Origin of the sequence: Chromohalobacter canadensis (genome assembly GCF_034479555.1) — a bacterium.
Taxonomy (GTDB): domain Bacteria; phylum Pseudomonadota; class Gammaproteobacteria; order Pseudomonadales; family Halomonadaceae; genus Chromohalobacter; species Chromohalobacter canadensis.
The window spans coordinates 2561877-3023249 of record NZ_CP140151.1 but is presented as its reverse complement, the minus strand read 5'-3'; the positions used below and the strand labels follow the sequence as shown (position 1 = coordinate 3023249).

Sequence of the window (461373 nt, the reverse complement as noted above, 5' to 3'; positions counted from 1 at the left end):
AGGTCGTTAAAGTGGGGAAGATCTTCGGCTGGATCATGGCCATTGCCGCCATGGTCATCGCACCGCTTCTCGCGGGTCAGGAAAGTTTGTTCAGCTACTTGCAGACGATGAACGCTATTTACTTCATTCCCATCCTGGCCGTGGTCCTGGTGGGGCTTCTCACTAAGCGCGTCCCCGCCATTGCCGCCAAGGTGGGCTTGGTCGCGGGTTGCTTGTTGATAGCAGCGGGATATTTCATACCGCCCTTCAACAAGATTCTCGACGTCACTAGTCAGTACCATTTCGTAGCAGGCGTCTTCGTGCTGCTGATCGCCATCATGCTGATTATCGGCAAGGTCTACCCGCGCGAAACCAAGTGGGTTCATCAGGATGCGGGTGAAGTCGACCTGACTCCCTGGAAAGGTGCTTGGCCCGTAGGCTTGGTGCTAGTCCTGTGCGTCATCGCCATCTACGCTGCGTTCGCCGGCTAGACGCCCCTGCGACAACACGCATGACACAAAAGGCCCGCGCCGTGATGGCGCGGGCCTTTTCATTGTCGAGGAGCAAAAGCATCGCCCTTGCAAGCCGGGCCTCGTCATGAAAACGCCCGATCGGCAATGCAGCCGACCGGGCGTCGCTCAAGTGAAGCGGGCAAACGTTCAGGGTCTAGTCAAAGAACGGGTTGCGCAGCACGATGGTCTCGTTGCGATCAGGCCCCGTGGAGATGATGTCGATCGGCACCCCCGTCTGCTCCTCGAGAAAACTGATATAGGCCCGTGCGTTCTTGGGCAGGTCTTCGATGCGCTTGACTCCCAGCGTCGACTCGCTCCAGCCAGGCAAGTCCTGATAAAGCGGTTCGATGACTGCATAGCCTTCGGAATCGACCGGGTTATCGATAGTGGCGCCATCCTTGCTGCGATATCCCACGCAAACCCGAATGTTTTCCAGGCCATCGAGCACGTCCAACTTGGTCAGGCATAACCCCGATACCGAATTGATCTGCACCGCGTGGCGCAGCGCCACGGCATCGAACCAGCCACAGCGCCGCGCGCGCCCCGTCGTGGCACCGAACTCATGGCCTTTCTCTGCCAAGTGCCGGCCGAACTCATCGAAAATCTCGGTGGGAAACGGCCCTGACCCGACACGCGTGGTGTAGGCCTTGGTAATCCCCAGCACGTAATCAAGATATAGCGGCCCCACGCCCGAGCCCGTTGCCGTGCCCCCTGCCGTGGTATTGGAGCTCGTCACATACGGATAAGTGCCGTGATCGATATCCAGCAACGAGCCCTGCGCCCCTTCAAACAGGATATTATCGCCGGCCTTGCGCATCTCATGTACCAACGACACGGTATCGCAGACCATCGGGCGAAGCTCCTCGGCCATTTCCATCGCCTGGTCGAGTACCTGCTGAAAGTCCACCGGTGGCTCGTTGTGGTACTGCGTCAACACAAAATTGTGGTAATCGAGCACCTCGCCCAGCTTCGACGCGAAACGTTCGCGATGCAGGATATCGCCCAGGCGCAGCCCACGCCGCGCGACCTTGTCCTCGTAAGCCGGTCCGATTCCTCGGCCGGTGGTGCCGATCTTGGCAACGCCACGCGCCTTTTCGCGCGCCTGATCGAGGCGCACGTGGTACGGCAGAATCAGAGGACAGGCCGGGGACAAGCGAAGCCGTTCACGCACAGGCACGTCTTTCGCTTCCAGCTCGCGGATTTCTTCCATCAACGCTTCCGGCGAGAGCACGACCCCATTACCGATCACACACGTCTTGTCGGCGCGCAGCACGCCGGACGGGATCAAATGCAGGACAGTTTTCTCACCATCGATGACCAGCGTATGGCCGGCGTTGTGGCCACCCTGAAAGCGGACCACCGTGGCGGCGGATTCCGTCAGCAGGTCGACGACCTTGCCCTTGCCTTCGTCACCCCACTGGGTGCCCAATACGACTACGTTCTTGCCCATTGCTTTCGTCTCTCGATCAAAGGATCCGCCGATTTACGCGAGCGGTTCGACCCGCCATTCGCCGTTGGTTTCCACTAGCTGTCGATCACAACGCTGTTCGCGAGGCCCCACACGCTGCCCTGGCAACGCCTGAATGACGCGCTCACCGGCAGCACGCAGATGCGCAATGGCCTGGGTAAGCGTGGCGCGATCGTCGGCAGGCGCCCAGATACCATCGCCGCGCGGACCGCTCTCGATGAGCGAAGCCAACAGCTTGAGATCCATGGAAAATCCCGTCGCCGGGCGCGCCCGACCGAAGGCGCGTCCGGTGTCGTCGTAGCGCCCTCCCTTGGCCAAGGCCTGACCGTAACCAGGCACATAAGCCGCAAACACCATACCCGTGTGATATTGATACCCGCGCAATTCGGCCAGGTCGATATACACCTCGGCCTGTAGATGATTGGCCGTGACGGCCCGGCACAACGCCTGAAGTTCATCCAGCGCCGCCGCGACGGCGGGAGGCGCGCCCGCAAAGACCTCGCGGGCCTGGTCGAGCACCTCTTGGCCGCCGTAAAGACGCGGCAACGTTTGCAGCATCTCGGCCAACGCGGGGTCACGCACGTCCCGCGCGACCAGGGCATCGACGTCGTTGAAGGCCTTGCGCTCGATGGCTTCGAAAAGCGCATACTCGCTTTCCGCATTCAATGCCGCCGCGTGCACCAAAGCACGATAGATGCCGATATGGCTGAGCGCCAGGTGAGTTTCGCCGGCCCCGGCGACTTCCAGCCCCGTGAGTGCCAGCCGCAACACCTCGATGTCCGCATCCAACCCCGCATGGCCGAAAAGCTCCACACCAACCTGAGTCGGGCTGCGCCCTCCCTGGTGTTGGTCGGCCTTGGCACGCAACACGGTCGTGCAATAGCAAAGTCGTGCCGGCCCACTGCGCTTCAATGAATGCGCATCCATACGCGCCACCTGCGGCGTCACATCCGCGCTGGCGCCCATCATCCGACCGGAAAGCTGGTCGGTCAGCTTGAACGTCTGCAGATCGAGATCGGTCCCCGTGCCGGTCAACAGCGAATCGAGAAACTCGACCGTCGGAGGAATCACCAAATCATATCCCCAGCGATCATACAGATCGAGCAACGCACGACGCAGTTGCTCCATGCGCGTCGCCTGAGGCGGAAGTACTTCATCCATTCCGTCGGGAAGCAGCCAGCGGTCAGCGATGGTCATTTTTTGGTCCTGCCAGAAATGAGTGGCGTATTGGCATCGTCGGTTGCGGGCGAGACGACACGAACGCTGACACGTCATGTCGGAGTCGCATACCGAGCCCGTCGCGAATCGCCGTAGAGGCATCCATATCCGCTGACAGGCCACAAAAAAACCGGGCGACGCCCGGTGTCAAGAGTCTATCACGTTTGGCCTCCGGATGTACCCCGGACGGAGGTACCCCGGAGGCCAGATCGTGACTTATTCGTCGTTGCTACTCGCCTCGCCGGTCGGCGACCGGAAATAGCGGAAGAACTCGCTATCCGGACTCAACAACAGCATATCGTCGCCCTTGTCGAAGCTGTTCCGGTACGCTTGCAGGGAGCGATAGAAATTGAAGAAGTCTTGATCCTGCGTATAAGCGCTGGCATAGATCTCCGCAGCCTTGGCATCACCTTCACCACGCAGCGTCTCGGCCTTCTTGCGCGCATCCGCCAACGTCACCTGACGCTCACGATCGGCCCGGGCGCGAATACGCTCGGCCTGTTCCTCACCTTGGGCGCGATACTGACGCGCTTCGGCATTACGCTCGGTACGCATGCGCTGGAAAACCGCCTGCTGAACTTCTTGAGGGAGTTCGACACGCTTGAGGCGAATATCCAGTATCGCGACACCCACCTCTTCACGCAGTCGTTTATCCAGCTGTTCTTGAGGCTCCTCGAGCATCTCGTTGCGTTCTTCGCTAATGATCTTGTCCACTTCACGGCTACCGAAGGCATTACGCAGGCTTTCATCAACGCGCGGCGCGATGAGGTCCTCAGCACGCGATACCTCTCCTCGTGTGGACTGATAGTACAAGCTGGGATCGACGACCTGCCACTTGACGTAAGAGTCGACGATCAAGGCATTGCGACGCGCTGTCAGGAAGCGGCTTTCGGTGCTTTCCAGCATCTGCACGCGCGCATCGAAGAAGCGCACGGTGTTGAGCACCGGCCATTTTACATGCAAGCCAGGCTCGATATCGGCCTGTACCACCTCACCGAAGCGTAACTTGATGGCACGCTGCTTCTCTGTCACCACATACAAGCTGGAACTGGCGATCCAGGCCCCCACAGCCAGCAATGCGACGATACCCAAGGCACGATTGTTGACCATGATTAACGACCCTCCCGCGAAATTCCGCTCGACTGGCGCTGACCACTGCTGTTGTCGCTACCAGAAAGTGGTTCGTTTTGAACCTGCTGGAAGACCGACTCAAGTTCACGTATATCTTGCGAGTCAACACCGCTACCACCGGCGCGAGGCTTACCTAGCTGATCAAGCGGTAGATAGATCATCGAGTTATTCTGAGAACCAACATCGATCAATGCCTTGCGGTTGTTACCCAACACCTCACTCACCGTATCCAAGTAGAGACGTTGGCGTGTCACTTCCGGCGCCTGCTGGTATTCGCCCAACACGGCCAGGAAGCGGCTGGTTTGACCTTCGGCATCCGACACCACGGTATTACGATAACCGGTGGCTTCCTCGATAAAGCGCTGCGCTTCCCCTTCGGTGCGGGGCTGCAGGGCATTCTCGTAGGCCCGTGCTTCGTTGATCAAGCGCTGACGATCCTCGCGTGAGCGAATCACGTCGTCCACGGCATCTTGAACCTGGTCCGGCGCCTGGGTGCTTTCCAGGTTGACGGTCTGCAAACGCAGCCCCAATCCATAAGCATCCAGCGACTCCTGGAGCCGCTTGGCGACCTCGGGGCCAAGCTCCTCACGGCCACTGAGCAACGAATCCGGGACCGGCGGCGTCATGGTGACCACCGGCAATTCGCTGGGATCTTCCACGGTTTCCGGCATATCCGGTACCTTGCCACCTTCATCGATCTGTTTGACTTCTTCGACCTCAGTGGTACTGGTCAGCACGTTCTGCATGCCACTCGCACCCACGACATGACGCAACGTGGAGTCCAGTGCGTTGCGCAGGCTCTGCTCGGGATCACGCACATTAAGCACATAGTCGCGAGGATTGGCGACCTGATACTGGGCGGAGAGGCGTACCGTCACGATGTTGGTATCGCTCGTCAGCATGGAAGCATTCTGACGGAACGAGCGCACCTCGGTGACGTTCACCCTCGTCACTTGATCGACAAAGGTCGGGCTCCAATGCAGACCGGGATTCACCGTATCGTAATACTTGCCGAAGCGCAGCACTACGCCACGTTCAGACTGATCGACCACGTAGAAACCGGACCCGGCCCAGATGGCCAATACAATGATCACTAGCACACCCGGCAGGATGAAGGGATTCCCCTTGCCTCCCGATCCGCCGCCGTTGCTATCGCCACCACGCTTGCCGCGCTTACCCATCAAACGACTAAGCTTGTCCTGAAACTTCTTCAGCGCCTCGTCGAGATCGGGTGGGCCTTGGTTGTTGCCACCATTGCCCCCACCGCTACCATTACCGCTGCCGCGGCGACCGCCGCCGCTCCACGGGTCCTGCTGATTGCCACCACCAGGCTCGTTCCAAGCCATACGTTTTCTCCACTGCATTGATTGCGATGCATCTCGCCAGGGGCGCCAGTGACAGGCACTGTCAGTCGCGCTCCCACTCCGGGCGATCGAGGGCTCCCGGCGGCAAATAATGTGCTGCCTTCTCGCCGAGACGGGCCATCAACTGAAAGAAATCGCGTCTAGGCAGACGGATATCCAGCAGGATTCGGCCCTGCTCGTCAAATTGTTCTTGCTGCACGGCATTCAACTCATGCAGCGATGCCCGCAATCTTCCCTGCTCGGGCTCCAGCGTCAAACTCGTCTCGAGCAGCTCTTCAGCCAGCAGCTCGCCGAGTGCTTGATGCAGCAATTCAAAGCCGCGTGCATCACGCGCCGATAGCCACACGATCTGCGGGCGACCGTGTCCGTCACGCTCAAGACGTGGAGCGCTGTCCAAGAGGTCGATTTTATTCATGACCAGCAGCCGCGGCACCTCAGCGGCACCGATTTCCTCGAGCACTGCATCGACCTGCGCCACATTGAAATCGCGATCCGGGTCCGCCGCATCGATGACATGCACCAATAACGAGGCCTCAGTCGCTTCCTGCAAGGTGGCACGAAACGCCTCCACCAGCTTGTGTGGCAGATGGCGGATGAACCCCACCGTATCAGCCATGACCACCGGTCCGACATCTTCCACCTCGATGCGACGCAACGTCGGGTCGAGCGTGGCGAACAGCTGATCAGCGGTGTACACATCTGACTGGGTCAAAGCATTGAACAGCGTTGACTTACCAGCATTGGTATAGCCCACCAGGGACACGCTGGGAATCTCGGCACGCGCCCGCGCACGGCGATTCTGATCGCGCTGTGTGCGGACCTTCTCCAACCGCTTGTGAATCGCCTTGATACGACCATTCAACAAGCGGCGGTCGGTCTCGAGCTGGGTTTCCCCTGGGCCGCGCAAGCCGATCCCGCCTTTCTGGCGCTCCAGGTGGGTCCATCCACGCACCAGGCGCGTCGACATGTACTCTAGCTGTGCCAGCTCGACCTGCAGCTTGCCTTCGTGCGTACGCGCACGTTGCGCGAATATATCCAGTATCAAACCCGTGCGATCCAGCACGCGACTTTTCAGGGCGCGTTCCAGATTGCGCTCCTGCGAAGGCGACAAGGCATGATTGAAAATGACGACTTCGGCGCCGTGAAGTTCGCGTACCTCGCGAATCTCCTCCAGCTTACCGCTGCCGATAAATGTCTTGGGATCGGGACGACGCCGACTGCCCTCGATGAGAGTCGCCGGCGTCACACCCGAGGAACGCACCAACTCCAGGAATTCTCCCGGGTCTTCACGTTCCTGTTCGTCGTGGAAATCCACATGGACGAGAACCGCCGTTTCACCGGCGTCGGGACGTTCGAAAAACAATCAGCGCCTCTCGATCAAACGTCTTCTTCCGCCGGAGCATTCGGGTCCTGGACGGGAAGACGCACGTTGCGGGATGGCACGACAGTGGAAATGGCGTGCTTGTACACCATCTGGCTGACGGTATTGCGCAGCAGGATGACGAACTGATCGAAAGACTCGACCTGTCCCTGCAATTTAATACCGTTCACCAAAAAGATGGAGACCGGAATGCGCTCCTTGCGCAGAATGTTCAAGTACGGATCTTGAAGGGACTGTCCTTTGGACATTTTGCTCTCCCTAACTTCTCGCTGTGGTTTATGGTCGTTTTCGAAGGGTCACAGCCGCCATTCGCGTCGCCACCGCCGTTCGCGGCGCTACTCGCCAGGCGTTGTCGTGACCGGACATCTTACGCTAAGTGCCGCTTCCGCGCACGATTTTCAATACCTGCTCGTGCATATCGCTCGCCTCGCTATCGACCCACTGCACGCCTTGCCAATTGCGCAGCCAGGTCAACTGACGCTTGGCGAGTTGCCGCGTCGCCGCTATGCCACGCTCGCGCATCGTCGCCTCATCAGTCTCGCCATCCATATGCTCCCACATCTGACGATAGCCGACACAGCGAATCGCGGGGAACCCACGATGCAAATCGCCACGCGCTCTGAGAGCGGCGACTTCCTCGCGGAAGCCTCCTGCCAGCATGTCTTCGAAGCGCTGCGCGATACGCGCATGCAGCACCCGACGCTCGGTAGGCGCCAGCGCTATGGACACGAGGCGCCAAGGAAAGGTTTCACGGGGCTGCTCGGCCCATAGCTCGCCTAATGCTCGGCCGGTGAGGCGATACACTTCCAGCGCCCGCAACAGGCGCTGACGATTATGCGGATGGATGGTCTTCGCAGCGACCGGATCGACCTGCGCGAGCTCTGCATGCAGCGCTTCCAACCCCTCGCGCTTGGCGCGCAGGGCCAGCTCATCGCGCAATGCGGCATCGCGAGCGGGCAGTTCCGCGACGCCATCGATCAAACGCTTGATATACATCATGGTGCCACCCACGAGTATCGGGATACGCCCCTGCGACGAGATGTCGCGCATCTCGGCCAGGGCGTCCTCGCGGAATTCAGCGGCGGAGTACGTGTCGGCGGGGTCGCGAATGTCGATCAGGCGATGCGGCGCTCGCGCCAACTCTTCCGCCGAAGGTTTCGCGGTGCCGATGTCCATGCCGCGATAGATCATCGCCGAGTCGACGCTGACCAGTTCGCCGCCCAAGCGCTCGCGCAAGGCGATAGCCAAATCGGTTTTGCCGGCCGCCGTCGGGCCCATCAAGAGGATGGCCAGTGGCCGCGTATCGTTCATCGAGAATCCTGAAAACAGTCAATGACCAGCTTTACTGGCCACGGAGAAACAGCTTATCCAACTCGTGCATCGACATCTCGGTCCAGGTCGGCCGCCCGTGATTGCATTGCCCGCTGCGTTCAGTGCGCTCCATATCACGCAGCAAGGCATTCATCTCGGGCACTGTCAGCCGACGATTGGCCCGCACACTGCCATGGCACGACATGCTGGAAAGCAATTCATTGATATGCGCTTCGACCCTGTCCGACCGCCCGAAACGTTCAAGATCGGCCAGCATGCCATGAATCAGCGATTCGACATCGGCATTGTCGAGCAACACCGGCACCCGGCGCACGAGTAGCGTCTCCGGACCCGCGACGTCCAACTCGACTCCCAAGCGCTCGAAGGTCTCGCGCTCGCGCTCGGCGGTTTCAACCTCGCGCGTGCTGACCGCCAGCGACATCGGCACCAGCAGCGGCTGTGTCTGCAACCGTCCCAGGGCTTGTCCGTCGCCATGCACTTGCTGCTTCATGCGCTCATAGGTAATGCGCTCGTGCGCGGCATGCATGTCGACCACGACCAGCCCGCGTGCGGTCTGCGAGAGAATATAGACACCATGCAGCTGCGCCACCGCATAGCCTAGTGGCGGCGCCTGGGTCGCATCGGCCTCGGGCATCGCCTTCGCTTGGACATCGGGCTCAGCTGCCACCGGCGCCTCGGGTGCGGTGCGCTGCGGCTGCGGCGTCAACAGCTGCTCTTCATGCTCTGGATGCAGTGCCTGGTAACCGGCCATGAATTCGCGCACGCGATGGGCCGCAGGACGCTCCTGATCGGCGCCCAAGGCCATGCCCTGCTGTTGCCAGCGTGGTTGCTCATTGGCCGCAGTCGTCGGCGCCCCCGGTGTCGACACCTCGTCACCTGCACTTGCAGGTGCCGCGTCTGGCGAGGTGGGCTCGTTGGGGCGGACATCGGCCAGCGCACGGTGCAGGCTCGAGAACAGGAAGTCGTGCACCAGGCGCCCATCGCGAAAGCGGACTTCATGCTTGGTGGGATGCACGTTGACATCGACCACGTGCGGATCGAGCTCCAGATAGAGCACAAAAACCGGGTGGCGGCCGTGAAACAGCACATCGCGATAGGCTTGACGCACGGCATGGGCAACCAGACGATCACGCACGACGCGGCCATTGACGAAGAAATACTGCTGGTCTGCCTGTGCACGGGAATGCGTCGGCAGCCCGACCCACCCCCACAGGCGCAAACCGGTCGCTTCTATATCCACATGCAGGGCATTCTCGAGGAACTTGCGTCCCAGCAGCGCGCCAACACGCCGCTCCATCGCCGCCGGCTCATCGCCCGCTCGCAGCTGATGCACGACCTTCTGATTGTGACGCAGCACCCAAGCGATGTCGTAGCGCGATAGCACCAGCCGCCGAAACGTCTCTTCAACATGGCCGAATTCGGTCTTCTCGGTACGCAGAAACTTGCGTCGCGCCGGGGTATTGAAGAACAGGTCGCGGACCACGACCGAGCTGCCACGTGGATGTGGCGCGGGACTCACTCGAGGCTCCATCTGACGCCCTTCGGCGACCACACGCCAGCCCGCGCTCGGCTCATCCTGCGTATTGGAAACGAGCTCGAGTCGCGAGACGGAACTGATCGAGGCCAGCGCCTCGCCGCGAAAACCGAGGCTATCTACGCCTTCGAGATCGTCCAGCGAGGCGATCTTGCTCGTCGCATGCCGTGACAGTGCCAGCGGCAGATCGTCTTCGGCGATACCCCGCCCATCGTCACGCACACGAATCAAGCGGGCGCCACCGGCTTCGAGATCGATCTCGATGCGCTGGCTGCCGGCATCGATGGCGTTCTCGGCCAGTTCCTTCAATACCGAAGCCGGTCGCTCGACGACCTCGCCGGCCGCGATCTGGTTGGCGAGCCTGGGATCAAGGATGTGGATGCGTCGGGATTCAGTCATAGCCGCCATTGTGCCTCGCGCATAGGGCTTACGTCATGTCCATGCTCACGAATGAGGGATCTTCAGCACCTGGCCCACGCGCAGGATATCGCCGCTAAGATCGTTGGCCTGCTTGAGCGCCAGCATCGTCACATCATGCCGCGCCGCGACCTGAGACAAGGTATCACCCTTTTGCACACGATATTCGCCGGGCCCTTCGCCACGCCCTTGGTCGCGTTGCCAGGCTAACAGGCTGCTAGGCGGTGGGTGGCGGCGAAAATGCGCGATGATCCCATCACCGATGGCGTCCGCAATCTTCTCCTGAAACGCAGACGAGAGCAGCTTCTTTTCTTCGCCAGGATTGGAGATGAACCCGGTTTCGACCAGCAACGACGGGATGTCAGGTGATTTCAGCACCACGAAGCCCGCCTGCTCGACTTGTGAACGATGCAGACGATTGACGCGTCCCAGCTTATCGAGCACCTGACCGCCGACGCTTAGTGAGTCATTCATCGTCGCGGTCATGGTCAGGTCAAGCAAGACACCGCGCAGCACCTCGTCCTTGTCGGACAGGTCGAGGTTGCCATCGACACCACCAATCAGGTCGGAACGGTTTTCCGACTCGGCCAGCCAACGCGCGCTCTCCGAGGTAGCCCCGTTCTTGGACAGCGCATAGACGGAGCTACCGGTGGGGCCCCGGCTCTTGACCGCATCGGCATGCACCGAGACGAAGAAATCGGCTTTCTGCTCGCGTGCCAGCAATGTCCTTTTGCGCAGGCCCACGTAGTAATCACTATCTCGCGTCAGGAAGGCCTTGAACCCCGAGGTGCCACTAATATAGGCCTGGACCTTGCGTGCAATGGCCAATACGACGTCCTTTTCATACGTACCGCTAGGTCCGGTTGCCCCCGGATCTTCGCCCCCGTGGCCGGGGTCGACGGCAACGATGATATCGCGCTTGGGGTGAGGTTTCGCCTGGCTGTCGCGCTTGGCCAACGCCGCGCTTGGCGACGTCCCTTCGGCCTCGGCCTGCCTCAGATCTCGCTCGGCTTCCATTTCCTGGTCGCGAATCATGGCCGCGATGGGATCGACAGGCTCGTCCAGCGCGCCCTCGCCCGGATAGTCGAGATCGACCACAAGGCGATAGCCATACTGATCGGTGGGCGGCAACAAGAAGTGGTGGGGCTCTATCTTCCTGTTGAGATCGAAGACCACGCGTAGATCATCACCGTTGCGCCGCCCGGTTCGCAACGTCTCTATCGCGCTGTCGCCCGTGTCGATATCGTCCGGATCGAAGGCCAGTTTCGCGTCCTTCAAGTCGACCACCAGGCGGCGCGGGTCGTCGAGCTTGAACACGGAACTATCCACCTCGTCGGAGAGGTCGAAGACCACGCGCACATGGTCAGGAGCCGCCCAGAGACGGATATTGTCGACGTCGGCGGCCTGCGCAGGCGCCACATGACTCATCGCAAGCATCATCAGTACGGCAAGGCTAATGAGATGCCGGACGGCACTCACGTGGCATCGCGCCTGCCAGGGCTTATCATGAAACGGCTTCAAACGTCGATTTCCTTGTCCTGACGAGTGGCGTGCAATGCAGCGATCACGGCCTGGCCGTGCGGGCTGAGTCCTTCGAGCGTGACGTGGCGACCCTCGCCCTCCAGGGCCAGATGTACCACGAGATCGGCCCGGGGCAGCCAACCAGCACCTCGAGAAGGCCATTCGATCAGGCTCAAGCCGTCCTCGCCAAGCATGTCGCGGGCGCCCATGAATTCGAGTTCTTCGGGGTCGCCCAATCGGTAGAGATCGAAATGATAGAGGCAAAGCCCACCCAGCATGTACGGCTCCACCAATGTATAAGTGGGGCTCTTGACGGCCCCCTCATGACCATAGGCACGCAAGATGCCGCGCGTCAGCGTCGTCTTGCCGGCACCCAGTTCACCCTCCAGATGTACTTGGCCGTGGCCATCCAGGGCATGCCCCAGCGCTTCACCGAAAGCGACATGGGCGGTTTCATTGGGCAAAAAGCGTTGCATCTCTCGTGGCATCTCGCGTTATCGCATGGCATCAAAGGGACGCGGGTTGGCAATCGCGCGCACATAGGATGCCAGATCCGTGGCAACCAGACCACGCTCGCCCCCGTCTTGCGCCGCCGCATCACCGGCCAGGGCATGCAGAAGAACCCCATGCCGCGCTGCTTCGCCCGGCGTTTGGCCCTGGGCCAACAATGCCCCGACGATCCCGGAGAGCACATCGCCCATCCCGCCACTCGCCATGCCGGGATTACCATACGGACACACGGTGACGCCGTCCGCATCGGCGATCAGGGTGCCCGCCCCCTTGAGCACCACACTGCCCCCATAACGCTCATGCAACGCCAGTGCCGCCGCGCGCCGGTCAGCCTGAATCTCGGCGCCGGACACTCCCAGCAAACGTGCGGCTTCGCCCGGATGCGGGGTCAGCACCCAGTCATCGCGGCGGTTAGTCGCTTCCTCGGACAACCAGTTGAGCGCATCGGCGTCGAGCACACTAGGAACTCCTGCGGCGAGTGCCGCCTGCCACAGTTCGTGTCCCCAAGGCTGACGTCCGAGCCCCGGTCCGACCACCAGGGCATTGGCTTGATCGAGCAGCGCGTGGATATCCTCGGCCTTCCCTACACCGCGCGCCATGACCTCCGGGCTACGCACCAGGCTTGCCGCCACATGCGCGGCATCAGTAGCCAAACTGACCTTGCCCGCTCCGCTACGCAGCGCGGCCTCACTGGCCATCAACGCCGCGCCTCCGAAACCGGCGCCACCGCCAATCACCAACACATGCCCGAAGTCGCCCTTATGGCTCCCCCGTGACCGAGGCGGGAAAGCCTTTTGCAGCATGTCGGCCGCCTGCAGCTCACCCAGTGGCACGAGATCATCATGCCCATGAGGCGTCATCCCAAGCGTCTCGACACGCAGCTCACCGACATGATCCGCGCTGGCGCCGGTATGCAAGCCAAATTTATCGGCGATGAAAGTGACAGTCAGGCTGGCCTGTACCGCTACACCGCCGATACTGCCAGTCTGTGCCGAAAGCCCCGAGGGCATATCCACCGCCAGCACCGGACGCGGCGTCGCATTGAGCGTCTCGATGACACTACGCAGTGGTTCGCGCACCTCCCCCGTCGCGCCGGTGCCCAACAGCGCGTCGATCACGACATCGCCGTTGATCACCGTCTCAGGGCGCCATTCGATGACATCCAGTCCCGCCTGCCAGGCCATTTCGTAAGCCCGCGCCGCGTCGCCGCTCAGCGTCGCGGGGTCGCGCAACGCGACAAGCTGCACGTCGAGACCATCGCCCGCCGCCAGTGCCGCCATCACATAGCCATCGCCGGCGTTATTGCCACCGCCACACAAGATGCTCAAACGATGCGCTTCCGGCCAGCGCGAGCGAAGAGCCGCATAAGCCGCCTGCGCGGCACGCTGCATCAATTCGAACCCTGCCATTCCCTCGGCCATGAGTCGCCGATCCAGCGCCTGGACCTGATCAGCACCATACAAGGGATGCGGCGCTCTGCATGTCGTTGTCATGACTGTCTCCTTTCTCCGGCTCGCCGACGACAAGCATTTATTCCACGTGACGATTGCGCTAGGGTGGCGCCCTCGCTTCACGGGGGTCTCGTCATGTCCTCATCTTCGCCTATCGATTACGCCGCGCTGGCCGATCGCATCCATACTTGGGGACGCGAACTCGGCTTCCAGCAGGTTGGCATCACCGACACCGACCTCGAAGCGCATGAGCGCTACCTCGAGCGTTGGCTCGCGGCCGGCTACCACGGCGAAATGCACTTCATGGCCAAACATGGTCACAAGCGCACGCGACCCGAGGAACTCATACCCGGCACCTTGCGCGTCATCAGCGTGCGCATGGACTACCTGCCCCCCGAGGTGGAAACCACCAAGGTGCTCGGACAACCCGAGCGCGCCTATGTTTCACGCTATGCCCTCGGGCGCGATTACCACAAGTTGATCCGCAAGCGTCTCGCCACCCTGGCCAAACGCATCGAGGACGAAGTCGGCGCTTACGGCTACCGTGCCTTCGTCGATTCAGCCCCGGTCATGGAGCGCGCCCTGGCGCAGAAAGCCGGCCTCGGCTGGTTCGGCAAGAATGCCATGCTGCTCAACCCCCAGGCCGGTTCGCTGTTCTTCCTCGGCGAGCTTTACACCGATCTGCCACTACCGGTAGACGCGCCCTTCGAGAGCGAGCATTGCGGTAAGTGCTCGAACTGTCAGACGGCTTGCCCCACAGGCGCCATTGTCGACGACAAGGTCATCGACTCGCGGCGCTGCATCTCGTATCTGACCATCGAACTCGCCGGTTCGATCCCCGAAGAATATCGCAAGGCGATGGGTAACCGCGTATACGGCTGCGACGATTGCCAACTGGTGTGTCCTTTTACGCGCTTCACGCGTGCGTCACAGGAAGAAGACTTCGCGCCACGCCACGACCTCGACCGAGCCTCGCTCATCCGCCTTTTCGCCTGGAGCGAGGAAGAGTTCCTGATGCGCACCGAAGGCAGCGCGATTCGTCGCATCGGCTACGAGCGCTGGCTGCGCAACCTGGCCATCGGCCTGGGCAACGCCCCCTGGAGCGAACGCGTCGAAGGCGCCTTGCGCGCGCGCCTGGCCTACCCCTCGGACCTGGTCCGCGAACACGTGCGCTGGGGGCTCGAGCAACAACGCCACAAACGCGAGCAGTTGATTACCAGTCACGTCAGCGCCTAGGCCTTTTCAGCCGCCCCAGGCCGACTAGACGCGCAGGAATGTCTTGCGATAATGCGCCAGCTCGGCCAGCGACTCACGAATGTCGTCCAACGCCTGGTGCGTATTGCGCTTCTCAAAACCTGCCAGAGCCTGCGGGTTCCAGCGCTTGGCCAGCTCCTTGATCGTCGAGACATCGAGATTGCGATAGTGGAAGAATTCGGCCAGTTCGGGCATTTCCCGCAGCATGAAACGACGATCCTGATGCACGCTGTTGCCGCACATCGGCGAGCTGTTCGGTGTCACATATGCCTTGAGAAACGCCAGCGTCTGGCGCTCGGCCTCGGCGGTATCGATGCGACTCTCGCGGACGCGTTGCGTCAGCCCCGAGGCGCCATGCGTGCGCGTATTCCACTCGTCCATCGCCTCGAGCAAGGCGTCCGGCTGATGCACCGCCAGCACCGGCCCTTCGGCGATCAGATTCAGGTCGCCATCGGTGATCAACGTCGCGACCTCGATGATGCGTTCGCGGGCGGGGTCGAGCCCGGTCATTTCCAGGTCGATCCAGATCAGCAGGTCGTTACGCGGGGCTTGCGGGGTGTCACTTGCCATGGGGCTCTCCATCGGGGCGCCATACCTAGGGACAGCATGGCGCAATGAACGCTACAATGGCTGACATTGTACCCTGTCCCGAGAGCGCATGAGCAAACGCAAACTCAGCCGCCAGCAACGTTGGCGGGTCGAAAAGATTCAAGCCCAGCGCGCCGAACGTGCCGAACGCCGCACCCAGCGCGACGATACCGCGCTTGAGGCCGGTGATTACGGCCCCGAACGTCTGGGACGTGTCACCGCGCATTTCGGACGCACGCTGGAGGTGGAAGCTGAGGATGAACACGGCGACCTCCAACGCCACCGTTGCCATCTGCGCGCCAATCTCGAGGGCCTGGTCACTGGCGACGACGTGGTATGGCGCACGGCGAGCGACGGAAGTGGAGTGGTCGTGGCGCGCCAGCCGCGACGCAGCGTGCTCGAGCGTCCCGACGCGCGTGGCCAGCTCAAGCCCGTGGCCGCCAACATCGCACAGATCCTGATCGTCTTCGCCGTGGAGCCCGTGCCCCACCCCAATCTCATCGACCGCTATCTCGTCGCCGCCGAAGCCACCGGCATTGCCCCGGTGCTGGTGCTCAACAAGACCGACCTGCTGCCCGACGAAGGCGGCGAGTTGCGCACTCTACTCGCGCGCTATCGTGAGCTGGGATACCAAGTGGTCAGCGCCTCCACCCAGTGTGCAAACGGTCTCGATGCCCTGCATGCCTGCCTTACCGAGCGCACCTCGGTGTTCGTGGGCCAGAGCGGGGTTGGCAAGTCCTCCTTGATCGACCGCCTGCTGCCCGATAGGCAACTGCGGGTCGGCGCGCTCTCGGTGGACTCGCGCAAGGGCACGCACACCACCACCACGGCCACGCTCTATCACCTGCCGGCAGGCGGTGAACTGATCGACTCGCCGGGCATTCGCGAATTCGGCCTGGGCCATCTCGAGGAGCACGAGGTAGCGCGGGGCTTCATCGAATTCCAACCGTATCTCGGCCATTGCAAGTTCCGGGATTGTCACCATCGCCAGGAACCGGGATGCGCCTTGCGTGAGGCCGTGGAACGCGGCGACATTCTCGCCTCACGGTTCAATAGCTACCGGCACATCGTCGATAGCCTGGAACCCGACCGCACCCCATGAAAAACGCCTCGCCCCCAGAGGGAGCGAGGCGTCATTCGAACGAACCGACAAACCGGGATGCGGCTCAACCAAGCGTATCGAGCCCACGACGGATATCGCGCTTGAGATCATCCAGCGCTTCCAGCCCCACGGCGATGCGCACCAAGCCTTCACTGATCCCCGCGGCGGCCTTCTGCTCGTCGCTCAAGCGCGCATGCGTCGTCGTCGCCGGGTGCGTGACGGTGGTTTTCACATCACCCAAGTTGCCGGTGATCGACATCAAGCGTGAATGATCGATAAGCGCCCAGGCACCGTCGCGGCCGCCTTTCACTTCCACGCCCAGCACTGCGCCGAAGCCGTTTTGCTGCTGCTTGGCCAGCGTATGCTGTGGATGGCTTTCCAGGCCGCTGTAATGCACGCGGGCAATCTCCGGCTGCGCCTCCAGCCACTGCGCCAAGGCCAGAGTATTCTCGCAATGCGCCTTCATGCGCAGCCCCAGCGTTTCCAGCCCTTTGAGGAAGATCCACGCATTGAAAGGGCTCATGCAGGGACCACAGGTGCGCACGACGCCCACCAGTTCCTTGAGCATCTCCTCGGGCCCCACCACGGCACCGCCGATGGCACGCCCCTGGCCGTCCAGATATTTGGTCGCCGAATGAATCACCAGATCGGCGCCCAAGTCGAGCGGGCGCTGCAACACCGGGGTCAAAAAGCAATTGTCGATGGCGAGCCAAGCGTCATGGCGATGCGCCAACTCAGCCAAGGCGGTGATATCCACCACCTCGGAAAGCGGATTGGAGGGCGTCTCGGCAAACAGCAAGCGCGTCTTCGGCGTGATCGCTGCCTGCCAGGCATCCAGATCGCCCAGTTCCACGTAACGGGTCACGATGCCCAGCTTACCGAGATACTTGTCGAACAGGCTGACCGTGGAACCGAACAACGAACGCGAGGCGACGATTTCGTCGCCGGCCTGCAGGAACGCCAGCGCCGTGGCGAGGATCGCCGCCATGCCGGAGCTGGTAGCCACGCACTGCTCGCCCCCTTCGAGCGCCGCCAGGCGTTGCTCGAAGGTGCGCACCGTGGGATTGGTGAAGCGCGAATAGATGTTACCCGGCTCTTCGCCGGAGAACTTGCGTGCCGCCTCAGCGGCACTGCCATAGACGAAGCTCGACGTGGGGAAAATCGGCTCGCCATGTTCCTGTTCGTGCGTGCGGTCGTGGCCGGCACGGATCGCTAGCGTGTCGAGCGCGAAGGTGTCGTCATGATCGTCATGCATGTCCCACCTCCTCAGTCGTCTTCTTCGACATCGTTATGCAAATCGACCACAGCATGCACTGAGTTTTCCTGGCGCTTGGCTACATCGTTACGCGCGGCCTCGAGATCGGCCAGATAGGCGGCATCGATATCACCGGTCACGTACTCGCCATCGAAAACCGAGCAGTCGAACTCCTCGAGCGAGGGATTGACGTCGCGACATGCCGCTTTGAGGTCCTCGAGTTTCTGATAGACGATGCGATCAGCACCGATGAGCTCCCCGACTTCCTCTTCGCTACGCCCATGCGCGATCAATTCCGATGCCACCGGCATGTCGATGCCATAGACGTTGGGATAACGCACCGGCGGCGCAGCGGACGCGAAATAGACCTTGCGCGCGCCAGCCTCGCGAGCCATCTGGATGATCTGCTTACAGGTGGTACCGCGCACGATGGAGTCGTCGACCAGCAGCACGTTCTTGCCGGCGAACTCGACGTCGATGGCATTGAGCTTCTGACGCACCGATTTCTTGCGCTGCGTCTGCCCCGGCATGATGAAGGTCCGCCCGATATAGCGATTCTTCATGAAGCCTTCGCGGTAAGTCACGCCCAGATGCTGCGCCAGTTCCAGCGCCGAGGTACGCGAGGTATCGGGGATCGGAATCACCACGTCGATGTCATGCTCCGGCCAGTCACGCTGGATACGATCGCCCAGCTTGCGCCCCATCTCCATGCGCGTGCCGTAGACATAGGCGCCATCGAGGATCGAATCGGGACGCGCCAGGTAGACGTGCTCGAAGATGCACGGCGTCAACTGTGGGCGGTCAGCGCACTGCTGGGTATGCACCCGATTGCCCTCGGTCTCGATGAAGATCGCCTCACCGGGCGCCAGATCGCGACACAGCTCGAAGCCGCCGACATCCAGCGCCACCGACTCAGAGGCGATCATCACGTCCTGGCCATCGTCGCTGTCGCGGGTGCCATAGACCACCGGGCGAATCCCGTGCGGATCACGGAACGCGACCATGCCAAAGCCATTGATGAACGCAACCGCAGCATAACCGCCCTGACAACGGCGATGGACGCGACGAACGGCATCGAAGATGTCATCTGGGGAAAGGTCGTGCCCTTGCTTGCCCAGCTCGTGCGCGAACACATTGAGCAGGACTTCGGAATCGGAGCTGGTATTGATGTGGCGCAGATCGGAAAAGAACAACTCGCGCTTGAGCTGTTCGGAATTGGTTAGATTGCCGTTGTGCGCCAGCGAGATACCATAGGGCGAGTTGACATAAAATGGCTGCGATTCAGCTTCGCTCGACGAGCCGGCCGTCGGGTAACGAATATGCCCAATCCCCATATTGCCGCGCAGACGCGTCATGTGGCGCGTATGAAACACATCACGCACCAGGCCATTGCTCTTGCGCAGCAGGAAGCGTCCCTCATGCCATGTCATCATCCCGGCGGCATCCTGGCCACGGTGTTGGAGCACTGTCAGCGCGTCATACAGCGACTGATTGACCGCCTGATTGGCCATGAGGCCCACGATACCGCACATTGTGCCTTTCCTCGCTTGCCTTGAGAGTAGCGAACGGCTGCGATGAAAGCCGTTCGCGATTGAAGCCTGTCATGCATCAAGGCGCCTTTAGGGCGCCGTCTTATCCGATGATGCGTTCGGTGCAGGTGCCTCGGGCGACGTTTCCAGCACTTGGTCAGCCGCCTCGCGGCCCGTGTCGCGCAGGGCACGTTCGGCACCCGAAGTGTCGATTTCCCATTTCTCCAGGCGATCCACCGACCAATCACGCAATTGTTCGAAGGCCGGGCGCAGCTGCGCATTCTGCCATGCGGCGATCCCTGACAAGGGCGTCAACGTCAAGATGACCGTCGCCAGTACCAGGATCAAGGCACCTCGCGCAGCACCGAACGTCGCGCCGGCGACACGGTTGAAAAATCCCATGCCGACCCATTCGATAGCGGCGTTGATCATGCGGATCAAAAACCCGCAAAGCATGATGATGACGAAGATGACCAGCACGAAGCCCAGCACCAGACGAATTTCGGGATGGTCGATATAGGGCGCCATCATCTCGGCTACCGCCGGGGCGAACATCCGCGCGCCCAATAGCGCCGCCACCCAGGCGGCCAGTCCCAAAGCTTCGCGCACCAGACCCCGCATGAAACCGGCCAACATGGAGACGGCCAATACCGCCAGGAAAGCCCAGTCGAGCCAGGTCAGCGTCATCATTCCTCCTGCACGCGAATCAAGAGCCCCTGGATATTGGCGTCTTCCTTGAGTTCGGTGCGCACACGCTCACCTTCATCGGAGGTTCCGAACGGACCGACGTACACCGTCGTCAGATCATTCTCTCGCGGGCGCTGATAGGCATCGAACCCTTGTGATGAGAGCTTTTCGACGAGCCGTGTCGCATTGTCCGCCTGCCCGAAGCTGCCTACCTGGACTGCCCAACCGTCTTGTGGCGCGGGCGAATCGGACGTCGAAGACGCCTCGTTGTCACCGGTATCTCGTTGCGCTTCCGACGATGCAGACTGCTCGGCAATGGCGGCAATGGGATCGTCGTTCGCGACCTCCGCCTCGCCGGATGCCTCGCCGTCATCGGATGCTTCTGGCTGCGAAGCCCCGGGCTGTGAAGAAGCATCGGCCTCGGATTGACCGAGCTGGGCCCCGGTCGCCGGCTCGACAACCCTGTCATCGCCCGTGTCATTCTCAAGGTTGGCGGGCGGCTCGGGAGATTCGACATCACGCTGATCAACGGGAATCGGCTGCTCGATGGTCAGTACCGGCTCGGGGCGCTCGCTCCGCGGAGTCGGCTCATCGAGCAGCATGGGCAGGAAAATCACTGCCAATGCGACGAGGATGATCGCGCCACTGATGCGCTCACGCATTCCATATTTCATGACACACTCCTTGGGCTCGCCACGACCCCGAGTGACTCAAGGGTGGTCGAAGCCTCGGCGACGGTCCAGAACGAGCCGCACACCAGCACCTCGTCGCCATTGTCCATATTGGCGTGCAACCAGCGTACGCCAGCGTCCGGCGACGCGGCGCAATGCAGCACCTGAGCGTCGCAAGCCTCCAGGAAGGCGGCCAACTGTGAGGAACCGCGCGCGCGATCGCCGCTCAACGATACCGGCACCCAGGCATCGATCTGAGGCGCCAGCGCCTCGATCACGCCCTTGGCATCCTTGTCCGCCAGCATGCCCAGAAGACAAAAGCGGCGCCCGCGCGGCGGGCGCCGCGCCAAGGAGGTAGCGACATAGGCAGCAGCATGCGGATTATGACCGACATCCAGACACCAGGGACCCTGCCATTGCAGCCGCCCGGCCAGTACCGCTCGGCCAAAAGCCCGCTGACATGCCACTCCCTCCAGGGAAATTCCGGCTAGCGTCAGTGCCTGCAATGCCGTCGCAGCATTGTCCAATGGCAGGTAAGGGTCGGGGAGCGAACGCAGCGTCAGGGCCTCACCAGTGGCGGTTTCGCCCTGCCACTGCCAGCCATCGGCTATGGCTTGCCAGTCAAAACGTTCGCCAAGCGCGAATACCGGTGCCGCCAGGCTCTCGGCATGCTGGCGCACACTCGCCGGCAAGGCGGTGCTACCCAGTACCGCCGGGCGACCCGGACGCATGATGCCGGCCTTTTCTTCGCCGATGGTCTCTAGATGATTGCCCAGAAAGGCTGCGTGATCTTGAGCCACAGTGGTAACCACAGCCACGTCCGGATCGATGACGTTGACCGCGTCCAAGCGACCGCCCAGCCCTACTTCGAGCAACGCGACATCGGGTTGCTGGCGCATAATCAGCCACAACGCGGCCAAAGTGCCGACTTCGAAGTAGGTAAGGCTGATCTCTTCATCCGCAAGTCGCGCCGCTTCGACGGCCTCGAAGGCCTCTACCAAAGCGGCATCATCGATCTCTTGGCCATCGAAGCACAGGCGTTCGTTGTAACGCTGGAGATGCGGTGATGTATAAGCGGCACTGCGCCAGCCATGCTCGCGTGCCAGCGCATCGAGCATGGCCACGGTCGAGCCTTTGCCGTTGGTGCCGGCCACGGTGATCACACACCCCGCCAGTGCTCTGGAGGTGAGCCCCAGGCGCACGGCGACTGTGGTGACCCGCTCGAGCCCCAGATCGATGGCCACGGGATGCTGGCGCTCGAGATGCGCCAGCCAAGCTTCCAGAGTGGTCGTATCAGCCATTCAGTGATCGGCCTGGGAGAACTCGTCCAGTGTGCTCTGAGCAGGCTCTTCGTCGGTCTCGCTGTCCTGGCCGAGACGCGACTGATGCGTCAGCTTGCGCATGACACCGCCCAGACGCTCACGCATATCATGACGATGCACGATCATGTCCACGGTGCCGTGCTCGAGCAGAAACTCGCTACGCTGGAAGCCTTCCGGCAATTGTTCGCGCACGGTCTGCTCGATGACGCGCGGCCCAGCGAACCCGATCAAGGCGTTCGGCTCGGCGATATTGAGATCGCCCAGCATCGCCAACGATGCGGACACTCCGCCAAAGACAGGGTCGGTCAACACTGATATGTAAGGCACGCCTGCCTGCTTGAGCTTTTCCAAGGCCGCAGATGTCTTGGCCATCTGCATCAGCGAGAAAAGCGCTTCCTGCATGCGAGCGCCGCCGGATGCGGCAAAGCAGACCAGCGGTACGCCTTCTTCCAGCGCCTGGGTCGCGGCACGCACGAATTTCTCGCCCACCACAGCCCCCATGGAACCGCCCATGAAGCTGAACTCGAACGCCACCGCGACTACCGGCAGGCCATCGAGCTTGCCGCGCATGGCGATCAAGGCATCGTTTTCGTCAGTAGATTTCTGGGCCGCCGCCAAGCGATCCTTGTACTTCTTGGAATCGCGAAACTTGAGCCGGTCACTAGGCTGCAGGTCGGCGGCGATCTCCTCGCGACCTTCCGTATCCAGGAACCAGTTGAGTCGTTTGCGTGCTGTCAGGCGCAGATGATGATCGCACTTGGGGCACACGCTCTGATGGCGCTCCAACTCGGGGAGATAGAGCACCGCCTCGCAGTTGGGGCACTTACGCCACAGGCCATCCGGCACGCTTTTCCGGCGATCGGTTCGCTGGATACGGCTCATCGACGGCACAATTTTGTCTAGCCAGCTCATGGTTCTGAGACGCTTCCGTGTTGCTTGTCTGACGCATCGAGCCACGTCCGTGGCCCAATACAGCGAATAATAGAGGATCGCATGACCACCTCAGCGATCCAGCGCATCGCGCATGTCGCCAAGTACAGCCTTGAGCGCCGCCGGTATGGCCTCGGGGCGTTCGGCGTTTTCGGCGATACGCGACACCAGTGCACTGCCGACGATGACACCATCGGCTACCTGGCCGACCGCCGCAGCGGTCTCACCATCACGAATGCCGAAGCCGACACATAACGGCAAATCGGTCATCTCGCGTAGCGGCGCCAACTGCCGCGCCACAGCCTCGACATCGAGCGATGCGGCGCCAGTTACACCCTTGAGTGATACATAGTACAAATAACCCTCACCGTGCGCACATATTGTAGCGGCCCGGGAGGGCGAGGTGGTAGGGGCCAACAGGAAGATCGACTGTAGACCGTGCTCGGCAAACAGTGGCGCCACCGCAGTCGCTTCCTCAGGAGGCATGTCGACCATCAGCACGCCGTCGACTCCCGCATCCCGTGCACGCCGTACGAATGCCTCGTAGCCCATGCGCTCGATGGGGTTGAGATAGCCCATCAACACGACCGGCGTTGCCTGGTCGGTCTCGCGAAACGACGCGACCATATCGAGCACGTCGGCCAAGCGCGTCCCATGCTTGAGCGCGCGCTCGCAAGCTTTCTGGATCACCGGCCCATCGGCCATGGGGTCGGAAAACGGCACGCCCAATTCCAGTACATCGGCGCCCGCCTCGACGCAGGCGTGCATGAAACCGACGGTATATTGCGGCGCGGGATCACCGGCGGTGATATACGGAATCAAGGCGCGGCGCGACTGGGTCTTGAGCGCCGCAAAGCGTTGATCGATACGATTCATAGTCATGCTCAAAATTCCAGACCGTCGAGCTTGGCCACCGTGTGAATGTCCTTGTCACCGCGCCCGGAAAGATTGACGACGATGTGCTGATCGGGACGCATGGAGGCTGCCATCACCTTGGCATGGGCCAACGCATGAGCCGATTCCAGGGCGGGCATGATGCCCTCGATGCGAGTCAGCTCGCGAAACGCCTCGAGCACCGCATCGTCGTTGGCGGCCACGTAGCTGACGCGACCGACATCCTTCCACAGTGCATGCTCGGGGCCGACGCCAGGATAGTCGAGGCCCGCGGAGATCGAGTGCGTATCTGACACTTGGCCACTCTCATCGGACATCAGATAGGTCCGATTGCCATGCAGCACACCGCTGGGCGCATTGGCAGTCAACGGTGCGGCGTGACGCCCGGTTTCGACGCCATCACCACCGGCCTCGACGCCCACCATGGCCACCTCTTCATCCTCGATGAAGGGATAGAACAAACCGATGGCGTTGGATCCGCCTCCCACACAGGCCACCAGGGCATCGGGCAGGCGACCTATCTGCGCCAGGCTCTGCTCGCGCGCCTCGCGACCGATCACCGCGGTGAAGTCGCGCACCATGGCGGGATAGGGATGCGGCCCGGCAACGGTTCCGATGATATAGAAGGTATCGTCGACATTGGTCACCCAGTCGCGTAGCGCTTCATTCATGGCGTCCTTGAGGGTGCGCGATCCGGACTCGACCGGATGTACCTCGGCTCCCAACAGACGCATGCGATAGACGTTGAGCTTCTGGCGCTCGACGTCCTCGGCGCCCATGTAGATCTCGCACTTGAGACCTAGCCGCGCAGCCACGGTAGCGGTAGCCACGCCATGCTGACCAGCACCGGTCTCGGCGATGACACGTGGCTTGCCGCTCTTCTTGGCGAGCAGCGCCTGACCGATGGTGTTATTCACCTTGTGGGCGCCGGTATGGTTGAGATCTTCGCGCTTGAGCCAGATCTGCGCACCACCGAGCATCTCGGACCATCGTTCAGCGTGGTATAGCGGAGACGGGCGGCCCACGTAATGGGCCAGATCACGGTCGAATTCGGCCTGGAAGTCAGCATCGTCGCGAAGGCTCATGTAGGCCTTCTCCAGCTCTTCCAGGGCGAAGCTCAGAGTCTCCGAGACGAACCGGCCACCGTACGGACCGAAATGGCCTTGGGCGTCCGGCAGTCGGGTCAGGTCGCTGAACTTGGACACGAATGACACCTCTATGGGGCTTGGGTATGGGACACTTGGGACAAAAATGCCCGGATGCTCGCGGGGTCCTTGACACCCTTGGCCGCCTCGACGCCTCCCGAGACGTCAACGGCGTAGGGCCGCACCCGCTGAATGGCTTCGGCGACATTGGTTGCCGTCAAGCCTCCTGCGAGAATAACAGGTTTTGCCAGGTTTGCGGGGATTCGCGACCAGTCGAAGGTCTCGCCCGTTCCGCCCGGTATTCCGGGACGATAGGCATCCAGTAACAAGGCACGCGCGCCAGCATAACGCGCGGCCTCGGCATGCAAGTCGAGCCCGTCGCGCATGCGCAAGGCCTTGATCCAGGAGACATTCAGATGCGCACAGGCCTCGGCAGTCTCGTCGCCGTGCAACTGCACCAAATCCAGATACCGCGCGCAACGCCGAATCTCGTCCTCCGACTGGTCGACGAACAACCCCACTCGCGTGACGAAGGGCGGCACGCACGCCGATAGCCGCGCCAAGCGCGCTTCGTCGATGGCCCGCGCGCTGCCTGGCCACATCACGAAGCCCAGCGCATCGGCCCCCGCCGCCACGGCCGCTTCGATATCTTCCTCACGGGTCAGGCCGCAGATCTTGACACGGGTTCTTTGCAGCGGCGCCTTCATGACGACACCTCCCGACGCGGTGGATAAACGCGGCGCTGGCGACGCGCACGCGCCCACTCACTATCCGGCAATGTGCGCTCACCGCTCCACTCGCCGACAAACGCCAGCAAGTTTGGGCCCAGCGGCTCTTGTGGCAATTCGAAGCGTTCGTCGTAGTACACATCGACGAAGTGCAGCCCGCACCCCGGCGCCGTGACATTGCCCTGCGTTCGGTCACGCAGCAACAACAGCTCGCCAAGATAGGTCGTCGGATGATCGCCGCGTCCGACAGCCACCAGCGCGCCGGCGATATTGCGGATCATGTGGTGCAAGAACGCGTTGGCCTGAATGTCGATGACGATCAGCGGCCCATAACGTCGTACTTCGATGAAGTGCACATGACGATGGGAACTTTTCGACTGGCAGCCCGCAGCACGGAAACTCGAAAAATCGTGCTCGCCGATCAACGCTTGGGCGGCAGCATGCATGCGCTCGGCATCCAGCGGCTCACGGCACCAGGTAGCATTGGCGCGTTCCAGCACCGGTCGCGATGGCTGATTGAGGATCACGTAACGGTAGCGCCGCGCCAAGGCCGAGAGTCGCGCATGAAAATCGTCGGCGACCGGCACCACCCAACGCACCGCAACATCGCGCGGCAATTTGGCGTTGGCGCCAAACAGCCAGGCTTTTTGCGTGCGAGGCACCGGCGCATCGAAGTGCACTACCTGACGCGTCGCATGCACGCCGGTATCGGTGCGCCCGCTGCACAGTGCTTGCACCGGCGTATTGGCAATCTTCGAAAGCGCAGTTTCCAGCGCTGCCTGCACCGAAGGCGCTTGCGTGAGGCGCTGCCAACCACAATACGCACTGCCATCGTACTCGACACCGAGTGCAATGCGTCCTTCCAGCGGCTGGCGGTCATCCTGGAATTCGAAGAAGGCCATCAATATCCGTCACGTTGAGTCTTGGGTATGTCGTGCAAACGTCTGCGTATAGCCCTCAGACGCTGTCATATTCACGCATCAGCGCCTTGGCTTCACGCGCGACGCCATCATCCTCGGCTCGCGCAGCGACTTGCAGCAACGCCTTGACCTGCGTGGTGTCGCCTTCGGTGGCCAGCAAGCCCCGCGCCTTTTCCAGCGCGTCGGCTGGCGCCTCGGCGGCGCGCCCATTATCCAGATGCGAGGGTGCGAACGCCACTTCCTCGACCTCCCAACGCGCGACATCATGTGATGACTCGCGTGACTCAGCGTACGGCTCGGTCCCCGCCGAGGGCTCCACCTCAGGCAATTGGTAGTCCAGACGCGTAGGCGCTTCGGGCACCTCGGGAGGGTCGAACTCGAGCGGCGCTGCCTCCTCGTCGGGGCGTGCGGCCGGCGTCACGCTCCCCTCGTCCGGATCATCATACGGCGTCTCGGACTTGGCATTGTCAGCAGCCCCTGAGGCACCTTCGAACAGAGAGTCCACCTCGGGGGAAGACGCCACCGACTCATGCGGCGCGTTGGCGGCTTGTTTGGCGCCGACTTGACGATAATGCGTCACCAAGGCCTCGGCCTCGCGATGCGTTTCATCACTGACTGCCGACGCGAAACACTCAGCCTCCCGCTCCAACGCGGTGAGCTCGCCCAGTTCGCCCAACACCGACAGCAATTTGAGGCGTAACTCGGCATTTTCCTGTACCGCCAGTCGCGCCTGCAGCCAGTCGCGCGCTTGGGTATAACGTCCATAGGCGATATAAATATCGGCCTCGTCGATGGTGGCCGTCTCGGGTACATCATCGTCGCTGAGGATCGGACGAGCCTTAGCGGAGGACTGCGTCGTCCCCAACCGCGCCGCCATATCCTGGTAGGTCGCTTCACGCCCGGTACGCCAACGTTGCCACCCCCAGAGCGCCAGCAGTGCTGCAAGCACGATCAACAATCCTACCTGCCATGGTCCCAGCCAAGATGACGATGCTTCATTACCCTCGGCAGTGCTCGGCGGCGCCTCTTCACTGGACGATGCTGCCCGCTCGCCGGACGCTGCCGACGAGGTATCGGACGCCGTCTGTGCCAGCAAGGCCGCCACACCGGTCACGTCGACCGGCGGCAGTGCCGAGAGCGCTTCGAGACGCTCGGCCAAGGCATCACGTTCCTGCTCGACGTAGGCCACGCGTAAGCGTAGGGCTTGCAGTGCCGCCTCCAGCTCGCCTGCACGTCGAGCATCGGCCTCCCCTGCGCGCTGCACCGATGAAGTGTCGGCCGATGCGGGAGGCGAGGGCTCGGCACTCTCGCGAACGGTCCCGACAACGCCCTGCGGTGTCTCAGACTGGGACTGAGAGGTCGCGGGAGAAGACAGCGATACATTAGCTTGCCGCGTCGACGTGCCTTGCGCTGTCTGCGACGCAGTGGAAGAGCTCGCCAGGGCGTAGCCAGGCGGATCAAACAGCAATGTCACCGGCTGCTGGATACGCCCTTGTGGCCATGATACCTCCAGCAATAATTCGAGATATGCGCGCCCCACCGGCGCCTGACTGCTGATCGTGACGCGTGGCGGTGTGGTATCACTCGATAGATCGACATTCAACGGCATATCAAGTGCCCTTTTATCCAACCCTACCGCCTCAAAGGCAGCATCGTCCGCTAGACGCACTTTGAGTCGCTGGGGATCGACATCGCCGACACCCGACAGCGTCAGTTCGGCGCGCAAGGGCTGGTTGATATAAGAGGTGACCTGCGGCGCTCCCACGCTCACCCCAAGTGCTACGGGGCTCATCACGGCTAGGCATAATGCCAGGGCAATCTTGCGCGGCATGGAATCCTCAAGAAAGACGTCAACGATGGCTTACGTTTTATCATATCTTTTAACCAGCCACCTCATACTAAGCCCTACCAAAGTACGCTCTACCAAAACAAGACGAGCCCGCCTAGGCGGGCTCGTTGCTCAGATGACACTCAGCCATGGCCGCCATCTCGGCGGCGCCACATCTGTTGTCACCGCGTGGCGATGATCCAGACGGCGTGAATGATGCCGGGGATATACCCCAACAACGTCAGCAGAATGTTGAGCCAGAAATGCAGACCGAAACCGACCTGCAGGAAAACCCCCAGGGGCGGCAGCAAAATAGCCAGAATTATGCGGATAATGTCCATACATCCTCTCCTTGTGAATGCGTCCTTTCAGAGTCTTTCAAAGTAGTGTGGGGCGCCCCCACTGGTGGTATTCACCGCCTCGCATGATACGCATTGGCATGACGCCTCGATAGCCTGGCTATTGCTTGCCGCGAGGGTCGCAATATTCGACGCCCGGCGCATGCGAATGCGCATCGGGGTCGATCTTCTGGCGCACTTCGTCGGCGCCGGAGGCCAGCGTGTCGTGGTGGCGCTCCCAATCTTCCCAATCATGGGGGGTACCACTGCGCGGACGATGACTTGCCGCGCCCCGGGCGCGTGCCCAGGCCTGCTCTTCGAGGGTGGTGGGCTTGTCCTCTTCCTTGTCGAGACCGATGCCCTGCTTGGCCAAGTAATCGCGTGCGTTCATGTTGCCTCCCGAAGAGCCGAACCTTGTGTATTACGCCTCATGCCAATGGTTTGCGCTATTTCTGCGCGACGTCATTTCCTCACAAAGACACTATAGCCTATGCAATTTAAATGAAGGCATGAGAGCGACTTTCAAGTAACCGCCCCTTGATCGTTTAGACAACCGCCACGCACTGCAATGCCAACGTGAGAATAAGCTACCCTCGACTAGAGGGCTAGTTCCTCGATCCTGCCCGTCGTCCTCAGGAGGCCTGCCATGACGCGCTCATCCCCCGCCGTCGTCGGCGATATCATGATCGGCGATGGCTACCGAGTCACCGCCGACACCTCGATTTCGGCGCTCGCCGACGGCCTGGCGCGCCACCGATTGCCAGGTGCGCCAGTCGTCGATACGCACGGCCATCTGATCGGCTTCATCTCGGAGCAGGATGTGTTAGGCCAGTTGCTGGATAGTGCCTATCACTGCGGCCAGCCCTCATTGGTCGGCGAGTTGATGCGAGGCGAGGTACTGACGGTGACGCCCGACAAGAGCATCGTCGACCTGGCCGAGTCCATGCGTGGCGAACGCCCAAAGGTATATCCCGTCGTCGATGATGGGCACGTCATCGGCTTAGTGACCCGCCGCGAGGTTCTCGCCGCCCTGTTGGTAATGCGCAACCGCTGCTGAGGCCGACACCCGCCCATAAAAAACCGCCGTGCAAAGGCACGGCGGTCAATCGAGAACAGTAAGCTCAAAACGCATTTCCTAGCGACTGCCTGAATTACGTTTCTTGCACTAACTCAGACCGTTTTGCAGGCAAAAGTTCCCTCGCCTCGCGCATTTTTATCGAGCGCTGCCATGATCAGGCTTGCCAAGCCCTGGCCGGCGTGATTAACATCCCTGCGTCGAGCGGGCATAGCTCAGTTGGTAGAGCATCAGCTTCCCAAGCTGAGGGTCGCGAGTTCGAGCCTCGTTGCCCGCTCCATCCCTGCCTTGCGATTTCATCGCGCTGGGAGAGTCACTGCGTCGTGGCGCAATCACATGCTAGACTCGAAACTTCGCATTCGTTTCGGCCTCTCACCGCATCATGCTACTTTTTTTACTGGTTTTCGCCGTCTGCCTGACGATCCTGGTCGGTACCGTGGCGATGCTGATGCTCAGCCGTACGCCCCGTTACCGGACCGAGCCCGAGCATCTGCTCACGCTGTTCGACAAAACGCTGGACAAGCGCGTCAGCGTGGCCGAGTGGCATACCCTGGTCGATTATCCGATTCGCCACGATGCCTATCTCGAAAGTATTCGCCGCCGCGCGCAGCATGTGATGGAGGAGCACGGTCGACCTTGGCAAGTCGTGCAGGGAGGCTGCCTGCTATCGCGTGCCGGGCGTGACGAACTCGAGGCGATACGCGACCATTTGCGTGCACGCCTGGCACTGCCGAAGCCTGAACTAGAGGCCTGAGAATTGCACCTCAAGTGCTCTGGGCGTGTATGGTAAGCTCACTGCGAAGCTCAGGAGGGTCGCCATGAGCAGCAGCATTCGTCTGACACCGCTCGACAACACCGTCAAGCATCATGGTCATGCTTTCCATCAGATCGTCATCGGCCTGGCCGGCCATGCCGAATTCGAGATAGAGGGGCTGGGCGGCTCCATTGCTCCTCTGTCCGGCTGTATCGTCCCGATCAATCATGTCCACTATTACGAAGGTATCGGTGATAACCGCCAGCTGATCCTCGACCTCCCGGATGACTCACCCTCGCTGACCGGAGGCCATCGCGAACTGGCCAGCCTGTTCGATGCGCCACGCTACTTCACGCTCGACGATCCGCTGCGCAACTATCTCAACTTCGTGGTGCAAGAAATGTCGCAGCCACGCCATGCCGACGGCGAACTGCTCGCCACCACTTTCTTGAGCTGCCTGCATGCCCGCCTGGCCGCGCCGACGACGCTCGATAACGGACGCGCACTGGATCTCGATACCATTGATCGTTATATCGACATCCACCTCGCCGAGCGCGTGACGGTCAAGGATCTGGCACGCCTGGCCTGTCTGAGCGAGGCACATTTCGGCGAGCGCTTTCGACGCCATACGGGGCTGACGCCGTACCAGTACTTGTTGCGTCGCCGTCTCGAGCGCGCAAGTACATTGCTGCGAACTGCCAGCGCACCGCTCAGCGAAATCGCGGCACGCACAGGATTCGCCAATCAAAGCGCCTTGTCACATGCCTTCCGGCGCCACCATGGCCAGTCGCCCTCACAATGGCGCCGAGGTGCCACCGCCTCCGTCATGACCACGCCATCCATCATAGACTAAGGTCTAACATTCAACCCCACCCACTCACCTGCCGTGGTTTTTGACACAAACACCCGAGAAATTGGCAAGACCGTGCACGCTGACCCACTCTAAAGTCGACGCTCTACAACATAACAAGGACGCCGATACTGGCGCCGACTCCGCACGCCTACCTTCATTATTGCGTCGCCGATCATCACGGGGTCATGACATGCAAAATGCCAACACCATGCTGGAAACTGCCACCTGGACGGACGATCTCGACACGCTGTTCGCCCGTGTCAGCGATTATTACAGCGTCGAGGAAGACGCCTATGTCGCCGAGTTGGTTACGTTCTTGCGTACCGAAGAGGAAGACTTCAAGCGTATCGCCACGCAAACCGCTGAGCTGGTGCGCGACGTCCGCGAAATGGATACGGCAGTCGACTCCATCGACGAGTTGCTTCAGGAATACAGCCTCGATACTCATGAAGGCTTGATGTTGATGTGCTTGGCCGAGGCCATGCTGCGCATTCCCGACAAGGCCACCGCCGATGCCCTGATCGAAGACAAGCTGGGACCTGCCGACTGGAAGGCGCACGTGGGCCAGAGCGAGTCATGGTTCGTCAACGCCTCCACCTGGGGGCTTTTGATGACCGGCCGCGTCCTCCAGCTCGACCAGCCCCGCGAAGGCAAGCCCGCCACCTTCATCAACAAGATGGTCAATCGCATGGGCGAGCCGGTGATTCGCCGCGCCATGTATCAGGCGATGAAGATCATGGGCAAGCAGTTCGTGCTGGGGCGCACCATCGACGAGGCCTTGAAACGCTCTCAGCCGCTGTTCGACAAGGGCTACACCTACTCGTATGACATGCTCGGCGAAGCGGCGCGAACGCGGCCCGATGCCGACCGTTATTTCGATGATTACGCCCAGGCCATCGAGCGCGTCGGTGCTACCAGCCGCAAGCTGGACGCCAAGACGCCAGCGCCCTCGGTGTCGATCAAACTATCGGCCTTGCATCCGCGTTACGAATTCGGACGCCGCCGCCAGATCCTCGAGGAGCTCACCGACAGCGTCCGCCGGCTCGCCTCGCTGGCACGCGAGAACAACGTCGCCATCACCATCGACGCCGAGGAAGCCGACCGCCTGGAGTTGTCGCTTGAAGTCTTCCGCGACGTGTTCGAAAGCGATGCCTGCCGGGGCTGGGGACACTTCGGGCTGGTAGTGCAGGCCTATTCCAAGCGTGCCTTACCCGTTCTGCACTACATAAACCGCCTCGCCGATCAGTGTGGCGACGAGATTCCTCTTCGCCTGGTCAAGGGCGCCTACTGGGATACCGAAATCAAAGAAGCCCAACAGCAAGGGCTCGACGGCTACCCGGTCTTTACCCGCAAGGCGTGCACCGATGTCACCTACCTTGCCTGCGTGCATTTCCTGCTCTCCGAGAACACCCGGGGGCGCATCTTCCCGCAGTTCGCGACGCACAATGCCCACACCATCAGCACCATCCTTGAACTCGCTAACGCAGGCGATCGCCATTTCGAATTCCAACGCCTGCATGGCATGGGCGAGGCGCTCTACGAAGCCGCGCTCAAGCGCGCGCCACAGGGCACTTACTGCCGTATCTATGCCCCGGTAGGTGCGCATAAGGATTTGCTGCCCTACCTCGTGCGGCGCTTGCTGGAAAACGGTGCCAATTCGTCTTTCGTGCACCAGTTGGTCGATCCTCGCGTGCCCGTGGAAAGCCTCTGCGAGCACCCGGTAGAGACCTTGTCGCAATACGACACCTATGCCAATCCACGGATTCCGCTGCCACGCGACATCTATGGGGAAAAACGCAAGAATTCCAAGGGCGTCAACTTGAACATCAACAGCCAATACCAACCGCTGATCGACGCCATGGCGGCGTTCATGGATAGCGAGCATCACGTCAAGCCGCTGCTGGCCTTCGACGTGGAAGACGATACCGCACAGCGTCACGACGTACCCAGCCCTTACGATACCCGCCAGCGCGTGGGCAGTGTGCAGTGGACCACGAGTGAGCAGGCCCAGCGCGCCGTGGATGCCGCCTGGGCGGCTTTCCCTCGCTGGAGCGATACGCCGGTCGAGGAGCGTGCGCAGATTCTCGAGCGCTTCGCCGACTTGATGGAGGAACACCTCGCTGAACTGATGACGCTGTGCTCCCGCGAAGGCGGCAAGCTGCTCACCGATGGCGTCGACGAGATCCGCGAAGCGGTGGACTTCTGCCGCTACTATGCGATGCGTGCTCGCGAGATGTTCGACGCGCCGATCCCGCTGCCCGGCCCGACCGGCGAGTCCAACGAGCTGATCTTGTCCGGCAAGGGCGTTTTCGCCGCCATCAGCCCGTGGAATTTCCCGGTGGCGATTTTCTGCGGCCAAATGGTCGCCGCCGCCGTCGCCGGTAACCCGGTGCTCGCCAAGCCTGCTGAACAGACCTCGCTGATCGCACACCGCGTCGTGGAACTGCTCCATGAAGCCGGCATGCCGCGCGACGTGGTGCAGTTGCTGCCCGGCGATGGCCCCACCGTGGGCAGCGTACTGACCGGTGACGCCCGTATCACCGGCGTCGTTTTCACCGGAGGTACGGACACCGCACAAATCATCAACCGTGCCCTCGCCGATCGCAAAGGTGCCGCGCTGCCGACCTTGATCGCCGAAACCGGTGGCCTGAACGCCATGATCGTCGATTCCACCGCGCTTCCCGAGCAGGTCGTCGCCGACGTGGTGGCCTCGGCGTTCCAGAGCGCCGGCCAGCGCTGTAGCGCCTTGCGCGTGCTCTACATCCAGGAAGATGTCGCCGACCACGTTATCGAGCTACTCAAGGGCGCCATGGCGGAGCTACACATCGGCGACCCACGCGATCTGGGTACCGATGTCGGCCCGGTCATCGACGAAGACGCTCATCGTCAGCTCAGCGATTACATCGAGCGGCTCAAGGCGGAAGGCCGTCTGGTGGCTGAAGCAACCCCCGATGCCGACGCCACAGCGCACGGTCACTTCATTGCACCGACCGCGTTCGAGATCGAAGGCATCGATGCACTGGAGAGCGAGCAATTCGGGCCGATATTACATATTGCTCGGTATCGCAGCGCGGAGATCGACCATGTCATCGATACCATCAATGCCAAGGGGTATGGCCTGACGTTCGGCATTCACAGTCGCAACGAATCCTTCGCCGCTGAAATAGCGCAGAAAATTCGAGTGGGCAATGTGTACGTCAATCGTAATATCATCGGCGCTGTCGTGGGCGTTCAACCTTTCGGTGGTCAAGGCCTGTCGGGCACTGGCCCCAAAGCGGGCGGACCGCATTATCTGCAGCGGTTCGCCACGGAGAAGACTCGCACCATCAATACCGCTGCCTTGGGCGGCAATGCGTCTCTACTCGCGCTGGGAGACGAGTGATCTTCACTCGTCATCAAACAACAAACGAAGGGAATCCCCTCATGGTCAAGACAACGCCACTATCGGCTTCACCTCCGCGCTCTGCCTGTTCATGGTGCCCGCCATCAATGTTCTGGCCCGTATGCGTACCAACAACCTGCCGGATCTACATCCGGCCTAATAACTAAGATAATTAAGAACAGGAGACGTTTTTATGGCTATTGGTGTTTGGATCAGCCTTTTTGCTTATTTTGTGCTCATGATCGGCATAGGCCTTTATGCCATGCGCACATCCACATCCACGTCTGAAGATTACATGTTGGGGGGCCGCACCCTCAGCCCTAAAGTGGCGGCCCTGTCGGCCGGTGCTTCTGACATGAGTGGCTGGTTGCTATTGGGCTTGCCTGGGGCGATGTTCGCCTCTGGCCTGGGCTCGGCCTGGATCGGTATCGGCCTATTCGTCGGGGCATTCTTCAACTGGGTGCTGGTCGCACCACGCCTTCGTGAACAGACGGTTCACTATGGCAATGCGATCACCATTCCAGCCTTCCTGGCAAACCGATTCCCGACTAGGGCAATGTCGCTGAGGACGGTATCCGCCATCGTCATCGTCGTCTTCTTCGCGGTTTACACGGCATCCGGCCTAGTGGCAGGCGGCAAGCTGTTCGAAAGCGCGTTTTCCGGCGTTATCAACATTGGTGGTCTGAGCGATTACGCTGTCGGTGTCGTCATCACTCTGGGTGTGGTGCTTGTCTATACGGTTGTCGGCGGCTTTTTGGCCGTGAGCATGACGGACTTCGTGCAAGGCTGCATCATGATGCTGGCTCTGATCATCATGCCAGCGGTCGTGATCTTCGGCGAAGGTGGCGGCGGTTTTACCCAAGCCTCGCAGACCCTGAATGACGTCGATCCCACGCTGCTATCGTGGACGGATGGACTGACCTTCATCGGTTGGCTGTCAGCAGTGGCCTGGGGGCTGGGTTATTTCGGGCAACCGCACATCATCGTGCGCTTCATGGCCATTCGAACGCTGAAGGATGTGCCTATTGCTCGAAACATCGGCATGAGCTGGATGCTCATCTCCCTGGTCGGCGCGGTCTCTCTGGGGATATTCGGCCGGGCCTATGCAATCCGCAATGGTATGGACATCGAGGATCCGGAAACGATCTTCATCATTCTAGCGGACCTGCTGTTCCATCCGCTGATCACCGGCTTCCTCTATGCGGCACTGCTCGCGGCGATCATGAGCACCGTGTCCAGCCAGCTTCTGGTGGCATCTTCATCACTGACCGAGGACTTCTACCGCCTGTTCCTGCGTAAGCAGGCAACGGAAAAGGAGACCGTCACAATAGGTCGAGCTAGTGTTGTATTGGTTGGCTTGGTGGCAGCCTTCATTGCATCTGACCCGAACTCTCAGGTTCTGGGGCTGGTCAGTAACGCCTGGGCAGGCTTCGGTGCGGCATTCGGCCCATTGATCATCTTGTCGCTGATGTGGTCGCGCACAAACGGCGCTGGCGCCATCGCAGGCATGGTCGTGGGTGCCGTCACCGTCATGATCTGGATTTCATTGGGCTGGAACGCGTCGTTCATGGGAGGTTCCGGTGTATACGAGATCATTCCTGGCTTCATCGCTTCCTTCATTGCCATCCTCGTGGTGAGCAGCATGACCAACGATGCCGGGGAATATAAGCAAATCTCTCGCTAAAAGAGCGCGTATAGCGCACTCCGAGTAGTGAAAGGGCTCCTGCGGGAGCCCTTTTTGATGGTCAGTCACGGTGGCTCGCCGAAGGCCCAGAAGCGCGATGCCAGGTAAGTGAGCACCGGCACCATCAATGTCGCGATCGCCACGGCGATAAAGCCGCTTAGCGGGGTTACGGCCAACAAGGCGGCCAATACCCCGTTATTAAGAGCGAATCCCAACGCCGCCACCAGGAAAAAACGCGTTGCCCGGCCACGCCGACGAAAGGTAACCCGTCGATGCCCGATCAACGACACCTGAAAAGCCGCCAAAAATGCCACGAGATTCGCCACGAATTCGGACATCCCCGGCCAGAGCCCGAGCAGCACGCCCGCCACCAGCAAATGGCTCCCTGTGGCAATGACCCCGACGAGCCCGAAGCGCGCAGCGGTTCCGGCCTCTCCCGCCAGCCGACTCATGGCTCGTTATCTCCTCGACGGCGCGATGATCGTGGCGTATCGCTATCTTCGGCAACCAGGTAGAGCGGCCGATGCTTGGCCTCGATGAAGAGGCGTCCCACGTATTCCCCCAGCACGCCGATCGACAACAATTGCATGCCGCCGAAAAACAGGATCGCCGTCATCAGCGACGCATAGCCGGGCACGTCGCTGCCAAATAGCACTACACGCCCCACCAGCAACACGATGTACAAGAAAGCGATCAAGGCGATCACTGCACCGAAGTAGGACCAGATCCGCAACGGCCAGGTGGAAAAACTCACCACGCCATCCAGGGCGAAGTTCCACAGTTTCCAGTAGTTGAATTTACTCTGCCCCGTCTCGCGGGAAGGGCGTGCGTAGTAAACCCCGGTGGTGCGATACCCCGGCCAGGAGAATAACCCCTTCATGAACCGACTGCGTTCCGGCAAGCGGTTGATGGCGTCGACCACGCACCGATCCATGAGCCGGAAATCTCCCGCGTTACGCGGAATCGGCGTCTCTGCCATACGGTTGAAGAAGCGATAGAACAAGCCGGCGGTGGCACGTTTGGTATGCGTGTCCTCGTCACGGGTGCCGCGTACGCCATAGACCATGTCATAGTCTTCCTCACGCCACAGGCGTACGAATTCGATAATCACCTCTGGCGGGTCCTGGAGGTCGACATCCATGGGTACGATGGCATCGCCACGCGCATGCGCTAGCCCCGCCGACAGCGCCGCCTCCTTGCCGAAGTTACGGGTCAACGAAAGATAGCGTACGCGAGCGTCCCGCTCATATGCGTGGCGCAAGCTTGTCAGGGTCGCATCCTGCGACCCATCATCGATGAAGAGCACTTCCCACTGCGCAATATGGCCATCAAGCGCGTCACAGATCGCCTGCATGAACCCCGGAATGGCGGCCTCTTCGTTCATGACAGGCACCACGATGGACAACAACCAACCAGTACCGGGCTCTTCTCTCTGTCCCTCCTCGCCCGTCGACGATGATAATTCCATCTCTCCCTCCGCTTTTAGCTTGCCACGATCAACCTCGACTCAACGTCGCCATCTCCAACCCGCACCAGGACCGGCCCAACCACACCGGTCCGTGAGCCTCTTCCCATCAACGTGCACCTTCGTAATGGGTCACTTGGTAGTTAAGAGCTTTTTCACCCGCTTGGCGAATTCGAACATTTCGATGGTACGACAGCCGCATAATGCCGAACTCTCCCATCATGGTGGATTAGACTCGCACAACGGAAGAAAACAGTGTTTGAAAATTCTGCTGGACTTAAAAAACACTGTTTCCTATACTGCAAGCGTTGATACGGAAACGCCGTTCGATACGGCGCTGTAACCCAAAGGAGTGTCCCATGACCAAGACCAAACTTTTTTCCGCTCTCGTACTGGCCGGCACCTGCGCTTTCGGTACCCAAGCCGCTCTCGCCTATGACGCAGGCGACTTCTTCGTACGCGGCGATATCGCCAAGAGCGATATGGATGACAGCCATGTCGACGACGAGAGTGGTTTCATGGGTAGCATCGGCTACCTCTTCCACGACAAGATGGGTGTCGCTCTAAGCTCCAGCGAAAAGTTCGAGCACGACTTCTCGGCCAATGGGGTCGACGGCGACTTCGAGCAGCGCCCGATCAATCTGACGCTGCAATACTATCCGCTGGGTGGCACTGACTCGCGCGTTCAGCCCTATGCCGGCGCCGGTGTCAACTACACCAAGTTCTCCAGCGAAAACCTCGCCAACGGTCAGAGCGCCGATATGGACGAATCCTGGGGTGCTGTCGGTGAACTAGGCGTCGACCTGTTCGTGACCGAGAACCTGGCCTTCAATGGCTTCGCCAGCTACACCGATGTGGACTCCGACATCGACATCAATGGCAGCTCAGCCGGCTCGGTCGATCTGGACCCGGTCACCGTGGGTGGCGGTCTCAGCTATCGCTTCTAAGTAAGACGCGTGAGTACGTTGATATAACGCCGGGCTCTCGCCCGGCGTTTTAGTGTCTGGCCATGTACATCACGCCTCGGTGACGACCCGATCCACCTCGGCCACGGCTTCGGTGACCACGCGACGCACGCTGGGCGAGGCGTCCTTCAGCCAGGTATCCACAGCGGGCGCTACATCGCAGGACGCCGGTAACGGTGACTCGGCTTCGGCCAGCGTTTCAAGCCGCGCCACGAAGACATAGCGCAGCCACTGCGGCATCGCCATGGTATCGACGCAAAATGGCTGCTGACTGGCGAAAGCCGCTGCGGATGGCTCCTCCACTCGCCACATATCGACACTGCGCAATGTCGCGACCAAGTTTTCCAATGCCTTCATCAAGGCGTCATGAGCCGTCATCTCGTCTCCTGGAAGGGGTAAATACAGGCCCATTATCGCGTTCCCCCTGGGCGATTGACCACCTCGTCGACGTTTTATCCTCAAGACGTCGTTTACCCACAGTTCATTGGGACGGGATTGTGGATAAACGTGGGACAACCTTCGTTTGGCCTTGGGTGACGCCGCCTGGCAGAAAGCGTTTATTTTTTGACCAATCTGGGCTGGTCAGCGCCATCCTTGAACGCTACAGTGCCGGCCTCGATCCCGGAGGCAGCATGCAGTCGATCACCACGCTCAGTGAATTTTTCCAACGTACCGGTGCGGAAGTACGCCTTTTCGACATGGGGCGCCGCATCGCGCCTTTCGAATTCTCTCGGCTCACCGAATTCGAAGCCGGCGCCACCCCCTGGCCTTTGCCCTGGAACGGCCAAGCGCGCCTGGCATGCGCTTTCCGCCTGGGCAACGATACCGCAAGCGAGCCCTTGATCTGGTTCTTGGCTTTGCCCTTGGATGAGCAAGGCATGCTGGTCCCCGGACCACGCGACGCCTTCCTCGAACGCTTGGTCGAGACCCTGGGGCGCACGGTGGAAAGCGTCGGGCGCGACGATGCACCGCACATCGACAACTTGATGCGCGACAATCCCTTGGTCTTTAATCCCGAGCTCACGCAACAGGCCGTGTTGCATGCCCAGGCCGCCCGCGACTTTGCCCAACCGGCCAGCAAGCACCACGCGCTCGTCTACGCCTACCTGATCGATGCCGACACCAGCGTCAACTGGCAAATGCTCGGCCTGCAGGGAATTGCCGATCTCGTGGCCCGCCTCGAAAGTGGTGAAGAGGCTCGCTTGGCTGAGCGCATCCCCGCGCTACCGGTCGAGGTCCTGCAACCGCTTTGCTACTGTATGGAACATCAAGACTTGGCTTCGGCATGCGTGGAGCCGCTTCGCGAACGCGCCGAACAAGCAGCGCGCTCAGGGGATCTCGAAACCGTATGCGCAGTAATTCGCGCTCTGGGCGGCAGTCGCGATTCACGGGTCGGTGCCTGGTACGATACGCTACTCGACGACCCAGCGGCCTGTGGCCCCGATGTACTCGCCGCCATCGCCGCGCGCGGCTGGGTGCATCTTGAGGATGAGCAACGCTTGCCGCGGTTTCTCACACGACTAGCGGAAACGCCACAAGCAAACTTTACCGCACTGGTACGTGACCTGGCGCTTGTGCCACGCTTGCGCCTACCGGTATTAATGACGCTGCGCCAAGCGAGTGCCGACTCTCCTATCGGCTTGCGCTTGGCCGAACTGGATCGTTGATGCATGAAAGCACTGCCCTATCAAGCCAAGGCTGTCATCGGTCGGCGCGAAATGGTCACCCTGCCGGAGCTGGGGCTGACGCTGTGCGCTAAAATCGATACGGGGGCGCGCACCTCGGCATTGCACGCCGAAAACATCGAGACATTCGAGCGGCAAGAGCATCTTTGGGTTCGTTTCATCACGCGCAGCGGCGGGCCCGACGCCCCAGTGCATACGCTGGAACTACCGCTTTACGACCACCGCAAGGTCAAGAACTCCAACGGGTTCGAGCAATGGCGCTACGTCATCCGAACGCAAATGCAACTCGGGGGGCTCGACTATCCTATCGAGCTGACCTTGACCGACCGGCGTAGCATGCGCCACCCCATGCTGCTTGGACGGCGCGCATTGCGCCGCCTTTTGGTCGCGCCCGGCGCGGCCTTCCTGCACGGCGAACCCTGATCCCGCCGGCATCGCTATCGAGTGGAGACGACCATGCACATCGGCATTCTTTCACGTAATCGCAGACTGTACTCCACACGGCGTCTGATCGAGGCTGCCGAAGCGCGCGGGCACACTGCCCGGGTGGTCGATACGCTACGCTGCTATATGAACATCGCTTCACATCGGCCGTCGATTCACTACAAAGGCGAGGAAATCGAACCGTTTGACGCTATCGTGCCGCGCATCGGCGCGTCCGTCACCTTCTACGGCTGCGCCGTGTTGCGTCAGTTCGAGATGATGAGTACCTATGTGCTCAACGACTCGGTCTCGATCACGCGTTCGCGCGACAAGCTACGCTCACTGCAATTGCTGTCACGCAAGGGGCTGGGGCTACCGGTCACTGGGTTCGCCCATTCACCGGACGATATTCCTGACCTCATCACCATGGTCAAGGGCGCACCGCTGGTCATCAAACTGCTCGAGGGGACTCAGGGCATCGGCGTGGTTCTGGCGGAAACCAACCAGGCCGCCGAATCGGTCATCCAGGCCTTCATGGGCATGAAAGCCAACATCATGGTCCAGGAGTACATCAAGGAGGCCAAGGGCGCCGATGTGCGCTGCCTGGTGATTGGCGACAAGGTTGTCGCCGCCATGAAGCGTCAGGCGCTCGAAGGTGAGTTCCGTTCCAACCTTCACCGTGGCGGCACCGCCAGCGTCATACGTATCACCCCGGAAGAACGCTCCACGGCCATCCGCGCCGCCAAGGCGATGGGCCTGCGCGTCGCCGGTGTGGATCTACTACGCTCCAATCACGGCCCCGTGATCATGGAGGTCAATTCCTCACCGGGCTTGCAAGGTATCGAAACCGCCACAGGCAAGGATATTGCCGGACAGATCATCGACTACATCGCGAAAAATGGTGTCACCCCGCGCAAGGCGCCTCCCAAACCCAAGGGCTGAGCGCGGCATTCGTCGTGCGCCGTGCCACAGGGGAAATTTTCTTTCCGCCGGGGTAGCAAAACGCTGTTTCCACCCGCACAATTTGCGTCACCGGAGGAGGTGACCGCCCATGTTTCTCGATAATCGCCAAGTGGCGATGGACAGCGTGCTGGAAGCGCTGGCCGATAGTCTCGATTATTTCCAGGACAATTTCGAGCGCCTGCGCCCTGCGCTGCGCGATCGTCTGAAGCCGCACTATGAAGAGCGCGGCCAGGCCATGCGCGAGCTGCAAAAACTTGCCAAGGAACATCTCGATATCCTGCCACGCGATGCCGACGTGGAGCGCGATGACTACCTCTGGCTGTGGAGTCGCATCAAGAGTTTCGTGGGCAATGACAGTCAGGTGCTGCTAGGCGAGCTACTCGAGCAAGAGCGCGTGTTGATGCAGGCGATGGGCACGGCATTCACCCATCCCCTCCCGGATGACGTAGAGCCGGCGCTGGAGCGCTGCTGGAAGAACTGTCGGGCGTTGATCCGCGAGCTCAACGCACAGCATAAGCGCTGATCCCGGTCTCGAGCACCTTCACTACTCCTCCTTCTTGCGGATAGGCAACGTTTCAGGCGGCCCGAGAAAGTAAGGCACCCTTCCCCACAGATAGATATCACCGACGGTCGCTGCGCGTGCCAGCCATTCGCGCAGCCAAAGCTGCCACTCGCCCCCGACCCGACCATCTGGCACGGCGCATCCCTCCGCCTTCAAGCCGACCGCATCGGCGATGAACAGGGCACGCGGCAAGTGCCATGCCTGCGATATCAACAATACGTGCTCGGCCCCGAAGACACGGCGGGCCCGCACCACGCTGTCGAAGGTGCTGAAACCAGCATAGTCGAGGGTCATATCGTCACTACCGACGTTACGAGTACGCAATGAGCGCCACATCGAAACAGGCTCGTTGTAGTAGCGCGTGCGGTTGTCACCAGACAACAAGAGGTGCTGGACACGCCCCAGACGCAGCAATTGCGCCGCGGCTTCCATGCGTGCAGAGAAATAGGGGTTGTGGCCGCCGCCACGAAGTCCTTCGGCGGTCCCGAAGACCAACCCGACCGGCTCAGCGTCGCATACAAGCGTGTCGTGATGAATACGGCCAGTCGTCTTGGCGAACACCCAGATGTTGAGCACCACCACCACGACGAACATGAAGATCACGCCGACAAGACACCACTTGAGCAGTCGCCATCCCCACCGGATCAGCCCCCGGCGACCGTTTTCTCGCGGCATGCGGATCTCCAACGAATAAGGGGCGTGAGCCACGCCCCACCATGAGAAAGAGAGCGATGAAGGCTTTGTCCTAGAACATGCCCAGTTCCAGCCTCGCCTCCTCCGTCATCATCTCACGGCTCCAGGGAGGGTCGAAAACGATCTCGACATGCACCTTGGACACTTGCGCAGCGCCCTGGAGCTTGCGTCGGGCATCTTCGGCGATCACCTCACCCATGCCACAGCCCGGCGCCGTCAATGTCATGCGAATGGTCACCATGGTCTCGCCACTCAGAAGATGCTCGATACGGCATCCGTAGACCAGTCCCAGATCGACGATATTGACTGGAATTTCCGGGTCGAAACAGGTGCGCAGCTGCGCCCATATGAAGGCCTCGAGCTGCTCGTCGCTGGCCCCTTCGGGGAGAGACGCACGCGACACTGCCTCGAGCCCCAAGGCATCGAGGTCGTGCCCCTCGATCAGGAACATGCGTCCCTCGAAACCGACACTGACGGTTCCGCCCTTGGCCTGCATCACCGAGACGATACTGTCCTCGGTCAAGGTCACGCTCTTGCCGAAGGGAATCGAGATCGCCTCGACATCGCGCTGCAAGGGCATTTCCTGCCCCTTGTAGAGGCTTCGCAGTTGATCCATGCCGTCTCCGTTAGCGCACCATAGCGATGACTTTCTGTAAGGCCTCGACGAACGCATCGACCTCTTCTGGCGTGTTGTATGCTGCCAGAGAGGCGCGGCAAGTCGCGTCGAGCCCCATGCTGGCAAGCATCGGCTGGGCACAATGATGCCCGGTACGGATCGCCACGCCAAGCTGATCGATCAGCAGACCGATATCCTGGGAATGCGCGCCGTCGACCACGAACGACAGCACGCTCACCTTGTCCGGCGCCGTGCCGATCATGCGCAGGCCATCGACCTCCTGCAGCTTGTCGGTGGCACGCTCGAGCAAGTGATGCTCCCACGCCGCCATCAGGTCGATGCCGGTATCCGCTATCCAGTCGAGCGCCGCCCCCAGGGCGATCACTTCCGCAATAGCCGGTGTGCCGGCTTCGAACTTATGTGGAATCTCGCTGTAAACCGTGCCCTTCTCGAAGGACACGCGGCTGATCATCTCGCCCCCGCCCTGCCAAGGCGGCATCGCCTCGAGCAAGGCCTCACGACCATAGAGCGCACCCACGCCGGTGGGGCCATACGCCTTGTGTCCCGAGAACGCATAGAAGTCGACGTCCAGTGCCTGAACATCGACGCGTTGATGCGGCACCGCCTGGGCACCGTCGACCAGGATCAGGGCGCCATGCTCATGCGCCGCACGCGCCATTTCCGCCACTGGATTGACGGTGCCCAGCGCATTCGAGACGTGATTGACGCACACCAGACGTGTGCGCTCGCCCAGCATGTCCCGATAAGCCGCTTGATCGAGAACGCCGCGCTCGTCGACCGGAATCACCTTGAGCGTGACGTCCAGCGCCTCGGACAGCATCTGCCAAGGCACGATATTCGAATGATGCTCCATCAACGAGACGATGATCTCGTCACCCGGCTGCAGATTGGCCCGCCCCCAGCTATTGGCAACCAGATTGATCGCCTCAGTGGTGCCACGCGTGAAGACGATCTCGCGATGCGACGCCGCCCCTAGCCAGGCACGCACCTTCTCGCGTGTGCCCTCGTAAGCCGCCGTGGCCTCGTCAGCCAGGGTATGCAGCCCGCGATGGATGTTGGCGTTATAGCGCCGATAGTAATCGTCCAACGTGTCGATGACCGCCGTTGGCGTCTGACTGGTCGCCGCGTTGTCCAGATAGATCAACGGCTTGCCGTGGACTTCCCGTTCGAGGATCGGGAAGTCGCTACGCACACGCGCCACATCCAGCATCGTCTCGGCAAAGGCATTCATGTGCTCAGGCCTCCTCAAGCGCGTCGGAAACCTCGACCAAATCCGCGAGATTGAAGCGCTCGGGCAATTTCCCTGCCACGGCACGCTCGACACGCTCGGCAATGCCCGGCAGACGCACCTGATCCATCACCTCGCCAGCGAATGCCAACGTCAAGAGACCGCGCGCCATTTGCTCGTCAATGCCGCGCGTACGCAATGCGAAGACGGCCTCTTCGTCGAGCTGGCCGGTCGTCGCACCGTGCGAGCACTTGACGTCGTCGGCATAGATTTCCAACTCCGGCTTGGTATCGATCTCGGCGCGGTCGGACAACAGCAGGTTGGCGTTGTTCTGATACGCCTCGATCTGCTGGCTATCGCGCTTGACGACCACCTTGCCGTTGAAAACGCCCCGGGCACGGTCGTTGAGAATGCCCTTGTAGTTTTCGTTGGAGAATGTGTTCGGCGCGTTGTGGTTGACCAGAGTGTGATTGTCGACGTGCTGACGACCCTGGACGAAGAACAACCCGTTGTAATTGGTCTCCGCACCTTGCGCGTTGAGGTCGGTGACCAAGTCGGTGCGCACCAGCGCGCCGCCCAGGTTCAGGTTGAACGACGTAAAGCGCGAATCGCGGCCCTGCTCGACATGGATGCTCGCCACGTGCAGGTCCTCACTCGAGGCTTCCTGCAGCTTGTAGTGATCGACGATGGCGCCACGTTCAAGCATGACTTCGCTGACCACGTTGGTGAAGTTGGCCGCACCCGCCTCGCCGGCGTAATGCTCGATCACCGTGGCCTGGCTACGCGCTCCGGCCATCACCAATACACGCGGATGACTCATCCGCGCCGATTCATTGGCGCGCGAGGCGAAGACCACATAGATCGGTTTGTCGACCACGACGCCCTGACCGATGCGCACGACCGCGCCTTCCTCGGAAAGCGCCACATTGAGCGCGGTGAACGGCGAGAAGTCGACCCCCGCCAGGCGTCCGATGGCGCCGCCGATTGCCTCGTGGTTAGTGCGCATCGCCGTGGTCAACGGCTCGACGGAAACGCCGTCGGGCAGCCCCGTCAGATCTGACAAGGCCGACGAGAAGACGCCATCGACGAATACCAGGCGATGTGCGTCCAGCGGCATGCCGAGTGCCGCGAAACGCGCCTCATCGAGCTCGGCGTCATCGGCCAGCGTGAATTCGCCTTCGGCGATGCGCCGAACGTCGGTATATTTCCAGGCCTCGTCACGCTTGGTAGGAAATCCCAAGGCTTCGAAGCGTGCCGCCCCGGCCTGGCGGCGTGCCGCCACCCAGGTCGGCTCGTCATCGGCTCGCTCGCCGAGCCGCTGTAGAAAAGCGTGTGCTGCACTCATGCCGCAGACTCCTCCAGCACCCATTCATACCCACGAGCCTCAAGCTCGTTGGCAAGATCCTTATCGCCGGACTTGACGATACGGCCGTCCACCAGGACATGGACGCGATCCGGCACGATATGCTCAAGCAGACGCTGATAGTGCGTCACCATGAGAATCGCGCGATCGGCATTGCGCAGCGAATTGATGCCCTCAGCGACCACCTTCATGGCGTCGATATCAAGCCCCGAGTCGATCTCGTCAAGCATCGCCAGCTTGGGCTGCAACACCAGCATCTGCAGGATCTCGTTGCGCTTCTTCTCGCCGCCCGAGAATCCCTCGTTGACCGCACGCTGCAAGAAGCTGCCGTCCATCTTCATGAAGCTCAACTGTTCGCGTACCAGCTTCATGAATTCCGGCGCCGGAATTTCCTCTTCACCATGCGCGACGCGCTGAGCGTTGAGCGCCGCCTTGAGCAGATAGATGTTCTTGACGCCCGGAATTTCCACGGGGTACTGGAAACCCAGCAGAATGCCGGCCAACGCGCGCTCTTCGATTTCCATTTCCAGCAGGTTCTTGCCTTCGAACAGTATCTCCCCGCTGGTTACCTCGTAACCATCCTTACCTGCGATCACCGCCGAGAGCGTCGACTTACCCGCCCCGTTGGGACCCATCAAGGCATGAACCTCGCCGGGATTGACGGTCAAGTTCAGCCCCTTGAGGATTTCCGAACCTTCCACCGTGACATACAGATCTTTGACTTCGAGCATCTTGATACCTTGCTTGCGTTCGAGTCGCCCGGCGACTTCGATACATGGATTGAGACCTTGACTGTGCGCCTGATGGCATATCGGGCGCGTTACCCGACTGCCCCTTCCAGCGTCACATTGAGAAGCGCCTCGGCTTCCACTGCGAATTCCATCGGTAGCTCCTGGAAGACGTCCTTGCAGAAGCCATTGACGATCATGTTGACGGCATCTTCTTCGGAAATACCGCGCGCCTGGCAGTAAAACAATTGATCCTCGCCGATCTTCGAAGTGGTCGCCTCATGCTCCACGGTCGCCGTGCTGTTGCCGATTTCCTGATACGGGAAGGTATGCGCGCCACAGCGATCACCGATCAACAGCGAATCGCACTGCGTGAAGTTACGCGCGCCCTTGGCCCGCGGCCCGACTTTGACCAGGCCACGATACGCCTGATCACTGCGACCGGCGGCAATCCCCTTGGAGATGATGGTGGAGCGCGTCCCTTCGCCGATATGAATCATCTTGGTGCCGGTGTCGGCCTGCTGGCGACCGTTGGTCACCGCCACGGAATAGAACTCACCGACACTGTCCTTGCCGCGCAGCATGCAGGACGGATACTTCCAGGTGATCGCCGAACCGGTCTCGACCTGCGTCCAGCTGATCTTGGAGCGATCGCCCCGGCAATCGCCGCGCTTGGTGACAAAGTTGTAGATGCCACCCTTGCCATCTTCATCACCGGGATACCAGTTCTGCACCGTCGAATACTTGATGTTGGCGTCTTCCAGCGCCACCAGCTCGACCACCGCCGCGTGCAGCTGGTTCTCGTCGCGCTGCGGCGCGGTGCAACCTTCCAGATAGGACACCTGGGCGCGCTTGTCGCAGACGATCAGCGTGCGCTCGAACTGGCCGGTATTCGCCGCGTTGATGCGGAAATAGGTGGACAGCTCCATGGGGCACTCGACGCCTTCAGGCACATAGACGAAGGAACCGTCGGTGAACACCGCCGAGTTGAGTGCGGCGAAGTAGTTATCGCCCTGAGGCACGACACTGCCCAAGTACTGGCGCACCAACTCCGGGTACTCGCGAATCGCCTCGGAGATCGAGCAGAAGATGACACCCGCTTCCGCCAGCTTCTCCTTGAAGGTGGTCGTCACGGAGACGGAGTCGAACACCGCATCCACCGCGACCCCGGCCAGCGCCGCACGCTCGTGCAGCGGAATCCCCAACTTCTCATAGGTTTCCAGGAGCTTGGGATCGACCTCGTCGAGGCTCTGCGGCTTGTCTTCCTGCTTTTTGGGCGCGCTGTAATAGGAGATCGCTTGATAATCGATGGGCGGATAGTCGAGATGCGCCCAGGAAGGCGTGGTCATCGTCAACCATTGGCGATAAGCCTCCAGGCGCCATTCCAGCATCCATTCGGGCTCGCCTTTCTTGTTCGAGATGAAGGCGATGGTGCTTTCATCCAGCCCAGGCGGTACGGTATCGCTTTCGATGTCGGTCACGAACCCTTGGGTATATTCGCGCTGAACAAGCTCTTCCATTTCCTGACTTGCCATGGTGTCTCTCCTCCCGAGCGGTATGCTCTCGGCTCGTGGCCATCGCCACGGCCCCGATATCGTATGATCAAACCTCGGCACGACTCGCCAAGGTCACGCTCTGTATGGGCAATTGAACGGGCAGTTTCAGCGGTGCTTCCTGGGCTAGATGCGCCAAGGTCACGCTGTCGAGCAAGGTGCGAATCGCCAGCGAGACACGCTGCCAGTTATCGGCGACGCCGCAGGTAGCGACCAGATCACAGTCGCCATCGGCATGGCTGCACTCGGTCATCGCCACCGGCCCTTCAATGGCGCCGATGATATCGGAGGCAGTAATGGACGCTGCCGGTCGCGCCAACCGATAACCGCCCAACGAACCGCGCCGCGATTCCAGAAGCCCGGCTCTCACCAGCATCTTCAACGTCTTGCTGACAGTGGGGTGTGGCAACTGCACCGCATCAGCCAGTTCGGTGGCAGCGTGTGCCTGCTCCGGATAACGCGCGATCTGCGCCATTACCACGGCGGCATAGTCGGTTAGCTTGGAAAGCTTCAACATGCCCTCACTCCACGGGTTCTCTATTGAGGACCATTTTAGTCCTCTATGGATTCGATGTGAAGAGAGCCGACGAGTTCGCGGCTTCGAGCGCTATGTTAGCGTCAAGATAGCGACCATTCGCATCAATAATGACAATTATTCCTATTTGAAGAGACTATCGCCTCTTGCCTTGGGCACGATTCACCCGCACATTCGACGCAGAACTTCAGTCGGATACCGTAATGCGACGTCACCTGACCCAGGAACTGCACAATTTCATCGAGCGCGGCCGCGACCGCCAACTGCGTCTCGCCGTCACCGGCCTTTCCCGAGCCGGCAAGACGGCTTTTCTGACCTCGCTGGTGCATCAGTTGCGTCATGCAGGCCTGGAAGCACGTCTCGATTTGTTGCGTGCCGCCCGCGAGGGTCGCCTGCTTGGTGCCCAGCGCGTCGCTCAGCCCGACCTCGGCGTGCCGCGTTTCCCCTATGACGCTGCCATGGCCTCCCTCGACGGCACACCACCTCACTGGCCAGCTCCCACCCGGGGCATCAGTGAGCTGCGCCTGACCATCAAGCATCGCACGCGGCGAGCCCGGGGCCTGCTGGGCGATACGGCAACGCTCACCCTCGACTTGATCGACTATCCCGGTGAATGGTTGCTCGACCTGCCCCTGCTCGAGCACGACTTCCTCAGTTGGAGCGAGGCGCAGAAGACCGCCATGGGCAGAGAGCGCCAACGCCTCGCCGCGACCTGGTTGAGTGCCGCCGAGGCCCTGGCCCCGGACGACGAAGCCGACGAAGACCAACTCGCCGAAATCGCCAGCCATTACGCCGAGGCATTGCGCGCCTCGCGCGAGGCCGGCTTCGCCGACCTGCAGCCGGGGCGCTTTCTACTCCCGGGCGACCTGGAAGATGCGCCGGTACTGCAATTTTTTCCACTTCCCGGCGTGAACGAAGCCAACCGCGCCGAGCTCGATGCTCTGCCCGAGACGAGCGTCTACAAGACCCTCGCACGGCGGTTCGATCATTACCGCCGTCACGTAGTGAAACCGTTCTACCGTGACCATTTCCGGCGCTTTGACCGCCAGATCGTGCTGGTCGATGTGCTGGGCGCGCTCAATGCCGGTCCGGAACGCTTCGAGGATCTTTCCCGAGCGTTGAGCACCCTGATGCGGAGTTTCGACTACGGCAAGCGCAGCCTGATGAGCCGACTGTTCTCGCCGCGCATCGACCGTCTTGCCATCGCCGCGACCAAGGCCGACCACGTCACGCCCGAACAGCATCCCAACGTCGTCGCGCTGCTCGAATCCCTGCTTGCCGAGCCACTCAAGGATCTGCGCTATGCCGATGTGCCGGTGAAGGCACTGTCCTTGGCGTCGGTGCGTGCCACCGAGCCACGCGAAGTGGATAATGATGGCCAACGTCGCGCCGCCCTACGTGGCATCACTCTGGAAGGCGAAGACGTACTGCTGTTCCCCGGCGACGTGCCACCTCGCTTGCCTGAGCACGACTTCTGGGAACGACAGGGATTCGACTTCACGGCGTTTCGGCCCCCGCATCGCGACACACCCGAATTGCCGCATGTACGCATGGATGCAGCGCTCGACTGGCTGATTGGAGATAAATTGAAATGAGCGAGCCGCGCCCCGGACAACGTTTTCGCGTCGACCCTGAGTCCCCGCCCCACTTTACGGCCGCCCCCGAGCCGGGGGAACACTTTCACCCGGACAGCGTTTCTCATCCGCTGACCACACAGGACACCGCACCGGACGTGCCACTCGAGGCCAGCCTGGGCAAACCCCGCAAGCGACGCTGGGGGCTCGTGACCCTACTCGGCGGCGCCCTGGCACTAGGCGGCTTGGAAGTGGCACGCCAGCTATATACCGCCACCCTCGGCGGCGATTGGCTGGCAGGCGCCTGGAGCGCGCTGGGCCTCTTGGGGCTGGGCTTGGGTGCCGCGGCGCTATTACGCGAGCTATGGCGTCTGCGGCGTCTGCAAAGGCACACCCAATTGCGTGACCAACTCGATGCCCCGGAAGAGACCACGCCCCAGGACATGCAGGCGCTCGCCGAACGCTTGCGACGCCAGATGCAACTCGGCGACGACGATCCTCACTGGCGCGCTTTTCAAGCCGCACATCAGCCGCATCACGACGCACAGGAAACACGCACCCTGCTGGCGCATCACCTCCTGGCCCCGCGCGATCGCCAGGCACGCCGGTTGATCGCGCGCATGTCCAGTGAAACCGCCGTCATGGTCGCCGTTAGCCCGGTGACATTTTTCGACATGGCCTTGATGGCGTGGCGCAACATCGCCCTGATCGACCGTCTCGCCGCGCTCTACGGCCTGGAACTGGGTTACGCCAGCCGCCTGCGTCTGTTTCGTGCAGTGCTCTACAACATGGCTTTCGCCGGCGCCAGCGAGATCGCTACGGATGCCGGGATGGATCTGCTCTCGATGAACGTGGCTGGCAAGCTTTCCACTCGCGCCGGCCAAGGGCTCGGCACGGGCCTTCTCACCGCGCGGCTCGGCTTGCGCACCCTGCGCATGACACGCCCGATTCCCTTCGACGAGGGCGAAGCTCCGCGCCTCGCCGACCTGCGCCGCGAACTCTGGCAACGCCTGCGCCGGCTGGAGACGCAGAGCGATAATCAACAATCCACGTCATCTTGATCCAGATCACGATTCGGTACGTACTTGGCAACTAGGCTAGATTGAGTGCACACGCGATCGCCTCTAAGCGCTTCGCGAATGCCACCTTTCATGCCAGCACATACGGAGGTTGCCATGTTCTCGACCATCGTGGTTCCCGTCGACGGATCGGAAACGGCCAGCACGGCACTCGATATCGCCTGCAAGCTGGCCAGCACCGACGGTGCGCGCCTACATATCCTGCATATTCCCGAATCGCTGGCCCACGATACTCTCCTCGTCTGGGGCGTGGGCGCGGTGTCAATGGAGGCCAGCACCGAGCAACTCGAGCGCGCCGGCCGGCAACTGCTCGATGCCGCTACTCAGGCCGCCGGCGCACGCGGCATCACCGATGTCGAAGGCTCGCTGCACCAGGGCGATCCGGCACGGGTGATCACCGAACAGGCCAAGACGTTAGACGCCGACGCCATCGTCATGGGCAGCCGTGGCTTGAGCGACATCGCCGGACTCGTCGTCGGCAGCGTCTCGCACAAGGTCGCGCATACCGCCCCCTGCCACGTGATCAGCGTGCATTAACCCGCCTGCTATCCGCCAACCACTGCGAATCAATGCCGGCCACCCCTATTTGTCGGTGGCTGGCTTGGGTGTTCGCTCAAGTGCATGTCCTCTCTGCTCCAGCCAGCCTTTCACATACAAGCGATGGATAAGCACCATACCCAGCACGACCAGTGGTTCGGCGACCAACACGCCTATCAAACCAGCGACCAACCCCAGCCATACTTGCATCACCAACAAAAGCCCAGGTGGAATACTGACCGCCTCGCGCTGGATGAGCGGCGTGATCAGATAACTTTCCAGCGCCTGGACGCCGACATAAAGCACGCCAACATGCAACATCGCCGTGGAATCGATCGAGAACGCCACCAGCAAGGCAGGAATCGCCGAGAAAAGCGGCCCCAAATAAGGAATGAGCGAGAACAATGCCGCCAGCAGGCCGAGTGACAACGCCATGGGAATGCCCAACATCCAAAGGCCAGTGCCGACCAGTAACCCCACGACGGACATAGATGTGAGCCGCCCTAATAGCCACCAAGCAAGCTTACGCTTGATGACATCCAGTAGATCGGCGGCGCCCTCGCGCCGAGAAGGGGTAATGAGCCGCAATACGCCTGCTTTATAAATCGCCGGATCGAACGCAATGAACAGCCCGATGAACACCACCACCACAACGTTGAGCAATGCGCCCAACGTGGTCGAGAAAACGGTGGAAGCCCGTGCGGACCAGTTCCCCAATCCCCCCTCAGACGCCGAATTCTCGCTTATCCGCTCGATAAGCTGCGATCCCAGCGGCCACTGACTTATCGTTTGTTTCAAATCGGCCAGCGAGCTGGGCAGTGTCTCGGCGAGCTGCTCGAATTGCTGGCTGATACTGAAGGCGAAGTTCACGCTGAAGGCGGCAAACAAGCCAGAAACGACGAACAATACGACCAGTAATGCCCAACGCTGAGAAAGAAAGCTGTGACGGCACAACCAGCCTGCCGGCAGCGAAAAAGCCAATGCCAGCAACAGTCCGACGAAGACCATCAGCAGGATTCTGAAACCGAACCAGAGCGCGGCTAATATCGCCATGGTGGCAGCGACGATGCCGGCAGCGATCCAGACTTTACGCGCATATTCGCTCATGTAGTGGTGCGTCGGTTCTCCCACGATGACACTCCTTGTCATGGGAACATGAATGAAACTCGGCTTACCTGGCGGTGACCTTCAGCTCGAAGAACTCCCGCAACCGCTGTGCAACACCGAACGGGTGATGATGACCGATCCATTTGGCGTCAGGAACGCGCCGCACCAATTCGGGGTGGGCATTTTCCACGATGAAGCCGTGGCCGGCCAACGCCAGCATCTCGGCGTCATTGAGGTTATCGCCGAACGCCAGGCAGCGCGTCGCGGGTAGCTCGAGATGCGCCAACAGACGCTCCAGCGTGGCCCCCTTATTGACGCCTTCCGCCATGATCTCCAGTGAATGGGCCATCGAATAGGTCACGTGCACCCGCGTGCCTAGCGCCTCATTGATGCTCCGTTCCAACGACGCCAGCGCGACGGGATCGCCGATACACAACACCTTGCCCACCCCGTTGCCATCGTGGGCTTCCAGATCGGCGACCCGGTAATGGAAACCGGTGTGTGCGTGCAAGGCTTTCAACTCAGGGGCCGACGCATCGATCAACCACTCGTCGCCGGTATACAGGTTGAGCCGGATGTCGGCATCGCGCGGCAGCTCTATCAACGCCCGCACCAACTCGGCCGGCACCCACTGCTCGGCGATCAGGTGATCGTCAGGTGCGTAGAGATGTGCGCCGTTGGTACTCAAGATATAGGCCGGCACGCCCAACCGCTGGCGGAACGCGGTGATATCGTGAAAGTGACGCCCCGACGCCAGCGCCAGATGATGGCCCTCGGCGGCCAGGGCCTGAAAGGTCTCGATGGTCAACTCATCGAGATCGTGCTCGGCGTTGAGCAGAGTGTTGTCCAGATCCGTGACTATTAGATGAGGCTGCATGCGGTTTCCCGGTTGGTTCTCGACACCCCAAGGTTACCGCATATCGGCGTGCGTCGCGTCGCCTGGAAAAGATGGTGCATACTCAGCGAAATCAACGCGGCCTGTACTAACAGGGCCCGTTGTGCCAACTATTGCCTTCTAAATCTGCGCTGTCCGCTCACCGTAAGCGGGCAGCTCTTCCAAGGAGAATCCATGTCTACCTTCGACCCCCGGCTCGATATGGACGATGCCATGCGGCATGCCCTCGCCCTTTATCACCAGCGTATCGAAGAGGAAAAGCAAGGAAAGGGTGGCCCGCATCGCCATATGGCCGTGGGCCCGGCAACTGGACGCCTCATCAACTTGCTGGCCAGTAGTCTCGACGCACCGCATATCCTCGAACTGGGCACCTCCCTGGGCTACTCGACACTCTGGCTCGCCGATGCCGCCCGCGCCACGGGCGGACGTGTGACCACGATCGAGCTGGAAGCGGAAAAATCCACGATTGCCAAGGAAATGGCCGCAGGCGCGGGGCTCACCGAGTGGGCCGATTACCAAGTGGGGGACGCCCTGGCATTGCTCGACGACCTCGACGGGCCTTTCGACTTCGTGCTCGTCGATCACTGGAAAGATCTTTACCTGCCGAGTTTCGAGGCCTTTCGCGACAAGCTCGCCCCCGGCGCCATCCTGGTGGCCGACAACATGATCCGTGGCGGCGGTGGTGATAGCAGCGGCCAAGCAGAATACGCTGCCGCCGTCCGCGCCATGCCGGGCATGACCAGCGTGCTATTGCCGGTAGGATCGGGGCTGGAAGTCAGCCGCTACGAGCCTGCCCAGTGATGGACACCGGCCGACTTCCTGGCATCAGAAACGTCCAGTCAATCGCTTCAGGCGGGATCAATCCGCGTTCACCGGCGGCGTGCCATGGGTATGGAATGTCTCGATGGTCTTCATCCCCCAGGCTTGGCCTTTCTTACGCTCGGCTTCAGTCCAGACGATAGGCTGCCAATCCGGCGCAAGGATCAGGCGAGCGCCGGCATTGGCCAGTTCCACACGGTTGCCCGCAGGCTCCCACACATAGAGAAAGAAGGTGCCTTGAACCGCATGCTTGTGGGGGCCGGTCTCGATATGCACCCCGTTTTGCAGGAAGATATCGGCAGCGCGCAGGATATCCTCGCGCTGGTCGGTGGCGTAGGTGACATGGTGCAAGCGCCCCTGACCTCGACCATGCTCTTCGGTGCAGGCAAGGTCGTAGCTCTTGTCGTTGATCGTGAACCAGCATCCGCCGAGGCGACCATTGTCGAGCTGGATCAGCTCCGTCACGCGGCTGCCTAGGCATGTTTCCATGAAGCGCCGAAATGCACTCACGTCTTCAGCGAGCAGGTTGACATGATCGATCCTTCGAGGCGCGGCGCCGGTGAAAGCCGAGGCGGTATTCTTCAGGGCGGGGCGTTCAGCATCTCCCTGCGGCGCATACCACACCGTGTCGTAGTAGATCTCGAATACGTGCCCGAACGGATCCTCGAAACGAAACGCCTTGCCATGGCTCTGATCGCCGTCGATCCAGCCGTGGGTCGTATAGCCTGAAGCCTCGATCGCCTTGACTCGTCGCTCCAGGGCCTCCGGAGATGCGGCGCGATAGGCAATGTGCCCAACTCCGGTAGCCCCAGCCCGGGTCAGTTTCAGGGAAGCATACTCGTAGTCGTCCCAGGCACGCAGGTAGGCGCTGGTCGCGTCCTGCCCGGATAGTTTCAGCCCATAAACGCGGGTGAAGAAATCCAGACTCTCCTCAAAACGATCTGTCAGCATCTCGACGTGGGCAAGATGCGCGATATCGTTGCAATGCTCCATTAGTGTTCCTCAACGTTTGACTAGCAGCGAACTGACGACGCAAGCGATCCTCCAGGTGCTCTCAAGTGGCGCTGGCACCAGGTGCATGTACTTGAAAGCGTGTCATTTCCGCTCGTCGTCCGAATAATGCATTTCACTGCAAGTCTTATACGTTTTATTTATCTGGAGCTGCGGATGAACATCGCAGCGGGAAAGACACGGGCTCGTCAACCGAGCCTGTCTCCGGTTAGATTCGTCTCTAGTGACATTCGCCTCTGATGGCATCAATTAATTCGCCATCGACAATACGGAGCTCAGCCATGTCTCGTGCTATCGAAGTCCCCACCGCCGACGGCACCATCGACGCGCACGTCTTCACGCCCGAGAACGCCGATGGCCCCCTTCCGGCCGTAGTGCTGTTCACCGATATCGGTGGCCTGCGTCCCTGCTACCACGAGAAAGCCCAGCAAATCGCCAATAACGGCTATGCCGTATTGATGCCCAACGTCTACTACCGCGATGCGAGCGGTCACATCGTGCCGGAGGGAAAGTCCTTCCGCGACCCGGACGTGCGGCCAACGCTGCTCGAATATGCCGGCCACCTCACGCCCGAGGCACAATCCCGCGACTTCGTCGCCCTGCTAGCCTGCATCGACAACGAGCCCGAGTTCGCGGACGGCAAGATCGGCGTGGTCGGTTATTGCATGACAGGTGCCTTCGCGCTGCGCATGGCGGCCGAACACGCTGACCGCGTGGCAGCTGCGGCCGGTTTTCATTCGGCGCGACTGGCCGAGGCAGACGACCCGAACAGCACCGTGAACGTCGTCGGCACCATCGAAGGGCGCGTCTATTTCGGCCACGCCGACCAAGACGAACTGCTGCCCCCGGAACAGATCGCCCGTCTGGACGAAGCCCTCGCCGCCGCTGGCGTGCACTTCACCACCGAGCTCTACAAGGGCGCGGCCCATGGTTTCACGGCCAAGGACGCCCCCTCCTACGATGCAGCCGCCGACGCCCTGCACCACAAGCGACTGTCCCAGCTCCTGGAAGAAACTCTGTAACGGGGTCCCCATTGGCCGGCCAGCAGCGGATATTTAAGTGAGCCGAAGGTCATCAGTAGAAGGCGACAAAATCAGTGTGAAACGGCGATTTGGGCATCCCACAAGGCACAAAAAAGCCGGGCATTTCGGCCCGGCCCAAGATATTTAACATCCACGCGGGGTGAGTTCAGCGATCCCCAAGGCTCGCCGCCACGCCGGGGGCGCGTTCGCCGAGCAACACGTGGACCAGACCGCCGTCGAGGCGTTGGATGCCTTGCGCGCCCAGTGTCTTGAGCGTTGCTTCGTCGAGACTTGCGACATCGCCGAGGCGTAGCCTTAGGCGGGTCATGGCCACGGTAGTGGCTTCCTGAACGTTGCCGCTCCCGCCCAGAGCTGTCAGCCAGTGATCGCGCTGTTCGGCACTCAGTCGCACCACGCTAGCCGCATCCGCCCCATTGCCCTCGCTGGCCGCTGGCGCCTCACTCGGCGCGGCGCCTTGGGCATTCATCGCGGCGCGAATCTCGTCGGCGACGCCGTCGGCTATCGGCCCGAGGATCACTTGCAAGCCGCCGCCGCGAAGGTGCAGCACACCGCGCGCGCCGAGCTGCTTGAGTGCCGGTTCGTCGATGGCCTTGTCGTCGACGAGCACCAGCCGCAGACGCGTGGTGCAGGCGCCCACGCTAGTCATATTGGCCGCCCCGCCCAGAGCGTGCACGAACGCTGGACCGCGTTCGCCGAGATCGGCTGGCGCGGCGCTGGTACCTGCAGTTTCCGGTTCACGTCCCGGCGTGGGCAGGTCGAAGCGTACAATCGCCCAGCGGAACACCCCGTAATACAGCGCGAAGTAACAAAGCCCGACCGGGATCATCAGCCAGCCGTTGGTCGATAGCCCGTAGGAAAGTGCATAGTCGAAGGCCCCGGCCGAGAAGGTGAAGCCCAATTTGACGTCTAGCAGGTTCATGAGCACCAGCGAGAGCCCGGTGAACAGCGCATGCAACACGTACAAAAACGGCGCCAGGAACATGAAGGTGAACTCGATCGGCTCGGTGACGCCGGTCAGGAAGGCGGTCAGCGCCAGCGACAGCAACAAGCCGCCAACCTGGGCACGCCGCCCTTTGGGCGCGGCGTGATACATCGCCAGCGCTGCTGCCGGAAGGCCGAACATCATCACCGGGAAAAAGCCCGCCATGAAACTGCCCGCGCTGGGGTCGCCAGCGAAGAAGCGGTTAAGATCGCCGGTCGCGCCATCGAAGCTGCCGAACACGAACCACACGAAGCTGTTGAGTACGTGGTGCAGCCCAGTGACGATCAGCAAGCGATTGAGCACACCGTAGACGAAGAGCCCCAGGTCGCCGGCATCGATCAGCCACTGGCCGAGGGTATCGATGCCGGTCTGCACCGTCGGCCAGATCACCCCGAAGATCATCCCCAAGATGACCGCGGCAAGCCCGGTAACGATCGGGATGAAGCGCCGCCCACCGAAGAACGCTAGATAGTCGGGTAGATTGATGTCCTTGAAGCGGTTATAGAGCAGGCCCGCCACGGTGCCGATGATGATGCCCGACAGCACGCCCATGTTGATGTCTTCGTTGAGCGTATGCAGTACCGCATCAAGCACCAGGTAACCGACGACACCCGCCAATCCCGCAGCGCCGTTGCTATCATTGGCGAAACCCACCGCTAGGCCAATGGCGAAGATCAACGCCAGATTGGCGAAGATCGCATCCCCGGCATTGGCGATGAAAGCGATGTCGAGCAGGTCCGGCTGTCCCAGACGCAGCAGTAGGCCGGCGACCGGCAGCACCGCGATGGGCAACATCAGCGAGCGCCCCAGCTTTTGTAGGCCACCCATGATATCGAGTCGCATGATCGATTCCTCCAGTTTTGTTGTTGTCACGAATGGTGTGGCGGTGTCAGGCAACGACCGGTGCTTCCAGCCAGGACTTGAGCCGCTCGCGCACCGTGGCGCCGTCGTCCAGATCCAACCAGGCCGACAGCTGCTCGGCGAGTGCGCCAGCGTCTAGCTCACGCAATGAAGCCTTGACCGCCGGCACGCGGCTTGGCTCCACCGAGAGTTCGTCGACACCCAGAGCCACCAGCACGGCCAATGCCAACGGATCGCTGGCAGCGGCGCCGCACACGCCTACGGGGCAACGTCCGGCAGCGCCTTCGACGGTTGTCTTGATCAGCCGCAATACCGCCGGATGCAGCACATCGAGTTGTGCTGCGAGGCCGGGGTCTTCGCGGTCCATGGCCAGCGTGTACTGCGTCAGATCGTTGGTGCCGACCGATAGGAAATCGGCTTCGGCGGCGAGGCTGGCAGCACACAGTGCGGCCGAAGGCACCTCGATCATCACTCCGAGCTGCGGCAGTCGACTCACGCCCAGTTCCCCGGCCAGCGTTTCCAGCCGTTGGCGCAACGCCCGTAACTCTCCGACGCCACTGACCATCGGCAGCATGATGCGCAGTGCATCGAGGGGCTGGAGCGCGAGTAAAGCGCGTAATTGACTCTCCAGCAGTTCGGCGTGGCTAGCCCACAAGCGAATGCCGCGCACGCCCAGGGCTGGATTGGCAACGCTGGGCAGCGGTAGGTAGCTAAGTTGCTTGTCGGCGCCAATATCCAGCGTACGTACGACCACCGGCTTGCCGCCCAATGCATCGAGCGCGGCCTGATATTCACCGCGCTGCTCGTCGACGCTCGGCGCGCTTTCACGATCGAGGAACAGGAATTCGCTGCGCAGCAGGCCGATACCGTCGGCTCCGTCCTGCGCGGCAAGAGTCGCCTCGGCACCGCCGGCGACGTTGGCGCAGACCTCGATAGTGCGTCCATCACGGGTCGTCGCAGGCTGCTTTGCCGATTCGCGGTCTGCATCTCGGGCCCGCTCGCTTTCAGCGATGCGTTTACGCATGGTCTCGAGACTGGCGCTATCCGGCTGTGGTTCGAGCAGGCCGCGTTCGGCATCGAGAATCGCCATGTCGCCTTCGGCCGATTCCAGCACCGTGCCCATCGCCACCAAGCACGGCAGCCCCCGGGCACGGGCGAGAATCGCCACGTGCGACGTGGTACCCCCCGCCACCAGACAGATGCCCGCCAGACGCTGAGCGGCCAATGCCGTCAGTTCCGAGGGCGTCAGATCGTCGGCGATGACGATGGCGCCAGCCGGCACCTGCGGCATGCTCGACGCCGTACCCAAGCACGCCATTACCTGGCGCTGCAGGTCACGCAGGTCGGCAACCCGCGCCGCCAGCAGTTTATTGCCGGTCGCCTGCAGACGCGCCGCTTCGTCATCGAGGGCCTCCTTCCAGGCCTGCCCGGCGCTGCGCCCGCTGTCGATGTAACCTTCGGCGGCCTCGCGTAGCGCCGGATCGTCGAGCCAGGCCAAGTGCGCCTCGAGGATCTCAGCCTCGCTACTTCGCGCGCCGCGCTTGGCCTGCGCCAACGCTGTTTTGAGCGAATGACCGACTTTTTCCAACGCCTCGCCCAGCGCCGCGCGCTCATGTGCCGGATCGTCGCCCGCTTGCGGCACCGTGGGCAATGCCGCCACATAATGATGCAGCGGCCCGACCACGAGCCCCTGGCTGGCGACGAGCCCAGCCAACTGCCCTGCCCCGGCCTCGGCGGTAGGCACTTCGGCGGCACTGGCCACGGGCTCATCGGCCTCGGCTTCGCTCAGCAACCGTTCGGCAGCATCCAGCGCCGTTGTGGCACATTCGCCTCGCGCGATCAGTGTCACACGGTCACCTTCCACCAGCCCCATGTTCATCAACCGGCTCAGGCTACGCGCATCGACGTGCGTCTCGTCGTGGACGAGTTCGAGATCGACATCCTGTTCGTGGGCGATGGCGCGTAGCCGAGCCGCAGGCCGCGCGTGCAGTCCGGCCGCCAGGGCCAGGATAACGTCGCGGGTCACTTCCTGCGTTTGCCGGGGCGATGCCTCGTCCGACTCCGGCGCGACGTTCGGGGAGGCGGCAGGCGCCTCGAGACGCATGATCACCTCGCCCTGGCGCACCGTTTCGCCGCTTTTCTGTGTGTCGAGAGACGTCAGACGCCAACCGGACGGTTCGGCGATAATCAATGGCGTGATCAGGCTCATCGCCTGCTGGGCGACCTGGTCGGCATCGAAACGTAGCAACGGCTCTCCGGCCTCGACCCACTGTCCGGCTTCGACCAGTAGTTCGATGCCCGCACCGTCGAGATTGACGGTATCCAGCCCCAGATGTACCAGCAGCTCGACGCCGCCCGTACTGCGAAGCGTCACCGCGTGGGCGGTACGCGCGCAGTGTACGATCTCGCCGTCGCAAGGCGCATGCAGCGTGTTGCCTAGCGGATCGATGGCCAAGCCCTCGCCGAGTGTACCGCCTGCAAAGACCGGATCGGGCACCGCGTCGAGGGCGACGAGGACACCGTCCACCGGTGCCTTTATATCGAGTGATGAAGCCATGTTGCCTCCGGCGTTGTTGTTGTAAGGAACGTCGTTATAGAAAAGTGGTTATGCATCGTTTGCCTGAGACCGATGGACGACGCTCAGCGGGTACGGGTCACCTTCTTGAGATGGCGCGGTTGGTCCGGGTCGCGACCTCGCGCCACCGCCAGTTGGGCGGTCATGATGTAGAAACTTTGGATGACCGACAGCGGCTGAAGCGCCGCATGGCCGGCATCGGTGACTGTCAGCTCACGCTGGGCAACACCCTCGTCGGCGGCCAGCAGCACACGTGCACCAACGCTTTTAAGCCACTCAGCGAGCTCGAGCAGGCCGGCCTGCTCGGATCCCGGCGGGGCGAATACCAGCACCGGATAGCCGGGGCCGATCAACGCCATAGGGCCGTGCTTGACCTCGGCGCCGCTGAACGGCTCAGCCTGGAGGGCGCAGGTCTCCTTGAACTTGAGCGCCGCTTCCTGAGCGACGGCCAATCCAGCGCCGCGCCCTACCACCATCAGCTTGTCGGCATCGCGCAGTGCCTCTATGGCCGGCGACCAGTCCTGCTTGGCCGCCGCACGCAGCCGTGCGGGTAGCGCCTCGAGTGCGACGAGCAATTCGCGGTCCCGGTTCCAGTGGCCAAGCAACTGAGCGCAGGCCGATAGCGTGGCCAAGTAGCTCTTGGTCGCGGCGACACTGCGCTCCTCGCCGGCATGCAGCGCAATCTCGCGATCGCTGACCTCGCCCAACGGCGACTGGGGCGTATTGACTAACGCCAGCGTCTGGGCACCGCCGGCAGCCAGCGATTTTTGGGTCTCGATCAGGTCGGGGCTCTGGCCGGACTGCGAGATCGCCAGCGCCAACTGGCCGTCAAGCTTCCACGGCGCCCGCGCCAGGGTGGTGAGCGACGGCGGCAGCGAGGCCACCGGGATCCCTCGGCTCTGCATGCATGAATAGGCGAAGTAATTGGCGGCATGGTCGGAGCTACCGCGCGCCACGGTGACCACACCATGCGGGTCGCATTGCCGCAGCCACTCGCCGAGTTCGGCCAGCGGTTCGGCGTTGTGGGTCAATTGAGCGGCGACGCGTTCGGGAGCATCACGCGCTTCATTGAGCATCATCGAACTCATGCTTCGTCTCCTGGGCGGGTCGTTGAAGCGTCTTGGGGATGATCGCCAGCCACGCACTGGCCCTCGACGTAGACACAGTCGACGGCCAGATCGCGATCGAGCACCACCAGGTCGGCGTAACAGCCATCAGCCAGTCGGCCGCGCTCAGGCAGGCCGAGAAAATCGGCGGGATGGCGCGAAACGCGTTCACTGGCCTCGGCCAGCGACAGGCCGATCTCGACCAGATTGCGCAGCGCCTGATCCATGGTCAGGGTACTCCCGGCGAGCGTGCCGTCGGCGAGGCGCACCCCGCCCAGGCATTTGGTCACCGCCTGCTCGCCGAGCCGGTACTCGCCATCGGGCATGCCGGCGGCAGCGGTCGAGTCGGTGACCGCATAGAGGCGTGGAATACTTCTCAGCGCGACGCGAATCGCTCCGGGATGGACGTGCAACAAGTCGGGGATTAGCTCGGCGAAATCGGCGTGCGCCAAGGCGGCACCCGCCATACCGGGATGGCGATGATGCAGGCCGGTCATGGCGTTGTAGAGATGGGTGAAACCGCAGGCGCCATGTTCCATCGCCGCCACGCCCTGTTCGTAGGTGCCCAGGGTATGACCAAGTTGCACGCGCACGCCGCGCTCACTCAGGTGGCGAATCAGCGCATAGTGACCAGAGAGTTCCGGCGCCAGAGTCACTAGCCGAATCGGCGCCAACTCACAAAGCGCATCGATCTCGGCGATTTCACCAGGCCGGGCGTAAGGCGGCTGGGCACCGAGCTTGCCGGGATTGATATAGGGCCCTTCAAGATGCACGCCAAGAATGCGTGCGCCCTTTCCGGATGGCTGTTCCATCAAAGCACCGATTTCACCAAGTACTTGGCGTACCTCAGCGTCGGTGGCGGTCATGGTCGTCGCCAGTAGACTGGTGGTGCCGAAGCGCGCATGCGTACGCGCCAGCGTGGTCACCGCCTCGCCGCCTTCCATGGTGTCGGCGCCACCGCCGCCATGCACGTGCAGGTCGATGAAGCCGGGCATTATATAGGGCGCATCGTTCGTCGCGGGATCGGCCAGTGCACCATCGATGCGCGCGATACGTCCGTCGTGCCAGTGGATCTCGCCCAAGCGCCAGCCCTCGGGGGTGAGGATGTTGCCGTAATGCATTGGCTTGCCTTTTTAACGCGCCCAAAACTACGCGATGCTTTATCGCGCCCGATGAAGTTCTGCTTTCTAGCGAGCCCGATGAAGCTCGACCATGAAGTCGTAGTAGTCGGTACGACAGTAAGTGATGGTTAATTCCGCCGGGGTGCCGTCGGCGAGGTAGCCAAGGCGGGTGACCTTGAGCAACGCCTCCCCTTTGGGCACTTCGGCCAACGCGGCCAGTTCGGCGTCGGCATTGACGGCAGTCAGATGTTGCAGAGCGCGTTCCACCGTCTTGCCTCGCGCTTCCAGCGTCGCGTAGAGCGACTGCTCGACACCTTCCGGCTCGGGCAGTATCGATTCGGGCAGGCAACTTTCCTCGACGGCCATCACCACATCGTCGGCCAGGCGCAGACGCTTGAGACGCGCCACCTGAGTGCCGCCACGCAGCCCGAGACGCAAGGCTTCTTCGGTACTCGGCATGCCCAACTGGCGAGACAGCCAGCGCGAACGGGGCGTGAAGCCACGTTGAGTCAGTAGCTCCGAAAAGCTCGTCAGTCGCGTCAGTGGCTGATTGAAGCGTGGCGCGATGAACGTGCCTGAACCGTGCGTACGTCTAATCAGCCCCTGCTCGGCGAGTCGTTCCAGCGCCTTGCGCGCGGTGATGCGCGAAACCTCCAGCGTTTCGGCCAAAGCGCGCTCGGAGGGTAAGGCCTCACCGGCCTGCCAGGCCCCCGCCTCGATGGCATCGCCCAGTTGCCGCGCTAACTGATGATAGAGCGGCGTCGCCAGGTCGGGGTCGAGGGTCATCTGAGCAAAACGGGGATCCATGAAGACGGCCTCTCAAGTCGGGTTCTAAATAACCAACATAGATCCTCTTTAATACCAGTCAAATACCAATTGGTCTTATAGTGGTACCTATCAAGTTACAAACCCGATAAAAACCTCTGCTGAGGAACGTGACGAGAGGAGTGAAAAGAAATGAGAGCAAGGCTGGCATATAAAAGCGTCTTGCGGGCTTGATTACCGACGCCGCGAACCGCATGCAATAGTCATCGGCACAGCCTGCAGCAATGTAGCCACACGGAAACGACAGCACTGAGGAGAACCCCATGAAGACGCTAGTGATCGGCGCCAACGGTCAGATCGGCCGCCAATTCTGTGAACTCGCGCATGAAGCCGACGTGCCGATTCGCGCGATGATCCGCGATACGTCGCAGCAGGCGTGGTTCCAGGAACGCGGTATCGAGACGGTGCTTGCCGATCTGGAAGGTGACTTCCGCAAGGCGTTCTATGGCTGCGATCAAGTGGTTTTCGCGGCGGGATCGGGTCCGCATACCGGCCCCGACAAGACACTGATGATTGATCTCTATGGCGCGCTGAGCGCGATCGATCTTGCCGCGTCACTGGGTATCGGGCGTTTCATCATGGTCAGCGCGATGCGCGCCGACCAAGTGCTTGAGGCACCGGCCAAGCTACGCCCTTACATGGCCGCCAAGCATGCCGCCGATGCTCATCTGCGTGCATCCCGCGTGCCTTATGTGATTCTCAAGCCGGGCCGACTGACCGACGAGGCCGCGACGCAACGCGTCACGACCAACATCGCCAACACCGATGACAACCGCATTTCACGCGCCAACGTCGCGCATGCGTTGCTCGAGGTAGTGCGCAACCGCGAACTGCGCCAGCGCGAGTTTTCCCTGCTCGATGGCGATACGGCGATTGATGGAGCGCTGCGCTGATCCAGCGCTTGGCAGGACATCGCGTGCATCCCCCGCTTTCCCCGCCAGGCGTCGGTTGGCGGGGGATACACGAACCCGTATAGTATCGCCTACTCCCCCCAACCGAATGTGTCTCGATGCTGCAGAACAACTCCGCGCTTGCCCAGCTCAAGCAACAGATTCGTGAAACCACCCCGCGTGTTCAAGGGGTGATCAAGGCCACCGATCGCGGCTTCGGCTTTCTCGAAGCCGAGGACGGCACCTCCTATTTCGTTCCACCGCCCGCCATGAAGCAGGTACTACATGGCGACCGCGTCGATTCGCTGATCAAGCAGGAGGGAGACAAGACCTCCGTCGAGCCCGATACGCTCCTCGAAGCGGGGCTCGACCGTTTCGTGGCGCGACTGGTCAAGCGCGAGGGGCGCCTTAGCGTCGTTCCCGACCATCCTTTGATCAACAACCAGTTGCGCGCACGCCTCAAGAACTCACTCGATGAGAGCACCCTGGAAGACGGCGACTGGGTCGTAGCGCGCTTGGTGCGCCACCCGCTCAAGCCCGACGACCGCGGATTCTTCGCTCAGGTCGACGAGCTCGTGGTCAAGGCCGATAACCCCGCCGTGCCATGGCGCGTGACTCTGGCGCGCCATGCGCTGGAACAGGCATCACCGCAATTCGGCGAGCAGTGGCCGCTGCACGATGAAGGTCTCGAGCGCGAGGACTGGACCGCGACGCCCTTTTTCACCATCGACGGTGAAAAGACCCGCGATATGGACGACGCTCTGCACATCGAGACACGCGAAGATGGCTGGCGTCTCAGCGTGGCGATCGCCGATCCCACGGCCTACGTCCGCGAGGGCGATCCGGTCGACCTGGAAGCGCAGACACGTGCCTTCACGGTGTATCTACCGGGCCAGAACGTCACCATGCTGCCGGAAACGCTGGCCAACGAGCTGTGCTCACTGAAGGAAGGCGAAGAGCGCCCGACCTTGGTCTGCACATTGGATATCCAGCGCGACGGCACCCTCGGCGACTATCGATTCTTCGCCGCCAATGTCCGTTCGCATGCGCGTCTGGTGTACGACCAGGTCTCCGACTGGCTGGAAGGCCAAGGCGATTGGGCCCCTGCCGACGAGACCATGGCCACCCAGCTCAAGGCCCTGGCCGCGATGACTCAGGCCCGCAACGCATGGCGCGAGGAACACACACTGGTGTTCAAGGACCGTCCCGATTATGCCTTCGACGTCGATGACGCGGGCAATGTGCTGGCGGTACGTATCGAGGAACGCCGCACCGCTCAGCGCATGATCGAGGAGTCGATGATCGCGGCCAACGCCTGCTGTGCCGATCTGCTGGCCTCACGCGTGGGCCATGGCATCTTCAACGTCCACCAGGCATTCGAGCCCGAGAAGGCCGATCAGGCGATCGAGTTCCTGGCCGCCCAGGACATCAGCGTGGAACGCGAACAGTTGCTGGAGCTCTCGCGTTATCGCGAGCTGCGCCGCGCCCTGGAAGCACGCGAAGACGCCTGGCTCGACGCACGTCTGCGCCGTTTCCAGGGCTATACCAACATGTCCGCTCAGCCTGGCCCGCACTTCGGCCTGGGGCTTCCGGCATATGCCACCTGGACATCGCCCATCCGCAAGTACGGCGACATGGTCAATCACCGTTTGATCAAGCGAGTACTCAAGGGTGAGGACGCGCCCGCCGAGGCCAGCCAAGCATTGACCGAGCAGCTTACCGAGCGACGGCGTCTCAACCGCATGGCGGAACGTGACGTCAAGGATTGGCTCTACGTGCGCTATCTCGGCTCCTCAGCCGAAAACGGCGAAGTCTTCGATGCCGAAATCATCGCCATCAACCGTGGGGGCATGCGGGTTCGTCTCTCCGCCAATGGTGCCACCGCGTTCGTCCCGGCTCCGTTCATGCATAGTGAACGCGACAAGGTTGTCATTGACGACAAGGAAGGCCGCATCCAGATCGAGGGCCAACCGCGTTACAAGCTCGGCGACAGCGTTCAGGTTGCACTGGCCGAGGCCGTCGAGGCGACACGCTCATTGGTCGCACGTCCCGCCGTCTGAAGCCGACCATGCCTTGCGTCACAAGAATTGGACGCAAGGCATGGCATGTGCCAGCGTAATCTCATGACAGCGCGGTGACATTCCTACGACAAGCCCGTCAGGGCCCGAGCGGTCACTCCGTAACCAACCGGGAAGGTTTCAAGGAGTCACGCTTTGCATATCGCCGACATCACGATGTTCTACGCCCCTGCCAGCGGTGGGGTGCGTACCTATCTCGAGGCCAAACGCAACCGCTTGGCGACACTGCCTGGCGTGACGTCCAGCCTGGTGATTCCCGGCGCCCACCATGCGTTTAGTGAGTCCATTCATGAAGTCCCAGCGCCACCACTACCCTTCAGCCAAGGTTATCGTTTTCCTCTGAAACGCGAGGGCTGGCGACGCAAATTGATCCAATTGGCGCCGGATATCATCGAAGCCGGCGATCCTTACGTCACCGCCTGGGCCGCGCTTGATGCCGGCCGAGCCTTGGACGTGCCCGTGGTAGGATTTTATCATTCCGACCTACCTCGCCTGATCGGCAACCGTCTCGGCAATTGGACGCGCATGGCCCTTGAGCGCTATGTCGAAAACCTCTATCGGCATTGCAATCGTGTCCTCGCGCCTAGCCGCGTCATCGCCGATAAATTGCATGGCCTCGGCCTCGACAATGTCGCCCTGCAGCCGCTGGGGGTCGACTTGAAAACCTTCTCGCCCCAGCGCCGCCAAGAGGCCTACCGCCAGAGTTTGGGACTCGACGACAATACGCGCCTGCTGATCTTCGTGGGACGCGGCTCCCGCGAGAAGAACCTGCCGGTCCTGCTGGAAACGGCACGGCGCCTTGGCAAAGGTTACCACCTGTTGTTGATCGGGCCGCAGATGCCGCAACGCGTTCCCGACAACGTCAGCGTCATCGGCCGCTACACGGCCACCGTCGATGTCGCCGAGTGGCTGGCCAGCAGCGACATGCTGCTTCATGCCGGCACTCAGGAAACGTTCGGCCTGGTCGCCCTGGAAGCCATGGCAAGTGGCATTCCAGTCGTCGCGGCACGCGCAGGCGCCCTGGCCGAGAACGTTCCCCTAGGCTGCGGACTGCTATGTGAACCCCACTCGGCGAACGACATGGCGCGCGCCGTGCGCGAACTCTGCGCCAATGCGCCCGAAGAACAAGGACGCCGTGCCCGCCTGCATGTCGAACGCCATCACGACTGGGATATCGTGGTCTCCAGCCTGATGCATCATTATCGTGAATTGACCGGACAACGCGTCAACACGGAGAGTCTTCAGCATGGCTGATCGTCACCTTTCCCTCGTCCTCCACGATATCGCGCCGGAGACCTGGCCCGACTACATCGACTTCGTGGCCAAGGTCGACGCCCTGGCACGTCGACATGGCCCGATTCCTATCACCTGGTTGGTTGTGCCCGACTTTCATCATCGCAGTGATTGTCGCCGCGATGGCGCTTTCCTCGAAAACTTGCAGCGCCGTCGAGCCATGGGCGATGAACTGGCATTGCACGGCTATTACCATTGCGACGATGCACCCTCACCGCGCACGCCTCGCGACTGGTTCATGCGGCGCTTTTATACCTGGGAAGGCGAGTTCTACGCCCTTGACGAAAACGAGGCAGCACAGCGGCTGGATAAGGGCATAGAGCTCTTCCGATCACAGGGCTGGCCACTCACCGGCTTCGTGGCACCGGCCTGGCTGATGAGCCAGGGAGCGCGACGCGCGCTGGCCCAGCGCGACTTCTGCTACACCAGCGATCCGCAACATCTGTATACGCTGCCCGACTACACGCGCCTCGAGGCGCCGGGGCTGGTGTGGAGCGCCCGTAGCGCCTGGCGTCGTGGCTTGTCACGCCTGGCCAGCGAAACGCAGCGCTGGCGTAGCCGCGAGGCGCCGCTGCTACGCCTGGGACTACATCCCGTGGACATGCGCCATGCCCGCGTTCAGGCATACTGGCTCGCTGTTCTGGAGCGACTGATCCACGAAGGCCGCCGTCCCATCACCAAGTACGATTGGGTGACGGGGCAACGCCGGAGGGAGCAGCACGCCGCATGAAGCGCCTGGTGATCTTGCTAGTTATCGGGTTGGTGGCGGCCATCAGCATCCCGTTGTTGTTCGGTGGGCGCGCGCTTTTCGGCGAGCTCGCAGCATTTCCCTTGCAGCAACTGGCGTTTATGCTGCTGCTGATCGTCATCTGCTGGAACATCAATGCCTTACGGCTTCGCCTGCTGCTGGCGGGGCGCGCCGGACGCCTCGGCCAGACACGTGCGGTAGGCATCGTGATGTCCACCGAGTTTGCTATCTGCGCCACGCCCGGCGGCACCGGGGGCTTGTTGACGCTCCTGAGCTTGCTGGCCCGGCGCGGAGTTCGTCCCGTGCAAGCCTCGGCGATCTTTGCCGTCGACCAGCTGACCGACCTGCTCTTCTTTCTTTCCGCATTGATCGGCGTCGCGCTCTATGTCGTCATAGAGGCCATCGATCTCAATCTCGGCTGGCTGGTGGGCCTGCCGTCGTTGCTGCTGGTGTGCGGCTTCATACTGCTGTGGTTGGTCATACGCCACTATGGGCGCCTGCTCCAGGTCACCGGCGGCTGGCTCGAGCGGCTCAAGGTACGCCGCAAGGCACGCTTCGGATTCGCCCGCCGCTTGCTGCATTTCCGTAATGCCCTGATCGAGACGCTACGCCTGCCTCGCCTGACCTTGTTGTCGGTCTTCGCCCTGTGCTGTGCCCACTGGATGCTGCGTTACAGCATCCTGTATCTGGCAGTAAAAGGACTGGGTGCACACGTCGACTGGGCCTGGACCTTCCTGGTACAGATGCTCTCCATGGCAGCAGGCCAGTTGAGTTTTCTACCCGGCGGAGCAGGCGGCGCCGAGCTGACCTCCACCGCCTTGCTGGCGCCCTTGATCGGCAAGCAAAGTGCTGCCGCTGCCGTGCTCATCTGGCGCTTCGTGACCTACTACTTCTATCTCATCGCCGGCGCACCAATCTTTCTGGCGCTGGCAGGGCCTGCCTTCGCCAAACTGCTGTCTCGTCGTCGGTAACCACTTTCCCGTTTTCCGGCGAACGCAGGCCGTTTGCGTACAGCACCTAAAACGACGAAGGGCATCCCCGTGGGGATGCCCTTCGTCATGCTCGCGGTCCAGCGGCCCATGGGCCGCTGGAGCGGGAGGCAACTTACCAGCCAGTCGCTGCCTTCAGCGCATCGCCGATCTCGGCGAGCGAACGCACCGTCTTGACACCCGCAGATTCGAGCGCCGCAAACTTCTCGTCCGCAGTGCCCTTGCCGCCGGCGATGATGGCGCCAGCATGGCCCATGCGCTTGCCGGGAGGCGCTGTCACGCCCGCGATATAGGAAACCACCGGCTTGGAGACGTGCTCCTTGATGTACGCTGCGGCTTCTTCTTCCGCTGTGCCGCCGATCTCGCCGATCATCACGATCGCTTCGGTCTGCGGATCCTGCTCGAACTTCTCGAGGATATCGATGAAGGTGGAGCCCGGGATCGGGTCGCCGCCGATGCCCACGCACGTGGACTGGCCGAAGCCATGATCGGTGGTCTGCTTGACCGCTTCATAGGTCAAGGTGCCCGAACGCGAGACGATACCGACCTTGCCCGGCTTATGGATATGGCCCGGCATGATGCCGATCTTGGTCTCACCCGGCGTGATCACGCCTGGGCAGTTCGGGCCGATCAGTTGTACGCCCAGCTCGTCGCACTTGACCTTGACGTCGAGCATGTCGAGAGTCGGAATACCCTCGGTGATGCATACGATCAGTTTGATGCCAGCATTGGCAGCCTCAAGGATGGAGTCCTTGCAGAACGGTGCGGGCACATAGATCACAGAGGCTTCGGCGCCGGTCGTGTCGACGGCTTCCTTGACGGTGTTGAACACCGGCAGACCGAGGTGCGTCTGGCCGCCCTTGCCCGGCGTCACGCCACCCACCATCTGGGTGCCGTAGGCGATCGCCTGCTCGGAGTGGAAGGTCCCCTGGCCACCGGTGAAGCCTTGGCAGATGACCTTGGTGCTTTTATCGATCAGGATACTCATTACTTGCCCTCCGCTGCTTTGACGACCTGCTGGGCCGCGTCGGTCAAGCTGGTAGCAGCGATGATATTCAGTCCGCTGGAGGCTAATTTCTCGGCACCCAGCTCGGCGTTGTTGCCTTCGAGACGCACCACGACCGGCACGTTGACACCGACCTGCTCAACGGCACCGATGATGCCCTCGGCGATCATGTCGCAACGCACGATGCCGCCGAAGATGTTGACCAGAACGGCCTTCACGGAATCGTCAGAGAGGATGATCTTGAAGGCTTCGCCCACACGCTCTTCGGTGGCACCGCCGCCAACGTCCAGGAAGTTGGCCGGCTGCCCGCCGTTGAGCTTGATGATGTCCATGGTGCCCATGGCCAGACCAGCGCCATTGACCATGCAGCCAATGTTGCCTTCCAGAGCGACGTAGTTGAGTTCCCACGCCTGGGCGTGCGCCTCACGCTCGTCTTCCTGAGACGGGTCACGCATGGCTTGCAAATCGGGATGACGATACAGCGCATTGCCATCGAGACCGATCTTGGCATCCAAGCAGTGCAGGTCGCCACTTTCGTTGATCACCAGCGGGTTGATCTCGAGCAGCGCGAGGTCTTTTTCCTCGAACAGCTTGGCCAGGCCCAGGAAGATCTTGGTGAACTGCTTGATCTGTGCGCCTTCCAGGCCCAGAGAGAAAGCCAGTTCACGCGCCTGGTAGGGCTGAGCACCCACCAGTGGATCGACTTCAGCCTTGAGAATCTTCTCTGGCGTCTCTTCGGCAACCTTCTCGATTTCAACGCCACCTTCAGTAGAGGCCATGAAAACGATACGGCGCGTGCCGCGATCGACGACGGCGCCCAGATAAAGCTCGTTGGCGATATCGGTGCAGTTTTCGACCAGGATCTTGGTGACCGGTTGGCCCTTCTCATCAGTCTGGAAGGTCACCAGGTTCTCGCCCAGCCATTTTTCGGCGAACGCCTTGGCATCCGCGGCACTTTCGACCAGCTTGACGCCGCCGGCCTTGCCACGGCCACCTGCGTGAACCTGGGCCTTGACGACCCATTTGTCACCGCCGATCTTCTTGCACGCATCGGCAGCTTCTTCGGGGGTATCCACGGCGAAACCCTTGGACACCGGTAGACCATAATCGGCAAACAGCTGTTTGCTCTGATACTCGTGAAGGTTCATCGTGTCATGCCATTGGTTGCATGTGACTCGAATGGTAACGAGGGCCTCGACCTTTTACAGCCTCAGGCCACCGCTACCCCTGTTCGCTCCCGCCTGGGCGGGAGCGACGCGTCTCTACACTGAAACGCTCGTCGAAGCGCTTATTTGCGCTTCTTGCGGTTGGCCATGTGAATGGCATGGCCATCCACCGCCAACGCCGCTTCGTGCACGGCTTCCGAGGTGCTCGGATGCGCATAGCAGGTCAGGGCCAAGTCTTCGGCACTGGAGCCGAATTCCATGGCGATGACGCCTTGCGCGATGAGCTCCCCGGCATGCTGACTGATGATGTGCAGCCCCAGAATGCGGTCGGTCTCGGCATCGGCAATGACCTTGGCCATACCTTCCGACGCATTATTGGCCAGCGCACGTCCGTTGGCGGAGAACGGGAAGGAGCCGGTCTTGACCTCGATACCGGCCTCTTTCGCGTCCTGCTCGTTCATGCCGACCCAGGCGACTTCCGGCGAGGTATAAATCACGCTGGGGATGGCGTCGTAGTTCATCTCGGCTTTGTGGCCGGCGATGATGTCGGCCACCATCACACCTTCTTCGGAGGCCTTGTGCGCCAGCATCGGGCCGCGCACCACGTCACCGATGGCGTAGACACCCGACACGTTGGTGCGGCACTGATCGTCGACGAACACGAAGCCGCGCTCATCGAGCTTGATGCCGACATCATCGCTAAGGATGCCTTCGGTGTAGGGACGACGTCCCACACACACGATCAGCTTGTCGAAGGTCTGTTCCTGCTCGCCGTTGGCGTCGGAATACTTGACCACGACTTCTTTGTCCTTGATCTCGGAGCCCGTCACGCGAGCCCCCATCTTGATGTCCATGCCCTGCTTCTTGAACAGCTTCTGGCCTTCCTTGGCAATGTCCTTGTCGACCATCGGCAGGAAGGCGTCCATCGCCTCGAGGACCGTGACTTCACTGCCCAGGCGATTCCAGACACTGCCCAACTCGAGGCCGATGACACCGGCACCGATCACACCGAGACGCTTGGGAACTTCATCGAACTCGAGCGCGCCGCTGGAATCGACGATCAAGCCCTCGGTCAACGGCGTCGGCGGGATATCGACCGGCACGGAGCCGGAAGCAATCACGATGTTCTCGGCATCGTAGGTGGTCGTCTCGCCATCTTGACCAGTGACTTCGACCTGCTTGTCGGAGACGACCTTACCGCTGCCTTCCAGCGCCGTGACGCTGTTGGCCTTGAACAGCGCACTGATGCCGCCCACGTTCTTGGCGATAACGCCTTCCTTGAACTCCTGCATCTTGGCGATGTTGGGAGTCGGCTCACCCACGTCGATGCCGATCTCCGCGTAATGATCGCGGGCTTCGACAAACTTGTGAGAGGTTTCCAGCAAGGCCTTCGAAGGGATGCACCCCACGTTCAGGCAGGTACCGCCGTGGACGGTCTTGCCTTCCTTGTTGACCCACTTCTCGACGCACGCGGTCTTCAGGCCCATTTGAGCAGAGCGAATGGCCGCCACGTACCCGCCAGGCCCGGCACCAATCACGATCACATCGAATTTATCGGCCATGAAATCATCCTGTTCGAATTCAGTTAATTAGTCGCAACGCATTGTTCGGCGACAGCCATCACACGTCGAGCAAGAAGCGTGCGGGATCCTCGAGCAGTTCCTTGATCGTCACCAGGAACTGCACTGCGTCCTTGCCATCAATCATGCGGTGGTCATAGGAAATGGCGAGATACATCATCGGACGAATCTCGACCTTGCCGTCGACGGCCATCGGACGCTCCTGGATCTTGTGCATACCCAGGATTGCGGTCTGCGGCGGATTGATAATCGGTGTCGACAGCAGCGACCCGAAAATACCGCCGTTGGTGATGGTGAAGGTACCGCCCTGCATGTCCTCGATGCCGAGCTTGCCGTCTCGACCGCGTTTGCCGAAGTCGACGATGCTCTTCTCGACATCGGCGAGCTTCATGCTGTCGGTATCACGCAGCACCGGCACGACCAACCCACGCGGCGTGGACACGGCAACACCGATGTCCTGATAGCCGTGGTAGACGATATCGCTGCCATCGATCGACGCGTTCACGTCGGGGAAGCGCTTGAGGGCCTCGGTGCACGCCTTGACGAAGAAGCCCATGAAACCGAGCTTGGTATCGTGCGCCTTGAGGAAGGTTTCCTTGTACTGACTGCGCAGGTTCATCACCGCGCTCATGTCCACCTCATTATAGGTGGTCAGCATGGCGGCGGTCTGTTGCGCCTGCACCAGACGCTTGGCGATGGTCTGACGCAGACGGCTCATCGGGACACGCTGCTCGGGGCGTTCGCCCTCGATAGCCGGCGCGGGCGCGGCAGCCGCTTTGACGTCCCCACCAGCGGGCTCGGCACCCTTCTTGGCGGAGCCGTCCTTGACGGCTTTTTGCACGTCTTCTTTCAGAACACGGCCGCCCTTGCCGGTGCCTTCGATCTTGCTGGCGTCCAGATCGTGCTCAGCGACCAGCTTACGCGCCGCCGGGGCCAGGATCTTGTCGCCGACTTTTTCGTCACTGCCACCACCGGTGTCTTTCGACTCACTCGCCGTGTCGCCGGATGCGGCAGCCTCGCTCCCCCCCGCATCACCGCCGGCGCCTTCGGCAAACAACGCGAGAACCGCTTCGGACTCGACCTGCTCGCCTTCCTGCACCTTGATCTCGCTGAGGGCGCCATCGGCCGGGGCGACGACTTCCAGCACTACCTTGTCGGTTTCGATATCCGCGAGGATATCGTCACGCTTCACCGCTTCACCGACCTGCTTGTGCCAGGTCGCCACGGTGCCTTCCTGAACGGATTCCGGGAAGCTCGGCGCCTTGACGTCATGCTGTTTGCCGGACGCCGCCGGCTTGGCATCGTCGGACTTGGCGGCTGACGTGTCCTGCTTCTCGCTGGCCTCTTCCTTTTTCGAGTCTTGGGCGGGCTTTTCGCCGCCGCCTTCACTCGCGGCACCCAGCATCCCAAGCACCTGCTCAGAGTCGCACGTATCGCCTTCTTCTACCTTGATTTCGGTCACGGTGCCGGCGTCCGGCGCCACGACTTCGAGAACGACCTTATCCGTCTCGATCTCGACAATCAGCTCATCACGTTCAACGCTGTCGCCGACCTTCTTGTGCCAAGTAGCGATGGTGCCCTCGGCAACGGATTCCGGAAAATTCGGCGCTTTGATCTCAGTAGCCATGTCGTTTCCTTAGTGTTTTCTCTCGATCCCGATGGAACGCCTCAGCCAGTAATGGCGTCTTCCACCAGCTGACGCTGCTGTTCAACATGGACGGACATGTAGCCGGATGCCGGCGCGGCGGATGCCGGACGCCCTGCGAACTTCAGATCGCGCCCCAAGCCTTCCTGAACCATATCGGCCACCAGACGCATGTGATGCTGGCTTTGATACCAGGCGCCCTGATTGAGCGGCTCTTCCTGACACCAAACGACCTGCTCGAGATTCGGATAAGTCTTGAAGACCTCGTACAGCTCTTCTTTGGGGAAAGGATAGACCTGCTCCAAACGCACGATCGCAACATCGTTGCTGCCATTTTCAGCACGATAGCTCGCCAAGTCGTAGTAGACCTTGCCCGAGCACAACACCACGCGTTTGACACTCTCTGCGTCGAGCTTACCTTGATCCGGCAGCACCATTTCGAAGCGGCCGTTGGAAAGATCTTCCAGCGTCGAGGTTGCTTCCTTGTGACGCAGCAGGCTCTTAGGTGACATGATCACCAGCGGCTTGCGCAGCGGACGAATCACCTGACGCCGCAAGAGATGGAAGATCTGGGCCGGTGTGGTCGGCATGCAGACCTGCATGTTGTGCTCGGCACACAGTTGCAGGAAGCGTTCGAGACGCGCCGAGGAGTGCTCGGGGCCCTGCCCTTCATAACCGTGTGGCAGCAGCATGGTGAGACCGCATAGCCGCCCCCACTTGGTCTCGCCGGAGGAGATGAACTGGTCGATCACCACCTGCGCCCCGTTAGTGAAGTCGCCAAACTGGGCTTCCCAAATGATCAAGGCCTTGGGCGTGGTCGTGGAGTACCCATACTCGAAAGCCAGCGCCGCTTCCTCGGACAGGAGAGAATCGCGAATAGTGAAATTCGGCTGGTCTTCCTTGATGTACTCCAGCGGCACATAGGTCGAACCGTCTTTCTGGTTATGCACGACGGCATGGCGATGCGAGAAGGTGCCACGTCCCGTGTCCTGACCCGTCAGGCGAATCGGATGGCCCTCATCCAGCAAGGTGGCATACGCCAGTGTCTCGCCAAAGCCCCAGTTGATGGCTAGCTCGCCAGCGGCCATCTTGCGGCGATCCTCGTAGATCTTGGCCACCTGGCGCTGTACCTGAACATCCTCGGGGACCTCGCACATCTTGGCGGCAAGCGCCTGCATGCGCGTCATGTCGATCGATGTATCGGCGTCGCCCGTCCACGTATGCCCGAGATAAGGCGTCCAGTCGACGAATAGCTCGGTATTGGGCTCCTTGACCAGCGCATTGGCGACGTGGTTGCCCGCCACCAGGTCATCGCGATACTTCTCGACCATAGCGGTCGCATCGTCCTCGCTGATCATGCCCTCTTCCACCAAGCGCGCCACGTAGAGCTCACGCGAACTCTTGTGCGACTTGATCTTCTGGTACATCAGCGGCTGAGTCCCGGAGGGCTCGTCGGCCTCGTTGTGACCGCGCTTGCGGTAGCAGACGAGATCGATCACCACGTCCTTGTTGAACTGGTAACGATAATCGACGGCCACCTGGGTGGCATGCACCACCGCCTCGGGGTCATCGCCGTTCACATGGAAGATCGGCGCCTGGACCATCTTGGCGATATCGGTGCAATACTCGGTGGAGCGTGCGTCATCGGGCCGTGATGTGGTGAAACCGACCTGGTTGTTGATGACGATATGCACGGTGCCGCCGGTCTTGTAGCCGCGAGTCTGGGACATCTGAAATGTCTCCATGACCACACCCTGACCGGCAAAGGCCGCATCGCCATGCACCACCACCGGCAGCACCTTGTCGCCCTCGCCGTCTTCACGACGATCTTGGCGGGCACGCACGGACCCTTCAACCACCGGCGTGACGATCTCGAGGTGCGAGGGGTTGAACGCCAATGCCAAGTGAACTTCGCCACCTTCGGTCATGACATTGGAACTGAAGCCCTGATGGTACTTCACGTCCCCCGAGCCTTGCTGGATAACTTTCTTGCCATCGAACTCGTCGATCAGTTCCGACGGGCTCTTACCCAGCAAGTTGACCAGCAGGTTGAGGCGACCCCGGTGCGCCATACCGATGACGACTTCCTTGGTGCCATAATTGCCAGTGCGCTGGATGATTTCGTCGACCATCGGAATGAAGGTCTCGCCGCCTTCCAGACCGAAGCGCTTGGTGCCTGGATACTTGGACGCGAGATAGTTTTCCAACCCTTCCGCCGCCGTCAAACGCTCGAGGATGTGCTTGCGCACATCGACGCTGTAATCCGGCTTGGAGCGTACCGATTCGAAGCGCTGCTGCAGCCAACGCTTCTCGTCGGTATTGACGATATGCATGAACTCGCAGCCAATGCTGCGGCAATACGTCTTCTCCAGGACGTCGACGATTTCCTTGAGCGGCGCCTGATCCTTGCCCAGGAACAGCGAGCCAGTCTGGAAGGACGTCTCCATGTCAGCGTCGGTCAGCTGATGGAAGGAAAGATCCAGATCAGGGATCGGGGTCGGGCTGCGAAGCCCCAGCGGGTCGATATCGGCACGCTGATGGCCGCGGAAGCGGTATGCGTTGATCAGCTGGAGAACCTTAACCTGCTTCTTGTTCTCGCTGCTGTCGGCGACACCGGCGGCGGGTGTGCCACGACGGTTTTGTGCCAACTGATAGAACTGATCGCGAATCGGACTGAGAGGAACGTCGTGAGAGGGGGCGCCTTCTGGACGAGGTAACTGATCGAAATAGTTACGCCATTCGTCGGGAACCTCAGAGGGTTCGACGAGGTATTGCTCGTAGAGCGCTTCCACGTAGTGGGCGTTGCCGCCGCTGACATGGGAAGTGCGCCACATCAACTCCATTATGCCTTCTTGCATCTCTTGGTCACCCTATGCACTGATGGGTGTTCTTGGCGCTGGCACGCCCGGACGTGCCGGCGTCACTTGGGACCTGCAGGAGCAGGTTGGCGTCACACGGACGCTAGGGTCCACTTATCGTCAAAAGCCGGTGCGCAGGGCACCGGCTAACGGCGGTCGCGGGACCGGCCTCCTGCGACGCCATGTCGCAGGAAAAGGCTTGTTGCCAATGATAACAAGCCACGCGGCGCGATTTAAGTGGCATTAGACAGTAACATCTCACGAATCTTGCCAATCGCACGCGTCGGGTTGAGCCCTTTAGGGCAAACCGCCACGCAATTCATGATGCCACGACACCGGAACAGGCTGAACGGATCTTCGAGCCGCTCCAGGCGCTCACGCGTTGCGGTATCACGTGAATCGGCGAGGAAGCGATAAGCTTGCAGCAAGCCAGCCGGCCCCACGAACTTGTCCGGATTCCACCAGAATGAGGGGCAGGCCGTAGAGCAGCAGGCACACAGGATGCACTCGTAAAGCCCATCGAGTTTTTCGCGCTCTTCCGGCGACTGCAGCCGCTCCATCGTCGGCTCGGTAGTATCGTTCTGCAGATAGGGCTGGATGCTCTCGTACTGCTTGTAGAACACCCCCATATCGACCACCAGGTCACGGATAACCGGCAAACCAGGCAGCGGACGCAGCACCAGCTTGTTGTCCTTGACCACCTCGGACAGCGGCGTGACACAAGCCAAGCCATTCTTGCCGTTCATGTTCATGCCATCGGAACCGCAAACCCCTTCGCGGCAGCTACGCCGGTACGCCATGGAACTGTCCTGCTGCTTGATCATTTCAAGCGCATTGAGAACCATGATGTCGCGGCCCTGCGTGTCCAGCTGAAACTCCTGCATGTAGGGCACGGAGTCGGTTTCCGGGTTGTAGCGATAAATGGATATCTGAAGCGTAGACATCTTGGACAACCCCTTAGTAGGTGCGGATTTTCGGCTCGAAGGTCTCGACGGTCTTCGGCGCAAAGTTCACGTCACGCTGCCCAAGCCGCTTCTCGGCTGGGAAGTACATGGAGTGCTTGAGCCAATTGGCGTCGTCGCGATCCGGATAGTCATAGCGCGAATGTGCGCCGCGGCTTTCCTTACGATCCAAAGCGGAGATTGCCGTGGCTTCCGCCACCTCGAGCAGATTGTCGAGCTCCAACGCTTCGACACGCGCGGTGTTGAAGGCATTGGACTTATCGGCCAGATGCGCATTACCGATACGCTCACGGAGGTCGGCCAGTTTCTTGACGCCCTCCTGCATGGTGTCTTCCTGACGGAAAACACCGAAATCATTCTGCATCACTTCCTGCAGCTCGGCACGCAGCTCAGGAATTGCCTCGCCACCGCTGGATTCGTCCCAACGGTTGAGGCGGGCCATGGCGCTATCGATATCGGACTGAGCCGCCTCGAGGTAATCGACCCCTTCATTGAGCGCTTCTTCGATGAACATGCCTGCGGCACGCCCGAAGACCACCAAGTCGAGCAGTGAGTTGCCGCCCAGGCGGTTGGCGCCGTGTACGGACACACACGCCGCTTCGCCACAGGCAAACAGCCCGTTGACGATCTGATCATTGCCATCGGCGTCCTGCATGATCGCCTGACCGTGGACGTTGGTTGGCACGCCGCCCATCATGTAGTGGCACGTCGGCACGACCGGAATCGGGTCCTTGGCGGGATCAACGTGGGCAAAGGTCTTGGATAGCTCGACGATGCCCGGCAGACGCTTGCCCAGCACCTCTTCACCCAGGTGATCGAGCTTCAGCATGACGTGATCACCGTTTTCGCCGCAGCCACGCCCTTCAAGGATTTCCATGACCATGGCGCGAGCCACGACATCGCGGCCGGCCAGGTCCTTGGCGTTCGGCGCATAACGCTCCATGAAGCGTTCGCCGTCCTTGTTGATCAGGTAGCCACCCTCGCCACGACAACCTTCGGTGACCAGGACCCCGGCCCCGTAAATGCCGGTGGGGTGGAACTGCCACATCTCCATGTCCTGCATGGGGAAGCCAGCGCGAAGTGCCATGCCGATACCGTCACCGGTATTGATCAACGCATTGGTCGTGGACGAGTAGATGCGGCCCGAGCCGCCGGTCGCCAATACCGTCGCTTTGGACTTGATATGCACGACTTCGCCCGTCTCGATGCACATGGCGATACAGCCCACCACATCGCCATCGGCATTCTTGACCAGATCCACCGCGTACCATTCATTCAAGAACACGGTGTTATTTTTCAGGTTATTCTGATACAGCGTATGTAGCAGCGCATGGCCGGTACGGTCAGCAGCAGCGCATGTGCGCGCGGCCTGGCCGCCCTTGCCGAAGTCCTTGGACTGACCACCGAAGGGGCGCTGATAGATGCGACCGTTATCGAAACGCGAGAACGGCAGCCCCATGTGTTCCAGTTCGAAAACCGCCTTGGGGCCTTCGGAACACAAATACTCAGCGGCATCCTGGTCGGCGATATAGTCACCGCCCTTGACGGTGTCGTACATGTGCCAACGCCAATCGTCGTTGGGATCGGCAGAAGCGATGGCGCAGGTAATACCGCCTTGGGCGGAGACGGTGTGCGAACGTGTCGGAAAGACCTTGGAAAGCACCGCAGTCTTCTTGCCGGACTTGGCCAGCTCGAGCGCGGTACGCAGGCCGGAGCCACCGCCACCGATGATGATTGCGTCGAATGTCAGGCTACGCATATTGGACATGGATTAGGCTCCCCAAAGGACTTGAACGCCCCACACCAGAAAAACGAAGATGGCCAGCATGACGACCGCTTGAAATGCAAAGCGTACACCCGCCTGCTTGAGATAGTCGGTGGACACCGTCCACAAACCGACCCACGCGTGCGCCGCGATGGAAATAAAGGCCAGCAGGGAGAAGATGCGCATCCAGGTCTGCGAGAAGAGACCGCTCCACGTGGCGTAATCGAGCCCCGGATGGAACAGTAGATACAGGACCATGAACACGGCATAGACCGCCAGGATGAGGGCCGAGACTCGCTGGATCAGCCAATCGGACAGGCCACTACGACCGAGGTTCGTGATGTTGGTTACCATACCCAGACTCCTGCCAGAACCACCAAGATGGCACTGATCACGACCGTGATCTGCGCCTTGCGATGTCCACCCTCGAGATCCACGCCAATCCCTGCATCCATCAGCAGGTGCTTGATGCCGGCCACAAAGTGGAAGCCCAACGCCGAGAGCAATCCCCAGGCGATCAGTTTGGCGAGTACGTTATTGGCGAGGGTGTCACGCACTGCTTCGAATCCTTCGGGAGACGACAGTGACGCGTCGAGGGCCCAAAAACCGAAGATCAACCCCACGAAGAGGATGACACCGGTAATGCGGTGGGCAATGGAGGTCAGTGCGGGAAGTGGAAATTTTATCGTCGTCAGGTCTAAGTTTACGGGTCTTTTGCTATTCACGGCTCATCACACTCTCTTGGCCCGCCAGCGGCTAGGGCTGTACCCGGTGCGGGCGGTGGTTTGAGGGGGAGGCCTTGGTCGAGGGCTTACATGACCAAGCCATGCTCCTGCCAGTCGCGCGGGATAAGATTATAGGGACCGGGGGATGTCATGACAAATGAGATAGCCCTTGCAGCCATCCCCATGGACGCGTCAAATAGGGTGGCATTTCCGGGTAGGGAACCTTGTTCGCCCCTTTCTATCGCCACGCCGGAACACGCCATGCGCGGCGGCGCCATGGTCACAGGCGCCCTAGGCCCAATTGACAATCCACCGCGTGGTTCTATAGTAGGCGAATTATTTTCGCTGGCATGGCAAGCAAGACAAAGACTTAGGTAAAAGAGGAGGCCATAATGGCTGACAGGAAAGCGCAGTTGACGGTAGAAGGGTTGGACAAGACGATCGAGTTCCCTGTCTACTCCGGCACCGTCGGGCCTGATGTGATCGACGTCCGCGGCCTGACCAGCGAAGGTCTGTTCACATACGACCCGGGCTTCGTCGCCACCGCCTCCTGCGAATCAAGCATCACCTACATCGATGGTGCTGCGGGCGTTCTTCTCCACCGCGGTTACCCTATCGGCCAACTGGCCGAGCACTCCAATTACGTCGAGCTCTGTTATCTACTGTTGTTCGGAGAGCTCCCCAGCAAGGCACAATACGACGACTTCGCGGCCACCGTGAGAAATCACACCATGGTCCACGAACAACTCGTCAACTTCTTCAAGGGCTTCCGCCGCGACGCCCACCCGATGGCGATCCTGTGCGGCGTCGTCGGAGGCCTGGCCGCCTTCTACCACGACAATCTGGACATCACCAAGGAAGAAGAGCGCCGCGTCAGTGCGATTCGCCTGATCGCCAAGATGCCGACCCTCGCCGCGATGTGCCACAAGTACAACATCGGCCAACCATTCAATTATCCGCGCAACGATCTCGATTACGCGGAGAACTTCCTCTACATGATGTTCGGCAACCCGTGTGAAAGCTACGAGGTCAACCCGGTTTTCGCCAAGGCCATGGATCGGATCTTCATGCTGCACGCCGACCATGAACAGAACGCCTCCACCTCCACGGTGCGCCTGGCAGGCTCGACGGGCGCCAACCCCTTCGCCTGCATCAGCGCCGGCATCGCAGCGCTGTGGGGGCCAGCCCACGGTGGCGCCAACGAAGCCGTGCTCAACATGCTCGACGAGATCGGGGATGACTCCGAGGAGAACATCCAACGTTTCATCGACCGCGCCAAGGATAAGGATGACCCGTTCAAGCTGATGGGCTTTGGCCACCGCGTCTATCGCAATTTCGACCCGCGCGCCAAGGTCATGAAGGAAACCTGCGATGAAGTGCTGGGCGAGCTCGGCAAGGCCGACGACGTGCAACTCAAGATCGCCAAGCGGCTCGAGCAGATCGCATTGGAAGACGACTACTTCATCGAGCGCAAGCTCTACCCGAACGTCGACTTCTATTCCGGCATTATCCTCAAGGCGATCGGCATTCCGACCAACATGTTTACCGTCATCTTCGCCATGGCCCGCACGATTGGCTGGACGTCTCACTGGAACGAAATGATCAGCGGCAGCTATCGCATCAGCCGCCCGCGTCAGCTCTATATCGGCCATTCCCAGCGGGACTACCCCACCAAGTAACTTGTAGCCAACACTTGGCCGCCCCACTCCTGGCCACAGGTTACTGGCACACAAGCATCATGGACCGCCTGCAGGGCGGTCCATTGCGTTGGACCTCCCCTACTTCCCCCTCCTGAAGACCTTCATTCCCACAGCCTGGTTTTTCTGTACTGACGTCGTTGAGCGTTTTCCACACTTTCTGTGGATAAACCTGTTCAAAACCTTTAGGTAGTTCGCCAGAAACACCATGACAAGGCGGTTACGCTCAAATCGGTCAATTTTTGACCTATTATAAGTGGTTGAAAAATAGTATTTTTTTCAATAACGCGCAATATGACGGGCCTTAGCCGGTGTTATACACAACACGAAGACCAAGACGAAACGGCAGTGGACAAAGTCCCAGAGGTGTCAAGGGGGAAAACGTATAAAAACGTCTAATAGCTAAGGCAGGCAGAGACAAAAAAAGACGCTTGCGCGTCTCTGGTATCGCCATTATTGCTGGCAAGAAAAAGTGGCGTCCCATAGGGGGTTTGAACCCCTGTTACCGCCGTGAAAGGGCGGTGTCCTGGACCACTAGACGAATGGGACGCATTGTCTTGATGCTTGGTGGAGCCTAGCGGGATCGAACCGCTGACCTCAACACTGCCAGTGTTGCGCTCTCCCATCTGAGCTAAGGCCCCGCGCCTCAAGACGGTGCGTAGAATACTGATTCTACCTGGCTTCGTCAATATCTTTCGATACGTAAGAAGGAAGAAGGAAGAAGGAAGAAGGAAGGCAGTAGTATCTAGGGTTTCTGCCCTCTTCAAGCTGCGTTGCAGCGTTCTTCCTTCTTCCAGGCACGCAGCGCCGCTCTGCGAGATTACAGCTCCCGATATTCTTTCTCGAAGCGTTTGGCCTGCTTCTTGGAAACGCCACCCAACACCTGGGTGGCATGGCGCAGGCGCGCCCGTGTCATATCCGAACCGAGAATCGCCATGGCATCAAGCACCGAGGTGGAAGTCGCACTCCCCGTGACGGCGATGAAGACCGGCGCCAGGAACGCTTTCATCTTCATATTGAACGCCTCGGCCAGGAACTTGACCTCGTCGAGCAAGGCTTCCTTGTGCCAACTGGGAACGCTTTCCAGACGCCAGGTCAAAAACTGCAGAAGTTTGAGCAGGTCTTCATTCTCGAGCTTAATGCTCTCAAAACTGGAGGCCTCGAGCGGCGGCACCCCCGAAAAGAAATGCCCGGCCAGCGGCATGACATCGGAGAGTGTCGAGATCCGCGGACGTACCTGCGGCAGGATCTGGTTGACGTAATCCTCGTTGAAGGCCCACTCTCTCAGAGCCTTCAACAAGGCGGCATCGTCCAAGTCCTCGCGAATATAGACTCCGTTGAGCCAAGTGAGCTTCTCCAGGTCGAACACCGGGCCACCCAGCGACACGCGCTGAATATCGAAGTTCGCCATCATCTCCTCTAGGGTGAACTTCTCGCGGTCATCGGGCATCGACCAGCCCATGCGGCCTAGATAGTTAGTCACCGCCTGCGGCAAAAAGCCCATGCGTCGATAATAATTGATCGAGGTCGGATTCTTGCGCTTGGACAACTTCGACTTGTCCGGGTTGCGCAGCAACGGCATATGGCACAGCGTCGGCATCGGCCAATCGAAGTACTCATACAACAGCTTGTGCTTGGGTGCCGAGTTAATCCACTCCTCACCGCGCATGACATGAGTGATGCCCATCAGATGGTCGTCGACGACATTGGCCAAGTGATAGGTCGGCATGCCGTCTGATTTGAGCAGGATTTGGGCATCGACCTGCGCCCAGTCGACTTCAATCTCGCCACGCAGCATGTCACTGACAACGCAACTGCCTTCACCCGGTACTTTCATGCGCACCACGTAAGGCCACTGTTCCCGCTCGCGACGCGCCACTTCTTCGTCGACAAGCGCGAGATCGGCCGGCTTGAGCGCCAAGTGCAGCCCCGCCGCCTTGCGCGTCTCACGCAGCTCATCGAGTTCTTCGCTGGTCCGATAGCACTTGAACGCATGCCCGGCGTCGAGCAACTGCTGCGCATATTGCGTATAGATGTCGCCACGCTCGCTCTGCCGGTACGGGCCATGCGGGCCACCGATATCGGGGCCTTCATCCCACTCGAGCCCCAGCCAGCGCAGCGAGTCGAGGATCATCTGCTCCGACTCGGCCGTCGAACGCACCCGATCTGTATCCTCGATGCGGAGGATGAACTGCCCGCCATGCTGCCGCGCAAAGCATAGATTGAACAGCGCGATATAGGCCGTGCCGACATGAGGATCGCCGGTCGGCGACGGCGCAATACGTGTACGTACGGTCATGAAGTTCCCGATCATTGGTGACTGACGATGGCATCATTATACGCATGCACCTACCCGGCATCAGCACCGCCGAGACAAACGCATCGGATAGGCCCTATGGCACTCGTCCAGCACGTTCTTCACAAGGCCAGATGCTCGCGAAACCACTCGGTGATGAAATCGAGGTAAGCCCGGGTCTTGTCGGGCAGATATTTGCGCGAGCGGAACAACACCAACATGCTGCCGTGCTCGTTCCAATACGGTTGCAAGAGGGGTGTCAGCTGCCCTTCCTCCACCGCCGCGCGCGCCGCGAATGTCGGCAGGTAAGCCAAGCCGAACCCTGCCTTTGCCGCTTCGACCACCCCCAGCAGATTATTGATCACTAGACGTGAGTTGGGCTCGATATCCAGCGGCTGTCCATTGAGCGAAAAGCGCCAGTGAGCGCCGAGATCGTAATTGCCGTAGAACACTGTATCGAACTCGGCGATGTCCTTGGGATGCAGCGGTCGCCCGACACGAGCGAGATAATCCGGCGCGGCGTACAGGCCATACACCACTTTGCACAGCGGACGCGACACCAGGCTCGAAGGCGGCATCGGCCCCATGCGAATGGCCAGATCCACCGACTCGTCGATGGGCTCGAAGCGCTGATCCTCAAGCAGGATTTCCACCGACATCTCGGGATAGCGGCGCATGAAGGCCGTCGTCGGCGCCGCCAAGTACATGAAGCCGAAGCTCACCTGGGCACTGACCTTGAGTTGCCCCCGAGGTTGCGACGTCACCGACTGCACCTGCGCCTCCGCCGTCTGCAACTCTTCGATGACCCGCAACCCATGCTCGTAATAGATCTGTCCAGCTTCCGTGAGGCGCAGCGAACGCGTCGAACGATTTAATAGACTGACGCTCAACTCATCCTCGAGTGCAGCCACACGCTTGGAAGCCAACGACTTGGAAATACTCAGACGCCGCGCCGCTGAGGTAAAACTGCCCGCACGAACGACCTCGACGAAGACACGCAATGCATCCAGTGTCGTCATGTTGAAGATACTCCGACATACTAGTTTCCAAATTAGAAACACTAGTTTTCGATTGTACCCTCTTATTACGCAAAGGCCGACTGCCTATACTGGGCGCGCTCGGGCAAGCGATGTATCGCTCCCGACATGCGTGGCCTTTTCTAGCGAAGTTGCCACGCGCACGCTAACGGTGCTCGACGGCTTCGGCTTTCCTGCGCCGTGTGGCGTCTTCAGTGAAACGAGCTTTTCTTTGCGCCACCAGGCTGTTCTCCGGGACGGCCGGCGCTCTTTTCTTCCTCATTCTCTCCTTCCCTCATTGCCGTCCGAATACGGCATACGCAATACGTGCTGTTCATAACCCTCAACCCGAAACATACTTTGCCATTGGCTGGATATGCTAACGCGTTCACCTCATGGCGAGATGTCTACATGGACGCACTGGGACCCCGGATCAAGCAGCTAAGGATAGACGCCGGCTTGAGCAAGGCTGCATTAGCCAGACGTGTCGGCGTATCGGACGTCACGATTTCCTATTGGGAATCCGGCACGATTAGACAAGTCGGACACGAGCGGCTCATCGCGCTGGCCGAGGCGCTGCATTGCCCGCTCGAGCGACTACTCGAAGATGGCACTGCCGTCTCCACATCCACGGCTTCACAACGTATCACCGAGGACGTGGCCGGTAATGCACGCCTCTTGGCACTACACACCATGCCCCCGGTGCCGTGGGAAGCTCACACGCTCGCTGCCCCTCTTCCCAGTTCGGGTACCTCAATCGACGCCCTCGTTCGGGGGTGTTACCTAGTGACGCCAGGCACCGGTGAGACATTATCCTATCTTGAGGAAGGCGATATCGCCGCCATTCTTCCTACCTCGCACTTCCGACAGGAAGGGCTTTACCTGCTCGAATGGCGGCATGCACTCACAATCCAGCACCTGAGCCAGCCTGATCCGGAGACGTTGCATATCGTCGACCCTTCGCATCGCACTACCGTCGACCCAAACCAGCCATTCCCTTTTCGAATCGCGGGGCGCCTTCAGGCTCGCTGGCAACAGCGTAACGACAGCGATTGACGCTCACCAGCAGGCTTTCCGACCGTCTCAGGAATTCCATGGCGTACGTCTTGGTCCATACTGTGCAGACCTCATCGACGGGAGGCATAATGATGAAAGCCATTTTGCTGGTGACACTGTTCGCCCTGGCATGGCCGGTGCTGGCGGATGACGATGGTCAGCGCGACTCGCTCAACGACAGTCGACAGCGCAATCAACTGCAGCGTGAAGTCAGCAGCGATCGCGCCACCACGATCGAGCGTCGCCAGTCGCTGAACCGCAGCGAACACCGCAATGAACGTTTCGATGAGCGTCAGCGTCAAGAGCGTCAACTCAAGCGCTCTCAACGCCGTCTAGAAGACTCACAACGCTCGCTCAGAGACCAGCGCAATCAGTCGCCCTGACACAAAAAAACCCGACCAAGACGGTCGGGCTTTTATGCAAACCTGCATTTCCTTGCAGCTTTCACGGACATCCTGTCCGCGCCTCCTTGCTGTGCTAGGCGTCCTTGCTGCCTATCTTCCTTGCTTCCCGCCTTTCCTTGGCGGGCATGATCACCATGGCAGAAGAAGCGCAATAGTAAAAATAACCTGCATTAAACAATGCCAATTTAATGTCCCAGAATGTAACGTAGGCCACAGTAGCGCCATTAACTCGCACAGGAGCCGACAGACTCGACCCCAGCGATATTGCCGAGCTACCCGTATGACGTACAATACACGGCCGCTGCACCCGCTATCGTTCTTACCCCTTCACCGGAGACCGTAAATGGTTGAAAAATCAGCGAAAGACTCGCTAGCGCGGGCCCGCCGATTTTCTGTGGCCCCGATGATGGATTGGACATAAAGCCCTAAACGGCGGGACTTTCAGACATTCTGTAGCGAATCCGTAGCAACGCCACACAGAAAATGGCTTGATCCACTTTCCCTCCGAGTCTCGGGCAGCGCCTGCACGGTTGTTCTAAACGTCGCTGGTAGCCTTCACCACAAAACCTCTCGAACAGCTGGCACGCCGGAATCTGGGCAGAGGCCGCGCCGGCTTGACAATAGGATTTAACCTATATAGCCTTAATCCTATAAGTGAAGGGTGAAGCAATGTGGCCGATAGAGCAGACCGAGACGTTTGAAGAGTGGTACTTCTCACTGGACGACATCAACCGGGAGAACGTACTTGCAGCGCTCTTGATGCTGCAGGAAAGAGGGCCGATGTTGCCTCGTCCTCATGCTGACACCGTGAACGGCTCGCAATATCGCAACATGAAGGAGCTGAGGATTCAGAGCCAGGGCCAGCCTCTAAGGGCCTTCTTCGCCTTCGATCCTCAGCGGACAGGTGTACTGCTCTGCGCCGGGAACAAGAGCGGCAATAAGCGTTTCTATGATGACATGATCCCAGTGGCAGACCGGGAGTACGCTGCCCACCTGGAGTCACTGAAGTGAGGTGAAAGCTATGGCTCGTACACTGAACCAACTCGTCGCCAACGAGAATCCGGAGCTCGTCAATCGCGCCAAGGCGAAAGCTGATGCAATGCTCCTGGAACTCCGCCTATCGGAAATTCGCCAGTTGGTCGAAATGACGCAAGCGGATATGGCTGAGGCTCTAGGCGTCAAACAGCCGACCATTGCAGGTATGGAGAAAAGTGGTCAGGATCTCCGATTGAGCTCCCTCAAGCGTTACGTTGAGGCCATTGGAGGGAAAGTCCGCCTGGATGTAGAGATGCCTGACGGTACACACCGCGGCTTCCACGTGTAACCCTCTCCATCATCAGGGCCGCTGGCGAGCCCGAGTCGCGACCAAGCCATTGACCACATCAATCGTGTGAACAAGATAGCGCCCCGCCGGCCGTCGTCGGCGGGGCGCTCGCGTTTCTAGACGTCGGTAGCTTCCGTGGCGGCTTCCAAACGGCTGGACTTCGTGACCCGCTCCAACGAGACCTTCAGATGTCCACCCCAGCCACAGAACGAGTTGGCACACTGTGCGAGCACCGTCGTCGCCTCATAGATCGGAGCCGGGTCTAGCTTCTCCGGCTGGGTCTTGAGTCCTTCATCGCAGTGTGGGCATCTGACACTCATCGCGCTTACTCCTGGTTAAGGTCGGCACCGGCCAGCCTACCGGCAATGACAGCCTCAGGCACGAGCCCAAACAAAAGCGCCGCCCAGATGGGCGGCGCTTTGCTATGTGCGGGATGGGCTTTTCCCTAAGACTTAGAGCCGGAGTCATCCTCATCCGGGCCCGTTTTTATCTCCACATAGCCAGGGTCCAGGTGAGGGAAGCCTGGTTCGGCAGTGCCATCCTTGATTTGCTCCATCAGCTGATAACGGAAGCCTTCCAATAACTTCAGCATCAGCTTGGGCGGCACATCATCGTACATAGCCTCGCGATGCTCTACCTCGAAGCTCTGCTGAAGACGCGCAACGATTTCCGCGTTCATAGATCGGTTATTCGCTTTCGAGGCTTCTTTGAGAGAGTCCCGCAACTCCGCTGGCATGCGAAGTTTGTACTGAGGGTCGGTCTGCTGTGTCGTCATGATGTGAATAATGGACCACATAGGTGTTGACGGCAATAAACCTAGTAGGTACCTTTTAAGGACCTACTAGGTGCACTAAGGACCTGACGATGAAACGAACAGACCCACAGATGAAGATCCGGCTAGAGCCCGCGGTGAAAGCCTGGATCGAGACAAAAGCGAAAGCAGATGATCGACCCCAAACCTGGTTGATCAATCAGCTACTGAAGGAAGTCATGCAACACAGCACACAGCGTGCCGGTTAGAAACGACGAGACCCCAGGTGCGCCAACACCCAGGGCCTCAATGTCCGAACACTATTGGGATGGAACAGACATCATGGATATTATCAACTCTTGCCCGGAATGCAATTCTGGTGCCCACCGCTATTACCGTCAGGTCTCCGCGCATCAGCGTGCCGTCCACGCCATTGGTGCCCGCCTGGTGGCCTACCGAATCAATCGCCGACCCGAGCAACGTGAAGAGATACTGGGCATGGCTCGCATGGCACTAGTACTCGGCGCAATCGACCCAGCCACGCACACCGAGCTACTGCGGCTGCTCTACCCGCTCGACGACTCCCACCCTGTAATAACTCCCAATCAAACCACCGCTCCAACGGCCTCGATAGCCGAGGAGGTGCATTGATGAATGCACACCTGAAAGCCGCCAAGACACGGCTACGCCATCAGCTCCACGCCGAGTTGAGGACCAGCCAGCTCGCCCTTCGCCATCTGGCCCACACCTTAGAGGAAGAGTGTCGAATCGGCCGTCACATCGACATCGCTGCAACACGAGGCCACATCGAACTCATTCAGGAAATCGCCGACAACCTCGATAACGTTGGCCACTCACTCAGCGAAAAGGGGGGGTAAGTGATGGGACCTACCTACTTTGGCTTGCTCGCCGAATTCGACGGTCGCGCCGAAATCCCTCTCGAGGAGGTCGCGCCGCGCTATTTTGGCGTCAACGCGCGCACGGCCAGTGCCCGCGCTGCCGCCCAGGCTCTGCCAGTGCCAGCCTATCGCGCCGTCGATTCGCAAAAGTCCCCGTGGCTGGTCAGTGCCGGCGATCTCGCCGGGTACCTGGATCAGCGCAAAGCCGAGGCTCGCCAGTGGTGGGCCGCCGTAAATGAGTGAGGCAGCCGATATGATTCACAAATCTCTGCGTTCCTATGCCCTGTGTGACTGGTGGGCACTCGATGAAACCGCGCTGACTCAACTTCAGCGCGCCCGTCGCTCACTGGCCCTGGTGCATGAACTGGTCGAGTACCAACCGCACGGCGCGATCCCGACAGTAGAAGTCAATCAGGACGATCTTGCCGCCCTGCTAGCCCTAGTGGTCGAGAATCTCGAAGCCGTTGAGGAACAGGCGGTCGGCATGCACCGGTATGTTGCCGAGAATGCCGAAGCCGTGCGCCGGGAGGTAGCCGCATGACCCAGCTAACCCCCCTGACCTACCAACTCGGCCACGAGCCCGCGCTTGTAGTCGATGAAACATGCAGTGCCGAAACCCTGTACGACAACGCCGAGGCACGACTGGAGGCGGCTCGCGGCATGTTGGAGACGGTCGCCAGCCTTGAGGTCGCCACGCATCTACATCGTCACGACCTGGCCAACGTCGCTCAAGCCGCCCAGATTCTGGCGGCCGATGCATCGGACCTCTACCGCGCATCCCATCACGGGAGATTCCGTCCCAGATAAGCATCCAATTGCCAATTCTCGACTAGGGACAGAAGCGATGTGCCGACATGACGTACTCAACTGCGACGACCTGAAAGCAATTACGGGATATCAACGACCCGGCGATGTCGAGCGTTGCCTTCGGCAGCAGGGAGTGCACGTCTTTTACGGTAAGTCTGGGCCCTGGACGACGGTAGCCCTCATCAACAAGGCCGGCGGCCTGGTCCAAGGCGTTCCCTCACCGAGTGAAGACCTGGATCCGCATTCCATCATATAGATTCGGATGCGAGAGACGGGGCCGGTAAAGCTGCGTTGTAAAAACGCCATTTACAACAGCGACGGCTCGCCATCGGGCCCCACAGTGGTGAACCTATCGCCAAGGTGCCTAAAAGCAGGGAAAGCCGAGCAAAAGGCCGCCAAGGCATCGCTTACTTGTGCGGTGACGTTCGCACAAATCGCCCTGATCGCACTAGTGGCCTCTTGCGGCGACCCTTGTCACCAGGGCGTCCCAAGGCGACCAAGAGCCTACAAGCAAGTGGTAAATCCTGGCCACGCAGCCGCGTCAGGACGATGCGGAGGCATGGGGCGGGAAATAGCAAAGTCGGTGAGCGACCAGAGGTGTTGAGGCAATGAACGAGAACGAGCGAGTTGAGGAGCAAGCAACGGTGCGCCTGATGCGCTGGCCGGAGGTCGAGGAGATTACCGGCTTGTCACGCAGCACGTTGGCCAACATGGCGGCCAACGGCCGGTTTCCTGAACCGGTCCAAGTGTCAGCACATATTACGGCCTTTCTGAGCACAGAAGTAGCGGCGTGGTTTCAGGAGTTAAAAGCGCGCCGCGTCCACTACCAGGGCGCTGGAACCTGGAAGCGTCATGGCACCTCCGCGCAGCAAAGTGCCACCCCCATCTGACTAGGAGCCACTATGCGAACTATCCATGTAGACGTCGCCGGCGTCGACCACGAATGCGATGAGAACGAAGCCGTCGAGATGTTCCTTTCTCTCAAGGAAGGACTGGAAGATGCCGGTGTGAAGACCGAGAAGCTGTCGACGATCCCACGCCCGAATGGCAGCCAGGTCTTCCACCGACATCCGTTGGGCGTGGCCATTGCAATGACCCATCTCACCGATTGCTGAGGAGATAGTAATGACCACCACGACCCACAAGACGCTGACTCTGAGCCGCCCGGGCGGCGGCAGTCTCGAGATCCATCCCAACGAGTGGGCGGCGCTCAGCCAGGCGGTGACCAGCGCCCTGCAACTAAATGCCGATCCTACCGTGTCCCTGGAGGATCTTCCCCTGGGCGAGCAACGAGAGGCGTCACCGTTGGGCGGTGGTCGGGCGTTGATCGCTCGGCTCGATCGCCGCGCGGTTGCCCGTCCGATGGAGGGGCACTACGACCAGAATATAAACCCAGTTGAAAGCTAACGATGCCGGAAGGCAAGGAGCCAGCATGGCGAAGCGCGTCATCACCCTGAGCATTCTCAACGAGCGAATAACCTTCTACGCCAGCGACTGGCCAGCGATACAGAAGGCGGTCAACACGGCCATCAAAACTGAAGGATATTGGCAGCGCACCAAAGGCGAGCATAGCACGCCGGCGGCAAAGGGTTTCAGCGTGGCCGACAAAAGCCGGTTGGCCAAGGGGAAGGAGGTTTAGCAGTGGCCAGAAACGCAAAAGGCCCCGGGGATCGCCACAATCCCATGGGGGCCCACACCGCATTTGATTCCGTTCCCAAGATTAGCATAGCCCCAAGGTTGCGCAACCTTTCGCAACGCTCGACCCGCCTCGATACGCCTTGGGAGGGTCGCCCATGACTACCATGAAGTGGCCGTTGATGGTCAGCGCCGCCCGTGAGGTCGAACGGGCCATGGGGACACCTCAATGCCGGAAGTTCCGCCGGCAGATCTTCGAACGCTTCGAGGCCGTCGCAGACGATCTTGTTTGCGGTGCTGTGGCAGTGGCCACCACCCACGGTTACAGCAAACCGGGCAATCGCGGTAACGCCGAAGCGAATATTTGGCTTCGCATTATGCAGAAGCAACTTATGCTCGGCCCCTTCAACGTGACCCACGAGGATGAGGCTCTAGAGGACTACGCGCGTGCCAAGGCAGACGCTATCGTCGCGACCCAAGAACGCCATTACCGAACAGTTCGAGCCGGCTATGCGGAGGCTCGTCGCCGACATTTCTGGCGACCCGCACTGCCGGCAGACACCAGGCTCGCCGGATTAACCTTCCGCCGCCATGTATGGCCAACCAGCCGGGATGCCGAGATCGAGAGCCTTCGCGAAGGACTAGAGATCGCCCACAAGCACAGCCTGGACGTAGCCCCTGTGGTCGAGCTCAAGCGCCTGAGCGGTTCCCAGCGGCGCGTCATACTAAGCAAGTTGGGATCGGCACCATGGTGGCGGCGTAAGCTGCGCACGCTGGCGAACCAACGCCTCGATCAGTTCATGCGAATGGTGCGCCGAGTGCACAAGCGTGCCGGGATCTATGTCAGCGACATGGTGTTCAAGCGCTGGCAGCGCCGGCAGAACGAGAACCTGGAGATGCTCGAGGGCACCACGGCGATCAACCAGTTCGAACAGGAATACACCCTAGCCGAGCTGTCCGCAAAGAGCGTGGGCAACCGCGACATCCGTTTCAAGGAAACGATGATGCGGATCCGCGAGACCGAGGCCTTCGCCCATCGCCATGGGCATCGTGCAGTGTTCGTCACCTGGACCTTACCTAGTGCTTGGCATGCAGTACTTCAGGAAAGCGGGCAGTCCAACCCTAAATACAACGGTTCGACCCCGCGTGATGCTCACGCCCAGCTGCAAAAGCTATGGACTCGGGCCCGGGCCAAGTTGAAGCGCGACGGTATCGCCTATTACGGCATTCGTACCGTCGAACCCCATCACGACGGATGCCCGCACTGGCACATGCTGTTGTGGGTCGCCGAGGACCAGATCAAGCCACTGGAGGCTTCCCTTCGCCGCTATGCCCTGTCGATCGACCCCGAGGAGGTCGCCGGCAAGGAGCATGTTCGTATCAGGTTCGAGCACATCGACCCCACCAAGGGTAGCGCCGCCGGCTACGTCATCAAGTATGTCGCCAAGAACATCAATTGCACCCAGCGTAGCGACGAGGTCGACCAGTATGGTCGCCCAATGGATGTCGCAGCGCCGCGGATCGCCGCCTGGGCATCGGTCCACGGCATCCGTCAGTTTCAGTTCTTTGGCTTGCCGAGCGTGACGGTGTGGCGCGAGCTGCGCCGCCTGCGCGATCCCGATGACGATTCCTTCGCCGCCTCCTGTTTCGAAGACTGGATCGCGGCTACCAAGCCCGACCCAGAGGCGCTGGCCATCCTCCACGACCTACGACGCGCCGCGAACGGCAGCCGCTGGGACAATTTCCTGGAGCTGTGTGGCGGGCCTTGCGTTCCCATGACCGAGCGTCCAGCTCGCCCGTGGCGAATGACTCGCCTCGACCCGAAGGGTGAGCACGTCGACCCAAATAGCGGCGAGATTCGTGTCGATCTGGAGAAGCTCGGAATTTACGGCGAGCCCGTCGAGGCAACCATTGGCATCACTGTCACTAGCGATACCGGAGAGGCATCTTTTATGACCCGTGTCTATCGCTGGGAAATCAAGCCAACGGAGGCTGGAGGACAGCGGAGCGACGCAGTCGCGGAGCCTTGGACTCGTGTGAATAACTGTACGGGGCCTGATATCGAGCCCCGACAGCCAGGCCCGCAGGAGGCCCATGACCAAGAAAAGCGATACAAAGCATGGCGGGCCAGCACCGAAGTCAGGGCTGAGATGGAAGGCCTCGAGGAGTATGAACACCAGCTCCGAGCCGCCCTCCACCAGAAGTTCGCTCCGCAGCCAGAATGGGGCGCACCTGAGTACTTTCCTCCGGAGTTGGAAAGCTTCGAGGAAGCCACTGGGCCGGTCGAAGACCAGGGGCCGGCACCTCAAAACCCCGTCACCGCCGAGTCGCAGGCCCTGTGGCAACTGCTGATCTCGAGCGCCGAGGCTGAGCAGCGCCGCAGACTCGGCATCGACGACGAGACTACCCTTCGCCTGGCCGCGATGTTCTTCGAGCCCCCCGCCGAACGTCAGGAACGCTCAAATTGGTCAAGCCTAATGCTTGGTATCAACCGCAAGCGTACGCGTAGCCCGCGGGGCGGCCAGATGAGCGCCGAGGAGGCGCGATTGATCGCAGCGGGGCTGTGGGAGGCCCCGGCCCCTACTACACCTTTTTCCACGCAGCATGCATGACCACCACTACCATCACTGGAGAAGAGACCATGAGTATCGTCCCCGCCCCATATCGCACCGCAGCCACGGCCGGAATCCGACTTGAGACGGCTCGTGCTGAGTACCTGAAGCAACGCGAAGAGCTTCAAGACGCCGCCAAGACGCTCGACCGGTTGAGCAAGCTGGAACAGGCATCTCAGGCGGAAGCCAAGTCCGCTGCCGCCGGATGGCGGGACGCCATGCGCGCCGCCAAGGGCGAGCCCACCAAAGAGGTTCGCGAGTTTCAGGAAAAGGAGCGCTCCCTGGCTGAGCAGACTAGATACCAGCGTGACATGATCGAGGAACAGGCACCGTTGGTGGAATACCATCAAATCCTGACCCACGGCGCCCGAACCGCCTATCACCGAGCTGCCGAGGAACTCCACTACGCCACAGCGCACGAACAGCTTACCAAAGCCGCTGAAGCGGTATTTGCCTCCGGACAAGGCAAGGAGCTGCTAGGCGCGTTACCAACCATCTTCGAGCGCCTGGAGAAGGATGTTTATAACGATGTGGGGTTCATGGCCACTCACGGCCTCGACGTGTCTTCCTTCCCCGGAAAAGCCATCCGGGGACACTTAACCGAAACTTCACGGCCCGCCGTCGATAAAGAAATCCACCGTCGCCAGGCTATCGCCGTTGGCGAAATAGCTATGAAACACCTCCAACAGATTCAAGGCGAGGGCATCTCGGCTGGCGACGCCCCGGAGAAGATTGACCCACTTCCCTGCGAGGCTCCGGTATCTGAGATGGGCAACGGCATCAGAATCGGCCGCCGCAAAGCCGAGCTGGAATGCATTCTGAAGAAACAGGCCGCCTGACGGAACTGCTGGGGCCGCACGGTCCCAGCATCGCCACACCACGAAAAGAGAGCATGATGCCATGAGCCGGAAGAATTACATGCAGTGCCGCCGTCGTTGCAAGCGGCTGCGCAAGGCACAGCTCAAAATTGAGCGCTCCCTAGTTGCACTGGACCACGCTGGCGAGACCGACCAGGAAGAAGCCCGCGAGAAGCTCATCGGCTTGCGCGAGAAATCCTCAACGCTGATGGAACTGCTTCAGTTGGATGCCTGGGAAGCCCGTCAGCAATGTATGGCGAACAGCATCTCGCTACCGCCGCCGAAAAAAAGCGAAGGTCACGGCTTCCACACCCTCGCCGCCGAGGATCGGCAGCGCCTGCGACGCGACCTGGAAGCTATGACCGATACAGATGCCGAGGCGCTGGTCGCCCAAGGAGGCGGCTGATATGGCGAAGGATCTGAGCCTTCAAGTTAGGCTTCAAGCGATCGACAAGATCACCAGCCCCCTCAAGAAGATCACTAAGGGCAGCGGCAAAACCGCCGAGGCTATAAGGGCCAGCAAAGACCAACTGCGCGATCTCAACAAGCAACAGAAGGATGTCAGCGCTTATCGTCAGACCCGCTGGGCCATGCGCGGCAACCAGCGCACCATCGATGAGATGACTGAGAAGCAAAAGGAGTATTCCAAAGCCCTGGAAGGGCAACGTGAGCGCCATGTCAATATCAAAGCCAGCCTGACATCCACGCGAAGGCAATATGACAAGCTCGCTAAGCAAGTTGCCCAAGCTACCGAGCCAAATAAGAAGCTCAGTGGAGAGTTAGAAAAGGCACGTATCGCCCTAACGTCACAACAGCAAGCCTTTGACAAATCCAGCCGCGCAATCAAGACATATCGTGATCGCTCGCGTCATGCCGAGGACCAGGTTAAAAATCTGAACCGTGCCCAGCAGGGGCACCAAGACCGCCTCTCAGGTATAAAACGCAGCCTCGACGAAGCTGGTGTCAGTACCGAGGACATGACCCGCGCGGCGCGAGATCTTCGCACTCAGGAAGAACGCCTCAACGAGACCTTGGAGCGCCAGAAAAAACGCCTTGAGCGCATCAAGGACGTGCGTGAGCGGCTATCCGGCATTCGTTCCCGTGGGGGCGCCGTGTTGAATAACGGGCGCAGCCTAGCCGCCGGCGCCGGAATCGCCGGCGGCGTAGCTACCGCCGCCGTTGGCGGCCTCGGTCACAACTTCGCGTCAAGTGGCGAAGAGGTGCGCCAATGGTCGGCCCGACTTGGGATAGCTACTGAACAGCTATCGCGACTGCAATATGCAGGGAGTCAGTTCGGCGTACAGAACGACGCTATGACCGATGCTCTAAAGGAGCTTTCTCTCAGAACGGATGAATTTACTTCGACCGGCAAAGGTCCCGGTGCGGAAGCCTTCACACGCTTAGGACTAAGCCCCGAACAGCTTGAAGCCGCCTCCAACGACACTGGGGAGCTATTCAGCATGGTGCTGGGTCAGCTCCGCGAGGTGGAAAACGTCGCCGCGCGCCAACGTATCGTTGATGAACTATTCGGCGGACAAGGCGGCGAACAACTAGCCGAATTCGCCGGGGCGAGTGCCGATGAAATACGGCGTCTTGTCAACGAAGCCGATGAGCTGGGCGTGACGCTCGGTGCCCAAGACACCAAAGCTGCTCAGGAATACATGCGCGCCTGGCGTGGGGCCACTGGCGCCTTGAAAGGCGTCCGCAACATTCTGGGCCGCGAGCTGGCTCCAGAGCTCGCTGGCCTGTTCAAAAAATTCAGTAGCTGGGTGAAAACCAATCGCGACCAGGTCCAGCAGTTCGCGAAAGATTTCCGCTCAGGCCTACGCGATGTACTGCCATTAATCGTCGAGAGTGCCAAGGGTCTCGCCGAATTCGCGCGCACGTCAGCGATCATCGTTCAACGCGTGGCAGAAATGGTCGGCGGGTTCGATAACCTAGCGATCATCATGTCCGCCCTCTTCGCCAGCAAGACTATCGGCTCGGTCCTGTCACTAGTCACCGCCATCGGCGGCCTAGCCGGCGGCGGAAAAGCGATGGAAGGGCTAGGAAAGTCGATGAAGTGGACCGGTCGTCAAGCAAAAGGGCCACTAATTAGTGCGCTTAAAGGCGTCTGGAAAACGGTCAGCGGGGTAACGCTTGGACTACGCGCCTTCGGGGATATCCTGTGGGCCGTAGGGAAAGGTATGACGCAAAGCATGGCCGGTGCGCTGAAAAAACTTACCAAAGGAGGTTTTCGCGCGATTGGGCAAGCCGCGAACTGGATGGGAAGCGCTTTCCGCACCGTTAGTATTCATGCTCACGCGTTAGCGACGCGGGCGCTGCCGATGCTCGGCAATGCACTGGTGAGCCTGGGTAAGGGATTCGTCACGTTGGCCAGCGCCATCGGCCGGGCCGGGGTCGCTCTTCTAGCAAACCCAATGACGTGGATCATCCTCGGCATCGTCGCCGCCGTGGCCGCCCTCGCCGGCGCTGCCTACCTGATCTACAAGAACTGGGGCTCCATCAGCGGCTGGTTTGCCCAGCGCTGGGCCGACATCAAAGCCGCGTTCTCCGGCGGCATCGGCAGCGTCATGCGACTACTGGCCGACTGGTCGCCCATTGGCCTGCTCTACCGAGGCATCACCGCCGCACTCGAAAAGCTAGGGGTCGACATTCCCGACAAATTCAAATCTCTAGGCGGGTTCATCGTCGATGGCCTGATCGGCGGGCTCACCAGCAAGCTCGCCGCGCTGAAAGACAAAGTCACCGGAATCGCCAGCAGCGTAAAAGGTTGGTTCGCTGGCGTGCTCGATATGCATTCACCCAGTCGCGTATTCGCCCAGTTCGGCGGCTACACCATCGACGGACTCAACCAGGGTCTGGATGCCCAGCGCAACGAGCCCGCCCGGCGCATCGCGCAGATTGCCAAGAGCGTCACCCGCGCCGGCGCCGGCATGGCCCTGGGCGCGGTCACACTGCCCGCTGCCGCCGCGATGCCCGATGCCGCCGCAATGCCTGCTGCCGCCGCGATGCCCATCGCCAACGATGTCCCCATCGACACACGCGCCCCACTTCAATCGCCCGGCGGTGGGGGCGGCGTCAACATTCAAGGGGGCATCAATATCGAGGTCAATGCCAGCCCCGGCATGGACGAACAGGCCCTCGCCCGCTACGTGCGCGCCGAGGTCGAGCGCGCCCTGGCCGACGCCAGCCGCGACGCCGCCGCGCGTAAGCGCTCAGCGTTCCACGATATCGACTGAGCCATAGCCGACAGCACCAAGCGCGATCGATGCTTCGCCCCGCGACTTCGCGGGGCTTTTTTCGTGACTGCCCCTGACCACCCCCTCCACCCTCGCCGCGCCCCGCCGCGCGCCGTCGACACCCCGCCCCGCCTGCGCGCTAAACGTGTCGATTTTTATGCACTCATGCACTACGGCGCCAGGCCGCGCCGTTGCTGGGCTCGACATGGGTTTTGAGGCTGCAAGGATTTATGCGGATTTATGCACTTTTTCGGTACTCAGGGAAGAATCTCGAGCAGGCTGGCGTGCGCGATGGCTATCTAGAGCCCATTCATGTGAGTTCGAGAGCAAAAAACATGGCCAGGGCGAGCAAGAAGGCGGAAACGCGTGCAATTTACGGACTCTCTATGCCTTGCTTTCGGCCGCCGGCACCATGTCGGCACCCTCACCCTTCAACTGAAGGTTTTCGGGACGAAGGTGTGTGTAGCGCTTCAACACATCCCAGCTTTCGTGAAGCGTGAATTGCTGAACCTCGACGATTTCATAGCCTGCCTCGAACAGGCGCGACGTTGCCTCATGCCGAAGGTCATGGAAGCGTAGATCTTCGATGCCACAGGCAGCCGTTGCCGCTCTCCACCGAGTCCCTATAGATTTTCCATTGAAGGGGAAAATCCGCTCCTCACCTGCGATCCGAGGCTGCCTTTTGATGAGGGCCATCGCTTCCCGAGTCAGCTTGAAGCGCTTGTGGTTGCCCCATTTCTGCCGAGGATGCTTGGCATCACGTACCCAGCAGGTCATCGCCTGTTCGTCGAGATCCTCCCAGGTGAGACGGGTGATCTCCTCCTGACGCCTCGAGGAGGCGATGGCGAAGTCCATGATGTCTTCCATGGGGATGATCGCGCTCGGCCGAATCAACTGCGAGCGACGGAAGTAGGTTCGGATCAGCTCGACTTCCTCAGCAGTAGGCCGCCGATCACGAGATCCAGAGCGAGAAATCAGCCCTTTGCTACGTAGTAGCACCTTTGCCGACTCGAACTCATTGAGCTCCACCGGCATCTTCCATGCTGCTGCTGCCGTCTTGAGGATTATGCCCAGCCACGTGATGTCCTGGTTGATCGTCGAGGGCCTGATGCCGCTATTACGGCGCATGACGGCATGCTCTACGATCTGCTCACTCGTCAGGTCGGTAACTTGAGCTCGCGCAAGGGGAAAGCGCTGCAACTGCTGTATGGTGGCTCGCTTCGAGCGGCCAGCGTCTCGGGCAAACTCGTGTAGGTAGCGCTCAATGGCATCCTCCAGCTTCACTCCTCGCCACTTCGCGGTGAGAAGGCCACCGGGGCTCATCAGCTCAAGCTCGCGGCGCTTAGCCCACTCTTCCGCCATGGCTTTCTTGGGAAAGGTTCTCCCCTCGGAGTGAGCCTTTTGGCCCTTCCGCATAATGCGAATCTGGGCAGTGTATGCGACACTCCCATCCTTTCGTTTACGCTTACTAATAGTGGCCATCGAGATCGCTTCCGTGTAGCAAATTTACTGGAAGCATCGTAGCAGATTCGTAGCAAACCACGCTGCAAAACGTAGCAAAAAGTATGTATAAATCGGCATATCTGGAAAGGCCTAGTGCCCAGGAAAGCCCATGAACACTAGGAAAAAGCGCAACACGCTAGATAGAACCTTCTCCGTCGCTCCTATGATGGATTGGACGACCCGCGACTACCGCGCGTTCGCCCGTACGCTGACCCGCGAGGCGCTGCTATACACCGAGATGGTCACGACTGGAGCGATCCTGCATGGCTCGCCCCGCGAGCGCTTTTTAGGGTTTAGCGACGTGGAGCATCCGGTGGCGCTACAACTAGGCGGCAGCGACCCTGCTGCACTGGCGGAATGCGCGGCGATCGCTGCAGCCTGGGGCTACGATGAAGTCAACTTGAACGTGGGGTGCCCGAGCGATCGGGTACAGAACAACCTGATCGGCGCCTGCCTGATGGAGCATCCCGCCAAGGTGGCGGCAGCGGTACGCGCCATGCAGGCCGTGGTATCGATCCCTGTCACGGTCAAGTGCCGCATCGGTGTCGATGAACAAGACGAGGACGCCGATCTGGCACGTTTCATCGGCACGGTGGCAGATGCCGGCTGCGAGGTCTTCATTGTGCATGCTCGTAAAGCCTGGCTAGAAGGGCTCTCGCCCAAGGAAAATCGCGACGTTCCCCCGCTCAATTACCCTCGCGTGCATCGCCTCAAGACGCAGCATCCCGATCTGCATATCGGTATCAATGGCGGGATCAAAACGCTGGATGACTGCCAGGCGCAGCTTGAAAAGGTCGATAGCGTGATGATCGGGCGCGAGGCGTACCAGAACCCTTGGCTGCTGGCCGGCGTGGATGCCGCGCTCTATGGCACGCCTTCTACCGTCAAAAGCCGGCATGATGCAGCGCGCGCCATGCGATCCTATATCGACAAACGCCTGACTGACGGTGCCAAGCTCAATCACGTCACCCGCCACCTGATGGGCCTGTTTCAGGGTTGCCCAGGGGGACGCCAATTTCGACGTCACTTGTCGGAAAACGCCCACCGCGACGGCGCCGGGCTCGAGGTGTTCGATGAAGCACTGGCCAAGGTACGCGAGCTCGACACTGCAAGCGCCGTCGCCTGAACCGACGCTATAGCTCTTGGCGTGTCTCGAAATCGGAGTGGAAGGTTTCAACGGCGTTCTCGGCCTCTTCGATTTCATCGAAGCGCGCCACATGAAATAGCGCCTCGCCTTCATTGGCGAGCGGTAGATTGCTCATACCGATGACGATGCCATCGGCGTTGGCGAGCACTTCCTGCTCGGCATTACCGAACGGATCGGCAACGCGCCCTAGAATATCGCCTCGTGCGACACGCGCGCCCAACCGCGCTCGAGGCCGTAGGATGCCATCGATGGGCGAGCGAGCCCAACTCGAGCCATTGGCGACCTCCGCAACGGCAGGTTTATGCCGACGCCGGTCGGTGGGCAGCATGCCCAGCAAGCGCATCACGCGCTGCACACCTCTTACCCCCGGCGCGATCGCCCACTCGTCGAAACGCAACGCCTCTCCGGCCTCATAGGTCAGCACCGGCACGTTACGCGATTGTGCGTATTCCCGAAGACTTCCCTCGCGCAGCTCGGCATTGAGAATCACCGGCACGCCGAACGCCTCTGCCATGGCTTGTGTTGCGGGCCGATCCTTCATCTGCGCGCGCACCTGGGGAAGGTTGGTGCGATGGATCGCCCCGGTATGCAGGTCGACGATATGCGTGGCCAAATCGACAATTTGCTCACGGAACAGCGCCGCGATACGCGAGCCAAGCGAGCCAATCTCACTGCCCGGAAAGCAGCGATTCAAGTCACGCCGATCGGGCAGGTAACGCGTCTGCTGCACGAAGCCGAAGACATTGACGATGGGCACCGCGATCAGCGTGCCCCTCAAGCGCGATAGCGAGGCCAGCCTTAGCATCCGGCGCACGATCTCGACGCCGTTGAGCTCATCGCCATGAATGGCACCACACACCAGCAAGACCGGTCCCGGCTGGCGTCCATGGACGACCTCGACGGGAATATGCAGCGGCGCGTGGGTATACAGCTTGGCCACCGGCACATCGATTTGTGCCCGGCTGCCGGGCGGAATACGCGTACCGGCGAGTTCGAAGGGAGCGCGAGCCATGAGTGTTCCTATACCGAAGATGGCGGAGTCTTTATACCTGCCATGGCGCCTCATGGCACCCCATTCATGCAAGCGATTCTTTGTTTAGCCGTCAACGAAGAGCGCGACGAAGGTCAGCAGCGCAAGCTTTCACGCACTGCCATGACGCACAAAATGGACTCCTGAGAGCCGCGCGGGGCCTTCTGGAACGGCTTGCTCTTAAAATATACCCGAGGGGGTATATCGCAGGGTTGCCCCCCCTTCGTAACGTTATCCCCAAGCTAAGACACAAATGACCAACATTTAACGAAGGCTGGTCGAGATACAACGATGGTTCGGGAGCAAACCGTGCTGGCAACGTCTCACCCTCATTCTTATTACGCGGCGTCTGCGAATGACAAGCGCGTGCGCCCGACCCTGAAGGGTCACGTGAAAGCAGACATCTGCATCGTAGGCGCCGGTTTTACCGGTGTGTCTACGGCCCTTCACATGGCCGAAAATGGCTACAAGGTGGTTGTGCTGGAAGGTAACCGCGTCGGATTCGGTGCTTCCGGCCGCAACGGCGGGCAGATCGTCAATAGCTACAGCCGCGATATCGACTTCATCGAGCACCATTACGGACAGAAGGTCGGCGCAGAGATGGGCAGGATGGCCTTCGAGGGCGGCCGCATCCTACATCGTTTCGTCAAAGACTACGACATTCAATGTGACTTGAAGGAAGGCGGTATTTTCGCCGCGTGCAACCGTAAGCAGTTCGATGAATTGGTCGCCAAAAAGAAGCTCTGGGAAGCCCACGGCCACGAGCAATTGGAGCTGCTCGACGAACATGCCATCCAGCAATACGTTGGGAGCAAACGCTACACTGGCGGCCTGATCGATCACAGCGGTGGGCATTTCCACCCACTGAACCTGGTACTCGGTGAAGCCGCCGCCGTAGAATCCTTGGGCGGGACCATCTACGAGAACTCCCCCGCATTGCGGATTCATGAAGGCGACAAGCCGATCATCCATACCGAGGAAGGCGACGTTGAAGCAGACTACGTACTAGTCGCCGGTAACGCCTACCTCAATGGCCTGCTGCCAAAACTGGAATCCAAGGCCATCCCCTGCGGTACCCAGATCATCACCACCGAACCACTACCGGAAAGCGTGCAGCAGCGCTTGCTCCCGAAAGATAACTGCGTCGAGGACTGCAACTACCTCCTTGACTATTTCCGCCTGTCCGGCGACGGCCGGCTGATCTACGGCGGCGGCGTTACCTACGGTGCCCGCGAGCCAGAACAAGTCGAAGCCCTCATCATGCCGAATATGCTCAAGACCTTCCCTGAGTTGAAAGACATAAAAGTGGACTTCGCCTGGACCGGCAACTTCCTGCTAACGCTGTCCCGATTGCCTCAATTCGGCCGCATCGGAAAAAACATCTACTACGCACAAGGGTATAGCGGCCATGGCATCACCTGCACCCACTTGGCAGGCAAAGTGATCAGTGACGCGATTCAGGGCCAGGCAGAACGCTTCGATATTTTCGCCAGCCTGCCCCAGCACTCGTTCCCTGGCGGACGGGCCATGCAGATTCCGCTAACCGCCATGGGCGCCTGGTACTACAACTTGCGCGACAAGCTTGGAATTTGATTTTTGAGAATCAACAACCGCCGAGCCGACATGAACATCACAACTTGAGCAGGCACCTAAGCCATGAGCAGGGCTATCAGCTGGATAAGTGAAAGGTAACTGACTCGCAAGCCTTTCCGAGGAGAACTTTCCCTCCTTGGCGTGAGACTTTTGTCGTATTCTCGTAAATTATTCCACAACAATAACAGGATGGAATTTATGCGCAGTACCGTCTCCGATACCCCCGTTTCTTGGTACCGGGCCTCCATCGCCGTCGAGCTCGAACCCGCCATGCCCCTTGAAGGCGAAACAAGGAGTGATGTGTGCGTGATCGGTGGCGGGGTGACAGGCTGCTCAACGGCCTTGCACCTGGCCGAGCGTGGCTACTCGGTGACATTGCTCGAAGCCGGCGATATCGGCCATGGTGCCTCCGGACGCAGCGGCGGACAGATCCTGCCAGGGCTGGGCACCGACATCATCACCGTCCAGCAGGCCCTAGGGCTACCTCGCGCCCGCGAGGTGTGGGAGATGAGCCGCGAGGCGGTGCGCCTCACCGCCGAGTTAATCGAGCGCCATGCCATTCCCTGCGATCTGGCCTGGGGCTACCTGCACGCAGCGGTCAAGCCGCGTCATGTCAAGGAACTCACGGCCTTCCGCGAACAGATGGCCCGTGACTACGGCTACGAAGCTCTCGAGTGGCTGGAGGGCGATGCCCTGCACGAGCACGTCGTCACCGATGCCTATCCAGCGGCCCTATACGACCGGGAAGGCGGCCACCTTCATCCCCTCAACTACACCCTAGGCCTGGCCCGGGCAGCACAGCGCGCCGGGGTTCGCGTGCATGCCCATAGCGCCGCGCGCACGATCCGCCGCGGTAAGCCGGCCACGGTCACCACTGAGCACGGCAGCGTGACCGCCGATTTCGTAGTGCTGGCGACTAATGCCTATCACGGCGACCTCGTTCCGGAGCTCTCCGGTCGCGTCATGCAGGCCGCCAACTACATGATCGCCACCGCGCCACTGAGCGAGGCACAAGCGGCAAAGGTGCTACCGAAAAACGACGCCCTGGCCGATGCCAACTTCGTACTTGACTATTACCGACTCAGCGCCGATCGACGTCTGATTTACGGCGGCGAGGTCAGTTACGACGGCCGGGAGCCCCCGCGCCTTCAGGCGCGCATGGACGCCAAGATTGCCCGGCTGTTCCCGGTACTCGAGGGGGTACCCATCGAGTACCGCTGGGGCGGCGATGTCGCGATCACCCTCAATCGAGCGCCCGATTTCGGTCGTCTGGGCGATAATCTCTACTATGCCCAAGGCTACTCTGGCCATGGCATGGCCATGGCCGGGCTGGCCGGCAAGCTGATGGCCGAGGCCATCGCCGGCCAAAGCGAGCGTTTCGATGTCTTTTCCGCCATGCCACATCGACAGTTCCCAGGCGGCCACGCTCTGCGCAAGCCACTGCTGGTACTGGCAACCAATTTCTACAAACTGCGCGACCGACTCTGAATAAGGCCAACTACAAGCGAAGAGGGTACCTCCATGAGCGAGACCATGACGGCGGAGATTGCCGACCATCCGGACGCTCGTCCGGCCGCCAATGAACGCGACCGGGCGAACCACAAGGCGTCTTCGATCGAGATGCAGGGCCTGCACAAACGCTTCGGGCGCGATACCGTCGCCTTGGACGGCGTCGACCTGAACATCCAGGCCGGCGAGTTCTTCACCCTGCTGGGGCCGTCCGGCTGCGGCAAGACCACTCTTCTACGCATCCTCGCCGGCCTCGAGGAGCCGGATGCCGGCTCGCTGGTGGTAGGCGGCAAGAACATCACCGAGATGCCCCCTCACCAACGCAGCGTCAATACCGTATTCCAGTCCTATGCACTCTTCCCGCATCTTTCGGTACGCGAAAACCTGGCTTTCGGGCTAAAAATGCGCGGCATGCCAGCGGCTGAGCGCCACAGCAAGGTCGACGAGATCGCTGACTTCATCAAGCTCGGCGACCTGGTCGATCGCCACGTCGATCAGCTTTCCGGCGGCCAGCGCCAGCGCATCGCGCTGGCTCGGGCGCTGATTTGCGAGCCCGATGTACTGCTGCTCGACGAGCCACTCTCGGCACTGGATGCCGGGCTGCGCAGCCAATTGCAGGTGGAGCTACTGCGGGTGCAGAAGCGACTCGGCATGACCTTCGTGTTCGTGACCCACGACCAGCAGGAGGCGATGGTCATGTCCGACCGTATCGCCGTGCTCAATGGCGGCACCATCCAGCAGGTGGGCGCGCCGCGAGAGGTCTACGAGCGCCCCGTGAATGCCTTCGTAGCGCACTTCATGGGCCACGACAATCTCTATCCGATCAGCGCCCGTAAGGGCGACCGTTTGATCACGGCACTGGGTGAACTGACCGCCGAGGACGCCGGTGACGGCGAGCTACTGCTGATTCGCCCCGAGACGCTGGACCTGCTGCCCGGCGCCGTCGAGGGTCACAATCATCTGACAGCGACCGTGGCCGAGAGGCTCTATCGTGGTAGCCATGCCGAATTCCGCCTGGCCATCGCCGATACCACCCTGCAGGCCACGGTCAACAACCGCGGCCGTCACCTGCCCGAGGTCGGCGAAACGGTGACGGTGGCGGTAGCGCCGGAAGACCTGGTCACCCTGAGCGAATGAGGAGGCGAACATGTCCTTTCCTGGAGCAGTACCCACTGCCCGCAGCCGGGCCATGGTCCGCGAGACCCGCCACCTGCTGTTCACGGTGACCCCAGGGGCATTCTGGATCTTCACCTTCCTGGTGTTGCCCAGTGCATACCTGATGGGTGTGGCCTTCATGACCAACGGGCCCTATGGCCTGCCGCAGATGCCGCTGTCGCTGGACTCTTTCGAGCGCCTGGCCGGCGTCGGCTTTCTAGGCTGGAGCCCAGGCAATCTCTACACGCTGCTGCGCTCGCTGTGGCAAACCCTGGTATCCACGGTGCTGGTAGTAATCATCGCCTACCCAGTGGCCTATTACATCACGACCTGCCGTGAGAAGTGGCGGCCGATCCTGCTGCTGCTGGTCGTCGTGCCGTCGTGGACCAATCAGGTGATTCGCGCTTTCGGTTGGATGAACCTGCTGGCACCGGGCACACCGCTGTCCAACCTGGCCGAGAGCCTCGGGCTGGTGGCACCCAACATGGGGCTCTACCCCTCCAACTTCGCGGTCACCCTGGGGCTGGTCTACAACTTCCTGCCATTCATGGTGCTCCCGCTGTATGCCGCCTTCGAGAAGCTCGATACGGCGCAGGTGCAAGCCGCGCAAGATCTCTATGCCAGCCCGGTGCGAGCTTTTTGGCACGCTGTCTTCCCACAGACGCTTCCAGGACTACTGGCCGGCACGGTACTGGTGGCGATTCCCGCCTTCGGCATGTACGTGATTCCCGAGCTGCTCGGCGGCGGTAAGGGCATGATGCTCGGCAACCTGGTCGCCAACCAGTTCTCTGGAAGCTCCAATTGGCCGCTGGGAGCTGCAGGGGCAATTTTAATGTTGATCGCGACATTCATCGGCCTGTTCGCCATGCGGCGTATCGGAAAGCGCCTGGGTGGCGGTGAGGAGGTAGTGATATGAGAAAGCGAACGCTTGCACGCGGCCTCGCCGGCATCTGGTGGGGGACGCTATTCTTCCTCTACATCCCCTTGTTCGTGATCGTGCTGTTCTCGTTCAATTCAGCCAACAGCACAGCCATTTTCGAGAGCTTCTCGCTGGCCTGGTATCGCAGACTGTTCGACAACGAACAGATCATCGACGCCTTCGGTAACAGCCTGGTACTGGCGGTGAGCTCCTCGATCATAGCGCTGGTGATTGGATGCTTGATCGGCTACGGCATGTATCGTCATCGCCACCGCAAGCTGGGCTGGCTAATCGCTCTGATCTACCTGCCGATCGTGCTGCCGGATATCGTCTTCGGCATCTCCGAGATGGCTTTCTTCGTGCAGATCCATGACTGGACCGGCCTACTGAAGCCAGGACTCGGCACCATGATCATCGCGCATGTGACGTTCCAGATCCCTTTCGTGGCGCTGATCGTCTACTCGCGCTTCGTCGGCCTGGACCCGACGCTGTTCGAGGCCGCCAAGGACCTCTATGCGTCGCCGCTCAAGCGCGTGGTGCACTTCATGGTGCCGACCATCAAACCGGCGTTGATTTCCGCCTTTTTCCTGTCGTTTACGCTGTCGATCGACGACTTCGTGATCAGTTTCTTCACGGCAGGTCCGGAAAGCGCCACCTTGCCGATCTATATCTGGAGCGCCATCAAGAAGGGGGTGACGCCGGAGATCAATGCGATCGCCACCTTGATGATAAGCGCTGTGGCCATAGCCGCGATATTCAGCATGCTGTTCAACCGGCAGGGACGCCGCTAGGCGCTTCCTGTCAAAACGATGTAGCACCAACAAAACGTAGCACCGAAGGAGAGCGAAACGATGAAAACAATGACCACAAGAATCGCCGCTACACTCGGAGGTCTGCTGCTGGCCAGCGGCGTCCAGGCCCAAGACGACAACAAGCTGTATCTGTTCAACTGGACCCAGTACATGGACCCGGCGATCATCAAGGCCTTCGAGGAGAAGTACGACGCCGAGGTGGTGCAGAACTACTACAACTCGCTACCCGAGATGTTTGCCAAACTCAATGCAGGCGGAGTGTCGCAGTACGACATCATCGTACCGTCCAACTACTACGTGCCGCGGCTCATCGAGACCGGCATGGTACAGAAGCTCGACAAGTCCAAGATTCCCAACTTGGACAACGTCATGGAGCAGTTCGAAAGCCCCAGCTACGATCCGCAGAGCACCTATTCGGCACCTTACCAGTGGGGGGTGACCGGCCTGGTGTACAACGCCGAGACGTTCCCCGACGCCCCCAAGAGCTGGTCGCTGATGTTCGACTCCGAGGTCAATCCGGGGCACCCTTTCGCGCTGATGGGCGATGGACAGGTCACCATGGGCGGTGCCTGCGCTTATCTCGGCCACGGCTATGACTGCACCGACAACGAGGCCTGGAAGGAGGCCGCAAGGCTGCTGATCGAGACCAAGAATCGCGACAACTTCAGCGGCTTCGTCGACGGCACGCCGAGCCTGCAACAACTGGCGCGTGGCGTAACGCACGTCGCCTTGAGCTACAACGGTGACTATCTCTTCTACAGCGAGGATAACCCGGATTCTTTCGAGAACATCAAGTTCATGATTCCCGACGAAGGCACCGAGATGTGGGTCGACACCATGCTGATCCCTTCCAAGGCGCCCCATCCCGAGTTGGCCCACAAGTTCATCAACTTCATCCTCGACGCCAAGATCGGCGCTCAGCTCTCCAACTACAACTACTACGCCAGCCCCAATGCGGCGGCTCAGCCCTACCTCGACGAAATACTGACCCAGCCTCCGATCCAGCCGTCGGAGGAAGACATGCAACGGCTGTACTTCACACCCAGTCTCGAGGGCGAACAACTGCAGGTCTTCCAGCAGTTTTGGTCAGAGGTCCAGTCACGCTGAAACGACAGGCCCCGGCCATCCGGCCGGGGAGCCATCTGCAGAGCAAGGAACCCCCATGAGTAACCGTCAGGAACATCCCCACTTCAACGACTGGTTTCAGACTCGCGGCATCACCGAGGTGGAATGCCTGGTCACCGACCTCACCGGCATTCTCAAAGGCAAGATCATGCCCGCCGGCAAGTACCTGGGCGGCGGCCGTCCGCGACTACCGGATTCGATCTTCATCCAGACCGTCACCGGCGGCTATCCCGATGACGATGATATTCACTTCTGGAACCCTGCCGAGCGGGACATGGAGTTGGTGCCCGATCCCAACGCCATCTTCCTGGTGCCCTGGGCCGATGATGCCACCGCTCAGATCATCCACGATTGCCACTACCTGACCGGCGAGCCGGTGGAACTTTCCCCCCGCCACGTGCTCAAGCGGGTATTATCCTTCTACGAGGCGCGCGGCTGGAAGCCAATCGTCGCGCCCGAGGTCGAGTTCTTTCTGGTCAAGACCAACACCGACTCAGACTATCCTCTCGAGCCACCGATCGGCCGCAACGGCCGTCAGGAAAGCAGCCGTCAGTCGTTCTCCATCGATGCGGTCAACGAGTTCGATCCGCTCTTCGAGGAGATGTACGACTACTGCGATGCTATGGACCTCGACCTGGATACTCTGATTCACGAAGAAGGCGCCGGGCAGATGGAGGTCAACTTCCAGCACGGCGATCCCCTGCGGCTGGCCGATCAGGTAGTGATGTTCAAGCGCGCCCTGCGCGAAACGGCGCTCCGTCATGGCATGTATGCCACCTTCATGGCCAAGCCGATGGCCAATGAGCCCGGCAGTTCGATGCATCTCCATCAGAGCCTATTGGACGCCGAATCCGGTGATAACCTGTTCGCTGGCGAAAATGGCAAGTCCAGCCGGTTGTTCCAGCAGTTCATCGGCGGGCTGCAGCACTACCTACCCTCGGCCATGCCGCTGCTGGCGCCCAACGTCAACTCCTACCGTCGGCTGATGCGCACTGAAACCAGCGGCTCGGCGCCGACCAACGTCGAGTGGGGTACCGATAACCGCACCGTAGGTTTGCGAGTGCCAGTCTCGACACCCGAGGCGACGCGGGTCGAAAACCGTCTGGCAGGGGCCGATGCCAATCCTTATCTGGTCATGGCAGCTTCGCTGGCCTGCGGCTATCTCGGCATGCTCGGCCAGCTCGAGCCACGTCCGCCGATGATTGGATCGGCCTGGTCCGGCGGCCACACACTGCCTGACGATATCCGTCCAGCGCTGGATATGTTGCGCGATTGTCAGCCACTGGCCGAGGTTCTCGGCGAGCGTTTCACTAACAGCTACTTGGCTGTCAAGCGCGCCGAGCACCGCGAGTACTTCCAGGTGATCAGCTCCTGGGAGCGCGAGCACCTTTTGCTCAGGGTCTAGGCTATGCCCGAAAAGTCGGCGAGCGCAGGCAGTTTTCGTACAAAGGCTAATTTTTCGTGACACCGACCGATCACCTCGCCAATGCGGCCAGCCTGGCTTGGCACCATCATCTGGCCCGCCTGTTCCAGGCCGCCACCGGCAGCGGCTTTCCGCTCCTGTTGGAACAGACACTGCGCGAGCTGGTCGGTTTCGACACCATCCTGGTCAATACCTATAAAGGACAACGACGACCGCTGCTGATACACGACAACTATCCACCGACACGGCGCGAACAGGGTATCGAACGCTATTTGAACCAGGCCTTTCTGCTGGATCCTTTCTTCAAGGCCGTCTATGACGGGCTAGAGAATGGCGCGCACCGGCTGCGCGAGCTAGCCCCAGATCGTTTCGAGAGCAGCGACTACTATCATCACTATTATCGAGCCTTGGGGCTCACCGACGAGATCGGCTTGTTCGCCAGGGTCGATACGGACGTCGTTATGGTGGTGTCACTGGGCTTCCGTGACGATGCCCCACGGATCACCCGCCGGGATATGCTGGCGTTACGCCATATCTCGCCGGTACTGGAAGTTCTGCTCGGAGAATACTGGAAGTGGCAGGAACATCGCTTCCACCAATGCCTGGCTGAGCGAGAACCCGTGGAAGAAGCCTTCGATAGCTTCGGGCGGGAGCGCCTGACGGCACGCGAACGAGAGATCGTGCGCCTGCTGCTGGCGGGCCACTCCACCAAATCAGCGGCCCGCGAACTGGGCATCAGCGACGGCACCGTCAAGGTCCACCGCAAGCACCTCTATCAACGCCTCGAGGTTTCCAGCCAGTCACAGCTCTTTCGGCTTTTCCTCGACCACGTGGCGCTGGTCTCGCGGCGCCACGTGGAGCAGTAGACCTCGGCGCCCTCTTGAGTCGTGGAACATCACTGACCTCGTGACGTCGTTCAAGTCGAAGGCGTCAGCGATATCCAAACGGTCTTGAGATCGGAATATTCCTCCAGCGAATGGTGGGACTTGTCACGGCCGTTGCCGGACTGCTTGACCCCACCGAAGGGCACCGTCTGGTCCATGTCCGCCCAGTTGTTGACGAAGACCTGCCCCGAGCGCAGCCGACGGGTGACGCGCATGATGCGATCGACGTCCTGACTCCACAGGCCCGCCGCCAGGCCGTAGTCGCTGTCGTTGGCCAGCCGCACGGCCTCCTCCTCGGTATCGAAGCCGAACACCGCCAATACCGGGCCGAAGATTTCCTCCCGGCCGATGGCCATGGATTCGGTGACGCCATCGAACACCGTCGGCCCGATGAAGAGACCCTGGCCATTCGCCCCGCCGACGTTCAGCGCCTGACCGCCGGTACGTAGCTTCGCGCCTTCTTCCACGCCCTGGCGGATATAATCGAGTACGCGTTGATACTGGGTCTGATCGACCATTGCGCCCATGAAGCTCGCCGGATCCAACGGATCGCCGGGCTGCATGCGTTCGGCGGCTGCCAGCACCTTGTCGACGAAGACCTCACGGATCGTGTTCTCGACCAGAAGCCGCGAGCCGGCGATGCACACCTCGCCCTGGTTGTGGAAGATCGCCCCCGCGGCATGCTCTGCCACAAGATCTAGATCCTTGCAGTCGGCGAAGACGAGATTCGGACTCTTGCCGCCACACTCCAGAAAGACCTTCTTGAGATTCGATTGACCGGCGTACTGCATCAACTGTTTGCCGACCCCAGTGGAGCCAGTAAAGGCCAAGCAGTCGACCCCCATGGACAGTGCCAAGGCCTTGCCCACGGTATGACCGAAGCCGGGCAGTACCTGAAAAACGCCGCGCGGAAAGCCGGCTTCCTGAGTCAGCTGGGCGAGGCGCAACGCCGAAAGCGGTGATTTTTCCGAGGGCTTGAGGATGACACTATTGCCCGCCGCCAGTGCTGGGCCGATCTTCCAGGCCGTCATCATCAACGGAAAGTTCCAGGGCACGATCGACGCCACCACACCCAGCGGCTCGCGCATCACCAATCCCAGGCTGTCCTCGCCGGTAGGCGCGATTTCGCCGTAGAGCTTGTCGATGGACTCGGCATGATGACGAATACAGCCGATGGCCCCGGCCATGTCGCCAAGCGAGCTATTCACCGGCTTGCCCATGTCCAGGGTATCGAGCAGCGCCAGCTCGTGCTTGTTGGCCTCCATCAGCTCGGCCAGACGCAGCAGCACGGCCTTGCGCTCGCCCGGTGCCCGCCGTGACCACTCGCCACCTTCGAAGGCGCGCCGGGCCACGGCCACCGCAGCCTCGGCATCGGTGGCGTCGCAGCTGGCCACTTCGGCGAGTGTCTCGCCGGTGGCCGGATTGAGCGTCGTGAAGGTCTCGCTACTGGCAGCGTCAACGAAGACATCATCGATGTAGGCACGCGCCTCGAGGCCCTTTTCGACACTCAGGCGCTCGGCCAGCGCCCGCCAATCGGCATGAGTTTCGGGAATCGATGTTATGGATTGAGTCATGTTGTTCTCCTTATGTCAGTACACGCGGTTGGCGCGTTCAAGGATCGCATCGCAAAGCACTTGCGTGCCTGCGGCACAGTCTTCCGGCGTGGCGTATTCAGCCTCGTTGTGGCTGATGCCGTCGCGGCAGGGCACGAAGATCATGGCCGTCGGCGCCACCCGCGACACATAGACGGCGTCGTGGCCGGCACCGCTCATCATGCGACGGTATTTCAGCCCCTGCTCGCGAGCGCCGCGTTCCACCGCCGCGACGCACTCGGAGGCGAACTCGACCACCGGCGAGGCCCAGATCCGCTCCTGGGACACCGTGACGCCGCAGGTCTCGCCCACTTCGTTGAGCAGTCCCTCGAAATACGCCTGCAATGCGTCGAGTTCGTTCTCTACCACATGGCGCAGGTCGATGGTGAGCTTGACGTCGCCTGGCACCACATTGCGAGACGCGGACACGATCTCCAGGCAGCCGCAAGTCACCTTGGTGTCACCGCTTTCGTCGCCCAGGGCATGGGCCTGCAGCCGGTCGATCAGGCGCGCCGCCGCGGCCAGGGCATCGCGTCGGTAGCGCATGGGGGTAGGGCCGGCATGGGCCGATTGGCCTGCAAGCGTCACATCGAACCAGCGCATACCCTGGACACCGGTCACCACGCCGATGGTCTCGCCTTCTTCCTCGAGCACCGGGCCCTGTTCGATGTGCAACTCGAAGAAGCTGTCCAGACGCGGTTCGCCGACCGGCGATTCGCCGGCATAACCGCAGGCCTCGAGAGCCTCGCCGAACGTCACGCCATCGCGGTCCTCACGGGCCAAAGTCGACTCGACGCTGAACGCACCGGCGTAGGTACCGGAAGCGACCATGGCTGGCGCGAAGCGGCTGCCTTCCTCGTTGGTCCAGACCACCAGTACCAGCGGCCGCTCGGTGACGATGTCGCGGTCCGCGAGTGTGCGCAACACTTCGAGCCCGGCCAGGACGCCAAGAATGCCGTCGAAGCGACCGCCCTTGGGCTGGGTGTCCAGATGACTCCCCATGGCCACCGGCTCGAGGTCGTCGCGCTGGCCGGCGCGGCGAATGAAGAGGTTGCCGACGCGATCGACCCGCCAGGTACAGCCCAACGACTCGCACCAGTCGAGCAGTAAGCGTCGTCCGGCGGCATCTTCCGGCGTCAAGGCCAGGCGACAACTGCCACCGTGCTCGGTGGGGCCTATCTCGGCCATCGCCATCAGGCTGTCCCATAACCGTTGGCCATCAATGGAAACCGCCATGAGGTACCCCCTTTGTGCTTGTTAGGTATTTGCATCATTGAACACATTAGGCGGCTCCCCGGTCGCCGCGATATACCCCTATCAGGATATATTCCCACCCTCCCTTTCCTCGCTAGGCTCTTTGCGAAGGCAACGACGCATCATATCGACGCATCGCGGCCACCCATTACGGCAATGACCGCTTTTAACTGGCGAGACGACACCATGAACACCGAGACCCGTATCCACGATGCCCAAGCGCTGTGGCAGAAAGACAAGGATCACTTCATCCACCCATTCACCGACTTCAGCACCTTTCATGAGGAAGGCTGCGACCTGATCACCGACAGCGACGGCATCTACGTCCAGGATGCCCATGGCAACCGCTTCATCGACGGCATCGCCGGGCTGTGGTGCGTCAACGTCGGCCATGGCCGTCGCGAGATCGGCGAGGCGATGGCCGACCAGGCCACCCGCATGGCCTACTTCTCGACCTTCAACAACCTGTCCAACGCCCCGGCTGCCGAGCTTTCCGCCAAGCTGGCCGAGCTCGCCCCCTCGCACCTCAACCACGTCTTCTACAGCTGCGGCGGCTCGACGGCCAACGATGCCACCATTCGTTTGGTGCATTACTACTTCAACCGCTTGGGCAAGCCGGCCAAGAAGCGCATCATTTCACGCAACAATGCCTATCACGGCACCACCTACCTCGCCTCCACCCTGACCGGTATCGCCAGCAACAATTGGGACTTCGACACCCTCGATCATCTGGTCACCCATCTGAGCGAGGCCAACTGCTACCGGCGCCCCGAGGGGATGAGCGAGGCCGACTACTGCGATCACCTGGTTCGGGAGTTCGAGGACACCGTCGCCGAGATCGGCGCCGACAACATCGCCGCCTTCATCGCCGAGCCGATCATGGGCGCCGGCGGCGTGCTGGTGGCACCGAAGGACTATCACAGGCGCATGCAGGCAGTGTGTCGCGCCAACGACATCCTTTACATCGCCGACGAGGTCGTGACCGGTTTCGGTCGCCTGGGGCACTTCTTCGCCTCCGAGGCGGTGTACGAGACCCAACCCGATATCATCAACTGCGCCAAGGGGCTGTCGTCCGGCTATGCACCGCTGGGCGCGACGCTGATCTCCGACGAGCTCTACGACGTGCTGTCCACCCCGCAGGGACCGGGCGGCGTGCTGAGCACCGGCTTCACCTATTCCGGGCATCCGGTGAGCTGCGCGGCGGCGCTCAAGAACATCGAGATCATCACGCGCGAGGGGATCTGCGAAAACGTCCGCGAGGTGGGTCCCTATCTCGAGGAACGCCTGGCCTCGTTGTCGCATCACGCCACGGTGGGCGACGTGCGCGGTAGCCATTTCATGATGTGTCTCGAGAACGTCGCCGACAAAAACACCAAGGCGCTCTTTCCAATAGAGGCGCGGGTTGGCGATCGTATCGCCTTCGAGGCCCAGCAGCGTGGCCTGATCATCCGTCCGGTTGGGCACCTCAACATCGTCTCGCCGCCGCTGATCTGGACCCGCGAAGTGGTCGACGAGGTGGTGGCGATCCTCGACGCCGCGCTGACCGCCACGACAGCAACGCTGCAGGCCGACGGCTACCTGTAAAAGCGCCTTCTCGATCTGCCCAATGGAAGCATCCGAGGTCCATCCACGGGCCCAACCCCCGAGACCACAATCACAAAAGAGTACTACATGGACACTTACGGACTCTGGAGCCTGTTTCCCACCCTGATTGTGCTGATCATGGCCATCGTCACCCGCCGCACCATCGAATCACTGATGACCGGCGCGCTGGTTGGCATGTTGATGATCGATCCGACAAGCGTGGTGAACCAGGCTTCCGACACGTTGCTCACGGTGCTCGGCAACGACACCGTGACCTGGATCATCCTGGTCTGTGGGTTATTCGGCAGCCTGATCGCGCTACTGGTGCGTACCGGCGGCGTGCTAGCCTTCGGCGACGTCATGACCCGCCGCATCCATGGCCGGCGTCAGGGGCTGCTGACCACCTGGCTCCTCGGCCTGGCCATCTTCGTCGACGACTACCTCAACGCCCTGGCGATCAGCGCCTCGATGAAGAAAATCACCGACCGCTTCAAGGTTTCGCGAGAGATGCTCGCCTACATCGTCGACTCGACCGCCGCGCCGATCTGCATCCTGGTCCCCTTCTCGACCTGGGCCGTGTTCTTCGCCGGACTGCTCGAGGAAAACGATGTGACCGGCAGTGGCATGGGACTTTATATCGAGGCGATTCCCTACATGTTCTACGCCTGGATTGCCGCCGCGGTGGTCCCCCTGGTAGCGATGGGGTGGATTCCCGCCATCGGCCCCATGAAGAAAGCCGAACTGCGCGCCAGCGGCGGTCAGGTGATGCCAGACGGGGCCGAGGAAAACGCCTTGGAGGTCGAGGACAAAGGCCAGCGCCGCCCTCACCTGCTCAACTTCCTGTTGCCCATCGCCAGCCTGATCTTCTTCACCTGGTATTTCGACATCGACATCCTGCGCGGGGTGATCGTCGCCCTGGCCGTGACACTGGTCCTGATCTTCAGTCAGCGCCTGATGAGCTTTCACGCCACTTTCGATACCGCGCTCGAGGGCTTCAAATCGATGCTGATGCCGCTGGGAACACTGGTCGCCGGCTTCACGCTCAAGGAAGTCAACGACGGTCTGGGACTCACCGAATACGTGATCCAGACCCTGCAGCCGCTGATGACTGCCCAACTGCTGCCGGCGGTGAGCTTCGTCACCATGGCTTTGCTGGCCTTTGCCACCGGCTCGTTCTGGGGACTGTTCGCCGTCGCGATGCCCATCGTTCTGCCGCTGGCGAGTAGCGTCCACGCCGAGATGCCACTGGTGATCGGCGCATTGATCTCAGCCAGCGCCTTCGGCAGCCACGCCTGCTTCTACGGCGACTCCACCGTGCTCTCGGCTCAGGGTAGCGGCTGCACGCCGATGGCCCATGCCCTGACTCAGCTTCCCTATGCGCTTATTGCCGCCTTCCTGGCAACGCTGGTATTTCTGGCGGTAGGCTATCTTTGAGGTTTTCATGAACGACACATCTATCGCCACAGCGCGTCGCACTGCCACTCCCGCCGAGCTGGGCTTTTCCATGCCCGCCGAGTTCGCCGCGCATGACGCCTGCTGGATGCTCTGGCCACAACGTCCCGACAACTGGCGCTACGGTGCCAAGCCGGCTCAGGCGGCATTCGTCGCTGTCGCCGAAGCGGTCGCCGTGAGCGAGACGGTATTCGTCGGCGTCAACGATGATCAGTACGAGAACGCCCGTAACCAGTTGCCGAGCCACATCCGAGTGATCGAGCTTTCCAGCAACGACGCCTGGATGCGCGATGTCGGGCCGACCTTCCTGACCCATCCAGATGGTCGCCTGGCAATGGTCGACTGGGAGTTCAACGCCTGGGGAGGACTCAACGGAGGACTCTACTTTCCCTGGGACAAGGACCGCCGCATCCGCCAGAAGATCGCCGAAGTGCTTGGCATCGAACGCTTCATCACCCCGCTGGTGGTCGAGGGTGGCGCGATCCACGTCGACGGCGAGGGCACCCTGATCACCACGGAGGAGTGCCTGCTCAACCCCAACCGCAACCCCGACCTCGACAGGGCCGAGATCGAACGGCTGCTGTGTGTCTATCTGGGGGTCGAAAAGGTCATCTGGCTACCGCGGGGCTGTTTCCAGGACGAGACCGACGGCCACGTCGACAACCTGTGCTGTTTCGTCGCTCCCGGCGAGGTGGCGCTAACCTGGACCGACGACGACAGCGATCCGCAGCACGCCATCTCACATGAAGCCCTGGAGATTCTCCAAGCTGCCACCGACGCCAAGGGACGGCGGCTTACCGTGCACAAGCTACCGATGCCCGGCCCGCTGACCATCGCCGAGACCGAGGCCAGCGGCGTCGACCGGTTGAGCAGTTCGCGCCCACGACAACCCGGCGACCGCATGGCCGGCTCCTATGTCAATTTCTATATAGGCAACTCGGTGGTGGTGATGCCCAAGCTCGACTCTACCTACGACGACGAGGCACGAATCATTCTCGAGAGATTGTTTCCAGATCGCCGGGTGGTCGCCGTCGATGCCCGCGAGATACTGCTTGGCGGCGGCAACATCCACTGCATCACCCAACAGCAGCCCCGTGCCTGACCCTTTCATGGGGCTATCGGGATCACCGGGCTATCGCGACATAGCCCGGTGCTACCGAATGGCCATGTCAGAGACGCTCAATGACGCCGACCCTGCTGCAGAAAAGCGGCCATCCAGTGGGCGACCTGCAATGAATCCGTATGCGCAGACGCCTCATTGAGTTCGACCAGCGCCGGGTCGGTCGCTGTCGACGGAATCGGGGCATCACGACGTGACTGAAGCAACCGCGTTTCGAACGCCACGTTGAATTCCGGATGCGCCTGGAGGGTCAGGATCCGGTTGTCGTACTGGAGCGCCGCAAACGGACAGAACGACGAAGAGGCGATGACTTCAGCCTGGTCCGGTTTGCTCAGCACCTGATCCTGATGCACTGCATTCAGCGTGAATCGGCCATCCAGAGCACTCAGTTCCGACACGCTTTTTTCCAGCTGATAGGTGTGCAGCCCCACGCCCCAACCTTGCGGGTACTGGTTAACGTCGGCCCCAAAAGCTTCCGCCACGATCTGGTGCCCAAAGCAAATGCCCACGATTGGACGACCGGTGTCGTAGATTTCAAGAATCAGGTCTTTCAACCGTGCCATCCAGGACGTCTTGTCGCAGACACTGGATTTTGAGCCGGTGATGATCCAGGCATCACAGGCATCGGCTGATTCGGGAAAGATATCGTCCCGGACATCGAAGGTAATAAAGGTAAAGTCATAGCCGGCTTGCCCAAACAAGTTAACGAACATGTCGGCGTAGGAGCCATGTGTTTCGATCAGATTGTCCGGCGTGGTCCCGGTGGCCAGTATGCCGATTTTCAGCGTCATGACTGCTTCCTCACTCACGGTCGCGCCGTGCATGTTTTCAGGGCCTGGCCAGGATCAGAGCAACCCCAGATAGGCCTCGTATTCAACATCGGAGATACGCTCGTTAAGACGGCGGCGCTCCTGGCGTTTGGCCTGCGCGTATACGCGCACGAACTCTTCGCCCAGGTATTCCCGCAGTCTCTCACTCTGTTCGAAGCGTCTGATGGCATCCTGCCATTCGCAAGGCAACGGGTATTGGGGGTTCTCCTCGGCGTAGGCATCACCTTCCACCGGGGCATCTGGCTCGAGGGTGTTGTCCATACCATGCAGCGCACCGGCAAGGACGGACGCCAGCACCAGATACGGATTGGCATCGGCACCGGCCACCCGATGCTCGATCCGCCGCGCCAGGTTGGGACTTTCCGGCACACGCAGGGCCACCGTCCGGTTCTCGTAGCCCCAGCTAGCATGCGTCGGTGCATGAGCGCCCGACATGAAGCGACGATAGGAATTCAGATGCGGCGCGAACACCAGCATGCTCTCCGGCATCAACTGCATCAGCCCGGCGATGGCGTGGCGCAATAGGTCACTGCCCTGCTCGGTACCATCATCGAACACATTGTGACCGTCGCGGTCGAGCAGGCTGAAATGCGTGTGAAAGCCGTTGCCGCTTTCCTCGACGTAAGGCTTGGCCATGAAGGTCGCCGAATAGCCGTGACGACGGGAGACGCCGCGTACGAGGCGCTTGAACAGGATCGCCTGATCGCCCGCACTCAGCGGATCGGCCACATGGTTGAGGTTAACCTCGAACTGCCCCGGCCCCATCTCGGCAATGATGGTATCGGCACCGATACCCTGCGCCTGGCAAGCCTCACGGACATCGGCAAAAAACGCCTCGAAGCCATCCATTTCCTCAACGGAATAACCTTCATTATTGGCCAGTCGGCGCCCTTTTCCATCTGCCAGTGCCGGCGGAATCGGGCGCTGAGTCTTTTCTGACTCGGCATCCATCAGATAAAACTCAAGCTCGGTAGCCATCACTGGCGTCAACCCCTTCTCGGCAAAGCGATCCACCATGCGCTTAAGAACCTGGCGTGGATCTGCCTCGAAAGGCGTGCCATCAGGATTGAACATCATCGCCAGCATCTGGTCACGCGGCGCTTCCGACCAGGGCACCGGGATCGGCTCTTCGGTGACAGGCATGCAGGTACCATCACTGTCGCCGGTCTCGAATACCAGGCCATTGGCCAAAACATCGGCGCCCCAGAAATCAAAGCCCATCACCGAACGCGGCAGCTTGAGCCCTTCCTTGCGGACCTTGCTCAACCCACTGGCAGGCAGGCGCTTGCCGCGTAAATTCCCGTTCAAATCCGTGATGAAGAGATCCAGATCGCGGTTCTTATCCTGTTTTTTATTCGTCGCCATACGCATGACTCTTGAATGCTTTTCGAAAAATCAGAACATCAAGATATCCCATCCAGATAGTGGTGTATCTATCACCCTAGGGGTATCCGATCGGCGGAGGAGGTCATGTATCGGTACCTTCGAGCAGCCTGGGGCATGACCCCGAAACGAGCCGGGCTGGTGCCAGCCCGGCATCTGGCTTAGCCTTGGTGGAATTCCTGATAGCACCTGTCGGTCGCGTACAAGAAGCAAGGACAAGCGATGAGAGACCGCGTCAACCAGATACAAACCCATGAGAGTTGGCAGAAAAATCTGGCCGTACTCATCGAGCATCAGCGGCTGCGCAGTTTTCCGGCGATGCTGGAGGCCTTCCTGTCGACCCTGTGTTTCTTCGACACAATTCTGCTACTGACCTACAAGAAGTCGCTGCGACCGATTCTCGTCCATCCTTCCGATCCGGCAGAGCAGAGCGAAACCCTACGTCAGTACATCAATCATGCCTATGTACTCGACCCGCTTTTCCACGCCATCAAGAACATCGCATCGCCCGGCATCGTGCGGCTGGCCGATATCATGCCGGATTCATTCAAGAACACCGAGTACTATCAAACCTGCTACCAGAACTTCGGGCTAGTGGATGAGATCAACCTCTTGATCCGTCTCGATGATGAAGTGACCTGCGCCATCACACTCGGACGCAAAGCCTCTCTGGAAAGCATTTCGCGCACCGAGCTGAATGCCCTACAAGAGTTTTATCCGGTCATCAGCGCGCTCATGCGCCAGTTCTGGCAGACCCAGTCCGACGAGTTCTTGCAATACGGCCGCTCCGACGGCCCCATGAAGCGCGCGCTGCGCACCTTTGCCAGTGGCGTGCTGACTCAGCGTGAACGAGAGATTACCGACCTCATCCTGCGGGGCTTTTCTTCCCAGGCGATTGCCGACCACCTGACAATCAGCGTCGGCACGGTAAAGGTGCATCGCAAGAACATTCATACGCGACTGAACACCTCCACTCAGGCGGAAATTTTCACGCAGTTCATCAACCACCTGAATCACTTGGAAGAACATCACTAGGCGGGCCGCTCAGGCGCACAAGCTGAATAACTGCGTTTCGCCGTCAACGAAGATCACTCCCCCTCCGAGGGCGTGAGGCCCATTCAGATACGCATATGTCGGTGGCGATAAAGCCATGCGACATCGCGTGCGAAGGAAAAGACCAGCAGCGCCAGCGCCAGGCCAACACACAGCGCCGCCCAAAAAGCCGACACCCAAGGCAGCAACGCCACCAACAGGCTGGCCACCTGGCATACGCAGACCGCCTTGCGGCGCAAGCTCGGCGGCAAAGGCCGCCGCAGCCATGTCCATGCATGCCCTGCCGCCACGAAGGTGTAGCGCATGGCTCCCACCACCAGCACCCACCCGCCGAGCTTGTCGAGCACGATGAGCGCGCAGCACAGCACCATGATGAAAAATGCGTCCAGCTCCATGTCGAAACGCGCGCCGAAGTCGCTGGCGGAATGCGTGTGACGCGCCACCCAACCGTCGATGCCGTCCAGGCACAGCGCCAACAATGCCACCCATGTCATCTCGAAAACGTGGCGCTCCATGAATGCCGGAAACGCCATGCTGCCAGCGAGCAAGGCGATCAACACGGCACGCAGCAGGGTGACGCGGTTAGCCCATCCCAGCCAGCGCCGCGCCGCCGGCCATGCCCAAAGGATGATCAACGCCATGCCCAGGTAGACGCCCCCCACCGACCAGCCAAGCCCTCGCGGTGCCGCCAGCCGCCATTGCACGGCCTCCACCAGCAGCCCCACCAAGCCCAGTCCGACCAGCAATTCCACGATCGCGGGCAAGCCCGGCGCCCACGCAAGCCGGCGAGCCTGGGGAGGACGCGATAAGTCACGCATGCGATGCCTCCTGGTGAAGAATTTTCTTCATTCACTATGGCAGATAAACCCGCCAGCGAGCGCTATCTTCACTACGCTGACGGAATATGACAATTATAAAAATGGTACATAAAAATCTATATGTACAATAGCTGTACATGACAGGGTTTCATGGACGATACTCAAGACAATCAAGGAGGTTGCCTATGCACGCAGCGAATGCCGACGCCTTTTGGACGCTGTCACCGAGGCACGGCGAGGTCAGACAGCACGCCTTGCCCAACCGCCAGGCGCATGAGCTGTTGATCAGAACACGCTACAGCGCCGTCAGTCGCGGCACCGAAAGCCTGGTGTTTCAAGGCAAGATTCCTGAGAGCGAATACTCCCGCATGCGCGCCCCCTTCCAGGAAGGCGACTTCCCCGGCCCGGTCAAGTACGGCTATGCCAATGTCGGGGTGGTCGAGGAGGGACCGGAGGCTTGGTGCGGCCGCGAGGTCTTCTGTCTCTATCCTCACCAGACACGCTACATTGTTCCCATTGAGGCCATCGTACCCCTCCCCGAGGATCTGCCGGCCGCGAGGGCGATCCTCGGTGCCAACATGGAAACCGCCATCAACGCCCTGTGGGACGCCGCGCCACGCATCGGCGACCGTATCACCGTGATCGGCGCCGGCGTGGTGGGCGGTCTGGTTGCCTGGTTGTGTCGGCAGATCGCCGGCGTGCGCGTACAACTGCTGGATATCGATGCCGACAAGGCGGAACTGGCCGCCGCGCTGGGCGTGGCGTTTCGACATCCCCACGACGCCGAAGGCGCCCAGGACCTGATCATTCATGCCAGCGGCAACCCAGCCGGCCTGCGCAGCGCACTCCCCCTGGCGGGGTACGAGGCGGAGATCATCGAACTGAGCTGGTTTGGGCAAGACGAAGTCACGCTGCCACTCGGCGAGGCCTTCCACTCCCAACGCTTGACGCTGCGTGCCAGCCAGGTCGGCGGCGTGTCGCCCTCACGGCGTGCCCGGCGCAGCCACTCGCAACGTCTGCAATTAGCCTTGACGCTACTGCGTGACGCGCGCCTCGATGCACTCATCGACGGGGAAAGCGACTTCGCGGACCTGCCCGCAACACTGGCACGACTCAGCACCGCGCATCGTCCGGGGCTCTGCCATCGCATACGTTATCCCTGAAGCGCATGCGCCGCCCCGAAACATGCGCTTGTTCGGCATGAAAAGCGCGACACGTCGCCAACGCGCCCCACATCACGAACGCAAAGGCACAAGGAGACACACGGATGTTCAGCTTGACCGTCAGAGATCACTTCATGATCGCGCACAGTTTCAACGGCGAGATCTTCGGCCCCGCGCAGCGCCTCCATGGCGCCACCTATGTGGTAGATGTCGCGTTCAAGCGTCCGGAGCTCGACCGTGACGATTTGATCGTCGACATCGGTCTGGCCAGCCAGACGCTGTCGCATGTCCTCGGCGAGCTCAACTTCAACAACCTCGACGAAGTGCCCGAGTTTCAAGGCCGCAACACGACCACCGAATTCATGGCCAAGGTGATCTTCGAACGCCTCGCGCACGCCATTCGCAACGGCGAACTCGGCGAGACGGGCCATGGGCTGACGGGACTCGGCGTCACGCTGCATGAATCGCATATCGCCTGGGCCAGCTACGAGGGGGCGCTATGAGCGAGGCGCTGACATTGATCGTGGCCGGCGACCCCGCTCAGTTGACCGGTGGCTACGTCTACGATGCGCGTATCGTTGCGGCCCTGCGCCAACGTGGCTGGCAGGTGCAGGTCATCGGCCTCGATGGACGCTTCCCCGAGCCCGACGGCATTGCCCGCCAAGCCCTGAACGACACCCTGGCGGCCCTGCCCAATGGGACTCGTGTCGTCATCGATGGCTTGGCGATGGGCGGCTTGCCGGAGGTCGTCGACGCGCACGCCGGCCGCCTGACGATCACCGCCTTGGTGCATCATCCACTCGCCGACGAGACCGGACTCGGCGATGCCGAACGCGAGCGCTTCACGATCAGCGAAACCCGTGCGCTATCGGCCGTGCGCGATGTCATCGTCACCAGTGCGTTCACAGCGCGCCGCCTCGCCAATTTCGGCGTGACGGCCGAGCGCCTGCATGTGGTCGAACCCGGTGTGGAACGTGCCCCGGTAGCGCGTGGCAATGGCGACGTACCGCGTCTGCTGTGCGTGGCCACGGTCACCCCGCGTAAGGGGCATGACCTTCTCGTCGAGGCCCTGGCCACCCTCACCGACCTGCCCTGGGTATGCGATTGCATCGGCGGCCTGGACCGAGCACCGGCGCATGTCGAGCACGTCAAGGCGCGCATCGCCGCTCATGGCCTGGAGACACGTTTCAACCTGCTTGGCGAACGTCCCGCCGAGGCGCTCGGCGCGGCCTACCACGGCAGCGACATCTTCGTGCTGCCCTCGCATTACGAAGGCTACGGCATGGTCGTCAGCGAGGCCCTGGCGCATGCCCTGCCCGTGATCACCACCACCGGCGGCGCACTGGCGCACACCCTGCCCGACGACGCCGGCATCAAGGTGCCGCCCGGCGATGCCGAGGCCCTGGCACGTGCCCTGCGCGACATGCTTACCGATCCGGCACGCCGCCGACACTGGCGGGAAGGTGCCGGACGCCAGCGCGCCGCGCTGCGCGACTGGTCCCAGGTGGGTGACGCCTTCGCCGCCGCGCTTGAGAGAGGCACGACATGAACACGGCTGCCACCTTCAGCGACAGCTGGCTTGCGCGCCGCGAACATGCCGATCAAGAAGCGCGTGCCACGTCGCCGACGCAAGCCGCCGGCACCTGGCTCGCCACGCGCTGCCAAGCACGCGAGGCACGACTCGTCGACCTGGGCAGCGGCAGCGGCGCCAACCTGCGCTATCTCGCACCGCGTCTTCCCGGACCCCAGGCATGGCGGCTCGTCGATCATGACGCCGGCCTGCTGGGGCATGCCGTGGGACGCTGCCAACCGCTTTGCGACATGGACGGCACCCCGATTCGCCTGACCACCCAGCAACACGACCTGAATGCCTTCACGACCGACTGGCTGACAGACGTCGACCTGGTCACCGCCTCGGCGCTGTGCGATCTGGTCAGCGCCGCCTGGGTCGAGGCCCTGGCGGCGGCCTGCGCGCAGCATCGCTGCGCGGCCCTGATCACCCTGAGCGTGGATGGCGACACGCGCTTTTGCGTCGACGGCGCCGATGCCACCGATCGCGACGACGCCTGGTTGTTCGCCACACTGGCCGCGCATCAGCACCGCGACAAGGGCTTCGGCCCCGCCCTGGGAACGGCCGCGCCCCAGGCGCTCTCCACCGCCTTCAGCGACCGGGAGTTTCGGCTCGTCGACGCCCCAAGCCCGTGGCGACTGGGCCCTGCCCAACGCCCCCTGGCCCTGAGCTTGCTCGACGGCTGGGCCGACGCCGCACGCGAACAAGCCCCGGAAGCTCGCGCGCGTATCGACCGCTGGTGGCAACGTCGCCGCGAGGCGCTGGATCAGAGACGAGTCGACCTGTACGTGGGTCACCGCGACGTGTTCGCCGCACCGGAGCCGGACCATGGCCCGCGCTAACGCCCTGCTACTGCGCCTGGGCGTCAGCGGTGCCTTGATCGGCCTGCTCGCCTGGCGACTGGATGCCCAGGCACTGCGCGACGCCTTCGTCGCCCCCGCGCCGGGCTGGCTGTGGCTGGCGCTGCTGATCAGCATTCCCCAGGTCGTGCTTTCCGCCTGGCGCTGGCGCCTGACGGCCCGGCGCATGGGCTTGACGCTCTCGCTGCGTCGCGCGGTCGCGGAATACTACGCGGCCACCTTCCTCAATCAAGTCCTTCCCGGTGGCGTCATGGGCGATGCCACGCGTGCCTGGCGACACGCCCAATCGAGTCTCGACCGCGCGCGCGCCTGGCGTGCCGTGGTCATCGAAAGATTGTCCGGTCAAGTCATGCTGCTGCTCATCGCACTGGCGGGCCTGGCCGCCGCACCGTCGCTGCGCGACAGCCTGACCGAGGTCCTCTCTCGGCTGGGCGATTCCTCGTGGGCCGGACTCGCGGTGGGGGCTGCGGGGCTCGCCACGCTGGCACTCTGGATCTGCCGACGCCCGCCCGCCTGGCTGCGTCATACGCTGCATGATCTTGAGGTCGCCCTGGTGGCCTCGAGCGTCTGGCTCTGGCAATCCCTGGGCTCGCTCGGCGTGGTGGCGAGCTACATCGCGATTTACGCCATTGCCGCCCGAGCCATCGGCGCGGATCTCGCCCTGGGCACCCTGTTGCCCTTGATCCCACCGGTGCTGATGGTCATGGCGATTCCGCTTTCCGTCGCCGGGTGGGGGCTACGCGAGGGCGCCGCGGCACTGGTGTGGATGGGCGCAGGCCTGGACCCCGCGCAAGGCGTGGCTATCTCGCTGGTGTATGGCGCGATCGTACTGGTCTCGAGCTTACCGGGGGCGTGGCTGTTGTGCCGACGGCGTCCGCCGCGTCGCGACCGGCACGCCCCAACGCAAAGCGACCCGTTACCGAGCGAGAGCTGAGGAGGAAGCCATGCGCGATGGCATATCACGCCGCGTCGACGGAACGCAGCGCCAGGTCGAACAAGGTATCGTCCCCCATCGCGAACGTGCGGCACGGTGGGCGCAGCGCGGTATCGAGCGTCTCGATCTCGGCAAGGCTCACCGCCGGCCGCCCCGAGCCGATCAACAGGGGTGCCACCACGACATGCAGACGATCGAGTTCGCCGTCGGCCAAGAAGCGCGACACGGTCTGGCCACCGCCTTCGACGAGCACACGCCGCAAGCCACGCGCCAACAGGGTGCTGCGCAAGGCGGCCGGTGTCAGTTCGGCGTCATCCTCGACGACGCAGGTATCGACATGCGACCCCAACGCCTCGCGGGGCAATGGATGCCGCGTGATGTGCAGGGTCGGCGCCTCGGCGTTCTGGAACACGCCCTGGGTGGCGGGAACGCGCCCATTGGGGTCGAGAATCACGCGAACCGGGTTGTACCCCGGGATATGCCGCACGCTGAGCCGTGGATCGTCGGCACACGCCGTGCCCGCGCCGATCACCACGGCATCTACCAGCGCGCGCAATCGATGCAGATGCACGCGACTCGCCTCGCCGGTGACGTAATGCGATGCACCGCTGACCGTGGCGATACGCCCATCGAGACTCTGCCCAAGCTGGCCGATGACGAAGCCGTCCGGCGTCGCACAGCATGGCAACAAGATGTCGAGCAACGCCGAGGCCTCCACCGTTACGTCGCCCTCGGCCTGCCAAGCTCCGCCCCGTTGGACCCGCAGGGCACACGCCTGCGAATGCAACGTCAGCGTGGCCTGCGTGTGCCAGTCCTGTTCGCGTACTTGGCGAATCCATTGCCAGGCCAGCGCTGCATCGAGTGTCGAAGGGCTCATACGGTCTCCCGTGCCGTGTGCCGGCGAAAACGCCATCCCGCCTGCCGTCTCGCCACATCGCGAGACAGGACGCCGCAAGCGGACCAGACGTCATCGAAGCATTACGACGCGAAAAAACCAAGGAGAGGCTCATGAGACAGGTAGAACGTGCGATCTTCGACGTGCGCCGCGGCTTGCCGGTCGTGCTGCGCACCCCGCAAGACGACGTCGTGATTCAGCCACTGGAAGGCATCGACGACAATACCCTGACATCGCTCGCCACGCTGACCGGCCACACCCCGGGGTTGGTGATCACCGAGCATCGGCTCGCCTGCCTTGGTACACCGATGCCCGAAGCGTCCCACGCCGTGCATCTGCCACTCAGCGCGGACCACCGTGCCGGTGATGTCGTCGCCTGGGCCATGGCAGCCGAGGCCGACACACCCGAGGCGTCGCAGCCCGCCACACCGGCGGAGACGGCGGCACTGGGCCTGATGCGGCGTGGACTGCTGGTGCCCGCCGCCTTGAGCGCCACGGTGGCCCCGTCACGCCGCGCGGCGGTAGAAGCCCTCATCGCCGATGGCACCTTGCTGGTCGTGGCGCTCGAGGACGTACAACGCTACGACGAAGGCGACATGACCTCGCTCAAGCGCATCAGCGAGGCGGAGATCCCACTGGCCGAGGCCGAGCGCACGCGATTCGTGCTGTTCCGCGAAAGCGACGGCCTGCGCGAGCACCTAGCGGTACTGGTCGACGATCCAGCCCAGTGGGCGGACGCCGTACCGACGCGCCTGCACTCGGCTTGCCTCACCGGCGACCTGTTCGGCAGCCTGCGCTGCGACTGCGGCGAGCAATTGCGCGGCAGCGTGGCCGCCATCGCCGAGCGCGGCGGCGGCATCCTGCTGTACCTCGCCCAGGAGGGGCGCGGCATCGGCCTGGCCAACAAGCTGCGGGCCTACCACCTACAGGACGACGGCCTGGATACCGTCGACGCCGACCAGGTGCTTGGCTTCGGCGACGATGAGCGCCGTTATCATGTGGCGCTGCAAATGCTCGAGGCACTCTCCGTCACGCGCATCGAGCTCTTGACCAACAACCCCGGCAAGATCGACGCCATGAGCCGAGGCGGCGTCGAGGTGGTCGGCCGCCAGGCCTGCTATGGCAAGCTCAACGAACACAACCGACGCTACCTGAGTGCCAAGGCCGAACGTGCCGGGCACTGGCTGGACGATGTGCTGGAGCGTGACGACGAACACGCCACGCGACGCGATACCAGCTCGCTCAAGTAACGTCGGGGCGACACGCTCATTCGCGAGATCGCGAGCCGAGCTGGGTCAGATCGAAACACGCCGCCGCCTCGACGACGGCGGCCAGGCGCGCGGCGAAATGCGTTACCAGACGCTCCCCGAGCGCCGGCGTGGCCAGTCGCGCATCGCCCACCACGCCGCTGGGATGCAGGTCCTGCGCCAGCCACGCGAAACCGGCATCGCCTTCGGGCAACAACCCATGCCCGCCTTGCTCCTGCCGTGCGCCCAGCGATACCGCCTCGCCGAGATGCGCGTGGCGCACCTTGTGCGGTGCCAGGTGCATCATCATGGCGGTTTCCAGTGCCCCGCCATGCAAACCATGGCGAAGCTCTTCGGCAGGCAACGCGTCGTCGGGCGGGGCGAAGCGAAAGTAATTCGCCTTGACCACCAGCAATCCATGACGCTCGCGCAACGTGAGCGCCGCAAGATCGACCACTGCCTTGTTGCCGCCATGGCTGTTGAACAGCACCAGGCGACGAATGCCGGCACGTGCCACGCTGGCGCCGACCTCCACCAGATGCGCGATGGCTGTCTCCGGCGTCAGGCTCAGGGTGCCCGCGAAATCGCCATGCTCGAGGCTCGACCCCACCGTCACCGTCGGCAACACCAAAAACTCGATATCGCGCGTCATGCGGGCTCGAGCCGCCGCCACCAGGCCGTCGGCGATATCCACATCGGTCGACAGCGGCAGATGCGCACCATGCTGCTCGATAGCGCCCAGCGGCAATAGCGCGACGCTTTGCGGCGTCACCCGCGCGGCCAGCTCGGGACTACTCAGTGACGCCCAGTCGGTGCCGCCGGGCGCGCTGCCGCCAGATGTTGATGCGTCCATGTCTAAATCCTCTCGATCGGAACGGTCGAATCACGGCCCTCAATCCCTCGGCCAAGCCAAGGCCGCCACCCACTCGGCGAACCCGCTGTCGCGCACCACGCGCCGCGTCAGAGCACTCTCGACGACGCTCGCGCCGCCTCCGGCCAGCGTCAAACGCTGCCTGGCCCGGGTAATGCCGGTATACACCAACTCGCGGGTAAGAATCGGATTGGCGCGTTCAGGCAGCACGAACATCACATGTGTGAACTCGGAGCCTTGCGACTTGTGCACCGTCATCGCGAATACCGTCTCGCAGGCGTCGAGCCGCGATGGCAGCACGGCCCGAACGCCACCGGCAGTCGCGAAGAACACACGCAGGCGCTGCCCCGCCTCGGCATCCGGCAAGGCGATGCCGATATCGCCATTGTAGAGCCCCAGTTGCGGGTCATTGCGCGTCACCATCACCGGCCGCCCGGCATACCAGCCCTGCGGATCCTCGATCCAACCCTCGCGCCATAGACCCGCCGCGATACGGGCATTGAGCCCCTCGACACCCCACGGGCCGCGCTTGAGCGCGCACAGCACCTGAAAGTCGTTCAACCGCGCGAGGACGTCGGCGGGGGATGCCCCGTCGCGCAAGCGACGATAAAAATCGCGATATCCCGCCAAGGCGGCGCGCTCGACATCACGCTGGGCGTTCGACGACGCCAACCATTGGATGTCCGCATACCCCGCGTGCCAAGCCTGGCGGAAGGCCACAACATCCCCGTCGTTGGTGGCCGCCGCCAGGGCGCCGATACCGCTATGCGCGTCGAAGCGGAAACTCTTGCGCAGCATCACCACATGATCGGCCAGCGGGGAACATGCCGGATCGGGCGCCATCTCGGTATCCGCCAATTGCGACAACACCTCGCAGGCAGCCGGCGAATAGCCCTGATCCAGCGCATTGGCGCAGAGATCGCCCAACACCGAGCCGGCCTCCACCGAGGCGAGCTGATCCTTGTCGCCGAGCAGGATCAGGCGCGCCTCGTCGGGCAGGGCCTCGAGCAGCGCCGCCATCAATTCCAGATCGACCATCGAGGCCTCGTCCACTACCAGCAGGTCGAGGCTCAACGGATGCCCTGCGTGATGACGAAATTGCCGCGTGTCGGGACGTGCGCCCAGCAGGCGATGCAGCGTCAGCGCCTCGCGCGGTAATGTTGCCGCCACGCCGGCCTCGACATCCAAGCCGCTCATGGCGCCGGCGATGGACTCGGACAATCGCGCCGCCGCCTTGCCGGTGGGCGCCGCCAGTTGGATACGCAAGGCGCGATCGCCCTGGGAGGCCGCCAGCGCCTGCGTCTGGAGCAATGCCAGCAAGCGCGTCACCGTCGTCGTCTTGCCGGTTCCGGGGCCGCCGGAGATGATCGTCAACCGGTTGCGCAGCGCCAGCGTACAGGCCACCTTCTGCCAATCCGGCGCGTCATCCGACGCGGCGTTGGCCGCGAACAGCCGCGCCAACGGCTCGGCAAGCGCGCTTTCCACCGGCAACGGGCGTCCCAGACGCGCGCCGAGATGCGTGGCCACGGCCTGCTCGGCGCGCCAGTAACGCCGCAGGTACAGGCGTTCGCCAACGAGCACCAGGGGCGTGGTGCCCGGCCCGGACGATGCCACCAGTGGCGACTCGGCCAGGCGCGCGGCCCAGGTCGCGCTGTCCAGCCCGCGCAGGAAGTCGTCCGGCAACGGTACCGTCTCGTGCGGAGCGTCCTCTTCCAGGGGGGGCAACGACAGCACGTCGCGCGGGGCAGCGAGTGCGCGTGGCAGGGTCAGGCAGACATGTCCGCGCCCCAGTTGATGGCTAGCCAGGGCCGCCGCCAGCAATACTTCGGCCGGCGCGTGGGCATCGTGTTCGGCCAGAAAGCGCGCGAAATGCGCATCCAGAGGACGCAGCCAGCCCAGTGCCTCCCACCAGGCCAGGCTCTCGAAGAGCGCCTCGCGGCTCATGGCAGGCGAGGCATCCAGCGCCAGCGTGTGTTGTTCTCCGCTCATGGACTGCTCCTCGTTCATGACGTCACTCCCTGTGAGGCCGAGGCTATCCCATGAGCGTCGCGCAAGGCCTCGACGGGGCCCGTGTCGCCATCCAGCCAAGCATCCAGCGCTTCGATCAGGCGGCGCTCGGGACGGCGTTGGAACACGCCCTGCCCCGGGGTGCCATCCACGCCGCGCAGAAACAGGTAACAGGCGCCCCCCATGTGGGTGTCGTAATCGTAATCGTCGAGACGCGCCACCAGCAGGCGATGCAACGCCAGCACGTACAGTACGTACTGCAGGTCATAACGATGCTCGACCATCGCCTCGGCCAACGTCTCGGGATGATAATCCGCCGGCGCGTCGCCCAGGTGGTTGGATTTCCAATCGAGGACGTACCAGCGACCGTCCTCGGCTTCGAACACCAGGTCGATGAACCCCTTGAGCATGCCGTTGAGCTTGCGTGGTGCCAGCCGGGGACGCGGCTCGGGCAAGGGCTCGAAGGCACACACCAAGGCGTCGAGCGGCGCGCTCCACGCCTGATGGGCAGGCAGCCAGAACTCCAACTCGGGGCGCCAGGCCGCCAAGCCGTCGAGACGAATCTCGGCCCCTGCATGGCCCGGAAAAGGCGTCGGCAATGCCGTGCACAACCAGTCGAGCAGCAGCGGCGCCCATTCGGACTCGAATCCCCCCAGATGCAAGCGCGTGCTGACCAGACGTTGCAGCTCGTCACGATAGGCCGGCTCGCGCAGGCGGTCGAGATCCACCGCTTCCAGCAAGCCGTGCAAGAAGGTGCCGGGACGCGGACCACGGGGGAAGTCGCGCAGTGTGCGCGCCGCGGGGCGTGGCACTGGATCGCGCTCGCGGCTGACCTCAACATCCAGGGTCGCCGAGGCGTCCCACGTCATCGAGGCCTCCTCGCCCGCCGGCTCGAGACGGGCGTCGACGATCAGCGCCGAGTACGAGGCGATCCACCAATCGTCGTCAATACCGCCGCTGAAGCGGCGCGCCGGCGCCACGGGCGGCAAGGCGTGGCGGACACGCAAGCGATGCGCAGGCGGCACGGGGATCGCCTCGACGCTCAACGCCGCCGTGAGACGTTCGTGCAGATCATGACCCTGGTCATCGGCCTGGCAGCCGAGCAGTCGACCCAGTGCCGTCTCGTGCAGGCAGCCACTGGTGCCGCGCCCTCGTCCCAGGTGGGCCACCCCCAGGCGGCAGGCGTGCGCGGCTCGCGTCAACGCCACGTAGAGAAGCCGCACGTCTTCATCCAGCCGGGCACGCTCGACGGCGGCCAACTGCTCATCATCGGCGCCATGCACCATCGCGCGGCCATGCTGAGGGTCGCGCCATTCGAGCAGCCCGGAGCCTCGCTCCGGCTCCGCCGGGCGGTAATCGCACACGAACGGCAACAGCACGATGGGGTACTCGAGCCCCTTGGCCTTGTGGATGGTGACCACCTTGACCAGGTCCTCGTCGCTTTCCAGGCGCTGGCTGACCGCCTCGGCATCGAGTTGCTGGGTGCCTTCGACGAGCGCACGATGCCACCAGCGCAGCAACGCATGCTCGCCGTCGAGACGCGCCGACACCGTCTGCGCCAGCTCCCCGAGATGCAGCAGGTCGGTAAGCGCTCGCTCGCCGTCGTCGCGCGCCCCCATGCGCTCGGCCACGCGAAAATCACGCATCACCGCGCGTAGCATGGGCAGCACGCCGCGCCGCTGCCACTGGCGGTGATAGTCGGCGAAACGCTCGACCTCGCGCTCCCAGGCCAGTTCGTCGGCGAGCAAGGCCTCCAGCGCCGCCGGCGTGTCGTTGAGCAACCGCGTCGCCAAGGCAGCCTTCAGGCGTGCGTCCTGGCGCGGTTGCGCCACCGCCTCGAAGAGCTGTAAAAGTTCGAAGGCCAGCGCGGTATCGAAGACACTGGCGCGTTCGCTGAGATACACGCTGCGAATGCCGCCCTCGGCCAGCGCGCGGCGCACGGCCAGCGCTTCGCTCCCCTTGCGTACCAGGATCGCGATATCCGCGGGGCGTACGTCGCGTTGCGTGCCATCGTCATCGGCGAAATGCCAGCCACCCTCGAGCGCCCGTTGCACCTCGGCCCGCGCGGCACTGGCCATGCTCGCTTGATAGTCGGCCTTGGTATGGCGTTCGTCCCCCGGCCACCAGGCGCCCAGCGCCGCCACGTCCTGTCCATCGGCGTCGCAAAGACGCGTCTTCTGCCCCTTGGCCGCGACCTCGACGAAGGGAATTTCGTCACTGCCAAACGGCGAGGGATGACGCGCGAACAGGCGATTGACCGCCTCGACCATGGCCACGCTGGAGCGGAAGTTGCGCTTCAGGGTGAAACGACTGGGCGTCTCGCGGCGCGCCGCCAGATAGGTATCGATGTCGGCGCCGCGAAAGGCATAAATCGCCTGCTTGGGATCGCCGATCATCAATAATGTGGTGGTGTCGGCATCAGCCTGGGGCGCGCGATAAATACGCGAGAAGATGCGGTACTGCAGCGGGTCGGTATCCTGGAATTCGTCGATCAGCGCCACCGGCAGGGCCTGGCGAATGCGCCCCGCCAGCCGCCAGGCCGCCTCCGGCGCCGTTTCGGGGTCAAGCGCGGTATCCAGGTCACGCAACAGGTCGCCGAACTCCCATAATCCCTGGCGACGCTTCTCGGCGGCGAACATCGCCGCCACAGTATCGCGTGCATGGGCCAGCAATCGAGGCGCCAAGACATCGAAGGGTGTCGCAGTCTCCGCCAGTTCGTCCAACCGGGCGAAGAACGGGTGCGAGGGCACGTCATGGCCTTTCTTGGTACCCTTCTCGAGCTTGGCCTGACTCAACCAGAAGCGGCCCTGACTGTCGGTCGTGCCGTCATCGGCCTCGAAGGTCGCCAACCATTGCTCGAACGCCGCCAGACGCGTATCGAGTTCGTCCGGCTTGTAGCTATTCTTGTTGAGCGCGCCGCGCGAGAAGGCATCGTTCAGGCAACTGGCGATGGCCTCGCGATCCCAGGCTTGGCGCAACGCGTCCTCCAGCGCCTGGCGTGCCGCCAGCGCGCGCTCGGCGTCGCCCAGCAATGCCGTCAACGACGCGGGCGCCTCGACACGCTCGCCGTCCCACCACAGGGGTTGCGGCCGTGCGTCCTTGAGCAGTGGCTGCAATGCCTGGCTGAGCGCTTCCGGGCCTTCCCAACGGCGGCGAATCTCGCGCTGCCAATGCGCGGCGAGCGGATAGAAATGACAACGCCAGTAATCCTCCACCACCCGCGTCAGCAAGGTCGAGCCATCTTGCAGCAGCTCGGCACCGAAGCGCGCGCCGGCATCGAAGGCATGACGGGTCAGCATCCGCTGACAGAAACCGTGAATGGTGAAGATGGCCGCTTCATCCATCAGCCGGGCCGCTTGGTCGAGGCGCTTGGCGGCGCTTGCCACGGCGGTCTGCCCGGCCTCGATCAATGGCGCGAGCAAGGCATCGAGCACGTCGTCGTGGCGTGCCCCGGGCGTGGCCAGCAACCAGTCGCGAGCATCCTTGAGACGCGCGCGAATGCGCCCGCGCAATTCGGCGGTGGCGGCTTCGGTGAACGTCACCACGAGGATTTCCGGCGGCAACAGCGGACGCGGATAGTCACACGCCTCGCGGCCCGGCAACGGACCGAGCACCAGACGCACGTAGAGCGCCGCCAGGGTAAAGGTCTTGCCGGTCCCCGCACTCGCCTCGATCAGGTGGTGACCGGCCAACGGCAGATGCTCGAGCACCAGCGGCTGGGGCTGGGGCTGCGCCACCGGGGCGTCATCGAACGTCGTCATGCGCGTCCTCCATGTACTCGCTGGGTTACCTGCGCCAGCATGTCAAGCAATGGCGCATAGAGCGTCAGCGAGGCCGCCACGCCTCCCGCCGCTTCGAAGGCGGCGAAATCGGGCCACAACTGCCCCAAAGCGCCGTCGCGCGCCCTCAGCGCCGCCGGTCCGGCATAGGCATCGGTTTCGTAACGTGCAATCAGCGCCTCACGCAGACCGCTCTCCAGTGGCTCCCCAGCCTGCAGGGCCTCGCAGGTCTCGCGCGGGGCGCGTTTCCAGATCTCTTGTGCGATCTCGCCGATCGCCGGCCAGGGCATGCGGTAGGCACGCGCCCAGGCGTCCAGCCAGGTCGCGAGCTGCTGTCGCGCCGTGCCGGCGGCCATTCCCGGCAAGCTCAGGCAACGGTCCTCGAAGACCGCCGTCCAACTGCAGGGCGCCTCCAGCGTGGCATTGGCGAGCAGCCAGCGCAGATACCCGCCGTAGAGTCGGTGCACCTTGCCAACGTGGCGATGCGGCCCGGTGCCCTCGACCTTCAAGTGGCCGTAATGCCCGGGCTCCAGCGTCATTAGACACCAGGGCGCGGCGGCCTCTTCCGGCGCGGCGAACACGTCGTCGAGACGCGCTTCCAGCGTCAGTCCCTCCGCGCCTCCCTGAAAGCGAGCGAGGAACGGCGACGTGGCGGTACAGGCAGCCACATCGCGACGCCAACTCTCCACCTGGCGCGACAAACGTGCCAGACGCGGTTCGATCAAGGCCTCGCCGAAGCCCGCCGTCGGCAGACGGCCAGCCAGGCGCAGCCGCTCGGCGACGCTGGCGAGCGCCACGCCTCCACGCGCGCCGTCGAGCAACTCGCGCTTGAGCCCATGATCCTCCAGGCCGTCCAGCGCGAAGGGTTCGTTGTCTTCGTCGGGAACGTGGGGGTCGACGTAATGAATGCCCAGGCGTCCCAGATAGACCGTCCACGGTCGTCGCAGCACGCGCTGCAGGTCGACCAGCGACAAGGGCTCGTCGGGCAGGGCCGCCTCCGGCACCGGTTCGTCGTCCGCCGTCGCCGCGGCGGGGGTATCGTCAGACGCCGCGTACAAGGCTTCCCAGCTCGCCTCGTAGGTGAAGCGTGGATCGTCGCGTTCGAAGTAGCGACGCGAGAAGGGCTGCAACGGATGCGTCTCGATCAGGCGGCGTGCCAGCCGCGTGTCGCGAGCGCCGGCGCCGTCTGCGGGTACATCCCAGCCCTGCTCGAGGGTATCGAGCAACTCGCCGATCAACACCGATGGCGGACGCGACGTGTTATCGCGCACATCGTGCCCCACCCAGGAAAGCGTCAGCTTGGCGCGCGCCGACAGCATGGCCTCGAGCATCAGATAGCGGTCGTCGTCGCGCCGCGAGCGGTCGCCGGGACGCGGCCGCGTGGCCATCAGGTCGAAGTCCTGGGGCTGACGTACACGCGGATAATCGCCGTCGTTCATGCCCAGCAGGTACACCTCGCGGAATGGAATGGCCCGCATCGGCATCAAGGTGGCGAAATTGACCTTGCCCGCCAGAAAGCGTTGCGCCAGGCCTCCTTCGTCCAGTTCGGCACGCAAGGCATCGCGGACCACGCCGAGCCCCACCAGCTCCTCGAAATCGGCATGCCGACATTGCTGGGCCCAACGCGCCAGGGCCGCGTCGAGACGCGCCATGACATCGTGTTCATCCGCCGTGGTGGGGTGCAGGCAGGCCGCGAACAGCGTCTGCAAACGGCCCAGCCATGTCGTCGGCGTCAAGCGCTCGCCCAGCGCCGCACACTGCTGTTCCAGGGTGCTCAGCAACGTCGCCACGCGCCCTGCCAGATCGGCCTCCAGGCCGCCGACCTCGGCATACGGCACGATGCCTTGGAAATCACCCGACGGCGCCCGCCCCAGTGAGTCTTCACTATCGCCTTGTGCCCCGCTGATCGAGGGATCGCCCACGGCGTAGCCCAGCAACATGCGCGACAGTCCGAAACGCCAGCTGTTCTCGCCCAGCGCCGGGAACCCCAGAGAAGCACGATGTTCGGCGCTGAGCCCCCAGCGCACGCCGCTGCCCGCCAGCCATTGGCGGAGCCGCTCGAGCTCGGCCTCGTCGATGGCGAAGGCAGTGCGGAAGGCGGGCACTTCCAGGGCATCGAGCACCTCGCTGACCGTCAGGCGGCGCTCGGGTAGCTCGAGCAGCAGCAGCGCCAGGACCATGAGCGGGTGTGCCTCGCTGGCCACCTGGTCGGCGATGGTGAAGGGGATGTGCCGGGGATGCGACGCCGGCAACTGGCCGAAGACCGCCTCGATACAGGGCGCGTAGCGGTCGATGTCCGGCACCATGACAATGATGTCGCGGGGACGCAGCGGCTCGCCCGCCGCCTCGGCACGCTCGAAGGCCGCCAATAGGCGGTCGTGCAGGATCTCCACTTCGCGCAGCGGTGAGTGAGCGCTGACCAGGGACAGCGAATCGTCATCCTCGGCGATCATTCGTGGGCCACCTTCCTGGCGGGCGCGTTCGCCGGGATGCACCAGATCGAGCACGTCCTGCTGCAATTGCTGAAGGAGCGTCGGCGATTGCTCGGGCGCCATGTCGCGGAAGACGTCGGTCTCGAGATCGAACCCACGGTCGCTTTCGAATTCGTACAGACCCACGATGAAGTCACGTCCCTGCGTGCCCCACCCTGCCAGCAACGGATTGGCATGCAGGTGCAGAGTTTCCTCGTCGAGCTCGGCCAGCCACGGCGCCTCGGGGTGGCGTTTCTCCTGCTCGCGGCGGGCTTGCGACGACAGCCGTCCGGTTCGTTTGATGGCGTCACGGTCGGAGACGATGTCACCCCAGTAATGACGGCAGGGGTTGGCGATCATCAAGAACACATCGACCACGCCGGAGAGTGCGTGCAAGGCTTCCAGCGTCTGCGCGGGCAGCGCCGAGATCCCAAACACGAAGAGCCGGGGCGGCACGTCGCGAGGCCGCTCGCGCAAGGCCCGGGCGGCCTCGAGAAAGCGCCGATGCAGGCGAGCGCGGTGGTGCTCGCGCGCGACGGCCGGGGCGTCCTCGATCAGCGCCCGCCAGAGCGCCGGCTGCCAGCGTTGATCATCGGGCAGATCCGTGGGCGCGTTTTCTCCCCTCTCCCAGGCCTCGATCCATTCGGGACGGTAGATCAGGTATTGATCGAAGAGATCGGCGAGGCGCACCGCCAGGTGCCAGCGACGCCGTTCGCGTGCCTCCTCTGCGGCACCCGGCAACGGACTCGCCTCGAGCGCCTCGCCCTGGAGATAATCGCGCAGCGGCGCGTAACACGTCGGGTCACCGGGAGACGCCTCGGGATCGAGGCAACGCTCCAGCAACTCCATCAGCCGCCAGGCCAGGGGTGTCTTGTCGAACGGGGACTGCTCGGGAATATCGTCACCCAGTACCGCACGATAGGCGCGCCAGACGAAGCTCGAAGGCAGCGGAAAGTCCACCGAGGCGGCGATGCCGTCGGCCTCGGCCAGGGTCAAGCGCAACCACTGCGCCATGCCGTTGGATTGCACGAGAAAGGTTTCCGGCACCAGCGGCGGTTGACGATGGCGACGAACGACATCAAGCGCGAGCGTCCCCAGGTCCTCGAGGTGATTGGCGTGTATGACGCTGAACATGCAGGCTCCCGGCGATCAAGGTGGCGTCCAGCGGCATCTTACACCATCGCGAGGGCAGCCCCGAGTCCGGGGCGGGCGGAAGAAAACCGGCGCGTCCGGCGGACAGTGCTTTAGACACCACGACCCACCGATCAGTTAACCTTTAAAAAACCCGTGGTTGACATATCGACACAGCCTCGTACCCTCTTGGTCAACTTTTCAATCACCAAAAGTTGACCAAAAAGAGAGAGCCTCATGCCTGCCCAGTCCCACGACCATGCTTGGGCCGAGTCGTCGTCGGTCTCCCAACCGACGATGCGCCACGACTGGTCCCTGGAGGAGATCGAAGCGCTGTTCGCGCTGCCCTTCAACGACCTGCTTTTCCGGGCCCAGCAGATGCACCGTATGCATTTCGATCCCAACGCCGTGCAGGTCTCGACCCTGCTGTCGATCAAGACCGGTGCCTGCCCCGAGGACTGCAAGTACTGCCCGCAATCCGGGCACTACAACACCGGGCTCGGCAAGGAAAAGCTGCTCGAGATCGAGAAGGTAGTGGAGCAGGCCAAGGCCGCCAAAGAAGCCGGCGCCAGCCGCTTCTGCATGGGCGCCGCCTGGCGCAGCCCGCAGGAGAAGGACCTGCGAGTGGTGATGGAGATGGTCGGCCGGGTCAAGGAACTGGGGCTGGAGACCTGCATGACTCTGGGCATGGTCGACGTCGATCAGGCCAAACGACTCGCCGAGGCCGGGCTCGACTATTACAACCACAACCTGGACACCTCGCCGGAATACTACGGCGAGATCATCACGACCCGCTCCTATGCCGACCGCCTGGATACTCTGGCCAACGTGCGCGAAGCGGGCATGAAGGTCTGCTCCGGCGGCATCCTCGGCATGGGCGAGGCGCCTCGCGATCGCGCCGCCCTGCTCCAGCAGCTTGTGCGCCTGGACCCGCATCCCGAGTCGGTGCCGATCAACATGCTGGTCAAGGTGCCGGGCACTCCGATGGAAAACGTCGAGGACATGGACCCGCTGGAGTTCATCCGCGCCATCGCCGTGGCCCGCATCCTGATGCCCAAAAGCCACGTGCGCCTGTCCGCCGGCCGCGAGCAGATGGACGAGTCGACCCAGGCCATGGCCTTCCTGGCCGGCGCCAACTCGATCTTCTACGGCGACACCCTGCTGACCACCGGCAACCCCCAGGTGGAACGCGACCGAGCGCTATTCGACAAGCTCGGCCTGCATCCCGAACCTATCGATCCGAATGCGCATGACGCCCGCAGCGACGATGAACAGGCCGAAACCGCGCTGGCCCATGCCATTCAACGCCAACGCGACGATGCCCTCTTCTACGACGCCGCCCGGGGCTGAGCCATGCACTCGCGTACGGATCTCTGGTCGAAGCGGCTGGCGAGGGCCGCGGAACAGCGCCGCTCTCACGATGGTTGGCGGCAACGCCCCACCCTGAGCGATGTCGCGCCTTTCATCGATTTCGCCGGCAACGATTATCTGGGCCTGGCCGACGACCCGCGCCTGGCCCAGGCCCAAGCCCAGGCTGCGAGACGCCTGGGTGCCGGCGCCAAGGCATCACACCTGGTATCCGGACACCTCGAGATCCACGAACGTCTCGAGCGACGCCTGGCCGAGCTGACCGGACGCCCTCGCGCCCTGCTGTTATCCACCGGCTACATGGCCAACCTCGGCGTCCTGCAGGCGCTGTGCGACCGCCATACGCGCGTGTTTCAGGATCGCTTGAACCACGCCTCGCTCATCGATGGCGCAAGGCTGGCCGAAGCCCCCTCGCGGCGTTTCCATCATCGTGACCTCGATGATCTCGAGCGCCTGCTGGCCCGCGCCCCGGACGATACGCCGACACTGGTGGTCAGCGATGGCGTGTTCAGCATGGACGGCGACGTGGCCGACGTGGGAGGGCTTGCCGCGACCGCCCGTCGCCACGACGCCTGGCTGATGATCGACGATGCCCATGGCCTCGGCGTGCTCGGCGAGCATGGCGATGGTTGCGTTGGGCGTGCCCACGACCACCATCAGGTGCCCATTCTGGTCGGCACGCTCGGCAAGGCACTGGGCAGTGCCGGGGCCTTCGTGGCCGGCGACGAGATGCTGATCGATCACCTGATCCAGTTCGCCCGCCCCTACGTCTACACCACCGCCCAGCCACCCGGCGTAGCAGCGGCCACCCTGGCCGCCCTGGACCTCCTCGAGCGGGAGCCCGAGCGCCGCGCCCGGCTGCATGAACGCATCGCCGATTTCCGTCGCGAAGCCTTGAGGCTCGGCTTGCCGCTGGCCGACTCCCGGACCCCCATCCAGCCCATCGTGCTGGGTGACAACGCCCGCGTCATGCGGTGGGCTCAAAGCCTGGCCCGGGCGGGATTACGTGTCGGCGCCATCCGCGCTCCGACCGTGCCGAAAGGCAAGGCGCGGCTGCGTATCACCCTCTCCGCCGCCCACGATGACGACGCCCTGGACGCCCTGCTCGAGGCACTGGCCGACTGCCAGCGGGAGGAACGCGCATGACTGCCACGCCCGAAAAACGCCTGGTACTGCTCTCCGGCTGGGGCTGCGACGCGCGTCTATGGCAGGCGCTCGATAAGCACTGGCCAGACAACCTCGAGATCATGTCCCCAGACTGGCCCGGTTACGGCGAGCGCACCGCGCTCGACGACCCCGCCTCGCTGGACGCGCTGGCCGAGGCAATGAGCGACGATCTCCCGAGTGACGCCGTCTGGGTCGGTTGGTCGCTCGGCGGCCTGCTGGCCGGGGCCCTGCTCGACCGACTGCCTCCACCCCGCACCCTGGTGCTGCTCGGAATGGGCGAGCGCTTCCCGCATCCCGAGGGCGTCAGCGAGGCCGCCCTGGCCCAGTTTCGCAAGGCCTTCCGGCGCGATCCGGTGGCCACTCACGCCCACTTCATGCGTTGGCAGCTCGGCGGCGAGCCGTCGCCCAGGAATGCACATCGACGCCTACGCAGCCTGCTCGGCGACGAAGCGAACGCCGATACTGCCACTCTGGCCGCGGGCCTCGCGCAGCTCGCGGAGATCGACAATACCCAGCGCCTTTGCACGCCGCCCTGCCCGGTGCATCGGCTGGCCGGCGAGGCCGACCCACTGCTGGCCCCGGCGGCGCGCGAGCAGGCCGATTACCGTCTACCCGAGGCCGGCCACTGCCCGCTTATCAGTCAACCAGCACGGCTCACCCGGGCACTGGCCGCCATCGCCAAGGCGCCCGAACGCTCCCTGGCCGAGGTCGCCCTGGAGTCGATGCCATGACCGCTCTGCCATGCCACGGCCTCGACGCGCGCACCGATGCCCGAGATCGCGACTGGTGCGCCCGGGTCGCGCATGCCTTTTCCCGTGCCGCGCCGCATTACGCTCGCCGCGCCACCGCCCAGCACGCCATGGGCAAGCGCCTGCTGGAGCGACTGCCCGGTCACGCTTGCGATGTGCTGGATCTGGGCTGTGGCCCCGGCGACCTGACCGCCGAACTGGCAACGCACTATGGCACCGACTGTACGGTCAGCGGCCTGGACCTGGCCCCGGGCATGCTCGCCGAAGCGCGTCGACGCCATCCCGGCACGATCCGCTGGATATGCGGCGACGCCGCCGACCTGCCGCTGCCGAGTGCGAGCCTCGACCTCGTCATCTCCAATCTGGCAATCCAGTGGTGTCCGGACCTGGACTCAGTGCTCACCGAGACCTACCGAGTGTTGAGGCCGGGCGGCCGTGCGCTGCTCAACACCCTGGCGCCGGGCACGCTGGCCGAGGTGGGCCAGGCCTGGGCACGCCCCGCGCTGCTCGAGTTTCGCGACGCGGCCCGCCACCGCCGCGCCGCCCACGGGGCCGGCTTCCACCGGGTCGAGGTCACGGCACGCCTCGAGCGCTTCCATTACCCCGACCTCTCCGCGGTGATGGCTTCCATCAAGGGCGTGGGCGCCCAGGTGGCGCGCGACGGGGCGCGGCTCTCCCGCGCCGACGTGGCCCGCGCCGCCCAGCGCTTCGAGACGCTTCGTACCGAGGACGGCCTGCCCGTCTCCTATCACCTCCTGACGCTCGATCTGGAACGCTGAAATGACCGCCTACTTCGTGACCGGCACCGATACCGACGCCGGCAAGACCCTCGTGGCCAGCGGTCTGCTGGCGCTGGCCCGCCGTCGCGGCCTTAGCACCCTGGGGCTAAAGCCCGTGGCCTCCGGCTGCGAGCCCACTGTCGATGGGCTGCGCAACGTCGACGCCCTTACTCTCCAGGCTCAGAGCATGCCGACCACGCCCTACGCCACCATCAACCCCTATACCTATGAACCGGCCATCGCGCCTCATCTGGCCGCCCGTCGGGCCGGCGAGATACCGACCCTTGACGCCCTGGCCGCGCACGTCGCCGGACCGCTGTCCGAGAAACGAGACCTGACGCTGATCGAGGGCGCCGGCGGCTGGCGGGTACCGCTCAACGACGACGAGGATCTCGCCGGACTAGCGGTCCGCCTCGAACTGCCGGTGATCCTGGTCGTCGGGCTCGAGCTCGGCTGCCTGAACCATGCCCGGCTCAGCGCTGAGGCGATCCGCGCCGACGGCCTGCGCCTGGCCGGCTGGGTGGGCAACCTAATCAACCCGGGCCTGTCCTTCGACGAGGCCGCCGACGAGACCTGCTACCGCGACAACCTGGCGACGCTCGAGCGCACCCTGGAAGCGCCCTGCCTCGGCATCGTGCCGCGTCTGGCCGCCGATACGCCGGACGCGCGCGCCCGTGCCGCCGCCGATCACCTTACGCTGCCCACATGCGAGGAATCCCTATGACATCTCCCGTCTGGCACCCTTACGCTCATCTCAAGACTCAGTCTCCCGCCCCCAAGGTGGTCGGCGGCGACGGTCCGCGCTTCACCCTGGACACCGGCGAGTCGCTGCTCGACGCCACCTGCTCCTGGTGGTGCATGATCCATGGCTATCGACATCCGCGGCTGGTCGAGGCCATCCAGCGCCAGGCCGACGCGCTGTGCCATGTGATGCTCGGCGGCCTGACACACGAGCCGGCCGACCGCCTGGCCCGCGAGCTGGTGCGCGTCACGCCCACCGGCTTGAACCATGTGTTCTTCTCGGACAGCGGCTCGGTGGGCATGGAAGTGGCCATGAAGATGGCCGTGCAGTACCACCATCTGCGCGGCAAGCCGGCCAAGCACCGCATGCTGACGCTGATGAAGGCCTATCACGGCGACACCGCCGGCTGCATGGCGGTGTGCGACCCCGAGGAAGGCATGCACTCGCTGTTCGCGGGCTTCCTGCCGCAGCATCACTTCGCGCCGGCGCCCACCGCCGGTTTCGAGGCCGGCAAGGATGAGGTCCAGGCCGACCTCGATGCCCTGCGCGCCGTGCTCGAGGCCCATCATGAGGAAATCGGTGCCCTGCTAATGGAGCCGCTGCTGCAGGCGGCCGGCGGGCTCAACATGACCTCGCCCCACTACCTGCGTGGCGCACGCAAGCTGTGCGACGAGTTCGACGTGCTGCTGGTTTTCGACGAGGTGGCTACCGGCTTCGGTCGCACCGGCAAGATGTTCGCCGCCGACCACGCCGACGTGACGCCGGACATCATGGTGCTCTCCAAGGGCCTCACCGGCGGCTACCTGGGCCATGCCGCGACGCTCGCCACCGACCGGGTGCACGACGCCTTCATCGGCGACAGCGAGCTTCACGCCTTCATGCATGGCCCGACCTTCATGGGCAATCCGCTGGCCTGCCGCGTCGCGCTGGAGAGCCTGGCAGTGTTCGAGGAGGACGATTACCTGGGCCGCATTCAGGCGCTCAACACCGTGTTGCGCGAGGAACTTATGGATGACGCGGCGCTGCGCGCCCACCCGGACGTGTCCGACGTACGCGTGCTAGGCGCCACCGCAGTGATCGAGGTCCACGATGCCGAGGCACTCAAAGGCGTGGCCGATTTCGCTCGATCCCGGGGCGTGTGGCTGCGTCCCTTCGGTCGCTGGCTGTACACCATGCCGGCCTACATCACCTCAGGGGACGAGTTACGACGCATCACCGGTGCCATGAAACGTTGGTTTTTCGAGCGCAAAACTGCCTCATAAGCGCATGAGGCCGTTGTCCGTCCCAATATCCGCATGTTCCCGGCGAGACGCCGGGTTACGTTTTCGCCCGGCGGCGATGTTAACCTATCGGGCTCATGTGCCCTTTCATTCACCGGCACCGCGAATTCCGCGAGGAGTCATCCGTGCAGCCATTGCCGCCTCCCTACCCGAATACCGCCGAGGGACGCCCACGGCGGGTCGGCGTGGAAATCGAGTTCGCCGGCCTCATGCCCGACACCGCCGCGCGGCTGGTCGCCGACTGCTTCGGTGGCGACATTGTACGCAAGAGCCCTCATCGCATGAGTGTCGAAGGCACGCCCTGGGGAAAATTCACCATCGAGCTGGACAGCAAGTACGTCCACCCCGACGATGCGGTCATGAAAGCCAACGGCATGGCACCCGGCAAGGCAGCGTCAGCAGGACGCGAATGGCGCGTGGAGTTCCATCAACGCTCCCGCGAATGGCTCGGCGAGATGGTCGCGGGGCTGGTGCCGACTGAAATCGTCTCGCCGCCGATCCCCTGGTCAGAGCTCGGCGAGTTCGACCGGCTTTTCGACGCCTTGCGCCGGCATGGCGCCGAAGGCACCGATGCCAGCGTCTTCTATGGCTTCGGGCTGCATCTCAACCCCGAAGTCCCTGCGACCGATACGTCGAGCGTCCTCGCGCACCTGCAGGCCTATATTATCCTCGCCGCCTGGCTCCGCGATCAGATCCGGGTCGATATCACGCGCGAGATACTGCCGCATACCAATCCCTTCTCCAAGGCCTATGCCTTGAAGGTTCTCGACCCCGATTACCAGCCGACGCAGGCGCAGTTGATCAGCGACTACCTGCGCGACAACCCGACGCGCAACCGTGAACTCGACATGTGCCCCTTGTTCGCCCATCTCGCGCCCGAGGCCGCGCATCCCTTGCTTCAGGAAAGCCTGGTCAAGCCACGCCCTACCTTTCACTTTCGCCTGCCCAACGCCCAGCTCGACACACTCGACTGGGGCAGCGTCACGGAGTGGAATCGCTGGGTAACGGTCGAACGCCTGGCCGCCGATCCGCACAGTTTACGCACCCAGATGCAGGCCTATCGTGCCCACCATACGCAATCGACGATGGGGCAATGGCGGGACAAACTGAAACGCTGGGTCGAGAAATGAGTTCACGCCCCCTGATCGGCATTACCACGTCGGATCACAAGAGCTTTCTGGCGTGGGCATGCGACCGCCTTGCCGTGTGGCGTGCCGGCGGCCAGCCGGTGCGGCTCTCGCCCTCGCGCGAGATTCCCGAAGGGCTGGCGGGATTGATGATCGGCGGCGGCGACGACATCGGCGCCCAGCTCTATGGCGGAGAAATGCGACTCGACGTACGCGTCGACCCGGCGCGGGACCGCCTTGAACTCGCTCTACTCGAGCGCTTTCTGCCCCAGCAGTTGCCCGTGTTGGGCATCTGCCGAGGCGCGCAGATCATCAACGTGCACTGCGGCGGCACCTTGATCGGCGATATTTACACCACCTACGATCACGTGCGCCGTCAGCGCACCGTGCTGCCTCGCAAGCAGGTCGACATCGCTACCGGAAGCCGCTTGCACACCCTACTCGGCGTCTCGCGCTGTCGCGTCAATAGCCTTCATCACCAGGCGGTGGATCGACTGGGCGATACCCTTCACGTGGTGGCACGCGACCGTAACGGCCTGATCCAGGCCATCGAGGCGCCCGAATGTCCGTATCTGGTCGGCGTGCAATGGCATCCCGAATTCCTCGTTTTCAATCGCCCCCAGCAGCGCCTGATTCGAGGCCTCGTCGACGCCGCACGCGAGCGTTGATCTCTTTACACGCGCTGACCTTCCCACACGAAGATGCCCCGCATGATGGCGGGGCGTCGTGGTCTGCGTGTGACTTTGGTTGAGTACTTCTCAGCGGCTCATGAAGCCATGACCGCCAACCGCCGACCACTCGGCGCACGCATCAGATAGAGCCCAATGACGATGCCCAACCCGCCAAGCGCGGCGACATAGACCGCCGGGAACATGGGATGCACGGTCATCAATACCGACACTACGATGGGCGTGAAGCCGCCGAAGATCGCGTAAGCGACATTGTACGAGAACGACAACCCCGTGAAGCGCACCATGGCCGGGAACGATTTGACGGCAATCGTCGGTACCACGCCAACGATACCCACCGCAAAGCCGCACAGGATATAAAGCGGCGTCAGCCACTCGGGATGCGTGCCAACGGTGGTCATCATCGCCCAGTAGCTGATCGCCAACAGCAAGCCCCAGAGCATGATGGTGGGGCCGCTACCAAAGCGGTCCGCGCTCCAGCCCGAAGCCAGGCACCCGACCACCACGCCGAGGATGGCGTAGACATTGGCCAGCGAGGCATCCAACGCGTAACGCGTCTCGAGTAGGCTCGGCGTCATCAGGATCACCACCACGATGGCGGCGGTCAGAATCCAGGTAACGGCCATCGACAGCACCACGCTCGGCAAGTTGTTGCGCAAGACGCTTTTGACCGGCAGTTCCTCGGCAAGCGCCTTCTTCTCCTGCATCTCGGCGAACACCGGCGTCTCGTGTAACCAGCGCCGCAAGTACACCGCCAGCAGCCCGAACACCCCACCGATCAGAAACGGAATCCGCCAGGCATACGCGGCCAGCTCCGCATCGCTGTAGGTGGTCTTGATGAACGCCGACATCAGCGAGCCGATGAGAATGCCCGACACCAGGCCAGCGGACAGCGTGCCGCAGGCAAAACCCACGTGACGACGCTTGACGTGCTCGGTGACGAACACCCAGGCACCGGGGACTTCACCGCCCACGGCGGCACCTTGCAGGATGCGCAGTGCCACCAGCAGCAGGGGCGCCGCATAGCCCAAGGTATCGTAGGTCGGCATCAAACCGATCAACAGCGTCGGCACCGACATCAGGAAGATCGACAGGGTGAACATCTTCTTGCGCCCCAGCAGGTCACCGAAGTGCGCCATGATGATGCCGCCCAGCGGGCGTGCCAGATAGCCGGCAGCGAAGATTCCAAAAGTCTGAATCTGACGCAGCCATTCGGGCATTTCAGGGGGAAAGAACAACTGCCCCACCACCGTCGCGAAATACACGAAGATGATGAAGTCGTAAAACTCCAGCGCGCCGCCCAGAGCGGACAGCGACAGCACCTTGACGTCGCGGCGATTGAGCGGGCGCGACGAGGCCGTATCGGTCTCTTGCGAAGTAGCCATGATGAATGAGGTCTTCCGTCGAATGATCGTTGGTTGTTTTATACGATGAATAACTGCGTCCAGCGTCGCGATACCTAAGTAGGCGGGAGGTACCGACCGACGAGCGTGTAGGAGGCTAACAGATTCGCGGAGAGACTGCATTAGCGACGTTGTCAAGCACCAACGACACTAAGGGAAGATACCTATAAACCTATAATATAAAAGGGCCGGCGCAATGCCGGCCCCAGAGAAGCGATGCCGATCAGCTTTCGAGCTTTGCATCCAGCGTGATTTCGGCATTCAGCACGCGCGAGATCGGGCAACCTTCTTTGGCCTTGTTGGCCGATTCGTCGAAACCTGCCTGGTCGATTCCCGGCACTTTGGCACGGGTGACGAGGTGCACCTTGGTGATCTTGAAGCCGCTGTCATCCTGATCCAGCGTCACGGTCGCCTCGGTACGCACATCGTCGGGGTCGTGTCCGGCTTCTCCCAGGATCATCGACAGCGCCATCGAATAGCAACTGGCGTGGGACGCTGCGATCAATTCCTCGGGATTGGTCCCCGGCTCACCTTCGAAGCGCGTGTTGAAACCATAGGGATTGTCCTTGAGCGCACCGCTCTGAGTGGAGACCGTCCCCTTGCCGCGCTTGAGACTGCCTTGCCAATGGGCGGAACCGGTTTTCTCGATACTCATTCGTGCCTCCTTTCGTGAGTGGGCGTCATGCCCCTACACCATAGTCCATATGGGTGATGTCGTGGACTTCAAGGGGCAAGGGATCAATCGCTCGCCCGCACGCGACGACACGCCGCCCACTGCTCGGCCAACGCGGCGCTGCCGATTTCACGCAAGGTAGCGACATTATCCTCGGGGATCGACTCCGGCGCGGAATGATTCGCCACGGCGGCCTCGACACTGCGCTCGCGCAGGAGGTGCCACATCGGCCAGGGTGAACGGTTGGTGTAATTGGCGGGATCGCTCGCCGCGACGCCTTCGAAAACATAGTCAGGGTGAAAGCTCGCCAACTGGTAAATCCCCGCGTACCCCTCCGCCTCGAGCAATGCTTCGGCGACGCCTAACAGATCCAGGTAGTCGTCGAAGTCGGCCAGCCCCTCCGGCAGGATCATCAGTGTGGTCTCGATGGCTGGCTCGGCATCCAGACGATGACATTCCTCGATCAAGGTATGCAGAAGATGTTCGGGTTCATCATCGTTCGCCACGACATAACGCAGGCTGTTGCGGCGTACCTCGCGACCGGCGAAGGGACAAACGTCATGCGCCACGACGAAGTTCGCCACCCAGGCGCGGGTCATGGCGATGATATCGGCATCCAGGGGACGCTCGGACATTTGAATCGATCCTGAAACGAGAGAGGGCCGCCAGTATAACGGACTTGTCGTGCTCTCCGTGTCGGCGCACCCTGAATGCACCCTCATTCACCCATACCATCCCCATGTCAGGGAGCAGTCATATGGTCAAGTCCCTTTCCCCCGACACGCCTAGCGTCACCCTCTCTGCCACCGCGCGCGAGCCCACCGTCGCGCTGCCCGCCATCGGCCAGGGCAGCTGGCACATGGGCGAGAACCGTGCGCCACGCCGCGACGAGGTGCATGCACTTCAGCACGGCCTCGACCTGGGGATGACACTGATCGACACCGCCGAGATGTACGCCGACGGTGGTGCCGAGGAAATCGTCGGCGAGGCCCTGCGCGGTCGTCGCGACGAGGCCTTCTTGGTCTCCAAGGTCTACCCGTGGAACGCCGGCCGCCAGGACGCCATCGCCGCCTGCGAGCGCAGCCTGCAACGCCTGGGCACCGACTATCTGGATCTGTATCTGCTGCATTGGCCTGGCAGCGTGCCTTTGGAAGAAACGCTGGAAGCCTTCGAGTACCTGCAAGCCCAGGGCAAGATTCGCCGCTACGGCGTCTCCAACTTCGACGTCGACGACATGCAATCCCTGCATGCCGTCCCCGGCGGCGATGCCTGCAGCGTGAACCAAGTGCTCTACCACCTCGGCTCGCGCGGCATCGAACACAGCCTGCTGCCCTGGCAGAGAGATCACGGCCTGCCGACCATGGCCTACTGCCCCTTGGCCCAGGGCGGTCGAGAGCTCAAACATCCCGAGGTCCGCGCCATCGCCGACGCGTTCGGAGTCAGCCCTGCCCAGGTGCTCCTGGCATGGGCGACCCGCCCCACTTCCGACGGCCAGCGCGATGTCATCGCCATCCCCAAGGCCGTGCAGCCCGCGCACGTCGAAGCCAACGCCGCCGCCATGCGACTCACGCTGGACGACGCCAGTCTCGCCCGACTGGAAGCCGCCTTCCCCGCGCCGGCGCGCAAACCGCCGCTAGATATCGTATGAATATCGGCTAACCTGATGATTCACCAAGATTTCATTCAGCTATCCATATTCGGGAGCTCACGTTGGCTATGACCACATCGCCCCCTACCCTCGTTCGACCTTACTGGCTGTCGGCTATGGGGCTGGCGCTGAGCGCTGGCTTGTTTGCGACACCTCTCGCTGCCGAAACCCAAGAGCAAGCCCAAGAGGGCACGCCAACATACGGTGCCGAGTTGGAAGGCTTCGATTACCCCTACCCGGTCGAGCGATTCCAGTTCGCCTCGCAACGTCAGGACCTGCAAATGGCTTATCTTGACGTACCCGCCGAGGATCCCAATGGCCGCACGGTCGTCCTCATGCACGGGAAGAACTTCTGCGCGGCAACCTGGGAAGATTCCATCCAACGCTTGACCGATGCCGGCTACCGAGTGATTGCCCCGGATCAAATCGGCTTCTGCAAGTCGAGCAAGCCCGAAGCCTATCAGTTCAGCTTTCACCAGCTCGCCGCCAACACCCACGCCTTGCTCGACAATCTAGAGCTCGACGAGGTCACCGTCATGGGGCACTCCATGGGCGGAATGCTAGCGAGCCGCTACGCCTTGATGTACCCCAAGGAGACCGAGCAACTGGTACTGGTCAATCCCATCGGGCTGGAAGACTGGAAGGCCAAGGGCGTGCCCTATCAGACGATCGACGAGACCTACCAGGCTGAACAGCAGAAAAACGCCAAAGGTATTCGCGAGTATCAACGGTCCACGTACTACGTGGGCGAGTGGGAGCCTCGCTACGACCGTTGGGTCGAGATGCTAGCCGGTATGTACGCTGGCGAAGACGGCGACCTTGTGGCATGGAACCAGACGTTGACGTCCGACATGGTCTTTACCCAGCCCGTGATTCACGAGTTCGGCGAGCTGCAGGTACCCACACTGTTACTGATCGGCGAGCAAGATAATACGGCCATCGGCAAGGGACGTGCGTCTGACGCGGTCCAGCAGAAACTGGGCGACTACGAAGTGCTAGGCGAGCAGGCCGCCGAGCGCATCCCGAATGCCAAACTGGTCGAATTTCCCGACCTCGGTCACTCGCCGCATATTCAAGAACCGGAACGCTTCCATAAAGCGTTATTCAAAGGGCTGGGGGCGCTTGACAATAGACAAGCTCAGCAAGAGTAACAAAAGCCGCTAAATTGTCGTCTGTACCACTAAGCTAAGGCAGTCGCTCTCCAACTGGCCGATTCCGCGAAAAGTCCTGACGCCGAATTCCCGGCGCCAGGCTGGGTGCAGACGGCCAAGAACTGCCAGGTACCGCCTAGGTCTCGTCGAGCATTATGCCGCTGAGGCAAGCGGCATAATGCTCCCCGTAGCCATATTCATCTTGCAACCCCTGATGAATGGCGCGGCGTTCGTCTAGCGGCTTGTGCTGGCTCGCCTTGCGCTTGCCCTCGAGGCGTTCGGCGGTGATCTCGATCCCGACGATGGCGCGGCACATCGCGGCGATGTAATCGTCGGGGGCATCCTCGACCTGCCAGGGCCTCTCCCGCTCGCTTTCGAAGCGCTCGGTGAGAGTGGTCACCATCTCGCGCAGCCAATGTGGATCGTCGATCAGGCGCAGCCGGCCATGCACGTGCACTACCTGATAGTTCCAGGTCGGCACCACCTTGCCGTGCTCTTGCTTGGCCGGGTACCAGCTCGGAGTGATATAGGCCTGAGGCCCATGAAAGATCGCCAGTGCCTCGATGCCGTCCAAGGGACTTTCGAGCTCCCTGACGAGTGGGTTGGCACGCGCGATATGGCCAATCAGGGTATCCGACGAGCTCGCGTCCCCCGCCGGTGCCAGCAACAGTGGCAAGTGATCGGCGCTTAGCTCGCCGGATGCATCATGGGTCACCAGCGTGGCGAAGGGTGCGACCTCAATGACCCGATGGCATTCGGCACGACTGTCGAGGCGAAACTGGGGCGGCTGATACATGACGCGACTCTCAGGATTGGGAAAAATCGTGCCGCAAGGCGGCCGTCATCGACGCGAGCGAACGATTCTGGCGGCCCGCGGCATCGAAGTTCTCGGGTGCTAGCCAACGGCGGTGGCACTCGTGAATCGCCGGCCACTCGACGTCCAGAACTGAGAACCAGGCCGTGTCCCGGTTACGCCCGGCCACGACTCGGTGCTGGCGGAAGACGCCCTCGAAGCGGAAACCGAGCCGCTCGGCGGCGCGACGCGACGGAACGTTCAGGGCATCGCACTTCCATTCGAGACGCCGATACCCCTTGTCGAAGGCGTGAGCCATCATCAACATCAATGCCTCGCTGGACATCGACGTGCGTGCCATGCGGGGCGAGAAACTGAGATGGCCGATCTCGATTCGCCCTTCCTCCGGCACGATATTGAGATACGTCGCCATGCCCACCGCCTGCCCATCAGTGAAATCGATCACGGCGTAACACAGCAGATCCTGGTCCGCATTCATACCCGCCAGCCAAGCTCGGCAGCCGGTCTCGTCGTCGAAGGGGCGGCCACCCAGATAGGTCCAGCGGGCGTGTCCTTCGGCGTCGTTGTCGATCTCCGGATCCGGTTCCCGCCACGCCAGCCACAGGGCCTCGGAATGGCGGGCGGCCTCCAGCGGCTCCAGCCGGCAGAAACGTCCTTCCAAGCATTCGGGATCGAGTTTTGACGGCGGTTGCCAGCAGTCGATATCGGGACCGACCGGCTGGCCGTAATCGTTATAGATGTGGGTCATGAAGACTCACCTTTGGTGTGACGAATCGCCAGTCTGGCGCCATAATGGTTCCTCAAGAAGAACCAATCCTGCCGATATATGGGGAACCAGTGACCGACCCGAACGCCCACTGGCTCTGGATTCAGGAAGCGCTGAACCTCCAACTGGCCGAGCCGGACGCACGCACCCTCAGCCAGCGCCTCTACGACGCCCTGCGTAGCGGCATCCAGCAGGGTCAACTACCCCATGGGAGCGCCCTGCCTTCGTCCCGGCAACTGGCCGCCAGCCTGGGCGTGGGACGCAACACCGTGCTGAGCGCGGTCGACCGCCTCGTCGCCGAGGGATTTCTGGTATCGCGTCCGGGCGCCGGGGTTTTCGTTGCCGATTGGCAGTGGGGAACACAGAGATGCCTCGAGGCTCCATCACCGCTACCCGTGGCGCTCTCACAACGCGGCGAACGCCTTCTCGATTTCACGACGCCCCCGAGCGCGCGTCATGCTGCTTTCGCACCGGGCGTACCGGCGCTGGATCGCTTCCCCCGCGAACGCTGGCAACGCTTGCTCCGTCGTCATCAGCAGCGAGCCCCCATCGACTGGTTCGATTACCGGAATGAAGGCGGCGTGGACGCACTGCGCGAAGCACTGTGCGACTACCTGCGGTTATCGCGCTCGGTGCGCTGTCAGCCGGAACAGATTCTGATTACCCAGGGCGCTCAGCAGGGCTTCGAGCTGATCGCACGACTGCTCGCCGATGTCGGGGACAGCGTCTGGATGGAGGAGCCCGGCTATGGCGGTGCACAGGCCTGCTTCGCCTCGGCGGGGCTGACCCTGCAGCCGGTCCCGGTCGACGACGAAGGGCTGAACGTCGCGTCGCTTCCCCCCGAGACGCCATCCCCCAAGCTGATCTACATGACGCCATCGCACCAGTATCCCAGTGGCGCGACCTTATCGTTGTCACGCCGCACGGCGCTGCTGGGGCTCGCCCAGCAGCATGGCGCCTGGATCATCGAGGACGACTACGACAGCGAGTTCCGCTATACCAGCGCGCCGATTGCCTCACTTCAAGGGCTGATGGATAACGCCCCAGTGATCTATGTCGGCACCTTCAGCAAGGTCCTCTATCCGGGGCTGCGGCTAGGCTACCTGGTATTGCCGCCATCGCTGGTGGCGGCCTTCCAGAACATCAACACCCGCCTGCACCGAGAAGGGCAATATGTCGCCCAGGCAGCGCTGGCCGACTTCATCAGCGAAGGCCATTTCGCACGCCACGTAGCGCGCATGCGCAAGTGCTACCGGCACCGCCAGGCCATGCTTCGTCAGGCGCTGGCGCCGGCGGTTTCCGGCGGGCTCGAACTCTCGTCTGGCCACGCGGGAATGCACCTGGTCGCGTATCTACAAAGCCATGAACTGGAACGCGAGCTGGTCCACCGGGGCAAACAGGCAGGCCTGCGGCTATCCCCGCTTTCCGGCTTTTATCTGCAAACGCCCAGCCAGCCGGGGCTGGTCCTCGGCTATGCCGGCGCGACAGAGGCCGAGATAGAGCGTGCCGGACGTTGGCTCAGCGAGAGTTGGTTGGCGTTGACGACCTAACCTTTCCACGACGCCAGCCGATCCGCCAGTCGCGTCGGCTCGGGTAGCTTGGTCTTGCCCAGGCAGGCAATCGCCCATTCCAGCGCCGTGGCCTGATCCAGCCGATGTCCCGGCGAGACGATCACCGGTTTGACGTTCACGCGCGAGCGCAGCATCGCGCCGATGACCACGCGACCTTCGGCATCGGTCTCGATGTCAGCAGGGGCCTCGGCGCGGCGCCGGTCGGTGAGCGGCGCCCATTCACCCCGAGTCGCGGGTACTTCACCGTGACGACCGCAAAGCACCTTCTTGGCCACGCCGATAGTCGGAAGGTCGAGCCAAAGCCCTAGGTGCGAAGCCACGCCGAGACGCCGTGGATGCGCGATGCCCTGGCCATCGACCATGACCAGGTCAGGGCACGACTCAAGTCGCGCAAAAGCAGCCAGGGCGGCGGGAATCTCGCGAAACGACAACAGCCCCGGAATATACGGCATTCGTGTCGGCTCGCGGTGGACCACCGACTGCCGCAACGTCAGCGACGGCCAGTCGAGCACCACGACCGCCGCCCGCGTCGTCTCGCCGCCATCCTCGAAGCCGATATCCACGCCCGCGATGCAGGTCACTGCGTCCGGCTTTCCGTGCCGGATAACCCGCGGCGCCAGGCGACGCTGCAGTGCCACGGCCTCTTCGGGGGTCAGCGTCCAGGCATGCAGGTCTTCATGATGTGTCATACCGTCTCCTTGTCGTTCCTTCTTCCTTGTTACTGGCCCCATTGGGCCGCCCTCCTGCAACCGGTAAACTGACACTCCGGTATAGGAGATCTGCGTGAAACTCATCCACACAGCGGACTGGCATCTCGGCCAGACCTTCCACGGGCAAGAGCGCCACGCCGAGCAACGCGCGTTTCTCGACTGGCTGTTGGCGACCCTCGAAGCGCGTCGCCCAGATGCCCTGCTAATCGCAGGTGATATCTTCGATGTCGTCAATCCATCGTTGCGCGCCCAAGAGATGCTCTACGACTTTATCGTCGAGGCGCATCAACGTTTGCCGCAACTGACCATCGTCATGATCGCCGGCAACCACGACAGCGGCAACCGCATTGAATTGCCCGCGCCACTGATGCAGCGCCTCAACACCCACGCCCTGGGCCGGGTAAGTTGGCTCGACGACGGCTGGCTCGACGCCGAGCGTCTGCTGGTACCGCTGACCGATGCCGACGGCGAGGTTCGCGCCTGGTGCCTGGCGCTGCCCTTCCTGCGGCCCGCCGAGGTCACCGGCGGCACAGCGCCGAGCGGCGACGAAACCGACGACGCCTCGCGCAATACCTATGTCACGGGCATCACGCGCGTTCACCAACAGCTCATCGACGCCGCGCGCGAACGTCGCGCTCCCGGTCAGGCGCTCATCGCCATGAGTCACGCCCATCTGCACGGTGCCGCGGTCTCCGAAGCCAGCGAGCGACCCATCGTCATCGGCGGCGAGGAGTCGATCCCGGCCTCGTTGTTCCCCGATGACATCGCCTATGTCGCCCTGGGCCACCTGCATCGGGCCCAGCAGGTCGGCGAAGAACGCATCCGCTACAGCGGCAGCCCCCTGCCGCTGGATTTCAGCGAGGTGGCCTATCCCCATCAGGTCGTCGAAGTCACACTCGACGGCGAAGCCTTGCGCGATGTCGAGAGCCTGCCCGTGCCACGCCCGGTGGCCATGCATCGTCTTGGCCCGGCGCCACTGGATGACGTACTCGCTGAGCTGGACGCCCTGGAAGATACGCCCGACCTGCCACGCGAGCGCTGGCCCTGGCTGGAGGTACGCGTCGAGCTCGAGGCGCCGATGCCCGACCTGCGTGCCCGAGTGGACGCGGCGCTCGACGGCAGGACACTGCGCCTGCTGCGTCTGGAACGTCGCCTGCCGAGAGTCGCTGCCGAGGACGCGCCCACGCGTATCGACCTGGCGGCGCTCGGCCCGCGCAAGCTGTTCGAGCGCACCTGGCAAGCGCGCTGGGGCGAGCCGCCCGCCGCCGACGTGCTCGCTGACTTCGACCGGCTACGTCAGGACGTCCTCGACAACGAGGAGACACCATGAAGATCCTCGCCCTGCGCCTGGCCAACCTGGCCTCGATCCCCGGCCCCTTGGAACTCGACTTCACCGCCGCGCCGCTCGCGGAGGCTGGCCTGTTCGCCATCACCGGTCCCACCGGCGCCGGCAAGAGCACCTTACTCGACGCCTTGTGTCTGGCGCTCTACGGCAGCACGCCCCGGCTACGCCAAGCGCCCGGCCAGAACGCCCCGCTGCCCGACGTGGGCGACGCCACCCTCAATACCGCCGACCCGCGTACCCTACTGCGCCGAGGTACCGCCAGCGGCCATGCCGAGGTCGATTTCCTGGGCCGCGACGGCCGTCGCTATCGCGCCCGCTGGGCCGTGCGCCGCGCCCGCGAGAAAGCCGATGGCAAACTGCAAAAGATCGAGCAGTCGCTCACCGACCTGGACAGCGACCGCCTGTTGACCACGCAGAAACGCGAGTTCGACCGCCTGCTGCCCGAGCGCCTGGGACTCAGCTTCGAGCAGTTCACCCGCGCCGTGCTGCTGGCCCAGAGTGAGTTCGCCGCCTTCCTCAAGGCCGACGACAACGAGCGTAGCGACCTGCTCGAGCGCCTCACCGGTACCGCCGAGTACTCCGAGATCTCGGTCGCCGCCTATCGCCGCGCCAACCAGGCGAAGCACGCCGTCGATGCGCTGAACGCCAAGCTCGCCGACGACCTGCCCGCCGAGGCCGATGCCCGCGCCGCGCTCGAAAAGACCACCGAGACCGCTCAAGCCGAGCTCGACACCGTGCAACGCCATGCAAAGCGCCTGGAGACACAGGCGCAGTGGCACGCCACGGATGCCAAACTTCGCGATGCTCACGCCCAAGGGCAACGCGAGCACCACGATGCCGAGACGCATTGGCAGACGCTGGCCCCAGCCCGCGCCGATCGTGACTGGCATCGTCTGATCGCACCTCAACGTCATCATCTGGCGCGCCAAGCTGAACTGCCCGGCGAGATCTCTCGCTTCGAAACGGCCCATGCCGACACGTGCAAGGCCCTGGCACAGGCCGAGACCACACAGCAACAGGCCAAACAGACACATGCCACGGCCGAACGGGCCCTTCAGGACGCCGACACGGCACGCCGCATGGCCGAGCCTCAGTTGCACCGCGCCCGCGAGCAGGCACAGCAACTGGCTACCCGCGAGCATCAGTTGGCCGAGCTCGACAAGACGCACGCCGCACATCACCGCGAAGCGCAAGCGCTGACCACGCGTCACCAGGAAGCTCACGAGACACAGCAACGACAGCGCCGCCAGCGCGATGACTGGCAGGCGACCCTGCGCCAGTTGATGGGTGAGCATGCCCGCGTGGAGGACGCCCGTCAGGCCGTTCAGGGCGCGCATGATCACGCCGCCCGACGTCACCTGGCACTCGGTGAGCTACAGAGCCGCTGGCAGACCGCCTGTCGTGCAGATCATACCCAGCGTACGCTCAATGAGCGCCTGACTCAGGACGCAGCGCGGCTCGAGGCGTTAATCACCCAAGGCCAGGCCGCGCGCCAGCACCTCGATGACCGCGAGCGCCACTATCGCAGCGTGCTGGAATTCGTCGAACGCGGCCGCGCAGTGCGCAGCGAGAGTGTCACGCACCTGCGCGACGCCCTCGAGGAAGGCCAGCCCTGCCCGGTGTGCGGGGGGCTCGAGCATCCCTGGCGCCACCAACCGCCACAGACGCCCGAAGCCGCCCAGCTTGCCGCACAGCAAGCGGAAGAAGACCGCCAACTGGCGGACGCCCAGCAACAACGCGACCACGCCCAGCAACAACGTGACGAGCTGCTGGGCCAATACCGCGCGTTGGAGGCCTCGCTCACGCAACAACGCCAGGACGGTGCGGATGCCGATAAGCGCCACCAAGAGGCGCACCAGGCGCTCGACGAACATCCGCTACACGCCGAACTTGCCGGCATCGATCACGACCGGCGCGACGCCTGGCTGACCGAGCAACGCCAGACAAGCGACGCCCAGCGCGCGCAACACGAGGAGACGCTTCAGGCCCTTGCTCGCGCCGAGGCCGAGCTTGCACCGCTCGACGAGGCATTGCGCCAAAGCGAGCTGACACTGGCACAACTCGATACCCAGCGCATCCGCCTCGACAAGGAACTCACAGAACTCGATGCGCGTCTGCCACCGTTACGCCGCGAGCGCGACGACATCGCCGCCCGGCTCAAGGCCCTGCTCGGCGAGCACGCCTCTCCGGATGTCTGGCAGCAGCAGCTCGATACGCGGCAGGCCACCGCACGACAGGCTCGGGATACGGCGCTTGCCCAATGCCATGACAGTGAGAGGAAACATCAGCGACTTGCCCAGCAGTCGCACTACGAGGCCGAGCAGCTTGCCAGGCTCAAGCAGGAACTCGACACCCTAGCCCACGAGCTGGATGCCTGGCGCCAAGCGCATCCTGAGCTGGACGACGCCACCCTGCAGCGACTACTCGACGAAACCGACGATACTGCCAAGCATCGAGAACGGGAGCTGACCCAGGCCGAGCAGGCCCGCCAGCAAACCAGCGCCACCCTTGCCGAGCGCCGACAGGCCTTCATCGCGCATCGCCACGACCAGGCTTTGACCGAGCACGATGCCAGCGCAGACGCTCTATTGAGCGAGGCAGTCGAAGCCCGGATCGATCAGCGCCAGGAGGCGCTCGACACCAAGCGTGACGCTCTGGCGCCCCAACACGATGCCGCCCAGACACGTCGCGACGACGCCCTACACGCCCTGCGCGATGATGATCGCAAGCGTCAGCGCCAACGCGAGGGGCAAGCCGAGCTCGACGCCGCGCGCGCCGAGTACCACCGCTGGGGCCGCATCAGCGAGCTGATCGGCTCCGCCGACGGCAAGGTCTTTCGGCGCATCGCGCAGGCCTACAATCTGGAGCAACTGCTGGAGCACGCCAACGCGCATCTGACAGGGCTGAGCCGCCGTTACAAGCTGATTCGCGGCGGCAGCGAGCTAGGCCTGCTGGTGGAGGACCGCGACATGGGCGATGAGCGTCGCTCGGTGCATTCGCTGTCCGGCGGCGAAACCTTCCTCGTTTCGCTGGCGCTGGCGCTGGGGCTCGCCTCCATGGCCTCCGGCGAACTCGTCATAGAATCGCTGTTCATCGACGAAGGCTTCGGCAGTCTCGACCCGCAATCCCTGGCGCTCGCCATGGACGCCCTCGATGGCCTGCAAGCGCTGGGTCGCCGCGTCGGCGTGATCTCGCATGTACAGGAAATGCACGAACGTATCCCGGTGCAGATACAAGTCGAGCCGCTGGGCAATGGCACGAGTCGTGCGAGGTTGGTGAGTACCTAGGTGTACTTTAAAGCCTCTAGCCGTTCGCGAAGCTCCGGGATATGCGTCTGAATGATGCTCCAGACAGTATCGGCATCAATTCCGAGATAGGCATGTATGAGGCGGTTCCGCGTGGCGATGATCAGACGCCATGGAATCTCCGGATGAGCGGCACGTATATCATCTGGAATGCGGGTAGCCGCCTCCCCGATCAATTCCAGATTGCGGAGGGTGGCATCATATGTCAGGTCGTGCTTAATGAAGCCTTCTTGATCCAGTCCATCAGTGTAAACAAGCACTTTTTCTGAGAAGCCGATCATGTCATCGATGTAAAAGCGCCACTCTCGTGGTGGTCTATTTTCAGACATGCATGGCCTCGCGCTCGATGAAAGGTCGAAGCTCGGAACGCAACGCCTTATCGGTCACCAAGTCCACCGGACGCCCCAAGAGATCTTCCAAATAGAATTGCACCCCGAAATAGCGATCTGCCGTTGCCGGGCCCTCGAAGCTCACCAGGATATCGACGTCACTACGCTCTTCCGCCTCATCGCGCACCATAGAGCCGAAGAGAGCAAGGTCCCGAACACCAAATTGATGGACCATGGCAGGTAGATGCTGCTTCAGTAACGACAGCGTTTGCAATTTGTTCATCTTTTACCTCCATGTCGGGCAGCAACGGCCTCTCACTAACCCCTTTGTCTCATGTGCGCTTAGCATAGCACTCGGAACTCCCGCATCAACGACCTCCAAGGAGCCCGTCGCCCCATCTCGCTCGAACCTCGGCCCTGACGGCGTAGAGCAAGCGCCGCGCTGGACGGCCTGCAAGCGCTCGGCCATGGGACGAGTCGTGCGAGGTTGGTGAGTACCTAGGCAATATTGAGTCACTAGGAAAGATGAGTTCTCAATAAATAAAGGACGGCTGCCTCCACCGTCCTCGGCTCAGCATCATAACGCCCGAAGCCGTCGCCAAAGGCGGCCGATACCGAGAGAACTGGCGAACAGTATGATCCCGACACCCACGGAGAAACCACCGCGCCAGAGACTGTCGGAACTGGAAGAGCCCAGCGTTTCCAGTCGCGCATAATGCGTGCCCAGCGTGACCAGACCCGACGCCAGATAACCGATGCCAATCAAGGCAGTCCCCACGGCCATCAGAGTCGCCGACGAGACTGAGAAGTCGGTCTCATACGGCGCTAGCCAGCGACTGATCGGCTTGCGCGCCAGGAGAAGCCCCGCTCCCAACAGTACACTGACGAGAAAATGCACGCCTTGGATGGCGAGCATATTCGGTGACCCCGCCTCTTGTGCAACAGACGAACTGGACCAAGCTATATAGAGAGATGTGGCCTGGTTCGAGAGCGTCCTTACCAGAAGCCAAATCCCCGCAAGACCCAACAGCGCTTCGCACAACGAGCGAGTATGGAAATTGGGCATACATTTCCTTATAGCGATAATAGCGATAGAAGGCTTGTCACCCCACGAAGCAGCCAGCTATTGAGTATGTCAGCAGGGCGCCCCTAAGCGAATCCTGCTACCAACCTTACTTTTTGGGACGATGCACGTACAAAGAGGCACATTTGGCTAAACCGCCTCCAGCGAAGGGAATGATGCAGAGCAGTATGTTTGTTACGAGCCCTAGAACGAACCATTCTCTTACCCCACTTGGTCCAACAATATAGGCATATGCATTCTGTCCCACATACATGCCTGCCACTACGACCAAGAGAAGCGCCAGCTTTTTAGTCCAGCCTGTATATATAGTAAAGGTAAGCATTAAAGCCTGCCCAATCACCCAGCCGACCATCGTGTCAAAGGGTTCGAACTCCCCCGACACCAAAGGTGAAATCCCCCAGCTGGCTGCTCCTACAAAAGTGCCTACGATAAAATTGAATAAATAGTTCATAAGAAGTAGATACGCATAGCATCTCTTATTGAAATAACGTAAGCCCTTCAGCAACACAATACGCCGCGCCCGAGGCACGGCGTCTGGCATTGATGGCAGTCAGTGGGGCGTTTAGCCGGCGAGCTTGGCGGCCATTTCAGCGATGTGCTGGCCCTGGAAGCGGGCGATGGTCAACTCGTTTTCGCTGGGTTGGCGACTCCCGTCACCACCGGCGATGGTCGTCGCGCCGTAGGGCGTACCGCCAGAGACGTCATCGAGCTCGCTCAGTGCCGCGCAGGAATACGGTACGCCGACGACCGCCATGCCGTGATGCAGCAAGGTAGTATGAATCGAGGTCAGCGTGGTTTCCTGCCCACCATGCTGGCTAGCGGTGGATGTGAAGGCGCCGCCCAGCTTGCCGATCAGCTTGCCTTGCGCCCAGAGACCGCCCGTCTTGTCCCAGAAGTTGCGCATCTGCGAGGCCATGTTGCCAAAGCGCGTGGGGGTACCGACGAGAATCGCGTCGTAATCGGCCAGTAGGCTAGGGTCATCCAGCACGGCAGCGGTGCTGTCTTCCTTGTAGCCGGATTTTTCGGCGACGTCAGCGGGCACGAGCTCGGCCACGCGATACAGATCCACCTGGGTGCCGGCCACACCGCGTGCGCCTTCGGCAACAGTATTGGCCAATGTTTCGACGTGCCCGTAACTGGAATAATAGAGAACGAGAACCTTGCTCACGTGAGTACTCTCCCGACTGAGTGTATGGACACTCTCAAGATGACGCACGCTCGCCCCGCCGTCAAAGTGACGCCCCGCGACATCGGCGTGCTAGGCTGGCGCAAAACATCCCGCTGGGAGGCCATCATGTCCAAAACCACTGACTTGCTCGAACGCCTGGTTGGCTTCGACACTGTGTCGCGTCACTCCAACTTGGAACTGATCGCCTTCATCGAGCGTTACCTCGCCGCGCACGACGTGCCCTGTACCCGCATCGACAACGATGACGGCAGCAAGGCCAACCTGCTCGCACGCATCGGCCCCGAGGTGGCAGGTGGTGTGGTGTTGTCCGGGCATACCGACGTGGTACCGGTCGACGGCCAGCCCTGGAGCAGCGCCCCCTTCACGCTGACCGACAAGCACGACGGTCGCCTCTACGGGCGTGGTAGTTGCGACATGAAGGGCTTCATTGCCAGCGCATTGGCGCAGGTGCCTCAGTGGCAGGCCAGCGATCTGCAACGGCCCATCTATCTGGCGTTTTCCTATGACGAGGAAGTCGGCTGCCTGGGCGCGCCGCGCTTGATCGAACGTCTGATGGCCGATGCACCGACGCCGGCAGCGGTCATCGTCGGCGAGCCCACGCTGATGGCGCCGGTGGTGGCCCAGAAGGGCATCACCAACCTGCGCACCACGGTGACAGGTCGCGAGGCGCACTCCAGCCAGGTGCGTCAGGGTGTGTCCGCCGTACACGTGGCCGCCCGCCTGGTGACCCGCATCGAGGACATCATGGCGGAACTGGTCAGCGAGGGGCGTGTCGATCCGCTCTTCAACGTCCCCCATTCCAGCTTGCACGTGGGCAAGATCCAGGGTGGTACGGCGATCAACATCATGGCGCGCGAGTGCCATTTCGACTGGGAGATTCGCCACCTGCCGACGGACGGCTTTGAGGCCTTGTTCGAGCGCTTCCAGCACTACGCCGAGTCATTGGTCCGCGAGTTGCGCCCACGCGCGCCTCAGATCGCCATCCAGACCGACCATCTCACCGAGACCGTGCCCGCCCTGGCCGACCGCGACAACCAAGCGGCGGTAGCGCTATGCCAGTCGCTGCTCAGCGCCACCGACAACGAAGCCGTGGCGTATGCCACCGAAGCGGGCCAGTTCCAGCGCGCCGGCCTGCCTACGGTGATTTGCGGCCCCGGCAGCATCGCTCAGGCACACCAACCCGACGAATATCTGGAAGTGGCTCAACTCGACGCGGCGGATGCCTTCATGGTGGCGCTCGGTCAGCGCCTGGCAAGCGCCGACTAGGCCAGTGACATCTTCTCCACGAAAACCTCTACCATCGGCGCCTTGTCGAAATGTTCGACATATGCCAGCGTGAGCGAAATGATTCGGAACGATGTCACGTGAAGAGCAAACAAACCCCATCCCGCAAACGCCCTAGCGTCGCCGAGGCGCTAGCGAAGGAGATCTTCTCCGGCGAGTATCAGCCGGGGGATTTCGTGCCGCGCGAAGTCGACCTGTGCGAGCGCTTCGCCCTCAATCGCTCGGCCGTGCGCAGCGATCTTCGCCAGTTGGTCGATGCCGGGATCATCGAACGCATCTCAGGGCACGGCTCGAAGGTCCGCGAGTACCCGGAGTGGAACATTCTCGATGCTCAAGTCACCGAGTGGATGACGCGCTATGCGGCGCCCAATCCCGGTGTGCAGCGCGAGATCCTGGCCTTTCGCCTGGACGTGGAGCCCTATGTCGCCATGACCGCCGCCAAGCACGCGACGGCGCATGACCTGGTCGCCATCGAGGAGGCCTTCAACGGTATGGGCAGTGACCTCGACGACCCCGCTTCCAACCGTGACGGTCGCCTGCATAGTGATTATGACATCGCCTTCCATGTGGCGATCTTCAAGGCCACGCACAACATCGTCTGGTCACAGCTCTCGCACATTCTGCGCCCCTCGATATTGCTGTTGATCGAGACCTCAAACGTCAGTGCCAGCGACCCGGCGGAGAGCCTGGAACGCCACCGATTGCTGATGGAAAGCATTCGCGCACGCCGACCACGCGATGCCTTTCTCGCCTCGCAGGCCGTGCTTGCCGGAACCGCCAGCGCCTTGGGGCTAGAGATTCCAGAAACGCCACTTGGGCATAGCGCCGAGCTGTTGTCCGAAACCTGACACGCTTCAAGTTCCATTCTCTCGACTCAAGCTCCTGCAACGCGAAACGGGCGTCGCATGGCGACGCCCGTTTCGGTGGCTGAATGCTCAACGGTGAGTATTGGGTGCTGAATATTCAGTGATTGTCGCGAGGCGGGCTCTGGCGGGCGACGTCGCGGTACTTAGTGGCCGGGCCCAGCGTCATGCCACGATCGAGCTGCTCGACCATGCCGCGCTGAATCTCCTGCCAAGGCGTCTGGTCCACCGGATAGATGTAACCGCCCCGTGACTCCAGCGCCTGGCGACGTTTCGCCAACTCGGCGTCATCGACCAGCAGATTCGCTTCACCGCGCTTGAGGTCGATACGAATCCGGTCCCCCGTTTCCAGTAGCGCCAAGCCGCCACCCACCGCCGCTTCGGGGGCCGCGTTGAGGATCGAGGGCGAGCCCGAGGTCCCCGACTGACGACCGTCGCCGATGCATGGCAGCGATTCGATGCCTTGACGGATCAGCGCCTCCGGCGGCTGCATGTTGACGACCTCGGCACTCCCCGGATGGCCGATCGGCCCAGCACCGCGCATGATCAGGATGGTATTCGCGTCGATCTCGAGCGACGGATCGTCGATGCGCGCATGATAATCCTCGGAGCCGTCGAATACCGCCACCTTGCCTTCAAAGGCATCCAGATCATCGGCCTGACTCAGGAAACGCTGCCGGAAGTCGCTGGCGATCACGCTGGTCTTCATCAACGCCGAATCGAACAGATTGCCCTTGAGGTTGATGAAGCCGGCCTCTTCCACCAGCGGATTGTCATAGCGGCGAATGATATCGTCGTCCAGGGTTTCACGCCCTGCCGTATTCTCCGCCAATGTCTTGCCGTTGACCGTTGCCACGTCGCCATGCAGACGTCCGGCCTTGATCAGTTCGCTGAGCACCGCGGGCACGCCACCGGCCCGGTAGAACTCCTCGGAAAGATAGATCCCCGCCGGCATCACGTTGGCAAGTAGCGGAATTTCGTGCCCGAGGCGCTGCCAGTCGTCGTTGGTCAGCTCGATCCCCGCGTGACGGGCGATGGCATTGATATGCACCGGCGCATTGGAGGAACCGCCCAGCGCAGAACACACCACGATGGCATTTTCGCAGGCCTCGCGAGTGATGATATCCAGCGGCCGCAGGTCTTCCCACACCATGTCGACGATGCGCGTCCCGGTCTGGTAGGCAACCATCGAGCGCTCCTTGTAGGGCGCCGGGATCATCGCCGAGCCGGGCAGGCTCATGCCCAACGCTTCGGCCATGGAATTCATCGTCGAGGCGGTGCCCATGGTGTTGCAGTGGCCCACGGAAGGCGCCGAATCGGTGGCGCGGGACAGGAATTCCTCGTAGCCGATATCCCCTGCCGCAAGACGCTTGCGCAGTTCCCAGATGATGGTGCCCGAGCCCACGCGTTCCTGAGTGCCGCGCCAGCCATTGAGCATCGGCCCGCCGGAGAGCACGATCGCCGGAATGTTGACCGTCGCCGCCGCCATCAGGCAGGCGGGCGTGGTCTTGTCACAGCCGGTGGTCAGCACCACGCCGTCTAACGGATAACCATGCAGGACTTCCACCAGGCCCAGGTATGCCAGGTTGCGATCCAGCGCTGCCGTCGGCCGGCGCACGTTTTCATGGATGGGATGCAGGGGAAACTCGAACGGCACGCCCCCAGCGGCGCGGATGCCATCCTTGACGCGTTTTACCAGGTCGATGTGGTGACGATTGCAAGGCGTCAAGTCGGAGCCCGACTGCGCGATGCCGATGATCGGCTTGCCGCTCTTGAGTTCTTCCAGCGTCAGGCCGTAGTTCATGTAGCGCTCGATGCATAGCGCCGTGGTCCCCGGATGCTCGGGATTGTCGAACCACCAGCGCGAACGCAGTTGATCGGGGGTCATGCGGCGATTGTCGGCGGACATCGGGTTATCTCCTCTCGAAAGAACAATCGGCTCCTAAGTAAGTCAAACATATTCCCAGTATGTTCAACATACTCCGATAGGCGTAGATCTCCCGCTGACACATGCGAGCAGCCCCCAACGCAAGGAGGCGGCCCATGGGCCGCCTCCCAAGGCGATGTTGGTATCCAAGGGTATCAACCATGAGCTCCCCATAAGCTCACCACCCTTGGTTAAGAGAGATTCTTTACCCTTCCAGCTTGACGACGCTGAAAAGCATTGCTCATACAGCACATGCATGCCTGATCCATCAAAGGATAACGGGGATATGACCAACGTATAATGGAAATCTCTTTATTATTACACAAACATAATATTAATTAACTCTTCAAACTAAACACTCCATCGCTCGCCAAATAGGAAAGCAAACAGTCGTTAGACATGCACCACTGCGTCTTCACATCACTGGAGGTCAGCGCCCCCTTCCATGACAACGAGGTCCACCATGACGGCAAATTCACAGACTTCAACAGCGCCTGGTGAGCACGCAACGCACACTGCTTCTCCAGTCCCACCAGTCGAGAAGATCGGTCTTCTCGAGAAGATCGGCTATGGCTGTGGCGACTTGGCCAGCAATTTCATCTGGCAAGCGATGAGCATCTTTATCGTGTATTACTACACGGATGTCATCGGCGTCGCCGCCGGAGTCATCGGCTCGATCATGCTGTTCTCACGCGTGTTCGACGGCGTCTCGGATATTGCCATGGGATACGTCATCGACAAGACGCGCTCCCGTCATGGCAAGGCGAGACCCTGGCTATTATGGCTGGCAGTGCCCTTCGCGCTTTCAGCAGTATTGCTCTTTGCCGTGCCCGATGTGTCTCCCTTTTGGCAAGTTGTTTACATCGCCGTGACCTACAATGTGGTCTGCCTCGTCTATACGGGACTCAACGTCCCCTACGGGACGATGAACTCGCTTATAACTCAAGACCAATATCAACGCTCTTTGTTGAACATCTTCCGAATGAGCCTAGCCCTCATAGGTGTCTTGTTGGTCAGCAACCTGACGCTCCCTGTCGCGACACTGCTCGGCGGCGAGCAATTCGGCTGGGTCGTGACCTTCATGATTTTCGGTTCGGTCGGTACTGCGCTTTTCATCTTCACCTTCAAGACGACACGAGAACGCGTCAAGCCCGCCAGTCAGAGCCAACGAGACTCGACCGTTTCACTCAAAGAAAGCCTGCTGACGCTGTGCAAGAACAGGTATTGGGCGCTGGCAACAGCGTTCATCCTGATGACCTATATATTCAACGCACTCAACTCTGGTGCCGTGGTCTATTACGCCGAATATATCCTGGACGATACCTGGATGGTCGGAATCGTCACCACTGCTTATATCGCCTTCATCCTCGTGGGAATGGCCTGCGTGGCTCCGATCACCAAGCGTTTCGGCAAACGCAACGCGATTATTGTCGGCGAATTGATCACCATTTTTGGCTATCTCGTGATGCTGATCGACCTCAGCAACGTGACACTGCTCATCGCCGGAACCATCATCCGAGGAATCGGCAAGGCACCGATCAATGGCAGCATGTTTGCCATCTTGGGCGACACTATCGAGTACGGCGAATGGAAGACCGGTATCCGTAACGAAGGCATGGTCTATAGCGGCGGCAGTATGGGTATCAAGATGGGCAGCGGGCTGGGTACGGCGCTCATTGGTTGGATACTGGCTTTCGGTGGTTATGTCGGCGGGGGCGGCGAACAAAGCGCAGCCGCCTTGCTATCGATCCAGACTCTGTTCATTTATCTGCCACTCGCGCTTTGTGTTCTTCTTATCGTTCTCATGCTTTTTTACGATCTCGATAAACGCTACCCGAACATTATCGCGGACCTCAAGGCAAGAACTTGAGCTCACCGCCTGGCAACAAGGAAGCTGATCATATGGCTCTCATTACCAATCCCGTCTTGCCCGGCTACCATCCGGACCCCTCGATTCTCAGAGTGGGCGACGACTATTATATCGCGGTCTCCACATTCGAGTGGTTTCCCGGCGTACAGATCCATCACTCCAGAGACCTGGTCCATTGGCGGCTGCTTACCTATCCGCTGACGCGCACTTCTCAGCTCGACATGGTTGGCAACATCGACTCGGGAGGGGTCTGGGCGCCCTGCTTGAGTCATGCCGATGGCCTTTTCTATCTGGTCTATACCGATGTCAAAAGCCGAAAAGGAGCATTCAAGGATACCCATAACTATCTCGTTACCGCTGAGAATATCGAAGGGCCCTGGTCCGACCCTATCTACCTGAATAGTAGCGGCTTCGACCCTTCCCTTTTTCATGATGACGATGGCTCGAGCTGGCTTCTAAACATGATCTGGGATTTCCGCAAGGGACAAAACTCTTTTGCTGGCATCGCACTCCAGCGTTACGACCGGGCCACCCATTCTTTAACAGGCCCCATACGCAACATCTTCAAAGGGACTCGACTCGGCGTAACGGAAGCGCCCCATCTCTACAAACGTAACGGATATTATTATCTGATCACGGCCGAGGGCGGTACCGGATACACTCACGCCGTCACGGTAGCGCGCTCTTCTTCCTTGCTAGGTCCCTACGAAGTCGATCCCGATAACCCTGTACTTACCTCCGATCAAAGCCAGCGAGATCAATTACAAAAGGCAGGTCATGCCAGTCTCGTCGAGACACAAGACGGAGAGTGGTATATGGCCCATCTATGTGGTCGTCCGGTCGTGGAAGACAAATGCATTCTCGGACGCGAAACGGCCATTCAAAAATGTCATTGGACCCAAGAAGGATGGCTACGTGTCATGTATGGCCCCCACCCCAGTATCAACGTAGAGGCACCGAAGCTACCGCCCCACCCCATGCCGACGGAAAACAACCTGGACGAATTCTCTTCTCCCGAGCTGAAGGGCTACTGGAATTCACTACGGCGAGCCTTCAGCGAGGATTGGCTCTCGCTCTCCGAGCGCACCGGCTTTTTGAGGCTCAAGGGAGGCGAGTCGATGCAGTCGACGCATCACCAAAGCCTGCTGGCAAGACGACTGACTGACTTTCACGTCGAGGTTGAAACCCAGCTCGAGTATTCTCCAGAGAATTTTCAACAAATGGCGGGACTGATCATCTATTACGATACGACCGATTACGCTTACCTACATGTAACGCATCATGAGACCGACGGGAGATGTCTCGGTATCATCGAATCTCGCCACGGAATATATGATGAGCTGCTGCTGAACAAGATCCCACTCCCGGAGGGTCCTACTCGTTTGATGGCAACGATCCACAAAGAGCGCATGCAGTTCTACGCAGCGCCGGTCGATGAGGCGTGGCGCGCCATTGGTGATGTCATCGATATCCGCAACCTTTCCGACGATGCTGCCGATTACATACGCTTCACCGGAACCTTCGTGGGGCTATGCACGCAGGATCTAGGTGGCCGATGCCAGGCAGCGGATTTCGCCTACTTTGACTACCGACCTCTTTCATAAGCACGACCGGCACGACATGCTGTCATAAGCAACCGTTCACTATCACGACATGCCCCATGGCACCTTGCATGGCGGGGCTTTGCCCCGCCACAATCGGCCGCCAAGCCCTCAGTGCGAGTGACGAGGCACTTCCGCACCACGACAGCCAACCAGGAAGTCGAAATCGCAGCCTTGATCGGCTTGCAGCACGTGCTCGATGTAGAGCTGGCGATAACCGCCGGTGCTGGCAATCTGGGTCGACTCAGCGGTGGGATCGGCCTCGGCCAGGCGTGCAGCAAGCTCGGCATCGTCGACCTCCAGGTGCAACGTGCTGGCATAGGCATCGAGCGCAATCAAGTCGCCATTACGAACCGCAGCGAGCGGCCCCCCGGCAGCAGCTTCCGGCGCCACGTGGAGAACCACGGTACCGTAGGCAGTGCCGCTCATGCGCGCATCGGAAATACGCACCATGTCGGTGACACCCTGCTCGAGCAGCTTGGACGGCAGCCCCATATTGCCGACTTCGGCCATACCGTGATAACCGCGCGGCCCGCAGTTCTTCATCACCAGGATATCGTCGGCGGTGACATCGAGATCGGGATCGTTGATACGTGCCTTGTAGTCGTCGAAGTTTTCGAAGACCACGGCGCGTCCCCGATGCGACATCAATTCCGGCGTCGCCGCGGAAGGTTTGAGGACAGCGCCATTGGGCGCGAGGTTCCCACGCATCACGCACATACCGCCATCCTCGCGCAACGGCGTGTCGAGGGGGCGAATCACGGCGTCGTTATACAGCGGCGCGTCCTCCACGTTCTCCCATAGGGTCTTGCCGTTGATGGTCAGGGCATCCTTGTGCGGCAACCGGTCGGCCTCGCCAAGGCGGCGCAACACGGCTGGCAAGCCGCCTGCATAGTAGAACTCTTCCATCAGGTAGCGCCCCGAGGGCTGCAGGTCAACGATGGTCGGCGTGCCACGTCCGATGCGCGTCCAGTCGTCCAGCGTCAGGTCGACCCCGATGCGTCCGGCGATGGCTTGCAAGTGAATGACCGCATTGGTCGAACCGCCGATGGCCGCATTGGTGCGAATAGCGTTCTCGAAGGCTTGCTTGGTAAGCACCTTGGAGAGCTTGAGATCCTCGTGAACCATCTCGACGATACGGTTGCCGGAGAGGTGCGCCAGCACGTAGCGGCGCGAATCGACCGCTGGAATGGCCGCGTTGTGGGGCAACGAGGTGCCCAGCGATTCGGCCATGCAGGCCATAGTCGAGGCGGTGCCCATGGTGTTGCAGGTACCGGCGGAACGCGACATGCCCGCTTCGGCGGCCATGAAGTCGTGTAGCGATATCTTGCCGGCTTTCACCTCCTCGGAGAGTTTCCACACCACGGTGCCCGAACCGATGTCCTTGCCCTCGTGCTTGCCGTTGAGCATCGGGCCGCCAGTGACCACGAGAGTGGGGATATCGCAGCTTGCCGCTCCCATCAGTAGCGCCGGCGTGGTCTTGTCGCAGCCGACCAGCAGAATCACGGCATCGAGCGGGTTGCCACGAATCGCCTCCTCGACATCCATGCTCGCCAGATTGCGGGTGAACATCGCGGTGGGCCGCAGGTTGGATTCACCGTTGGAGAACACCGGAAACTCGACCGGATAACCGCCAGCTTCGAGTACCCCTTTCTTGACGTGCTCGGCCAGCTTGCGGAAATGCGCGTTGCAGGGCGTAAGCTCCGACCAGGTATTGCAGATGCCGATGATCGGCTTGCCCTGGAATTCATGGTCGGGAATGCCCTGGTTCTTCATCCAGCTGCGATACATGAAGCCGTTCTTATCGGCAGTACCAAACCACTCGGCACTGCGCAGTCGGCGAGGGGACTGACTCATCGGGGGCTCCTTCTCATGGCGTTCGCATTAGCGTTGCCAACACCATAAACGCCCCCTTCAATAACCGAATAATGTCAAAAAAGACCTGCTTTGATATAAAAAAAAATATCAAAAATTTTATCGGGCTTTTTTCACCCCCTTCAAAAACCGACATCGAGATCTAGGTACAGTGCCGAAACGAGGCTTCAGGATGCTGATTAAAATGCGTTTTCCACCAATGGACAGCAAGAGGAAAGCGTCGATCAACCCCTATACCAGCAGCCCGACCGCCTGGGGTAGATTGCAGCGGGTATACCAAAGTCTATGTTGAACATGTAAGCACTATGTTCAACATTTACCGCCTGATGCGACGAATCCAAGGGCGCGCCCATGAATGAATTTCACCCGTTTCTTCCCCAAGATGCCGGCAACAACAACTTGATCGGCCGCATATGGGACCCCGATGCGCAAGGTCCCCGCCTGGTCACCGTGCGTGACGGCATGCTGCACGATATCAGTGCTCTGGCCCCCACGTTCAGTGCCCTGCTGGAATTCGACGATCTACCAACACGCATCGCCCAAGCGCCGGATGCCCCGCTTCTCGCGGTCAGCGATTGCCTTGAAGCCTCGCTCGATGCCGAGGGCGACCCCGCTACCTGGCATCTTCTGGCCCCCTGCGATCTGCAGGCAATCAAAGCTTGCGGGGTGACGTTCGCGTCATCGATGCTGGAGCGGGTGATCGAGGAGCAGGCGCGCGGCGATAGCCAGAAGGCCGCGACATTGCGCGAGACCGTCACCTCGTTGATCGGCGACGACCTCTCCCGGTTGACGCCGGGCTCCGCCGAGGCTGAGGCCCTCAAGGCCAAGCTGGTTGAGCTCGACGTCTGGTCGCAATACCTGGAAGTCGGCATCGGCCCCGACGCCGAAGTGTTCACCAAATCGCAGCCCATGTCGGCGGTGGGCCTAGGGCATCGGGTCGGCATTCACCCGGCCTCTAAATGGAACAACCCCGAGCCCGAGGTCGTGCTGGCGGTGGACTCGCGCGGCCAAGTACGTGGCGCCACGCTCGGCAACGACGTCAACCTGCGCGATGTCGAAGGGCGTAGTGCTCTGTTGCTGGGCAAGGCCAAGGACAACAACGCCTCTTGCGCCATCGGCCCCTTCGTACGCCTTTTCGATGACGACTTCGATATCGACAGTGTTCGCGCCCTGGAGGTGACTCTGGATGTCCGTGGCGAGGATGGCTTTCACCTGGACGCGGTGAGCTCGATGAACCAGATCAGTCGCGACCCACTCGACCTCGTCGGCCAGACACTAGGCGCACATCACCAGTATCCGGACGGCTTCATGCTGTTCCTGGGAACATTATTCGCCCCGACCCAAGATCGTGATACCCAAGGTAGCGGCTTCACTCACCACGTCGAAGACGTGGTGACCATCGCCACGCCCACACTCGGGGCGCTGGTCAATCGCGTCGACACCAGCGACCGCATTCGGCCCTGGCAGTTCGGTAGCGGTGCCTTGCTGAACTATCTCGTACGACAGCGTCCCGGCGCTTGACGGTCGGCGGCGTTTCAACACCATGGCCGGGATCGCCCACGACGTTGATCTCAAAGCGTTACGTCCGGCCATGACATCCACCCAAAACAGTACTCTCGATGACATGGGAGGCGCACGCGATGGCAAGGGATCACGTCACAACGTTGGTGCGACAAAACGTCCCCTTGACTTTCGCGCCAAGCGTCGCCATGTCATATATATGCCCATCAATGCCAGGAGGCAAGCATGATATTGGAAGGCAAACAGATCATCGGACAAGACATCGCAGCCGGCCCCGGCACTAGTTTCCAGGCGGTTGACCCCGCCAGTGGCGAGACTCTGCCACCCGAGTTTCCCAGTGCCGATAACAAGCAGGTAGAACGTGCCTGTCAGCTCGCCTGGGACGCCTTCGATACGTATCGGGAAACCTCACTGGAGGAACGGGCCAAGTTTCTGGAAACCATCGCCGAGGAAATCGAACACCTGGGCGGTGGCCTGATCGAACGCGCCATGAGCGAAAGTGGCCTGCCGGTCGCACGTCTCGAAGGTGAGCGTGGACGTACCTGCAACCAGCTGCGCCTTTTCGCGGGTGTCGTCCGTGCCGGCGAATGGCTCGGTGTGCGCGTCGATCCGGCACTGCCGGAACGCACGCCCATGCCGCGCCCTGATCTTCGCCAGCGCCACATTCCGCTGGGACCGGTCGCGGTCTTCGGCGCCAGCAACTTCCCGCTAGCCTTCTCCGTGGCCGGCGGTGACACTGCGTCCGCACTGGCCTCGGGCTGCCCGGTGATCGTCAAGGCACACTCGGCGCACCCTGGCACCTCTGAGCTAGTGGCACGCGCCATCCAAAGCGCTGCCAAGAAGTGCAACATGCCTGAAGGCGTGTTCTCCATGCTCTTCGATGCCGGTTATGAAGTAGGCACCTCACTGGTCAAGCACCCCAGCATCAAAGCGGTCGGCTTCACCGGCTCTCGCAAGGGTGGCCTGGCACTGCAGCAAGCCGCACAATCGCGCCCTGAGCCGATCCCGGTCTACGCCGAGATGAGCAGCATCAACCCCGTATTCTTGATGCCCAAAGCGCTTGAGACACGCGGCACCGACCTCGCCCAATCGTTCGTGGGTTCCTTGTCCATGGGCGCGGGCCAGTTCTGCACTAACCCCGGCCTGGTGATCGGTCTCAAGAGCCCGGCACTGGATAGCTTCATCGAGGAAGCCGGCAAGGCGCTCAAGGAAACGCCTGCGAATACCATGCTGACGCCTGGGATTCATGCGGCCTACGAGCAAAGCGTCGCCAAACTGGCGGGCAACGCCAAGGTGAACGAAGTGGGCCGCGGCCTCACCGGCGAAGGCGAGAACCAGTGCCAGGCCGGTCTCTTCACCACGCAAGGCGCCGATGTGCTGGCTGATGAATCGCTGCAGGAAGAAGTCTTCGGCGCCACGTCGCTGGTGGTGATCTGCAGCGACATGGACGAGATGAAGCGCGTGGCCGAAGCCCTGGAAGGCCAATTGACCGCCACACTGCAGATGGACGAGGACGACACCGACGCCGTCGCACGTCTTCTACCCACGCTGGAACGCAAGGCGGGTCGTATCATGGCCAACGGCTGGCCGACCGGTGTCGAGGTCTGCCATGCCATGGTCCACGGCGGTCCCTTCCCGGCCACGACCGATTCACGCAGTACCTCCGTAGGCAGCGCCGCGATCTTCCGCTTCCTGCGCCCAGTATGCTATCAGAACCTGTCTGATTCGCTGCTGCCCGAGGCACTCAAGAAAGCGAACAGTCTCGGCCTGAATCGTCTGGTCGACGGCAAGCGCGAGGGGTAAACTGCCTCTCCTGATGCGCCTGAGTCCTCCGGGACGAGGGCCATCACCAACGCAAACGCCCCATGGCAGCAACATTGCCATGGGGCGTTTTTTAATGGCCGCTCGTCAGGTGACGAGCGGCGCGCGTGAGCCGTTAGCGGCTAGATCACGCCTGCGAACGGTTCTTCTGGGGAGCAGCGTCGCCGTCTTCACGTTGGCGCCGCGGAGCACGCTCCGCCGAGCCGTGATCCTCGGCAATCTCCAGCGGACGGCCGGCGACACGCGCCTGACCGATGCGTGACAGCACGGCAGTCGGCAGCGTACTCGGCAATTCGACCACGGAGAAGGCGTTACGGATGTCGATACGGCCGATCTTGCCACCGTCGATACCGCCTTCATTGGCCAATGCACCTACCAACTGGCCGGGCTTGACGCCATCCTTGTGCCCCACTGATACGCGATAACGCGTCATGCCAGCGCTCGGGCCACGATCACGGCGGTTGGGCTTTTCATCGCGACCACCACCCTGACGAGCGGGACGACGTTCGCCCGGCTTCGGCAAGCGACCGATGGGGGCCTCGCCGGAACGCGCCATGCTGGCCATTGCACAAGCCAGGTCCACGGGATCATAACCGTCATCGGCCAAGCCTTCGATCAGCTCACGCTGATAGTCGCTGCCTTGCTCCAGCGTCTTCAGCACACGCTCACGGAACAGTTTGTCGCGATGGGCACGAATGACAGATTCATCGGGCAACTCGACTTCCTGCATCGGCTGACCGGTCACACGCTCCATATCACGCACGCGGCGCTGCTCGCGGCCACCTGCGAAGGTGATCGCCACGCCCTTGCGTCCAGCGCGCCCCGTCCGCCCGATGCGGTGAGTATACGCCTCGCCGTCTTGCGGCAGGTCGTAGTTGAACACGTGGGTGATACGCGGCACGTCGAGACCACGCGCAGCGACATCGGTGGCGATGAGGACATCGACCTTGCCACGCTTGAGGCGATCGACGGTCCGCTCGCGCAGGCTTTGATCCAGGTCACCGGACAACGCCGCCGCGTTCACGCCGCGCGCCAACAACTGCTCGACCAGCGTGGTGCAAGCAGCACGTGTGCGCACGAAGGCGATGGCGGCATCCACCGGCTCAACCTCGAGCAAGCGCGAGAGCGCCTCCAGCTTGGCGCCACCTTCGATACGAACCAAGCGCTGCTCGATGCCTTCGGCCGTCTTAGTCTTGGTCTCGATCATGATCCTGAGCGGATCGACCAGGTAATGATTGACGATACGCGAGATTTCAGCGGGCAAGGTCGCAGAGAAGAAGACACGCTGCGCCTCTTTCGGCGTATCGGAGACCACACGCTTGACGTCATCGATGAAGCCCATGCGCAGCATTTCGTCGGCTTCGTCGAGTACCAACGCATTGAGGCCGTCGAGTTTGAGGCTGCCACGGTTGAGGTGGTCGATCACGCGTCCCGGCGTGCCCACGATGACCTGGGCGCCACGGCGCAATCCGCTGAGCTGTTCGCGATATTCTTGGCCGCCACATAGGCTGAGAACCTCAAGTCCCTTGAGATCACGGCCGTACTGGACGAAAGAAGCGGCAACCTGCTGGGCCAGCTCACGCGTCGGCGCAAGCACCAGCACCTGCGGCTCGCGACGCTTGAGGTCAAGACGCGACAACAGCGGCAAGGCAAAGGCAGCGGTCTTGCCCGTACCGGTCTGGGCCTGACCCAGCACATCGCGCCCTTCAAGTAGCGCGGGAATGGTTTTACCCTGAATCAGTGAGGGCGTCTCATATCCCAGTGATTCGAGCGTAGAAAGAAGAACGGACGGCAGCGAAAGCTCGGCGAAAGTCGGCGAGGCAGCGGGAGTCGTGGTCATGTCACACCTTGGATAGCCGGAGCGAACCGGCGGAAAAATTCAAGGCGCCTTCATTGCCCATTGGCCGCTCGGCCTGGGGCATCGAAACAAAAGGCGCCGGTCGCAGCACCTGCGTCCTGCCGCATACGCGGCAGCTGTGGCGACCTTACGCGTCGTGGCGCGCCATCGATGCGGCAAGCGCTCTCACGGCCGGCTCGAAACGAGCGGGCAATGCGCCTTGCGCAGAAACGTCCTTTAGGCTCTATCCACGCTTAGTGGAAGGCACATCGCACAGGGACGAATACAGGATGGAGGGGTCAACACATGCGAGGAAGTGGCATACTACCATTGACCAATGGCTTTGCCCAAGCTTATTCGTTCATCAAGCCCTATTCGCTTATCGAGGAAGTATTCCATGCCGACGTTGTGGATCGACGCCGACGCCTGTCCGCGTCATGCCCGCGAAGTCATCGTGCGTGCCGCCGAGCGCACCCAGACGCCGACACGCTTCGTCGCAAATCATCGCTTGCCCCTGCCGCCCTCGGCCTGGGTCAGCGCGCTGGCCGTTCCCGGTGGCTTCGATGCCGCCGATGACGCCATCGTCGACCGGGTGGCCCCGGGCGACCTCGTTGTCACCGCCGACTTGCCTCTCGCAGAGGCCGCGTTGGCCCGCGAGGCCGAAGTCATCACCAATCGTGGAGAAGCGCTGACCCGCGACGGCATTCGCGCCCAGGTACAGATGCGTGACTTCATGGAAACCTTGCGCGCCAGCGGCGAGCATACCGGCGGCCCCAAACCTTATGGTGACGTCGAACGGAGGACGTTCGCCAATGCGCTCGACCGATGGCTGACACGTGCCCAGCAGCGACGCTGATACATCAGTCTAAGCGTCACGGCCCTAAGCGCCACGAATGCCCCGCCCCGGCAAGCGTTCACGGCCATGGGGGCGCTCCAGCGCCAGTACCGGCCCCTTGGGAACGATGCGCGTCGGGTTGATGGTGTCGTGACTATAATAGTAATGACGCTTGATGTGATCGAAATTCACTGTCTCGGCGATGCCTGACCATTGATAAAGTTCGCGCAGATAACTCGACAGATTGGGGTAGTCCTCGATACGCCGGAGGTTGCACTTGAAGTGCCCGTGATAGACGGCATCGAAACGAATCAATGTGGTGAACAACCGAATATCCGCTTCGGTCAGCCACTCGCCAGCAAGATAACGCTGCGTGGCAAGCCGTGATTCGAGCCGCTCGAGCGCTTCGAACAACGCCGTGACGTGTTTCTCATAGACCGCCTGCTGCGTGGCAAAGCCCGCCTTGTAAACACCATTATTGATGTGGTCATAAACATCGGCGTTGACGGCATCGATGGTCTCGCGGAGATCCGTCGGGTAAAGATCCAGCCGGTTGCCGGTCAAGTCGTCGAATGCCCCGCCCAGCATCCGTACCAAATCGGCGGATTCGTTGTTGACGATGCGCCCGGTTTGGCGATCCCACAATGCCGGCACCGTGACCCGACCGGTATACTCCGGATCGGTCAGCGTATAAAGCTGGTGGTGGTAGTCGACGCCATTGAGCGGATCGCCACTCGAACCCTCGTCGATGGCGTAGGTCCAGCCCTGCTCCAGCATCAACGGACTGGTATGTGATACCCCAACCAAGTCCTCAAGCCCCTTGAGCTTGCGCATGATCAGAGTGCGGTGCGCCCACGGGCAGGCCAGCGACACATACAGATGAAAACGCCCCGCCTCGGCCGCGATGCCCGGCTGCCCTTGCGGCCCCGGCGACCCGTCCGGTGTCACCCAGTCACGCAACTGGGCGGACTCGCGAACGAACTCACCACCGTGTTTCTTGGTGTCGTACCACTGGTCATGCCAACGGCCTTCGATCAACAGCCCCATACCTGCTCCCTCTACGCTCGAACTGACGCTTGATGAACGGCGGACCAATGCTTGGTCGCCCTAGATGCCGCTCAGCATAAAATGGCTGACTCGATGCGCAAGCGCATTAAAGCGGTTTAACCGTTCGTTTCTATCGAATGTTCCTCGCAACAATCGGCCACAGCTTCGTGCAAAGCCGCCGCCAGAGACCGCGTGGCCGGCCCGGCGCGATCCCGGTCGCGAAAGATCAGTTGTATCGGTGCTTCGCGACGCCCGCCAGTCACCAGAGGCAGGGGAACAAGCGTTCCCATGCGCAATGCCTCGCGAATGCGGGTCGTCGGCATCCAGGCGAACCCCAAGCCACGGCACAGCATGTCGACCGATGTCACCAGATGGCTCAAGGTCCAGCGCTGCTCAGCCTTGAGCCACCCAGCGTCCATCGATTGACGTAGCGCTGAATCGCGCACCACCAGTTGACGGTGCTGCTCCAGATCGCGCAGATCGAGCTCACGCCCCAGATGCTGCAGGGGATGCCCGGGATGCGAGACAGCCAAAAACTCCACATTGACCAATGGCTCACCCAGGAAACCCTGAGCCGCGATGCCGGACACCACCAGATCGGCACGTCCATCGTAGAGCATCTCGACACCGCCATTGAGCACGGTTTCATGCAATTGCACGCGAACATGAGGGTAATGGCGCGAGACACTGTCCAACGCATACGCCAAGGCATCCGGCGGAAAGATCTGATCGACGGCGATCACCACCTCGGCTTCGAGCCCCTCCCCCAGACGCCCGGCGACATCTTCCAGAGCCTCGGCGCTTTCCAGCAATTGCCGGGCCCGGCGTAGCAACATGTCTCCCGCTTCGGTCAACCGCACCTGACGACCCACGGGCTCCAGAACCCGCACACCCAACTGCTCTTCTAGCTTATGCACCGCATGATTGAGCGTGGAAGGGCTCTTATGCACGGCTTCGGCGGCCCGCGCGAACCCGCCGTGATCGACCACAGCGGCAAGCATGCGCCATTGCGCCAACGTGACGTTACCCATTCGATTTCCTCGAAGAATATGAGCAAAAATATGCGATTAACTTTCGAAAAATACGAACTAGAATACCAGTCATGGTCATCAAGAGGATTCACCATGAAACATACGACGCAGACTGACCGCCAGATCAAGCACATACGATCCAGCCATCCAAGCCAAGACGGCGATGGTGTAAAGATCAAGCGTCTCCACGACTTCGAGGGTGGGCTCGATCCTTTTCTCATGCTCGACGAACTGGGGTCCGATCAGCCCGATGACTATATCGGGGGCTTTCCGCCACACCCACACCGGGGCATGCAGACGCTCACCTATGTGATTCACGGAGGGCTGACGCACGAGGACCACCTCGGCCACAGCAGCACCATTCATGCCGGTGATGCGCAGTGGATGCACACCGGACGCGGGATGATCCACTCCGAGATGCCCTTGACTGACAGCCAGGGGCTTCACGCCTTTCAGTTGTGGATCAACCTACCGGCACGCGACAAATTGAGCACGGCCACTTACCGCGATATACGCGCGCAGGACATGCCGCGCCTCGCAGGGCAAGGAGGCCACTTGGTCGCTCTCGGCGGTCACTGGCAAAGCGCCACGGCCAGCATCGACGGCCCTCTCGATGCCTTGGCTGGCAATGCCGGCGTCGCTGATGTACGACTTGACTCGGGCACCTTGTCGCTGACGCAGCTTGATGATGAGACGATGCTGGTATACGTCTATTTAGGCACGGTGCAGATTGGCAACCAAGCGGTAACTGCTGGCCATCTCGCAGTACTCGAGGCGGGCAATGCGCTAACTCTGGCAGCGGATGGTCAGGCTGGTGCCCTGCTTTTGCGTGGTACCCCGCATCGCGAACCGATCGCCCATTACGGACCTTTCGTGATGAATTCACGCAGTGAACTCGAGGCCGCCATGCAGGCCTACCGGGAGGGCAGCTTGACCGAGTAAAGTTATGCAACTATTGTACGTCGTGTGACGCCGGTAACGGATTACCAATATAGTCACGCATATAAGGCAAGCCGCTGACACCGGCTTGCCTCTGCTGTATGCATGAACAGGATAGGCATTTCATTTAACATGAGTTATCGTTTCGCTGCCTTTTATCTATTTAATGTTCACGTATACGGCTTCTATTTACCATGTTGCGGATTCTTCATTCGCTGCCCCGCACACATAAATTAATTTTGTTACCGGTCGCCACCATGGTGACCGTGCTGGGCGCGCACAAAATCGTTACCGTCATTGACGACAACGGTGGCAATTCAGCCACCCACCAGATCACTCAAGACGTCGGCGAATCTCATTCGTCGTCGCCTTCGCTTGCGGGCAATGCCCTCGATACCCTAGAGACTGTCACCACTCGCGATATCCCGCTGAGTGAGCTCAAGGCACAGGAAATCGTCGATGTCGACTTCATCGACAAAGCGCACGCGGCCGACAAAACCGTGCCTGATGCTTCGGCATTCGATACCCAGTCCTCTCATCCTTTCCTTGCTGCCGAAGCGCTCCATACAGCCATGCAGTTGCCAGGATTGCTCTCCGAAGACGAGATCGACGATGACGTCTTGGGCGGAACATCCTACGAAGACTTTTCCATCGACCCGACGGAATTGCACGACGAGGACGGCCCCCCCAATCTGGAGCGCGAGATCGCCACACAGCAGGAGTTCGTGCCGGAATGGGAAACCTATACGGTACAGAAAGGCGACACCTTCGCCGTGACAGCGGAGCGCACGCTGGGGCTGGGATATAGCGATGTCATGCACATTCTGGATAGCGTTCCTGACAAGAGTGCCCTGACGCGCTGGCGTGTCGGACGCACTTTCGATTACAAACTCAGTCAGAACGGCGACCTGCTCGCGCTGCGTGTCATGAAAAATGCACGCAAAGGGTATGTCATCGAACGCGACTCCCCCCAAGACGATTTCGACGTTTCTGACGTCATCAAGGCCACCGAGCCATCTCAACGTCTCTTTACCGGCACGGTCAACGGAAGCTTTACTCTCTCGGCGGAATCCACAGGGCTTTCGCGCTCAGAGGTCGCCCAGTTAACGAGCCTGCTTGCGAAGAAGCTGGATTTTCGCCGCAACACGCGTGCCGGCGACCATTTTCAGGTGCTCGTCGAATCCGACATGCTGGAAGGCGAAAGCGTCGACTCACGCATTCTTGCCGCTCAGTATCAAGGCGAGCGCATGGACCTGACCGTCGTACGCAATAGCGCCGACGATCAGTTTTATACTCCCGATGGTCAAGGCCTCGACCCAGCCTTCAATCGGTATCCATTCGAGGGGAACTATCGCATAAGCTCGCCGTTCAACCTGCGGCGCACGCATCCGATCACCGGACGCATCAGCCCGCACCGAGGTACGGACTTCGCCATGCGTACCGGTAGCGCCGTCGACTCGCCGGCGGGCGGTCGCGTCGTGAAATCCGCCTTTCAGGCCAATGGCGCCGGCAACTACCTCGTCATTCGCCACGACAACGGCTACAAGACGCGCTATATGCACCTCTCCAAGCGCCTCGTCTCTGAAGGTGATCGTGTCGAGATGGGCCAGGAGATCGCTTTGTCCGGCAACACCGGGGGGAGTACGGGCCCGCACCTGCATTACGAAGTAATGGTCAATGATCGTTCCGTCGACGCTATGCGCGTCAAGCTTCCCGAGAACCAAAGCCTGGAAGGCAAGCAGCTGGCGGCGTTCAAGAAAGAGTCCAAGCCATTGCTCGCCAAACTGGAAAGCGACAGCGATACACCGGCTATCGCCAGCGTGCACCTGGACAAGAAATCGGGCGACGAAGGCTAGGAAACGCCTAGTCGGGAGCCTCTCACAAATCGCCCCACCTTTCCGGTGGGGCGATTTGCGTTTGGGTCTTCTTCAGCCTCGTTCAGCCTTGGCCCGAAAAACGCCCGCCACCCAGCAGCTGATCACCCCCCATGGCGATGTCCCCACGGCGCCCTTCCAGCGCCCATTGCGACGCATGTTCGCCTTCGCTTTTAACATCGACAAGCGGGTAATTGAAGCCAAGGTCATCGGCCGCTTCGCGGAAAAGGTCCGGCCGCACGCAACGTGCCAGGCAATCCGCGAGCGCTGGCGCGGCGACATCCAAGTGCTGCCAACGCCGCATCTGGTCAGCGTACCAGCGTAGATGAGACCGCCAAGGGAAGTTCGCGGCATGGCGATGGAACACGCTCACGCCATGCGGCGCCGGCGTACCTTCCCCCGCCATGCTTTCCTCCACCACGGTGGGGGACACGTCCAGGTAGCCCTTTTCGCACATCAAGCGTGCCGCCTCGACACGCTGCGCCGAACCGTCCAGCCAGACGCAAGCCTCGAGTAGCGCGCGTAGCACCGCGCGGTGCGTTGCCGGATAGGCATCGGCCCATGCCTCGCGTACCGCGAAGACCTTTTCCTGCCCATGCTGCCAAATGGCGTGACTACCAATCAGCACACGACCACTTTCACGACGTGCCGCGAGCGTATTCCAGGGTTCGCCGACACAGTAGCCATCCAGCCATCCAGCCTCGAGTTGCTCCGCCACCAAGGGCGGGGGAACCACGCGCAATTCGAGATCACGGTCAGGGTCGACACCGCCGTCCGCAAGCCAATAGCGCAGCTGATAATGGTGCGAAGAAAAGGGATACACGCTAGCGAAACACAACGCCGGCTCGCCAGCGGCTCGCCGTTGGCGCACCACCGCCGCCAGTGCACGGGCGGAAATCGGTGCCTGCACCATGGCCTCGGGATCGGCTGCCTGCATGCTGGCATACAACGCGTTGGATACGGTGATGGCATTACCCCCGAGGTTCAGCGTCAGCGCCGAAAGCATCGGCGTAGGGCGTCCATCGAGTCCCAAGGTCGAGGCCAGTGGCATCAAAGGCAGCATCTGCGCACCATCGAGGAGCCCAAGTTGCATACTATCGCGCAAGCCGGCCCACGACGACTCGACTTGCAGTGTCACATCCAGCCCATGCGTCGCGAAGAAGCCGCGCTCTCGCGCCACCACCAGTGGCGCAGCATCGTTGAGCGGCAACATGCCCAGGGTCAGCGTATCGAGTTCCGGCGAAGGCCACGCATCTCGAGGCGTCTGGTGATCTTTCATCATTGTCTCCTACGACTCGAAGTCATCGCTGGCCAAGACGGCCTGAGCCACCTCGTGAATGGTCAGCCGACGATTCATGGCGTGCTTGCGTAGCCACTGATAAGCAGCGTCTTCACTGAATGCGTGCGTTTCCATCAATTGGCTCTTGGCACGTTCAATGGTGCGGCGCTGCGAGAGCGTGGTCTGCGTCTTGGTCAGCTCGCCCTTGAGAGCGCGATGTGCTTCGAAGCTGGCAATTGCCACATTGACCATCGAACGCACCAGCGCCGGCTGTACGTCCTCGACCACGTAGGCGCTGACGCCTGCACTCGTCGCTTCGCGCGTTAAGTCCGGCGTTTCTTCCTCGGCGAGCATGATCATCGGCTTGGGGAAGCGACGGCCCAGTTGGCCCATGTGCTCCAAGGTATCGCGACTGGGCAGCGCCGCATCGATGATCACCGCGTCTGGCTTGACGCGCGTCATGATGGCATAGAGGTCGTCATGCTCATCGGCACGTGTCACGACCTCGAACCCCGCGTCGCGCAACGCTTGCTCGAGTGCTCGCGAGCGTTCCGGACGAGCATCCACGATCAGCACCTTCACGGTCATGCGCTTTCCTCCCCCTAGGTGCTTGTCGAGTTGTAATGCAGGTTACATGCCAGGTAATGCCCTGCGGCAGCCCATGCCACACTGGGCTTGCACATAAGCGGTGCGCTGTTAATGCATTACAGCGGTGCGATAGCGCCTCAAATCGCACCAAAAGCATGCCCGCGAGCCGCTTTGGGTCGATAAGACGGGGCATTAACCCTTGCTCTTCTCCATTGGCATGCCTTTTGCTTTTTATAGGTCAGCCAGACGTGGACCAGGCTCGCCAAGTGAGTACGAGTGCGTCGAACCCAAGAACCCGGCCCTTCATGACGAAGGTCGCCGATGTCGCGTTCGATCTCCGCTACTCCAACGCTAGAGGATGAGCCATGGAAATCCGCAATAAAGCCAACAAGATACGGCTTTTCAGCCTCAAGACGCCACAGATGCGCGTCTTCCACATGTCGTGGTTCGCGTTCCACGTCTGCTTCTTCGGCTGGTTCGGCATCGCGCCTCTGATGGCCGTAGTGCGTGAAGACCTCGACCTGAGCAAAACCCAGATCGGCAACACCATCATCGCTTCGGTGGCCATTACCGTCCTGGTACGCTTGGTGATCGGGGTTCTCTGCGACAAGATCGGCCCCCGCAAGGCTTATACGTGGCTTTTATGCCTCGGCTCCCTGCCGGTAATGCTGATCGGCCTCGCCGACAACTTTGAAACCTTCCTTCTGGCGCGGCTGGCCATCGGCGCGATCGGCGCCTCCTTCGTCATCACCCAGTACCATTCCTCGATCATGTTTGCCCCCAACGTGGTTGGCACCGCCAACGCGACTACGGCGGGCTGGGGCAACCTGGGCGGCGGCACCACGCAGATCCTGATGCCCTTGGTCTTCGCCGGCGTCATGATGCTCGGCGTCAACGAGGCGCTCGGCTGGCGCCTGGCCATGGTCGTGCCCGGCATCGTCCTGTTCGCGACCGGTATCGCCTACTACTTCTTTACGCAGGACGCACCGAACGGCAACTTCGACGAGCTACGGGCGCGCGGAGAGCTCCCTTATGCCGAGAAGGAGCACGGCATGGCGCAAAGCTTTGGCGCCGCCATGAAAGATATACGCGTCTGGGCGCTGTTCATCGTCTACGCAGCCTGCTTCGGCGTCGAGCTGACCATCAACAATATCGCCGCCATTTACTTCTTCGATAACTTCGAGCTCGATCTGGCTACTGCCGGGCTCATTGCCGGGCTCTTTGGGCTAATGAATCTGTTCGCCCGCACTCTCGGCGGTATCTTCTCGGATCTTTTCGCCCGTCACGGTGGCCTCAAGGGGCGCGTGCGCTGGCTGTTCATCGCCATGCTCTGCGAAGGTGTCGCCCTGATGGGCTTCGCCCAGATGCAGACACTGGCGCTCGCCATCGGCATCATGCTGGTCTTCAGCCTCTTCACGCAAATGGCCGAAGGTGCCACCTTCGGGGTCGTGCCTTTCATCAACAAGAAAGCTCTAGGCGCTGTTGCCGGCATTGTCGGCGCGGGCGGCAACGCCGGTGCCGTCGGCGCTGGTTTTCTATTCCGCAGCGAATCGCTTTCCTATCAGCAAGGCCTTTTCTTCCTCGGCGTTGCGGTGATACTCGCCTCCTTTTGCACCCTGCTCGTCCGCTTCTCGCCGCAGGTCCTCGCCGAGGAAGACGCCGCCTATCGTGACGCCGCAGCAGGCAACGCACCCCCTGTCGATGCCATTGCAGCGCGTTAACCCCATCCCCTTATGAATCCACGAAAAAGCCACCGCTCTTGGGCGGTGGCTTGCTTATAGGGAACAGAGCATCACGATTACCACATCGCGCCTCTTGCTCAGGTGCCCACTTTGTCGGTCACGTCATCATCCTGGCTCACTGGCTTGGTAAGCCGGAGGCTCGCCACATAATAGATCACCGCCCCCAACGCCGAGCCGGTGAACCAGCCATAGTCGTAAAACCATGTCCAGGTACCGGTCACAAGCGAGAACACCGTCAACAATACGGGAATGAAGAAGGCGATAAAGCCAGCCGGATTGTAGGCAAGATATGCGGCACCGTCCTTGTACAGACTGGCGACGTCGAGTTGCTGATGCTTGATCAGGAAATAGTCGACGACCATGATCCCAGCGATCGGCCCCAGCAGGCTCGAATAGCCCAACAGCCAGTTTGAATAGAGGCTCTCGAGGGTCACGTCGGAAACGATCACACCGGCTTTCTGCAGCAGGTCATAACCCATCAGCAGAACACCGACCAGCCCCGTCATCAATGTGCCGCGCGTCTGGTTGATCAGCTTGGGCGCGATATTCTGGAAATCATTGGTCGGCGATACGATGTTACCAGCGGTATTGGTCGAGATCGTCGCGATGATGATCAGCACCATGGCGATGACTACCCAAAAGGGGTTATCGATACGCCCGATCAAGTTCACCGGATCGGCAATCGTTTCACCCACCAGCGACGCCGATGCCGCCGTCATGACGACGCCGAGCGAGGCAAAGAAGAACATGGTTAAGGGAAGGCCGATAATCTGGCCAACGATCTGGTCCTTCTGACTCTTGGCGAAACGGCTGAAGTCGGGAATATTAAGCGACAGCGTGGCCCAGAAACCTACCATAGCCGTCAGCCCCGCGAAGAAATAACCATAGACGGGAGCACCCTCGGGACGCGACGGCGGCTGGCTCAACAGCTCGGTCATCGATACGTGCGGCATGGCCCAGACCATCAAGCCCACGGCGACCGCCAACAACAGCGGCGCCGAGAGAGTTTCCAACCACTTGATCGACTCGGCACCGCGGATCACTACATAGAGATTCATGGCACCGAACAGGAAGAAGCCGATCACCTCGCCGACCCCTTCCAGTGCGCGCCAGGGTGGAAAGACCGCCGACAGCAATAGATGAATCGCCAGCCCACCGAACATCGTCTGGATGCCGAACCAACCGCACCCGACCAACGCCCTGATCAGGCAGGGAACGTTGGAGCCGCGAATACCGAACGACGAGCGCAATACCACCGGAAACGGAATGCCGTATTTAGTGCCTGGGAAGGCATTCAGCGTCAAGGGCACCAGGATCACGATATTGGCGATCAGGATCGTGACCAACGCCTCGCTCACCGAGAGGCCGAAGTAAGCGGTGAGGATACCGCCCAACGTGTAGGTCGGCACGCAAATCGATAGACCAACCCACAAGGCCGCGACGTTCCAGCGCGACCAAGTACGCTCCTCAAGTCGTGTCGGAGCAATGTCTTCATTGAAGCGTGAACTCTCCCGAACATCCTCACCGACCTCGAGCTCGACGAGTTCGCCACGCTGCACAGAGCGTGAAGTATTTGCCGTCATTGTTGTTGTCTCCTCATGCGGCCGCCAACTCCCCGCACCGGGAAGCCGTGCGTTGTATTGGATACTGACTGTCGCTTGTCAATTTCCCGCAAAAAGCGTGCCCAACTTGACGTTTGGATGAAAGGAGGCACCTTTGAACCCACCCTCGTCAACCTTGGGCACTTTTAACAAGTCATTGATTTCAATAAACCAATCAATCCTGCCCCGATCGTCAACTTTTTATAGATACCATCACTTCAAAAAATCGCGCATGCCTTAGCGGGCTGTCTGGCAAGCGCCCTGACACTCTAGACAATCTCCACAATGGTGCATAACAACGCTAACCAGTCTATCCATCTGTCTTTTAATTAATCATATGATATTGTTTTTTAAAGTAAAATTAAAACATCACCTAGGATTAAACACTTGGTGCATACCCTGCTCCTTTATAGGGAATTCTTTGTGAATTAATGAGTTACGCTATTTTAATGCCATTACAAAAATTTCAAAAAAATCTTGAAAGAACACCTTGGTAGGGACTAGTTTCTTATCATCCTGACTCTACAGACAGGTTTTATAAAACCGCATCAATGCAGAACGACGCACGACGAGCGTTAACAACAAGCACAAGATGAGGATCGATTGATGGAAAAAGTAAAGATCGGCTTGATTCAGATGGCCTTGAAGGTCGAGACCGACCTCGAGCCGGCCGCTATCCGCGACGCCATGAACGAGGCGCACTTGCCGTACATTGAGCAGGCCGCCGAAGCCGGCGTTCAAGTGCTGTGCTTCCAAGAAGTCTTCAATCAACCCTATTTCTGTCCCAGTCAGGACAAGAAGTGGTACGCCGCCGCCGAGAAGGTCCCCGAAGGGCCGACTTGCCAGATGATGCAGAAACTCGCGGCCAAGCATCACATGGTGATCATCGTGCCCATCTTCGAGGAAACCGCCCCAGGCATCTACTACAACACCGCGGCAGTATTCGACGCCGACGGTAGCTACCTCGGCAAGTACCACAAGACGCACATTCCGCAGGTCGCCGGATTCTGGGAGAAGTACTTCTTCAAGCCCGGCAAGTCCGACTGGCCGGTCTTCGACACCGCCTACGGCAAGATCGGCGTGTATATCTGCTATGACCGCCATTTCCCCGAAGGTTGGCGCGCCCTGGCACTCAACGGCGCCGAGATCATCTTCAACCCCTCGGCCACCGTCGCCGGCTTGTCGCAATACCTGTGGGAGCTCGAACAACCCGCCTCGGCCGCCGCCAACGGCTGCTTCGTGGCTGCCATCAACCGCGTCGGCACCGAGGCACCTTGGAATATTGGCGAGTTCTACGGCAACTCCTACATCGCCAACCCGCGCGGCCAGATCGAAGCCAAGGCTAGCGCTAGCGAGGACGAGCTGCTGATTCACGAAGTCGACCTGGCGATGGTTCGCGAGATTCGCAACACCTGGCAGTTCTTCCGCGATCGCCGGCCCGAGACGTATACGCGGCTAACCGATGGCGAATAGCCGCGGCTAGCAACGACGAGCACAAGAAGACAACTACAAAAGGTGAGACCATGACCATCCTGATCCGTGGCGGCACCGTCGTCACTCATGACGATACTTATCGCGCTGATGTGCTCTGCATGGACGGCAAGATTGCCGCTATCGGCATCAACCTCGAAGCACCAGCCGACGCCGAGGTGATCGACGCCAGCGGCCAGTACGTATTGCCCGGCGGCATCGACCCGCACACCCACATGCAACTGCCGTTCATGGGCACCGTGGCCAGCGAGGACTTCTACACCGGCACCGCCGCCGGGCTCGCCGGCGGCACCACCACGATCATCGACTTCGTGATTCCCAATCCCGGCCAGCCACTGATGGAGGCCTTCGAGACTTGGCGCGGCTGGGCCGAAAAGGCCGCCAGCGATTACGCTTTCCATGTCGCGGTGACCTGGTGGAACGACAGCGTCCACGAAGACATGGGCACACTGGTGCGCGAACATGGCGTCAACAGCTTCAAGCACTTCATGGCCTACAAGAACGCCATCATGGCCACCGACGATATTCTGGTGGCCAGCTTCACCCGCTGCCTGGAACTCGGCGCAGTGCCCACCGTGCACGCCGAGAACGGCGAACTGGTCTATCACATGCAGCAGAAGCTGCTCGCCCAGGGACTCACTGGTCCCGAAGCGCATCCGCTGTCGCGCCCGCCGCAGGTCGAGGGCGAAGCCGCGAGCCGCGCCATTCGCATCGCCGGCACACTGGGCGCGCCGATCTATGTGGTCCACGTGTCATGCAAGGACGCGCTCGACGAGATCACCTACGCGCGCCGCCAGGGCCAGCCGGTCTACGGCGAATGTCTCGCCGGGCACCTGATGATCGACGACAGCGTCTATCGCAACGCGGACTGGGCCAAGGCCGCCGCCCACGTCATGAGCCCTCCTTTTCGCAGCAAAGAGCATCAGGACGCGCTGTGGACCGGCCTGCAGTCCGGCAACCTGCAGACCACTGCCACCGATCACTGCTGCTTCTGCGACGATCAGAAGGCGATGGGCAAGGACGACTTTACCAAGATCCCCAACGGCACCGCCGGGATCGAGGATCGCATGGCGGTAATCTGGGACGAAGGCGTCAACGGCGGCCGCATCTCGATGCAGGACTTCGTCGCTGTCACCTCCACCAACACCGCCAAGATCTTCAACATGTACCCGCGCAAGGGGGCGATCCAGGAAGGAGCCGATGCCGACCTGGTGGTCTGGGACCCCAACGCCACGCGCACGATCTCCGCCATGACCCACCATCAGAACGTCGATTTCAACATCTTCGAGGGTAAGACGGTGCGCGGCATCCCGCGCCACACAATTAGCCAGGGCAAGTGGGTCTGGCGAGATGGTCAAGAACTACGCGCCGAGAAAGGTGCCGGCCGTTACATCGAGCGGCCCGCCTACCCCGGCGTCTACGACGTACTCAAGAAACGCGCCGAACGCAACGCGGCCACTGCCGTCGAGCGCTGAGCCTTTAGTTCACGCCAATAATAATGAGCGACTTCCGCCAGCAGGCTCCGCCTGTTGGCGGTCGGGCGAAGGAGTTATACCGTGACTCATCCCTTGGATCACCTACCCCGTGCCGGCCATGGCAGCGATAGTGACTCGCTCGAGGCCAACTTCAGCGATTTGCACCCGCCGCTGACCCAGCGTCAGGCGTTCATCGAGAGCCAGCGCTGCCTGTACTGTTACGACGCCCCGTGTGTCGAGGCCTGCCCATCGGATATCGACATCCCGCGCTTCATCCGCGAGATTGCCGAGGACAATATCAACGGCGCCGCCCAGACCATCCTCGAGGAGAACATTCTCGGCGGCAGTTGCGCCCGCGTCTGCCCCACCGAGATCCTCTGCGAGCAGAGCTGCGTGCGCAACCACGACACCGAATGCCAGCCAGTGCTGATCGGCCTACTGCAACGTCATGCCGTCGATCACATGCACTTCGACGCCCACCCGTTCCTCCGCGCCGCCGATACCGGCAAGCATATCGCCATCGTCGGCGCCGGACCGGCCGGGCTCTCCTGCGCCCATCGGCTGGCCACCTTCGGCCACCAAGTGACGATTTTCGAGGCCGAGGCCAAGCCCGGCGGACTCAACGAATACGGCATCGCCAAATACAAGCTGGTCGACGACTATGCACAAAAGGAGATCGACTTCCTGCTCGAGATCGGTGGCATCGAGATCCGTCACGGCAAGCGCCTGGGTGACAATTTCGATCTCGAGAGCCTGCGGCGTGACTACGATTCGGTGTTCCTGGGCCTGGGCCTAGGCACCAGCCGTCAGCTCGGCCTGACCGGGGAACATGCCGAGGGATTAATGCCCGCCACCGATTACATCAAGGAGCTACGCCAGAGCGAGGACATTGGCGACCTGGCGCTGGCCCAGCGCTGCGTAGTGATCGGCGCCGGCAATACCGCCATCGATATGGCGGTGCAGATGGCCCGCTTGGGTGCCGGCGCAGTCACCCTGGTCTATCGCCGCGGCGTTGAGGCGATGGCCGCCACCGGCCACGAGCAGGAGATCGCCAAGGCCAACGGCGTGCGTATCATCACCTGGGCCCAACCCGAACAGGTACTGCTCGACGCCACCGGACGCGTGGCCGGCATGCGCTTCGCGCGAACCGAGCCCCACGGCGACACCCTCGCCGCCACCGGCGAAACTCTCGACATCCCCACCGATGCGGTCTTCACGGCGATCGGCCAGGCCTTCGATGACGCCAGCCTGAGCGACGTTCGTGCCAGCCAGCTCGGCCGGGAAGCCGGGAAGATCGAGGTCGACGGCAACTTTCGCACTCGCCTTGCCGGCGTGTATGCCGGCGGCGACTGCATCGCGGCCGGTCAGGACCTTACTGTCCAGGCCGTGCAGCACGGCAAGCTGGCCGCCCAGGCCATCCACAACGAGATCATGGCCCAGCAGGAGGTCGCGTAATGAAGGCATTCGCGCAAAAGCCCGACGTCGATCTAAGCATCGAGTTCGCCGGCATTCGCTCGCCCAATCCTTTTTGGCTGGCCTCCGCCCCGCCCACCGACAAAGCCTACAACGTCGAGCGTGCATTTGAAGCCGGCTGGGGTGGCGTGGTCTGGAAGACCCTCGGCGAAGACCCGGCCGCGGTTAACGTGTCGTCGCGTTACTCGGCGCACTTCGGCAAGAATCGCGAGGTGCTGGGCTTCAACAACATCGAGCTGATCACCGACCGCAGCCTGGCGACCAACCTGCGCGAAATCACCGAGGTCAAGAAGCGCTGGCCCGACCGCGCGTTGATCGTCTCGCTGATGGTGCCCTGCGTCGAGGAGAGCTGGCAGGCGATCCTGCCGCGGGTGGAAGCCACCGGCGCCGACGGCATCGAGCTCAACCTGGGCTGCCCCCACGGCATGCCCGAGCGCGGCATGGGCGCCGCGGTGGGTCAGAACCCCGACCTCATCGAGCAGGTCACGCGCTGGTGCAAGCAGTATTACTCCAAGCCGGTGATCGTCAAGCTCACGCCCAATATCACCGACATTCGCGTAGCCGCTCAGGCCGCCCTGCGCGGTGGCGCCGACGCGGTCTCGCTGATCAACACCATCAACTCGATCACCTCGATCGATCTGGACAACATGGTCGCCAAGCCCACCGTGGGCAGCCAGAGCACCCACGGCGGCTACTGCGGCGCGGCGGTCAAGCCGATCGCCATGAACATGGTCGCCGAGATCGCCCGCGATCCAGAGACTCAAGGCCTGCCGATCTGCGGTATCGGTGGCATCTCCAACTGGCGCGACGCCGCCGAGTTCGCCGCGCTGGGGGCCGGCGCGATGCAGGTATGTACCGCCGCCATGCTCCACGGCTTTCGCATCGTCGAGGAAATGCAGGACGGCCTGGCACGCTGGATGGCCGAGAAGGGCTATCGTAGTCTCGCCGAGTTTTCCGGCAAGGCAGTGGTCAACACCACCGACTGGAAATATCTGGACATGAACTTCCAGACCATTGCCCATATCGACCAGGACAAGTGCATTCAGTGCGGTCGCTGCTATATCGCCTGCGAGGACACCTCGCATCAGTCGATCGCCAAGCTGATCGACGCCAGCGGCGCGCGGCGCTACGAGGTGATCGAGGAGGAGTGCGTGGGCTGCAACCTGTGTCAGATCACCTGCCCGGTCGAGGACTGCATCAGCATGGTGCCGCAGCCAAGCGACAAGCCCTACATGAGCTGGAACGAAGACCCGCGCAATCCATTTCGTGAAAGCGTCACGGCGACCAACTAGGCTACTCGGCATCCATTCTGAGCCTGCCAGAGAAAGGTCCATTCACGTTTAACGACAGACATCGCCCCCACCGGGGTGATGTCTGCACTTTCATGTTCGGCCCGTCACCGCCTGCACCCCCGCATCACCTCGGCAGCCCATACCTTGGAACCCGCCGCGCGATTGCACGAGTGATTCAAGCTGTTTTTGCCCATTTCCGCCAACTGGCACGGTAACTGCAAAGCTATAAAGGAGCGCCATGCCGGCGACACAAGGAGACTCGCATGCGATCACTGCTGCGCCCGATCCGGGCCTTGCTCGGCAGCGTCGCGTTGCTGCTGCTCGGCAATGGACTGATCAACACCCTGCTGACCCTACGTGGTACCAGCGAAGGATTCTCGACCACACTGGTCGGCATCATCATGTCGGGCTACTTCGCGGGTTTCATCTGCGGCACCTGGTTCAGCCCATGGCTTATCCGCCGCGTAGGGCACATCCGCGCCTTCGCCTTCTGCACAGCGGTTTGCGCCTCCGGCGCGCTGCTCCACCTGATATTCGTCGACCCCTGGGTATGGCTAATCCTGCGTTTCTTCTACGGGCTGGCGTTCGTCACCCTGGTAACGGTGATCGAGAGCTGGCTCAACAGCCAGGCCGCCGCCCACGAGCGTGGCCGGGTCTTCGCCATGTACATGGTGGTCAACCTGGGTGCGATCGCCATCGCCCAGCAGATCCTGCGACTCGACAACCCCGAGGGCTTCCTGCTATTCGCACTGGCTTCGATCCTGATCAGTTGGGCGCTGCTGCCGATCACCATGACCCGACGCAGCCAGCCGGTGCTCTCCGATCGTCCCAAAAGCAGCTTGAGGGCACTGCTTGGCTTCGCGCCTCTGGCGGTCGCCGCCTCCGCACTGTCTGGGCTGGCGATGGGCGCCTTCTGGGCGATGACTCCGATCTATGCCCAGCAGCTCGGTTTCGACACTGGGTCGATCGGGCTGGTGATGAGTATCGCGATTCTCGGCGGCGCCGCGCTGCAGATTCCTGTCGGACGCTTCTCGGACAAGCATGACCGCCCGCGGGTGCTGACCTGGGTGGCGCTGCTCGCTGCGGGCGTCGCGGTACTGATGCCGCTAGCCCCCGGTCAGTTGACTCTGTTCGCGCTGTACTTCGTGTGGGGCGGGCTGTCATTCTCGCTCTACCCGATCGCCGTCGCCCAGTTGATCGACCAGTTGCAACCCGAGGAAGTGGTCTCCGGCTCCGCCGACATGCTGGTTCTACAGGGCGCCGGCAGCGCCGTGGCGCCGATTCTCGCCGGGGTCGCCATGCACGTCTTCGGCACCCAGGCGCTCCCCCTCTACATCGCCGGCGTGCTGACACTGCTAGCCATATACGCGACCTATCGTCGCCGCCACGTGTCGAGCATGATCTCCGGCGAGACGGCACACTTCGAGCCCATGGTGCAGACCAGTCAGGAAGCCCTGGCAATGATCTTCAATGGTCATCAGCGAGACCTCTTCGACGACCCCAGCTTCTACGAGGAGCATGAGCGCAAGCGACTGGTCGAGGCTCTTAAAGGGCAAGACTGAGCGGCGGAGGTCTACAGAGACTGAGCCTACAGGTCGATGCAGTCGTCGACGCGTTCTGATGCGCGCCATCTGAATACGCTCCGGCCTGTCACGGCGATAGCCCTATCCCACGCAAGATGACACTCGTCACCGACTGCACTGCATGCTCGAATTGGGTGTCGTCGAGGGGCGCATCATCGTTGAGGAGATAAATCTGGTAATCGAAGTCGGCATAATGCTGGGTTGATGCCCAGATCATGTACAGCAAGTAGGACGGCTCGACAGGCCAGATCTGCCCTGCCTCGACCCATTCACGTATCTTCGCTTCCTTGAGCTTGGCCCATTCGTAGAGGTTATCGCGAAGCGAATCGCCGATGACCGCGCCCCCTTGCATGACTTCGGCTGCCCAGACCTTGGACCCCGCCGCGCGGCCGCGCGAGTGGTTCATCTTGGCGCGAATGTAAGTTGAGAGCACGATGCGCGGATCGTCATAAAGCTCGAAGCACAGCGCATCCTGCTTCCACACCTCGAGGAGTTCGAGCAAGACATCGCGGTACAGCTCTTCCTTGGTGGAAAAGTAGTAGTGCACGTTGGACTTGGGAAGCCCCGCCAATTGCGCGATCTCCCCCATCGAGGCACCGGCATATCCTTTCTCGGCAAACACCTGCTCCGCCGCCAGCAGGATCTTCTCCACGTTCTGCTGACGAATCCATCCTTTTCGTCTGGCCATTGCTCTCTCAATCCGGTTGTGCCCTCACGCTATTAGGCGAGTCTACCACCGCTCTCACCACACTTGGCGCCACGCGCCTCAACGGGCAAGACTTACCGGATACCCGAGGGTTGCGATATGCCGATCTAATAGCGCACTGTGAATAATCAGGACCGATCACCTAAAGGAGTTCACTATGACCATCGCACAAGGCGACAAGCTACCCAGCATCACTCTCAAGACCAATGGCGCCAACGGTCCGGAAGACTTCGATACCGGCGAGTTCTTCGCTGGCAAGCGTGTGGTGCTGTTCGCGGTGCCTGGCGCGTTTACGCCAGGATGCTCCAACACCCACATGCCGGGCTTTGTGATCAATGCCGACGACATTCTCGCCAAGGGGGTGGACGCCATCGCCTGCCTGGCCGTCAACGACGCTTTCGTGCTCGGCGCCTGGCAGCAGGATCAAAACGCCCAGGCGATTACCATGCTCGCCGACGGGCATGCCGACTTCACTCGCGCCATCGGCATGGAGAAGGATGCTAGCGGCGCCGGCATGGGAACACGTAGCCAGCGTTACGCCATGATCGTCGACGATGGCGTGGTGAGCTACTTAGGCGTCGATGAGAAGGGCGTCGAGAAGAGCAGCGCCGAAACCATCCTCGCCAATCTATAAGACTATGCATCGGCGTCCTGCCGATGCTCGCTACTGCTTCCTTCCTCGGCCGGTGCATCGGGCACCGGCCGACCGATTAACGCCGCTCGTCTTTCGGTGAACTCATCACGATATGCGTCGTGATCGCACTGACATGGGGCTGCGTCCCCAGCATTTCGGTGTGAAAGCGTTTGTAGCTTGCCAGGTCCTGACTTTCGACTCGCAAGAGATACTCGAACGTGCCGGCGATGTTGTGACATTCGACCACGTCGGAAGCGACATACATGGCACGCTCGAAGGTTTCCTGAGCAGCCTTGGTGTGCGATGACAGCCCCACGGTGACATAGGCCACGAACCCACGCCCCATGCGCTGGGGATCGGTCACCGCGCGATAGCCGCGTATCACGCCCGTGCGTTCGAGTTCCTGGACACGACGCAAGCATGCCGAAGGAGATAGCGCGACACGCTCGGCCAGCTGCACGTTGCTGATACGACCATCCTGCGTAAGCACTTGCAATATCCTGCGGTCTACAGCATCCATTTCATTCCTTCATTGCATAAAACGCGCGAAAACGACGATATAAGGGCCAATATTGCGTCACGATTCTCTTAAAATTTCACACCACGTGCAAAGAGAGGATCGTCCATGAATTTCCCCACACTCGCTGCCCTGCTGGGCTTCGCGCTGGTCACCACCGCGACCCCGGGGCCGAACAACCTCATGCTCATGGCTTCCGGTGCCAACTTCGGGTTTCGCAGAACAGTGCCGCACATGATCGGCATCGTCGGTGGCTTGACCGTATTGACCTTGATGGCCGGTATCGGGCTGATGGCGCTGTTTGACGCTTTTCCCCTCCTGCGTAACGTCCTGGAGGTCATTTCCATCGGTTATCTGCTCTGGCTAGCCTGGAAAGTCGCCACGGCCGCGCCGTTGAAAGACACGGCGGCCGGTGGTCAACCGATGACCTTCTGGCAAGCCGCAGCCTTTCAGTGGGTAAATCCCAAGGCGTGGGCGATGGGCCTGTCGGCGATCACGCTCTACGCGCCCGACCGCTCGCTACTGTCCATCATGCTGGTGGCGGCTGCCTTCGCCCTGGTCTGCTTCCCGGCGATTTCAATTTGGGCCTGGCTGGGCACGGTGGTTCGCCAGTGGCTCTCAAGCGCCCGGCGTCGCCGCGCATTCAATATCGCCATGGCCGCATTGCTCGTGGCCTCGCTTTATCCGGTGTTGGGTATCGGTGGGTAAGAAGCATCATCGCGGACACATAAACTAGGCAAGCGACGCTTCTTTACAAAAGGCTGGGGGTGCATCCGGCCATCGTCACCCCGCCCTCTTCCCAGAGCCATCCGGTACCTCATGGCACTTCATCGAACATAAGAAAAACATGCAAAAAAGCTTGGCAACGTTTGACCAACGAAAATACGCGCTCTACGATAAGAACGGTTACCAAAAATTACATTGTTTAACCTGTATCAACCCAAGGGAAACTTTGGCCCCGTTTCATGAGAGCTGGATGTTCTCGAGTCAAGCTTGGTGATGCGACGCAATAGAGATAGCCGTCGCGAAAACAGAAACAACTCGGCACGAAGACATGGCATCTTCGTCGTCCCCCGGGAGCCCCAAGGATTGGGCTAAAACTGCGACCCGGCACGCTAGTTCTTGCGACAGACCCTCGGGTCTGTCCTGCGCAATGAAACGTGAAAACGCAAAACACCATGGAGAGGTATTGAGATGAAGATAACGATCTTTGGATCGGGCTATGTCGGGCTGGTCACGGGCACCTGTCTGGCAGATGTCGGCCATGAGGTCGTCTGTGTCGACGTCGACGCGGACAAGATCACCCGCCTAAATCGCGGCGAAGTTCCCATCTATGAGCCCGGACTCGAGTCGATGATTCGCGACAATCGAGAAGCCGGGCGCCTGCGATTCACCACCGATGCCGAAAGCGCCGTGCACTTCGGCATGCTCCAGTTCATTGCCGTCGGCACCCCTCCCGATGAAGATGGCAGCGCCGACCTCAAATATGTACTCAAGGTCGCCGAAACCATCGGCAAACACATGAGTGAATACAAAGTGGTCGTCGATAAGTCCACCGTACCGGTGGGCACCGCCGACAAGGTCCACGAGGTCTTGGAACGCACACTCGAAGCTCGAGGCGCCGAGATCGACTTCGACGTCTGCTCGAACCCGGAATTCCTCAAGGAAGGCGCGGCCATCGAGGACTTCACCAAGGGCGCGCGCATCATTATCGGCACCGACTCGGAAGCCGTCCGTCGGGGTATGCGTGAGTGCTACGCCCCCTACAACCGCAACCATGAAAAGCTGATGTTCATGGATATGCGCAGTGCCGAGCTGACCAAATACGCTGCCAACGCCATGCTCGCCACCAAGATCAGCTTCATCAACGAGATTTCCAATCTTGCCGAACATCTGGGTGCCGACGCCGAACACGTCCGCCACGGCATCGGGTCGGATCCACGTATCGGCTATCACTTCATCTACCCGGGCTGCGGCTACGGCGGCTCCTGCTTTCCCAAGGACGTTCAGGCCCTTGGTCAAACCGCCACCGAAATCGGCTACGAGGCACAACTGCTGGAGGCGGTCGAGGCCGTCAACCTGCGTCAGAAAACGAAACTCTTCGACAAGCTCGATCAGGCATTCGACCGCGACCTCGAAGGCAAGACCATCGCCCTCTGGGGCCTCGCCTTCAAGCCGAATACCGATGACATGCGCGAAGCCCCCAGCCGCGAGTTGATGGAAGCGCTCTGGAAGCGCGGCGCCAAGGTCCAGGCCTTCGATCCCGAAGCCGCCGAGGAATGTCGCCGGATTTACGGCGAGCGCGATGATCTCATCCTCGCCACACGGCGCAACGATACCCTGGAAGGGGCCGACGCACTAGTGATCTGCACCGAGTGGAAAGCCTTCCGGACGGTAGACTTCGATCATCTTCAGCGGACCTTGCGTACGCCAGTGGTCGTTGACGGGCGCAACCTGTTCGACCCCCAGAGCGTCAAGTCCGCAGGGCTTCTCTATTACGCCATGGGCCGGGGCGATTCGTTGCGACGTCAAGCCGCCTGAGGCGGTCATGTCACTTCGCCGGCCGTAGACGGCCGGCCTTCTTTCACGACACAAGCCAATGCCATCGACGGTTGACCGCGTGCTGAAGCGCGCGTGAACCGTCATGGCATCGGTGATCGTGCGGCGTCGGGGTCCCCGTCGCCACTCATTAAGAGAAAGGCCGTGCGGCACGTCACGACACCTGTCTCACAGCCCCTCGATACACAAGGAAGGTTCGTCATGCCGCTGAACCAGCGTAACGGACGCTCGCGGGCCAGCCGGGTCACCGAGTTGACGACACTGCTGCTCCTGCTGTCGCTTGTCATCATTCTCGTATTCGAACTGCCTCCCGAGGTTTTCTCTCCCAGCTCCAAGAGTTTCATACTCGCCATCGGCGTGATCGGGGCCTGGCGCTATTCATGGTGGTTCACACTGGCCACTCGCGCGATGTGGTACAACCGCCGCGTGTTTCCGGCGCTTCGCCAGCGCGCAGATATCGCCGAGTCCCGGTATCGCCCTGACGCCTTGTACGTATTGTGCACCTCGTTCCGCATCGATCCCGAGGTCACTTTTTCCGTTTACGACGCGCTGGTCCGCGACGCGGCCGATTACGGCGTGCCAACGACCATCTTCGCGGCAATCTCCGACCGCAGCGACGTCGATGTCATCGATCACGTGATGGCCGAGAACGGCTGGCCGACCAACATCGAGATTTCCTACATGTTCCAGAAAGGCGACGGCAAGCGCTCGGCGATGGCCGAAGTGCTCCGCGCCATCTCACGACGCATGCCGAGTCACCGCTCGCTGATGATCTCGATGGACGGCGACATTCAGATCGAGCCGGGCACACTTGCTCGCTCGCTGTCGTTCTTCTTCGTCAAGGACGATCTCGGCGCACTGACCACCAACAACCACGCCTACGTCCACGGCGGCGATGTCACCAAAGAATGGTATGACCTGCGCTACGCTCAGCGTCATTTGGTGATGAGTTCGATGTCAGTTTCCGAGCGCCTGCTGGTATTGACCGGACGCTATAGTGCCTTCCGGGCCGAGTTGGCCACTCAGCCTGGCTTCATCGACCTGGTCGAAAACGACCATATCGAGCACTGGCGCTTCGGTAACTTCAAGTTTCTCTCCGGTGACGACAAGTCGACGTGGTTCTGGCTGCTCAAGCACGGCTGGAAGATGCTCTACATTCCCGACGTCCATGTCGCCGGCTTTGAAGAGCTCCCCGACAGGAAGCGCTTCTTCAAGTCCAGTATCGATCTGATGCGTCGCTGGTACGGAAACATGCTGCGTACCAGCGGGCGCGCCATTGCGCTGGGCCCCAAAACCATGGGGTTCTTCACCTGGTGGAGCCTGGTCGATCAGCGCCTCTCGATGTGGACCACCCTGATCGGCCCCACGGTCGCGATCATGCTGACGCTATTCGTACGCCCGTCGTTTATTTTCGCCTATCTCTTGTGGATCCTGTTCACCCGTACCGTGACCGCCACGGTTCTAGCACTTCAGCACGGTCGCTTCAGTCTGCTATGGGTGCCGCTTCTCTATTACAACCAGGTCGGCGGCGCCCTGCTCAAGACCTACGTCAGCTTCCGCTTCAATCGACAGTCCTGGTCACGCCAGGGAATCTCCGCCGGCGAGCCCAGCTCGCCCAAGGCAGCGCGGCGCCAGCGCCGCATGGGCCACGTCATGCATGGCCTCTATGCCACCGCGCTGGTGCTGTGCCTGGCGATCGTGGTGCACGTCTTGGCACCGCCGGATCGTATGGCAGTCACCATCCTCGAGAAACAAAGCGAAATACTGGAAGGCCGTGACACGAAGCACAGCGACGATGGCTATTGGCTAGCCCTGTCGCTTTCCGACGCCCCCCAGGGCGGCAGCGTGCAGCTTCCGGCGGGCACCTTACGAGTCGGCAAGCGCTTCACCGAGCAACTCGTCAAAATCGACAAAGTGCGTGCCCGAACCTTCATCGGACACGACGGGGAGCTACCCACAATCATGCGTTTGAGCCCAAGCCTCGCCGGTCAGGTGCAAGATTCACGCGGGCGGACACTGAGCGAGACCGGACATCTCGTCTGCCAAGATGCCAACCCATGCCGCCTGGAAATCGCATCAGGCACGATCACTCTAAGTGACATCGACGTGCGTCGCGCCGCTGCCCAGCGTGGCTAACGAGTATTCCTGACAAGGATCAAGGGACCAAGGAGGAGACCTTCATGAGCGATGACAACAAGCGCGACCCGGACCGCCCCGACACCTCGCCATCGGGCGACACTGCTCACGACACCAGCGCGCAGATCAATCACGAGCGCCGCGACGAACGGCGCCACGTTCGCCTCGATGTGCCTTTCGAAGTACGTTTCCCGAGCGGTAGTACACTGGTCGGCCACGACCTGTCTCTGGGCGGCTTCTCCGTCCATAGCGACGAGCCACTCCCCTACGACAGCGTCATTTCCGTTTCTTTGCTGCTGACCGCCGGTACGGCAGAGTTGATCGTCCCCGTCAATGCCAGGATGCTGCGTAATCAGAAAACCGAAGACGGCAAGAAGCACGAACTGGCCTTCGAGATCACACGCATCGAGCGTCGTCATCGTGAACTGCTGCGGCGCATTATCCGTGCCCACCTGAGCGGCCAGCATGCGTCGGTGGAAGACTTGATCACCAGCAATGATCCGCAGACGCCTCGCAAACGCCGGACCTCGGACACTGCACAACCGGCGGCGAAACGACGCAAGCCATGGGGACGCTACACGGCTTTACTACTCGGCATCGTCGTTCTGGCGGCAGTGATTGCGGCTACTGCTTACCGTAACTTCATGCTCATCGAACCGGACTTCGCCGCCGTCACCGCGCCACGCATCGACATTCGCGCGCCCGGCTCGGGCATTCTTGCCCAGCACGACTTCGAGGCTGGCGACCGTGTCGAACGCGATAAGCAACTGGTACGTGTAAAGAACAGCGAACTCGAAACGGACCTAATTCTGGCCAAGGCATCGCTCAACTACGACAAGCAACTGATAGAAAACCTCAAAGACCGCATCGCCTCGCCGGACACCGACCAGGTCTACATTCCGTCCGACGACTCCGGCGCCAACGGCACGCCGGCCGACTTCGAGAGCGTGCCGCCGGAAGTGGCACATGTGCGTATCAATCAGTTCGAGACCGCCACCGACTACCAGAGCTCACGGATCGACGCCTTTCAGGCACGCATGTCGCAAAACGTCATCTACAGCCCCTGCGACTGCCTGGTCGCCTGGGCGCGCAGTAGCTCGGGCGGGACTTATATCAACCAGAGCGAGCGCATCATGACGCTCACCCAGACCGGGGCAAACGACATCATGGTCGAGGCCTTGGTGCACATGGACGATATCGATCGAATCGAACCGCACCAGACCGCCTACATCGCCTTGCCCAACGCCTCCGAGCCCATCCAGGCCCAGGTGCGCACCGTCTCCTTGGATGTCGAGCGCCAGCCGCGCGCCGGTTTCCCCAAATGGGTACGCCAGCAACAGAACGTCGCCAGTGTGCTTCTGGTACCCGAAGAGCCGTTGCCGGCCAGCACCGTCGGTGTCCCGGTCGACGTGCGCTTCAGCGAGGCCCCAGTGGTCGACGCCACCGCCGAGTGGGTCTGGCAAGGCGGCCGTGCCGTGGTTCAGGAATTCGAGGAGCTTTTAGCGTCAGCCATCGACTCACTCGACAACGACGAAACCTCCGACGCGACGCTGAACGATCCCGATACCGGGGATTCAGCCGAATCTCAAGGCACGTCGGCATCATCCTAGAAGGCGGTGCCGAGGTTTATCTGACAACGAAACCTCGGCTCGCACACCAATTCCCTTCGACGGTGACGGCCTGACGTCCGTCCCGGTCATGCGCCAGGAGACACATCCATGAGGCACTTCAGCACCTCCAGCCGTCTCGCGCCGCTCCTGCTGGTGGGGACGGCATCGGCCCTGATGCTCGCCATACCGGCGACTCAGGCAGACGATGACGAACCAACGGCCGAGCCGCTGCCAATTCCACGCGCGGCGCCATGTTCTAAGCGTTATGACTTGGTCGCCGAGCCCGAGCCGCCGATGCTCGACGACGGCAAAGCTGCCATTCGACAGGCCTTTGGCACTCACGATGATTGGGGAACGGCCAAAAACGTCGAGGTCCTGGCGGCGAACGAGACCGGGCTTGGCGAAGCAGGCTTGCGGGTCGCATATCCGGAGGGCACCTCCGCCCCTAGCGATCAGGGAGAAGGTGGCGCTGGCTTCTACGCCACTATTTCCGGCCTGAGTGAAGCCGAACGTGCCTGCCTGCGTTACAAGGTCCGTTTCCCGCAAGATTTCGAGTTCGTCAAGGGCGGCAAACTGCCGGGGCTTTACGGTGGCGATGCGCCCAGCGGTGGCGATGAAGTCACCGGCGATGGCTACTCGATGCGTTTCATGTGGCGCCGTCACGGCCAAGGCGAGCTTTACGAGTACATCGTCAACAAGGACGCGGACAACGACTATGGCAAATCCGTAGGCCGCGGCCTTTGGCATTTTCCTACGGGACAGTGGGTCACGGTCGAGCAAGAAATCGTGCTCAACGACCCACAACGCGACAATGGCATCGCCCGCGTCTGGATCGACGGCAAGCCCATTTTCGAACAGCGCGGGATCGTCTACCGGAAACAATCCGCGGTCTATGCCGATGGATTGATGTTCTCGACCTTTTTCGGCGGCCACGGCGAGGATTGGCGCACACCAAAAGATCAACACGCCGATTTCGCCGACTTCCGTTTCTACACCAGCCAGGGCTGATCGCGCACTGGCCGTCTTGTCTCACACGAACGAGTCGCTATGTCTACCATCAACGACACTGATCGCAACGCCGGAATGCGCCAATGCGCTGGCCTCTTGCTGGTTGTTTTCCTAACCATGGGCCTGGCACTGCCGGCCCTCGCCATGTCGATCGAAGAACGGCAGAAACTGGACCTCTCCGAATATCAGGTAACGGAAACCAATGCCTCCTACTTCGATGTCGAGGCACGCATGACGCAACTGCAGCACACGGAGAACCCCTTGCTGCTTGCCCAGGTCGATGCGCTGGCAACAGGACCCAGTTGCAAACAGCTGCTACAGGTCCCGCCGTTGGACACCAAGATCCGCATCCCGGGCTTCTACCCCAACCCCAAGGAATGGCGGGAAATCTCGGGGCCACTTTTCCAGTTCGAGAAGACCGTGGCCAACCTGGCCGGTGCTTATGTCGCAAGCGGCGACATCTATTACGGGAAATGCCTGATCCGTTTCCTCGACAAGTGGGCTCAGCACGATGCGTTGACCCAGTTCTACTATGACCAGGCCCACCCGCAAGCATGGTTCTCCACCGAGTCGATGATCTTCTCCGCCGCCACCGCCTACTCGGTCGTGCGCGGCGATGTCGACGGCATGGACGACTCAAAGCAGCGCGTCAATGACTGGCTGCGGCGTCTTGCCTACAAGCACAAGGCGATCCCCGGGCAGCCCAATAATAGCTGTTGCAACAATCACTTCTATCGTCGCGCGCTCTACGCCTCGATGATCGGCGTGCTCACCGAGGACGACGAGCTCTTCCGCTTCGGCGTCAGTGCGGTCTATTCCGCCCTGCACGACCTGACCAAGGAAGGTGCCTTCCGTCTCGAGATGAAACGTGGCCGTCGTGCCAGTCACTACCAGAATTACGCACTGCTTTATTTGATACCCAACATGCAGATTATTTCACGGCAGGGGTACGACATCTTCGACAAGGAAATCGACGGATACACCATCGAAGACGCCGTGGACTTCGCTATCGATATCTTCGAGGACCCTTCGGCGCTTGGCGACATGGCGCCGCACGAGCAGTACAAAGAGTTCCTCAAGGACGATCAGTATCTGGCCTGGATGGAGATCTACCTCAGTCACGTCGATAACCCGCGGCTCGCACAGTTTCTCAAGACGATGCGCCCCATCACCAATCGCGGCGCCGGGGGGTACGTGACGCTGTACTTCATGGATCCCGATGCGCAACAACAGGCATATACCGAATCGCAAAAACAGCGCTCTCAGGTTTTCGAGGGTCTGCAATAACGCCTCGCCAATTGAGTGACGAGCGTCTCTACGATCACGGAGGAACCCCATGTTCAATCATCCCCACCGAGATGGCGGCAGATCCCCCTGGCGGGTGCTGCTGCACCTTTCTCCGCTGATGATAGCCATCAGCGGCTGTACGGCCCTCGACGAGGCGCCCCGGGATTACGCCGCCCCCCCGGTGCCCCAGCAGTACGCTGACTGGTTCGACGGTGGCTTTCCCCTCGACATGGATGGCATGGACTGGGGACGTCTGGACTTCGCGCGCCAATCCGCCGAGAAAGGCAACTACGACCAGGCGATCGCCAGGTTCAAGGCTCTGGGCCAGGAAGGTCTGCTGCCTGCCTATTACTATCTCGGCAAAATCTATGACAATGGCGAGGCAGTACCACGCGATCCCGAGCTTGCGGCTCGGTACTACGCCAACGTCCTGCACCGGCCCAATGCGTTGCTGGGCAATGCCTCGGTCAAGCTGGGGCGTCTCTACCGAGACGGCGATGGTGTCGAAAGGAACCCCGCCTTGGCGTTCCATCTTTTTCGTCAAGGCATTGACCAGGGCAAGGCTGACCAAGCTGCCGTACCGCTCGCCGAAATGCTACTCGCCGGCGAGGGGGTCGAGCGCGATCCCCAGCGTGCCTTGTCCCTCTACGAGCGGGCCGCCGACGCCGGCGACACGGACGCGCTGCGCGAGCTGGCCAATGCCTATCAGCAAGATGGTTGGTACCAGGCCGATCCCGCCAAGGTCCAGACCTACGCCCAGCGTTATGAAGACGCGCTTCTCTCGCTGGCCCGACAAGGCGATGTCGACGCCATGACCGATCTCGCATCTCTCTATAGCCAAGACGGCCTCTTGGGTCATCGCCCCGACGAGCAACGTCGCTGGTTGAACAAGGCCGCGGAATCCGACGACCCCGCTGTGCTCGCTGACGTCGGCCAGGCCTTGCTCAAGAATGGTGATAGATCGGGTGCAATGGCCATACTCGAGACGGCGGCCAAGGCCGGTGATGTCGAAGCCATGACCCATTTGGGCAGTGCTCTACTCGATGACGATGCGTCGTCGTCACGTCCAGAAGAAGCCGAAAGGTGGTTGGCCAAAGCTGCCGAACAGGGATCGCCCCAGGCAGCCATCACTCTGGGCAGGACTTATCTCGCCGGCGAGACCTTGCCGCAATCACGTCAACGAGGCATACGCCTATTGGAAAAGGCCGCGGGCACCGGAGACCCTCTCGCCCTGGCAGTGCTTGGCGATATCTATCTCGATGGCGAACACGGCATCGCAGCCCAACCGCAAAAGGCCATCGACTATCTCGAACGCAGCCATCAGGCCGACAGCGCTTATGCTACAGCGCAGCTCGGCGAGGCTTATCTCAAGGGAACCGGCGTCGCCCAGAACCCGCAACGCGCCGAGACACTGCTCAAGGATGCAGCCCAGGCCGGCCAGACTTATGCCGCACGCCTGCTGGGCGAAGCCTACCTCAACGGTACGCGACTTCCCGCCGATGTCTCAGCCGGCCAGGCGCTGCTCGAAAAGGCCGTGTCGGCCGAGGACACTACCGCCATGACAGTGCTGGGCAAGGCCTATCTCGATGGCCCACTCAAAGGTCAGAACGACGGCAAGGCCATCGCGTTGCTGACCCAAGCCGCTAACCAGGGTGACGACTATGCCATGCTCGTGCTGGGACGAGCCTATCGTGACGGGACGGGAGTTCCCCGCGACTATGACAAGGCCGCACGCTGGCTCGAGCGTGCCCAAGCCGCCGGTCACGAATCCGCTCGTCAGGCCCTGGCACGCTTGTACCGTGAACGTGGCGAAGGCAATGGCAGCATTCAGGCCACACTCCATGCTGCCAAGCTTGGCAACCCCGGCGCCATGACCGATCTCGGACGCGCCTATCTCAAGGGCGAACGCGGCCTCGAGCAAGATACCGACAAAGCCAACCAGTGGCTGACCAAGGCTTATCAAGCTGGCCACGCGGGAGCTGCGGCCACCTTGGGGCGCGCTTACCTTCAAGGCGACAAATTCCCCAGGAATACGACCAAGGGAATAAGATATCTGGAAGCCGCTGTCGCGCGTGAGCATGTGGGCGCCACCGCCGATCTAGGCACGAGATTGCTCGACGGCGAGGATGTCGACGCCGAGCCCGAACGTGGCGCACGCCTCCTTGAGCGTGCCATGCAAGGTGGCAACCTAGGCGCCATGCAGACACTAGGCCAAGCGTATCTCAAGGGCCATGGTGTCGAGCGCGAACCGCAGCGCGGTATCGAACTACTGACGCATGCTGCCCAGCGGGGTAACGCCTATGCCGCCCAGATTCTGGGCGAGGCCTATCTTAGCGGCACCGGCGTGGACAAGAACCCGGCCAAGGCGAAAGAGTGGCTAAGTCGCGCCGCCGAGGCGGGAAGCCTGTCATCGCAGGCAAATCTCGGGCGCTCGCTGCTCTATGGTCGCGACGGCATCGCCCAGAATGCCAAACGCGGTCTGTCCATGCTCACCGCAGCAGCCGAGCAAGGCCACGCCGGGGCCCAAGCGACATTGGGGCGCGCCTATCTACGTGGCGAAGTGACCGAGCAGGATAAAACCAAGGGCGCCAACTATCTGTTCCGCGCGGCGCGCCAAGGGCATCCCACCGCACGCCTCGCGCTAGCCAAAGCGTACCTCTGGCAACAAGGGCTGGAGAATGCCAACCAGGATCAGGCGCTGCTTTGGCTCGATCAGACGCTGGAAAGTAAGGGACAAGCCGCACTGAAGACGATGCGCGATCTGCTTCAAAACAGCCAGGCCGCCGAAGTGGCCAGTGACGTCGATCGTGCAGGCGATGCTGACAGAACGTCTTCCTGAGGAATCGGTCACGACAGCGACTCATGATATTCCTTCTTGGCGTGACTTGGGCGGCGGCGACGCCGCCCTTCGCGCTAGACTGGTCGGGCCATTCGTCATGGACACCCCGCCACACGACAAGACAAGGAGACAACACTCGATGACGCTATGCGACCTCACCGGTTCGTCCGGTGGCCTACTCTCGGTGATTTAGGCCCAGAGTCATGCCCATCCCTGGTGCGCCGAGGCAGTTTTATGGCTTCTATTGGCGCACCAAAGCGCCATTACAACATGCGCCGCTCGTCTTGCTTATCATAGAAACTAAATAAATATCTGTATTTAAAGAATATTTAAAATTTTGGCACGCGCTTCGCTACCTATAAGACACGAAGGACGTCATCCATGACACAAGGCGATACCTTCACCCCTTTTAGCGTCGCTGAACGACAGCGATGAACCGAGTGAGCTGGCGTGCTCCCCTAGTCCCCTTCTTGGGGACTTTTTTTTTGCGCGTCATCTTTTGGGATCTCTCCCACCATCAGCCACACTCATCCTTTCCCTGCAATGGAATGCGTACCGCATGTTGCCCTTACGACGTTGCCCCTGGCGCTTATCGCTACTGACCATCACGCTCGCCAGCATGGCACTGCCCGCCATGGCGGCCATTGATCGCCCGGCACTCGAGCAAGCCGCACAACGCATCGGCGACTTGCCACGCACGCATACCCTGCTCATCGCCGTCGACGGCGAGACTCTCGTCGCCCGTGGCTGGCGCGGCCACTCCCCCGATGACATCACCAATATCAAGTCGCTCTCCAAGACACTCATCTCGGCCCTGGTGGGCGCCGCTATCGCACGTGATGTCATCCAGGGCGTCGACCAACCGATCGCTGAATTGCTAGGCGAGCGAGTGCCTCGTGACGCCGATCCTCGTGTCCACGACATCAAGATCGGCCACCTGCTGTCGATGCAGGCTGGGCTCGAGCGCACCTCCGGCGCCAACTACGGTGGCTGGGTGGCCAGCGACGACTGGGTCGGCAATGCCTTGTCGCGCCCCTTCGTCGCCGATCCCGGCGGTCGTATGCTGTATTCGACCGGCAACAGCCATCTGCTGTCGGCCGCGCTGACCGACGCCAGTGGCCGCGATACGCTCACTTTGATGCGCGAATGGCTGGGGGCGCCCCTGGGGATCGAGATACCGCCCTGGACGCGTGACCCGCAAGGCATCTATTTCGGTGGGAACGAAATGGGGCTCACGCCACGCGCCTTGCTGAAAATCGGTGAGCTATATCGGCAACAAGGCATGTACGACGGCGAGCGCGTGCTTCCCGCAGAATGGATAGAGCGTTCCTGGCAAGCACGTACCCGTTCGCATTTCAATCAGGACGACTACGGCTACGGATGGTTCAGCACCCAGCTTGCCGATACGCCGGTCTATTATGGCTGGGGATATGGTGGGCAATTGCTTTTCGTGGTGCCGGAGCATGACGCCACCCTTGTCATGACCAGCGACCCCACGCCACCCTCCAACGGCAGCGATTACTTGAATCGCGTCAAGGCGGTGGTCGCCGATGCCATCGAGGCCATTGACTGACTCCCCCATTCCTGACGACATTACCGGTCTTTATTATCTCTCACTCGAAGGAGCCCACCATGTCAGCATCCCAAGAGAGCCAAGGCACCTGCCTGTGTGGCGCCGTCAGTATTCGCGTGTCGCTCGCCAGTTACGGCGTGAGTGTCTGCCACTGTCGCATGTGCCAAACCTGGAGCGGCGGCCCAATGCTTGCCATCGAAAGCGACGAACCCATGACTTTCAAGGGCGAGGAAAACGTCAGCGTTTATGCTTCTTCGGACTGGGCCGAACGCGGCTTCTGCCGACAGTGTGGCACGCACCTCTTCTACCGTCTCGCCAATGGCCAGCACTACGCCTTTCCCGTCGGTTTGCTGGATACCGGCGAACCCTGGACCATCGGCCAACAGATTTTCATCGACGAAAAACCGAGCTTCTACGATTTCACCAACGACACTCTCCGCCTGACCGGCGACGAGGTCTTCGCGCAATTCGCGGGCAGTGTCGACAGCTAGGAGTCGCTGCCAGCCAAGGAGAGCAATGACCCCGTTTCAAACGGGGTCATTGAGGGTCAGGAAGGAAAGGAGAACTGCGCACCCTCTCGGACGCCGGCCGATGGCCAACGCTGGGTCACGGTCTTTCGTTTGGTGTAAAAGCGCACGGCGTCCGGCCCGTAGGCGGCCAGGTCGCCGAACAGCGAGCGCTTCCAGCCGCCGAAGCTGTGATAAGAAACCGGCACCGGCAACGGCACGTTGATGCCGACCATGCCCACCTGGATATGATCGCTGAAGTAACGCGCCGCCTCGCCGTCACGGGTGTAGATGCAGGTGCCGTTGCCATATTCGTGATCGTCGATCAGCCGCATGGCCTCTTCCATTGTGCCGACACGCACCACCAGCAGCACCGGCCCGAAAATCTCCTCGAGATAGCACGTCATGTCGGGCGTGACGCGGTCGATCAGCGTCCCGCCGACATAAAAGCCGTGCTCGTGCCCCGCCACCTGGGCACCGCGACCGTCGACCACGATATCAGCGCCCTGCTGCTCGGCGCTGTCGATGTAGCCGCAGACCTTCTCCTGGTGGGCCTTGGTGATCACCGGGCCGAAGTCGTTCTCGGCGTCATGGAAGGGCCCGACCTTCAGGGTCTTCATCTGCGTCTGCATCTTGCCGATCAACGCGTCGGCGGTCTCGTCGCCCACGGCCACCGCCACCGACAGCGCCATGCAGCGCTCCCCCGAGGAACCGAAAGCAGCCCCGTTCAGGGAGTTGACCACGTTGTCCATGTCGGCGTCGGGCATCACGATGGCGTGGTTCTTGGCGCCGCCGAGGGCCTGGCAGCGCTTGCCGTTGGCACTGGCACGCTGGTAGAGGGTTTCGGCGATCGGCGTTGAACCGACGAAGCTCACGGCCTTCACGCGGTCGTCGTCGAGCAGGGTATCGACCGCCTCCTTGTCGCCGTTGACCACGTTTAGCACACCGGCGGGCAGGCCCGCTTCAAGGGCCAGCTCGGCGATGTAGAGCGCCGAGGTCGGGTCGCGCTCGGAGGGCTTGAGCACGAAGGTGTTGCCGCAGGCGATGGCCATGGGATACATCCACAGCGGCACCATGGCCGGGAAGTTGAACGGCGTGATGCCGGCCACCACGCCCAGCGGCTGGAACTCGCTCCAGGAGTCGATGCCGGGCCCGGTGTTCTTGCTGTGCTCACCCTTGAGCAGCTCCGGCACGCCGCAGGCATATTCCACGTTCTCGATGCCGCGCTGCAGTTCGCCCTTGGCGTCATGGACGATCTTGCCGTGCTCCTGGCCGATCAGCCGGGCGATCTCGTCGGTGTTCTGCTCCAGCAACTGCTTGAAGTTGAACATCACCCGCGCCCGCTTGGCGGGCGGCGTATCGCGCCAGGCCGGATAGGCGGCCTGGGCGGCGGCGATGGCGTCCTCGACGGTGGCCTTGCTGGCCAGGCTCACCTGGCCGCCGACCTCACCGGTGGAGGGATTGAAGATATCCTGGGTGCGTCCTTCTCCGGTGACGCGTGAGCCGTTGATCAGATGGCCGAGTGTGGTCATGTGTCACCTCTTGAATGCAATCGTAAGAGAAATGCTTGAGTGCCGGCGTTCCGATGCGCTTTCCGTGGACAAGTCTTCGCGAGGGCGCTGTAACCTTTACCTGGGCGCTACATCCGTCATCCATGACGGATGACCCTCGCTGCGCCTTATCCCCGTCGCGCATCTCGACAGGCGTCGTCTGATTTATTCCAGTTCGCCGATGGCGTCGCCCAGCACATTGACGAGGCGATCGATCTCCTCGCGCTCGACGATGAACGGCAGGCCGAGCTGGATGGTGTCGCCGCCATAGCGCACGTAGTAGCCCTTTTCCCAGCACTTCATGGCGATCTCGAAAGGACGCCGCCCCGGCTCGCCGGGGTAAGGTTCGATCTGCAGGGCGCCGGCGAGACCATAATTGCGGATGTCGCTGATGTAGCGCGTCCCCTTGAGAGAATGCAGCGCATTTTCGAAGGTCGGCGCCATTTCCTTGACTCGCTCGATCAGGCGGTCGTTCTCGAGCACATCCAGTGCGGCCAAGGCGGCGGCACAAGCCACCGGGTGTCCCGAATAGGTATAGCCGTGAGGCAGCTCGAGCATATAGTCGGGGCCGCCCTGCTCCATGAACGTCCGGTAGATCTCGCCCTGTACGATCACCGCCCCCATGGGCACTGCACCATTGGTCAGTTGCTTAGCGACATTGAGAAGGTCCGGCACCACGCCGAACTCCTCGGCCCCGGTCATCGATCCCATACGCCCGAAGCCGGTGATGACCTCGTCAAAGATGAGCAAGATTTCATGCGCATCGCAGATCTCGCGCAGGCGCTTGAGATAGCCTTTGGGCGGCGGAATCACCCCAGCGGAGCCGGCCAGCGGCTCGACGATCACCGCCGCAATGTTGGAGGCATCATGCAGCGCGATCAGCTCCAGCAACTCATCGGCGCGCTCGGCCCCCCGCTCGGGCATGCCCTGAGTGAAGGCGTTTTCCTTCAACAGGGTGTGGGGTAGGTGGTCGGCATCGACGCCCTGGCCGAACACGGTGCGATTGGCACCGATGCCGCCCAGACTGAAACCACCGAAGTTGACGCCGTGATACCCCTTGGCACGCCCGATCAGCTTGGTCTTGCTCGGCTTGCCCTTCTTGCGCCAGTAAGCACGCGCTATCTTCAGCGAGGTATCGGCACTCTCCGAGCCGGAGCCGGTGAAGAACACGTGATCGAGGCCCTGAGGCGTCAATTCCCGAAGCCGGTGGGCCAGTTCGAAGGCCTTGGGATGGCCGTACTGGAAGGCCGGTGCGTAATCCAATTCGCCAAGCTGGCGACTGACCGCCTCGGTGATCTCGGGGCGGCAATGCCCCGCGCCGCAGGTCCACAGCCCCGAGAGCGCATCGAAGACTTGGCGACCCTGGGAATCGGTAAGATAGCTGCCCTTGGCGCCCACGATGAGGCGCGGGTCGCGCTTGAATTGACGATTGCCGGTATACGGCATCCAGTAGGCATCCAACTGTTCCGGGCTCAAACCCGCCGTATGCGGAAACTCGCGATCCGACATGTCTTCTCCTGCCGATAGGCGGTGATAAGTTGTTCTATCGGAAAAGCTAGGCGGGGCGGACGATAAGTTAAATCCAGAAATACTGAATCTCATGAAAGCCACTGGTTAACTTTACGCACTGACAGGGCTATCCTCGCAGGTGTCCGTCATCGAGATGAGGAATCCCGCCATGCCTTCCCGCAGCGAGACCCTGATGGGGCAGCCGAGCGATGCCGACCTGCGTCTGCTGAGGATCTACCGCAAGGTCGTGGAGTGCGGCGGGTTCTCCGCCGCCGAAGTGGAACTCAACATCAGCCGTGCGGCGATCAGCATGGCGATGAACGACCTGGAGACACGGCTCGGCCTGCGGCTCTGCCAGCGAGGACGCGGCGGCTTCGCCCTCACCGACGAGGGCGCGGAGGTCTACGATGCCACCCTCCAGCTACAGACGGCCGTGGCGGGATTCCGAACCCGCGTCAATGGCTTGCATGCCCGTCTCAAGGGCGAGCTCAGCATCGGCATCACCGATAACCTGGTGACCATGCCCGAGATGTATATCACCGATGCCCTCAGCGCGCTCAAGGCGCGGGGGCCCGAGGTGCGCATCAATATCCGCATGATTCCGCCCAGCGACATCGAGCTGGGCGTGCTGGACGGTCGCTTGCATACCGGCGTGATCCCGGCGCTCAAGACATTGCCGGGTCTTGCGTATCTGCCGCTCTACGAGGAAGCGTCGCGGCTCTACTGCGCCGCCGATCATCCGCTCTTCGACACCGAGGACATAGACGAGGAGCGGCTCGCGGTACATGATGCCGTGGTGCCCGCCTACGCACAGACGCCGGAGGTCAAGGCGTGCCATGCCCCGCTCAAGGCCGCCGCCTCGGCGACCGACCGCGAAGGCATCGCCTTCTTGATCCTGTCCGGCCGCTATATCGGCTACTTGCCGACCCACTATGCCGAGCGCTGGGTGCGCGACGGCCGCATGCGTGCCTTGAATCCCGAACGCTGGCATTACCTGACCCACTACAGCGCCATCACCCGCAAGGGCGCGCCGCCCAACCTGGTCGTGGAAAGCTACCTCGAGGAGTTGGGGCGCCTGATCCAGGCGCCTGCAATCAAGCCTTGCGACTGACCAGTACGATGCCCGAAAGAATCGCTGCGCCGCCGAGCACGAAGTTCACGGTCAAGGGCTCATCGAGCAGCACGGCTCCGAACAGCACGCCGAAGATCGGCGACAAGAACGAGAACACGCCCAGTTGCGAGGCCCAGTAACGGCGCAGCAAGGCGAACCACAAGAGCAAGGCGCCGAACGAGATGACCAGCGTCTGGAAGGTCATGCTGGCTAGGGCCATGCCGCTGGACGTGACGTGTTGCCAATCGCCCAACCACAACGTGATAGGCAACAACAGCGCGCCCGCGGTCAAGAGCTGGTACGTCAGCGTTTGCACGGGCGGTGCCTCGGAGAGCGAGGAACGACGCACCACCAGGGTAGTGGCGGCCCATGACAATCCCGCCAGCAAACCCAGGGTGTCACCCAGGAGGATGTCGCCGGCTGGCGCGCCGGGCGAGGCCGAAGGCGCCATAGCAACCAGCATGCCCGCGAATGCCACGCCGATTCCCCACCATTGATGTCGCGCCAGCTGTTCGCCCGGTACCCAAAGATGCAACCCCAGGGCAGCGAACACCGGTGCCGTGTACAAAAACACCGACATATGCGACGCCAGGGTGTAATTGAGCCCCCATGCGACGAAAGCGAACTCGCCCGCAAAGCCCAGGCCAACCAGAATGCCCGCTCCCAGCCGGCCACGGAACGCCGCCAGGCCGATGCCCTGAATACGCGCAATGATCAGCACCAGCACTCCCGCCAGCAGCGAGCGCAACGCGACCTGGCTCAAGGGCGTGATATCGTCGGCCACGGCCTTGATGGCTACCTGCTGCAGCCCCAGCACCAGGCAAAACCCGGTCATCGCAATGCCGGCAGGCATATCCAGGCCACGCCGCAATCGAGGCGACGCCACATCCGGCCTTGCCGCGACAGTCTCCAAGGAAGATTCCTTCATGCTTCCACCCTTCGTTGAATCGAGACTCAGTGGAGCATTTGCCGCGCTGCAATCCAAACGATTAATCTGCAGCCTCAGGCTCAGGAAAACTCAACTCATGAAGATAGAGCGACTGCCCCTCAACGCACTGCGTGCCTTCTCGGAAGCAGCACGAGCTGGCAGCTTCAAAACGGCAGCGGAGCGTTTGTCTGTGACTCCCGGCGCGGTCAGCCGACAAATCAAGCAACTCGAAGAACGGCTGGGCGTGGCACTTTTCGAGCGTCATGCCAACGGCGTGCACGTAACCGATGCCGGCCACCTGCTGGCCGAGGATGTCGATGCCGGTCTGGCGCGCATCGCCAACGGCGTACAAGCCGTTCATGAACGTGCCCATGCGGCCACCACGCTGACCCTCAGCGCCCCGCCCTCATTCACTCAATTCTGGCTACTCCCACGCCTGGCAGACTTCGAGGCGCAGGAAAGCCATGTCGAGATCTCCTTGGACGCAGACCAGGACCTGAGCGACCCGATATGGCACGGCGACGGCGCACGGCTCGCCCTGCGCTACGGACGCGGCCCCTGGCCCGGCGTCAGGAGCAAGCGGCTCCTCGAAGACTCGCTGTTCCCCGTCTGCTCTCCCGCCCTGCTTGAACGCTCCCCCATCGACACGCCCGCCGACCTGCTTGCCCATCCATTGCTCGAGGTGGTCTGGCAATCGCGACAGAACGTCGACTTCCCCGGCTGGCGAGACTGGTTCGACGCCGCCGGGCTACCGGGCAAGACACTGCCGATTCAGCAGCGGTATTCCCTCTACGGCCTGGCCCTCGACCAAGCGATCGCCGGGCGCGGCATCATGCTCGCCAACCCGGCAGTCGTCGCCGACCGCCTCGCCAGCGGCGTACTGGTTCGGCCCTTCGGTGATCGCCACGTAATCGATTCGCCGTTCACCTACGACCTGATCCTCCCCGCCACCGGCCAGGCCCCGCCCGCGATCCAACGCTTCATCGACTGGCTGCTCAGTGAGGCGGCCAGGTTTCAGGGGGAGATCGGTTAGAGACTCGACACCGGGGTCATGGCACTTGTCGGTTTCCCATGCCAAAATTCTGGAATACGTAACAGAAAGGAAGTTCCCATGGATCTCCAAAAAATCGAGGACGAGGCGCTCCATTTGCCCAAAGAGGAACGCGCACGACTGGTACAGCGATTGGTCCTGAGCTTGGAGGCTCCTTCGGAAGAAGAGCTTCGCTCGGACTGGCTGCTCGAAGCCCGACGCCGGGCAGAAGAGCTGGATAGTGGCTCGGTTCAGAGAGTATCCAGTGACGACGTCATGAGGAAGGCACGCGCCCTGATCCGATGAGTTATTCGTTCCACCCAGCGGCAGAAGCCGAATTTCTGGAGGCCATTGGTTACTACGAGTCCAAGATCCCAGGATTAGGGGAAGCCTTGATAATCGAATTCGAGGCCCTTGCCCACTTGATTGACGACTCACCAAACGCTTGGCAAGTCGCACTTGAGCCCGCTATTCGTAGAGCGCCCCTCCGCCGATTTCCCATGTCCATCGTGTATCGCGAAGCCGTGGACGGCGTTCAGATCCTAGCAGTCGCCCATGACCGGCGACGCCCGCAATACTGGCTGGGTAGGCTCTAAAAAGCCCGTCATAACGCCACACTTTCATCACATACCTCTCTCGCAACGCGGCCTGCTTGGTGCACCACTCCGGCCATCTTCACCACGCTGCCCACGACGATCAGGCACGGCGAGGGAAGTGGCGTGGCGGCGAGCTTGTCGGGCATGTCGCCGAGCGTGCCGATCAAGGTTTGCTGCTCGGGCAGAGAGGCATTGGCGGCGAGCATGATCGGCCAGTCATCGGGCAGGCCGGCATCGCGTAGCCCTTGGCAGATCTCGATGACCTTCGAGAGCCCCATGTAGAACACCAGCGTCTCGTCGCGGCGCACCAGTGCGGACCAGTCTGGCTCGCCACTGGCGCGGCAATGCTGGGCGGTGACCAGGCGTAGCTGCTGTGCATGGGCGCGGTCGGTGAGCGGCATGCCCAGACTGGCAGCCGTGGCGGAGGCGGCGGTAATACCGGGGACGATCTCGGTGGGCAGCCCCGCCTCGGCCAGCACGGCGAGTTCTTCGCCCATACGGCCGAAGATTCCCGGATCGCCGCCCTTGAGCCGCACCACCGACTTGCCTTCGCGCGCCAGCCGTGTCAGCAAGGCGCCGATCTCGGCCTGCGGCACACTGTGATACCCACGCGCCTTGCCGACATCGTAACGCTCACGCTGGGGAGGAATCATCGCCAGGATGTCATCGCCGATCAGGCGGTCGTAGACGATGGCGTCGGCTTGCGTAAGAAGACGCCAGGCACGCAGAGTCAGCAGGTCCGCACTGCCTGCCCCTGCCCCCACCAGATAAACATGACCGGGCCGCGTGGCACGGCCCACCTCTGGTGTGTATGCGAGCGGAGCCCCGCTGCGGTCTTCCCGCGTGCCGGGCCACCAACTCGCCAGCAAGGCACTCACGCTTGCGATGGATGTATCAGGCCGTTTCCAGCGCTTCATCAGTCCCAGCATGCGCCACCTCCTCTTCGAGCAATGATTTGAGTTCGGGGATGCAGGAACCGCACTGGGTCCCGCACGCCAGGCGCGCGCCTAACGCATCGACATCGGTATCGCCACCGCGAATCGCCTCGCGGATCGACGTGGCACCGACCTGATGGCAACTGCATACCACCGGCCCCGTATCGGCCTCACCGGAGGCGCATCCCGCCAACACGCGGCGACGCTGCTCGGCATCCAGCGCGATATCGCCGAAGCGTGCATCAAGCCAGGCCAAGCCCGGCAATTCGCTGGGTGGCCCCACCATCAACCACCACACCAGGCGCCCATCGCGAAGCCCTGCGGCGCGCAGGCGCCCACTCGTCGCGTCCTCGCACCATAGCGTCGCCGCCACCCCGAACTGTTCGGCGCACCAGGTCGGCCAGTCATGCGATGACGCGCCCGCATCGCTGGCCAGTTGCCAGCGCTCGGCATGATGCAGTGGCATGCGCGCCCAATAAGCGAGCGACGCACGTTCGGACAACCCGCCACTATCGCTCGCGACCAGCAGCGTCGCTTCCTCGGCGATGGCCAACGGTGCCAACGCGACGGCGCCATGTTTGGTTTCGGGCTGTCCGGAGACAGGGTCGGTATGCGCGGCAAAGAGCGTGCCCACGCGCCCAGCATTGCTGAACTGCGCATTCCAGTGGATAGGCATGAAGGCTTCTCCCCGGCGCTGCGCCGTCGCCACGCGCGCCCGCACCCGGGCTTCGCCGTGGGCGTTGTGGAGCCGCGCCAGGGCGCCGTCCGCGACGCCGGCGGCTCTAGCATCATCGGGGTGCAGGTCGACGTAAGGCTCGGCGCGATGATTGAGCAAGCGCGGGGCACGGCCCGTCCGCGTCATGGTGTGCCATTGATCGCGTACGCGTCCGCTGTTGAGGCGCAACGGGTGCGCGGCACTCACGGCCTGGCGCGGCGCATGCGGCGTCACGGCGACCAGGCGCGCGCGTCCATCCGGCGTGGCAAAGCATCCATCCTCGAATAAGCGCGCGGTGCCACGCGGCACCTCGGCCGTCACCGGCCACTGGAGCGGCGCCAGCGCATCGTAGGCGGCGTGATCCAACTCCGCCAGGGCGGAAATATCGAACAGACGCGGCACCCCATCGGCCCGGTTGGCATAGCCGGAAAGCCGCGCGTGTTCGACGAAGATATCGCGGGGGTGGCAATACTCGAACGCTTCTTCATACCCCAGATGCTTGGCGACTTGGGTGATGATCCACCAGTCGTGACGCGCCTCACCGGGCGGCGGCAACATGCCGCGCTGGCGCGAGATTCGCCGCTCGGAGTTGGTCACGGTGCCATCCTTCTCCGCCCAGGAACTGGCCGGCAGCACGATGTCGGCATACGCCAGGGTATCGGTATCCGCCATGCATTCGGAGACGATCACCAAGGGGCATTTCGCCAAGGCGCGCTTGGCTTGGTCGGCATCCGGCAGGCTGACCACGGGGTTGGTGGCCATGATCCACAGCGCCTGAATATCACCACGCTCGATGGCCTCGAATAGCTCGACGGCCTTGAGCCCCGGCCCCTCCGGCAGATGAGGAGCATGCCAAAATTCCGTGACCAGCGCCTGGGCACCCGGGGTATGATAATCCATGTGCGCGGCGAGCTGGTTCGCCAGGCCACCCACCTCGCGCCCACCCATGGCATTGGGCTGGCCGGTGATCGAAAACGGCCCAGCACCCGGCAGGCCGAGCTTGCCGCCCGCCAGATGGCAATTGATGATGGCGTTGCACTTGTCGGTGCCGCTGGTGGACTGATTGACGCCCTGGGAATACAGCGTCACCACGTGCAATTGCGAGGCGAACCAGTAGTAGAAGGTTTCCAGCGCCTCGGCATCCAACTCGCAATCGCCGGAGATACCCGCAAGCGTCGTCGCTTCGTCACGGGCCGCCGCCAAGGCATCGTCTAGCCCTTGGGTGTGGCGTTCCAGATAGACCGCATCCAGTTTGTCCTTGTCAGCCATGAAGGCCAGCAAGCCATTGAAGAGCCGCGCGTCGCTGCCCGGCTTGAGCGGCAGATAGAGATCGGCGACCTCACAGGTATCGGTCACGCGCGGGTCGATGACCACCACGCGCAGCAACGAGTTGCGCTGCTTGGCGGTGCGCAAACGCTGAAACAGCACCGGATGATTCCACGCCAGGTTGGAGCCCACCAGCACCACCAACTCGGCCTCTTCCAGATCCTCGTAATTGCACGGTACGGCATCCGCCCCGAAGGCACGCTTATACCCCGCCACCGCCGAGGCCATGCAGAGCCGTGAATTGGTATCCAGATGCGGCGAGCCCAGAAAGCCCTTGAACAGCTTGTTGGCGGCGTAATAGTCCTCGGTCAGCAACTGTCCGGAGAGATACCCGGCAATCGCCTCACCACCGTGACGTTCGCGCACCGCTGCCAGTCGATTCGTCACCTCAGCGAGCGCATCATCCCAACTCACCTCACGCCCATCCACGCGTGGCGCGAGCAGGCGTCCGTGATCGCCCAGCGTTTCATGCAACGCCGAACCCTTCACGCACAGCCGCCCATAGTTGGCGGGGTGGTCCCGATCGCCTTCGACGCCGGTCATGACGCCGTCCTCGATGGTTGCCGTGACGCCGCAACCGACGCCGCAATAGGGGCAGGTCGTGTGATGCTGCATGCTGTCTCGCCCTCCGCCTGCAAACGCAAGAGGCCCGACCCCGCCGCAGCAGGATCAGGCCTCGTTGCCTGGTAGGACGACCGTGCAGGCCGCCCGCCAATGATGAATTGCGTCTCGCCGCCGTTGGCGTTTTCGGCGCGCCGTGGCCGAAAAGATGACGTATGCCATGCTTGCAAATACAGCGCCATCTTGGATCTAATTCCTTTTAAACAACCACTTGGGCTGGCACCTGGCTGTCCATCACGCCCCTACCCATGCCCAAAGGCACCAGCCTGGTGCAATCTGCGCACCATCCGCACAGCCAGCGCGCACGTCTCGCCATCCGCTGCCACCGACGCGGGCTACCAAAACCGCCCAAACGACTGAAAAGAAAGCCTTAGCGGACGATTGGCATGCCTCTGGCATAACTCAGGGCAAGGCGGGTCAACGTCGACCCCTTGGGCTTGAGACGCACATACGTCTCGCGCCGGCCGGAGCCGACACACGGCTCATGACAACACGATTACCTTCAGGCAAAGGCGCCTGGCATCCGATTTCCCCATCGGGTGTCAGGCGCTTTTGCGTTTCTGCAGCACATTTTCAGGGAGGCAAGGGGAAATGAGCGCAAACGACGAACATCTGGTGATCGTCGGCAACGGCATGGCCGGGCATCGCTTGCTTGAGCGCGTGCTGGCGCATCCCCATCGTCCGCGTCACATCACCATCCTCGGCGACGAACCGGAGACGGCCTATAACCGTATCCTGCTCTCGCCCTGGCTGGCCGGCGAGATGGACCGTTCGGCACTGACGCTGCGCGAGCGCGACTGGTACACAGCGCAAGGCGTGACCCTGATCGCCGGCGAGCGCGTCACCGCCATCGACCGACAGGCGCGCACCCTGACCACCGACCAACAACGCCGGCTCGGCTATGACCAGTTGGTGCTCGCCACCGGTTCACAAGCGGCGCGCCCTGGCGTGCCGGGCGACGACCTCGACGGCATCCACACCTTTCGCGATCTGCGCGACGGCGAGCGGCTGGCACGGCTGGCCGATACCGGCGGCCGCGCCGTGGTGCTTGGTGGCGGCCTGCTGGGGCTGGAAGCCGCCGAGGGTCTGCGTAAGCGCGGCATGACGGTGAGCGTCGTACATCGCGGCCCGCACCTGATGAACCGCCAGCTCGACGCCACTGCCGCTGGCATGCTCGCCGACGAACTGCGCGCACGCGGGCTCGACGTCATCACCGGCGCCCGGCTCGCCCATTACGGAGCAGGCGACGACGGCCGCCATGTAGCCAACGTGGCACTCGAAGACGGCACCACGCTGGCGACCGATGGCGTGGTCGAGGCCATCGGTATCGTCCCGCATATTGACCTAGCCAAGACCCTGGACCTTGCCACCGGGCGCGGTATCCAGGTCGACGCCTATCTGAGCACCCATGATCCACGCATCTCGGCGCTGGGCGAATGCTGCGAGTTCGAGGGCACCACCTACGGCCTGATCGAGCCCATCTGGCGCCAGGTCGAAGTACTCGCCGCACGGTTGTGCGGCGACACACCCGCGCCCTACCGCGAACTCCCCTGCGCCACCAAACTCAAGGTCAGCGGGATCTCGTTGTACGCCTTCGGCCCCATCACGCCCGCGCCCGAGCACGACGTGCTCACTTATCACGACCCGCAGCAGGGCGACTACCGCCGCCTACTGCTTCGCGATGGCCGCCTGGAAGGCGCTGTCCTCTACGGCGATACCGCCGCCGGCCCGTGGTACTTCCAATGTGCCCTGGCCGGCCAAGACCTGAGCGCCGGCCGCCAGGCGCTGCTATTCGGCGAGCACGACGCGCAACCGTTACTCGATACGCCCGACACTCTATCGGAGGAAGCCGCATGAGCATGCCCACACACCCCAACGCACCGCGCTTGATCGTGATCGGCAACGGCATGGTCGGCCATCACCTGATCGAGCAGCTCGTCGAGCTCGGTGCCCATCGCCAATACGCCATCATCGTGTTCGGCGAGGAGCGTCATCCGGCCTACGACCGCGTACACCTTTCTGAATACTTCAGCGGCCGTGATGCCCAGTCACTGGCGCTCTCGAGTACCGACTACTACGCCGAGCACGGCATCGAACTGCGCATTCACGACAGCGTGACCGCCATCGATCGCGACGCCAACGAGGTCGTCACCGAATCCGGCCGTCATTCCTATGATCGCTTGGTCCTGGCGACCGGCTCCTACCCTTTCGTGCCGCCGATCCCCGGCAACGACCGCGAGAAATGTCTGGTCTATCGCACCCTGGATGACCTCGATGCCATTCGCGAGGCCGCCGAGGACGCCACCACCGGCGTGGTCGTCGGCGGTGGCCTGCTGGGCCTGGAGGCCGCCAATGCCCTGCGCGGCCTGAACCTGGATACCGCCGTGGTCGAGTTCGCGCCCCGCTTGATGCCCATGCAGGTGGACGCCGAAGGGGGCACGTTGCTGCGCGAGAAGATCGAAGCGCTCGGCGTGCAGGTACTCACCGGCCGTGTCACGCAGCACATCGAGGCCGGCGAGACGAGCTTTCACCGCATGGTCTTCCAGGACGACAAGATGCTGGAAACCGATCTTATCGTGTTCTCCGCCGGCATCCGGCCGCGCGATCAACTGGCGCGTGACTGCGCCTTGGAAATCGGCGAACGCGGCGGCGTGGTCATCGACGACCACTGCCTGACCAGCGACCCGGCGATCCTCGCCGTCGGTGAAGTCGCTCTGTGGCAGGAAAGCATCTTCGGGCTGGTCGCGCCGGGCTACCAGATGGCGAAAGTCGCCGCCGCCACGCTGACCGAGGGCAATGCGACCTTCACCGGCGCCGACATGAGCACCAAGCTCAAGCTGCTGGGCGTGGATGTCGGCGCCATCGGCGATGCCCATGGCGATCGCACGCCCGGCGCTCGCACCTTCCGCTACCTGGACGAAATCAAGCAGGAGTACCGCAAGCTAGTGGTCTCCAGCGACGGCAAGAAGCTGCTGGGTGCCATGCTAGTGGGCGACAACGCCACCTACGACACCCTGATGCAGTACTACGCCAACGGCCTCGCGCTCCCCGAGGACCCGGCCTCGCTGATCCTGCCATCCAGCGAGGGCGCGCCGACGCTGGGGCCGGATGCCCTGCCGGACACCGCCACCCTGTGCTCGTGCCACAACGTCACCAAGGGGGACGTCTGTGCCACGCTCGACGCCGGCGCCCTGGATCTGGCCAGTGTCAAAGGCGAGACCAAGGCCAGCACCGGCTGTGGCGGCTGCGCGGCGCTGCTCAAGAGTGTCGTCGACCATGAGCTGGAGGCGCGCGGTGTAGAGGTCGACCAATCGCTGTGCGAGCACTTCGCTCACACCCGCCAAGAGCTCTATTCCATTGTCCGCGTGGAGGGCATCAAGACCTTCAGCGAACTGATCGAAAAGCACGGCACGTCATCCGGGCATGGCCTGGGCTCTTCATCAGCCCCGAAGCTCGGCTGCGATATCTGCAAGCCCGCCGTGGCCTCGATACTCGCCGCCTGCTTCAACGAGCCGATCACCGACGCCGCCCATGTGCCGTTGCAGGACACCAACGATACCTTCATGGCCAACATGCAGAAAAACGGTACCTATTCGGTCGTGCCGCGCATCCCCGGCGGCGAAGTCACACCCGAGAAACTGATCGTGCTGGGTGAAGTCGGCAAGAAGTACGGGCTCTACACCAAGATCACCGGCGGGCAGCGCGTCGACCTGTTCGGCGCCCAGCTCCATCAACTCCCCGATATCTGGGGCGAACTGATCGAGGCCGGCTTCGAGACCGGCCATGCCTACGGCAAGGCCACGCGCACGGTGAAATCCTGCGTGGGTAGCACCTGGTGCCGCTACGGCGTGCAAGACAGCGTAGGTATGGCGATCCATCTCGAGGAGCGCTACAAGGGGCTGCGCTCGCCACACAAGCTCAAGTTCGCCGTCTCAGGTTGCACTCGCGAATGCGCCGAAGCGCAGAGCAAGGACGTCGGCGTGATCGCCACCGAAAACGGCTGGAACCTCTACATCTGCGGTAACGGCGGCATGCGCCCGCGCCACGGCGAACTCTTCGCCACCGATCTCGACGACGAGCAGTTGATTCGCACCATCGACCGTTTCTTGATGTTCTACATCCGCACCGCCGACCGCCTGCAGCGCACCTCGGTGTGGCGCGAGAACCTCGAAGGTGGACTCGACTACCTCAAGGACGTCGTTCTCGACGATAGCCTCGGACTCGGTGACGAACTCGAAGCCCAGATGCAGCACATCATCGATACCTACGAATGCGAATGGGCCAACACCCTATCCGACCCGGAGAAACTCAAGCGCTTCCGCACCTTCGTCAATGATGACGGCCCCGATCCGGACATCATTGCTACCGAGGAGCGCGGCCAGCTAAGGCCCGCCTGAACGGCCGACTCAACAACCCTGGAATTGTCAAAAGTACAGGAAAGGATTTTTGTGGGAGGGAACTTGTTCCCGACGATGGCAGCTCCCAGCCAACTACATCGCGAATGAATTCGCTCCCACGACATTTCGATCGGGATCAACGAATACGGCAACTTGATGAGGTAACGACCATGAACGCGGCAACGGCAATCGATAACGACGTGACCTGGCAGACGCTGTGCTCAAAGGCCGATCTGGTGGCTCATTCCGGCGTCGCCGCCTGGCTGGCCAGCGCCGACACGCAAGTCGCGCTTTTGTACCTGCCCGGCCTGGCCCCCGAGGTCTACGCCGTGGACAACCACGACCCGTTTTCCAACGCCAACGTCATCGCACGCGGCATCGTCGGCGATATAAAAGGCGAACCCGTCATCGCCTCGCCAATCTACAAGCAGCACTTCCGCCTCTCTGATGGCGTCTGCGTCGAGGACGAAAACGTTCGCCTGCGTACTTGGGAGGTCAAGATCGAAGACGAGCAGGTGATGATCAAGACATAGCAACGGCTATCAAGTATCGACGTCGCCATGCAGGCACCGGCCTGCGACGAAGATCCGCTGGGGGTGCAGGGCGCGATCGAGCAGAGTGATATCTGCGTCGAAACCAAGCGCCAGGCGCCCCTTGTAGTCATGCAGGCCCAACACGTGTGCGACGTTAGCCGTCAGCAGCCCTAGCGCCGACTCGAGTGGCAATACCTCGTCATGCACGAGCCGTTGCCAGTCCGCGATCAACGCCGTATTGCGCGCCACCTGCATGCCCACATAGGCGCCATCGGCGTCGAACTCCGGCAGACTGCCATTGCAGTCGGAACTCAGGGTGATGCGTGTCGACGGAACGCCACGCGCCAGGAGTCGCGACACTGCATCGAAGGCGGACAGCCCTTCGCCAGCGTCTTCGAAGGCGGTGACATCAACACTCGCACCAAACGCCAGTGCGTAATCCGCCGCCTCCTCGAGCAGCTCAGGACGGCGATTCACATGGGTCGGGATGATCTGATCAGGCGGAATCTCGGTCTCTTCAAGCAACTGGCGCAGAGGCGCCAAGCCGCGCTTGCCATCGCCGAGATGGAAATGACAAATGCCTCGCTTGCCAGCCAGCATGGCGCCGACTCGCGCCTCGCTCACCAGCCGGGCGAGTTCATCCTGGCGCGGCTGGCTCGAGCGGTGATCGGAGATGGCGATTTCCCCGACGCCGATGACCTCGGGAATCCACGCCAGATCGCGCTGAATGTCACCGGTAAGCGTCGGCGGCGGCACGCGATACGCGCCCGTGTACATGTAAGCCGCTAGGCCCTCGGCCGCGAGGCCGCGCACCGAGGCCAGTAAATCGGCCGGCGAGCGGCTGATGCTGTCGGTGCCCAGCACCCCGACGACCGTGCCGATGCCCATCGACGCGATGTCATGGGCGCTGATCGGCGGGCAGCGCGTACCGCAACCGCCCTCGCCTCCGCCGCCGGTGACATGCACATGCTGATCGATAAAGGCGGGCACGGCGATCAGATCGCGCGCATCCACTTCCCGGATGGGCCAGCCACGGGGAACGTCGAGCCCCTGTCCCAGCGCCACGATTTTCCCGCCGGCCATGAGAATATCCGTCGCCTCGCATCGTTCGGGGGTAAACACCTCGCCGACACGCAGCAGGGTCATCGTATCGGCAGAGCGTAGCTGGTCCGGCCTCATGGTCGCGCCCCTTCGGCGCCATTCGGTGCCAGCGGTTCGAAACGCCGCCCGCGCAAACGCTCGGTGACGGCATCGACATCATCCACCAGCAACACCAGCAGATCGCCCTCGGCGGCCTCGTCGAGCGCCCGGTCAACCGCATCGAGTTCTTGCATGACGGTCTCGACCCGACATTCGTCCGACACCGACGCCGCGCCCGCACGCAGCAAGTCGACAGTCTCGCCCGCGGGGCGCCCGCGCGGCACGGTGTCGCAGAGAAAAACGATGTCAAGCATCTTGGCAAGCAGCGCACCCAGCGCGAACAGGTCCTCGTCACGCCGATTACCCGGAGCGCTGGCCACGCCAATGCGCCGTTGCGCCGGGATGCTGCTCACCAGCTCGCTCAAGGCCTCGAGTGCCGGCACGTTGTGACCATAGTCGATCAGCACCTTCACGCCACCGGCATCGATCAGGTTGGTGCGCCCGGGGTTCTGCCCCGGCGTCGGATGGAAGGTCTGCAAGCCCAGTTGTATATCGGCGATACTCAGCCCCAGCGCATGGGCCGCGGCACTCGCCGCCAGGGCATTGGCGATATTGAAGCGCGCGAATCCATCGAAGGTAATCGGCGCGTTCGTTACGGGAAGCACTTCGGCCACCACCTGGCCTTGCAGCATCACGATGTGGCCGTGGTGCACCGTGAAAGCGACACCATGGTCGCTCACATGCTCGCGTATGACCGGCGAGTCGGGGTCCAGCGTGAAATAGATGATGTCGCCACGCGCCCATTCGCCACTCGCCAACACGCGCGGGTCATCGGCATTGAGCACCGCGGTGCCCGACTCGCCGACTGCATCGATCACCACGCTCTTGCAACGCGCCAGTTCATCCAGGGTATGAATGTCACTCTCGCCCAGATGATCGCTGGCAATATTCAACAACACACCGACCTGGCATTCATCGAACCCCAAGCCTCGGCGCATGATGCCGCCACGCGCGACCTCGAGCACGGCATACTCGACGGTGGGCTCGCGCAGAACGGTTGCGGCGGCCTGCGGGCCGCTGTAGTCGCCGCGCATGATGACGTGATTATCGATCTCGATAGCCCCTGTGCACGCCGTGCCGACACTCCGCCCCGCTTGACGTAACAAATGCGAGATCAGGCGCACCGTCGTCGTTTTGCCATTGGTGCCGGTGACCGCCACGATGGGCACGCGGCCGTTATTCTCGCTATCCGGAAACAGCATATCGACCACATGGCCGCCGACGTCTCGGCCGGTGCCATGGGTCGGGGAAAGATGCATGCGAAAGCCCGGCCCGGCGTTGACCTCGACCACCGCAGCCGATTGCTCCTCCAAGGGGCGTGTCAGGGTCTCGGCGAGCAGATCGATGCCGATGATATCGAGACCTACCAGGCGGGCGATGCGCTCCGCCATGTAGGTCACATCGGGATGCACATCCTCGGTGACATCCGTCGCCGTGCCGCCGGTACTCAGATTCGCAGTCGGCTTGAGATAGACGATCTCATCGCTGGCGATGACGTCGTCCAGCGTCAGGTTCTGCTGGTCGAGCAGGCGATGTGTCTGTTCATCGATGTGAATCTGCGTCAGCAGGTTTTCATGGCCGATACCACGGCGCGGATCGCGATTCTCTTCGTCGATCAATGCCTGCAGCGTGCTTTGACCATCGCCTATTACATGGGCCGGACGGCGCTGCGCAGCGGCAACCAACTTGCCGTCAATGACCAGCAGGCGATGATCCTCGCCGCGCACATACTGCTCGACGATGACCGCGGTATTGTGCTTGGCGGCGATCGCGAAGGCGTTGGCCAATGCCGCATCATCGCTGATGTCCGTGCTGACGCCGCGGCCGTGGTTGCCAACCAGCGGTTTAATGGCGACCGGATAACCAATATCGTGCGCCGTCTTTAGCGCCTCATCGCAGGAATGGCATACGTGCCCGTGCGGCACGGGAATACCCGCCTCACCGAGTATCCGCTTGGTCCAATCCTTGTCATGGGCGATGCCATGCCCGATCAGATTCGTACGCCCGGTCACCGTCGCCTGGATACGTTGCTGGCGATGGCCATGTCCCAGTTGCACGTAGCTGGTTTCCTCGTCGAGGCGCTCATAAGGGATTCCCCGACGCTGCGCCGCTGCCACGATCGAGGCGGTCGAGGGACCCAGCATATGGGCGTCGCGCACGTCCTTGAGACGGGTGACAATCGCATCGATATCGCTATCTTCGCCAGCGAACAGACGCGTGACGATCTCCACCGCCTCGACCCCAGCCGCGAGTCCGCAGACTTCGTCGCGGTAGCGATAGACGACGTTATAGATGCCCGTCTCGTAGGAGTCGACCGTCTTGCCATAGCCGACCGAGAAGCCGATCAGGTTCTGCAACTCGATCGCCACATGCTCGACGACATGGCCGGCCCAAGTGCCACGCTCCAGCCGCTCCAGAAAGCCTCCAGGTCGCCCCACCGAGCAGCGGTGCTCCGCCAGGGTGGGTAAAAGTCGGGAGGCACGCTCGACGATGCCAGACACGGTGTCGCTTGGCCGCGCCTCGAGTTCCTCGATATCCAGGCGCATGAAGATCGCCGGATAACGACTGTAATAGTTCGGTCCGCGCAGCGCGCGATGCTCAAGAATCTTCATGTATTGCGCCTCCCTGCCAATACCGTTTCGAGCTCATCGGCCACCAGGTAACGTCGCGCATCGACATCGTAGCCGTGACCGCTGACCATGGCGTGCAGGATCATGTTTTCGACGGCGACGGGCTCGCCCATCTCCAGTTCCGCGATATTCGAACTCGCGAGATCCCGGCTATCGATGATGATGACATGCCCCGGCCCGATGGTTTCGAGCACACGGTTGGGATAGATAATGACGGCAGCGTCCTCACCGAGGCCGATGCCCAGTTGCTCGGGGTTGCTGGCACCGACTTCCATCAGGCGAGTGAACCGCCCCCGTTCGAGGAAATGGCTGTCGATGATCATGCCGCGCACGAACCCGAGCCCGAAGGTCATGTTCACCGCCCCCTTGCGCAAGGCATCCGACGCCGCACCGTTGTAGATCATGGTGCTGGGCATCGCCGCCGCGCCCGCGCTGGTGCCCGCTACCACGGCGCCCGCTCGCAAACGCTCGCGGATGGCACGTAACGTGGCGGAGCCTCCCAGCACGGTGGTCAGGCGCAGTTGGTCGCCCCCGGTGAAGAAGATCACCCCACTACGCTGGATCAAACGGGCATTGTCGGCATCGGCGGCTTGCTGGCGATCCTGAATATCCAGTGCATGGACATGGGTCGCGCCCAGCCGGCGAAAAGCCGCTTCGTAGCTGGGCAAAAGCTGCTCGGGAATACTGCTCGCCGTGGCGATGACGGCTACCTCGCGACTGTCCTCAGGCGCCAGCTCGAAAACACGCTTGAGAATGGCAAGTTCGGAGGTTTTGTCCTCGGCACCGCCAATGGCCACGATATGGCCGCATACGGTAGGGGGTCGTGACGTCATATTCCTCTCGCCGTCTAGCAACGCTATTAAGGAAATGCTGAACCATCACCTCTTCTACAGGTAATGTCGTATCGCGTGACAATCGAACCCGATTCTTCACTTATAACAGCCTTGCCTCATCCCCGCCAGATTAATGACACCCTTCCTGCCCGGACCATTCTTTTCCCGTAAAATGATGAGATTTTCGTTTATACTCGTTTTGGTGCAGCGCATTCGTCACAACACGCTATTCTGCAAGCATTGGCATCTTCCATTCCCAGTCTAAAAGGGTAGAACAACCAAAAGCGGTACGAACCATTGCGCTTCGGCTAAAAGGACACCAGCAGCCGAGCTTGCGCCAGGAGGCGATTATGAGCGACAAGAACGTGTTCGTTGTCGGATTGGATGCACTCAACAGGAAACGCCTGGAACATCTGCGTGGTGCAGAGCACTACCGGTTCCATGGCGTGATCGAACCCTCGGAGGTCTACGACACGGAGATCTTCCCCATCGAGGACATGCTGTCCCGGGCCGAGGCGCAGCTGAATGAATTCCAGGACCCGATCGACGCTATCGTCGGCTACATGGACTTTCCCGTGTCGACCATGCTGCCCCTGCTCTGCGAGCGTTTCGGCACGCGCTCCACCAGCCTGGAAAGCCTGCTCAAATGCGAGCACAAGTATTGGAGCCGATGCGTTCAACGCGAGGTCATTAGCGACTATATTCCGCGTTTCACAGCATTCGATCCCTTCGATGACCAGGCGCTGCATAAGATCGGCGAGCAAGGGCTTTACTTTCCATTCTTCGTCAAACCCATTAAATCCTCGGGCTCACGACTGGGATTTCGCATCGAAAGCCCTGAAGACTTCGAACAGGCCATCTCACGGCTATGCGAAGATATCGGAACGATTTCAGAACCCTTCAATTTCGTTTTGGACCACGCAAAACTGCCTGAAGAAGTGCGCTCCATCGATGGCGGCTATTGCATGGCGGAAGAGATCATCGGTGGTTGGCAATGCACGGTAGAAGGGTATGCTTTCCAAGGCGAAATCGTACCCTACGGCATCGTCGACTCGATTCGATATCCACAAGTATTGAGCTTCTTCTATTATCGATATCCGTCACGACTTCCCGATCATATTCAGGAAAAAATGCGAGAACTAACTCGTCAAATAATGAAACACATCGGCTATGACAACGCCGCCTTCAACATCGAATATTTCTGGGACGAAGTACAAGACCGTATCTGGCTATTGGAGATCAATACGCGTATCGCGCAATCGCATTGCGATCTATTCGAGAAGGTCGATGGGGTCAGTCACCAGCAGATAACGGTGGACCTGGCGCTGGGCCAGCTGCCCGACATGCCCTATCGCCAAGGAACGTTCAAGGTCGCGGCGAAATTCTTCTATCGGGTGTTTTTCGTCGACGCCACTATTACCCGCGTACCGACGGAAGAGGAAATAGATGCCTTGGAGAAAGCGTTTCCCGGTACCGTGATCGCGCTGCAGGCCGAGATCGGCACCCGGCTGTCATCCCTTCCCGAGCAGGATAGCTACAGTTTCGCCTTGGCCTATGTATGGATGGGCGCGGACGACGATACGGCACTGGAAGAAAACTACGCGCAGCTCGCCGAGCAGCTGCATTTCGAGTTTGAAGACATCGTTGGCTAGGTTTATGTAGAGCACACGAGGTCGGGACCACTGCCGAAAGGCCACTGCATGCCATTCAAGGGAGCACCGCCATGCACATCGTCAGCCACTTTCCCCGACAGATTCACGAGGAGGAAGACTGGATCACGCTGGCCGATGGCTGCCGGTTGGCGGTACGCATCTGGCGCCCGATAGATGCCGAACGCGACCCCGTGCCGGCGATTCTCGAATACCTGCCGTATCGCAAGCGCGACCTGACAGCGATGCGCGATGTCCAGTCTCACGCTTACTGGGCCGGCCACGGTTACGCCGGCATCCGCGTTGACCTTCGCGGCAGCGGCGAATCGGATGGGGTCTTGCGTGATGAATACCTGCAGCAGGAACTCGACGATGGCGTCGAAATTCTTGAGTGGCTGGGGCAACAAACGTGGTGTACCGGGAATGTCGGCATGATCGGCATTTCCTGGGGCGGCTTCAACGGCCTGCAAATCGCGGCGTTGCAGCCCCCCGAGCTCAAGGCGGTCATCACCCTATGCTCCACGGATGACCGCTACGCCGACGATGTCCACCACATGGGAGGCTGTCTACTCGGTGACAACTTGTCCTGGGCCTCGACCATGTTCGATGCCAATACCTGCCCGCCCGATCCGTTGCTCGTCGGCGAGCGCTGGCGCGAGATGTGGCAGGAACGCCTCGAAGGTAGCGGCCTGTGGCTAACGAAATGGCTCAAGCATCAGCGGCGCGATGCCTATTGGAAGCACGGCTCGGTCTGCGAGGACTTCTCGCGTATTCAGTGCCCGGTTTACGCCGTCAGCGGCTGGGCCGATGGCTACTGCAATGCCGTGTTTCGCTTGCTGGCGGGCCTCGACGTACCGCGCAAGGGTCTGGTAGGTCCCTGGGCGCACAAGTATCCCCATCTCGGCGTCCCCGGCCCGGCCATCGGCTTTCTTCAGGAATCGCTGCGCTGGTGGGATCACTGGCTGAAGGGCAAGGACACCGGGATCATGGACGAGCCGATGCTGCGTGTGTGGATGCAGGAATCGGTGCCGCCCTCGGCACGCTACGAGACACGCCCCGGGCGCTGGGTGACGGAACCCAATTGGCCGTCGACGCGCATCGACATGCAGCCCTTCCGCCTGACCAGCGGCCACAGCCTGCGGCCTATGACGACGGCCCCCACACTCCCCGAGGACCACGACGAGACACCGCTGACAATACGCTCTCCCCTCTCGGTGGGACTTTTCGCCGGCAAGTGGTGCTCCTACAACGCGCCGCCGGATCTACCCCACGATCAACGCGACGAAGACGGCGGCGCGTTGGTCTTCCAGACGGCGCGACTCGAGCGGGACATCGAAATCTGCGGTCAGCCCGTGGTCGAACTCGAGCTCGAGGCCGACCAGCCCGTGGCGATGGTGGCGATACGCCTCAGCGATATCGCCGAGGACGACAAGGCCACGCGCATTTCCTATGGCCTGCTCAACCTGACCCACCGCGACAGCGACGAACACCCCCAGCCACTGGAACCGGGCACGCGTTATAACGTGCGCATACCGCTCAAGCACATCGCCCAGCAGTTCCCTGCAGGCCACGCCATTCGGCTATCGATCTCGAGCAGTTACTGGCCGCTGGCTTGGCCCGCGCCAGCCCCCGTCAAGCTGACGATTCATCCTGCCGGCAGCCAGTTACTATTGCCGTGTCGCACTTCCCAGCCTCAGGAAGAAGCCGCACTTCCCGAGTTTGCGGCACCGGAGGCCGCACCGCCGCTCGCCAGAACCCTGATACAACCCAGCCAGGAAACGTGGCGGGTAATACGCGATCTCGCCAATGACCAGACCACGCTCGAAGTCATCAACGACGAGGGCACCTTCCGCCTCGATGACATAGACCTAGAACTCTCGGTGCGCATCACCGAACGCTACACCTACGCCTACGGCAACTACGATAGCGTCAGCGGCTGGACACAATGGGAGCGGTGTTTCCGGCGTGGCGACTGGGTGGTGCGCACTGTGACGCGTACCTTGATGACTTCCACTGCGGAGAGCTTCCGCGTGCGTGCCACATTGGATGCCTACGAAGACGACAGCCGAGTTTTCGCCAAGAGCTGGGACGAGGAGATTCCGCGCGACCTCGTTTAGTACGTTGCCTGAGCTTCACCCTATTCCTCCACCATCCGGGGTGGCGCGATACATCACGCGTCGCCCCACCGGCTGTTCCTCAGCCACTATTCTGACCTACTCATGCCTATCTGCCATGCAGTACAGTGCATATTGATCCGATCTTGAGGAGGAACGGTATGACCCAACGTATTCTGTTTACCGGCGGTAGTGGCAAGGCGGGCCGACATGTCGTCCCCTATCTGCTGGAGCGCGGGCACCGGGTCGTCAACGTCGACCAGACGCCGCTGGACCACCCTGGTGTCGATAACATCATCGCCGACGTCACCGACAGCGGTCAGATGTTCAACGCATTGAGCAGCTATGCCGCCTTAGATGAACTGGAACCCGGCACCGGTGTGCCGCACTTCGATGCCGTCGTGCACTTCGCGGCGATCCCTCGCATTCTCATCAAGCCGGACAACGAGACGTTCCGCGTCAATACGATGGGCACCTATAACGTCATCGAAGCCGCGGTAAAGCTGGGCATTCGCAAGATCGTTTTTGCCTCGTCCGAGACCACCTACGGCATCTGCTTTGCCGACGGTGTCGTCCAACCCCAGGTGCTGCCGGTGGACGAGGAGCATCCGACCGAACCAATGGATAGCTATGGCATGTCCAAGGTCGTCAACGAGCGCACCGCACAGGCATTCCAGAAGCGCTCGGGCATCGACATCTACGGTCTGCGGATCGGCAATGTCATCGAGCCCCACGAGTACGTGGCTAATTTCCCCGCTTACTTCGACGATCCGTCGCTGCGGCGGCGCAATATTTTCTGCTACATCGATGCACGCGATCTCGGCCAGATCGTCGATCGTTGCCTGAAGACCGACGGCCTGGGTTATCAGATATTCAACGCCGGCAACGACGATAACTCCGTCAATCTCACGACACGGGAGATCATCGAGCGCTTCTATCCCGAGGTACCCGTGAGCCGCGAATTGGGCGAACGCGAAGCGCTTTACTCGAATCGCAAGATCCGCGACATGCTCGGCTTCCGTGAAGCGCATTCATGGCGGCGTTATGTCGCCGACCCACGAAACAAATAGAGTCGTCATCAGTCTTAAAGCTCGGTACGCAAACGACTCGCGTCTCAAAAATTGCAATTTTTTGTCGCTCGGCCATGCTTAAGTCATACGACACGCGAAAGGAGAATGCCCGACACACCACCTCGACCGGACTGTTTCGCAGGCGACGCTGCCAGGGTGAGTCGGGCGCCACACGGGCGCAACATCATCCTGTCAGGGTCGGAGAAGCCGTTAACCAAGGAGTGCTTCCCCCGATGGTGAGACTCGACAAGAAAGTGACCCGGCTCTACGTGCTGGATACCAATGTCCTGATCCATGACCCCACAGCCCTGTACCACTTCGAGGAACATGATGTCGTCATCCCCATGACGGTGCTGGAGGAACTCGACAAGCATAAGAACGGAATTCGTGAAATCGCCCAGACCGCGCGGCAAATCAGCCGCACGCTTTCCGACCTGACTTCTCGCTTCACCCCCGAGCAAATTCAAGAGGGCATTCCATTACCCGTGAGCCACGGCCCCAGCGGTCGCCTGCGTTTCCTGTGCTACACCGATCTCAAGACGCTCGACCCGTTAGTCGATTCCCCCGATAACCGGCTTCTCGCCGAGACCTGCCGCCTGCGTGACGAGCGCCTCGACGCGTCGGTGATCCTGGTTACCAAGGACATCAACCTGCGCGTCAAGGCGGCGGCGTTGAACGTCCCGGTGGAGGATTACCTCAACGACCGCGCCTACGACGATCTCGACGCCATGATCGAGGGCGCCAAGGTCTACGCCGAGGCCGGCGTGGAAGGCCGAGGGCTGTGGGACCGACTCGACGTCGAGGTCGATGTCGAGCGCACGGAAGACGGCACCTTCTACCACCTCGCTGGCGAGCTGCCCAAGGACTGGCACGTCGGCATGCTGGTATCGGACAGCGACAACGGCGCAGGTTTCGAGGCCATCGTACGCTCGTTCGCGCCGCATCGCGCCACGCTGCAACTGCTGACCAACTACCGCCATCACGACGGCGTCTGGGGCGTACATGCCCACGACAGTCGCCAGAACTTCACCCTCAACCTGCTGATGGACCCCGAGATCGACCTGGTCACCATCGCCGGCAACGCGGGCACCGGCAAGACCTACATGACGCTGGCGGCGGCCTTCCAGCAAACCCTCGATAGCAAACACTTCGAGCGTATCGTTTTCACCCGCGCACCGATCCCCATGGGTGAAGATATCGGCTTCCTCCCCGGTACAGAGGAAGAAAAGATGTCGCCCTGGATGGGCGCCTTCCACGACAACATGGACAACCTGCTGCGCGACGAACAACACGGCAGCTCAAGCTGGAGCGACGGCGCCACCCGCCAGTTGATCGGCTCCCGTGTGCAAATCCGCTCGCCGAGTTTCATGCGCGGACGCACCCTGAGCGACACTTTCCTGATCATCGACGAGGCGCAGAATTTCACCCCCAAACAGCTCAAGGCACTGATCACGCGCGCGGGGCGCAATACCAAGCTGGTACTGCTGGGCAACGTCGGACAGATCGACACGCCCTACCTCACCGCCAATACCTGTGGCATGGCCTACGCCGTGGAACGTTTTCGCGACTGGCCGCATGCCGGCCACGTGACGCTGAAAAGCGTCGAACGCTCACGCCTCGCCCTCGCCGCCGAGGAACTTCTCTGACAACGCTTCGATAACGCAACGTCCTTTTCATCCCTCTCAACGCAGAGCGCCCCGACCAAAAGGCCGGGGCGCGCGCTTCAAACACTCTTGAGCTTACAATGATTTTTACAGCTTACACCGATCTTTGTAACCGTCTTGGTGGCCGACCGTCTTGGTGACCGTAGAGTCATGCCACGTCGAGAGCGGGATTACTCCTCGGTAGAAGAGGGCTTGCGGTTATTGACCACGTCCTCGATGAGCTGCTCGTTCTCGCTGCGCGGCATCTCGTCGAGCATCTGCTTGGCGGCCTGGTAATCACAGATCTCGGTATTACACGAGCTGCAGAACACGATATCGTCGAGTTGTTGCGCCTGGGAGACCGTCACCTTGTGACTACCGCAATTCGGACACCCCTTGGGCAAACGCATCTCGACAGAAAAATCTTCGTTCATCGCCTTTCCTCCATGATCCTGCCGTGGCGGAACGAGCGCCGCGCCGCGACCCTCGCAATCCATGTGTCTATCTATCCATGTGCCTATCCACAGTGTTTGGGGCCCGGGCCAGGAAATCAAGCGTTCGCCGCGCGCCTAAAGACCACGCCGAGGTTATTCGCCGGCAATTCGTCGACGCGCTCCAAGACGAGCTCATTTAGCCGGGCCTCGGCCTCGACATCTTCCAGGGCCCGAATGCCCCAGGCAGGATCGCGCTGGCGCAGGTCGGCATCGAAGGCCGCGTTACTCGCGGCGGTGTGTTCGCCATCACGCATGAAGGGGCCGTAAACGATCAACACAGCGCCCAACGGCAAGCGACGCCCTGCCTCGCGCAATAGCGCCTGGGTCGCCGCCCATGGCGAGATATGCAGCATGTTGATGCACAGCATGGCGGACGGATCGCCGACGTCATCGGGCCACGGTTGGGTGACGTCCAGCGCGAGCGGCGACGCGAGGTTCGCCAATGCGGCGTGGCGCCGCCAGGCGTCGATGGAGAGCCGGGCACGCTCGCTCGGGTCACTGGGCTGCCAGGTAAGCGCGGGAAGATGCTGAGCGAAATACACGCCATGCTCGCCGCTGCCGCTGGCAATTTCGAGGACACGGCCCGAGGTCGGCAGCACCTCGCGCAGCAGTGCCAGAATAGGCTCGCGATTACGCTTCGCGGCGGGCGTGGAAAGACGCATGCCCTCGCCGGGCTCAGAATTTTCCATCGTCTGCATCACACCCTCTCTACGCCTAGCCGCGCGTTCAGCCACTGGCCGATATCGCCGATCTGTTCGGGGCACAGCGCATGCTGCATGGGATAGGTACGGTAATTCACCGCATAGCCCAGCGCCTCGGCCCGCTCGGCGCCCTCGTGGCCCAAGGTCTCGGGGACTACCGGGTCGAAGCTGCCGTGATGCACCTCGATGGGCAGCGCACGATTGGCCTCGCTGAGCTGGATCGACTCGGCCGTGGCGAAATAGGTCGAAAGCGCCAACAGGCCCGCCAGCGGCTGGGGATACGTCAATGCCGCGTGGTAGGCCACTGCCCCGCCCTGAGAGAACCCGGCAACGACAATCCGGCGGCTATCGATACCCTTGGCGATCTCGGCATCGATCAGCGCATGCACCCTGTCCGCCGAGGCCTTGAGCTGCGCCTCGTCGATGCGTCGGCCCAGGTTCATGTCGAGGATGTCATACCACGCCGGCATCTCCATGCCGCCGTTCACTGTCACCGACATGCGTGGCGCATGCGGCAGGATGAAGCGCACAGCCAGTGAGTCGTCCAGCGGCAAGGCCGGCACCAGCGGCTCGAAATCGTGGCCATCGGCCCCCAGTCCATGCAACAGAATCACCGTCGCATCGGCGGCACGGTGGCGGGGTTCGATGATCAGTGGCGAAGAATCGGCCATCGGCTCGGCTCCTGGAAACGATTTGCACGGATGAAAAGGCACAGGATGTGCCAAACGCGTGGCACTGTCCACGCCCTACAGACGGCATCTAGAACGGCCAGACCATCGGCGTCAGTACCAGCGTCATCACGCCGACCAGCACACTTAACCCGCCGCCGACACGCAAATAATCGCTGAACCGATACCCGCCGGGCCCATAGACCATCAAGTTGGTCTGATAGCCGATAGGGGTCAGAAAGCTCGCCGAGGCGGCGAACATCACCACGATCACGAACGGCATGATATCCACACCCAATTGCTGCGCGGCGCCGGTGACGATAGGAAAACTAATCACCGCCGCCGCGTTGTTGGTGACGATCTCGGTCAAAAGCGCCACCACCAGATAGGTACCGATCAGCAACAAATACGGATTGCCATCAGCCAGAGCCAAGGCGACCTGGGCCAAGGCCGAGGCGGCGCCGGAACTTTCCATCGCCGCCCCCAGACCGAATGCGGCGGCGATGGTCAGCAACACTTGCGTATCCAGCCCCCGTCGCGCCGCGCCAATCGTGCAGCAGCCCGTCATCAGCACCAGGGCGGCGCCGAGCATCGCCGCCTTTAGCAGGCTCAACACGCCGAACGCCGCCAAGGCGACCACGCCCAGCATGATGCTCCACGCCACCCAGGCCCGTTCATGGTGCGGCCGTGCCTGACCGTTGAGCTCGCTGATCAGCAAGAAATCCCGCGACTGACGATGCCGCTCGACGAACGCCGGGCGCACCTCCATGAGCAGCACGTCCGCCGGCTGTAGCTGGATCTGCCCCAGATTGCCGGATACCCGCTCACCATGGCGACAAACCGCCAGCACCGAGGCGCCGTAGAAGGTACGAAAATGCCCCTCGCGCAGACGTCGCCCCAGAAATTGGCACTGTTCGGAAACCACCGCTTCGACCAGGCGCCGTTCGGCGAAGGACTTCTTGAGGTTCGACTGCCCCTGCCCGGTGGGTCGCAGACCACGAATCTGCTGAAGCTCCACCGCCGCCTCCGTCGTCCCGGCAAACACCAACCGGTCATTGGCCTTGAGACGCTCGCCGCGCCCCACTACCGAGACGACATTCCCATCGCGCTCGATCTCGACCAGAAACAACCCCTCGAGATGACGCAGCCCGGCCTCCTCGACGCTCTTGTCGACGATGGGACCTTGCGGGTCGACCTGCATCTCGATGGTGTACTCACGCGGGTTCTCGAAGACATCCGATGCGGTGCGGCGTTTGGGCAGCAACCAGCGCCCCACCAGCATTAGATAGGCCAGCCCCACCAGAGCGACGGGCACACCGACCCAGGCGATATCGAACAGATGCAGGGCCCGCTCGGGATAGCGCTCGCGCAGCAGGCCATCGACCACCAGATTGGTGCTGGTGCCGAGCAGCGAACAGGTACCGCCCAGAATCGAGGCGAAGCTCAGCGGCATCAGCAAGCGATGTGCCGGCAAACGCAAACGCCGGCTCCAACTCAGCACCGCAGGCAGAAACGTCGCCACCACCGGCGTGTTGTTGAGAAAAGCGCTGGTCGCCGAGACGGGAAGCAGCAATCGCGCCTGAGCGCCCAGCTCGTTGCGCGGACGCCCCAGCACGTAGCGGATGAGCAGGTCGATGCCGCCCGTCTCGCGTATGCTGGCCACGAGGATGTACATAAAGGCCACGGTGAAAAGGCCCGTGTTGGAAAAGCCGGCCAGGGCCTCGTCAGCATTGATGACGCCAGCACCGAACAGCGCGATCACCGCGCCCATGAGAATCACGTCCGGGCCGAGGCGACTCATCGCCATCAACAGAAAAGACGCCGCCACAATGGCCAGCGTCAGCCAAGCATCGAATGGCATACCGCCAGTGTCCTAACAAAAGATACGATATCCGCATTGTGACGAACCGCGAATATTCCAGGAAGTTATTTGTGGGAATGGACTTAGATACTTTTTGATCTATACAGACAAGGAAAGCCCATGCTTCGCTGGTGGCTGACACTGCTCCTCGTCAATGCCGCGCTCATCGCTACGGCACTCCCCCGTTTAGGCGTCGCCGCCATGCCCTGGCTAGCGCTGGAGGGCCTTATCCTGGTCGGCGCGCTGAGCCTGTGGCCCTCGCGGCGCCTCACACGCCGGTCGTTGGCATACGGCAGTGCCGCGCTGATCGTGCTGGCACTGGCCTGTGCGCTGGGCGATGCGATCACCCAAGAGATCCAGGGTCGGCCGCTCAATCTCTATCTCGATCCCTCGCAGGTACCGATCCTGCTGGAATTGTTGCGCGACAACCTGAGCCTACCGGTGAGTATCGCACTGGTGATTGCGACGCTCTTGGCGCTGCTGGTCATCGGCCTCGGATTGGGGCACCTACTGGCGAGCCTGCCGCGCCACGGCGCACCTCGCCGCTGCGCCTGGGGCACGCTGGTGTTCGGCGTGGGGCTGGCGCTTCTCGGCCTATGGCGAGATACGACGACCTTCGGCACGCCCGGCATTACGCTGCTCACCGACCAGGCCACTCGCGCCTATGAAACTCGAGCATCGCTGCGCGATTTCGACGCACGTCTGGCGGCGCGTGAATCCCCGCTCGACGCACCGGACGGCCAGCCCTTGCCCGGCCTCGCCGAGACCGATGTCATCCTGGCATTCGTGGAATCCTACGGCATGGCCGCGCTCGAACGTGAGCCCTTCGCCGAACCAGTGAACGCCCGCCTCGACGCCATGGCCAAGGCCTTCGCGCAAGCCGGACTCAGCGTGGCCAGCAGCCGGATTGCCTCACCCACGCTCGGCGGGCAGTCACGCCTGGCGCATGCCAGTGTACTCAGCGGCTTATGGGTAAGTTCACCGCTGCGCTACACGCGATTGCTCGAAAGCCCACGTGCCACCTTGATCGACGACTTCGAACGCACCGGGCAAACCAGCGTGGCCATGATGCCAGCGATCTACCGGGATTGGCCGGCGGGGCGGCGCCTGGGCTACGACGAAATCCACGACGACGCGCGGCTCGACTATCGCGGTCCGCGCCTGGGCTGGGTGACGATACCCGACCAGTTCGTCTGGCACCGCCTGCGCCAGGTACGCCGCGAACATCGCGACCCACTGTTCGCCGAGCTGGCGCTGATCAGCAGCCATGCGCCTTGGGTGCCGGTGCTCGAACCGCTGCCCTGGGACGAGCTCGACAACGGCGAAGCCTTCGCGCGCTGGGAAGGCGAAGGCAGCAACTTCCTCGAACTCTGGGGGGACAACGCCGGCATGCGACAACGCTACGGCCCTGCGCTGGCGTATTCGCTGGCAGTCGCCGGGGAATACGCCGAGCGTTACGTGGACGATGAGACCCTACTGATCCTGCTTGGCGATCATCAGGCCGCGCCGGGCATGCTGGGTGTCACGCCCAACAAAGAAGTGCCGATTCACGTCATCAGTGGCGACCCTGCGCTGATTTCGCCACTACTCGAGCATGGCTTCCAACGCGGGATGCAGCCAGGGCACGACACGCCCGCGCGCTCGATGGCCGAGCTACGTGGCTTGCTGCACACGCTATACGGGGGCAGCGACACCTGACGCCGCCCCGCCATACGCGGCCTGCGGAACCGTCAGACGCGCGCCCGGTCGCGGCGATCCTTGATCAAGCTCGCCACGCCCGTAACCACCAGCGCGCCGACGATGATGGTCATCGACAACCAGATGGGAATCTCGGGGATCGATTCGATGGGATGGCCGCCGTTGATGAACGGCAGCGTGTTCTCGTGCAACGCCTCGAGCACCAGTTTGACACCGATGAAAGCCAGTATCACCGACAGCCCCAGGCCCAGATAGACCAAGCGTGACAGCAAGCCACCGAGTAGAAAATAGAGCTGTAGCAGCCCCAGCAAGGCGAAGGCATTAGTCGTAAAGACGATATACGGCTCACGCGTAAGCCCATAGATGGCCGGGATGGAATCCAGCGCGAACAAGAGATCGGTAAAGCCCAGTGCCACGATCACCATGAAAAGCGGCGTCACCACACGCTTGCCGTCGACTTTCGCCAGCAGCTGCTTACCGTGATATTCATTGGTGACGGGCAACCAGCGCTGCACCAGGCGCACGGCCAGGTTGGGGCGATATTCCTCTTCTTCGTCGCTGTCCTCGAAGCTTTCCTTACCCAGCTTGTAGGCCGTCCACAGCAGGAAGGCGCCGAAGATATAGAATACCCAACTGAATTGATGGATCGCCGCCGCGCCCACGGCGATGAAGATGCCGCGCATGATCAAGGCGATGACGATGCCGATCAACAGCGCTTTCTGCTGATGCACCCGTGGCACCGCGAACTTGGCCATGATGATCACGAACACGAACAGATTATCTACCGAGAGGCTCTTTTCGGTGATAAAGCCGGCGAAGTACTCGGCGCCGCGCTGCGGTCCCCATACCCACCAGAGCCCGGCACCGAATGCAATGGCGATGGCGATGAATACGCACGACCATGCCGCCGCTTCCTTGAAGCTCGGCTCGTGCGGCTTGCGAACGTGAAAGACGAAATCGAAAACGAACAGCGCGATAATGCCAGCCACAGTGGCCAGCCATACCCACAGGGGGACGTGCATAGATCTACCTCCGGTCAACGGTCAACGTTGCCGAAGGTCTCTCCCGCTTGGCATTAATGCCGAGCCGCTGTCACCGGGGCGTTGCGCCCGTGCTGACGATGACAGCGCGAAGCTGTGAGCCTGGCGACCCGCTTCGGGAATACTCCCCTTCCGCTGCGGCGCATTGTGGGACGAGGCATGCCGCAACGCAACGTTTATCGTCGCGGCATGCCTTGATCATCTCAACCCCAGCAATGCACGTAGCGATAGGCCGTTTCCGCCAGGCGCGAATCAAGCCCCCACGGCGCGAAACGTCGTGCCATTTCATCGACGACTTCACGCAGCGGCCGCGACGCCTCGCGTACGCGTGCCTCTACGATGGTGCCAATCGTGAACAAGGCACTATTTTCAGGGCTAGTGTCATCCACACGCGGCGTTTCCAACCACGGCGCCTTGCGTGCCAGCTCGACATCTTCCTGGGTAATCATCTCCCAACCTCCCGATACTCTTTCTGTCTCGCTCGTTGTGTGTGACTCACGGCTCTCTATACGACTTTAGTGCAACTCGCGAAGTTCCGCCATGCGTCACATCGGCGCAATCACTATGTGGTACTGCGCAGCCTCATGAGGCCAGCAAGCGCTCACCACGCGCGGGCTCAGCCACCTTGAAACGCCCCACCACTTGCGCCATGCCTTCGGCTTCCTCATCCAGCGATTTACTGGCAGCCGCCGCCTGTTCGACAAGGGCCGCGTTGCGCTGGGTGACTTCCTCGAGTTGCGAAACCGCCTGATTGACCTGCTCAACCCCCGACGATTGCTCCTGCGAGGCACTGGCGATTTCCGCGACGAATTGCGCCATTTGTTGCACGCCCTCAGAGATGGCACTCATCCGGTCATTGGCATCGCTGGCCAGCTGTTCTCCGCGATCGATGTTGGCCACATTAGTGCCCACCAAGGTGCGGATTTGACTGGCCTCGTCGGCGCAACGCTGTGCCAATGTGCGTACCTCCTCCGCCACGACCGCGAAACCTCGCCCATGCTCGCCGGCGCGCGCTGCTTCCACCGAGGCATTGAGCGCCAGGAGGTTGGTCTGAAAGGCAATTTGGTCGATGGCTTCGACGATGCTGGTCACCTGCTGGTTGGACTCCTTTATCGAAACCATCGCTTCACGCGTGTGCCCGGCAACCTCGCCGCCCTCACGCGCTTCTCCCTCGAGTCGCTCGGTGAGATCGCGGGCCTGGGTGGCCGAATCCGCCGTCTGCTTCACGGTAGAGGTAATCTCCTCCATGCTCGAAGCGGTCTCAACAATGGACGATGATTGTTCCTCGGTGCGCTGGGCGAGATCTTGGTTGCCTTGCGCGATCTCTCCGCTCGCGCTGTTCACACTCTCGGCGCTGCGCTTGATATTGACGACCACGCGCTCGATGTCATCGGTCGAGGCATTGAAGGCACGATTGAGCTGGGCCAGTTCGTCGTTGCCCCAGACGTCTAGCCGCTGCGTGAGGTCCCCCTCGCGCTCGGCGAGGGTACGGAGCGTGCGCTTGAGCGGCACCACGATGCTTCGCGTGACGACGATAGCCAGGGTAATGGCGATACCCAGCGCCACCAGCGCCCCGATCACATAGCCCCAGAAGGCCTGACGCGCCTGTTGCCGCAGCTCGGTGGCGGCGGCCACCAGTCCCTCGCCTCCCTGTAGTGCCACTTCATTGAGCAAATCGATCCGCTCGGTTTGCTTGTCGAACCAAGTCGTCGGCGAGATATCGAAACCACCCTCGACACCGCGCTGCACGGCGGTATCACGCATCGCCATCACCTCTTCCACCACGGGGCTTGCCATGCGTGTTTCCAAGGCTTCGATCAACGACGGCGTTGCCAGCGACCGAAACGTCTCGTCGAACGCGCTCTCTTCGCCCAACAGGGTCAGATAACGGCGATACAAATCAGGATTGAATGCATCGGCAGCGAAAGCATTGGACAGCAAGGCTCGCTCGATCCCCGCGCGCTCCTTGACTTCCTGCAAGGCGTAGAACGCCCCCAGACGCTGCACTAGCTCACCATTGCCGGTGGTATCGGCAAGTGCCGCGACACCGCCCAGCAGCAGGTCGTTGATAGTGGTGTAATAACCGATGGCCGAGGCGGTTTCGGCGCTTAGGTCATCGACATCGCCACGCTGGCGAGTCAGCCCCTCCAACTGCTCGCGCGCCGAACCAAAGCGGTCTGCGATACGCCCGCCTAGCGTGTCGGCATCCACCGCGGCAAAGGCCTTTTCGAAGGAGGCCAAGCGCTCGTCGGTGTCGCGACGCTGATCCTGGATAGCATCGCCGAAGGACTCACCTTCACTGCCCAGATAGCCCGCGCTCATACCGCGCTCGCGCTGTAGCTGATGCACTAACGCCCCGGCGCGACTGGCAAGCTCGGCCAGGGTTTCCAAGCGTGCCATGCTGCTCATGGTCCGCTCACGTTCGAGCGCCCCCATCATGGCGAACCAAACAAGCACAGCCAGCGGCACGATGAGTGTCAGCGTAAATTTCTGACCTAGCGACAGACGATGCAACAGCTTCATGGCGACCTCTTGTTATTGCGTTGGGCTATGGGCTACTACTTTCGTTTATCGACCTCCGCTAAGTTTTCTTTACATCATTAACTTTCAACGTTATTTGAAACGCTAAATAGCCATGCAAAAAACCGCCGGACATATATCCGGCGGTTTTTCGTGACGAGTCCGCTTTCAGCCCAGGATGAAGATCACGCAGGACGCAGTGAGTGCCCCCATGGTCCCGTTGAACGCTCTCCAGGCGCGTGGCCCCTTGAGCCAGCGTCCAATGGCGGTGCCGAACCCCGCCCAAAGCGCGATGCATGGAAATCCCACGAGCTCGGCCACACCCGCCAGCACGAGAGCGTTGACGACGGTGTTGCCATTCTCGGGCAGAAAGCTCGCCATCAGCGTCAACCCCATCACCCAGGCCTTGGGATTGGCGAACTGGAAGGCGGCTGCTTGCCAGAAGCTCAGTGGTCGTCCTTCGCTCGCGTCGAAATGCGGCGGCGGCGCCGTTGCGATGCCCCAGGCCAAGTACAGTAGATAGAGGCTGCCGATGACACGCAGCGACGTCTGCACCAGCGGGAAACGCTCGAATACGACACCCAACCCCAGGGCCAACGACGAAAACAACACAAAGCAACCACCTATGATGCCCAATAGATGCGGCAAGGTACGTCGGAATCCGTAATTGGCCCCGGAGGCAGTGAGCATCATGTTATTGGGGCCTGGCGTAATGGTCATGGAGATCATGAACAGTGCGGCGGGCCCGAAAGCGGACAGAGTATTCATCTTAAATTGTACCCTCACAATTTTTTAAATCTGATTTATTATCGCCATATTTTGTGAGCATAATGAGTACAATAAGAGCGTCAAAGGTTTTATTGTCACCATGACAATTTGGACACCCGAACTGCCCGAGGGCGGCCCACGCTACCGGCGCATCGCCGAGGCCATCGCCAAGGCGATCGAACTCGGCGAACTCATGCCTGGCGATAAGTTACCGCCCCAACGCCGCCTGGCCGATCGACTAGGCGTCACTATCGGCACCATTACCCGCGCCTACGCCACGGCCCATCACCAGGGCTGGGTCGACTCTCGGGTGGGCAGCGGTACCTATGTACGCCAAGCCATCGGAGAAGCGCCCACCAGTTTTCGTGCCGGGCAACCTATCGATCAGGGCATGATCGATATGGGAATGAGCCTGCCGCCGCCCCATCCGTTACGCGCTAAAGGTCTTCAAAACGCTCTCGAGAGCATTACCGCCTCGCCGCAGTCCCTCCAGGCGGCCACGGAGTATCAGCCAGAAGCCGGCGACGAGATCCAGCGAACGCGCATCGCGGCCTGGCAAAGTAGCCTCGGCCTACCCGACGACCCGAGCCGCATGGTGATTACGCAAGGCGGGCAGCACGGCATCCAGCTCGCATTGCAGGTCCTCTGCCAGCCAGGTGACCTGGTGGCGGGTGAAGTGCTGACATACCCGGGTTTCATCTCCGCCGCCCAGCAGGCCCACTTACGTCCGTTGGCAGTACCCATGGATGCCTACGGCATGGACGTCGATGCTCTGGCCCGGCTGTGCGCTCGCCAACCGCCGCGCGTGCTCTACACCACTCCCGACCTCAACAATCCCACCGGTGCGCAGCTCGACGAAGCACGTCGCGAGCGACTGGCGGACCTGGCACGCGAGCACGACATCTGGCTGATCGAGGACGCCGTGCAGTACCTCCCGGAGGACGAGCGTGGCACGCCACTGGTCGCGCTGGCACCAGAACGCACCCTGCATATCTTCAGCACTTCCAAGGTACTGGCCGGCGGGCTACGCATTGGCAGCCTCACGGTACCGGCGCATCTACTGGAGCGTCTGGGAACGGCAATCCGCACCCAAAGCTGGATGGTGGCACCGCTGATGGTCGAGACAGCCTGCCGCTGGATGGAGAACCCCGAAAGCCAGGAACTACTGCACTGGCAGATCGATGAGCTTGCCGCCCGCCGCACACTGGCACTGGAACGCCTATCTGACTACGGGCCGATGAGTCGCGAGGGCTCGTCGATAGTATGGCTGCCACTACCGGCAGGACGGCGTAGCAGCGAATTGCAGACACTACTCGCAAGGCGCGGCGTCAAGGTTTCCACGCCCGAGCCCTTCTGCATGGGCAGCGAACCGGCCCCACAGGCACTGCGACTGTGTCTGGGACCGCCCGAGAATCGTGCCTCACTAGAAAAAGCACTATCACTCATCAAAGAGGCACTTTCGGAAGCACCGTCGTCGCCCTGGCAGACCCTGTAACACTCGTCGCTCGCGCTCGAAGCCCCACTGCGACGCACGACACGAGCAAAAAGTTCTTCGCAGATCAGCGTGAAATGGTAAGGCCCCACCATGCTCACCGCTATCGGGAATAAATTCCCTCCCACAAGGACAAGCTAACTGACAGGGGCTGTGGGAGCGAACTTGTTCGCGATGATCTGTGCCGCATTTCCCGGCAAAGTGCGATGAACCAAAAAACCGCCGGACACACGTCCGGCGGCATTTCGTGACGAGGGCCTTCAGGCCCGCGCGTCAGCGTTCGTGCGAGTCGCTCGGCAACGCAGCCGGCTGGCTTTCACTATCGCGACGCTCACGCAGGGTGAAGGCGCCAACGGTTTCGGCGAGTCGCTGCGACTGGGCCTTGAGCTCGGCGGCTGCAGTGGCACTTTCCTCGACCATGGCGGCATTCTGCTGCGTCATGTTGTCAAGATCGGTAACCGCCACATTGACCTGGCCGATGCCGTCACGCTGCTCGCTGGTCGCGGCGCTGATCTCGTTGAGCACATCCGTGACGCGTGTCACGCCATCGACGATCTCGTTCATCGCCGTGCCCGCGCTACGCGCCAGCTCGGCGCCGCTCTGGGTCTTGCTCGAGGCGTTGTCAATCAACGACTTGATCTCACGGGAGGCATCGGCACTGCGCGTGGCGAGCTGGCGCACCTCGCTGGCTACCACCGCGAAGCCACGCCCTTCCTCACCGGCACGCGCCGCCTCGACAGAGGCATTCAGGGCCAGCAGGTTGGTCTGGAAGGCGATGCCATCCATGGTGGTGACGATCTCTGCAACTTGCTGCGAGGCCGTCTCAATCTCGTCCATCGTCTTGACCACGTCCCCGACGACCTCGCCACCGCGCGTCGCCGACTGACTGGCCGATTGGGCCAGGCCGCTGGCCTGACTCGCCGAATCCGCGGTATGCGAGACAGTACTGGTCAACTCCTCCATCGAGGCCGAAGTTTCCTGCAGACTGGAGGCAGTGGTATCCGTGCGGCCGGCGAGATCCTGGCTCGCCGAGGCGATCTCCGAGGACGCCACACGCACCGAATCGCTGCTATCGCGGACATCCAGCAGTACATCGTTCATCTTGTCGGCGAAGGCGTTGAACTGCGTCGCCAGCTCGGCGATCTCGTTACGGCCACGCACCGGCAAGCGCTGGGTCAGATCACCGCCACCGGAAGCGATATCGCGCATGCGTCCAGCCAATTGGCGCAACGGCCGCGACAGGCTACCGCCCAGCAGCCAGCTCACTACCAGGCCTAGCCCCGCAATGACCACACCGACCCCGATCATGCCGGCCATGTCGGCCTGGCGCTGATCGGCCAGTTGCCCTTCAAGATTGTGCAGGCCAGCCAGCACGGCCTCCTCGGGCAGACGAATCGTCAGCACCCAGGAGTCCGGTGAGTCGCCGATGGTGAAGGGACGATAAACCTCGAAGCGCCCGGCCGCTTCGTCGAAGCGATAAGTCATCTCGCCGTTCGCAGCCGCGTTCAGCGGCTGGCGCATCGACTCGTCAAGGGCGCCAGAAGCCGCTTTCCCCAGCGAGTCAGGCGCCTGGGTGGCCGCGGCGAGCACACCGCGAGAGGCCACCAGCGACATGTCGCCCACACCGTCGTAGAGACCCTGATTGGCCTCGGTGAGCAGGCCCTGGAGGAAGTCCACGTCGAAGTCCACGCCGGCCACGCCGCGGAACTCGCCATCGACCTGAATCGGCACGTTGAAGGAGGTGACCAGCTTGCGCTCACCGCCGTAATCGTAATAGTACGGATCGATGACGCAAGTGCGGCCGTTCTCCTTCGGGCACAGATAGTACTCGCCCTTGCGGACGCCCAGCTCATTGGGAGTCTGCAGGCCTTCGCGGTCGTTCAACGCCAGCGTCAGTACCTCGAGTTCGTCATCGGCGGTGCGATACCACCACGGCATGAAGCGGCCATTCGGGCCATAACCTGCGTCTTCACGGCCCGTGTAATCGCTGTCATCGCCAAAAGCGTTGGGCTCCCAACCGATGAAGGCATCCAGCAGATCGGGGTTTTCCGCCACCGTGTCGCGGACCACATTCGACAGTTCCTCGCGGGATAACGAGACACCTCGGTCCTCGCCCATCAGCTCATTGAGCGAGGCCAGGTTACGCGCCTGTCCCAGTGCCTGGCTCAGGCGGGCCTTGATCTGCTCGACCTGGGTCGAGGCCACCGCATCCAGGCGTTCCTCGATGTTTTTCTCGAGCAATCCTCGCGTCTGTGTTTCGACGACCTCAGCCGACCGGGAATTAGCAAAGGTCGCATAGCCGACCAAGGCCACCACCAGCACTACGATGCAAGCCCCGACGAGCGTTGCGACCAGGGTACGAATCGATTTGAAATTCATGCTCACACCTCCCGCCGCGACGGTTCGGTGGAGAAGCATGCAGGAGGCGACGACGCCAATACGGCACCGTCTGCCACGTGGCGACACATGGACAAGCAAGACAACATGGGAACGATCTCGTTTGGGATAGGGTTCGAACAGGAAGGAGCATGGAATCGATGCCCCGTGCCACGCGTATCGGCATGCCGTAAGTAAACTTTAGGCAACACCTGATCGCGTCCGGGGCGCTCGGTTGTATTGCCCGGCCTACACCACCACGAGCGTCAGGCGCACAAGCCCTGCTTGTAATGGCACTTGGGGTTTTGCAAACTGCCCCGCGTTGGCGCAGATACAAGACGCGCCGCTGGCAGCATGCCCCAACGACGACAACAGGGAATGTGGTATGTCCGATGCCTCAAGGAGCTCCGCGCCCCCGCAAGACGCAGCTGCCGGAGACCACCTGCACGACCTGCTCCGGCGCGTGACCCAGCGTGACCGCCGCGCCTTCGCCCAGCTGTACGCGGCCACCTCGGCGAAACTCTACGGCACGGTGCTGCGTATCTTGAGAGAACGGGGCCGGGCCGACGACGTGGTACAGGAGGCCTACGTCACGATCTGGCAGAAGGCGGCGCAGTTCGACACCAAGCGCGCCTCGCCCATTGCCTGGATGGTTGCCATCGCCCGCCATGCCGCCATCGACGAGCTGCGCCGCCAGCCCCGGGCGCCTCATGAGTCGGAAGACGCACTAGCCCACATGCCCACCGATGCGCCCAGCGCCCGCGAGCATCTGGAGCACGAGCAGGACGCCCGGCGGCTGTACGCGTGCCTGGAAGCGCTCGAGGCCGAGCGCCGGGACATGGTCCGCCTCGCGTACCTGGACGGCTGGTCACGCGCTGATCTGGCCACGCATTTCGAACAGCCGGTGAATACCGTCAAGACCTGGCTTCATCGGGCCTTGAAGCAACTCAAGGGGTGCCTGGCACCATGACCGACCACGACGACATCGACATGCTGGCCGCCGAGTACGTACTGGGCACCCTCGACGCCGAGGAACGCGCCGAGGTGGCCCGGCGCCGGCAGCACGACGCCGATCTCGACGCGTGCATCCTCGCCTGGGAAGCACGCCTCGCCCCGCTCGGCAACGAGGTCGAGACCATCGCCCCGGGACCGGATTTGCTGGCCAGGATCGAGCGTCGCATCGACGATCTCGAGACGACTTTTCAGACAAAATCCAAGTCGGAAGACGACACCCACGGCACGGCCCAGGTGATCGCGCTGCGTCGCCTCGGCTTCTGGCGCGGGTGCGCCGGCCTGGCCACGGCCGCGGCGCTGATACTCGCCGTGGTGCTGATCGCGCCGTTCGACGACACGCCGGATGCACCGCCCTTCGTGGCCGTCTTCCAGCAGGACGACCAGCAGCCGGCCTTCATGCTTTCCGTCGACCTCGACAGCCGCCGACTCAACGTACGCCCGGTGACCGCCAAGCCACTGCCGGACCGCAGCTATCAGCTATGGATCAAGTCGGATGCACTGGGGCCCAAGCCCCGCTCGGTGGGCGTGCTGAACGACGACTTGAGCCTGCCGGCCGACGCCCTGAGCGACTACGATTCCGAGTTGCTCAAGCGGGCCACCTTCGGCATCAGCATCGAGCCGCCGGGCGGTTCCCCCACCGGCCAGCCGACGGGCTCCGCGATTCACGGCTATCTATATCCCACCGACCGGGACGCGGTATCACAGCATTTGTGAATTTTTTTCGCGTCGAGGTGAAACCTTGCCCGGGCTCCTTGCGTAACTAAGAGCACGCCCATCTCAACCACTTCCCAAGATGGGGCGTGCTCGGAACTCAAGGAGAGAATGATGACCAAGCTCATGGCAAGTGCATTCGTATCCGCCACCCTGCTCGCCGGCGCCTCCCTGGCCCAGGCTGAAATGCACGGTGACATGCATCCGCAGGTCTGGGCCGACGATCAATCCGTCACCGGCGGCACGGTCACCGCGGAAAAGGTCACGGCGGACAGCAACGGCTGGCTGGTGGTCCATCGCACCGACGAGAGCATGAAGCCCGGCCCCGTGGTCGGTCACGCCCCGCTCAAGGAAGGCGAGAACATGGACGTCACCGCGTTGCTGACCGAAGACGTCAGTGCCGGCGATCACCTGATGTTGATGGTCCACAGCGAAGAAGGCGGCATGGAGCCCGGTGTGTTCGAGTACACCCTCGGCGCCAAGGAAGACGGCCCCATCAAGATGGACGGCAAGCTGATCACCGAAACTATCACCGCGCAGTAACCGTTCTCCGGCATGCCGAGAGACGGAAGGGGCCCAGCGGGGCCCCTTTTTCATGCCTCGCGCCGTGCTCGCCGGTGCATTGCGCAGGGAGCTTTTATTCCGGCGCCGTCAACTTGCCGAAGGTCTCGCGCAGGGTTTCCGGCGTAAACTGCAAGGCATCGGCGTCATCCGCTTGCCAGGCGGCATACTGGCGTCCTTCCAGGCACTTGATCATGTTGTCGGTATTCAGCACTTCCAGGGAGTAGACCCAGTTGGCCATGATCGTCAACGCGGCCATGTGGGCGCCCTCGTTGGAGGCAGTGCACATGTCATGCACGAGATGGATGCGATAGTCGCGAAAGTAGGCGTCGAAGACCGAGGTCATCAAGCACCCATCCGTCACCACACCGCCGATGATCAGCCGCTTCACACCAAGGCTTTTCAGCATCAGGTCCAGACTGGTATCGAAGAACGCGCTCCAGCGGTATTTATCGATCACGATGTCCGTCTCTCGCGGCTTGATCTCCTCCATGATCTCGATGCTGTCGCGGCTGTCCGCATAGAAGCAGGGTTCACCATCGGGATGGCGAGGCTCATCGAGCGAGAGCCCGATACCATCACGACGGTTGATCTGGCGGGTATAGATCACCGGCACACCGGCGGCACGGCACGCATCGATCATGCGTTGGGTGTTGCGCACCACGCCATCCAGTCCGAAGAGGCCAAAGCCACTCTCTTTCTGCAGGTCGATCACGACCAGGGCAGTTTCGTTATTCGTCATCGTGGACAGGTTCTCCCAGAAAGTATTTACAAAACAGAGGGGGGCTCGCTTGCCTGCGGGGATGCGTCAGGCTCGGGCGGGGGGAAGTGTGTAAAGATATCGCCCGACTCCATGGCATTGGCGAGTTGCCTGATCCAGGTCAGGTAGGCTTTCGAGCCATTGACCAACGCGAGATCCTTGGTCGCCGTCTGCCTGACGGCCTCGTCATCCGACTGCCGGGCGAGTTCCTCCATCACCGGCTCGGTCTGCTCGATCGCCTTATGGATGACGCCACGCTCCAGGCGTAGCATCTTGACCATGAACCCCAGGAAATTTTGGAAGAAGTCCTTTTCAGCGATGTAGTGATCCTTGCGGTCTCCTTTCTTCCAGACCTTCACCACCATGCCGGTATCGATCAGCTCGCGAATGCCGGTGCTGACACTCGCCTTGCTCATGGCCACCTCGTCCTTGATGTCATCCAGCGTCAGCGGTGACTCGGCAAAGTACAGCACGGCGTAGATGCGTCCTACCGACGGCGTGACGCCATACGCCACCATGCTTTGGGCAATGGCGCTGATCATCACATCGCGCGCCTCTTCCAAACGCTGGGAGTCTGTTGTCTGCATGGCACTGCCAATTCATTTTGTATTGAATGTTTTGAACAAGCTATACAATACAGTCGGCAGCGTCAAACCTGGCAAACGCGGGTGCCTGCATCTTGTCTCCTCGAGGGCCGGCCAGGGCGCCCGGCCGCTTGTCGCCATAAATCGCGTCGTTATGGCTCGGGTCGCGCCAGGTCGAGACACAGCGTCACGGTATCCGTGACGTCGCCAGCGGGCTGCGTCACGAACCCCAGCTCTGCCGCCATCTGCCGCATGGGGTGGTTGTCGCGCAGGACATCGGCGAAGATCTGGCGAATGCCGCTCTCGCGGGCGTAGTCGATCATCTGCTGCATCAGGCGATAACCGAGCCCGGTGCCTTTCATGTCACTCCGCACCATGATCGCGAACTCGGCTTTCTCCTTGTCGGGATCGGCGGAGAGCCGCACCACACCGACGATGGCCGCATCCTCCGGCAAGGTCGCCACGAAGGCCATCTCACGGTCGTAGTCGATCTGCGTCAGGCGTGCAGCGAAGGCATGATCGAATGCCTTGATGGCCGAGAAGAAACGCAGCCGCACATCCTCGGGCGAGGAGTTGCGCAGCATCTCGACCAGCGCGCCCTCGTCCTCGGGGCGAATGGGCCGCAGGCAGTAACGCTGCCCGGCGCGCGTCTCGATCTCTTCCTCCAGCTGCTGCGGATACGGCCGAATCGCCAGGGGCTTGCGCTGGTCGTCCTCGGCGCGGACCACGATGCGTGCATCCAGGGCGATCACCCCGCTGGCATCCGTCAGCAGCGGATTGATGTCGAGCTCGACCACGCGCGTCAGGTCGCTGACCAGTTGCGAGACTTTGACGAGCGTCGCGGTCACCGCCTCGAGGTCGGCCGCCGGGCGGTCCCGATAGCCGCGCAACAATCGCGCCACGCGCGTCGAGGCGATCATGTCCCGCGCCAGCAGTGGATTGAGCGGCGGCAGCCCCACCACCCGGTCGCCGATGACCTCGACCGCCGTACCGCCCTGGCCGAACACGATCACCGGCCCGAAGAGGCTGTCTTCGGCGACGCCCACGATCAGCTCATGCGCCCCCGGCCGGCGGATCATCGGCTGCACGTTGAAGCCCTCCACGCGGGCCTCGGGCTGGGCACGCCGCATCGCCGCGAGCATGTCCTCGGCGGCCTGCGCCACGGCACCGGGCGAGGCCAAATTCAACTGCACCCCACCGACATCCGATTTATGCGAGATATCCGGCGAAAGGATCTTCAGCACCACCGGAAAGCCCAGCCGCTGCGCCGCCTGGCTGGCCTCTTCCGGGGTCCGCGCCACGATGGCGGGCACCGTGGGGATGTCATAGGCCGCGAGCACCGCCACCGCCTCCGGCTCGGTCAACACGCGACGCCCCGCCGCGATCACGCCGTCGATGACCGCCTCCGCCTTGGCGGGGTCAAGAGTGACGGCTTCGGCCAGCGCCGGGGGCGTTTCCATCAGCGCCTGCTGGTTGCGCCGGTAGCTGAACAAGTGCGAGAAGGCCCGGATGGCCTGCTCCGGCGTCTCGTAGGTGGGCAGGCGCTGCGCGGCGAACAGATGCCGCGCCTCGTCGGGCGCCCCCTCGCCCAGCCAACAGGTCAGCACCGCTGCCTGCCGCGTGCCGATCGTCTCGACCACCGCCCGGGCTGCATCCAGGCTATCGACGACCGCCGCCGGACAGTTCATGACCAGAATCGCATCCGCGCCGCGCTCATCGAGCAGCGCCTCGAGGGCGAGCGCGTAGCGCCGCCCCGGGGCATCGCCCAGAATGTCCACGGGATTGGCATGCGACCACGCCTCGGGCAGCGCCTCGTTCAGGCGTGCCAGCGTCGTCTCGGAAATTTCGGCCAGGTGACCGTTCTCAGCGGCCAGCGCATCCACCGCGAGCACGCCGATGCCGCCGCCATTGGTGAGAATCGCCAGCCGGTCGCCCTTCACGCGGATGCCGGTCGCCAGGGTGCCGGCGGCCTGGAACAGCTCGTCCAGCGTCGCCACCCGGAGCATCCCCGCGCGCCGGAACGCCGCGTCGTAGACGGCATCCGCCCCGGCCAGTGCCCCGGTGTGCGACAGCGCCGCCCTGGCCCCCGCCGTGCTGCGGCCGGCCTTGACCACTACCACCGGCTTGTTGCGCGAGGCCATGCGCGCCGCCGAGAGAAACTTGCGCACCTCGGTCACCGCCTCGACGTAGAGCAGGATCGAGCGGGTCTTGGGGTCCAGGGCCAGGTAGTCGAGCATGTCGCCGAAATCGACATCGCTCATCGCCCCCAGCGAGACGACGTGCGAAAAGCCGATGCCACGCGCCGAGGCCCAGTCGAGAATGGACGTCGCCACCGCGCCGGACTGGGTCACGAAGGCGACATCGCCCTTGGCAGGCGTGAGATGCGCGAAACTGGCGTTGATGCCCATGTGCGGCGCCAGGATACCCAGGCAATTGGGCCCGACGATGCGCATCAGATAAGGCTTGGCGGCATCGAGCATCGCCTGCTTGAGCGCCATGCCCTCGGGGCGCGCGCCCTCGCCGAAGCCCGCCGAGATCACCACCGCCGCGCGGCAGCCACGCTCGCCAAGCTCGCGGATCAGCCCCGGCACACTCTCCGCCGGCGTGGCGATGATCGCCAGGTCCGGCGCCAGCGGCAGCTCGGCGATACTTTGGTAGTTGAGGGTCGAGCGGATGGCCCGCGCGTGCGGGTTCACGGTCAGAATGGGCCCCGCGAAACCGGCCTCCAGCAGATTGCGCGCCAGCACCGCCCCCACCGAGCCCGGCCGGTTGCTCGCCCCGACCAGGGCGATCGTGGCCGGGGCGAACAACGCATCCAGATTGCGAATCGACATCGGGCCTCTCCGGTCCGTTCAGCGAGCGGCAGCCATCAGGCGGTCAGCAGCATCTTGATGGCCTTTTCCGAAGCGGCACGCGAGAACACCTCATACGCCTTTTCGATCTCGTCCAGCGCGAAACGGTGGGTGATCAGGCTTTCGGCATCGATGCCACCGGTCTCGAGAAACCGCATGAGCACGGGAATGGTATTGGTGTTCACCAGCCCGGTGCGGACCGTGACGTTCTTGATCCACAGCTCCTCGAGGCGCAATTCGACGCTGCGGCCATGGACGCCGATGTTGGCGAGCCGTCCGCCCGGACGCAGGATGCGCTGGCAGGTATCGAACGTCTCGGGGATGCCCACGGCCTCCATGGCCACGTCGACGCCCTCGCCGTCAGTGAGCGACATGACCGTCTCCACCGGATCGGCACTGACGGTGTCGGTCGCGCCCAGTTGCCGCGCCACGGCGAGGCGGTTCTCGTCCGGGTCGACCATGATGATGCGCCCCGGCGAATAGAAGCGCGCGGTCAACAAGGCGGCCAGCCCGATGGGCCCAGCACCGACGATGGCCACGGTATCCCCCAGCGAGACCTCGCCGTTCAACGCACCGATCTCGTGGCCGGTGGGCAGGATGTCGCTCAGCATCAGCGCCGCGGCAGGCTCCAGCCCCGGCGGCAGCCGGTACAGGCTGTTGGCGGCATGCGGAATGCGCACGACCTCGGCCTGGGTGCCATCGATCTTGTGCCCGAGAATCCACCCGCCATCGCGGCAATGCGCGTACATGCCCTGCTTGCAGTAATCGCAGTGCCCGCACGACGTGATGCACGAGATCAGCACCTGATCGCCAACCGCGAGACCGCTGACGCCCCCGCCGACCTCCTCGATCACCCCGATGCCTTCATGGCCCAGGGTGCGCCCCGGCGTCACCGCCGGCACATCGCCCTTGAGGATGTGCAAGTCGGTACCGCAAATGGTGGTATGCGTCACCCGCACGATGGCATCCGTGGGTTGCTCGATTGCGGGTCGTTCCTTCTCCTTCCAGGCCCGCTGCCCCACTCCCTCATAGACAAGCGCTTTCATGCCACCCTCCCCGGGTAACGCCCACCGCGACTCGGCAGGCACTCCGACTGAGTATAGGAAGGGCCAGGGAAAAGAGATTGATCGAGGTCATGTTTCCGCGAGTGCGGCGAGGGGAATGGGTGGTGGGGAGCGTAAGGTTTGAGGCTGGAGATTATGAATTTGCTTTTAAGTCAATAAGATACTGGTATTAAAGGACAAGCAACCATAATTGAGATAAAGGTACAGTTCTTTGGAATCAGTAACTTAGCGAAAATTGAGGATAGCGTAGGAAGGTGGTGTGTACCGGCGGCGTACTGTTTGGGGATTTCCCACTATCCGGCAGTACGCGTATCAAGGATTGCAAGATTGGATTTCTCTCAAAAAAGGTGACTGATTTCGACCAAAAGCGTACATTAAGGCAACACTTATATAGTATTTTTGCTGCTGAGTGGCGCTCGACGCCGCGTCCATTCGAGCACCTTTTTGGGCGGTAGTAAGATTTAGCTTAGTTACTGCTATTTAACTTTTCAAAAGTTGACTTAACCCTAGTAAAAGAGGGTCAGTATTCTGGTCTTACTAATATGAGTTCGGCTTCATCAACCCCATCGCGCAAATGGAGCTCGGGTGTAGATTCCTCATCAATACCTTCGAGCATTAGCGCATTCTTCGCTTGCCTAAAAGCCTTTGTAACTGACTCACCGAAACCAATTGCCGAATAGAACTGTGCTGAAAATATACGTGCTGCTTCATCCCCAATTGACTGATTCATTCCAATTGCTGCATCTATATATTGCGTACATGCAGCTGCTTGCCTGTATGAATGGCACGTATTGAAGAATAATAGGCGCACTGAGTCGTAAAGTTCAAAGGTGCCAATAATGCTATCCATCGATACAGGTATGGCCTTGCCGTTTCGGTCTTGAAGCACGAGCTCATCTTGATTGCTGCCATGGCCACTAAAATGTACGATCGTAGGGTTAAGTTCATTCATATATTGAAGAATGTCACCAGGACGCAACGCCCACCTCGACTCAAGCCTAACTGCATCGCGATGATCTGAAAGACGAATCTTTTGGTGAATTTCTCTGACCTCTTCATCCAGTAGCAATCTGCGATCAGAAGCTATTGTTGGGTCAGTTGCAAAGAACGCAACGATAATCTCTTCTGGGAGAGCGCTCAATTTGTCTATTCGCGCTGCAGCTTCGTTGTGAAGAACGTCGTGCTCTTTTAGGCTATATTCTAACTTACTGAGCTGGCGTTCATGTCCCTCTTGCATCTTCTTATGTTCAGCATTTCTTTTTTTCAGGACTTTCTCCTCTTCGCTCTCTAACCTTCCTTGAGCTGTTACCAGCTTCTTGTTTTCAGCTGCAATCTTCTTCTCTAGCTTAGCCACTTCATTTAAATGCTTTGCTTGTACATCAGCGTGTCGACTCGCTTCTTTGAGCTTTGACGTAACTGTAGAAAGCTGTTTGGTCTTGTTAGCAGCAGACTCTGCAGAAAGGGACTTTCTTCCTGCATCAGCAGCCTTCTGTGATTCCTTAGCCTTCTGATCCACAAATTTAGCTATAGCGCCACGGATTTGCACGACTTGACGGCGATACATGTCAACACTCATAATACCTTTATCACCCTTAATAAAATAGTTAGGTCAGCGCCACCCAGCAACAATTAAATCTTAAGAAACGGTCGTTCGAGTCAATCCAATAAAAGCAATGGACTGGGATCATCGTGCGGCACAATTAACGTAAGCGACCGTTTGGCACGACTCAATGCAACATACAATAAGCATCGAGATATTGCTGAATTACTGAAGCTTTGTCGATCGCACGGCATGATGATTGCGTGATCGCATTCCATGCCTTTGGCCTTATGAATTGTGCTAAGTGCCTTACCGGGCGGCGTGGGACGAATGAAGGCACGTCGGCGATTTATCTCGCGCAGGGCAATCGAGGAATCTGAGAAGCCACCGAGCGAGACTGCATCACGAAACTCGCGCCGATAGTCGATTTTAATTTCTGTGAACCCACCTGCCTCCTCAGAAACAAATCCATTTAATAGCTGTAAGCATCGGGATACACCAATGTGGTTGGGTCGATCAACCAATTCTTTAGCCATAGCCTGAAGAAGTGCTGGCTTACCACGAGCACTCGATATACACCCCTCGCGGGCCTCTCGTAAAAAGCGATCTGCATGGCTACGATTTGCGAACCCTTTACAAGTTTTTTGTAAGAAGCTAACCGTTGCATTGGCGAGAGCTACAACGTTGCCGCAGTCAAGCTCAAGCGCAGACAATAGTTCGGTCAGGGCATAGCGCGTGTGGCCTTCCCATATTGAGTAGCGCCGATTCCAGAAAACCCGCAGCGATTTGACTGTATCGTTATTACGGCTGAGCACTAGCATGCTTGGTAACCGGTTAATTTTTGCATCGATAGGGCGGCGGTCATCTGGATTAAGCCAGAAGTCATTGTGTCGCTGGGATCGATTTTCAACTCGAATTACTCCTAACCCCTCTGGCAATGGCTCACGTAGATCAACCGCCTCACCATTTTCGAGTGCTTCTCGCGCTCGTAGTATCCATCGCCCGAGATCGACTGAACCATCGTGCCAGCGATGAGGGTTACTTAACGTGCCGATTTTTCCCTTGTCGCCCAGCTCATCCCAACGAACCTGATCGGCTTGGCGTTCGGCCGCAGTTTTATTGCCATATAGAGTCTGCATTCGATCCCCAAACAACCTCATCACAGTGCCGGCGCTGTGCAAAGACATCATCAACTGGTGTTGTGCCGAACTTGAATCTTGGTGTTCATCACCGATAATGACGGGGTAGCGTCGCGCCAGTGCGGTCGCGACCATAGGCCGGCTTACTAATAAGCCGGCCACACGCTCGGCGATGACTGCGAAGTCACCATCTTGACTTTGGGCCCAAGCAGCTGGGTCAGATGGGAGGTCGAGTGGCCTATGGTAGATGCGAGCAATTTCAACGATGAACGCATCAAGCGTTTTGATCTCAACGCGCGCGCTCACGCTGCTCGTTGCAGAGGCGAAAACGTTGCAGGCTGCGTGAGTGTGCGTCAGGATTAGTACCCGCCCGCGATTCAAGTTAGCCAGCGCGCGAGCAGCGTAGAGAGCACCTTGGTATGTCTTCCCACAACCGGCTGGGGCACACACAGTCACTAGCCGCTCAGGCGAGTCTAACAGCTCAGCGATTTCATCGTCACCCATTGCTAATATTCTCAATTTCCGGCAACTCAACGACTAGGCGAATAGCGTTAATGTGCGGCAGTAAGATACTTTTCAGCGCAGGCCAACCGCCAAGCCTGAACATGTGGCATGCAAGCTCACGGCCACCTAACTCTGATTTGAACCACTGCTTTGCGTGGGCTTTCCACTCCTTTCGTTGCGGTCTCTCCAAACAATCTGGCGCCTTACCAGTCGCCGCCTCGATAATTAGTTGGCGGAGTGTCATATCATTGCGTGCGCAACTCTCTTCAATAGCTTCAAGCGTTTTGGTTTGCGAACCAATCCGGGTCGCGAGCGTCCGCATCCGATCGCCGATAAGGTCACCGTCGTCGTCACGTAGAAGTAAATGTAGATTTTCGACGCCAATTGTTCCGATTACCGCTTCTTCAGAGCAGCGTTGGTCTGGCCATTGAAAAAGGCGGTGGCCCATGCTCACCTTGAGATCTCTCCATTGACCTGGATCACGGCCCTCATCGTCTGCAAATCCTGCGAACTGTAGACCCGCGCCGTTCAGCGATTTGAGCAGAGCTAAGGTGGAATCGTTGCCTTTACCATCAGCTAAATGAATGCCGTAATTACGGTAGTCGCCCTCGATTCCACGTTCGAGAAGTACGGAGAGAAACCCCATTTCCGTAACGCCTTCGCAGATTACAGCGAGCTTGGCAAGAAAGGTCTCGGCGTCGCGCTGTTGTTGACGTGCTATATCAGCGCCTTGGAGTTCACCTATTTGACCGCCCGAATCTAGATACCAAAGATGAGCGTCCGCCATTGCGCTGATGGCGACTGCACTGTGGGTGGTGATAAAACCTTGCACCCCGTCATTTAGCAACGAATGCGTGAGATTTCGCAAGCGATAAGGCTCTAGGCCCCGCTCGATCTCGTCGATAATTGTTATTCGTGTATTAGCTTCGGTCGCTTTTGCGATCTGGAGCGTAACCATACGGCGCGTGCCTGATCCCCAACTTGCAAGTGGCAATTGGGTTCCACTTGAATCCGTTGCGACCAATCCAGTGAGAGCGCCTATTGACAGGCCTTGGCTTGATGTCAGTCCTAAGGCTAGGTTATGAGGCAATTGTTCAGCAGCGAGAGTATTATCTAGTGTGGCCAAAGCTGCGGTCGAATCGTCTCCGAGCTCAGTTTGTAAATCAATTTCCGACAAACGCCGACCGAGCCGACCTCTTAGCGCCGGATCGGCGACCAAGCGATCCAAGGCTGAGCCATAGACGAGCCGTAGATCTCGATCGTTACGCGTATCGTTCGTCAGACGTACAACACCGATCTTGCGACGCACTGCAGCTGATAAGGAATCCGTTTCTTCATTGGGTTGGACGATTTCCCAACTCATCTCAAGATCTGTGGTCCCAATCGCACGGATGCGATATACCGGTTCACTGTCCTCCGCACCACCCTCATCAACAGATGGAACAACTGCCTCATGGCCATTCCACTGCCAAGGCCAAGCAAATTTTTGCTGGTGACCGATTTCTGTAGAGTCTGGTAGCGAAATAATCGCCTCAATAGCGAATTCATCGTCATGCTGACGTTTCCAATAATCAAATTCTGACACCGAGACATGATTCGACGGATGTAACAGCAGTCGCACAGCGTCGAGAATAGTGGACTTTCCCGCATCCCCTCCGCCAAGTAATACATTCATCCCTAGCGCTGGCGTCCATTCGAGCTTTTCGATCCCGCGGAATCGCTTAATAATCAACTTATAAATGCGAGCTGAATCTGGCATTTTTCTCTCTAGTCGTTGATGCGCTGTCGGTTCTACATCGCTGTTGGCAAAATATTATACTATGCTAAATGAGACCGCGTTCAAACCTCTCGAAGGCCGCTTTGGGTCGTTAGCGGTCATAGTTGAACCCTTCAGTAGATGACTTTCCAGCATACACTTCACGACTCGACCTCCCCGCCAATAGCTTGAGAATCAAAAGCGCAAACTGCCTGCCCGTCTCCTCATTCTCCAGCAGCGGCATGCTGAGCTTTTCTTGATCGCTCATGCTATCGAGTACGACGTCGGTAACCTTCTTCGGAAATAGGCCGTGCATCACTTGGTCTTCGCTGTGATTGCGCACTTGGGCCATCACCGCTTCGTCGCGTTCGATGCGGTCGGCGATGCCGTTGGCGAAGTGCAGCTTGTCGTCGTCGCTGACTTCGGACCCATAAAGATCGTTGAGCCGTTCGATGATCTCGGCGAGGCGTTGTTTCTCGGGGTCGTGGGGCTTGCCGGAGCCAACGTCGGTGCCAGGTTTGAGCGGCTTCCCCTCAGCTACTTCCAGCTTCAGTTGTTGTTCGGCGCGCTTGGTCATGCGGTAGTGGGTCAGTTCCAGTTCACTGACATCGACTGGATCTTCGTCCGTCAGTCGCTCACTCCGCAGTAGTGGCTGGAGGTGTTTGGCGTAAACGCACAGTTGTTCCAGTTCGAGATCGTCGAATGTGATGATCTGGCTGAGAAACTCGTAGGAACGTACGAAGCTGGTGAGGTTCTTGCGAAAGAGATCGAGCTCATCGAGGGAGGTGCCGGCGTCCTTGAGTTCCTGCTCGGCGCGTAGGCGGCCTTTTTCATCATCGTTTTGCTCGGCCTGTTGGCGTGCCTCGGTCCAGGTGTCGATCTGGTCGAGCAGCGCGCTATAACGCTTCTGAAAACGGTCCTGCGCGGGCTGACAATGGTAGCTCAGGCTGGAAGCCGGCGCCTTGGAGTCATAGAAAGCCTTGGCGAAAGCATCGACTTCTTCCCAATGGTAGATACCGGCAGCGTCCAGCGTGCGCTTGAGATCGAAAACCACCTGAGGGTCGGAGACGCCCTCCAGCTCGGCCTGCCGGTAATACGGCGCGAAGGCATCGAGAATATCCTTGGCGTCGTTGTAGAAGTCGAGAACGAAGGTTTCCTTGCCGGGATACAGCCGGTTGAGCCGCGAGAGGGTCTGTACGCAGTCCACGCCCTGGAGCTTCTTGTCCACGTACATGGCGCACAACTTGGGCTGATCGAAGCCGGTCTGAAACTTGTTGGCGGCGATCATGACGTTGTAGTCATCGGTATCGAACGCTTCGGCCAGGTCTCGGCCATTGAGTCCTGGGTTGAGTCGCTGACTGGTCTCGGTGACTTCTTCTGGAATCACCTCATCAGGCGGCACGCTACCCGAGAAGGCCACCAGCGGATACACGTTGTCATAGCCTTTATCGGCGATGTAATCGCGCATGGCCAGTTGATAGCGCACGGCCTCTTGTCGACTGGCGGTGACCACCATGGCCTTAGCCTGGCCATCCAGCAGGTAGCGCACATTGGCGCGAAAATGCTCGACGATGATTTCTACCCGCTGGGAGATATTGTAGGGATGCAGACGCACCCAGCGCGCCAAGGTTCGAGACGCCTTCTTAGACTCCACCTCCTGGGCGTCGGCCTCCGGATGGGCCAGCTTCCACGCGGTACCGTAGGTAACGTAATTCTTGAGCACATCGAGAATGAAACCTTCCTCGATGGCCTGCCGCATGGAGTAGAGGTGAAACGGTTCGGGCTTGTTATTGTCACCTGCGGGCAACGTCGAGTCGGGTGGCCGGCCGAACAGCTCCAGCGTCTTGGCCTTGGGGGTAGCGGTAAACGCGTAATAGCTGATGCGCTCACTCGGGCGACGAGCCGCCACGGCGGCATCCATCAGCGCTTCTGAGCTCACTTCTTCTTCGTCTGCCAGGTTTTCTCCCGCTGCCGCCAGCAGGGCCTTGAGCTTGCTGGCCGAACTGCCGGTCTGCGAAGAGTGAGCTTCGTCGGCGATCACCGCGTAGCGGCCCTCGGCGAGCTTGGGCCGCTTGTCCAGGGCATCGAAGAGCGCAGGAAACGTCTGGATGGTGACGATGATGATCCGCGTGTTGCTGGCCAAAGCCTCGGCAAGCTGCTCGGATTTACTCTGACTACCAACATCACGTGTGATCGGACACACCACGCCGTGGGCATGCTCGAACTGATAGATGGTGTCTTGCAACTGGCTGTCGAGCACGGTGCGGTCGGTCACCACGATCACCGAGTTGAAGAGCTTGGCACCGTCCTCGGCATAGAGGTTGGCCAGTTGGTGAGCACACCAGGCGATGGAGTTGGATTTGCCGGAGCCCGCGCTGTGCTGCACCAGATATCGCTGGCCAGCGCCCTCCTCGCGCGTGGCGTGAATCAGCCGGTTGACCGCTTCCCACTGGTGGTAACGCGGAAAGATGAGGGTTTCCTTGGTGTGGCGGCGGCCGTGGAAATCCTCGCTGGTCTTTTTCTCCAGGTGCAGAAAACGCCCCAGGATCTTCAGCCAGGCATCCGGTTGAAGCACTTCCCGCCAGAGATAATCGGCTGCGTAGCGGCGTTCATCCTCAGGCAGAGGATTTCCCGCGCCGCCATCCTCGGAGCCCCGATTGAAGGGCAAGAAGAAGGTGTCCTTACCCGACAGCCGAGTCGTCATGGCGACTTCCGACTGACTGACGGCGAAATGAACCAGAGCACCACGCTTGAAGGTAAGCAGCGGCTCGGCCTTGCGCGTGACCGGGTCCTTGATCGGGCGGTCGAAGCGATACTGACGTTTGGCGTTCTCCACGGACTGCTTGAACGCGCTCTTGAGTTCCAGCGTCGCGGTGGGAATGCCGTTGACGAACAGTACAAGGTCGAGGCGGGGATTATAGGCCTGCCCGCCCTTGCCTTGCTCGCGGGCATGCGGGGAATAAGAGACCTCCGGCACCACGCGCAGGCGGTTGGCGCGATAGCGGGCCAGAGAGTCGGGGTTCATGGCATGGTCGGGCTTGAAGCTGCACAGGTCGAGCTTCACCCCCGGCACCTTGAAGCCATGGCGCAACACATCGAGCGTATCGGCCTTTTCCAGCTCGCGGACGAGCTTCTGGATCAGCACGTTCTCCGGCGCGCGGGGATTGGCCTGGCAGAATTTTCCCCAGCGCTCGGGCCACGCTTCCCGCTGATAGGCAATCACGTCTTCCGTGTAGAGCGCCGTGGCGCGGTCATAGCCACTGGGGGTGCCGACTTGCCACCCCGCTTCGGTCATGGCCTCGATGATGTCCTGCTGGAATCGGTGTTCCCGGCTGTCCGCCATATTATTCCCTGCGCTCGGCGTAATCTTTTGAAACAGCCTAACGGTTTGGGAACATAAGGAGAAGTCTACTTAGGCCGGTGCATCACCCACAGGGAGCGGTCTCGCCAGTCCTCAGGGAACCCCATTTCGGCAACATTGATCGCATGCCGGTCGATCAAGCCAATCAGCCGCTCCCGCCAATGGTGGTGAGGGTTCACCACATCCATCAGGTGCAGCATCAAGGTGAGTGTATTATAGATACGGCGCGAGGCACCGGAGGACAGTGTGTCCAGAACTGCTGCCGGACGCTTCTTTGGCAGCTTGGGAAGGAAGGTGAACTCCCGGTTCCACAGTCGTGCATGGTGGGCACACTGGTTGCGCACCGTACTCAGATGATGCAGCACCGAGGTCAGAACGCTCTCGTCGAAGTCGTACTCACGTGCCACAGAATTACGATCCCGGCGCTGGCGCGTGTTGGCATACCACTGAGACAGTTGGCCAAACGTCATGATTTCCACCAGAGCCCATATCGGAGGCAACGGCTCATCGTAGGTGGTACTCAGGTGGCGGATGAAGGTTTCCTGGCTGCGCCGCACTTCCCCTTCCAGGGCACGAAGCCGCTCCTCGTAGCGCCAGGAACGATGCGGAGACTTGAATAGGGCCGGATCGAGGTGGAAGTGGGGCCCGTGCATGTGAGCCATGTGGTAGGCCCAGCAAGTGCGAATAGAAACCTCGATACGTTCGATGGCATCCATCACCAGCAGCCGAAACTCCCGATCGAACACATAAAGATTCAACACGTCGTCTAGGGTAGTGCCAGGCCGCAGGCGATGCGTCTGGTGTTCGGCCTCGAAGGGTAGCCAATAAGCGCCCAGCCGGTAATAGTTGAGATGGCGCAGGTAGTGGAGTGCCCTCTGACGGTCCGGCACCGTCAGCCCCCGCTCGATGAGCCGGTCGAGCTGGTCATCTAAGCTCAGTGGGGGCTTATTGAACCGCAAAACCGACCTCCAGAAAAAAGTAACCCCCCAAGGTGCGCTTCAGTGAGAGGCGTGGGGGGTGTTGTTACGAAGTAGTATAAGGACGCAAAGACCCACTGCCAAGTCTCATTTATCAGGTAGGCTCCATCTCCTCGGACTGCGCCGCAGCGGCACTCACCTGCTGATCCTGCCAGTCGCCGTAGGTCAGGCCACTATCTTCCGCCTTCCAGGAGATCCGACCGTTGGCGCTGCGGCCGGAGACCACCGCGGCGGCGGCGCTAGGACTGCTGAAGCTCTGGTCCTCGCTGAACACTCGGCAGCCTTCGCTGCCGACCACCAGCGCCCCGTCCTCGCAGAGCTGGTTATAGAGGCTCTGATAGCCGCGCTCGGTGCCGACCCAGCTACCCCGGGCTAGGGAGCCCTTGAAGACGTAGAACTCGCCGTCGATCTCCTGGCCGGTGGCGCGGATGCCGTGCCGGGGCACTTCGAGGGTGAAGCGTGGTGATGCCTCGGGCTCGGCAGCCGTAGTCGCTTCGGGCTCTCTCGAGGGGCGGGAGGTCTCGCGCAGGAAGTCGAGGCCCAGCACCGGCAGCACGGTGCGTATCTGCTCCATAAAGAACGCCATGTCGGCACGGTCCGACTCGGGCAGGTTGATGTACTCGTGGGCGGTGCCGTTAATCAGCTTGCAGCGGCCGATCTGGCCGGCGCTCTGAATCAGCAGGCTCTCCAGGTACTTCACGTGGGCCTTGGTCAGGTTCTGGTCCTTGCTGGTGACCAGGCAGACCTTCTCCCAGAAGTCCTTGCCGCCCTTGTCCTCCGGCCGGTTGTGCTGTTTCAGCCGGGTGCCGACATCGTCGCTTTCGCCGATGTAGACCAACGGTCGCAGGCTGTTCTCGGGATCCGGCCCCACCAGGAAGTAGATTCCGGTACGCCCGCACTCCGGACGCTGCACCAACTCGCTCAGCTTGCTGCGTGGCCCGGTGAGCACATGGCCGGTCCAGTTCATGATCTCGGAGGTAAGCAGGCCATTGGGCGTGCCGTCCACCAAGAAGAGCCGGATGCTGTGTCCCTGGGTCATACCGCCTCCATGCGAGCGTCCTGGTGTGCTGGCGCCGCGTCAGCCGGCGGCATCCAGCCCCTCACGTCGATCTTGCCGGTCACAGCGGCGGAGATAAGGGCTGAGCGGCGCTCCTGCATTAAGGCAACTATCTCTTCAGCTTGGCGAGACATTGTGTCGATGTTGCCAAGATCGTGCTCGAGGGTCTGTAGTATTTTTTCGATTTCATTGTGGGGAGGAACTGCCACTTTGATTCCTCCAACAGTATCAGTGTTGAGGTTGAGCTGCGTCCCCATCTTTCCTAACCCTAGATAGCAAAGCCCTGATTCAAAGATCTGGTAAAGAAAGTTGGGGTTTATAGTGAGTTCCGGAAAGTAGACAAACCCATCATGGATACATGCTTTTATGCTAGTGATGCATGGCTTACCTACTGTGCCAGCGATACTCACGAAGAGGCTCCCTGGTTGCAGCTTCACGCTCAAAGAGCTACCCAGTTTAGATAGCGTTTGCATGGTCGATTCAAGCTGGCCGCTGGATGCCGTTACATCTGCAATTCGTACCCAGCCATACTCGCCGTTTTCATCGAAATAGGCAGGGTCATCGATGGGGCGTGGAGAAGCCCCTCTTTGAACAGCTGAAAGCCACTTGATAGCTACGACATCCCAATGCGCTGGCACTTCCCCCAGCCACTCGACGCCGGAGTCCTTCATCGTCACGTCGGGATCGAGACCCTTGGTGACGGCATGGGAGATCACCGCCTGGCGTTTCTCCTTGAGCAGCGAGATCAGGTGCTGTTGTTCCTCGACCAGGGCATCGATGCGGGCGGTTTCGTGGTCGAGGAAGGAAGTGATACCCCTCTGCTCAGACTCAGGAGGAATTAATGCTGGAAGCGACTTAACAGATCCTGTGGATATACTCGCTTGATTAATCGCAGGCTTGGCTCTTGACTCAACTTCTTGTCGAATAACTTTTGATTTCAGCCAATATGCAACCCAGCTGCTGACTACAGATTCTTCCGGCTGAATTCGTAGAAGATTCATTCCATGCAGAAGAGGCTTACCTCCCATATAAACAGCAGCATTTCCTATCATCGGCAAAGAATTAATATGCGAGAAAAGAATATCCCCCGCCTTAAGCAGAAACCTTTTGTCAACCTCGTTCGGCCTCACATGTCCAACTTTCGAAAAGTCAACTTCTCCCTTTGAGATAGTCTCTATCCTAGAAACCGCTACTGAGCCATCTTCCTGATCGACTTGGTTTGCAATGGTTCCATTGCTGAGTGACTTGATCAAATACCTAAAGCTTCCCAACTTCCAGTGCGCCGGCACCTCTCCCAGCCACTCGACGCCGGAGTCCTTGTGCTCGGGGTATTTCGGAAAACTCATGCCGACAGCTCCTCGATCATCTGCTTGATCCGGTCGGTGCAGGCCTTGAGGTCGGCGTCGATCTCTTCCAGCGGGCGCGGCGGCGTGAACTGGTAAAAGTGCCGGTTGAAGGGAATCTCGAAGCCGACGATGCCGATCCGGCCGTCCAGCGGGTCGCGCTTGTCCTCGTCGATCCAGGCGTCGGGGACATGGGGCTTCACCTCACGCTCGAAGTAGTCGAACACCGACTCGCCCAGCGGCACGTTTTCAAAATCGCGCAGGTTGGTGTCGGGCTCGGGATTGCCCTTCTTGTCACGGCAGATATCCGCCTCTGGGTCACGTTCGGAGAGTGCGTTGAGAATGGCTTTTTGTACTGGCGCGCCGATCTTCAACCCGGCCTCCGCCAAGGCGGCTTTCAGTGCCTGGGTGAAGGCGTCGCGGTTGGTATAGACCTGCTCAGGATCGAAAGTCGCGCAAGCCCCCTTGAGCGCTTCGCGCTCTCCCGCGTCGAGTTTCTGAATGGCCTTCTCGTCATCGAGCTTCGCCAGGCGCTCGGGGCTGGCCTGGAAGTTGAGGCGCAACGGGCGCTCCACGGTGATGCGTCGGTAGCCGAAGGCCTCGACCGGGAAGAGTTTGCTCTCTTCGTTTTCCTGGAAGGCGCCGTAGAGCCGTACGATTTCCTCGATATCTCGATCGGCGACGAACTGCCGCTTGCTGCCCAGAGACTTGCGCATCTTGCTGGCGCGACCGGTGGCATCGATCAGTTGCACCTGGCCTCGGCGCTCGGCGAGCTTATTGTTAGAGAGAATCCATACGTAGGTGGCGATGCCGGTGTTGTAGAACATGTCCGTGGGCAGACCGACGATGGCTTCCACCAGATCGTGCTGCAGCAGGTAGCGACGAATTTCGGACTCCCCGCTGCCGGCGCCGCCAGTGAAAAGCGGCGAGCCGTTTAAGATGATGCCAATACGCGAGCCGCCTTCCTGGCGGGGTCGCATCTTGCTCACCAGGTGCATCAAGAACAGTAGCGAACCATCCGAAACACGCGGCAAGCCAGGACCGAAGCGGCCATCGTAGCCCTTGTGCTTGTGCTCGTCGGTGATCACCTTCTGCACCTTCTTCCACTCCACCCCGAAAGGCGGGTTGGAAAGCATGAAGTCGAAACGTTCACCGGCCAGTTGGTCATTGGAGAGCGTATTGCCCAGCTTGATCTGATCGACCTCTTGCCCTTTGATCAGCATGTCAGCCTTGCAGATCGCGTAGGACTCGGGGTTGAGCTCCTGGCCGTGTGGAGAAACGCTCATGCCGCCGCTAACCTGCTGCATGTACCCGTCGCTTTCGGAAAGAAAGCCTCCCGTCCCCGCCGTCGGATCGTAAACGGTCACGATGCCGTCATGAGTAAGTTTGTCGTCCTGCCCAGTCAGCACCAGCGAGGTAGTCAGGTGGACGATATCGCGCGGAGTGAAGTGTTCCCCGGCGGTATCGTTGGAGCTTTCGGCGAACTTGCGAATCAGCTCCTCGAACACCAGCCCCATGCCGTAGTGGGAAAGCCGCTGAGGGCTCAGGTCCATGGCGGCAAAGCGCTGCACTACTTGATAGAGCAGATCGCCGGCGCCGAGCTGCTGGACGAAGTTCTCGAACTCGAAGTGCTCGAAGATTTCCCGTGCGTCTTGACTGAAGGACTGCACATAGCTCAGCAGGTCATCGGCGGTTTGGGTATCAGAAAGCGTCCCCAGACTCAGCGGCGATGCGTTGAAGAAGGGTTGTTCGGCCGCGCGCAGCAGCAGTTTCTCGCGGACGGGGTCGGGCTTCGCCTGGTGGGTATGAGCCGCCGTCAGCACGGCCTCCTTGGAAGGCTCGAGCACACATTCCAGGCGCCGCAACAGCGCAAACGGCAGGATAATGCGACCGTACTGGGATTGCCGGAAATTTCCGCGTAGCAGGTCCGCCACGGACCAGATGAAGGCGGCCAACTGAGAATGACTCTCTGTGTTCAAGGTGCTTCCCCGCGTGCTTGATGCTGATGTCATGATTGGCGCCCATCATAAAGCAGCAGGCGCGACTGAACATCTGCGATGGCAACCGAACTTGGGATCACGCCCTTTCCGAGGTACCTTTACGCGCCTTACGCGCCGTTACATGTGGCGGCTATCCCCTTTACTGCCAGGACTGCATTGATGGACGACTCCCTGCTGGTCAGCCTCCGCCGCTATCGCCCCCGAGAAGGCCGCGATAGCCTCGAGGATTACCTCACCGAGATTTTCGCCTGGCTGCTGCGGAATTCCCGCGAGGTGGCCGATGCCTTTCTCGACACCGTCATGACATGCGTGCCGGAGGCGGAGCGCATCGAGCTGCCCAATGCCGATCAGGAAATCACCTGGGACACCCAAGCGCCCTATCCGGGTGCGCGGCTCGACATGCTCGCCCAGTGGCCGGGCGGCGCACTGCTTTTCGAGCACAAGGTGCATGCGCCGCTCTCGGCCGAGCAGGTGAACAAGTATCGCGAGCTGGCAGCGTCGGAGTTTCCCGGCCGGACCGCGCGGGTGATCGTGGTCTCCGCCAATACCGGCCAACATCGGCAGGAAGCGCACGGCTGCTTGTGCTGGGAGGACGTATACACGCTGCTCGAGTCACGGCACGCAACGCTGAGCGACCCGGCGGAGCACTTTCATATCGCGAGCTTTCTGGCCCTGCTGCGGCATGAGGGGCTGCATCCGGCGGCGCCAATCAGCCATCAGGCGGTGGCGTTCTACCCGGTGGCGTGGCGTTTTCCGGAGCAACTGGCGGCCGCGCTGACACCGTTGGCGCACGAGGAGTGGCCGCTCGCGGAACGCTATGAAGGACGCGGCCCCAATACGCGCTGGGGCCGGCTGGGGTTCGAGCTGATCCCCGTCGGTGGTCCCCTTCATTGGATGCCGGGGCTGTTCGTCGGGGTGATTCTCGACGGGCGCGACCACATGGTGCAGAACCGGCATACCGACCGGGTGATGCTGAACGTCATTCTCGACTTCTCGGTCAAGCTGCACGATATCTACCCGCAACTGCCGAGCTATCGGCGAATCGTGCAACAGCTTCAAGAGCTGACACCTCACAAGGGCTGGCACTTCTACGATCACCTCGAGGAACGCCCGGCCAACCGCCACCATCCCCTGTACCTGGAGACGCCCCTGCTCGATGTACTGCGCGGGACGACCACCATGGAAGAACAGCGCGATGCGATTCGCCGCGCCGTTCGTGAAGTGATCGACCTGCTACAGCACGATAACGCCTTGAAGACGCTAACCGACGAGGTCCGGCACAAGGCCGCCCAACAGATGGACGCCTGATGAAGAAGGCTCTGGGTAGGCCTCTTACTCCACGGCACCCCGTTCTTCGGCCCTTGCCTCCCTGAAGCTCACCAGTCGGTGCGCCTCTTCGTCCCACAGGACCAGGCGTATAGAGGTGAGGCTCTGCCATAGGGTGAGGCGGCCGATACTACGCAGTTCGGGATAATCGCGCAGCACATCGGGCAGGCGGTAGAAGGGAATGCGGCTGCACAGGTGATGGACATGGTGCACCCCGATATTGGCGGTGAACCAGCGCAGGATGCCGGGCAAGTCGTAGTGTGAGCTGCCGTGCAGCGCCGCCTCCAGGAAGGTCCAGTCGGGTTCGTGCTCCCAGAAGGTGTCCTCGAACTGGTGCTGGACATAGAAGAGCCAAACACCAATCGTTCCGGCGAGCAGCGTGATTGGCAGTTGCACGAGCAGGAAGGGGCCGATGCCTACCAGCCACATCATGGCGGCGATGAGGACCAGGATTGCCGCATTGGTCGCCATGGTGCTCAGCCAGGGCATCCAGCCGGCGCGCATGAAACCTACCGGCAATCGATTGTCGAGCAGGAATATGTACGCAGGGCCGAGCGCAAAGAGCACGAGGGGATGACGATAGAGTCGGTAACGCAGCCTTTCGTTGCGAGGCAGGGCGTTAAATTCCTTGACCGTCAGGGTGTCGATCCCACCAATACGCGGGCGATCGAGATTGCCGGAATGGGCATGATGGTGCCTGTGGGTATGGCGCCAGAAGTCGAAGGGGGTCAGCGTCAGCACGCCGATCGCCCGTCCGACCCAGTCATTGGCGCGCCTAGAGGGGAAGAAGGCACCATGGCTGCAGTCATGCTGGATCATGAACAGGCGCACGAGAAAGCCCGCGGCGGGCAGGGTGAGCACTAGGCCAAGCCAGTAGCCGGCACTCAGTGCCGCCCATGTGACGGTCCAGAGAAGGATGAAGGGAACCAGCGTGACCAGCAGTTCGATGACGCTGCGGACATTGCGTGGCGTGCGGTAGTCTCCCAAGGCACGCATGAGGGCGCGCGGTTCGCTGGTGAGGTCTTTTTTCTGCAATCGGGTATCCATCTGTAGGCTCCTGTCGGGTCCAGTACGCCATGTCGGGGTCTGTGGCCTCGGCAGGATGCGTGCCTGAAAATTCAGGGGGCATGACTCAGGATGCGCCGATGGATAGTGATGTGTATGTACGCTGGCGCACCCTATTGGTCGCAAAGCTGGTGTCCTCCCCCCTCAAGAAAGATATTCCGAGTAGCTTTCGGCCAGCTTCTGGATGTTCTCGTCCATGTACTGCAAATGCGTTTTCATGGCGCTTTCCGCAGCGTCGGGATCGCGGTTGGCGATGGCGTCGATAATCCGCGTGTGTTCCTCGACGATCGCGGGCACGCGCTCCTCATTGAGAAACAGCACCCGGACTCGATTGATATGCAGCTGAACGTGGTAAATGATTTGCCACACTGACGGGCGCCCAGCGATATCGGCAATCTTTTGATGAAGCTCTTCGTCGAGGGTTTCGATCTTGTAGTATTGCCCTTGCCGATACACGAGCCGCTGATGCTCGAGGTTATCGTATAAATCTTGAGCATCGCGGTCGCTGCAGTGCGCGGCGGCGTCGCGTATCAGGGCGCATTCCAGCACCGAGCGCGTGTAGTGGGCCGCCTTGACGACTTCGAGACGAATGGGCGTCACGAAGGTGCCGCGCTGGGCGAAGATATCGACGAAACCGTCGTAGCGCAGTCGCATCAGGGCCTCGCGAATCGGAGTGCGGCTGATGCCGAACTCTTCCGACAGCGCTTTTTCATGAATCCTTTCACCGGGTTTCAGTACGGTGGTGATGATCTTGTCGCGTATATCGCTATAGGCACGATCACTCGACGACCGTTCCTGCACCCCTTTCATCATGCTTTTGGCTCCTGGCTAACGCGGCCGATTACGCTCTGTTACCGCCATCCTACCCTTCCGCCCTATGCGGGGCTAACCGTTGGCGGCGCGCACGCATCGCGTATCAACGAGCGGTCGAGCTCCTGCAGGTTGCTGCATCCGAGAAGTCCCAGGGTGCGATCCATCTCCTTGTACAGTATGCCAAGTGCATGATCGACGCCCGCCTGGCCGCCTGCGCCCAACCCGTAGAGCGTCGTGCGGCCGAGCAATACCGCGTCTGCTCCCAGAAGTACCGCCTTGAGAATATCGCTGCCGCGCCTGAAACCGCCGTCCAGCAAGATGGTAAGTGCGTCGCCCACGGCTGCCCTGACCTCGGGGAGGATTTCCATCGGCGAGACGGAGCTGTCCAGTTGGCGTCCGCCATGATTGGAAAGCACGATGCCGTCGATGCCGTATTCCACCGCCGTGCGGGCTTCTTCCACCGATAGGATGCCCTTGATCAGCAAGTTGCCGGACCAGTTATCCCGCAGCCAGCGAATGTCCTCCCAGTTCAGGGAGGGCATCAAATGCTTGCCTATCTCGGCGGCCGCGCCCTGCACGGATGAATCCTCGGGCGGCAACAGATCCCCCAGGTTCTTGAAGGTCGGCACGCCATGCGGGTACAGCACATCCTTCATCCAGCGGGGCCTGCTCAGCACATGCAGCTTGTTGCGCCAATTGAGCACGAAGGGACGCGCGTAATTGCGCGTGTCCCACTCCCGGTTGCCGTAGATGGCGCTGTCCGTGGTCACGACGATGGTGTCGTAGCCCGACGCCCGACAGCGGTCGACCAGATTCTTCACATAGTCATGGTCGCGATAGAAGTAGATCTGCATCCATGGCCATCCACCGGGGACCTTGGCGATCTCCTCCAGCGGCTCGGTCGAGGCATTGCTCAACGTGAACGGAATCCCCCGCTCCGCCGCAGCGCGGGCCAACTTGGAATCCCCGTCCTGGGTGATCATGCCGTTGAACCCCGTCGGCCCGACCACGACCGGCATGCTCACCCGGTGGCCCAGCAGGTCTCGGCCGAGATCCCGCTGACTGACATCGGTCAGCGTCTTGGGCGTGAATCGGTAGCGATTGAAGATGGCCCGATTGTTCAGCAGGCTGACTTCGTCGTCGGCGCCACCATGAATGTATTCATAGACGAAGTTCGGAAGCCGTCGGCGTGCGATCTCGGCAAGCTCCGCGATGCTTAGTGCCTGATCGTAGCGCCGTCTACGCGGCATGCTTCTTTTCATGTCAGCTCCATCATTCAACCGTTGTGCAGAATACTTAAGGGGTAGGTCACGATCTCGGGGAAGAGAATCAGGGTCGGGCTATCCGTAATGCTCGTGAGCCCTGCTGCGATCTGGGAGGGAGCTTGCGCTACCGTGATCGCATAAGCCATGGGATAAGAATCGACCCCAGCCCCGCGGTCTCGGCAACGGCGAAGCCGGATAACCCAGCAAAGATCACGCCGGCCAGGATGAAAAAAGGAATGGCCATCAAGGCAAAACTATTGGCCCCGGTGAACCAACCAGAGTGCGGCCTATGATGGCTGAGAGTGAGTATGTCATTTGTTGTGCTCCCCGTTAGCTGATACAGGCGCTGGCATCGAAGGCTCCCTATGGAGCCAACTGATATACTAGTATTCACTTTGGGAAGCGCCTAGAAAGACTTTTGTCTAAATACAAACGTCTTGGCTCGCTGGTGATGAACAGGAAGGTCGAGGCTTGCAGACCGTGAGAGAGCTTTGGCCCTTTCGCGATGGCAGCCGAACTTAGGACCGCGTCCTTCCCGAGGTACCTTTACGCGCCGTTACCCACGACAATGAAACTCGGCACAAGGCAGCCTTGTTGACCGAGGCCTGAAGCCAATAACGAAGGAGCGCACCCGGCGCTTACGATCTTGGCGCTGAGCGATGCTCCCACGGGTTGAGTATGTCGATGCCAAGCGACTCGAAGTCCTTCACGTTGCGTGTAGCCAGCGTAGCGTGATGCTGTCGACAGATCGCGGCGATTTGAGCGTCAGCGGTATGCACCACCCTGCCTGCGCGCTCACTGATGGCTACTTGTTCTGCGTAGTGCACCGCCGCGACCTCATCGAATGGCAGAATGCGGCCTGCAAAATCTTCTTCAAACATCGCCGCTGCCATGGCGGCGAAACGGCGTTGGCGCTTGCCGCTAGGCATGCGCTCGATGCCATAGAGCATTTCTGCCACAGTAATAGCGGAAATGGTCACGGCACTCGTGTCCTGACTATCCAGCCAGGCGACGACGCACGTGTCCGGTTCGGGCCGCATAAGCTCGGATAGCACGTTGGTATCCAGGACGATCATACGTCGAGGTCCGGAGCACGAGGCTTATCAGACCTGGCTGGCACTTCCAGATCGACACCTCCCGCTGCCGCAAAGCGCTCCCGTATACGACTGCCTAGCCCCCCTTTTTGAGGTTGGCTCAAGGCGCTGCGGAGAATTATGCGTACCTCTTCTTCCATGGAGTGACCATGCCTGGCCGCTTCCATACGAAGCTGAGCCTTTACCTGCTCGTCTAAATTGCGAATCGTGATCGACGCCATACTAGCCTCCCCATGCGATCTCAATGCAATCAATGATAGCATCAAACTGTCAAAACCGCCTTCTCGACAGAGGGCATGGTTGATGTTCTATGGCGGGAGGTGAGCGGCTAATGGCAGCCTTTGAGGATCACGCTAGATGCGGCAGGTGTTGAAGATGGTGGGCCCAGCAGGACTTGAACCTGCGACCAAGGGATTATGAGTTCGCTTTTAATACAATAAGTTACTGACACACAAGGAAAAGCAACCGTAATCCAGCGAAAGGTACAGTTCTTCGGAATCAGTAGGTTAGCGAAGGTTGAGGATAGGCATAGGAAGCTGGTGTGTGTACCGCTGGTGTACCGCTGAGTTGCTCTTGTCACGCATCGCTCTGCTCCTTTGAGGCAAGATGCGTAGGCGATAGCAGCTAGGCGTCCGGCATCATCAGGTGCATGCCGCCATCGCCAGCCGGGCGCGGCCGGTAGCTGGGGTCGCGTCGTCCACCGATACCAGCCATGCCGTAACGTGAAGAGATATTCAGCGACAGAGGAAGGCGTCAAGAGGGAAACATATCGAGATCGATGTTCTCCGGAAAAACCTCTGGCTCACGTTCGATTTTGACGAAATGCTTCTCGAATGCGGTAATCAGGCTCGGATTACGGGTCTTCTTTATAGTCCCGAGTAGATCTGGCCCTAGTTTCAAGTCAATCGTATAGCGGCTCGGCCGGATACTCGACTTGGCTTTAGTGAACAACGCCATTGACTCATCGGTTAGCGGCGCGGTTGTCCAAAACTCGAAGGAAATTGGCAGCCCCTTCCAGTCCGGATGCTGTTTGATCGCGGCATAGCAGGTCGGAACATTGTGCTCAAGCCAGCGTTTGAACAGCTTGTCCGGGATAGTTGCCCTAGGGCTATAACCCTTGCACTCAATAAGAGTAATACCATGGTGCGGTGTCACAGCAACGATATCCGCTTCGGCCTCACTGCCAGGCACCTTGAAGATGCGGTTCATGCTGACTTCAGTCGCGAGTTTCTGACGGGCGACCTCTGCGGCAATATACTCGAACAGAGTGCCGCGAAGCTGGTTAGCAGCGCCTTCGATTTTGCTGAGCTTCCTAAACAGGTCATCGAACTGGCCGGGATCGATGATCGCGTGGGCAGCATTGATCAGCACCGAAGTGAGCTGGGTTAGCGCTTCGGCCACCTCCTCGCCGAACAGTGTCTTTGGCGTTGCGGGAATAATCCCGTGGCGCTTGAGTAATAGGAAGGCATCATGATCGAAACGGTTGGCGACGAGAATTTGCATGCATGGCCCAATCTTGGGAAGGCTGCGCAAGGTCAAACATTTACGGATGAAAGGTGCAACGCCAGCCCCGGTCATGTCCTTGCCTAGGAAGACGTCACAGGCGACAAAACCGGGCTTTGCCTTACCATCTGGGCCTTTGCGAACCATGTGGCCGAGATAGCAGGGAGCGGACAGGTCCCAAGCGAAGGTCCCAACCTGAGGTGTTTTTTCGCCGCCACGCAGCGCCACCTGCCCGAAGCTCGCAATGCCGAGCCTGCGCAGCCAATCCTTGACGGCAGTGAGTAGGATATCTTCGGTGAGGAGCTCCGCACGCATGTGGTCGGCTTGGGTTTCGTAGTGTCCCTCCTCCTGGATCAAAGCAATGCACTCCCCGACACCCGAGAGTGTGACCTTGGTCAGCAGCTTGGCATCGGATAGCCGCTCGAAGATCGTGTCGGGCGAGAGTTGGCGTTGCTGACGAAGCGGCGCACCGCAGATGGTGGGGAACTGTTTGGCTGGCACAATACCGCCACGCTGCCTAAGGGCAGCAATGGCATAGCCATATGCTGAGTTGGACTCGATTAATGCTTGCGCCAAGCTCTCCCAATACCATGGAGAACCGAATTGTTGTTGGAGATAGAGGAAACGCGCCTTGTGCGGGAAGACGATCCCCGCCAGCCGCCGCACCTCGCCGCCCGCCCGCGAGACACGTTTACGCGCTGCTGATGGAGTGAGGCTGTAGGTGTCGATCAGATATTGGGCGACCTCGCTGGTGAGCGAGGGCCCATTGGTTTCAAGATAGTCAGTGATCGGATCCATGCTCCCTCCCCATGCCTTATGTCACACAGCGCTATTAATAACATAGATACATGTTCATGCTCTTCCTTTTTTGCATTATGATATATAGCATTGATTCAAAAGGATAAATTTTATCATTTCCACCAATGATACTGGCCTTCAGTCACAATGTGCGGCAGTGAATTTGTCACACGGCCAGTTGTGGGACGCTGCCATTGACTTTGGCTGCACGGTACAGAGGTATGGTGCCTGATGCTCGATTGTCGGAGCTTGGCTCGATCGGCCAGGCGCTGCTTCTCTGGATCGTGGGGCTTGCCGGAGCCCACCTCGCTGACCGGGGTGGGGCCGAATCGCCCTCGGCCTCTTCCAGTCGCAGGCGCTTCTCCTCGCGCTTGGTGAGCCGGTAGCAGGTTAGCTCCTGCTCGCGGACGACCTGCTGCACAACCACAGTCTCAGGCGCCTGCGAGTTGGCCTTGCAGTACCTCTCCCAGCGCTCTTGCCAGCACTCCCACACGTAGCTGAGCAGATCCTCGGTATAGAGCGCGGTTGCTCGATCGCCGTTGGCCGCGACGGCCTCGCACCTGTGCGAGTACGTGAAACGCATAGACACGATACAATATAGAGATATAACCTTAAGTGAAACTCTCTCCTCTCAAGCTCAGGGAACAAAATATGCTTTGGAGAATTGAAGCAACACTAGACTCCGTTAAATATCGGGCCGAGAAGGACATTAGAGAAACGTTACTTAAAAACAGAAATTTTAAAAACAACAAATGGCCATCACTAGAAAGGCTGGTGACATGGGGAGCCAAAAATACCATTAAAGCTACTGCCATAATAGCTACAACGTATGCCATAGCGACATCTTTAATTTCTAAAAACTATCATGAGCTGAAGGAGATTCTTCCAAAACCTATAAACAGCCTAGATAAAGTCATTGAAATCCAGGGGACACTATTAGGAACTCAGGCAACTTTGGTTGGCCTTATCTTTCCACTGGTAATAGCTTTTATTGGCATATTGCTACAAGGCAAGTCTTCCAACAAAGCAATGTGGGCTATCTATAAAGATTGCTCAGGGTTTATGCTCGTCGGTTTCAGCTCTTTAACCTTAATACTCAGCTCAACTATAACAAATGCCATTTCACCTTGGCTAGAGTTCCATACTATCTCGGCAGCATCTTACGCACTAACCGGCTGGTTTTTATTTAACTTATTTTTATCAGGATGGTTTCTATGGAAGACTATTCAATTTTTACACACTGAAGAAAGAATGAACATGGTTCTCAAATACTCCATAAACGAAGTAATGAAGAATGGTATAAGAAAAAGACTTGAGGCGCACCACGGGAACTCCGCACTACTAAAAGAGCTTTGTGAAAGCACTAAAAAAAACAACCTTAAGGTAAAGCCATACACTTTAGAAGAGCTACCAACGAAAATAAATAAAATTTCAGACAACCAGGTTGTCAGCAATATTTTACTTAGGCCTATAAAGTTCAGTATATCAATCTTAAACATTCAGGCAAGAATATCAGAAGATAAAAACAATGAGCATACTCTCTGCTTTTCTATCAAAATCAATGACAAAGGACATCCAGATATTAAAATCGCTGAGACCAGCCTCTCTAAAGCAAACTCACTTTCCAAGGCCATAATAAAATATTCCATACGAACATCTAAAATAAAACCAAGCAAATCACTCAGCGTAGCGGAAATAGTCTCAGCCTTATTTGGCCAACTAGAAGATTCATTAAAAGAAAACAATAGCAACCAATTCCAGCAGTCAAGAGATGAACTAATAAAGTTCCAAAAGGAAATAGAAAAATCATGCCAGTTTACCAACGAACAAGGTAAACCAGACAACTGGTTACTTGTCGGGTCCCGTGTGATTGACTACCCGCTTGGTAAATAACTCAGGACGCTTGGTCTGCCATTCCTTCATCATCGCAATCGGTGATTGATGGTGCAGCGCCTTCTGCGGGATGTGGTGATTGTACAGCCAGGTGTAGCGTTTGAGCGTCTGCTCCAGGTCCTCGCCTGAGGTATAGCGCCGAGTCGCCAGCACATCGCTGATACGGCCGTTGAAGCGCTCCACCATGCCGTTTGTCTGCGGTCTTCCCGGCTTGATCAGACGGTGCTCGATACCAAGGGCCTGGCACTCTTGGTCAAACGGGTGATTCCCGCTGGGCTTGCGCTCCCCCGCCCGCGTGAAGCGATCGGTGAATGACTTGCCGTTGTCGGTCAGTACCGTCTGGACCTGGAAGGGAGCCTTCTCCTCCACCCGCTTCATGAACGCCCGCGCATCCTTCGCGGACTGGCTGCGTCTCACCTCCAGATGGACCCAGCGCGTGGCGCGATCGATGGCGACGTACAGGTAGCGTTTTTGCTCCTCATCGGGCATCCGGGGCAGGTGCTTGATGTCGATGTGCACGTAGCCCGGCTCATAATCTTTGAAGGGCTTGTGCCGGGGTTTCTCATCGTCGCCCGCGTCCCGTCTAGACAGCTCTGCCAGTGTCGGCACCTCGCGCCGCTTGAGCATGCGATGCAGACCAGAACGCGACAAGCCAGGATTGAGGAACTCACGCGCCACGACGAGCAGATCATCCAGGCCGAGGCGCAGGAATTCGCGCGCCGCGATCAGCACCTCTTCCTGTTCGGAAGTGAGCGTGGCCAGCAGGTTGTGACGCGTGTGCGGTCGGTCCTGGACATCGTCACGGTACCGCCAGCGCCGGATGGTCGAGACGGCGACGCCGTACTGGCGTGCTAGCTCGCTGTCGCTGATGCTGGAAGGCGCTGCCTGGATCTCGGCCCGGATCTTCGGAGTGGTGGTCGCCTGTTTATGTAGCTTGATGTCCATATCCTTGCTCCCGGATGAACTGGTGAAGAAGCTCCTTGGCGGCCAGCAAAGGATAACTTCTATAGCTCATCTGATCATCCGGGACCCTACAGTTACTCCTACCAGAAGCAAGGTTTTTCGGGAAGGACTTTCTCTTCACCTTTATAGTGGAAGGAACTAATGTTTCATCATTGGTTACAAGCCGCATACAACAAGACAACAGCTATTATGAGAGCTGGTGTTATTTTTATCTTGGACTATTCGCTTTTGAAAATTCTGCAAGGCCGAAAAACATTGGTCAAGAATACATTGAAGGCCACTACTTCATATGGGTAAAGCTTATGGAGTGGATTAGTGGAAATGACAGCAAATCCTCACATAAAGATAGCAATGAAGACAGAGCAATAAAACACTTTATTGGAAGCTGGGAAAGCTGGAAAAACCGAATTGGCAAAGATGACGCAACGATATCAGACAGTGAATATTGGTATAAAATAACCCATTTGGAAAGAACCAGCCATATGGCAATAACCTCTATAAAGCATAAAAACATAGAGGCTGCAAAATGGGCCATTGATGCTCTAATATACTGGGAGGACGAATTCATAGAAATACACAAACTAGCCAACTACTACATGTGGCATAGCGCAATTGTCACACCCGACCTAATGCAAGACATACCGGAAGGCCTTAAAGAACTTATAGCCGAAAAAAACAACTTTAATGAGATAGAAGCCGCAACAATCTCTTTGCTGAATTATTGGACCGACATACGCTGCCTAACCGCGGCTTACATCATCTCACTAACTGGATATATAGATAACCATATTCTCAAAGAATTCTTGAGCTACATAACTGAAGCAAAAAGAATCAAGCCGTCAGGGCACATAAGCAATACAACTAACTCAATAAACAATGCCAGCGAACTAATCGGGATTTACCTTAGACAAAATGGTTCATGGAACACCCAAAATGATTATAAAGAGAGACTGGAAAAGCACATAGAAAATGTTGCAAGAATTCAAGAACCTGCTTGGGTTTCTGGCAGAGTGTATTCTTTCGATGGGAATACGCGCGACCAATATCTGTCAGTTTTTTTTACAACATATGGAATCGGGCTCTCCACTAGGGAATTTTCAATCAGTAGGGATTGGCAATCGTTCCTCAACTCCTGTTCCATAGTAGAAAAAGAAAACTTGATAAACAGCTTAAGCAGCTTGAAAAGCACAACCGAAGAAATAGAAGAAAAAATTATAGACCTATTTGATATAGACCATGAGGAAATGAAATCAAGAAAGTCAAATTTCGAAAAATCAGTAGACGTCCTAATCAATGACTTAAAAGAAGATACCACCAGATCAATCATAGAGTCTGATGTAGATGAAAATATCCTTCGTAGCTATAGCTCCTACGCTTCCGAGAATAATTTCTCAAAAGAGAAAGGACCTATTCCATTAAGCATGTTCGACAAAGTTTTTCACACTTCAGCTTCAGAAGTAACCTTAAGGACTTTCAAGATAACTAATTTTAATAAATCCAATGTTGGGAGAGGCCTTGAGGTGAACAGAGCCATAAATGAGAAAGAGTGGCTTAACAACGTAATGAGGCAAAGAGCTCAGCTAGATACCTTTCGAAAATTAATCATGGGAACAAACTGGACAAACCATGAAGTAAAATCAGCTAACGAAGTAATAGAACATGCCGTTAATGAGGGAAGATCAATAATAAAATCTGGAAAAACCCCTATCCTTTTCATAGGGCCATGGAGTGTTTTTAAGAAAATTGATTCATCAAAGTGGGATTACACTCCGAAATCCGAAAGACTCCCCTATGAAATAAAGATTGAGAGTGGAATGCCAGAATCATACATTTGTCACATTGATGGCATTGAGACTTACAGGCTCCCGTTCTCAAGGTCACCTGAATGTTTTCTCACCCCAAAAGAAAACATGGAATCTTTAGAAATAGCGGAGTTCGACGAAGGCATTTATGTAAACATTGCATTCGAGGAAAGTGAGGATGATCCATTAACTGGAACTCTTTCACTTAGATATGGGATTGAACCAAGAATTGGTATTGAAAAAGGACATCGATACATACTCAGCGATGCTGAAGATTAATTCTATGCTTTATACTTTATGACAAGAGCCACTAAATATATAAAAGTAAAAATAGCCCTAAGCGTTGGTTACTTAGGGCATTGAGACATAGTTATTGTTTTGAATAGTCGATGCTACCGGCTCCTTCTATCGCTCATCTTGATAATTTTCTGCTCTGTCTTTCTCTTTCTTTTGACGCATTTGAACACGCCCTTGCAGCCGGCCCGCAACCTTCTCCTGGAATTCGTGGCGCTCGGTCTTCATCGGCGGCATAGAACCTACAAACGTCGCGATGCGCTTGGCCAGCTCCTGGTCATCGGAGTCGTGGCTCTGGGCTAAGTCCTTGGCCGCCGTCAGCCAGGCCTTGCGAACGTAGGTCTGGCGCTCCTTGATACGATCCTCCCAGGGCCGCGGCTTCAGTGCTTTTCCGGCCCGCTGGTCGCGGAAGTCCTCGAGAACCTCCCGGACCTTCGCCTGGTCCACCTCTGGCGTCTGGCCTTTCTCGCGAATGTGGTGCACTGCTTGGCTGACCCCCCTCTTGATCACGCCACGAGTGGCGCGTGGCGTCGCCTCGGCCTCCACCCCTCGGCGCTCCAGCTCGGCCGCGAAGGCCTCCCGCCACTTCTGCGGGTCGCCCTTCTTCACATTCAGCCGGCGCCCGTCATAGCCCAGACTCTTCACCGTCAGGTGGACGTGGGGGCTATCCGTGTCGGTGTGCAGCGCCATGACATACTGATGATTCTGGCCAAACTGTCGTTTGGCAAACGCTCGAACGGCTTTCTTCACGTCACGCGGCTCAGTGCCGGCCGGCATGGACATGATGATATTGGTGGTATCGCGGGTGTTCTTCCGGCGCATGCCCTGATCCTGCGACCAGTCCTTGGCCAGGGCCCGTACCTCGTCTTTCCCATGGATCACGTCGCCGCGCTCGTCCTCGAGCTCCAGATTGCCGGTGCGGCTGATGTAGTCCAGGTGGGACTGGACATGATCGGCTCCCTTGGCATTACCAGTGATCTTCACCATGACCTCGGGCGCATAGTTCACCACTCGCCGCGCACGCGCACGGTTGCCGGATCGTCCACCCTTGCTCTTGACCGGGCCTTCCAGCAGGTCAGCAATCGTGTCGTCAGCCAGACTACCCATCTTTCCTCCTTCGGGTGGCCTTTAATGTGGCTTTCGCTTCCACCCCGCACCGTTCCAGCTCGGCCGCGAAGGCCTCCCGCCACTTCTGCGGGTCGCCCTTCGCCACATGCAACCGACGCCCATCATTGCCAAGATTTCGTACCGTGAGTTGGACATGCGGATTGTCGGTGTCCATGTGCAGTGCCATGGCATACTGAAAATTCTGACCAAACTGCCGCTTGGCGAACGCCTGGGAGGCCCTTTTTAGCGCCTGCGGCTCGGTTCCGGCCGGCATCGACAGAACGATATTGGTGGTATAACGAGAGTTCTTGCGCTGCCGACCTTGAAACCTCGACCAGTATTGAGCCAGGTCACGTACCATATCTTCCGTGAAAGAGAACTGGCCGCTTTCGTCCTCAAGCTCCACTGCTCCGTTCTTACTGATGCGAAGCAAATCGCTCTCAACTTGGTCCGCATCGTATGCATTACTGACTATCCGCACGACGACTTCCGGCTTATCCATCATCCCTCCATCGATTCATGTTCCTGGACAGCAGACTGGCCACCTGGTCCTTGTGCTGCTCAATTCTCTCGGCCAGCGCCTCGATGGCCTCCCGCTTGAGCTTGTCGCTCTCACGAAATTCGATGTTCAAAACCTTGGCGACCTGGTTCAGGTTTTTACCAATGGCACGCAATTCCCTGTTTGACTCCCGCAAGACGGCCACCTCGGCGTCCGTCAGCACGGGCTCTTGATACAGTTCAGCCATAACCATCGACGTGACCCAACTGGTACGGCTGGGATAGCCCTCCTCTTGAGCACGTTGTGCTAGCCAGCCTTCCTGAGTGGGTGATAGGCGGATGGTGAGCTTTCGGGACCTAGCTTCGTCCTCTTGGTCGTCCGCCATTACAGTCACAGCCCTGCCGGCAACGCGCTGAATCATTCGCCGCAGCATGTCCGACTCGCGTAGGCCGTTGGCCTTGCAGAACTGCGCCCAGGCGTTCTTCTCGATTTCTGTCAGGCGTGCTTCAACTCTCGGCATAGTCCAGTTTTCTCCACCGCTGAGAGGTGGGCTAGGCAAGTTTGCCGGCATACGCCAGCACTTGCCGAATCCTGCCCTAGATCTAAACCCATTCATTCTTTTCGTGCGTACGTGTAGGGTCCCGGATGATCAGATGAGCTATAGAAGTTATCCTTTGCTGGCCGCCAAGGAGCTTCTTCACCAGTTCATCCGGGAGCAAGGATATGGACATCAAGCTACATAAACAGGCGACCACCACTCCGAAGATCCGGGCCGAGATCCAGGCAGCGCCTTCCAGCATCAGCGACAGCGAGCTAGCACGCCAGTACGGCGTCGCCGTCTCGACCATCCGGCGCTGGCGGTACCGTGACGATGTCCAGGACCGACCGCACACGCGTCACAACCTGCTGGCCACGCTCACTTCCGAACAGGAAGAGGTGCTGATCGCGGCGCGCGAATTCCTGCGCCTCGGCCTGGATGATCTGCTCGTCGTGGCGCGTGAGTTCCTCAATCCTGGCTTGTCGCGTTCTGGTCTGCATCGCATGCTCAAGCGGCGCGAGGTGCCGACACTGGCAGAGCTGTCTAGACGGGACGCGGGCGACGATGAGAAACCCCGGCACAAGCCCTTCAAAGATTATGAGCCGGGCTACGTGCACATCGACATCAAGCACCTGCCCCGGATGCCCGATGAGGAGCAAAAACGCTACCTGTACGTCGCCATCGATCGCGCCACGCGCTGGGTCCATCTGGAGGTGAGACGCAGCCAGTCCGCGAAGGATGCGCGGGCGTTCATGAAGCGGGTGGAGGAGAAGGCTCCCTTCCAGGTCCAGACGGTACTGACCGACAACGGCAAGTCATTCACCGATCGCTTCACGCGGGCGGGGGAGCGCAAGCCCAGCGGGAATCACCCGTTTGACCAAGAGTGCCAGGCCCTTGGTATCGAGCACCGTCTGATCAAGCCGGGAAGACCGCAGACAAACGGCATGGTGGAGCGCTTCAACGGCCGTATCAGCGATGTGCTGGCGACTCGGCGCTATACCTCAGGCGAGGACCTGGAGCAGACGCTCAAACGCTACACCTGGCTGTACAATCACCACATCCCGCAGAAGGCGCTGCACCATCAATCACCGATTGCGATGATGAAGGAATGGCAGACCAAGCGTCCTGAGTTATTTACCAAGCGGGTAGTCAATCACACGGGACCCGACACGTACTTCCAGTGTGGCCTGGCGTTCGTCGTCGTGGGCCTGATACCAGTCCACAGTCTGCACCGGGCCGGCTTCCGGGGTGTCGTCAAAGCACCCGGTCAGCGCGACGCTGACCAGGGCCACGACTGTAAAATTTCGTGCGCACGAAAATTTCCTGACACTCATGGGGCCTCCTTACCAGATGTCGCGGGGCTCGCCGGATGACTCGATGGCCATCTGCTGAACGCGCTGGTTGTGCATTGCCCGGTTGGCCTCGGCTTGCGACCGGAGCATGGTCAGCTTGGCCATCTCGTTTTGCAGCAAGACTTCCTCGGCGCCGATACGGGCCTGGAGGTCCAGAACGTCTTTCTGGTCCGGGCTGTTGTTGACCTCGGCCACCAATCCGGCTAGCTCGCTAAAGCGCTCCTGAGCTTGTTCCAGGGACTTTTGGGACTGGCCAAGCCAAGTCGCCGTGTTCTGGTTGCCGCTGTCGTACAAGTCCGCCACGTCACCGGACAGGCCATGTTCGTTCGCGCCCCTGATGCCGGCGTCACTCAGCACCTGGTTAGGATCGACATTCACTGCAGTGTTATAGGCCGAGTCGATGACGCCAGCCAGGCCACGGGAACCACTCATGCTGTCCAGTTGCCTATTGGCCGTTTCGAGCTGGTCTTGCAGTTGTTCGAGCTGGCTCAGCATGTGCTCTACTTGCAGGATCTGCTGGGCCAGGTTCGACGTATCGATGACGGGAATCCCGCCCGCCATGGCTGGCTGCGATAGACCGATAGTGGCCGCGAGAGCGACACCAGCGATTTTTCGTGCGCACGAAATTTTGTTGCTCATGATCAGACCTCCTTTTGACGATTCTGGCGGGTCGCCTTGGCCTCCAGACGCCGTTTCGTCCTCTGGAGAGTGAGCGACCGCTTTTCAAAATCCAGACTTTTCAGGTCGATGGACTCCATCACCTCTTTCATCTCCTCGATGCAGGTGAAGAAGTCTTCGGGAAGGGCTTCCAACCCTTCGGTGAGAAAATCGCAAGCGTAACCGGCAATGATCACCAGAGTTCGAATCTCACTCTGGATGGCGTGCTGTTCGACCGCGTGTGATCGGTACAGCCGTGACAGGCCACTGTCGGCGAAGGCGGGTGTGATACCCTGTCTGTTAACCATGTATGCCTCCCATGCAGGCAGTCGTGGTTAGGCGCGGCCGGGGCCATCACCCCCGTTCCGCGCCGCTTGAATCCCTGGATTCATAGAATAACCGCAGCACTTTGGACCGCCAGGTAGAGGAAGGAGGGCCAGCGCCGATACCCTCTCGACTTTACCGACCAAAGTGAAGCAGAGCATGGGATACCGACAGCTGACCCAGACCCAACGATACCAGATTCACGCCCAACGGGGTGTCCGGATGACCCAGCGGCAGATCGCCAGAGTGCTTGGCATCCACAGCAGCACCGTCAGTCGCGAATTGCGCCGTAACATCTCTCCTGATGGCTACGATCCCTGCCAGGCTCAGGCGCGCAGTGATCAGCGGAGGCGAACTGCCTGGAAAATGACAAAGCGACTCCCCAGCCTCATGCGCTGGGTGACTGATCAACTGGCTGACGAATGGAGCCCTCAGCAAATCAGTGGCTTTATGGCCAAGGCCAACGGTGCTTACGTGAGCCATCAGTGGATCTATTCGTTGATCTGGGATGACAAGGTACGTGGTGGCGGGCTGTGGCGATATCTCCGGCAACCCAAGCGGCGGAGTAAGCACCGTGCACAGGCCAAGAGCGCCGGACTCGGCAAGATTCCGAACCGAGTGGGTATCGAGTACCGCGCCGCTGAGGTGGATGATCGGCTCACGATTGGCCACTGGGAAGGCGATACGGTGCTCAAGGGACATAAGCAGTCCGGATTGGTCACGCTGGTTGAGCGCCGCAGTGGCTATCTGCTGGCCACTCGACTCCCTCAAATCACCGCCGATCTGACACAAAAAGCTATGATTCGTCTGCTGAAGCCCCGGCGTGGGGCTGTTCAGACCGTGACGCTGGACAACGGCTCGGAGTTCGCCAATCACGAGGCAGTAGCCACGGCAGTGTCAGCGGCGATCTATTTCTGCGATCCCTATTGCTCCGGCCAACGCGGGACCAATGAAAATACGAATGGCTTGATACGGCAGTACTATCCCAAGGGAACCGATTTTCGACAGGTGACGGATGCCGAACTGAGAAAGACCGTCAATAAGCTCAATGATCGCCCCCGAAAGCGGCTCGGTTATCGGACACCGGCACAGGTGTTTCTGGGGGAATACTCAGGCGCCCTGGATACCGCAGGTGCTGCGCTTATTGGTTGAATTCAGGATCCTATGTGCGGAGGGTTCTGCGCATTTCTTCTACTGCAGGAGCTCCAACCTTATCGCTGCCGTAATTTCTGGCTATGAGGTCTGCTCTTTGCTGGCCCAGCAACTCAGCCATCTCGGCCCGCGTTAATTTTGATTCGCGCCCAGGATAGCTCTCAGCTTTGGCCACCCCGCCATTATTTCTTGATGTACTCTGTGTTGTATTCTCTGTAATAGATTTGCCCTTTGGTAGAATCAAGGTTTGACCATCCTGATCACCAGATTGGCCGGAAGGGACAGTAGAATCTACCAAAGGGAAAAACTGGGAATTACAACCACTTCCAGAAGGCTCTTCGTCGAGTTGCTCCGCCAGAAGCTCAAGCAAGCGCTCGCAGTTCACCCGATACCACATTTTTGCAGGAACATCTCTCCTTTCCTCTTCCAATACGCCAATTTCCACTAGCGATTTCCTAGCGTTAGCCTGCTGCTTTGGAGAAAGCCCAGTTTCTGACTCCCAACTATCTCTGCCACGCTGATTTTTGTAAAACCACCCGCCTCTTTCCTCCGCCTTGGTGTTACGTGTCCAGTAAAATGCTTGGCTAAGGAAGACTGCACCAGGAACTGAAACGCCGGGAAGGAGCGTGAACGCGGCATGATAGGCGACTACCCTACCCAGAATTTTCTGCACTACCGATGGACTAACACGCGCCATATTCAGAAGGCTCCAAATCCAGGGCGTCTTTTACTTGGAGCGTCCGGAAATAGACACGGCGCCCCACCTTCACCATCGTCGGCTTCAGCTTCCGGGAGACCTCCGTATCTGAATAAAGAGAAACCCGCACGCCATCGGGCGAACGACCAAGAAGATCCGCCAGGTCTGATATGCTCATCAGCAGGCCGAACCGCTCAACAAGATAATCTTCGACATTCATGGCTAGCGCCCCATCAATCATACAACGACGTAATCAATGCTAACCAAACAAAAACAAAGCTCAACCTCACAACTTTCCAGAACCCATCAATGCACCATACCCTGATTATCAAAACATACTACTTTGATGGTTAAATTTCCGGATAAACCGCCATGAGACAAAGGATTAACAAAAACAAGCAAAAAAACATTACCTGCACCCACACCGCCGACACAGCCAGACCTGCTGGACCATAAGAATAATAATGTTATTATTCTTATTATTCGTAAAACTCTTTCTGTCTTCAATAAAGGGTTCCCAGATACCGAAAGAGGAACTCAGGAACACGAAAGAAAGTAGTGATTAACTGTAGAGAGCTACAGGGGGATGTGTCAGGTGAATGCCATCGGCATATAGACTATATTGGCTTCAATGGACCATCAATAGCTTTACGTGCATAGGTTGCGCATTTGATTTTCTAAGTCTTCTATTAGCCAATCTAGCATTTCATCTGATATGGGGGTTGCGGTTTTTTCTCGTGCGCGCTTAATCGACAACTCAGCTCTATTTCTCCACAAGCATCCAAGCTTCTCTTTAGATATAATGGACTCAAAAACCTCTGTTTTAAAGCTGAGCAACGGAGACCCTTTTGATTCCAGATCCGGATAGTAAATAGACTCCACACCAAACATATTTCCAACAGACAAAAGCTTTTCTTCAGAGGTGACCACATAAGCCGTATTAACCTCTGGCAAACTCGATGGAGTTAGCAAAAACTCAGGGAGTCTCAAAAGTAACAGATCCCATGCAGTTGCTTTTAGGTTCTTAACTGCCTTATCAAACCCCATATTCGACTGTACATTGACAAATCTACCAGCCAGGTTTGAAAAATAGTATAATGCCAAGTTAAGCTCTCTAGCAGGGAGCACCTTCAGATCTTTACACAAAAACGTCTCAAACTCATCATTTTTTCTGAGAACATTTTCCTGATTAACTTTAGGATCCATGAAGTGGAGCAAAACCATCTTTAACAAGCAGGCATAAGAAACTTTTATCATGTTCTCATAATATCCCAACCCGCCAGTGGCCAAGAAAGACTCCACCCAATTAACCGCACAACCATCTAAGTCTGAAGCCTTATATAAACTACAATAATACTCAACCGCATCGCTCTTCAATTCAATTCTATTGCTTTCAATAAAAATTTCTTCATCCATACAATGAAGCTTGAGAAGAGAGCAAAGCTTTTCAGAAGATTTTTTAATGAATTGCTCTATCGGAGACTTAGCAAAATTCTCAACCAAATAAAATACAGGACTATAGTCACATCTCATCCTAGAAACATGCTTTAAAAAGTCTATTATAACCAATCTCGCGCTGTCATCTAACTTTCCTGCGCCGGAGACGAACCGATGGAGACCATCAATTACGTGCGAGTCTAATATTAAAGTCTGAACAAAACAAAGCTGAAGTTGCTTTCCGTTCACCAAAAAATCTTTATTGAGGACGGCAGGCCTTTTTCCTTGAAACTGGTCAACAACGCCAATTTTCTTTTTATTTCTCTCAAAAACCAATGAATCCTCATAAAAAAAAGAAGCGTAAGGGGAGTTAGAGAACTCAAAGATATGCAAACCTTCCATCCCTGGCTGGTTAAAATAATCATAATACAAACCACTCCTCCTTTTCATAATAGATAACCAACTAAATTTTCATGTCAGGACTTACAATATACACTTCTACATAAAAAAGTCACAACCCATCATCTTAAACCATGTGGCACTACAATATCACCTATCAACATAAAAAAATATCTTGAGCCACAACGCTCTAAAGCTTCAATTCGACCTCGTCATTTAAAAAAAAATCTGATCAACGTTGCAAAGAATAAACTAAAAGCACTAAATTTAGTTGATTATGATTTTATCCAGCTTTTCGACTAGATCTTCAGCCCTCAAGTGGGTATACCGCCGCAGCATCTGCATCGACTTGTGGCCACTGATCGCGGCGACCTCCTGATCAGACAGTCCGGCCTCGACCAGCCGGCTGACGGCTTCATGGCGCAGGTCATGAAAGCGGAAGTCATCAAGGCCGGCCTTCTTCTTCGCCTGATTCCAGAGCTTGGTGTAGGCGTAGGGGCCGCGCTTGCCGTCCCGGCCAGGCTCACCGAAGAACACCAGGTCGCAGTCGAGCGGGCGCACCGGGTTGTTCAGCGCCTGCTTGAACACCTCGGTCGCGGCTTGGGTCAGCGGCACCAGGCGGGCTTCATTGTTCTTGGTGTCGGTGAGGCGCACCACGCGGCGTTTCACGTCGACCTGTGATCGTGAGGGTCAGGTTCTCCGAGGAGCGCATGCCCGTCTCCAGGGCGATTCTGGCGATCCAGGCCAGCATGGGGTTGCTGTGCTGCCGGAGCACGGCGAAAAGGCGCTTCTCCTCGTCGGGGCTCAGGCGCCGATCTCGCCCCTCCCCCGGGCTGGGCTTGCGGATGTTCTGAACGGGGTTGTAGGTCAACCCCAGCCCCCATTCCTGGATGGCGACGGTGTAGAGGTGGCTGAGCAAGGCAAGCTCCAGGCGCATAGTGTTGGGGCTGGTCGGTGAACCTCTGCGCCCTAGGCTGTTCAAACGGGTATCGCGATAATTTGCGATGAGGTCAGGCATTAAAGCTGCGAGAGAATATTTACCCAAGTGCTCGACGAGCTTCACGGCCTTATCGCGCTCGCTCTTCTGGGTGCTGGGCTTCTTGGTAGGGGTAACGTCGGCCAAGTATCACTTAAGGGCCGATTCCAAGGTCATGCGCTCCGAGGCCCTGCGCTGGATATAGACACCGCGCACCATTTCATCTTCGGTACGGCGTGACCAATCCTGAGCATCTCGTTTGGTACGAAAGGTCTTGGCAGTAGTGGGCCAGCCGGTCTTTCGAATGACGGCTTTCCAGCTACCAGAGGGGGTCTTAACAATGGTGTCCATGCAAAACTCCAGGGGCTGAAGGATCGGCACTGTACCGAAACTGCACCCTTGGACTATGGGGCTCACGCCAGCGCAAAGCGCTAAGCTATTGAAAAGATTGGTGGGCCCAGCAGGACTTGAACCTGCGACCAAGGGATTATGAGTCCCCTGCTCTAACCAACTGAGCTATAGGCCCTATCGCGACGGGGCAGTATCATAGCGGAAGCCGATAAACGAGACTAGGGGTGATTGGCTCCTGGAGTGTGATTCCATCCCATGGAGGGTTTGGTGATGTATCAAATGAAGCGAATGGCGCGTCGTTTTGCTTGGGCAGCGGCGTTGGGCGTGGTCGCGCTGCCTTGCGTGGCGCAGGCGGATTGGCAACTGGATCCGGAGAAGTCACGCGTCGAGACGACGATCACCGAGATCACGTCGTCCGGCGAGTCAGTGGCGCATCGCCACGCATTGAAGCGCATGGACGGCCATATCGCGGAGGATGGCACGCTGCGCCTACCCGTGCGGCTCAATCAAACCGATGTCTTGGATCAGTTGGGCGATCTCCCACCGTGGATGGAGAGCCTGTCGGATACCGAGCTGACCACGGTGGTCACGCAACTGGACCCAGGCGTGCTCGACAATCTACCCGTCGGCGAGTCTCGCACCGAAACGCTAACACTCAGCGTGAAGGATGGCGATGCCTCGCAGCAGCAACCGCTGAAGGTGCGTTTCACGCGTGAGAGCGAAAGCGAGATACGCGTTCGCAATGCCGAGGCGGTGGCGCTGGATGGCAACGTCATCATGCAGAATCAGACCGCGCGCACGGTGCTCGGCCTGCTCGGCTATCAGCAGATCGACGACGAAGTGCCGGTCGAACTCGACGCGGTACTGGTGGATCGCTGACGCATGCCGGAAACGCTCGATCTCCCCGCCGGCTGTCAGGACTGGCAGCAGGCGTGGCCCTGGCCGCATACGCTACCCCATGTCGCCTGGCGGGGGGTGAATTTCACGGCGGACGCGATATGCGAAGCGGCTTTTACCGAGCACGGCATCGCCCTGCCAACAGGGCTTAGCTCGGCCGTTGCCAAGCGCCGTGCGGAGTTTCTCGCCGGACGCCTGTGCGCTCGCGATGCCCTGCGCGCCGTGACGGGCCATGCCGAGGTACCAGGAATCGCGGAGACACGGGCGCCTTGCTGGCCAGCGGGCACGGTCGGAAGCATTACGCACAGTGCCGGTTTCGCCGCCGCCCTGGCGGCGCCGGCTCGCCATTGGCAGGGGCTGGGGCTGGATGCCGAAACACTGATGCCGGCGGCACGCGCGACGCGTCTCTCGCCGCAGATTCTCACACCCCGGGAACGCGACTGGCGCGACCGGCTCCCCGCCGAGGAGCAGGCAATGTTCACCACCCTGGTCTTCTCCTGCAAGGAAAGCCTGTTCAAGGCACTGTTCCCGCTAGTGCAGCGACGCTTTTACTTTCAGGATGCCGAACTCGCGAACTGGCAACCCGAAGAAGGCCGCGTCACGCTTCGTCTTCTCACCACGCTCGCCCCTGACTGGCCCGCCGGCACGCCGTGCCATGGCCAGTACGTGGCGGATCCACGCCGACTCTTGAGTGTGATCGCGCTGCCGTTCTAGGCAGACTCTTTGCTATTCGGATCATGGCGCCTGATCCCTGGACGGCCCGCTCCTCTGAGGGGCCCCTCCAATACGCTCACCCCGCGTCATGACGGGGCAAGGAGTTTTGATAACCGTTCTTATTTGAATTACGATTGCGCCCTATGCTTTCTCCCGCTTGGGGTCCACCTGATGTTCAACGTCGACGCTGCCAGCTTCGAGGTCAACGGCCAGTGCCTATTGCAACCCACCGACCTCACTTTCGAGGAAGGCAAGGTGTATGGGCTGATTGGCCATAACGGCTCGGGCAAGTCGACCCTGCTCAAGCTTCTCGCGCAACAACAAGCCCCCAGCCGAGGCGGCATTCGCCTCGACAAGCGTCCACTCGCCGATTGGGGCACGCGTGAATTCGCCCGCCACGTGGCGTATCTGCCCCAACACCTGCCCAGCGCCGATAACCTCACCGGCCGCGAGCTGGTGGGCTTCGGGCGCTATCCCTGGCATGGCCTTCTGGGGCGTCTCAACGGTAAAGACAAGACGCAGATCGATCGTGCCATCGCGCTCACCCATACCGAAGCCTTCGCCGACCGCTTGGTCGACACGCTTTCCGGCGGCGAGCGCCAGCGCGTGTGGTTGGCGATGCTGCTCGCCCAGGAAAGCCGCTTCCTGCTGTTGGACGAACCCCTGGCGGCGCTGGACATCGCCCATCAGGTGGAAGTGCTGGCCTTGGTGCGATCACTGTGTCGTGAGCTGGGGCTAGGCGTCGTCATCGTCCTTCACGACGTCAACATGGCAGCGCGTTACTGCGATCATCTGATCGCCCTGCACAGCGGGCAAGTGCTTGCCCAAGGCGCGCCCAGTGACTTGATGTGCGATGCCACTCTGGAAGCCATCTACGGCATCCCCATGCGGGTCATGTCCCACCCCGGCGGCGAGCACCCCATCGCCGTGCTGCATTGATGGAGTCGCTGTGACGCCGTTGTCGATGCGCGGAGACGCTCTCCGCTTTCATTTCCTTGCCTTGGCGTTGCTGGTGCTTCTCGCCGGGCCGCATACCACCAGCGCCGCTGAAACGCCGCGTATCGCCACCGTCGACTGGACCATCGCCGAAACGCTGCTGGCACTCGGCGTGACGCCCGTGGGCGTGGCGCAAACGGATGCCTACCGCGAATGGGTAGGCGCACCGCCGCTGCCCGACGAAGTGGCCGATATCGGACTGCGTGCGCAACCCAATCGTGAACTGCTGGCCCAGCTCGCGCCCGACCGTATTCTGCTCTCGCCGATGTTCAGCACCCTGTCACCTAGCCTCGAACGCATCGCCCCGACCGACACCGTCGCGCTCTATAGCCCCGGCAGCGATCTGTGGACGCGGCTGAAAAGTGCCACCCGCGAGATCGGCGCCATTGCCAACCGCAAGGCGGAGGCGGACACGCTGCTCGCCTGGCTGGACGCTCACCTCGCGCTCTTGCGGCACACGCTCGCTAGCCGGGAGATCGACGACCGGCCCTTGCTCGTCGTGCAGTTCGTCGACGACCGTCATGTGCGCGTGTTCGGCGAAAATAGCCTCTATAACGCTGTCATGCAGCGCCTGGGCCTGGAAAACGCCTGGCAGGACAACACCAATTACTGGGGATTCTCCACCGTGGGATTGGAAACATTGGCCAAGCTCGATGATGCACGCCTGGTCGTGATCGAGCCGCTACCCGTCGGCGTCGAAGAGCGCCTCGAATCGAGCGCTCTGTGGCAACACTTGCCGTCCGTACGTCGCGACGACGTGCTCACGCTGCCACCGGTATGGAGTTTCGGCGGCGCCCCCTCCGCAGCACGCTTCGCCGATCATCTTAGCCAGACGCTCATCGACGCGGCCGCAACACCGCCGACCCGTGAGACGCCTGATGAGTGACTGGATCTCCCGTTCCTTGCCGTTCCCGCATTTCGTGCTGACCCCTGCGCGTCTCTGCACACTGCTCGCGCTGGTGTGTCTTGCTCTGAGCGGTCTCTCACTCGCAACGCAACTGCCCGTCGCGCAGTGGGCGCAGGCACTGTTCGCCCCCGACGAAGGCAACATCGACCAGCTGCTGACGCACTACAGCTGGCTGCCACGCTGGACGATCGCCCTGCTGGCCGGTGGCGCCCTGGGCATCGCCGGGGTCTTGATGCAGCAAGTGCTACGCAACCCCCTGGCCGCGCCCACGACTCTTGGCGTCGCGACGGGGGCACAACTTGCCTTGCTGCTCGCCACGCTGTTCGCGCCGGGGCTGCTCGTTCTCGGCCGCGAATGGGTGGCTCTGGTGGGCGGCGGTCTGGCCATGGGGCTGGTGTTTGCCCTGGCGTGGCGACGCGGCCTCGCGCCCATGGTGGTGGTACTCGCCGGATTGGTGGTCAATCTTTACCTGGGCGCGGTCAGCACCACGCTGATCCTCTTTCACCAGGAAGAGTTGCGCGGCTTGATGGTGTGGGGCGCGGGGTCGCTCTCGCAAAACAGCTGGGACGGCGTGCTCTATCTGCTCCCGCGCCTGGCCATCGCGCTGGTGCTGGCCGGGCTCATGCTGCGCCCACTGGCGATTCTCGAGCTCGACGACGTCAACGCCCGCAGCCTGGGTGTCTCGCTCAAGCATCTGCGTCTGCTGAGCCTGGGGCTGGCAGTCTTCATCACCGCCTGCGTGGTCAGCGTGATCGGCATCATTGGTTTCATCGGCCTGGCGGCACCGGCCATCGTCCGCCTGCTGGGCGCGCGCACGCTGCCCCAGCGCTTGCTATGGGCGCCGATATTGGGCGCCTTGTTGCTGACCACGACCGACCAACTCCTGCAGCGGTTTTCCGGCGCGCTACCGACCATGATCCCCACTGGCGCGACGACCGCCGCCCTGGGTGCACCGCTGCTGTTATGGCTGATCCCGCGTCTCAAGCTGGGGGGCGACCGTCCGCATACCGCACCCATGCTGACGGCGCCGCGTCGTCGGCATCCCGGCCGCTTGCTGATGGTGTTGGGGCTGGCACTCACGGTCGCGCTCGCGGCCTCTCTGTTGCTCGGCCAGAATAGCGAGGGATGGGCCTGGCCCTCGTGGGCAATTTGGCAAGCCACACATGAATGGCGCTTGCCGCGCACGCTGGCGGCGGCGGGTGCCGGCACGCTATTGGCCTTGGCCGGGACCTTGATTCAACGCGTGACCGGCAACCCCATGGCCAGTCCGGAAGTCGTGGGGATCAGCGGCGGTACCGCCATCGGCCTGATCGGCGTGGTGCTGTTCGTGCCGGGCGTAGGCCTGCCAGTGCTACTGCTCGCCGGCACCCTGAGCGCATTGGCAACGTTAGGCGTGCTGCTACTGATCAACCGCCGCAGCGGTTTCCAGCCGGAGCGCGTGCTGTTGACGGGCATCGCCATCACCGCGCTGTTCGACCCGCTGCGCAGCATCGTGCTGGCCAACGGCGACCCTCGCACGCAGCAGCTTCTGGCCTGGATGTCGGGCTCGACCTATTACGTCGACACCACTTTGGCCATCGTCGTAGTAGCAAGCGCCGTGATATTAACGCTGGCGATGCAATGCCTGTCACGCTGGCTGGACCTGTTGCCGATGGGCAACTCCAGCGCCCGCTCGCTGGGCGTCAACGTCGACCGAGCGCGCCTCGCCCTGCTGGGGATCGTCGCCCTGCTCACCGCCGCTGCCACGCTGGTGGTCGGACCGCTATCCTTCGTGGGGTTGCTCGCACCGCACATGGCACGCCTGCTGGGCGCGTCGCGGGCACGCGCCCACCTGCTCGCCGCCGCTTTGCTGGGCGCATTATTGATGGTGCTGGCCGACTGGTTGGGACGGCAGTGGCTGTTCCCCGAGGAAATCCCCGCCGGCCTGATGTCCTCGCTGCTCGGTGGCGCCTACTTCATGTGGTCGTTGAGGAAGCTGTAGGGGCAAGATGGAAGATGGAAGATGGAAGATGGAAGACAATAGTACCGGCACATGAAGTATGACGATCAAGAAAAAATGGCCCGGGATTCCCCGGGCCATTTTTTACATTTTACTTGTGACTTCTTATAACTTTCCGCTTACCAGCGATAATTGAGGCTGCCGATCACGCTACGCGACTCGCCGTAGTAGCACCAAGAATCACACCCGCGAATATAATCCTTGTCCGTCAGGTTGGTGACGTTGACCTGTGCCGTCCACGCGGAGTTGATCTCGTAGCTGGCCATGGCGTCGTACACAGTATAAGAAGAGACTTCATCGTCACTATTGGGGTCGGCGTTGACGCTCTCGCCCACGTAACGCGCCCCGGCACCGACATCCAGCCCCTGCAGGGCGCCACCCTCGAAGCCATAGTCTAGCCATAGCGAGGCCTCGTGACGAGGTGTCAAACCGGCGCGGAACTCACCACGCTCGGGATCTTCGATAGTCGTATCCAGATAGGTATAAGAAGCCGTCAGCTGTAGCTGTTCGGTCAGATATCCTACACCTTCTAGTTCGAAACCTTGTGAATGACGTTCACCGCCTTGCGATTGGATGAACTGATCATTTGTATATAAAGTATTGGTTTCCTTGAGATCGAACACGGCGGCGGTCATGTAACCATCCAGCCAATCGGGCGTGTACTTGACCCCGGCTTCCCATTGTTCGCCCTCGCTGGGTTCGTAGGCCTGTCCATCCGGCCCGCGCCCGACTTGCGGACTGAACGATTCGCTGTAGCTGAGGTAAGGCGAGACTCCGTAATCGCCGAGATACATCACGCCGCCGCTGAACGACAGCTGGTTCTCGGTTTCATCGTAATCCGCTGCACTGGGATCGTCACTGTAGCTTTCCACGCTAGCCGAGTCGTGGCGCACGCCACCCAGCAGGATCCAGCGCTCTCCCAGGCGTAGCTGATCCTGTATGTAGACGCCGATCTGCTCTTTTTTCTCTTCGGCATGATACTGCAAGGTGCCAGGCGAATAATTGCCGTACTCAGGATCGAAAACATCGAAGCCTGCGAAATCCCCTGTACCATCACCGTTCTGATAATCGACATCAAAGTGCTGGTAATCGACCCCCAACAATAGCGTATTTTCGGTATTCTCGGTAAACCACTTACCTACCAGGCGATTATCCGCGGTAAAAGAATCGTAACTACCATCGCGATATGTCAGGTAACGGCCCACCGTGCGGCCGTCCGTATTGAGCGTGGTAAAAGGTGAGAGCGAGCGCAGTAGCAGATCCATACTGTTGTAGCGCAGATTCTGCTGGAACTGCCACGTGTCGTCGATATCGTGCTCGAGCTCGTAGCCTAGGGAAATCTGCTCGCGTTCCTGACGCTCGTAATCTGGCTCTCCCAGGTTGGTTTCGCGGTCGATATGCCCGAATTCGGTGCCTTCCAACGAACCACCCACCGGCCGAAAGCCCTTGCTGGGGGTCCCGTGGTCCTTCATGTAGCTGGCCAGGAACGTCACGGTGGTATCGTCAGAGAGATCCACCGCTAGGCTCGGGGCCAGATATACCCGCTGATTGTCAGTGTGATCCAGTTCGCCATCGCCCTCGCGGAAGAGCCCCACCATGCGATAGCGCATGTTGTCGGTGCCGGCAACCGGGCCAGAGGTGTCGATCCCAACCTGGCGATGATCCTTGTTGCCTCCCTGGATCTCGAACTGCCCCTGCTTTTCGTCGGTGGGCCGCTTGCTGATCGCGTTAACCACACCACCGGGAGGCGCTTCGCCGTAGAGAATCGAGGCCGGCCCCTTGAGCAGATCGACGCGCTCCAGGCCGAAGGGCTCGGTCACCCACCAGAAGTAGCCACCCTCACGAAAAAGGCGTAGTCCATCCTGGTAGGTCGAATCTTCGCCACTGAAACCGCGGATGTTGAACCAATCGACGCCGTTGTCGCTGCCATAAGGCGCTGACTGCACCCCACTGCGATAGCGGAAGGTCTCGTCATAACTATTGACGGCGCGCTTGTCGAGTTCGTCACGCCCCACCTGGGATACGGCACGCGGGGTTTCCATGGGCGGTGTGGCAACCTTCAACGCCGTCGCGGTGACGACCACCGTATCGCTCTGTGCGGCGTTGTCTTGTGCCTGCGCCGCCAGCGGGCAGCCGAGCAGTAATGTTGCCATGGCCAGGCAGCGTGCCGGGGACGACAGCACGTTGATCGGCAGCGACGGGGAGAAGGAGCGGGACATGAGGTTTCCTTGTGACATTTTATTAGCAAACGGCCGGGAGCACGCGTAAAGCAAAGTCTATCGCACATGATAAGAATTGTGATTTGTTTTCACAATGGCGAGCGTTCAACGCTGTCACCTCCTCCCCATCACTCGTTGCCTGATGTGTCTTCGAGCCGTGCCACGGCGTCGCGGCTAAGGCTTTCGAAATCTCTCCCAGAGAAAACGTGGCATGACGCCCCTGCCCCTGCCCCTGCCCCTGCCCAGATCATGCGATGCACCGACATTGCAAATAAAAAGAATTATCATTATCTTTAGCGTTCAAGGCCTATAACAGCAAAAATCACCACATCAAATCCGGCAAGGGATATCGATTTACCATGCAAGCCTTCCAACGACCACGCCATAAGAAACTCTCGCTACTCCCATTGGTGCTCGTCTCTGCTCTACCAGCCACGGCGCTGGCTCAAACCTCAACGAGCTCGGAATCGCAAGATGCCAACGACCATGGGCTGGACCCGCTGGTCATCACCGCCACCCGCAATCAAAGTCGCGAAGATGAGACCCCGCAGAAGGTCACTATCATTACCCGCGAGCAAATCGAGCAGCAACTGGCGATCACCCAGGACCCCAGTCAGGTACTCAGTAACTTGATCCCTTCCTACTCGCCCAGCCGCCAGAAGCTCAACAATACCGGCGAGACCTTCCGCGGTCGTTCGGCCCTTTTCATGATCGACGGCGTCCCTCAGTCCAATCCGCTGCGCGACGGGGGAAGAGATAGTTACACCATCGATCTTTCCATGGTCGAGCGTATCGAAGTCATATACGGCGCCAGCGCCGAGCACGGTCTGGGTGCGACCGGCGGTATCATCAACTACGTGACCAAGCGCCCCGAAGGCGCCGGGGTAAGCCAGCATGTCGGCGTCAGCTTGACCAGTGACGACGATTTCGAGTCGGAAGGTTTCGGCCACAAACTGGACTACCGTCTCAGCGGCCAGACCCGCGATTGGGACTACATGGTCGCCGCTAGCCGCCAAAAACGCGGTGTCTTCTACGATGGCAACGACGAGATCGTCGGCATGGCCTACCATGGCGAGATCCAGAACTCCGAAAGCTACGACCTGATGGCCAAGGCGGCCTACTGGATCGACGACGATCAGAACATCGAACTCTCCCTCAATCATTACGACCTCGACGTCGGCGACGATTACGTGCCGGTGTCCGGTGATCGCGATAAAGGCGTACCGACTACGGCCAAAAAAGGCAACCCCGCTAACGACCCAGGCTATAATAGGGTCACCACCGCCCGGCTGGCCTACTCGAACAGAGACTGGCTAGGCAACGAGCTGGATGCCCAACTCTACACCCAGCGTTTCCGCGCCCAGTTTGGTACCACTGGCCTCGGCTCCTTCCCTTACCAGGACGACGCGGGCAATACCCGCTACGATCACACACGCAACGAGTCCGACAAGATCGGTGCCAAGTTCACCCTGAGCCGCGACGGCCTGCTCGACGACCGCCTCAAGCTGACCACGGGTCTCGACCTGCTGCAGGACGAGACCCAACAGGTGCTGGTCCAGACCGACCGCAACTATGTGCCCGAGAGCCGGTTCCGCAACTATGCGGTCTTCCTGCAAGGGGACTACGACCTGACCCAAGCTCTGAGCCTGCATGCCGGGGCTCGCCAGGAGCATGCTACGCTAAACGTCGACGATTACTCGACGGTAGACCGTAGTACCAGTGTCGAAAACGACCTAGTCTCGGTAGGTGGCGGCAACCCCAGTTTCGACGAAACCTTGTTCAATGCCGGTATCGTCTATCAAGCCACCGACTGGGCCCAGCTCTACGCCAACTACTCCGAGGGATTTGGCATGCCCGACGTGGGCCGAGTGCTGCGCGGTGTCAGCGAGCCCGGCCAGGACGCCGACACCCTAGTCGACCTCTCCCCCATCGTCACCGACAATCGCGAGATCGGGGCGCGCTTCGACTGGGACCGCTACGGGCTCGAGCTGAGTTATTATGAGTCGAATTCCGACCTTGGCCAACGCATCGAACCCGATGCCCAGAACAACTACCGGGTCAAGCGAGAGAAGACCGAGATCCAGGGCTATGAGATCACCGGCGATGCCCAGGTGAATGACGCCCACAACCTGCGGCTTTCCTATACGCACACTGAGGGTAAATCGGATACCGACGGTGACGGCAGCGTGGATACCAAGCTGACGGGCCGAGACCTTGCCCCGGACACCCTCAAGTTCGCCTGGAGCGCGGCCTGGAACGAAAAGCTCTCATCCTACCTGCAGTACAGCTACTACCGTGACCGCAGCTTCGACGATCCCGAGCTCGAATTCGACGGCTACGGCCTGATCGACGCCTCCCTGGCCTACCGTCTTCCCATAGGCCGTGCCAGCCTGGGGGTGGAGAACCTCGCCGACAAGGACTACTTCACCTACTACTCACAATCGTTCCCCCAAGGGGAGGCTCTTGAAGACGACCTTTACTTCAAGGGCCGGGGACGTACTTTCACCCTGAGCTATCAGCTCGACTTCTAAGCACAGACATCTGACCGATCTGGCTTTTTGAGCGGCGCCTCCATGGCGCCGCTTTTCGTGTATCTCGAGGCCAATCGCAATTGATAATGTTTTGCATTAAATTTTGCATCGTGTCATTATTTTGCTCCATGATGCATTCCTCATTGGCGTCATGCTTAGGCGATGCCTTCTGTGCTCTCATCAAGTGAGTATCCATGCCGCATGCTACCCGGCATGGCGGAAAGGTGCTGATCAGTGTGCTGCTGGGTACCTTTACCGTCAGCCTCAACAACAGCGCCCTGAATCTTGCCGTGGCCGAATTGATGACCACCTTCGATGCCAGCGCCACGGAAGTCAGTTGGGTGGTAACGCTGTTCATGATCACCATGGGCATGACCATGCCACTCACTGGCTATCTCGCTGACCGCTTCGGTCGTAAGCACGTTTACCTATTAGGTTTGTGGGGATTTCTGGCCGGCTCGGCGCTCGGTGCCATGGCCCAGAGCCTGGCTGGCATCATCCTCGCGCGAGGGTTGCAAGGTGTGGCAGCGGGGCTGATGATCCCTCTTTCTCTGTCACTGATCTTCTCCGCCTACCCCAGCGACCAGCGCGGCCGCGCTAGCGGGATATGGGGTTTCGCGGTGATGATCGCTCCAGCCATCGGCCCCAGCGTCGGCGGGCTGCTGCTAGAGATCAGCCACTGGCGGGCATTGTTCCTGATGAACATGCCGTTTGCGCTGTTGGGGCTGCTGTGCAGCTATCGTTATCTTCCCACGGAGCCGACCGATCATCGACGTCGGTTCGACCTGCCCGGCTTCGTGCTGATCACCCTGGGGATGGGCACAGTGCTATTTTCCCTAAGCCGGGTGGAGACACTGATGGATCTCTTGCGCATCGAGGCCGTGCTGACGCTCGCGGTCGGCCTGCTGGCATTAGTGCTCTTCGTGCGCGTCGAGCGGCATGCCGATACGCCTTTGCTCGACCTCTCACTGTTTTCCCATCGCGGGTATCGGCTCAGCGTCATCCTGGCTTGCCTGCAGTCGATCATCCTGTTCGGCTGCATCCTGTTGGTGCCGCTATGGATGCAGAATGCGCTGGGATTCGGCCCCCTGACCACGGGGCTGGTGTTTCTGGCCACCGCACTGGCTGCCGCTGCCTGCTCGCCCATCGCGGGGCGTCTGATCGACCGCTACCCACCACAGTGGTGCCTCGGCATCGGGCTAATGATCACCATGATAAGCCTGGTGGGACTTGCCACGCTGACGAAGGCCACGCCCGTGTGGATGATCGGCGCCTGGATGGGCCTGCGCGGCCTCGGCCTAGGCTGTGCCTATCTGCCCTCCACCACGGTGGGCATGAAGGAGCTGCCCGAGGCCAGCGTCGCCCAGGCCTCGGCCATGAACAATATGTCCCGGCGCCTGATTTCTTCGCTCGGCATCGTCACGCTTTCTATCTACTACGACACGACCGTGCAAGCCGCGCTGGGTCGGGGCATTCCCTATACCGAGGCGAGCGCCTCCGCACTGCACCATGCGTTCCTGGCACTGGCGGCGGTCGCCGCGTGCTGCCTGCCGCTGGCCTGGCGACTCGGCCACGCCGTGACACGACACGACTCTGTGTCGCCAGGCGACGTGTCATCGTCTGCTCGCGCCCCCGATTCCCCCCTGAAGACCGCATCCGCCAGGAGGCCGGAATGAAAACTCACACCCGAAGCTGGCGACTATGTCTGGCCGCCCTGCTGGTATCCCTCATGCCCTGGGCGGCCACCGCCCTCGCCGCCGACGGCCAGGACATGCGCACCGTCACCAATGCGTTCGGCGACACCCACGTTCCCGCCACGACGCAGCGCATCGTCACCCTTTACCAGGGCGCGACGGACAGCGCAGTGGCACTGGGCATCACGCCAGTCGGCGTCGTCGACTCCTGGCTGGAAAAACCCATGTATCGCTACTTGCGTGATGCCCTCGGCGGCGTGGAACACGTCGGCCTGGAGACCCAACCCAACCTGGAGAAGGTCGCCTGGCTGAAACCCGACCTGATCGTGGCCACGCGCTTTCGCCACGAGCGGGTTCGGCCACTGCTGGAAAAAATCGCGCCGACGGTCGCTACAGACACCGTCTTCGACTTCAAGGCTACCCTGAGGCTGATCGCCGAAGCCACGGGCCGAGAAGCCCGCGCCCGCGAGCTGTTGCGGAACTGGGACGCACGCGTGGCGGACTTCCGCCAAAGAATCGCCGACACGCTGGGCGACGCCTGGCCGCAAAAGGCCGCCGTGGTTCGCTTCAAGAGCGACCATGTACGCATCTACTCCACGGGCTTCGCCGGTTCCATCCTGAATGAGCTGGGTTTCGAGCAACCCAGTTCCCTGCACGACCAGGACTGGGGGATGAAGCTGACCAGTGAGGAAAACATCCCGGTCATGAATGCCGACGTGATCTTCGTGCTCCTGGAACCTAACGATCCAGCCATCATGCGCAACTATCGTCACTGGACCTCCCATCCTCTCTGGAAACGACTGGATGCCGTGCAAGACGACCGTGTCTTCGAGGTGGACCCAGTGGACTGGATCATGGGCGGGGGCATCCTGGCCGCCAATGCCATGCTGGATGATCTATACGCCCATTACGGGCTGGATGGTCCTGGTGATCCCACGACGCCCGCCGCTACCTGCACCGAGGAAACGTCCACGAAGTCTCGCGCCCACGACGAGGAGTCGAGCGCATGCTGAATCATCGTGCTTCCCGAATTGCGGGGCTCTTGCTGAGCCTGGTACTGGTCGCGACGGCCTTCGCAGCAAGCGTCATGCTGGGCACCACGGATATCGCCCCGCCGACCTTTGTCCAAGCACTGGTGCAATACGACCCCACTCGGGTCGCGCATATCATCATTGTCACGGAACGCCTGCCACGCGCTGTCATTGCCGCCTTGGTCGGCGCGAGCCTGGCCATCGCCGGCGCTCTGATGCAGACCGTGACCCGCAACCCCCTCGCCTCGCCGGGTATCCTGGGGATCAACGCCGGGGCGATGTTCTTCGTAGTAGTCGCAGTCTCGCTGCTGCCCCTGCATACTCCGGCCGAGTACGTCTGGGCGGCGCTGCTGGGCGCCCTGGTAGCGGCCTGCCTGGTAGTCATGCTGAGTCGCGGTCGCCAGGGGGAGCTTTCGTCGTTGCGGGTCGTGCTGGCAGGCGTGGCCGTCACGGCCATGTTCGTCTCGTTTAGCCAAGGCCTGCTGATCGTCGACCAACAGAGCTTCGAAAGCGTGCTGTACTGGCTGGCCGGTTCCGTGTCCGGGCGCGAGCTGTCGGTAGTGATGCCTCTGCTGCCGCTCTTCGGCATCGCCCTGCTGCTATGCATACTGCTGGTCCGCCACGCCAATGCCTTGATGTTAGGCGATGACATGGTCAAAGGCCTGGGTATGCGCGCCGGCACCATCAAGCTACTGCTTGGTCTGGTGGTGATCCTGCTCGCCGGCAGTTCGGTCGCGCTCGCCGGCATGATCGGTTTCGTCGGTCTCATCGTGCCGCACATGGCGCGAGGCCTCTTCGGCGTCGACCATCGCTGGCTACTGCCAGCCTGTGCCCTGCTGGGAGCAAGCCTTTTGTTGCTGGCCGATGTGGCCTCGCGCTTTCTGATGCCACCTCAGGATGTCCCGGTAGGGGTGATGACCGCCCTGATCGGCACCCCCTTCTTCATCTACCTGGCGCGCAGGAAGCAGATCTGACCATGACGCATTCCGCCTCCCTGCCACAGCAAGGCAACGACACCGCCGCCAGCCACACGACCCGCCCGGTACTCCTCAGTGCCCTGCTCGCTCTGGTACTGCTGGCCAGCATGGGGCTGTCGCTGAGCCTGGGCAGCTTCCCCACCTCGTTCGGCCAGGTGGTGCACGCGCTGGCCGCACCGCAGGACAGCGACATCACCTTCATCGTCTGGGAACTGCGCCTGCCGCGCATCCTGCTTGCCGTGTTGGTGGGGGCGGCCCTGGCCGTGGCCGGCGCCATCCTTCAAGGCATCGTGCGCAACCCGCTGGCTTCTCCGGACGTCATCGGCATCACCAGCGGCGCCGCCATGGCCGCAGTGACTTTCCTGGCACTGTTCGGTACCGGCCTGAGTATCCATTGGCTTCCGGCCGCCGCACTGCTCGGCGCGCTGCTTTCCGCGGTGCTGGTATTCTCGCTGGCCTGGAAGCGTGGCATCACGCCCTCACGTATGGTGCTGGTCGGCATCGGGCTCTCCGCGGCAATGGGGGCCGTGACCACCCTGTTGATCGTGATCAGCGACGATGCCGCCGCCATGGTCGCCTATGTGTGGTTGACCGGTAGCCTCTACGCCGCCCAGTGGCAAGATGTCTTCGGCATGCTGCCGTGGCTGCTGGTCGCCGTTCCGCTGTGCCTCACCCTGGCACGCCACATGGATGCCATGGCGCTGGGAGACTCGGTGGCCCAGGGGCTGGGCGTGAACGTGTTGCAAAGTCGGCTGGTACTGATGGCCTGCAGCGTGGCGCTGGCGGGGGCGGCGGTGGCCTTCGCCGGGGGGCTCAGTTTCGTGGGCCTGATCGCCCCTCATATCGCCGCCCGCCTGGTGGGCCGGGGATTTGCCCGGCTAGTGCCCGTCACCGCCCTGGTCGGGGCCCTGATCGTGCTCTACGCCGACCTGCTGGGCCGCGTGGCTTTCCTGCCCAAGGACCTGCCCGCCGGCATCTTCGTCTCGGGGGTCGGCGCGCCCTTCTTCGTCTACCTGTTGCATCGGACGCGCTACCACCGTCAATGACGGCCCGCGCTTGTTCCCTTTCATTGTGTATCATTACACTCAAGGCAATATCCATGTTCCATATCGCCCCTCGACAGGACCCCTTCACGGCACAGCAACGGCAACGTTACCAAACGCTTGCCACATCTACCCTTGGCCATATCACCGACTTCGGCGCCATCACCTCGCTCTCGCCGCTGAAGCGCCCGGTGAGGCTGCTGGGAACGGCGCTGACGGTCAGGATTCCCCACCTCGACGGCAGCATCATCCGTGAGGCGCTAAAGATGGCCTGCCCGGGCGACGTGCTGGTGATCGACGTATCCGGTGACCAGCGGCGTGCCTGCTGGGGTGAATTTCGCGCCTACGCGGCACTGCGCAAGCAGCTCGCAGGCATCGTCACCAACGGTGCCATCACCGACCGGGATGCTCTATGCAGGCTGGACCTGCCCACCTATGCGCGAACGACCAGCCCCCTGACCACACGGGCGCTGGAGCTGGAAGGCGAGATCAACACACCCGTCGCCATCGACGGCACCGCGATCAGCCCGGGCGACCTGGTCGTCGGTGACGACGACGGGCTCTTCGTCATCCCGGTGCATCATGCCGATGCCCTGGCTGACGCCGCCGAGGCCAAACAAGCCCGAGAGGCGGAAAAGCGTAACGCCCTGGCAGCCGAGTTCCCCGAATGGTTTCGCTAAGCGCGCTTCCCCGTAAAAACACCACCCACACGAAAACACCGCCCAAGGCTATCTCGGGCGGTGTTCGTCGTCGGTTGCTGTCCGTCTCAGGCCTCGATCAGCGTCTCGGTGGGCAGACCGAGGCGCATGAAGGGATTACAGGTCGAGCTACTGGCAAAGGGCATGCTGCCCGGCCCGCCGGCACGCTCGATGATCGGCGCGATGAGACGCTTATAGGGCCACTGTGGGCTCTCGAAGAGCTGCTCATTGAGCATGGCGCGATCGCGAGTATCGAAGGGAACCGTCTCGATCACAGCCGCTAGGCACGCCGCCATTTGCCTCCACAGCTCATGACTCGAAACACCGTAGTGATCCCCCAGTGTGTCGATGATTGCGCGCAGGTTGACCTGGATCGCCAGCGTCTGCAGCCAGAATAGCAAGGCCTCGAGGCTGTCGTGATAAAGGGTGTTGGCGTGGCCGGGCTTGATGCAGTAGCACGGGTCCTGCATGCCGTGCTGCTCGAGACGCGCGACGTTGATCCTCAACGAGTCGTGGTCACGTAGCAGCAGGCCGTGACACTGCCCCTTCTTGAAGACCAGTACCGCATTCTGGCCATGCACTTCCGCCAGCATTCCGAGCCGGAACATGCGCAGGTTGATGTCGAAGAAGGTGTCGCACAGCTCGCCGAAGAGTGCCTGCACCGAGGCGGCGCTGGCCGCCATCCCGCGCTGCGCCAGCCAGTCGTCGAACAGGTGGTGCTCGCCACCCGGCAGCGGCGTCCCCAGGGTGGCCATGGGCACCAGACGCACGTCCGGGTCTGCCAGCAACGCATCGGGATAACTGCGCACCATGGCGGACAGATGCCGTGGGGCTTCGTCGAACAGCGTCGCCTCCTTCGGCATGTAAGCCCACCACTTGCTCTCGTCGCACAGGTAAAGCGCCTCGGCGAGCCGGGGGTCTTTTTCCCTGGCCTGGTGAAGCAGGCGGGCACTGAGGTCGCCATTGAGCATCTTGACTGCCGGCAGGTAGCGCGAGGCGCCCAGCGAATGGATGGCCATCGGCAGTTTCAGAAAATGCGGACTCGCCGTGGTCGGGGCCAACGAGCGCAGTGAAGAGGTCGCAAGCCAGGGTTCGGTGAGCGTCTCCAGCGTGACACAGCCTCCCGCCGCGAAGGCCACTTCCAGCCAGTGGAGCAACGCATGCTCATGCTGCCAGGGATGCACGGGGATGGCGACGTGGGTCCGGGCCAGCCCTCGCGAGGCCATCTCCTGCTCGAGCACCCGTCGGCCCTCGTCACCGGCGAGCCACCGCACCGGCTCGGGGCAAGCCTCGTCGACGCCGTCGCCGGTCATCACCCGGTCACGGGCCATCGCGACCCAGCGCAGCGTGATGAGGGCATTGAACTCGGCCATGTAGGCACGATATTCGCTCTCGCTGAGCCCCTGCTTGGCCTTCGCCGTAGGGTGATAGGGCCGGTCGAGCAACGATGCCCACTGTTCCATGATCGCAAAATGCTTGGCCGTATCGCGAGCCAGCAGGTCACGCGTTTCCACCCGGTGTGCCACGGAGCTTTCCGCCTGCCAGCAGCTGTCGGCAAGTGCCCGGAGAAACACTTGCTGTCCCTGCCCTAGGGTCGATTCGTCGTCTTGCGTCATGACGCCGAAGACGCGGCGCATGAAGGCGACAGGGTCGAGCGACGCCCACTCCCCGCTCTCGTGATACCTCACGATCACCGGGGTCTGCGGTACCTTCTCCCACGCCTGGGCGATGCCTGGCCGCAACAGCATGACCACGCTGTGATGATTGTCCTGCGGCCAGTGCCAGAACCACTGCGGAAGGGTGCCGCAATGAGCTGGCAGCAAATGCGCGTGGAACGCCGCGAGGCGGGTGAGCCCATCATCGGCCTCGGTGGCACTCAGCCAGGCCGCGCCCAGGCTATCCAGCAGGCCCTCGACCAGCAGGCCATCCACCAGCGACTGCATGATCTGCGCCTGGGCGTATTGCTTGGCATCGAGAGTGTCCATGGTCGTGCGCTCCATCACCGTGTCGGTACTGGCGAGCGAGGCGTCCTCGCCCGCCCGATTCGAAGGAAAGGAAGAATTCACTGTCGGTGTCCTCATGACGGCGGGGCCTCGCTGCTTTCTAGCGTCCGGGCGTCGCCGAGTGCCTGCTGCAGAGCACGAAAGGCGATTCCTCGCTCATCGCCCAGCATGAAGGTGCTGACGCCCCGCGCCCGCCACCGGGCCTTGGCCGCCGAATCGCGCAGGAAGGCGCAATAGGGAATATGGTGCTCGCTGGCGGTGCCCTGAACCGCCTCCAGCGCCTGAACGACGTCGGGGTGTCCGGGCTGCCAGGTCACACCCAGCGACTGGGACAGGTCCGCCGCCCCTTCCAGTACCATGTCGAGGCCCGGCACCGCACAGATCGCCTCGATCTCAGCCACGCCGCGGCGGCTCTCGATCATGGCAACCACCATGATTTCCCGGTTGGCCTCGACGACGTAGTCCGCCAGCGAAGCCTTGCCGAAGGCGCCGGGCCGCCCGGCATTGAGACTGCGCTCGCCCTCCGGGGCGTACTTGCAGGCGGCCACGGCGCGCTCGAGAGTCTCGGCATCTTCCACCTGAGGCAGCACGATCCCCTGGGCGCCACCGTCGAGCAGGCGCAGCAGGGTTTTGGGATCGGCATCCGCCACCCGTACCAGCGGCGTCAGTCGGTAGCTCTCGGCGGTACGGATCATGTGCTCGACGGTTTCCGGGTTGATCAGCACATGCTCGGTGTCGATCACCACGAAGTCGAAGCCCGCCTCCGCAATCAGTTCGATGGAGGCGGCCGCGGGCAGCGAGGCGATAACCCCATGGACCTCACGGCCCTCGGCCAGTGCCCACTTAAGCCGGTTGGTCCTCAGCATGCCGCCTCCTTACCGGGCGCGAAGGCCGCCAGCGGGTTGGGGACATGTTTGACCTGGGGATCGTCGTCACCGAACAGGCGACGCCGGGTCAGGGCTTCCACCTCCCACCAAGGGGCGAAGACGTCGAAGCAGCGGTAGCGCTCGCCGTGCTGGGGGTGAGCGCGCTGGTAGGCTTTGATCTCCGCTGCCGCCATGGCCCAGAACCGTGACTCATCCAGGCCGAAATGCCGCTGAAGGAAGATCGCCATCTCCGCCAGGGCGATGAAGAAGAAGGCGTCGCAGGAATAGTCGCGAACCGCGTGCGGGTCGTCGGTGACGATGAAGGAATTGCGGTTGAGGGCGGCATGGCGCTCGGGCACGGGCTCCAGGGCGGGAGCCAGCTCAGGCCGCGCCAGATGCGAGGGACTGAAGCGCACACCATCGTGAAAATCCTTCAGCGCCACCCGCACCGGCCAGCCATCGCGATGGATGACTACGATGTTCTGACCATGGGACTCCATCCCCACGCCCTCGGCGAACAGCAGATGGATGATCGGCAGGGTCGCGACATGCACGAGCTGTCGACTCCAGGCGTCCAGCCCATGGCGCGCCACCCAGGGCGCGATGAAGGGGCTGGCGGGCTCGCCCTCGGCGTCGCGGGTGAACTGGCTCAGCCCGTTGAAGGGCACGGCCTGTTCGCCGTCGGCCAGGAACTCGCCGACGTTCTGCCGCCAGATGGCACCGACCTTGCCGTACACGTCGTGGTAGCGAGCGTTGGGGAAAGCACGCTCGTCCAACGCCACACCGGCCACCTCGCCGAGGATCACGAAACCCGCGGATCTGGCAGTCTCGTCGGTAGCGATGAGGCGCTGGAGCCACTGGGTGATTATGGGGGCGTTGGTGACGGTGTGACGCGCCAGGATGCGAGTGCTGGAGGTATTGGTGATACTCATCGCCAGTTTGAGATAGGGCTGATGCGTGTCCTGTGGGGCCAGGGTGCGAATCGACTGCTGCGCGGTATAGGCCGTCTCTCCCTCGCCGAGCAGTACGATCTCGCCACTGGCAAGCTCTGGATAGAGCGCCGTCACCAGCGCGTTCTCCCATTGCCAGGGATGCACTGGCATCAGCACGACTTCGTCGCGCGCCAGCCGGCGCCTGGCGAGGTGGTCAGCCAGGCGCGCCTGCACATGCGGCCCGGCGTCCTCCGCGCTCCGGTCGGCCAGCGCCATTCCGCTGACCGCTCCCTGGTGCGCCAGGCGGACCGGCACGGCTAGCCACCACACATGCAGCGGCTGGGCGAACTCTGGCCCATAACGCTGATTGTCGCGCAGGGAGAAGCCGAGCCGTGACTTGTAACAAGGGTGGTAGCTGTGCGCGTCGGTGAAGTACTGCTCCAGGGCATCGGCGCCCAGCGTCTGCGGCGTTTCGTGGACGGGCAACGGCCAGGCAGATGACTGCAAATCCTTGACCAGGGTTTGCATCAGTTCATCGACGAAGCCCGGCTGAATCGTCCCACCATCGAGCGCCGCCTCGAGATCCTCCAGGAAGCGAGGCAGGCTCACTGGCGCCGGGGTACCCGCCGGGTTCTCGCGGCCCTCATCGCCTTCGACCACCAGCGAGGCGTGCTCGAGGCGAATCAGCCGAAAACTTTGGCACTGCCAGCCGTCCACCCGATAGCGACGCTGGCCCAGCGTCAGAGAGAAGCGCGTGGCGCCGGCGACGCCAAGCTGCGGGTCGGCGATGGCCTCATAGGGCAGCACGTCCTCGTAGAGCAGGGTCTGCAACAGCTGGCCAACGACACGCTGCTCAATGCGAGCGTGATGCCGCCAGTACCTGTCGGAAGCAAAAGGCGTGTCGATGCCGCCCCGCGCGCCGGGGTTGTCTGCGATGGCCACAGCCGGCGACAGAACACGTTCCTGTGATGTCATGGGGTAACTCCTGGAAAATGAATCGGCGCAGCGTCCCGGTCAGCTCACCGGCTCGGCGCGCCGATGGCTGGTCGTCTCGAGTTCGCTGCCTTCGCGGGCGTCACGGATGAAGACCTGATCCGGCCGGGGGTGGCACAGGAAGTCCGCGTGAGAGATGTTGTAGCCGTAGGCACCGGCCAGCGGCAGCACTAGCAAGTCGCCCACCTCGACCCCTTGCAGCTCCTGCTGGCGGCTCAGCACGTCCTTGGGGGTACACAGCTGCCCCACCACGGTCCAGGACCGGCGCTCGCCCTCACTCGCCTGCCGAGGGTCGCGCGGCAGGTGAATGACCGGGTGATCGTGCCCCTGGGCGGCAGGCAGTCGGAATTGGTGTGTACCACCCCGGCAGACGATAAAGCCTTCCCCATGGCTAACCTTGGTATCGAGCACCTCGATCGCGTAGTAGCCGCAGAAGGCCGACAGAAAACGGCCGATCTCGAAGCGCACCAGCGGCGGCTCGTCCATGGCCGCCAGCCGCTGGCCCAAGGCCTGGCACAGGCCGGACCAGTCGAACTGCTCGGACGGCTGGAGATAGTTCACACCGATGCCGCCCCCCACATTGAGCTGCGTGACCCGTTCAGGAGCACGCGCCAGCGCTCGCCACTGCGGCCAGCGCTCCAGATAGGACGCCAGCAGCCGCTGGTGGCGCTGCTCGCAACGTTGGTGCGACATGGCATGGATATGAAAACCGACCAGCGCCAGGTTCGGCGCGTCGTCGACCGCGCGGACGGCGTCAGCAAGCTGCGACTCGTCGATGCCGAACGGCGTGGCGGTGCCGGCCATTCGCAGCCGGCTGGAGAGATCCTCGGGCAAGGCCGGATTGATACGCAGCAGCACCGGCTGCTGGTGATCCAGCGCCGCCGCGACCGCCTGCAGGCGTGCTACTTCCCCGAGGCTTTCGACATGAAAGGCCTCGACGCCTCTCCTCATGGCCTCACGCATGTCGGTATCCAGCTTGCCCGGGCCGGAGAGCACCCAGGGGCGCGGCGTCGAGCAGGCGCAGGCCCGCGCGATCTCGCCGCCAGACGATAGCTCGAGCCCGTCCACCACCGGCGCCAGCGTATCGATGATGGCCGCTTCACTGTTGGCCTTGATCGCATAGTAAAGCTCGACGCCCGGTGGCAATGCCTCGCGCATGGCCCGGCCATGCGCGGCGAGTGCCGGCAGGTCATAGAAGAACGCCGCCATGGGCTCTGAGCTGGCCTGTCGCTGCGAGGCGATGGCGGAGAGCACGTGATCGGGAATCGCCAGGCGCTCAGCCATAGGCCACCTCCCGTCCCAGGTTCTGGGTGGTGTGCCAGGGGTTGGGCAACGCCACATACTGAGCCTGCCGGTCCGCCCGGGCCATCAGCCGTAGCTTGAAGTTGGTCTTGCAGGGCAGCTCGCCCCCCGCCAGCAACGTATCCAGCTCTGGTGCGTCGCCGCCCAGGGCCTCCCGCACGCGGTGCAGCTCGTCCAGGATGTCCTGCCACAGCGCCTCGCCCAGGGCCGGGCGCTGCCAGCTCAGTGCCAGGATCGCCTCGGCGACATGATTGACGAGCAGGCAATAAGCGATACGGTTCCAGCCCTGCTCGCGACAATAGGTCATCGACTCCCTGACGTGGGGATGCAGTGACTCCCCCGTGAGCCAGTCCACTCCCTTATCCTCGGTCAGCTTGACCCCCTCGAAGTCGCGCAACAGCACCTGCCGAGGCATGCCTTGGTCATGGATCAGCACGCAATTCTGCAGGTGGGGCTCCATGACGATGCCGTGACGGAAGAATAGCACCAAGACCGGGCCCACCAGAGTACGCAGGTAGGCCTGAAACCACGCCCGAACCCGACCTTCCGCTGGCAGTGGCCGAGGTACCTCGCCGGGCATCGCTGTGTCGATGAAGGACAACACCATGGGCACCAACTGCACATCGCGCGCGAACAATGTCGCGCTGAGCAGGCAACGTTCCGGCGAGAAGCGCTGACAGAAGTTTTCTCTCAGGATCATGCCGGTCTGCTCCCGGAACCAGCGTTTGTCGGCCTCATCGCCCACGGCCGGCGTCCAGTGCACCGTGGCCGGTTCCTGGGCCACGCAGAGTGCCTGCAGCGCCGCATCCTCGAGCTGGACGAGCCGGTGCATGATGCGATCGATGATCAGCGTGCTTTCCAGCTCGTACCAGGCGTTCTTGCGCACACAGTTGGTGATGCGCACATTCAGCGAACCCTTGAGGAACCAAGGATGCCCCGCGATGTACCAGGTTCGCATCGAGGCGGTGGGCGCCGCCTGCAAACCGCTCTGGCCAAGATCGCAGATGGTGCCGTCCTCAATCATCTCCGCCACTCGGGCATCCTGGAGGAACAGGTCGGCCTGCACCGGGTGCATGCTGAGCACCACACGCCCGTCATCCTCGGCATGGCGCTGGTCCGCCACCTGCGCCAGCACATCCTGAGCATTGATGCGATTGGCCTGCACGCTCAGCCCGGCCACCGGAAAGGAGAACTGATACAGAGCCGTAGTGGCGCAGAACTCCGGCGCGTAGGCAGGCCTTTCCTGAAGCAAATGGGACGGCCATTGCCGGGTCTTGGGCGTGGGGTGATTGGGATGGCCAAACCACAGCCCCTGCTCACTGCAACGGTAGTCCGTCAGCGGATGAAGCCTGGGCTGCTCGACGGCATGCGTGACGATCGTCGTCATGACATCCTGGCTTTGCACGACTTGATCGCACAATTCCCGATTAAGCGTGCCGTCATTCCACCGGCAGTGCTCCAACAGTGCGGCGATCAACTCCCCCATCTCAGGGGCATGCCAGCCAGCACTCTCTGCCTCTCGCAGGTAGACATCGGAGAGATAAAAGTGGCTACCAATGACCGAACGCCGGTCCACCATCACAAACAGCGACAGCGATGCCGACCATTCGATCAGTAAGGGTAGACCGTGCAACTGCTGCGGCAGTCCATCGCGCCGGGCCGGCCATCGGTGGAATACGGCACCATGGGGTATTGCCACTTCCTTGATAATGCAATTCAGCAACGCATGCATGGATGCGTGCCGGCTCATCTCGCCGGGTAAACGAGAGAAACGGGCGTAGCTCATGTAGCCTCCGCAACAATACCTTCCTACCTTCCTTTTGAATCTCACTTGCCTCCTGGCCAACCTTGCCGTCAGTGCAAGGCTTTTTTGGCAAGTAAGTCCGCGCCTCCCTCGCTAGCCACTGTGCGAAGCTTTACTGGATGGTCGTGCTTGTTATGTCGCCCGAGCGGTGAGAGCCAGCAATGCGCTTAGGTCCTCGGTGTACTCGGTGCAGTTGCTTAGGTAACCGCTGGATCATTTGATAATGAGAATGATTATAATAGAGATTAAAGTCAACACTCGCACATGTTCGCCGAGCGAATCATTGCCCCCCCACACACCGTTCTTAAAGACTGAGCGGACGTGGTCACCAGCATTGAAAATGAGAATTTTTTGTCTTACGGTTGCCAGCTTAGGGACCACACCAACGAGCTACCTTCATGCCCTCGATACCTGCCAAGCCGCCTCGTCTAACAGGCGAAGCCTTGTGCGCCGGGTACGAATCCCGACGCGTACTGGACGGCGTCGATCTGACGGTGGCCGAGGGCAAGCTGACGGTGTTGCTGGGCGCCAACGGTAGCGGGAAGTCGACGCTGTTGAAGACACTGGCGCGCACGCTTATACCCAGCGCCGGGCAAGTCTGTCTCGATGGCAAGGATATCCACCGCCGCAATACGCGAGAGGTAGCACAGCGCCTGGGTATCCTGCCCCAGGGCCCTGTGGCCCCGGAGGGACTGACGGTGCGGCAACTGGTGGGTATGGGGCGCTTTCCTCACCAACGGTTGTGGCGACAGGACGCCGAGCAGGATGCCCGCGCCATCCGTGAGGCGATGGCCTATGCCGATGTCACGGAGTTCGCCGAACGCAGCGTCGATGCGCTCTCCGGCGGTCAGCGTCAGCGTTGTTGGATCGCTATGGTGCTGGCCCAGGAGACCGATCTAATCCTGCTCGATGAGCCCACCACTTTCCTCGATCTCAAGGTGCAAGTGGACTTGCTGGAGCTGCTATCCCGCCTGGCCCATGAGCACAGCCGCACCCTGCTGCTGGTCCTGCACGACCTGAACCTGGCGGCAGCCTACGCGGACCAGCTAGTGATGATGCGTGAAGGGCAGATTGTCACCCGCGGCGCGCCAGAGGAGGTATTCACGGCCATCAATCTCAAGCATGTCTTCGATCTCGATGCCCATGTGCTCGAAGACCCCGAGACCGGCAGCCCGATCTGCGTGCCACACAAGAAAAAGCGACCCCATCGGCGTGCCCACCCCACCACCCAACAGCGCTGTGTGTCATGAGCCATCGATTCTGCGCCGATCTCAGCCGTGAGCAGCATGATCCGTTGGCTGGCAGCGCCGCGCATTTTGAGCGCAATCTGCTGATCAGTTGGCCTCGCAACAAGTGGACGCGAAATCTGCGTCATGCCAACGACATGCCGGACAGCCTGGCAAAAACCCTCGACGCCATCGCCGCCGATGGGCGACGGGTCAATCTGATTCATCGACGCGAGCAGGCCGACGAGAGCCATCAGGTGTTTCTGATGCCCGAACGCCGGCGGTTTGTCGTACCTCGCGAGGCACTGGAGACGTTTCTGGCCGCGTGGCAATCAGGGGCGCCACTGACGGCATGGGAAGGGGCGCGAGTCGACCACGACCTGCTGCTTTGCTGCACGCACGGCAAGAAAGATAAGTGCTGCGCCAAGTATGGTTACCAGACCTACAAGCAGTTGGCCCAGGTCGTCGCAGCACACGAACTGCCCTTCGATGTATGGGAAAGCAGCCATCTGGGCGGCTGCCGCTTCGCCGCCAGCCTCATACTGCTCTCGCCAGTCCGCAAGTACGGCCGCCTCACACCGCAGCAGGCATTGCCCTTCCTGCAAGCGGAGGCGCAAGGCCGTCGTTTTCTGCCCGGCTATCGCGGCGACTCCCAACTGACACCCGCACAGCAGTGTGCTCAGCTCGCAGCCCTGACCTTTCTAGAACAACGGTACCCGACGGCCAACCTGACGCTACAGGACGACACTGGCAACGAGCATCGGAGACGCATCCTGTGGCGATGGGAGCAAGATGATGCGCATGGCCGACTGCAGACCGTATGCGAAACGGCGACGATTCTGCGTGTCGACATGTGCTCCGATCTGGACGACGGTCCCACCGAAAGCCTCGTCTGGCATGCCAGCGAGATCTCACCCGCATGACAATGAAGGCCACCGCAAGTATTCGCCGTCCGTCACACGTTGCCTGAAGTGTCTTCGAGCCGTGCCACGGCGTCGCGGCTGACGCGCTCGCGCATCTCGCCGGTCAGTTCGCTCAACTGGCCTGCGCGCATCTCCAGCAGGCGGTCAGCGTGCTGGAAGTAGTGATCGTCGTGGCTAATGGCGAAAACGGTCTTGCCGTGTTCGCGCAGCATAGGTAGCAGCTCGCGGTAGAAGATGCGCCGGAACTGCGGATCCTGATCCGCCGCCCATTCGTCGAGCAGCAGGATATCGCGCTGCTCGGCGACCGCCAGCAGCAACGCCAGGCGCTTGCGCTGCCCCTGGGAAAGCTGCGTGTCGGTCACCCGCCAGCCATCGAAATGCAGCTTCTCGCCCATGCCCAGGCGTGCGATCCAGGCTTCGGCCAAGGCCGTGTCCGGCGCCTCGCCATCAGGGCCGATCACCTGGTCGAATAGATGGAAGTCGGTGAATACGGCAGCGAAACGGCTACGAAACGCCTGCCACCCAGCCTCGTCCACAGGGGTACCATCGATGAGGATCTCGCCGGCATATGGCTGATAAAGTCCGGTCAGCAGGCGTGCCAACGTCGATTTGCCACTGCCGTTGCCACCGATCAGAAACACGAGTTCACCGCGCGACAAGGTAAGATCGACTGGCCCCACTTCGAACCCCTTGCCATGCTCGCCCGCAGCATAGGCAAAGGTCACACCGCGCAGTTCCAATGTCTGCCAGTCGCCGTGCGCGGCGCTCTCGCCGAACTCGGCGCGATACTCGGTCAACGCCAGTGTCTTGAGCTTGTCGAAGGCGACCTGGGCACTCAACAGCGTGGGCAACGCCCCCACCGCCTGAATCAGGGGCGTGCGCAGGAACAAAAGCGTCAGCGAATAGGTGGCCGCCACATTGGTGTTGGCCCAACCCAGGCCATTGGCGAGGAAAAACACCATGCCGATGGCCCCCAGCATCATGATGTTCGACCAGTTCACCGCGCTCAGGTGGAAGGTATCAGAGCGGATGATGTGATGCCGATAGGCCTTGGCGTCGCGCTCGTAGACATCCTCGTAAAGCGCCCGGGCACGATCGCGATTGAGGGCCAGTTCCTTGCGGCCATCGATCACCGCCTCGTAATCCTTGTAGAGTCGATCCTCGGTGTCACGTACTTGGCCCAGATGGCGATACACATGCGACACCAGATACCAGCCACCCACCACGGTCACCGCCACCCACAGCGCGGTGATGAACAGCATCCCCGGCGAGAGCCAGGCCAGGTAAGCGGCCGAGCCCAGCGTCAGGATCACGCCCTGCACCAGCTCGGGAAGTCGCACGAAGGCGATGGTGATATTACGGATGTCGCTGGACAAACTAGCCAGCAGATGCGCGCTGCCCAGGCGCTCGATACGCTCGATGTCGGTATCCAGAATCCGTTTGATAAGACGCCCGCGCAGACGATAAACGAAATGGTGGCCAAGCACGGTCAGCGCCAATTGCGAACCGAGCGTCACCACCAGCAGCAAGGCGATGAGTCCCAGAAACTGAGGCAGCACCAGAAGCGGATCGCCTTGGGCCTCGATCAAGTACTGGTTGATGAAAGCGATGACCCCGATACCAAGCCCGGCGCTTGCCAGACTCAACACCATGACGCCGATGAACGGCCAGCGATAATCGCGATAGACGACGCGCAAAAGTTCCATGCAATTCTCTGAGTGGCGACGCGCCGCGTTATACGCGACGCCGATGAATGTCAGCGTGGCCCACGATTCTTGCCAATTCTCGCGCCACGTCAAGGTAAAGGATTCTCGTTTTCGTATGCACGTTGCAACGCTTTACCACGATTGGCGACAATAGCATCCCATATGGCACTTTCAGCGGCTCTCAAAGTCGCGTTCAACGTCGTCCCGTCCACCTCCGCACCGTGGACGCAGACCCTGAATCAGGCTCGCGCATGCTCGCCCAACTCTTTGCTGTCATGGCCCCCGTGTTCGTGGGCGCCAGTATCGGATTTTTCTGGATACGACTGGGATACGCGTATCCCACCGACTTCGTCACCAAGCTGGTCTTCAATGTCGGCACGCCGTCGTTGATTCTCGCCTCGCTCTCCGGCGCCAACATCGATGCCCACACTTTTGGGCGCACCATGCTGAGCACGCTGGGCGTGCTTCTGGTCATGGCGCTGGCCACCTGGCTGATGGCGATACTGCTGCGCAAGAACTGGCGCGTGCTATTGGCACCCATGATGTATCCCAACACCGGCAATATGGGCTTACCGGTGGCACTTTATGCATTTGGCAACGAGGGCTTCGCCTATGCCATCACCGTGATGGTGACGGTCGCCCTAGTGCAGTTCACCTTCGGCGTGATGATGATCAGCCGCAGCAATCCGCTGAAAAGCCTGCTGCGCACGCCTACCGTGTATAGCATTCTGCTGTCGGTGGCCATCCTGCTGACGGATACCGATCTGCCATTGTGGATCGACAACACCGTGGAGCTAATCTCCGGCTTCACCGTCCCCTTGATGCTGATCACTCTCGGTGTCTCGCTGGCCAACATCCAGGTGCGCAGTCTGTCTTCGGGGCTCGCCTTCAGCCTGCTGCGCACGGCGTTCGCCGTTTGCGTGGCTTTCGGCGTGGGCTGGCTTCTAAACCTCCCGCCCCTGGCGCAGAGCGTGCTCGTGTTGCAGATGAGCATGCCGGTGGCAGTCTACAACTATCTCTTCGCGCAACGTTCACAGCGCGAACCGGCATATGTCGCCAGTCTCGTGTTCTGCTCGACCCTGCTCTCCTTCCTCTACGTGCCGCTGCTGCTGGCGCTGTTCATGTAGTGTGCGCGTTCTGGCGCATGGCGTGTAATTGTCAAAGCACACATCTCTGTTATTCTTCGTAATGAACGCGACGCGCAGGAAGCGCTCGCGTTGTTGGCAAACGTTCAGGAGGAACCGCCATGAATTGGGATCAGATAGAAGGCCGTTGGACCGAGGTCAAAGGCAAGGCCAAAGCGTCCTGGGGCGAAATGACCGACGATGAACTCGATCAGGTCGCTGGTAAGCGTGATCAATTGATCGGCAAGCTGCAGACCAAATACGGGATCACCAAGGAAGAAGCCGAAAAGCGTGCAGATGACTGGGCCCGTTCGGTCTGACTGCCCATCCCGCCAGTGATTCGACACCCGTCGAATAGCTAGAACCGACGAAGAAGGAGCTTCTCAATGCGCCACTCAATGCATCGCATGACGCAAACCGCCATTCTCATCGGTGGCCTGAGTCTGACAGGCGCGGCCCTCGCGCAATCCGAGACTCAGCCACAAGGGCTGTATTCAGCCGACGAGCTGATGGATGCCGACGTTTTCCTCGCGGAAACCCCCAACGAAGACGTGGGTGACGTCGAAGACGTGCTGCTTGGCGAGGACATGAGCGTTCAAGCCTTGGTCATCGAAACCGGGGGTGTTCTCGACCTCGGCGATACACACCGTGTGGTTGATCGCGACAATTTTACCCTCGAGACACAGAACGCCGACGACCTCGACGACTTGGACTATAGCGTCACGCTCGACATGACGCGCGATGATGTCGCCAAGCTACCAGAGTACGATAACGACTGGTGGCAGGATGCCAAAGGGCAAGCCCGCCAAGCATGGAAAGAGACCAAGCAAGGCGCCGAAAGTGCTTGGCAGAGCACCAAATCAGCCACTGCCGATCTTCTTGACGATGCCAGCGATGCCATCAGCGACTGATCGTCAGGCTCTTCGCCCATAAAGGGTGAAAGCATGAAGGCCCGCCACTATGGCGGGCCTTTTTCATGTCGGCTTTGGCAGCACATGAACTCACGAGCCACTCTCGCAACGTCCTTGAGAAGGCCCAACACAAAAAAGGCCACCCGAAGGTGGCCTTTTCCGCGAAGCTTATATCACTCGGCACCGGCACTAAGTGCAACGATACCGCAATATCCGATTCGCTTACTCCTGCTGACCTTGAACCATGCCCTGAACGCGCTGCATGAGCTCGGGATCCTGCTGGATCGCCTGGCCAACGGAGTTGAACTCTTCGACACTCATGCCGCTGTCTTCGACAACGCTGACCATCTCTTCATTGGCCTTTTCACGAAGCTCTTTCTGCTCGTCTTCGCCATCCGCGTTCTGAAGCTGCTGAGTGTACTTCTGGGAAACTTGAGAAATTTCCTCAGATGCATCTGCAAACTGCTGAAGCTGTTCGTCAGAAAAATCTTGAGAGGACGCACCCTGAGTCTGGGTTGTCCCGCTTGCTGCCGGGTCTTCCTGCTGTGCCATTGCGGACTGTGCCGCTACCATTCCGGTGGTCAGCATAGCCGCTGAAACAAGAGCAGTGATCCGTTGCATGAATACCTCCAGGTTATTGCGTGTGCGTGGCTATTGTGACGCCACTGTAGTGGGTGAGTTCACATTTTTTGTGTAACAGAGTGTAAAGATTTAAGCAGCATTCAACCAGGCCGCCAACACCTCGATGCCATGACGCACTGTGACCAGTTCGGGAGCGGCCATCGCCGCCTCGGGGTCATCGGGGCAAGTGCGTGCCAATAGCGCCGCGCCATCGAAGTCCACATAGGCCAAGCGCACCGTCAGTTGAGAGGGTTCGCAGCCAAACGCGCTGCCCGGCAAAAGCGCGATACCTGCCTCTTCGAGCAGCGTCGCGGTCAACGCTGCACTGGTGGTAATTCCACGCGCTCGTAGTACCTCACGGTGTGCACTGAAATCAGGGAACAGATAAAAGCCGCCATCCGGCGCATGTGTGCGAACCCCGGCTACCTCAAGACGTTGCGCGCACCACTGCCCGATCGCCTGCAGCCAGCGCCGCTGGGCCTCCAGATACGCTTCCAGCGCCGGCGTGACGCTATACGCGGTGATCGCTGCCGCCTGAACTGGACTCGTCACACTTGACCAGGTTTCCGAAGCGATGCCCAGCAGGCGCGTTAGCAATGCATCGCCCAGCGCTTCGGGCACATTCAATACACCCAGGCGCCAGCCACCTGCTCCACACCACTTGGAAAGCCCGCTAGTGGTCAAGGTACCCTCGGGGTACTCGAGTGCGAAGGGACGATGTTCCCCACGATGATGAAGCGGCCCGTAGATCTCGTCGGAGAGCACCAGCACGCCATGGCGCTTGGCGACCGCGGCCAGCTCACGCTGCATCTCCGGCTCATACGACAACCCCGTGGGATTGCCAGGCGCATTGAGGATCAATAGCCGTAGGCCAGGGCCATGCTCGCGGCAATGCTGATCGAGTTGTGCCGGCGTGACCAGCCAGCGGCTATCGAAGCTTGTTTCCAGCCGCACCGCTGGCTGCCCCGCGAGTCGCGCCTGTGGCGCATAGGAGACCCAGGCCGGCGCAGGGATGAGCACTTCGGCGCGCGGTAAGGCCTTCATCAGCGCAAACAGCAGCAGTTTGCTCCCCGGGGCGATCAACACGCGTTCGGCTCGCCAGTCCGTGCCGTCCATGTGGCGATGGAAAGCCGCCACGTTCTCTCGCAGCGCCGCCATACCCTGCACCGGTAGGTAGGCCTTATCGGCGGCGTGTTCGGCCAGCGTCTCCACCGCCGGGGGGAAGACCGGAAACGGCGATTGGCCGAAACCGAACTTGGTGATGCGCCGCCCCTGCATTTCGAGTAGACGCGACTGCTCGTTGATCAAGAGCGTATCCGAAGCGGCGGTGGCGTTATGATCGTCGGCGTAGCCCCGGTCCAGCCAATCGGCGGCGCTGGTAGCTGGCCCTGGGACATAAGAGGAAGAGGCGGAAGTGGTCATGGCAAACTCCAGAGAAGCGGCAAAAGAAGCGGTGTAAACGAACACGTCACTCGACGTGCAGACGCGAGATCAGCGCCTCACGCTGGCGCAAGGCAAGCACCGCATCGTGCCCCATCTCGCGGGCCACCCGGGACAGCAACAGCTCGACGAGCATGAACAGGCTACTCATGGGGTTGAAAAAGAAGGCGCCCTCAGCCGGCGCAAGCAGCGTCGATTCGCTCAACGTGGCCAGTTGCGAGCTGGAATGATTCGTCAACGCCAGCAGCGAGGCGCCCTGCTCCACCGCCAGCCGGCAGTAGTCGATGCTCATCCGCGACTCGGGCCGAAAGGCGATGCCGATCACCAGATCCTCTTCGCCCAGCCGCAATGCCTGCTCGACGCTGACGCCAGCGTGCCCCGAGACCAAGTGCACCGAATCGCGCAGATAGTCGAGGTAATACGCCAGGTAATGCGCGGCCCCGAAGCTGGCCCGCAGGCCGATAACGTGGATCCGCCGCGCCTGCTGGATGCTAGCCGCTGCCGCCGCCAGTTGCGTCGTGTCCAGCGCCTCCACGGTGGCCGATAGATTTTGCATCTCTTGCTGCCATAGCGCGCGGTCATCGGCCAACGCGTCGCCCTCGGCCCGGGGCGTCTCGCCGAAATCCAGCAGACGCTGGGCACGCGTGGAATAGAAGGCGCTATCGCTAAGATCTTCACGAAACAGCGCCTGTAGCGCCTTGAACCCTTCCAGGCCGAGGGCATGCGCCAACCGCGTCAGGCGCGAAGGGTTCACGCCGTGGTGCTGCGCCAATTGCGAGATACCCGACAGGCTCACGGCCTCGGGCTGGGCCAATAAAGCCTCGAGCAATGCGAGCCCCTTGGCGGAAAGCTTCAGATCAGCGGCGTCACCGCGTCGAGCACGCAGCGCCAGCAGTTGCAGGTCGGCGTAACGCCGGGGTGGCAAGTCGACATTGTCGGCGGGCATGGCAGGCTCCTGATCCCCTCTCCTGAAAAGCTTTGGTCTCAAGATTAGGCATCCATTTCCCGTATTGCAAATTAATTTGCAATACGGGAAATAAAATATCGCACTCGCTGCTTATATGTCCTCCGTCACCCCCAGCCTGCCAACTGGCGAAGATGGGCATCACGCGCCTGCCCTGCCGACACCGGTGTCAGCCATACCTCGGTGCCCGGCTGGCATTGCGCCAAGCGCGCGCAGGCCAGCGGCGTCAACGCACCGAGTCGCGGATAGCCACCGATGGTCTGGCGATCGTTGAGCAAGACGATCGGCTGGCCGTCGGCGGGCACCTGGACGGCCCCCAGGGGAATGCCTTCCGAAACCATCCCTTCGCCCAGATAACGCAGCTCGGGGCCGCTCAGGCGCACGCCCATGCGATCGGCACGTTGATCGACCTGCCACGGCGTATTGAAGGCCTCGAATACGCTGGCACCGCTGAAATCGGCGATCTGCGCGCCGCCTACCAACGCCAACGTCATGCGCTCTCCATCTCCAGGTAACGTGCCCGCGCCCGAGGGTAATGTGCGCTCGCCCCCGGAGGTGCCTCCCGCCCATGTCAAGCAATCGCCTTCGGTCAGCACGCGCCCCTGGCCATCGAGCCCACCCAGGCTTTCGCGTACCGTGCTGGCTACGCTGCCAAGCACCGGCGCGGCATCGAGCCCACCCGGAAAGGCTAGATAGGCGCGCAGGCCGGTTCGAGGACTCTCGAACGCCAGGCGCTGACCGGCGGCGATAGTGAAACAGCTCCCTGGTGCCAGCGGCTCATTATCGAGCGTGGCGCCCAGGTCCGCCCCCGTCAGAGCCAGCGTCGTCGATGCCTCAGCATAGAGCGTCAAGCCGCCCACGGTGATTTCCACGCCGGGGGCTTGCGGCGCGTTACCCAGCAGCCAATTGGCCCATCCTAACGACACCCAATCGGCAGCACCGCCCTGGGTCACGCCGAGATGGCGTACCCCGAAGCGCCCGCCATCCTGAATCAGCGCCAGCGGCCCCGCGCGTTCGACGATCAATCCCTTCATGTCTGGGCCTCCGTGGGGGTATCGCCGCGCTCGGCCAGCGGCGTCGGGTCGCCGCCTTGCTCGATGAAGGCCTCGCGGGAGATTGCCTCGAAACGCACCTTGTCGCCGGGGCGAAATAGGCTGTAGCCCTCCCGGTCGCGCCCGAACAGCGCCACGGGCGTACGCCCGACGATGTTCCAGCCACCTGGCGAGAGCGTGGGATAGACCGCCGTCTGGCGTTCGGCAATGGCCACGCTGCCGGCGGCGACTTTCTGGCGAGGTGTCTTCAGGCGCGGCGTGGCCAGCTCATCGTCGAGACGCCCCATGAAGGCGTAACCGGGTGCGAAGCCCAGCGCGAAGACGCTGTAATCCCGCGCACAGTGCCGCGCGCTCACCTCCTCGGGGCTGACGCCAAGACGCTCGGCGATGCGCTCGAGCTCCGGCCCGACACTGACGTCGTACCACACCGGAATCACATGCCGCTGACCTTCGCCACTCGTCGCGGGCGTCAGGCCTTTGAGCGCATCACTCACCCGCGCACGTGCGGCCTGAAGGTCCAAGCATTCGATATCGTAATGCACCAACAGCGTGGTGTAGGACGGCACCAGGTCGATCAGCGCCTCGCCGAAGGCCGCACGCAGAGCTTGGTCGGCGGCCAGCATCCACGGCATGTTCTCTTCGTCGATACTGTCGAAGAGGCGCACGATGAGACTGTCCATCCCCACCGTTTCGATACTTGGATCGTTCACCGGTTCACTCCCGTGCCAGGCCATCGAAGGCGTAGCGAATGGCGCGCACTGCGGCCACCGACTCGGCATTGTCGCCGTGGACGCAAAGCGTATCGGCGTCCAGACGCAGCACGCTGCCGTCGTTGGCGGTCAGCGCTTCGCCCTTGGCGAGCGTCACTGCCTGCGCCACGATGGTCTCACGATCATGGTGGACAGCACCCGGCTCACGCCGCGACACCAGCCGTCCCTGAGGATCGTAGGCGCGATCGGCGAAGGTCTCGAACCACAGCGTCACGCCCATTTCCTCGGCCAGTGCCCGCATCGGCGCCGGATCCGCAGTGGCCATGGCGAGTAACGGCAAGGTGCGATCATAGGCCAGCACCGCGCGCATGGCGCCGCGCAAAAGCTCCGGGTCGCGGGCCATGTCGTTGTAAAGCGCACCATGGGGTTTGACGTAGCTCACGGACGTTCCCTCGGCGCGGCACATGCCCTCCAGTGCGCCGATCTGATAGAGCATCATGTCCTCGACTTCGCGCGGCGAACAAGCCAGCGAACGACGCCCAAAGCCTTGCAGATCGGGATAGGCGGGATGCGCGCCGACGCGTACGCCGTGTTGCACGGCCAGTGCCACGGTGCGACGCATGATGTCGGGATCGGAGGCATGGAAGCCACAGGCGATATTGGCGCAATCGACATAGGGCATGACCTCGTCGTCGAGGCCCATTTTCCAGTTGCCGAAGCTCTCTCCCATATCGCAGTTGAGAAGCGGAAGGGGCATGAACGTGACCTCTTTTATTGTCGTCGGCTTGCACGGTTGCGGTATTTCACTCTAAGAAAGCCCGCGAGGCCCGGTCCAATCGTTTTTCGTGATGCGCGATATCGGAGGAACCTTTCATCGCAGCGCGTGGGAAAACGAGTTGACGCCGCACAGCGCCGGGCTAAAGAATCGAGGCTCACGAATACCAATCACAACAGACCCCGAGGAGACCATCATGGCTGTCAGCGATCCTTTCCACCTCGCCGTTCAAGTCCGTGACATCGACGAGGCACGGCGTTTTTACGGCGATTTCCTGGGCTGTCCCGAAGGACGCTCATCGGAGAGCTGGGTCGATTTCGACCTCTTCGGGCACCAGTTCGTCTGTCACCTCAACCCCGCCCTGAAGGACAACCCCGTCGCCAGCCACAAGAACCCGGTGGACGGTCACGGCGTGCCGGTGCCGCATTTCGGCGTGGTGCTGGAAATGCCCGCCTGGCAAGCCCTCGCCGACAAGCTGAGCGCCCATGGCATCGCCTTCGAAATCGAGCCCTACGTACGCTTCAAGGGCGAACCCGGCGAACAAGCCACCATGTTCTTCTACGACCCCTCCGGCAATGCCCTGGAGTTCAAGGCTTTCAAGGATCGCGAGACGCAGCTGTTCAAGAAAGCGTAGCTTTTCAAGAAGACATAGTACCCGCCGCCACTTCCCTTCCGCCGCGCGGGGGTCGCGCGGCGACCTGTACAGGAACACCGATGTTCGATTTCAAGGAACTCGAGGCCTTCGTCTGGGTGGTGCGCCTGGGCTCGTTTCGCAAGGGCGCAACCAAGCTGCACGTCACCCAGCCGTCGATCTCGGATCGCATCACCCGACTAGAAGACAGCGTCGGCGAATCGCTTCTCGACCGCTCGGCACGCCCCGTGCAACCCACGCTTCGTGGCCGCGAGTTCTTCACCCATGCGGAGCGCCTGCTCGAGGGGCGCGACGAGGCCATGCGGCTGTTCCAGGACGAGGAGTCGTTCTCCGGCACGCTGCGCCTGGGCGTTATCGAGACCATCGCCAGCAGCTGGTGTCCGACCTTCATGCGCCGCCTGGCTGAGCGCTACCCGCAACTGACCATAGAGTTAATGGTCGATATTTCCCCCTTCCTACAGCAACGCCTGGCCGAGAACGATCTCGACATGTTATTCGCCATGGACGGCCTGTCGCCGGGACTTTCCGCCATCCAGACGCCGCTTTGTACCTTCGAGATGGGCATGTTCGCGGCCCCCGAGCTGGCCGCAACCCTACGCCATGGCGATATGACGACCTTCGCCGACACGGCGTTCATTTCCTTCAGCAAGCAGGCGCGGCCGTACAGCGAGCTGGTTGCCTACCTCACCGCATTGGGCATCGACACGCCACGCATTCACTCCACCAGCACGCTGATGACCATCATGCGCATGAGCATCGAAGGGCTTGGCATCGGCGTATTGCCGGTCGCCACGGTACGCGATGCCGTGGACGCCGGTAGCCTGGTGCGCCTCACGCTGGAGGAACCGTTGCCGCCGATGATCTATGACGCCATCTGGCGCCGCTCCAACTACCCGAGTTTCTGTGCCAGCGTGGCTCGCCTGGCCAAGCAATGCGCCGCCGATTACGCTCAGGATCACGGAAAGCTTTCATCACCTACCACGATGAAAGGCTACGTCGATACTTGACATCAGAATTAACGATTTGACGCCAACACATCGCCACTTGAAGAATGAATTCGTCTTCCAAGTTCAATAACAATGAGGAATTGAACATGCGTACGATGCATTCTTTCGCCTGGCTCGCGGCAATCGGCTCGCTCGGCATTGCCAGCAGCGCCATGGCCGCACAATGGAACCTCGCCACACCCTACGGCGATGCCAGCTTTCATACCCAGAACACCAAACAATTCGCCGAGGACGTCGCCGATGCTACCGACGGCGAACTGGACATCAGCGTGCACAGCGGCGGCTCGTTGATCGCACACTCCGAAATCAAGCCTTCCGTTCGGCGTGGTACCGTGCAGGCAGGTGAAGTGTTCTTGTCTTCGCTCTCCAACGAATCGCCGATCTACGAAGTGGATACCTTGCCGGGACTGGCGGGTAGCTACGAAGATGCTTACGACCTCTGGCAAGCCTCCAAGCCGATCATCACCCAAATGTTCGCCGATGAAGGCCTGATGCCGCTGTACGCCGTGCCGTGGCCGGCGCAGGGTATCTATACCGACTTCGAGCTGACCGATGCCTCGCAATTCGAGGGGCTGCGCGTGCGTGCCCCCAACATCAACACGCAGCGCTTCGTCGAGAATCTCGGCGGCATGCCCACGGAAACCGAAGAGGCCGATATCCCAACCGCGTTCAGCACTGGGCGCGTCGACGCCATGATCACCTCAGTCTCCACCGGCAAGTCGATGTCCGCCTGGGACTATGTCTCGCATTACAGCGACGCCAACCTGTGGTTGCCCAAAAACATCGTGTTCATCAATAAGCGCGCTTTCGACCAGCTCGATGACAAGACACAGCAAGCCGTGCTGGATGCCGCCGCCGAGGCCGAACGGCGTGGTTGGCAGGCCAGCCGCGAGGACAGCGCCGAGAGCGCCAAGGCCTTGAAAGAACACGACATCACGATTTCCAAGCCCAGCGGCCAGTTGGCCGAGGACCTCGAATCCGCGGGTGACTCGCTGTTCGAGAACTGGCAGGAACGCGCCGGCGATCAGGCCAAGACGCTGATCGATCGTTACCGCGAGCGCCAGGCCGACGACTGACGCGTCACATCCGACCCAAGACGACACCTGAAACTTCGTGATCGCCATAATGCATGGCGGTCGCGAACGGAAAGTGACGTCTTAGCCCCCGATTCGTGAGTGACCGACATGACCTACCGACTCGACAGACTCTATCGCCTCGGCGCGTGGGGCGCCGCGGCTTGCATGCTGACGATCTGTGCCATCGTCACCTTTCAAGTGCTACTGCGCTGCCTGGATGCGCTGCTGCTCTTGGTGGGCAACGCGCGCCTAGGGCTCGAAATTCCCGGCGTCTCTGAAATGGCCGCGTATCTACTGGTGGGCGCCACTTTTCTAAGCATGGCCTATACCTTCACGCATTACGCGCATATCCGCGTGACGCTGGTCATTTCACGCCTGCCGCCGCGTGCTCGCGTATGGGTCGAAACGCTCTGCCTGCTAGTGTCGCTAGCGCTTAGCGTTTTGCTTACCTGGGAGCTGGTGGGCCTGGTGCGTGAAAGCCTCGAATACAACGATGTCTCCTCAGGATTGCTCGCCATTCCATTATGGATACCGCAAAGCGTTCTCGTCGTCGGCATCGCATTGATGTGCATGGCGCTTCTCGAAACCTTGCTGGGGACCCTGCGCACGGCTTTCACAGCCCCTGCCTCCTATGTGGCGCCCGAGCTACAGGACGGTGACTCATGATCCGCCATACGCGAGAGGATGCCTTGTCATGCTGACCCTAAGCCTCGTTACGATCCTCGTCCTGGCGCTGCTGCTCGGCGGCGGCGTGTGGATCGCCTTTGCCCTGCTAGGAACCGGCTGGATCGCCCTGACGTTCTTCGGCAGTTTCGAGCCCGGCCCCATCCTGGCGTCCGACTTCTGGGGCGCCAGCTACGGCTGGGATTTGACCGCTCTACCCATGTTCGTGTGGATGGGCGAGATCCTATTTCGCTCAGGTCTTGCGGATAACATGTTTCGTGCCCTGGCGCCTTGGCTCAACCGCCTGCCAGGACGCTTGCTGCACTCCAATATCATCGGAAGCGGCCTGTTCGCCGCCGTATGCGGCTCCTCGGCGGCGACCTGCGCCACGGTCGGCAAGATGACGCTGCCCGAGCTGGAACGCCGCGGCTACGATGGCAACCTTGCCATCGGCACGCTGGCTAGCGCCTCGACGTTAGGCCTGCTGATTCCCCCCTCAATCATGATGATCGTCTACGGCGTTGTGACCGAGCAGTCCATCTCGCGGCTGTTCATCGCCGGCATTCTGCCAGGCTTGCTACTGCTGGGCCTGTTCATGACGTACTTGATCGTCTGGTCGTTGCTGGTCGGCGCCCGCCAGGGCCGCGCAGGACAGGCCGAGTCCCGCATGCCGATGCTGTCGAAGATCCGCAATAGCGCTCAGTTGATACCGCTGCTGGTACTCATCGGCGGTATTCTGGGAAGCATCTACGGTGGCCTCGCTTCGCCGACCGAAGCCGCCGCCGTGGGCGTGGTGTTGTCGATGCTGATCGCACGAGGCAACGGTCATTTCAACAAGACCATCTTCCTCGACTCGCTCTTCGCAGCACTGCGCACGGCCTGCATGATCGCCTTCATCATCGCAGGCGCCTCGTTTCTGTCCTCGGCGCTGAGTTTCACGCAACTGCCCATGCAACTGGCCAACGCCATTACCGAGATGGGCCTCTCCCCCACCATGCTGCTGGTGGTTCTGACACTCTTCTTATTGGTGCTGGGCTGCTTCCTCGACGGTATCTCGCTGATCCTGCTGGTCACGTCGATCATCATGCCGCTGATCGAAGGCGCAGGGATCGACCTCATCTGGTTCGGCATCTACCTGGTCATCGTGGTGGAAATGTCGCAGATCACACCGCCGGTCGGCTTCAATCTGTTCGTCATTCAGGGCCTCACAGGCAAGGACATCATCACCATCACCCGCGCCACCCTGCCGTTCTTCCTGCTGATGATCCTCGCCGTGGTGCTGTTACACCTGTTCCCCGAGATCGTGCTGTATCTGCCGCAGGCGATGAACTGACCCACACACTCCCCGCCACAACGCCAACGGCCGCTGGAATGCTCCAGCGGCCGTTGGCGTATCGAGCCGAAAGGGGCCGCGAGACTGACTCGCAGGGCTTACCCGCCAGACTTACAACGGTTTGACGCTCGGCACGGGCGCGGTGGCGTCCTTCGCCAGCGGGTTGCGCAGCGGCAAAGCGAACGGCTTGGCGTCGATCTCGAACTCATCCCCCGGCTGGGCACTGATACCGTCGCTGAAGCTCAGCGTTGCCGTACCGAAGAAATGCACATGAATGTCACCCGGCCGACAGAACTGCGCGTACTTGAAATGATGCGCCTCGAGATTGGCAAGGCTGTGGCACATGTTGGCCTCGCCGGAGATGAACGGCTTCTCCCATAGCACTTCATCGCCCCGCCTGATGCGCGAGGTGCCCTGAATGTCCTCGGGCAATTCGTCGAGCAGCAGTGTCGGTCCGAAAGAACAGGCGCGCAGCTTGGAATGCGCCAGATACAAGTAGTTCTCGCGCTCGGTGACATGATCCGAGAACTCGTTGCCCAGCGCGTAGCCGATGCGCCGCGGCACGCCGTCATTATCGATCAGATAGAGTCCGGCGACTTCCGGCTCTTCGCCACCATCCAGCGCGAAATGCGGCATGCGCAGCGCCTCACCCGGTGCCATGACGATGCCACCGTCTCCCTTGTAGAACCACTCCGGCTGCACGCCGAAGTCACCCGGCGCGGGTTTGCCGCCATCAAGGCCCTTGCGGAACATCTTCATCGAGTCGGTGAGTGGCTGCTCGCTCTGGTCCGCCTCGTTCATCTGGCGGTGCATCTTGTCACGCCCCTCGGCGCTGCCCAGGTGCGTCAGCCCGGTGCCGGTCACCAGCAAGTGCGCCGGGTCGGGATGGTCGAGCGGCGCCAGCAGGCGTCCTTGATCAGACAACGCCACGGCGTCGATACGCGCATCCCCCGGCCATTCTTTGGTCAGCGCGGCGAGCCCAACCTTGCGATCGAGCGCCGTGAGCGCCAGGGCATGAACGCTTTCTACGCCTTCCAGGCGACGGGCCTGCCTCGGGTCATCGTCGATCGCCAGGACCACGCGGTCTCCACTCTCGATTCTGGCTTGTGCGAGTTGCATGTAATGGGCTCTCCTGAAGGCCGAGTCGATGGCATGGCGGGCTCAGTCGTGATAGCTCACGCTGCGTCCGCCATCGATAGTAATACAGCTTGCGTTGAAAAAAGGATCATCCCTTTGCGCGTCGCGTTTGTTTCCAGCGGTCAAACATCACCGCCAGCAGCAGGATCGCCCCGCGTACCAAATATTGATAAAAGGTGGGCACGTTGAGTAGCCCCATGGCGTTCTGCACGCAACCCATGATCAAAACGCCAACCAGCACGCCGGTGATCGAGGCGACCCCACCCGACAACGAGACACCACCCAGCACACAGGCGGAAATCACCGCCAGCTCCAGCCCCATCGAGGTGTTGGGATCGCCAAGCCCCATCCGCGAGGCCAGCAGTACCCCGGCGATGCCCGCGACGACGCCCTGCAGGGCGAACACAGTAATCTTGAGACGCCGGACATTGACCCCAGCCAAGCTCGCCGCTTCGGCATTGCCACCGGTCGCCAGGGTGTTGCGCCCGAACGCCGTCATGTTAAGAACGATGCCGAAGACCACGAAGCAGGCGATCATGGTCCATACCGGCAGCGTCAGCCCCAGAAACGAAGCACTGCCCAGGTCGAAGAAGCTCGGCACCGTGACCATGACTGCATCACCGCCGGAGGTGATGTAGGCCAACCCACGCACGAACTCCATCGCCGCCAAAGTCGCAATCAACGAATTGATGCCGAACTTGGATACCACGAAGCCATTGAAGGCCCCCACCGCACCACCGGCACCGACTCCCACGAGCACGCCGATAAAGACGCTGCCCGAAGTAGACGTCACCACGGCAGCCACCACGCCGGTAAAGGCGACGATGGAAGCGACCGACAAGTCCACCTCGCCGAGTGCCAGCACCATCATCATCGTGGTCGCGATGGTCCCTATCAATGTCACCGAAAGCAGCAAGCCGACGATATTGCGACCGGTCAAAAAGTCCGGCACGAACAGCGCCAGGGACACGAACAAGACCAGGAATATGGCAATCAACCCGGAGGTGTCGAGCAACGTACGCAATGCCTTGGCCCGCGGTTTTGGTGCCGTCGGCGATGTATCGGAAGCAGCCAGTTTGTCTGTGCTCATGTGGTCAATCTCTTCATGTTGTTAGCTGGTGAGCAACGCGATTGGTGGCAACTCAAGCCGGAAGCGCCAATCCCAGCAGGCGCTCCTGGGTCGCCTGCTCGCGCGGTACGATATCGACCAAGGCGCCATTGCGCATGACGCCGATGCGATCGCAGATCGAGCTGACCTCAGCAAGGTCGCTGGAAATCACGATCACGCCCTTACCCTGTTCCGCCAGGTCATACAGCAAGGTGTAGATATCGCGTCGAGCCCCCACATCGATGCCTCGCGTGGGCTCGTCCATCACGAACAAGTCGATCTCTTCCGCCAGCCAGCGCCCGACAATCACCTTCTGCTGATTCCCCCCCGAGAGGGTATTGATCGGTGTGCGATGGTTCGGCGTCTTGATACTCAAACGCTGGATATAGGTCTTGGCGTTATCGGCTTCGCGCCCAGCATGACGAAACACGCCCCATCGCTTGAAGAAGCGCCGACAACTGATATTGAGATTGTCGGCGACACTCGCCACGGGAAAGATCCCCTGGGATTTGCGATCCTCGGGACACATGGCGATGCCGGCACGAATCGCCTGTTGAGGTGAAGTAAAGACACCGGTTTTACCACGAAATGTCACCTGCCCTTGGCTCGCCTTTTCCACGCCACACACCAGACGCATCAACTCGCTACGCCCGGCGCCGACAAGCCCAAAGAGACCGAACACTTCGCCGCGCTTCACCTCCAGGCTGACCGGTTCGTTAACACCGCGTCCCTGAAGGCTGTCGATATGCATCAATACATCGCCCATGGTGCGCTGCCTGAAGCCATAAACGTCCTCGATCTGACGCCCCACCATCTCGCCGACCAAGGTGTCTTGATCGACGCCTTCCAGCGTCTCGTGCGTGCGGATATGGCGACCATCGCGGAACACCGTCAGCGCATCGCACATCTCGAAGACCTCTTCCATGCGATGCGTGACGTACAGCACCACGCGCCCTTCCTCGCGCAAACGCGCGACGATGCGCTTGAGCTGCCGCGTCTCCTGCACGGAAAGGCTGCTGGTGGGCTCGTCGAAAGCAATGATCTTTGCGTCACGCAATAGCGCACGGCCGATCTCGATCATTTGCTGCTGCCCGATGGAAAGCTCCCGTACCTTGGTGGCCGGGTCAATCTCGCCTTCGCCGAGCTCCTCGAGAATTTCCCGGGCGCGCGCCCTCATGGTGCGCCGGTCGATAAAGCCGCCGCGTTTCGGCAATTGCCCCAAAAGCAGGTTCTCGGCCACCGACAAGTTGGGTGACAGAGTGAGTTCTTGATAGATGATCGCGATGCCCTGAGCCAACGCCTCCCGGGCATTGGCAAAGACATACGATTGGCCGTCGATCCACAGCTGGCCCGAGGTGGGACGGTTGACGCCGCTTAGCACCTTGAGCAAGGTCGATTTCCCGGCGCCATTCTCGCCCATCAAGGCATGCACCTCGCCGGCCTTCGCGGCAAAGCTCACACCGTCGAGCGCCCTCACACCGGGAAACTCGACGACAATGTCGTCGAAACTGAGAAAAGCCTCGGACATACGGCGCTCCTGAAGGAAGAAAGGGGCCCGCGCCCTGGGGCGCGAGCGTCGGTCTTACAAGCCCAACTCTTCCCGCACGTCCTCCCAGTTGTCCCGCGTCATCAGCTTGCCGGCGGTTTCGGTATTGGCCTTGGGTTTCTCTCCGTCGGTGATCCACTGGTAAAGGTTGTCCGCCGACTGGCGCCCATGCATGGTCGAACTCACGGCGACAGTGCCGTAGAAGCCAGTGGGCGTCTCACGCGAAAACTCAGCAAACGCCGCGCCGGAGCCGTTGATACCCACCCCGATGACCTGGTCCGGGTCGAGTCCGTACTGCTCGCTTGCGCGCACGCCTCCCAGCACGCTCTCTTCGTTGAGCGCATAGATCACCCAGTGCTCGAAATCGCCACGCTTGGAGAACACCGGCGATGCCGCCGAGAAGGCGCTGCTGGTATCGGTATTCTGCTGCGGCGCATCAAAGATGTTGTCTTTCTTGAAACCGGACTCGAGCAGCGCGGCCGTGGCACCATCGGTGCGTTCTTTCGCGGTCGGCAATTCATAGTTGGTGATACGCAGCGCCGCGACCTCGTCCGGGTCCCAGCCGCGGTCGTCCATCTCCTCGGCGATGGCGTTACCGACTTGCTCACCGATCTTATAACCGGACATCCCCAGATGCGGCACGTCTTTCATGGGCTCCCCGTCACTATTGAGGAAGCGGTCGTCGACGGTCACGACCTTCATGCCGTACTGCTTGGCGCGGTTCATGATTGCTGGCCCCAGCCGCACATCCGGCGGACAGATCACGAAACCCTGGGCGCCTTGCGAGTTGAGGTTATCGATGGCACTCAGCACTTCCTGGCCATCTTCGCCCGACAAACGCACCACTTCGAAGCCCTTCTCTTCACCCAACGCGGTCGCGGCCTTTTGCTCGTTGATGAACCACGCTTGTTCGGGCTTCTTGACGATGAAGCCCATCTTGACGTCCTCATCGCTCTGGGCTTGTGCCGTCAATGGGCCGGCGCTCAGCGCCAGGCCCACGGCCATTCCCAGTAACGTACGTGTCATGGGGCGTAGCGTACGCGTCCTCGGTGTTGTGAATGACATCCGGCGTCCTCCTGTATCCCTTGTGGGGGATTATTGTTGTGTTGCAGAACAGGTTCCTTAACAGTCTGAACAATAGGCATCAGCGAAATAACCGACTAATGCCACTTGACAGAAATACCGATATCCATTTTGTTATTGTTTTCTCCTGAGGCCAGACACCATGAGCTCCTTGCCCACTGACTGGTTCATGAAGGTGCGACTAAAGTTGCGCCATTTGCAGCTGTTCATCGCGCTGGACGAGCTACGCAATCTGCACCGCGCCGCCGAGCGCCTGGGGATGAGCCAGCCGGCTGCGTCCAAGCTGCTGGGAGAGTTAGAAAACCAGCTCGGCCTCGTGCTTTTCGACCGTCACCCGCGCGGCATCGCCCCTAACTGGTACGGCGAGACGGTGATTCGACACGCGCGCAGCATCATGTCGTCACTCCATCAGGCGGGCGACGAATTGAATGCATTGCATGCGGGCAGCGCGGGGAGTGTCTCGGTGGGCACGGTGATGGCGCCCGCCGTCACGCTGCTGACCAGCGCGGTGGAGCGCGTGCATCGCGACCGCCCCAACCTCAAGGTCAGCATCGATGTCGATGTCAGTCACGAGTTGATTCCGCGTCTCATGGAAGGCGAATTCGATTTCGCCATCGCGAGGATTCCCTCGACGCTTCCGGCGGGCGATTTCGTCTTCGAAGAGATCGGCGAGGAGGCTTTGTGCTTCGTGTGTCGCGCCGACCATCCGCTCGCTCAACGCGAGTCGCTGAGCCTGGCGGCGATGGTCGACTACCCCTGGGTATTGCAGCCGCCTGGCGCCTTGATGCGCCAGCGAGTCGACCACCTGTTCCTGCACCATGGTGTGGCGTTGCCGCGTCAAATCGTCGACACACCGGACATCCTGGTGGCGCTGGCAATGGTCGATAAATCCGATACCGTGACGGTGACCACGCGGCAAGTAGCGGATCTACTCTGCGACCAACCGCGCTTTCGCATTTTGCCATTCCCGGAGGCGCTGAGCGTGCAGCCTTACGGCCTAGTCAGCCTGCGGGAGCAGCGGCTTTCGCCCGGCGCGGCGGCGTTGATGTCGACCCTGCGCGACCTGATTCGCGAGCGCTGAAGACGCTCACTCGTGGAAGGCATCGACGCTGACGCGCTGGCCCAGCAGGAAAGAATCGGCGACATGCCGTAGCGGCGCGACATCGACGTCGCTCTCTCCATTGGCGATGAGCTCGGCAAAGCGTGCGTAGAGCCCGGGATACTCGGCGTCGCCGCCTTCCATCACCACCTCATCACCGATGGTTAAGCGACTGCCGCCCTGAGTCAGCGACAGCGGCCCAGCATCGGTCTCGATGTGAATGTCCCAGGTCTGGGGGCCGGTCTGACGCCAGTCGAACTCGGCCCGAATGTCGGCATCATGCGCATCGCGGAATGCCAGCGTCGCCGCGATCGGCCCCTGCCGATTGGCCGGCACTTCCAGCTCGCCCTCGGTGAGAAAGAACGGTTCGGGCAGAATCGCCGTAATGATCGACAGCGCGTTGATACCGGGGTCGAACACGCCCAGACCGCCGGCTTCCCAGATCCATTCCTGGCCAGGGTGCCAACGCCGTACGTCCTCCTTCCATTGCACATTGACCGAACTCACGCGACGCTCACTCAGCCACTCACGGGCCTGGGCGACTCCCGCCGCGTAGCGCGAATGCCAGGTCGCGAACAGCGTCACGCCGGCGCGCTCGGCCTGGGCGCGCAGGTCCTCCACTTCACTGAGAGTCGCGCCCGGCGGTTTTTCCAGCATCACATGCTTGCCCGCGGCGATGGCCGCGCGCGCCTGTCGATAACGCACTTGCGGCGGCGCGCACAGCGAGATCGCCTGGATGTCCGGACGCTCATCGAGAAGGGTCTGGATATCGCGAAAATGCGCGACACCCTCCAGCGAGGCATTGCGGCTGGCCACCGCGTCGAGCGTGAACGCCGCATTGTCGTGTAGTGCGGGTACGTGCTGGTCGCGGGCGATCTTGCCGAACCCGACAATGGCCACGGAAGTGGAATTCATGAGAGCTCCTTATCTGATAAACGCTACTGCAATGACAACGGTCAGCACGATGCCAACACTCACAGACGATCGAGATAGGCGCTGCCGCCCAACTGGCGCATTTGCCGCTGAATCCACTGGCTGCGTTGCTGAATATACGCCGAGGGCCGCGATGCACTCCACTCGCGCGGATTGGGCAGAATCGCCGCCAGACGGCTGGCTTGCGCTGCAGTGAGCTGGTCAGCACCCACGCCAAAATAATGCTGAGCGGCGGCTTCGAGACCGAACACGCCGCTATCCCACTCCACCACATTGAGATACACCTCGAGGATGCGCTCCTTGGGCCACAGCAGTTCGATCAATACCGTGAACCAGGCTTCAAAACCCTTGCGCACCCAGGTGCGTCCGGTCCATAGGAACAGGTTCTTGGCGGTCTGCTGACTAATGGTGCTGGCACCGCGCAAGCTGTCGCCGCTGAACCAGGCATCGAGGGCCTTTTGCATCTGGTTGAAGTCGAAGCCATGATGCATGGGAAAGCGCTGATCCTCGGAGGCAATCACCGCCAGCTTGGCATTGTCGGACAGCGATGCCCACGGCCGCCACTGCTGCTGGATCGAGATCGGCTCGCCACTCACCCACGACTCGATCTTGCGCTCCAGCATCACCGTCGAACCGAATACCGGCACCACGCGAAACACCAGCACCAGGAGCACCGATAGCCCCACGAAGCCGAGTATCACGAACAACAAAAAGCGCAGTCCCCTGCGCAACCAATCCCGCGTCATGCGTTAGCCTTATTGGGTCGCAGCATCATGACGAAGGAGTATATCAGGCCTGCTTACTTGCATGCCGCCGCCGAAGTTTCGGCGGCGGCTTTGACGGTGCTTACGTCAGCATCGCGAATAGCGCCCAGGCGAGACCGAAGGCCATCAGCGAAATTGCCGTGGAGACCACACTCCAAGTCTTGAGCATGGTCTTGGTTTCCATGCCCAGGAAACGCCCGACCAGCCAGAAGCCGGAGTCGTTGACGTGCGAATAGCCAATGGCGCCCGCAACCACGGCGACCACGACACATGCCAGCGGCATGCCGCTCAGCGAGGAGTCGAGCACCGCCGGGGCGAGAATCCCTGCCGCCGTGGTCCCGGCGACCGTCGCCGAACCTTGCGCGATGCGGATCACCGCCGCGATCACGTACCCCGCCACGAGTATCGGCAGCCCCAGCGACTGCAGGCTATCGGCCAAAGCCTCACCGATACCGCTGGCTGTGAGCACACCGCCGAACATGCCGCCCGCACCGGTAATCAGGATGATGCTGCAAACCGGGGCCAGCGCCTTCTCGATGGTTTCGTTGACGGCGCCCATGGCGCCTTTGTCATGGCCACGCAGCAGCAACAGCCACATCGCCAGGCACAGACTGATCAGCAACGCCACCGGCGTCTCACCGATCAGTGTCAGCGTACCGAGCACGGGATTACCTTCCGGCAAGGTGCCTGCGCTGATCAGGGTCGTAATGCCGGTATTCATGAAAATCAGCACCAGTGGCAACAACAGCACCAGCAGAATCGTCGAGAAGCGCGGCAGTGAGGTGCGCTCGACTTCATCGCTGTCAGCGCCGCCCATCAAATCCGGCACCGGATGAAACGGCGTGCGCTTGGCCAGCCACAGTGAAAGCTGATAGCCCGCCAGATACCAGGTCGGTAGCCCCACGATCAACGCCACCAGCAGCACCATGCCGATGTCGCTCTCAAGGAACACCGCCGCCGCCACTGGGCCGGGGTGCGGCGGCACCAAGGCGTGCATCACCAGGAACGCACCCGCCGCCGGCAACGCATAGATAAGTAACGAGCCACGCAGCTCGCGTGCGATGGAGTAGATCACCGGCAGCATCACCACGAAGGCGGCATCCAGAAAGATCGGAAAGCCGAACAGTAAACTGGCGATGGACAGCCCCAGCGGCGCCTTCTGCTTACCGCAGATGCGAATCAGAGTATCCGCCAGTACCTTGGCACCACCCGAGATCGCCACGATGCGCCCGAGAATCGCCCCGAAGCCGATCAGCAGCGCTACGTTGCCCAATGTCTTGCCGAAACCGGAAAGCAGCGTCGGCAACAGGTCGTCCACGGTCACGCCGGTCGCCAGCGCCGTGGCGATACTCACGATCACCAAGGCAAGGAAGGGGTGCAGCTTCACCTTGATAATCAGAAACAGCAGGATGGCGATCGCCCCGGCAGCCACGGCGAGCAGCCCGGGCGTCGAAAGCGTAAAAGCAAATGCGGTGTCCATACGGTCCTCGCATTGGTGGCTGAACGCCGCTCAGCGACGGCGAGGCGCCAACCTAATGCGTGTACCGATAGCCATCTAATGTGTTTTGTGGCTAAAAGCGATATCTATTCGATTATCATATTCGTACGCCCCCTAATAACCGGGCGCCACTCTCCACACATCAGACCAAAGACGTAAGACCAAAGTATTGAGACGCGAGATGCATATTAGTGTGCTTGCAACCCCGCTCCGGTCGCTCGATCATGAACCATGCCGATCCTGATACCGGGGCCGTCGCCCTCTTTCTGTCATTTCCGGGAGCATCGCCATGTGGCCGCAACGTGAACTGCTCGACCGCCTCGCCATCGAACTACCCGTCATCCAGGCCCCCATGGCCGGCGCCAACGACGCGACCCTGGCCATCGCCGTCAGTCGAGGGGGCGCGCTGGGCTCCATCCCGTGCGCTACGCTCGCCCCCGAGCGCATCGAGCGGGAAGTCGCACGGTTTCGCGAGCATGCCAGCGGCCCGCTCAACCTCAACTTTTTCTGCCACTTGCCGTCACTGCCCGATCCCAGCGCCGAAGCCGCCTGGCGCGAACGCCTGGCACCGTTCTACCGCGAGGCGGGGCTCGACCCCGAGGAGGCCGCCCCGGCCGCCCAACGCAAGCCCTTTGACGACGTCCAGTGCGCGCTGGTCGAGCGTCTGCGTCCCGAGGTCGTGAGCTTTCACTTCGGCTTGCCGGATGCCCCCTTGCTGGCCCGCGTGAAAGCCACCGGCGCCACGGTCATGGCCAGCGCCACCACCGTCGCCGAGGGCCGCTGGCTGGCCACCAACGGCGCGGACATCGTCATCGCCCAGGGGCTCGAAGCCGGCGGGCACCGCGGCGTGTTTCTCGAAGATACCCGCGCGGACACGGTCGCCGACGCCATGGCCCGCCAGCCCGGTACCTTCGCGCTGGTGCCGCAGCTCGTCGATGCCATCGACCGGCCCGTCATCGCCGCCGGCGGCATCGGCGACGCACGCGGTGTCGCCGCCGCCTTCGCGTTGGGTGCCTGCGGCGTGCAGCTCGGCAGCTACTATCTGTCCACGCCGGAAAGTCTGATCAGCGACATTCATCGCGCTGCCCTGACCGAGGCCCGCGACGACAACACCGTCGTCACCCGCCTGTTCTCAGGCCGCCCAGCACGCGGGCTCGTCAATCGGGTGATTCGCGAACTCGGCCCACTCTCGCCGGCCGCACCGCCCTTTCCCACCGCCGGTGGCGCGCTCGCCCCGCTCAAAAAAGCCGCCGAAGCCCGTGGGCATGGCGACTTCTCCTCGCTGTGGGCCGGCCAGGCAGCGGTGCTGGCGTCCCATGGCGATGCCGAGGCCCCCACGCGCCGGCTGGGAGACGAGACGCTGGCACGACTCCAGGCGCTGGCTCCGCGCTGATCACGCCCCGGGCCGCCTCCGATGCGCGGCCCGTTGAAAAGCGGCCTGCAAAGCCGTCATAATCCCTTAGCTAACAAAATATCGTCACGTTATCGATTTGCCTGCTTGCGGATTTATGACAGCACGCTTGGCACGAGTAACGTTCACGACACACAAGGATAAGGCTTTGCATTCTCTCTCGCTGGCACCCGCTTCCCGGTGCCATCGCTCCTTCTGCGTTGGCGGTCATGCATGACGCAGGTCGATCAACTTTTCGAACGTTATGGTCCCCGCTATCGCCTCTGGGTCACCCTGACCGTGATGCTGGGGCTCGTGGCACTTGGCATGTCGATCACCATCGTCAATGTGGCGGTGCCCTACATCAAGGGCGCGTTCGGCATGAGCGACTCCCAGGTGCAGTGGCTGTCCACCGGTTTTTTGGCTTCGACGACCGTCTCGCTGCTCGTCGCGCCGTGGCTGGTCTCCGCCGTCGGCCAACGCGCCACTTTCATCGGTTTGTTGATCGTATTCATCGCCGCCTCAATCCTCGGTGGCCTGGGACAAGGCATGGGCATGCTCATCGCCGCACGCGTCATTCAGGGCGGAATGACGGGGCTGATCCGTCCGGTAGCGATGCAGGCACTGTTCGCGGCCTATCCGCCCGAAGGACGCGGCATGGCAACGGCGATGTACGGCATGTGCCTGGGGCTGCCACTGACGCTCGCCACGGTAATCGGTGGCTGGCTGGTCGAACATTTCACCTGGCGCTACGTCTTCTTCGTGACCCTGCCGATCTGCGTGGCGGCGGCAGTGATGGGCTATTTCTTCCTGCCCTCGCGGGAGCAGAAGGGCGCGCGCCCGCCCTTCGACTGGGCCGGCGTCGTGCTGTTATTCGTCTCAGTGTTCTCACTACTCGCGGCGCTTTCCAACGGCCAGCGCTGGGGCTGGTACGACCCACGCGTGCCGGGCCTGATTCTCACCGCCCTACTTTGCGGCACCGCTTTCGTGGTCTGGCAAAATCGCTCTCGGCATCCGTTGATGGATCTGGCGATCTTCCGCAATCGCGTCTTCGTGGTCGGCACCCTGGCGATGTTCCTTTTCGGTGGCACCTTCTACGGCATCATGTATTTGCTACCGCAATTCGTGCAGTCGGTGCTGCATTACAGCCCCATCACCGCCGGACAGATCTTTCTGCCCTCCACTGCCGTGCTAGGAGTGCTGGTGCCGCTGGTGGGCTGGTTGAGCGACCGCCACCCACCGCATCGACTCACTGTACCGGGACTGGCTTGCACGATGTATGCGGTGTGGCTGATGGCACAGATGGACTGGAACACTTCGTTCGCGTACCTGGCGACAGCAATGGGCATTCTGTCCATCGGCATGGCGTCTTTTCCTCCACCGACGCTCTCAAACGCCATCGCCGGTCTGCCCCGACACCTGACCGGCCACGGCTCAGGCGCCATCAACTTCGCCTTGCAACTCGGCGGCGCGCTGGGCACGGCGGCGTTGGTCATCCTGCTCGACCGGCAAACGGCACAGCATGGCCAAGCACTCAACGCGGGCGTCAACGCCGATAACACCCTCGCCCAGCAGCAACTCCACCAGCTTGCCGAGCTGACTGGCCATCTCGGCACCTCGGCCACTCAGCAAGGCGCCATGGCTGGGTATCTGATGGAGCGCACCGAGACGATCTGGGCCTCGATTCTCGCCTATCAGGATGGCTTCTGGGTACTGACGGGAAGTCTGTTCATCGTCGCGATTCCCTCACTGCTGCTCAGCCGCTGGCGCGCCACGACGCCCAAGTGACCACGACGTCTACGTGACGCACGTTTCGACCAAGGACACTGTCATGACCAACGACACCACCATGACCGACGACACGACAACACCTCCGACATCCCGCCGACGTTTGCCACGCGGTGCCAAATGGCTGCTTCTCGCGATCATCGTCGTGCTCTGCCTGATCTGGATCGGCTTTGCGATCGCTCACCGCATGACCCACGTCAGTGCCCAGGATGCCCGCGTGATGGCCGACCAAATCACGGTCAGTAGCCGTCTGGACGGTCGTATCACCGACTTCACGCTCACCGAGGGTGATACGCTGAAAAAAGGCGACGCCGTGGCCGCACTCTATAGCAAGCCCGATGAGCGCAAGATGGCATCGCTCGAGGCCAACGTCGCCGCGCAGCAGGCCCAACTCGACTACGAGAAGGCACGTTTGGCGATGGCCCAAAAGCAACTCGAGGGCGGCATGAACCTGACCCATCAAGACCTCGAGGCTAGCCAAGCCGCCGAGGAGGCGGCGCAGGCACGACTCACCGAGGCCGAACGCGAGTTCAAGCGCGCCGACACGTTGTACAAGAAGAAGTCGGTCTCCGAACAGCGCCGCGATCAGGATTATTACGCCTATCAGGCCGCCAAGGCCGAGCACGCCCAGGCGCAACAAGAAGTGGAAGTCAGCCAGGCGCTGGCCGACAACGCCCAGGTGGGCTTCATAAACGGCTCTCAGATGCCACTGCCCAACCCCGACGTGTTGAAAAAACAGGTGGGAATCGCCGAACAAAATCTCGCCGCCGCCCGGTCCAAGCGTGACGAGGAACGTCTACGCCTCGACGACCTGCATATCACCAGCCCCAGCGACGGCGTAATCAACAAGACATTGGCCGATCAGGGCGAGTACATCAGTGCCGGGCAACCGATCCTGATGATGCACGACCCCGACAAGCTGTGGGTCGAGGCCAACGTCAAGGAGACCGACATCGGCGAGCTACGCGAAGGCCAGCCGGTGGCGATCACCGTCGATGCCTTCCCCGACGCCACCTTCAAGGGCCACGTCAGCGTCATTGGGCGCGCCGCGACCAGCCAGTTCGCGCTGCTGCCGGATCCCAACCCCTCCGGCAACTTCACCAAGATCACCCAGCGCCTGCCGGTACGCATCCAATTCGACGACGGACCGACCGAGTTGATCGGCCCGGGCATGATGGTCGAGGTGGACATCGACGTCAGCGACGCCGAACCGCGCGATCATGGCTGATCGCAACGGGCCGAGCGCAAGCGATCACTCACTTCAAGCCTTCGGCCTGCATGGCGCGCTGAACCGAGTCGCGCTCGGCGATGCGTGCCACGAAACGCTGCAAATGAGGCCACGCGTCCAGCGAGATATCCACCACCTGCGCCCAACTGAGCACCGTGAACAGGTAGGCATCCGCCACGCTGAAGCGCTCACCCATCACGTAGTCATTCGACGTCAGGCGCTCGTTCATCAGCGATAGCCGCGTCTCGAGATTTTTCTGCGCGATGCCACGCCAGGTGTCGCCGCTATTGGGCTTGAAGAACGGGCTGAAGTTCTTGTGTAGCTCGGTGGAGATGAATACCAGTTGGCTCAATAGTTCGAAATACGCCTTGCTGCCCGGCGCCGGTGCCAGCTCCGCCTCCGGGGCGAGGTTGGCGATATACAGCAGAATCGCCGCCGCCTCGGTCATCACCTCGCCGTCGTCCAGTACCAAGGCGGGCACGTACCCATTGGGACTGATCGCCAGATAATCTTCACCGCGCTCCGTTTTCTTGGCCGCCAGATCCACTTTCTCGATCTCGTAGGTCAGCTCAGCCTCTTCCAGCGCGATGTGCACGGCCATCGCGCAGCTACCCGGCTTGAGATACAGCTTCATGTCGTTGTCTCCATTCATGGGTGTGCATCGTCGATCTCTTGGTACGTGCTCGCTCCGCAGGCTATCCTACTTTGGAGGTATACAAGCGCTGAGGAATGAGAAAATATAAGCACATCACACCTGACCAAACTACCGTGACGCAAGGGTCTCCATTGAGCCATCACATTCCATCCATGAAATCACTTATAGCCTTCGACGCGACGGCACGACTGGGTTCGATGACAGCTGCCGCCGAGGAGGAGCGCACGACACAGCCAACCATCTCACAGCGGATTCGAACGTTAGAAGAAAATATTGGTTTACCGCTATTCGACCGGCAGGGAAGCCGCCTAACTCTAACCTTCCAAGGTGACCGCTTTTATCGTGAGGTAGCGCCCCATCTCAAGGAGATCCGCAAAGCCTTCGAACAAATAGTGCATGATGGCAAGCGACCATCTCCATCTATCGTGATCGCTGCCGGGTCTGGATTTACACATCTATGGCTATTGCCACGTTTACCGGCGCTAAAACAAGCCTTTCCTGACTTGTCTTTCAAGCTAATGCCAATTGATCGTGCCGACGACCCAGAGCTGCAAGCCGCAGATATAGCTATCCGCTTTGGTCCTCATGTTCCGCAGGACGAAGGACGCCTGCTGGCAAGCGAAGCTGTCTTTCCGGTATGCAGCCCAAGCTACGCCCATGAGCATAATTTATCGGAAACGTTCACGGAAGCAAGTCTCTCTGATACTTTACTGTTACATCAAGATATCAAGGATCCACGCTGGCTTGATTGGACACAATGGTTACAATGTGCGGGCTTGTCATTAACGACGCAGGATGATGTTTTTCTTTATCACAACTATGCACTTTTGCTGAACGCCACCTTGGCTGGACAAGGCATCGCACTTGGCTGGTCAATTCTTGTCGAGGATTACCTAACTACTGGACAACTAATTTCTCTAGAACCAAGAGTAAAACGCGAAAATTATGGTTATTGGCTGAGTGTCAAGCACCATAGAAGCGCGCTCATAAAGCCCGTCAGTGACTGGTTAATCGGTGCAGTACACCAATAAAACTGGCACACTAAATAATCAGAAAAAAGGTGCGGAGGCAGTTCCCCGCACCAGAGGCAATTAACACCGAAATCTATCCTTACCGGCGACGTGGACGATAAGGATCACCAGGTTCGCGAAAAAGTGAGAGAAGAATACCGGCTGTCATAACTAGGATAACGACGCTAACCGGTAATGCTGCAGCGATTAGCGCAGTTTGAAGTGCCTTAAGCCCTCCTACTACTAGTAGTACGGCAGCTACCAAGCCAATCACTACTCCCCAGAAAACACGAAAAATCTTTGGTGGCTCATCGTCACCAAGCGACAAAATGGTAGTCAACACCAAGGTACCAGAATCCGAAGATGTCACGAACCAACTCATCAGTAAGAAGACCATCATCGCCGATAGCATCCAGCCGAAGACACCTGTACCCACTATACCATCGGAAGTGGCAAAAAGTGCAGCTGGCAAGTTCCAGTTACGAACTAACTCCATAATATTTCCACTACCCGGCCCACCAGCCGCATTAATCTCTTGATGTATAGCATTGCCACCAAAAATGACTAGCCATATAAAGGCAATTAACGTTGGCACCAGCAGCACGCCTAAAACGAACTCACGTAACGTACGACCCTTGGAAATGCGGGCGATGAACAAACCAACGAAAGGTGCCCAAGCAAGCCACCAACCCCAATAGAAGATCGTCCAGGCTTGTTGCCAGGCCGATGCTCCTGGCTCTTCCGCATACCATAACCCCATAGGTATAACATTAACCGTGTAGTCGTAGAGCGTCTCACCAAAAGTCTTCACAAGCCATAAAGTAGGCCCGCCAAATAGAAAAATACCAACGACCACTACCGAGACCCATATATTTAGCATCGAGATGATCCTGATGCCTTTCTTAACACCGGTGACAGCAGATATTATTGATAACGTAGAGATAGCAGCGATTAATATCAACTGGGTCGTGAGCCCGTCATTGATACCAAAAAGCCTTTCAATCCCTACTCCCATCTGACTAACGCCAAGCCCAAGAGAGGTCGCCACACCAAATACACAGCCAAGCACACCAAATATATCGAACAAGTGACCGAGTGGTCCGAAAATACGATCCCCGATAAATGGATACAACGCAGAACGCAATGCTAGCGGCAAGCCCTTGCGATAGGCGAAATACGCCAACGACATGCCAACGATAACGTAGATCGCCCAGCCATGGAGGCCCCAGTGGAAGACCGTAACACGCAAGGCGTCAATGGCCCTCTCATGACCAATAGCAGTCGCCCCAGCCAAGTCGGCGTGCGGATTATTGGGGTAGCCGAAAGCACTTGAATTGTCGAGGTAAAACATTGGTTCGGCGACACCAAAGAACAGAATCCCAATCCCAATGCCAGCCGAAAAAAGCATTGAAAACCAAGAAAATCTACCGAATTCGGGTCTGCTATCATCAGTGCCAAGGCGAACATTTCCGTAGCGGCTGAACACGATAAAAACGCAGATAACCAGTAATCCCATAACGGTTGTCAAGTAATAACCGCTAAAGGTGCTTTCTATCCACGCACGCGCCGCACCGAACACAACACTAGCAGAATCAGACCCAAAGCCAGTAAAAATTACAAACAGCAGTATCAATAATCCGGAACTCAGTGTCATGCCCTTATGCATACCTTGAAAGAGCCCATCTTGTGCGAGCTCTGTCACCATATAGTCTGTGGTCATAACAGCATGAGGATTATCATCTTGGGGCACAGATGAGTGGGGAGGTTTTGAAACAGCGATAATTTTATTCCTCTTGAGCCGAGCGTTGGGCCGGCGCTTCCCATTTTAGCGCCCGTTAGTACAACGAGCGCTCTCCAATGTGCAACCCTCTGCTTGAGAGTAAGCACATATCATTATTTTCTTTTTAAAGCTCCAGGGGATGCTCTTCGCCAATCACCTTAGAGTCGAAAGGGGTACGCGAAAAAACACGCCGCAGTATCGGCTCAAAATGTTCAAGCGATGGTGTCGGGTAACTTGGATCAAAAGAAGCTTGATCATAGCGCTCACAGAAATCGACACAACTCTGGTACCAGGGATGATTCAGGTAACGATCCCGCTCATTGGGATTCTCACCAAAATAGTGCGCATAGTAGTACTTTTGAAACAAACCGTGGTGATGGATGATCCAAGTGACCTCACCACGCACATAAGGCCGAATAATCGTTGCAGCTAGCTGCGAATGGTTGTAAGGCGCAAGTTCATCACCAAGATCATGCAATAATGCACCAACGATCATATCTTCATCAGCACCATCAGCTTCGGCACGCGCGGCAGACTGTAGCGAATGCTCCAAACGACTCACTTGGTAACCACTCAGGCTGTTTTCTAAATTACGTAGCGCTCTCAGCAACCGATCGACTAATCCTTGATTGAACTCTTCTTCTAGTCGATCGAGAAACAAATACTCTTCCCGAGTACCATCCTTCATTTGGCGGAATTCTACTCGCTCCATTCAGGCTGCCTCCTCATTATATTCACGATTTCTCACCAGGCTTGCAAAACGCTCTCTAGGACCATCGACATCAAGATAGCAGCCCTGAAGATGACGACGCCCTTCATTAGAGTCGTAACTTGTGCGCCCATGTAGGACGCGGCTATTGTCAAATAACATTAGCTCGCCAGCGTCCAACGTAAACCGTACCTCATAGGTCGGGTCTGAAAACAATTCGCCCAACCGCTGACGCGCTCGATGAAACAAACGCGTCTCGGAATCGGATAATAGTGGCAGTGCATCCAGCCGCGGGCTGTAATGAACCCCAGTAGGATGCCCGTCGTCATCCGTCTGAATCATGGTGCGATGGGTAACAAGCTCGGTTCCAGCATCGACGAACCGAAAACGAACCGACGTATTCTTAAGTAGCTCGTAGCCCTCGGGCGTTTCGTGACGCAGCTTATCCAGGACCTTCAAACTGTCGACGAGTGTTGATAGCCCCCCGCTAGTCTCGTTGACCAGGCAATGCAGCAATTGAATACCTGGCACCGGATTACGGTAAGGGTTATCAGTATGCGGACCGAGCGCGACGCTTCGATAGGCTAGATCATTACCATCCGGGCGCGAATAAACTTCGAAGTAACGGCCAAAGTTTGTCTCTTTGACATAACCATAGTGACTACCCACTTGGAGGATACGCTCAGGATCAGTGGGCACTCCGTGAAGTATGATGTAAGTATCTAAACAAAAGTAATCCGGTATTCGCTGCCGTAGCCTGACAGCACCTTATGGACCTGGTCTCTCAAGGACGAAAAGCTGTCGTAAGCCGTCAACGGCAGCCACTCATACTTGACCTTGCGCCAGAGGATCTCGATCAGGTTTAGTTCTGGCGAATATGTCGAGAGATAGACGACATGCACCCGCTGGTTCAGCCAATCCAGCCGCTTGCGCTGAAAATGCGCCGAGCGATGAACGCTGGCATTGTCCACCACCACGATGGCAAAGGCATCCGGCGACTTTTGTGCGACAAAGCGCTCGAAAGCCTCGATAACGACCCCCGTGGTGACCGTGTCAGTCGTCGAGTTGTAAACCAGCTGGCCCTGGCGACTTAGAAAGCCCAGCACATTCAGACGCTGACTGCGTGAGTAGGCTGGCATCTGCCGAGGATGACCGACTGGACTCCAGGCGTAAGGCAAGGCGGATGACTGGGAAAAACCAGACTCATCGAAGTAGTACAGTTCAGCCTCGCCCCGATCTTCCCAACGCTGAAGCTCGGTCAGCAGGCCCTGGGTATTACGGAAGTCCGTTTCGTCTCGCCGGTATTTCAGGGATCGCCGAGCCCGCTTGAAGCTATACCCCAGTTTTTTTTAATGCTCGCTTGATCGTCATGGTACTGGAGCGTTTCCCGGTTTCCTGTTGTAGCCGTGCCTGGACCACTTTCAACTGATGAGGCTGCTCTTCCGCAAGCGCACGTAACCGTTCCCGCTCCGAGTCACTGTAGATGGCAGGTCGTCCGGCACGAGGCTTGTCACTGAGCCCTTCGAGACCCCGTGCCTCCCAGGCATCGAACCAGAGCGAGACTGTTTCCCGCGTGACCGACAGGATACTGCAGATCTGGTTGATAGTATGACCTTGATGGCTGAGCACGATGGCGTGGGCACGACGACGCAAGGACGGCTTTTTTCCATACGTGTAGGTCGCCTTCAGTGCCTGAAAGTCGGTGTCGGACAGAGTCGGTACAAAACGGAACTTCATGCTCATCGTCCTGGTTCAATGGTCAGGATGATAAGTATAGCGGAAAACTTATGTTAAGCCACTTATCCATAACGTATATAGGCATCTAACGAGGCACGAAAATAAGCCGACTCTTCAAGTACCCGGTGCCAGTCAAAGCGTATATGCGCTTGACTTAAACTAGCATCCCAAGGCTCAGCGGCCGGGAAGATCGAGACATCATCTAGCTCTGCGTCCAAAGTGTGGAGATCATAGGTTTCACGATGGCCGTCGCTGAACGCAAGGTCGACATGATACGAATCAACCCACTTTACACTTTCCAGTTTCAGGGCTGCATCAATGGCATGAGAATCAAATAATCTCTGCTGGGTCATAGACTCCAATTGATCAGGAGCCTGAGTCCGCTCGCGTAGCCATAACGGGCTGATCTCACACGTTTGCCCACCATCATCGATGGCAAGCAAGGGGGGATGCTCTTGAATGACAAACGCATGGTGAATAGGCATATAGAACTTCCTCTTTGGACGTGGGTCATCATGCTCATGAGTATCACCATCCTGGGAGGTAGACCGCTATCCGAGTAGGGCCGCTAGCTTATCCCTGACCATGCATTTTTCTTATACCCTAACCATCTCATGGTAACCGTTGAAAATAGCACTTGGTTGACTTATCTAGAGCCAGCTGTAAGCAGCATCTTCTAGACCAATGGTTAATGGCCATCACGAGTGGTTAGGTAAGCTATCGGCGTTCTCATGCAGGACTAGAAAGGTTAGTAACTAATCACTTTAAAGCCTTTCCGCCGCTTGCCGTAATATAAGCTCCTCTGTATCCGTATCGGGTTGCAAAGGTGTGCGCTCACTTCGTCCGAGGCGCCTCCAGTGCCTGACAATGGCGCGCTACCGACAGCGCCACTACCGGCCCGGCATCGGCGGTGATCTCGCTATGCCAGAATGCCGCGTAGACGGCCTCGAAGTCGAGGTGTTGCAAGCGCTCGCCGATACGCGCCACCTCACTGGCGGGCAACGGAATGTTGTTGGGGTACGACCACATGAACGACGCCATGCGGTCCGGCGTGACCAGCAGCGTATCCCCGGTCAACAAGATGCCGCACGTTTCCCAGTGCAGCACGCTGGCGCCGGGGAAATGCCCGCCCAGTCGGTGCGCCGTCACCCCTGGCAGCACCTCCAGCGTCTCGCCCTGCCATGGTGAAAGCGCCTCGTCCGACACCATGATCCACTCGCGGTCCGCCGCGTGCACATATACCGGGCACTCGAACGTACGGCCCCAGCTCGCCATGGTGGCGTAGTAATGCGGATGCGAGATGACGATGGCTTCGAGGCCGCCCAACGCCTCGATCAGCGTGACAGTGGCCGCATCCAGCAGGCTCAGGCAATCCCACAGCACGTTGCCGTGGGGCGTGCGCAGCAAGAATGCGCGCTGGCCGATAGCAAACTTCGGCACCGTGCCCAACGCTAGCAACCCCGGCGCCATTTCGCGAAAGGTATTGGTATGCCCCGCCGCCAGCGCCGTAGGCGTCGTCCACTGCTGACCCGATGCCGGCACGTACTGCCGCTCATCCTCGCATACCGGACACCGCGACGGCGGCGCCTCGCTCGCGGGATACTGCACCCCGCATGTCGCACACAGAAACCCCGATAGCATGATCCACTCTCCTCCCTCGCGTTGGCGCTTGGCATGAGTGTGGGTGAGGTCATGGGTTGGAGCTAGGTGGGTAATGACTCACTTTGAAGGCGCCTCATCGCTGTTCAGCACACAACGACCGGGCACTGGCGGCGCCCGGTCGAAAGTAAGCATTAACTTTTTCCTGGCTTAGCGTTTAAAAAAGTTGCTTTTAACGAGGTCGACGACGTCTTCCATACGACCGTTGAGGACTGCTTTAGTGGAGTAGAGCGCGGTGGAGGCGACTTCACCGGCAGCTACCTTGGGCGGCATGACGAGTTCCATACGGTTGACCTTGACGTCGAGCAGTGCCGGCCCCTCATGGGCGAGCCATTCGATGATGGCAGGTTCGAGCTGGTGCGATTCCTCCACTCGCCTGCCCCAGATGCCCATGGCCTGTGCCAGCTTGTCGAATTCGGGATTCTCGAGATCAGTATAGCTGTCGAGCAGGCCTTCGACCTTCTGTTCCAATTCGACGAAGCCCAGCGAGCTATTGTTGTAGACGACGATCTTGAGCGGCACCTTCTCCTGCTTGAGGGTGAGGAGGTCGCCCATCAGCATGGTCAGGCCGCCATCGCCACACATGGCGATGACTTGCCGTTTGGGAAACGCTTTCTGAATGCCGATAGCCTGCGGATAGGCGTTGGCCATGGTGCCATGGACCAGGCTAGAAAGCGTACGGCGCTGGCCATTGGCGTGAATGTGACGCAGCATCCAGACCATCGGGCTACCACCGTCCGCCGTGAAGAAGGCATCGTCGGGGGCATGCGCGTTGAGCGCCAGGGTGAGTTCCTGCGGATGAATCAGCGCGTCGTCCTTGGATTCATGGGCATCATGCTCAAGAGCCTCCAGATACTGCTTGCGGCAGTTATCCACCCAGTGGGTGTCAGTCTGCTCATCGACCATCTTGGCCAGCGCCAGGCAGGTATCACGCACACTGCCGACCAGACCGATGTCTACCGGATGGCGCTTGCCGATCTGCTGCGGGTCGATATCCACCTGAATGATGGTCGCTTTCTCAGGGTAGAACTGTTCCCAGGCGAAGTTGCAGCCCAGCAGCAGGAGCGTGTCGCATTCGGCCACGGCGTGATAGCCGCCCGCCAGTCCGAACACGCCGGTCATGCCAACCTCGAAGGGGTTGTCGGGTTCGATGAAATCCTTGGCGCGCGAGGTCCAGGCGATCGGCGCGTTGAGCTTGGCCGCCAGCGCCATGACTTCGCTGCGCGCGTGCTCACAGCCGAATCCGGCGAAGATGGAAATCTTGCCCCCCTTATTGAGCTGTTTGACGGCGGGGACGAATTCCTCGGCATTGGGCCGCACGATGGGGTCGAAGCGATGCGCGCGAAACGGTAGATCCTGGCTCGGCTTCTGGGTGAATATGTCGCCATGCACAACGAGCACCGCCACGCCGTTGTTGGCCAAGGCAGCTTGTGCGGCTAGGGCGGTCATGCGCCGCGCCTGATCGGGATTGACGATCGACTCGCAGAACACGCTGTACTGCTCATAGATCGGTATGGGATCGACATCTTGCGGAAAGCCGATGCCAGCGTCCTTGGTAGCCACCTGGGAGGCGATCAGCACCACCGGTGAGCCGCTGCGATGCGCCTCGAATAGCCCATTGACGAAATGCAGGCTGCCGGGGCCGCAAGTGCCAGCGCACAGCGCCAGCTCCCGCGTCATGTAGGCCTCGCCGCCCGCCGCAAAACCGCCGACTTCCTCATGGCGCACATGAATCCATTCCAAAGCATCGCTGCGCCGAATAGCGTCGGTGAAGTGATTGATGGTGTCGCCGACGACGCCGTAACAGCGCTTGGCGCCCGCGTCTGCCAGTGTTTCGACGATAATATCGGCCACGTTACTGTGACTGCTCATGCGATTCCCTCCGCATCGGTGCCCTTGAGAGGCACGTAAACGTGATCGCCACGCCAATGCGTGGCGCCTCGCTCTCACTCTAGGCCCGACGAAGGTCGATCTCCAAGCCCGGTGGTGTTGCTGGACGGTGTCATCGTGTAGACGCGACGGGCGCGCGACGCTTTTTATCGCAGAGAATTGATATATCATCGCTTTATCAGCCGTCACGAATATCCGGCGGCCTCGCGCGCCCATTCATAAAAGCTGCTCACTCATGAACGGAGATTAGTTCCATGGAACTGACGACGTGGTTGACCTATGTCGGCGTTATCGCCGCACTGATCGCCTTTCCTGGCCCGGTGGCCTTGTTATGCATGCATCATGGGCTGCGCCATGGTCGCCAACGTGCACTGGCGACGGTGATCGGTGGGGCGACGGCATCGCTGGTGCTCATGGGGCTGTCGTCGTTAGGGCTGGGGGCGATTCTGGCCACGTCGGAGCTCGCCTTCACGTTGCTCAAGGGTGTAGGCGCGGCGTACTTAATCTATCTGGGCGTGCAGGCCTGGCGCGCACCGGTGACGGCGTCGATGACGGACAATGCCGCGCAAAGCCCACAGCACGTCGAGCGTACCGGCACGAGAGCCCTCTTCCGGCGCGGTTTTACAGTAGGTATCAGCAACCCCAAGGACCTGCTCTTCTTCGGCGCATTGTTTCCCGGCTTCATCGACCTCGGCGCCCAGCAACTGCCGCAATTCGCGATCCTGTCGCTGACCTGGTTGGCCATCGACCTCACCACCATGTCGAGCTACGCCACGATGGGGTCGGGGATCGGTCGCTGGTTCCATAGTCCACGCCGCGTAAAGCTCTTCAATCGCACCACGGGCAGCTTGTTCATCGCCGCCGGTGGAACCTTGGCGGCCTCGCATCGCTGAGGCCCATAATCAGCCGCAAGGCTCCGAATCGGCCTCGGCCTGCTACGCTTGGCGCAGTCGCTTAGCCGTGCCTTAACTTTCCCGGTGTCTGCCCGGTCGACCGTTTGAACGCGCGACTGAAAGCGGCCTGGGAGCCATAGCCCAGGCGCCAGGCGACCTGATCGATCGAAAATTGCTTCTCGGCGATCCACTGCGTGGCCAGACGCATGCGAAGCTGGGTGACGTAGCCGAGCGGCGAGATGCCCAGAGAACAGCGGAAGCGTTCGGCGAACACCGAGCGGGAGCTGCCCATCTCCGCCGCCATGGCGGCGACCGTCCAGTCGCGGCCGGGCTCACGGTGGACGGCGGCGATGACCTTGCCCAGACGCGGATCACGCAACGCCTCGATCCAGCCACCGATGTCGGCGCAGCCGCATTCGACCCAACCACGCACGATGCTAGCGGCAACCACGTCGGCCAATCGCGAGAGAATGCCGGCGGCGCCGGCCCGCTCGAGACTCGCTTCACGTGCCATCGCTTCCAGCATCGGCAGCATCTCGGGATAGCGCGAGAGTAGCGTGCCGACATGCATTACCGCAGGCATCAGCGTCAACAGTGGCTGCATGCCGCCCAGATCGAACTGCATGCAGCCGCTGAACAGTCGCACCGGTGGAGTGCCGTCGAGCGTATCGGGGCATTCATTGACGCAGCTGAAGTCATCACATAGCGGCAGCGCGTCGATCTGCTCGATGTCGCGGCTCTTAACCTCAGGTGAAGACAACAGCCAGTGCTGGCCACCCCGAGGCAGCAGCACGGCATCGCCGGTCTCCAGAACCTGTTCCTCTGCACCGAGCCGCAGTATGACGGGCCCTTGGGCGACAAAGTGAAATTGCGCGCAGCTGGCGTCGGTATCGAAACGAATGCCGAAGGGTGGAGCTACCTGAACGCGACGATAGCTCAACCCCGACAGACGCATGCCGAGGAGCAGCTCGTTGATCCATTCGCTGGAGCTGGCACCAGAGTCGGCGGCGGTAAAAATTCCGGACTCTTGATCAAACATGACGGATCTTTAGTGATAGATGATCTCACGATACTACTTTAGTCTACGCATCATCCCAAGTCTTGATCGGAAATCTCAAAATGACGACGCAAGAACCTCAACACTCGACGCACGAGTCGCCAACGCCATCGCGCTGGGTCGCCGTGTTTTCGCTGACGATGGGCGTTTTCAGCCTGGTGATGGCCGAATTCCTGCCGGCCAGTCTGCTAACGCCGATGGCCGATTCACTCATGATCAGCGAAGGCCAGGCCGGACAAGCCGTCACGGTCACGGCGGTGGTGGCATTACTCTCCGGTTTGCTGGTGACGTCCGTGACACAGCGCCTCGATCGCCGCCACGTGCTGCTGGCATTCTCCGTGCTGATGATCGCCGCCAATCTGGTGGTCGCGTTCGCGCCGCACCTGGCCTGGTTACTGGTCGGGCGGGTACTACTCGGTGTGGCACTGGGCGGATTTTGGGCGCTTTCCGCTGCCACGGTCATGCGGCTGGTATCGGAGCATGACGTCCCGCGTGCGATGTCCTTGTTGTTCACCGGCGTCCCCATCGCCACCATCAGTGCCGCCGCGCTGGGCAGCTACCTCGGCGACATGATCGGCTGGCGCAACGTCTTCTTGCTCGCGACGGCGCTCTCGGTGCTGACGCTGGTGTTGCAGTACACCACCCTGCCGCGAATGGCACCTGAGCGCCCGACGCCACTTGGCACGTTGGTGAGTGTCATAAAACGGCCGGGCATGGCCGTCGGCATCGTGGCCATTCTGCTAGTGTTCTGCGGCCACTTTGCCTTCTTCACCTATGTTCGTCCGTTTCTCGAAGGCGTGTCGCAGATGGGTATCAATGAACTCTCTTCGACCCTGCTGGCATTTGGTGTGGCGAACTTCATCGGGACGCTGGTCGCGGGTTACCTGCTGGAGCGCAGCCTGCGTCTGACACTGTTGCTGATGCCGCTGATCATGGGCGTGCTGGGCTGGCTGCTAGCCACGCTAGGCGGTATTTCGATGGGCACCGATGTGCTCATGGTGGCCCTATGGGGTTTCGCCTTCGGTGCCGTACCAGTCGCCTGGTCGACCTGGATCACCCGTGTCGTGCCGGACGAGGCCGAAAGCGGTGGCGGTTTGATCGTCGCCTCGATACAACTGGCGATCGCGCTGGGCGCCGCCGTCGGTGGCGTCATGTTCGACATCAGCGGCGTCCTGGGCGTGTGTGCGACGGCCGGCACGATGCTGTTAGCCGCCGCCGCTCTGGTGCTTGTCGGCGTGAGAACGCAGCCGACTGTCTCCAGCGATGGCGATGCTGTCACGGCCTGTCAGTAAAGAAGGCAAGAAGCCGCCAGCCGGGGAACAGCCACGGTTGGCGATATTCTAGGCATGAGAATTCCAGACATTAACCGGCCTGCTGTGCCTGGCGTTCAAGCTCGACGGTCATCTCTTGGGGTAAATCAAGGGCACTGGCCAATTGATCGAGCCAGGCACGCTCCATCGGGTTTTGCTCATCGATCACGGCGACGCTGATTAAGTACATTTCTCGCGCCGCTTGGGGCGAGTCCGCTTCACGCGCCAACGCTTTGGCATCCAACGGCGCATTGAGTTGTTGTTCGACCCAACGGTGCATCTCGTCGTCGGCCCCTAACGCATCGATCTGTTCGGTTATCATCGCCTGCTCTTGTTCATCGATGTGGCCATCGGCACGAGCCGCCATGATCATCGCCTGCAAGAGTTCCAGACTACGCCGCTCCTGGTACTCGCCATCGAGCACCTCGACACGTTCGCCCTCGCCAGCGTCTTGTGGCTCGCTGACCGAACTTTTATTTTGAGAACTTTGCCACGCTTTCCAGGCCAATACGCCAACACCGGCGATCGCGCCGTACTTGAGGGCTTTACCGCCCAGTTTGCGGCCGCGTTTGGAGCCAACCAGCATGCCCATGGCACCACCGCCGAGCAGGCTTTTCATATCAAAGCCGCCCGCAGATTCCCCACTGGACTTGCCGTCTGAGGAACTTCCGCCCAGCTGTTTCGAGAGGCCACCCAACATGCCTTTTACATCGACACCGCCGCCCTTCTGGCTACCGCTGGCTTGTTGCATCAACTGCTGCAGTATCTTGTTTGCGTTCATTCCCTGGCTCCTCCAGTGATCACTGACGACGCTGCCCCAGGCGCCCCGTTACGCAACGCCGCTGCCTTCGGAGAAACACTGACACAGTTTCTGCCCACCGCCCACAAAAAAGCCACGCCCGAAGGCGTGGCATTCCCTTGAAGCCCCTTTGAAAAGGGGTCTTGGCGGCGCGTTATCGTGGTTATGGTGACGAGAGCCTGATCGCGCGATCAGGCGTCCTCGTCGTCGCCGCCTTTATCACCGAGATAATCGGTCTTGCTGGAGCGCTCGAGCCACAGCGGGTTCGTCCAGGCGGTATCGCCATCGGCATCGTCGACTTCAAGCGCGACCCAGCCCTTGGCGTCGCCGGGAATCTCAAAGGTCAACGTCGCGTCAGTGCCGTCAAGCGTTTGAGTGGCGAGCACTTCGCCTCTCTGGCCGATCAGGCGCGCTTCCTTGAGGCCGTTGACGGCAGTGGCATTCACCGTCCATTCGCCCGTGGCGTCTTCGACCAAGCGCAGGCTATCGCCGAACATGTGCTCATCGGGGAACAGCAGCGGCCCTTGAGTCGCGTAGCCATGGCCATCCTTGAGGGCACGCGCGAAGGCGCGTGGGGTCAGCTCGCCGGGCACGTGGCCCATCATGCGAATGCGACCGGTGAGGTCGTTCCAGGCATCGTGGGTGTCCGTGCCCGCCGTGAAGTACATGCGCGTGCCCTGATCCCAGAAGCGATGCGCTGCAGCGATGGTCGGCTCGTTGTCCACTTCGGCATTGAGTTCGAGCAGATCGAAGCCAGGCGTGAAACCGCCGGGCACCTTGCCGTCGCCCAGGTTGCTGAGATAACCGTAGGCGTTGTACGGATGGTTCATGGGCACCACCTCGGCACCCAGGCGGCGTGCGTCCTTGACGATGTCCTGCACGTCGTCGGTGCCCGGGTCGACCTCGAGCTCACCGTTCATCTCGATGGGGAACGGGTTCATGTGTCCCCAGGAGGGCGAGACCTCAATGGAGGGAATGAACGGCACGCCGCGCTCAGCGGAAAGCTGGCTAAAGGTGTCGTGATTAGCCGTAGAGTCGTGATCGCTGATGAAGGTCAGGTCGAGATCCGTGGCCAACTGGGCGCGCACCACCGTATCCGGCGGCGTGGTGCCCTCCAGCACGTTGGCGTGGTGATGCAGGTCGGCGCCGTACCAGTGGTCGTCATTGGGTTCGACGAGACGCTCGATCTCCACGCTCTTGTCGATTTCCTCCCCAGTCTCGAGGCTGACATCCAGCGTCTGCTGGCGCGCAGTGAAACCGGCACCGGCATCGACGGCCAGGCGATAGTCGCCGGGCGCCAGCTTGAGCTCGGCTTGGCCGGCCGGGTCCAGTTCGGTGAAGAAAGTCTGCTTGCCGAGGAATTCCACCGGCGGCTGCTGGCCTTCGAGGATCGTCAGGCGTGCGTCGCGCGGGGTGTCATTCTCGGCGCCGCGAATATCCAGCGACAGCGTGCCCGGGCCGCGCATGCCATCGAAGCTCAGCTCGCGCTCGCTGCCGTCAGCGACATTCAGTTCGACTGGCTCGGAGTTGGCAAAGCCTTCCGCCGTGGCGTAAGCCTGGTACTCGCCCGCCGGCAGCGACATCGAGAACTTGCCATCGTCGGCCAGCGTCCAGGCGTAGGGCGCACCTTCCTTCTCGATCATCACCAGTCCGTTGGCGGGCGCCTCGCCATCGCCATCGCGTAGCTGGCCATGAATCTCACCGCTATCGAGACTCTTGCGTTCGATCTCGTTGGTGACCACCGGGGCCAAATCGCCTTCCGGCACGACCTGCAACCACCCCTCGAAACGACGCGATTCCCCGGCCGCCAGGCTGTGCTCCAGGTACATGTCCTGGCCTTCGTAGTTGATGCGGTCGAAATACGGCGCGTGCAGGGCAAAGGCCCAATCCTGGTCGTAGGCAACCATGCGGTCGGTGAGGGCGTCGCTGGCCTCGGTTTCCTTGGCATCGCCCAGGCCGGGCACGCCGAACAGGTAACCGGTGTCCGGCCACAGCGTGAAGCCGGAGCGAATCGCTTCCAGCGGCTCGTCGCCCTGGTTATCGAACTCGGTTTCCAAATGCACGCGGTCGCTGCCAGCTTCCAGCGTGTAGGTGGTGGTGACCATGGCCTCGCCGAAGTTGCGGCTGACGCGGATCACCGCGCGCTCAGGCGACTTCTCGACGATCTCGACGTTCTTGCCATCGTTGGGCCAGGCGGACCAGTTATTGGGGATGAAGTCGGCAAAGGCGACGCGGTCGAGATCGATCTCGCCATCCTTGACCGCCGCCAAGTCCACCAAGGTGCCGCGCGGCACGCCCCAGGGCGGCCGTGACTCGACTGCCAACGCGAAGGCCAACTGGTCATTGGCGATGGTGATGTCTTCGGCGTGGGTCGCCTCACCATCGGGGATGTCGGTGGCGCCGCGTGTAACACTGACGTCGGCCTGGGCTAACGAAGCGGCCCCTAGGGTCAGCGCCGCAAGCGGCGCGAGATGCCATCGAAAATGTGTCATGAGATCCCTCTGATATTGATTTATTATTCAATACGACTTTTTCCATTATTCATAATTTTGATTGCCCGTTCAAATTACTGTCACATTTCAGCCACGCTTGACCTCGAGTGCACTCCAGAGTTGTAGAATGTCAGGTACTAATTCGGTCCACGATGTTGAGGTTTGCATGGCGTGCTGCTGCGGTTCTTCCCCTTCTCCCGAGTCGACGCCACGCTACCGGCGCGTGCTATGGATCGCGCTGGTGGTCAATGCGGTGATGTTCGGGGTCGAGATGTTGGCCGGTGTGAAGGCGGATTCCACCTCGTTGATGGCCGATTCACTCGACTTCCTGGGTGATGCGGCGAACTACGCCATCAGCCTGGGCGTACTGGGCATGGGGCTGGTATGGCGTGCCCGAGCCTCGCTGATCAAGGCGGCAACGCTGGCCGGTTTCGGCGTGGTGGTACTGGGCGTGACGCTGCATAACCTGTTGGCGGGCAGCCACCCAGATGCGCCAACCATGGGCGCGGTGGGACTCTTGGCGCTGTTCGCCAACCTCGCGGTGCTGGTGCTGTTGATGCGCTATCGCGAGGGCGACAGCAACATGCGTAGCGTGTGGATCTGCACGCGCAACGACGTCATCGGCAACGGCGCGGTGCTGCTCGCCGCGTTGGGTGTGTTCGGCAGTGGCAACGCCCTGCCGGATACCATCGTCGGGGCGGTCTTCGCGTTTCTGTCTCTCTCCGGGGGCTGGAAGATCGCCCGCCAGGCGCGCGGTGAACTGCGTCAAGCGCGCGAGGCCGAGCGGTCTGGGGCCACCACCGCCGCCGAGTCGCGCTAGAAGGTCTTAGAACTCGATGGCCACGTTACTCTTGGGCGTGCTGCAGCAGCTCAGAATATAGCCGTCTGCTTCGTCATCCTCGGTAATGCCGCCGTTGTGTTCCATGTTGACGTCGCCCGAGAGCTTCTTGACCTTGCAGGTACCGCAGATGCCCATCCCGCAGGCCTTGGGGATATGCAGGCCGAGCTTGGCGGCGGCGGAATGCACGGTCTCCTCAGGCAGAATGCGAATGCTCTTGCCGCTGTTGCTGAATTCGACCTGCAACATGTCGGCGGTATCGACCGCCTCCAACTCCGCTTCGGCCTGCTCGGCGAGTTCCTCCACATCTGCCCGGACATCCGCGGGCGTGGCTCCGAACGACTCTTCGTGGTAGTGGCTCATATCGAAGCCGTTGCTCTGCAGCACCTGCCTGACGGCCTTCATGTACGGCGTGGGGCCACAACAGAAGATCTCGCGCTCCAGGTAATCCGGCACCATCAATTCGAGCATCGCCTGCGCTAGATAGCCCCGAAACCCCGCCCAAGCCACACCGTTTTCATCGCCGCGCTCACAGACGATATGCAGCCGGAAATCAGGGATCCGCGAGAAGATATGTTCCAGCTCGCGGTGAAAGATGATGTCGCGTGGCTCGCGCGCACTGTGCACGAACTGCAGGTCGACGTTGGCGTTGGTATCGAAGAACCAGCGCGTCATCGACATCAACGGCGTGACGCCGACCCCACCGGAGAGCATGAGCACCTTGTCGGCGGGATAGTCGATGACGTTGAAATCCCCCACCGGCCCGTGAACGACAAGTTCGCTGCCGACCTGCAGGTTGTCATGTAGCCAGTTGGAAACGCGTCCATCGGGAAGCCGCTTGACCGTGATCGAGAAGCTGTAAGGTACCGAGGGCGAGCTGGAAATCGTATAGGAGCGCATGATCGGCTCGCCGTCGATCTCCAGCTCCAGGGTCACGAATTGTCCGGGCTTGAAGAAGAACAACACCGGCTGATCGGCCATGAAGCAGAAGGTGCGGACATCCCAGGTCTCCTGGATGATCTTCACGCAACGCACGTTATGGCGCCCATTGGTCCAGGTCTGGGTAGTGACGGGATTGAAGAAGTTCAAGCTCATGGGATGTCTACCTGGTCGCGCGGCGGTATCTAACTGTCAGACGCATTGTGGGCGCGCCCCGCACCGGCCACTTGCCTGCCAACGACACGCGCATGCCTGCGCAAGCCGCCACCACGAGGGCAATCGCCAACTGACGTCGCCACGGCATCGGCCGATGTCGCGGGCAGACAATCCCCATTGGTGGCAATACGCCAAACTCCTCGACATTCACGCCTCTCACGCACACTCACTCAATGTCATGGCGCCATCCGTTACCCGACACGGCGCACGAAGAGGAAGAGGATGCCTCCATGGATCTGATCGCTACATCCGCACTCGACGATCCCTTGGCCGCCGCGCGTGACGCGACCGCCGACATGCTTCGCCAGCGCTGGCGCACGTATTCGCTGCCGCAACCCTTCTATAATGATCCACGTGTGTTCGCGCTGGACATACAGGAAATTTTCACCCAAGAGTGGCTGTTCGTCGGCATGACCTGCGAGCTCCCCGCCAAGGGCAATTACCTGACCGCGCAGATCGGCGACAATCCCATCATCGTGGTACGCGGCGACCAGGGCGCGATTCATGCCTTCCACAACGTGTGCCGGCACCGTGGGTCGCGGCTGTGCACGCAGGAGAAAGGCAAGGTCGCCAAGCTGGTGTGTCCCTATCATCAGTGGACCTACGAACTCGACGGCCGCCTGCTGTTCGCCGGTCAGGACATGGGCGAGGACTTCGACCTTTCCGCCCACGGCCTCAAGCCGGTGGCGGTGAAGAGCGCCGGGGGCTTCATCTTCATCAGTCTCGCCGAGCAGCCGCCGGCCATCGACGACTTCCTGGCGACATTGGATGAGTATCTGGCGCCCTACGAGATGGATAACGTCAAAGTCGCGGCGGAATCGAACATCGTCGAGCAAGCCAACTGGAAGCTGGTCCTCGAGAACAACCGCGAGTGTTATCACTGCAACGGTGCCCATCCGGAGCTGCTCAACTCGCTTATCGAGTTCGACGACACCGACGACCCGCGCGCTACGCCCGCCTACCGCGACCTTGTCGCCCGCCAGCAGGCCCACTGGGAACGCCTACAGGTGCCCTGGGCGCTCAAGCACTTCGGCAAGCGCAACCGTCTGACCCGCACGCCGATGATCGACGGCGTCATGTCGATGACCATGGACGGCAAGCCCGGCTGCGGGAAACTGATGGGAAGCCTCACGAGCCCCGATCTGGGCTCGCTGCGCATTTTGCACCTGCCCAATTCCTGGAACCATTTCATGGGCGATCATGCCGTGGTCTTTCGCGTGCTGCCGCTGGGCCCGCAACAGACCCTGGTAACCACCAAGTGGCTCGTCCGCCGGGATGCCCAGGAAGGCGTCGATTACGATCCCCAATGGCTACGCAAGGTATGGGACGCCACCAACGATCAGGACCGGCAACTGGCCGAGGAAAACCAGCGCGGCATCAACTCCATCGCCTACCAGCCCGGCCCCTACTCAGAGACCTACGAATTCGGCGTAATCGACTTCGTCGACTGGTACAGCGAAACCCTGCTCTCGCGACTGGACGCCGAGGCCCCATCGCTGCACATCGTCCAGGGCTGACTCTTGATGGCATGTGCTGATACGGCATGATGCATTATCCCGCGCCGATGCCGGCGCGGGATCAACGGTAGAGCTTGCCCTCGCCCACCATGACGGCTTGTCCACCGATACGAATGGTCATGGCATCGTCACGTTCGACCCAGGCATGGATACGACTGGGGCGACCCATCTCGACACCCTGATCGATCTGCCAGTATCGCGGTCCCACGTCCGATTCCTGAACCGCCAAATAGCCAGCCAGGGCCGATGCGGCACTGCCCGTGGCCGGGTCCTCACGCAGATTGCCGTTTGCGGTGGAAAACATGCGCGAGCGCCGGGTCTCGTCGCCGGTACGAACATGCAGATAAATCTGCTCGATGCTGCTCGGTGATACACACCGGCTCCATGATGCCGCCGACGGTCGCGCCTGCTCCAGCGCGTCGATGCTATCCAGTTCGATTAGATGGTACGCAAGGCCACAAGAGGCGATCTCCGGATCATCGACTACCTGAGAGGCTGACAACCCGAGCAACTCCGCGGCTGACATCCTGTCGAGCGAACTTGGCTGCACGTCGACTGGCCGAGCGGTCGTGAAACGCGCCCTGTCCCCGTCGAAGTGCACTTCCAGATCTCCCACACCGGCTTGCAACACCAGCGGCGACTGGCGATCGGCTAAGCTCAGTGAGACCAGCAAATAGGCCGTCCCGATGGTCGGATGACCGGCGAAGGGCAATTCAGTGCCAGGGGTAAAAATGCGGATCGGGAAGCGGTTATCGGCTGTCTGCGTGCCGACGAAAACCGTCTCCGAGAGATTCAATTCCGTCGCTATGGCCTGCATGCGTACATCGGATATGCCTGCCGCTTCCGTAAAGACTGCCAGCGGGTTACCCGCAAACGGCGTATCCGTGAAAACATCGAGTAGATAATAACGATCACCGGCCTTACCCATTGGTTCACCTCCCTTGAGCGACGAGCGGCATTCAGGATGACGTCTGGAAGGATCTTAACCGGCCGGGGATCGCGAAGCGAACCGGAAACGGGTGGCCGCCGAGGCGCCTAGCATGACACACCAACGCCGCGCCGATATCGGCGCGGCGTTGGATATTGGAGGCTGTGCTTATTCGTTCGCGCGCAGGCGAGGCAACAGATGGGTGTCGATCGCTTGGCGTACCGAGGGCAGCATTTCGTCGCTGTGCTGCAGCATGTCGTGGATGGCCTCGGGCAGGCCCTCCACTCCAACTTCGTTGTACTTGCATGCGGCCATGCGGGCACAGGTTTCGGGGCCAGCACCATCGGGAATGCGCACGCCCAGCGCTTGTAGGCGTTGACGAAAGTCGTCGCCGTCGATCAGATCCGCGAGCATCATGTCTTCCCCTCCTCGAGTGACGGCGCGCCGGCCGGTGTCACCGGTCGCGGCTGCGATGGTCGTTATTGTGGGTGATCACTGTCGTGAACGCCTGTCGCCAGAGGCGTTACCCGAAGTTTAGGAGAGCGGTGGCAAAATGCCCGCTCCCGCATCGTCAACGTTTGAACACCACGGTGCGCTTGGAATGCAGAAACACTCTGCGCTCCAGATGAAGCGATACCGCCTTCGCTAGGGTCAAGCATTCGATGTCTCTTCCCTTGGCCACCAGATCCTCGGGGTAATCGGCATGACTGACCGGTTCAACCCCTTGGGTGATAATAGGACCTTCGTCGAGATCATCGTTGATGTAGTGCGCGGTGGCGCCGACCAGCTTGACGCCTTTTTCATAAGCCTGGTGATACGGCTTGGCACCCTTGAACCCCGGCAACAGGGAGTGATGGATGTTGATCGCGCGCCCGCTGAGACGTGTGCACATTTCGCTGGAGAGTACCTGCATGTAGCGCGCCAGGATCACCAGCTCGGCGCCGGTGGCTTCGATCACCTCGAGCACGCGGGCTTCCTGAGCCGCCTTGGTCTCGGGCGTCACCGGAAAATGGTGATATGGCAGCCCATGCCCGGTTACCAGCGATTCGAGATCGGGGTGATTGGAGATCACCGCGCGAATATCCAGCGGCAGTTGCCCGGTGCGGTAGCGATACAACAGGTCGTGAAGGCAATGATCGGCCTTGGAGACCATGATCACCACCGGCGTGCGGCGCTCGGGCGGGGTCAGTTCGAAATCCATCTCGAACTCAGAGGCCCGGGTCGCGAAGTCCGCCTGGAAGGCCTCGGCATCGAAGTCGGAGGCCAGAGGCCGAAACTCGGTACGGATGAAGAAACGCTCGCCCAGGCGGTCATCGAACGACTGCTGTTCGGTGATGTAGCAATCGCGCTCCTTGAGGAAGCGGGTCACGACATCCACGGTGCCCAGACGGCTGGGGCACTGCGCGGCGAGGATCCAGGTATCGTTACTGCGACTCATGGCGGCTTTCTCGAGCGACACCGATGCCATATTCTTCCCCCGCATCCAGCAGCCAGCGATAAACGTAGTCAGCGAAACTGCGCCGCACGATGAGCTCCCAACGCGACTCGCTGGGGCGACGCAGAATGACGCTGGTCTTGGCAAAGAGCGTGGTCACGCCCTTGCCCACCGTGAACGCATTTGGGTCGACATCGTAGACCGTCGACTTCATCAGGACTTCGTGCGCCGCTTCTCCGGTGAGTTCGATCAGCGTCTGCCCTGCGCTGACGTCGACGATGGCGACATGTGCCCCGCCGAGATGCGCGCGCAGCCGCGTCTCGAGGCCGAAAGTCTCATCGCCGGGCACGATCAGCAGCCACTCGTCGGGCGATAACCATTGCACGGAGCGCTGGCCGTCGGTGTCGACGGTGAGCGAATTGGGGCGCCCGGGCAGGCCAATGCCGAGCACCTCGCGCAGCGCCTCGTCGAGAACGATAGCGCCGCCGCGCAGGATGAGGTGTCCCAGAAACGCTCGTTCGCCGATCACTGCACGGCTTTCCTCTCCAGGCGCGGGCATACCGCTGCGCTGGAAGGAGTACGCCAGCGGCGACTCGGCCGTGATGGTGGCGTGATCGGCGCGGGCGTCGTAGACATGGACCGAGTTAGACATGCTGGCGCTCTCCCTTCGGGTCGACGAATTGGGTACCGACGATTTCGGCTTCATGCACACGCCCATCGGCCATCGGCAGATAGACGCTCTCGCCCATGCGCTGATGGCCACCCTTGACCACCGCCAGGGCAAAGCCGCTTTCCAGCGTCGGGCTGTAGTAGCTCGAGGTCACGTGGCCAGCCATGGGCATGGGGATGGCGTGTTTCGGGTCGAAGACGACCGGCGCGCCCTCCTCCAGCACCACGCTCGCGTCCTTGGGTTTGAGGCCGACGAGCTGCTTGCGCCCGTCACGGCGTGTATCGGAACGCGTCAGCGCCCGCTTGCCGACCCATGGGAATGGCTTGTCATAGCCGATGGCCCAGTGCATGCCCAGATCTTCGGGCGTTACCGACCCGTCGGTATCCTGGCCGACGATGATGAAGCCCTTTTCGGCGCGCAGCACATGCATCGTTTCGGTGCCGTAAGGCGTCAAATCATACTTTTCACCGTGCGCGAATAACGCCTCCCAAACGCGCATGGCGTAGTGCGCCTGGACGTTGATCTCGAAGGCCAGTTCCCCGGTGAAGGAGATCCGGAACACCCGCGCGGGAACACCGGCCACATGCCCCTCGCGCCAATCCATGAACTTGAACGCCTCACGGTCGAGGTCGATGTCGGTCAATTCGGTGAGTAGCTTGCGCGCCTCAGGACCGGTCACAGTCATCGTCGCCCAGTGGTCGGTCACCGAATTGAAATATACCTCGAGTTCCGGCCATTCGGTCTGGTGCCAGAGTTCGAGCCATTCCAGCACCGGCGCGGCGTTGCCGGTGGTCGTGGTCATCAGGAAGTGATTCTCGGCCAGGCAGCTGGTGGTGCCGTCGTCCATCACCATGCCGTCGTCGCCGCACATCAGTCCGTAGCGCACGCGACCAGGCTCCAGCTTCTGCCACTTATTGGTGTAGATACGGCCGAGGAACTCGCGGGCGTCCGGCCCCTGGATATCGATCTTGCCCAGCGTCGAGGCATCGAGAATGCCCACGCCCTCGCGAACCGCGCGGCACTCACGAGACACCGCCTCGTGCATCGTTTCCAGGCGTTCGCCTCCCGCTGTGCGGTGCTTCTGTGGATAGTACCAAGGGCGCTTCCACTGGCCGACGTCCTCGAATTCGGCGCCCTTGGCGACGTGCCAGGCCTGCATCGGCGTGTAGCGCTCAGGATCGAAGAGCTCACGACAATGGCGGCCGACCACGGCACCGAAGGTCACTGGCGTGTAGTTGGGCCTGAATACCGTAGTGCCAGTTTCGGGAATGCTCTGCCCCAGGCAGCGCGCGGCAACCGCCATGCCATTGATATTGCCCAGCTTGCCCTGATCGGTGCCGAAGCCCATGGCAGTGTAGCGCTTGACGTGCTCGATGGATTCGAACCCTTCGAGCGTTGCTACTTCGATGGCACCTGCGGTGACGTCATTCTGCAGATCGACGAACTGCTTGGGCGCACGCAGCGTGGCTTTCTCATGCGGCACCTGGAACAGTGCACAGGCCGGGCCTTCATGGCACGACGCGATGCGCGGCAGGCCCGCACCTTCCACGGTGGCGGCGAATCCCAGCGCCGTCGCCGCGTTAACGCCGGCCTCTACGCCATCCGCCAGCACCTCGCCCAGCGAATAGACGCCATGCGCGCCGCCGCTCGCGGTGACGCCCGTCACGGTGGTCGGCACAAAACCTATGATGTCATCGCTCCATACCGGACGCGCGCCGGTATGCGAGGCCAGGTGGATCACCGGGCTGTATCCGCCGGAGCTGGCGATGGTGTCGCAATCGAGCGTCTCGACTTTTCCGGTGACCGTGAAGGCGTCCACGTCGATGGCCGCCACACGTGCCGCCGAGACGCGCTGCGCCCCCTTGGCCTCGATCACCGCGCTGCCGGTGATGACACGGATGCCCGCCGCCTTGGCCTGCGCAACGAGATCGCCCTCCGGCGCCGTGCGGGCATCGACGATGGCCACCACCTCGCGCCCAGACGATCCGCCCAGTTCATGCCAATCCAATGCGGCGCGATAAGCGTGGTCGTTGCTGGTAGAGAGCACCAGCTTCTGGCCAGGCACCACGCCGTAGCGGCGAATGTAGGTCGACACCGCCCCTGCCAGCAGGTTGCCGGGGACATCGTTGTTGGCATACACCAGCGGGCGCTCATGGGCGCCGGTCGCCAGGATTACCTGGCCAGCACGTACCCGGTGCAGCCGTGAGCGCGACTGGCGATGACCGGCCTGAGACGGCGCACTATCGCCCAGGTGCTCGGTGCGGCGCTCGTGAAGAGTCACGAAATGATGATCGTGATAACCATGCGCGGTGGTACGCGGCAGCAAGGTGACGTTGTCGTGTTCCGCCAGCGCCGCCAGTGTCGTCTTCAGCCATTGAGCGGCGGGTTGATCGTCCAGCGTCTCGCGCGTATCGAGCAGCGAGCCGCCCATCGCCTCCTGTTCGTCAGCGAGAATCACCCGTGCCCCGGCACGCGCCGCCGTCAACGCCGCGCTCAAGCCTGCGGGACCGGCCCCGACGACGAGCAGATCGCAATGCCGATGCATGTGATCGTAGATATCCGGATCGGGCTGTGTCGGGCTGCGTCCCAGACCGGCCGTCTTGCGGATGTATTTTTCGTAGGTCATCCACATCGACGCCGGTGCCATGAAGGTCTTGTAATAGAACCCCGGCGGCATGAACGGGCTGCCCAGCTTGCCGACCCAGCGCATGATGTCGCGCTGCGCGTCGGGCCAACCATTAGTGCTGCACGCGACTAGACCGTCGTACAGCGCCTGCTGGGTAGCCCGCACGTTGGGCACTTGGGTCGCCTCCGTCGCGCCCAATTGAACCACCGCATTGGGTTCTTCCGCGCCGGCGGCGACGATGCCGCGCGGGCGCGAGTACTTGAAGCTGCGATTGACTAGATCCACGCCATTGGCCAGCAAGGCCGAGGCCAGAGTATCGCCGGGATGGCCGGTATATGAGCGGCCATTGAAGGTAAAGGTCAACGCATGCGTGCGATCGACCTGGCCGCCTTGCGCCAGACGGTTGGGCTGTGATGCTGACTGACTCATGCCTGCGCTCCCTTGACCGACGCCTGGGCGGCGTCGCTGGCACCCACGGTCTGCTGGCCGCTCTCGGCGACCTGCACGCTATCGGTTTTCCCCTCACGCGCCAGATGCTCGGCGCCCACCGTCGGCTGCTCGCCCATCTTGTAGGTTTCGAGAATCTCGTAACTCACGGTATTGCGCGTGATATTGAAGAACTTGCGACAGCCCACCGCATGCAGCCACATCTCGTGGTGGATGCCGCGCGGGTTGTCGCGGAAGAACAGATAATCGCCCCACTCCTCGTCGCTGCAGGCGTCCGGCTCCTCGGGACGAGCGATGTGCGCCTGGCCCTTGGGATGGAACTCCTCTTCTTCGCGCAATTCTTCGCAATAGGGGCAGTAGATATGAAACATGGTGGTGGCTCTCCCTTAGTGCGCGACGCCAGCGGCGCCGTGCTCGTCGATCAACGCCCCGCTGTGGAAACGGTCGATGGAAAACGGCGCGGCAATGGGATGCATCTCGCCCTTGGCCAGACTGGCAGCGAAGACATGCCCTGAACCCGGCGTCGCCTTGAAGCCGCCCGTACCCCAGCCGCAATTGAAGTAGAGCCCCTTGACCTTCGTCTTGGAGAGGATCGGGCAGGCATCCGGACAGGTATCGACTATGCCGCCCCACTGCCGGTTCATGCGTACCCGTGAGAAGATCGGGAACATCTCGACGATGGCCTGCAAGGTGTGCTCGACGGTGGGATAGCTGCCCCGCTGGCCGTAGCCGTTGTAGCCATCGATTCCCGCGCCGATGACCAGATCGCCCTTGTCCGACTGGCTGATATAACCATGGACGTGATTGGACATCACCACGGTGTCCAGCACCGGCTTGAGCGGCTCGGAGACCAACGCCTGCAGCGGATGCGATTCCAGCGGCAGGTTGAGGCCGGCCATGCCGGCCAACACGCTGGAATTGCCCGCCGTCACGCAACCCACGGTCTTGGCCTCGATGTCGCCGCGATTGGTATGCACGCCCTGGATCTGGCCGTCGCGAATCTTGAAGCCGGTGACCTCGGTGTTCTGCAGCAGATCGACGCCCAGCGCGTCAGCGGCGCGGGCATAGCCCCAGGCCACGGCATCGTGGCGAGCCACACCGGCGCGTGGTTGCCAGGAAGCACCCATGACCGGATATCGAGCACGCTTCGAGCAGTCCATAATCGGCACCAGCGACTGCACGCCCTCGGCATCCAGCACCTCGCCATCGATACCGTTGAGGCGGTTGGCGTTGACCCGGCGCTGAATGTCGCGCATGTCCTGCAGGGTATGGCCCAGGTTCAACACGCCTCGCTGGGAAAACATGACGTTGTAGTTGAGTTCCTGCGAGAGCCCTTCCCAATGCTTCATCGCATGCTCGTAGAGCGCCGCCGACTCATCCCACAGATAGTTGGAACGCACGATGGTGGTATTGCGCGCGGTATTGCCGCCGCCCAACCAGCCCTTCTCGAGCACCGCCACGTTGGTGATGCCGTGCTCCTTGGCCAGGTAGTACGCCGTGGCCAGACCGTGTCCCCCACCGCCGACGATGATCACGTCATAGCCCGGCTTGGGCGTGGGATTGCGCCATTGGCGTTGCCAATCCTCATGATGGCGTAACGCGTGTTTGACGAGCCCGAAGCCTGAATAACGTTGCATACCCTCTCCCCTGCGCGGCCTTCGTGCTCTGGACTGGCACGACGACGTGTCTTTACATGCCGCGATGGTAGCCCCGTCCCCCTTGAGGTGGGGTGCTTGCAAGCGTCACGGCCGGATGCGTTTGCGACACGCCGGCTCGGATCAGCCATCGAGCGCCGTCGCCACCTCGGCGCGATGCAACCGACTGGCGGCATACTTGAACTCGGGGATCTTGCCGAACGGGTCAAGCGCCGGATTGGTCAGGATATTGGCTGCTGCCTCCAGGTAGCAGAACGGTACGAATACCATGCCTGACTGCATCAAGGGGTCGGCGCGCGTCTTCAGGGTGATGCTGCCGCGACGGGTGTCGATGGTGACCGTCTCGCCCGGCGACAGCCCCAGGCGCCCCAGCTCCGACGGAGCGAGGCTGGCTACCGCTTCGGGCTCGAGGTCATCGAGTACCCGAGTGCGCCGGGTCATGGAACCGGTGTGCCAATGTTCCAGTTGGCGCCCGGTAATCAGCACCGTGGGGTAGTCGTCATCGATGGGCTCATCCGGCGGCAGTGGCCGGGTCGGCGTGAACGTCGCCCGCCCGCTCGCGGTGGGGAAAGCGTCGGTGAACACCACGTCCGCGCCGGGGGCGTCCTCGGCCGGGCAGGGATAGGTCACCGAGCTCTCGCGCTCCAGACGGGACCACGAAATGTGATCGAGCGACGCCATGCCCTGCTTCATCTCGTCGAACACCTCCCGCGGGTGCGTGTAATGCCAGTCCAGTCCCAGACGATTGGCAAGCTGCTGGATGATCCACCAGTCGGGCTTCGCCTCGCCGGGTAGCGGGACCGCGGCGCGACCGAGCTGCACCTGGCGGTTGGTGTTGGTCACGCTGCCATCTTTTTCCGGCCAGCTCGAGGCCGGCAGGATCACATCAGCGAACTGCGCGGTCTCGGTAACGAACAGATCCTGCACCACCAGATGCTCGAGCTTGGCCAACGCCTCCCGGGCGTGATCGAGATCCGGGTCGGACATCGCGGGATTTTCGCCGAGGATGTACATCCCCTTGATGGTACCGGCAGCGATGGCATTCATGATTTCCACCACCGTGAGCCCAGGCGTCGCGTCCAGCGGCGAGTTCCACAGCTCCTCGAAGGCACTGCGCATCTGGGCATCGCCCACCGGTTGATAGTCGGGTAGCACCATGGGAATCAAACCAGCGTCGGAGGCACCCTGGACGTTGTTCTGGCCGCGAAGCGGATGCAGGCCGGTGCCGGGACGGCCGGTCTGACCGCAGGCCAGGGCCAGCGAGATCAGGCAGCGGGCGTTGTCGGTGCCATGTACGTGCTGGGAAATGCCCATGCCCCAGAAGATCATCGCCCGCTCGGCCTGCGCATACAGCCGTGCGAGCTCGCGAATCTGCTCGGGCTCGACGCCGCAGTCGGGCGACATTGCTTCGGGCGTCAGGTCGCGCACATGCGCCTTGAGTGCCTCGAAACCCTCTGTGTGGGCATCGATATAGGTCTGATCATAAAGCGCCTCGCTGACGATGACGTTGAGCATGGCGTTGTAGAGCGAGACATCGCCGCCGGGCGTGAAACGCACGCTACGATGTGCGTAGGCGTCCAGTGCCTGGCCACGGGGATCGAGGACGATCAGCTTGGTGCCGTTTCTGGCCGCCTGCTTGAAGTAGGTGGCCGCCACGGGGTGGTTGACCGTCGGGTTGCAGCCAGTGAGGATCACGACATCGGCCTGCAGTGCCTGCATGAAAGAGGCGGTTACCGCACCCGAACCGATACATTCCATCAGCGCCGCCACCGAGCTGGCGTGGCACAGCCGGGTGCAATGATCGACATGGTTGGAGCCGAAGCCGGTGCGTACCAGCTTCTGGAACAGCCAGGCTTCCTCGTTGGAGCATTTGGCGCTGCCGAAGCCGGCCAGTGCGTCGGGACCATGGGCCGCCTTGAGGTCGGCAAGTCCGCCGGCGGCAAGGTCCAGTGCCTCGTCCCAGCTCGCTTCAACGAAGTGGGTCAGCGGCTGGGCCGGATCGAAATCGGGGTCGAGCCCCTTGGCCACGCCGGGACGCCGGATCAGCGGCGTGGTCAGCCGCGATGGATGGCGCGGATAGTCGAAGCCGAAGCGTCCTTTGACACACAACCGGTTCTGGTTGGAAGGGCCCTCGCGCCCTTCGACGAAGAGAATCGCGTCGTCCTTGACATGATAGGTTAGCTGGCAGCCCACCCCGCAGTAGGGGCAGACGGAATCGACAGTGCGGTCGGCCACCCGAGAGTCACCGCGCCCCGCCTCGTCGACCAGGGTCGCCGGCATCAGCGCCCCGGTGGGGCAGGCCTGGACGCACTCGCCGCAGGCCACACAGGTGCTCTCGCCCATGGGGTCGTCGAAATCGAAGACGATCTTGGAGGCGGCGCCGCGATGGGCCATGCCGATGACATCATTGCCCTGGACCTCGCGACAGGCACGCACACAGAGATTGCACTCGATGCAGGCGTCGAGGTTGACGTTCATCGCCGAATGACTGGCGTCATGGGTCGACGAGGCGCGCAAGGAATGCTCGGGAAGGCGCACATGGTGCACGGTGGACGACTCTCGGTCGGTCCGCGCCGGCAGCCGTCGGCGCACCGCCGTGGCATCGATGGCCAGTTGATCGGCCATGGCCCAGAAGTGGCTGGAACGATCGGGGCTGTCGTCACGCGCCGGCTGGTCGACCAGCAGCAGCTCCATGACGCCTTCTCGAGCCGTGCGAGCCCGCTCGGAGCTGGCGCTCTTGACCACCATGCCGGGGGCGGCCTCGCGCAGGCAACTGGCGGCCAGGGCACGCTCGCCTTCGACCTCCACCATGCAGGCGCGACAGTTGCCGTCGGCGCGGTAACCGCTGGCATCCTTGAAGCAGAGGTGAGGAATGCTCTCGCCGGCGCGCTTGGCCACCTGCCAGAGGGTCTCCCCTGCATTGGCGCTCACCTCCACGCCATCCAGGGTCAGGGTGAAACTTTTGTTTGAGCTTTGTTCGCTCATGCTCTGTCTCCCTTATCCCTTGATGATTACGTTCTGGGCGGCGAGTTCGCCGCGGAAATCCTTGAGCAGCCCTAGCACCGGGTTGGGGGCCGCCTGCCCGAGGCCGCAGATGGAGGCATCCATCATCACCTGGGAGAGGCGCGTCAGGGTCGCAGCGTCCCATTCGTCGCCCTCGAGCAGGGTCAGCATCTTCTCGGTGCCCACCCGACAGGGGGTACATTGGCCGCAGGACTCGTCGGCGAAGAAGGCCAGCAGGTTGGTGGCCACGGCGCGTAGGTCGTCCCGATCGGACAACACGATCACCGCCGCCGAGCCGATAAAACCGCCATGCTCCTGGAGAGTATCGAAGTCCAGCGGAATATCAGCCTTGCTCGCCGGCAGGATGCCGCCCGAGGCGCCGCCGGGCAGATAGGCGGCCAGGCGGTGCCCCTCGGCCATGCCGCCGCAGTATTCCTCGATCAACTCCTCGAGAGTGATGCCCGCCGGGGCCAGGTGCACGCCGGGGTGCTTGACCCGTCCGGAGACCGAGAAGCTGCGCAACCCCACCCGGCCATGGCGGCCCTGGCGCGAGAAGGCCTCGGCGCCGCGCTGCCAGATCATCGGGATCCAGTAGACGGTCTCCACGTTGTTGACCAGCGTAGGGCGATCGAAGAGCCCTTTCTGGGCGACGAAGGGTGGCCGATGGCGAGGCTTGCCGGGCTTGCCCTCCAGCGATTCGATCATCGCCGACTCCTCACCGCAGATATAGGCACCTGCACCGCGCCGCAGCACGATATAGCCCGGCGCCACCAGGCCCTCGGCCTCGAGCTCGGCGATCGCCTCGCGCAATACTCGGTGTAGGCCCGGATACTCGTCACGCAGGTAGATATAGAGCGCCTCGGCTTCCACCGCCCAGGCGCTGACCAGAGCGCCTTCGAGGAAGCGATGCGGTGAGCGCTCCAAGTAGACGCGGTCCTTGAAAGTGCCGGGCTCGCCCTCGTCGGCGTTGATGGCGCAGTAGCGTGGACCTTCCTCCTGGCGCACGAAATACCACTTCTTGAAGGTCGGGAAGCCGGCACCGCCCAAGCCGCGCAGGTTGGCGGTTTCCAGCGCCTGCATCAGCGCCTCGACCGTGATGCGTCCCTCGTGGCAGTCGGCAAGCAACCCGTAGCCGCCTTCGGCGCGATAGTCCGCCAGGCGTTGCCAGAGAATCGCCTCGGGATGGTAATGGCCGGTATCGATCACCGCTTCCACCCCTTCGCGGGTGGCGAAGAGCACATGGTGATGCCCCACCTCCACCACCGGCGCGGTATCGCAGCGGCCCATGCAGGGGCCACGTACCACCTTGACCGCCTCCGGATCGACGCCGGCCGCCAGTTCCTCCTCGAGGGCTGCGGCGCCAGCCAGCCGACAGGAGAGCGAATCGCAGACCCGCACCGTCACCTCGGGCGGTGGCGCCTGGTCGTCGTGGACCACGTCGAAGTGGGCATAAAAGGTCGCCGTCTCGTAAACCGCGGCCATGGGCAGGTTCATGTAGGTGGCGAGCGCGCGGAGCGTCACCAACGATAGATGACCATGGGCATCCTGGATGGCGTGCAGATGCTCGATCAGGAGATCGCGGCGCCGCCGTTCGGCATCTGCGCGCTCATCGCCGAGGAGCTGGCGAAGCGCCGCCAGAGCAACGGGGGGCAGGTCTCGCCCACGGAGCTTGTTGCGGAAGCGACGCTTGGGAGTGAGGGTCTCGACGGTCATGGCGTGCTCGTTATTATGGGTAGGCACTGACTTGCCCGGGAATGTACTGCCGGCGGGACGGACCGCCATGGAAAACACCTCCCGGATACCGGCTGCCCGCCCTGAAGCGGGCACCTGATTGCATAGTGGCACCGGAGCGGGGCAATGTCGGGTAGACCATGGTGTCAGACCGAATCGCGAATGGCGTGCGACCGGTAACTGGCCACGGCCCCGCACCGGGACCTGCGCCGGCCGCTCAGGCGGCCACACTGCCGTGTGGGTCGATAACGAACTTTTTGGCCACGCCTCCGTCGAAATCCGCATATCCGCGCGGTGCGTCGTCCAGGGAGATGACCTCGACATTGACCGCGTCGGCGATGTTCACCTTATCGAACAAGATCGCCTGCATCAGCTGCCGGTGGTACTTCATCACCGGGCACTGGCCGGTATGGAAGGAGTGAGACTTGGCCCAGCCCTGGCCGAGACGCATCGACAGGTTGCCATGCTGGGCTTCCTGGCTTTCGGCGCCGGGGTCTTCGGTGACGTACAGCCCGGGGATGCCGATCTGGCCACCAGCCCGGGTGACATCCATGCAGGCATTGAGCACCGTGGCGGGCTGCTCATGCGCATGGTCGTGGCCATGGCAACGCGCCTCGAAGCCCACCGCGTCCACTGCCGAGTCCACTTCGCGTGCGCCGAGGATGGGTTCCAGCATGTCGGGCATCGGTGTGTCCTGGCGCAGGTCTAGCGTCTCGCAACCGAAGCTTTTGGCTTGATCGAGACGCTGCGGATTCATGTCGCCGACGATGACGCAGGCAGCACCCAGCAGCTGGGCTGAGACCGCCGCGGCCAGCCCGACCGGCCCGGCTCCAGCGATGTAGACAGTGCTTCCAGGGCCGACACCGGCGGTGGCGCAACCGTGGAAGCCAGTAGGGAAGATATCGGACAGCAACGTCAGATCGCGGATCTTGTCCATGGCGATATCGCGGTCGGGAAACTTCAACAGATTGAAGTCCGCATAGGGCACCATGACGTACTCGGTCTGGCCACCGACCCAGCCGCCCATGTCGACATAGCCATAGGCAGCGCCCGGACGGGCAGGATTGACGTTGAGACAGATGCCGGTCTGGCCTTCCTTGCAGTTGCGGCAACGCCCGCAGGCGATGTTGAAGGGCACCGAGACGACATCGCCGACGCCGATGAACTCGACGTCACGCCCGCACTCGACGACTTCGCCAGTGATTTCGTGACCGAGCACCATGCCGCTCGGTGCGGTGGTGCGACCGCGCACCATATGCTGATCGCTGCCGCAGATGTTGGTGGTGATGACCTTGAGAATCACGCCGTGCTCGCATTTGCGATTACCCAGCGCCAGTTCGGGGAAAGGGATCGGTTGGACCTCGACATGGCCGGCGCCCATGTAGATCACGCCGCGGTTGGCTGCACTCATGGCTATTGTCCTTTGGCTTTATGGTGAGAGGCGTCGTGGCGTCAACGCCACTCTTCGACCATAGCCCTCTTGCTGGCGCGTACTGTTCCCAGCGAGTCATCGCCATGCTCAAAAGAGACATTGCCGTGCCAACCAAGACCTGCTGATCGTTCGCCGCCTTACAATAAGCGCGACTTGTTCCGGCTCCGTGGGCGTGCTATTCAAGCAATGATCGAAATACGCCCCACCCCGGAGTGGATCTGCCGCCCATTCGCCACCGGAGTTCGCCATGGAGGCCTCGACCGCCGCCACTTCGTCTCGTTCCCGTCCTGCTCGCCTGACCGGCATGAGCTGGGCGCATTTTCTCAACGACGGCGCCGCCAATTATCTGCCGGGCGTGCTGCCGGCGATCCTGATCTCCCTCAATCTCTCGGTGGCGCTGGCGGGTACGATCATGGCGGCCTTATTGATGGGCCAGGCACTGCAACCGCTGGTGGGGATTTTTGCCGACCGTGTCGGCGGCCGCGTCATGGTTGCCCTGGGGCTCGCCGGTTCGTCGCTGGGCGGCGCCCTGGTAGGCTTCGCCTCAGGCTTTTGGCCTCTGCTCGGCATTCTGATGCTGATCGGGATCTCCAACGCCTTCTTCCATCCCCAGGCGCTGGCCGGTATTCGCCGTCTGGGTGGCGAGCGCCCGGGAGCCGCGATGTCGATCTTCATGGTCGGCGGTGAGGTAGGGCGCGGCGTATGGCCGGCCCTGGCGAGCTGGGTGGTGGTGCAATGGGGACTAGGCTACCTGTGGCTACTCGCCCTGCCCGCGCTCGTCACGCTGCCGTTCGTGCTGCACTGGGCGCCGCGTCTGCCGCCACGCGCCGCGGATGCCACCCCCATCGCCTGGCGTCTGCATGCCGGTCCGCTATCGCGGTTGGTGACCTTTTCCACCCTGCGTTCGCTGATGATCCTTTCGGTAGTGACCTATGTACCACTGATGTGGGCCCAGGGCGGGGGCGACCTGACCACCGGCGCCAGTTTCATCACCGTCATGCTGGTCGTCGGCGTGATCGGCAACCTCGGCGGCGGGCGGCTCTCGGATCGCTTCGGCCGCCGCCCGGTGTTGATTGTCGCCATGAGCATCTCGGTCATCATGCTGGCGGCTTTCCTGCTAGCCGAAGGCATCTGGCTGTGGATCGTGCTCGGCGTGCTGGGCATCAGCCTGTTCGCGACCTTGCCGCTAGGCATCCTCATCGCCCAGGACATCCTGCCCGAGAATCGCTCGCTGGGGTCGGGCATGGCGCTGGGCCTGGCCAACGCGCTGGCGGCTCTCGGCGTTATGCTGCTGGGGCCGGTCGCCGCACTTTGGGCACCCGCCGCGCCCCTGTGGATCGCCCTGGGCGGCGGCGTGATCAGCATCTTCCTCGCCATCGGCCTGCCCGAGCATGAGCGCGCTACCTGAGTGCCGCGTCTCAGCGCAATACGCCTTCTTCGCGCAGTAGCGTGAAGATCGCCTCGGCGCCCTGGGCCGGGGTCACGTCCGTCAGTACCTGACCGCCACCGCCTTCGGCCTTGGCGGCGGCGGCCTTGAAGCGGTCCCTCGCTGAGGCGGCCTTGACGATCTTGAGGCGCTTGGGGCGCGGGCGAGCGGGCTGTACCTGCCATGCGGCCCATTCATCGTCAACGCTCACTGGCCCTGCCGTTGCCTCGAACGCGCCCCGGCGTGCCGGCCCGTAGGCACTCTGCCGCGGTGTGGGGGCTGCGTCATCGACAGTAACGATGGCCGGCAGGCGGACCTTGAGGCGCCGCCGCTGACCTCGCGGCAGGGCTTGCAGCAAGGTCGCCACGCCTTCCTCGACGCTTTCCACTGCCGCCAAGCCACTCACCAGAGGCCAGCCAAGGCGCTCTGCTAGCAGATAGGGCAACAGGCCCGAGCCTTCGCCCCGCTCAGAACGTTCGCCCGTGATCACCAGGTGCGGCGACGTCGCATCCAAGGCCTCGGCAAGCGCAGGCAACACATCGGCGCCTTCGGGCTGCTCGAGTAGCGACAATTCGGTGAAGCCCATGCCTAGATAGCCGCGCAATGCCGCTTCGCTGTTTTCATCGCGTTCTCCGGCATGCAGCAGATGCACCTGGGCATCCGCCAAGGAGCGCGCCAGTTCCACCCCTCGGGCATCCTGGTCGGCACGCCGCGCCCGGCCGGTCAACGGGTGGCGACCGACGGAGACCAGCACCGTCACTTCGAGTCCTGGCGTCATGTCGGATTCAGGCTGCATGGCGTTTCTCCTCTCGCGCCTGTGCCACCAGGGTGACCAGCGCCTCGAGTATCTGGGCCGAGTCCCCAATTACCGCGAGATCGGCACGCTTGATCATGTCGCACCCTGGGTCCATGTTGATCGCCACTACCTTCTCGCAGGTCTGAATACCCTGCAGATGCTGGATGGCACCGCTGATGCCCACGGCCACATAGACCCGCGCCGTAACCCAGGTGCCGGTGGCGCCTACCTGGCGGTCACGGGCCATGAAGCCATCATCCACCGCCACGCGTGAGGCGCCTTCGGTGGCCCCCAATACCTCGGCGGCATGGTGGAAGCCTTGCCAATCCTTGACGCCATTGCCCGCGGAGAGAATGAATTCCGCCTCGGATAGGGCCACGCCGGACGGGTCGACACTTACCTGGCCGAGATCCTGAATGCGCGACAAGGTCGATGGTAATGGCTGAGGCAAGGCCAGTTCGGCGGCGGCATGACGCGTTTCGCTGACCGGCTCGGCACATTCGGCTAGGGCCAGGGCGACTCGTGGCAAGGGGCGCCGAATGTCCAGCGATCCCGCCGCGCCCCGCGCCGTGCAATGCCAGCCCGTGCTCGCCTCGGCGTCCGCTGCGACCTGCCAGACGCCCGTCGCCGACCGTTCGCCGAGACGCGCCGCCAGGCGCCTTCCCAGTTCTCCACCGCCCAGCTTGGAGTCCGGCAGCAGCCAATGGCGTGGCGCCCAGGCCTGCTCGGCCATGATCAGCGCTCCCAAGCGCGCCTCGGGGGCATAGCCCGCAACCTCCGGTGAATCGAGATGCAACAGGCGGTCGACACCCGCTTCACCGAAGCTCGTCTCCTTATGGGGACCGAAAATCACGGCCACCACCACACCTCGGGCCGTGTGATCGGCATCGGCGAGCTGGCGCGCCAGACCGAGCAGATCCCGGTCATGCCCGCTCAGGCGACCGCCGGCCATGTCCGGCACCACCGCGACCAGGAAGGCCGGCGCGTCGATCTCGACCAACGGCTTGCGCTCGGCGTTCGGTGTCTCGGCCCTGCCACCAGCTCCCTGCTGCGTGCCGCTGCGGTCGATGCGCTTAACACCATTCGGACCGATGAAGCCCACCGCGTGCGGATTCCTGCGCATGAGCCCGTGGGGCCCCTGCCATTCACTGGCCGCGCCCTGGCCCAGCGAGGCGAGCACATCGCCGTGGCGCGGATGCAAACGATTGCGGGCGATCCATTCCTGGCGGGGATCGCGACGCGGAAGATCGCTCATGACATGACCTCCTCGGCGGCGGCATCACGGGGCGCAGGCGTCGCCTCCGGCGTAGTGTCCAACGCGGCGGCGACCATTTCGGCGATGTCCTTGACCGCGACTTCCTCGTCGCCCGCTGGCGGGACGACACCTTCGAACATGGCCGTGCATTGCGGGCAGCCCACTACCACCTGCTCGGCCTGAGTTTCGCGCACATCGCCCATGCGCATGTCGGGGATGCGTTGCTTGCCGGGAATATCGGTGACCGGCGCCCCGCCACCGCCGCCGCAGCAACGCGAGCGATAGCCTGAGCGTTGCATTTCGATCAGTTCGACGCCCAGCGCTTGCAGCACCGCGCGAGGTGCTTCGTATTCACCGTTGTAGCGGCCCAGGTAGCACGGGTCATGGTAGGTCACGCGCGCCGCTTGGCCCGGCGCCAGTCTCAGCCGACCAGCTTCGATCAACTGGTGTATGAAAGTGCTGTGATGCCAGACCGGGTAGCCGTCTTCCTGCCCTTCCGGATAGAAGGCGCCGTATTCGTTCTTTAACACGTGGAAGCTGTGCGGATCGCAGGTAACGATACAATCGAAGCGATACTGGGAAAGCGTGGCGATATTGCGCCGCGCGAGCGACTGGAAGGTCGCCTCGTCCCCGAGACGACGTGCCACGTCGCCACTGTCGCGCTCTTCATTTCCGAGCACGGCGAAGTCGACATCGGCGGCGCGCAGCACCTTGACCAAGGCGCGCAGTGTGCGTTGATTGCGCATATCGAAGACGCCGTCACCCAACCACAACAGCACCTCGGCGCGTTTGACGTCGGCCATCAGCGGCAGTTCGAGATCCGCCGCCCAGTTGAGCCGCCCGCCGGGATCGAAACCGCCGGGGTTATCGGTGGCAATCAGGTTGTCGATCACCTCGGCGCCCTTGCCAGGCGTCGCGCCTTCTTCGAGGGTCAGATGGCGACGCATGTCGACGATGGCATCGACGTGCTCGATCATCATCGGGCATTCCTCGACGCAGGCTCGGCAGGTAGTGCAGGACCACAACGTCTCGGCATCGACCAGCGCCTTGCCATCTTTTGTCGAAGCCGGCGCGACGATGGGACCATGCGGTGAGCCTTGGTGCTCGCCGACCGGCTGGTCCCCACGCTCGGGTGACGGGTAGGGAGAGCCGGCGTAATGGGCGTCACTGCCACCGGCCATGCCTACCACCATGTCCTGGATAAGCTTCTTGGGATTGAGCGGCTGGCCCGCGGCGAAGGCCGGGCAAACCGCCTCGCAGCGGCCACATTGCACGCAGGCATCGAAGCCCAGCAGTTGGTTCCAGGTGAAGTCGCTGGGCGTTTCCACACCCAGCGGGGCCTCGGCATCATCGAGATCGAGCGCCTTGAGACCGGTCGAGCGTCCCGCACCGCCATCGCGGCTGGAGAAACGCTCGGGGCGACGATGAAAAGCCAGATGCAAGGCGCCGGCGAAGGCATGCTTCATCGGCCCGCCCCAGGTCATGCCTACCACCAGTTCCGCCAGGCCCCAGGCCACCACGCCGGCCAGCAACAATGCGACCAACCAGCCGCCCATCCCTTGTGAAAAGCCGGGTGGCAGTACGCCCACCGCCGGAAGGGTGACGACGAAGATGCCCAGCGAAAAGGCCATCAGGCTCTTGGGCAGTCGCATCCACGGTCCTTTCGACAAGCGTGCCGGTGGGTTACGCCGCCGCCGGACGACGAACAGGCTACCCGCGAACATGGTCGCGCTGGCCGCCAGCAGCAACCAGCCCAGGACGCCCTCGGCAAGGCCCAGGCCATGGACGACGATCGCCAGCCCCATGGCGGCGACGAAGCCGCCGGCGGTGGCGACGTGAGTGTTGGACATCACCTTGTCGCGCGCCACCACATGGTGCAGGTCGACCAGGTAGCGTCGCGGCATCGCCATCAGTCCCCTGATGATCGCTACACGCGACGCGCGCCCCCGGCGCCACAGGCGCACACGCCGCCAGGCGCCGAACGCTGCCAATGCCAGGGCGGAAAAGATCAGGATCGGCAGGAGGATATCGAGCATGTCGGCTCACCTCACGAACATGGAATTGTTATCGGTGCGGCTCGTGCTTCCTGGGTGGGAAAGCGTCATGAGCGACGGCCAGGCTAGGCGAAGGTCGACGAGTCAGCGCAGTGGACTGGGTGTTCCATGAGCATGACGAGTCGACCTTCAACAACGCCTGGCCGAGCGCAATAGCTTTCCTCAGAAGTCCTTGCAGATCCGCAGGGCATCATAGATCGCCGCATGCGTGTTGCGCGGCGCAGTACAATCGCCTACTCGAAACAGCAGGAAGCCGGCCTGTGCATCGTCGTCCAACGTTGCCAGGCTAGGTTGCGGCGCGGCGGCATAAAGCGTTTCGAGATCGAGTTGACCGTGATTGCGTGAGCCTTCCTTGAGCGCGTAATAAAGCGACTCATCCGGGCGCACGCCATTTTCGACCACGATCTGATCGACCACGCGCTCCTCCTGGACGCCGGTGTATTCGTTCTCCAGCACCGCCACCAGCGATGCACCCTCGCGATAGACTTTATGCAGCGCCAGATCCGCAGTCATGATGACTTCCTTCTCGTAGAGGCTGCGGTAGTAGGTGGGGAAGGTCGTGCCGCCGACCGCGCTGCCGGGCTTGGTATCGTCGGTGACGATCTCCACCTGGGCGCCTTTGTCGGCCAGGTAGTCGGCCACCGAAACCCCGGTGAATTCGCAGATGGAATCGAACACCAGCACGTTCTTGCCCGGCGCCACATCGCCGCCAAGGACATCCCAGGCACTGACGACCAAGCTTTCTTCGCGGTCTTGTGCATACCCCCATTCCGGCACCTGAGTCAGGAACGGCTGGCCACCGGTGGCGAGGATGACGATGTCGGGGCGTAGGTCATTGATCGTCGCCTCGTCGGCGTACACCCCCAGACGGATATCGACCTTGAGGCGCGTCAACTCGAGCTGAAACCAACGCGTAATGCCGGCGATCTGATCGCGCTGTGGCGCCTTGGCGGCCAGCGTGATCTGTCCACCCAATGCCTCGGCACCTTCGAAAAGCGTCACCGAGTGGCCGCGCTCGGCGGCGACTCGTGCCGCTTCCATGCCGCCCGGTCCGCCGCCCACAACCACCACACGTCGCTGGGGGCCGGCGCTTTTTTCGATCTCGTGCGGTAGTCCCATGTATTCGCGGGAAGTCGCCGCATTCTGGATGCACAACACGTCGAGGCCCTGGTACTGGCGGTCGATGCAGTAGTTGGCCCCCACGCACTGCTTGATACGGTCGGTCTGGCCCATCTGAACCTTGGCGATCAGGTGTGGGTCGGCAATATGCGCGCGGGTCATGCCCACCATGTCGACGTAGCCACCTTCGAGAATGCGGTTGGCCTGAGTGGGATCCTTGATGTTCTGGGCATGGATCACCGGCGCGCCAACCACTTCCTTGATACCCGCCGCCAGGTGCAGAAACGGCTCCGGCGGGTAGGACATGTTGGGGATCACGTTCGCCAGGGTGTCGTGGGTATCGCAGCCCGAGCCCACCACGCCGAAGAAGTCGACCTGGCCGGTGGCATCGTAGTAGGCGGCGATGTCCTTCATATCGTCGTGGGTCAAACCATCCGGGTGAAACTCGTCGCCACAGATGCGCATGCCGACCACAAAGTCGTCGCCGACCTCGGCGCGTACTGCCTTGAGCACTTCCATGCCGAAGCGCATGCGGCCCTCGAAGCTGCCACCCCATTCGTCGGTACGCTTGTTGACGCGCGGGCTCCAGAACTGGTCGATCAGATGCTGGTGTACGCACGACAGCTCGACGCCGTCCAGACCGCCTTCCTTGGCGCGCCGCGCCCCTTGGGCGAAATCGTCGATGATCCGCCAGATGTCTTCTTCTTCGATGGTCTTGCAGGTCGAGCGATGCACCGGCTCGCGAATCCCCGAGGGCGACAGCAGTACCGGCCAATCGTGCCCGTCCCACCGCGAGCGACGCCCCATGTGGGTGATCTGGATCATGATTTTGCCGCCGTGCTTATGGACGGCATCCGAGAGGTTGCGGAAATGCGGAATGATGCGATCGGTGGTCAAATTCACCGAGCTCCACCAGGGCTGAGGGCTGTCGATCGACACCGGCGATGAGCCGCCGCAGATAGAAAGACCCACGCCGCCCTTGGCCTTTTCTTCATAGTATTTGACGTAGCGTTCAGTGGTCATGCCGCCGTCGGTGGCATGGACCTCGGCATGGGCGGTGCTGACCACGCGGTTGCGAATCGTCAGCTTGCCGATCTCGATGGGTTGGAAAAGTGCGTCGAATGCCATCGTGGAAACCTCAGCCGGCGGATTGGGAGCGGGGAGAAACCTGGAAACGACCGACGTCGCAGCCCGGCTCGGCGGCGCTCTGGGTCTGCTCGGCGACGGTGCGCAGCGCACTGCCTCGAGCGCCGAGAATCTGATCCATGGCGCCGGCGAACCAGCCGGTGAACATGTAATCCACTTTGTGCCCGACCTTGCCCTGTTGATAGACGAAGGCGCTGTGCTCGAGACGCACCTGGGCGGTGCCGGCATCGAGGTCGATGTCCTCGGTGATGAACAAGCCCCAACCACGCTGGGAGAGGCGCGTCATGTAGTGTTCGAACACCGACTCACCCTCAAGGCCGTGCAGCTCGGCTTCCTTCTCACACCAGTGCCAGGCGCTCTTGTAGCCGGCTTGGTAGAGAATCTCGGCATAGTTCTCGATTCCCAACGCCTGTTCCACAGCGACGTGGTTGTTGATGAAGAAGTGGCGCGGTACATAGAGCATGGGAAGCGCATCGGTGGTCCACACGCCGGTCTCGCTATCCACTTCGATGGGCAATTCGGGAGGCATCTTGGTCACGGTCGTATTCCTCGAGATCGTTGTCTTGGCGCTTTTGCTGGCTGGGGCTTTACGGCGGCAGGCCTGGAGGAGGCGCTGTGGATACATCCCTGTACGCTACCGATTCCATCCCTGGAATCGGACCTCCTCTTCGGCCTACCCCCGGCGCCCCTTATATGCAGACGTGTTGCTCTCAGGCGCCCCATACCTCTTTCAAAACACGCATCCAGTTTTCACCCATGATCTTGCGCACCTGTCGCTCGCTCATGCCGCGTCGCAAGAGTGCCTCGGTGAGGTTGCCGAACTCGCCAATGGTGCGAATGCCCTCGGGATTGATGATGGTGCCGAAGTTGGTCAGGCGCCGGGCATAGCCCTTGTCGTGAGTGAGCCATTCGAAGAAGGCCTGATCCTGACCCTGAGTGAAGTCGGTACCGATGCCGATGGCGTCTTCGCCGACGATGTTCATCACGTATTCGATGGCTTCGACGTAATCGTCGACAGTGGCATCGACCCCGGCACGCAAGAAGGGGGTGAACATGGTCACGCCGACGAAACCGCCATGTTCGGCGATGAAGCGCAACTCCTCGTCGGACTTGTTACGGGGGTGTTCCTTGAGGCCGGACGGCAGGCAATGGGAGTAGCAGACCGGCTTTTGCGATTCGAGGATCACTTCTTGCGAGGTCGTGGCCCCAACGTGGGATAGATCACACATCATGCCCACGCGGTTCATCTCGGCGACGATTTCGCGGCCGAACCCGGAAAGCCCGCCGTCGCGCTCATAGCAGCCAGTGCCCACCAGGTTCTGGGTGTTGTAGCACATCTGCACGATGCCCACACCGAGACGCTTGAAGACTTCCACATAGCCGATCTGGTCTTCGAAGGCATGGGCGTTCTGAAAACCGTAGATGATCCCGGTCTTGCCTTCTTCCTTGGCGCGGGTGATATCAGCGGTGGTATGCACGGGGCGCACCAAGTCGTCGCACGCGGCGAGGAGTGCATTGGTCTCGACGATATTGTCGACGGTGGCCTGGAACCCCTCCCACACCGAGACGGTACAGTTGGCAGCTGTCAAACCGCCCCGGCGCATGTCCTCGAGGAGTTCACGGCCCCATTTGGCTATAATCAAGCCATCGATGACGATGGCGTCGTCGTGCAGTGATTGCGCGTTCATGAGTCTCGCTCCGGGGTTGGCATCATGTGGCCAGCTTAGCCCCGTCCCCGAGACCGTCGACGCTTGGAAGCGACGAGGAAAATTCCAAATGCGTCACGCCTTGTCATCGGCCTTAACGCAACGAGGCCGCCCGATGATCGGACGGCCCCGCTGGAAGCGGCATGTTGGCCGCATTAATAGCGCGAGCACGCGCTATCCCAAATGCACACTCGCGTAGGTGGGTTCGCCCTGCGCCTGGGCTAGGGCCTGCATCGCACTCGAGGCGCGCGGCGCCACATAGGCATCGTCTTCATTGCCCGCAGCAAGGTTGGCGGGCGTTAGCGTTACGCTGGCGCTCGCCAGACGCGTCAAGCGCTCGTCACGCGGCGGCGTGCCGAAGTATTCCCGATAGCACTTGGAAAAATGCGGCGTGGACACGAACCCACAGACCGAGGCGATTTCGATGATCGACATCGAGGTCTGGCGCAGCAGTTGGCGGGCACGAGTCAGGCGCAACTTGAGGTAATAGCGCGACGGCGAACAACTCAGGTATTTCTGGAATAGGCGCTCGAGTTGGCGACGCGAGACGTTTACGTAGTTCGCTAGTTCATCGAGGGCAATGGGCTCTTCCAGGTTGGCCTCCATCAGCGCTACGATCTCGAGCAGCTTGGGCTGACTAGTGCCCAGTACATGCCTTAGCGGCACGCGCTGTTGATCCTGCTCGCCTCGCATGCGGTCGCAAATGAACATGTCGGAAATCGCCGCCGATAGCTCGCGGCCATGATCGCGGGAGATCAACGTCAGCATCATGTCCAACGGCGCAGTTCCGCCAGAGGCCGTGGCGCGGTCACGGTCGATGGAGAACAGCCGAGTAGTCAAGGTCGCACGCGGGTAGGCTTCCTGTGCAGCGGCCTGGAATTCCCAGTGAATGCTGCATTCGTAGCCATCGAGCAGCCCCGCCTTGGCTAGCGCCCAACTACCGGTGCATAGCGCACCGATGCGCCGCGACTGACGCGCCTGGGCCTGCAACCACAGCACATGTTCACGCGTGACATGACGCTGGATGCCGACACCGCCGCACACGAACACCATGTCGAGCGCCAGTGGCTCGTGCATGCTGCTATCAGGCGTGATCAACAGACCATCGCTGGCACGCACCGCCTCGCCATCCGTGCTCAGCGTGGTCCACTGGTAGAGTTCGCGCCCCGCCAACTGATTGGCCATACGCAACGGCTCCACCGCCGAGGCCAACGAGATCAGCGTGAAATTATCCATCAACAAGAAGCCCAGACGCAGCGGCGCATCGGGGGCGGTAGGCGGCGCGGGACGATCGCTCGTCATGGCCATCAGCGGTTCTCCTCGGGTCACGTTCGGAGCCACTGGTAGTGCTTCACCAGGGGTGTATTGTCATTGTAGAAAGTCAGGTTCAACGCCTTGAGTGTGACGAGAAGGCGTTCCCTCAACGTATCTAAAAGCGTCGCCTCACGCTATCAAAAACGACATACCCATGACGCTTTTAAGAAAACGCCCCACACCAGTACATCTGGGCGGGGCGGTCCGGCACCTAGCAAATTACCGTTCGTGACACTGCTCTGCTACTAACGCTTTCGCTGTAGATGCTCGGCGTGATAACGCAGGTGATCTTCGATGAAGGTCGCGATGAAGAAGTAGCTATGATCGTAGCCCGGCTGACGACGCAGGGTCAGCGGATGGTCATGCTTCTCACAGGTGGCCTCGATACGCTCAGGCATGAGCTGTTCGTCAAGGAAGTTATCCGCCTCGCCCTGATCGATGAACAACGGCTGCCGCGAGGCCCCCTTGGCAATCAACTCGCAGGCGTCGTATTGCGTCCATTTGCCATGATCCTCGCCAAGGTAGGCCGTAAAGGCCTTCTGTCCCCAGGGCGAGACAATGGGGTTGACCACCGGCGCGAACGCCGAGACCGAGGCGTAACGTCCAGGTTGGCGCAAAGCCAGCACCAGCGCGCCATGACCGCCCATGGAATGTCCGCTGATGGCTTCCCGCCCATTGAGGGGAAAATGCTGACGCGCTACCGAGGGCAGCTCCTCGGTAACGTAGTCGTACATGCGATAGTGCTTGGACCACGGCGCCTGGCTTGCATTGACGTAGAAACTCGCGCCGGAGCCGAAGTCATAACTGTCATGTTCACCAGGGAGGTCGGTACCACGCGGACTGGTATCCGGACAAATGATGGCCATTCCAAGCTCGGCGGCCACGCGTTGCGCGCCGGCCTTCTGCATGAAGTTCTCGTCGTTACAGGTCAACCCCGAGAGCCACCACAGCAGTGGCACCTTGTCGGTTTCCGCCTGGGGCGGCAGATAAATGGCAAAGATCATCTCGCAATCGAGTGCACGCGAGTGGTGCTTATAGCGTTTCAGCCAACCGCCGAACGACTTGGTGGCGGAGACCAGCTCCAGCGATTCGGACATGGTCATGGTGCTCTCCCTAAGAAACCGACGGCATCGAGCCGCCGGCGGATGGAACGACGTCGGGGCGCGCCCGGCCGCGATGAATCACCACAGGCGCGTACCAAGCGCCTTTCGCGCGGTACCGAACGCGATAAATCAGATGCTCTTCGCGCGGCTTCGGGCGCGTGTCAATAGTGCAGCACGGTGCGGATGCTCTTGCCGGCATGCAGCAACTCGAACGCCTCATTGATCTCCTCGAACGCCATATCCTGGGTGACGAACTCATCGATCTTGAGCTTGCCATTCATGTAGTCATCGACATAACCCGGCAGTTCGCTGCGGCCCTTGACGCCACCGAAGGCGGAGCCCTTCCAGACGCGCCCGGTGACCAGTTGGAACGGCCGTGTGGAGATTTCCTCGCCGGCCCCGGCCACGCCGATGATGATCGACTCACCCCAGCCCTTGTGGCAGCACTCCAGCGCCGAGCGCATCACGTTGACGTTGCCGATGCATTCAAAAGAATAATCGACGCCGCCATCGGTCAGGTCGACGATGACCTGCTGGATCGGATCGCTGTAGTCCTTGGGATTGACGAATTCCGTCGCCCCGAACTGACGTGCCAGGTCGAACTTATCGGGATTGACGTCGATGGCGATGATCCGGCTCGCCTTGGCCATCTGCGCGCCCTGGATAACGGCCAGGCCGATGGCGCCGAGGCCGAACACGGCAACGGTGGCACCCGGTTCGACCTTGGCGGTATTCATCACCGCGCCGATACCCGTGGTGACACCGCAACCCAGCAGGCAGATCTTGTCCAATGGCGCCTCGGGCGAGACCTTGGCCAGCGAGACTTCCGGCAGCACGGTGTATTCGCTGAACGTCGAGCAACCCATGTAATGATGCAGCGATTGGCCGTCCTTGGAGAAGCGCGAAGTACCGTCAGGCATCACGCCCTTTCCCTGCGTGGCGCGGACCGAGCTGCATAGGTTGGTCTTGCCGGAGAGGCAGAACTTGCACTGGCCGCACTCGGCGGTATACAGCGGAATGACGTGATCGCCGGGCTTTAGGCTAGTGACACCCTCGCCGACTTCCTGCACGACACCTGCCCCTTCGTGACCAAGTACCGCCGGAAAGTTGCCTTCCGGATCGGCTCCGGAGAGGGTAAAGGCGTCGGTATGGCAGACGCTGGTCGCCTTGATCTGAACCATGACCTCGCCGGCCTTGGGCCCTTCGACGTCGATCTCGGCAATCTCCAGCGGTTGGCCGGCTTCCCAAGCGATGGCGGCGCGTGATTTCATCAGGCATTCTCCTTCGTCGATCGTGGCGGCGCCCGATGCGCCAATATAGGCAGTCTAGGCGCGCGTGGTTAACCCCACCAGTCTAGGCAGTTGGCACGCTTGGATAAATGCTTACGACGTCACAACATTATTGCCGTGGAGCAACAATGCAGCGCTGGGATCGCATCGAAGCTTTCATCGAAGTCGCCCGCTTGGGCACGTTTTCCGCCGCTGCGCGGCATCTGAAGGTTTCCACCTCGCACGTGAGCCGCTCGATTGGGCAGCTCGAGAGTCAACTCGGCACGACACTTTTGTATCGCACCACGCGCCAGACACGACTCACGGACGCAGGCTCTCTCTACTATCGGCATTGCCGCCACTTGTTCGATGGCTTTCGCGAGGCCGAGGAGGCCATCGTCGACTTCCAGTCTCGGCCCAAGGGCACATTGCGGCTGACCTGTGCCACCACGTTCGGCGAGCGCTACATCGCCCCGTTGGTCAACGACTTCCAGTGCTTGCACCCGCAACTCGAAGTCGACATGCACTTCACCAACCGCCAGGTCGAGTTGATAGAGGAAGGCTTCGACGTTGCCATCCGCATGGGCGTACTGCGTGATTCGAGCCTGATTGCGCGACGCCTGTGTGAACGCCGCGAGTACGTGGTCGGCTCGCCGGCCTATTTCGAGCGGGCCGCCCCGCCCCATTCGCTGGCCGAATTGCCCCACCACAACTGCCTGCGTGGATCACGTGACAGCTGGCTGTTCGAGGTCAACGGCCAGCGTCGGGAAATACGTATCGAGGGCCGCTGGCGCGCCAATTCGGGGCCGGCACTGCTCGATGCGGTCTTGAAAGGCCTAGGGCTAGCGCAATTGCCAGACTACTACGTGGCGCCACACTTGGCGCAGGGACAGCTAGTCTCGGTGCTGGATGCCTATCAGTTCACCGACACTGCAGTGTGGGCGATCTATCCGCGCCACCGACACCTCTCGCCCAAGGTGCGCCAGTTTGTCGATTTCCTGGTCGCGCGCTTGCCGGATACGCTACAGGCTTGACGCGTGCCTCTCGCGACAATCCCGTGGCTCATTCTCCCGCAATTGGCCCCAGCCCATCACGCAGATATCGTCCGGCGAACTCGGCCTCGCGGGCCAGGGCATCGGGATCGAGCAAGTCGACCCACTGGCGCTCGCGAATCAACAAGCCATCCTCGCGGAACCCGCTCAATGTGCGGCTGATATGCACCGAGGTGAGGCCCAGCGCGTCGCCCAGTTGCTGCTGCGACAGCGGCAGACGGAAACGCCGCGTAGCGTGAGGCATGATGCGCTGCAGGCGCATGTACATCTCGTAGATCAGATGCGCCACTTTCTGACGTGCACTGCGTCGCGCCAGATTGACCAGACGCTCGGTCAGCAGGGCTTGCTGTTGCGAGGACACTGCGAAGAAGATCATCGACAGGGTAAAGGACTCTCGAAACACCTCGAGTAAACGGCGATGAGGAAAATCGCAGACGATGCCGTCGTCGATCATCATCACCCCGGCCAGGCGCTCTTGAAAGGCGAATTCACGCAGGCCGATGACATCCCCGGGCAGATAGATTTCCAGAATCTGCCGCGAGCCATCTTCCATGTCGCGGAAGGAATACGCCCAGCCCTTCGAAAGCGTGCAGAAACGCCCCGCCGGGTCGTCGGTTTGCCATAGCGCCTCTCCGCGTTCGACCTCGCGCGGCTCACGTTCCAGCGAATCCAGCAGGGCTTCGTCACTCTCGGTGAGACTCGCGTAATGCCGGAAATGGCGGATGATGCAGCTATCTGTCTCGCTCATGAGCGACCTTCTCTATCTTAATCTCGTCGGGAGTCCTAGGCAGGGCACCGAGCATGACCCGGCCACCCTAAGCGCATTACTGTCCGATGGAATAAAACCATAGAAGGCCACGCGGTGCGATCCCGAATCAAAAAAAGACGCCCCGCAGGCGTCCCAAAGGGTTGATCGAACGATTAGGCGTCAGCATTCGATGGCATTCACCGCCAAGCCACCACGCGAGGTTTCCTTGTACTTATCCTGCATGTCGGCGCCCGTATCGCGCATGGTACGAATGACGCGGTCGAGGGACACGAAATGCTCGCCGTCGCCCCCCAGCGCCATCTGCGCGGCATTGATCGCCTTCACCGAGGCGATGGCATTACGCTCGATGCACGGCACCTGTACCAGACCGCCGATGGGGTCGCAGGTCAATCCCAGGTTGTGCTCGAGGCCGATCTCGGCGGCGTTCTCGACCTGCGCGGGCGTGCCCCCCATGACCTCGGCGAGTCCGGCGGCGGCCATCGCACAGGCCGAGCCGACCTCGCCCTGACAACCGACCTCGGCGCCGGAAATCGAGGCATTCTTCTTGCACAGGATGCCGATGGCGCCAGCCGTCAGCAGGAAGTCAACGACATCGCGCTGGCAGGCGTCGGGCTGAAACTGCATGTAATAGTGCAATACCGCCGGGACGATACCCGCTGCACCGTTAGTCGGCGCGGTCACCATGCGCCCGCCAGCGGCGTTTTCCTCATTGACGGCCAGAGCGAAGACATTGACCCAATCCATCGCCGAGAAGGTCGAGGCGATCACGCTGGTATTGTCGCTGGCTGCCTGCAGGCGGCGATGCAGCGTACTGGCCCGGCGTTTGACATTGAGCCCACCGGGCAACACGCCATCATGGCGCAAGCCGTTGTCAACGCAGGCCTTCATCGCCTCCCAGATACGCCACAGCTCGTCGCGAACGCTTGCTTCGTCGCGCCAAGCCTTCTCATTTTCGAGCATCAACTCGCTGATACGTAATCCATGCGTGCGGCACAGCATGAGCAGTTCTTCCGCCGTAGCGAAATCAAACGGCAACGTCGTGGTATCGCTATCCAGCGCGCCGCTGGCCGCCTGTGACTCGTCGACGACGAAGCCGCCACCCACGGAGTAATAGGTATTGCGATACAGCTCTTCGCCATGGGCATGGGCGATGAGGCGTAACGCATTGGGATGATAAGCAAGCGGCTCTTCATGCCATTGCATGTCGCGTGCCCAGGGGAACGAGATAGGATGTTGGCCAGCCAGCAGCAAGGTCTGCGATTCGCGCAGTTCTTCCATGCAGGCGGGTACTATCTCCGGGTCGATGCATGCAGGACGCTCGCCCATGAGCCCCATGATCACCGCCTGATCAGTGCCATGTCCTTTGCCAGTGGCGCACAGCGAGCCATGCAAGTGCACTTCGATGCGCGTGACGCGTGTCAGCCAATCATGCGAGCGCAGCGCATCGATGAAGTCGCAGGCCGCACGCATGGGGCCGACCGTATGCGAACTGGACGGTCCAATTCCCACTTTAAACAGATCGAACACACTGATTGCCATGCGTGACACCTCGAACAGTCTTGATGTATCAAAATTACTAAACGAACTTGTTAGAAGCTCGATTTAACTTTAGCTTGAAGCCAGCCTGGATGCCGGGCAACGGAGAATAATTCGACCAAGCTTTAGAATGGCTAAACCATGAGCCGTACTCTGCACGCCCAAACTCACGCCTGGCTCAAGGTCTTCGCGATCAGCGCGCGGCACCTTTCCTTTACCCGGGCCGCCGAAGAACTACACGTGACCACCGGCGCGGTCAGCCAGCAGATCAAGCAGCTCGAGGCGCGGCTGGGCTTCAAGCTCTTCCGCCGCCTGCCACGACGCCTGGAACTCACCGATGAAGGCCAACGCCTGGCGACGGTGGTCGATCAGGCCTACGATGCAGTGGGGATGGAAGTACGTCGCCTGCGTACGGGGGTCATGAGCGGCGTGCTGCGCTTGCGTTGTGTGCCCTCGTTTCTCGCCAAGTGGTTGATGCCGCGACTGACGCGATTACAAGCGCGCTTTCCCGACATCGAGTTGCATGTCGCCTCCGAGGACAGCAACCTGTCACTGCGTGAGGGCGAGTTCGAGCTAGCTATCGACCTCAACGACGGGCGCTACGCTGGCTTCCAAATCACGCCGCTGATGGATGAGGAAATCTTCGCGGTATGTTCGCCGCAACTGCTGCGCCGACGCCCGCCGCTGGTACGTCCCGAGGATCTAGGCTACTACCCGCTATTGCATGACGTGACCGCATGGCGCGGCAGCCACGATTACGCCGAGTGGGAGCATTACCTGGGGGCGTTGGACGCCGGCTCCGTGAATGTACGGCGAGGTTACACCTTCAATCGCAACCACTTGACGGTAGAGGCGGCCATCGCCGGCATGGGAGTGGCGATCGCTCGGCGCACACTGATTACCGATGAGCTCGACACTGGGGCATTGATAGCACCGTTCGCTGGCGCCGTGGCCACCGGCAAGACCTATGGCCTGGTCTATCACCCCGGGGCGCTGGACGATCGCCGGGTACGTGCCGTGCATGATTGGATCGTCGAGGAAGCGGCGCGCTGCCATGGCCATTGAATGCCAGACCGATTCCGCCGAGAATGCATTTTTTGCGAAACACAGCACAAAACGTTTAAGGTCTCGATGGCAAAAACGACTCAACTCTGCAAACTTATTGAGTACAATAGCTTTTAAGCACAATACGCTAATTGCCAATACGGCATTCTCGCGTCAATGACGCACTCTACGCTTACCTGAGACGGAGAATTCTCATGGACAAACGTTCGCAGGACGATACTGCCAACGAGCCAAATGAAGGCTCAGAGGGTATTCCGGCTCCGGATGGGCCGGCGAACTTAATCGATACCGATTATGTAATAGGCCAGGACAACATCACCTCCACGAAGTTCGGTATCGACTTCGACCTACACGGCAAGGTGTTCACGGTCTCCTCCTTGGTGATCTTGTTTTTCGTCATCGTGACGCTGGCGTTCCAGAACCAGGTGGCACCGATTTTCAATGCCATGTTCTCGTTCTTGACGGGCAACTTGGATTGGTTCTTCATTCTTGCCGCTAATATTTTCGTGGTACTCGCTGTCGTACTGATTTTCACTCCACTGAGCAAGGTCCGCTTGGGCGGCGCCAACGCCACGCCAGATTTCAGCTATGCCGGCTGGTTCGCCATGCTGTTCGCCGCGGGGATGGGCATCGGTTTGATGTTCTACGGCGTTTCCGAGCCGCTGACCCACTTCGGCACCTCGCTTGCGGGTGATGGCGGCGCCCCTCTAGGTGGCGCCGAAGGCAACGAGCAAGCAGCGGCACATCTGGGCATGGCGGCAACGATTTTCCACTGGGGACTGCACCCCTGGGGCATCTATGCCATCGTCGCCCTGTCGCTGGCCCTGTTCTCCTATAACAAGGGCCTGCCGCTGACCATGCGCTCGATCTTCTACCCGATTCTGGGTGAGCGCGTCTGGGGGTGGCCCGGCCATATCATCGATATCCTGGCAGTCTTCGCCACGCTCTTCGGTCTTGCAACCTCTCTCGGGCTGGGCGCTTCACAGGCTTCTGCGGGGCTGCATTACCTGTTCGATACGCCCAACACCAACGTCACCATGGTGGTACTAATCCTGGGTATTACGCTGGTGGCGCTGGGCTCGGTACTCGCCGGTGTCGACAAGGGCGTGCAACGCCTCTCGCAGCTCAACATGGCCCTCGCCTTCCTGCTGCTACTCTTCGTGATCTTCGTCGGGCCGACGCTACTCATCGCGACCGGGTTCTTCGAGAACCTACTCGGTTACGTCAAGAATCTCCCCGCGCTCTCCAACCCCTTCGGCCGTGAGGATACTGGCTTCACACAAGGCTGGACGGCGTACTACTGGGCTTGGTGGATTTCCTGGTCTCCGTTCGTCGGGATGTTCATCGCCCGCGTCAGCCGTGGCCGCACCGTGCGTGAATTCCTGATCGCGGTGCTACTGGTGCCGACACTGGTATCGATCCTGTGGATGACCGCCTTCGGGGGCACCGCCATCGATCAGGTCATCTCCGATGGGTACAATGGCGTGCAGGATGCCGCACTGGAGCTGCAACTGTTTACCATGCTCGGCCAGCTACCGCTGACAGCGATCACGTCGTTCGTGGGTATCGTGCTGGTGATGGTATTCTTCATCACCTCCTCGGACTCCGGCTCTCTGGTCATCGACTCTATCACTGCTGGTGGCAAGGTCGACGCACCCAAGCCTCAACGCGTTTTCTGGGCTTTGATCGAAGGTGCAATCGCTATCGCCTTGCTGTTGGGAGGTGGCCTCACCGCACTACAAACCGCGGTCATCACCACGGGCCTGCCCTTCACGCTGGTCTTGTTGGCGGCTTGCTACGCCATCATCAAAGGTTTGATGAGCGAACCGCGCAGCGTGTAACGCGATGTCCTCATTCGCGATATGAAGAAGGCGGCCCACGGGCCGCCTTCTTCGTTTACGACCTCTCTAACCTGCCGAGCCTAGCTCCATACTTCTCGGAGTGGCGTCTCGGGACTGTAGCGATGGGCGATCTGGGCTTGCAGCAATTCGGCGGTCGCCAGGGCATCGATCAAGGCATGATGTGCCTGATAGGGCGGCAAGCCATAGCGCGTGCGGCTATCAGGCAGGCGAATCGACGCTGGCGGACGTCCCAGCCAGCGCCGTAGACGTGCCCACCACGACTGACGGTGAAGACGCGCCTCCAGCGACATGGTATCGATCACGGGAAAGTGGATGCCCTCGCCGCGCCGCGCTTTGACGGCTGCATTCAGGAAGGTCCGCTCGATATGGCGATAATGCACCACGACGATGCGCCCAGCCATCGCGGCCAATAATTCATCGAGTACATCATCAAGGTCGGGAGCCTGCTCGATCTCGCTATGGGTTATATGGTGAAAGGTAATCGAGCGCTCATTGAGAGGTCGCGGCGGCCTTACGACCCAGTAACGACGCTCGGCAAGCCGTATGCGCTTCAGATCGAACGGCACTACGCCGATGCTGACGATGGCGTGACGTTGTTCATCGAGGCCCGTGGTTTCCATGTCCATGGCCAACATCGGCACATCACCGATGGGAGTCTCCGGCGTGGGCACACCGACATCGAAGTAGCGTTCCAATGCCGTGTCACGCGCCTGCTCGCGACGCGCCATGAAATAATCCGCCCATGTCGGCGGCTCCGAGTGTCGACGTGAAAGCAGTGGCTTCATTCAAATATCAGCGTTTCTGAGAAGGCATGGGATAACGAAACTTCAGGAATTTCTGGGCGTTGCTTAGTACCTGAAAGGCGTCCTTGAGATTGTGGCGCTCGTTATCCGAGACGTTTTCGGGCTCAATGTTATTGTCCGGTTCACGCTCTTCCTGGATATCGATGACCTGATGGCGAATTCGCACCATGGCGATAAATTCCAGTGCATAGCGAATCCGCTCCCCGGAGTGGCCCGCAAGCAAGCGAGTTTTGTTGATATCCTCGAGACGGTCGAAGGAATTCTGTGCTCGTGAGCCGCAGGCCAGCGCATGCACTCGGATCAGATCGATCAAGGGCGCTGTGCCACGTCGCTTGAGGTTAATCGTGTTGTTCTGCTCGCCGTCTTTTTCCATCACGAACGTGCGGAAAAAACCGAGCGGAGGCGTACGATTCAACGCATTGCGCGCCATAGCGGCCAGAAAGCGTGGACGCTGAGAGGCACGCCCAGCGACCAGATCTTGAAGGCTTTCGACGAACGCCTCGTCGCCATAAACACTGTCGAGATCGAAAAAGATGGAGCTGTGCAGCAAGCGCTCGGGGCTGGGGTCATCGATCCAGTCGCGGAAATATTGCTGCCACACGTGTAACGGCTGACGCCAACGCGAATTGGTGGCCATGACGTCGCCCTTGCAATAGCTATAACCGCATGCCGCCAACCCATCGCTGACGCGTTGTGCCAATGTCAGGAAGTACGCGTCATGCTGCTCGGGGTCGAAGCTATCATCCAGTACCAGAGCATTGTCTTGGTCGGTAACGATGGATTGCTCATTGCGCGCCATCGACCCCAACGCCATAAAGCAATACGGCACTGGCGGCGACCCCAACTCTTCCTCGGCCAGTTCCAGCAAGCGGCGTGTAAACGCGCGCCCGATGCTCGACAGCGAACTGCTGACCATCTGCGAATTGTCGTCTTCGTTGACCATACGCACGAAGGCCGCGCGCACGTCACTTTTCATCGCGGCCAGCCCTTCGACATTGGGCTGGCGAAAGATATTGTCCACCAGATACAAGCTACTATTAGTCTCGTAGCGCACGATATCGGATAGATGTAACACGCCCACCGGGCGCCGCCGATACAAGACAGGCAGGTGATGAATATTGTTGCGCAGCATGCGCAGCATCGCTTCATACACCGACTCGTCGGACTGAATGGTGATCGGACGCTCGTCGATCAGCTCCCCCACCGTGGTGCTCGCCGGCCGTCCCTCGGCTAGAACACGGTTGCGTAGGTCATGGTCGGTGAGGATGCCAACCATGCGGCGCAGTTGCCCGTCTTCATGGGTGAAGGCATGCGAATCTTCTGATGTTTGCGGCGCCGCCAGCACCAACACCGAAGAGGCACTGTGCTCGCCCATACGTTGAGCCGCCTCCTGCACCGTAGCATCGCTTTCTACCATCACCGGTGCTCGGGTGGCCAACTTACGTACCCGCGTCACCAGCATCTCGTGGCCCTTGCGCTGCTGGTCGACGGTAGACTCCAGGCGCGGGCGCTCGACCTCGACGAAATCGGCGAAGTTGTCGTCCGCTTCGCACAAGTGTTGAAACGCCGTAAGGGGGATAAAGTAGATCAGCGTATCTTCGATCGCCCGGGCCGGGAAACGTACGCGCTGATCGCGCAGCAGGTCGAATTGGCCGAAGATATCGCCTTCGCTCAAGCGGTTGTAAAGATCGCCGTTGCGGCGATAAAGATCGATAGCACCGCTACGAATGTAGTGGAGGTACTCAACGGCATCTCCATGGCGGTAAATATCGGTCTCGGCTTGAAAATACCCAACCTCGACCTGACCGGCCAGCTCATCGAGCAAGTCATCAGATAGCTGCTCGAAGGGCGGAAATTGCGCCATGTGCTGACGAACCTCCAGCAATTCTACTTGCATGCGACCGCTCTCCGGCAATGAAGGACAATACCGTTAGTCTGAGATTCTACCCAGGTTCTGTAAAGGACTACCTTGAAGATCGGAAACGGTGTTTCTTAAGAGTCGTTTCCTTGCTAATATTCAACATTCATCGATGCCCTAATCACCGTCGCTTCGACGCACGCCAGAGACTACGTATGACGCATTCGCCCCTGCCTCCCGAAGCCCCCTTCGGCTTCAAGGCGATCTGCCTTCGCGCACTATGCTATATCTTGATCGTCGCCGGCATCATGCAGCTGGTGATGCTGGACGCTCAATCGGGCGTCGGTCAGTTTTCCGAGACGTCACTGACCGAACTCACGCAGTCGGCATTGTTGCTGCTCAGCTCGTTGCTAATGGCCTACTTATACCGCCATCCCAACGCCATTCCTCATGTCAGCCTGTTACTGGGGGCGTTCCTGTTCGCGTCCTTCGTCCGGGAAAATGACGCCTGGCTGGACATCTACGTCTTCGACGGTGCCTGGCAAGTGATCGTGACTCTGATCGTACTGCCGACGCTTTACGTGGTGATTCGCCATCGACATGCCTTTGCCGAGGAGTTCAAGTCGATCTCCAACAGCCTTGGCTTCGGGATGTTTGCCGCCGGCTTCCTCACGACGTATGTTTTCTCGCGCCTTTATGGCCGCTCCGCGTTCTGGGAAGCCATGCTCGGCGATCATTACCGGCGCGTCATCAAAGACGCAGCCGAGGAAGTGACCGAGTTGGCCGGTTACATGCTGCTCTTCTTTGCTTGCATCGAACTGGTGCTACTGGTGCGTCGACGCTTCAACCATCATGGCTGAAACGGCCACCACCATCCTTAGTGCATAAAAAAACCCGCGAGCTGAACTCGCGGGTTTTTTGCTCTCGCCTCGTTCACTCGTCGAGGAAAGTGCGCAACGGCTCGGAGCGTGACGGATGACGCAGCTTGCGCAGCGCCTTGGCTTCGATTTGGCGAATGCGCTCACGGGTCACATCGAACTGCTTACCGACCTCTTCTAGCGTGTGGTCGGTATTCATGTCGATCCCGAAGCGCATGCGTAGCACCTTGGCTTCGCGCGCTGTCAAGCCGCCCAACACGTTGCGAGTCGCCTCGATCAAGCCCTCACCGGTGGCCAAGTCGATCGGCAGCAGCATAGTGCCATCCTCGATGAAATCACCGAGGTGTGAGTCGTCATCGTCGCCGATCGGCGTTTCCATGGAGATCGGCTCTTTGGCGATCTTGAGCACCTTGCGAACCTTGTCTTCCGGCATCTCGAGGCGTTCGCCAAGCTCTTCCGGCGTCGGCTCGCGACCCATTTCCTGCAACATCTGGCGTGAAACGCGATTGAGCTTGTTGATGGTCTCGATCATGTGCACCGGAATACGGATGGTGCGTGCCTGGTCGGCGATGGAGCGCGTGATCGCCTGGCGAATCCACCAAGTGGCATACGTCGAGAACTTGTAGCCACGGCGATATTCGAACTTATCTACCGCTTTCATCAACCCGATGTTGCCTTCCTGAATGAGATCCAGGAATTGCAGCCCGCGATTGGTATACTTCTTGGCAATCGAGATCACCAGGCGCAGGTTGGCCTCGACCATCTCCTTCTTGGCACGACGCGCCTTGGCCTCGCCAATCGACAGCCGGCGATTGACCTCTTTGATGTTCGTGACCGGCAAGCACACCATTTCTTCCTCGAAGCCGATCTTGCGCTGGGCACGCAGAATGTCGGCACGGAATGGCTCGATACGCTCGGCGTACTTGGAATGCTTGGCCTTGAAACGGTCCAGCCATTCGAGATCGGACTCGGCGCCGGGGAAGGAGCCGATGAAGGTCTTACGCGGCACTTTCGCCTGCTTCACGAAGAGCTGCATGATGGCCTTTTCTTGGCCACGGATCTGCTCGATGCTGATGCGTACCTGTCCCACAAGACGTTCGAAATGCTTGGGCACCAGTTTGATCGGCGAGAATAGCTCGGCAAGACGCGCTTGCTCTTGATCCGCGTTCGACGACCCCAGACCATGCTTGTCGATCGCGGCCTTGGCACGCTCGTTCTGTTCGCGAATCTGTTCGAAACGCGCCTTCGCTTCCTCGGGATCCGGACCGCCGCCGGTTTCTTCTTCCTCGGCATCGTCATCGTCTTCGGAAGCATCGCCGTCCACGGCATCACGCTCGGGCTCGGGCTCGGGAACGTCCGCCTCGGCCACACCGGGGATCCCCTCATCGGGATCGATGAAGCCCGAGAACAAATCGGAGAGCCGTCCCGGCGCTTCCTCATCCTGGGTGGCGTCATAGGCTTCGAGGACGGAGTCCACGGCCCCCGGCAGATAAGCCAACGAAGACATTACCTCGCGGGTGCCTTCCTCGATGCGCTTGGCGATTTCGATCTCGCCTTCGCGCGTCAACAAGCCCACCGTACCCATCTCGCGCATATACATGCGCACGGGGTCGGTGGTACGCCCGACGTCGCTCTCGACCGCCGCCAAGGCAGCGACGGCTTCTTCCGCCGCCGACTCGTCGGTAGATTGATCGGACATCATCAGGGTATCTTCGTCAGGTGCTTCCTCGACGACGCTGATACCCATGTCGTTGATCATCGCGATGATGTCTTCCACCTGATCGGGATCGGCGATATCCTCGGGAAGGTGGTCATTGACCTCCGCATAGGTCAGGAAGCCTTGCTCCTTACCTTGGGCGATCAACTCCTTCAGACGTGACTGCTGCGTATTTCCAGCCATAGAAACCCTATCTCGACAATGGAGCACCTGGAAGCGAACGGATCGAAACGCTGCTAAGCCTGCCAGTATAGCCGCTAAGGGCATTTTACTGCCAGTGTCGTATTTGTCTTGTCATCCAGGTGTGCTAGTGTGTTCGGCTACCCTTTTCGATATTGCCTAGTAAATGGCGACGTTTTGCGCCAATTCAACCCGTCGCGGCAGGCATCTTCCCCACGACCGTCATACTGAGCGAGCACCGCCCTTCAATTCCATCAGCAGCTCGTTCAACTGCTGACGCTCCTCTCTAGACAGAGACTCGCCTGCCTGCATCCGGGCCAACAAGGCGTCATATTCTTCCTGCGGCGAACGCTGCGAATGACGTTGACGCAACCCCTCGACCAGGCCTTCCACCTCGATGCCGCGTGCGTCGCGCGGCATCAAGAGTTCCCGACGCGCCAGCCAGGCTAGTCGCTCACCTTCGGGCGTACCATGAAAATGCGCCAGCAAGACTTGGGCGTTGCGGTAGCCTCCCGCACGGATCAAACGCACCACTTCGTGGCACAGCGCGCCATCGCCCTCGTCGTCAGGGCACCAGTCGAGCGACTCGGGCAAACGCCCTACCAAGCCAGGCTCATGCACCAATAAATGCAGCAAACGACCGACGAGGCTCAGAGTGCCACGACGCTCATTCGATGCGCCCTCTCGCTGAGGCGCGGCCTCAGAAGGCGCTCCCTCCTGCACCTCGACGAAGCCAGAATCTTGGGCGCCATGCGCCTTATCGGCACGTGCCAGCAATGCCTGGAAGTTCGCTTGTTCGACGCCCGTGCGCTGCGATAGTTCGCGCAGCAACAGCGATTTCAAAACGCCCTCAGGCAGACGTTCCAAGGCGCGCAATACCGTGGTAACGAAACGCTCACGCTCTTCGATATGCTTGAGGTCGCGCCCCTCGGCCGCCTGATCGAAGAGAAACTCCGAAAGAGGTGCGGCACATAGCACACGATTCTCGAAGGCCTCGGTGCCTTCTCGCCGTATCAGGGTGTCCGGATCTTCGCCTTCGGGAAGAAACAGAAAGCGCACTTGGCGACCGTCGATCATCGACGGCAGCACCGTCTCCAGTGCGCGGTGTGCCGCCTGCCGACCGGCCTGGTCGCCATCGAAACAAAACACCACCTCACCCACCAAGCGGAACAAACGCTGCAAATGATCTTCGCTAAGCGAGGTCCCCAAGGTGGCACAGGCGTTGCGAATCCCGAACTGGGCCAACGCCACGACATCCATGTAACCCTCGACGACCAGCATACGTTCCAGCCGTGCGTTGGCCTGACGCGCTTCGTAGAGGCCATATAGCTCACGCCCCTTGTGGAAAACCGGCGTCTCGGGCGAGTTAAGGTACTTGGGCTTGGCGTCGCCGAGCACGCGACCACCGAAGGCAATGGTGCGTCCTTTCCAATCGCGGATCGGAAACATCACCCGATTGCGAAAGCGATCATAGCTGCGCCCAGAGTCTTCGCGATGCACCAGCAGCCCGTATTCGATCTGTACGGCATCGCTGATGCCACGCTCACCCAAATGGCGTTTGAGCGCCTCCCACTTGTCTGGAGCGAAGCCGATCCCGAACTCACGCACGATATCTTCGGACAACCCGCGCCGCTCGAGATAATCACGAGCGTCACTCCCCTCGGCCATCACCAAGCGCTCTCGGAAGAAGCTCGCCGACAACTCGAGCAAGTTGACCGCTTCTTCTCGACGCTGCTCGCGCTGTTGGGCACGTGGATCGTCATCGCCTTCACGCGGAACGTCCAGGCCCAACCGCGACGCCAACTGCTCGATCGCCTCGGGAAAGCGCAGATGATCGAACTCCATCAAGAAGCGCAGCGCATTGCCGTGCACGCCGCAACCGAAACAGTGATAGAACTGCTTCTCGGCACTGACGGTAAACGATGGCGATTTTTCCTGATGGAAGGGACAAAGGCCCGAGTAGTTGCGACCGGCCTTCTTGAGCTGAACGCGCTCGCCGACGATCTCGACCACGTCGGTGCGAGCCAGCAAATCATCGATGAAGCGTTGAGGTATCTGTCCAGCCATGGCGGGGAAGCGCTCGACGAAACGTTGTCTGTATCGCGGAAATCACGGAGCCAGGCAGCGCGGAAACAGCGGGGTGAGAAAAACAAGCGGCCACCTGATGGCAGCCGCTTGGCGTCCCTCTTAGAAGCGACCTAGGCCGCTTCTAGTACGGATCAATACAGCCGTTCGAAACGCTTGCGCTCGCGCTGCAGCTTCTTGGCATGACGCTTGACCGCCGCAGCAGCCTTGCGCTTGCGCACTGCGGTGGGCTTTTCATAAGTCTCACGACGACGGACTTCGGAGAGAACGCCGCCTTTTTCGCAAGAACGTTTGAAACGCCGCAGAGCGACGTCGAACGGCTCGTTATCACGTACTTTTACAGAAGGCATTAACCAATCACCTACCTTTAGGAAAGATGAGTTCGGATTGAACGCACACCCAGCCAGCCCATGTTTAGCGATTGCCAACGGCATGACGAGTGCACGACCCAGTCTTGCAGAACACAGTATTCTAGTCGCCGTAAGATTGCTTTGCAAAGCCTTTACCTGACGGCCCCTGCCACGCACGCCGCGAAAGGCGTAGAATGGCGGGCTTCATGGGATAGCGGGGAAATGACGACACATGCGGGTATTGGGCATCGAGACCTCCTGCGACGAAACTGGCGTCGCCATCTACGATACCGAGCGCGGCCTGATCGCCGATGCGCTGCATAGCCAAATGGCGATGCATGCCGACTTCGGCGGCGTGGTGCCAGAGCTCGCTTCGCGCGATCATACTCGCAAATTGCTGCCACTGATTCGCCAGGTGCTCGACGAGGCCGCGCTTGACGGTGCTGAACTCGACGCCATCGCCTACACGGCCGGGCCCGGGCTTGTCGGCGCCTTGATGGTGGGTGCCTCGACCGCGCACGGCCTGGCGCGTGCCTGGAACATCCCGGTACTCGGCGTGCACCACATGGAAGGACATCTACTGGCGCCGATGCTCGAGGACACGCCGCCCGACTTTCCCTTCGTAGCCCTACTGGTATCGGGTGGGCACACCCAACTCGTCGAAGTACACGGACTCGGACGCTATCGCTTGCTCGGCGAGTCGGTCGACGATGCCGCAGGCGAAGCCTTCGATAAGGCCGCCAAGATGCTCGACCTGCCCTATCCCGGTGGCCCACAGGTGGCCAAGCTCGCCGAACGCGGCGACCCCAACCGGTTTCGTTTCCCGCGCCCCATGACCGATCGCCCGGGACTCGACTTCAGCTTCTCCGGGCTCAAGACACATACCCTGACCACCGCCCGAAAGCTTCAGGAAGCCGGCCCCCTCAGCGATCAGGACCGAGCCGATATCGCGCGCGCCTTCGAGGAAGCCGTCGTCGACACGCTGGTCATCAAATGTCGTCGCGCCCTCGATGCCACGGGGCTCAAGCGTCTCGTGGTGGCCGGCGGCGTCAGCGCCAATCACCGCTTGCGCGAGCGTCTCGACCATGCCACCGCTAAACGCCAGGCGCAGGCGTTCTATCCACGTGGACGCTTCTGCACCGATAACGGCGCGATGATCGCCTACGTCGGGGCACAACGCTTGCTCGCCGGTGAGCGCGACGACGCGACCATGCAGGCGACGCCACGCTGGCCACTAGCAACGCTCACCCCTCCGGCGGTCTGACGTCACCATCTTCTTCGCGCGAGGAGCGTGCAAGCCCCGGCTCACCGCCCTGCCCCAAGCGGCGAATATTCCAGGCATGGCGCACCAACACCAACGCTGAGAAGACGCTCACGACCAGCGTCGCCTCGCGCGCTAGCCAATAGCTAGCCAACGGGGCGAGCAAAGCCGCAGCCAGCGACGCCACCGCCGCAGTACGCGAGCGCCACGCCAAGATGGCCCAGCATAGAGCGCATACCCAGGCCACCGGCGTCGCGATCATCAGTAGTACACCAAAGGCACTGGCCACGGCTTTTCCACCGCGTCCACGATGCCACGCTGGATAGCTGTGTCCCACTAACACCGACAATCCCACCGCGCCTTGTAGCCACAACGGCAACGCCTCACGTTGCGCCACCCAGAGCACCGGCATGGCTTTGACCGCATCGACCGTCAGGGTCAAGGCGGCCGGCACCGCCCCATGCACACGCAAAACATTCGAAAATCCGGGGTTGCGCGATCCCGCGTAACGCGGATCGCGACGCCCCAGCGCACGACACACCCAGACGGCGCCAAGCAGCGATCCGCTTAGATAGCCGGCCACCACCAAGGCAGCGACGGGCAAGACTGGAGACATGGGTTGGACTCCCTCATGGCGTGGGCGACACCGATGCATAGGCCCCGCCCATGATTCTGCCACCTCCATGACGTACAATCTAAGGTTTGCGACGCCGCGAAGCGCTGACCGGGCTTCGCCGCATCAATGTCCGACCTAATGAGGATACGCCGTGGATCACGTGCTGATCGAGGCACTGGAAGTGGATACCGTCATCGGTGTCTACGACTGGGAACGCACCCTTCGCCAGCGGCTGCGGCTGGATCTCGAACTGGCGACCGACATTCGCCCCGCCGCACAGCGAGACGATATCCAACAGACGCTCGACTACGCCGCCATCAGCGCACGTATCGGCGAATTCGCCGAGGCCCATCAGTTCGCGCTGGTCGAAACCTTTGCCGAACGCCTGGCCGAGACTTTGCGCCAAGAATTCACCATCGCCCGGCTCAGCCTGACCGTCCGCAAACCCGGTGCGGTTGCCAATGCCGCCAGCGTGGGCGTACGTATCACGCGGGGGCAGGAATGACACAGGTGACCGTCAGCATCGGCAGCAATATCGATCGCGAGCGCCACGTTCTTGCCTGTCTCGACGCCCTCACCGACACCTTCGGAGACGTGCAGGTATCGCGCGTCTTCGAAAGCGAACCGGTCGGCTTCGAGGACGGGCGCAATTTTTACAATCTTGTCGCAGCGTTCCACTCCACCCTCACGGTCGGCGAGCTGCAAGCCTGGTGCAAACGGGTCGAAGCCGACAACGGGCGCCTACCGGGTAGCCCCAAGTTCAGCCCACGCACCCTGGATATCGACCTGCTCACGGTGGGCGACCGATGCGGCCATATCGAAGGCGTCGACCTCCCGCGTGACGAAATCCTCCAACATGCATTCGTGCTGCGGCCACTCGCCGAGTTGTTGCCGGAGACGCCGCATCCTGAGGTGGGAACCTCCTATGCCGCGCTGTGGGCCGCGTTCACGAACGGCGACCAACACCTATGGCCCGTGTCCTTCACTTGGCGTGGCCGTACGCTCTCACATCCGGATTGACATCCCGGGACCGAGCCGCGTGATGCACACTGCTTGCACATTGCGTGACGGTTTCTTGCGCGGGCGTCCTGCATGATGAGCTCATCCTGCGGTCATGCGCCCGCGCCACGGCCGTTTCGTAGATCAAGAGTCGCCTCATGAAACATCGGCTACGTTTCAAGCGTCCTCGCATGGCGCGCATCAGCCTCAAGCTGTTCGCCGCCATCCTGCTGACCAACGTATTGATCGGTGGCATGAGCTTCCTGCTCATTGCCCGCAGCCTCGACCAAGGCTTCATCGACTACTTGGAACGCACCCAAGCCAATCGTGCCGACACCCTAGCCACCGCGCTCGCCGAACGCTGGCAGGAACATGGCAACTGGCATTGGCTACGCGACGATCCACGCGCCTGGCATCGCATGGTACGTAACCAACTCTGGCCAGGCGAACGCCAACCGCCCAGCGGCATCGACCGCGAATTGAGCGATGCGCGGGATTTCGTGGTACTCGATGCCGAGGGCGACGCCATCATCGGCCGCCCACTGCCACCCGGCAAATCACCTTCCGATGCGGAACCGCCTCCGCAGCCCCGCTTTATCGACATCGAGCATCAAGGAAAGGTCGTCGGCCGTCTCGGCTACCTCCCCCCTGCGCAACTGATGGCACGCATGGACCGTATCTTCCTGCAGCGTCAGTTGCGCAACATGACGATCATCGTCGCTTCACTCTCGATGGCCTCGCTACTGCTCGCCGCGGGCCTCGCCTGGTGGCTGGGGCGGCGTGCCCGTGACATGACCGCGGCGACCCGCCGCATGACCCAGGGCGACTTCGCCGTGCGTCTTCCCGAACGTGGCCACGACGAGCTTTCCCGCCTGTCCGCCGACTTCAACGTGCTCGCCGAGACGCTGGAGGCCAATCGACGTAACCGCCAGCAGTGGGTCGCTGACATCGCCCATGAATTGCGCACACCAATGGCTGTGTTGCGCGGCGAGATCGAAGCGATCGAGGACGGCGTGCGCCCGCTTGGCGGCGAGACGCTCGCCTCGCTCGCCCAGGAGGTGACTCAACTCGAACGTCTGGTCGACGATCTACGCCTGCTCGCCCAGAGTGATGCGGGCGCCCTGGATATCTACCTGGCCCCGCACGATCTGGCGGATACGCTGAGGGCGCGACTCGACGAGGCACATGGCTGGCTGAATACACGCGGCATCGCGCTGGAGACAGAAATCGGCACCGCTCCGGCGCCGATTCACGGCGATCCACAGCGGCTGCGCCAATTGTGGAATAATCTGTTGAGCAACACCTGCGCCTACACCGACGCCCCGGGCCAGTTGCGCATACGTCTCGAGCGCCATTCCGATCATCTGTGCCTGACCTGGGAAGACAGCGCCCCGGGCGTTGCCGAGGAGGCACAACCACGCCTGACCGAGCGTCTGTACCGTGTCGAGGGCTCGCGCAACCGTCGCAGCGGCGGCAGCGGCCTGGGGCTAGCGATCGCCAGCGCGCTCGTCAACGCGCACGGCGGCACATTGACCCCGTCTTCCTCGCCGCTCGGCGGGTTGCGCTGGACACTCGTCTTCCCCCTGCGCCACGCCGACGACACCCTCGATCACGACGCCCCCAAGGCCAGCTGGAGCCCCTCATGACCGACCCCATCCTGATCGTTGAAGACGAACCCAAGATCGCCCGCCTGGTCGCCGACTACCTTCAGCAAAGCGGCTACGCCACGCACCATCTCGCCCACGGCGACGAGGTCATGCCCTGGCTAAACGGCAACGCGTCCGCACTGGTATTGCTCGACCTGATGCTGCCCGGCACCGATGGCCTGACGCTGTGCCGACACATCAACGAAGATCATCCCTCGCTGCCCGTGATCATGTTGACCGCCCGGGTCGAGGAGATCGACCGGCTCCTCGGCCTGGAGCTGGGCGCCGACGACTATATCTGCAAGCCATTCAGCCCGCGCGAGGTCGTGGCGCGGATCAAGGCCGTATTACGCCGCCTGCAACCACGCCATGAGGACTCGGCCAGCGCCCCACCCCTACACCTCGACGAAGATGGCTGGCGTGCGCTGGCCCAAGGACACGACCTCGGTCTGACCGCCGTCGAATTTCAGTTGCTCAAGGTCATGATGCACGCCCCGGGACGGATCTTCTCCCGCGATCAACTGATGGACCACATGTATCGCGACCACCGCATCGTCTCCGAGCGCACCGTAGACAGTCACGTCAAGAAATTGCGCCGTAAGATTGCCGACGCCTATCCCGAGCGCGACATCATCCGCTCCGTCTACAGTGTCGGGTACAAGTACCAGCCCGACGCTTGAATCCCCTACCAGCAACACAATAAAAAGCCACCCGCCTCGAAAGGCGGGTGGCTTTTGCATATCCGTTCAGACGGCGCCTTGGCGACACCGTCAATCAGCACCTTACCAATCCGCGCGATGACCGATCTGCTGCTGCTCCTGTGTATCGCTGGGCAGGTCGGTCTGCTTGGTGTTATGCACTGAAATGTAGTGCCGAGCCTTGGCGACGCCAAAACTGTCGGCGCCCGAAGTATCGAGCTGCTGGAAGCTCACGGATGCCTGATCGGCACCCTGGTTGGCCTGCAGTGACTCGTGATTGACGTGCAGCGCTTCTGCAGAGGCAATGCTAGCTTGAGCGGCAACCGGCAGAGCGGCGAGGGCGACGGCGGCAATAAGGGTACGTACTTGCATGATGAATCTCCTTGCGTGTTCATGTTCGCTTGCGAACGTTGAGTAAAATATATAGCAAGCTAACAATAAACGCAATAACAGATTTACCAATCGCGCCTATAGCCGAAACCTATATGCCGCAAAAAGTCATAATGCAGTTGCTTTTCCTTCTTAAGGCGCTTAATGGAGCATTAAAATCACACCCCCACCAGTCCCCTGAGCACAAAAAAGATATGCTCTTATGCGTGAATGCCTAATGCTTTTCGTAATCGAAACCGCCCGACGCCCGCTGCAAGAGCACCACATCATCACGCGGGAACGTCACCGTCAGCCCGTGTTGTTCGGCGAGGTAGTCAAAACTGCGCTTGGAGAAGAAGCAGACATGCGTCGAATCACGCATGTAACGCCAGCGCGTAAGGTCGGTGACGCCATCGCTGCGCTGGGTCATGATGCCCAGCCAGCCTCCTTGACGTAGCCGCGCGATCAAGTCGGCCAATACCTGCCCTGGCGCATGCAGATGCTCCACCACTTCACTGGCGGTGATGACGTCGTAATGCCGCGCCAGACGTTCAGGATACGGCGCATAGAAAGGATCAAAGACCGTCATGCGATGCCCAGCATCTTCCATCATCAACGACAATGTCGGTCCTGGCCCACATCCGAAATCGAGCCCTTGCGAGGCAGGCGGCAGACGCGCCAGCAAGGGGTCGCACAAGCGTGCCAAAAAGCGGCGATAGCCTGGGTCTTCGGGCGTGTTCTCGTGGAGGTCGTAGACCGCGCGCTCTTCTTCGGCCGTGGGGCGCTCCTCGGGAGCGACGAAGATCAAGGCGCACGCCGGGCAGCGATAATAGGTGCGTGGCGGCGCACCCGGTGAGGGCACGCTGTGCGACGCGGCACACAGGGGGCACGCAGGCGTAACGGCCGGTGATATAGATGGTGTCGTCATTGGGCCTCACATGACTGCATAGATTGACCGGCCCGACGGCGAGTACTCACCGGCAGACACTCTCACGAATACGCACGCGTGTATCTTTCGACTGGATGCAGACCGCCTCGAACGTGCATGATGTCCTTCCCCCTTGGGGCCGACCGTCACTTTTTGGACAATTCGCCATGCTCAATGCCATCGACCATCTGGTGGTAAACGTCACCGACCTCGAGCGCAGCATCGATTTCTACACACGCGTACTGGGGCTCGAGGCACGCTACCACGATGCGACACGCACCGACCTCTACCTGGATGACTTCGCCTTGCGCCTACATGCCCCCCAGGCAACGTCCGGCAATCCTCATACCGTCCCGCCGGGCCGCCAGGCCCTGGGCTTTCGTAGTGCCCTGCCGCTGGCGGAAGTGAAGACACACCTCGAGGTACTTGGGGTACCGCTGGATAAAGGGCCCGATGAACAGCAGCCCACCGAGACGCTTCATGTACGCGATCCCGATGGCAACCTGATTGAGATTTCCCGACCACGGCGCCGCTGAAGAGATGAGATTGTACGCCCGCGCGGGCAGGCATACGCCGCGCGATCTGTATAATACGGGCCCTATCGTCCGCCGTAACCGATGATGCCATGAGCTCGATGTCCGAAGACGTTTCTTCTCCTTTACGCGCACGCGCCATCGCCCTGCTGTGGCGCACCCTGGCACGCTTGACACCGCACCGGCTGTGGCAGCTGGCTCGTCTGGTCGGCCCGCTGATTCTCACCTTCAGTCGCCGTGAACGTGATGTGACGCGCATCAACCTCAGACACGTCTATCCGCAGATGCCGACACGTCAGCAACGGCGCCTGACACGGGACAGCCTGACACACTCCTCGGCCACCATGCTCGAGCTGGGCTTTGCGTGGATGGCCGCCCCAGAGCGCGTGGAGGCCTCGATCCGCGCCGTGCACGGCCGCGAACTACTCGACGACGCCCGTGCAGAGGGACGAGGCGTCATCGTGCTGGCACCGCATTACGGTAACTGGGAAGTGCTCAACTTCTGGCTCTCTAGCCACTTCCCGTTCACCGCCATGTACGAGCCTCCCAAGATCGACGCCCTCGACCCGGTGATCCGGTATGGCCGCGAACGCATGGGGGCGCAATTGGTGCCCACCAATCCACGCGGTGTCGCCTCACTGCTCAAGGCTCTCAAGCGCTGCGAGGCGGTGGGGATTCTTCCCGACCAAGAACCGAGCTGGGGTAGCGGCGTCTTTGCCGATTTCTTCCAACGCCCGGCCTATACCGCTACCTTGCTGCCCAAGCTCGTGGCGCGCACCGAGGCGCGTGTCGTCACCGGTGTGGCGAAACGCCTCCCCGACGGCGAGGGCTTCGCGCTGCACTTCCTCGCCGCCGATGAACGCGTCTACTCACGCGACGAGACACTCTCCGCCACTGGCGTCAACGCCAGCGTGGAACACGCCATCGCCCTGGAACCCGCTCAGTATCAGTGGGAATACAAGCGCTTCCGCAAGACCCCGCAACAAGCTGCCAAACACCCCGACTTCAAACGCTTTCGCATCTACTGAGCTCTCAGACGCGTCGCTGATTGTTGTCTACACTGCTCCAGAGAATTTCTCGAGGAGTCGTGCATGATCGTTCGCCACACTACCCATGCACTGAGGCGAAGCGCGCCGGCGCTTGCCGGCCTGTGGTTGGGCGCCATGATGATCGCCTCCGGGCAAGCCCAGGCACTGACGCCAGTGGAGGTTGCCGGCAACGCGGAACGGGCCAATGTCCCCGACGGTGCCACGCTCGATAAGCAGGTCGCGCTACGCGCGCCCCGACTGATCAGCTTTGGTCCCAAGGATGAGATGTTCATCGGCTCCCAGGCGGGGCGCCTGTATCGTCTGCAACCGCCTTACGAGCGTATCGATGCGGAAATCCCGCTGTCCGGTTACCCGCATAGTGCCGTGGTCCACGAAGGCTACTTGTACGTAGCGACCACCGAGCGTCTCTATCGCACGGCATATACGCCGGGGCAGGATGTCACGGAGATAGATTTCGAGCGCGTCGCCGACTTGCCCGGCGGTAGCGGCCACGCCTCGCGTTCGCTATCCGTCGGACCTGATGGCAGGCTTTATGTCGCGCTCGGCCTTCAAGGCAACTGCTCGGCGCAACGCATCGCCGAAGACGTTGCGTTCGAGGACCGGCGCGGCGGCGTGATGGCGCTCGATCCCACGCATGAGGCGCCCGAATGGATGCCCTACGTCAGCGGGTTGCGCAACCCCATCGGCATGGCCTGGAGTCCACAAGGGGATCTATATCTCAACAACAACGGCCCCGACCACTGGGGTTATGAAGCCCCGCCCGAATTGCTAGTGCGCGCCGAATCAGGGAGCTTTCACGGCATGCCGTGGTATCAATGGAATGAGGGCGAGTGGCAGCGCGATGAGTGCATCGACTCGGCGCCGCCTGCCGCGCACGACACGCTTACGCCACCGGTGGCGACCTTCGCCGCGCGTAGCGCCCCTATTGGCCTGACCTTCCTACCCGAGGGCAACCCCTGGCAGGTGGACATGGTCACCGCCATTCATGGCAGTTGGGCGACACAGGCCTCGGAAGGCCGCGCCTCTCGCCGACCGCCCAAGATCGTCGGCATTCGACTCACGAATGGCGGTCATCCAGGCGACGTGGTCGATCTGGTCAGCGGCTTCCAAGCGGCAAATGGAGAGCGCTGGGCACGCCCCGCCGGTATCGCCTACCGCGAAGGCGCGCTTTATTTCACCGCCGACGATGGCGATACCGGGTTGTACCGCCTGACGCCCTGAACCGAGAACGTCTAGCGCTTATCCAGATGCGCCTGGCGCGCGGCAACCTCGGCGAGCCCCGACCAGTCCTTTTCGCCATCGCCGTTGGCCAGGGCGTCGAGCAGGCGATCGCGCACCGCACTGCCCAGTGGCAAGGCGACGTTTTGCTCATCACCCGCACTCAAGGCCAGCCCGACATCCTTGTGGCCAAGCCGCATCGTGAACCCGGCGGGCTCGAAGCGTGCCTCGGCGATCATCTTGCCGTAGCCCTGATAGGCCGGCGAGGCAAACAGCGTGTTGGTGACGATATCGAGGAAATCGCTGGCCTCGATGCCGTACGCGCGGGTCAGTGTCGAGGCCTCGGCCATCGATTCGATGGCACTGGCAAGCATGAAATTGGCGGCTATTTTAGCCACGTTGGCACGCTCGGGTGATGCTCCCAAAGGCCATACGGCTTGCCCCATGGCGTCTAGCACGGGTCTGACCCGCTCGATTTGGGACGGTTCACCGGCGGCAATGATATTGAGCTTACCCGACGCCGCCACATCCGGCCGCCCGAGCACCGGCGCGGCAACATAGCCCACGCCTAGGCGCTCGTGAAGCGCCGCCATACCGCGCGCGAAAGCCACCGACACCGTAGCCATGTTGACGTGAACGCTGCCCTTTTTCATCGCCTCGATGGCCTTGCTTTCGACCAGCACCTGATGCGCTGCCTGATCGTCCGCCAGCATGCTCACCAGCACCTCACACCGCGCCGCGTCGGCCGGTTTCTTGGCGATCTTGGCGCCCTGCTCGGCGAGCGCCTCGGCAGCCTCCGGGGAACGGTTCCACACCGTCACATCATGCTCTGCCTCGAGTAACTGCTGCGCCATGCCACGCCCCATGGCTCCCAGACCAATAAATCCAACTTTCATGTTCAGCTCTCCTTTGGTGGCCTCCCCTGAACATTAGCATGCAAACAAGGGTTTGACGTCTCGTCCGTCGCACGCATCGCACAGGGGGATTTCATTCGGGCGATACCTTGCTAGACTCTAGACGACAGCTTGACGGGGTGCCGGTGGAACCGGCTGAGATCGTCCTGCGTTCGCCATCAAAGCGGGCGCCACGACGGATCCCGACGAACCTGATCCGGCTAGTACCGGCGTAGGGATCAAGCGGAAACCGCGCGATACGAAAACACGCCCATGCCGGTTTCCCCCTCCTGCGCTGTGCGCCGGCTTGACCCAAGTCTCGCCCTGGAGCACATATGACATCACCGCAATTTCTTTCCGACACTGCCCGCGTCGATGAGAACGCCATTCAGACGCTACCCGGCTCGCGCAAAATATACGTAGAAGGCTCACGTGCGGACATCCGCGTCCCCTTCCGTGAGATATCGCTGTCGCCGACCCGCACCTCCGGCCAGGATGAGGAGAACCCATCCCTGCTGGTCTACGATACCTCCGGCCCCTACACAGATCCCAACACGAAGATCGACCTGCGCAAGGGGCTAACGGAACTGAGACGCCATTGGATCGATGCACGCGACGACACCGAATGCCTCGACGGCCCCACCTCCGAATACGGCCGACGTCGCGCCAACGACCCCATGCTCGCTCGGTTGCGCTTCGAGCTGACCCGCGCGCCACGGCGCGGTAAGAAAGATCGTAACGTCACCCAGCTCCATTACGCCCGCCAGGGCATCGTGACACCTGAAATGGAATTCATCGCCATCCGCGAAAACCAGCGTCTCCAAGCGTTGGGAAGCGACGAGGTTGAACGCATCCTCGATCAACAGCATCCAGGTGAAGGGTTCGGTGCGCGTTTACCCGAGGAAATCACGCCGGAATTCGTGCGCGACGAGGTAGCCGCAGGACGCGCGATCATCCCCTGCAACATCAACCATCCCGAATCCGAGCCGATGATCATCGGTCGCAACTTCCTGGTGAAGATCAACGGCAACTTGGGTAACTCGGCAGTGAGCTCGTCCATTGAAGACGAGGTCGACAAAATGACCTGGGGCATCCGCTGGGGAGCGGATACCATCATGGATCTATCCACCGGCGCCAACATCCACGAAACGCGTGAGTGGATCATCCGCAACGCCCCGGTACCCATCGGCACCGTGCCCATCTACCAAGCTCTAGAGAAGGTCGGTGGCGTCGCCGAAAACCTGAATTGGGAGATCTTTCGCGACACTTTGATAGAGCAGGCCGAACAGGGTGTGGATTACTTCACCATTCATGCCGGCGTCTTGCTGCGCTACGTGCCGCTCACCGCCGAGCGTGTCACCGGCATCGTTTCCCGAGGCGGCTCGATCATGGCCAAGTGGTGTCTCTATCATCATGAAGAGAGTTTCCTCTACACTCACTTCGAGGATATCTGCGAGATCTGCAAGCGCTACGATGTGGCGTTCTCGCTGGGCGATGGCCTACGCCCCGGTTCGGTGGCCGATGCCAACGATGCCGCGCAGTTCGCCGAATTGGAAACCTTGGGCGAGCTGACCAAGATCGCCTGGAAGCATGACGTTCAAGTGATGATCGAAGGCCCCGGCCACGTGCCGATGCACCTGATCAAGGAGAACATGGACAAGCAGCTCGAATGCTGCGATGAAGCGCCCTTCTACACGCTGGGGCCGCTGGTGACCGATATCGCCCCCGGTTACGATCACATCACCTCCGGCATCGGCGCGGCGATGATCGGCTGGTACGGCTGCGCCATGCTCTGCTATGTCACGCCCAAGGAGCACCTCGGTCTGCCCAACAAGGACGACGTCAAGACCGGCATCATCACTTACAAGATCGCCGCGCATGCCGCCGACCTGGCCAAGGGGCATCCGGCCGCCCAGCGCCGCGACAACGCGCTGTCCAAAGCGCGTTTCGAATTCCGCTGGGAGGATCAGTTCAACCTGGGGCTCGACCCGGATACCGCGCGGGAATACCACGACGAGACACTACCCAAGGATTCCGCCAAGGTCGCGCATTTTTGCTCGATGTGCGGGCCCAAGTTCTGCTCGATGAAGATCAGCCATGAGGTTCGCGACTCTTTCTTGAACAACGGGGCCAGCTTGAAGGACGAGGCCAGGGACAACGACCTCGAGGGCGACGTGGAGGCGGCCATGAAAGGTATGGAGGAGCAGGCCGTGAAGTTCCGCCGCGAGGGGGCCGAACTCTACCGGAAGGTGTGATCGTCGGGGCGCGCTGGTCCAGCCCACACAGCAAGGAGAACGCTCATTGAGCGTTCTCCTTTTTTACCGCGTTTTGCCGTACCTGGCAGCGAGTCCCTGTTCAGACACCGGCCGACGAGCCGGCGAGTGTCTGCGTCGGCGTCTGTGTCTTCGACGTCTTGGCATCGGGCCGGGCACGCATCAGGCGCAACGCATTCAGCGTGACCAACACGGTCGCCCCGGTGTCGGCGAGGATCGCCAGCCACAGCCCGGTGATTCCCAGTACCGTAGTAATCAGGAAAACCGCCTTCAGGCCCAGCGCGATGGTGATGTTTTGACGGATGTTGGCCATGGTATCGCGGGCCAGACCGATCATCGCCGCGACGTCGCCCACCCGGTTGCGCAGCAACGCGCCATCGGCGGTCTCCAGCGCTACATCGGTCCCCGAGCCCATTGCCACACCGACGTGTGCCGTGGCCAGTGCCGGGGCATCGTTGATACCGTCGCCGACCATCATCACGCGCTCGCGCTCGGTGAATTCGCGGATCATGGTGACCTTGTCATCGGGCAGCAGCCCGGCACGATACTCGAGGCCGATGGTATCGGCGATCGCCGCGGCGGTACGCGGGTTGTCGCCGGTCAGCATCACCGAGCGCACTCCCATCGCCGACAGCGCGCGCACCCCCGCCGTGGCATCCTCACGGGGCTCGTCGCGCAGCGCGATCAGGCCCGTCGCCGTGTCGCCGTCGATTACCACAACGGTGGTCTTGCCGGACTCCTCGAGAGCGGCGATGGATGCCGCCAGGGACTCGGGAAGCACCCCTAGATCAGTGGCATAGCGCGGGGAGACGACAAACGCCCGCCGTGTGTCGATACGCGCCTCGACGCCGTGCCCGGCAATGGCCTTCGCCTCGCTCACCCGGGTCAACGCCAGCCCTTGCTCCTGGGCGCGCTGGAGGATCGCCTCGGCCAGCGGGTGGCTGGACCCCTGCTCGAGACTCGCAGCCAGCGTGACGACGGCATCGGCATCTTTCGTTTCGTCAGCGGGGACGACATCGGTGACTACCGGGCGCCCGGCGGTTAGGGTCCCGGTCTTGTCGAAGGCCACCATGCTGGCCTTGGCGGTCGCCTCGATCACCGCGCCCCCCTTGAGCAGCAGGCCGCGACGTGTGCCCACCGATAGCGCCGAAGCGATCGACGCCGGCACCGAGATCACCAGTGCGCAAGGGCAGCCGATCAACAGCAGCGCCAGCGCACGATAGGTCCATACGCTCCATTCACCGCCGAAGGCCAGCGGTGGAACGAGGGCGACCAGCAGAGCCACTCCCACCACGGCCGGCATGTAGATCCGGCTGAAGCGGTCGATGAAGCGCTCGGTGGGCGCGCGAGCTTCCTGAGCCTCCTCGACCAGGCGAATGATTCGGGCGATGGTGTTGTCCTGGGGCGGGCGGGTCACCTGGATACGTAGCACGGCGTCCTGGTTGATCGAGCCTGCGAAGACGTCCTCGTCGGTCGCCTTGCTCTTGGGCACCGATTCACCGGTCACCGGCGATTCATCGATTGCCGAATGCCCCTCGAGGATGCGGCCATCGGCGGGAATGCGATCGCCGGGACGCACCACCACGACCTGGCCGACCGCCAGTCGCGACGCATCGACCGAGCGGGTCTCGCCGGCGTCCGTCTCGAGCAGCGCACTCCTGGGGACCAGATCGGCCAGCGAGCGGATGCCCGCCCGGGCCCGGTCGGCGGCCACGCCCTCAAGGATCTCGCCGATCGAGAACAGAAACACCACCAGCGCCGCCTCCTCCACGGCGCCGATGATCAGCGCACCGCCCGCTGCGATAGTCATCAGCATCTCGATGGTAAACGGCATGCCGACCCGTACGGCGGTCAACGCCCGCCGAGCGATCGGCGCCAACCCTATCAGGCAGGCGACGAGAAAGCCCCAGTACGCCACCGACTCGGTGGTGGCCAGGCGCAGCAGGGTTGCGGCGGCCAGCGCGGCGCCACTCATTAGCACCAACCGCCCCTTGCCGGTGGCATACCAACGCGGGCGCGCCCGTTCATCCGACGCAGCATCATCGTTGTTCGACGCCGCGTCGCGCAGTGTCGCCTCATAGCCCAACTGACGCACCTTGGTCGAGATCGTCTCGGTAGGCGTCTGTGTTTCGTCCAGCGACAGCGACAGTGTCTCGTTCATCACCGACACGCGAATATCGTCGACGCCGGGCAGACGCTCCACTGCGCCGCGAATCTTCGCGGCACAGCTTGGGCAATCCATGCCCCCCACCGACCAGACCCACTGGCCCTCACCAGGGACTGCGGCGTTCTCGTCCGCCTCGTGATCATGCCCCGCACAGCAGCCACCGTCATGGTCGTGGTCGTGGTCGTGGTCGTGGTCGTGGTCGTGGTCGTGGTCGTGGTCGTGGTCGTGGTCGTGGTCATGATGATTGGAAGTCGAATGTCGCATACTGTCGTACCTTTCGATGACTTTTCTCCATCTTAAAGTCTGGAGTTCACTTCAAGGTCAAGCAGCAATTATCAGTGCCTTCACATTGTTCGCTAATTGGGCTCATCTCACCGTTCGCCTTTTCTTTCTGCTGCTGATAAAAAGTAAGCCTCTCGACTAGGAGTACCTGATGCTGTCTTCCTATCGCCCTTGGATGAACTATTTGTTCGCGCTGTTCGCCGGCGCTCTGACAACCTTAACCTTTTCCCCTTTCGAACTGTGGTGGCTTGGACCGATCGCGATTGGCCTCATGTACATAGGACTGCATGATCTGTCACCGGGCCAGGCGGCCCTGAGCGGATGGTGCTATGGGGTAACGCTGTTCGCTTCCGGCACATCATGGGTATATGTATCGATCCATGAATACGGTTACACCGACGTCCCGCTGGCGGTGTTGCTGACAGCTTTATTCGTTGTTCTTCTGGCGTTGTTCTACGCCATCCCATTTTGGCTCTATCGGCGTTTTATTGGTCAGCGCCTGACTTTTCTCAGCTTTGCCGGCCTATGGGTGCTAATAGAAGTGCTGCGCACCTATCTGTTCACTGGCTTCCCCTGGCTATTGCTGGGCAGCGCCCATGTCGACTCGCCACTGGCACCATTGGCCCCTGTGGGCGGCGTTTACCTGCTCACTCTGGTGACCGCGCTGACGGGCACCCTGGGGATAGAATTCTTGCGTCGCCGTTGGTGGGCCGGCGTAATGGTCGCTGCTCTCTGGCTAGTTCCCTGGCTGCTGCCCTTGCAGTGGACCACGGCCAGTGCAGAGCGCGTAGAAGTCAGCCTGTTACAAGGCAACCTGCCGCAACTAACCAAATGGACGAGCGAGGGGCGCCGCAATGCCGCCAAGACTTATGCCCGCTTATCTCGTGAACTGAGCAATGACGTCGACTTGGTTATCTGGCCGGAAACCGCGCTTCCTATGAATCAGGCCCAAGCCACGCCGCTCCTTGAGGATGTGCTGACGAAGCTTCCAACGGAGACCGCATTACTTACCGGTATCGTTCAGCGCGATGACGCGGGGCGCTACTACAATGCGGTGATAGGGGCTGGCGAAGCGACAGGCACATATCGCAAGGCGCATTTGGTGCCATTCGGCGAGTACATACCTCTGGAGGAGCTTTTACGTGGCATAATCGCCTTTTTTGATCTACCCATGTCCGACTTCACGGCAGGGGACACTAAACAGGCACCGATCCGTGCCGCCGGCCTGAGTATCGGCATTGCGATCTGCTACGAGATCATTTTCCCCGAGCTCGTGGCAGAACGCGCCAAAGACGCCAATTTGTTGCTAACGGTCTCCAACGACACCTGGTTCGGCGACACTATCGGGCCGCTTCAGCATCTGCAGATGGCTCGACTGCGCGCACTTGAAAACGGCCTTTACCTTTTGCGTGCCACCAGCAACGGCGTGACAGCCGTCATCGATCCGCAAGGTAAAGTCATCGCCCGCTTACCACAGTTCAAAATAGGCAGCCTCAGCGAAGACGTTCGAGCCATGCAAGGGCAGACGCCGTTCACTCGAACGGGGAGCTGGCCTACCTGGCTGCTAGCCTCGTTGTTTATCCTGCTTGGGGCGCGTTGGCGAAGCGCAAACGGCAAGACCTACTCAAGGATGATGTGTCATGGATAACCTTTGGCTGACCCTGGGACTGGCCCTGTTGCCGGCGCTGGGCAACTTCTGTGGCGGCCTGTTGGCCGAGCTATCGCGTACCACCCCACGGCGCCTCAACCTGGCGCTGCATGGAGCTTCAGGGCTGGTCATCGCCATTGTCGCCGTGGAGATCATGCCACGCGTGCTCGAGAGCCTGTCGGCGTGGGCGATTGCCGCCTCATTCGCCTTGGGCGGCGTGGCCTATATAGGTATCGAGCAACTGGTCGACCGCCTACAGAAGCCCGAACAGGGCGCAGCTTCAGGCCGTACGGCGATGTGGATGATCTACATCGCCGTGTCCATCGACCTGTTCAGCGACGGCCTGTTGATCGGTGCCGGCTCCGCCGTGGCCACCTCCGTGGCCTTGATCCTGGCCGCCGGTCAGGTACTGGCCGATTTTCCGGAGGGCTACGCCACCATTGCCGACATGAAGAGCAAGGGCGTGTCGCGCAGCAAGCGTCTGCTGCTGTCGGCATCCTTCGTGGTTCCCGTGCTGCTGGCGGCCAGCTTGGCGTATTTCCTGCTGCGTAATCAGCCCGAGTTCTTCAAGCTGGCCGCGCTGACGTTCACTGCCGGGCTACTGATGGTTGCAGCCGTGGAGGAGATGCTCTCCGAAGCGCACGAAAGCAAGGAAGACACGCGTAGCTCGATCTTGGCCTTCGTCGGTGGATTCGTTCTGTTCGTGCTGGTTTCGGCAGGGTTGGAGGCCTGGATGACCCCATCGTGATCATCAACACCGAGCTGGGCGTCGGGCCGCTAGCAAAGTGCAGTGAACCAAAAAAGCCACACGCGAGCGTGTGGCTTGATTCGATGGCAGCATCTTGCCATAGGCTGGCGCTTCGTAGCGCAACGAAGTCAGCGTAACGAGGTCCACAGCACCGGCGGACCGGGTAGCTGAAAATCGATCGCCATCATCACGCTCAAGGCGGTAATGGTAAAGATCGAGAAGATGAAGACCTTCTTTGCCCACGCCTCGTCATTAGTCGTGCGGAAACCAGTCAACGCCATGTATAGCCAGTAGCCACCCATCGCTGCGGCGACGATAAAGTAGCCATAACCGGCATAGCCGGCGAAGCTGAGCAATAGCGTTGCGACGAGAAACGCGACAATATAGCCAACGATATAGTGCTTGGCGGTCTTCACGCCCCGGATCACCGGCAGCACCGGAATCGAAGCGGCGCGATAGTCCTTGAAGCGGAAGATGGCGATCGCGTAGGAGTGCGGCATCTGCCACAAGCAGAAGATCAACAGCAGCGTCAGCGCACCGAGATCGAACTGACCGCTGACCGCACAATAGCCAACCACCGGCGGCGCCGCACCCGACAGGCTGCCGATCAGCGTGCCGTACTCGGAGTGGCGCTTCAGGTAGAGACTATAAGCGCCCACGTAGATGGCGAAGCCGATCGCCGCGAACAACAGGGCGGTGGGCGTGGTGCCGACGTACAGCACGCCGAAGCCGGCCACCCCCAGCAGCGTGGCGAACACCAGCGTCGCCCGGGGCGACACCAGGCCCTGGACCAGCACCCGATCCTGGGTGCGCTGCATCAGCCGGTCGATATCGCGATCGATATAGTTATTGAACGCACAGCCGGAAGCGATCACCAGCGCGATCCCCACCACCGTGGCCAGCAGGAGCATGACGTCCACGCTGCCCTGCGAGGCCAGGAAGAAGCCCCCGGCCACGGAGATCAGGTTGCCGAAGATGATCCCCGGCTTGGTCAGCGACAGGTAGGCCTTGTACATCACCTGGCGATCACATCAAGTTGAGGCGCAGGTTGTGCATGATCCATATAGACCCTCCAATGATTAGCCCCAGAATTACCGCAGTGAAGAAGAAGAATCCTCCCGATTCACGTCCCTCTTGCGTTTTCAATTCAAGATGCATGAACAGGATCAACTGGACCAAGATCTGCAAAACGGCCATAAAGATGATTGTGACGATTGTCGCCGTGGTACCGAAGCCACCCAGCATGACCACGCCGAAGGCCACGAGCGTCAGTATGATCGATAGAATCAGGCCGATTACATAGGTCTTGACGCTGCCGTGGTTGCCACTGTCGTGGGAAGCATGTGTGTCGCTCATTACAGAACTCCCATCAGATAGACGAAGGTGAAGACACAGATCCACACGATATCCAGGAAGTGCCAGAACAGACTGAGGCACATGATACGCGGCCGCGTCTTGTCGTTAAGACCCTTCGTGTAAAGCTGGACGATCATCACCAGCATCCAGATCAGGCCGAAGGCCACGTGAAGACCGTGCATGCCGACCAGGGTGAAGAAGGAGGATAGGAAAGCACTACGATCCGGTCCGAAGCCTTCGGCAATCAGATGATAAAATTCATAGATTTCCAACCCGATGAAGCCGGCACCCAGCAAGAAGGTGATGCCCAGCCATCCTTTCACCTGCGCCAAACGATCGGCATGCATGGCCAGTACAGCCATGCCATAGGTAAAACTACTGAATAGCAGCAGGAAAGTACTGATCAAAATCAGCGGGAGCTCGAAGATATCGGCCCCGGAGGGGCCGCCCGCCGTGCCATTCATTAGCACGGCATAAGTGGCAAAAAGGCTCCCGAAGATGACCAGGTCACTCATCAGGTAGATCCAGAAGCCGAATACCTTCATGCCACTGGCATCGTGGTGCTCATGCCCGTCATGGGCATGAGCGTCATGTTGATTAACAGTTTGCGTCGTCATGATTACGCCTGCATCTCCAGCCGTTTATGGTGCTCGCGTTCGATACGCTCGACTTCCGCCGCAGGGACGTAATAGTCGATATCGTCATTGAAGACACGAAACATGAAGGCTACGAACATGCCGATGGCACTTACACCGGCCAGCCACCAGATATGCCAGACTAGCGCGAACCCGAACACGATGCTGATCAGACCGATAATCGGTCCCGCCACGGTGTTCTTCGGCATGTGAATGTCTTCGTACTGGGTCGGTTTGTCCGCTGCCATGCCTTTCTCTTTCTTCGCTTCCCAGAAGGCATCGATGGAGCCGACGTTGGGCAGATGCGCGAAGTTGTAGAACGGTGCAGGAGAAGACGTCGACCACTCTAGCGTCCGTGCATCCCACGGATCGCCCGTGATGTCGGCATTCTTCTCACGATCGCGAATGCTCACGATGAACTGAATCACGGTGCAGGCGATACCGCACAGGATGAGGACGGCACCGAACCATGCCACGATCATCAGCGGCTGCCAATCGGCATTGGCGTAGGACTGCATGCGGCGCACCGCACCGTAAAAGCTCAAGATATAGAGCGGCATGAAGGCGAGGTAAAAGCCGATAATCCAGCACCAGAAGGAACGCTTGCCCCACTTTTCGTCAAGCGTAAAGCCGAAGGCCTTCGGGAACCAGTAGGTCAGACCCGCGAGCATACCGAACACCACACCGCCGATGATGACGTTATGGAAGTGAGCGATGACGAACAGACTGTTATGCAGCACGAAGTTAGCGCCGGGCACTGCCAACATCACCCCGGTCATGCCACCGATGGTGAAGGTGATGATAAAGCCCAGTGTCCACAGAACCGGCGACGTGAACTCCAGCCGACCGCGATACATGGTGAACAACCAGTTGAAGATCTTCACCCCGGTCGGAATGGCGATGATCATCGTCGCGATCCCGAAGAACGCGTTGACATCGGCACCGGCACCCATGGTGAAGAAGTGGTGCAACCATACCGTGAATGACAGGAAGGCTATAGCCACAGTCGCCCAGACCATGGTGTTGTAGCCGAACAAGCGCTTCTTGGCGAAGGTCGCGATGACCTCGGAGAACACCCCGAACGCCGGCAGGATGAGAATGTACACCTCAGGATGGCCCCAGGCCCAGATGAGGTTGACGTACATCATCATGTTGCCGCCCATATCGTTCGTGAAGAAGTGCATCCCCAGGTAACGATCGAGTGTCAGCAGCGCGATGGTCGCGGTCAGAATCGGGAACGATAGAATGATCAGTACATTGGCGCACAACGACGTCCAGGTGAAGATCGGCATGCGGAACAACGTCATGCCTTTGGTGCGCATCCTCAGGATGGTGACGAAGAAGTTGATACCGGTCAGAGTGGTCCCGATCCCCGATATCTGCAGTCCCCATATCCAGTAATCAACCCCGACTCCAGGACTGTACTTGATCCCCGACAATGGCGCATAGGCCAACCAGCCCGTCTTGCCGTATTCACCGATAAACAGCGATACCATGGTCAGTGCCACACCCGCGATGAACAGCCAGAAACTCAGGTTGTTCATGAACGGGAAGGCGACGTCACGCGCGCCGATCTGCAGTGGCACGACCAGGTTCATCAGGCCGATAACCATGGGCATGGCCACGAAGAAGATCATGATCACACCATGCGCGGTAAAGATCTGATCGTAATGCTCAGGCGGTAGATAGCCCTCGGAGCCCCCGGCGGCCAAGGCCTGCTGGGTACGCATCATGATGGCGTCGGCGAAACCGCGCAGCAGCATGACCAATGCCACGAGGAAATACATGATACCCAGCTTCTTGTGGTCGACGGAGGTCAACCACTCCGTCCATAACCACTTCCACTTCTTGAAATACGTCAGAGCCCCGACGACGACCAAGCCCCCCAGCAGTACGACAATAGCCGTCGCAACAAGGATGGGCACATCGTAAGGGATATCCTCAAGGGTGAGTTTTCCGAACATAATCTTACTCCGCTGCCTCTGCGCTCATGGACGACTCGCCATAACCATCTTGTCCACCTTCACCGCTACCGTCTTTAAAACTCTCGATGATGTCGCGGTACAGGCCTGACGTTACGTCGGAGAAATATTCCACAGGATGGTCCGTGGACGGTTCCGCCAACTCTTGGTAGCTCCCATCGTAAGAGAGCGTTTCGGATGACTGCCCCACCTTGTCGACCCAGGCATCGAAATCATCCTGCGACATGGCGCGTGCATCGAAGGTCATCTCCGAGAAGCCCTCGCCACTATAATTGGAAGATTTGCCGGCGTAGACGCCTGCTTCATTGGCGACTAGATAAACGTCGTTATCCATGCCCGCCATGGCATAGATCTGACTGCCCAGGGTAGGAATGAAGAACGAGTTCATCACCGATGCCGAGGTCACTTTGAAATGCACCGGCACATCGACCGGCATGGCCACTTCGTTGACCGTTGCGATGCCTTGTTCGGGGTAGATGAACAGCCACTTCCAATCCAAGGAGACGACCTGTACTTCCATGGTCTCGGCGTCGGATTCGATTGGCTTGTTCGGATCCAGCGAATGTGACGTTTTCCAGGTAATGATCCCCAGAAACAGGATGATTACGCAGGGTATGAGCCACACGAAGACTTCGATCTTGTTGGAGTGCGCCCAGTCCGGCATGTACTTGGCGGCATGATTGCTATGCCGATATTTCCAAGCGAAAACCACCGTCATGATGAGGACGGGGATCACCACGATCATCATCAGCCAGAAGGCAGTAATGATCAGCGATTTCTGTTCCACCCCGATCTGACCCTTGGGATCCATCAGCGCCGAGCCGCAGCCACTAAGCAGCACTGCGATCAAGGGCAGGATACCGAGCCATCCCAGGTTCTTCTTCATTCTCATTGCATGGCCTCACTCAAGCATGGGAAGACGTTGCAGCGCTTGCTCATTGAATGCTTTCCTCCGTTGGCGACCCTTAGGCCCGACGGTCAAAATGGAACGACACATTCGCCAACGGAACATCAGCGACTTGGAGCGTGTCCAAAAGGTCAGCTACTTTCCTTGCTGACCACTTGGAAACGCCCCATGGCATGCATCTCGACCAACCACCGGTTTCCTGGCTGCCAATGTCACGAGTGTGGTGCACTCTGAAAATTGGGCGTAACGCGCATGCTAGGCAATGACGTATATCTCCGCCATGAACGAGCACACCCGCTTACGCCATCTCGCTCCTAGCCTGTCTGCCAAGGGACCGCCACCCGGTCGAACACGAGCAGCAGGCAGGGAGTACCGACGGGGCGGCATTCTGAAGCAAAATCAGGCGAAATAGAAGCGACCAATTGCCGCAGCCATGTCGCACATTAAGCCTCTTGACTGAGCAGACGCTCATACGATTGTAGGGGGTAGCACGGGGGCGCTCAACGACACCATGGCATGCAGTCAGAAAAGATCCGGCGCAAACACCAGCAACGCCACGCCAGCGCCCGTGACCAGCGAAATTCCGCCGCTCCATAGCATCATCCTGCGCACTTGCTGCCAGGTATCGTGGACGCGTACGGCACGCGCCACCTTGACCTTTAGCTCAGCGTAGCGGGCGTACTCATCATCGGCGCTGATCGAGAAGTCATTGGCCACGCTACCGTTCCAATACGGCGCATGACTCAACCCCATGCGTGCGCGCAGCAGCCCGATGCCCGTCAAAGTGCCATAGAGTTGGTCGTATTCACGCTTGCGGGACTCGACGCGCAGGACGTCTTCGGCATCCGTCTTGACGGCTTGATTCTCGCAACGCGCAATGGCCCGTGCGATGTCCGCGTCACTCGCCGAGACGTGGATATCCAATCGTCGATAAAGATCACGCATGTTGGCGCATCAAATAATCATAGGCGTTCTTGATTCGCTGAAAGCGCAGCGAGGCCGTGACCATCGCCTCCTGACTCTGCGCATGATAGCGATCGGGATGGTATTTTTGAGCTAGACGCCGATAAGCGCGCTTGATATCGCTCTTCTGTGCGTTTTCCATCAACCCCAGCACAGCCAATGCCCGCTGGGCCTTTTCATTACTACCCGTGGCATGTCCCTTGGCGTGCGCCCCCTCGTGGGAAAAGCCCTCGTGGGAAAAGCCCTCGCGGCGCCGCTTGCCTTCGTCCGAACGCTGGCCGTCATCAGCCCGCTCACGCTGCCCGGTTTCTTCGCGCCGCCAACGCCAGCGACGCCGCCGGGTATTTTCACGCTCCTCCTTGGCATGTTCGCGCTGGCGATCGCGCTGCTCCTTGCGATGACGCTCTCGCGAGCCTTTCGCGTCGCTCTCCTCCCCGGCGGTGCGTTCCCGAGAATTTTCGCCATGCGCACCATGACGATCTTGTTGGGAGGAATCCTGATGACCGGCACTCTCGCGTGACCGCCAGTAATGCGCGGCACTGGGATCCTCGGGCGCCGCCAGCGGGTAACCGGCAACATCACGGAACAAGACCTCGAATGTCTCGGGCGCTACGCCCAGCAGGTCAGCCAGAAAACGCAGCACATGATGCTGGCCGGCCGCCAATGCCCCTTCGTGGGTTGCCACATGAATCGCCTGGCGCAGAAAAGTCTCCCGGCGCGGCCCACGATAATAGCGCTGCAACACTTCGGCCGCGAGCTGCAAGGCCACGAAATCCGGCGCACTCGCCAGATCGACGATCAACTGATAACCATGGTCGTGGCGAAAGTCCCCGGTGAGATCATCGAGCAAGGCGCGTTTGCGGTCGCTCAAAGTGCCCTGGCCGTCGCTCATCGCCAGCCACGCCAATAACAACAACGCGGCCGTATCGGCTTCGTTACGGCTGCTGAGCAATAAGCGCTCGAAAGGCGTAAAACGCGATGATGCCATGCCAGCTCCTGGCCTTTGGATTATTCGTTATAGCTAATCGCCACGTGGCGTGCGAGCATCCTATGAGCATCGGCCGCTTTCTGCATACCTTTAACGGCGACGCCATGACATGCGTCACTCCCTTCTTCTAGATAGCCACATCCACAGTCGCGATCAGCTCGTGTCGGATGGCGTATCGCTGACATCACCACCGGCTGTCGTGGCATGTTCGGTCGCAGTTGGCAGATTCGCGGCCTCGCCAGATGCCTGCTCAAGACTCACGCTCATGCGCGGCATGGCGAGCTCCATCCCCAGGTCATCGAAACGCCGCTTGAGACGCAGGTTGAACGCCCGCGCCACGTCCCACTGCATGATCGGCGCCGTGCGCATGCGCATGCGCAGAATCGCCGCGCCGGCATCGAAACTTTCCACCCCCTGGAGCTCCAGCGGCGACCAGATGTAATGCCGCATCATCGGGTCGCGACGTAACTCCTCGGCCACTTCACGCACGATGGCAATCGCCTCGTCGATCTTCATATGATGCGCCACGCGGACACGAATCAGGGCGATACCGAATTCCCGTGAAAAATTCTGGATTCCCTTGATCTGGCTGAAGGGAATCGTATGCACGATGCCATCCAGATCGCGCAAACGCACGGTACGTAGACTCAATCCCTCGACCGTCCCCATGTGGCCGCTCAGGTCGACGAAATCGTCGATGGCCAATGAATCCTCGATAAGGATGAAAAGCCCCGTGATCAAGTCCTGGACCAGCGTCTGAGCGCCAAAGCCCACTGCCAGACCGATAACTCCGGCACCGGCCAACAGCGGCGTGACATTAACCCCCAGATTGGCCAGCGCCACGATGACCGCGATAATCAAGATGGTGGCGAAGACCACATTGCGAATCAGCGGCGTGATGGTTTGCGCCCGCGTACTCTGCGCGCGACCGCTGCGACCGCGCTTGGAAGAAAGCAACGCCCGCTCGATCGCGGTATCGGCAAGAATCCAGACCAGCCACGCCAGCAGCACTGTCATACCGATACTGATCAGCGATTGCCCGATGCGCTGGCTGATACCCTCGTCCCCGCCGAAAGCTAGCAACGACAACCCCCAGACGCGCATCGCCAACTCGGCGAAAGCCAACCAACTGATCAGATGCGCCAATGTATAGCCAAAGCGCACCAGGCGGCGTCGATACTGCGATTGTCGACGCTGCTTGGAAGGCTGTTCGGCATGACGATGAATCAGGCCATTGACGATCAGGGTCACCACCAGCAAGCCGGCGGTCACGATGGCCTTGGCAAAGGCGCTGCGCGAGTCGCCTTCGGAGGTCAAGATGGCAATCAGCGAAACCACCACCATGAACAGGACCGGCACATGCCACAATGTTCCGATCACTCGGATCAACTCACTGCTGGCACGCTTGTCGCGCCGGTAACGATAGGGCCGATTGCGGATCAGGTGCTTGATGGGACGCTTGAAACGGATCGCGAACGCCCCCGTCAGCAAGGCCGCCGTGACGTTGGCCAGCATCGAGACCATCTCCGCCAATGATGCCCCCAGGGTCGAGCGCAGCTCCGAAGAATTCGCGGCATCGCCCAACGCGACCAGCGCGCCGATGGTGAACAGCCAACGGGCGGCGCGGCGATGCAGAATGCGCAGGGCGACACGACGATGGCCATTGGCGAACAGCGAAAAGACGACTTCGCAGACGGCAGTGAACAAAATACCGCACAAGGTGATGTACGCGATCACCATCGCCAGCGTCATCCCCAACGTAGACGTCATTCCGTGCACGACGCCCAGAGTGATCCCGAAAGCGAACCCCCAAGGGAGCAAGCGGCGCAGCATGTGGCGTATCAGCATCCAGGTGCTCGGCTCAGCACTGAGCGTTAGCTGCATGTCCATGCGTTTGGCCAAACGACGCCCGCCGACCACCATCAGCGCCGCACTACCGCCCCACACCCCCAATACCCAGACGAAATCGCCGACGAGATGCAGCAGCGACTCCAACGAGGCGACGCGTTGCGTCAGAGTGTCGCCTGCCCGCTCGCTCAGGCGCTGCCAGTACTCGAGTGGTGTCACGACCTCGCCGGAGTCTCTCAGCGAGGTCAGCGAGTCGGCAATGACACCCAGCAATCCACGCGGCGACTCGGGCTTCGCATCAGCATCGGCGCCTTCCAACGAGGCCCGCAATTCGCGTAGCTGCGTGAGCAGAGCGTCTCGGCGCTGCTGGTCCTCGAGCATCGTGATAACACTATCCAACGATTCACGCGCCTGCTCGTTCGATGGCGCCGTTCCCTGCGCCTCTTGGCTACCACCCCCGGATAATGCCGCCAGCGGCGATGCACTCTGCCCCCACGCAGCACCGGAAAACACCAGTAGCGCACACAAGAGTACGACCCACCGGCCCCAATGCGCCGCCCTGTTTGTCATGCTCACCTCGCCTCGCCTTTCCATCGTCACAGAGTGCCCTAACCGAACGTTGCAACCAACCGGCCGACCTCAACCAGCAGCATAAAAAAAGCCAGGGCGCGAGGCCCTGGCCATAATCCGATTCAATCGGCAATCAGTGGCGGCTGGCCGGTGGTCCGGACGTCGCCGACGCCTCGTCGTCATCCTCATGAGGGGAGGATACGCCACGCTTGCGCTGCAGCCACTCCTGCACATTGGCGATCATCGTGTAGAACGCCGGCACGAAGAAGCTCGCCAACACGGCCACCGAGACCATCCCCATCGCCACCGTGGTGCCGATGTGATGGCTGTTGGTGTCATTGGCACCACTCGCGATGGCCAACGGCAAGGTCCCGAAGATGAATGCCAACGAGGTCATCACGATTGGCCGGAAACGTAGCTCGGAGGCGGTCAATGCGGCATCCCGGATCGACTTACCGAGCTCGCGCCGCTGCAATTCGGCGAACTCAACGATCAGGATGGCGTTCTTGGCCGCCAACCCGACCACCACCAGCATGCCCACCTGAACATAGACACTGGTGTCCAATCCACGCAGCACGATCCCACCGATGGATCCGATAAAGGCAAACGGTACCGCCGTAATAACCGCCAGCGGCAACGCCCAGCTTTCGTACTGCGCTGCCAGGATCAAGAAGACCATCAGAATGCCGAAGGTAATGGCAATAATTGCGGCATTGCCGGCATTGGCCTCTTGGAAGGACGTGCCTGTCCAGCCCATGCCCCACTCGTTGCCGAGTTCTTGCTGAACCACCTCTTGCATCGCGGCGATCGCCTGGCCCGAGCTATAGCCCGGCGCAGGGCCACCCTGGAACTGCGCCGACGGGTAGACCCCGAAACGCGATACCACAGAGGGAGCCGACTGACGCTCGAGCGTCACGAACTCGGAAATCGGTATACGCTCGCCATCACCGCCACGCACGAATATCTTGTTTAGATCGTCGGGCGTTTGCCGGAACGTATCCTCATTCTGCATGTAGACCTGGAAATTGCGGTTCTGATATGTAAAGTAGTTCACGAAACCGCTGCCCAGCGTATTCGAAAGCGTCGTATTGAGATCATCGATCGACACGCCGTAACTCAGAGCTTTTTCCTGGTCAATATGCGCCCGATACGATGGCACCGAAGCATCGAAGGTGGTGAACACCTGGGCCAGCTCCGGACGCTGGTTGGCAGCTTGCATTATTTTACCGGAAGCCTGCATCAACTCCTGAGAGTCAGCCCCGCCATAGGACTGCAGATAACCGGTAAAGCCCCCCGTGGTGGAAAGCCCGATGATCGGCGGCATGTTGAAAGCCATTACCGTACCACCCTCTAGACCAGCCCCAATTCGATTGATTTTGGCGATCATGTCCTCGACGGACTCATCACGCTCGCCCCACGGCTTCATGGTGATGAACATCACACCCTTGGCCGTGTTGACCGCACTGGACAGCATGTCGTAGCCCGCCACCGCCGTGGAGTACGCGACCGCCGGATCCTGCTCGATCTTGTCACTCAGTTTATCCATGTACTCGGTGGTACGTGCCACGGACGCGCCTTGTGGCAAGGTGACACTCGCGATGGCGATCCCTTGGTCGGTTTCAGGTATCAATGTCGAGGGGTTGCTCTGGTACAGCCAATAGGAAAAGCCGATGATGAGCGCCGCCAATATCAGCGTCAGCACCCAAGCCTTGACCAGCAAACGTACGACTGCCATGTAACCCCGCGTCACCGACTCGAAGAAACGATCGAACAGACGGAATGGCGTCGAGGCGGCACGCGCGATCTTGGAATCGCCTATCTCCGACTTGTGCTTGACGAAAAGCGCACTCATTGCCGGCGTGAAGGTCAAGGCCACGACCGCCGAAATGGCCACGGAGATCGCGATGGTCAACGCGAACTGCTGGTAAATCTGGCCGGTAAAACCACCCAAGAAGGCCACCGGTACAAACACCGCTGCCATGATGAACGAGGTCGCGATAACGGGGCCGCTAACCTCTTTCATGGCGGTGATGGCCGCCTTTCGTATGGGTATTTCGGGATCTTCTTCCAGCAATCGCTCGACGTTTTCCACCACTAGTATCGCGTCATCGACCACGATACCGATCGCCAGCACCATGGCAAAAAGCGACAACAAGTTGATCGAGAAACCGAACAGGTACAGACCAGCGAAGGTTCCCACCACCGAGACCGGCACTACTGACATGGCAATGATCGTGGTGCGCCAGTTCTGCAGAAAGATGAACACGATCACCGCAACGATCAGCAATGCCTCTATGAACGTATGGAAGACCGACTCCACCGAGGCATCGATGAACAATGTCGTGTCGTAAGGCACGTCATACTCGAGCCCCGGCGGAAACCGCTCGGAGAGCTCATCCATCTTGCTTTTGACGGCCTCGGCGGTCTCCAGGGCATTAGCGCCGGGCTGCTGATTGATCATGATCGGCGTCATGGTGGCGCCGTTCATGTTGGCGTTAACCGAATAGGACGACGCACCCAGCTCGACACGCGCCACATCACTCAAACGCAACGCCGAGCCATCGTTGTTGGTACGCAGGATGATATCGCGAAATTGGTCCGCGTTAGCCAAACGCCCCGGCGCCGTAATGGTATACGTATACGCGCGCGGATCTTCTTGCGGCGCCTGGGCCAAGGCCCCCGCCGGAATTTCGGTGTTCTGCGACCGGATGGCACTGGCCACCTCGGCAGACGTCATGTCGTATTGCGCCAATTTATCCGGATTGAGCCAGATACGCATGGCGAACTCGCCACCCCCCAGCACCTCAGCCGTTCCCACACCGGGCACTTGGCGAAGTTCATTGAGGATATTGAGCGTGGCGTAGTTCTGCATGTAGATGTTGTTGTATTCATCCGTCGGCGACGTCAATGCCACCAACATCAAGATACTGCTTGAACTCAGTTCGACCGTGACCCCTTGCGATTGCACCGACTCAGGCAACTGCGACAGCGCCTGCTGGACACGGTTATTGACGTTGATCGTGTTGATGTCACCGTCAGTCCCGATACCGAACGAGACATTCATCCGCATCGAGCCATTATCGGCGCTGGTCGAGGTCATGTAGATCATGTCCTCGACCCCGTTGATCGCCTCGGCGATCGGGGCCGCCACGGTCTTAGAGACCGTCTCGGCGTCGGCACCGGGATAGGTCGCCTGCACGGAGACCGTCGGCGGCACCACGCTGGGATACTGCTCAATGGGCAAGACACGCATTGCCATTATCCCGATCACCGCCACGATGACCGAGATAACGGTAGCGAAGACCGGCCGTTTGATGAAGAAGTTGGAAATATTCATCCGTCAGGCTCCACCTTCCTCGTTGGCTTGGCTGTCGGCATCGGATGACCCTTCCTTCTTAGTCTGGCTTCCTGATGCAGCCTCACCTTCTCCGGCACCCGAGAGGGCTTCAGCATCACCGTCGAACGGCTGGGGATCAATAGCCACGCCAGCGCTGATGTTGCCCGGATCGCTGACTACGACGCGGTCTCCCGACTTGATCCCGTCCGTAATGATCATCCACGGTCCCGCTGTATCACCGAGCTGCACGGTCTGCGTGCGCACCTTGCCTTCTTCATTCAGCACATAGACTTGAGGGCCCATCAGCCCTTGCGTCACGGCAATCTCGGGCACGGCGAACACATCAAAACGCTTCAGGCCTTCCAACTCGACACGCACGAACTGTCCCGGCATGAACATGCCGTCGGGATTATCGAAGAAGGCATTCGCCTGCACGGTGCTGGTGCTTTCGCTGACACGCGAGCCCAGAAATTCCACGCGCCCTTTCAAGGTCTGCCCCGGTAACGCCGGAATCTGCAGCTCGGCGGTAATCGCCTCCTTGCCCTGTTGCTGGCGCTGACGCCGCAGTTCGAAGGCTTCTTCCTGAGGGAGCTGGAAACGCACCTCGAGAGGATTGAGCGGCGTAATCGTCGCCAACTCGGCGCCATCGTTGACGAGATTGCCGACGTTCACCTCGCTCAGGCTGATCATGCCCGACACCGGCGCCTCGACATCGGTGTAATCAAGATCGATACGCGCGCTATCAAGCGACGCTTGTGCCTGAGCGACGCTGGCACGCGCGACCTTGAGATCGGCCTGCGCCTGATCACGCTGCTGTACACTGACGGAATTCTGCTTGAGCAGGCGCTGGTAACGGTCGGCATTGGTCTGCGCCAGTTCCGCATCAGCCCGCGCACTTTGCAGATCCGCCTCACGCTGGCGTACGGTCGCTTGATAGGTTTCAGGTTCGATCGTGTAGAGACTCTCACCCTTCTCGACCTGCTGGCCGGGATCGAAATGCCGCTCCTCGAGCGTACCGCTGACACGAGCCACGACAGTCACTTCATTATCGCTACGCAGCATGGCAGGATAAGATTTGTCGAGCGAAAGGTCGCGCTTGGCCATTTCCATGACCTGAGCTTTTTTAGGCGGCGGAGAAGAAGCGTCGCTTGACCGCTGCTGGGCATCGTCGTCGCTGCCGCAGCCCATCAACAGAACGCCCGCCAACGCCACGGCCCAAAGGCCCCGGCGCTCATTCCCTGTCGTGGATACCATCGGTATTTTACCTTGTTTGATCGAGATCAATGATGGCTAAGACTACACGCATACATACATGAATGTAAATGCCATTCACTTGGGGTATGATGGCTAAAAAAGTCTCGCCACTCGGTGCTCATCCCTACCGTCTGGCTGGATTCATCAACGAGATCACGCCATGCCCCGCAGAACCAAAGCCGAAGCCGAGGCCACGCGAGAAGCCTTGCTCGATGCCGCCGAAGACGTCTTCCTCGAAAAAGGCGTCTCACGTACCTCGCTCGAACATATCGCACGTCATGCCAGCATGACGCGCGGTGCCGTGTATTGGCACTTCAAGAACAAAGCCGACCTGTTCCATGCCATGCTCGACCGGGTCAAGATGCCGCTCCAGCAGATCATCGACGACATCACCGTCGAGTGCCAGGTCACAGGACCGCTGGATACGCTGCGACTCGCCACGCTACACGCCTTCGAGATGCTCGAGCGCCCACGTTCATGTCGTGTCCACACCATCTTGATGCATCGCTGCGAATTCATCAGCGACATCAACCCTGTGGAGCTTCAAAACCGCTTGGCCTCGGATTGCCGCGAAGTCGTACGGCGCTGTTTTCAACAGGCCCATGATGAAGGCCTGCTCATCGACGAGATCGCACCGGATGCCGCCACCCTGATGCTGCATTCAATGATCGGCGGCTTGGTACACGATTGGCTCCGAGCTCCCGATAGTTTCTCGCTGCGCGAAAGCGGAGGCGAGGCGATCGACCGTCTGTTTTACCTCATCACGCGGCGCGTCTAAGGTTCTACTGCATTGCAGCATCACGTCTATACTGAAGACGTGCCGATATTCAGGACCGCGCCGTGGATGAGCTTGTTCTGCTCCAGCACCGTGAGCTCGAGATCGCCGTGCGCGTCTGGCATCCCGATGCCCCACGGACATTGATCGCCTGGCACGGCCTATCGAGGCATGGCGGCGACTTCGAGTTCCTGGCTCGACTGCTTGGCCCCCGCTGGCGGCTGATCGCCCCCGATACACCAGGACGCGGCCTTTCCAGTTGGTCGCTCTTTCCCGCCTACGATTATCTCTACGCACATTACATGCGTATTGCCATCGCGGTCCTCGATCACTTCGAGCTCACGAGCGTTCCCTGGCTGGGTACGTCGATGGGCGGGCTGCTGGGGCTACTCTTGGCCGCCGACGCGTCACACGGCCACCGTGTAGCGGCTCTTATCCTCAATGACGTCGGCCCGACCATCGAAGCGAAAGGCCTGCAACGCCTGGCGAATCACTTCATCTCAACGCAGCGGTTCACGACCTTGCGGGCACTGGAATCGGAAATCCGCGATCACTACCAGAGCTTCGGTATCGATAGCGAGGCGGTATGGCAACGCCTGCTCTTGGGCAGTGCTCGGCGTTTACCCGATGGTAGCTGGAGCCACCATTTCGATCCTCGTATCGCCGAGCAATTCGTCCACGATACGCCACGCGATCTATGGGCCGCCTGGAAAGCCCTACATTGTCCCTTGATGACCATACGCGGCATGCAATCCGATATCCTGTCACGCCAAACACTATCGACCATGCGTCACCACCAACCTAGCACCCGCATCCTCGAAGTGCCCGGGTGCGGCCACGCCCCCATGCTCGACAAGTCTTCACAGAGCGCCCCGATCGCCGCGTTTCTCGACACTCCTCGGGTACGTGAACGGTGCGTCCCTCCTACTGTTGGCAATACATGGTGGCAACGGTTGTTACGTACGCCCCGCCAACATTAAGTCGATTGCAAGCGCACGATAGCTCGCTCGACGCCCGCTCGGTAGGCACCACCGAACAACAGCAGGTGATTAAGCAGCGGGTATAACTGGAACAACGTCTCGCGACGTTCCCAGTCATCAGGGCGAGCACCATCCCAGTAAGCCTCGAAGAACGCCTCGCCCGGCGCGCCAAACAGCGTCAGCATCGCCAGATCGACCTCGGGATAATGATAGTAGACAGCAGGGTCGATGATGGCCGGCCCTTCGGGTGTGGTAAGCACATTGCCAGACCACAGGTCGCCATGCACAAGGCTTGGCGGCACGTCCGGCAACCACGTCTCGAGCCGGTCGGCGACATCGCCCAGAGCGTCCAGCAACGTTGCGGGCAGCAAGCCGCGTTCAACGCAGGCCGTGCCTAGCGGCATCAGCCGGCGCTCGCGTTGAAACACGCGACCATCATCACAGGGCGTGTTGCGCTGTGGCGTGGGCCCGCAGCGGTTATCACTCGGCCATCCGTGACGCTCGCCGTGAACGGCGTGCAACTCGCGCAGACCGGCGCCAAGCCTCGCTGCATCGCGCTTGCCGCCCGATGCCAATGCCTCCATGATCAACCATTCGCCTTCCTGGGCGATCACCGTCGGCACTTTCAGCTCCGTGTTCGCCCGACCCAGAGCGCGCAACCCCTCGGCTTCGGCAGCCAGGGCCTCGGGGGCGTCACGCTTGACTACCACCGCGCCCTGATCGGTTTCCAGCCAGGCGACCTCGGCGATGTCGCCCCCCGCAAGAGCCCGGAGCTCACCCCGAGCGACAAGATGTTGCGATGCCAATACGGCACGCAGCGACTCCTGCATATCGACCTCCCGTTAACTGCTTCCCACCTTGCGCCACGAACGCCCTGCCCCTCTCCGCAGCGCACAACGCAAAACGTGTTCAGCGGTCCTCCGGCACGGACGTGCTTGCCATCCCCGCTGGCGGCGCGGCATCCGTTTCCTTGCCTCGTCGCTGCTTCAACTCTTGCTGAAAAAGCGCCTGAAATTCAGCAATGGCTTCATGCTCGGTCTTTCTCAAGGTCTCCAAATCATGGCGGTGCGCGTAGGATGATGCCAGCAATTGATTATCGAAGTCGCGGAAGGTACGCACGGCCTCGAGTGCATTGGAACCAGGGTAGCCAAGGCCCTTGAGCACCTCCACACTCATCTCCATGCTTGAGGCGAACGTCTCGCGTACAACGGTCTCGACGCCGATCTCCATCAACTTCCAGGTATGATGACGATTACGCGCACGGGCGAAGATTTTGATCTGCGGGTAGTGGTTACGCACCATCCTCGCGATGACCAGTGCCGCTTCCTCGTCGTCGACGGCGATCACCAGCACCTTGGCTTGGGCGAGGCCCGCCGAGCGCAAGACATCGAGACGCGCGGCGTCGGCATAATAGATGCGCGAGCCAAAGCGGCGAATGAACTCCACTTGGGTGATATTGGGATCAAGTGCAGTAAAGTTGATGCCCTGTAACTTGAGCACACGCGCCACCATCTGACCAAAGCGCCCCAGCCCTGCGATCAGCACCGGCGGTGTCTCGTCGCCGAAGTCCTTATCATAGGGGCGGCTCTCCCCCATCTGGGAGGCGAGCCGGTTACCGCCACGATAAAGAAACGGCGTGAGCGACATGCTCAAGGTCACTGCTGCAATACACAGACTGGCGATACGTTGATCGAAAACCCCCGCGCTGACCGCCGCGCTGAGCAGCACGAAATCGAATTCACCGCCCTGAGCGATCACCGTCGCCAAGCGCGGGATCTCCTGACGCGGCAAGCGCGCTACCATGCCCACCAACGTAATGACGACCAGCTTGGCCACCAGTAGCCCCAAGGTGATGCCCAGCACCCACCATACGTTGTCGAAGACAAGCGCCAGGTCGACCGACATACCCACGGCGATGAAGAACAGCCCCAGCAAGATGCCCTTGAAGGGCTCTATGTTGGCTTCCAGCTCGTGCCGATAAACCGTATCCGCCAGCATGACGCCACCGAGGAACGCCCCCAGCGCCATGGACAAGCCCGCCCACTCCATGACCAGGGCCATGGTCAGCACCATGAACAACGCCGCAGCGGTGAACACCTCATGCACACCGCTGCGCGCGATGAGCGCCAGTACACGCGGGAAAATCAAGCGTCCGAAAACGATCGCCGCCAGCACCATGCCCACGGCCTTGCCGATATCGAGCCACACCGCACTGTCTTGGCCACTAAGGTCGCCCGCGAATAATGGCAACAAGGCGAGTAGCGGGATAACTGCTAGATCCTGGAAAAGCAGGATGGAGAACGCCGTCTGGCCGTGGGGTGTCGCCAGGCGATGCTGTTCATTGAGAAGCTGTAGAGCGAACGCCGTGGAAGACAGCGCCAGGATCAGCCCCAGCAGCACCGAGAGCTCCCATGTCAGCCCCAATGCCAGGCCAATGGGCGTCAACAAAACGCCACATCCCAGCAGTTGCAAAAGCCCCAGCCCGAACAGCTGCTTGCGCATGCTCCACAAACGCGAGGGCTGCATTTCGAGGCCGATGAGGAACAACAACATCACCACGCCGAACTCGGAGAAATGTAGTACTTCCTCAGGTTCGGCGATAAAGCCAAGCACAGACGGCCCTAGCAGCAATCCCACCGCGAGATAGCCCAGTATCGAGCCCAATCCCAGACGTTGAAACAGCGGTACGGCGATGATGACCGCGCCTAGCAGCACCGCTGCTTCATAGAAAAAATTCATGCGCTAGACTTCCTCATGTGATCCTTCCATGGCCGCGCCACGGCACGCTTCCCTGCGATGGCGTCTGCTCACTGTACGGGACGAAACGGTAAGCGTTCGCGGCATGCCAAGCGATAGTGGCCCATGGCTTGGCGCTCCTCGACGCAGAACCGTGCGACCGCCTCCCGAAATCCCGAATGCGGCAAGTAATGCAGTGAAGTGCTCAGTTCGGGCGAGAAGCCGCGAAGCAACTTGTGCTCGCCCTGGGTACCGGGATCGAAGCATTTAAGCCCCTGCTCCAGGCAGTATTCGATGCCTTGGTAATAACATGCTTCGAAGTGTAGGCAGTCGGCAACGACTTCACTCCCCCAATAACGTCCATACAACGTATCACCGCCTTGCAGATAAAGCGCCGCGGCAACCGGCGTATCTCCCTGACGCACCTGCACCAGCATGAGCGCCTCACCCATCGTCGCGCGCAGCCGGGTGAAGAACGCTTCACTGAGATAGGGCATCTGTCCGCGCTCGAGGTAGGTGATGCGGTAGCAGCGATAGAAGTGGGCCAACGCAGCGGCATCGATATCGCCCCCGCTCAGCCGGTGCAGACTCAACCCCTGTTCGGCGACCTTGCGGCGTTCACGGCGGATCTCCTTGCGCCGTTTTCCGACCATCGACGCCAGGAAGCCCTCGAAATCACCGTAGCCGGCATCGCGCCACTCGAAACGCACCGCCTCACGCCGCAGCAAGGACGGCCACTGTACTTGCCACTGCGTAACTTCGCGCTCATCGGCAAACAGCAAATGCCAACTCGACACGTCGTCGCCGCGCTCCTCGAAAAAAGCTGCCACCGCTTGTATAGCCTGAGTGAGCGAGATATCGGATGCCACGGCCAGGCGCGGCCCGATAGCGGGCGTGAAGGGAATGGCGCTCAGCCGCTTGGGGTAATACCGCCCACCGGCACGTTCCCAGGCATCGGCCCAACTCCAGTCGAAGACGTACTCGCCGAAGGAGTGCATCTTGAGGTAGTGCGGTAACACGCCCACCAGGCGCTCGCCCTGCCACAGCGAGAGGTGACGCGGCACCCAACCACTCTCAGCGTCGACACAGCCGGTACTTTCCAGGGCATCCAGGAACTCGTGCCGCAGGAAAGGGTAGCGCCTGCCCACCAACGCATTCCAAGTTTCGAGCGGGACATCGGCAACGCGCGTCAGCTCCCGTATCATCAAGCCCATCGCCACGCCTCCCGAAGCGGATTCCCGAATATCACGGCTCATGCTAGGGTGAGGCCAACCCTTTTCTGGAGCAAGCGATGCCCCGCGTCACGCCCGCGCCACCTACGCCGCCGCCAACGCCACAGCTCAACACCATGGCCATCGTCGCTTTTGCGCTCAGCGTGCTGGGCATCTTCGTGCTGCCTAGCGCGCTGGGCGGCGTCGTCTGCGGCCACCTGGCACGCCGACAGATCCGTCGTACGGGCGAACAGGGCGACGCCTGGGCACTGGCGGCACTCATTCTCGGGTATTTGCTACTCCTGCTGTCGATCGCAGGCTTGTTATTGTTCGGCGGTTTCATGATCACCATGTTTGGTGTCATCGCCTTCATGTGAGCACTTCACCAGCCGTCGTCGCACCGGCTGCGGTAGTGGTGCCTATCGTACAGCTGCGCTAAGCTGACGCCCCCGTTTCGGAACCTCGCCGTATAGGATGCACGATGCTGGATTCGCTCCTCGATAACGACTTTTACAAGTTCACCATGCAAAGCGCGGTCATCAAGCGCTTTCCTTATGCGCGAGCTCGCTATGCGTTCATCAACCGGGGCGACCACTCCTTTCCCCCCGGTTTTGCCGAGCGGCTGCGCGAGGCAGTAGACGCCATGGCGAACCTGTCGCTGACCCTCGAGGAAAAGCGTTACCTGGAACGCACTTGCCCCTACCTCGACCCGACCTATCTCGACTTCCTTTCGGGGTTTCACTACAACCCCGAGGAGGTCGAGATCGTACAGGAAGGCGGACACTTTACGTTGCACATCGAGGGGCTCTGGTATCGCACCATCCTCTGGGAAGTGCCGCTGATGGCGCTGATCAGCGAGATCTGGTATCAAATGGGCGACGGCCAGCGCGACTCGGATGCGCTCATCGATACTCGCACGCGCGACAAGATCGAGCACTACAAGCGTCTAGGCCTCAAGATCGCCGAATTCGGCACTCGTCGGCGCTATTCCTATAGCGTCCACGACCGCGTCGTAGCTTCGCTGTGCCACCACGGTGGCGATACCTTTTCCGGCTCGAGCAACGTGCACCTGGCCATGCGTCATGGCGTCAAGCCGATCGGTACGCATGCCCATGAGTGGTTCATGTTTCACGGCGCACGCTTCGGCTTCAAGATGGCCAACAGCCTGGCTCTGGAGCATTGGGTAGATGTCTATCGCGGCGACCTGGGCATCGCGCTTACCGACACCTTTACCTCCGCCACCTTCTTCGACAGCTTCGACAAGAAGTTCGCCAAGCTCTTCGATGGCGTGCGTCATGATAGCGGCGACCCACTTGAATTCGCGGCCGCCACCATTGCGCATTACGAACGCATGGGCATCGACCCACGCACCAAGACCATCATCTTCTCCGATGCCTTGACCCCCGAGCGCGTGGAGCGCATCGACAACTTTTGTCGTGGACGCATCACTACCGCGTTCGGCATCGGCACCAACTTCACCAACGATGTCGGCGTCACGCCAATGAACATGGTCATCAAGATGACCGAGGCGCGTCCCGAGGGGCAGCATTGGATCCCGGTGATCAAGCTCTCCGATGTTCCCGACAAGAACACCGGCGACGCCGACATGATCGAACTCGCCAAGCGCGTTCTGGCTCTCTCACGGCGCGCCTGATGTCACTATGGACAGCATTCTGGCGGCGTCACGGCGCCGCCAGAATGCATGTCAGTCCTTATTGAGTGCGCGATCCAGTGCCACCAGGGCCGACTGCCAAGAAGCTGCGTCGGCGGCGGCATCATAGCCCAACGGCAGGTCGAACTCGTCGGCCTTGGCATCGGCCCCCGGGTTGCTGAAACCATGCTTGGCGCCTGGGTACTGCACCACGCGCACCTCGGCGCCCTGGTCGCTTAGCGTCTGTGCCATCGACTCCAGCGCATCCGACTCGACCAGGCCATCGGCCTCACCATTGTGAATCTGCACAATGCCGTCGAAGGGCTGCGGGTCGGAAACCGCCTGAGTGGGACTGCCATGGAAGCTGATCGCCGCCTCGATGGGCATACCCGCCAGCGCCATGTTCATCACCACGCCTCCGCCGAAGCAATATCCCAACGCCGCCATGCGATCACCACGCACGTAGGGCTGCTCCCGCAGCTTGGCCATGGCCGCCTCGAGACTCGCGCGCGCCGTGGGCCAATCGCTCATCACTCGCTTGGAAAACGCCTGTGCATCGTCAGGGTGTTGTGCATTTTTACCTTCACCGTACATATCGACTGCCAAGGCGACGAAGCCCAGCGCCGCCAACTGATCGGCACGTGACTTGGCGTAATCGTTGAGGCCCCACCATTCGTGCACCAGCAACACCGCCGGGCGCGGCTCCTCGTCATTGACGTTGCGTGCCAGGTACCCCTGATACGTTTCCCCGCCAGTGGAGTATTCGAATGTCTCGCCGACGACCTTCGGACCTTCCACGGTATCCGCCCAGGCGCCGAGGCTCAGCATGCTCAGCAAACAGGCCAGCAGAATTCGCATCATCTTCTTCTCCTTGATTCTTACGCCGTGTCCGGCTAACGCGCGGCGATGTGGCATACGAGGGTCGGGTAATTGCATAACGTGCTCATATGGGTTGCGGCGGTGCCTGATGCACGCGGTTACGACCGTTGTGCTTGGCGGCATAAAGCCCCATGTCGGCGCGGTGTAGCAGCGACTCCACCCCCTCACGGGATTGGCGTTCCGCCACGCCGAAACTTACTGAGAAACTCAGCCATTCGCCATGAAATTCGACCCTCACGCTTTCGAATTTCTTGCGCAGCCGTTCGGCCAGCAACGCCGCGTCGTTCAGCGACTGACCAGCCAGCATCAACGAGAACTCTTCCCCGCCGATACGCCCGAACACATCTTGATCACGCAACGCGGTGCGGCATATCTCACCCACACAAGCCAACACCAGGTCACCGGCCGCATGCCCCCAAGTGTCGTTGACCGTCTTGAAATGGTCGATGTCGAAAATCACCAAGGACACACGCTGAGACACATGGTCGGCGGCTTCCAGGCCGCTACGCAAGCAACTCAAGTAGGCGCCACGATTGAGCGCCCCGGTGAGACTATCAGTTGTCGAAAGCTCATGCAGACGATGCTCGCGATGCTTACGGTCGGTAATGTCGCGGGCCACCGCGAGAATCCATTCGTAGCGTTCACTGGCAGGGTTCAAATAGGGCGAACAGCAGGTCTCCAGCCACACATAATGGCCTAGCCGATGACGCATGCGAAGCTCCATGCGCAGCGGCTCGCCATGACGCGCAGCATCATGAATCAGGCGCTGCACGCGCGGCGCGTCATCCGGCGGCAACAACCCCAGCAGCCCGCGATCATGCAAAGTTTCAGGACGATGCCCGAGCAGGCCTTGAATCGACGGCGACGCGAAGCGGCATTCCCCGTCAGCGTCCATCAGCAAGATGGCATCGCTGACATTCTCGACGATAAAGCGATAGTGGCGCTCACTGTCGGCCAGCGCTTCCAGACGGGTCAACGCCACCTGAGTCTCGCTGATATCTGCCAGGGAGCCGATCAGCTCGATCACATCGCCCGTAGCGTCACGCTGCACCATGATATCGTCTTGCAAGTAGCGAACACGCCCGTTGGCGCAGGCGATGCGGTAATACAAGCGAATACGCGACTCGCCCGCTGCCAGTCCCGCGAACAAACGTGCCTCGACTTCCTGGGCATCGCACACATGCTCCAACCACCAACCAGGGGTAGATTGAAGTTGCGCCCGCGTGGCACCGATCAACGTCGCGAGGTTATGGCTAACGTAGTGCAGATCGTTGCGCCACCAGCCGGGGCCGGTCGCATATAGAATGGCAGGAGAGCCCTCCAGCAATGCATCGCAATCGCTGGGAAGGGTGGAGAAACCCTTCGCGGCCGGTATATCCATAATGAGTCATCGCCCCACTTCACAGGCTTCGTGACGAATTCACACGACCGCTGACTCGACGAAGGCACAAACGGGCTACCGCACCCCGGTGCGCCGCTGCGGCGGCGAGGCCGGTGAATCCTCCGGCTCGGCCTGCTCAACGGGTCGGCGATCATGCGTTTCGAGATAGGCCGACACCAGGGTGCGCAGCTCTTCAATGCTCAGCGCCACACGCTCGCAACGGGACTGTCCCGACCAAGCGACGTAGACGGCAGGCGTGTCGCGCGATTGATCGACACCGGTGATCTTTCCTTGGCGATTGCGGTGTCCGTCGCGCAGCATGACACCGACCAGCCGATGAGCCTGTTGCACAAAATCGCGCATGATGCCCGTTCCGTTGATGAGAAATGATGCATGCCTACTGAAGTCTATCACAGGAAGGGGGTAAACCCGACCATGACGTGATGATGGACCCATTATGGCACTTCGTCATTCTCTAAAGGACAGGAGCTGGCATCGTCACGAAAGTTGCAATATGCCAATGGCAATGCGGTGCTGCCTTAGCTTTAACATCGGCAGAGGGGTATCGAATCTTGAGTCTCCCGGCAGAAAAAAGGCGCCCTGAGGCGCCTGATTTCTCGAGTACCTTGCGTACCCGATGGGAAGCGAGAGCGAACGGACAACGATCGAGCGGAGCCGTGAGTGCGCGAGACGTGTATCCGGACGCTCCCACACGGGGTGGTTACGTCACCGACGACGGACTTACTTCGTCGCGTGCATTGCCAGTGCCGTATCCAGCATACGGTTGGAGAAGCCCCACTCGTTGTCGTACCACGCCATCACTTTGACCAGACGGCCGTTGACGCGCGTGTGGTTGGCATCGAAGGTGGAAGAGTTCGCATCGTGGTTGAAATCGATCGACACCAGTGGCTGGGCGTTGGAAGCCAGCACCGGAGAAGACTCGGCCGCTTTCTCGACGATGGCATTGATTTCTTCCTGAGTGGTTTCGCGGCCGGCAGTAAAGGTCAAGTCGACCAGCGACACGTTGATGACCGGCACGCGGACCGCCAAGCCATCGAACTTGCCCTCGAGCTCGGGCAATACTCGACCCACAGCCGCTGCGGCGCCCGTCTTGGTAGGAATCATCGACTGGGTCGCGCTACGTGCCCGGTAGGGGTCCTTGTGGTAGACGTCGGACAGGTTCTGATCGTTGGTGTAGGCATGCACCGTCGTCATCAAGCCGTTTTCGATACCCACCGCATCGTTGAGCGCCTTGGCGACCGGCGCCAGGCAATTGGTGGTGCAAGAAGCGTTGGAGACCACACGATGCTCGCTGGTCAATACGTCCTCGTTGACACCGAACACCACCATGGCATCGGCATCGCCGCTGGGCGCAGAGATCAACACACGCTCGGCGCCGGCCTCGAGGTGCTTGGCGGCGGCGTCACGCTTGGTAAAGAGCCCCGTGCACTCCATGACCAGGTCGACATTCAGCGATGTCCAGGGCAAGGCGGCTGGATCACGCTCGGACAGTATACGGATGCGGTCGCCATCGACGTTCAGCGACTCGTCGTCGTGCCCAACTTCGAACATGAAGTGCCCATGCACGCTATCATGCTTGAGTAGATGGGCGTTGAGCGACGGGTCGCCCAGATCGTTGATGGCCACGACCTCGACGCGGTCGCGGTAACCGTTTTCGTAGAGAGCCCGCAGGACGTTACGACCGATACGCCCAAACCCGTTGATTGCAATACGCAGCGTCATAATGGCTTCCTCCTTTGATTGGCGTGACCCCAAGGATACGATAAGTATCTTTTGGAAGAATACTACAGCTATCCCCTTAATTTGGGCAAAAGACGCACGACCATCAAGGTATTTTTTGCTAAATTTACTTACATGATCACCCAACGCACTTGATGAGGTCCTGACATGCCACTGAATCAGACCGTTGCCGACGTTACTCGCCGCATCGAAGAACGCTCCAAGGAACGCCGGGCGCTCTACGAAAAGCGCATGCACGATCAGTACAAGCGCGGGGTCCACCGCAGCGACCTCAGCTGCGGCAATCTTGCTCATGGCGTCGCCGCCTGCGGCAGCCAGGACAAGAATCAGCTCAAGCTGATGAACTCCGCCAACCTGGGCATCATCTCGGCCTACAACGACATGCTGTCGGCGCACCAGCCCCTCGAGACCTTCCCTGCGACCATCAAGGATGCCGCTCGACAAATGGGCTCGACCGCCCAGTTCGCCGGTGGTGTCCCCGCCATGTGCGACGGCGTCACCCAGGGCCAGCCCGGTATGGAGCTGTCACTGTTCTCACGCGATGTCATCGCCATGGCCACGGCGGTCGGCCTATCGCATAACATGTTCGATGGCGCCCTCTACCTCGGGGTGTGTGACAAGATCGTCCCGGGGCTGTTCATTGCGGCGGCGCGTTTCGGCCACCTGCCGGCCACTTTCGTGCCCGCCGGCCCGATGCCCAGCGGCCTGCCCAACAAGGAAAAGGCCCGGGTCCGCCAGCTGTTTGCCGAGGGCAAGGCCTCGCGTGAAGACCTGCTGGAAGCCGAGTCGGAGTCCTATCACAGCCCCGGCACCTGCACCTTTTACGGCACCGCCAACTCCAACCAATTGATGATGGAGATGATGGGCCTGCACCTGCCGGGAACATCGTTCGTCAATCCTGGCACCGAAATGCGCGAGGCTCTGACCCAGTTCGCCACCCAGCAGACGATCCGCAACACCGAGCCGGGTGGCGATTACCGGCCCTTCTACAAGCAGATCGATGCCCGTGCCATCGTCAATGCCATCGTCGGCCTGCTCGCCTCAGGCGGCTCCACCAACCACACCCTGCACCTGGTGGCCATGGCCGCCGCTGCGGGGCTGACCCTGACCTGGGATGACTTCACCGACCTTTCCGCTGTAACACCGAGCCTGATGCACGTCTATCCCAACGGCCAGGCGGATATCAACCACTTCCAGGCCGCGGGCGGCATGAGCCTCCTGTTCCGCGAGCTGATCAAGGCCGGGCTCATCCACAGCGACATCCCGACCGCGTTCGGTACCGACATGACGGCCTACACCAAAGAGCCCTTCCTCGAAGACGGCGAACTGATCTGGCGTGAAGGCCCCGAGCAAAGCCTCGATGAGGACGTCCTGCGCCCGGTATCGAATCCCTTCTCCCCGACCGGTGGGCTGACGGTACTCGACGGCAACCTGGGACGCGGCGTGATCAAGATCTCCGCCGTGAAGCAAGAAAATCGCCTGGTTGAGGCGCCTATCCGGATCTTCGAAGATCAAAACGACCTCCAGAGCGCCTTCGAAGCTGGTGAACTGGACCGCGACGTCATCGCCGTCGTCCGCTTTCAGGGTCCCAAGGCTAATGGCATGCCCGAGCTGCATAAGCTCACTCCCTATCTCGGGGTCCTCCAGGATCGCGGCTACAAGGTCGCGCTGGTGACCGACGGCCGTATGTCCGGCGCCTCCGGCAAGGTCCCCGCGGCGATCCACATGACCCCCGAGGCCCTCGACGGCGGTCCGTTAGGCAAGCTGCGCGATGGCGATGTCGTACGCCTCGACGCCGACAACGGTAGCCTGGAAGTAAAACTCGATGCACAGACCTGGGCGCAACGCGAGCAAAGCGTCGGCGATCTCGACCACTATCATGTGGGACTGGGGCGCGAACTCTTCGGCGGCTTCCGCCAGCTCGCCATGCGCGGCGAGGAAGGCTGCAGCGTGCTGGGCGGCTTCGAGGCCGACGATCTCGCTCGCCAAGGGGCACACATTCAGGGCGAGGATGCTTGAATGAGCCGCCCTGCCTTGATTGGCGACATCGGTGGCACCAATGCCCGCTTCGCCTTGGTGACACCGGGGGCGTTCGATCTTCAGGCCATTCGAACGCTTCCTTGTGCGCATTATCCAACACTGTCCGAGGCGATTCGCGCCTACCTCGACGAGGTGGGCGCGGAAGTCCCCCGGGAGGCCTGCCTCGCCTTCGCCTGCCCCGTACACAACGATGAAGTCCGCATGACCAACAACGCCTGGTGCTTCTCCAAGCGCCAGGTCACCGAGGAGTTCGGCTTCGAGCTGTTCAAGGTCATCAACGACTTCACCGCACAAGCACTCGGCGTTCCCCACGTGGATGCCAAGGACCTGGTACCGCTAGGGGCCGGCGAGGCCGCGCCAGGCAGCGCAAGATTGATCTTCGGCCCCGGCACCGGCCTGGGCATGGCGGGTCTCTTTCCCGGTCAGCACGACTGGATACCGCTACCTACCGAGGGCGGGCATGTGTCCTTCGCGCCTACCGACGCGCATGAACGCGAGCTATTGGCGTACTTCCATCAGCACTACGGGCGCGTCTCGGTGGAGCGTATTCTCTGTGGCCAAGGCTTACTGGATCTTTATCGCGCGAATGCGCATCTAGCCAAACAGATTGCCCACTACAACACGCCCGCCGAGGTGACCGGCGCAGCACGTGCCGGCGACCCGCTCGCGCGTCAGTCTCTCGAGCGCTTCCTCAAGATTCTCGGCGATGTCAGCGGCGATGCCGCCTTGATGCTCGGTGCGCGCGGCGGCGTCTATCTATGTGGCGGCATCTTGCCGCGCCTTCTCGATTGGCTGCCCCACAGCCACTTCCGTGACGCCTTCACCGACAAAGGGCGCATGCACGCGTACACTGCTCACATTCCCGTGTGGGTAGTCACGGCACCCTGGAATGGGTTGCTGGGTGCCTGCGAAGCGTTACATAACGAGGAGGTAGCATGATTCCCGATTCCCTGCGTCAGTTGCTCGACGCGACTCAGGGGCAGCGCGAAGCCGAATGGCAAGAACGTCGCGTGCTGTTGTTCAATGCCGACTGGGGCGAATTGGCGGTCTCTCTGCAAGGCGCCCAGGTGCTGCATTATTTACCGTTCACCCCCGAAACCGGGCGAGCCGCTGGCGCCCAATCGGCACCCGGCACGAAGGATGGCTGGCTATGGGTAACGCCCACGCCACAAGCCTTGCCGGGCACGATACGCGGCGGTATCCCGGTGTGCTGGCCATGGTTCGCCGACGAGTCGCCGGACGGCCGCGGGCCCATGCATGGCACTGCCCGCCAGGCCGAGTGGCGATTGGATGGGATCGACGACGAGGACGAAGGCGTTGAGGTGCACCTGTCGCCGACAACGCGCCTCGACGAACAACTCACGCCCCGCGTAATGATCCACGCCAGCGCCCAGCGCCTGCATGTCGAGCTGATTACCGAGCACCGCGGTGAAACGCCAGTGAAACTGACCGCAGCTTTGCATAGCTACCTGAGTGTTGCGCATACGCACCAATGCCGTGTCGAGGGCCTGGCCGGCGCTCGCTACCTGGACAAGCTCCAGGACTTTTCCGAGGCACACCAACAAGGCGAGCTCGGCGTGCGCGGCCCCCTGGATCGTATCTACGAATCCAACCGTCCACTCGTGCTCGACGACGGCGCACGTCGCCTCCGGATCGCCAAGCAAGGCAGCGACTCCACGGTAGTCTGGCATCCCGACACCGAATTGCCCGGCGACACGCCTGCCGACGTAGGCCATCGCTTCGTGTGCGTCGAAGCCGCCTGCACACGCATCGACCCCGTGTGGCTGGTGCCCGGCGCCCAGCACCTTCTGGCTACCACCCTGACCCGCGAGGACATGCCGCAATGAGCGATGAGCTGACTTTCGACGTCCCTTTCGTGCTAGGCATGATGCGCCTTCATGAACGTCCTGAGCTAGCCGGCGCCACGCGCTTGGCCGACTGGATCGAGGCACGTCTCGATGAAGGGCTCGACTGGTTCGATCACGCCGATATCTACGGCAATCGCGAGTGTGAACGACTATTCGGCGAGGCTTTGGCACGGCGTCCGGCGCTCAAATCCCGCGTCAAGGTGATCACCAAAACCAACATCGTGCTGCCCGCTCGTGACACGTCGCGTTTCGGGGTCAAGCATTACGACACCTCCCCCGAATACCTGAACACGCGGATCGACGCTTCGCTGAAGCAGCTTGGCGTCGAGCGCCTCGATCACTTCCTGTTGCACCGTCCTGACCCGCTACTCGATGCCCCTGCCACTGCAGCCGCACTGGATGCCGCCATCGACGCCGGCAAGATCGGCGCGGTGGGTGTTTCAAACTTCCTGCCCGAGCAGTGGCGGCGCCTGCAGGCCGCCATGCGCCACCCGCTCGGCGCGCATCAGTTTGAGCTGTCACTGGCACGTCCGGAAGTGCTTTTCGATGGGTTCTACGATGCCGTGATCGCCGACAACTTCGCGCCCATGGCCTGGTCGCCACTAGGTGGAGGATTGGTCTTCGAGGATGTCCTGGGCAGCGCGCTGGAGAGCTTCGCCCACGCCTTCGAATCGAGTACCGCCGGATTGGCGTTGGCTTGGTTGCGGCGCCTGCCGGGGCATCCTGCACCGGTTATCGGCACCCTCAAGGACAGCCGTATTCAAGCCTTGCACCGAGACAGTAACCTGATGCTTGACCGTGCCACCTGGTTCGCACTGCTCGAAGAGGCACGCAGCCACCGAGTGCCCTAGGCAGTGGCTCGCATGCAGCTTTCGTCGAAGGCCCATTGTGGAGTCAATGGCAAGCTGACACGATTCATCGATCCGACCCGCGTGGTCATGTTGCTCGATTCATGAAGAAGGATGACGCCATGTTCCAACTCACGCGCAGCGTCACCTGGCGCGCTCTCGAACGTCTCAATCGCGAGACCGCCAATGATCGCATCAGCGATTACTTCGCCACCGATCCCAAGCGCTTCGATAAGATGAGCCTGCGTGTCGGCGGCCTGTTCCTGGACTATTCCAAGCACCACATTTCCGATGCCGTGTTCACCAAATTGATCGAGCTCGCCGACCACTCGGCACTGGTGCAACGGCGAGCGCAGATGTTTTCCGGCGACATCATCAATGTCACCGAAGACCGTCCGGTCCTGCATACTGCCTTGCGCCACCTCGGTGACGAGCCCGTCTATGCCGACGGCAAGGACGTCATGCCCGAGATCCAGAGCACGCGCGAGCAGATCAAACGCTTCTCGGAAGAAGTACGCAGCGGCGAATGGAAGGGCTACAGTGGCAAACGTATCAAGGACGTGGTCAACATCGGCATTGGCGGCTCAGACCTGGGGCCCAACATGGCCTGCCGCGCATTGCTCAAGTACCGCCACGACGAGCTCAATTTCCACTTCGTTTCCAATGTCGACGGCGCACATATTCAGAAAGTGCTGAGAGCGCTCGACCCGGCGACCACGCTGTTCATCGTCTCGACCAAGACCTTTTCGACCCAGGAAACGCTGCTCAACGCCAAAACCGCACGGCGATGGTTCCTAGACCATGCCGGTGAAGACGCCGACGTCGGCGCGCATTTCATCGCGGCCTCGACCAACCGCAAGGCGGCGATGGAATTCGGCATTCGCGAGGAGAATGTCTTCGAATTCTGGGCTTGGGTCGGTGGGCGGTACTCGATGTGGTCGTCGATCGGACTGCCTATCGCACTTTCTATCGGCTTCGAAGGTTTCATGGAACTCCTCGAAGGTGCCCACGAGATGGACCAGCACTTCATCGAGGCACCGTTCGAGCAGAACATGCCGGTGATCATGGCGTTGATCGGCATCTGGTACATCAACTTCACCGGCGCCGAGACGCATGCCATCGTGCCCTACGACCAGGCCTTGCATCAGCTGCCGTCGTTTCTCCAGCAGCTCGACATGGAATCCAACGGCAAGTCGGTGGATATCTTCGACCAGCCGGTGAATTACAAGACTGGCCCCATCGTCTGGGGGCAAACGGGATCCAACGGGCAGCATGCGTTCTTCCAACTGCTGCACCAGGGCACGCGCTATGTCCCCATCGACTTCATCGCCTCGCTCAAGCCTGAGCCGGAATTCGAGGATCACCACTTCGCCCTGCTCACCAACATGCTGGCGCAGGCCAACGCCTTCATGGAAGGCAGCCAGGACGGTAGCCAGCTCGATCCCTACAGCTGCCCCGGCAACCGCCCTTCGAGCACACTATTGCTCGATGAGTTGACGCCCAAGAACCTGGGCGCACTGATCGCGCTGTACGAACACAAGGTCTTCGTTCAAGGCGTGATCTGGAATATCAATTCCTTCGACCAATGGGGCGTTCAGCTCGGCAAGCGCATCGCCGGCGAGATCAGCGAGCGCATCGACACCAATGCCGCGGATTTCGATGTGTCCACTCAAGGCTTGTTGTCGCTGGTCCGCGAGCACTTTCCGACGACCACCGCCAAGAGCAAGGATAAAACGCGCGGCAAGAAGCCTCGGGAGGATGCGTCATGACACCGCTGATCGCCTTC

The 461373-nt window shown here is 61.1% G+C and carries 388 protein-coding genes, 4 tRNA genes, 1 pseudogene and 1 riboswitch (2 of these 394 running past the window's edge); of the genes and pseudogenes, 175 read left to right on the top strand and 218 right to left on the bottom strand.

What is annotated here, in order from left to right; translation table 11 throughout:
• Positions 1–470, top strand: the 3' end of a protein-coding gene (locus tag SR908_RS14105) for a solute:sodium symporter family transporter (RefSeq protein WP_246920865.1). The gene continues 1126 nt to the left of window position 1, outside the view; 470 of the gene's 1596 nt are visible here — the last part of the coding sequence; its start codon lies beyond the left edge, outside the window; its stop codon occupies positions 468–470.
• Between the two features lie 175 nt (positions 471–645).
• On the opposite strand, the gene SR908_RS14100 is transcribed toward SR908_RS14105, so the two are convergent.
• The 11 genes from SR908_RS14100 to SR908_RS14050 form a co-directional block, all read right to left on the bottom strand.
• The gene (locus SR908_RS14100) at positions 646–1941 is read right to left on the bottom strand and encodes an adenylosuccinate synthase (protein WP_246920863.1); all 1296 of its coding nucleotides are present in this window, start codon (positions 1939–1941) and stop codon (positions 646–648) included.
• Between the two features lie 33 nt (positions 1942–1974).
• Positions 1975–3156, bottom strand: coding sequence for an ATP phosphoribosyltransferase regulatory subunit (locus tag SR908_RS14095; protein ID WP_097022357.1), 1182 nt, complete (start codon positions 3154–3156; stop codon positions 1975–1977).
• A gap of 237 nt (positions 3157–3393) precedes the next feature.
• Entirely contained in the window at positions 3394–4287 is an 894-nt protein-coding gene (gene hflC, locus SR908_RS14090; protein WP_246920861.1) for a protease modulator HflC, read from the bottom strand.
• Between the two features lie 2 nt (positions 4288–4289).
• On the bottom strand, positions 4290–5654 hold the full coding sequence (hflK, locus tag SR908_RS14085; RefSeq protein WP_246920859.1) for an FtsH protease activity modulator HflK: 1365 nt from the start codon (positions 5652–5654) through the stop codon (positions 4290–4292).
• A gap of 61 nt (positions 5655–5715) precedes the next feature.
• Positions 5716–7035 (bottom strand): ribosome rescue GTPase HflX, encoded by a 1320-nt coding sequence (hflX, locus tag SR908_RS14080; protein ID WP_246920855.1) that lies wholly within the window; start codon positions 7033–7035, stop codon positions 5716–5718.
• A gap of 14 nt (positions 7036–7049) precedes the next feature.
• Positions 7050–7301, bottom strand: a complete 252-nt coding sequence (gene hfq, locus SR908_RS14075; RefSeq protein WP_040243993.1) for an RNA chaperone Hfq — start codon at positions 7299–7301, stop codon at positions 7050–7052.
• Between the two features lie 124 nt (positions 7302–7425).
• On the bottom strand, positions 7426–8364 hold the full coding sequence (gene miaA, locus SR908_RS14070; protein ID WP_246920853.1) for a tRNA (adenosine(37)-N6)-dimethylallyltransferase MiaA: 939 nt from the start codon (positions 8362–8364) through the stop codon (positions 7426–7428).
• A gap of 31 nt (positions 8365–8395) precedes the next feature.
• On the bottom strand, positions 8396–10318 hold the full coding sequence (gene mutL / locus SR908_RS14065) for a DNA mismatch repair endonuclease MutL (protein WP_246920989.1): 1923 nt from the start codon (positions 10316–10318) through the stop codon (positions 8396–8398).
• A 45-nt stretch (positions 10319–10363) separates the two neighbouring features.
• Entirely contained in the window at positions 10364–11764 is a 1401-nt protein-coding gene (locus SR908_RS14060) for an N-acetylmuramoyl-L-alanine amidase (RefSeq protein ID WP_322527365.1), read from the bottom strand.
• Between the two features lie 89 nt (positions 11765–11853).
• Positions 11854–12333, bottom strand: a complete 480-nt coding sequence (gene tsaE, locus SR908_RS14055; protein WP_075367811.1) for a tRNA (adenosine(37)-N6)-threonylcarbamoyltransferase complex ATPase subunit type 1 TsaE — start codon at positions 12331–12333, stop codon at positions 11854–11856.
• Positions 12334–12351: 18 nt separating this feature from the next.
• Positions 12352–13860 carry a bifunctional ADP-dependent NAD(P)H-hydrate dehydratase/NAD(P)H-hydrate epimerase gene (locus SR908_RS14050; RefSeq protein ID WP_075367810.1) on the bottom strand — a complete coding sequence of 503 codons (1509 nt, stop codon included), beginning with the start codon at positions 13858–13860 and terminating at the stop codon, positions 12352–12354.
• A gap of 93 nt (positions 13861–13953) precedes the next feature.
• Here SR908_RS14050 and queG point away from each other — a divergent pair, with 93 nt between their 5' ends.
• Positions 13954–15054 carry a tRNA epoxyqueuosine(34) reductase QueG gene (gene queG / locus SR908_RS14045; protein WP_075367809.1) on the top strand — a complete coding sequence of 367 codons (1101 nt, stop codon included), beginning with the start codon at positions 13954–13956 and terminating at the stop codon, positions 15052–15054.
• 24 nt (positions 15055–15078) lie between these two features.
• On the opposite strand, the gene orn is transcribed toward queG, so the two are convergent.
• Entirely contained in the window at positions 15079–15642 is a 564-nt protein-coding gene (gene orn / locus SR908_RS14040; protein ID WP_075367808.1) for an oligoribonuclease, read from the bottom strand.
• Between the two features lie 88 nt (positions 15643–15730).
• Between orn and rsgA the strand changes: the two genes are divergently transcribed.
• The gene (gene rsgA, locus SR908_RS14035; RefSeq protein WP_075367807.1) at positions 15731–16762 is read left to right on the top strand and encodes a small ribosomal subunit biogenesis GTPase RsgA; all 1032 of its coding nucleotides are present in this window, start codon (positions 15731–15733) and stop codon (positions 16760–16762) included.
• A gap of 64 nt (positions 16763–16826) precedes the next feature.
• Here the strand turns inward: rsgA and SR908_RS14030 are convergent, their stop codons facing one another.
• The 13 genes from SR908_RS14030 to SR908_RS13970 form a co-directional block, all read right to left on the bottom strand.
• Positions 16827–18017 carry an O-succinylhomoserine sulfhydrylase gene (locus SR908_RS14030; RefSeq protein WP_246920851.1) on the bottom strand — a complete coding sequence of 397 codons (1191 nt, stop codon included), beginning with the start codon at positions 18015–18017 and terminating at the stop codon, positions 16827–16829.
• A gap of 11 nt (positions 18018–18028) precedes the next feature.
• Complete coding sequence (purF, locus tag SR908_RS14025; RefSeq protein WP_075367805.1) at positions 18029–19549, bottom strand: amidophosphoribosyltransferase; 1521 nt, start codon at positions 19547–19549, stop codon at positions 18029–18031.
• Positions 19550–19636: 87 nt separating this feature from the next.
• Positions 19637–20233 carry a CvpA family protein gene (locus SR908_RS14020; protein WP_246920850.1) on the bottom strand — a complete coding sequence of 199 codons (597 nt, stop codon included), beginning with the start codon at positions 20231–20233 and terminating at the stop codon, positions 19637–19639.
• Entirely contained in the window at positions 20233–20907 is a 675-nt protein-coding gene (locus SR908_RS14015) for an SPOR domain-containing protein (RefSeq protein ID WP_246920848.1), read from the bottom strand. Before SR908_RS14015 ends, SR908_RS14020 begins: the two co-directional genes overlap by 1 nt.
• Positions 20904–22205 carry a bifunctional tetrahydrofolate synthase/dihydrofolate synthase gene (folC, locus tag SR908_RS14010; RefSeq protein WP_246920847.1) on the bottom strand — a complete coding sequence of 434 codons (1302 nt, stop codon included), beginning with the start codon at positions 22203–22205 and terminating at the stop codon, positions 20904–20906. Before folC ends, SR908_RS14015 begins: the two co-directional genes overlap by 4 nt.
• A complete protein-coding gene (accD, locus tag SR908_RS14005) occupies positions 22206–23138 on the bottom strand; it encodes an acetyl-CoA carboxylase, carboxyltransferase subunit beta (protein ID WP_246920845.1) in 933 nt (310 codons plus the stop codon).
• 90 nt (positions 23139–23228) lie between these two features.
• A complete protein-coding gene (trpA, locus tag SR908_RS14000) occupies positions 23229–24032 on the bottom strand; it encodes a tryptophan synthase subunit alpha (protein ID WP_246920986.1) in 804 nt (267 codons plus the stop codon).
• Positions 24033–24040: 8 nt separating this feature from the next.
• Complete coding sequence (gene trpB, locus SR908_RS13995; RefSeq protein ID WP_246920844.1) at positions 24041–25255, bottom strand: tryptophan synthase subunit beta; 1215 nt, start codon at positions 25253–25255, stop codon at positions 24041–24043.
• Between the two features lie 11 nt (positions 25256–25266).
• On the bottom strand, positions 25267–25902 hold the full coding sequence (locus SR908_RS13990) for a phosphoribosylanthranilate isomerase (protein WP_097022372.1): 636 nt from the start codon (positions 25900–25902) through the stop codon (positions 25267–25269).
• A complete protein-coding gene (gene truA, locus SR908_RS13985; protein WP_097022373.1) occupies positions 25899–26825 on the bottom strand; it encodes a tRNA pseudouridine(38-40) synthase TruA in 927 nt (308 codons plus the stop codon). Before truA ends, SR908_RS13990 begins: the two co-directional genes overlap by 4 nt.
• A gap of 55 nt (positions 26826–26880) precedes the next feature.
• Entirely contained in the window at positions 26881–28674 is a 1794-nt protein-coding gene (locus tag SR908_RS13980; protein WP_246920842.1) for a type IV pilus assembly protein FimV, read from the bottom strand.
• A 179-nt stretch (positions 28675–28853) separates the two neighbouring features.
• Positions 28854–29012 (bottom strand): YqaE/Pmp3 family membrane protein, encoded by a 159-nt coding sequence (locus tag SR908_RS13975; RefSeq protein ID WP_040244018.1) that lies wholly within the window; start codon positions 29010–29012, stop codon positions 28854–28856.
• A 118-nt stretch (positions 29013–29130) separates the two neighbouring features.
• Positions 29131–29400 carry a hypothetical protein gene (locus tag SR908_RS13970; protein ID WP_075367796.1) on the bottom strand — a complete coding sequence of 90 codons (270 nt, stop codon included), beginning with the start codon at positions 29398–29400 and terminating at the stop codon, positions 29131–29133.
• Between the two features lie 255 nt (positions 29401–29655).
• Here SR908_RS13970 and SR908_RS13965 point away from each other — a divergent pair, with 255 nt between their 5' ends.
• From SR908_RS13965 to putP, 6 genes are all read left to right on the top strand, one after another.
• Complete coding sequence (locus tag SR908_RS13965) at positions 29656–30066, top strand: CBS domain-containing protein (protein ID WP_097022375.1); 411 nt, start codon at positions 29656–29658, stop codon at positions 30064–30066.
• 222 nt (positions 30067–30288) lie between these two features.
• Positions 30289–30364 (top strand) — tRNA-Gly (locus SR908_RS13960).
• A 102-nt stretch (positions 30365–30466) separates the two neighbouring features.
• A complete protein-coding gene (locus SR908_RS13955; RefSeq protein WP_246920840.1) occupies positions 30467–30838 on the top strand; it encodes a hypothetical protein in 372 nt (123 codons plus the stop codon).
• 64 nt (positions 30839–30902) lie between these two features.
• Entirely contained in the window at positions 30903–31691 is a 789-nt protein-coding gene (locus tag SR908_RS13950) for an AraC family transcriptional regulator (protein WP_097022377.1), read from the top strand.
• 190 nt (positions 31692–31881) lie between these two features.
• Positions 31882–35073: a bifunctional proline dehydrogenase/L-glutamate gamma-semialdehyde dehydrogenase PutA gene (gene putA, locus SR908_RS13945; RefSeq protein WP_246920839.1), complete on the top strand. Its 3192-nt coding sequence runs from the start codon at positions 31882–31884 to the stop codon at positions 35071–35073.
• Positions 35074–35266: 193 nt separating this feature from the next.
• Positions 35267–36757: a sodium/proline symporter PutP gene (putP, locus tag SR908_RS13940; RefSeq protein ID WP_246920837.1), complete on the top strand. Its 1491-nt coding sequence runs from the start codon at positions 35267–35269 to the stop codon at positions 36755–36757.
• A gap of 65 nt (positions 36758–36822) precedes the next feature.
• Here putP and SR908_RS13935 read toward each other — a convergent pair whose 3' ends face one another.
• Together SR908_RS13935 and SR908_RS13930 are read right to left on the bottom strand one after the other, a co-directional pair.
• Positions 36823–37209, bottom strand: coding sequence for a GtrA family protein (locus SR908_RS13935; RefSeq protein WP_075369652.1), 387 nt, complete (start codon positions 37207–37209; stop codon positions 36823–36825).
• Complete coding sequence (locus SR908_RS13930; RefSeq protein ID WP_075369651.1) at positions 37206–38225, bottom strand: glycosyltransferase family 2 protein; 1020 nt, start codon at positions 38223–38225, stop codon at positions 37206–37208. Before SR908_RS13930 ends, SR908_RS13935 begins: the two co-directional genes overlap by 4 nt.
• A 356-nt stretch (positions 38226–38581) precedes the next feature.
• Between SR908_RS13930 and SR908_RS13925 the strand changes: the two genes are divergently transcribed.
• Entirely contained in the window at positions 38582–39169 is a 588-nt protein-coding gene (locus tag SR908_RS13925) for an OmpW/AlkL family protein (RefSeq protein WP_075369650.1), read from the top strand.
• 69 nt (positions 39170–39238) lie between these two features.
• Here SR908_RS13925 and SR908_RS13920 read toward each other — a convergent pair whose 3' ends face one another.
• Positions 39239–39565 carry a YqcC family protein gene (locus SR908_RS13920; protein ID WP_075369649.1) on the bottom strand — a complete coding sequence of 109 codons (327 nt, stop codon included), beginning with the start codon at positions 39563–39565 and terminating at the stop codon, positions 39239–39241.
• Positions 39566–39819: 254 nt separating this feature from the next.
• Between SR908_RS13920 and SR908_RS13915 the strand changes: the two genes are divergently transcribed.
• The 4 genes from SR908_RS13915 to SR908_RS13900 all read left to right on the top strand — a co-directional run bounded on the left by SR908_RS13915 (position 39820) and on the right by SR908_RS13900 (position 42781).
• Positions 39820–40854, top strand: a complete 1035-nt coding sequence (locus SR908_RS13915; RefSeq protein WP_075369648.1) for a DUF3549 family protein — start codon at positions 39820–39822, stop codon at positions 40852–40854.
• A 3-nt stretch (positions 40855–40857) separates the two neighbouring features.
• Positions 40858–41295 carry an ATP-dependent zinc protease family protein gene (locus tag SR908_RS13910; RefSeq protein ID WP_075369647.1) on the top strand — a complete coding sequence of 146 codons (438 nt, stop codon included), beginning with the start codon at positions 40858–40860 and terminating at the stop codon, positions 41293–41295.
• A gap of 33 nt (positions 41296–41328) precedes the next feature.
• Positions 41329–42237 carry a 30S ribosomal protein S6--L-glutamate ligase gene (gene rimK / locus SR908_RS13905; RefSeq protein WP_040244030.1) on the top strand — a complete coding sequence of 303 codons (909 nt, stop codon included), beginning with the start codon at positions 41329–41331 and terminating at the stop codon, positions 42235–42237.
• Positions 42238–42346: 109 nt separating this feature from the next.
• Positions 42347–42781: a hypothetical protein gene (locus SR908_RS13900; RefSeq protein WP_075369646.1), complete on the top strand. Its 435-nt coding sequence runs from the start codon at positions 42347–42349 to the stop codon at positions 42779–42781.
• A 21-nt stretch (positions 42782–42802) separates the two neighbouring features.
• Here SR908_RS13900 and SR908_RS13895 read toward each other — a convergent pair whose 3' ends face one another.
• The 7 genes from SR908_RS13895 to SR908_RS13865 form a co-directional block, all read right to left on the bottom strand.
• Positions 42803–43495 carry a SanA/YdcF family protein gene (locus tag SR908_RS13895; protein ID WP_097022384.1) on the bottom strand — a complete coding sequence of 231 codons (693 nt, stop codon included), beginning with the start codon at positions 43493–43495 and terminating at the stop codon, positions 42803–42805.
• Between the two features lie 70 nt (positions 43496–43565).
• On the bottom strand, positions 43566–44129 hold the full coding sequence (gene sufT / locus SR908_RS13890) for a putative Fe-S cluster assembly protein SufT (RefSeq protein WP_097022385.1): 564 nt from the start codon (positions 44127–44129) through the stop codon (positions 43566–43568).
• Between the two features lie 10 nt (positions 44130–44139).
• Positions 44140–45381 carry a cysteine desulfurase gene (locus SR908_RS13885; RefSeq protein WP_097022386.1) on the bottom strand — a complete coding sequence of 414 codons (1242 nt, stop codon included), beginning with the start codon at positions 45379–45381 and terminating at the stop codon, positions 44140–44142.
• Between the two features lie 4 nt (positions 45382–45385).
• On the bottom strand, positions 45386–46723 hold the full coding sequence (sufD, locus tag SR908_RS13880) for a Fe-S cluster assembly protein SufD (RefSeq protein ID WP_246920836.1): 1338 nt from the start codon (positions 46721–46723) through the stop codon (positions 45386–45388).
• Complete coding sequence (gene sufC, locus SR908_RS13875; protein WP_097022388.1) at positions 46720–47472, bottom strand: Fe-S cluster assembly ATPase SufC; 753 nt, start codon at positions 47470–47472, stop codon at positions 46720–46722. Before sufC ends, sufD begins: the two co-directional genes overlap by 4 nt.
• 89 nt (positions 47473–47561) lie before the next feature.
• Positions 47562–49004: a Fe-S cluster assembly protein SufB gene (gene sufB, locus SR908_RS13870; RefSeq protein WP_246920834.1), complete on the bottom strand. Its 1443-nt coding sequence runs from the start codon at positions 49002–49004 to the stop codon at positions 47562–47564.
• Positions 49005–49071: 67 nt separating this feature from the next.
• A complete protein-coding gene (locus SR908_RS13865) occupies positions 49072–49539 on the bottom strand; it encodes an SUF system Fe-S cluster assembly regulator (RefSeq protein WP_246920833.1) in 468 nt (155 codons plus the stop codon).
• Positions 49540–49760: 221 nt separating this feature from the next.
• On the opposite strand from SR908_RS13865, the gene SR908_RS13860 reads away from it, so the two are divergent.
• From SR908_RS13860 to SR908_RS13850, 3 genes are all read left to right on the top strand, one after another.
• Positions 49761–51152 (top strand): YcjX family GTP-binding protein, encoded by a 1392-nt coding sequence (locus tag SR908_RS13860; protein WP_246920831.1) that lies wholly within the window; start codon positions 49761–49763, stop codon positions 51150–51152.
• Positions 51149–52192, top strand: coding sequence for a YcjF family protein (locus tag SR908_RS13855; protein ID WP_246920829.1), 1044 nt, complete (start codon positions 51149–51151; stop codon positions 52190–52192). The genes SR908_RS13860 and SR908_RS13855 overlap by 4 nt, the downstream gene beginning before the upstream one ends.
• Before the next feature lie 114 nt (positions 52193–52306).
• Complete coding sequence (locus SR908_RS13850) at positions 52307–52747, top strand: universal stress protein (protein WP_246920827.1); 441 nt, start codon at positions 52307–52309, stop codon at positions 52745–52747.
• A gap of 45 nt (positions 52748–52792) precedes the next feature.
• Here SR908_RS13850 and SR908_RS13845 read toward each other — a convergent pair whose 3' ends face one another.
• On the bottom strand, positions 52793–53878 hold the full coding sequence (locus SR908_RS13845; protein ID WP_246920825.1) for an AI-2E family transporter: 1086 nt from the start codon (positions 53876–53878) through the stop codon (positions 52793–52795).
• A gap of 40 nt (positions 53879–53918) precedes the next feature.
• Complete coding sequence (locus tag SR908_RS13840; protein ID WP_246920822.1) at positions 53919–54731, bottom strand: Cof-type HAD-IIB family hydrolase; 813 nt, start codon at positions 54729–54731, stop codon at positions 53919–53921.
• Positions 54732–54923: 192 nt separating this feature from the next.
• On the opposite strand from SR908_RS13840, the gene SR908_RS13835 reads away from it, so the two are divergent.
• Entirely contained in the window at positions 54924–55550 is a 627-nt protein-coding gene (locus tag SR908_RS13835) for an O-methyltransferase (protein ID WP_246920820.1), read from the top strand.
• 57 nt (positions 55551–55607) lie between these two features.
• Here SR908_RS13835 and SR908_RS13830 read toward each other — a convergent pair whose 3' ends face one another.
• Positions 55608–56561 carry a VOC family protein gene (locus SR908_RS13830; RefSeq protein ID WP_246920818.1) on the bottom strand — a complete coding sequence of 318 codons (954 nt, stop codon included), beginning with the start codon at positions 56559–56561 and terminating at the stop codon, positions 55608–55610.
• A gap of 299 nt (positions 56562–56860) precedes the next feature.
• Here SR908_RS13830 and SR908_RS13825 point away from each other — a divergent pair, with 299 nt between their 5' ends.
• On the top strand, positions 56861–57601 hold the full coding sequence (locus SR908_RS13825) for a dienelactone hydrolase family protein (RefSeq protein ID WP_246920815.1): 741 nt from the start codon (positions 56861–56863) through the stop codon (positions 57599–57601).
• A 166-nt stretch (positions 57602–57767) separates the two neighbouring features.
• On the opposite strand, the gene nagE is transcribed toward SR908_RS13825, so the two are convergent.
• The 5 genes from nagE to SR908_RS13800 form a co-directional block, all read right to left on the bottom strand.
• Positions 57768–59447 (bottom strand): N-acetylglucosamine-specific PTS transporter subunit IIBC, encoded by a 1680-nt coding sequence (gene nagE, locus SR908_RS13820; RefSeq protein ID WP_246920811.1) that lies wholly within the window; start codon positions 59445–59447, stop codon positions 57768–57770.
• Between the two features lie 46 nt (positions 59448–59493).
• Positions 59494–62022, bottom strand: a complete 2529-nt coding sequence (gene ptsP, locus SR908_RS13815) for a phosphoenolpyruvate--protein phosphotransferase (protein ID WP_246920808.1) — start codon at positions 62020–62022, stop codon at positions 59494–59496.
• Positions 62023–62105: 83 nt separating this feature from the next.
• A complete protein-coding gene (locus SR908_RS13810; RefSeq protein ID WP_246920806.1) occupies positions 62106–63128 on the bottom strand; it encodes an SIS domain-containing protein in 1023 nt (340 codons plus the stop codon).
• Positions 63125–64267: an N-acetylglucosamine-6-phosphate deacetylase gene (gene nagA, locus SR908_RS13805; RefSeq protein WP_246920803.1), complete on the bottom strand. Its 1143-nt coding sequence runs from the start codon at positions 64265–64267 to the stop codon at positions 63125–63127. Before nagA ends, SR908_RS13810 begins: the two co-directional genes overlap by 4 nt.
• A gap of 66 nt (positions 64268–64333) precedes the next feature.
• Positions 64334–65074, bottom strand: a complete 741-nt coding sequence (locus tag SR908_RS13800) for a GntR family transcriptional regulator (RefSeq protein ID WP_246920801.1) — start codon at positions 65072–65074, stop codon at positions 64334–64336.
• A 281-nt stretch (positions 65075–65355) separates the two neighbouring features.
• Between SR908_RS13800 and SR908_RS13795 the strand changes: the two genes are divergently transcribed.
• The 5 genes from SR908_RS13795 (at position 65356) to SR908_RS13775 (ending at position 71072) form a co-directional block, all read left to right on the top strand.
• Entirely contained in the window at positions 65356–65985 is a 630-nt protein-coding gene (locus SR908_RS13795) for an SDR family oxidoreductase (RefSeq protein ID WP_246920799.1), read from the top strand.
• A 116-nt stretch (positions 65986–66101) separates the two neighbouring features.
• On the top strand, positions 66102–68042 hold the full coding sequence (locus SR908_RS13790) for an exoribonuclease II (RefSeq protein ID WP_246920796.1): 1941 nt from the start codon (positions 66102–66104) through the stop codon (positions 68040–68042).
• Between the two features lie 153 nt (positions 68043–68195).
• Positions 68196–69314: a glycosyltransferase family 4 protein gene (locus SR908_RS13785; RefSeq protein ID WP_097022408.1), complete on the top strand. Its 1119-nt coding sequence runs from the start codon at positions 68196–68198 to the stop codon at positions 69312–69314.
• Positions 69307–70083 (top strand): DUF2334 domain-containing protein, encoded by a 777-nt coding sequence (locus SR908_RS13780; protein WP_246920794.1) that lies wholly within the window; start codon positions 69307–69309, stop codon positions 70081–70083. Before SR908_RS13785 ends, SR908_RS13780 begins: the two co-directional genes overlap by 8 nt.
• Positions 70080–71072, top strand: coding sequence for a lysylphosphatidylglycerol synthase transmembrane domain-containing protein (locus SR908_RS13775; protein ID WP_246920792.1), 993 nt, complete (start codon positions 70080–70082; stop codon positions 71070–71072). The genes SR908_RS13780 and SR908_RS13775 overlap by 4 nt, the downstream gene beginning before the upstream one ends.
• Positions 71073–71205: 133 nt before the next feature.
• Here the strand turns inward: SR908_RS13775 and sucD are convergent, their stop codons facing one another.
• The 9 genes from sucD to sdhC all read right to left on the bottom strand — a co-directional run bounded on the left by sucD (position 71206) and on the right by sdhC (position 82797).
• A complete protein-coding gene (gene sucD, locus SR908_RS13770) occupies positions 71206–72078 on the bottom strand; it encodes a succinate--CoA ligase subunit alpha (RefSeq protein ID WP_097022411.1) in 873 nt (290 codons plus the stop codon).
• Positions 72078–73244, bottom strand: coding sequence for an ADP-forming succinate--CoA ligase subunit beta (gene sucC / locus SR908_RS13765; RefSeq protein WP_246920790.1), 1167 nt, complete (start codon positions 73242–73244; stop codon positions 72078–72080). The genes sucD and sucC overlap by 1 nt, the downstream gene beginning before the upstream one ends.
• A gap of 140 nt (positions 73245–73384) precedes the next feature.
• Positions 73385–74824, bottom strand: coding sequence for a dihydrolipoyl dehydrogenase (gene lpdA, locus SR908_RS13760; RefSeq protein WP_246920788.1), 1440 nt, complete (start codon positions 74822–74824; stop codon positions 73385–73387).
• 58 nt (positions 74825–74882) lie between these two features.
• A complete protein-coding gene (odhB, locus tag SR908_RS13755; RefSeq protein ID WP_246920786.1) occupies positions 74883–76469 on the bottom strand; it encodes a 2-oxoglutarate dehydrogenase complex dihydrolipoyllysine-residue succinyltransferase in 1587 nt (528 codons plus the stop codon).
• A 41-nt stretch (positions 76470–76510) separates the two neighbouring features.
• The gene (locus SR908_RS13750; protein WP_246920784.1) at positions 76511–79345 is read right to left on the bottom strand and encodes a 2-oxoglutarate dehydrogenase E1 component; all 2835 of its coding nucleotides are present in this window, start codon (positions 79343–79345) and stop codon (positions 76511–76513) included.
• Between the two features lie 233 nt (positions 79346–79578).
• Entirely contained in the window at positions 79579–80289 is a 711-nt protein-coding gene (locus SR908_RS13745) for a succinate dehydrogenase iron-sulfur subunit (protein ID WP_075369621.1), read from the bottom strand.
• 13 nt (positions 80290–80302) lie between these two features.
• Positions 80303–82075, bottom strand: a complete 1773-nt coding sequence (gene sdhA, locus SR908_RS13740; protein WP_246920782.1) for a succinate dehydrogenase flavoprotein subunit — start codon at positions 82073–82075, stop codon at positions 80303–80305.
• A gap of 3 nt (positions 82076–82078) precedes the next feature.
• Positions 82079–82426 carry a succinate dehydrogenase, hydrophobic membrane anchor protein gene (sdhD, locus tag SR908_RS13735; protein ID WP_246920779.1) on the bottom strand — a complete coding sequence of 116 codons (348 nt, stop codon included), beginning with the start codon at positions 82424–82426 and terminating at the stop codon, positions 82079–82081.
• Positions 82420–82797 (bottom strand): succinate dehydrogenase, cytochrome b556 subunit, encoded by a 378-nt coding sequence (gene sdhC, locus SR908_RS13730; RefSeq protein ID WP_097022418.1) that lies wholly within the window; start codon positions 82795–82797, stop codon positions 82420–82422. Before sdhC ends, sdhD begins: the two co-directional genes overlap by 7 nt.
• 392 nt (positions 82798–83189) lie before the next feature.
• Between sdhC and gltA the strand changes: the two genes are divergently transcribed.
• A complete protein-coding gene (gene gltA / locus SR908_RS13725; RefSeq protein WP_097022419.1) occupies positions 83190–84476 on the top strand; it encodes a citrate synthase in 1287 nt (428 codons plus the stop codon).
• Between the two features lie 491 nt (positions 84477–84967).
• Here gltA and SR908_RS13720 read toward each other — a convergent pair.
• The 4 genes from SR908_RS13720 to SR908_RS13705 all read right to left on the bottom strand — a co-directional run bounded on the left by SR908_RS13720 (position 84968) and on the right by SR908_RS13705 (position 87809).
• A tRNA-Glu gene (locus SR908_RS13720) sits at positions 84968–85043 on the bottom strand.
• 16 nt (positions 85044–85059) lie between these two features.
• A tRNA-Ala gene (locus SR908_RS13715) sits at positions 85060–85135 on the bottom strand.
• A 179-nt stretch (positions 85136–85314) separates the two neighbouring features.
• Entirely contained in the window at positions 85315–86793 is a 1479-nt protein-coding gene (gene gltX / locus SR908_RS13710; protein ID WP_097022557.1) for a glutamate--tRNA ligase, read from the bottom strand.
• 119 nt (positions 86794–86912) lie between these two features.
• Positions 86913–87809 carry a LysR family transcriptional regulator gene (locus tag SR908_RS13705; protein WP_097022420.1) on the bottom strand — a complete coding sequence of 299 codons (897 nt, stop codon included), beginning with the start codon at positions 87807–87809 and terminating at the stop codon, positions 86913–86915.
• A gap of 408 nt (positions 87810–88217) precedes the next feature.
• Between SR908_RS13705 and SR908_RS13700 the strand changes: the two genes are divergently transcribed.
• The 4 genes from SR908_RS13700 (at position 88218) to SR908_RS13685 (ending at position 90590) form a co-directional block, all read left to right on the top strand.
• Positions 88218–88862, top strand: coding sequence for a helix-turn-helix domain-containing protein (locus SR908_RS13700; RefSeq protein WP_246920776.1), 645 nt, complete (start codon positions 88218–88220; stop codon positions 88860–88862).
• Positions 88863–88951: 89 nt separating this feature from the next.
• On the top strand, positions 88952–89245 hold the full coding sequence (locus SR908_RS13695; protein ID WP_246920774.1) for a hypothetical protein: 294 nt from the start codon (positions 88952–88954) through the stop codon (positions 89243–89245).
• A gap of 690 nt (positions 89246–89935) precedes the next feature.
• Positions 89936–90277, top strand: a complete 342-nt coding sequence (locus SR908_RS13690) for a type II toxin-antitoxin system RelE/ParE family toxin (protein WP_246920771.1) — start codon at positions 89936–89938, stop codon at positions 90275–90277.
• Between the two features lie 10 nt (positions 90278–90287).
• Entirely contained in the window at positions 90288–90590 is a 303-nt protein-coding gene (locus SR908_RS13685) for a helix-turn-helix domain-containing protein (protein ID WP_246920768.1), read from the top strand.
• 116 nt (positions 90591–90706) lie between these two features.
• Here SR908_RS13685 and SR908_RS13680 read toward each other — a convergent pair whose 3' ends face one another.
• Both SR908_RS13680 and SR908_RS13675 read right to left on the bottom strand, forming a co-directional pair.
• Positions 90707–90910 carry a hypothetical protein gene (locus SR908_RS13680; protein WP_246920765.1) on the bottom strand — a complete coding sequence of 68 codons (204 nt, stop codon included), beginning with the start codon at positions 90908–90910 and terminating at the stop codon, positions 90707–90709.
• Positions 90911–91035: 125 nt separating this feature from the next.
• Complete coding sequence (locus SR908_RS13675; RefSeq protein ID WP_246920763.1) at positions 91036–91365, bottom strand: Arc family DNA-binding protein; 330 nt, start codon at positions 91363–91365, stop codon at positions 91036–91038.
• Positions 91366–91683: 318 nt separating this feature from the next.
• Between SR908_RS13675 and SR908_RS13670 the strand changes: the two genes are divergently transcribed.
• From SR908_RS13670 to SR908_RS13610, 13 genes are all read left to right on the top strand, one after another.
• On the top strand, positions 91684–91992 hold the full coding sequence (locus SR908_RS13670; RefSeq protein ID WP_246920760.1) for a hypothetical protein: 309 nt from the start codon (positions 91684–91686) through the stop codon (positions 91990–91992).
• A complete protein-coding gene (locus tag SR908_RS13665) occupies positions 91992–92219 on the top strand; it encodes a hypothetical protein (RefSeq protein ID WP_246920758.1) in 228 nt (75 codons plus the stop codon). The genes SR908_RS13670 and SR908_RS13665 overlap by 1 nt, the downstream gene beginning before the upstream one ends.
• A 3-nt stretch (positions 92220–92222) precedes the next feature.
• On the top strand, positions 92223–92483 hold the full coding sequence (locus tag SR908_RS13660) for a pyocin activator PrtN family protein (protein ID WP_246920983.1): 261 nt from the start codon (positions 92223–92225) through the stop codon (positions 92481–92483).
• Positions 92484–92493: 10 nt separating this feature from the next.
• The gene (locus SR908_RS13655) at positions 92494–92781 is read left to right on the top strand and encodes a hypothetical protein (RefSeq protein ID WP_246920756.1); all 288 of its coding nucleotides are present in this window, start codon (positions 92494–92496) and stop codon (positions 92779–92781) included.
• Positions 92778–93047 (top strand): hypothetical protein, encoded by a 270-nt coding sequence (locus tag SR908_RS13650; protein ID WP_246920752.1) that lies wholly within the window; start codon positions 92778–92780, stop codon positions 93045–93047. The genes SR908_RS13655 and SR908_RS13650 overlap by 4 nt, the downstream gene beginning before the upstream one ends.
• A gap of 608 nt (positions 93048–93655) precedes the next feature.
• Entirely contained in the window at positions 93656–93937 is a 282-nt protein-coding gene (locus SR908_RS13645; RefSeq protein WP_246920749.1) for a helix-turn-helix transcriptional regulator, read from the top strand.
• 12 nt (positions 93938–93949) lie between these two features.
• A complete protein-coding gene (locus tag SR908_RS13640; RefSeq protein WP_246920747.1) occupies positions 93950–94162 on the top strand; it encodes a hypothetical protein in 213 nt (70 codons plus the stop codon).
• Between the two features lie 10 nt (positions 94163–94172).
• Complete coding sequence (locus SR908_RS13635; RefSeq protein WP_246920745.1) at positions 94173–94454, top strand: hypothetical protein; 282 nt, start codon at positions 94173–94175, stop codon at positions 94452–94454.
• A 25-nt stretch (positions 94455–94479) separates the two neighbouring features.
• A complete protein-coding gene (locus tag SR908_RS13630; protein WP_246920743.1) occupies positions 94480–94686 on the top strand; it encodes a hypothetical protein in 207 nt (68 codons plus the stop codon).
• A 154-nt stretch (positions 94687–94840) separates the two neighbouring features.
• The gene (locus SR908_RS13625; RefSeq protein WP_246920741.1) at positions 94841–97294 is read left to right on the top strand and encodes a replication endonuclease; all 2454 of its coding nucleotides are present in this window, start codon (positions 94841–94843) and stop codon (positions 97292–97294) included.
• Positions 97295–97323: 29 nt separating this feature from the next.
• Positions 97324–98133, top strand: a complete 810-nt coding sequence (locus SR908_RS13620; protein ID WP_246920739.1) for a TMEM199/VMA12 family vacuolar ATPase assembly factor — start codon at positions 97324–97326, stop codon at positions 98131–98133.
• Positions 98134–98194: 61 nt separating this feature from the next.
• A complete protein-coding gene (locus SR908_RS13615) occupies positions 98195–98557 on the top strand; it encodes a hypothetical protein (protein ID WP_246920737.1) in 363 nt (120 codons plus the stop codon).
• A 1-nt stretch (position 98558) separates the two neighbouring features.
• Positions 98559–101393, top strand: a complete 2835-nt coding sequence (locus SR908_RS13610) for a phage tail tape measure protein (RefSeq protein WP_246920735.1) — start codon at positions 98559–98561, stop codon at positions 101391–101393.
• A 384-nt stretch (positions 101394–101777) separates the two neighbouring features.
• Here SR908_RS13610 and SR908_RS13605 read toward each other — a convergent pair whose 3' ends face one another.
• Positions 101778–102755, bottom strand: a complete 978-nt coding sequence (locus SR908_RS13605) for a tyrosine-type recombinase/integrase (protein ID WP_246920732.1) — start codon at positions 102753–102755, stop codon at positions 101778–101780.
• A 250-nt stretch (positions 102756–103005) separates the two neighbouring features.
• Between SR908_RS13605 and dusA the strand changes: the two genes are divergently transcribed.
• On the top strand, positions 103006–104022 hold the full coding sequence (gene dusA, locus SR908_RS13600; RefSeq protein WP_246920729.1) for a tRNA dihydrouridine(20/20a) synthase DusA: 1017 nt from the start codon (positions 103006–103008) through the stop codon (positions 104020–104022).
• 7 nt (positions 104023–104029) lie between these two features.
• On the opposite strand, the gene SR908_RS13595 is transcribed toward dusA, so the two are convergent.
• Positions 104030–105055, bottom strand: a complete 1026-nt coding sequence (locus tag SR908_RS13595; RefSeq protein WP_097022428.1) for a succinylglutamate desuccinylase/aspartoacylase family protein — start codon at positions 105053–105055, stop codon at positions 104030–104032.
• A gap of 309 nt (positions 105056–105364) precedes the next feature.
• Here SR908_RS13595 and SR908_RS13590 point away from each other — a divergent pair, with 309 nt between their 5' ends.
• From SR908_RS13590 to SR908_RS13555, 8 genes are all read left to right on the top strand, one after another.
• Positions 105365–106666: an NAD(P)/FAD-dependent oxidoreductase gene (locus SR908_RS13590; RefSeq protein ID WP_246920726.1), complete on the top strand. Its 1302-nt coding sequence runs from the start codon at positions 105365–105367 to the stop codon at positions 106664–106666.
• A gap of 198 nt (positions 106667–106864) precedes the next feature.
• The gene (locus SR908_RS13585; protein ID WP_246920723.1) at positions 106865–108154 is read left to right on the top strand and encodes an NAD(P)/FAD-dependent oxidoreductase; all 1290 of its coding nucleotides are present in this window, start codon (positions 106865–106867) and stop codon (positions 108152–108154) included.
• Positions 108155–108187: 33 nt separating this feature from the next.
• Positions 108188–109312, top strand: coding sequence for an ABC transporter ATP-binding protein (locus SR908_RS13580; protein WP_097022430.1), 1125 nt, complete (start codon positions 108188–108190; stop codon positions 109310–109312).
• A gap of 10 nt (positions 109313–109322) precedes the next feature.
• The gene (locus SR908_RS13575; protein WP_246920719.1) at positions 109323–110246 is read left to right on the top strand and encodes an ABC transporter permease; all 924 of its coding nucleotides are present in this window, start codon (positions 109323–109325) and stop codon (positions 110244–110246) included.
• Entirely contained in the window at positions 110243–111040 is a 798-nt protein-coding gene (locus SR908_RS13570; RefSeq protein WP_097022432.1) for an ABC transporter permease, read from the top strand. Before SR908_RS13575 ends, SR908_RS13570 begins: the two co-directional genes overlap by 4 nt.
• Positions 111041–111100: 60 nt before the next feature.
• The gene (locus SR908_RS13565) at positions 111101–112168 is read left to right on the top strand and encodes an ABC transporter substrate-binding protein (protein ID WP_246920717.1); all 1068 of its coding nucleotides are present in this window, start codon (positions 111101–111103) and stop codon (positions 112166–112168) included.
• A 55-nt stretch (positions 112169–112223) separates the two neighbouring features.
• Positions 112224–113591: a glutamine synthetase family protein gene (locus SR908_RS13560; protein WP_075369609.1), complete on the top strand. Its 1368-nt coding sequence runs from the start codon at positions 112224–112226 to the stop codon at positions 113589–113591.
• 56 nt (positions 113592–113647) lie between these two features.
• Complete coding sequence (locus SR908_RS13555) at positions 113648–114475, top strand: LuxR C-terminal-related transcriptional regulator (protein ID WP_246920715.1); 828 nt, start codon at positions 113648–113650, stop codon at positions 114473–114475.
• 50 nt (positions 114476–114525) lie between these two features.
• On the opposite strand, the gene SR908_RS13550 is transcribed toward SR908_RS13555, so the two are convergent.
• On the bottom strand, positions 114526–116067 hold the full coding sequence (locus SR908_RS13550) for an aldehyde dehydrogenase (RefSeq protein WP_246920713.1): 1542 nt from the start codon (positions 116065–116067) through the stop codon (positions 114526–114528).
• Positions 116068–116082: 15 nt separating this feature from the next.
• Positions 116083–117321 (bottom strand): Zn-dependent hydrolase, encoded by a 1239-nt coding sequence (locus SR908_RS13545; protein ID WP_246920711.1) that lies wholly within the window; start codon positions 117319–117321, stop codon positions 116083–116085.
• 204 nt (positions 117322–117525) lie between these two features.
• Here SR908_RS13545 and SR908_RS13540 point away from each other — a divergent pair, with 204 nt between their 5' ends.
• The 3 genes from SR908_RS13540 (at position 117526) to aguA (ending at position 121477) form a co-directional block, all read left to right on the top strand.
• Complete coding sequence (locus SR908_RS13540) at positions 117526–118923, top strand: aminotransferase (RefSeq protein WP_246920709.1); 1398 nt, start codon at positions 117526–117528, stop codon at positions 118921–118923.
• Between the two features lie 87 nt (positions 118924–119010).
• Positions 119011–120357 carry a Na+/H+ antiporter NhaC family protein gene (locus SR908_RS13535; RefSeq protein ID WP_246920707.1) on the top strand — a complete coding sequence of 449 codons (1347 nt, stop codon included), beginning with the start codon at positions 119011–119013 and terminating at the stop codon, positions 120355–120357.
• A 7-nt stretch (positions 120358–120364) separates the two neighbouring features.
• Entirely contained in the window at positions 120365–121477 is a 1113-nt protein-coding gene (aguA, locus tag SR908_RS13530; RefSeq protein WP_246920704.1) for an agmatine deiminase, read from the top strand.
• Between the two features lie 77 nt (positions 121478–121554).
• Here aguA and SR908_RS13525 read toward each other — a convergent pair whose 3' ends face one another.
• Together SR908_RS13525 and SR908_RS13520 are read right to left on the bottom strand one after the other, a co-directional pair.
• Positions 121555–122286, bottom strand: a complete 732-nt coding sequence (locus tag SR908_RS13525; protein ID WP_246920702.1) for a glutamine amidotransferase-related protein — start codon at positions 122284–122286, stop codon at positions 121555–121557.
• Positions 122287–122340: 54 nt separating this feature from the next.
• Complete coding sequence (locus tag SR908_RS13520) at positions 122341–123696, bottom strand: glutamine synthetase family protein (protein WP_246920701.1); 1356 nt, start codon at positions 123694–123696, stop codon at positions 122341–122343.
• Between the two features lie 234 nt (positions 123697–123930).
• Here SR908_RS13520 and SR908_RS13515 point away from each other — a divergent pair, with 234 nt between their 5' ends.
• Complete coding sequence (locus SR908_RS13515; protein ID WP_097022443.1) at positions 123931–124743, top strand: helix-turn-helix domain-containing protein; 813 nt, start codon at positions 123931–123933, stop codon at positions 124741–124743.
• 83 nt (positions 124744–124826) lie between these two features.
• Here SR908_RS13515 and SR908_RS13510 read toward each other — a convergent pair whose 3' ends face one another.
• Entirely contained in the window at positions 124827–125579 is a 753-nt protein-coding gene (locus SR908_RS13510) for a CDP-alcohol phosphatidyltransferase family protein (protein WP_246920699.1), read from the bottom strand.
• Between the two features lie 185 nt (positions 125580–125764).
• On the opposite strand from SR908_RS13510, the gene SR908_RS13505 reads away from it, so the two are divergent.
• The 5 genes from SR908_RS13505 (at position 125765) to SR908_RS13485 (ending at position 130106) form a co-directional block, all read left to right on the top strand.
• Positions 125765–126742, top strand: coding sequence for a zinc-dependent alcohol dehydrogenase (locus SR908_RS13505; protein ID WP_097022445.1), 978 nt, complete (start codon positions 125765–125767; stop codon positions 126740–126742).
• A gap of 104 nt (positions 126743–126846) precedes the next feature.
• Positions 126847–127245, top strand: coding sequence for a 6-pyruvoyl trahydropterin synthase family protein (locus tag SR908_RS13500; protein ID WP_246920698.1), 399 nt, complete (start codon positions 126847–126849; stop codon positions 127243–127245).
• Complete coding sequence (locus SR908_RS13495) at positions 127242–128291, top strand: glycosyltransferase family 4 protein (protein ID WP_246920696.1); 1050 nt, start codon at positions 127242–127244, stop codon at positions 128289–128291. The genes SR908_RS13500 and SR908_RS13495 overlap by 4 nt, the downstream gene beginning before the upstream one ends.
• Positions 128288–129154 carry a class I SAM-dependent methyltransferase gene (locus SR908_RS13490; protein ID WP_246920695.1) on the top strand — a complete coding sequence of 289 codons (867 nt, stop codon included), beginning with the start codon at positions 128288–128290 and terminating at the stop codon, positions 129152–129154. Before SR908_RS13495 ends, SR908_RS13490 begins: the two co-directional genes overlap by 4 nt.
• On the top strand, positions 129141–130106 hold the full coding sequence (locus SR908_RS13485) for a lysylphosphatidylglycerol synthase transmembrane domain-containing protein (protein ID WP_246920694.1): 966 nt from the start codon (positions 129141–129143) through the stop codon (positions 130104–130106). The genes SR908_RS13490 and SR908_RS13485 overlap by 14 nt, the downstream gene beginning before the upstream one ends.
• 25 nt (positions 130107–130131) lie before the next feature.
• Here SR908_RS13485 and SR908_RS13480 read toward each other — a convergent pair whose 3' ends face one another.
• Positions 130132–130983, bottom strand: coding sequence for a RibD family protein (locus tag SR908_RS13480; RefSeq protein WP_246920693.1), 852 nt, complete (start codon positions 130981–130983; stop codon positions 130132–130134).
• Positions 130984–131114: 131 nt separating this feature from the next.
• Here SR908_RS13480 and SR908_RS13475 point away from each other — a divergent pair, with 131 nt between their 5' ends.
• Positions 131115–132251, top strand: coding sequence for a GTP cyclohydrolase II (locus SR908_RS13475; protein ID WP_246920692.1), 1137 nt, complete (start codon positions 131115–131117; stop codon positions 132249–132251).
• 16 nt (positions 132252–132267) lie between these two features.
• Here SR908_RS13475 and SR908_RS13470 read toward each other — a convergent pair whose 3' ends face one another.
• The 4 genes from SR908_RS13470 to recC are packed head-to-tail and all read right to left on the bottom strand — an operon-like array spanning position 132268 to position 142510.
• Positions 132268–133101: a creatininase family protein gene (locus tag SR908_RS13470; protein ID WP_246920691.1), complete on the bottom strand. Its 834-nt coding sequence runs from the start codon at positions 133099–133101 to the stop codon at positions 132268–132270.
• A gap of 39 nt (positions 133102–133140) precedes the next feature.
• A complete protein-coding gene (gene recD / locus SR908_RS13465; RefSeq protein WP_246920690.1) occupies positions 133141–135108 on the bottom strand; it encodes an exodeoxyribonuclease V subunit alpha in 1968 nt (655 codons plus the stop codon).
• Positions 135109–135122: 14 nt separating this feature from the next.
• Positions 135123–138887 (bottom strand): exodeoxyribonuclease V subunit beta, encoded by a 3765-nt coding sequence (gene recB, locus SR908_RS13460; RefSeq protein WP_246920688.1) that lies wholly within the window; start codon positions 138885–138887, stop codon positions 135123–135125.
• A complete protein-coding gene (gene recC, locus SR908_RS13455) occupies positions 138884–142510 on the bottom strand; it encodes an exodeoxyribonuclease V subunit gamma (protein WP_246920687.1) in 3627 nt (1208 codons plus the stop codon). The genes recB and recC overlap by 4 nt, the downstream gene beginning before the upstream one ends.
• A gap of 234 nt (positions 142511–142744) precedes the next feature.
• Between recC and bioB the strand changes: the two genes are divergently transcribed.
• The 8 genes from bioB to SR908_RS13415 all read left to right on the top strand — a co-directional run bounded on the left by bioB (position 142745) and on the right by SR908_RS13415 (position 150387).
• Positions 142745–143857, top strand: a complete 1113-nt coding sequence (gene bioB, locus SR908_RS13450) for a biotin synthase BioB (protein ID WP_378076180.1) — start codon at positions 142745–142747, stop codon at positions 143855–143857.
• Positions 143858–143860: 3 nt separating this feature from the next.
• Positions 143861–145021, top strand: a complete 1161-nt coding sequence (gene bioF / locus SR908_RS13445; RefSeq protein WP_246920685.1) for an 8-amino-7-oxononanoate synthase — start codon at positions 143861–143863, stop codon at positions 145019–145021.
• Positions 145018–145773 (top strand): alpha/beta fold hydrolase, encoded by a 756-nt coding sequence (locus SR908_RS13440; RefSeq protein ID WP_246920683.1) that lies wholly within the window; start codon positions 145018–145020, stop codon positions 145771–145773. The genes bioF and SR908_RS13440 overlap by 4 nt, the downstream gene beginning before the upstream one ends.
• Entirely contained in the window at positions 145770–146570 is an 801-nt protein-coding gene (locus tag SR908_RS13435) for a methyltransferase domain-containing protein (RefSeq protein WP_246920681.1), read from the top strand. Before SR908_RS13440 ends, SR908_RS13435 begins: the two co-directional genes overlap by 4 nt.
• 1 nt (position 146571) lies before the next feature.
• The gene (bioD, locus tag SR908_RS13430) at positions 146572–147294 is read left to right on the top strand and encodes a dethiobiotin synthase (protein WP_246920679.1); all 723 of its coding nucleotides are present in this window, start codon (positions 146572–146574) and stop codon (positions 147292–147294) included.
• Entirely contained in the window at positions 147291–148574 is a 1284-nt protein-coding gene (bioA, locus tag SR908_RS13425; protein ID WP_246920677.1) for an adenosylmethionine--8-amino-7-oxononanoate transaminase, read from the top strand. The genes bioD and bioA overlap by 4 nt, the downstream gene beginning before the upstream one ends.
• 143 nt (positions 148575–148717) lie before the next feature.
• Positions 148718–149722 carry an amidoligase family protein gene (locus tag SR908_RS13420; protein ID WP_040244132.1) on the top strand — a complete coding sequence of 335 codons (1005 nt, stop codon included), beginning with the start codon at positions 148718–148720 and terminating at the stop codon, positions 149720–149722.
• Entirely contained in the window at positions 149686–150387 is a 702-nt protein-coding gene (locus SR908_RS13415) for a gamma-glutamyl-gamma-aminobutyrate hydrolase family protein (RefSeq protein ID WP_246920675.1), read from the top strand. The genes SR908_RS13420 and SR908_RS13415 overlap by 37 nt, the downstream gene beginning before the upstream one ends.
• A gap of 98 nt (positions 150388–150485) precedes the next feature.
• Here SR908_RS13415 and SR908_RS13410 read toward each other — a convergent pair whose 3' ends face one another.
• From SR908_RS13410 to SR908_RS13400, 3 genes are all read right to left on the bottom strand, one after another.
• Positions 150486–151793 carry an MFS transporter gene (locus SR908_RS13410; RefSeq protein WP_246920672.1) on the bottom strand — a complete coding sequence of 436 codons (1308 nt, stop codon included), beginning with the start codon at positions 151791–151793 and terminating at the stop codon, positions 150486–150488.
• Positions 151794–152034: 241 nt separating this feature from the next.
• On the bottom strand, positions 152035–152466 hold the full coding sequence (locus tag SR908_RS13405; protein ID WP_097022463.1) for an OsmC family protein: 432 nt from the start codon (positions 152464–152466) through the stop codon (positions 152035–152037).
• Positions 152467–152549: 83 nt separating this feature from the next.
• Positions 152550–153119, bottom strand: a complete 570-nt coding sequence (locus tag SR908_RS13400; protein ID WP_246920669.1) for a DUF1415 domain-containing protein — start codon at positions 153117–153119, stop codon at positions 152550–152552.
• Between the two features lie 122 nt (positions 153120–153241).
• Here SR908_RS13400 and SR908_RS13395 point away from each other — a divergent pair, with 122 nt between their 5' ends.
• Both SR908_RS13395 and SR908_RS13390 read left to right on the top strand, forming a co-directional pair.
• The gene (locus SR908_RS13395) at positions 153242–154132 is read left to right on the top strand and encodes an aldo/keto reductase (protein WP_281504775.1); all 891 of its coding nucleotides are present in this window, start codon (positions 153242–153244) and stop codon (positions 154130–154132) included.
• Between the two features lie 68 nt (positions 154133–154200).
• Positions 154201–155283 carry an alpha/beta fold hydrolase gene (locus SR908_RS13390; protein WP_246920666.1) on the top strand — a complete coding sequence of 361 codons (1083 nt, stop codon included), beginning with the start codon at positions 154201–154203 and terminating at the stop codon, positions 155281–155283.
• Positions 155284–155419: 136 nt separating this feature from the next.
• Here SR908_RS13390 and SR908_RS13385 read toward each other — a convergent pair whose 3' ends face one another.
• Complete coding sequence (locus tag SR908_RS13385; protein ID WP_246920664.1) at positions 155420–156079, bottom strand: FMN-binding negative transcriptional regulator; 660 nt, start codon at positions 156077–156079, stop codon at positions 155420–155422.
• Positions 156080–156089: 10 nt separating this feature from the next.
• A complete protein-coding gene (locus SR908_RS13380) occupies positions 156090–156845 on the bottom strand; it encodes a GNAT family N-acetyltransferase (protein WP_246920662.1) in 756 nt (251 codons plus the stop codon).
• 44 nt (positions 156846–156889) lie between these two features.
• On the opposite strand from SR908_RS13380, the gene pdxR reads away from it, so the two are divergent.
• Positions 156890–158413 (top strand): MocR-like pyridoxine biosynthesis transcription factor PdxR, encoded by a 1524-nt coding sequence (gene pdxR / locus SR908_RS13375; protein ID WP_246920661.1) that lies wholly within the window; start codon positions 156890–156892, stop codon positions 158411–158413.
• Here pdxR and nfi read toward each other — a convergent pair.
• Complete coding sequence (nfi, locus tag SR908_RS13370) at positions 158410–159123, bottom strand: deoxyribonuclease V (RefSeq protein ID WP_246920660.1); 714 nt, start codon at positions 159121–159123, stop codon at positions 158410–158412. The two genes, pdxR and nfi, sit on opposite strands and share 4 nt — an antisense overlap.
• A 94-nt stretch (positions 159124–159217) precedes the next feature.
• Between nfi and SR908_RS13365 the strand changes: the two genes are divergently transcribed.
• Both SR908_RS13365 and SR908_RS13360 read left to right on the top strand, forming a co-directional pair.
• The gene (locus tag SR908_RS13365; protein WP_246920659.1) at positions 159218–160474 is read left to right on the top strand and encodes an exonuclease SbcCD subunit D C-terminal domain-containing protein; all 1257 of its coding nucleotides are present in this window, start codon (positions 159218–159220) and stop codon (positions 160472–160474) included.
• The gene (locus SR908_RS13360) at positions 160471–163776 is read left to right on the top strand and encodes an AAA family ATPase (protein WP_246920658.1); all 3306 of its coding nucleotides are present in this window, start codon (positions 160471–160473) and stop codon (positions 163774–163776) included. Before SR908_RS13365 ends, SR908_RS13360 begins: the two co-directional genes overlap by 4 nt.
• Here the strand turns inward: SR908_RS13360 and SR908_RS13355 are convergent.
• The 4 genes from SR908_RS13355 to wrbA all read right to left on the bottom strand — a co-directional run bounded on the left by SR908_RS13355 (position 163773) and on the right by wrbA (position 166375).
• Positions 163773–164123, bottom strand: a complete 351-nt coding sequence (locus tag SR908_RS13355; RefSeq protein ID WP_246920657.1) for a HepT-like ribonuclease domain-containing protein — start codon at positions 164121–164123, stop codon at positions 163773–163775. The genes SR908_RS13360 and SR908_RS13355 overlap by 4 nt on opposite strands.
• On the bottom strand, positions 164116–164406 hold the full coding sequence (locus tag SR908_RS13350) for a nucleotidyltransferase family protein (RefSeq protein WP_075370016.1): 291 nt from the start codon (positions 164404–164406) through the stop codon (positions 164116–164118). The genes SR908_RS13355 and SR908_RS13350 overlap by 8 nt, the downstream gene beginning before the upstream one ends.
• A gap of 294 nt (positions 164407–164700) precedes the next feature.
• Positions 164701–165039: a hypothetical protein gene (locus tag SR908_RS13345; protein ID WP_246920656.1), complete on the bottom strand. Its 339-nt coding sequence runs from the start codon at positions 165037–165039 to the stop codon at positions 164701–164703.
• A 730-nt stretch (positions 165040–165769) separates the two neighbouring features.
• Positions 165770–166375 (bottom strand): NAD(P)H:quinone oxidoreductase, encoded by a 606-nt coding sequence (gene wrbA / locus SR908_RS13340; protein ID WP_246920655.1) that lies wholly within the window; start codon positions 166373–166375, stop codon positions 165770–165772.
• A 126-nt stretch (positions 166376–166501) separates the two neighbouring features.
• Between wrbA and argE the strand changes: the two genes are divergently transcribed.
• Positions 166502–167662 (top strand): acetylornithine deacetylase, encoded by a 1161-nt coding sequence (gene argE / locus SR908_RS13335; protein ID WP_246920654.1) that lies wholly within the window; start codon positions 166502–166504, stop codon positions 167660–167662.
• 50 nt (positions 167663–167712) lie between these two features.
• Positions 167713–168528, top strand: coding sequence for a FadR/GntR family transcriptional regulator (locus tag SR908_RS13330; RefSeq protein ID WP_246920653.1), 816 nt, complete (start codon positions 167713–167715; stop codon positions 168526–168528).
• 115 nt (positions 168529–168643) lie between these two features.
• Here the strand turns inward: SR908_RS13330 and SR908_RS13325 are convergent, their stop codons facing one another.
• The gene (locus SR908_RS13325) at positions 168644–170452 is read right to left on the bottom strand and encodes an IlvD/Edd family dehydratase (protein WP_246920652.1); all 1809 of its coding nucleotides are present in this window, start codon (positions 170450–170452) and stop codon (positions 168644–168646) included.
• A 481-nt stretch (positions 170453–170933) separates the two neighbouring features.
• Between SR908_RS13325 and SR908_RS13320 the strand changes: the two genes are divergently transcribed.
• On the top strand, positions 170934–172340 hold the full coding sequence (locus SR908_RS13320; RefSeq protein WP_097022480.1) for an MFS transporter: 1407 nt from the start codon (positions 170934–170936) through the stop codon (positions 172338–172340).
• Between the two features lie 32 nt (positions 172341–172372).
• Complete coding sequence (locus SR908_RS13315; RefSeq protein ID WP_246920651.1) at positions 172373–173944, top strand: glycoside hydrolase family 43 protein; 1572 nt, start codon at positions 172373–172375, stop codon at positions 173942–173944.
• A 108-nt stretch (positions 173945–174052) separates the two neighbouring features.
• On the opposite strand, the gene SR908_RS13310 is transcribed toward SR908_RS13315, so the two are convergent.
• Positions 174053–175798 (bottom strand): IlvD/Edd family dehydratase, encoded by a 1746-nt coding sequence (locus SR908_RS13310; RefSeq protein ID WP_246920649.1) that lies wholly within the window; start codon positions 175796–175798, stop codon positions 174053–174055.
• A 369-nt stretch (positions 175799–176167) separates the two neighbouring features.
• Between SR908_RS13310 and SR908_RS13305 the strand changes: the two genes are divergently transcribed.
• The gene (locus SR908_RS13305) at positions 176168–177337 is read left to right on the top strand and encodes a fumarylacetoacetate hydrolase family protein (protein WP_246920647.1); all 1170 of its coding nucleotides are present in this window, start codon (positions 176168–176170) and stop codon (positions 177335–177337) included.
• 225 nt (positions 177338–177562) lie between these two features.
• On the top strand, positions 177563–179140 hold the full coding sequence (locus tag SR908_RS13300; protein ID WP_246920645.1) for an aldehyde dehydrogenase (NADP(+)): 1578 nt from the start codon (positions 177563–177565) through the stop codon (positions 179138–179140).
• Positions 179141–179285: 145 nt separating this feature from the next.
• On the opposite strand, the gene SR908_RS13295 is transcribed toward SR908_RS13300, so the two are convergent.
• Positions 179286–180998: a DEAD/DEAH box helicase gene (locus SR908_RS13295; RefSeq protein ID WP_097022485.1), complete on the bottom strand. Its 1713-nt coding sequence runs from the start codon at positions 180996–180998 to the stop codon at positions 179286–179288.
• A gap of 394 nt (positions 180999–181392) precedes the next feature.
• Here SR908_RS13295 and SR908_RS13290 point away from each other — a divergent pair, with 394 nt between their 5' ends.
• Positions 181393–181851, top strand: a complete 459-nt coding sequence (locus SR908_RS13290; RefSeq protein ID WP_097022486.1) for a YaiI/YqxD family protein — start codon at positions 181393–181395, stop codon at positions 181849–181851.
• Between the two features lie 24 nt (positions 181852–181875).
• Here SR908_RS13290 and SR908_RS13285 read toward each other — a convergent pair whose 3' ends face one another.
• Positions 181876–182877 (bottom strand): glutathione S-transferase family protein, encoded by a 1002-nt coding sequence (locus SR908_RS13285; protein WP_246920643.1) that lies wholly within the window; start codon positions 182875–182877, stop codon positions 181876–181878.
• A gap of 116 nt (positions 182878–182993) precedes the next feature.
• Positions 182994–183908 (bottom strand): LysR family transcriptional regulator, encoded by a 915-nt coding sequence (locus tag SR908_RS13280; RefSeq protein ID WP_246920639.1) that lies wholly within the window; start codon positions 183906–183908, stop codon positions 182994–182996.
• Positions 183909–184001: 93 nt separating this feature from the next.
• Here SR908_RS13280 and SR908_RS13275 point away from each other — a divergent pair, with 93 nt between their 5' ends.
• Positions 184002–184850, top strand: coding sequence for a pirin family protein (locus SR908_RS13275; protein ID WP_246920636.1), 849 nt, complete (start codon positions 184002–184004; stop codon positions 184848–184850).
• A gap of 254 nt (positions 184851–185104) precedes the next feature.
• Entirely contained in the window at positions 185105–186703 is a 1599-nt protein-coding gene (locus SR908_RS13270; RefSeq protein ID WP_322527363.1) for a peptidoglycan DD-metalloendopeptidase family protein, read from the top strand.
• 82 nt (positions 186704–186785) lie between these two features.
• Here the strand turns inward: SR908_RS13270 and SR908_RS13265 are convergent, their stop codons facing one another.
• Both SR908_RS13265 and SR908_RS13260 read right to left on the bottom strand, forming a co-directional pair.
• Entirely contained in the window at positions 186786–188000 is a 1215-nt protein-coding gene (locus tag SR908_RS13265) for a CmpA/NrtA family ABC transporter substrate-binding protein (RefSeq protein ID WP_246920633.1), read from the bottom strand.
• A gap of 9 nt (positions 188001–188009) precedes the next feature.
• A complete protein-coding gene (locus SR908_RS13260; protein ID WP_097022492.1) occupies positions 188010–188588 on the bottom strand; it encodes an ANTAR domain-containing response regulator in 579 nt (192 codons plus the stop codon).
• Between the two features lie 365 nt (positions 188589–188953).
• Here SR908_RS13260 and SR908_RS13255 point away from each other — a divergent pair, with 365 nt between their 5' ends.
• Positions 188954–190309: an MFS transporter gene (locus tag SR908_RS13255; protein ID WP_246920632.1), complete on the top strand. Its 1356-nt coding sequence runs from the start codon at positions 188954–188956 to the stop codon at positions 190307–190309.
• 98 nt (positions 190310–190407) lie between these two features.
• Here SR908_RS13255 and SR908_RS13250 read toward each other — a convergent pair whose 3' ends face one another.
• Positions 190408–191913 carry an NCS1 family nucleobase:cation symporter-1 gene (locus tag SR908_RS13250; RefSeq protein WP_246920631.1) on the bottom strand — a complete coding sequence of 502 codons (1506 nt, stop codon included), beginning with the start codon at positions 191911–191913 and terminating at the stop codon, positions 190408–190410.
• Positions 191914–192537: 624 nt separating this feature from the next.
• On the opposite strand from SR908_RS13250, the gene SR908_RS13245 reads away from it, so the two are divergent.
• The 5 genes from SR908_RS13245 to SR908_RS13225 all read left to right on the top strand — a co-directional run bounded on the left by SR908_RS13245 (position 192538) and on the right by SR908_RS13225 (position 199224).
• A complete protein-coding gene (locus tag SR908_RS13245; RefSeq protein WP_246920630.1) occupies positions 192538–193404 on the top strand; it encodes a nitrilase-related carbon-nitrogen hydrolase in 867 nt (288 codons plus the stop codon).
• 50 nt (positions 193405–193454) lie between these two features.
• Positions 193455–194897 (top strand): dihydropyrimidinase, encoded by a 1443-nt coding sequence (gene hydA, locus SR908_RS13240; RefSeq protein ID WP_246920629.1) that lies wholly within the window; start codon positions 193455–193457, stop codon positions 194895–194897.
• An 81-nt stretch (positions 194898–194978) separates the two neighbouring features.
• The gene (locus SR908_RS13235; RefSeq protein WP_246920628.1) at positions 194979–196352 is read left to right on the top strand and encodes an NAD(P)-dependent oxidoreductase; all 1374 of its coding nucleotides are present in this window, start codon (positions 194979–194981) and stop codon (positions 196350–196352) included.
• Positions 196352–197662, top strand: coding sequence for an NAD-dependent dihydropyrimidine dehydrogenase subunit PreA (preA, locus tag SR908_RS13230; protein ID WP_246920627.1), 1311 nt, complete (start codon positions 196352–196354; stop codon positions 197660–197662). The genes SR908_RS13235 and preA overlap by 1 nt, the downstream gene beginning before the upstream one ends.
• A gap of 263 nt (positions 197663–197925) precedes the next feature.
• Positions 197926–199224 carry an MFS transporter gene (locus SR908_RS13225; protein ID WP_246920625.1) on the top strand — a complete coding sequence of 433 codons (1299 nt, stop codon included), beginning with the start codon at positions 197926–197928 and terminating at the stop codon, positions 199222–199224.
• A gap of 88 nt (positions 199225–199312) precedes the next feature.
• On the opposite strand, the gene SR908_RS13220 is transcribed toward SR908_RS13225, so the two are convergent.
• Positions 199313–199933: a TetR/AcrR family transcriptional regulator gene (locus SR908_RS13220; protein ID WP_075369997.1), complete on the bottom strand. Its 621-nt coding sequence runs from the start codon at positions 199931–199933 to the stop codon at positions 199313–199315.
• A 175-nt stretch (positions 199934–200108) separates the two neighbouring features.
• Between SR908_RS13220 and SR908_RS13215 the strand changes: the two genes are divergently transcribed.
• Entirely contained in the window at positions 200109–200585 is a 477-nt protein-coding gene (locus tag SR908_RS13215) for a peroxiredoxin (RefSeq protein WP_246920624.1), read from the top strand.
• A gap of 76 nt (positions 200586–200661) precedes the next feature.
• Here SR908_RS13215 and SR908_RS13210 read toward each other — a convergent pair whose 3' ends face one another.
• Positions 200662–201105 (bottom strand): Lrp/AsnC family transcriptional regulator, encoded by a 444-nt coding sequence (locus tag SR908_RS13210; protein ID WP_097022501.1) that lies wholly within the window; start codon positions 201103–201105, stop codon positions 200662–200664.
• Between the two features lie 105 nt (positions 201106–201210).
• On the opposite strand from SR908_RS13210, the gene SR908_RS13205 reads away from it, so the two are divergent.
• From SR908_RS13205 to SR908_RS13165, 9 genes are all read left to right on the top strand, one after another.
• Complete coding sequence (locus SR908_RS13205; RefSeq protein ID WP_040244184.1) at positions 201211–201810, top strand: LysE family translocator; 600 nt, start codon at positions 201211–201213, stop codon at positions 201808–201810.
• Between the two features lie 486 nt (positions 201811–202296).
• Complete coding sequence (locus SR908_RS13200; RefSeq protein ID WP_097022502.1) at positions 202297–203643, top strand: UDP-glucose dehydrogenase family protein; 1347 nt, start codon at positions 202297–202299, stop codon at positions 203641–203643.
• A 219-nt stretch (positions 203644–203862) separates the two neighbouring features.
• Entirely contained in the window at positions 203863–205797 is a 1935-nt protein-coding gene (locus tag SR908_RS13195; protein WP_097022503.1) for a glycosyltransferase, read from the top strand.
• Between the two features lie 44 nt (positions 205798–205841).
• Entirely contained in the window at positions 205842–207407 is a 1566-nt protein-coding gene (locus tag SR908_RS13190) for a PilZ domain-containing protein (RefSeq protein WP_097022504.1), read from the top strand.
• Positions 207408–207515: 108 nt separating this feature from the next.
• Complete coding sequence (locus tag SR908_RS13185) at positions 207516–208415, top strand: polysaccharide lyase (protein ID WP_246920621.1); 900 nt, start codon at positions 207516–207518, stop codon at positions 208413–208415.
• Positions 208416–208454: 39 nt separating this feature from the next.
• Positions 208455–209702, top strand: a complete 1248-nt coding sequence (locus SR908_RS13180; RefSeq protein ID WP_245846362.1) for an alginate lyase family protein — start codon at positions 208455–208457, stop codon at positions 209700–209702.
• Between the two features lie 49 nt (positions 209703–209751).
• Positions 209752–212541, top strand: a complete 2790-nt coding sequence (locus SR908_RS13175) for a tetratricopeptide repeat protein (RefSeq protein ID WP_246920619.1) — start codon at positions 209752–209754, stop codon at positions 212539–212541.
• A gap of 559 nt (positions 212542–213100) precedes the next feature.
• Positions 213101–214114 carry a serine hydrolase domain-containing protein gene (locus tag SR908_RS13170; protein ID WP_246920615.1) on the top strand — a complete coding sequence of 338 codons (1014 nt, stop codon included), beginning with the start codon at positions 213101–213103 and terminating at the stop codon, positions 214112–214114.
• Positions 214115–214173: 59 nt separating this feature from the next.
• Positions 214174–214605, top strand: a complete 432-nt coding sequence (locus SR908_RS13165; RefSeq protein WP_246920613.1) for a GFA family protein — start codon at positions 214174–214176, stop codon at positions 214603–214605.
• Between the two features lie 56 nt (positions 214606–214661).
• Here the strand turns inward: SR908_RS13165 and SR908_RS13160 are convergent, their stop codons facing one another.
• Positions 214662–216152: a CoA-acylating methylmalonate-semialdehyde dehydrogenase gene (locus tag SR908_RS13160; protein ID WP_097022509.1), complete on the bottom strand. Its 1491-nt coding sequence runs from the start codon at positions 216150–216152 to the stop codon at positions 214662–214664.
• Positions 216153–216335: 183 nt separating this feature from the next.
• Entirely contained in the window at positions 216336–217679 is a 1344-nt protein-coding gene (locus SR908_RS13155) for an aspartate aminotransferase family protein (RefSeq protein WP_246920611.1), read from the bottom strand.
• 169 nt (positions 217680–217848) lie between these two features.
• Between SR908_RS13155 and SR908_RS13150 the strand changes: the two genes are divergently transcribed.
• Positions 217849–218790: a LysR family transcriptional regulator gene (locus tag SR908_RS13150; RefSeq protein WP_246920609.1), complete on the top strand. Its 942-nt coding sequence runs from the start codon at positions 217849–217851 to the stop codon at positions 218788–218790.
• On the opposite strand, the gene SR908_RS13145 is transcribed toward SR908_RS13150, so the two are convergent.
• A complete protein-coding gene (locus SR908_RS13145) occupies positions 218774–219718 on the bottom strand; it encodes a DMT family transporter (RefSeq protein WP_246920607.1) in 945 nt (314 codons plus the stop codon). The genes SR908_RS13150 and SR908_RS13145 overlap by 17 nt on opposite strands.
• Positions 219719–219815: 97 nt before the next feature.
• Here SR908_RS13145 and SR908_RS13140 point away from each other — a divergent pair, with 97 nt between their 5' ends.
• Together SR908_RS13140 and SR908_RS13135 are read left to right on the top strand one after the other, a co-directional pair.
• Positions 219816–220751 carry a LysR substrate-binding domain-containing protein gene (locus tag SR908_RS13140; protein WP_246920604.1) on the top strand — a complete coding sequence of 312 codons (936 nt, stop codon included), beginning with the start codon at positions 219816–219818 and terminating at the stop codon, positions 220749–220751.
• 78 nt (positions 220752–220829) lie between these two features.
• Positions 220830–221054: an addiction module protein gene (locus SR908_RS13135; RefSeq protein ID WP_246920602.1), complete on the top strand. Its 225-nt coding sequence runs from the start codon at positions 220830–220832 to the stop codon at positions 221052–221054.
• 298 nt (positions 221055–221352) lie between these two features.
• Here SR908_RS13135 and cobA read toward each other — a convergent pair whose 3' ends face one another.
• Both cobA and SR908_RS13125 read right to left on the bottom strand, forming a co-directional pair.
• Positions 221353–222273 (bottom strand): uroporphyrinogen-III C-methyltransferase, encoded by a 921-nt coding sequence (cobA, locus tag SR908_RS13130; protein WP_246920600.1) that lies wholly within the window; start codon positions 222271–222273, stop codon positions 221353–221355.
• The gene (locus tag SR908_RS13125) at positions 222239–224935 is read right to left on the bottom strand and encodes a nitrate reductase (RefSeq protein ID WP_246920597.1); all 2697 of its coding nucleotides are present in this window, start codon (positions 224933–224935) and stop codon (positions 222239–222241) included. Before SR908_RS13125 ends, cobA begins: the two co-directional genes overlap by 35 nt.
• Positions 224936–225532: 597 nt before the next feature.
• Here SR908_RS13125 and SR908_RS13120 point away from each other — a divergent pair.
• From SR908_RS13120 to nirD, 3 genes are all read left to right on the top strand, one after another.
• Positions 225533–226798 carry an NAD(P)/FAD-dependent oxidoreductase gene (locus tag SR908_RS13120; protein WP_097022517.1) on the top strand — a complete coding sequence of 422 codons (1266 nt, stop codon included), beginning with the start codon at positions 225533–225535 and terminating at the stop codon, positions 226796–226798.
• A complete protein-coding gene (gene nirB, locus SR908_RS13115; RefSeq protein ID WP_246920596.1) occupies positions 226795–229338 on the top strand; it encodes a nitrite reductase large subunit NirB in 2544 nt (847 codons plus the stop codon). Before SR908_RS13120 ends, nirB begins: the two co-directional genes overlap by 4 nt.
• Before the next feature lie 170 nt (positions 229339–229508).
• A complete protein-coding gene (gene nirD / locus SR908_RS13110; RefSeq protein WP_246920595.1) occupies positions 229509–229871 on the top strand; it encodes a nitrite reductase small subunit NirD in 363 nt (120 codons plus the stop codon).
• Between the two features lie 9 nt (positions 229872–229880).
• On the opposite strand, the gene iadA is transcribed toward nirD, so the two are convergent.
• The 3 genes from iadA to SR908_RS13095 are packed head-to-tail and all read right to left on the bottom strand — an operon-like array spanning position 229881 to position 234534.
• Positions 229881–231050: a beta-aspartyl-peptidase gene (iadA, locus tag SR908_RS13105; protein WP_246920594.1), complete on the bottom strand. Its 1170-nt coding sequence runs from the start codon at positions 231048–231050 to the stop codon at positions 229881–229883.
• A complete protein-coding gene (gene cphA, locus SR908_RS13100; protein WP_246920593.1) occupies positions 231047–233683 on the bottom strand; it encodes a cyanophycin synthetase in 2637 nt (878 codons plus the stop codon). The genes iadA and cphA overlap by 4 nt, the downstream gene beginning before the upstream one ends.
• Positions 233680–234534, bottom strand: coding sequence for a cyanophycinase (locus tag SR908_RS13095; RefSeq protein WP_097022522.1), 855 nt, complete (start codon positions 234532–234534; stop codon positions 233680–233682). The genes cphA and SR908_RS13095 overlap by 4 nt, the downstream gene beginning before the upstream one ends.
• A 350-nt stretch (positions 234535–234884) precedes the next feature.
• On the opposite strand from SR908_RS13095, the gene SR908_RS13090 reads away from it, so the two are divergent.
• The 4 genes from SR908_RS13090 (at position 234885) to SR908_RS13075 (ending at position 241013) form a co-directional block, all read left to right on the top strand.
• A complete protein-coding gene (locus SR908_RS13090; RefSeq protein ID WP_246920592.1) occupies positions 234885–236186 on the top strand; it encodes an ATP-grasp domain-containing protein in 1302 nt (433 codons plus the stop codon).
• Positions 236187–236257: 71 nt separating this feature from the next.
• Positions 236258–238300, top strand: a complete 2043-nt coding sequence (locus SR908_RS13085; protein WP_097022524.1) for a CocE/NonD family hydrolase — start codon at positions 236258–236260, stop codon at positions 238298–238300.
• A gap of 158 nt (positions 238301–238458) precedes the next feature.
• Positions 238459–239367 carry an NAD-dependent epimerase/dehydratase family protein gene (locus tag SR908_RS13080; protein WP_246920591.1) on the top strand — a complete coding sequence of 303 codons (909 nt, stop codon included), beginning with the start codon at positions 238459–238461 and terminating at the stop codon, positions 239365–239367.
• 233 nt (positions 239368–239600) lie between these two features.
• The gene (locus SR908_RS13075) at positions 239601–241013 is read left to right on the top strand and encodes a PhoH family protein (protein ID WP_246920590.1); all 1413 of its coding nucleotides are present in this window, start codon (positions 239601–239603) and stop codon (positions 241011–241013) included.
• A 188-nt stretch (positions 241014–241201) separates the two neighbouring features.
• On the opposite strand, the gene SR908_RS13070 is transcribed toward SR908_RS13075, so the two are convergent.
• From SR908_RS13070 to SR908_RS13055, 4 genes are all read right to left on the bottom strand, one after another.
• On the bottom strand, positions 241202–241444 hold the full coding sequence (locus SR908_RS13070) for a zinc ribbon domain-containing protein (RefSeq protein WP_246920589.1): 243 nt from the start codon (positions 241442–241444) through the stop codon (positions 241202–241204).
• A 116-nt stretch (positions 241445–241560) separates the two neighbouring features.
• Entirely contained in the window at positions 241561–242202 is a 642-nt protein-coding gene (locus SR908_RS13065) for a DUF938 domain-containing protein (RefSeq protein ID WP_246920588.1), read from the bottom strand.
• Positions 242202–242876 carry an alpha/beta hydrolase gene (locus SR908_RS13060; RefSeq protein WP_246920587.1) on the bottom strand — a complete coding sequence of 225 codons (675 nt, stop codon included), beginning with the start codon at positions 242874–242876 and terminating at the stop codon, positions 242202–242204. Before SR908_RS13060 ends, SR908_RS13065 begins: the two co-directional genes overlap by 1 nt.
• A gap of 88 nt (positions 242877–242964) precedes the next feature.
• Complete coding sequence (locus SR908_RS13055; RefSeq protein ID WP_246920586.1) at positions 242965–244734, bottom strand: SLC13 family permease; 1770 nt, start codon at positions 244732–244734, stop codon at positions 242965–242967.
• A gap of 120 nt (positions 244735–244854) precedes the next feature.
• Between SR908_RS13055 and SR908_RS13050 the strand changes: the two genes are divergently transcribed.
• On the top strand, positions 244855–246432 hold the full coding sequence (locus SR908_RS13050) for an LTA synthase family protein (RefSeq protein ID WP_246920585.1): 1578 nt from the start codon (positions 244855–244857) through the stop codon (positions 246430–246432).
• A 32-nt stretch (positions 246433–246464) separates the two neighbouring features.
• Here the strand turns inward: SR908_RS13050 and SR908_RS13045 are convergent, their stop codons facing one another.
• From SR908_RS13045 to SR908_RS13030, 4 genes are all read right to left on the bottom strand, one after another.
• On the bottom strand, positions 246465–247454 hold the full coding sequence (locus tag SR908_RS13045; protein ID WP_246920584.1) for a TerC/Alx family metal homeostasis membrane protein: 990 nt from the start codon (positions 247452–247454) through the stop codon (positions 246465–246467).
• 221 nt (positions 247455–247675) lie between these two features.
• Positions 247676–247921 (bottom strand): hypothetical protein, encoded by a 246-nt coding sequence (locus tag SR908_RS13040; protein ID WP_097022531.1) that lies wholly within the window; start codon positions 247919–247921, stop codon positions 247676–247678.
• Between the two features lie 133 nt (positions 247922–248054).
• Positions 248055–249995 carry a methyl-accepting chemotaxis protein gene (locus SR908_RS13035; RefSeq protein WP_246920582.1) on the bottom strand — a complete coding sequence of 647 codons (1941 nt, stop codon included), beginning with the start codon at positions 249993–249995 and terminating at the stop codon, positions 248055–248057.
• Between the two features lie 165 nt (positions 249996–250160).
• On the bottom strand, positions 250161–250760 hold the full coding sequence (locus SR908_RS13030) for a LysE family translocator (protein ID WP_246920579.1): 600 nt from the start codon (positions 250758–250760) through the stop codon (positions 250161–250163).
• A gap of 100 nt (positions 250761–250860) precedes the next feature.
• Between SR908_RS13030 and SR908_RS13025 the strand changes: the two genes are divergently transcribed.
• Positions 250861–252255, top strand: coding sequence for an aminotransferase-like domain-containing protein (locus tag SR908_RS13025; protein ID WP_246920577.1), 1395 nt, complete (start codon positions 250861–250863; stop codon positions 252253–252255).
• Between the two features lie 270 nt (positions 252256–252525).
• Here SR908_RS13025 and SR908_RS13020 read toward each other — a convergent pair whose 3' ends face one another.
• On the bottom strand, positions 252526–254631 hold the full coding sequence (locus tag SR908_RS13020; RefSeq protein ID WP_246920575.1) for a methyl-accepting chemotaxis protein: 2106 nt from the start codon (positions 254629–254631) through the stop codon (positions 252526–252528).
• A gap of 382 nt (positions 254632–255013) precedes the next feature.
• On the opposite strand from SR908_RS13020, the gene SR908_RS13015 reads away from it, so the two are divergent.
• From SR908_RS13015 to SR908_RS13005, 3 genes are all read left to right on the top strand, one after another.
• Entirely contained in the window at positions 255014–255598 is a 585-nt protein-coding gene (locus tag SR908_RS13015; RefSeq protein ID WP_246920573.1) for a sigma-70 family RNA polymerase sigma factor, read from the top strand.
• Positions 255595–256356, top strand: coding sequence for an anti-sigma factor (locus tag SR908_RS13010; RefSeq protein WP_246920572.1), 762 nt, complete (start codon positions 255595–255597; stop codon positions 256354–256356). Before SR908_RS13015 ends, SR908_RS13010 begins: the two co-directional genes overlap by 4 nt.
• A 111-nt stretch (positions 256357–256467) precedes the next feature.
• The gene (locus SR908_RS13005) at positions 256468–256896 is read left to right on the top strand and encodes a DUF7282 domain-containing protein (protein WP_246920571.1); all 429 of its coding nucleotides are present in this window, start codon (positions 256468–256470) and stop codon (positions 256894–256896) included.
• 94 nt (positions 256897–256990) lie between these two features.
• Here the strand turns inward: SR908_RS13005 and SR908_RS13000 are convergent, their stop codons facing one another.
• From SR908_RS13000 to SR908_RS12945, 12 genes are all read right to left on the bottom strand, one after another.
• Positions 256991–257656 carry a cysteine hydrolase family protein gene (locus SR908_RS13000; RefSeq protein ID WP_097022539.1) on the bottom strand — a complete coding sequence of 222 codons (666 nt, stop codon included), beginning with the start codon at positions 257654–257656 and terminating at the stop codon, positions 256991–256993.
• 26 nt (positions 257657–257682) lie between these two features.
• Entirely contained in the window at positions 257683–258261 is a 579-nt protein-coding gene (locus SR908_RS12995; RefSeq protein ID WP_097022540.1) for a GbsR/MarR family transcriptional regulator, read from the bottom strand.
• 149 nt (positions 258262–258410) lie between these two features.
• Positions 258411–261092: a bifunctional acetate--CoA ligase family protein/GNAT family N-acetyltransferase gene (locus SR908_RS12990; protein ID WP_246920570.1), complete on the bottom strand. Its 2682-nt coding sequence runs from the start codon at positions 261090–261092 to the stop codon at positions 258411–258413.
• Between the two features lie 35 nt (positions 261093–261127).
• Positions 261128–262156 carry a zinc-dependent alcohol dehydrogenase family protein gene (locus SR908_RS12985; protein ID WP_246920569.1) on the bottom strand — a complete coding sequence of 343 codons (1029 nt, stop codon included), beginning with the start codon at positions 262154–262156 and terminating at the stop codon, positions 261128–261130.
• Positions 262157–262694: 538 nt separating this feature from the next.
• Positions 262695–263738 (bottom strand): CHAT domain-containing protein, encoded by a 1044-nt coding sequence (locus tag SR908_RS12980; protein WP_246920568.1) that lies wholly within the window; start codon positions 263736–263738, stop codon positions 262695–262697.
• A 92-nt stretch (positions 263739–263830) separates the two neighbouring features.
• Positions 263831–265357, bottom strand: coding sequence for a DEAD/DEAH box helicase (locus SR908_RS12975; RefSeq protein ID WP_246920567.1), 1527 nt, complete (start codon positions 265355–265357; stop codon positions 263831–263833).
• Positions 265350–267116 (bottom strand): ATP-dependent nuclease, encoded by a 1767-nt coding sequence (locus SR908_RS12970; protein WP_246920563.1) that lies wholly within the window; start codon positions 267114–267116, stop codon positions 265350–265352. Before SR908_RS12970 ends, SR908_RS12975 begins: the two co-directional genes overlap by 8 nt.
• Before the next feature lie 109 nt (positions 267117–267225).
• Positions 267226–270456, bottom strand: a complete 3231-nt coding sequence (locus tag SR908_RS12965; protein WP_246920561.1) for a type I restriction endonuclease subunit R — start codon at positions 270454–270456, stop codon at positions 267226–267228.
• A gap of 65 nt (positions 270457–270521) precedes the next feature.
• The gene (locus tag SR908_RS12960; protein WP_246920559.1) at positions 270522–271433 is read right to left on the bottom strand and encodes an Abi family protein; all 912 of its coding nucleotides are present in this window, start codon (positions 271431–271433) and stop codon (positions 270522–270524) included.
• Positions 271434–271545: 112 nt separating this feature from the next.
• Complete coding sequence (locus SR908_RS12955; protein ID WP_246920557.1) at positions 271546–272490, bottom strand: GIY-YIG nuclease family protein; 945 nt, start codon at positions 272488–272490, stop codon at positions 271546–271548.
• Positions 272487–273854, bottom strand: a complete 1368-nt coding sequence (locus SR908_RS12950; protein ID WP_246920554.1) for a restriction endonuclease subunit S — start codon at positions 273852–273854, stop codon at positions 272487–272489. The genes SR908_RS12955 and SR908_RS12950 overlap by 4 nt, the downstream gene beginning before the upstream one ends.
• Entirely contained in the window at positions 273851–275830 is a 1980-nt protein-coding gene (locus SR908_RS12945; RefSeq protein ID WP_246920551.1) for a type I restriction-modification system subunit M, read from the bottom strand. Before SR908_RS12945 ends, SR908_RS12950 begins: the two co-directional genes overlap by 4 nt.
• 180 nt (positions 275831–276010) lie before the next feature.
• Between SR908_RS12945 and SR908_RS12940 the strand changes: the two genes are divergently transcribed.
• A complete protein-coding gene (locus tag SR908_RS12940; RefSeq protein ID WP_246920550.1) occupies positions 276011–277159 on the top strand; it encodes a PD-(D/E)XK nuclease family protein in 1149 nt (382 codons plus the stop codon).
• A gap of 24 nt (positions 277160–277183) precedes the next feature.
• Here SR908_RS12940 and SR908_RS12935 read toward each other — a convergent pair whose 3' ends face one another.
• The 6 genes from SR908_RS12935 to SR908_RS12915 form a co-directional block, all read right to left on the bottom strand.
• On the bottom strand, positions 277184–278224 hold the full coding sequence (locus tag SR908_RS12935) for a fatty acid desaturase (RefSeq protein ID WP_246920549.1): 1041 nt from the start codon (positions 278222–278224) through the stop codon (positions 277184–277186).
• A gap of 162 nt (positions 278225–278386) precedes the next feature.
• Positions 278387–279055, bottom strand: a complete 669-nt coding sequence (locus SR908_RS12930; RefSeq protein WP_246920548.1) for a GntR family transcriptional regulator — start codon at positions 279053–279055, stop codon at positions 278387–278389.
• Between the two features lie 62 nt (positions 279056–279117).
• On the bottom strand, positions 279118–280317 hold the full coding sequence (locus SR908_RS12925; RefSeq protein WP_246920547.1) for an alpha-hydroxy acid oxidase: 1200 nt from the start codon (positions 280315–280317) through the stop codon (positions 279118–279120).
• A 641-nt stretch (positions 280318–280958) separates the two neighbouring features.
• Positions 280959–281396, bottom strand: coding sequence for a type II toxin-antitoxin system VapC family toxin (locus SR908_RS12920; RefSeq protein WP_281504766.1), 438 nt, complete (start codon positions 281394–281396; stop codon positions 280959–280961).
• Positions 281393–281635 carry a FitA-like ribbon-helix-helix domain-containing protein gene (locus tag SR908_RS16780; RefSeq protein WP_378076140.1) on the bottom strand — a complete coding sequence of 81 codons (243 nt, stop codon included), beginning with the start codon at positions 281633–281635 and terminating at the stop codon, positions 281393–281395. The genes SR908_RS12920 and SR908_RS16780 overlap by 4 nt, the downstream gene beginning before the upstream one ends.
• 532 nt (positions 281636–282167) lie before the next feature.
• Positions 282168–283715: a nuclease-related domain-containing protein gene (locus SR908_RS12915; RefSeq protein WP_246920545.1), complete on the bottom strand. Its 1548-nt coding sequence runs from the start codon at positions 283713–283715 to the stop codon at positions 282168–282170.
• A gap of 615 nt (positions 283716–284330) precedes the next feature.
• Here SR908_RS12915 and SR908_RS12910 point away from each other — a divergent pair.
• Positions 284331–285608, top strand: a complete 1278-nt coding sequence (locus tag SR908_RS12910; protein ID WP_322527362.1) for a hypothetical protein — start codon at positions 284331–284333, stop codon at positions 285606–285608.
• On the opposite strand, the gene SR908_RS12905 is transcribed toward SR908_RS12910, so the two are convergent.
• A complete protein-coding gene (locus SR908_RS12905; RefSeq protein ID WP_322527353.1) occupies positions 285564–286553 on the bottom strand; it encodes an IS481 family transposase in 990 nt (329 codons plus the stop codon). The genes SR908_RS12910 and SR908_RS12905 overlap by 45 nt on opposite strands.
• Before the next feature lie 170 nt (positions 286554–286723).
• On the opposite strand from SR908_RS12905, the gene SR908_RS12900 reads away from it, so the two are divergent.
• A complete protein-coding gene (locus tag SR908_RS12900) occupies positions 286724–288652 on the top strand; it encodes a hypothetical protein (RefSeq protein ID WP_322527361.1) in 1929 nt (642 codons plus the stop codon).
• 126 nt (positions 288653–288778) lie between these two features.
• On the opposite strand, the gene SR908_RS12895 is transcribed toward SR908_RS12900, so the two are convergent.
• Genes SR908_RS12895 through mobC form a run of 3 tightly spaced genes read right to left on the bottom strand, consistent with a single transcriptional unit; the run spans position 288779 to position 290793 of the window.
• On the bottom strand, positions 288779–289774 hold the full coding sequence (locus SR908_RS12895) for a relaxase/mobilization nuclease domain-containing protein (protein ID WP_246926027.1): 996 nt from the start codon (positions 289772–289774) through the stop codon (positions 288779–288781).
• Positions 289767–290276, bottom strand: a complete 510-nt coding sequence (locus SR908_RS12890; protein ID WP_246926029.1) for a relaxase/mobilization nuclease domain-containing protein — start codon at positions 290274–290276, stop codon at positions 289767–289769. Before SR908_RS12890 ends, SR908_RS12895 begins: the two co-directional genes overlap by 8 nt.
• Positions 290269–290793 carry a plasmid mobilization relaxosome protein MobC gene (mobC, locus tag SR908_RS12885; RefSeq protein ID WP_246926031.1) on the bottom strand — a complete coding sequence of 175 codons (525 nt, stop codon included), beginning with the start codon at positions 290791–290793 and terminating at the stop codon, positions 290269–290271. Before mobC ends, SR908_RS12890 begins: the two co-directional genes overlap by 8 nt.
• 203 nt (positions 290794–290996) lie before the next feature.
• Between mobC and SR908_RS12880 the strand changes: the two are divergent.
• Positions 290997–291980, top strand: a pseudogene (locus tag SR908_RS12880) (IS481 family transposase); the annotation flags it as partial.
• Positions 291981–292154: 174 nt separating this feature from the next.
• On the opposite strand, the gene SR908_RS12875 reads toward SR908_RS12880, so the two are convergent.
• Positions 292155–292802 (bottom strand): type IV secretion system protein, encoded by a 648-nt coding sequence (locus tag SR908_RS12875; RefSeq protein WP_246926116.1) that lies wholly within the window; start codon positions 292800–292802, stop codon positions 292155–292157.
• 2 nt (positions 292803–292804) lie between these two features.
• Positions 292805–293128, bottom strand: coding sequence for a hypothetical protein (locus tag SR908_RS12870; RefSeq protein WP_246926113.1), 324 nt, complete (start codon positions 293126–293128; stop codon positions 292805–292807).
• A 175-nt stretch (positions 293129–293303) separates the two neighbouring features.
• Here SR908_RS12870 and SR908_RS12865 point away from each other — a divergent pair, with 175 nt between their 5' ends.
• Positions 293304–294296, top strand: coding sequence for an IS30 family transposase (locus SR908_RS12865; protein ID WP_281505595.1), 993 nt, complete (start codon positions 293304–293306; stop codon positions 294294–294296).
• Positions 294297–294306: 10 nt separating this feature from the next.
• On the opposite strand, the gene SR908_RS12860 is transcribed toward SR908_RS12865, so the two are convergent.
• From SR908_RS12860 to SR908_RS12830, 7 genes are all read right to left on the bottom strand, one after another.
• Positions 294307–294741 (bottom strand): hypothetical protein, encoded by a 435-nt coding sequence (locus tag SR908_RS12860; protein ID WP_246921836.1) that lies wholly within the window; start codon positions 294739–294741, stop codon positions 294307–294309.
• 238 nt (positions 294742–294979) lie between these two features.
• On the bottom strand, positions 294980–295213 hold the full coding sequence (locus tag SR908_RS12855) for a plasmid-related protein (protein WP_246921834.1): 234 nt from the start codon (positions 295211–295213) through the stop codon (positions 294980–294982).
• A gap of 428 nt (positions 295214–295641) precedes the next feature.
• A complete protein-coding gene (locus SR908_RS12850; protein ID WP_246921832.1) occupies positions 295642–296862 on the bottom strand; it encodes a hypothetical protein in 1221 nt (406 codons plus the stop codon).
• A 234-nt stretch (positions 296863–297096) separates the two neighbouring features.
• The gene (locus tag SR908_RS12845) at positions 297097–297498 is read right to left on the bottom strand and encodes a site-specific integrase (RefSeq protein ID WP_246921831.1); all 402 of its coding nucleotides are present in this window, start codon (positions 297496–297498) and stop codon (positions 297097–297099) included.
• Positions 297455–297748: a site-specific integrase gene (locus SR908_RS12840; protein WP_246921829.1), complete on the bottom strand. Its 294-nt coding sequence runs from the start codon at positions 297746–297748 to the stop codon at positions 297455–297457. Before SR908_RS12840 ends, SR908_RS12845 begins: the two co-directional genes overlap by 44 nt.
• A 207-nt stretch (positions 297749–297955) precedes the next feature.
• The gene (locus tag SR908_RS12835; RefSeq protein ID WP_246921827.1) at positions 297956–298156 is read right to left on the bottom strand and encodes a hypothetical protein; all 201 of its coding nucleotides are present in this window, start codon (positions 298154–298156) and stop codon (positions 297956–297958) included.
• 98 nt (positions 298157–298254) lie between these two features.
• A tRNA-Ile gene (locus SR908_RS12830) sits at positions 298255–298331 on the bottom strand.
• A 113-nt stretch (positions 298332–298444) separates the two neighbouring features.
• Here SR908_RS12830 and SR908_RS12825 point away from each other — a divergent pair.
• The 5 genes from SR908_RS12825 (at position 298445) to fhuB (ending at position 303651) form a co-directional block, all read left to right on the top strand.
• On the top strand, positions 298445–299035 hold the full coding sequence (locus SR908_RS12825) for a hypothetical protein (protein WP_322527360.1): 591 nt from the start codon (positions 298445–298447) through the stop codon (positions 299033–299035).
• A gap of 3 nt (positions 299036–299038) precedes the next feature.
• Entirely contained in the window at positions 299039–299767 is a 729-nt protein-coding gene (locus tag SR908_RS12820; protein ID WP_246921821.1) for a 4'-phosphopantetheinyl transferase family protein, read from the top strand.
• Between the two features lie 171 nt (positions 299768–299938).
• Positions 299939–300706, top strand: a complete 768-nt coding sequence (locus SR908_RS12815) for an ATP-binding cassette domain-containing protein (protein WP_246921819.1) — start codon at positions 299939–299941, stop codon at positions 300704–300706.
• A 10-nt stretch (positions 300707–300716) separates the two neighbouring features.
• Positions 300717–301649, top strand: a complete 933-nt coding sequence (locus SR908_RS12810) for an ABC transporter substrate-binding protein (RefSeq protein ID WP_246921816.1) — start codon at positions 300717–300719, stop codon at positions 301647–301649.
• Positions 301642–303651 carry a Fe(3+)-hydroxamate ABC transporter permease FhuB gene (fhuB, locus tag SR908_RS12805; RefSeq protein ID WP_246921814.1) on the top strand — a complete coding sequence of 670 codons (2010 nt, stop codon included), beginning with the start codon at positions 301642–301644 and terminating at the stop codon, positions 303649–303651. Before SR908_RS12810 ends, fhuB begins: the two co-directional genes overlap by 8 nt.
• A 137-nt stretch (positions 303652–303788) precedes the next feature.
• Here the strand turns inward: fhuB and SR908_RS12800 are convergent, their stop codons facing one another.
• Positions 303789–305888, bottom strand: coding sequence for a TonB-dependent siderophore receptor (locus tag SR908_RS12800; RefSeq protein ID WP_246921812.1), 2100 nt, complete (start codon positions 305886–305888; stop codon positions 303789–303791).
• A 359-nt stretch (positions 305889–306247) separates the two neighbouring features.
• Between SR908_RS12800 and SR908_RS12795 the strand changes: the two genes are divergently transcribed.
• From SR908_RS12795 to SR908_RS12770, 6 genes are all read left to right on the top strand, one after another.
• The gene (locus SR908_RS12795; protein ID WP_246921810.1) at positions 306248–308419 is read left to right on the top strand and encodes a TonB-dependent receptor; all 2172 of its coding nucleotides are present in this window, start codon (positions 306248–306250) and stop codon (positions 308417–308419) included.
• A 194-nt stretch (positions 308420–308613) separates the two neighbouring features.
• The gene (locus tag SR908_RS12790; protein WP_246921808.1) at positions 308614–310095 is read left to right on the top strand and encodes a DHA2 family efflux MFS transporter permease subunit; all 1482 of its coding nucleotides are present in this window, start codon (positions 308614–308616) and stop codon (positions 310093–310095) included.
• Complete coding sequence (locus tag SR908_RS12785; RefSeq protein ID WP_246921806.1) at positions 310092–311126, top strand: ABC transporter substrate-binding protein; 1035 nt, start codon at positions 310092–310094, stop codon at positions 311124–311126. The genes SR908_RS12790 and SR908_RS12785 overlap by 4 nt, the downstream gene beginning before the upstream one ends.
• Entirely contained in the window at positions 311120–312118 is a 999-nt protein-coding gene (locus SR908_RS12780) for a FecCD family ABC transporter permease (protein ID WP_246921804.1), read from the top strand. Before SR908_RS12785 ends, SR908_RS12780 begins: the two co-directional genes overlap by 7 nt.
• Before the next feature lie 2 nt (positions 312119–312120).
• Positions 312121–313167, top strand: coding sequence for a FecCD family ABC transporter permease (locus SR908_RS12775; protein ID WP_246921801.1), 1047 nt, complete (start codon positions 312121–312123; stop codon positions 313165–313167).
• Positions 313168–313220: 53 nt separating this feature from the next.
• Positions 313221–313844 carry an RraA family protein gene (locus SR908_RS12770; RefSeq protein ID WP_246921799.1) on the top strand — a complete coding sequence of 208 codons (624 nt, stop codon included), beginning with the start codon at positions 313221–313223 and terminating at the stop codon, positions 313842–313844.
• Positions 313845–313930: 86 nt separating this feature from the next.
• On the opposite strand, the gene SR908_RS12765 is transcribed toward SR908_RS12770, so the two are convergent.
• Genes SR908_RS12765 through SR908_RS12745 form a run of 5 tightly spaced genes read right to left on the bottom strand, consistent with a single transcriptional unit; the run spans position 313931 to position 321744 of the window.
• Positions 313931–315928: an IucA/IucC family protein gene (locus tag SR908_RS12765; RefSeq protein WP_246921797.1), complete on the bottom strand. Its 1998-nt coding sequence runs from the start codon at positions 315926–315928 to the stop codon at positions 313931–313933.
• A gap of 11 nt (positions 315929–315939) precedes the next feature.
• Complete coding sequence (locus SR908_RS12760; RefSeq protein ID WP_246921795.1) at positions 315940–316731, bottom strand: HpcH/HpaI aldolase family protein; 792 nt, start codon at positions 316729–316731, stop codon at positions 315940–315942.
• Positions 316725–318638: an IucA/IucC family protein gene (locus SR908_RS12755; RefSeq protein ID WP_246921793.1), complete on the bottom strand. Its 1914-nt coding sequence runs from the start codon at positions 318636–318638 to the stop codon at positions 316725–316727. The genes SR908_RS12760 and SR908_RS12755 overlap by 7 nt, the downstream gene beginning before the upstream one ends.
• Before the next feature lie 39 nt (positions 318639–318677).
• Positions 318678–319940 (bottom strand): type III PLP-dependent enzyme, encoded by a 1263-nt coding sequence (locus SR908_RS12750; protein ID WP_246921791.1) that lies wholly within the window; start codon positions 319938–319940, stop codon positions 318678–318680.
• Positions 319933–321744, bottom strand: coding sequence for an IucA/IucC family protein (locus tag SR908_RS12745; protein ID WP_246921789.1), 1812 nt, complete (start codon positions 321742–321744; stop codon positions 319933–319935). Before SR908_RS12745 ends, SR908_RS12750 begins: the two co-directional genes overlap by 8 nt.
• Positions 321745–322160: 416 nt before the next feature.
• Here SR908_RS12745 and SR908_RS12740 point away from each other — a divergent pair, with 416 nt between their 5' ends.
• Positions 322161–323012, top strand: a complete 852-nt coding sequence (locus tag SR908_RS12740) for an ABC transporter ATP-binding protein (protein ID WP_097022617.1) — start codon at positions 322161–322163, stop codon at positions 323010–323012.
• Complete coding sequence (locus SR908_RS12735; protein ID WP_097022618.1) at positions 323009–323911, top strand: sucrase ferredoxin; 903 nt, start codon at positions 323009–323011, stop codon at positions 323909–323911. Before SR908_RS12740 ends, SR908_RS12735 begins: the two co-directional genes overlap by 4 nt.
• A gap of 32 nt (positions 323912–323943) precedes the next feature.
• On the opposite strand, the gene SR908_RS12730 is transcribed toward SR908_RS12735, so the two are convergent.
• Positions 323944–325617, bottom strand: coding sequence for a multidrug ABC transporter permease/ATP-binding protein (locus tag SR908_RS12730; RefSeq protein WP_097022856.1), 1674 nt, complete (start codon positions 325615–325617; stop codon positions 323944–323946).
• Between the two features lie 251 nt (positions 325618–325868).
• On the opposite strand from SR908_RS12730, the gene SR908_RS12725 reads away from it, so the two are divergent.
• The 3 genes from SR908_RS12725 (at position 325869) to SR908_RS12715 (ending at position 327652) form a co-directional block, all read left to right on the top strand.
• The gene (locus tag SR908_RS12725; protein ID WP_097022619.1) at positions 325869–326744 is read left to right on the top strand and encodes an AEC family transporter; all 876 of its coding nucleotides are present in this window, start codon (positions 325869–325871) and stop codon (positions 326742–326744) included.
• 119 nt (positions 326745–326863) lie between these two features.
• On the top strand, positions 326864–327061 hold the full coding sequence (locus tag SR908_RS12720) for a CsbD family protein (protein ID WP_040244278.1): 198 nt from the start codon (positions 326864–326866) through the stop codon (positions 327059–327061).
• A gap of 66 nt (positions 327062–327127) precedes the next feature.
• Complete coding sequence (locus tag SR908_RS12715; protein WP_097022620.1) at positions 327128–327652, top strand: hypothetical protein; 525 nt, start codon at positions 327128–327130, stop codon at positions 327650–327652.
• Between the two features lie 222 nt (positions 327653–327874).
• Here SR908_RS12715 and SR908_RS12710 read toward each other — a convergent pair whose 3' ends face one another.
• The 6 genes from SR908_RS12710 to SR908_RS12685 all read right to left on the bottom strand — a co-directional run bounded on the left by SR908_RS12710 (position 327875) and on the right by SR908_RS12685 (position 333196).
• Positions 327875–328273, bottom strand: coding sequence for a DUF4168 domain-containing protein (locus tag SR908_RS12710; protein ID WP_097022621.1), 399 nt, complete (start codon positions 328271–328273; stop codon positions 327875–327877).
• Positions 328274–328363: 90 nt separating this feature from the next.
• The gene (locus SR908_RS12705) at positions 328364–329695 is read right to left on the bottom strand and encodes a pyridoxal phosphate-dependent aminotransferase (protein ID WP_097022622.1); all 1332 of its coding nucleotides are present in this window, start codon (positions 329693–329695) and stop codon (positions 328364–328366) included.
• A 46-nt stretch (positions 329696–329741) separates the two neighbouring features.
• On the bottom strand, positions 329742–330659 hold the full coding sequence (locus SR908_RS12700) for a MurR/RpiR family transcriptional regulator (RefSeq protein WP_097022623.1): 918 nt from the start codon (positions 330657–330659) through the stop codon (positions 329742–329744).
• A 125-nt stretch (positions 330660–330784) separates the two neighbouring features.
• Positions 330785–331711 (bottom strand): 5-oxoprolinase subunit C family protein, encoded by a 927-nt coding sequence (locus tag SR908_RS12695; protein WP_246921787.1) that lies wholly within the window; start codon positions 331709–331711, stop codon positions 330785–330787.
• A complete protein-coding gene (locus tag SR908_RS12690) occupies positions 331708–332439 on the bottom strand; it encodes a 5-oxoprolinase subunit B family protein (protein ID WP_261506104.1) in 732 nt (243 codons plus the stop codon). Before SR908_RS12690 ends, SR908_RS12695 begins: the two co-directional genes overlap by 4 nt.
• Before the next feature lie 4 nt (positions 332440–332443).
• Positions 332444–333196, bottom strand: coding sequence for a 5-oxoprolinase subunit PxpA (locus SR908_RS12685; RefSeq protein WP_246921785.1), 753 nt, complete (start codon positions 333194–333196; stop codon positions 332444–332446).
• Between the two features lie 214 nt (positions 333197–333410).
• Here SR908_RS12685 and SR908_RS12680 point away from each other — a divergent pair, with 214 nt between their 5' ends.
• The 5 genes from SR908_RS12680 (at position 333411) to SR908_RS12660 (ending at position 337945) form a co-directional block, all read left to right on the top strand.
• Entirely contained in the window at positions 333411–333848 is a 438-nt protein-coding gene (locus SR908_RS12680; RefSeq protein ID WP_246921782.1) for a VOC family protein, read from the top strand.
• A gap of 80 nt (positions 333849–333928) precedes the next feature.
• Positions 333929–334873 carry a LysR family transcriptional regulator gene (locus tag SR908_RS12675; protein WP_246921780.1) on the top strand — a complete coding sequence of 315 codons (945 nt, stop codon included), beginning with the start codon at positions 333929–333931 and terminating at the stop codon, positions 334871–334873.
• An 86-nt stretch (positions 334874–334959) separates the two neighbouring features.
• The gene (locus SR908_RS12670; protein ID WP_246921778.1) at positions 334960–335949 is read left to right on the top strand and encodes a TRAP transporter substrate-binding protein; all 990 of its coding nucleotides are present in this window, start codon (positions 334960–334962) and stop codon (positions 335947–335949) included.
• A 108-nt stretch (positions 335950–336057) separates the two neighbouring features.
• Positions 336058–336615, top strand: a complete 558-nt coding sequence (locus tag SR908_RS12665; protein WP_246921776.1) for a TRAP transporter small permease — start codon at positions 336058–336060, stop codon at positions 336613–336615.
• 28 nt (positions 336616–336643) lie between these two features.
• Positions 336644–337945, top strand: coding sequence for a TRAP transporter large permease (locus tag SR908_RS12660; protein WP_246921774.1), 1302 nt, complete (start codon positions 336644–336646; stop codon positions 337943–337945).
• A 111-nt stretch (positions 337946–338056) separates the two neighbouring features.
• Here SR908_RS12660 and araD1 read toward each other — a convergent pair whose 3' ends face one another.
• The 4 genes from araD1 to SR908_RS12640 all read right to left on the bottom strand — a co-directional run bounded on the left by araD1 (position 338057) and on the right by SR908_RS12640 (position 342762).
• Complete coding sequence (gene araD1, locus SR908_RS12655; protein ID WP_246921772.1) at positions 338057–339064, bottom strand: AraD1 family protein; 1008 nt, start codon at positions 339062–339064, stop codon at positions 338057–338059.
• Positions 339065–339170: 106 nt separating this feature from the next.
• The gene (araH, locus tag SR908_RS12650) at positions 339171–340172 is read right to left on the bottom strand and encodes an L-arabinose ABC transporter permease AraH (RefSeq protein WP_246921770.1); all 1002 of its coding nucleotides are present in this window, start codon (positions 340170–340172) and stop codon (positions 339171–339173) included.
• A 52-nt stretch (positions 340173–340224) separates the two neighbouring features.
• Positions 340225–341718 (bottom strand): L-arabinose ABC transporter ATP-binding protein AraG, encoded by a 1494-nt coding sequence (araG, locus tag SR908_RS12645; protein WP_246921768.1) that lies wholly within the window; start codon positions 341716–341718, stop codon positions 340225–340227.
• A 54-nt stretch (positions 341719–341772) separates the two neighbouring features.
• Positions 341773–342762, bottom strand: coding sequence for an arabinose ABC transporter substrate-binding protein (locus SR908_RS12640; protein WP_246921765.1), 990 nt, complete (start codon positions 342760–342762; stop codon positions 341773–341775).
• Between the two features lie 199 nt (positions 342763–342961).
• Between SR908_RS12640 and SR908_RS12635 the strand changes: the two genes are divergently transcribed.
• Complete coding sequence (locus tag SR908_RS12635) at positions 342962–343900, top strand: LysR substrate-binding domain-containing protein (protein WP_246921762.1); 939 nt, start codon at positions 342962–342964, stop codon at positions 343898–343900.
• A gap of 6 nt (positions 343901–343906) precedes the next feature.
• On the opposite strand, the gene SR908_RS12630 is transcribed toward SR908_RS12635, so the two are convergent.
• The 3 genes from SR908_RS12630 to SR908_RS12620 form a co-directional block, all read right to left on the bottom strand.
• Positions 343907–344833, bottom strand: a complete 927-nt coding sequence (locus tag SR908_RS12630; protein WP_246921759.1) for a Gfo/Idh/MocA family protein — start codon at positions 344831–344833, stop codon at positions 343907–343909.
• A gap of 59 nt (positions 344834–344892) precedes the next feature.
• Positions 344893–345597, bottom strand: a complete 705-nt coding sequence (gene mtgA, locus SR908_RS12625; RefSeq protein ID WP_246921756.1) for a monofunctional biosynthetic peptidoglycan transglycosylase — start codon at positions 345595–345597, stop codon at positions 344893–344895.
• A gap of 100 nt (positions 345598–345697) precedes the next feature.
• Complete coding sequence (locus tag SR908_RS12620) at positions 345698–347095, bottom strand: GntP family permease (protein ID WP_246921753.1); 1398 nt, start codon at positions 347093–347095, stop codon at positions 345698–345700.
• 307 nt (positions 347096–347402) lie between these two features.
• Here SR908_RS12620 and SR908_RS12615 point away from each other — a divergent pair, with 307 nt between their 5' ends.
• The 3 genes from SR908_RS12615 (at position 347403) to SR908_RS12605 (ending at position 351519) form a co-directional block, all read left to right on the top strand.
• Positions 347403–348506 (top strand): NAD(P)H-dependent flavin oxidoreductase, encoded by a 1104-nt coding sequence (locus SR908_RS12615; RefSeq protein ID WP_246921750.1) that lies wholly within the window; start codon positions 347403–347405, stop codon positions 348504–348506.
• A gap of 231 nt (positions 348507–348737) precedes the next feature.
• On the top strand, positions 348738–350291 hold the full coding sequence (locus SR908_RS12610; protein ID WP_246921747.1) for a DHA2 family efflux MFS transporter permease subunit: 1554 nt from the start codon (positions 348738–348740) through the stop codon (positions 350289–350291).
• 43 nt (positions 350292–350334) lie between these two features.
• The gene (locus tag SR908_RS12605; RefSeq protein WP_246921742.1) at positions 350335–351519 is read left to right on the top strand and encodes an HlyD family secretion protein; all 1185 of its coding nucleotides are present in this window, start codon (positions 350335–350337) and stop codon (positions 351517–351519) included.
• Between the two features lie 28 nt (positions 351520–351547).
• On the opposite strand, the gene gstA is transcribed toward SR908_RS12605, so the two are convergent.
• Complete coding sequence (gene gstA, locus SR908_RS12600) at positions 351548–352171, bottom strand: glutathione transferase GstA (RefSeq protein ID WP_246921739.1); 624 nt, start codon at positions 352169–352171, stop codon at positions 351548–351550.
• Positions 352172–352248: 77 nt separating this feature from the next.
• Here gstA and SR908_RS12595 point away from each other — a divergent pair, with 77 nt between their 5' ends.
• Positions 352249–353205, top strand: coding sequence for a LysR substrate-binding domain-containing protein (locus tag SR908_RS12595; RefSeq protein WP_322527359.1), 957 nt, complete (start codon positions 352249–352251; stop codon positions 353203–353205).
• Positions 353206–353284: 79 nt separating this feature from the next.
• Here SR908_RS12595 and SR908_RS12590 read toward each other — a convergent pair whose 3' ends face one another.
• The 7 genes from SR908_RS12590 to SR908_RS12560 form a co-directional block, all read right to left on the bottom strand.
• Positions 353285–354838: a BCCT family transporter gene (locus SR908_RS12590; RefSeq protein WP_246921736.1), complete on the bottom strand. Its 1554-nt coding sequence runs from the start codon at positions 354836–354838 to the stop codon at positions 353285–353287.
• A 250-nt stretch (positions 354839–355088) separates the two neighbouring features.
• Positions 355089–355676 (bottom strand): HD domain-containing protein, encoded by a 588-nt coding sequence (locus SR908_RS12585; protein WP_246921734.1) that lies wholly within the window; start codon positions 355674–355676, stop codon positions 355089–355091.
• On the bottom strand, positions 355677–356384 hold the full coding sequence (locus SR908_RS12580; protein WP_322527398.1) for a TauD/TfdA family dioxygenase: 708 nt from the start codon (positions 356382–356384) through the stop codon (positions 355677–355679).
• A gap of 11 nt (positions 356385–356395) precedes the next feature.
• Positions 356396–357410 (bottom strand): IS630 family transposase gene (locus SR908_RS12575; protein WP_246921730.1). Its coding sequence is split into 2 segments (ribosomal slippage): positions 356396–357013 and positions 357015–357410, totalling 1014 coding nucleotides; the frame shifts between segments, so codons are not numbered across the junction.
• A 62-nt stretch (positions 357411–357472) separates the two neighbouring features.
• Positions 357473–357895: a gamma-butyrobetaine hydroxylase-like domain-containing protein gene (locus tag SR908_RS12570; protein ID WP_246921728.1), complete on the bottom strand. Its 423-nt coding sequence runs from the start codon at positions 357893–357895 to the stop codon at positions 357473–357475.
• Between the two features lie 349 nt (positions 357896–358244).
• A complete protein-coding gene (locus tag SR908_RS12565; protein ID WP_246921725.1) occupies positions 358245–359051 on the bottom strand; it encodes an MBL fold metallo-hydrolase in 807 nt (268 codons plus the stop codon).
• Positions 359052–359219: 168 nt separating this feature from the next.
• Positions 359220–360941, bottom strand: a complete 1722-nt coding sequence (locus SR908_RS12560) for a thiamine pyrophosphate-dependent enzyme (protein WP_246921722.1) — start codon at positions 360939–360941, stop codon at positions 359220–359222.
• 272 nt (positions 360942–361213) lie between these two features.
• Here SR908_RS12560 and SR908_RS12555 point away from each other — a divergent pair, with 272 nt between their 5' ends.
• Positions 361214–361852 carry a LysE family translocator gene (locus tag SR908_RS12555; RefSeq protein ID WP_246921719.1) on the top strand — a complete coding sequence of 213 codons (639 nt, stop codon included), beginning with the start codon at positions 361214–361216 and terminating at the stop codon, positions 361850–361852.
• A 61-nt stretch (positions 361853–361913) separates the two neighbouring features.
• Here the strand turns inward: SR908_RS12555 and SR908_RS12550 are convergent, their stop codons facing one another.
• Positions 361914–362891, bottom strand: coding sequence for an AraC family transcriptional regulator (locus tag SR908_RS12550; protein ID WP_246921716.1), 978 nt, complete (start codon positions 362889–362891; stop codon positions 361914–361916).
• A gap of 80 nt (positions 362892–362971) precedes the next feature.
• Between SR908_RS12550 and SR908_RS12545 the strand changes: the two genes are divergently transcribed.
• Positions 362972–364201 (top strand): MFS transporter, encoded by a 1230-nt coding sequence (locus tag SR908_RS12545; RefSeq protein ID WP_246921713.1) that lies wholly within the window; start codon positions 362972–362974, stop codon positions 364199–364201.
• Positions 364202–364271: 70 nt separating this feature from the next.
• Here the strand turns inward: SR908_RS12545 and SR908_RS12540 are convergent, their stop codons facing one another.
• Together SR908_RS12540 and SR908_RS12535 are read right to left on the bottom strand one after the other, a co-directional pair.
• On the bottom strand, positions 364272–365000 hold the full coding sequence (locus SR908_RS12540; RefSeq protein WP_246921710.1) for a tellurite resistance TerB family protein: 729 nt from the start codon (positions 364998–365000) through the stop codon (positions 364272–364274).
• Between the two features lie 209 nt (positions 365001–365209).
• Positions 365210–367510 (bottom strand): CehA/McbA family metallohydrolase, encoded by a 2301-nt coding sequence (locus SR908_RS12535; protein WP_246921707.1) that lies wholly within the window; start codon positions 367508–367510, stop codon positions 365210–365212.
• Between the two features lie 127 nt (positions 367511–367637).
• On the opposite strand from SR908_RS12535, the gene SR908_RS12530 reads away from it, so the two are divergent.
• Positions 367638–368330: a cation transporter gene (locus tag SR908_RS12530; RefSeq protein ID WP_446681832.1), complete on the top strand. Its 693-nt coding sequence runs from the start codon at positions 367638–367640 to the stop codon at positions 368328–368330.
• Between the two features lie 6 nt (positions 368331–368336).
• On the opposite strand, the gene SR908_RS12525 is transcribed toward SR908_RS12530, so the two are convergent.
• On the bottom strand, positions 368337–369443 hold the full coding sequence (locus tag SR908_RS12525) for a hybrid-cluster NAD(P)-dependent oxidoreductase (RefSeq protein ID WP_246921704.1): 1107 nt from the start codon (positions 369441–369443) through the stop codon (positions 368337–368339).
• A 290-nt stretch (positions 369444–369733) separates the two neighbouring features.
• Here SR908_RS12525 and SR908_RS12520 point away from each other — a divergent pair, with 290 nt between their 5' ends.
• Entirely contained in the window at positions 369734–371020 is a 1287-nt protein-coding gene (locus SR908_RS12520) for an aromatic ring-hydroxylating oxygenase subunit alpha (RefSeq protein WP_246921701.1), read from the top strand.
• A 61-nt stretch (positions 371021–371081) separates the two neighbouring features.
• On the opposite strand, the gene SR908_RS12515 is transcribed toward SR908_RS12520, so the two are convergent.
• From SR908_RS12515 to fdhA, 10 genes are all read right to left on the bottom strand, one after another.
• On the bottom strand, positions 371082–371948 hold the full coding sequence (locus SR908_RS12515) for a PhzF family phenazine biosynthesis protein (protein ID WP_246921699.1): 867 nt from the start codon (positions 371946–371948) through the stop codon (positions 371082–371084).
• 168 nt (positions 371949–372116) lie between these two features.
• Entirely contained in the window at positions 372117–372365 is a 249-nt protein-coding gene (locus SR908_RS12510; protein ID WP_246894270.1) for a hypothetical protein, read from the bottom strand.
• 154 nt (positions 372366–372519) lie between these two features.
• Positions 372520–373386 (bottom strand): formyltetrahydrofolate deformylase, encoded by an 867-nt coding sequence (gene purU, locus SR908_RS12505; protein WP_246921696.1) that lies wholly within the window; start codon positions 373384–373386, stop codon positions 372520–372522.
• The gene (locus SR908_RS12500) at positions 373373–374035 is read right to left on the bottom strand and encodes a sarcosine oxidase subunit gamma (RefSeq protein WP_246921693.1); all 663 of its coding nucleotides are present in this window, start codon (positions 374033–374035) and stop codon (positions 373373–373375) included. The genes purU and SR908_RS12500 overlap by 14 nt, the downstream gene beginning before the upstream one ends.
• Positions 374028–377108, bottom strand: coding sequence for a sarcosine oxidase subunit alpha family protein (locus tag SR908_RS12495; RefSeq protein WP_246921691.1), 3081 nt, complete (start codon positions 377106–377108; stop codon positions 374028–374030). Before SR908_RS12495 ends, SR908_RS12500 begins: the two co-directional genes overlap by 8 nt.
• On the bottom strand, positions 377105–377497 hold the full coding sequence (locus SR908_RS12490) for a sarcosine oxidase subunit delta (RefSeq protein ID WP_246921688.1): 393 nt from the start codon (positions 377495–377497) through the stop codon (positions 377105–377107). The genes SR908_RS12495 and SR908_RS12490 overlap by 4 nt, the downstream gene beginning before the upstream one ends.
• A gap of 15 nt (positions 377498–377512) precedes the next feature.
• Complete coding sequence (locus SR908_RS12485) at positions 377513–378763, bottom strand: sarcosine oxidase subunit beta family protein (protein WP_246921685.1); 1251 nt, start codon at positions 378761–378763, stop codon at positions 377513–377515.
• A gap of 141 nt (positions 378764–378904) precedes the next feature.
• Positions 378905–381766, bottom strand: coding sequence for a formate dehydrogenase subunit alpha (gene fdhF, locus SR908_RS12480; RefSeq protein ID WP_246921682.1), 2862 nt, complete (start codon positions 381764–381766; stop codon positions 378905–378907).
• Between the two features lie 12 nt (positions 381767–381778).
• A complete protein-coding gene (locus SR908_RS12475) occupies positions 381779–383497 on the bottom strand; it encodes an NADH-ubiquinone oxidoreductase-F iron-sulfur binding region domain-containing protein (protein ID WP_246921679.1) in 1719 nt (572 codons plus the stop codon).
• Positions 383498–383732: 235 nt separating this feature from the next.
• Positions 383733–384926, bottom strand: a complete 1194-nt coding sequence (gene fdhA / locus SR908_RS12470; protein WP_246921677.1) for a formaldehyde dehydrogenase, glutathione-independent — start codon at positions 384924–384926, stop codon at positions 383733–383735.
• 268 nt (positions 384927–385194) lie between these two features.
• On the opposite strand from fdhA, the gene SR908_RS12465 reads away from it, so the two are divergent.
• Complete coding sequence (locus tag SR908_RS12465; RefSeq protein WP_246921675.1) at positions 385195–386355, top strand: MFS transporter; 1161 nt, start codon at positions 385195–385197, stop codon at positions 386353–386355.
• A 10-nt stretch (positions 386356–386365) separates the two neighbouring features.
• On the opposite strand, the gene etfB is transcribed toward SR908_RS12465, so the two are convergent.
• From etfB to SR908_RS12420, 9 genes are all read right to left on the bottom strand, one after another.
• Positions 386366–387169 carry an electron transfer flavoprotein subunit beta gene (gene etfB / locus SR908_RS12460; RefSeq protein WP_246921673.1) on the bottom strand — a complete coding sequence of 268 codons (804 nt, stop codon included), beginning with the start codon at positions 387167–387169 and terminating at the stop codon, positions 386366–386368.
• Entirely contained in the window at positions 387159–388424 is a 1266-nt protein-coding gene (gene etfA, locus SR908_RS12455; protein ID WP_246921671.1) for an electron transfer flavoprotein subunit alpha, read from the bottom strand. Before etfA ends, etfB begins: the two co-directional genes overlap by 11 nt.
• Positions 388421–390460, bottom strand: coding sequence for a (Fe-S)-binding protein (locus SR908_RS12450; protein WP_246921669.1), 2040 nt, complete (start codon positions 390458–390460; stop codon positions 388421–388423). Before SR908_RS12450 ends, etfA begins: the two co-directional genes overlap by 4 nt.
• 180 nt (positions 390461–390640) lie before the next feature.
• Positions 390641–392725 carry a dimethylglycine demethylation protein DgcA gene (dgcA, locus tag SR908_RS12445; protein WP_246921667.1) on the bottom strand — a complete coding sequence of 695 codons (2085 nt, stop codon included), beginning with the start codon at positions 392723–392725 and terminating at the stop codon, positions 390641–390643.
• Positions 392726–392735: 10 nt separating this feature from the next.
• Positions 392736–393281, bottom strand: coding sequence for a DUF5943 domain-containing protein (locus SR908_RS12440; RefSeq protein WP_246921665.1), 546 nt, complete (start codon positions 393279–393281; stop codon positions 392736–392738).
• Between the two features lie 172 nt (positions 393282–393453).
• The gene (locus SR908_RS12435; protein ID WP_246921663.1) at positions 393454–394431 is read right to left on the bottom strand and encodes a dipeptidase; all 978 of its coding nucleotides are present in this window, start codon (positions 394429–394431) and stop codon (positions 393454–393456) included.
• 192 nt (positions 394432–394623) lie between these two features.
• Positions 394624–395757: a choline metabolism transcriptional regulator GbdR gene (gene gbdR, locus SR908_RS12430; RefSeq protein WP_378076093.1), complete on the bottom strand. Its 1134-nt coding sequence runs from the start codon at positions 395755–395757 to the stop codon at positions 394624–394626.
• Between the two features lie 251 nt (positions 395758–396008).
• Entirely contained in the window at positions 396009–396866 is an 858-nt protein-coding gene (gene fghA / locus SR908_RS12425) for an S-formylglutathione hydrolase (protein ID WP_075370144.1), read from the bottom strand.
• Positions 396867–397027: 161 nt separating this feature from the next.
• Entirely contained in the window at positions 397028–398137 is a 1110-nt protein-coding gene (locus tag SR908_RS12420; RefSeq protein WP_246894284.1) for an S-(hydroxymethyl)glutathione dehydrogenase/class III alcohol dehydrogenase, read from the bottom strand.
• A 146-nt stretch (positions 398138–398283) separates the two neighbouring features.
• Between SR908_RS12420 and SR908_RS12415 the strand changes: the two genes are divergently transcribed.
• A complete protein-coding gene (locus tag SR908_RS12415) occupies positions 398284–399168 on the top strand; it encodes a LysR substrate-binding domain-containing protein (RefSeq protein ID WP_040244354.1) in 885 nt (294 codons plus the stop codon).
• Between the two features lie 28 nt (positions 399169–399196).
• Here the strand turns inward: SR908_RS12415 and SR908_RS12410 are convergent, their stop codons facing one another.
• Together SR908_RS12410 and SR908_RS12405 are read right to left on the bottom strand one after the other, a co-directional pair.
• Complete coding sequence (locus tag SR908_RS12410; protein ID WP_246921660.1) at positions 399197–399934, bottom strand: Crp/Fnr family transcriptional regulator; 738 nt, start codon at positions 399932–399934, stop codon at positions 399197–399199.
• Between the two features lie 180 nt (positions 399935–400114).
• Positions 400115–401494 carry an L-serine ammonia-lyase gene (locus SR908_RS12405; protein WP_246921658.1) on the bottom strand — a complete coding sequence of 460 codons (1380 nt, stop codon included), beginning with the start codon at positions 401492–401494 and terminating at the stop codon, positions 400115–400117.
• Positions 401495–401632: 138 nt separating this feature from the next.
• Between SR908_RS12405 and SR908_RS12400 the strand changes: the two genes are divergently transcribed.
• Positions 401633–402556, top strand: coding sequence for a LysR substrate-binding domain-containing protein (locus tag SR908_RS12400; protein ID WP_246921655.1), 924 nt, complete (start codon positions 401633–401635; stop codon positions 402554–402556).
• 194 nt (positions 402557–402750) lie between these two features.
• Entirely contained in the window at positions 402751–404397 is a 1647-nt protein-coding gene (locus SR908_RS12395) for a BCCT family transporter (RefSeq protein WP_178997874.1), read from the top strand.
• Between the two features lie 80 nt (positions 404398–404477).
• Here SR908_RS12395 and SR908_RS12390 read toward each other — a convergent pair whose 3' ends face one another.
• Together SR908_RS12390 and SR908_RS12385 are read right to left on the bottom strand one after the other, a co-directional pair.
• Positions 404478–405203, bottom strand: a complete 726-nt coding sequence (locus SR908_RS12390) for a 3'-5' exonuclease (RefSeq protein ID WP_281504061.1) — start codon at positions 405201–405203, stop codon at positions 404478–404480.
• Positions 405204–405210: 7 nt separating this feature from the next.
• Positions 405211–407118 (bottom strand): DUF294 nucleotidyltransferase-like domain-containing protein, encoded by a 1908-nt coding sequence (locus SR908_RS12385; protein WP_246921649.1) that lies wholly within the window; start codon positions 407116–407118, stop codon positions 405211–405213.
• A gap of 176 nt (positions 407119–407294) precedes the next feature.
• On the opposite strand from SR908_RS12385, the gene SR908_RS12380 reads away from it, so the two are divergent.
• Positions 407295–407939, top strand: a complete 645-nt coding sequence (locus SR908_RS12380; RefSeq protein WP_246894286.1) for a hypothetical protein — start codon at positions 407295–407297, stop codon at positions 407937–407939.
• A 73-nt stretch (positions 407940–408012) separates the two neighbouring features.
• Here SR908_RS12380 and rpoD read toward each other — a convergent pair whose 3' ends face one another.
• From rpoD to rpsU, 3 genes are all read right to left on the bottom strand, one after another.
• Positions 408013–409857 carry an RNA polymerase sigma factor RpoD gene (gene rpoD / locus SR908_RS12375; protein ID WP_178997866.1) on the bottom strand — a complete coding sequence of 615 codons (1845 nt, stop codon included), beginning with the start codon at positions 409855–409857 and terminating at the stop codon, positions 408013–408015.
• Positions 409858–410076: 219 nt separating this feature from the next.
• The gene (gene dnaG / locus SR908_RS12370; protein ID WP_246921647.1) at positions 410077–411921 is read right to left on the bottom strand and encodes a DNA primase; all 1845 of its coding nucleotides are present in this window, start codon (positions 411919–411921) and stop codon (positions 410077–410079) included.
• 152 nt (positions 411922–412073) lie between these two features.
• Positions 412074–412289 (bottom strand): 30S ribosomal protein S21, encoded by a 216-nt coding sequence (rpsU, locus tag SR908_RS12365; RefSeq protein ID WP_040244373.1) that lies wholly within the window; start codon positions 412287–412289, stop codon positions 412074–412076.
• Positions 412290–412521: 232 nt separating this feature from the next.
• Between rpsU and tsaD the strand changes: the two genes are divergently transcribed.
• Positions 412522–413553: a tRNA (adenosine(37)-N6)-threonylcarbamoyltransferase complex transferase subunit TsaD gene (gene tsaD, locus SR908_RS12360; RefSeq protein ID WP_178997862.1), complete on the top strand. Its 1032-nt coding sequence runs from the start codon at positions 412522–412524 to the stop codon at positions 413551–413553.
• Here tsaD and SR908_RS12355 read toward each other — a convergent pair.
• Positions 413534–414166: a glycerol-3-phosphate acyltransferase gene (locus tag SR908_RS12355; protein WP_246894289.1), complete on the bottom strand. Its 633-nt coding sequence runs from the start codon at positions 414164–414166 to the stop codon at positions 413534–413536. The genes tsaD and SR908_RS12355 overlap by 20 nt on opposite strands.
• Before the next feature lie 151 nt (positions 414167–414317).
• Between SR908_RS12355 and folB the strand changes: the two genes are divergently transcribed.
• The 4 genes from folB to SR908_RS12335 all read left to right on the top strand — a co-directional run bounded on the left by folB (position 414318) and on the right by SR908_RS12335 (position 417491).
• The gene (gene folB / locus SR908_RS12350; RefSeq protein WP_178997858.1) at positions 414318–414671 is read left to right on the top strand and encodes a dihydroneopterin aldolase; all 354 of its coding nucleotides are present in this window, start codon (positions 414318–414320) and stop codon (positions 414669–414671) included.
• Positions 414668–415186, top strand: a complete 519-nt coding sequence (folK, locus tag SR908_RS12345) for a 2-amino-4-hydroxy-6-hydroxymethyldihydropteridine diphosphokinase (protein ID WP_246894290.1) — start codon at positions 414668–414670, stop codon at positions 415184–415186. Before folB ends, folK begins: the two co-directional genes overlap by 4 nt.
• A gap of 137 nt (positions 415187–415323) precedes the next feature.
• Complete coding sequence (locus SR908_RS12340) at positions 415324–416811, top strand: ATP-binding protein (RefSeq protein ID WP_246921645.1); 1488 nt, start codon at positions 415324–415326, stop codon at positions 416809–416811.
• Entirely contained in the window at positions 416808–417491 is a 684-nt protein-coding gene (locus SR908_RS12335) for a response regulator (RefSeq protein WP_246921643.1), read from the top strand. The genes SR908_RS12340 and SR908_RS12335 overlap by 4 nt, the downstream gene beginning before the upstream one ends.
• A gap of 102 nt (positions 417492–417593) precedes the next feature.
• Here SR908_RS12335 and SR908_RS12330 read toward each other — a convergent pair whose 3' ends face one another.
• Both SR908_RS12330 and SR908_RS12325 read right to left on the bottom strand, forming a co-directional pair.
• The gene (locus SR908_RS12330; RefSeq protein WP_178997849.1) at positions 417594–417881 is read right to left on the bottom strand and encodes a hypothetical protein; all 288 of its coding nucleotides are present in this window, start codon (positions 417879–417881) and stop codon (positions 417594–417596) included.
• Positions 417882–418113: 232 nt separating this feature from the next.
• Positions 418114–418806: a class I SAM-dependent methyltransferase gene (locus SR908_RS12325; protein ID WP_246921641.1), complete on the bottom strand. Its 693-nt coding sequence runs from the start codon at positions 418804–418806 to the stop codon at positions 418114–418116.
• A gap of 167 nt (positions 418807–418973) precedes the next feature.
• Here SR908_RS12325 and SR908_RS12320 point away from each other — a divergent pair, with 167 nt between their 5' ends.
• The 3 genes from SR908_RS12320 (at position 418974) to SR908_RS12310 (ending at position 421609) form a co-directional block, all read left to right on the top strand.
• A complete protein-coding gene (locus SR908_RS12320) occupies positions 418974–419342 on the top strand; it encodes a VOC family protein (RefSeq protein ID WP_246921639.1) in 369 nt (122 codons plus the stop codon).
• 89 nt (positions 419343–419431) lie between these two features.
• Positions 419432–420367 (top strand): lysophospholipid acyltransferase family protein, encoded by a 936-nt coding sequence (locus SR908_RS12315; RefSeq protein ID WP_378076102.1) that lies wholly within the window; start codon positions 419432–419434, stop codon positions 420365–420367.
• A 63-nt stretch (positions 420368–420430) separates the two neighbouring features.
• Positions 420431–421609: a PQQ-dependent sugar dehydrogenase gene (locus SR908_RS12310; RefSeq protein ID WP_246921638.1), complete on the top strand. Its 1179-nt coding sequence runs from the start codon at positions 420431–420433 to the stop codon at positions 421607–421609.
• A gap of 11 nt (positions 421610–421620) precedes the next feature.
• Here SR908_RS12310 and SR908_RS12305 read toward each other — a convergent pair whose 3' ends face one another.
• Entirely contained in the window at positions 421621–422502 is an 882-nt protein-coding gene (locus SR908_RS12305) for an NAD(P)-dependent oxidoreductase (RefSeq protein ID WP_040244400.1), read from the bottom strand.
• 123 nt (positions 422503–422625) lie between these two features.
• Positions 422626–422755: riboswitch (TPP riboswitch) on the top strand.
• Positions 422756–422834: 79 nt separating this feature from the next.
• On the opposite strand from SR908_RS12305, the gene thiC reads away from it, so the two are divergent.
• Positions 422835–424754: a phosphomethylpyrimidine synthase ThiC gene (gene thiC, locus SR908_RS12300; protein ID WP_246921636.1), complete on the top strand. Its 1920-nt coding sequence runs from the start codon at positions 422835–422837 to the stop codon at positions 424752–424754.
• A gap of 100 nt (positions 424755–424854) precedes the next feature.
• Here the strand turns inward: thiC and SR908_RS12295 are convergent, their stop codons facing one another.
• Positions 424855–427203 (bottom strand): heavy metal translocating P-type ATPase, encoded by a 2349-nt coding sequence (locus tag SR908_RS12295; RefSeq protein WP_246921633.1) that lies wholly within the window; start codon positions 427201–427203, stop codon positions 424855–424857.
• 169 nt (positions 427204–427372) lie between these two features.
• Between SR908_RS12295 and lnt the strand changes: the two genes are divergently transcribed.
• The gene (gene lnt, locus SR908_RS12290; protein WP_246921630.1) at positions 427373–428869 is read left to right on the top strand and encodes an apolipoprotein N-acyltransferase; all 1497 of its coding nucleotides are present in this window, start codon (positions 427373–427375) and stop codon (positions 428867–428869) included.
• The gene (locus SR908_RS12285; protein ID WP_246921628.1) at positions 428862–429617 is read left to right on the top strand and encodes a ZIP family metal transporter; all 756 of its coding nucleotides are present in this window, start codon (positions 428862–428864) and stop codon (positions 429615–429617) included. Before lnt ends, SR908_RS12285 begins: the two co-directional genes overlap by 8 nt.
• 128 nt (positions 429618–429745) lie before the next feature.
• Here SR908_RS12285 and cyoE read toward each other — a convergent pair whose 3' ends face one another.
• The 10 genes from cyoE to SR908_RS12235 form a co-directional block, all read right to left on the bottom strand.
• Positions 429746–430633 carry a heme o synthase gene (gene cyoE / locus SR908_RS12280; protein ID WP_246921625.1) on the bottom strand — a complete coding sequence of 296 codons (888 nt, stop codon included), beginning with the start codon at positions 430631–430633 and terminating at the stop codon, positions 429746–429748.
• A gap of 10 nt (positions 430634–430643) precedes the next feature.
• Positions 430644–430973 carry a cytochrome o ubiquinol oxidase subunit IV gene (gene cyoD / locus SR908_RS12275; RefSeq protein WP_035411119.1) on the bottom strand — a complete coding sequence of 110 codons (330 nt, stop codon included), beginning with the start codon at positions 430971–430973 and terminating at the stop codon, positions 430644–430646.
• Positions 430973–431590, bottom strand: a complete 618-nt coding sequence (gene cyoC, locus SR908_RS12270) for a cytochrome o ubiquinol oxidase subunit III (protein WP_035411122.1) — start codon at positions 431588–431590, stop codon at positions 430973–430975. Before cyoC ends, cyoD begins: the two co-directional genes overlap by 1 nt.
• A 2-nt stretch (positions 431591–431592) precedes the next feature.
• A complete protein-coding gene (cyoB, locus tag SR908_RS12265; RefSeq protein WP_035411125.1) occupies positions 431593–433572 on the bottom strand; it encodes a cytochrome o ubiquinol oxidase subunit I in 1980 nt (659 codons plus the stop codon).
• A 4-nt stretch (positions 433573–433576) separates the two neighbouring features.
• Entirely contained in the window at positions 433577–434482 is a 906-nt protein-coding gene (cyoA, locus tag SR908_RS12260) for a ubiquinol oxidase subunit II (RefSeq protein WP_224113643.1), read from the bottom strand.
• 537 nt (positions 434483–435019) lie between these two features.
• Entirely contained in the window at positions 435020–435442 is a 423-nt protein-coding gene (locus SR908_RS12255) for a hypothetical protein (RefSeq protein WP_246921622.1), read from the bottom strand.
• Positions 435435–436448 carry a J domain-containing protein gene (locus tag SR908_RS12250; RefSeq protein WP_246921619.1) on the bottom strand — a complete coding sequence of 338 codons (1014 nt, stop codon included), beginning with the start codon at positions 436446–436448 and terminating at the stop codon, positions 435435–435437. Before SR908_RS12250 ends, SR908_RS12255 begins: the two co-directional genes overlap by 8 nt.
• A 153-nt stretch (positions 436449–436601) precedes the next feature.
• The gene (locus SR908_RS12245) at positions 436602–438866 is read right to left on the bottom strand and encodes a mechanosensitive ion channel family protein (RefSeq protein ID WP_246921617.1); all 2265 of its coding nucleotides are present in this window, start codon (positions 438864–438866) and stop codon (positions 436602–436604) included.
• A gap of 133 nt (positions 438867–438999) precedes the next feature.
• The gene (locus SR908_RS12240) at positions 439000–442203 is read right to left on the bottom strand and encodes an efflux RND transporter permease subunit (RefSeq protein ID WP_246921614.1); all 3204 of its coding nucleotides are present in this window, start codon (positions 442201–442203) and stop codon (positions 439000–439002) included.
• Positions 442204–442206: 3 nt separating this feature from the next.
• Entirely contained in the window at positions 442207–443457 is a 1251-nt protein-coding gene (locus SR908_RS12235; RefSeq protein ID WP_246921611.1) for an efflux RND transporter periplasmic adaptor subunit, read from the bottom strand.
• A gap of 160 nt (positions 443458–443617) precedes the next feature.
• On the opposite strand from SR908_RS12235, the gene SR908_RS12230 reads away from it, so the two are divergent.
• Positions 443618–444235 carry a TetR family transcriptional regulator gene (locus SR908_RS12230; protein WP_246921608.1) on the top strand — a complete coding sequence of 206 codons (618 nt, stop codon included), beginning with the start codon at positions 443618–443620 and terminating at the stop codon, positions 444233–444235.
• 62 nt (positions 444236–444297) lie between these two features.
• Positions 444298–445212 carry an alpha/beta fold hydrolase gene (locus SR908_RS12225; RefSeq protein ID WP_246921606.1) on the top strand — a complete coding sequence of 305 codons (915 nt, stop codon included), beginning with the start codon at positions 444298–444300 and terminating at the stop codon, positions 445210–445212.
• On the opposite strand, the gene SR908_RS12220 is transcribed toward SR908_RS12225, so the two are convergent.
• The 3 genes from SR908_RS12220 to SR908_RS12210 form a co-directional block, all read right to left on the bottom strand.
• Entirely contained in the window at positions 445209–446042 is an 834-nt protein-coding gene (locus SR908_RS12220; RefSeq protein ID WP_246921604.1) for a fructosamine kinase family protein, read from the bottom strand. The two genes, SR908_RS12225 and SR908_RS12220, sit on opposite strands and share 4 nt — an antisense overlap.
• A 79-nt stretch (positions 446043–446121) precedes the next feature.
• On the bottom strand, positions 446122–447951 hold the full coding sequence (locus SR908_RS12215; RefSeq protein ID WP_246921602.1) for a monovalent cation:proton antiporter-2 (CPA2) family protein: 1830 nt from the start codon (positions 447949–447951) through the stop codon (positions 446122–446124).
• A gap of 68 nt (positions 447952–448019) precedes the next feature.
• Positions 448020–449204, bottom strand: coding sequence for a GNAT family N-acetyltransferase (locus tag SR908_RS12210; RefSeq protein ID WP_378076110.1), 1185 nt, complete (start codon positions 449202–449204; stop codon positions 448020–448022).
• Between the two features lie 35 nt (positions 449205–449239).
• Between SR908_RS12210 and SR908_RS12205 the strand changes: the two genes are divergently transcribed.
• Positions 449240–449536: a DUF4190 domain-containing protein gene (locus SR908_RS12205; protein WP_246921600.1), complete on the top strand. Its 297-nt coding sequence runs from the start codon at positions 449240–449242 to the stop codon at positions 449534–449536.
• Between the two features lie 104 nt (positions 449537–449640).
• Positions 449641–450813: a nicotinate phosphoribosyltransferase gene (gene pncB, locus SR908_RS12200; protein WP_246921598.1), complete on the top strand. Its 1173-nt coding sequence runs from the start codon at positions 449641–449643 to the stop codon at positions 450811–450813.
• A gap of 51 nt (positions 450814–450864) precedes the next feature.
• Here the strand turns inward: pncB and SR908_RS12195 are convergent, their stop codons facing one another.
• The 4 genes from SR908_RS12195 to gap form a co-directional block, all read right to left on the bottom strand.
• Positions 450865–451671, bottom strand: coding sequence for a dienelactone hydrolase family protein (locus tag SR908_RS12195; protein ID WP_246921596.1), 807 nt, complete (start codon positions 451669–451671; stop codon positions 450865–450867).
• 82 nt (positions 451672–451753) lie between these two features.
• Complete coding sequence (locus SR908_RS12190) at positions 451754–453070, bottom strand: sensor domain-containing diguanylate cyclase (protein WP_246921594.1); 1317 nt, start codon at positions 453068–453070, stop codon at positions 451754–451756.
• A 75-nt stretch (positions 453071–453145) separates the two neighbouring features.
• A complete protein-coding gene (locus SR908_RS12185) occupies positions 453146–453433 on the bottom strand; it encodes a hypothetical protein (RefSeq protein WP_097022718.1) in 288 nt (95 codons plus the stop codon).
• Positions 453434–453811: 378 nt separating this feature from the next.
• A complete protein-coding gene (gene gap, locus SR908_RS12180) occupies positions 453812–454813 on the bottom strand; it encodes a type I glyceraldehyde-3-phosphate dehydrogenase (protein WP_097022719.1) in 1002 nt (333 codons plus the stop codon).
• A 165-nt stretch (positions 454814–454978) separates the two neighbouring features.
• Between gap and edd the strand changes: the two genes are divergently transcribed.
• The 6 genes from edd to SR908_RS12150 form a co-directional block, all read left to right on the top strand.
• Positions 454979–456850: a phosphogluconate dehydratase gene (edd, locus tag SR908_RS12175; protein WP_246921590.1), complete on the top strand. Its 1872-nt coding sequence runs from the start codon at positions 454979–454981 to the stop codon at positions 456848–456850.
• On the top strand, positions 456851–457810 hold the full coding sequence (gene glk / locus SR908_RS12170) for a glucokinase (protein ID WP_075370186.1): 960 nt from the start codon (positions 456851–456853) through the stop codon (positions 457808–457810).
• Positions 457807–458718, top strand: a complete 912-nt coding sequence (locus tag SR908_RS12165; RefSeq protein WP_246921587.1) for a D-hexose-6-phosphate mutarotase — start codon at positions 457807–457809, stop codon at positions 458716–458718. The genes glk and SR908_RS12165 overlap by 4 nt, the downstream gene beginning before the upstream one ends.
• Positions 458715–459590, top strand: a complete 876-nt coding sequence (locus SR908_RS12160; protein WP_246921584.1) for an aldo/keto reductase — start codon at positions 458715–458717, stop codon at positions 459588–459590. The genes SR908_RS12165 and SR908_RS12160 overlap by 4 nt, the downstream gene beginning before the upstream one ends.
• A gap of 119 nt (positions 459591–459709) precedes the next feature.
• Complete coding sequence (gene pgi / locus SR908_RS12155; RefSeq protein WP_246921582.1) at positions 459710–461356, top strand: glucose-6-phosphate isomerase; 1647 nt, start codon at positions 459710–459712, stop codon at positions 461354–461356.
• On the top strand, positions 461353–461373 hold the start of the coding sequence (locus SR908_RS12150) for a carbohydrate kinase family protein (protein WP_246921580.1). Its footprint extends 951 nt past the window's final position; 21 of the gene's 972 nt are visible here — the first part of the coding sequence; it begins with the start codon at positions 461353–461355; its stop codon lies off the right edge, out of view. The genes pgi and SR908_RS12150 overlap by 4 nt, the downstream gene beginning before the upstream one ends.

Coding starts and splice junctions, on each gene's coding strand:
- SR908_RS14100 (WP_246920863.1), bottom strand. CDS start 1,941: ATGGGCAAGAACGTAGTCGTATTGGGCACCCAGTGGGGTGACGAAGGC.
- SR908_RS14095 (WP_097022357.1), bottom strand. CDS start 3,156: ATGACCATCGCTGACCGCTGGCTGCTTCCCGACGGAATGGATGAAGTA.
- hflC (WP_246920861.1), bottom strand. CDS start 4,287: ATGGTCAACAATCGTGCCTTGGGTATCGTCGCATTGCTGGCTGTGGGG.
- hflK (WP_246920859.1), bottom strand. CDS start 5,654: ATGGCTTGGAACGAGCCTGGTGGTGGCAATCAGCAGGACCCGTGGAGC.
- hfq (WP_040243993.1), bottom strand. CDS start 7,301: ATGTCCAAAGGACAGTCCCTTCAAGATCCGTACTTGAACATTCTGCGC.
- miaA (WP_246920853.1), bottom strand. CDS start 8,364: ATGAACGATACGCGGCCACTGGCCATCCTCTTGATGGGCCCGACGGCG.
- mutL (WP_246920989.1), bottom strand. CDS start 10,318: ATGACTGAATCCCGACGCATCCACATCCTTGATCCCAGGCTCGCCAAC.
- SR908_RS14060 (WP_322527365.1), bottom strand. CDS start 11,764: ATGAGTCATGTGGCGCCTGCGCAGGCCGCCGACGTCGACAATATCCGT.
- tsaE (WP_075367811.1), bottom strand. CDS start 12,333: ATGCAACGCTTTTTGCCCAATGAAACCGCCCATGTCGCTTTCGGTGAA.
- SR908_RS14050 (WP_075367810.1), bottom strand. CDS start 13,860: ATGACAACGACATGCAGAGCGCCGCATCCCTTGTATGGTGCTGATCAG.
- queG (WP_075367809.1), top strand. CDS start 13,954: ATGTCCTCATCTTCGCCTATCGATTACGCCGCGCTGGCCGATCGCATC.
- orn (WP_075367808.1), bottom strand. CDS start 15,642: ATGGCAAGTGACACCCCGCAAGCCCCGCGTAACGACCTGCTGATCTGG.
- rsgA (WP_075367807.1), top strand. CDS start 15,731: ATGAGCAAACGCAAACTCAGCCGCCAGCAACGTTGGCGGGTCGAAAAG.
- SR908_RS14030 (WP_246920851.1), bottom strand. CDS start 18,017: ATGCATGACGATCATGACGACACCTTCGCGCTCGACACGCTAGCGATC.
- purF (WP_075367805.1), bottom strand. CDS start 19,549: ATGTGCGGTATCGTGGGCCTCATGGCCAATCAGGCGGTCAATCAGTCG.
- SR908_RS14020 (WP_246920850.1), bottom strand. CDS start 20,233: ATGACGCTGACCTGGCTCGACTGGGCTTTCCTGGCGGTATTGGCCGTC.
- SR908_RS14015 (WP_246920848.1), bottom strand. CDS start 20,907: ATGAAATATGGAATGCGTGAGCGCATCAGTGGCGCGATCATCCTCGTC.
- folC (WP_246920847.1), bottom strand. CDS start 22,205: ATGGCTGATACGACCACTCTGGAAGCTTGGCTGGCGCATCTCGAGCGC.
- accD (WP_246920845.1), bottom strand. CDS start 23,138: ATGAGCTGGCTAGACAAAATTGTGCCGTCGATGAGCCGTATCCAGCGA.
- trpA (WP_246920986.1), bottom strand. CDS start 24,032: ATGAATCGTATCGATCAACGCTTTGCGGCGCTCAAGACCCAGTCGCGC.
- SR908_RS13990 (WP_097022372.1), bottom strand. CDS start 25,902: ATGAAGGCGCCGCTGCAAAGAACCCGTGTCAAGATCTGCGGCCTGACC.
- truA (WP_097022373.1), bottom strand. CDS start 26,825: ATGGCCTTCTTCGAATTCCAGGATGACCGCCAGCCGCTGGAAGGACGC.
- SR908_RS13980 (WP_246920842.1), bottom strand. CDS start 28,674: ATGCCGCGCAAGATTGCCCTGGCATTATGCCTAGCCGTGATGAGCCCC.
- SR908_RS13975 (WP_040244018.1), bottom strand. CDS start 29,012: ATGGACATTATCCGCATAATTCTGGCTATTTTGCTGCCGCCCCTGGGG.
- SR908_RS13970 (WP_075367796.1), bottom strand. CDS start 29,400: ATGAACGCACGCGATTACTTGGCCAAGCAGGGCATCGGTCTCGACAAG.
- SR908_RS13965 (WP_097022375.1), top strand. CDS start 29,656: ATGACGCGCTCATCCCCCGCCGTCGTCGGCGATATCATGATCGGCGAT.
- SR908_RS13955 (WP_246920840.1), top strand. CDS start 30,467: ATGCTACTTTTTTTACTGGTTTTCGCCGTCTGCCTGACGATCCTGGTC.
- SR908_RS13950 (WP_097022377.1), top strand. CDS start 30,903: ATGAGCAGCAGCATTCGTCTGACACCGCTCGACAACACCGTCAAGCAT.
- putA (WP_246920839.1), top strand. CDS start 31,882: ATGCAAAATGCCAACACCATGCTGGAAACTGCCACCTGGACGGACGAT.
- putP (WP_246920837.1), top strand. CDS start 35,267: ATGGCTATTGGTGTTTGGATCAGCCTTTTTGCTTATTTTGTGCTCATG.
- SR908_RS13935 (WP_075369652.1), bottom strand. CDS start 37,209: ATGAGTCGGCTGGCGGGAGAGGCCGGAACCGCTGCGCGCTTCGGGCTC.
- SR908_RS13930 (WP_075369651.1), bottom strand. CDS start 38,225: ATGGAATTATCATCGTCGACGGGCGAGGAGGGACAGAGAGAAGAGCCC.
- SR908_RS13925 (WP_075369650.1), top strand. CDS start 38,582: ATGACCAAGACCAAACTTTTTTCCGCTCTCGTACTGGCCGGCACCTGC.
- SR908_RS13920 (WP_075369649.1), bottom strand. CDS start 39,565: ATGACGGCTCATGACGCCTTGATGAAGGCATTGGAAAACTTGGTCGCG.
- SR908_RS13915 (WP_075369648.1), top strand. CDS start 39,820: ATGCAGTCGATCACCACGCTCAGTGAATTTTTCCAACGTACCGGTGCG.
- SR908_RS13910 (WP_075369647.1), top strand. CDS start 40,858: ATGAAAGCACTGCCCTATCAAGCCAAGGCTGTCATCGGTCGGCGCGAA.
- rimK (WP_040244030.1), top strand. CDS start 41,329: ATGCACATCGGCATTCTTTCACGTAATCGCAGACTGTACTCCACACGG.
- SR908_RS13900 (WP_075369646.1), top strand. CDS start 42,347: ATGTTTCTCGATAATCGCCAAGTGGCGATGGACAGCGTGCTGGAAGCG.
- SR908_RS13895 (WP_097022384.1), bottom strand. CDS start 43,495: ATGCCGCGAGAAAACGGTCGCCGGGGGCTGATCCGGTGGGGATGGCGA.
- sufT (WP_097022385.1), bottom strand. CDS start 44,129: ATGGATCAACTGCGAAGCCTCTACAAGGGGCAGGAAATGCCCTTGCAG.
- SR908_RS13885 (WP_097022386.1), bottom strand. CDS start 45,381: ATGAATGCCTTTGCCGAGACGATGCTGGATGTGGCGCGTGTGCGTAGC.
- sufD (WP_246920836.1), bottom strand. CDS start 46,723: ATGAGTGCAGCACACGCTTTTCTACAGCGGCTCGGCGAGCGAGCCGAT.
- sufC (WP_097022388.1), bottom strand. CDS start 47,472: ATGCTCGAAGTCAAAGATCTGTATGTCACGGTGGAAGGTTCGGAAATC.
- sufB (WP_246920834.1), bottom strand. CDS start 49,004: ATGGCAAGTCAGGAAATGGAAGAGCTTGTTCAGCGCGAATATACCCAA.
- SR908_RS13865 (WP_246920833.1), bottom strand. CDS start 49,539: ATGTTGAAGCTTTCCAAGCTAACCGACTATGCCGCCGTGGTAATGGCG.
- SR908_RS13860 (WP_246920831.1), top strand. CDS start 49,761: ATGCGACGTCACCTGACCCAGGAACTGCACAATTTCATCGAGCGCGGC.
- SR908_RS13855 (WP_246920829.1), top strand. CDS start 51,149: ATGAGCGAGCCGCGCCCCGGACAACGTTTTCGCGTCGACCCTGAGTCC.
- SR908_RS13850 (WP_246920827.1), top strand. CDS start 52,307: ATGTTCTCGACCATCGTGGTTCCCGTCGACGGATCGGAAACGGCCAGC.
- SR908_RS13840 (WP_246920822.1), bottom strand. CDS start 54,731: ATGCAGCCTCATCTAATAGTCACGGATCTGGACAACACTCTGCTCAAC.
- SR908_RS13835 (WP_246920820.1), top strand. CDS start 54,924: ATGTCTACCTTCGACCCCCGGCTCGATATGGACGATGCCATGCGGCAT.
- SR908_RS13830 (WP_246920818.1), bottom strand. CDS start 56,561: ATGGAGCATTGCAACGATATCGCGCATCTTGCCCACGTCGAGATGCTG.
- SR908_RS13825 (WP_246920815.1), top strand. CDS start 56,861: ATGTCTCGTGCTATCGAAGTCCCCACCGCCGACGGCACCATCGACGCG.
- nagE (WP_246920811.1), bottom strand. CDS start 59,447: ATGCGACTCGATATCATGGGTGGCCTACAAAAGCTGGGGCGCTCGCTG.
- ptsP (WP_246920808.1), bottom strand. CDS start 62,022: ATGGCTTCATCACTCGATATAAAGGCACCGGTGGACGGTGTCCTCGTC.
- SR908_RS13810 (WP_246920806.1), bottom strand. CDS start 63,128: ATGAGTTCGATGATGCTCAATGAAGCGCGTGATGCTCCCGAACGCGTC.
- nagA (WP_246920803.1), bottom strand. CDS start 64,267: ATGCATTACGGCAACATCCTCACCCCCGAGGGCTGGCGCTTGGGCGAG.
- SR908_RS13800 (WP_246920801.1), bottom strand. CDS start 65,074: ATGGATCCCCGTTTTGCTCAGATGACCCTCGACCCCGACCTGGCGACG.
- SR908_RS13795 (WP_246920799.1), top strand. CDS start 65,356: ATGAAGACGCTAGTGATCGGCGCCAACGGTCAGATCGGCCGCCAATTC.
- SR908_RS13790 (WP_246920796.1), top strand. CDS start 66,102: ATGCTGCAGAACAACTCCGCGCTTGCCCAGCTCAAGCAACAGATTCGT.
- SR908_RS13780 (WP_246920794.1), top strand. CDS start 69,307: ATGGCTGATCGTCACCTTTCCCTCGTCCTCCACGATATCGCGCCGGAG.
- SR908_RS13775 (WP_246920792.1), top strand. CDS start 70,080: ATGAAGCGCCTGGTGATCTTGCTAGTTATCGGGTTGGTGGCGGCCATC.
- sucD (WP_097022411.1), bottom strand. CDS start 72,078: ATGAGTATCCTGATCGATAAAAGCACCAAGGTCATCTGCCAAGGCTTC.
- sucC (WP_246920790.1), bottom strand. CDS start 73,244: ATGAACCTTCACGAGTATCAGAGCAAACAGCTGTTTGCCGATTATGGT.
- lpdA (WP_246920788.1), bottom strand. CDS start 74,824: ATGGCCGATAAATTCGATGTGATCGTGATTGGTGCCGGGCCTGGCGGG.
- odhB (WP_246920786.1), bottom strand. CDS start 76,469: ATGGCTACTGAGATCAAAGCGCCGAATTTTCCGGAATCCGTTGCCGAG.
- SR908_RS13750 (WP_246920784.1), bottom strand. CDS start 79,345: ATGCAAGAAGGCATAATGGAGTTGATGTGGCGCACTTCCCATGTCAGC.
- SR908_RS13745 (WP_075369621.1), bottom strand. CDS start 80,289: ATGTCTACGCTTCAGATATCCATTTATCGCTACAACCCGGAAACCGAC.
- sdhA (WP_246920782.1), bottom strand. CDS start 82,075: ATGTCCAATATGCGTAGCCTGACATTCGACGCAATCATCATCGGTGGC.
- sdhD (WP_246920779.1), bottom strand. CDS start 82,426: ATGGTAACCAACATCACGAACCTCGGTCGTAGTGGCCTGTCCGATTGG.
- gltA (WP_097022419.1), top strand. CDS start 83,190: ATGGCTGACAGGAAAGCGCAGTTGACGGTAGAAGGGTTGGACAAGACG.
- gltX (WP_097022557.1), bottom strand. CDS start 86,793: ATGACCGTACGTACACGTATTGCGCCGTCGCCGACCGGCGATCCTCAT.
- SR908_RS13705 (WP_097022420.1), bottom strand. CDS start 87,809: ATGACGACACTGGATGCATTGCGTGTCTTCGTCGAGGTCGTTCGTGCG.
- SR908_RS13700 (WP_246920776.1), top strand. CDS start 88,218: ATGGACGCACTGGGACCCCGGATCAAGCAGCTAAGGATAGACGCCGGC.
- SR908_RS13695 (WP_246920774.1), top strand. CDS start 88,952: ATGATGAAAGCCATTTTGCTGGTGACACTGTTCGCCCTGGCATGGCCG.
- SR908_RS13690 (WP_246920771.1), top strand. CDS start 89,936: ATGTGGCCGATAGAGCAGACCGAGACGTTTGAAGAGTGGTACTTCTCA.
- SR908_RS13685 (WP_246920768.1), top strand. CDS start 90,288: ATGGCTCGTACACTGAACCAACTCGTCGCCAACGAGAATCCGGAGCTC.
- SR908_RS13680 (WP_246920765.1), bottom strand. CDS start 90,910: ATGAGTGTCAGATGCCCACACTGCGATGAAGGACTCAAGACCCAGCCG.
- SR908_RS13675 (WP_246920763.1), bottom strand. CDS start 91,365: ATGACGACACAGCAGACCGACCCTCAGTACAAACTTCGCATGCCAGCG.
- SR908_RS13670 (WP_246920760.1), top strand. CDS start 91,684: ATGGATATTATCAACTCTTGCCCGGAATGCAATTCTGGTGCCCACCGC.
- SR908_RS13665 (WP_246920758.1), top strand. CDS start 91,992: ATGAATGCACACCTGAAAGCCGCCAAGACACGGCTACGCCATCAGCTC.
- SR908_RS13660 (WP_246920983.1), top strand. CDS start 92,223: ATGGGACCTACCTACTTTGGCTTGCTCGCCGAATTCGACGGTCGCGCC.
- SR908_RS13655 (WP_246920756.1), top strand. CDS start 92,494: ATGATTCACAAATCTCTGCGTTCCTATGCCCTGTGTGACTGGTGGGCA.
- SR908_RS13650 (WP_246920752.1), top strand. CDS start 92,778: ATGACCCAGCTAACCCCCCTGACCTACCAACTCGGCCACGAGCCCGCG.
- SR908_RS13645 (WP_246920749.1), top strand. CDS start 93,656: ATGAACGAGAACGAGCGAGTTGAGGAGCAAGCAACGGTGCGCCTGATG.
- SR908_RS13640 (WP_246920747.1), top strand. CDS start 93,950: ATGCGAACTATCCATGTAGACGTCGCCGGCGTCGACCACGAATGCGAT.
- SR908_RS13635 (WP_246920745.1), top strand. CDS start 94,173: ATGACCACCACGACCCACAAGACGCTGACTCTGAGCCGCCCGGGCGGC.
- SR908_RS13630 (WP_246920743.1), top strand. CDS start 94,480: ATGGCGAAGCGCGTCATCACCCTGAGCATTCTCAACGAGCGAATAACC.
- SR908_RS13625 (WP_246920741.1), top strand. CDS start 94,841: ATGACTACCATGAAGTGGCCGTTGATGGTCAGCGCCGCCCGTGAGGTC.
- SR908_RS13620 (WP_246920739.1), top strand. CDS start 97,324: ATGAGTATCGTCCCCGCCCCATATCGCACCGCAGCCACGGCCGGAATC.
- SR908_RS13615 (WP_246920737.1), top strand. CDS start 98,195: ATGAGCCGGAAGAATTACATGCAGTGCCGCCGTCGTTGCAAGCGGCTG.
- SR908_RS13610 (WP_246920735.1), top strand. CDS start 98,559: ATGGCGAAGGATCTGAGCCTTCAAGTTAGGCTTCAAGCGATCGACAAG.
- SR908_RS13605 (WP_246920732.1), bottom strand. CDS start 102,755: ATGGCGGAAGAGTGGGCTAAGCGCCGCGAGCTTGAGCTGATGAGCCCC.
- dusA (WP_246920729.1), top strand. CDS start 103,006: ATGAACACTAGGAAAAAGCGCAACACGCTAGATAGAACCTTCTCCGTC.
- SR908_RS13595 (WP_097022428.1), bottom strand. CDS start 105,055: ATGGCTCGCGCTCCCTTCGAACTCGCCGGTACGCGTATTCCGCCCGGC.
- SR908_RS13590 (WP_246920726.1), top strand. CDS start 105,365: ATGGTTCGGGAGCAAACCGTGCTGGCAACGTCTCACCCTCATTCTTAT.
- SR908_RS13585 (WP_246920723.1), top strand. CDS start 106,865: ATGCGCAGTACCGTCTCCGATACCCCCGTTTCTTGGTACCGGGCCTCC.
- SR908_RS13580 (WP_097022430.1), top strand. CDS start 108,188: ATGAGCGAGACCATGACGGCGGAGATTGCCGACCATCCGGACGCTCGT.
- SR908_RS13575 (WP_246920719.1), top strand. CDS start 109,323: ATGTCCTTTCCTGGAGCAGTACCCACTGCCCGCAGCCGGGCCATGGTC.
- SR908_RS13570 (WP_097022432.1), top strand. CDS start 110,243: ATGAGAAAGCGAACGCTTGCACGCGGCCTCGCCGGCATCTGGTGGGGG.
- SR908_RS13565 (WP_246920717.1), top strand. CDS start 111,101: ATGAAAACAATGACCACAAGAATCGCCGCTACACTCGGAGGTCTGCTG.
- SR908_RS13560 (WP_075369609.1), top strand. CDS start 112,224: ATGAGTAACCGTCAGGAACATCCCCACTTCAACGACTGGTTTCAGACT.
- SR908_RS13550 (WP_246920713.1), bottom strand. CDS start 116,067: ATGACTCAATCCATAACATCGATTCCCGAAACTCATGCCGATTGGCGG.
- SR908_RS13545 (WP_246920711.1), bottom strand. CDS start 117,321: ATGGCGGTTTCCATTGATGGCCAACGGTTATGGGACAGCCTGATGGCG.
- SR908_RS13540 (WP_246920709.1), top strand. CDS start 117,526: ATGAACACCGAGACCCGTATCCACGATGCCCAAGCGCTGTGGCAGAAA.
- SR908_RS13535 (WP_246920707.1), top strand. CDS start 119,011: ATGGACACTTACGGACTCTGGAGCCTGTTTCCCACCCTGATTGTGCTG.
- aguA (WP_246920704.1), top strand. CDS start 120,365: ATGAACGACACATCTATCGCCACAGCGCGTCGCACTGCCACTCCCGCC.
- SR908_RS13525 (WP_246920702.1), bottom strand. CDS start 122,286: ATGACGCTGAAAATCGGCATACTGGCCACCGGGACCACGCCGGACAAT.
- SR908_RS13520 (WP_246920701.1), bottom strand. CDS start 123,696: ATGCGTATGGCGACGAATAAAAAACAGGATAAGAACCGCGATCTGGAT.
- SR908_RS13515 (WP_097022443.1), top strand. CDS start 123,931: ATGAGAGACCGCGTCAACCAGATACAAACCCATGAGAGTTGGCAGAAA.
- SR908_RS13510 (WP_246920699.1), bottom strand. CDS start 125,579: ATGCGTGACTTATCGCGTCCTCCCCAGGCTCGCCGGCTTGCGTGGGCG.
- SR908_RS13505 (WP_097022445.1), top strand. CDS start 125,765: ATGCACGCAGCGAATGCCGACGCCTTTTGGACGCTGTCACCGAGGCAC.
- SR908_RS13500 (WP_246920698.1), top strand. CDS start 126,847: ATGTTCAGCTTGACCGTCAGAGATCACTTCATGATCGCGCACAGTTTC.
- SR908_RS13495 (WP_246920696.1), top strand. CDS start 127,242: ATGAGCGAGGCGCTGACATTGATCGTGGCCGGCGACCCCGCTCAGTTG.
- SR908_RS13490 (WP_246920695.1), top strand. CDS start 128,288: ATGAACACGGCTGCCACCTTCAGCGACAGCTGGCTTGCGCGCCGCGAA.
- SR908_RS13485 (WP_246920694.1), top strand. CDS start 129,141: ATGGCCCGCGCTAACGCCCTGCTACTGCGCCTGGGCGTCAGCGGTGCC.
- SR908_RS13480 (WP_246920693.1), bottom strand. CDS start 130,983: ATGAGCCCTTCGACACTCGATGCAGCGCTGGCCTGGCAATGGATTCGC.
- SR908_RS13475 (WP_246920692.1), top strand. CDS start 131,115: ATGAGACAGGTAGAACGTGCGATCTTCGACGTGCGCCGCGGCTTGCCG.
- SR908_RS13470 (WP_246920691.1), bottom strand. CDS start 133,101: ATGGACGCATCAACATCTGGCGGCAGCGCGCCCGGCGGCACCGACTGG.
- recD (WP_246920690.1), bottom strand. CDS start 135,108: ATGAGCGGAGAACAACACACGCTGGCGCTGGATGCCTCGCCTGCCATG.
- recB (WP_246920688.1), bottom strand. CDS start 138,887: ATGACGACGTTCGATGACGCCCCGGTGGCGCAGCCCCAGCCCCAGCCG.
- recC (WP_246920687.1), bottom strand. CDS start 142,510: ATGTTCAGCGTCATACACGCCAATCACCTCGAGGACCTGGGGACGCTC.
- bioB (WP_378076180.1), top strand. CDS start 142,745: ATGCCTGCCCAGTCCCACGACCATGCTTGGGCCGAGTCGTCGTCGGTC.
- bioF (WP_246920685.1), top strand. CDS start 143,861: ATGCACTCGCGTACGGATCTCTGGTCGAAGCGGCTGGCGAGGGCCGCG.
- SR908_RS13440 (WP_246920683.1), top strand. CDS start 145,018: ATGACTGCCACGCCCGAAAAACGCCTGGTACTGCTCTCCGGCTGGGGC.
- SR908_RS13435 (WP_246920681.1), top strand. CDS start 145,770: ATGACCGCTCTGCCATGCCACGGCCTCGACGCGCGCACCGATGCCCGA.
- bioD (WP_246920679.1), top strand. CDS start 146,572: ATGACCGCCTACTTCGTGACCGGCACCGATACCGACGCCGGCAAGACC.
- bioA (WP_246920677.1), top strand. CDS start 147,291: ATGACATCTCCCGTCTGGCACCCTTACGCTCATCTCAAGACTCAGTCT.
- SR908_RS13415 (WP_246920675.1), top strand. CDS start 149,686: ATGGCGGGACAAACTGAAACGCTGGGTCGAGAAATGAGTTCACGCCCC.
- SR908_RS13410 (WP_246920672.1), bottom strand. CDS start 151,793: ATGGCTACTTCGCAAGAGACCGATACGGCCTCGTCGCGCCCGCTCAAT.
- SR908_RS13405 (WP_097022463.1), bottom strand. CDS start 152,466: ATGAGTATCGAGAAAACCGGTTCCGCCCATTGGCAAGGCAGTCTCAAG.
- SR908_RS13400 (WP_246920669.1), bottom strand. CDS start 153,119: ATGTCCGAGCGTCCCCTGGATGCCGATATCATCGCCATGACCCGCGCC.
- SR908_RS13395 (WP_281504775.1), top strand. CDS start 153,242: ATGGTCAAGTCCCTTTCCCCCGACACGCCTAGCGTCACCCTCTCTGCC.
- SR908_RS13390 (WP_246920666.1), top strand. CDS start 154,201: ATGACCACATCGCCCCCTACCCTCGTTCGACCTTACTGGCTGTCGGCT.
- SR908_RS13385 (WP_246920664.1), bottom strand. CDS start 156,079: ATGTATCAGCCGCCCCAGTTTCGCCTCGACAGTCGTGCCGAATGCCAT.
- SR908_RS13380 (WP_246920662.1), bottom strand. CDS start 156,845: ATGACCCACATCTATAACGATTACGGCCAGCCGGTCGGTCCCGATATC.
- pdxR (WP_246920661.1), top strand. CDS start 156,890: ATGGTTCCTCAAGAAGAACCAATCCTGCCGATATATGGGGAACCAGTG.
- nfi (WP_246920660.1), bottom strand. CDS start 159,123: ATGACACATCATGAAGACCTGCATGCCTGGACGCTGACCCCCGAAGAG.
- SR908_RS13360 (WP_246920658.1), top strand. CDS start 160,471: ATGAAGATCCTCGCCCTGCGCCTGGCCAACCTGGCCTCGATCCCCGGC.
- SR908_RS13355 (WP_246920657.1), bottom strand. CDS start 164,123: ATGTCTGAAAATAGACCACCACGAGAGTGGCGCTTTTACATCGATGAC.
- SR908_RS13350 (WP_075370016.1), bottom strand. CDS start 164,406: ATGAACAAATTGCAAACGCTGTCGTTACTGAAGCAGCATCTACCTGCC.
- SR908_RS13345 (WP_246920656.1), bottom strand. CDS start 165,039: ATGCTCGCCATCCAAGGCGTGCATTTTCTCGTCAGTGTACTGTTGGGA.
- argE (WP_246920654.1), top strand. CDS start 166,502: ATGTCCAAAACCACTGACTTGCTCGAACGCCTGGTTGGCTTCGACACT.
- SR908_RS13330 (WP_246920653.1), top strand. CDS start 167,713: ATGTTCGACATATGCCAGCGTGAGCGAAATGATTCGGAACGATGTCAC.
- SR908_RS13325 (WP_246920652.1), bottom strand. CDS start 170,452: ATGTCCGCCGACAATCGCCGCATGACCCCCGATCAACTGCGTTCGCGC.
- SR908_RS13320 (WP_097022480.1), top strand. CDS start 170,934: ATGACGGCAAATTCACAGACTTCAACAGCGCCTGGTGAGCACGCAACG.
- SR908_RS13315 (WP_246920651.1), top strand. CDS start 172,373: ATGGCTCTCATTACCAATCCCGTCTTGCCCGGCTACCATCCGGACCCC.
- SR908_RS13310 (WP_246920649.1), bottom strand. CDS start 175,798: ATGAGTCAGTCCCCTCGCCGACTGCGCAGTGCCGAGTGGTTTGGTACT.
- SR908_RS13305 (WP_246920647.1), top strand. CDS start 176,168: ATGAATGAATTTCACCCGTTTCTTCCCCAAGATGCCGGCAACAACAAC.
- SR908_RS13300 (WP_246920645.1), top strand. CDS start 177,563: ATGATATTGGAAGGCAAACAGATCATCGGACAAGACATCGCAGCCGGC.
- SR908_RS13295 (WP_097022485.1), bottom strand. CDS start 180,998: ATGACCACGACTCCCGCTGCCTCGCCGACTTTCGCCGAGCTTTCGCTG.
- SR908_RS13290 (WP_097022486.1), top strand. CDS start 181,393: ATGCCGACGTTGTGGATCGACGCCGACGCCTGTCCGCGTCATGCCCGC.
- SR908_RS13285 (WP_246920643.1), bottom strand. CDS start 182,877: ATGGGGCTGTTGATCGAAGGCCGTTGGCATGACCAGTGGTACGACACC.
- SR908_RS13280 (WP_246920639.1), bottom strand. CDS start 183,908: ATGGGTAACGTCACGTTGGCGCAATGGCGCATGCTTGCCGCTGTGGTC.
- SR908_RS13275 (WP_246920636.1), top strand. CDS start 184,002: ATGAAACATACGACGCAGACTGACCGCCAGATCAAGCACATACGATCC.
- SR908_RS13270 (WP_322527363.1), top strand. CDS start 185,105: ATGGTGACCGTGCTGGGCGCGCACAAAATCGTTACCGTCATTGACGAC.
- SR908_RS13265 (WP_246920633.1), bottom strand. CDS start 188,000: ATGAAAGATCACCAGACGCCTCGAGATGCGTGGCCTTCGCCGGAACTC.
- SR908_RS13260 (WP_097022492.1), bottom strand. CDS start 188,588: ATGACCGTGAAGGTGCTGATCGTGGATGCTCGTCCGGAACGCTCGCGA.
- SR908_RS13255 (WP_246920632.1), top strand. CDS start 188,954: ATGGAAATCCGCAATAAAGCCAACAAGATACGGCTTTTCAGCCTCAAG.
- SR908_RS13250 (WP_246920631.1), bottom strand. CDS start 191,913: ATGACGGCAAATACTTCACGCTCTGTGCAGCGTGGCGAACTCGTCGAG.
- SR908_RS13245 (WP_246920630.1), top strand. CDS start 192,538: ATGGAAAAAGTAAAGATCGGCTTGATTCAGATGGCCTTGAAGGTCGAG.
- hydA (WP_246920629.1), top strand. CDS start 193,455: ATGACCATCCTGATCCGTGGCGGCACCGTCGTCACTCATGACGATACT.
- preA (WP_246920627.1), top strand. CDS start 196,352: ATGAAGGCATTCGCGCAAAAGCCCGACGTCGATCTAAGCATCGAGTTC.
- SR908_RS13225 (WP_246920625.1), top strand. CDS start 197,926: ATGCGATCACTGCTGCGCCCGATCCGGGCCTTGCTCGGCAGCGTCGCG.
- SR908_RS13220 (WP_075369997.1), bottom strand. CDS start 199,933: ATGGCCAGACGAAAAGGATGGATTCGTCAGCAGAACGTGGAGAAGATC.
- SR908_RS13215 (WP_246920624.1), top strand. CDS start 200,109: ATGACCATCGCACAAGGCGACAAGCTACCCAGCATCACTCTCAAGACC.
- SR908_RS13210 (WP_097022501.1), bottom strand. CDS start 201,105: ATGGATGCTGTAGACCGCAGGATATTGCAAGTGCTTACGCAGGATGGT.
- SR908_RS13205 (WP_040244184.1), top strand. CDS start 201,211: ATGAATTTCCCCACACTCGCTGCCCTGCTGGGCTTCGCGCTGGTCACC.
- SR908_RS13200 (WP_097022502.1), top strand. CDS start 202,297: ATGAAGATAACGATCTTTGGATCGGGCTATGTCGGGCTGGTCACGGGC.
- SR908_RS13195 (WP_097022503.1), top strand. CDS start 203,863: ATGCCGCTGAACCAGCGTAACGGACGCTCGCGGGCCAGCCGGGTCACC.
- SR908_RS13190 (WP_097022504.1), top strand. CDS start 205,842: ATGAGCGATGACAACAAGCGCGACCCGGACCGCCCCGACACCTCGCCA.
- SR908_RS13185 (WP_246920621.1), top strand. CDS start 207,516: ATGAGGCACTTCAGCACCTCCAGCCGTCTCGCGCCGCTCCTGCTGGTG.
- SR908_RS13180 (WP_245846362.1), top strand. CDS start 208,455: ATGTCTACCATCAACGACACTGATCGCAACGCCGGAATGCGCCAATGC.
- SR908_RS13175 (WP_246920619.1), top strand. CDS start 209,752: ATGTTCAATCATCCCCACCGAGATGGCGGCAGATCCCCCTGGCGGGTG.
- SR908_RS13170 (WP_246920615.1), top strand. CDS start 213,101: ATGTTGCCCTTACGACGTTGCCCCTGGCGCTTATCGCTACTGACCATC.
- SR908_RS13165 (WP_246920613.1), top strand. CDS start 214,174: ATGTCAGCATCCCAAGAGAGCCAAGGCACCTGCCTGTGTGGCGCCGTC.
- SR908_RS13160 (WP_097022509.1), bottom strand. CDS start 216,152: ATGACCACACTCGGCCATCTGATCAACGGCTCACGCGTCACCGGAGAA.
- SR908_RS13155 (WP_246920611.1), bottom strand. CDS start 217,679: ATGTCGGATCGCGAGTTTCCGCATACGGCGGGTTTGAGCCCGGAACAG.
- SR908_RS13150 (WP_246920609.1), top strand. CDS start 217,849: ATGCCTTCCCGCAGCGAGACCCTGATGGGGCAGCCGAGCGATGCCGAC.
- SR908_RS13145 (WP_246920607.1), bottom strand. CDS start 219,718: ATGAAGGAATCTTCCTTGGAGACTGTCGCGGCAAGGCCGGATGTGGCG.
- SR908_RS13140 (WP_246920604.1), top strand. CDS start 219,816: ATGAAGATAGAGCGACTGCCCCTCAACGCACTGCGTGCCTTCTCGGAA.
- SR908_RS13135 (WP_246920602.1), top strand. CDS start 220,830: ATGGATCTCCAAAAAATCGAGGACGAGGCGCTCCATTTGCCCAAAGAG.
- cobA (WP_246920600.1), bottom strand. CDS start 222,273: ATGCTGGGACTGATGAAGCGCTGGAAACGGCCTGATACATCCATCGCA.
- SR908_RS13125 (WP_246920597.1), bottom strand. CDS start 224,935: ATGCAGCATCACACGACCTGCCCCTATTGCGGCGTCGGTTGCGGCGTC.
- SR908_RS13120 (WP_097022517.1), top strand. CDS start 225,533: ATGAGCGCAAACGACGAACATCTGGTGATCGTCGGCAACGGCATGGCC.
- nirB (WP_246920596.1), top strand. CDS start 226,795: ATGAGCATGCCCACACACCCCAACGCACCGCGCTTGATCGTGATCGGC.
- nirD (WP_246920595.1), top strand. CDS start 229,509: ATGAACGCGGCAACGGCAATCGATAACGACGTGACCTGGCAGACGCTG.
- iadA (WP_246920594.1), bottom strand. CDS start 231,050: ATGAGGCCGGACCAGCTACGCTCTGCCGATACGATGACCCTGCTGCGT.
- cphA (WP_246920593.1), bottom strand. CDS start 233,683: ATGAAGATTCTTGAGCATCGCGCGCTGCGCGGACCGAACTATTACAGT.
- SR908_RS13095 (WP_097022522.1), bottom strand. CDS start 234,534: ATGACGTCACGACCCCCTACCGTATGCGGCCATATCGTGGCCATTGGC.
- SR908_RS13090 (WP_246920592.1), top strand. CDS start 234,885: ATGAGCGACAAGAACGTGTTCGTTGTCGGATTGGATGCACTCAACAGG.
- SR908_RS13085 (WP_097022524.1), top strand. CDS start 236,258: ATGCACATCGTCAGCCACTTTCCCCGACAGATTCACGAGGAGGAAGAC.
- SR908_RS13080 (WP_246920591.1), top strand. CDS start 238,459: ATGACCCAACGTATTCTGTTTACCGGCGGTAGTGGCAAGGCGGGCCGA.
- SR908_RS13075 (WP_246920590.1), top strand. CDS start 239,601: ATGGTGAGACTCGACAAGAAAGTGACCCGGCTCTACGTGCTGGATACC.
- SR908_RS13070 (WP_246920589.1), bottom strand. CDS start 241,444: ATGAACGAAGATTTTTCTGTCGAGATGCGTTTGCCCAAGGGGTGTCCG.
- SR908_RS13065 (WP_246920588.1), bottom strand. CDS start 242,202: ATGCAGACGATGGAAAATTCTGAGCCCGGCGAGGGCATGCGTCTTTCC.
- SR908_RS13060 (WP_246920587.1), bottom strand. CDS start 242,876: ATGGCCGATTCTTCGCCACTGATCATCGAACCCCGCCACCGTGCCGCC.
- SR908_RS13055 (WP_246920586.1), bottom strand. CDS start 244,734: ATGCCATTCGATGCTTGGCTGACGCTGGCCATTGTGGCGGCGTCTTTT.
- SR908_RS13050 (WP_246920585.1), top strand. CDS start 244,855: ATGCTTCGCTGGTGGCTGACACTGCTCCTCGTCAATGCCGCGCTCATC.
- SR908_RS13045 (WP_246920584.1), bottom strand. CDS start 247,454: ATGCACGTCCCCCTGTGGGTATGGCTGGCCACTGTGGCTGGCATTATC.
- SR908_RS13040 (WP_097022531.1), bottom strand. CDS start 247,921: ATGATTACCCAGGAAGATGTCGAGCTGGCACGCAAGGCGCCGTGGTTG.
- SR908_RS13035 (WP_246920582.1), bottom strand. CDS start 249,995: ATGAAGCTGTTGCATCGTCTGTCGCTAGGTCAGAAATTTACGCTGACA.
- SR908_RS13030 (WP_246920579.1), bottom strand. CDS start 250,760: ATGAATACTCTGTCCGCTTTCGGGCCCGCCGCACTGTTCATGATCTCC.
- SR908_RS13025 (WP_246920577.1), top strand. CDS start 250,861: ATGACAATTTGGACACCCGAACTGCCCGAGGGCGGCCCACGCTACCGG.
- SR908_RS13020 (WP_246920575.1), bottom strand. CDS start 254,631: ATGAATTTCAAATCGATTCGTACCCTGGTCGCAACGCTCGTCGGGGCT.
- SR908_RS13015 (WP_246920573.1), top strand. CDS start 255,014: ATGTCCGATGCCTCAAGGAGCTCCGCGCCCCCGCAAGACGCAGCTGCC.
- SR908_RS13010 (WP_246920572.1), top strand. CDS start 255,595: ATGACCGACCACGACGACATCGACATGCTGGCCGCCGAGTACGTACTG.
- SR908_RS13005 (WP_246920571.1), top strand. CDS start 256,468: ATGACCAAGCTCATGGCAAGTGCATTCGTATCCGCCACCCTGCTCGCC.
- SR908_RS13000 (WP_097022539.1), bottom strand. CDS start 257,656: ATGACGAATAACGAAACTGCCCTGGTCGTGATCGACCTGCAGAAAGAG.
- SR908_RS12995 (WP_097022540.1), bottom strand. CDS start 258,261: ATGCAGACAACAGACTCCCAGCGTTTGGAAGAGGCGCGCGATGTGATG.
- SR908_RS12990 (WP_246920570.1), bottom strand. CDS start 261,092: ATGTCGATTCGCAATCTGGATGCGTTGTTCGCCCCGGCCACGATCGCC.
- SR908_RS12985 (WP_246920569.1), bottom strand. CDS start 262,156: ATGAAAGCGCTTGTCTATGAGGGAGTGGGGCAGCGGGCCTGGAAGGAG.
- SR908_RS12980 (WP_246920568.1), bottom strand. CDS start 263,738: ATGTATCGCCGTCAAGTCGTGCAAATCCGTGGCGCTATAGCTAAATTT.
- SR908_RS12975 (WP_246920567.1), bottom strand. CDS start 265,357: ATGGGTGACGATGAAATCGCTGAGCTGTTAGACTCGCCTGAGCGGCTA.
- SR908_RS12970 (WP_246920563.1), bottom strand. CDS start 267,116: ATGCCAGATTCAGCTCGCATTTATAAGTTGATTATTAAGCGATTCCGC.
- SR908_RS12965 (WP_246920561.1), bottom strand. CDS start 270,456: ATGGCGGACAGCCGGGAACACCGATTCCAGCAGGACATCATCGAGGCC.
- SR908_RS12955 (WP_246920557.1), bottom strand. CDS start 272,490: ATGACCCAGGGACACAGCATCCGGCTCTTCTTGGTGGACGGCACGCCC.
- SR908_RS12950 (WP_246920554.1), bottom strand. CDS start 273,854: ATGAGTTTTCCGAAATACCCCGAGCACAAGGACTCCGGCGTCGAGTGG.
- SR908_RS12940 (WP_246920550.1), top strand. CDS start 276,011: ATGGACGACTCCCTGCTGGTCAGCCTCCGCCGCTATCGCCCCCGAGAA.
- SR908_RS12935 (WP_246920549.1), bottom strand. CDS start 278,224: ATGGATACCCGATTGCAGAAAAAAGACCTCACCAGCGAACCGCGCGCC.
- SR908_RS12930 (WP_246920548.1), bottom strand. CDS start 279,055: ATGATGAAAGGGGTGCAGGAACGGTCGTCGAGTGATCGTGCCTATAGC.
- SR908_RS12925 (WP_246920547.1), bottom strand. CDS start 280,317: ATGAAAAGAAGCATGCCGCGTAGACGGCGCTACGATCAGGCACTAAGC.
- SR908_RS12920 (WP_281504766.1), bottom strand. CDS start 281,396: ATGATCGTCCTGGATACCAACGTGCTATCCGAGCTTATGCGGCCCGAA.
- SR908_RS16780 (WP_378076140.1), bottom strand. CDS start 281,635: ATGGCGTCGATCACGATTCGCAATTTAGACGAGCAGGTAAAGGCTCAG.
- SR908_RS12915 (WP_246920545.1), bottom strand. CDS start 283,715: ATGGATCCGATCACTGACTATCTTGAAACCAATGGGCCCTCGCTCACC.
- SR908_RS12905 (WP_322527353.1), bottom strand. CDS start 286,553: ATGGACATCAAGCTACATAAACAGGCGACCACCACTCCGAAGATCCGG.
- SR908_RS12895 (WP_246926027.1), bottom strand. CDS start 289,774: ATGGGTAGTCTGGCTGACGACACGATTGCTGACCTGCTGGAAGGCCCG.
- SR908_RS12890 (WP_246926029.1), bottom strand. CDS start 290,276: ATGGATAAGCCGGAAGTCGTCGTGCGGATAGTCAGTAATGCATACGAT.
- mobC (WP_246926031.1), bottom strand. CDS start 290,793: ATGCCGAGAGTTGAAGCACGCCTGACAGAAATCGAGAAGAACGCCTGG.
- SR908_RS12875 (WP_246926116.1), bottom strand. CDS start 292,802: ATGAGCAACAAAATTTCGTGCGCACGAAAAATCGCTGGTGTCGCTCTC.
- SR908_RS12870 (WP_246926113.1), bottom strand. CDS start 293,128: ATGGTTAACAGACAGGGTATCACACCCGCCTTCGCCGACAGTGGCCTG.
- SR908_RS12865 (WP_281505595.1), top strand. CDS start 293,304: ATGGGATACCGACAGCTGACCCAGACCCAACGATACCAGATTCACGCC.
- SR908_RS12855 (WP_246921834.1), bottom strand. CDS start 295,213: ATGAATGTCGAAGATTATCTTGTTGAGCGGTTCGGCCTGCTGATGAGC.
- SR908_RS12835 (WP_246921827.1), bottom strand. CDS start 298,156: ATGGACACCATTGTTAAGACCCCCTCTGGTAGCTGGAAAGCCGTCATT.
- SR908_RS12825 (WP_322527360.1), top strand. CDS start 298,445: ATGGCGCGTCGTTTTGCTTGGGCAGCGGCGTTGGGCGTGGTCGCGCTG.
- SR908_RS12820 (WP_246921821.1), top strand. CDS start 299,039: ATGCCGGAAACGCTCGATCTCCCCGCCGGCTGTCAGGACTGGCAGCAG.
- SR908_RS12815 (WP_246921819.1), top strand. CDS start 299,939: ATGTTCAACGTCGACGCTGCCAGCTTCGAGGTCAACGGCCAGTGCCTA.
- fhuB (WP_246921814.1), top strand. CDS start 301,642: ATGAGTGACTGGATCTCCCGTTCCTTGCCGTTCCCGCATTTCGTGCTG.
- SR908_RS12800 (WP_246921812.1), bottom strand. CDS start 305,888: ATGTCCCGCTCCTTCTCCCCGTCGCTGCCGATCAACGTGCTGTCGTCC.
- SR908_RS12795 (WP_246921810.1), top strand. CDS start 306,248: ATGCAAGCCTTCCAACGACCACGCCATAAGAAACTCTCGCTACTCCCA.
- SR908_RS12790 (WP_246921808.1), top strand. CDS start 308,614: ATGCCGCATGCTACCCGGCATGGCGGAAAGGTGCTGATCAGTGTGCTG.
- SR908_RS12785 (WP_246921806.1), top strand. CDS start 310,092: ATGAAAACTCACACCCGAAGCTGGCGACTATGTCTGGCCGCCCTGCTG.
- SR908_RS12780 (WP_246921804.1), top strand. CDS start 311,120: ATGCTGAATCATCGTGCTTCCCGAATTGCGGGGCTCTTGCTGAGCCTG.
- SR908_RS12775 (WP_246921801.1), top strand. CDS start 312,121: ATGACGCATTCCGCCTCCCTGCCACAGCAAGGCAACGACACCGCCGCC.
- SR908_RS12770 (WP_246921799.1), top strand. CDS start 313,221: ATGTTCCATATCGCCCCTCGACAGGACCCCTTCACGGCACAGCAACGG.
- SR908_RS12760 (WP_246921795.1), bottom strand. CDS start 316,731: ATGCTGAGGACCAACCGGCTTAAGTGGGCACTGGCCGAGGGCCGTGAG.
- SR908_RS12755 (WP_246921793.1), bottom strand. CDS start 318,638: ATGACATCACAGGAACGTGTTCTGTCGCCGGCTGTGGCCATCGCAGAC.
- SR908_RS12750 (WP_246921791.1), bottom strand. CDS start 319,940: ATGGCTGAGCGCCTGGCGATTCCCGATCACGTGCTCTCCGCCATCGCC.
- SR908_RS12745 (WP_246921789.1), bottom strand. CDS start 321,744: ATGAGCTACGCCCGTTTCTCTCGTTTACCCGGCGAGATGAGCCGGCAC.
- SR908_RS12740 (WP_097022617.1), top strand. CDS start 322,161: ATGCCCTCGATACCTGCCAAGCCGCCTCGTCTAACAGGCGAAGCCTTG.
- SR908_RS12735 (WP_097022618.1), top strand. CDS start 323,009: ATGAGCCATCGATTCTGCGCCGATCTCAGCCGTGAGCAGCATGATCCG.
- SR908_RS12730 (WP_097022856.1), bottom strand. CDS start 325,617: ATGGAACTTTTGCGCGTCGTCTATCGCGATTATCGCTGGCCGTTCATC.
- SR908_RS12725 (WP_097022619.1), top strand. CDS start 325,869: ATGCTCGCCCAACTCTTTGCTGTCATGGCCCCCGTGTTCGTGGGCGCC.
- SR908_RS12720 (WP_040244278.1), top strand. CDS start 326,864: ATGAATTGGGATCAGATAGAAGGCCGTTGGACCGAGGTCAAAGGCAAG.
- SR908_RS12715 (WP_097022620.1), top strand. CDS start 327,128: ATGCGCCACTCAATGCATCGCATGACGCAAACCGCCATTCTCATCGGT.
- SR908_RS12710 (WP_097022621.1), bottom strand. CDS start 328,273: ATGCAACGGATCACTGCTCTTGTTTCAGCGGCTATGCTGACCACCGGA.
- SR908_RS12705 (WP_097022622.1), bottom strand. CDS start 329,695: ATGACCACTTCCGCCTCTTCCTCTTATGTCCCAGGGCCAGCTACCAGC.
- SR908_RS12700 (WP_097022623.1), bottom strand. CDS start 330,659: ATGCCCGCCGACAATGTCGACTTGCCACCCCGGCGTTACGCCGACCTG.
- SR908_RS12695 (WP_246921787.1), bottom strand. CDS start 331,711: ATGAAGGGATTGATCGTCGAACGCGCGGGGCCGCTGGCGCTGATTCAG.
- SR908_RS12685 (WP_246921785.1), bottom strand. CDS start 333,196: ATGCCCCTTCCGCTTCTCAACTGCGATATGGGAGAGAGCTTCGGCAAC.
- SR908_RS12680 (WP_246921782.1), top strand. CDS start 333,411: ATGGCTGTCAGCGATCCTTTCCACCTCGCCGTTCAAGTCCGTGACATC.
- SR908_RS12675 (WP_246921780.1), top strand. CDS start 333,929: ATGTTCGATTTCAAGGAACTCGAGGCCTTCGTCTGGGTGGTGCGCCTG.
- SR908_RS12670 (WP_246921778.1), top strand. CDS start 334,960: ATGCGTACGATGCATTCTTTCGCCTGGCTCGCGGCAATCGGCTCGCTC.
- SR908_RS12665 (WP_246921776.1), top strand. CDS start 336,058: ATGACCTACCGACTCGACAGACTCTATCGCCTCGGCGCGTGGGGCGCC.
- SR908_RS12660 (WP_246921774.1), top strand. CDS start 336,644: ATGCTGACCCTAAGCCTCGTTACGATCCTCGTCCTGGCGCTGCTGCTC.
- araD1 (WP_246921772.1), bottom strand. CDS start 339,064: ATGCAACTCGCACAAGCCAGAATCGAGAGTGGAGACCGCGTGGTCCTG.
- araH (WP_246921770.1), bottom strand. CDS start 340,172: ATGAGCACAGACAAACTGGCTGCTTCCGATACATCGCCGACGGCACCA.
- araG (WP_246921768.1), bottom strand. CDS start 341,718: ATGTCCGAGGCTTTTCTCAGTTTCGACGACATTGTCGTCGAGTTTCCC.
- SR908_RS12640 (WP_246921765.1), bottom strand. CDS start 342,762: ATGACACGTACGTTACTGGGAATGGCCGTGGGCCTGGCGCTGAGCGCC.
- SR908_RS12635 (WP_246921762.1), top strand. CDS start 342,962: ATGAGCTCCTTGCCCACTGACTGGTTCATGAAGGTGCGACTAAAGTTG.
- SR908_RS12630 (WP_246921759.1), bottom strand. CDS start 344,833: ATGAATTCCACTTCCGTGGCCATTGTCGGGTTCGGCAAGATCGCCCGC.
- mtgA (WP_246921756.1), bottom strand. CDS start 345,597: ATGACGCGGGATTGGTTGCGCAGGGGACTGCGCTTTTTGTTGTTCGTG.
- SR908_RS12620 (WP_246921753.1), bottom strand. CDS start 347,095: ATGGACACCGCATTTGCTTTTACGCTTTCGACGCCCGGGCTGCTCGCC.
- SR908_RS12615 (WP_246921750.1), top strand. CDS start 347,403: ATGTGGCCGCAACGTGAACTGCTCGACCGCCTCGCCATCGAACTACCC.
- SR908_RS12610 (WP_246921747.1), top strand. CDS start 348,738: ATGACGCAGGTCGATCAACTTTTCGAACGTTATGGTCCCCGCTATCGC.
- SR908_RS12605 (WP_246921742.1), top strand. CDS start 350,335: ATGACCAACGACACCACCATGACCGACGACACGACAACACCTCCGACA.
- gstA (WP_246921739.1), bottom strand. CDS start 352,171: ATGAATGGAGACAACGACATGAAGCTGTATCTCAAGCCGGGTAGCTGC.
- SR908_RS12595 (WP_322527359.1), top strand. CDS start 352,249: ATGAGAAAATATAAGCACATCACACCTGACCAAACTACCGTGACGCAA.
- SR908_RS12590 (WP_246921736.1), bottom strand. CDS start 354,838: ATGACACTGAGTTCCGGATTATTGATACTGCTGTTTGTAATTTTTACT.
- SR908_RS12585 (WP_246921734.1), bottom strand. CDS start 355,676: ATGGAGCGAGTAGAATTCCGCCAAATGAAGGATGGTACTCGGGAAGAG.
- SR908_RS12570 (WP_246921728.1), bottom strand. CDS start 357,895: ATGCCTATTCACCATGCGTTTGTCATTCAAGAGCATCCCCCCTTGCTT.
- SR908_RS12565 (WP_246921725.1), bottom strand. CDS start 359,051: ATGCTATCGGGGTTTCTGTGTGCGACATGCGGGGTGCAGTATCCCGCG.
- SR908_RS12560 (WP_246921722.1), bottom strand. CDS start 360,941: ATGAGCAGTCACAGTAACGTGGCCGATATTATCGTCGAAACACTGGCA.
- SR908_RS12555 (WP_246921719.1), top strand. CDS start 361,214: ATGGAACTGACGACGTGGTTGACCTATGTCGGCGTTATCGCCGCACTG.
- SR908_RS12550 (WP_246921716.1), bottom strand. CDS start 362,891: ATGTTTGATCAAGAGTCCGGAATTTTTACCGCCGCCGACTCTGGTGCC.
- SR908_RS12545 (WP_246921713.1), top strand. CDS start 362,972: ATGACGACGCAAGAACCTCAACACTCGACGCACGAGTCGCCAACGCCA.
- SR908_RS12540 (WP_246921710.1), bottom strand. CDS start 365,000: ATGAACGCAAACAAGATACTGCAGCAGTTGATGCAACAAGCCAGCGGT.
- SR908_RS12535 (WP_246921707.1), bottom strand. CDS start 367,510: ATGACACATTTTCGATGGCATCTCGCGCCGCTTGCGGCGCTGACCCTA.
- SR908_RS12530 (WP_446681832.1), top strand. CDS start 367,638: ATGTCAGGTACTAATTCGGTCCACGATGTTGAGGTTTGCATGGCGTGC.
- SR908_RS12525 (WP_246921704.1), bottom strand. CDS start 369,443: ATGAGCTTGAACTTCTTCAATCCCGTCACTACCCAGACCTGGACCAAT.
- SR908_RS12520 (WP_246921701.1), top strand. CDS start 369,734: ATGGATCTGATCGCTACATCCGCACTCGACGATCCCTTGGCCGCCGCG.
- SR908_RS12515 (WP_246921699.1), bottom strand. CDS start 371,948: ATGGGTAAGGCCGGTGATCGTTATTATCTACTCGATGTTTTCACGGAT.
- SR908_RS12510 (WP_246894270.1), bottom strand. CDS start 372,365: ATGATGCTCGCGGATCTGATCGACGGCGACGACTTTCGTCAACGCCTA.
- purU (WP_246921696.1), bottom strand. CDS start 373,386: ATGAGTCGCAGTAACGATACCTGGATCCTCGCCGCGCAGTGCCCCAGC.
- SR908_RS12500 (WP_246921693.1), bottom strand. CDS start 374,035: ATGTCTAACTCGGTCCATGTCTACGACGCCCGCGCCGATCACGCCACC.
- SR908_RS12495 (WP_246921691.1), bottom strand. CDS start 377,108: ATGAGTCAGTCAGCATCACAGCCCAACCGTCTGGCGCAAGGCGGCCAG.
- SR908_RS12490 (WP_246921688.1), bottom strand. CDS start 377,497: ATGTTTCATATCTACTGCCCCTATTGCGAAGAATTGCGCGAAGAAGAG.
- SR908_RS12485 (WP_246921685.1), bottom strand. CDS start 378,763: ATGCAACGTTATTCAGGCTTCGGGCTCGTCAAACACGCGTTACGCCAT.
- fdhF (WP_246921682.1), bottom strand. CDS start 381,766: ATGAGCGAACAAAGCTCAAACAAAAGTTTCACCCTGACCCTGGATGGC.
- SR908_RS12475 (WP_246921679.1), bottom strand. CDS start 383,497: ATGACCGTCGAGACCCTCACTCCCAAGCGTCGCTTCCGCAACAAGCTC.
- fdhA (WP_246921677.1), bottom strand. CDS start 384,926: ATGAGTGCAGCCAACCGCGGCGTGATCTACATGGGCGCCGGCCATGTC.
- SR908_RS12465 (WP_246921675.1), top strand. CDS start 385,195: ATGGAGGCCTCGACCGCCGCCACTTCGTCTCGTTCCCGTCCTGCTCGC.
- etfB (WP_246921673.1), bottom strand. CDS start 387,169: ATGCAGCCTGAATCCGACATGACGCCAGGACTCGAAGTGACGGTGCTG.
- etfA (WP_246921671.1), bottom strand. CDS start 388,424: ATGAGCGATCTTCCGCGTCGCGATCCCCGCCAGGAATGGATCGCCCGC.
- SR908_RS12450 (WP_246921669.1), bottom strand. CDS start 390,460: ATGCTCGATATCCTCCTGCCGATCCTGATCTTTTCCGCCCTGGCATTG.
- dgcA (WP_246921667.1), bottom strand. CDS start 392,725: ATGGCATTCGACGCACTTTTCCAACCCATCGAGATCGGCAAGCTGACG.
- SR908_RS12435 (WP_246921663.1), bottom strand. CDS start 394,431: ATGAACGCGCAATCACTGCACGACGACGCCATCGTCATCGATGGCTTG.
- gbdR (WP_378076093.1), bottom strand. CDS start 395,757: ATGGCCATGACGAGCGATCGTCCCGCGCCGCCTACCGCCCCCGATGCG.
- fghA (WP_075370144.1), bottom strand. CDS start 396,866: ATGACCATGTCCGAATCGCTGGAGCTGGTCTCCGCCACCAAGTCGTTC.
- SR908_RS12420 (WP_246894284.1), bottom strand. CDS start 398,137: ATGAAATCACGCGCCGCCATCGCTTGGGAAGCCGGCCAACCGCTGGAG.
- SR908_RS12415 (WP_040244354.1), top strand. CDS start 398,284: ATGCAGCGCTGGGATCGCATCGAAGCTTTCATCGAAGTCGCCCGCTTG.
- SR908_RS12410 (WP_246921660.1), bottom strand. CDS start 399,934: ATGAGCGAGACAGATAGCTGCATCATCCGCCATTTCCGGCATTACGCG.
- SR908_RS12405 (WP_246921658.1), bottom strand. CDS start 401,494: ATGGCAATCAGTGTGTTCGATCTGTTTAAAGTGGGAATTGGACCGTCC.
- SR908_RS12400 (WP_246921655.1), top strand. CDS start 401,633: ATGAGCCGTACTCTGCACGCCCAAACTCACGCCTGGCTCAAGGTCTTC.
- SR908_RS12395 (WP_178997874.1), top strand. CDS start 402,751: ATGGACAAACGTTCGCAGGACGATACTGCCAACGAGCCAAATGAAGGC.
- SR908_RS12390 (WP_281504061.1), bottom strand. CDS start 405,203: ATGAAGCCACTGCTTTCACGTCGACACTCGGAGCCGCCGACATGGGCG.
- SR908_RS12385 (WP_246921649.1), bottom strand. CDS start 407,118: ATGCAAGTAGAATTGCTGGAGGTTCGTCAGCACATGGCGCAATTTCCG.
- SR908_RS12380 (WP_246894286.1), top strand. CDS start 407,295: ATGACGCATTCGCCCCTGCCTCCCGAAGCCCCCTTCGGCTTCAAGGCG.
- rpoD (WP_178997866.1), bottom strand. CDS start 409,857: ATGGCTGGAAATACGCAGCAGTCACGTCTGAAGGAGTTGATCGCCCAA.
- dnaG (WP_246921647.1), bottom strand. CDS start 411,921: ATGGCTGGACAGATACCTCAACGCTTCATCGATGATTTGCTGGCTCGC.
- rpsU (WP_040244373.1), bottom strand. CDS start 412,289: ATGCCTTCTGTAAAAGTACGTGATAACGAGCCGTTCGACGTCGCTCTG.
- tsaD (WP_178997862.1), top strand. CDS start 412,522: ATGCGGGTATTGGGCATCGAGACCTCCTGCGACGAAACTGGCGTCGCC.
- SR908_RS12355 (WP_246894289.1), bottom strand. CDS start 414,166: ATGTCTCCAGTCTTGCCCGTCGCTGCCTTGGTGGTGGCCGGCTATCTA.
- folK (WP_246894290.1), top strand. CDS start 414,668: ATGACACAGGTGACCGTCAGCATCGGCAGCAATATCGATCGCGAGCGC.
- SR908_RS12340 (WP_246921645.1), top strand. CDS start 415,324: ATGAAACATCGGCTACGTTTCAAGCGTCCTCGCATGGCGCGCATCAGC.
- SR908_RS12335 (WP_246921643.1), top strand. CDS start 416,808: ATGACCGACCCCATCCTGATCGTTGAAGACGAACCCAAGATCGCCCGC.
- SR908_RS12330 (WP_178997849.1), bottom strand. CDS start 417,881: ATGCAAGTACGTACCCTTATTGCCGCCGTCGCCCTCGCCGCTCTGCCG.
- SR908_RS12325 (WP_246921641.1), bottom strand. CDS start 418,806: ATGACGACACCATCTATATCACCGGCCGTTACGCCTGCGTGCCCCCTG.
- SR908_RS12320 (WP_246921639.1), top strand. CDS start 418,974: ATGCTCAATGCCATCGACCATCTGGTGGTAAACGTCACCGACCTCGAG.
- SR908_RS12315 (WP_378076102.1), top strand. CDS start 419,432: ATGAGCTCGATGTCCGAAGACGTTTCTTCTCCTTTACGCGCACGCGCC.
- SR908_RS12310 (WP_246921638.1), top strand. CDS start 420,431: ATGATCGTTCGCCACACTACCCATGCACTGAGGCGAAGCGCGCCGGCG.
- SR908_RS12305 (WP_040244400.1), bottom strand. CDS start 422,502: ATGAAAGTTGGATTTATTGGTCTGGGAGCCATGGGGCGTGGCATGGCG.
- thiC (WP_246921636.1), top strand. CDS start 422,835: ATGACATCACCGCAATTTCTTTCCGACACTGCCCGCGTCGATGAGAAC.
- SR908_RS12295 (WP_246921633.1), bottom strand. CDS start 427,203: ATGCGACATTCGACTTCCAATCATCATGACCACGACCACGACCACGAC.
- lnt (WP_246921630.1), top strand. CDS start 427,373: ATGCTGTCTTCCTATCGCCCTTGGATGAACTATTTGTTCGCGCTGTTC.
- SR908_RS12285 (WP_246921628.1), top strand. CDS start 428,862: ATGGATAACCTTTGGCTGACCCTGGGACTGGCCCTGTTGCCGGCGCTG.
- cyoE (WP_246921625.1), bottom strand. CDS start 430,633: ATGTACAAGGCCTACCTGTCGCTGACCAAGCCGGGGATCATCTTCGGC.
- cyoD (WP_035411119.1), bottom strand. CDS start 430,973: ATGAGCGACACACATGCTTCCCACGACAGTGGCAACCACGGCAGCGTC.
- cyoC (WP_035411122.1), bottom strand. CDS start 431,590: ATGACGACGCAAACTGTTAATCAACATGACGCTCATGCCCATGACGGG.
- cyoB (WP_035411125.1), bottom strand. CDS start 433,572: ATGTTCGGAAAACTCACCCTTGAGGATATCCCTTACGATGTGCCCATC.
- cyoA (WP_224113643.1), bottom strand. CDS start 434,482: ATGAGAATGAAGAAGAACCTGGGATGGCTCGGTATCCTGCCCTTGATC.
- SR908_RS12255 (WP_246921622.1), bottom strand. CDS start 435,442: ATGCGTGATCTTTATCGACGATTGGATATCCACGTCTCGGCGAGTGAC.
- SR908_RS12250 (WP_246921619.1), bottom strand. CDS start 436,448: ATGGCATCATCGCGTTTTACGCCTTTCGAGCGCTTATTGCTCAGCAGC.
- SR908_RS12245 (WP_246921617.1), bottom strand. CDS start 438,866: ATGACAAACAGGGCGGCGCATTGGGGCCGGTGGGTCGTACTCTTGTGT.
- SR908_RS12240 (WP_246921614.1), bottom strand. CDS start 442,203: ATGAATATTTCCAACTTCTTCATCAAACGGCCGGTCTTCGCTACCGTT.
- SR908_RS12235 (WP_246921611.1), bottom strand. CDS start 443,457: ATGGTATCCACGACAGGGAATGAGCGCCGGGGCCTTTGGGCCGTGGCG.
- SR908_RS12230 (WP_246921608.1), top strand. CDS start 443,618: ATGCCCCGCAGAACCAAAGCCGAAGCCGAGGCCACGCGAGAAGCCTTG.
- SR908_RS12220 (WP_246921604.1), bottom strand. CDS start 446,042: ATGCAGGAGTCGCTGCGTGCCGTATTGGCATCGCAACATCTTGTCGCT.
- SR908_RS12215 (WP_246921602.1), bottom strand. CDS start 447,951: ATGAATTTTTTCTATGAAGCAGCGGTGCTGCTAGGCGCGGTCATCATC.
- SR908_RS12210 (WP_378076110.1), bottom strand. CDS start 449,204: ATGAGCCGTGATATTCGGGAATCCGCTTCGGGAGGCGTGGCGATGGGC.
- SR908_RS12205 (WP_246921600.1), top strand. CDS start 449,240: ATGCCCCGCGTCACGCCCGCGCCACCTACGCCGCCGCCAACGCCACAG.
- pncB (WP_246921598.1), top strand. CDS start 449,641: ATGCTGGATTCGCTCCTCGATAACGACTTTTACAAGTTCACCATGCAA.
- SR908_RS12195 (WP_246921596.1), bottom strand. CDS start 451,671: ATGATGCGAATTCTGCTGGCCTGTTTGCTGAGCATGCTGAGCCTCGGC.
- SR908_RS12190 (WP_246921594.1), bottom strand. CDS start 453,070: ATGGATATACCGGCCGCGAAGGGTTTCTCCACCCTTCCCAGCGATTGC.
- SR908_RS12185 (WP_097022718.1), bottom strand. CDS start 453,433: ATGCGCGATTTTGTGCAACAGGCTCATCGGCTGGTCGGTGTCATGCTG.
- gap (WP_097022719.1), bottom strand. CDS start 454,813: ATGACGCTGCGTATTGCAATCAACGGGTTTGGGCGTATCGGTCGTAAC.
- edd (WP_246921590.1), top strand. CDS start 454,979: ATGCCACTGAATCAGACCGTTGCCGACGTTACTCGCCGCATCGAAGAA.
- glk (WP_075370186.1), top strand. CDS start 456,851: ATGAGCCGCCCTGCCTTGATTGGCGACATCGGTGGCACCAATGCCCGC.
- SR908_RS12165 (WP_246921587.1), top strand. CDS start 457,807: ATGATTCCCGATTCCCTGCGTCAGTTGCTCGACGCGACTCAGGGGCAG.
- SR908_RS12160 (WP_246921584.1), top strand. CDS start 458,715: ATGAGCGATGAGCTGACTTTCGACGTCCCTTTCGTGCTAGGCATGATG.
- pgi (WP_246921582.1), top strand. CDS start 459,710: ATGTTCCAACTCACGCGCAGCGTCACCTGGCGCGCTCTCGAACGTCTC.